Source organism: Pseudomonas sp. S9 (genome assembly GCF_000222125.1).
In the GTDB taxonomy this organism is placed as follows: Bacteria; Pseudomonadota; Gammaproteobacteria; order Pseudomonadales; family Pseudomonadaceae; genus Aquipseudomonas; species Aquipseudomonas segetis.
Genome location: NZ_AFFX01000004.1, coordinates 1 through 447950, shown reverse-complemented (window position 1 = coordinate 447950; position 447950 = coordinate 1). Strand labels below are relative to the sequence as shown.

The following is a 447950-nucleotide window of genomic DNA, read 5'->3' as shown; positions in this document are numbered from 1 at the left end:
TAGCCGAGATAATCCGAAGCAACGACCGGGGCACTGATCAGCTCACGGCGGCATGGGCAAAGAGCCTGGGCATACCCTGCACGGTTGTCGAGGCTCAGCGTTCTACACTGGGCGATAAAGCAGACGAAGCCCGGAACAGGTCCATGCTCGAGCTAAAGCCTGACGGCATGGTCGCCTTCCCGGGTGACTCCGACACCGGCAGCCTGAGAAAAGCAGCAGAAGCGGCCGGCGTGCCTGTCTATCGGGTTAAATGGTTTGGAACCGATAAGGCGAGCTATTGACCAGATCCAGCCATTGGAAAGCCTTCATCGTTAATTGGATTAGTGACCAATCACTGGCCTAGATATAGAATCTGGCGTCCGATAGCCAATCATAGATTTTTTTGAATGTTACCCATGAATATCGCAATTGTAGCTATAGCTACAGGCATAGCTTTGACTGCGGCGTTATGCGTGCAAAAAATTGTTCCTGTTCATGATTCAAGCCATCGCCACACAGCTATCGACGGCATGAGGGGTTATTTGGCTTTTTTCGTTTTCCTTCATCATTCTTCGATTTGGTACTTCTATCTACATGAAGGGCGCTGGGCGCTGCCGCCTTCCAATCTGTTTTCACACTTAGGTCAAAGCAGTGTTGCTTTATTTTTTATGATCACTGGTTTTTTGTTTTACTCAAAAATACTAAGCAGCAGAGACAAAAAAATAAGCTGGACTTACATATACACATCACGATTTATGCGCTTAGTCCCGCTATATCTTCTTGCAATCAGCATTCTACTCTTATTCGTTTTCATTAAAACTAACTGGAAGATTGAAACAGGCTTAAGCTCAATACTTATAGATGCAACAAAATGGGTTCTATTTACTATACCTGGAGCACCAGATATTAATAATGTAAAACACACATCATTAATAATGGCTGGTGTTACCTGGAGCCTACCCTACGAATGGCTTTTTTATTTTTCACTACCACTAATAGCCTTGACTACTGGGCTCTCAAGGAATCTTACGGCAGCCGCCGTTAGCTTGGCTGTTGTCTTGCTTATATATACTGTATTTGATCCCGCGACGATACACATAAAAACATTCATAGACGGTATGCTTTGCGCCGCGCTGCATCACATGAAAATCATGACCGGCCTATCTAGTTCAAGATTATATTCTGCATTTATAATCATACTATTATACGTTTTAGTAACCACATACCAGTCTTCTCATGGCAACATACAAATATTAATTCTTTCATTAGTATTTTTCGGAATTTCTGGGGGTAATAATCTGTTTGGAGTTCTCTCATGGAAAACATCAAGAGTTCTCGGGGAAATGGCTTACAGCATTTATCTGCTACATGGGTTAATACTATTCACAACATTCAACTTCATAATCAATAGCGAAACATCAATTGAACTTACACCCTACCAGTACTGGATTTTGATATTTGCTATAGCACCTGCAGTCGTAATAATCTCAGCCATAACATTTGTTATGATTGAAAAACCTTCAATGGATAAAACCCAAAAGATAGCAAACCAAATTTGCAATCTGTCATCTAAAAAATGAGTATCCATGCACGTCTACATATCCAGCGCCTGCTGTTGGGCCGCCAGCTGCAGAAAATGCATATGTGATTTGCCTGCTTTCGCAAGGCATGCTGTATATCACGTTTGATTTGGGGTCTACCTGAATCAGTCCTACCGGGGCGGCTGGGCTATCTTCTGGCACGCCAACATTAAATATACCTGCTGTAGACGTGCTTATAATTCTAAGTTTTGCAACTTTAGCGCTCACAGGCAAAACGGATGAAATTGATACTGAAGCTTCGGTGGTATTTACTGCGCCAGAAACAACTCGAAATGGCGAACTGTCCTGCCCGGCTCTATAAAAAACCTCATTATCTATATGTAAAAAATTCACAAACGCACCGCTTTTAACAAGGACAGACCCGATATATCGCCTGGAGTTATCGCCTGTTTTTTGCATTGCCGGCCCTGAGTATGAAGCAGGTGCCGTCGTAACACACTCTACGCTGGCTGTGCCAGAGTTGTCGTAGATGTAGAGGTGGTAAAATTGGTCGCCGGTTATGGTTGGGCTTATGGTCAGGTCACTTGCCAGCTCAATCTGCGCTGCAGTTGAAGCTAGATATGCAGCGCCCGGCTCTATTTTTATCGAAGAGCCAGAAACCCACACCATCCGCAGGCCCCACATCATCCTTTTGTCAATATAGCCACCGCCGCTTTCAGCCGCCCATGCCTGAGACCCGGAAACCATTTTTAAAACCTGGCCGTCAGTGCCCTTAGCGAGTCTTTCGGGCGTCCCACCTTTACCGCCAACAATAATGTCTCCGGCTGTTCTCATCGGGTTTGTCAGCGATGGGGCCGATGCCGCACCAAGCTCTTGAAGGGCCCCCTCAACGTCGCTGGAAGAAAAATAACCCCCAGCATCCGCGATGCTCACATCAGCAGCGTCTGTTGCGCCGCCACCGCCGCCTGAGAACACAGTCCACGCAGTACCGTTGTGATAAATGAATTCATCTTCATCCAGCACATAAACGAGCCCCATGCCTTCAGCTGGAGCTAAGAAAAACCACTGGTTCGCATCTGTAAGCCACCATGCAAGGTTGTTCTCTTTACCAGCCCATGCGCCCGTAGCGGTTGCGGCCGGGATATACATCGCCCCGTTAGCCGGGGAGCCTGGGGGCGCCGATAGATCACGATCAACTACTCGGGCGAATACCAGCTGGTCAAGGCGCGACAAGGCCGTATTCACGTTCAGGTAGTTGGCTTGGCCGTTAGCTGTCTCGGTAAGGCCCAATTTAGTCGTTGTCACAAAGTCACCTCACGCACGAACCCGCGCCCAACTGTATCGCTGAGCTGATAGATCCTGAAAGTTATGGAAGCCTGGACAGAGCCGAAGTCGGTAGTCTGGTTGGCGGCTGAGTAGCTGAATGCTGGTGTTGAAGCGGTTATCGTGCGCTTGACGGTCGAACCCCTCATTACGTCGATTTCATAGGCCTGAGTTGTTACACCTATTGGGGCGTCTACGCCATTGCCCCACCAGGTACTGCCAAGCCTTGAGCGGCGCACGAAGGTTACCGACAGGTTGCCGGAGCCGTCCCGGGTTGCCCTGGCGTCCACCGGAGATAGAGGTTCAAGGTTGACGCCGTTGTAAGTGAATGGGATATCGCTGGCACTGTCGATCGATGCGCCCTGGGTCACGCCACGATATAAGCGCTCAAGCCCGATTGTTTGAACGGCCGACCCTATGAAGGCGTTATCAGGATCATCAAGAAGCACGAAGGCATCACCGATCTGGTGTAGGCCTGTCGCCCACTCCGTTCCCTTGTCGCCGCGCACAAAGCCGCTTAGCGTATAGCTGCCGTCTGCGTTCTGCGTCGAGTTCTGGAACCTGACAATCTCCCAGCGACCATTAACGCCATAGGCGCAGTAGTTGTAACCAGTGAGCAGTTGATCGTATGTGATGCTTTCTAGGTCACCCGACAACAGGCTTACGTTCAGCGTTCGCTGGTCGACCAAATAGCCAGGACTTGCCGGTAACACGTTCAAGGCCAGCCCGAATGTGGCCTTGCCGGTGAACGCTTGGAGGCTATCCCACGTCTGACCATTGTCAGCAGAGCGGACAGCCAGGGCTCCCGGCCAACCATCGGTGTATCCGGAGGCAACACCCACAAAGCCAGGCGCGTTCTGGCTTATTTCGTCAACCAGGGGAATGTCCAGCAGCGCCAGCATCGTCGGTCCCGCCAGCGGGATAGTGCCAGGCGGGCTTACACCCTCTGCACCCTTGGCGGTGGTGGTGTAAATCGACGGCGCGTTCGGGACCAGCTTGCACTGGCCAATACCTGACGGCGTGTCGTTCTTCTCCTTGATTCGCAACTGATACGTTGCGTTTTTATAAAGAATCGTGATGACGTCAGCAGGCTCGAGCGCCAAATAGATCGGCGGCAAGGATGCCTCAAAGTCGATCCGCTCAAGCCATCGCAAGGCCTGCAGCACATCAACAGCCCGGGCGGCCTCCTGCGCATTCATCACAAGTGCAACTTCAAGGTCTACCCGGTTTACTGCAGAAGTGCCGGGGCGGTCTGCATACTGCTCGCCCTGGGCGTATTCGCGATTCACGTCCCAGTATTTAATGTGTGTCGACGCTGGAAGCTGGGTGTCCATTTCCCGCGACTGCTTCAGCAGGTCGCCTGGCTCGTCGCCATCATTGGCGCCAAGGTGTTCCCATGGAATCGTCGCTACACTGGCCTGGCCACGCGGAACGCATTTGAGCTTGTACCCGGACTGGATCACGTCAAACGGCCATACGCCTTGCAACGGCTCGAGCGCTGAGCGGATGGAGCCGCCCGATACCTGGTAGCCGCGCACATTGTCTGTGATGAGCGAGGTGTCGATATCTCCAGCAGTGATCAGGCTCGAATACTGCATTTCCGCTACGATCACATCAGCCAGCGGGGTGAGTTCACTTGTGAACGAATCAAGCTCAAGGCTAACCCGCTGAAAGTTGTAGAGCCCAGTAACCGAGCGTTGCGCCAGGTACAGCAGGCTCCCAAAGCGAGTTACTGCAAAGTATTCAGGCTTGGTGAGCCCTGAGAATGAAACCGGGATGGTGCCAACACGGGAGATAGATTTTGACTCAAGGTCAATTCGAAGTATCGGAACGCTCGAGCTTGATACGTCTTGGATTACCACCATTTCACCCTGCCGGATTGAAATGGCTGAGCCATTGGGTTGCAGTGAGAATATTGACCCGTGAAAAAGTGAGTAAGAGTCAACCAGGGTCAAGTCATCAGCATTGAACACGCTGATATCAATATCGCCGCCATCACCGCTTAAGGCATAAACAAGGCCATCAGCCTCGGCAATGCTGCTTAGGACGGAGGTCGTCACTTCATGGGTTTTGGTGTAGGTCAGACCGCCATCGTTAGTCTCGCAGCGAACAACCTTGTGAATCAGTCCTGAACCCGACTCGCTTACAAATATGCAGGACGCATCAGACGCATCGATCACCGACACAGGGAAGCGTGAAGCCCCAGTGTTGTAATAACCGCAAGCGGTAGTGCTGCCGATGCACAGGTACTGCTCTCGGTATCTGAACGCGTACTTGTTCGATGCCAGGTTGTTTGCCACCGGGTCGACTGTACCGAACTCCTGAAATATCGGGCATATCAGCTGCTGTGTTTCCAAGAAGCCACTGATAGTGCGAATCCAAGTAACACCGCCAGTCAGGTATTTTCCGGCCACATAGTTCGAGAACCCCTCAGAGTCGTACTGGTTACCGGCAGAGGCGAAGCTTGTGGAATAGCCAGCGCCGTACCAGTCCTGATTAACCGGAATGCCAAGGTAATCAACTTCGCGATCAAGATCGCCACGCGCGGTGAACAACTCAAACTTAAACTGCGCACCTTCCAGGGTGTTTCCGTAATCCTCAAGCTGGAAGTCATCGAAAACGATGTAGGGCGTGCCGGGGATTTCCGGGGGGGGGCCGGCGGCCTTCTCTGCCTCGATTCGCGGATCTGGCAACTGATCGTCTGAGCCAGGATAGAAACGCCATCCGCTCGCGCTCTGGTTGCTTGCGATGATGGTTTCGAGGTCATCACTTCCCGCGTAGTAAAGCAGCTTGTCGCGGCACCAGATTCGCGTTACTGCGGCAAGCTGGCCTTCACCCAAGGCAATAGCGAACGTTGCCGAGTAGGTGTAGGTCTTGGTCGTTGTACCGCCGCCACCGCCCTTGCCGCCCTGCTTCTTCTTTTTGACGGTCTCCTTGAGCTTGTTGCCTTCAAGCCAGATGATGTTTCCGGTGACTGCAAGCTTTCCGTAAAAGCGAGCCAGGAACCTGCCGAATGTGCTCGTCTGCAGGCTTAGGTCAGATAGGCGCGGACCTTCGACCGTTGGGCCTTTTGGCGGGTCGAGCAGGCCGCCGGCGGCAAACCCAATCGCAAACCCATATGCAGCACCTACCGGGTTAAAGCCGGAGGCAACAAACCCAACTGCCGCGCCTACTACGCCGCCAACAAGATTGCCTGAACTCATGCTGGTCGCTCCATGCGGTAGGCGCGGATAACCCGGGCACGCCAAAGCTCGTCAGCCCTGTGCATAACCACGACGCCGTACTGCTCACTGCTGTGAATGATGTACGCGGCGCCGTGGTGCATTCCCGCGTGGATGGCGATGTGTTGCGGCTCTTTTCTAATTCGCATAACCAGCACATCACCCTCGCGGGCCTCGCTGACCGGTATGCGCTTTAGGGATGGCTGCGCATCAAGGATCTTTTCGAGCGTTCCGTCATACGGGGTGCGCGGGTAACCCTGGGTATCGAAGTGCGGCAGGCCGAGCGCCTGGAAGCAGTGGACAAGCACGCCGGCACAATCAACACCCAGCTTGTTCCGGCCCTGATGACGAAACGGAACCTTGAGCAGGTCCATGGCCGCTGACACAACATCAGCGCCGGTCATGCGCCACGCCCTACTTGGGTGTATTCGGATGGTGCCGGAACGTGCGGAAAGGCGAAGAAGTTAATGCCGTTGCCGTACTTGTTGACGCAATCGCCATCATGGTTCTTGTCACAGCCTGGGATCATTTCGTACTCGTCGCCGGGCTGCGGCAGGTAGAACAAGGCGTCTTGCAACAAGATCACGCCACCAGCGGTGTAGGCCTTGACCCGGATCGGCGCCAGGCCGGCGTTCTCGCCAGAAATAAAGTGCAGCTCGCCATAGTCGAACCAGGCATTAACCTCGGAGCGCGACGAGTCAGTAAACATGTACTGGTCGGTAACCGAGGTAATGGTTCCGGATACGATGTAGTCGGCGATATTCGGGCCGTCAGGGGCCGAGCGAGGGCCAGTGCAGCGACTGGCGTTGGCGGGGATGATGTTGCCATTGATGTTCTGGTCAAACAGCGTAGCGCCGCACTGGGCGGTATATGTGCGGCCGACCGACTGACTCAAGACATCAATCAGCCCCATTATTTCGATTTTGTACTGGTTGTTTTTGGTGATATCGGCCTTGCCGAGGATGCAGCAGCAAAGCGGCTCTTCATCCTCGATCGGCAATGTCCAGCTGGTTGCAAAGGCGTAAACCCTGGCGTTATCCCAGACGCCCGAACTGACCTCTTGCAGCGATAGCAGGCCGACAGCGCCAGTCATGAACCCTTCAAGGTCGACTGAGCTGCTGGCAAACGTCGAAGATGCGGCGACACCGCTAAATTCATAGCCAGAGTCGGCCTTGTAAAACTGCGAGTTACTCATGGCCAGATCAGTCGGGTATGCCGTAAAGCGCACGGCACTGCCGTCAGTAGCCATTATTCGGACGCAGTAAACCCGCGTACGCCAGTCAGCGACGTGTGATTTCATAGGGCCTCAGAAACGAGAAAACCCGCACTAGGCGGGTTTGTTTGAATGGGGTTTGTTATTCGTCGGGATTGAGGATTTCGATGAGCCCAACGCTCGATACAGCCAGTACACCTGGGCCGGTAAAAACCCCGCCCAGGTCGGCGTCAAAGCGCATAGGGATATCAAAATAGAATCCAGCACTGACAACCTCGGAGTTGATCGGCTGCGTTTGAACCGTTCCCCCGCCGGTGTAAGTGCTGAATGCTGATGAGTTGATGGCTATGGTGATCGATGTTGAATTGGGCTTTGCGGTTACCAGGGCGCGCAGGTTGTTGATTTGCGTCATGCCGGAAACGGCAGACACCACAACCGAATCGCCAATAGCGAAGGTGTTGGTGCCGACTGTCAGTGTCGCGCTTGATGCCTGGGATATGGCTGTGATTGCTCGCGTCTTGTTGGCGGCCATGGTCACCAAGCCGTTGTTGTAGTTGACGCTGTACTGGGCAGTTGGATAGGTCGGGCCACCTACCGCAACGACTACCGAGCCTGAGACTGGTTTCTTTATCAGTCGGCGCGAGCACTCAGGGTCTGCCGATGATCCATACCAGCGCACCAACTGATAAACCCCTGCACCAACCGCCAGCATCGCCTGGTCAAGTGGTGTTGGCGCAACCCGGTAGGCATTGCTTGAGAAGTCGATGAAGTTTTTTACTCGAAAGCCCTTGTATGGGCCTCCCGCCCTCATGTTCAGGTCAATTATTTTGTTCAGTACTTCCTCGCGCTGCCGGAGGAAGTCCACATTCAAGGACGTCATCAGGAACGGGTGAAGGCGTGAAACGAACTCCCCAACGGCTACCGTGACAATGGTTGTGGCAAACTTGGTGGCAAAGCCACTGCCGTAATCTATATTCTCGGGGAATCGCTCGTTCAAGAACGGCATTAGCTGTATCTCCTTGTACCAGCGGCGACCCGGCTAAAGTCGCGGGCAGCCTGCGCTGTAGCCTTTTTGGCTTCGCGTGCATCAGTAATGCCTGGAAAGTTGAACGTGTTGTATTGGTTGGTTCCGCCCATATAGCTCGAATCATTGGCTGATCCGCTGGAGCGTGCGCTTGCAGTGGCAATATCACGACCTGCGCGCATGGATTCGAGCTTGTCGATACCGATCCGTGATGTTTCGGCTGCGTAAAACACAAACTCTTTGCGGTGGCCCCCCCCACCCACATCGTTGATGCCGCCATTACCGGTGTAACCACCAGTTTTAAAGCCGGCCCCGCTTGCAAATGTTGCAGCCAAGGCGTTGGTGCTTGCGATGCCAGCGGCTGCAGGGGCGGCGTTCGCGCCGAACGAGGCCAGGGATGTGGCTGCTGCGGCAGGCGCCCACGCGGCGGCGATTGCTGCTGCCTGGGCAATGGACGCAGCACTGGTTGCAGCAGCAACGCTTTCACCAAGCGTTGCGTTTAGGGCGTATTGAGTTCCCAGCTTAATAAGCGATGCCAAAAGCTGAGTTTCAACGGTCTGAGCCACGTTATACAGCGACTCCTGGAGATCGTCGCCCCTCACTATTGCGCTGGCCAAACTGTTGCTGACGCCGTCCGTAACACCATTCATCAAGTTGGTAACGATGTCGTAAGTCGTGGCCGCAATATTGCGCTGCTCGTCGAAGAAGTCGGCCATTGAAGAGCTATAGCCTGTCTGCCAGTCGGCCTGGGCCTCGTCCAGCTGAGAGTAATAGCCCTGCTGGAGGGTGAGCCGTTCACTCAGCGCCGCGCTAAGCGCCTGCGTTTCTTGGTCGTATAGGTTTTGGCTGATATCGCCGCTGTTGAACTGCTCTTGAATCTGGTTTTTCTGGCGTTCGAACTGTTGCTGAATGCGGATTTGATCCTGCAACCGCTGAGCATCTTTCTGGCCAAGGCCTGACGATGCTGCCTGCAACTGAAGGTTGTTACGCGCCTGGTTCAACTGATCGTTAATGCGCGCCTGGAAGCTTGCATACTTCCCTTGCTCAACAATCATTTCCTTATGGAGATTGACCGCGTCAGCCAGGGCAACGTTTTGGTCAAGCTGGGCCCGGATGGCATCCTGATTGGCCAGCAGAGACTGTTGATCTGCGGTCAGGGTGTCTTTTGTCTTGAGTTCGGCTATCTCGGCTTCCAACTCTGCCCGCCTTCTTTTCTCATTCGTCAGCTTGGTTTCGCTGCTCATCTGCTCTTGAAGCGAGGCTTCTTGCTTCCGCAGGGTAAGCGGCATTTGAGTGGCCGCATCATCACGGTAAGCAGGCGTAGCCTTGGCTGCCTTTGGCGCATTATCCTTGAATTGCTCTTGTGCGGCCGCGCGCAGTTGTGCGATCTGGCTGTCGGTGTAGGTCACCCCTCCGGCGGCGGCATCCTTCACCAACTTGTCGATCTTGGCGTATTCGGCTGTCAGCTTCTCGGCATTGGTGCGAGAGTTCAGCAGTGATTTGTTTAGCTGATCTTGAGCGCTTACCGCGGCGGCATTCACCTTGGCGCGCTCGCCCTGCCAGGCTGACTCTGTATCGCGCTGGAGTATCGACAGCTCAAGATTGATGCGTTTCAGGTCGTTCTGCTTGCGACCTTCTTCGGTTTGCGCCTGGAGTACTGGGGTTATCCGGTCATACAGCTCTTTAGCTGCGCCGATTGGCCCAAGCACCGCATAGTTGGCGGCCACGCTACCGACACCAGACGCGACACCATTGCCGCCGTTCAGGGCTGCAAGCTGATCCTCAAGTGTTTGGGGGCGGCCAACGCCGAGCATTTCATCCCATGCTTCGGCAGCAGCGCTTTTGATGTTCTCCCAGCCACCCTCAATCAGTCCAAGGTTGCCCTGGATCTCATTTGAGCGCTGATTCATTGCGTCTGCAAAGGAATCAATCGCCAGCTGAGCAGCGCCAGCAGCGTCACCTTGTTGCTCGAGCGCGGTAATCTGTTCGTAGATTGATGCGGTCAGGTAGTTGTATTGCTGGTTCAGCTTTGCAGACGCCGCGGCTGGCTCGTCCGCCAGGCGCGAAAACTCTTTGACCGTTTCAAATACAGCCTTCCCAGTCGCGTCATTCATTGCGACAGCGGCAGTGGCAACGCCTTGGATCTGATCGGCGGCAAACTTGCCAGATGCCGCAACCTCTGTCAGCGCCGCGGCGGCCTGGCGTTCCGTACCAACCGTGTCGTCAATGGCCTTGGCCATGCTGTCCAGCTTCTCAGCATTGGTGCCCGCTATGTTTCCAGTGAGGATCAGCGCCTTGTTATAGGCAGTCGACTCATCGCTTCCCTGCTTATAGGCAACGCCCAGGGCCACAGCAGCCGCTGCAGCTGCGGCCAGCCAGGCAACAGTTGCAAAGCCAATCGTGCTTGCCCCGGCAAACGCTGTTTGCGCATTGCCCACCGCCTCTGCCGATGCGTTGGCGCTATCCGCAATATCTGTCAGGCCTTGGCTTGCATCGCCGGCACCGGCAGCCATGGCCGCTTGCTGCTCAACCACACCAGACAGCGCAGAGCCTAGAGCCGTCGCATTGGCAACGCTTCCACTCAGGCCGGCGGTAGAGGACGCGGACGCACCAAAGAAGCCACGCACTTGCTCGCTCAGCGCCTGGAATGTATTACCAATCCCGCCGAACGAGTCTTTGATCTGCCCGCCCTGCTGGATCAGAACCAATAAAGGACTCTGCCCGCCGGCCAGGCTGGTGAAAATATCGGTGAACTGGGCCGGGAGCTGGCGTAACGCCTGAGCGGTCTGCGCAGAAGAAACACCAGTTTTGCGAATAGTCCCATCTACTGCTGTAAGGCTGGTGCGCGCCTGGTCAATCCTGACCTTGTATTCATTAAAGGTTTCAGAGTCGATCAACCCCTTGCCTTTGAACTTGCGCAGTTTCTCTTCTTGGTCGTCCAGACGCCCCAGGGCAGCAACCACCGGATTAATCTGCCCAAGCAGCTTACCAAGCTCTACTTGTTGCGCTTTAAGTGCGGCATTCCCTTGCTGCACTGCGGTTGAGGTTGACTTGATGGCGCTATTCGCGCCGCTGACCTTGCTCCCCACGCCAGACCAAGCATTACCGACACCTTTTGCTGCGGCTTCTGTCTTCGCACCGGTGGCGGCCAGGCGGTCAAGGTCTGACTCGGCCCCCTTAACATCGGTGGTGTCGATCCAGAAACCTAAGCTCGCGATATCAGTCATTGCTCAGTCCTTCTCATGGATAACTCGCAGCGCCGCGTCTTCCATCACGCGGATAGCTGCAAATGTGTCGGGCCTTTCGGCCTTGGGGATTTGGTTTAAGCGGAATACATCGTTAAGAACGGCGTAATCGATTCCAGTTGGCCCGGACATACCGATTCGCCATTGGGTCCCAAGCGTCATGAATACGCCGAACGCCTGCCAGTTCTCTGGCCAAACGCCAAACGCATCACTCTCGCCATAGTCTTCGCGGCTGAAGCCGAAGCGGGCCAGTTCGGAATCATCTGTGCCCTTCTCGTAGAGCTTTCGGGCAGCCGCCTTTAGTTTCCCAGGCGGGCCGGGCCGATTTCGGCAACGTACTTGTTGACGATGGCGTTAATGGAAGCCTGATAGTTCTGCTCGAGCTTGTTGATTGAGGCCTCGTTTAGCTCATCGTCCAGGTCCCAGCCAGCAACGATCTTCAGCACCGTTTCCGCGTTGCTCAGCTTGCTTTTCGGGCCAAACATCTCTGCCAGTTCATCTTTGGTGCGATGCTTGAACGTGAACTTGACTGGCGCTGACTTCCCACCTGGTACCGGGATATCTACAGTCGCTTCAAAGGTCGGGTCTGCATCGAGCTTAAACTTGGTCATGTTGTTTCCTTGGGCGTAAAAAAGCCCTCACAGGGAGGGCTGGTTTTGGCCACTTAAGCTGAGTAGCGCACCGGCTCAGACGTCAGCGATACCGTGGACTGCAAGCCCATGATTTCGTTTTTGGTCAGAGTTGGTGTCTTGTTCAGCGTTACGTAGCCGTTGTATGCGATCAGCGATCCGCTTGGCAGGGTCACCGTAACGGCGCGCGGTACGCGGTCATCGTTGGCAGCAGACAGCAATGCATACCAAGGCAGAGAGGCGTCATCACCGATGGTCATTGCAAAGCTGGATGCAGACTTGACGGTCGGGATCTGGTGCTCTACGTCTTCCTCAAGGAAGCTGTAGGTCACGAACTGCTGATCACCGCCCGAGGTGGTGAACTCCAGCACCTGGGTGATTTGCGTCATCGTCGCGATGCTTTTGACCGAGCCAATGCCACCGCCCGCCGGATACAGATTCGTATCGGAAGTATTGATGCCTTCCAGTTCGAATGTGTTTGTATCGGAGTTAGCGACACGAACCACTCGGCTGTTCAGGCGCGACCAGCCAGAAGTTACTTCGATCAGGTCGCCATCAGTTAGGCCGTGCGCAGTTGCAGTTGCAACCGCTGGATTGGCATTAGTGATGGCTGTTACGGATACAGGGGCGTCGTACGAAGCTGCGATAGCGACTACTGCGCCGTTTGGGAGCGATACGCTCATGGGTGTTACCTCCTCGGATTGAATTTCCGGGGAGGCGTGCGTTCTAGCGGGGCCCGAAGGCGTGACTAGATGGCGTGCCCGGTGAAGCGTGGGTTTTGTTACAGGGAAAGCTCTACATCGACAGACGAGATAACCATCACCTCGCAAGGGTCGGCAATGGTGCGAGCATCAACAAAATGGATATCAATCGCCCCGACACCGATGCCTGACCGGCTCTTGAAGAAATCCATCAGCGCCGTTAATGACTGTCTCATCTCGCTTTCAAGCTCAGCTCGTGCCGCTGGCAAATCTTTACTCTGCATGATCTTCTTCCTTCGCTTTCAGCCAGCGCTCCCAGGCAGCAATTGCAGCCTTCGCGGCGCGGATCAGGTTGCGGTGCAACTCTTTGGTGATTTCGTTCATGGCTAGATCGTGTCCGCTCGATAGGTCAGCGAAGTCGGGGTAATGGTGTTGAGTCCGTCAGGCAGGCCCTGGGCGATACTCAGTGGTGTGCGAACGCTTACAGTGAAAGATCCGCTGGTCAGCGGTAGATTGTTCGGGAATAGCGCCTGCAGTTCGGCGGCAAGGCTTTCTGCGGCCCCCATGCCGGAACCGGATGGCGTCACTATGTTGACCTGCCAAACACCTACGTAAATCTTGTGCACGCCTTCAAGGTCTTCGCTGCCAGTTGATGACGGCAGGACGAAACAGCGCAGATAGATTTCACCCGATGCGGGGGTGAACTCAACGTCTTGGTAAGCCACCCGTATGGATGGCACCCGTGCAGCCGCCCACGATGCCAGCCGCGACTCGAACAGCTGGCGAATTAAGCTCTGGCTCATTTGTTTAGGCTCGCTACGGCTTTATTAACGAATTGCTGGAATTCAGCGATAGTGATCCGGACCATCCCATTGGGGGCCTGGCTTGACCAAGAATCGAACTCAAGCCGAGGTCCATACGGAAGATTGTTTACCGCCCAAATCGTGCCTATGCCGGCGTTGAACTGAATTACCGTGCCGGCCATATCCGCCTTAGTGGCGGCGCCGTGCGGGTCGACCCGGTCTAGCTGGCCTGTAGCCTTGGTTTCAAAGGTGACCTGCCAGTTGCCGCGAAACCGTCCGCCGACATATCCATCCGGCTTGATAATGTCCATGCTGTCATTGACCTTGCGGCCCTTCTTCAGGCGGCCTTCCCTATTCAGGTTCGCAGGGTCTTGGCGAAGTGAATCGTTGAACCGGATCACCTCAAAGTTGTACTGCGCGGCTTCTTGGTTTACAGCCCAAAGCTCAGCGTTACCGACCGGTGAGCGGTCGATCACAGCGCCGATAACGTCAATCGATACCTTCTGCACAACCTGAATCATGTTGCCTTTGGCTTTTTCCTCAACCCATCGGCTTATGTCCAGGCTAAAGCTCACTTGCGGGCCTGGACTTCAAAGCCAACCGCAAGGCCTGCGTAGTTCCACGGTACGACCCCAACAACGGTATAGGTGTCACCGTCGAAAATTACCTTGTCTTGCGTTACCGGCTCAGGAGTATCTGTTTCGTCCAGCAAAACCGGCGATACCAGAAACTTAACGTCCCCTGCCTTGATCAAGCTGCCATCGATATCCTGCAGCTTGTAGGTGTCACGAAATGCCGAACCTTGGTAGTCAGTGACTGTGTCAGGGTTGGCTGTGCCGCCAGGTATATAGCTGCCCTTGACTGTATGTCGAAGGGTCATTTCCAGCCCTTTACCGCCACGGCTACGGGGCGCAAGCATGCGCGCAGCCTGGGCCTTGGCGCGGTCGTATTGGTCTGCCATTAGCCGCGCACCAGTTTGATTTGATTGGACGACTCAAGCAGGCCGGTGAACTGCGCATAACTCTGCCGCGTTGCAGCAGGCTTGCTGGCCGACTTGCTGATGGTGGCGTACTCAGTCTCAAGCGGACCGGTTTTTTCTCTGGTGATTGCGCCCTGCTTGGTATCGGGATCAACCAGGTCGTCACCATGAATCTCTGCTGCCAGTGCCATCTGGCCTTGCTTAACACTTGGCGGGATGGAATCGGACGGCAGGATAAACCTGCCCCGGCACACGTCATACCGAGGCCATGCGCCTGTTTGATCCATACTTACCGGCTCGCCCTTCCATGGCATGGCGTTCATTTCAAGGTAAGCACGACGAAGCACGGATTCCTTGGCGGCATCGTCATCCGGAATGGTCACGCCATAGTTGGTTGCATAGGCGTCCAGTTCGGCCACTGTCGAGTAACTGTCGGCGCCGGGGACGATAGAGCCGTCTTCGATTACCAGCGCCATGGATTAAGCCTCTTTCCAGCCGAGTCGCTTATGGTCAGCCAAGCAGGCCGGGTGCACTTCAAGCTCTTCGCCATCTTTGGCCACTTTGACCAGGTGGGAATTGTCGACCTGTGGCTCTTTGGCGGCATCGGCCTCGTCTTTGAGGCGCTTGGCTTCTGCCTCATCGGCGTCGATAGCCTCTTGAGCTTTAGCGATAAAACCCGCCTGCTCTTCCTCTTTCAGATCAGCAAATTCTTCGGCAGTTACGCCGCTCAGTTCGACGGCCTTGGCAAGCAATGCCTTTTCCGCCTTTTGTGCTTTAGTAAGTCCAGCCATTTTTCAATCTCCAGAAACAACGCAGGGGCCGAAGCCCCTGGTTGTCGTTGTGGTTGATTAACCGATCAGAACACCGGTGTGCTCTGGCTTGATGGCCTTAAAGCCCCAAGCCAAACGGACGTGGTAGACGGTCTGCAAGAACTGACGGTACACGGCTACTTCAAACGACAGGCCGGTACGCGGGTCGGTGTTCATCATCACGTCATCTGCCGAGTCACCACCTTCCCGCATGGCTGGGGCGCGAGTCGCGAGAACGATGGCCGAGCGCGCAAAGGCGACGTTCGGGGTGTAACTGTTGCCGACAGTCAGGGCGTTGGCGGTCGGAATGACCACGCGCGCACCAGGCTTGCCGAGGCTGATGGTGCCGGGAGCTGCAACTCCGGTATTGACGATGTACTTGTTGGCAGTGTCAGCAGCGAAGGTCGCTACGTCGCCAGCAAGCACAGTGCCGGTACCAGTTACCAGCGCAATGTCGCTCACGCCAACAGCGGTCGAGCCGCTGGTAACGTAGCTGGCACCGGTGCCTTTGGTGTGCACGCCAATCGCATGGGAGTGACGAATCGCCATACCCATCAGGCGGTCAGTCATACCGTTGCGAAGCATGTCGCTGGAACCGGCTTCGTTAACCTTGAACAGTCCGGACTGCTTGCCGCGCAGGTTGCCAATTGCTGCGTGACCAAGGGCCAGCTGCAGGTCGTTGGTTGGCGCGCCGTTCTCTTCCAGGATTCGCAGGACGCCGGCAAAGTCGGTCATGTCTGCGGCAGTGCCGAAGGGAGTAGTGCCGGCGGTGCCATAGCCACGGCTAGCGTGTTTGTAGGCTTCACCCCACAAATCGGCCTCAATCTCATTTACCAGCGTGCGCATCGCCTGGTAGAAGCGATCAGCCTGAATGGTGCTGAACGTTCCAGCATTGGTCAGGCCTTTGGTTTCCTCGCCATTCCAGCGAACCGGAACGTGCTTGGACTTGGTGATCGAGACAGCCACGTTATCCACGACTGTATCGCCGGTATCTGGCGCATTAACGCCAGGGGTGTTGTCGGCAGAAGATGCAGCAGTGGTGATCGGCACCATTACTTGCTGGTTGAGGGCGGCACGGGCAACTTCCGAGCTGCGGGAGACGCCCGGAATGAAGCCGGTCAGCTCACGCGACACTTGGTCGAGTGCTTCGTACATGTCAGGGATGAGGTTAGTCAGTGTATTAGCCATTGCGGGCTCCTTGAAATGAAAAAGCCCGCAAATGCGGGCCTGGGATCACTTGGATTGGGCGTTAATCCGTGATAGTTGCTTCCCGGGCCGCTGTTGCCTGTTCGGCAGGGCCAAGGGCGGAGAACTGAGCACGGGTCATAGTTGCTTTGCCGCCGTTACCGCCACCACCAGAAGGCGCGCCGCTGCCGTTGGCACCAGAACCCTTGAGGATGTTGTCGCGGTATGGGTCGTTTGAAATAAGAAGCTCGAGCGCTTCATCGAAATCAGCGAGTTCACCAGGGCGCGAGCGACTGAAGATCTTGGCGCCGTTGCCGTCATAAGCGACAACCTTGCCCTCTTCAATCTTGAAGCTATCCCCGTAGGTCTTTTGCAGCATATGGCGCGGCACTGCCACCTTCTCTTCCGCGAATTTCGAGCGAGAGAAATTCCCGCCGATCATCTCGTTATAGAGGTCGGTCTTGTACTTATCGCGCTCTGCAACCACAGGCTCGTATTCAGCCCGTACTGCTTTGATTGCTTCTGCTTTGACCTGCTCGACCTGACCGGCATCCACCAGTTTTTTCTGGTCAAGGTTCGCTACGATTTCCAAAGCCTTGCGAGCCGCTGCGCCGTCCTCGATACCTTCAAAGCCTTTCAGCTTTCCTTCTGCTGACTCAGCGCGTTCCCGGTGGGTCTTCGCTTCGCCATTCAGGCGGGTAATCGTGGCAACGGTTCCAGGTGCATCAAACGCCACCTCTTTGCCGTCATCATGGACATAGACGGGTTTGCCGTCTTGCAGTACCGCGTGGCCTTGCTCATCGAGTTTCAATTTCATGTGGATCTCCGGGCATCCGCCCAATTGACTGGCCATCCGGCCACTTGCGCCCCGCCTCATCCGAAACAAAGGCATAAAAAAGCCCCGGCGTTTGCCGAGGCTTGAATTTTGGGTAATAAAAAGGCCCGCCGAAGCGAGCCTTGTGGTGTCCTTATTCGACGATTTCTCGCCTGCGTCTTTCTTCGACCATTGCGTCGGCAAACGTTGCTGCCTGCTCAGCAGCAAGTTCAGGTCTAGTTACATATCGCTCAGTCGTATGCTTTAACGCGGCGGCGGCAAACATGTCCCAAGCTTTTAATTCGTCTGCATCCATCTGGCAAATTCCTGTTGTGTTATTGGCATCAGGAATACTGCCCGAACCGAAGTTACATCACCACCCTTTCGCCCTTCATCAGGCACAGCACGCATAACCTTTGCTTGGTCACCATCTTGCCCGCGCCGATCTTGGCTTCGATGTACTCACGCCCGCCACACCTGTTGCACTGAGGCATTTCAGGCGGCTTAGGCATTGCCTTAACACGCTTGCGCACAGTTTCAACCGGAGTTTCTGGCGCCGGGGTTCCGTGGATAACGTGCAGGTTTGGTCGTTCAGTCATGCGGCAATCTTACGCCGCAATACGCGCAAATGCAGCCTTGTCCCGCTCTTTAAGCTGGTCGATCGTCAACCATTCGCCAGACGGTGAATAGAAATCGCTCAACTTGGCACCGTCGCGCATCAGTTGCGCCCGGGTAACACCCAGCACCTGCTCTTGGCGGGCGTATGACTGGCGTTGTATCCACTCGGCATAGGTTGTATCAGCCGGTACAGCTCCATCCATGCTGGCCCGCTCTGTAGCGGTCCTTTCGTCCGAATCGATACCTAGTTCGCGGCAGCTTTTGGTTACCGGGGAGGATGTCGACGGGCAATTGAAGTGAATCCGGCCAGGGCCCTGCAGCCACTTGACCTTGTGGCCGATAGGCTTGTGGGTCAGTGCTTCGTACTTGAGGCTGTCACGTATCCGGCATGGGTCAGAGGTTTTTGTGTCCAGCGTTGAGCGCCAGACCTCTGCCTTCATGTTGTCGCTTTTGGCCGCGTAAAATTTCTCGCGGGCAACGGATGCTGTGTGGTTGATAGCAGTGCGAACAATGCTGGCCAGGTCGTGCCTTGCGAAGTTCAGTAGTGAGTCAGCGTATTGTTCAGCTCGAGAGCCGCGTATACCCCTGACAATCTGGTCAACCGTCTTGCCCTGCACGTAGCCTTCGCGGACTGCGTTGCGGATCTTGGCTAAACGTGACTCTTCAATACCTTGCGCCCACTCGCGCAGCAACTTGCCCTGGAATGGTCGCGCCATTGCAGCGGCGTACACCTGGCTAGCGGTTACCTGAGCAAGTGGATAATGGATCAGGACCGGCTGCGGTAACGTCGCCTTGAACAGCTCGAACTGAAAGCCCGTCTCATAGCCTGCCAGCTCTAGTAATTCCTCTTGCAGCTTATCCAGGGCTCCTGCGTAAGCAGAGGCATTAAGCGAGCGCACTGATCCAAGCAGTGATTCCAGGCGCTGGACAGAGAAGCTATCGGCCGGCAGCCGGTCAAGCGCCTCACTCAACTCCAGGGCAATACTCGCATCAACCCGGTTAAGCAGTGCAATGATGCGGTTTACCACGCCATTGCTGTATTTGATCATCGACTCAGAGTGAGCTATCTGCTCATCAAGCAGCGTCTCGTTAACGGTTGGCATTAGAGCGCGCCCAGGGCTGGACCTTGGGTGCTGATGCGGCCTTTCTCTTCTTCCCACACGATATCGCCGCTCACTACTCCACGACGCTTAACCTCGGCAAAGAATGACTCTTTACTCAGCAGCCCGGCATTGACCATGCTAATCAGGAATGGAAGCGTGGTTTCTGGTGCGTAATCGATCTCGAAGTTGCCATTGACCTTAACCTTGCCGCCGCTCGTCTGCTTGAGCCACATAGCGAAGAACTGGAGCACCTGGTCAATTGCGTCTTCAAGCTGGCCTGCCATGGTCTGCAGCGGGCTCATTTCCTGCGCTTCCTCATCCTCAGCCTGAGTCGCGGTCTTGGTGACCTTCTTCTCTTTGTGCAAGAGCTTGCCGCCAGCGATACGCATGTCATCAAGAATATCCAGCAGTGATTGGCGGCCAGCCTCAATAGCCTTGCCGTTGTGCTCAACCCACTTCATGTCACCGTCAACGGGTAGATTGGTTGCTGAGCCGGTCCCAACCTTGAGTTCGTAGCTGTCCTCAACGCCGATTACGGCAAGCATGGGCACGCGCGCGATGTGCAAGATGTTGTCTTGATCACTCTGGCTCTGCCAGTGCTTGATATTCAAATGCGCCAGCTCCAGTAATGGCGGGCTAGCGGTCATGAAGCCCGTGCGCTTGGTATAGAAAGTTGTGATCGGTATTTGGTTAAGCGTTGTTGTGCCGCTCTCGTACATTGCCCAGACTGAATTGCCCTTGCCGGCATCAACCTTGCGGTAAGTTGCCCACTTGCCAGGCTCCAATACGCGGATCTGATTAACAGACTTGGTGGAGAACTCGTTTTCGGGGTCGCTTTCCTCAACGGTCTCCTTGTAGCGGAACATGCTGAGCGCCTGCTCGCCATTAGCGCCAGATGTTCTCCAGCCAAGCACCTGGCTACCCTTTATGATTACCGCATACGGCCGTACTCCTGCAGCAATCTCATCTGCCTTTGTCTTGATCCCCTCGGCCTGAGGATAATCAACCAGCACATGGCACAAGCCGTCAGCTATGCCGGCGCGGAAAAGGTCTTGAGCCCAAACCTGAAGATTGTTGCCTTGGCGATCAATGTTGTCGCATAGCGTGACAATATCTCCCGGAACGTCATCGCCGAGCGTGATTTCGTCGGCAAATACTCGCCCGGTCATGTTCTGCACCGTCTCACTATAAGCAGGCAGCAGCGTGGACAGGTTCAACCGATCCTTGTAAGCGTCAGCCTCTTCCTTCGGCCACTTGGGCAAGAACAACTCACCCGCCTTACGCATAGCCTTGGTGCCACCCATAAGCGCATCGACAACGGTCCAGTCTTCCCGCATAGCCTGTACGGCTGGAATGACTGTGCTTTGGTCGTTTGCCATGCTTTTACATCCTGAGTTGTTGGCTTGAAGCGGTGCGCTTGCGGCGGCCTTTGGCTACTGCGAAATATCTGAAACCATCTGAACCGTGGGATGCCCAGTCATGCAGCGGCTTGTCTTTCCAGCAGCCGCGCTTGTCGTCCCACTCTTTCCGGTAGTTTTCTAAGCAGGCTATGCCCTCTTCGCATTTCTCATCATCGAATGCGCAGCGGGATAGCAGCTCCCGGACATGCTCAATGCCCTCATCAACGCCGAGCTTTGGCACAACCTGGAACTTGATGCTGTATTTGCTTCCGTCGATCTCATAGCCTTCTTTGGCTATCTCGCGGCGGGTCTTGCCATCGCTGCCAAACTCGCGGTTATCGATGTCATGCGGCCCCCAGTGCTCACCGTAGGTATAACCCCGGTCTTTCAGCACCTTCATGTAATGCCGTAGGCCTTCACCGCTGTTCTCGTAGTAGTCGATGATGTGGAACTCTTCGCCAATCTCGCGAACGAACCAGATCGCAGTCGAGTCACCAACGCCGATATCCCAAAAGGTGTGCACCGGCTGATGACTGTTATCTGGCAATTTGCCTATTCGATTCTTGGCGTATAGCCCTGCAAACTGTTTGGCGTAATAGGCGCCTTCGATTGACTGCTGGAACGCCTCGGACGGAAGTGAGGGATATTCCCGCTTCATGTCATCGCCGAGCGTTCTTTCCTTTGCCGCGTACCAGGTCATTTGCTGATTTGTTAGCGTGACCCCGTGCCGTGACGCAAGCTCTGCAAAGTAATCTCTCAACCTCTGCGGGATCGACCCGGCAGCCTCAAGGGCATACTCGGCCTTCTTCCACCAAGCGAAGAAAAAGAACTTCCAGTCCAGCAGACCGAGCGGCGAGCCGGATGCCTGTTGTTTTTCTGCTTCTTGCGAGTAGTCGAAGAAATATCCGGCCCTGCCCTCTGCCGTCGACTCAATCGTTACAAAGCAGTCAGTTGCCACAGCCTCAAAGGCTCCCGTAACAATCTCGCGGGCCTTGTGTGGAAACTTGGCGCAGATCTTCCCGAACTCCGATACATGCAAGTAACGAAGCGTGCCACCACGGAATGAGGTACTGACGTAAACCGATCCGCCTTTGCTGAATACCAGCTCCCCAGCAGCATCGTTGCGGGCCGGGTTGGCCGCACGTATCTCGGATGGCAGGTTGTCGTATGCGTATTTGACCTTCTCCCGGAACAAGCGCTTAGCGTCGTTCAAGGTGTGGGCAATCAATGCGCACTTGGCCGACTCAAACAGTGCAGCATCAAGCTGTATAATGCAGCACTCAGTCGTAAAGCCTAGCTGCCTGGCCTTCAGGATGATGTTGCGGGTGTGCATCCCTTCGAAGTATTCAATCTGTTCCGCCGTCATCCGGAAGCGGACTTTCTTGCCCTGTTTGTCGGTAATAAAATACAGATTGTTCAGGCGCCATTGCTTATCCCTGAGCAGCTTCAAGTGCTCGGGCTTCATTTAGGCTTCCTTCGATAATTCGTCCATCAGTTTGGAGAGTTCATCCGAATCACCTGGCGCATCCTTGTCATCAAGTCCAAATGCTTGACGCTCGAGCACCTGAAGGTTCTTCATGGCCGATGAAAGCTGGAACAAGGTCTTGGCGTTGCTGGGCAAGCTCACCGCCGCCATCATGCTTCCGCGCCGCAGACCTGACTTGTCGTCGCGGGTATCTTCATCAATCGCATCCTCAATGGCCTCTCGCTGCTGAATAGTCATCAGCAAGTCGTCCATCAGCAGATCAGCAAGGTTTGTCGCCTTGCGAATGTCACGGCGGTGCGACCGAACTACCCGGGCGCCTTCCTCTGCTGCTTCCTCGACAATCTCAGCGTCATACTCAGGGTTCGCACATTGTTCTTCGCGAACCTCGCCGCGAACCAACTTATTGCGAACCTCTTTCCTGACTTGTTCGGATAGATCCCGCTCCCATCCACCGGCTTTGGCCCGCTTACGGATTGCGGTATCGCTTACGCCGTTGCGATCAGCAATGGTTCGGATAGACAGAGCGCCAGCCCGGAAGGCTCGCTCAATCGCCTCCCAGTCAGTTTTCTTGTCTTTCATGAGTTCGCTCGAGTGCTTGAAATGGTGGTTTGTTGCCGGTAATAGTGAGGCTCAACTTAACCCGTAGAAGGAAGTGAACCATGGCGGCTGAATATGAAGTGCGCAGGGTGCCAAAGGTAGTTGTCCAGAGTATCAAGCCAGGAGAAATGGCGCCCCCGATGCGAGCCAACCAGTATTGTTTTGTCGTTGAACACACCAAGAGCGGCGAGCGCTATGCGGAGTTCGATGCTGAAGCTGACGCCATAGCTGAGTGCGAAAGGCGTAACGCGCAGTAGCGCTCTCTCAGGGTTAATGGCGCTGCTATCAAGTGAAGCGCCATTAACCTGTTACCGCGATCTTTTTAACTGTCAGGATTATGCCAAGGCAGTTATTGATCTACTTTCGCTTTGCAGTAGTTCCCCGAGTGACAATTCCAAACGTGTTCTCATCGATAAAATTCACGGCCCCGCCGTTAGCAAGCTGATACCTTGAGTACCCTTTTATTCGCTCCCCATCACTGACCAGATACTCCTGGATGTGCTGAATTGAATACTCAACCCCGCGGTCATCAATTGCTGTGATGGTTTCTAAAAGGATTTCTTCTTTCTTTGTCATGGCTGCCGCCCTAGCTGTGTGGTCGAACCATCAGCATGCCACAACTAAAAGGTCGCGGTGTTACGACTGACTGATGCCAAGAACCTGCGGCACACCTATTCTTCCATCGCATCCCGGATCTGCAGCATCCTGGCTGTTTCTTCGTGCTGGTAACCCGACAAAATCCCAACAATGAGCCCTTGCGGTACTCCATCCGCCTTGGCTTTGTTGATTGCCCCTGCCATCACTTCGCACATTGCGTTGAGTGAATCGTTGACCTGGGCTGATACCGGCTTCTCGGAATAAATGCGGCTTATGCCTGTCATCGCTTCTCACCGATCATTTCAACTGTGCATGCCCTGTCGTGCCACTTACCTATCTTGGACTTATCAACCTTAAGGCCAGTCAGGTGCATCATTGCGACAACGCCGAACAGGTAATAAGGCCACCACCAGGCATAGGTCAGCTTGGCTTCAATAGTTAGCTTGGCCATGACCTCAACCTCTCAATGCATTAAGGCGTGCAATCAGCTTCCTGATGTATGCCTGTAAGCCAAAAATCTGCTGTCTTTGCCGCTCTACTTCGTATTCGAGATCGGCGGGGGCCTGTTCAGCATCGGGCGTAAGTCTTGGGTTTCCTGCATCAGCGCTGCTGGTGGCTCCGGTATTGCCGGAATCACGCACACAGGTGGCGTTGATTCACACCCGCTTACGGCCAGCAACAATGTCAGCGCGAAGCTGATCGTTAGCAGTCTTGGCATCGGCAATAGCCTTTGTGTATTCCGTGTCGACTTGATCGCGGTCAGCAACCAGATCACGACTGAGGCGCAGAGTGTTATTCAGCGAATCAGCGCGGGCTGTTTGGGTGTTCAGTTGGTCTTGCAGTTCGGCCACATCATCTTGAGCGGCGTTTAGCCGGTATTGCTGGATGCCGAATTTTGCGACACCAGCCAATAGAAGCCAGACCCATACCGGGACCATTTTTAGGTTTGCGGTCACGACAGCCACGCACCCAGGCAGAACATCAAATCAATGATCAGCACGAATGAGCAGGCAGATAAGCTCAGCACCCAGGCAAGGAAGTCAATTTCCTGGTAACGCTTCTTCACTACATTAGCCAGCCAGATTGCTAGGCCGGTCAATACCGCGATGATGAAGTAGACAAGGATCATGCGATCACCGTTTGAAGCAACTGGACCGCGTATACCAGAACACCAGAGGCGCCAATCGCGAGAGCGGCAACAAACCGAACAACCGCAACCATCTTTTCGTCAGTCATATGGCTCATAACGTAGAACACGGCACCAATAACAATCAGTAAGAGCGCGGCCATATCGTTACCTATTGGGCTGCCATACATGCGTCATAGCGCCTGAGCTGGCGGGTCCACACTCCATGGCAACGCTTGTTGCCCGGTGTCGAGCAGTCATAGCCAGCTGCATACTTGTACTTGAGCAGGGACTTGCAGGCTTGAACGTAATTTCCAGCCAGCAGGCTTGGCCGCATCGACGATTTGCGCCATGTGCCAATGCCGTGCTGGCCGATGAAATCGATATAAACATCAAACTCTTCCTGATACAGCGTGACGCCCGGCAGTGACTTAGCCAGGTCTTGCTCATCTTTCGATATCAGGTTGCGGGCGAGAACCTCAGCCTGCTTGCGCGTGATGGTGTCACCCATCTTGACCCGCTCACCGTTTTCGTAACGGGTTGAGCCGTGGCCAATGGTTGGCACATCGCCTTCGGTTGGGATTACCGCTTGATCCGTGAAGCCTTCGTGAGCCTGCCAGGCAGAGAACCCCGCCACGCTTAACGTCAGCGCAATGACGGCGACTCGCTTGCGGATGCTCATTTTTCAGCAGCGCAGATATCGGGCTGAATCTTTTTGCTTCCATGACGAATCAGCATTTCGACTTCAAGGTCGTTCAAGCGCTTCTCACGCTTATCCTTACGGACTTGGTACACGATATTTGCAGCGAAGGTCAGCAGAGCAGTCAGGATACCGATAACGATGCCCCACTCTGTTAGCGTGAGGCCGGATATCACCGAAAGCCCCCCGCCTGCGTAACTCATAGTGCTCATTGATTTGTCGGCAACTGTGCTCATGGGCTGGTCCTTTGTCGGCCCGAGGCCAAATAGAAGCCCGCCAATTTGTGCGTGGCACACCTTCGGTCTAACGATGGCGGCAGAGGCCTGGCGAGCTAATTCAGGAATAAAAAGGCCCGTCAGTGGCGGGCAAGGGATTGCACAGCAAGTGCAAGCAAGGGTTTGGAGCGGATACTTAGTGCTTCACTTACCGGTTCTCAGATATTGCTCTCTTCTTTTGCTTGGGCTGTAAACCCTCGCAGCATCATGGTTTGCTTTTGACTTATGCCTGCCTGTTGATCGCTCATATTTACGTCTGGGCTTTCGCCCTGCCGCCATATTGCAAGACAAATGGCTAAATCCAATGTTTTCTTGGTCAAAGAAAAGCTCCTGCGGGTCCGGGCTGTCTATCCACGGGACAAGGTGCTCAATTGAAAAGGTATCCCTTGTCATAACCTCTCCACACCTAACGCATCGATCAAGGGAGAGAGAAGTCACGAGCCTCCAAAGAGTATCCTTAACGAGGCGATTGCTTGCCGTGCTTGGATTCATGCCAAGCTGCAGTTTTTTCTTATCGCTCACTCAGGAACCCTGCTAATACCTAGAACCTGAAAGAAAATCTTTAGAAGCTGAAATTCCAACAGCTCGGCTTGGAAGGCCGGCGGCTCACCTTGAGCTTACCCGCTAAATCGTAGGCATAAAAAAGCCCCGACCGGTTAGATCAGGGCTTTGGGGTGAGGCTTCTCACAATGGCTAAAAGATACCAATTAGCCCTTCATTTCGTCAAGCGGCTTCTTCGCGCTCCTTCATCCGGTCGACTACTGCGGCTACAGGGGCCAGGGTTTTTGCATCCAGTCGGTCAATATGCCGAGCCAGCTTCTCCCATGTCTCTGCCCAGTCGCGCTGCCAGTTATCAGGATGCATACGAACGCAAAGCCGATCCTCAACGAACATGCAGACTTCGGTAGGACTCATTGCTGCCCTGCCTGAAACCATGCGCTTATGAGATTGCATCGCAGCCAGGGCCATCCAGTAGGCACGCTCCCGGCGTTTCTCCGGCAGCGAATCCATGCCAGACCCTAACCATACAAGGCCATGGGCGACCGAAAGGTCCAGGCCAGTAGCTATTGGCGAATAGAGGAAGTTCCCGAAGTTCTGCAGCGTCTTTGGCAGGCTGTCGATCGCATGCATGACCAGGCCGGCGGCAAGCATGTGCGCGCAGCGTGAATCGCTCATGCGTCGGCCGCTTCGAGTTTCATGCGCCCCCGTTTTTCGCGACGGGTAGGATTTAGCTACCGGCACCCCATGCTCATTCTCGAGCATTACGATCACCTTGCCATCGCCGCCGCCAGTCTTCTTGCCGACCTTGGCCTGCTCAGCAGCAACGGCCATTACCGAGTCGCGGTTTTCGTGCATTGCGTCATGCCATGATTGACGTGCGTTTAGTAGTTTCATTATTTCTCTCCCCCTTTGAATGCCGCCTGCAATAGGGTCAATTCATCGCCATGTGGCTCGTTGTACATTTCAGGTACAACAGGGTCGCCTTCAAATCCGCAGTCCAAGCACACCAAACTTACCGAGTCCTGAAGAGTCCATCTGGTCTTATTTCCGAACCTGTCCACGTCCGTGCGTTTTCTTCCAAGTCTCCTAACACCAATGTATTGAGATTCGCATTTTGGGCATTTACCGTTTTCACCAACCAACCCATTAAGCTCTAGTCGCTTCTTTTTCTCGGCCCTCTCAAATCCCTCAGGATCTTTCTTGCGAGCCAGTTCGCTCTTGGCAAATTCGTATTTCTTTTTGCACCCGCTACAAAGCTCAGGGTGAAGTCTTGAACCTTCTTCGTGGTCACAACCTTTAAGCCATTCCGATTCGATTTCTTCTAGCTTCATCATTACCGATCTCCCCTGCCCGTCGCCGTAATCTTGCTTTCCAAATTCCGCAAACCCTTGAGGATTTTCATGAGCCTCACCCCTGACTGCTGTTTATCCGCTTGGTCGTGATGTTTTTATTCGTAATTAATGGTTACGCCGCCCCAGGCTTGCCCCCTAAGAAATGCCGTGCTTTTCTTCCAGCTCGTAAATGCTTCTGATGGACTTAGCCCATAACCTGACATATTCATGAATGGATAAGCCTCATCCATCTCACGGCTCACGCACTGATATATCGGGCTTCCCTTGCTCAGCTTCTTGATATGCGGCTTATTCATGCTGGTTCGTCCCCGCCTTCGATTACCGCCAGTGGATACGGCAGCACCTCTTGAATAATGAAAGTCATGCAGCCGACCATTTGAGCCTGCGTCATGCCGATTTCAACGCCTGCCTTGATTACCTCAACCAAAGCGTCCTCGAACTTTTCTTCGTTGCGCTCGTTGATTTCTTGAACTGATAGCGGCGCACGGATAGGGGTTACGTTGTCAGGCATGACTGGCACTCCTGCAGGTGGGTATCACAAGCCCTTTTGGCGTCATCGCAGCTTTGCCCGCCGTAGATCACGCCACCTTTGGGTGCCCGGGCCACGTACACGGTCGCGGTTTCGCTTACCTTGCTCTTGCTGATGATGTAGCCCTGGGGCGATTCGATGCGGTAGATGCTCATTTGAGTCCAGTTCATGCTGCAGCCCTCTTGAGTTCGCGCACCAGTGCCCGGTAATGGGCTGTTATCGCTTTCAGGTCGTCGATGGTGTATTTGCGCGGTGACTGGTCAGCCTCCAGCGCTTCAACTGCTTCCAGACCAATGCGAGCGATTAGGCCAATGCGGTAATCCACAGCGTTGCCTGATAAATAGCGGTTGTCCTGCTTGCTCTGTGCGTGGCAGTTGCGCTCATCAAAGCGAAGGTGAGGCGCTGAGCCGATGCTGCGATAGTGCCCTGCATCCACAGCGTTCCCTGCCCAGTCCAGAGCGCGCCCGCTTGATATGCAGTTATGACCTGCCGTCCGATCACGCCAGCGGATGAACTCATTGAAAGCCTGCTGAGCCTCTTTGACGTATTCGCCACGGCCTTTCAGCTTCTCCTTGCGAACCTTGATTTCAGCGCGCTCAACCTGAGCCAGTGCCTTGCGCTGCTTATCGCTTTTGGACTTGGCCAGCACCACCGCGCAAGCTATGCCGCATGCGACCTGCAGAGGTTTTGAAGGGGTAAAACGCTCCTTACAGCACCGGCATGTTTTTGGCTTTCGGTTGGAAATCATAAATTAGATCCCCGACCCCAGCGCTGTGATCTCCCAGACTTGCGCTGCCCCTTCCCTTTGCGCACGAATTCACCGGCAACTATTTCTTTGGCTGCTACCGCTGCAGGCAATTTGTTAAGCACGATAATGTCATCTGGATGCATGCCCAATTCGATACAGCGGTCAGCCACTGCACGAGACATGACAAAAGGTGCTGACATTAAATTAGGGGATATCTCTAAGCCGATAAGAAACGCTTGAGTTTCCGGGTGAGGGCAATACCTTTCGGACTCCCCATCTTTCAATTCATCAAGGATTGATCGTAAGTCATCAATAATTGTCATAACCTGCACTCCCGCACAACATCACGAATGCCCTGGGCGTACTGCTCTTGCTTGGCCTTTGCGGTCTGCTCAAGATTCTCCAGCACGGTATTTACTGAGCCGTTAGGGCCAAAGAAGGCTTGAGGCATACCGATTACCGAAAGAACTACACCGACTGCGAATTGACGGCCCTCTGTGCGATCAATGTTCATGCTGCCTCTCCCATGTTCACGCGCATCTTCATGTACTCACTATCTTCCGGGTGCGGCAGGTATATCCCGTGCTCAGAAGCCCAGGCATCAATGCAGGTCATGAATGAGTGCATTTCGCCTTTGTCGAGTTCGCTGGTGTGCTTCAGCTCATAGCGCTGGGTTACTTCGCCTGTTTTTAGGTTGATATCCTCGATCACCGTTTCACCCAAGAAGGTCTGCTTGAGGTTGCGCTTCATGTTCTCAGCGTTCATCGGTGCGCCAGTTGCAAAGGCCGTCTTGCCCATACTCACGAAGAACTGAGCAGCGCATTCGCACCACTTGTGAAACAGGGCGTTTTGCGGCAAAGATCGTGATGCTCCGGTGATAGCCACGTTGCACGGGAAGCCTTTTGCGCGGATAGCCGCATTGACGGCTGATAGCTCGGCAAGCGAGTTGATGCGGATTTTCTCAGCCATGAGCCACCCCGAATGCCCCGCAATCAGCAGGCAGCAACCCAGCGAACACCCTGCGCACGTCTTGCAGCTCAACCGCTGGCTCGTCCAAATGGATCAGGTGTGCAAGCTGATGAATCACGCCAACATCGCTCAAGCAGTCACTGGTCGGCGTGTCTAGCACATAGCAGATCATGCAGGCCAGATGCAGTGCCCTTGCCAGAACATGCTGCTGCTCGAACTCGCTGTCGGGCATCAGGCAAAGTTCTGCATGGGCCTCGATTAGCTCAGTAGGGCGATAAGTGAACCGCTTACCGTCGAGGATGTATTCCACGCTATCCACGGCGAGCCTCCTTGATTTCCGCGCAGTCAATGCAGAGCTGAACACCTGGCACAGCCTCTCGGCGCAGTAGCGGTATCTCGCAATCGCAGTCAATGCAGTGAGTGGCGCTATTGCCCTGAAAAACCACACGACCAGCCAGGGCGCGGCTTAGTTCTTCTGCGGCGTAGTCATTCGCCAGATCGATTACGTCAGCCATCAGGAAACCCTCGCATCTGGCCAGATAACCCGAGCGCAGCGCTGGGCTTCGGCCTTACCCATTGAAGTTGTGCCGACCATTGCGAATGAAGGCAGGTTAGGCAGGGTTATGAGCCAGCAGGTCTTATGCATTTTCGACCTCCAGCGGCATCAGCCACGCTCTGCTTGGGCTTGGGGCCTGGAATGTGCCGCCATCCTCAAGCGTGAAACGGCGCAGTTCTTTGCCGAATTTGACGAAGATCAGCTTGTCAGTGACTTTCGTGACCTTGGCCGTGACTATCCCGGCCTTGCCCTGGTCAACGTTGACGATTGAGCCTTTGGCAAGTGATCGCAAAAACTCTTGAGTTGGACGGTTCATTGCTTTGAGCCTCCAGCCAGGTGCGCAAGATGCGGCGGGAGCTCTACCCTTTTAGGGGAGACGATCGCCTTTTTCAGGGCAGCCAAGCCAGATTTGGCACCGGCCTCTGTCGCGCATCCGCCAGCCCGCTCTGGTAGTGCAAGCGGGATAGGTGAAAGCGGCTCGCCATCCATGACCATACGCACTGCAATCGCGTAATTGCGGTCAAACAGCTTTTTGCTGGCGTCTTCCGGAAGCTTGTTCAGGTTGTAAAACCCGCACTCTTTTGCCGCATGATGAACAGCTGCATGGGTCCACTTGGTAATCCCTGCCATGCAAGGGTGTGCATTGCGGATGGCTTCGCGGTAGGCCTTTTCAGCCGTGGGCAGGCCTAGCATTTCCGGGGTCGGCTGGCACCAGGCAATGAACTGGCCAATGCTCGGCGCGAACGGTGATCCACTGGTACGGCAGCGCTCGATACCAAAACGGACCTGTTCAAGCGTATTGATCCGCGCAGCCATTAATCCCTTGGTCCAGCTGCGACGGGCGGCGGTCAAAGCCTTGTCATCTGGCCAGGCCTGCCTCCAGGCCGGAAATATCGCTTGCAGCTGCCGGAATATCCTATCGACCACATCACCGGTTTGCGGGTCAACAGTGCCTAGTGGAGCCGTGGTAATGGTCTTGCTGGTGTTCGCCAGGCCTCGGCTTGCTGCTGGAGTGATTGAGCGTGCAGGCTTCATAGCTCACCCCCGTCATCTTCACGCCAGGCTTGGCTTTCGAAGTCAGGGCCATTGGCCTGTTTGGCGGGGAACTTATGAACATTGCCTGCGTTGAAGGCCTTTTCGCGAACGAACCACTTAACCAAAAGACTTACCCAGGCCTCTTGGGTTTCCAGGCGGTTTAATGGCTTGTAGTGACAGGCAAATGGGCCGATAGCTTCTTGGGTGAATAGGTCAGGGTTTAGCCCTGCTCTGAACGCATAAGCTTTGAGTAATTTAGGGCAAGGCACCCAGTCCAATGACATCTCAATCGGGTCGTTTGGGTTTATGTGGCCTTGCCCCTTAAGAGAGGCTTTTAAATCTAAATCTACATCTTCTTTAGGTAACGCAGATGTAACGGTGCTAGCGTTACTTTTGTTTGATGAAGCCCTATGGTTTGCAGCACGTTTCGCAGTCAGAAGCCTGTTTTTAGCGGTCTTGCCGTTATGCCGCTCAAAATGCGGAAGGCTTATCACCCCGTCCGCCTCAGACATCCACCCCACTGATTTCATGTACTCGCAGAAACCGGTAACGCCAACGGAACGGTCTAGTAACTTTTTAGTAACGCTCGGAGCGTTACTATTTTCCGTTTGTTGATCAAACCAGCTCCATACGCGCATAAGCTTGCCAACCACTGCATCTGGGTCGATATCTGCCAGTTCGGCAATTTGATAGACCTCAGGTTTATCCAGGGTGGTCAATTCGAACTTGATCCAGTCGCCGGCCATTACTGAGTGCTCCCTAAAGCGTACTCAGCAACACGAACCTGCTTGCCTTGTGCGTTGATGACGGCTACGGGCCGGGAACTGATCTGCATACCACTCATGCGCAGATCGTTGATACGTGCAGCCAGGCGAAAGCATGAGAACTGCTTTAAGGCCTCGCCTGCCGTAATAGACTTGCCTGCTTCAAGCCAGCTTCGAATAGCGGCGGCCTGGCTGACAGAGGTATTGATGTTTTGGTTTGTGCTGTCCATAATCACCTCACGAACTGCTGTAACGAATTAGCCACCCTGTCCGGTGGCTTTTTTGTGCCTGCGATTCAGTGAACCGCTTTCACTTGAGCGGCCTTATCGGCCATCGCCATGCAGTGAGCGGCAAGCGCCCTGCAGTGGACCTCCATCGCACCGGCATTCGATGCGTCCAAGTGATCGAACACACAATCTGCAAATACTTCACCGCCAACTCCTGCCAAGTGCCCAAGGTTGGTCGAAATACCTGCAAACACCTGCATGGCGTCGCCCGTGTCGGCAAAAACAGGGCGAACAGCCAGAAGGCCGTAACGTGCAGAGAGTTCGATCAGGCAACGTTCACGCCACTCAGGAAGCAGTGCCGTTACCCATGGCTCTTCCAGCCAAGAAGGAATTTCAACGCCGTCCTTTGCCAGCCAGCGCTCTACTCGCTTATTCCAGCGGCCGATTGCTTTGCCGTAGCCAACTTGATCGTTTGCACTGAACAGGCCGTCAAGATCAGGGACCTTTTTAAGCGCTAGTACGTCGCCACTGAAATCGGATACGCACGCCTTGTACAAAGACTCAGCGAAGTCCTCGACTGACAGGTTGGTGCGAGCCAGCATTTCAGATGCATGGGCGCGAAGTACGCAGTCGCGAGTTTGAGTGTGAGTTTCTTGTCGTAGATTCGACATTTTGTTATGGCCTCCGGCCCTCTAATCTGCGGTCATCTGATCAATTGAAAGGGGTTTCCCCATGCAACCGACCGTTGAAACACTGCAAGGCGAACTGCTCGCCCTTCGTTGCCACATCGCTGCCCTGGTTGAAGTTCTGCCGCTGTCGGCTCAGCTTCGTTTTGGCGGGCGACTTGATAAAAACTGCCTACTGCTCAGGCCTACACAGCCGAATGACGCACAGGCGGGGTTTGATCGCGCCGTTACGTCACTGGCAGCTAAGCGACCTGCTTCGTGCACAGGGACTTAGCGGTGACAAGTCCACCGGTAAGCTCTTCAGCTTTGAATGCACTCTCAGCACTCATGGAATGGATTCCAGCAAGCCAGTACGAAACCGCCGCCTGTGAAACACCGAGCGCTTTAGCTGTGTTGATTTGCCCGCCAAAGTGTTTAACGAGCGTTTCGATTGGGCTCATGACGAATCCTCAAAATAAGCACGCTTATATAGTAGAAGATAAGCAGGATTATTTGCAAGGGCATAAGCCGCCTTATAAATTTGATCGGATGAACGAACTCGGAAAACGCATCAAAGCCGCCCGTGCTCACGCCCGCCTTACTCAAAAAGAGTTAGCGGAGCGCGTAGGCATTTCGCAGCCTGTAATTTCTCAGCTTGAAAAGGGTGAGAACCTTCAGAGCGTGCACCTAATCAAGATTTCTTCTCAGTGCGGAGTAAGCCCTATTTGGCTAGAAACTGGCCGTGGAGAAATGCTTGCCCAGCAGATTGAGCCAAACGCCGAACTGATCGGTGTAATGTCAGGATGGGATAACGATACCCCGTTGCGAGATGACGAGGTCGCCATACCGCTATATAAGGAAGTCGAGATGGCAGCCGGATGTGGGGCGACACAGGTTATAGAAGCGCCCGGGCGATTGTTGCGTTTCGCTAAATCAACCCTGCGCGAAGCTGGAGTGCTTGAGCGAAACGCCGCTTGCGCTACTGTTCGCGGGCGCAGCATGGAGCGATTAATCATGGATGGCGCGACCATCGGTATTGATCGGGGCTCGGTTGATATCGAAGACGGTGAGATTTACGCCTTTGACCATGACGGCATGCTTCGGGTTAAGTATCTATATCGACTGCCAGGTGGTGGTCTGCGCATCCGTAGCGAGAATGACGAAGAGTACCCGGACGAAGTTATTTCCGCTCAGCAGGCGTCAGAGCTGCGCATTCTTGGCTGGGTCTTCTGGTGGTCAACCGTGCGCCGTCGACGTGGGCTAAGCATCGCCAAATAGAAAGGTATAAGGGATTGATATGCTCAAACTTTGGATAGGCTGCATCACCACAGCAGTAGCTATTTCTGGCTGTTCTGGCCCCGGAACTAAAACACCTGACTACCTTACAGTGACGCGGCCCAATGATTTAAAGCCGCTAACCTATAAGTACGAGAGCGGTAAGTCTGCCGCCTGGAATTTTCAAGCCCGACTAGGGACTCTAGCCTTCAGTTGTGGCCTTGAAGCTTCCTCTGGCTACCGCATTGCTCGTATGGGCATGAATGACCAGGCCGCTATCTATGCCAAATCTCTGCAGGATTGTTTCAAGCACGCCGCTGTCGACTCGGATCAGGCTGTAGAAGCTTTCAAGCAGAGTAACCCACCTAAAAATATTTTTGGCCTTGGAAAAGATCTTTACGCGAAGTGGTCGGCATACATGTCTACGCTTGGCGTTTACTCACCTCAGAACCTAGATGCAAAAAATAGCTATGAAGCGGCTCAGAGCGCCCTTCTTGCTGAAGAAAAATTCTAACCAATAAGAAGATGCCAATGCGCTCCATTAATTTTCTATCCATCGCCATAGCAGCAATGGTTATGCTTTCCGGCTGCTCGACCCGGGTTGCCGATCTAACGGTTGCCAGCACCAAGAACTTCAATACTCAATCAGGCGCCCTGACGAGCGGCAAGCGCGTAGAAGGTACCGACAGAATTGCTGTGGTATTGATTCCGCTTGGTACGCCAAGCATTGAGACTGCCATCGATAACGCTATTGAGAGCGACCGGTGTGCGGTCGGGTTGAGCGACGTAGTGCTCAGCAATAAATTCTTTGTCTTTCTGGTCGGGTACGTTGAGCTCAACGTAAAGGGAAATCTCATCCTTGATAGCTCGCAACCTGGTTGCGGCGGTACCGCTCCATCTGCGTATGCGCCACAGCGTCAGGCTCCGGCCGCGCAAAAGCCCGCAACTCCATATTCGACGCGCGAGCAACAGATTCAAAGGCTCCAGCAGCAAAACCTCCCTTACGAGGAATACCAGCGCCGGTATAAGGAGATTATGGGTGAGTAGCTTCGATGGTTGCTTCTAGAAGACTCGTAAGAGGCTCAACAAGCCTACCCAAGACCTTAAGCGCGAACTCAAGGTGCTACAGCGTAGCCTTGAGCGAACTAACATTACCATGGAGCGGAAATGCATAAAGACACTTGGCTAGACGAATGTCGCCAATGGTGCCGGCGGATCAAGTTTCTATCTGAAGATATGGAGTGGTCTGAAAAACCATCTCATAGCGGATGGCTTGAAGGCACCAGCGGGTTGCTTGATGATCGTCGCGTAACCATTCCTAACCTCTACTTCAAGGGCGAATTTCAACCCGGGAGAATGGGTGAGCGCGTCAGTTATGGGCTGATGTACCGAGAAGGTAAAGAAAAGCGCCGCGTCTTCATGCTTGAGATATGGCCGGAGCACGAGCGTTCCCATAGAGAAAAAGGAATGGACATGTTCGGGCCTCACCTCCATCTTGGTGATGAGCGTTTGGCTCAAATAACGAAAAAGGTTCGGTCATCAATCAGTGGGGCTACAGAGCGTAGATGGGTTGAGCGATTCGTACGACACGCTAGAATTATGGAAGTCAGCGGTCGTTCAATATCAACTCCTTTCGATGACGATCTATTTGGGTAAAGGTATGTGCAGTATTGGATGCGGAGATTTCTTCTCAAAATCGGGGTGGCATTGCCAAACCGTCAATGTAGGTAGTGGCCCAGCTACCTACATCAGCACGCCTATAACATTGCCGGGAGGCAAGCCCCTTGATTTCTACCTGATAAAGCGCGGAAGCCATATCGAGTTCACGGATGACGGTATAACAATCTTCGCGCTTCGCTCGCTGGGGTATGCTCTTGGCGACAAAAGGAATTGGAAAGGCCTTGAAAATCTAGGCATCCGCTACGGTTTTGAGCTAACCAGTGCAGGAGCCTTTGAAAGCGTTTTCCCTGAGAGTGATCTCGATATTTGGGGGGCGAAGATTCTTCGACTTATGGCGGCAATCGCTACCTGGGAGGAGGATAGATTCTCCGAGGGAGATACCGACTTCTCACTGACTTATGAGGTTGAGATGCTGCTCCGGGCTAAAGACCCGGAAAGGAAGCTTCTCAGGAATGCAGCTCTCCGTGTCGGCAAGATTGATGTCACCTTCGATTTCTTGTGGGGAGACACCTATGTTGATGCTGTAGCCCCGGTACAGCAATCAATAAACGCTCGACTTAGGAAGGCAGTCATCATCAATAAATCCGAAGAGCCAGTTGACGTACTGTTCATCGTTGATGATCGGGACAAGAAACAAAAAGCTGAGGATGAAATAAATGTTCTCGGCGGGCTCTCCCCGACAATATTGTTCAGTGATTTCCAAGCTCACTACAGCTCCGCTTTTCACTGATATCAACCCTTCCCCGCCTAGCACCCTAGCCCGCCACCCAGCGGGCTTTTTATTGCACGCGATTTGCCGGCCGGTAATCGCCCTGCCCTAGCCTGAAATTCCGAATCGCCGCGCCCGCATCTGAGCGGGCTTTTTTGTGCTTGTGATTTGCAGAGCCGTGCCTCGAATAAAAAATATAAGCATGCTTATTGACTCAATAAATAAGCTGGCTTATATTTGATCTCAAGCCAGCACAACGGCCCAGCCGAAAGGCGCCACTCTTTAAAAAATAGGCGCAACACAAACCGCATTGCCTCTATCGGCGACCGGCGAGCAGACAGGTGAACGAGGAAACCCTGCCAACGATGGGAACCCATACGGCTGCCGAGGGCGAAATGCCCTAACCGAGTGAATGACCTGGTACGCGAATGCGGCGTAACAAAGAATCAAATTAGCGCCCTCAGCTTCGGCTATGAGGGGCGCCGGACTTCATGCGGTGTGCCTACTTAACCAGGCGCAGGGGCTGTACGCCGCATGTCGTAATACCGATGACCGCGCAGCAACGCTGATCGAGCTGCGTGAACAGGAAGCCCCGATGCCAGCCAACTGACCACCTACGACCTGCAATCAGCAGCGGGTACGAGGCGTCTCCCCGGCGGAAGGGGATCACCGCTGACGCAATACCCCGGGCTGTCGCCAGTAGCGGGCCCGGGTTTTAGCTGCCTGATCACAAGGAGTTCCAGATGAGGCGCTAGGTTCATCACCACCACAAACCCCGCCGCGCACTACGTCGCATTTAGCGGTAGAGCATCGACCGGCAATCGCCGGGATCTCATTTGTACAGCCGGTCCCGTAACCAGCCGGGATTCACTGGTCATGAGTGCATAAAAAAAGCGCTGAGCATGAATCCGCATCCACGCCGAGTTCTTTAGGTTCCGGTCGCAACGGATACCCACTGCCGTCAGCGCTTCATTGTGTGCAAACAGAAATTTTACTTGAGCGCCTTCCATGAGGGCGCTCTGTTGATCAACGGGAGAAGCGAAATGTGCAACTGCATGACTGATACCGAGGCGCGCCTGGTTGAGCACTTCAAGGCTCAGCTTCCCGCTGACGCAACTGGAATAAAAGCCAGTCTTGGCGGGTACGGGTTGATTCTGGGAAAGAATTTTACCTCCAAGCACTATCTGGAGGCTGTTATTTAATATCAGGGCCCAAAGAAAGGTGGCGGCGAAAGAACCAAGAAAGCCAAGGCAAGCATGGTCGGGTCCTATTGCATGTTTTGTGGCGAGAAGTACGACACCTGATCAACACGCCGGGGCTTCGGCCTCGGCTGTTATTGGTGATTGATCTGAATGCAAAACCTAAACAGCTTGGGCAGGAGGTAAGGGGGAGAGCCTTGCCAGGCAAGCAAGCCGGAAATTGCAGCGCCGGCCAGATCAATCAACCAATACCAGCCAACAGAGGGCAGATAGATGGATAAGCAAGAGCTTGATCCGGAAGAGCCAGAGCTCAACGTAATGATAAAAATTGGCTCAAGCAATTTTCGCTGTAGTTGCACTTGTAATGTGTTCAGCAAAATGAAGCCGGTTGCTGAGCCAGATATCTACAAGTGCAATTCATGCGGCACGGAATATGAGTCTGCCTGAATCAGCCTAACCCCTTCATGGACCAAGGATGGCGCATAATGATGTATTGAGAATGGGTGTATCGCGCAGTGGTGATGCGCTAGTTGGGTCGCCGCGAGTGGGCGAGCGTAATCGACTAAGTCTATGTAAAGCCACACCGCGAAATCGGCAACGGTAGCGGACGGATTTTGCGAATTTGTACAAGGTCCACAAGCCGGATTCACTCCCGGCCACCCATTCTCAATACATCTTCCCTTCATGGGCCAAGGATGGCTCCCCTAATCAATTCCAGAGCGAGCGCCCGCCATTTCAACGGCGCGATACCAGAGGGCACGATCATGGACTAATTAATAGGCTCCCGAGAATGCCTTACTCGGCCACTTAAAAACCCCCGGCAATGTCGGGGGTTTCTATATCAATCAAGCGCATAAGCGAGCACTCACCATCTGAATCTTGCGGAAGGTCTGCAGGTGCCTGGGTGTTCGGCTTATGCGCTGGAGGTGAATCATGAGCCACGCAATCAGCAATGCAGGCACCTACGAAGCCAGCCTTTACTTTGCGATCGACAAAGACGAGTCACGGCGTCGGGCGCACGATCAGATGCAAGATCGGTTGCGCGATCAGCTTACCTGGTCTCAGCTCGACGAAATCATGGGCAATGCTCCAAAGGCTCAGCGCGAGGCATTCTGGTCGCACGTACTGAAAACCATGGTCGATACAGACGCCCGCCTGCTTCCCCTGCAAAACGTCAAGCCAATGGCTGAGGCGCTGCAAGATGCGGTTGCGCTGGCAATTGATGAAAAGGCCACACAGGCACTAAAGCCATGAGCGACGAGGTACTGCTGGCCAGGGCCAGGATGTCAGCTATTGAGTCGCACTACTTGAACCGAGTTTTCGACTACACGCTGCTTGCCGAGATTAACCGGCGCGGCCTGAAATTCAGCGTTAAGGGGTATGTATGACTCATCTAATCAAAAAATTATCCAGGCGTAGGACGCATGATACCAGGCCAGACATGTTCTCATGCATCGGCCTGACTACCACTGTATCGCCTGATATCTGCATGCGCCCAGAGCCATTTTCGATTACTAAAAGATTCATTCTTGAGGCAAAACTTAGTGTTTCTTTTTGGGCCAGGGAGAGGGAGGCAGATTTGTCTCAAGCCCACGAAAGTGCAATCAGCAACTTGGTAGATTTCATTTATCAAGAAGCGCGCTCAGGCATATACGAAATAAGGGACGCTATTAACTCTGGCGACCCTATAGAAGCCTTGAAAGCCTGTGCAAAACTTGAATCTATCATGTCTTATCGAGGTGATTGAATGACAGTTCCTACGATTACTGATGATCTGATCGCTGAGCTTGAGGCGGAAGCCGCTAAAGCAACGAATGGCCCATGGACAGCTGAATCCTCTCCAGTTGGCGAGCTTTACGTTTCTGGCCCATGTGACGAGTTTATTTGTGGCGCGGTCGATCATGTGCATGACGCGAACATGATCGCACTGCTTGATCCGCAAACGGTTCTCGCCCTACTCGCCGAACGCGCAGAGCTAAAGCGTAAATCGCGACGTTATGATTTTATCCGAGACCAGCATAACTATGAATTTAGCGATATCGGGGTTTCAAATGGGAATCTATTCCTAGCAAGGGAAGAAGATGGTGAGCTTGACCTTGATAGCTCGATAGATGAACTAATGGAAGCCATGCAGGAGCAACCCTCATGACCATCACAATCAATGTTCCCAAGGCCATTCAGATGACTCTGCTAATGGCCTTTTTCTTGGGCGCTATTTGGTGTTTCGCGGTTGCTGTGGTGGGTGGGTTATGAGCGGTGGAGGCGCAGAAAAGCGCAACCGTGCAATCTGCAAGCGCGCTGCAAAGTTGCGGCGCACAGGTCTTACGCTGAGCCAAGTCGCCGAGAGTACGGGCATACCAAGATCATTAATCGCTGACCGCATCAAGCTCGGTGAGCGACTGCTATCTGTTGAGGCCGACCAATGACCACTCACCAGCGCCACCGCCGCCTATCAATCTGGATCAACTCTTTACTTGGTCCTGCAATCTTCTTCGCGGCAATAGCTGTGCCGCAACTCATTAACAGTTATTTGGTTGGGAATTGACGCCATGACCGACAATTTAAAAATGTGGAAATCAGTTCAGAAGACTGACCCGGCATACACAAAAGAATATAGCGGCCCTGGTGGCTTCTCTGGCACCGCCGTTAACGCTTCCTACCTGGCAATGCGCGCCACTGACGTGTTCGGCCCCTGCGGTACTGGCTGGGGGTATGACGTGCTTGAAGACCGTTTTGATATCGGCGGACCGATTATCGATAAGACCACCAAGGAAGTGCTCTGCAACTCACAAGTGCACACCATAAAGCTGGCCTTCTGGTACTTGGGCCCCGATGGAGAGAAAAAAATCGTCATCCACTACGGGCACACGCCATTCATTACCCAAAACAAGTTCGGTGTTGCCACTGACTTTGAGGCCCCTAAAAAGTCTCTCACCGACGCCATAGGCAAGTGCCTGAGCCAGCTTGGCTTCTCTGCTGAAATCCGCCTGGGCCTCTACGACGACATTCATTATGTAAGCGAACTCAAAAATGAATCTGAAATTGAGCGCGCCGACGACAAGGTTGAAGCCAGGGAAAGACAGATTGAGGAATACCGCGAATGGCTTTCCACCAATAAGAACCTGATCGAGACAGCTCAGTCCTTGAACGAACTGAAAAAAGTTTATGCGTCGGCAATGCGGAAGCTGGAAAACCGCCGTGACGACAAAAACAAAATCGCTTTCACTCGCTCATTTGAAGCACGAAAAGCTGAGCTTGAGCCAAAAACGGAGAATGCAGCATGAGCGCTTTATACCAACTAACCGGCCAATTCAAAGAACTTTCAGCCTTGTACGAGGGCGCAGACGAAGACCTGGCCGTTGCGATACACGACACTATGGGCATGATTGAGGCTGAGTTTAATGACAAGGCTTTAGCTGTGAGCCATGTGATTCTGAACATGGACGCTGACCTGGCCGGGATAGATGCAGAGCTTGAGCGGCTAAAGGAGCGCAAGCGCCTGATGACTAACCGGCAAACAGGCATCAAGGACTATCTACGCACGAACATGGAGGCGGCAAATATCACAAAGATCACTTGCCCGCTATTCACTAACACCCTAGCCAAAGGCCGGGAATCGGTGGTGATGGACGACGAGTCTTCAATACCTGATGACTTCGTTACTATTTCCACGAACATCACTCCAGACAAGAAGGCCATCGCCGCCAAGATCAAAGATGGCGGCGAGGTGCCAGGCGCCCATGTTGAGCGCGGCCAGTCTTCAGTCAGAATCAAGTAGGAGATCACATGCCAGTTTCAGAGTTTGGCCGAATTGGCCGTGACGCAGAGCTTCGCTACACCAGCGGGCAAAACCCAACAGCCGTTTGCAGCATTCCGGTTGCCGTCGACTATGGCCGCAAAGGCGAGGATGGCAACAAGCCTACTCAGTGGTACGAGGTTACGCGATGGGAGAGCAAAGCCGAGGCGCTTGCTACTTATCTAACCAAAGGAAAGCAGGTTTTTTCTCTGGCACTGACCTGCATATCGAGCAGTTCAACAAGGCAGACGGAAGTCCCGGTGTGAAACTGGTTTGCCGCTGCAGTGAAATCAAGTTTGCCAGTGATGGCCAGAACCAGCAGCGCCAGGCTCAACCACAGGCCGGGCGAAATCAGGCTCAGCGCACTAGGCAGCGCACCCAGCAGCAAGAGCCTGAGCGCACCGTGAATACGGACTTCGACAGCTACGATGATGACATCCCCTTTGCCGACCCCTATCGCGGCACGCGCTGCCTTATCTGCTAACTGACCAGGCCTCACAAGAGGCCTTTTCTTTGCCCGAGGTAATCATGAATACCAACTTCCACGAGTGCGAGCATAGCCATGATGTGCTGACTCGCCATGAGCGTGACCTTAATTCAAGCATCAAGAACTTGCTCGACCCGAGAGTTCAAGAGCAATGGGATGCGGGCGACCATGAGCGCGCTTGCAAAACAATCGCCAACCTTCGAGCGCAGATCAAGTGGGTTGAGGGCCGGCGCAGTTCGTTGATTAACGGAATGCTTGCGGCGTGACCTGTTCAGTTCAGTGCCTGATCAACTCAGCAGGCACGCACACCACCCCAAAAGGTACGCGCCCAAGTAAGCCGGTCAGATGGGATGTATCTATCTGGCTGGTTAAGCCTGACGGCGTAAAGAACTGCCATTCAATGACTGTGCCTAGCGCGCTGATGTTCGACCTGGTGCCGCTGGTTAATGAGCGGGTCCAGGCGCTAATCACTGAGCATGGGAGCACGGTTATAAGCGCTGGATGGCTGGCACATGGGCGCGGCAGCAAGAGGAAGAAGTAATGGCAGTAACAGCATTGGAACGAAAGCGCCAACAGCGCGAGCGCGACAAGCTTACCGAAGAAGAACGCTTGTCACGCTGCAAGTCACGAACGTTAAAGCTAGATCTGTTCAAGGCGACCGACGCCAAGTTGATCGAGATCATGGCCCGCTTGGATATCGAAGAACCGCAAGACGTTCTCACTCGCCTGGTCCATGGCGCATCGCGTCTTGATGACGAATCGCTGCAAGAGCTGACCGCGCTTTAGTGTCACGGCGATAGGTCACGCATCGTTGAGGATTGATTATGGCCTCTGAGCTATCCCAAGCAGCAAAAGCGATCTGCGAAAAGCACTACAACTTCAAATCACGCTCAAGCTGCAATCCCTGCCCGCTTAGGGCTGAGTGCCACAAGCCTTGCCAGCATCTCAATCAAGCATCACTAGATGAATGGCGCGACCGAGTTAACCGTCTAGCTGAGCCACTGCCCCACGGCCAGGCAGAGTGCCTAAAGGGTCAAGCCGAAGTGTTTTAACCCTTCCCAATTCCCCGATCACGCCAATGGCGAGGCTATGCCATGCCTGTCCGAATATTCTTCCGAACTTCTCCCCACCTCCCTATCACTGAATGCCGGTGTTTGCGTTGTACGCCGGTTAAGGAGTAGCCCATGACTTCAATGAAGAAGCCCGCACCGTTCGACTTCAAAACCCAGTACAACCTTGGCTTTAACCCGCAAGACGAAGAGATTGTTGTCGACTTCTTCTGTGGCGGCGGCGGTGCCGGAACCGGCTTAGAGATGGGCCTGGGTCGCAAAGTGGACGTAGCCAAGAACCACAGTCCGGCCGCGATCAGCATGCACACGGTCAATCACCCTGGCACCAAGCACTTCACCACTGACGTGTTCGACGGTGATCCTGATACCGAGTGCGGCGGAAAGCCGGTCGGCTGGTTTCAAATGAGCCCTGTTTCCACCCATCACAGCCAGGCAGCAGGTGGCCAGCCACGCAAGCGTGAGATTCGCAACCTTTCATGGATCGGCATCAAGTGGGGAGGCAAGAAGCGCCCTCGGGTGATCAGCCTTGAGAACGTCAAGCAGATCCTGCAATGGGGGCCTTTGGTAGCTAAACGCTGCAAGGTAACTGGCCGCGTTGTGACCCTGGACCAGGTGCCGCACCCGACTAAGAAGGGAAAGACCACCAACCGCATAGCCGGGCCAGGCGAACAGGTACCTGTGTCCAATCAGTTCTTGGTGCCAGACCCAAAACGCCGTGGGCAAACATGGAGGCGCTTTGTTGCCCTGCTTGAAGGCATGGGCTACGCGGTTGAGTGGAATGTGATCAAGGCCTGTGACTTTGGGGCTCCAACCAGCCGTGAACGCCTGTTCATGATTGCCCGCTGTGATGGTCAGCCGATTGTGTGGCCAGAGCCTACACATGCCAAGAAGCCAACCAAGGGCCAGCAGAAGTGGCGCACAGCCGCTGAGTGCATCGACTTCAGCGATCTGGGCAAGAGCATTTTCGGCCGCAAAAAAGAATTGGCACCAGCAACCAAGAGCCGGATCGCCAAGGGCATGAAGAAGTTCGTGATCGACAGCCTTTCACCCTTCATTGTGCCAATCGCGAATTGGTCAAGCGAGTCAGTACAACCTGGTAGCGAGCCGCTTCGCACTATTACCTCATATCCGAAAGGCGGGGCGTTCAGCGTGGTCAGCCCGGTAATGGTCGGCGCTGGTGGCCCGGTATACGCCGGAGAGCCGGTAGCTGCGGATAAGCCTCTCGGCACATTGTTGGCGCGTGGTCACCGCGCTCTCGCCGCTGCACATCTGGTGAAGTTCCGGTTTGCGGAAGAAGGCAACTCTCTCGCCGAACCGCTGCCGACCATTACCAGCGGCGGTAACTACCAGCGCCCTGCCGGCGCTGCGCACGCCATGGGCATTTCAACCGTGTTCATGGCTCAAATGAATGGCGGTTTCAACACCACCCACGCCAAAGGCATGGATGAGCCAATGACTACGGTGACCAACACCGGCAGCCAGCAGCAACTTGCCGTGGCCAACCTGGTGCACCTGCGTGGCAACTGTGACGCGCGAGACGCCGACGAGCCACTGCACACCATCAGCGCCGGCGGGCAGCACCATGGAGTAGTAGGCGCATTCATGGAGCGTGCTTTCGGTGCAAGTGTTGGCCAGGGCCTGGATGAACCGGCGCCGACCATTACGGCAGGTGGTGGCGGCAAGAGTTCGATGGTGGCGCTCAAGCTTTCGCCCGAGCATGAAGAAGGCGCCCTTCGCGTTGCTGCATTCCTGATCAGCTACTACGGCACAGAGAACGTCAGCGCTTGCGATCAACCAGCACCGACCGTAACGACCAAGGACCGACTTGCCTTGGTCACCGTCATGATCCAGGGCACGCCCTACGTAATCGTTGATATCTGCCTGAGGATGTTGAAGCCCCAAGAACTGTACAAGGCCCAGGGCTTCCCAGCCGACTACCGCATAAGCCATGGGGCCGATGGCAAGCCTTTCACCATCACTCAACAGGTCCATATGTGCGGCAACAGCGTCAGCCCTCCCCCTATGGCTGCATTGGCTCGGGCAAATGATCCTTGGCAGTACCAGGAACGCAGTATCGAGGCCGCTTAACTTCGGAGTAACCCTATGCACCCTCTTATCCATGTGGCCGGTTCATACCGTGCAGCCACCCGCGAAGCTATTGCCGAAAACATTGAGGCAGCGCGCCAAGTTGGCATCAAGTGCGCTCGCCTCGGCTGGTATCCGGTTATCCCCCATACGAACACCGGCCACATGGAAACAGAGGCGCCGGGCTCTGACGATGACTTCTGGCTGTCTTGCACGCTTTAGCTGATGAAGCGCTGCGATGCTGTGGTGGTCGTTGCTGGTAGCGAGAAAAGCGAAGGCACCCAGGGCGAGATTGAGAAAGCACGCAGCATGAAGATACCGGTTTTTGAAAGCATCGATCTGGTGCCAGGCGCCAATGAGTACCTGGTGCTTATTTTCGGATCGGAGCATGTGGCATGAACGGCATGATCGAAAGCCCCAAGGTCCGCGAAATAAACGAACTCTGCGCAGGCCTTCCCCGGACTGCCCTGCAGGTCACAACCAATAAAGCGTATCAGGTGATCCGAATCGTTCCCGGTCAATTCGTAGACGTGCGCGACACAGAGCGCAGGCCTAAGCGTGTTGAGTGGGATGACTGGGTTAATGCTGATATTTGGAGGATGGTATGAGTGAAGTTAAGCGCTGCGCGGCATGCGGAAAAGAGAAGCCAGTAATAGAAATGAAAGTCTGCATGCACAACCAAATGCATCAGTACGTGTGCGACTCAAAGTGCATGAGCGATTTTTATAATCTACCAAAGAAGCAATCCGCTAAAGAAATAGAGGAAATGGTCGCAAAGCAGGCGCAGGAGATTGAGCGGCTTAATGCGCTGCTATCCCGCGACCCGAATGTGATTGTCAATGAGCTGCGCCAATCACGGCTCAGCATAGACACTCCAAACCAGTACAAGCAGGACTTAATAGACTGCATCATCGGCGCTATGGCGTTTGGATTTCAGAATACAAATCCACCGCCAGAAGGTCACTGGGGTAAACAGTTTTGGGGTATTGGCCGCGAAGAAGGCAAGCGGCAGGAAGAACTTACCACAGAGCTTGAGCAACTGAAGAAGGCGAGCGCTGGCGTGGATAAGCGCGAGGCATTTGAGGCTGCATATAGTGGCGAGTACGCCACGCCTATCTCGGTGCTCAAACTGTTGCGTGACGGGGACGCCTACCTTGAAAAGTCACATCACAGCGACCGACTTAACAGCTCTTGGTGGATGTGGAAGCAAGCCCGCGCCCAGTTATCCGCCCCGTCATCCATCCCCGCCACGCACGTAGCTGTAGAGCGGGAGTTGCCGCCGTTCGCGCAGAAGATAATCGCCAAGCTAAAGCGGTTTGAGGAATGTACGGACGATGGGCAGGACGCTGACATTGGCCGCCACTGGCTTTTTCTTCTTACCCAGCTTGGCCTGTTAAACCGCATACAGCGCAGTCCTGCCATGTGGGAGATTTCTCAGCAAGGTGAAGACGCCATCCTATCAAGCAAAGGCGGTGACCAGTCATGATCGAGACTCAACAGTACAAACTGAAAGCAATGGCAAAGAACTACGCTGGCGGTCATAACTGGGATCATTTGGACGGCGATACGTGCAGCAAAGCAGCCGAGGAAATCGGCACCCTCCGCCCCGCCAACCAGCGGCTAGAAGCTCAGCGGGACGCGATTCTGTTGCAGGCGCAATGCTGGGCTGGCGAGGCAAAAACACAGCAGTCCATCACGCGGGAGGTTGGCGATCTGCTGGGCGGCATTCCTAACTGGGGGCCGATTGCCGATAGAGTTGCCGCGATTGTTGCTGACAGGCAGCGGCTAGAGGGTGAGGTTAAGCGGTTGCGGGAGGCGCTAGAGCGGATAACGCGAGTTGCCGGGACGCCTGAATATGTCTGGAACATCGCTAAGGAAGCCCTATCAACTGCCAATGGCGAGGTGACGGGATGAGTGACTGGTATGTTGTTTGGCTCGCGGCGTGCGGTATCCCGGTTCAAGCATGGATTGGCTGGAAGATTGGTCAAGGGCTTGTTAAGGCTGGATGGTCCGCCTGCTGCGCCGTTAGCGTTTGTCGATGGGGTATGGCTGTTGGGGCTGTCCATGGTTACAAATATTCAAAGTGGCGATGGGTTCCAGTGCTTCTTGTTGCTGAGTGGTGGTCATTCTTCACTTCGACATATGGCAGCATAGAAATCCGTAGCCAGGGAGGCGCGTGGTACGGAGTCGGAAATTGGTCAGTGTTCCCAAAGAATGGGCCGCGCCATGACGCCATGCTCGCAGCAGCGCAGGAGGGTGAGTGATGAAATTAACCGCCAACCAAATAGTTGTTCTAGATGAACTGCGCCGGCGCTGCCGTGCAAATCCATTTAAGCACCAAAACCAATCTGAACATTTGTTCGAGCTGGCTGTGCAGTGCTTTAGGCTGGGCGACAAAGCGTGCGTGTATGGCATGGGCGCGCTTTCCTGGGGCATGGCCAATACGGTCGGAATGCCAGCAGGAAAAGTGCTGCGTATCCTCAAGTCATTGAAGGCTAAAGGCCTGGTTATTACCGAGGAAGACGACGGCTACCAGCGCCCGCGTTACTGGTGGGCAGTCGGTATTGCCGAAGAATTGAGCGCAAAGCTCGGCGCAGGAGTCTAAGCGATGAATAAGCAAAAAGGATTCATTCGAATAACGACCGGCGAAATGCTGTTTATCTGCTCGGTTATCGGCGCTATTGGTTGGGCTGTGATAAGCGGCCTTGGCTGGATACTGTCCCATCTAACTATCGGTTGGGCGTGGTGAATTTCAAGCAAAGCCAAGCGCAAAGCTCGGCGGATGAATAGGAGGCGGAAGTGATGAATCGCGCAAGCCCAATCGATCTACGCAAATCACTCGAGGCAGCTCATCAACTTGTTAAGGCCGGTATTGCCTTCGTGCCTATGCCAGCCAGCAGTCCAGAAGAACTCGCAGAGCTTCAGCAGCAAATGCTTGCTCGACTTGATGCGATGGAAGCCGAGTAACCACCCCACCCTCGCTGCATAGCTCAAACCCCTATCTATTAATCACTGCCTGATGGCGGTAAGGATTTTTCGTGCCACTTCCATACGAAAACTCAACAAGCGGTGACAAAGCCTTCGCCGAAATCCAGAAGATCCTCGGCCGCTTCGGCTGTGACAACTACGGGATTATGCAAAAAACCAGCGAACAGGTAACGCTTGTGCAGTTCGACTGGCGAGGGCGAACGGTACAGGTTCCCGGCCATTGGGGCGGATACGCAACTCAGTGGCTAAAGGAGCACCCTTAAACAAGCCGCATGCGATGCACTTCAGCTGAATACCAGGTTAAGGCAAAAGAGATTGCCCAGGTTGCCGTTTGCTCGATCCTGCGCGACTGGGTTAAGGCTCAAATCACAATGGTCGAGTGCCAAATGATGACGCTCGAAGAGGTGTTCATGCCTCACATGCTTCTGCCTGACGGGCGCCGCATGGTTGAAGCAGCTCAGAAACTTCTGCCGAAACTCGATTAACCCCCTTCCCTATCTACCTATCACTGCCCTATGGGCGGGAGGATTTACTGTGGCTGATTTTCAAGTTGAGTCATATCCAGTCGCCCGAAAGCATCACAAATGCGGCGAGTGCAACGGCCTGATTAATCCCGGGCAAAAGTACCAGCGAATCGCCGGTAGCTGGGAAGGCAGCATGGATTCGTTCACTACCTGTTCTGAATGTGTCGGCGCTCGGGATTGGGCAACATCGCAGCCTGAGTGGGCGGACGGTGATGAGTATCTGTTCTCGTTCGGTCGCCTTGAAGAAGACCTTGCTGACCTAGCGCCAGAAATACGCGTAGGCGACGGGCGACGATTCCATGCCTTGCGGCTGCAGGTGCAGATGCGTCGCCGAAATTACGCGACTTTAAATTCAAGAAAAGCCGCCTAGCCCACCAACTCCCCGCTAACGGGTAGAGAGGAATAACCATGAGTGAATTAATCGAAGCGCGGCGCAAGGCGTTTGAGGCCGAGTATCAAAATGATTTCGGTTACGAGTGGCGCGATGACGGCTACTACTTACCTGAGAAGGCCAAGTACAAGCGCTCAGAGCTTTTTCAGCATCAGATGTATTTGTACGCATTTCACTGGTTCTGCAAAGCCCTAGAAAGCGTTGTTGTTGAGTTGCCTGCGCATAGTGATCAAGACCTTAGAAGTCCAGTTCGTGGTTTCGCGAATGGGCGGAACTCCTGCATTGATGATTGCGCCGAAGCCATCCACGCAGCCGGTATCAAGACGAAGGTGATGGTGCCGGCTGAATTGACTGGAGGTGATCTATGATTTGTTTTTTGTCACCAGAAGAAATCGAAGCGCTGACCGGCTAAAAGAAGCCATCAGCTCAGCGCCGCTGGCTCGCCGGCCAAGAGATACCGTTTATCGAAGGTGGCGACGGTCAGATCAAAGTGCTTGAAGTGGTCGTGCTGCAGCGCCTGGGTGGCACACAACAGAATAAGAAGGGCCCGCAATTGCGGTTAACTGGATAGGAGGCGGACATGCGCCCACGTAAGAAAGACCGCCACTTACCGGCGCGTATGTACCAGCGAGGCCCGTCCTACTATTACGTGGAGGCGGGAAAGTGGGAAAACCTCGGGAAGGATTACGTCCAGGCTCTGATGCTGTACGCCAAGCGGAACAGCAGTTCATCCAAGAACGCAATGAGCGACCTGATTGACAGGGTTATGGATCACATCACCCCACGGCGCGCCAAGAACACCATCGACCAGTACAAGATTGTTGCCGAGCGCATGAAGGTGTATTTGGCTGAGTTTGAGCCAGGCCAGGTGTTACCGCGACATATTGCGCAAATCAAAATGCACCTGTCTGACACCCCTGCCATGGCCAATCGCACGCTGAGCTTCTTACGGGTAACGTTTGGCTATGCGCTGGAATGGGGGGAAATCGACAGCAACCCCTGTGTTGGGATCAAGCCACACGCCGAGAAGAAGCGCGACAGGTACATTACCGACCAAGAGTTTCACGCCATCTTGGCTCAGTGCAGCGAGTACATGAAGTGCGTCTTTGAGCTGACCTACCTCACTGGCCAGCGCATCAGCGATGTTCTAGCCATCCGCCTTTCCGATGTTTCGGAGGAAGGCATTCAGTTTCAGCAGAAGAAAACCGGGTCCAAGGTCTTGGTATCCATGTCGCCAGACCTTAAGGCGATCATCGCCAGGTGCAGGGCTCTACCTAGGCCAGTGCGCGGATTGAACCTGATCTGCAATAAGAAGGGCAGACAGGTCGATTATGCCTCTGTAAAGGTTGCCTGGAGCGTAGCCAGGAAGGCTGCCAATGTCATCGACGTGAAGATTCACGACCTGCGCGCCAAAGCATTGACAGATACCAAGAAGCAGGGAAACAACGCTCAAAAACTTGGCGGTCACTCAAGCGAGCGCATGACGGAACGCTACCTTCGCAACCGCGAGCATGACGTTGCACACCCGCCACAAATGCCAAAAGAAACCGGGTAGTATTGGATGTTTTCCAAAACTCTAATACTTCGTATTGGAATACTACCCCGCAAGGCCAGCAATGACGGACTTCTCGCAACACACCCCGATGATGCAACAATATTGGAAGTTGAAGAACCAGCACCCCGACCAGCTGATGTTCTATCGCATGGGCGACTTCTATGAAATTTTCTATGAAGACGCCAAAAAGGCCGCAAAACTGCTCGATATCACCTTGACTGCGCGTGGCCAATCCGCCGGTCAAGCCATTCCCATGTGCGGCATTCCCTACCATGCTGCTGAAGGCTATCTGGCCAAGCTGGTCAAGCTCGGCGAGTCGGTGGTGATCTGCGAACAGGTCGGTGACCCGGCAACCAGCAAAGGGCCGGTTGAGCGCCAGGTCGTTCGCATCATCACGCCTGGCACCGTCAGTGATGAAGCACTGCTTGATGAGCGGCGTGACAACCTGATTGCCGCGGTACTTGGCAATGAACGCCTGTTTGGCCTGGCAGTGCTCGACATCACCAGCGGGCGCTTCAGTGTGTTGGAGATCAAAGGCTGGGAAAATCTGCTGGCGGAGCTTGAACGACTCAACCCGGTTGAACTGCTGATCCCTGATGACTGGCCACAAGACCTGCCCGCCGAGAAACGCAAAGGTGCCCGCCGCCGTGCACCCTGGGACTTTGAACGTGACTCTGCGCACAAGAGTCTGTGCCAGCAATTTGGCACTCAGGATCTCAAGTGCTTTGGTTGCGAATCACTGACCCTGGCGATCGGTGCCGCCGGTTGCTTGCTGGCCTACGCCAAGGAAACCCAACGTACAGCACTGCCTCACCTGCGCAGCCTGCGTCATGAGCGACTGGATGACACGGTGATTCTCGACGGTGCCAGTCGGCGTAATCTTGAGCTTGATATCAACCTGGCAGGTGGCCGTGAAAATACCCTGCAATCAGTGGTTGATCGCTGCCAGACCGCAATGGGCAGCCGCCTGCTGAGCCGTTGGTTGAACCGACCACTGCGCGACCGCAATATTCTCCAGGCGCGCCAGGAGTCCATCACCTGCCTGCTTGAGCGCTACCGCTTTGAAACCTTGCAGCCACAGCTCAAGGAAATCGGCGACCTGGAACGTATTCTCGCGCGTATCGGCCTGCGCAACGCACGGCCACGCGACCTGGCACGACTTCGCGATGCACTGGCCGCGCTACCAGAACTGCAAAGCGCCATGGCCATGCTCGAATCGCCACATCTGGCGTCACTGGCCACGACCGTCAGCACCTATCCCGACCTGGCTGCATTGCTTGGCAAGGCGATTATCGACAACCCACCTGCAGTAATCCGCGATGGTGGCGTACTCAAGACCGGCTACGACGCTGAACTTGACGAACTGCAATCCCTGAGCGAAAACGCCGGCCAGTACCTGATGGACCTGGAAACCCGCGAAAAAGCCCGCACCGGCCTGGCCAACCTCAAGGTTGGTTACAACCGCGTACATGGCTATTTCATCGAGTTGCCTAGCAAGCAGGCGGAGTCGGCCCCCGCCGATTACATTCGCCGGCAGACCCTCAAAGGTGCAGAGCGCTTCATCACCCCGGAGCTCAAAGAGTTCGAAGACAAAGCGCTTTCGGCCAAGAGTCGTGCACTGGCGCGCGAGAAGGTGCTGTACGAAGAATTGCTCGAGCATCTGATTACACAGCTTTCGCCCCTGCAAGACAGCGCCTCGGCCCTCGCCGAACTGGATGTACTGAGCAACCTGGCCGAGCGTGCGCTTAACCTGAACCTGAACTGCCCGCGCTTTGTCGACGAGCCCTGCATGCGCATCAACCAGGGCCGTCACCCAGTGGTTGAACAGGTATTGACCAAACCCTTCGTGGCCAACGACCTGAACCTCGACGACGACACCCGCATGCTGGTCATTACCGGGCCGAATATGGGCGGTAAGTCGACCTATATGCGCCAGACTGCGTTGATTGTCCTGCTCGCCCATATCGGCAGCTTTGTGCCTGCTGCGAGCTGCGAGTTGTCATTGGTCGACCGTATATTCACCCGCATTGGCTCCAGCGACGATCTAGCCGGGGGCCGCTCGACCTTTATGGTTGAAATGAGCGAGACCGCCAATATCCTGCACAACGCCACAGAACAAAGCCTCGTGCTGATGGACGAGGTTGGCCGTGGCACCAGCACCTTCGACGGCCTTTCCCTGGCATGGGCCGCCGCCGAACAGCTGGCTAAACTTCGTGCATACACCCTGTTTGCCACACATTATTTCGAGCTGACCGTACTGCCCGAAAGTGAACCCCTGGTGGCCAACGTCCACCTCAACGCAACCGAGCATAACGAGCGCATCGTGTTTCTACACCATGTGCTGCCGGGCCCTGCAAGCCAGAGCTATGGTTTGGCGGTTGCCCAGCTTGCAGGTGTACCCGATGCAGTGATTCTGCGCGCACGCGAGCATCTGGCGCGGCTCGAAACCACTAGCTTGCCCCACGAACCGCCACGTACGGAGCCTGGAAAACCGGCTGCGCCACACCAAAGTGATATGTTTGCAAGCCTTGCACACCCGCTGCTTGAAGAATTGTCTAAGATCAATCCGGATGATTTGACCCCACGAAAAGCACTTGAACTGTTATATACATGGAAAACTCGAGTCTAACGCCCACGCCAACAAGCTGTTAGAATCCTGCGCGCTCGGAATAGCTATGTGCTAAAGCCTGGTACTGAAGTGAGCTTTTTCGAGCCGAGAGACTGTTTATGAGGGCAGTTTCGCGCCGTAGCCTGAGGAGAGAATTAGAATGACCTTCGTCGTCACCGACAATTGCATCAAGTGCAAGTACACCGACTGTGTGGAAGTCTGTCCGGTGGACTGCTTCTACGAAGGCCCGAACTTCCTGGTCATTCACCCTGACGAGTGCATTGACTGCGCTCTGTGTGAACCAGAGTGCCCAGCACAAGCCATCTTCTCTGAAGATGAGGTGCCTGAGGACATGCAGGAATATATCGAGCTGAATGCTGATCTGGCCGAGGTCTGGCCAAATATCACCGAGAAGAAAGAAGCGCTCGCTGATGCTGAAGAATGGGACGGTGTGAAAGACAAGCTTGAGCACCTAGAGCGCTAAGACTGTCTCTGCCGCCCGCAAAAGACCCGCTTCGGCGGGTTTTTTATTGGCTTGGGAACAGACAAGGTACAAATCGCAGGCAAAAAAAAGGGCGGTTTGACCCGCCCATTTTGTCCCTATTCCCTTTGTCTCCTACTCATCATCCTGATGAAATCGCATCCCGCGATTGTCCCTGGTCACAGTCCCTGGCGACCTGTGTTTATCCTTAAACACAGCTTGATAATAAGGGATTTTCAGCGTTTCAAAAGTGCCTAAAAATCATCCAAACAGCCTATGAGCGCTTTGTATAAAAAATAAAACCCTTACAATTCAACAGGTTATAAAAAACCCCACTCAATACCCCTACAAATCTCATGGCAAATGACTGCATTAACCTACACTGGCGTAAGCGATCTCCTACATAGCATTGATACAAAAAAACCGGCATGAGCCGGTTCTTTTGCATAGCCACTTAACTCACTGAAACAAGGCGTCACTCGACAAGCCATTTTTCTCAAGAATTTCACGCAGGCGTTTGAGCGCTTCAACCTGTATCTGCCTGACGCGTTCACGAGTAAGGCCGATCTCCTGACCGACCTCCTCCAGCGTGCAATTCTCATGGCCACGCAAACCAAACCGCCTGACCACAACCTCGCGCTGCTTATCGGTCAATTCGCACAGCCACTGATCAATGCTTTGCGACAGGTCGTCATCCTGCAACAGTTCGCATGGATCAGTCGGACGCTCATCGGTGAGGGTATCAAGCAGGGTTTTGTCAGAGTCAGAACCCAGTGAAACGTCTACCGAGGACACCCGTTCGTTGAGCCCAAGCATGCGCTTGACCTCACTGACGGGCTTGTCGAGCAAGTTGGCGATTTCTTCGGCGGAGGGTTCGTGATCGAGCTTTTGGGTCAGCTCGCGCGCGGCGCGCAGGTAGACGTTGAGTTCTTTGACCACATGGATTGGAAGACGAATCGTACGCGTCTGGTTCATGATTGCGCGTTCGATGGTCTGGCGAATCCACCAGGTCGCATAGGTTGAGAAGCGGAAACCACGCTCTGGGTCGAATTTCTCGACGGCGCGAATCAAACCGAGGTTGCCTTCTTCAATCAAGTCGAGCAATGAGAGGCCACGATTGACATAGCGCCTGGCGATTTTGACAACCAATCGCAAGTTGCTTTCAATCATGCGTTTGCGACCAGCTGGATCGCCTTTTTGCGCCAGGCGGGCAAAAAACACTTCCTCCTCAGGACTGAGGAGCGGAGAAAAGCCAATTTCATTCAGATACAGCTGCGTGGCATCTAGTGCACGCGTGTAATCAATGTACTTGTGTTGCTTGGGTGCCACTGTTTTCGCCTTGGCCTTGGAACGCTTTGGCGACGTCGTCTCAACACTTAAATCTGCCCCATCCCCCAAGACGACATCTGACTCCATTAGGAGTACATCGTCGTCTACGTCAAACTCGGGCACTAGTTTTTTTGTGAGAGCCATTTCTTAATATCCCTTGCTGAGTTCGACAGCAAGCCCCGGTGCGACCCTCTCCCTGGAGACACCCGGGCCCGTCCCTCCTACGACGGGGAAACAGGCCGACAATAAGCTACTGGCGTGGCAAAAATTGCAAAGGATCTACAGGCTTGCCCTGACGGCGAATTTCAAAATGTAGCTTCACGCGGTCAGTGCCCGTTGAACCCATTTCAGCAATTGCTTGCCCTGCCTTGACCTTTTGCCCCTCTTTCACCAAGAGCCTGCGGTTATGTCCGTAGGCGCTTACGTAGGTACTGCTATGCTTGATGATCACCAACTCGCCGTAGCCCCGCAAACCACTTCCGGCGTAAACCACTGAGCCATCAGACGCAGCTAAAACAGGCTGGCCCAAATCTCCGGCGATATCAATGCCTTTATTCAAACTACCGTTTGAGGAAAATCGACCGATAACCAAACCTTTGGTAGGCCACGTCCAGCCAGATGATGTGCCACTCACCGATTGCACGGGTTTGGCGGTAACAGGGGGCTTCTTGACCACTGGCTTGGCCGTACTGCTCGATGTTGTCGGACGAACGGTACGTGTAGAGGAGCTTGACTTGGCCACCACAGAAGAGGGTTTCTTGCCGTCAAAACGAATCGGCTGACCGACTCTCAGCAAATAAGGTGCAGGGATACCATTGCGAGCTGCCAGTTCTTTCCAGTCCCAGCCAAAACGAAAGGCAATGGAATACAGCGTATCGCCACGCCGGACCAGGTACTGGCCGCTAGTAACATGAGGTTGCTTTGAGGTGATGGGCACCGGCCTACCGTTGCGATCCAAGACCTGAACGCCGCCTGAAGGCGCACTCGAACAGCCAGACAGGATCAACGATAGAGCCAAACCACTCAACAGGCATCGAGTGTTGCTATTGCGAATGCACGCTTGAATGGCGTCGAAACTCACCGGTCTCTCCCTTACTGGCTATTAGCGCCTGACACTATTGTGCAGGATTTATTGATTTTGGTCAGAACTTAACGGCTGACGCCCTGCCAACCACTCCAGCCCCAGAACAAGCGCCACCCCAAGCACGGCCAAGACGATTGCCAGTAACAGTTGCGGATCCTGGCCGCTAATTTCAGCAAAGCGCGCAGGCAGGAGATTAGCTTGCAACAAGGGAACCTGTTGTCCATGACGGTCGGTAAACCAGGTCAATGTCTCCTTCCACGGCCATATCTTGTTCAATGAGCCAAGCATCAAGCCTGTCAGGAAAGCCAATGACAGGTCGCGGTAGCAGCGAAGCAGCCAGCGCAGGAAACCCGCAAAGCTCACCAGGCCAACAGCGCAGCCTGAGGCGAATAGCACCAGGACTGTGATGTCCAGGGCCTTTACCGAGCCCAATACAAAGCTGTACATCCCCAACAGGAGCAAGATGAAACTGCCCGAGATACCAGGAAGAATCATCGCGCAAATGGCGACAGCCCCCGCCAGGAATATGCTTAGCGGATCGGTATCAAGGTGCACCGGCGAAGCGACGGTAATCCAGTAGGCAAAACCTGCGCCGACGGCAAAACTGAGGATACGGGTCCAGTTCCAACGACTGATCTCTCGCGAAACCAAGTGCGCCGACACCAGCACCAAGCCAAAGAAGAATGACCACACCGGAATAGGATGCTGCTCCAGCAAATAGGTAATCAACCGGGCAAGGCTGACGACACTGGTAAGAATGCCAGCAAAGAGCACCAGCAAGAATGTTGCATTGGCGGTCACCCAGGCTTCGCCGAAGCGCCCACGAACTGCCAGCAGCCCGGCACGCGGCATACTGGAGATAGACTTTAATAGCTCGTCGTATATACCGCTGATAAAAGCAATGGTGCCGCCCGACACGCCCGGTACAACATCCGCAGCGCCCATGGCCACACCCTTGGCGTAGAGCAAAAAATATTTTTTCATAAACCCGTCAAAGCAAATGCTGTGATCCCTCTGAAAAAACAAGCAAGCAAAGATAAGACAAGGCGCAACGACCAACGGGAGTAACAGCCAGAGGCTGGCCCGAAGAGCAAGCGCCAGCGAGTCAAAAACTGTGAAAAGTGACCGGGGTCGCGCTCGACTTTACGAGCTGTAAATGAGCATCTTGAACAGTTTTTAACGCGGTAATATCGAGCGCAGTAATTTTTCAGAGGCTCCCTAAGCCAGTGGTCCGTTAAGCAAAGGTACAAAGCGTACCGCATCAAGAATGTGCCGCGAATAACCTTGTTCATCACGAATGATCAACATCAGTTGCTGCACATCGCCGGTGCCAACCGGGATAACCAGTCGCCCACCCAGCGCAAGCTGGTCCAGAAGAGCCTGCGGCACCTCTGAAGCTGCAGCTGTGACAATAATTCCGTTATAAGGTGCCAGTGCTGACCAACCTTCCCAACCGTCCCCCCAGCGAAAGACCACATTGCGCAAATTCAGTTCGACCAAGCGCTCCTTGGCGCGATCTTGCAGCCCCTGGATGCGCTCAACGCTAAATACACGCTCTACCAGCTGCGCCAGCACGGCAGTCTGGTAACCCGAGCCGGTGCCGATCTCCAGTACCTTATCCAACGGGCCGGCTTCAAGCAGCAACTCGCTCATGCGCGCAACCATATAGGGTTGCGAAATGGTCTGGTTGTGGCCGATGGGCAAAGAAGTGTCTTCGTAGGCGCGATGAGAAAATGCCTCATCGACAAACATGTGGCGCGGCGTACGGCGAATAACCTCCAACACCTGGGCGTTGGACAGGCCTTCTTCATAGAGACGCTGGATAAGTCGCTCACGGGTCCGTTGTGAGGTCATGCCAATACCACGGCGGTTCATTTCATCTTGTTCGCGATTCATTAAACTAAGCTCTCCAGCCATGGTTGCAAGCTGTTAAAGCCATCCTGAAAAGTACGATCGAATTGTAATGGGGTGATGGATACATAGCCTTGCATCACCGCATGGAAGTCCGTGCCCTGGCCACCGTCTTCGGCATCACCAGCCACTGCAATCCAGTAACCGACCTTGCCGCGTGGGTTAATCGCCTTGACGGGCGGCGCGGCACGACCGCGATGACCAAGGCGAGTCACTTGAATGCCACGAATATGCTCCAAAGGTAAATTGGGGATATTCACATTAAGCACAGTACGCGGTGGCAGATCGAGGTGTTCATGCGCTTCGACCAGCTTGCGGGCGAAGTAGGCAGCTGTCGGTAGATTATCAGCATTGCGTGACAGCAAGGAGAAGGCGAATGCCGGGCGCGAGAGGAAGCGCCCCTCAAGTGCGGCGGCGACTGTCCCCGAATAAAGCACATCGTCACCGAGATTGGCGCCCAGGTTAATCCCGGAAACGACCAGGTCAGGCACTTCGGGCAGCAGCCCATTGAGTCCCAGGTGCACGCAATCAGTCGGCGTGCCATTAATGCTGATATAGCCATTATCCAGCGTGCAAGGATGCAGCGGACGATCAAGGGTCAGCGAACTGCTGGCGCCGCTCTTGTCCTGATCCGGTGCTATCACCGTACAGTCGGCATAATCAGCTAACGCGGCATGTAGCGCGGCAACGCCCGGCGCCATGACCCCGTCATCGTTTGAAATTAGAATACGCATGGGTTGTCCGTATGCCCCGTCGGCAATAGATCGACAAGCTCGCGAACCACTACGGTAGCGAAGCATCCAGCCGGCAGGACGAATTCCAGTTGCAGAATGTCAGACTCGGGATAATGCCACGTAAGGCCTGCAATGGGGAGGCGCAGAATGCGACGTTCGTGCGCCATGTCCGCTTCTGCCAGCCACCAGGCCAAGTCTTTCTCGGTTTGGCCGATACCCTGTTCGAGTGCCTGGACCGCCCCAGATGTTGGCGGTTCGCCCTGGCCCCAAAGCGGGCCGGTGGGATGCACATCAAGCGCGGCCAGCCGCGGATCACTGCACTCGGCTTCACCCGCCGGGAAAAAACTGCGGCTGTCGGTAAATGCCAGCAAGTCACCGACCTGCGCCTTGTTCCAACTGCCCGCCTCCACTCGCGCGGCCAAAACCTGATTGAACAAGTAGCTGCGTGCCGCCGATAGCAACCGTGAGCGGAGGTTGCGTTGCACGGGACGATCTTTGCGCTCGGCATACTGGCGGGCATCAAACAGGTTGCCGCCATCGAAACCGAAACGCTGCAGGCCGAAATAATTCGGAACGCCCTGCTCGCGCACAGCCTGCAGACGCGCCTCGAGGGCTTTACGGTCAGCGCTCAACTGGGTCAGGCGCAAAATAAAGCCATTGGCAGCATGGGCACCACGCTGCAGTTTACGCTGGTGACGCACCTGCCTGAGGATGCTCAAGCTGGCATCTTCAGCTGCGTTCAGGTCCGGATTGGCCTTGCCCGGCAGATGCAGGCTGAACCATTGGCGGGTCAACGCCTGGCGATCCTTGAGCCCGGCATAGCTCACCAGCTTGAGCTGGACACCCGCGGCCTTGGCTAGACGCCGGGCCGCCTCCTCGGTGTTGAGGCCACGCTTTTCAACCCAAAGCCACAAGTGCTCGCCATCACCAGCCAAGGGAATATCGAGCACTTCCTCGACCTGGAAGTCTTCGGCGCTGGCCTTGAGCAGCGCAGTGCCGCATGCAGCGCCATGGGCCTTGGGGCCCAGTAGTTCGAATTCATTCATGGGCGAACCAGCAGGGCCACAGCATGCACTGCAATACCCTCTTCGCGACCGGTATAGCCGAGTTTTTCGGTGGTGGTGGCCTTGACGTTGACCTGATCAAGATCAACCTCAAGATCCGCAGCAATCAGGGTACGCATTGCTTCGATGTGCGGCGCCATCTTCGGTGCCTGGGCAACAATTGTGCAGTCGACATTGCCGACCTGCCAGCCTTTGGCGGCGATCAAGGCGTACACATGCCGTAACAACATTCGGCTGGCGGCCCCTTTGAAGGTTGGATCGGTATCAGGGAAATGCTTGCCAATATCACCCAGCGCCAGGGCGCCGAGCAAGGCATCCGCCAAGGCATGCAAAAGCACATCACCATCCGAATGGGCAACAAGGCCAAAACGATGAGGAATCTGGATACCGCCGAGCGTAATGAACTCGCCCTCGCCAAAACGGTGCACATCAAAGCCGTGGCCAATACGCATGCTGCTACTCATATGAAAATCAGGCCCAATAAATATCAGGCCATGATTCTACAACGCTATGCCCCCAAGCTGGACATCGTTATGCGCTGCATAGAGGCCAGATCCCATGCAAAGCGTCGTTCAAGATGCTGCAGAAAAAGCAGCCGCATGATGACGCAGGTGATCATCAATAAAGCTGGCAATGAAGTAGTAGCTGTGGTCGTAGCCCGGTTGCAAACGCAACTCCAACGGATGTCCGACCGCTTGCGCCGCGGCCTGCAGGGCTTCTGGCTTGAGCTGATCAAGCAGGAAGTCGTCGCGATCGCCCTGATCAACCAGGATAGGCAGACGCTCGCTGGCATCGGCCATCAAGGCGCAGGCGTCCCACTCACGCCAGCGTGAGCGCTCATCACCCAGATAGCGACTGAAGGCTTTTTCACCCCAGGGGCAATTCATTGGATTGGTGATGGGCGGGAATGCCGACATAGACTGATATCGCCCCGGATTACGCAGCGCGCAGACCAAAGCACCATGACCACCCATGGAATGCCCGCTTATGCCACGCCTGTCAGTGACCGGGAAGTTGGCCTCGATCAGGGCAGGCAGTTCATGCACCACGTAATCATGCATGCGGTAGTGACGCGCCCAGGGTTCCTGTGTTGCGTTGAGGTAGAAGCCGGCGCCCAGGCCGAAATCATATGCACCATCCGGATCATCCGCCACACCCTCGCCACGCGGACTGGTATCCGGCGCCACGATAATCAAGCCAAGCTCGGCCGCCACCTTGTGCGCACCGGCCTTCTGCATGAAGTTTTCATCCGTGCAGGTCAGCCCCGAAAGCCAGTACAGCACTGGCAACTTCGCACCCTGCTCGGCCTGGGGTGGCAGATAAACTGCGAAGGTCATGTCGCAGTTGAGCGTGCTCGACCTGTGGCGGTAACGTTTGTGCCAGCCACCACTGCTTTTCTGGCAGGAAATATTTTCCAGACTCATCAATCCACTCCTGAACAGAGGGCTAGCGGTCGCTTCAACAATATTGACCGGTAGCGATCTGCGTGTTTGCTTGGAAAACTGCTGGAAATACGCGCCAAGAGGGCGGCCTTGCAGCGCCGCCCCAGCTCGCGCACCCCGTCTTACAGCGTTTTAGAAGTTAATGACTGTGCGAATGCTTTTGCCTTCGTGCATCAGCTTGAAGGCTTCATTGATGTCTTCAAGCGGCATGTTGTGGGTGATAAAGGTATCCAGCGGGATCTCGCCCTTCTGTGCCTTTTCCACATAGCCTGGCAACTCGGTGCGACCTTTGACGCCACCGAATGCCGAGCCACGCCAGACGCGACCGGTGACCAACTGGAATGGGCGGGTCGAGATTTCCTGGCCAGCGCCGGCAACACCAATGATCACCGACTCACCCCAACCTTTGTGCGCACACTCAAGGGCTGCACGCATCAGTTGAACATTGCCGACGCATTCAAAGGAGTAATCCACACCGCCATCGGTCATTTCGACTATGACTTCCTGGATCGGCTTGGCGAAGTCTTTGGGGTTGATGAAATCGGTTGCCCCCAGTTCGCGGGCGATATCGAACTTGGCCGGATTGATGTCGATGGCAATGATGCGTGAAGCCTTGGCCATCTTCGCACCGATAATCGCCCCCAGGCCGATACCACCCAGACCGAAGATGGCAACAGTGGCGCCTTCCTCGACTTTGGCGGTGTTGAGCACCGCGCCAATGCCGGTCGTGACACCGCAACCCAGCAGGCAGACTTTTTCCAGCGGGGCTTCCTTGGGAATTTTGGCCAGCGAGACTTCAGGCAACACCGTGTATTCAGAGAAAGTCGAGCAGCCCATGTAGTGATACACAGGCTCGCCGTTGTAGGAGAAGCGCGAAGTGCCATCAGGCATCAGGCCCTTGCCCTGGGTAGCGCGTACCGAGCTGCACAGGTTGGTCTTGCCTGAAGTGCAGAACTTACATACACGGCACTCGGCGGTGTACAGCGGGATCACATGATCGCCGACTTCCAACGATGTCACGCCCTCGCCAACCGCTTCGACAATACCGCCGCCTTCATGCCCGAGAATGCACGGAAACACGCCTTCGGAGTCTTCGCCGGACAGGGTGTAGGCATCGGTATGGCAAACACCCGAGGCGACAATACGCACCAACACTTCACCAGCCTTGGGCGGCGCAACATCGACTTCGACGATTTGCAGCGGTTGGTTTGGCGCAAAGGCTACGGCAGCACGTGACTTGATCATGGAAGGCTCTCCTGCAGATAAATTCAGTGCAGCCAGTTTAGATCAGTGCTTATTTGGGAATAATCCATCAGATGGAAAAACATTATTGCCATACAGGGATAATCAGTGGATTTTCGGTAGAATTCGACCAGCAACCTGAATACTCACCCACCAACTGAGTGCGGCCATGAACAGCTGGGAAGGCATTGATGAATTTGTGGCAGTTGCCGAGTGCGGGCAATTTACCGCGGCGGCGGACCGACTCAGCCTCTCGTCCTCGCAGGTCAGCCGACAGGTCGCTCGGCTTGAGGAGCGCCTGCAGACACGGCTGTTCTACCGCAGCACGCGCAAAGTGACCCTGACCGAGGCTGGGCAAACATTCCTGCAACATTGCCAGCGTTTGCTCGATGCCCGCGAAGAGGCCTTGCGCGTGGTCGGCGATCTCAACAGCCAACCCAAAGGCTTGCTGCGCATGACCTGTGCAGTCGCCTATGGCGAACGCTTTATCGTCCCGCTGGTGACTGAATTCATGGTCCGTCACCCACAGCTGCGGGTTGATATCGAGCTCAGCAATCGTCAGCTTGACCTGGTCCATGAAAGCCTGGACATGGCTATTCGACTGGGCCGCCTACAGGACTCAAGCCTGGTGGCGGCCAAACTTGCTCCGCGCAAGATGTACCTGTGCGCCGCCCCCGATTACCTGATGCGCTACGGACGCCCCCACAGCCTGTCCGAACTCAGCCGACACAACTGCCTGATTGGCAGCTCCGACACCTGGAGTTTTAAAATCAACCAGCACGAGACCGCGCAAAGGGTCCAGGGTAACTGGCGCTGCAACAGTGGCCAGGCCGTGCTCGATGCAGCGCTACGCGGCCTGGGTCTTTGCCAGTTGCCGGACTACTACGTGCTGGAACATCTGCGCAGTGGTGCGTTGATCTCCTTGCTGGAAAACCATCAACCTCCAAACACCGCAGTCTGGGCGCTTTATCCACAGCAGCGCCACCTTTCCCCCAAGGTCCGCCAACTGGTTGATTTCCTCAAAGATGGGCTGGCCAAACGCCATGAATATGCTCAGTGACAGAATGTCACAGATTGCCCGGGAACCGCTTTAACCTCTGCATCGTCGTAGCTATAAGGCACTTATCCTGGCCTTGATCAATCAGAGGAAACGGTTATGCAAGTTCTGGTCAACAGTGACAAACATATTGAAGCCTCACTCGACTTAGTCACCAACGTACGCAGTCGTGTCGAACACAAGATCAAACGTTTCGAAGAGCACCTGACTCGAATAGAAGCGCATCTGAGCGATGAGAATGCCCACAAGAGCGGCACTCAGGATAAGCGCTGCCAGATAGAAGCCAGAATGAAAGGGCGCGACCCGATTTCGGTCACCCATAATGCCGAATCACTGCACCAGGCCATAGATGGCGCTATCGACAAGCTGAGCACGGTGCTGGACCGCAACGTGCGTAAAACCCGCGTCGCCTAGCCACTCATCCAGGTAACACTCATCCAGGTAACAAGGTGGACGCCAGTCCTGCGTCCGCCTTTCCAGCTCGCAACATAATCACAGTATTGGCCGACGAACTTCGCGTTGCCCGTCTTACTGACGATCACGCCAGATGCGCGCCAGGTTATTCAGGTCTTCCTGGCGGGTAACCTTGATATTGTCGGCGCGCCCCTCGATCAATCGCGGTGCCTGCCCTGCCCACTCGACCGCCGACGCCTCGTCGGTAATGGCCACATCCGAGACCAGCGCTTCAGCCATTGCCCGGTGCAAAAAACCCAGGCGAAACATCTGCGGCGTATAGGCCTGCCAGATTACCGAGCGATCAACCGTTTCCTTGACGCGCCCTTCGGCATTGGCACGCTTCAAGGTGTCGCGCGCGGGCACCGCCAGCAAGCCGCCCACGGGGTCATGAGCCAACTCGGCGAGCAGGAGATCAAGGTCTTCGCGAGCCAGGTTGGGTCTTGCGGCGTCATGCACCAGCACCCAGTCGTGTTCCTCTGCGCCCAACTCTGCCAGACGCAGCAAGGCATTGAGCACCGACTCGGCACGCTCATCACCGCCAACGGCCAATTCGATACGCGGGTCACTTGCACAAGGCAATTGCGCCCAGAACGGGTCATCCTCGGCCAGACTGATAACCAGGCCTTTAAGCCGTGGATGATCAACAAAGCACGCCAAGGTGTGTTCAAGGATGGTTTTACCGGCCAGCGGCAGGTATTGCTTGGGACGATCGGCACGCATACGGCTGCCAACACCAGCAGCCGGGATGATTGCCCAGAAGGCAGGGAGTTTTTGCAAGGTCATGACAAGGTCTTCGCGCAGTTATTCGGCCAGTTGATAGAGCGTCTCGCCATCTTTGACCATGCCCAGTTCGTGGCGTGCCCGCTCCTCGACAGTTTCCATGCCTTTTTTCAATTCGCGCACTTCCGCCTCGAGCACACGATTGCGCTCAAGCAGGCGCTCATTCTCGCCCTGCTGACTGGCAATCTGATGCTTCAAGTCCGTCACCTGCGCCAAGCTGCCGTCACCGACCCAAAGCCGATACTGCAGACCAGCCAGCATTAAAATCAGAACCGGGAACAACCAATAGGCTTTACGCATAACAACCAGAAAATCCGTCCGAAAAAAAGGGCGACTTTCGCCGCCCTCCTTTTAACATGCTTATGCTTAACCGCGGAACTCTGCGATACCAAGATAAGCTGCTTTCCCGCCCAACTGCTCTTCGATACGCAGCAATTGGTTGTACTTGGATACTCGGTCCGAACGGCACAGCGAGCCGGTCTTGATCTGGCCAGCCGAGGTACCCACCGCCAGATCGGCAATGGTTGAATCTTCGGTTTCGCCGCTACGGTGCGAGATCACCGCCGTGTAACCAGCCGCTTTGGCCATCTGGATGGCTTCTAGCGTCTCGGTCAGCGAGCCGATCTGGTTGAACTTGATCAGGATCGAGTTGCCGATGCCCTTGTCGATGCCTTCCTTGAGGATCTTGGTATTGGTTACGAACAGGTCGTCACCTACCAACTGGACCTTGCTGCCGATCTTGTCGGTCAGCACTTTCCAGCCAGCCCAGTCGGACTCGTCCATACCGTCTTCGATGGAGATGATCGGATAGCGCTCGGACAGGCCAGCCAGGTAATCTGCAAAACCTTCGGCGTCAAATCCCTTGCCTTCCCCAGCCAGGTCATATTTGCCGTCCTTGTAGAACTCGCTCGAAGCGCAGTCCAGGGCCAAGGTGACATCATCGCCCAGGGTGTAACCAGCATTGGCAACTGCCTCGGCGATCGCCGACAGCGCGTCTTCGTTGGAGGCCAGGTTAGGTGCAAAACCACCCTCGTCACCCACCGAAGTGCTCAGGCCGCGCGCCTTGAGAACCGCTTTGAGGTGATGGAAGATTTCAGCGCCCATGCGCAGTGCTTCGGCGAAGTTTTTCGCGCCCACTGGCTGGACCATGAACTCCTGGATATCAACGTTGTTGTCCGCGTGCTCGCCACCATTGATGATGTTCATCATCGGCACAGGCATCGAATAGACGCCCGGCGTGCCGTTGAGGTCGGCAATGTGCGCGTAGAGCGGAATACCTTTGGCCTGAGCAGCGGCTTTAGCAGCAGCCAGCGACACGGCCAGGACAGCATTGGCGCCCAGTGAAGCCTTGTTCTCAGTACCATCGAGCTCGATCATCGCGCGATCAAGGGCTTGCTGGTCAATCGCATCCTTACCCAACAGCAGGTCGCGGATTGGGCCGTTGATATTGGCAACAGCCTTCAATACGCCCTTGCCCAAGTAACGGCTTTTGTCGCCATCACGCAGTTCCAGCGCTTCGCGAGAACCAGTTGAGGCACCCGATGGCGCACATGCGCTACCAACGATACCGCCTTCAAGGATCACATCAGCTTCTACAGTTGGGTTGCCACGTGAATCCAGAACCTCACGGCCTTTGATGTCGACAATCTTTGCCATTGCGTTAAGCACTCCAAAAATTAACTAAAGTGAATCTCCAGCATTGTTGCGTAACCCTTGTTACCAGCAATGCGATTAGAAATTCCCTAGAAAGCAACGCGGGCCTGGTTTTGCCCAGCAAACCAACACGGAGTGAGCTGATGCAATTTAGCTGACCAACCGGTCAGCTTATGCCCGGATTGCACTCTACCGGATAAGCGCCTTGTTAGGCAGTCTCAATCGGCGGAAAACTCTTTACCAGATCATCAAGCTGCTTGAGCTGGGTCAGGAACGGCTCCAGCTTGTCCAGGCGCAAGGCACAAGGACCGTCGCACTTGGCGTTGTCTGGGTCGGGGTGTGCCTCAAGGAACAGCCCGGCCAGGCCCTGGCTCATGCCTGCCTTGGCCAAATCTGTCACCTGTGCACGGCGACCACCGGCAGAATCGGCACGGCCACCTGGCATCTGCAAGGCATGGGTCACGTCGAAGAATACCGGGTACTCGAACTGCTTCATGATGCCAAAGCCAAGCATGTCCACCACCAGGTTGTTGTAACCGAAGGAGGAGCCACGCTCGCACAGGATCAGTTGGTCATTACCGGCTTCAACACACTTGGCCAGGATATGCTGCATTTCTTGCGGAGCAAGAAACTGGGCCTTCTTGATGTTGATGATTGCGCCGGTCTTGGCCATAGCCACCACCAGATCAGTCTGGCGCGATAAAAATGCCGGCAACTGGATAATGTCGCATACATCCGCAACGGGCTGTGCCTGGTGCGGCTCGTGCACGTCGGTGATCACAGGTACGCCGAAGGTCTTTTTGATTTCTTCAAAGACCTTCATGCCTTCTTCCAGGCCCGGACCACGGAAGGAAGTCACCGAAGAACGGTTGGCCTTGTCGAAGCTTGCTTTGAACACGTAGGGAATACCGAGTTTCTCGGTAACTCGCACGTACTCTTCACAGGCCTTCATCGCCAGGTCGCGCGACTCGATGACATTGATGCCGCCAAAGAGCACAAATGGCTTGTCGTTAGCGATCTCGATATTGCCTACGCGCACTATTTTCTGCGTCATGCATTAAGCCTTTTTGCTTTTGTGAGCCAGCGCAGCCGTTACAAAGCCACTGAACAGCGGATGGCCATCACGCGGGGTCGAAGTGAATTCTGGGTGGAACTGGCAAGCGACAAACCATGGATGATCAGGTGCTTCTACCACTTCAACCAAGGCGCCATCACCCGAACGACCGGTGATCTTCAAGCCAGCTTCAGTCAGCTTCGGCAGCAGGTTGTTGTTGACCTCGTAACGGTGACGATGACGCTCGACAATTACATCCTTGCCGTAGCAGTCGTAGACGTTGGAACCGCTCAACAACTGGCATTCCTGGGCCCCGAGACGCATGGTACCGCCCAAATCAGAGGCTTCGGTACGCTGTTCGGTAACCCCGGTAGCGTCTTGCCATTCGGTGATCAAGCCAACCACTGGGTGGCCGCTGGTAGAGTCGAACTCGGTGGAGTTGGCGTCCTTCCAGCCAAGCACGTTACGAGCGAACTCGATAACCGCGACCTGCATGCCCAGGCAGATACCCAGGTACGGAATCTTATTCTCGCGGGCATAGCGCACCGCTTCGATCTTGCCTTCAACGCCGCGCAGACCAAAGCCGCCCGGCACCAGAATGGCGTCAACGCCCTCAAGCAGCGAAGTTCCCTGGTTCTCGATATCCTCGGAGTCGATATAGCGCAGGTTGACCTTGGTGCGATTCTGGATGCCGGCATGACTCATTGCTTCAATCAGCGACTTATAGGCATCCAGCAGTTCCATGTACTTACCGACCATGGCGATATTGACTTCTTTTTCCGGGTTCAGCTTGGCATCAACCACGCGGTCCCACTCGGAAAGATCAGCGCCGCCGCAATCCAGGCCAAAGCGCTCGACGACGAAATCGTCAAGGCCCTGGGCGTGCAGCACAGAAGGAATCTTGTAGATGGTGTCGACGTCTTCGAGCGAAATAACCGCGCGCTCCTCGACGTTGGTGAACAGGGCGATCTTGCGACGCGAAGACACATCAATCGGATGGTCAGAGCGACAAACCAGCACGTCGGGCTGCAAGCCGATCGAACGCAGTTCCTTGACCGAATGCTGGGTAGGCTTGGTCTTGGTTTCACCGGCGGTGGCGATGTACGGCACCAGCGTCAGGTGCATCAGCATGGCGCGCTTGGCGCCCACTTCGACGCGCAACTGGCGGATGGCCTCAAGGAAAGGTTGCGACTCGATATCACCAACAGTGCCACCGATTTCAACCATGGCCACGTCAGCGTCACCGGCGCCCTTGATGATACGGCGCTTGATTTCGTCAGTGATATGCGGGATCACCTGGATGGTGGCACCGAGGTAATCGCCACGACGCTCACGACGCAGCACGTCTTCGTAGACGCGGCCGGTGGTGAAGTTGTTGTTCTGGGTCATGGTGGTGCGGATAAACCGCTCGTAGTGCCCCAGATCCAGGTCGGTTTCAGCGCCGTCATGGGTGACAAACACTTCACCGTGCTGGAACGGGCTCATGGTGCCCGGGTCAACGTTGATGTAGGGATCCAGCTTGAGCATCGTGACCTTCAGGCCCCGCGCCTCCAGGATAGCCGCCAGTGAAGCCGAGGCGATGCCCTTCCCCAAAGAAGAAACAACACCACCCGTGACGAAAATGTAGCGCGTCATGAAAAATCCTAGAAATCAGCGTTTAAGCGGTCAGCGCCGCCGGGGAAAGCGAAGGAAATGTAAAGCAACCGGCTACCAAATCGCAGTAACCAGAACGCATTCACCGAGTCGTTTTGCCACTGGCAAACGGAATCAGCAAAAGCACTATTAAGACGGGAGCGTAGTCTACTCGAAAGCCCTTTTCAGCTCAAACCCAGATCGCTCGTCGGCAAATCCCATACAAAATGCCACTGCACGCCTTGAACGGCGCAGAGTTGCGGCATGTTGGCCACGGCCATCAGTTGTCCATCACAGATGAGCAACGGCAATCGATTGCGAATAAATGTCGCCACGGCATGCTCATTGAGCAAGCGCTTGAGGTCGCGGCGACCGCGTCCCGGCAGGTTCAAGACCTCGCCGCCCTGGCGATAGACAACAGCCCAATCGCCAGCAGGCAGTGGCCCCTCGATACGTACAGAGCCATTGCCGGGCAACCCAAACCACTGCCCCGCCACGACCGGCAGATTAACCGGTTCGGGCTGGCGCAACCATTGGCCACTAAGCCACCACAACCGTTCATCGGCTCCGCGAACTTCACCGCCTGCCAATCGCCAGACCGGCGTGGCATCCATTGCCGCGTCGCGCAGGTCGCACCACCCTTGCCAATGCTCGGTATCCGGCATCGGCGTCAGCTGGCGCAACCAGAAACGCAGGGCATTGCGCTGACGAGCCACAGTCAACTGACGCAAAGGGGCCAAGGCCAGGCTAGGCAAGTTCAGCCAGCCGTCAGTGACCGGTTCCTGGGCTGCGGCAAGGTCTTGAGCCGCCAACACATCGAGCAGCTCAGACGCTTCACGCATATGCTCGCTGGCCTGGTTAAGGCGAGCAACAACCTGCGGCCAACGCTGCGCCAGCAGTGGCAGCACCTGTCGGCGTAGATAATTACGCGATAACTGCTCATCGCTGTTCGAGGGATCTTCAACCCACTGCAAGCCATGTTGATTTGCGTAGTCGTGCACTTCGGCCCGGGAACAGTTGAGTAGCGGCCGTAACAGCTGGCCCTGCCCCAGCGGGCGACAGATCGGCATGGCGGCCAGACCACGCACCCCGGCACCACGGAGCAATCTGAACATCAGGGTTTCGGCTTGATCATCAGCATGCTGGGCAACCATCAGCAACTCGCCAGCACAGAGCTGCGCCGTGAATGCCTTGTAGCGCGCATCGCGGGCGGCACGTTCAAGACTGGCGCCAGGCTCCACCTTGACCCGCAGCACGCTCAGGGGGACGCCCAGCTGATCGCAAAATTGCTGGCAATGCTCAGGCCAGAGATCACCCGCAGGCTGTAGACCGTGATGAATATGCACCGCGAAAAGCGACGGTATAGCCTCGCGTTGCGCGAGAGTCGCCAGGATATGCAGCAGTACGCTGGAATCGAGACCGCCAGAAAACGCGACTCGCCAGGCTGTTGCCTGGAGACCGCCAGAAAACGCGACTCGCCAGGCTGGTGCCTTACGCCAAGGAGCGATGTTTTCCAGCACCTTGGCAATCAAGCTCATGAGGCTTACCTGTTACACATGCAGCGGTTTAAGCGATGCCGTAACTCATCAAGCGCTCATAACGACGCGCCAGCAGCTCTTCAGTGCTGTGCTTTTTCAGCTCCTTGAGCTGGGCGCCCAGCGCCTGGCGAACGGACTCAGCAGCAGCGGCCGGGTCACGGTGAGCGCCGCCCAGAGGCTCGGCAATAACCTGGTCAACAATCCCCAGGCCTTTGAGACGCTCGGCGGTGATGCCCATGGCTTCAGCCGCGTCCGGCGCTTTCTCGGCCGTTTTCCACAGAATCGAGGCACAACCTTCTGGCGAGATGACCGAGTAGGTCGAGTACTGCAGCATGTTCAACTGGTCGCACACTCCAATGGCCAAGGCACCGCCGGAACCACCTTCACCGATAACGGTGGCGATGATTGGGGTCTTCAGGCGCGCCATGACCCGCAGGTTCCAGGCGATGGCTTCACTCTGACCGCGCTCTTCAGCGTCAATCCCTGGATATGCACCCGGAGTGTCGATAAAGGTCACGATCGGCATCTTGAAGCGTTCGGCCATTTCCATCAGGCGGCAGGCTTTACGATAGCCTTCAGGACGCGGCATACCGAAGTTGCGACGCACCTTTTCACGGACTTCACGGCCTTTCTGATGACCGATAACCATGACGGGTTCACCGTCCAGGCGAGCTACACCGCCAACCAGCGCTGCGTCATCGGAGAAGTGACGATCGCCATGCAATTCCTCGAACTCGGTGAATATATGCCCGAGATAATCAAGGGTGTATGGACGGCGCGGGTGACGCGCCAGCTGCGCCACCTGCCAACTGCTCAGGTTACCGAAGATGGTTTCGGTAAGGGTGCTGCTTTTATCTTGCAGGCGAGCAATCTCGTCATTGATATTCAACGAGTTGTCGTTACCAACCAGGCGAAGCTCTTCGATCTTGGCTTGCAGGTCGGCGATCGGCTGTTCGAAATCGAGAAAGTTCGGGTTCATAGTCATCCGTCTTGCGTCGACGGCCAAGTGGCCGGGAGCTGTATCCGTTCGCGCCATACATTAATGGATCTGGCGCATCAAGGTCGACACCTGAGTGTGTGCACTGCATCGTCATTTTTAACAACACATGTACCCAGACCACTCAGGGCCATAATTTATCCGTCTAATTCGAAGGCTGAAATCCAGCGCTAAAAATCAGCGGTAGTGCAGGAAGACGTTGTCTTTCCCGAACTGGTCACGCAAAGCTTGAATCAAGCTATCTGCCGGGTTGATTCTCCAACCTTCGCCAAACTGCAAAAGCGCCTTGGCATCGGTGCTGGTGTAATCCATGGTGATAGGGCAAACACCTCGGTGGCGCGTGCACAAATCCGCCAGCCAACGCAGCTTGTCGCCTTTCAATGCATCACTGGCGATCCTGAGCCGCAGGCTATCGGCCAGGCCGGTGCGCGCCTCTTCCAGGCTCATCACCCGTTTGGCACGCAAGCGCAGCCCGCCGGAGAAGTCATCATTGCTGACCTCGCCTTCGACAACCACCAGTGCATCACTTTGCAGCAATGCCTGATTGCTGGCAAATGCATCGGCAAACAACGAGGCTTCGATTCGCCCGGAACGGTCATCCAGGGTGATAAAGCCCATCTTGTCGCCTTTCTTGTTCTTCATCACCCGCAGGTTGACGATCAGGCCAGCAACCGTTTGCGTATCACGCGCGGGCTTGAGGTCGATGATGCGCTGGCGGGCAAAGCGGCGCACCTCTCCTTCATACTCATCAATGGGGTGGCCGGTCAGATACAAGCCCAAGGTGTCTTTTTCACCCTTGAGGCGCTCCTTGAGCGACAACTCACGGGCCTTGAGGTGGTTGGCGTAGACATCCTGTTCCTCATCGGCAAACACGCCACCGAACAGGTCCATGTGCCCGCTGTCATGGCTGCGAGCCGTCTGCTCGGCCGCTTGCACGGCCTCTTCCATTGCCGCCAGCAACACCGCGCGGTTGCGGTCGATGTTGGCGTGGTAGGCCTTGATCTCCTCATGGAAATACGGCCCGAGGCGATCCAGTGCACCGCTGCGCACCAGGGCTTCCAGCGTCCGCTTGTTGATGCGCTTGAGATCGACGCGTGAACAGAAATCGAACAGGTCCTTGAATGGACCGTCACGCCGCGACTCGACAATGGCTTCAACCGGGCCTTCACCAACGCCCTTGATGGCACCAAGACCGTAGACGATCCAACCTTCGTCGTTGACCGTGAACTTGAACTCGGAGGTGTTGACGTCCGGCGCATCGATGCGCAGCTTCATGCTGCGACACTCTTCGATCAGGGTGACGACCTTGTCGGTGTTGTGCATATCCGCCGACAGTACGGCGGCCATGAAGGCGGCCGAATGGTGCGCCTTGAGCCAAGCGGTCTGGTAAGACAGCAGGCCGTAGGCCGCCGAGTGCGACTTGTTGAAACCGTAGCCGGCGAACTTTTCCACCAGGTCAAAGATGTTGCCTGCAAGGTCCGCATCAATACCGTTATTGGCGCAGCCTTCAATAAAGCCCCCGCGCTGCTTGGCCATTTCTTCAGGCTTTTTCTTACCCATGGCCCGGCGCAACATGTCCGCGCCACCCAGGGTGTAGCCCGCCATGACCTGCGCGATCTGCATAACCTGTTCCTGATACAGGATAATCCCGTAGGTCGGTGCCAGAACGGGTTGCAGGCCAGCGTACTGGTAATCCTGATGCGGGTAGGAAATCGGTTCGCGCCCGTGCTTGCGGTTGATGAAGTCATCCACCATGCCGGATTGCAGCGGACCCGGACGGAACAGCGCCACGAGTGCGATCATGTCTTCAAGGCAATCGGGCTTGAGCTTTTTGATCAGCTCCTTCATGCCGCGAGATTCAAGCTGGAACACCGCTGTGGTTTCAGCCTTTTGCAGCATCGCAAAGGTCGCTTTGTCGTCAAGCGGGATGAAATCGATATTCAACTCGGGCAAGCCTTTCTTGGCCTGCTCGCGATTGATGGTCTCCATCGCCCACTTGATGATGGTCAGCGTACGCAACCCCAGGAAGTCGAACTTGACCAGCCCCGCCGACTCGACATCATCCTTGTCGAACTGGGTCACCAGGCCATTGCCTTCCTCATCACAGGCAATGGGTGAAAAGTCAGTCAGCTTGGTTGGCGCAATAACCACACCACCGGCGTGCTTGCCGGTGCCCCGGCAAATGCCCTCGAGCTTGAGCGACATCTCCCAGATTTCGGCCGCTTCTTCGTCAGTCTTGAGGAAGTCGCGCAATGGCTCCTCCATCTCGAATGCCTTGGCCAGTGTCATGCCGACTTCAAACGGAATCATCTTCGACAGGCGATCCGCCAGGCCGTAGGACTTGCCCTGGGCACGGGCGACATCGCGCACCACCGCCTTGGCCGCCATGGTGCCGAAGGTGATGATCTGGCTAACCGCGTTTCGACCGTATTTTTGCGCTACATAATCAATGACCCGGTCGCGACCATCCATGCAGAAGTCAACGTCGAAGTCGGGCATCGAGACCCGCTCGGGATTGAGGAATCGCTCGAACAGCAAGTCATAGGCCAGGGGATCAAGGTCGGTAATCTTCTGCACATAGGCAACCAGCGAGCCTGCGCCCGACCCACGACCAGGACCAACCGGGACGCCATTGTTCTTGGCCCACTTGATGAAGTCCATAACGATCAGGAAGTAACCGGGAAACCCCATTTGAATAATAATATCCAATTCAAAATTGAGGCGATCGACGTAGACCTGCTTCTTGGCCTCGTAGTCCGGCGTGTCCTTGGGCAGCAGCACTTCCAGACGTTCATCAAGGCCATCAAACGAGACTTTACGGAAGTACTCGTCAATGGTCATGCCGTCAGGAATCGGGAAGTTCGGCAGGAAATAGGTGCCCAGTTGCACCTCGATATTACAACGCTTGGCGATCTCGATCGTATTGTGCAGCGCCTCGGGCAAATCGCTGAACAACTCCGCCATTTCTTCTGGCGACTTCAGGTACTGCTGATCGGAATACAAACGCAACCGGCGTGGATCATCCAGCGGACGGCCCTCGCCAATGCACACGCGCGTTTCGTGCGCTTCGTAATCATCCTGCTTGATGAAGCGTACGTCATTGGTTGCAACCAAGGGCGCAGCAAAACGTTCAGCCAGGGCCACGGCTGCATGCAGGTGTTCTTCGTCGTTGATCCGGTTGGTGCGCTGTACTTCCAGGTAAAAGCGCTCGGGAAAGACCTACATCCACTCCTTGAGCAGGGATTCAGCCAGTGGTTGGTCGCCGGCCAGCAATGCCAGGCCTACTTCCCCTTCCTTGGAGCCCGACAAGGCAATCAAGCCTTCGTTGGCAGCCTTGACCCAGTCGCGCTGGATAATTACCAGGTCGTTGCTTTGCCCCTCACTCCAACCGCGCGAAACCAGTTCGGTAAGGTTACGATAGCCCTTGGCATTCATTGCCAACAAGGTCATACGGGTCAGCGGGCCGTCTTCGCTGGCGCTGGCCATCCAGATATCAGCCCCGCAAATAGGCTTGATGCCGCCACCCATTGCCGCCTTGTAGAACTTGACCAACGAACACATGTTGCTCTGGTCGGTCACGGCGACTGCTGGCATGCCCGCCCCCGCAACCGACTTGATCAGGGGTTTGACCCGGACCAGACCGTCGACAAGCGAAAACTCGGTGTGCACACGTAAATGGACGAACGAAGCAGTCATGGCAGCCCTTACAAAACACAAAAACGACAAGACCCGGATTGTACCGGGCCTTGGATAAAACATCAGCCTGAGTTCGCAACCCCTGGCAGCTTAACCGGTTACGATGGCTAAACCCTTAATAACTAGGCGGGTTTTCGATCATCCCAAACGCCCGCTTCAAGCTTCTCTTGCACCTCTGGATACTGAGCCGCATCAAAGGTTGGCAATAGCCCGGCCTTACGCTGAGCGTTGTAGTCTTTGGCCAGCTTGAACGCCAGGTTGGACAACAGCAGGATCGCAACCAGGTTGGTAATCGCCATCAGGCCCATCGACACGTCCGCCAGATTCCAGACAAACGGCAACGATGCCAACGCACCGAACATCACCATGGCCAAGACCACCAGACGGAAAACCAACAGGCCCGCCTTATGGTTATGTTCAAGGAACACCAGGCAGTTCTCGGCATAAAAATAGTTGGCAACGATCGAGGTGAAGGCAAAGAACAGTATGACCACCGTCAGGAAATACTTGGCCCAGCCGCCCAGCTGACTGCTCAGGGCATCCTGCACCAGCGTAATGCCCGCAGCGCTATCGGTTGGCACCTGAGCCAACAGGATAATTGCCGCCGACGCGGTGCAAATCAACATGGTGTCGATAAAGACACCTGCCATCTGCACATACCCCTGCGACACCGGGTGCGGCGGGTAAGGCGTGGCAGAGGCAGCCGCATTGGGTGCAGAACCCATACCGGCTTCGTTGGAAAACAAACCGCGCTTGAAGCCATTCATGATTGCAGCGCCAATACCGCCGGCCGCAGCCTCATGCAGACCAAAGGCACTCTTGAAAATCAGTGCCAGCACAGCAGGAACCTGACCAATATTGAGGACAATGATCAACACGGCGATCAACAGATATGCAGCCGCCATCACCGGCACGGCAAGCTCGGAGAAACGGGCGATCGAGCGCAGGCCGCCGAAGATGATCAGCGATGTCAGCACCACTAGCCCTGCGCCTATGGCCGCCGATGCAACCGGAATCTGGCTTTGCCCGATGTTGAAAGTCCCCCACTCCAGTGCAAAGGCGCCAGTCAGTGCATTGCTGATGGTATTGGCCTGTACCGAGTTGAAAACGAAACCAAAGGCGATGATCAGGAAAATCGAAAACAGAATCCCCATCCAGCGCGCATTCAGGCCCCGCTCCATGTAATAGGCCGGGCCGCCGCGAAACTGGCCGGAATCGTCACGCACCTTGAACAACTGCGCCAGGGTTGCTTCGACGAAGCCGGTGGCCATACCAATTATGGCAATCAGCCACATCCAGAAAATTGCGCCAGGCCCACCCAGGGTAATCGCCACCGCGACCCCGGCAATATTCCCCGTACCCACGCGCGCAGCCAATGAGGTACATAGGGCCTGAAAAGAAGAAATACCTGAGTCATCACTCTGCCGACTGCCCTTGAGCACGCTGAAGATATGACCGAATTGACGCAGTTGGATTGCGCCCAACCTCACAGTGAAATACAAACCAGTCCCGACCAACAACCAGATAAGGATTTTGCCCCAGATTAGGCCATTAAGAATATCAACGACCTGTGTGGCGATATCTTGCATTGATCACTCCCAACCGCGCAGAGCGGCTATCCGTTGGACCCCGATAAGATCCGGGAAAATTAAACTCAGACGCCAAGGTGAACGACGAGCAAGGCAGCGCATGGCAAAACCACTGCGCACAAGGATTTTCAGCTGGCAATAGCAGCAAATGGCGCTATGACAGTGTAGACAGCGAAAGGGCAGGAACTTTCCAACATTGCAGCCAGTGACTGCATGTGAGTGAGCGACCAATCAGGTCAATGAGGCGACACTTGCGGGTAAAACGGACGTTATTGAGGCAACAGTGCGCGCACAGGCGCAAATGAACGCCGGTGCACCGGTGTCGGCCCCAGGCGACGCAGGGCTTCCAGATGAACCGCTGTCGGATAACCCTTGTGACCGGCAATTCCGTAACCCGGATACTGCAGATCCAGCGCTTGCATCTCGCGATCACGGCTGACTTTGGCCAGGATTGAAGCGGCGGCGATGGCCGGGACCTGGCTATCGCCCTTGACCACAGCGGCGCTTGGCACCTGCAGTTTCGGACAACGATTACCGTCGATAAGCGCCAGTTTTGGCGTGACGTGCAACCCCTCGACCGCACGCTGCATTGCCAGCATGGTTGCATGGAGGATGTTCAATTGGTCGATCTCCTCGACCTCTGCCCGTGCAATACACCAGGACAGCGCTTTCTCGCGGATCTCATCAAAGAGTTTTTCGCGGCGCGCGGCGGTGAGCTTTTTCGAGTCATTCAAGCCCAGAATCGGGCGCGCCGGATCGAGAATAACTGCTGCGGTGACCACTGCCCCGCACAACGGGCCGCGCCCGACTTCATCGACGCCGGCCACCAGTTCATCGACAGTGACAAAGTCCAGGCCAAGTTGCATCAGTTACGCCCAATCAATTCAAGTACGGCTTCAGCGGCCTGTGCAGAGGCATCACAGCGCAAGGTGCGATGAATCTGGTCGAATCCCAAAGTCTGTTCATCACCGCCCTCGACCAAGGGGGCCAATAGCTGGGCCAATGCCTCCGGGGTTGCAGCATCCTGAATCAACTCTGGCACCAACAAACGCTCCGCCAGCAAGTTTGGCAGCGAGATGTAGGGACTCTTGACCATGCGACTGAGGATTTTGAACGTCAGCGGCGCAACCCGGTAAGCCACAATCATCGGACGCTTGTACAGAAGCGCCTCGAGCGTGGCGGTGCCCGAGGCAATCAACACTGCATCGCAGGCGGCCAGCGCCAGATGCGACTTGCCGTCGAGCAGCTTCAACGGCAAGTCACGGCTGGCCAACATCTGCTCGATTTGTTCACGGCGCTGCGGGTTGGCGCAAGGCAAGACAAACTGGATACCGGGACGCAAATTACGCAATCGCTCTGCTGCATCAAAGAATACAGCGCCCAAGCGCGAAACCTCGCCTCCGCGACTACCCGGCATCAAGGCAACAACAGGGCCTTCAAGGGGCAAGTCCAGCGCCTCACGGGCAGCTCTGCGATCAGCCTGCAATGGAATCGCATCAGCCAATGGATGCCCGACAAAACGGACCGGCACCTGATATTCATCGTAGAACTTGGCTTCGAAGGGGAACAGCGTCAGCATCAAGTCGCAGGCTTCACGGATTTTCAACACGCGCTTCTGCCGCCATGCCCACACGGACGGGCTGACGTAATGCACGGTTTTGATTCCGGCACGGCGCAGCTTGAGTTCCAGGTCGAGATTGAAGTCAGGGGCATCAATACCGATAAAGACATCGGGCTTGGCTGCGATCAGGTCGCGCAACAGATGACGACGGCGCTTGAGCAACTCGGGCAAGCGCCCAAGCACCTCAACCAGCCCCATCACCGAAAGGCGCTCCATCGGGAAGATCGATTGCAGGCCTTCTGCTTCCATCAACGGGCCGCCGACACCTATAACCTCGACATCGCCGTGACGCTGTTTCAATGCCTGAATCAGACCGGCGCCGAGAATGTCACCGGAAGCCTCACCCGCTACCAGAGCTACACGTATAGGAGCCATGCTTAGCGAGTGATGCCGCGCTGGGATGCCTGAATGGAGTCACGGAACACCGCGACCTCAGGAAACTCGATGGAAGGCTCAGCCAATTCCTTCAAGGCTTCTTCAATCGTCAGCCCCTGGCGGTAAACCGTTTTATAGGCCCGGCGCAGCGCATGGATCGACTCTGCCGAAAAGCCACGACGACGCAAGCCCTCGAAGTTCATGCTACGGGCTTCGGCAGGGTTGCCGGATACCGTGACATAAGCCGGCACATCCTTACCAATCGCCGTGCCCATGCCAGCAAAGCTATGGGCGCCGATGTGGCAGAACTGATGCACCAGGGTGTAACCAGACAAGATTGCCCAGTCACCGATGTGCACATGTCCGGCCAGCGCCACATTGTTGACCAGGATGCAGTGATTGCCGACAACACTGTCATGACCGATATGCGCATAGGCCATGATCAGGTTGTGATCACCGACCGTTGTTTCATCGCGATCCTGAATCGTTCCGCGGTGCATGGTGACACCTTCGCGAATGATGTTGTGGTCGCCAATAACCAGACGGGTGGGTTCACCTTTGTACTTTCGGTCAGGGGTGTCTTCCCCCAGCGAAGCGAATTGGTAGACACGATTGTGCTTACCAATTCGCGTTGGCCCTTTGATGATCACATTAGGCCCAAGCACTGTACCCTCACCAATCTCTACATCGGGCCCGATAATCGCCCACGGGCCGACAGTGACGTCGTCAGCCAGCTTGGCAGCGGGATCGATAATGGCACGAGGGTCAATCAAACTCATAATTTGCGTTCCGCACAGATCACTTCAGCTGAACAGACTTCCTTGCCGTCGACACTGGCTTTACATTCAAACTTCCAAATACTGCGCTTGGTGCTGAGAAACTTGGCTTCCAGAATCAGCTTGTCGCCCGGTACAACAGGCTGACGAAAGCGTAGCTTATCCGAACCCACGAAGTAGTACAGCGTACCGTCGCTCGGTTTCAGATCCATCATCTTGAAGCCAAGAATGCCTGCTGCCTGAGCCATCGCCTCGATGATCAGAACGCCGGGCATAATAGGATGCTCAGGAAAATGGCCATTGAAGAAAGGCTCATTGATGCTGACATTTTTGTAGGCACGAATGGTCTTGCCTTCTACGTCCAGATTGTCGACGCGATCCACTAGCAGAAACGGGTAGCGATGCGGCAAGTATTCGCGAATTTCGTTGATGTCCATCATTTCCAGAGAAGCCTGTAGTAAAAAAAGAAGAGCCGGCTTTAGCCGGGCTCAAGCATCAGATGAGGCGTTCCCGCTAGAAGTCACCGCAGCCAGCTGTTTTTCCAGCTGTTGCAGGCGGCGCGCCATGTCGTCAAGCTGACGTATGCATGCGGCACTTTTGCGCCACTCGCCTGCGGGTTGCATCGCTGTACCAGACGAATAGGAGCCTGGTTCGGTTATCGAGCGAGTGACCATGGTCATCCCCGTCACGAACACCCCATCACACACTTCGATGTGGCCAACCATGCCCACACCGCCTGCAATCATGCAGTTCTTGCCAATTTTGGTGCTGCCAGAAATACCCACGCAACCGGCCATGGCGGTGTTATCACCAACCTGGACGTTGTGCGCGATCATGATCTGGTTATCCAGTTTGACGCCATTGCCAATCAGGGTGTCCGCCAGAGCGCCACGGTCGATAGTGGTATTGGCGCCAATCTCGACATTATCCCCAATGACCACACCGCCGATCTGGGCAATTTTCTGCCAGACACCCTTCTCGTTGGCAAAGCCAAAACCTTCGCCACCCAGAACCGCGCCTGACTGAATAACCACAGCCTTGCCGATACGCACGTCGTGGTAAATGGTCACGCGCGGCGCCAACCAGCCACCTTCGCCGATTACCGAGCGTGCACCGACCACGCAATGCGCGCCAACTGTAACACCAGCTGCGATGCTCGCCCCGCTCTCGATCACGGCAAATGCACCAATGCTGGCAGTTGCATCGACCCGGGCATCGGCCGCAACCACGGCACTCGGATGCACCCCGGCGGCAGCAACGGGCTTGCGATCAAAGGCATGCGACAGTTCGGCATAGGCCAAATACGGATTGGCCACGATCAGGGCATCGCCGCTGTAGCTCTGTGCATCAGCCACAGTCAACAAAACCGCAGCGGCTTGGCAACTTGCCAGGTGCTTGCGGTATTGAGGATTTGCCAGAAAGCTTAGCTGTTGCGAATTGGCGTCCTGCAATGTAGCCAAGCCAGTAATGACTTTATCGGCAGGACCACGCAACGTAGCGCCAAGACGCTGAGCCAGCTGGCCCAGCGTATATACAGGTGCATTCATAATTAACGCAGCTGATTCATGCGCTCGATAACCTGGCGAGTGATGTCGTACTGAGGCTTGACATCAATGACTGCGCCGCGTTCGAGAACCAGGTCGTAGCTGCCTTTCTTGATAACTTCCTCAACCGCTTTATCAAGGTTTGGCTTGAGCTTTTTCAGCATGTCGCGATCAGCAACGGCCTTTTGCTCGTTGAGTTCCTTGGACTGGAACTGGAAATCACGGGCCTTTTGCTTGAAATCAAGCTCAAGGCGCTCGCGCTCAGCGGTCTGCAACTTCTGACCACCTTTTACCAGGCGATCCTGAATGCTCTTGGCATCGCTTTCCAGCTTTTTCAACTTGCTCAACTGCGGACCGAACTTCTTCTCGGCATCCACGGCATAACGCTTGGCGGCATCGGATTCGAGCAAGGCCATTTGATAGTTCAATACGGCAATTTTCATTTCAGCCATGGCTGGGGTCGAAACCGACAGCATGGCAACGCTTAACAGAACAACTTGAGTAAATTTACGCACGGTACACTCCTGCAAAAATCCATTTTTGTTGATCGGTCATCAACCGATTAAAACGTCTGGCCAAGGGAGAACTGGAACACTTGAGTATCAGCATCATCCGGTTCCTTGACTGGCATTGCCAGGCTGAAGCTCAACGGACCCAGCGCGGTAATCCAGGTCAAACCCACACCGACAGAGCTGGCCATGTTGCCCAGTGATATTTCACAACTGTCACTCTCTGCCTTCTGCGAAGAGGAGCAGTTGGTGTCAAATACATTACCCACATCCCAGAATAGCGAAGTACGCAGCGAACGCTGATCCTTCACGAACGGCAGCGGGAACAATAGCTCGGCTCCGCCCTGGATCAACACGTTACCACCAAATGGTAGCGGGTCTTGGTCCGGGTCGGTGTAACGGCCGTTTGCATCCTGTACGCCATAAACGATTTCACCCTGGTCGTTGCGCACAACGCTCGGAGTACTGCGCGGGCCAAGGCTGCTGTCCTCGAAACCACGCACCGAGTTGAAGCCACCGGCGTAGTAGTGCTCGTAGAACGGCAGTTCTGAAGTCGAACCGTAGCTGTCGCCATAGCCCAACTGGGTGTGGAAGCGCATGGTGTAGTTATCGGTCAGCGGGGTGAAGATCTGGCCACGGTAATCCAGCTTGTAGAACGACAGGTCGCTGCCCGGAATGGTGGTTTCAAGCACCAGGCTCTGGGAGTGACCACGGTTGGCCAGTACACCACGGTTAAGCGTCGACTCGGACCAGCCGATCGAGGCCTTGAAGTTCAGGTAGCTATCACCTTCCTCTTCCAGGAAGTCATAGATCTCATCCACGGTATAGATACCGGTGTCGATATCGTCCTGCTGAACAGTCAAGCCATAGGTCAGGCGCGAGGTTTCACTGATCGGATAGCCGATGCTCATGCCTGCGCCGTAGCTGTCCACCGAATAGCTGGCTACGTCGGTGTCGAGTTCATCGTAGTCGGTTTCACGGAAGAACAGGTTGTAGCCCAGGCTGACACCATCTGGCGTCCAGTAGGGGTTAACAAAGCCGAAGTTGTAGCGGCTCTGGTATTCACTGCGGGTCAGGCCGAGGCTAACCTTGTTACCCGAACCGAGGAAGTTGTTCTGGGTGATCGAGCCACCAAGGATCAAACCGGCGTTCTGGGCAAAACCGACGCTGGCGGTAATAGAACCGGAAGCCTGCTCCTCGACACTGTAGTTAACGTCGATCTGGTCATCAGTGCCAGGCACTGCTGGCGTCTCTACGTTGACTTCCTTGAAGAAACCAAGACGCTCAAGCCGGGTTTTCGACTGATCGATCAGGTAGGTTGAGGCCCAACCACCTTCCATCTGGCGCATTTCACGGCGCAGCACTTCGTCTTCGGTCTTGGTGTTACCACGGAAGTTGATTCGGTTGACGTAGGCACGCTTGCCCGGATCGACCACGAACATTACCGAAACAGTGTGATCGTCATCATGGGGCGTAGGCACGCCGTTGACGTTGGCGAAGGTATAACCCTCGTTACCCAGGCGACGGGTGATCAGCTCGGAAGTAGTGGTCATCACCTTACGCGAGAACACCTGACCTTCCTTGACCAGCAACAACTTGCGCACTTCCTCTTCCGGGACCTTGAGGTCACCGCTCAGGCGCACGTCGCGAATCTTGTACTTCTCGCCTTCGTTGATGTTGACGGTGATATAGACATGTTTCTTGTCAGGCGTGATCGATACCTGGGTCGAGGCGATGTCCATGTTGATATAGCCACGGTCCAGGTAATAAGAACGCAAGCGCTCCAGGTCACCGGAGAGTTTTTCACGGGCGTACTTGTCGTCGTTCTTGAAAAACGACAACCAGTTGGTGGTCTTGAGTTCAAACAGGCTCATCAGGTCTTCGTCTGGGAAGACACTGTTACCCACGACGTTGATGTGCTGAATGGCAGCCACTTCGCCTTCGTTGATGTTGACCTTCAACGCAACGCGGTTACGCGGCTGCGGAATCACCTCGGTTTCGATCTCGGCCGAGTAACGACCCTGCGATACATATTGGCGTTGCAGTTCGTTACGCACACCCTCGAGGGTTGCACGCTGGAAGATCTCACCCTCTTCCAGGCCAGACTGATTGAGGCCCTTGAGCAGGTCCTCGGTTGTGATCGCCTTGTTACCTTCGATTTCGATACTGGAAATCGACGGACGTTCAACCACTGTAATCACCAGCACGTTGCCATCACGGCCGAGCTGGATATCCTGGAAGAAACCGGTTTTAAAGAGTTCACGCGTCGCTTCAACCAAGGAGCGATCATCGGCTTCACCACCGACATTCAACGGTAAGGCACCGAATACGCTGCCAGCGGACACCCGTTGGAGGCCGTTGACTCGAATATCGGAGATGGTGAAGGACTCGGCGTGAACTTCGGCGATCATCAATGCGGCGAGAACCACAGGTAGCAGCAGACGTTTCATGAAGTCCTTTCTTATTCCAACTGGCGATAAAAAATCTGTCGCTAAAGGCGACAGATTTGTAATTCAGAAGCGGTTACAGCCGACTCAGATCATTAAACAGGGCAAGTAACATCACCCCGACTACTAGACTAATGCCAATCTGCATCCCCCAACCTTGCACCCGTTCAGACAATGGGCGACCACGCACCCACTCGACCAGATAAAAAAGCAGATGCCCCCCATCCAGCACAGGGATAGGCAAAAGATTGAGAACCCCTAAGCTAATACTGAGATAGGCGAGAAAGTTTAAAAAATCCCCCACGCCGGACTCAGCTGAAGCGCCCGCCACTTTAGCAATGGTTATCGGCCCGCTCAAGTTTTTTACCGAGAGCTCGCCAAACAGCATTTTCTTTAGCGAGTCGAGCGTCAGTATACTCATGGTCCAGGTGCGCTTAACACTCTCGGCAACGGCCTCCAGAGGCCCGTAACTGACTTCGCGGAGCATTTCCGGCGGCCAGTCGACAGGTTTCACCCCAGCCCCCAGGTAACCGCTACGCGCGCCCTCCTCGCCACGAGCCGCAAGGGTCAGGTTCACATCCTGCAATTGTCCGGCGCGCATTATCTGCAACGTCACGGCCTTGCCGGGCAGTGCACGCACCTGATCGACCACTTGCTGCCAATCCTCGAGTGGCTGGCCATCAAGCGCAACCAGCTCATCGCCAACGGCCAGCCCAGCCGCAGCTGCCGGCCCACTTGGATCGATCTCAGCCAGGACAGGCTTGAGCTCGGGACGCCACGGACGTATGCCCAACGCGGCAATCGGGTCAGGTTCTTCGACACCTTTAAGCCAGTTGTCCAAATGGATTTGCTCGGCGCTCTCAGCCGTCGAACCAGGATTCTTGACCTTGAGATCAAGCACACCGCTCTCACCCAGGCGACGAACGAGCTGTAAATTGACCGCAGACCAACCGTTGGTCGGTTCACCGTTTATCGAAACAATTTCCTGGCCCGGTTGCAGGCCTGCTTCGGCCGCAAGGCTGGACTCGGCAACACTGCCAATTACCGGACGCACCTGCTGGCTACCCAACAGCGCAACGCACCAGAAAACCGCAATCGCCAGCAGGAAATTGGCTATTGGCCCGGCTGAAACGATAGCAATACGCTGGCCGACTGATTTGCGATTGAACGACAAATGGGCCTGCTCGACAGGCACTTCGGCTTCGCGCTCATCAAGCATTTTCACGTAGCCGCCCAGTGGAATCGCCGCCAGCACGAACTCCGTGCCCTGGCGGTCATGCCAACGCAGCAATGGCGTGCCAAACCCGACAGAGAAACGCAGGACCTTGACACCACAGCGTCGCGCCACCCAGAAATGTCCAAACTCATGAAAAGTCACCAGGACACCCAGGGCAATCAGAGTACCGGCAACCATGTACAACGCACTCATCACGCTTCCCCGCTTCGATTAACGCATTGTTCTGCCAATGCCCGCGCGCGGCTGTCCGCGGCAAGCACAGTTTCCAGGCATGTGACCGCAGTCGACGCCTCGCTGTTCAGCACATGGTCAATGATACTCGCGATTTGCGGAAAACTGATCTGGCGCTGTAAAAATGCCGCCACCGCCACTTCATTGGCGGCATTTAGCATCGCAGCCGCAGTGCCGCCCTGCTCTGCCGCTTCACGCGCCAGGCGCAGGCATGGAAAGCGCTGCTCGTCGGGCGCTTCAAAATCCAGTCGCCCCACGGCAAAGAGATCAAGCGCGGCAACCCCTGAATCAATGCGTTCAGGCCATGCCAGCGCATGACTGATAGGTGTGCGCATATCCGGATTGCCCAGCTGGGCAAGCACAGAGCCATCAACATAGTCGACCAAGGAGTGAATAACGCTTTGTGGATGAATCACCACTTCGACCTGGGCCGGCCGTGCATCAAACAACCAGCACGCCTCGATTAGCTCAAGACCTTTGTTCATCATGCTGGCGGAGTCGACGGAAATCTTGCGCCCCATCGACCAGTTTGGATGTGCACAGGCCTGCTCAGGCGTAACCTTGGCCAATTGCTCAAGCGGAGTTTGCCGGAATGGGCCACCCGATGCCGTGAGCAAAATACGCCGCACGCCGACCTGCGCCAGACCGCGCGAATAGTTGCCTGGCAGGCACTGGAAGATTGCGTTGTGCTCACTGTCGATCGGCAGCAATACGGCGCCGCTTTTTCCAACGGCCTGCATAAACAGGGCGCCAGACATCACCAGCGCCTCTTTATTGGCCAGCAACACTTTCTTGCCGGCTTCCACAGCTGCAAGCGTGGAGCGCAACCCCGCGGCACCCACAATCGCCGCGACAACGGTATCAACATCGGCATGGGCGGCCACTTCGCACAGGCCAGACTCACCAAACAGAACCTGGGTTTTCGAACCCTGCGCAGCCAATGATGCCTGCAAACGCTGGGCGCTTGCCGCATCAGCCGCCACAGCGAAGACCGGTTTATGCAGCAAGCACAGGGCCTCAAGCTCAGCCAGGCGACTGCGGCCGCTCAGGGCAAAAACCTGATAACGCTCAGGGTGACGGGCAATCACATCAAGCGTGCTCAGACCAATGGAGCCAGTGGCACCAAGTACACTGATTTTCTGGCAGCTCACAGACTACCCCAGCCCGAGAGCAACAGCAGCACCGCAAATACCGGGATGGCTGCCGTGAGGCTATCAATACGATCCAGCACGCCACCATGACCCGGCAGCAGGTTACTGCTGTCCTTGATCCCCGCCTGGCGCTTGAACATGCTCTCGGTAAGATCACCAACCACCGAAATCATAACCACTATGACAGCACCGAGCAGCGCCCAGACCATTTCACCTGCGCCCCAGCCACGTACCACGCCGACCACCAGGGTAATCAGCAGGCAGGTACAGAGGCCACCAATCGCACCTTCCCAGCTTTTGCCCGGGCTGACCTGCGGCGCAAGCTTGCGCTTGCCGAACGCCTTGCCGGAAAAGTAGGCGCCAATATCAGCAGCCCACACCAATACCATGACCGCGATGATCAGCCAGTTAGCCAGAGGCCACTGCTTGAACAGCACCAGGCCTTGCCAGGCCGGTAGCAGGATCAACAGGCCGATAACCAGCTTGCGTGGCGTACTGGCCCATGCCTGGCTGCTCTGCGGATAGCCCAAGACCAGCCTGGTCGCCACAGCCCACCAGATGATTGCCAGCACCAGCACCGGCGTCGCCAGAATGGGCAGGACATAAAGCAGCCAGCACAGAATCGCTACCAGCGCGGCATAGGCAACTCGCTGCGGCTGTGATTGAAAACCGGCGAGTCGCGCCCATTCCCAAGCCCCGAGGCTGACAACTGCACCAATAAAGAGTGCAAACGCGGCACCATCGAGCAGGAAAAAGCCACCCAGCGCGATGGGTAACAGCACCAGTGCAGTTATGACTCTTTGCTTAAGCATTACGCGCCTCGGATTCTACCTGCGCGCTAGTCTTGCCAAAGCGCCGCTGTCTGGTCGCGTAGTCAGCAAGCGCCTGACGCATTGCGTCATGCTTGAAGTCAGGCCAGAACAGGTCGGTGAAGTACAGTTCACTGTAGGCTAACTGCCACAGCAGGAAATTACTGATGCGATGCTCGCCACCCGTACGGATGCACAGGTCAGGCAACGGCAAGTCGCCAGTTGCGAGGCAGCTTTGCAGCAGTTGCGGAGTGATATCACCTGGCTGCAAATGCCCGCCCTGGACTTCACGCGCAAGACGCTGGGCAGCCTGGGCGATATCCCACTGGCCGCCATAGTTGGCGGCAATCTGCAGGATAAAGCGCTTTTCGCCGGCTGTTTGCGCTTCGGCCTCACGCATTGCATTTTGCAATTCGGGATGGAAACGCGAACGGTCTCCAATAATGCGCAGGCTGATGTCATTGTCATTGAGCTTGCGTGTTTCACGGCGCAAAGCGCTCATGAACAACTCCATCAATGCACCCACTTCATCGGCGGGGCGCTGCCAGTTCTCACTTGAGAAGGCGAACAGGGTCAGCACCTCGACCCCGGCCTCGGCACAGACCTCGATGACCGCACGCACCGCATCGACACCGGCTTTATGGCCAGCAACACCCGGCAGCAGACGTTTTTTCGCCCAGCGGTTGTTGCCATCCATAATCACGGCCACGTGGCGCGGCACTACTGTTGCCGGGCCACCGTCTTTGGCTTTTTCCATAACGATTCCTGACCGTCAGACGGCCATCAGATCCGCTTCCTTGTTCTCCAGCGCCTTATCGACTTCAGCAACATACTTGTCGGTCAGTTTCTGGATTTCATCAGCGGCGCGACGCTCTTCGTCCTCGCTGATTTCCTTTTCCTTTTCCAGGTCCTTGAGCTGCGCAAGGGCATCACGACGGATGTTGCGCACGGCAACACGGGCGTTCTCGGCCTCGGCACGCGCCTGCTTGGTATAGCCCTTGCGTGTTTCTTCGGTCAGCGCTGGCATAGGCACACGAATAGTGGTGCCAGCCGTTGCAGGATTGAGGCCCAGGTCGGATGTCATGATGGCTTTTTCAACGGCCTGGATCATGCCCTTGTCAAACACAGACAAAGCCAGGGTGCGCGAATCTTCAGTGACTACGTTGGCGACCTGACGCAAAGGGGTATCGGTGCCGTAGTAAGACACCATCACGCCATCGAGAATGCTCGGGTGCGCGCGGCCAGTGCGGATTTTGGCAAACGCGACATTGAGCGACTCAAGGCTCTTGGTCATGCGTGACTGGGTTTCTTTCTTGATCTCGTTAATCATTCTTCACCTTCCTCGATCAGGGTACCTTCAGCGCCACCAACAACTACATTCAACAAGGCGCCAGGTTTGTTCATATTGAAGACTCGCAGCGGCATATTATGGTCGCGGCACAGACAGATGGCAGTGAGGTCCATAACCCCAAGCTTGCGATCCAGTACTTCGTCATAAGTCAGGCGCTCGAACTTCTCTGCATGGGGATCTTTAAATGGATCCGCAGTGTATACGCCATCGACCTTGGTCGCCTTCAATACCACATCCGCATCGATCTCGATTGCGCGCAGGCACGCAGCAGAATCCGTGGTAAAGAACGGGTTACCGGTACCGGCGGCGAAAATCACCACTTCACCGGACTTCAGATGGCGCATGGCCTTACGACGGTCGTAGTGATCAGTCACTCCAACCATGGAAATCGCTGACATCACGATTGCCGGGATATTTGAACGCTCCAGCGCGTCGCGCATGGCCAAGGCGTTCATCACGGTGGCGAGCATGCCCATGTGGTCACCGGTTACCCGATCCATTCCGGCTGCGCTCAATGCCGCACCGCGAAACAGGTTACCGCCACCGATCACCAGACCGACTTGCAAACCGATGCCTACCAATTGCCCTACTTCCAGGGCCATGCGATCAAGCACCTTGGGATCGATACCAAACTCTTCCGACCCCATCAGGGCTTCGCCGCTTAGTTTGAGCAGAATGCGCTTATAACGCGGTTGACGACCACTCACCTGCTGAGCCATACAATTCTCTCCTGCGGCGTTAAATTTCTATGCGGATAATACAGCCCGCAATTATCGAGTACTTCGGCAACAGTCGGGGCTTTTAAATCACAAAAGCCGGAAAATATTTTTCGCAACCGGCCAAGGCAAACCTTTGAAAACGTCTTGAACACCGAATAGCCAGGTCGAAAGGCGCATCAGCCTTGCAGTTTACAAGAGCTGACCCGCAGCGTAAGCAGCTTTTAACCTGTACCGTTTGGGCCCTTGCTTTCAGGGGCATCCTAATTTGCCGCCCTAGTTTGACAAAAAGGCCGCACGCATAAGCGGGCAGCCTCTTTGGGATGACAGTTTTTAGACCGTCTTACTGCTTGCTGGAAGCCAGCTGAGCAGCTACTTCTGCAGCGAAGTCGGTTTCGCCCTTGTCGATACCTTCACCCACTTCGAAGCGAGTGAACGAAACGATTTCAGCGCCAGCTTTCTTCACCAGCTCGCCAACCTTGATGCTGTCGTCTTTGACGAAAGCTTGCTCGACCAGGCTTGCTTCAGCCAGGAACTTGCTGATGCGGCCGGCAACCATTTTCTCAACGATCTCAGCAGGCTTGCCTTTGATTTTCTCTTCGTTGAGCGCCAGGAAGATTTCTTTTTCCTTGGCAACTGCTTCTTCAGAGACTTCAGCAGCGCTGAGGAACTGTGGGTTGCTTGCCGCTACGTGCATGGCAACTTCCTTGGCCAGCTCAACGTCGCCACCTTTAAGGGCAACCAGAACACCGATGCGGTGGCCGTGCAGGTAAGAACCGACAACGTCAGCTTCAACGCTAGTCAGACGACGAATGTTCACGTTCTCGCCGACTTTGGCAACCAGGGCTTCACGATCGGATTCCATGGCCGCAACCAGTGGCGCCGCTTCAGTCATGTTCTCGGCGAAAGCCTTGTCGATGCTGCTGCTGACGAAGTTCTTGAAATCGTCTTGCAGAGCCAGGAAGTCAGTCTGGGAGTTGACTTCGATAATCAGGGCGCGCTTGTTATCGTCAGCCAATTTGATTGCGATAGCACCCTCAGCAGCGATGTTACCGGCTTTCTTGGCAGCCTTGATGGCACCAGCAGCACGCATATCGTCGATTGCTTTCTCGATGTCGCCACCAGCAGCAGTCAGGGCTTTTTTGCAGTCCATCATGCCTTGGCCAGTACGCTCACGCAGTTCTTTAACCAGGGCTGCAGTAATCTCTGCCATGTTCGAAATCCTCTTAGGTAGGTCTTCAACCATCTCACCCGCCAGGCGGGCGATGAATTCTATAAGTGACAAAAAGGGGGCCAAGCCCCCTTTTTGCGTAGCGAGTAACGCTTGCTACTTAGCCTTGAGCGGCTTCAGCAGCCGGGGCTTCAGCGACGAATTCGTCGGTGCCACCGTTAGCATTGCTACGACCACGAACAACTGCGTCAGCCATGGCACCCATGTACAGCTGGATTGCACGGATGGCGTCGTCGTTACCTGGAATGATGTAATCAACACCTTCCGGGCTGCTGTTGGTATCAACAACACCAATTACCGGGATACCCAGCTTGTTGGCTTCGGTGATAGCAATGCGCTCGTGGTCAACGTCGATAACAAACAGAGCGTCTGGCAGACCGCCCATATCCTTGATACCACCCAGGCTGCGATCCAGTTTTTCCAGATCACGGGTACGCATCAGGGCTTCTTTCTTGGTCAGCTTGGCGAAAGTACCGTCTTGTGCCTGAACTTCAAGATCACGCAGGCGCTTGATCGAAGCACGGATGGTCTTGTAGTTGGTCAGCATGCCGCCCAACCAGCGGTGATCGACGAACGGAGAGTTGCAGCGAGCTGCTTCTTCACGAACGATCTTGCCAGCGGAACGCTTGGTGCCAACGAACAGAATCTTGTTTTTGCCCGAAGCCAGCTTCTCAACGAACGACAGTGCGTCGTTGAACATTGGCAGGGTTTTTTCAAGGTTGATGATGTGAATCTTGTTACGCGAACCGAAGATGTACTTACCCATTTTCGGGTTCCAGTAACGGGTCTGGTGGCCGAAGTGCACACCGGCCTTCAGCATATCGCGCATATTGACTTGGGACATGGTCGTTCCTTAATAAGTCGGGTTAGGCCTCCACGCATCCCAATCTCCAACCCTTTGCATGACAAAAGGCACCCAGGAAATCGTGTCGATACGTGTGTGGGTTTATGCTTTTGGACAGGTTGCCCATCAAAGCGGCGCGTTTTATACCACAATAACCGGGCAGAAGCTACAAGCTCATTACAGCAAAACTTCGGGCCAGCGACCTTTGCCCTTATAGAATGCACCTCTAAGCTGTTACCATACTGCCACTTTTCTGTATGCCCGAGACCCCATATGACCGTCACCATCAAGTCGCCCGAGGAAATCGAAAAAATGCGCATCGCCGGCCGCCTGGCCGCTGACGTGCTGGAGATGATCGGCGAACACGTCAAACCCGGTGTGACCACCGAGGAACTCGACCGCATCTGCCACGACTATATAGTTAACGTGCAGCAGGCCATTCCTGCCCCGCTCAACTACAAGGGTTTTCCCAAGTCGATCTGCACCTCGATCAACCACGTTGTCTGCCACGGCATTCCCAACGAGAAGCCACTCAAGGAAGGCGACGTGCTGAACATAGACATCACTGTGATCAAGGACGGCTATCACGGCGACACCAGCAAGATGTTCATGGTTGGCAAAGTACCGGAGTGGGCCGAGCGCCTGGCCAAGGTCACCCAGGAATGCATGTATAAAGGTATCGAGCTGGTCAAGCCGGGAGCGCGCCTGGGCGATATTGGCGAAGTGATCCAGAAGCACGCCGAGAAGAACGGCTTTTCCGTGGTGCGCGAATACTGCGGTCACGGCATTGGCGCGGTGTTCCATGAAGAACCGCAGGTGCTGCACTACGGCCGCGCGGGCACAGGCATGGAACTCAAGGAAGGCATGACCTTCACCATTGAGCCGATGATCAACCAGGGCCGTGCCGAAACCCGTCTGCTGGGCGATGGCTGGACAGCGATCACCAAGGACCGCAAGCTCTCTGCACAATGGGAACACACGATTCTGGTAACCGCAGAAGGTTACGAGATCTTCACCCTGCGCAGCGACGATACCATCCCACGCGTATCCGCCTGATTACGCGCTCGGCAATCAATTCTGATTGAGTATTTTGTCGCGTTATATAAGGAAGGTCGTTGCATGCCGCAGGTAGACCCCCAGTTGTTCGACCGCGGCCAGTTCCAAGCAGAACTGGCCTTGAAGGCGAGCCCGATTGCAGCTTTCAAAAAAGCCATCAAGCGTGCCAACGACGTGCTCAATGCTCGCTTCCATGAAGGCCGTGAAGTACGTCGCCTGGTTGAAGACCGCGCCTGGTTTGTCGACCAGATCCTGCGTGAAGCCTGGCTGCGCCTGGACTGGTCGGAAGACGCCGACATTGCCCTGCTCGCCGTCGGCGGCTATGGCCGTGGCGAGCTGCACCCGTTTTCCGATATCGACCTGCTGATACTGCTCGACAATGCGGACCACGAAACCTTTCGCGAACCGATCGAGCAGTTTCTCCTGCTGCTTTGGGACATCGGCCTGGAAGTGGGCCAAAGCGTTCGCTCGGTCAATGAATGTGCCGAAGAAGCGCGGGCCGACCTGACCGTCATCACCAACCTGATGGAAAGCCGCACCATTGCTGGCCCCGAGCGCTTGCGCCAACGCATGCAGGCGGTCACCAGCACGGAACAGATGTGGCCAAGCCAAGAGTTCTTTCTGGCCAAACGCAAGGAGCAGCGTGCCCGCCACGCCAAATACAACGACACCGAATACAACCTTGAGCCCAATGTAAAAGGCTCACCGGGCGGCCTGCGCGATATCCAGACCATCCTCTGGGTGGCGCGCCGGCATTTCGGCACGCTCAACCTGCAATCGATGATCGAGCAGGACTTCCTGCTCAAAACCGAATACACCATGCTCGCTGCCAGCCAGGACTTCCTGTGGAAGGTCCGCTATGCCCTGCATATGCTCGCAGGCCGCGCCGAAGACCGCTTGCTGTTCGACCATCAGGCGCAGATCGCCGAGTTGCTGGGATTCGAAAGCACCGAAGGCAAGCGCGGTATCGAGCAGTTCATGCAAAAGTACTATCGCGTGGTCATGGGCGTTGCCGAACTCAGCGACCTGATCAAGCAACACTTCGAAGAGCAGATCCTGCGCGCTGGCGAACGCGGCACCGCTACCGGCCTGAACAGCCGCTTCCAACTGCGTGATGGCTATATCGAGGTGACCCATCCGAATGTCTTCAAGCGCACCCCCTTCGCGATCCTTGAGGTCTTCGTCCTCATGGCTCAACACCCGCATATAAAGGGTGTTTGCGCCGACAGCATCCGCTTGCTGCGCGACCATCGCCACTTGATCGACGACGAGTTTCGCCACGACATACGCAATACCAGCCTGTTCATCGAACTGTTCAAGAGCGCCTCGGGCATCCATCGCAACCTGCGCCGGATGAACCGCTACGGGATTCTTGGCCGCTACCTGCCCGAGTTCGGTCATATTGTCGGGCAAATGCAGCACGACCTGTTTCACATCTTCACGGTCGACGCCCACACCCTTAACCTGATCAAGCACTTGCGCAAGTTCAAATGGGTGGAAATGGCCGAGAAGTTTCCACTGGCCAGCAAGCTCATGGATAAGCTGCCCAAGCCGGAGCTGATTTACCTGGCCGGCCTGTATCACGATATAGGCAAGGGCCGTGGCGGTGACCATTCGGAACTGGGCGCGGTCGATGCCGAAGCCTTTTGCGTGCGCCACCAACTACCCGACTGGGATACCAAGCTGATTGTCTGGCTGGTCCAGCATCACCTGACCATGTCCACCACTGCGCAACGCAAGGATTTGTCTGACCCGCAAATCATCCATGATTTTGCCATGCTGGTCGGCGACCAGACGCACCTTGACTACCTCTACGTGCTCACCGTTGCCGATATCAATGCGACCAACCCGACACTCTGGAACTCCTGGCGCGCCAGCCTGCTGCGCCAGCTCTATACGGAAACCAAGCGCGCGCTCAACCGCGGCCTGGAAAACCGCCTGGAGCGTGAAGAACAGATACGCCTGACCCAAACCTCGGCCCTGGACACCCTGGTGCGCAGCGGCACCGACCCGGATGAAGCCGAGCAACTCTGGGCACAGCTCGGTGATGACTACTTCCTGCGCCACACGGCCAGCGATGTGGCCTGGCACACCGAGGCGATCATCCAGCACCCCAACGACGGCAATCCGCTGGTCCTGATCAAGGAAACCACCCAGCGCGAGTTCGAGGGCGGCACACAGCTGTTCATCTACGCCCAGGACCAGCACGACTTCTTCGCCGTGACCGTGGCCGCGATGGCCCAGCTGAACCTGAATATTCATGATGCGCGGATTCTCACCTCGACCAGCCAGTTCACCCTCGACACCTATATAGTGCTCGAAGGCGATGGCAGCTCGATTGGCGACAACCCGGCGCGTATCAAGCAAATCCGCCAAGGCCTGATTGATGCGCTAATCAACCCCGATGATTACCCAAGCATCATTCAGCGGCGCGTACCACGCCAGCTCAAGCACTTTGACTTTGCCCCACGCGTGACCATTCACAATGACGCCAAGCGCCCGCTCACGGTAATCGAACTGACCGCACCCGACCGCCCAGGGCTACTGGCCAGGGTCGGACGCATCTTTCTTGATTTCGACCTGTCTATCCAGAACGCTAAAATTGCCACCCTTGGCGAACGCGTGGAAGACGTATTCTTCGTGACCGACGCCAATAACCAGCAACTTTCCGACCCTGAGCTTTGCACGCGCCTCCAGGAAACCATCGTCTCGCAGCTAAGCGATGCGAGCACCCTGGGCGCTGAGCCGAGCAAAATTACAATTTGAACCCGACAGCTGCCGCAAAGCTTGCATGCCCAGCGGCCAAGACGTTGCCAGGAATGAACCATGAATGACGCGTTAAACCAGTTGCAGCCCTACCCGTTCGAGAAGTTGCGCGCCCTGCTTGGCAGCGTAACGCCGAACGCCGAGAAAAAAGCGATTGCCCTGTCGATCGGCGAACCCAAGCACCGCTCGCCGGACTTTGTCGCCAAGGCGCTCAGCGACAACCTCGAGCAACTGGCTGTTTACCCAACCACACTGGGCATACCCGCGCTGCGTGAAGCCATCGCCAACTGGGCGAGCAAGCGCTTCAACCTGCCAGCCGGAGCGCTCGATCCCGCACGCCATGTATTGCCCGTCAACGGCACGCGCGAGGCCTTGTTTGCCTTCACTCAAACCCTGGTCAAGCGCCCGCAAGCAGGCGAGCAGCCAGGTTATGTGGTCAGCCCCAATCCGTTTTACCAAATCTATGAAGGCGCAGCCTTGCTCGCCGGGGCAGAACCCTATTACCTGCCCTGCCTTGAGCAGCATGGTTTCAATCCGGACTTTGCCGCCGTCAGCGACGAGGTCTGGCAGCGCTGCCAGATTCTGTTCCTGTGCTCGCCCGGCAACCCAACCGGCGCGCTGATACCGCTGGATACCTTAAAACAGCTGATCGAACTGGCAGACCGTTTCAACTTCGTCATTGCCGCGGACGAGTGCTACAGCGAGCTGTATTTCGACGAAGCCAACCCGCCAGCCGGGCTGCTCACCGCCTGCGCCGAATTGGGCCGCAATGATTTCAAGCGCTGCGTGGTATTCCACAGCCTGTCGAAGCGCTCCAACCTGCCTGGGCTGCGTTCCGGCTTTGTCGCTGGCGATGCCGATATACTGAAATCTTTCCTGCTGTATCGTACCTACCACGGCTGCGCGATGCCGGTGCAAACCCAGTTGGCAAGCATTGCTGCATGGACCGATGAAGATCATGTACGCGCCAACCGCGACCTGTACCGTGAGAAGTTCGATGCAGTGCTGGCGATTCTTGATGGCGTGCTTGATGTACAGCGCCCGGACGGCGGCTTCTATTTGTGGGCAAAAACCCCGGTGGATGACCAACAGTTCAGTCGCGAGCTCTACGCCCAGGAACATGTGACAGTGGTGCCTGGCTCGTACCTGTCGCGCAGCGTTGACGGCCACAACCCAGGCGCCAATCGCGTGCGCATGGCACTGGTTGCCCCACTGGCGGAATGTGTTGAAGCGGCAGAGCGTATTCGCCACTTCGTAAAGAGTAACTAGGCAACACCGAGGCAAGCGCTGCCGAATGCAGCGCCCCTTGAGAGGTTTGATTGAATGAGCAACACACTTTTTGGCATAAAAGCCTGTGACACCATGAAAAAAGCGCGCACCTGGCTCGACGAGCACGCTGTAAGCTACCAGTTTCATGATTACAAAGCCGTGGGCATTGATCGCGGCAACCTGGAAAAGTGGTGCAACGAACATGGCTGGGAAACCATACTCAAACGTGCAGGCACCACCTTCCGCAAGCTCGACGAGGCGCAGAAAAGCGACCTTGACCAGAGCAAGGCCATCGAACTGATGCTGGCCCAACCGTCGATGATCAAACGCCCGGTTCTTGATCTGGGCGACAGAACCCTGGTGGGTTTCAAACCTGAGCGTTATGCAGCCGAGCTGGCCTAACACATCCTTTACTATTGAATTTGCTGCAAGGAACTCAAGATGAGCAACAACCTCTACAGCCTGGCCTTCGGCGTAGGTACACAGAACCGTCAAAGCAACTGGCTGGAAGTGTTCTACGCCCAACCATTGCTCAACCCGGCAGCCGAACTGGTTGCCAAGGCCGCAGAAAAACTCGGCTATGACGGCGGCAACCAAGCTATTCAGTTCAGCACCCAGCAAGCCAGCGACCTCGCCGAAATGCTCAAGGGCGTTGACGCTGCTCAAGCAGCCCTGCTGACTCGCCTGGCCGAAAGCCACAAGCCACTGGTTGCAACCTTCCTCGCTGAAGACGCTGCGCCAACCAGCACCCCGGAAGCCTATTTGAAGCTGCACCTGCTTTCACACAGACTGGTACAACCACACGGCCTGAACCTGAGCGGCATTTTCCCACTGCTGCCCAACGTGGCGTGGACCAGCCAGGGTGCGATTGACCTCAGTGAATTGGCCGAGCGTCAGCTCGAAGCCCGCCTGCGCGGCGAACTGCTCGAAGTGTTCTCGGTCGACAAGTTCCCGAAAATGACCGACTACGTGGTACCTGCGGGCGTGCGTATCGCTGACAGCTCGCGCATTCGTCTTGGCGCCTTCATTGGCGAAGGCACCACCGTCATGCACGAAGGTTTCGTCAACTTCAACGCCGGCACTGCGGGCCCAGGCATGATCGAAGGCCGCGTTTCGGCGGGCGTATTCGTCGGCAAAGGCTCTGACCTGGGCGGCGGCTGCTCGACCATGGGCACATTGTCCGGCGGCGGCAACATCGTTATTTCCGTGGGTGAAGGCTGCCTGATCGGCGCCAATGCCGGTATCGGTATTCCCCTGGGCGACCGCAACACCGTTGAATCGGGCCTGTACGTCACCGCTGGCACCAAGGTCAACCTGCTCGACGAGCAAGGCAATCAGGTCAAGGTGGTCAAGGCCCGTGAACTGGCTGGTCAACCCGACTTGCTGTTCCGCCGCAACTCGATCACTGGCGCAGTCGAGTGCAAGACGCACAAATCGGCCATCGAGCTGAACGAAGCACTGCACGCGCACAACTAAGCCCGTGTCTGCCTAATCGGGGCCTGCTCTTGGCAGGCTTCGATTAGTTTGTAGGATGTACAACGCGCAGCACAGCATTGGTGCTCGCCTCCCCTTTCAGAGATTCCCTATGTCACTGCTCTCGCCCTGGCGCGCAGACTTTCCCGGCATTCTGGCCCTAGAGGCCGAGGGTCAAACCTATCTGGACAGCGCTGCCACCGCGCAAAAGCCACAAGCGATGCTCGATGCCTTGCTCGCCTACTACAGCAGCGGCAGCGCTAACGTACACCGCGCCCAGCACCTACCCGGCGAGCGCGCCACCCGCGCCTTTGAAGCCTGTCGCGAACAACTGGGCAAATGGTTGAACGCGCAATCCAGCGCACACGTAATCTTCACCCAGGGCGCAACATCAGCTTTCAATCTGCTGGCCTACGGCTTGGAGCACCTGTTTCAACCCGGTGATGAACTGGTGATCAGCGCGCTTGAGCACCATGCCAACCTGCTCCCCTGGCAACAATTGGCCTTGCGCCAGAATCTGAAGCTGGTTGTGTTGCCCCTGGATACAGCCGGGCGCATCGACCTGGAAGCTGCAAGCAAGCTGGTTGGCCCGCGCACCCGCCTGCTGGCCGTCAGCCAACTGTCGAATGTGATTGGTTGCTGGCAACCCGTCGCACAACTGCTGGCTCTGGCCAGGGCCCATGACGCATTGACTGTGGTTGATGGTGCGCAAGGCGCGGTGCATGGCCGGCATGACATGCAGCAACTCGACTGCGACTTTTATGTGTTTTCCAGCCACAAGATCTACGGCCCGGATGGGGTTGGCGTGCTCTACGGCAAGCCCGAGGCATTGGCGCAACTGCGGCATTGGCAGTTTGGCGGCGAGATGGTCCGAGACGCCGACTATCTCGATGCCGCCTTCAACCCTGCCCCGCTGGGCTTCGAGGCCGGTACGCCACCAATCAGCAGCGTGATCGCCCTCGGCGCCACGCTTGACTACCTCAATCAGCTTGATCATCAAGCCGTGACAGCGTTCGAGCAGGCATTACACCAACAACTGATGGCCGGACTTGCGGCGCGTGACGGCATCACCCTGCTGGGTCAACCGGATATCGCCCTGGCCAGCTTTGTGGTCGATGGCGTGCATAATGCCGACCTTGCCCAGTTGCTGACCGAACAGGGAATTGCCGTACGCGCCGGGCAACACTGCGCGATGCCATTGATGAAACAACTCGGCCTTGGTGGCGCGATCCGTGTTTCCCTCGGTTTGTACAACAATGGCAGCGACCTTGAGCGCTTCTTCGGTGCGCTGGATAACGCCCTGGATATTCTCAGATGACCTCGCCCCACCCACTGTCACCAGGCGCCGCACAAGCACTCGATGCATTCCAGCAGGCGGGCAGTTGGGAGCAACGTGCCCGCCTGCTAATGCAGTGGGGCGAAAAACTGGAGCCGTTGAGCGACTCTCAGCGCGTGGAGGAAAACCGCGTCCATGGCTGCGAAAGCCAGGTGTGGCTGGTGGCCGAGCAGGTCGATAAGCAGTGGCAATTTCGCGCCGCTGGGGAGGCACGGTTGATTCGTGGCCTGCTCGCGTTGCTACTGGTTCGGGTCAACGGGCTCGACAGCCAAGCCTTGGCGCAGCTGGACTTGAACGACTGGTTCAATCAACTGGGCCTGGCGCGGCAACTGTCACCGTCTCGCAGCAATGGCCTGAATGCCGTGCTCAAGCGTATGCGTGAACTGGCTAGCGCAGCCTGACCCGCTCGGACGGACGACGAGCACCTTCGATCAACTTATCGACAATCTTGCTCACCGCAACCATGGCAAAGGTCGAGGTGACCATCATTGCCGAACCAAAACCACCGGCGCAATCCAAGGCCACGCCCTCGCCGACAAAACTCTTGCTCTGGCAGGTGGTGCCATCGGGCAGCGGATAGCGCAACTGCTCGGTCGAGAACACACAAGGCACGCTGTAGTTACGGCCCATGGTGCGTGAAAAGCCATAATCGCGGCGCAGGGTCGACCGCACCTTCGAGGCCAACGGATCGTTAAAGGTCTTGTTCAGGTCGCCCACGCGGATTTGCGTCGGATCGATCTGCCCGCCAGCGCCGCCCGTGGTAACAATCTGGATCTTGCGCCGCTTGCACCAGGAAATCAGCGCTGCCTTGGCGTTGACACTGTCGATACAGTCAATCACCGCATCCATTTCTTCGGTGATGTACTCGGCCATGGTGTCGCGGGTTACAAAGTCGGCAACAGCATGAACCGAACACGCAGGGTTGATCGCCCGCAGTCGCTCAGCCATGACCTCGACCTTGGGCTTGCCAACAGCCGTATTCAATGCATGAATCTGCCGGTTGGTGTTGGTGATGCATACATCATCCAGGTCAAACAGCGAGATTTCGCCGACCCCGGTTCGGACCAGCGCCTCGGCAGCCCATGAGCCAACACCGCCGATGCCGACCACTGCGACGTGCGCCGCACACAGGCGCTGCGCACCCTCATGTCCGTATAACCGGGCGATGCCTGAAAAGCGTTGTTCATCAATCTGCATGCCAAACCCCAACACCACAAAATCTGCAATCGCCCATTATAAGAAGCTGGCGGGCAACGCCCAAGCCTTTGCTGACCAAGCCCACAAACCAAGGTGCTCGGGCGCCAGCCTTGCGAGTCTTTTAAAACAGCCCGGTGGCCCCAAGCCTGACTGTAAATGCATTAAATGGCGAACTTCTATAACCATTGACTGCTCTAAGTCTAATGACTTTCCTGCGCCTGGCAAAAGGATGTATCAGGCGCTATACAGCTTATCGACGGCGGAGTAGCATGCGCGCCATCCGGTGCTCACCGGCTCCTCCTCGTTCCACGCAGCGGAACCCGAAACAGACATGTCATCAAGAATATTTGGAATCAACCTGGTCGTTGTGCTGGCGATAGCCGCCTTGTTCTCGGGTTTCTGGGCGCTCTATAACTTGCCGGTTGCCGCGCCTGACTGGCCAGATCAGGTTGCAGGCTATTCGTTTTCGCCGTTTCGCCAGGGGCAAACCCCGCAGAACAATATTTACCCAAGCGATGAAGAGATCACCAAGGATCTGGAATTGCTCTCCAAGCAAACCGACAACATCCGCACCTATTCGGTTGACGGGGCACTGTCGCATATTCCACGCCTGGCCGAAGAATTTGGCCTGCGCGTGACCCTCGGCGTCTGGATCAGCAATGATGAAGAACGCAATGAGCGTGAAATCGCCAAGGCCATCGAACTGGCCAATACCTCGCGCAGCGTAGTGCGAGTGCTGGTAGGTAACGAGGCTTTGTTCCGCCGCGAAACCACCACCAAGAAGCTGATCGAATACCTGGACAGGGTTCGCGCCGGTGTCAAGGTTCCGGTGTCGACATCCGAGCAATGGCACATCTGGGAAGACCACCCGGAACTGGCCGAGCACGTTGACCTTATCGCTGCGCACGTCCTGCCCTACTGGGAGTTCGTGCCGATGGAGGACTCGACCCAGTTCGTACTCGATCGCGCGCGCGACCTGAAAAAACTGTTTCCGAAAAAGCCGCTGCTGCTCTCCGAAGTTGGCTGGCCAAGTAATGGCCGCATGCGTGGCGGTGCCGATGCCTCCCAAGCGGACCAGGCGATCTACCTGCGTACCCTGGTCAACACGCTCAATGCCAAAGGCTACAACTACTTCGTGATTGAAGCCTTTGACCAGACCTGGAAAATCAGTGATGAAGGCTCGGTAGGTGCCTATTGGGGCGTTTACAACCTCGACCGCCAGCCGAAATTCAACTTCACAGGCCCGGTCGTGGCGATCCCGCAGTGGCGCCTGCTGGCTATCGGTTCGGTGGTCATGGCCCTGCTTTCACTTGCCTTGTTGTTGATCGACGGCAGGTCCCTTCGCCAACGCGGCCGCACCTTCCTGACATTCGTCGCCTTCGCTGGCGGCTCGGCGCTGGTGTGGATCGGCTACGACTACAGCCAGCAATACAGCACCTGGTTCAGCCTGACCGTTGGTATCTTGCTCGGCATTGGCGCCATCGGTGTGTTTATCGTATTGCTTACCGAGGCCCACGAACTGGCTGAAGCCGCCTGGGTTCGTGCCCGGCGCAGACCCTTCCAGCCGGTAATGGGCGATTCGGAGTACAGGCCCAAGGTGTCGATCCATGTGCCCTGCTACAACGAGCCACCAGAGATGGTGAAGCAGACCCTCGATGCCCTGGCCAATCTCGACTACCCGGATTACGAAGTCATCATCATCGACAACAACACCAAGGACCCGGCGGTGTGGGAACCGGTGCAGGCCTATTGCGAGCAGCTGGGGCCACGCTTCCGCTTCTTCCACAAGGCACCGATTGCCGGTTTCAAGGGTGGCGCGCTCAATTACATCCTGCCCTTCACCGCGCCGGATGTTGAAGTCATCGCGGTGATTGACTCCGACTACTGCGTCGACCCCAACTGGCTCAAGCACATGGTGCCGCATTTCGCCGACCCGCAAATCGCGGTGGTGCAATCGCCACAGGACTACCGCGACGGCAATACCAGCACCTTCAAGAAACTGTGCTATGCCGAGTACAAGGGCTTCTTCCACATTGGCATGGTGACCCGTAACGATCGCAATGCAATCATCCAGCACGGCACCATGACCATGATCCGCCGTACCGTGATGGATGAATTGAAGTGGGCCGACTGGACCATCTGCGAGGATGCCGAGCTGGGCCTGCGCGTTTTCAAGAAAGGCTACAGCGCGGCCTATGCCCATAACAGCTTCGGCAAAGGACTGATGCCCGACACCTTTATCGATTACAAGAAGCAACGCTTCCGCTGGGCGTATGGCGCCATCCAGATCATGAAGGGCCACGCGCGCAGCTTGTTCCTCGGCAAGGACTCAAGCCTCAAGCGCGGCCAGCGTTATCACTTTATCGCCGGGTGGTTGCCCTGGGTCGCAGACGGCTTGAACATCTTCTTCACCGTGGGCGCACTGTTGTGGTCGGCGGCGATGATTATCGTGCCCCAGCGGGTCGACCCGCCGCTGCTGATATTTGCGATCCCGCCCCTGGCTCTGTTTGTGTTCAAGCTGGGCAAGATCGTGTTCCTGTATCAGCGTGCAGTCGGGGTTAACCTCAAGGATGCATTCTGTGCCGCGGTTGCTGGCCTGGCCTTGTCGCACACCATCGCCAAGGCCGTGCTGTACGGCTTGTTTACCACCACGATCCCGTTCTTCCGCACCCCGAAGATGCGCAGCAGCCATGGTTTCCTGGTGGCGCTGGCCGAGGCACGCGAAGAGGTATTCATCATGCTGCTGTTGTGGGGCGCCGTGGTCGGTATATCCATCGCCCAGGGCTTGCCGAGCGCCGATGTGAAGTTCTGGATCGCAACGCTGCTGGTGCAATCGCTGCCCTATTTGGCTGCGGTGATCATGGCCATGCTGTCGTCGCTGCCAAAGCCGGCAGAACCCCAAGTCGAAATCGATGCTGAGACAGTGAGCTAGACTCACGGGGCTGTTTCAGCAAGATTTACAGCCTGACGGCGGCCAATGGCCGTCGTTTTGCTTTAAGATGGCGGCCTTTCCGCTTTATGCCGCTCAGGAGCCGCAATGACTGCCCTCTCCCCGACTCTCGCACTCGCCTGCGATCTGATTAGTCGCCCCTCCGTCACCCCTGCTGACGAAGGCTGCCAGGAATTAATGACTCGCCGGCTGAGCGATATTGGTTTCAAGGTAGAGTCTATGCGTATCGAGGAAGTCGATAACTTCTGGGCATTGCGCGGTCATAGCACAGGCCCCGTGCTGTGCTTCGCCGGACACACCGACGTGGTGCCAACCGGCCCGCTGCAAGCCTGGCAACACAAGCCATTCGATGCCTTGGTCGATGAACAGGGCATGCTCTGCGGTCGCGGTGCGGCGGATATGAAGGGCAGTCTGGCTTCAATGATTATTGCAGTCGAGCGCTTTGTCGCCGACCACCCACAGCATAAAGGCGCCATTGCGTTCCTGATCACCAGCGACGAAGAAGGCCCGGCCCACCATGGAACCAAGGCCGTGGTTGAACGACTGTCCAAACGCGGCGAACGCATGGACTGGTGCATAGTCGGCGAGCCATCAAGCACCAGCCTGGTCGGTGACGTAGTCAAGAATGGTCGTCGTGGCTCACTCGGCTGCACCCCGACCGTGCGCGGCGTACAAGGCCATTTCGCCTACCCGCACCTGGCCAAGAACCCGATCCACCTGGCCACTCCAGCCCTGGCCGAACTGGCCGACACCCACTGGGACGACGGCAACGATTTCTTTCCTCCGACCAGCTTTCAAATCTCCAACCTCAATTCCGGTACGGGCGCGACCAACGTGGTGCCGGGCGAGTTGACCAGCATTTTCAATTTCCGCTTCTCAACCGAATCCACGGTTGAACAGCTGCAACAGCGCGTTTGTGAAATTCTCGACAAGCACGGCCTCGACTATCATCTGGAGTGGGCATTGTCCGGCTTGCCGTTCCTCACCGAGCCAGGCGTGCTGCTCGATGCCATCTCCGACAGTATCCGCAGCGTTACCGGTCGCGAAACCAAGCCAAGCACCAGCGGCGGCACCTCCGATGGTCGCTTTATTGCAACCATGGGCGCCCAGGTCGTCGAACTCGGTCCGGTCAACGCGACCATTCACCAGGTTAACGAGCGCGTACTGGCCAGCGACCTTGATGTACTGACCGATATTTACTACCAGACCATGGTCAACCTGCTGACATGACCGAACGCGCCGCCCCCCAGCAAAGCTCCGCGGCCCAACAGCCGGGGCTTATCTGCCCGATTTGCCAGGGCCCGCTCAGCCTGGTCGATAAAGGCGTGGTTTGCCCTGCTGGCCACCGCTTCGACCGGGCTCGCCAGGGCTACCTGAATCTGCTGGCGGGGCAACACAAGAACAGCCGTGATCCGGGCGACAACCAGGCCATGGTCGAAGCTCGGCGCCGGTTTCTCGATGGCGGCCATTACGCACCACTGGCCCATCGCCTGGCACAGCTTGCAGCAGCTTATGCGCCTGCCCGCTGGCTGGACATCGGTTGTGGCGAAGGTTATTACACCGAGCAGATCGCCCAGATGCTACCCGATGCCCAGGGCTATGCATTGGACATCTCGCGCGAGGCCGTCAAACGCGCCTGCAAGCGTGCGCCACAAGTTGAGTGGCTTGTTGCAAGCATGGCCCGGCTACCGCTGGCCGACGTCAGTTGCCAACTCCTGGCCAGCGTTTTCAGCCCGCTGGACTGGCAAGAAGCCAAGCGCGTGCTTGCATCCAATGGTGGCTTGCTGCGAATGGGCCCGACCCGTGCCCACCTGATGGAACTGCGCCGCAAGCTTTATGATGAAGTCCGTGATTACGACGACCAAAAGCATCTGGAACTGATCCCCGACGGCATGCGATTGGACCACAGTGAAACCCTGAGCTTCAGCCTCAAGGTCGAAACCGAACAAGCCCGCGCTGACCTGCTGGCCATGACACCACACGGTTGGCGCGCCAGTGCCGAGCGACGGGCAGCAGTCATTGCACAACCATTAGAAGTGACGGTCGCCATTCGCTACGATTGGATAGTGCGAACCTAAGTGCCCCGGCGTTTCGCTGGCCCGTACATTAACCATGCTCGACAAGGATCAATTGCCATGCGCCAACCGGATATCGAGATTTACCTCAAAGATGTCGACCACAATGCGATCGCCGAGTGGTTGGGCGCAGCGCTCGGTCCTTGCACGCCCTGGCAGCAAAAAGGCCAGACCTACAAATGCCGCGCAGGCGATGTACCTGTTACCTGGCTGCCAAAGGCCGTCGGCAAGTGGAACAGTCTCTATCTCGAAAGCGACAGCACGCCCTGGCAGGACGACCTGAGTTGCGCGCAAGCTGCATTTGCCGCGCTTAATGTCGAGGTACGTTGTGCACCGGGCGGCTGGGAAGAGGAAGAAAGCGAAGAGCAGGCAGATCGCTGGATGCGAATCAGTGCCGACGGCGTCGAGGAAATAACCTGGCGCACCAACGGCTAGCTTTTGCACAAGTAGCCTGTGGCCGCGACTAACAGACAGCCCGCCGCTTTGGGCGGCGGGCTGGCAACAACTACAGGCCAGCTACATCCTCTGCCTGCAAGCCTTTCTGACCTTCAATTACCGCGTACTCGACCTTCTGGCCTTCTGCCAAAGAGCGGTGTCCCTCACCCCGAATAGCCCGGTAGTGAACAAACACATCGGCGCCGTCTTCGCGCTGAATAAAGCCATAACCCTTGGCGTCATTGAACCACTTAACGGTTCCTACTTCACGATCAGCCATTACCCACACTCTCCAACTACAGTTTTTTATTGTCCCGAAGGGAATTACGCGGCGCACTGATTAACATGCGGCTCTGGCCAACAGCACCTTGCAAAAGGGCAAGGTCGACCGCCAGCCAAGGGCTCGTTTGCTGCAAATCCCACCCTGCAACCGCTTCTCGAGTATAGAACAAGGTTTGTGACTGAAAAGCACTTTTTCCGATGAATTCAAGGCCATACCCGACAAGCTCTGCCGCGTTACCTCATGGGCCCTGGCGGCATATCAGGGGTTCATATCCACCCCGTTGCGCAGCGTGACAGACCGCACAAAAATACAACTTTCCGGGGAGAGCTCCACACGTTTTCCAATGGCGAGACGGGTGGAAAACAGGCTAAAAACGACGAACGGCGGCAAAACCGGGATTTTTGCAGCCTGTGCTGCGAAGAATTTTGCCCAGCGGCGGCCGATCCGGCACACTAGCGTCCCCGAGCAGATGCTCGTTTTTACAGCCCGCAGACTTCGTATGACCCGCTCCCCCTTTCGCCGCCTTGTATTCGGCACAGTACGCCGCCTGCTGTACCTCTGGGTACGCTCGGAAACCATCAACCAATCCGCCTTTACCCTGAAGCTCGATCGAAGCAAGCCAGTGTTGTTCGTCCTGCAAAAGCCGTCCATCAGCGACCTTGCCGTGCTGGACACCGAATGTCGCAAAGCCGGCCTGCCACGCCCGGTGCTGCCTGTTGCCGTTGGCGACCTGATGGAGCCCGCCGCCTATTTCTACCTGAACCCACCTGCAGGCTGGTTTGGACGCTCGGACAAACGCGGCATCTCGCCCACTCTTGACCGGGTTGTCAGTGCCCTCAGTGAAAACGCTGTTGATGATGCCCAGGTGATCCCGGTTAGCGTGTTCTGGGGCCAGTCGCCTGACCGCGAGACCAGCCCCTGGAAGCTGCTGTTCGCCGACAGCTGGGCTGTCACCGGACGCTTGCGTCGCCTGGTCAGTATTCTGATTCTGGGACGTAAAACCCGCGTGCAGTTTTCACCGCCAATCCACCTGCGCGAACTGGTCGAACAAAACAAAGGTCACGAGCGCACGCTGCGCATGGTGCACCGTATTTTGCGGGTGCATTTCCGCAACCAGAAAACCGCAGCCATTGGCCCCGATGTATCGCACCGGCGCAACCTGGTCAAAGGCCTGGTTCACGGCCCGCAAGTGCGCCAGGCAATCACCGAGGAAGCTCAGCGCGAAGGGATTTCAGTCGAAAAAGCCGAAGCCCAGGCATTGCGCTACGGCAATGAAATTGCCTCGGATTACACCTACACGGTGATCCGCTTTCTGGAGCTGGTACTGAGCTGGTTCTGGAACAAGATCTACGATGGCATCAAGGTCAATCACATCGAAGGCGTGCAGGATGTCGCCCAGGGCCACGAGGTAATCTATGTACCTTGCCACCGCAGCCATATTGACTACCTGCTGTTGTCTTATTTGTTGTTCCGCAACGGCTTGACCCCACCGCACATTGCAGCTGGCATCAACCTCAATATGCCGGTGATTGGCGGCCTGCTGCGCCGTGGCGGTGCGTTTTTCATGCGCCGTACCTTCAAGGGCAACCCGCTTTACACCGCCGTGTTCAATGAATACCTGCATACCTTGTTCAGCAAGGGATTTCCGGTCGAGTACTTCGTCGAAGGCGGTCGCTCACGTACTGGCCGCATGCTCCAGCCGAAGACCGGAATGCTGGCAATTACCCTGCGCAGCTTCTTGCGTGACAACCGCATGCCAGTGGTTTTCGTACCGGTTTACATAGGTTACGAACGGGTCCTGGAAGGCCGTACTTACCTGGGTGAGCTGCGCGGCGCCAGTAAGAAGAAAGAGTCGATCTTCGATATTTTCAAAGTCATTGGCGCACTCAGGCAACGCTTCGGGCAGGTCTGGGTCAACTTCGGTGAACCCATCAAGCTGGCCGAGTTTCTCGACAGCGAACAACCTGATTGGCGTGAACAAGTCCATGCGCCGCAGTTCCGCCCGGACTGGCTGAGCGCAACCACCAATCGCCTCGGCGATCGGGTCGCGCAGCACCTCAACGAAGCCGCCGCCATCAACCCGGTGAACCTGGTGGCTTTGGCCTTGCTGTCCACCAGCAAGCTGGCGCTGGATGATCGCGCCCTGACCCGGGTCCTGGATTTGTACCTGGAACTGCTGCGCAGCGTACCCTACTCGCCACACACAACCTTGCCCGAAGGTGATGGCCAGGCGCTGATTGAATATGTAAAAGGCATGGACCTGTTGGCCGAGCAGAAAGATGCGCTGGGCAAGATTCTCTACCTCAACGAGCACAATGCGGTGCTGATGACCTATTACCGCAATAATGTGCTGCATATCTTTGCCCTACCTGCACTGCTCGCCAGTTTTTTCCAGAGCAGCGCACGCATCAGCCGTGAACAGATTCTGCGTTTTACCCGCGCGCTGTATCCGTACCTGCAGTCCGAGCTGTTTATCCGCTGGAGCCTCGACGAACTCGACGAAGTCATTGACCAGTGGCTCAACGCCTTTGTTGAACAGGGCTTGCTCAGGGTCGAGAACGATGTCTACCTGCGCCCTGCCCCAAGCTCACGCCAATTTGTTCTGCTGACCTTGTTGTCGCGAGCAATCGCACAAACCCTGCAGCGCTTTTACATGGCCATTGCGCTACTGCTCAATGCCGGGCAAAACACCATCAGTGCCGAGCAGCTCGAGGACCTGTGCACCGTCATGGCCCAGCGCTTGTCGATTCTTCACGGGCTTAACGCACCGGAGTTTTTCGACAAGAGCCTGTTCCGTCACTTCATCCAGACCCTGCTCGACCAAGGCGTTCTGCGCCAGGATGAAGCCGGTAAGCTGAGCCACCATCCATTGCTCAGCGAGTTGGCGGAAGGTGCGGCAAAGCGCGTATTGCCTGCAGAGCTGCGCCTGTCGATTCGCCAGGTGACCATGGATCAGAGTGAAGAAACCAGCGACTTGACCTAGGGTTGATCCTGGCCACAACCAGGTCGGTAAAAGGTCGCATCACCGCGACCGTTTACCGGCGGCTCAGTTGATTCTCGCCGCTGAATCAACTGACATGACCGAAGCCTGATTGGTCGCCTTGCATGTGTGGAACATATCCAGCTCAGGGCGATACACCGAGGTTTGCACCGCCATCAAGTCAAGTACCGAGTGGAACAGGTTGTCCTGCGACCAGGGTTGGTTCTCCAGTGCAGTCATGCACTGGCCTTGAATACCATCATGATCCTTGATGCCTTCGGACAACCAGATCACCATTGGGATATGGGTCTGTTCCTTTGGTGCCATTGCATAAGGCAAACCATGCAGGTACACGCCACCCTCACCAAGCGACTCGCCATGATCCGACAGGTAAATCAGTGCGGTATCAAAGCTGGCTTGGTTGTGCTTGAGCAAGCGCAGGGTCTCAGCCACCACATGATCGGTATACAACAGCGAGTTGTCATAGGCATTGACGATGCTTTGGCGTGAACATTGATCCAGCTGGCTGCTGTCACAGACGGGAGTGAACTTGCCGTATGCCGCTGGATAACGCTTGGAGTAGAAAGGACCGTGGCTACCTTTCATGTGCAGCACTACAAGGGTGTCATCCTTGATGCTATTGATGTAATCCTGCAAGCCACTCAACAACGCATCGTCATGGCATTCACCGTTGGCACAGAAGTCTGCCAGGTTGAGGTGCGAAACATCATCTGTAGGCACACGATCACAGGCGCCCTTGCAGCCTGAATTGTTGTCACGCCACAACACACCGACACCGGCACGCTGCAGCACATCCAGCAATCCCTCGCGGTTTTTAGCATACTCAGGTTTGTACTCATCGCGCCCAACATCCTGGAACATGCACGGCACTGAAACCGCCGTGGCTGTACCACAGGAGCTTACCTCGGTGAAGTTGAGCACCCCTTCCCGGGCGAGTTCCGGGCTGGTGTTGCGCTTGTAGCCATCAAGGCCGAAGTTGGCTGCGCGCGCAGTCTCGCCGACCATCACCACGGTTAACCGCGGCTTGCGATTCACACCCACCTCGCGGATGCGATGGGCATCGGCCCCAACAACCTCAAGTTTGGCAGGCGTTTTAAATTCACTGCGCACATAACTGTGCACGGCTGACACCAGGTTTGACGGAGTCAGCATCAAGCGAATTTCCCGGTGGTTGCGAAACAATGAGGCATAGGACTGATATTCAGTCATGGCGATACCACCAATGCAGGCCACAGCGATTACAACACTGGCCAGCTTCATCGCAAGCTCCCGGCCCATACTGCGCCTTGTGATACGCACCCGGGTCAGCAACAAGGCTGGAAGTACGCCTACCACGAAGATCCAACCGAGCATCCGCGCTGTGATCAACTCGCGCACTTCTGCAGGGTCTGTCTGCAATACATTGGCCAGCATGTCGGAGTCGATGACGATGCCGAAGCTGCTCATGAAGTAGCTCACTGCCGCCGAAACCAGCAAAGCAATTGCCAGCACCAGCTTGGTCAATCGCCCCCACGCCAGAACACTGAGCAGAATAAAGGTCCACATCAGCGCGAATAGCGGCAGGCTGGCGATAAAGCCAGGATTGCCATTGCTCCAGCCATTAATACCGCTCCAGATGGTTCGCCAAAAAGGCAGGTTGGCGAACAATATCAACCAAACGGCAACCACCAGCGTCAACAGCGGACGGCTCATGCTGACGGTCCAAGTAGGGAAACGCGTGCTCCCGGGTGTTTTTCCAGCCGTGCTTTTCATTGCTGATCCTGCGTATGAACCTTGGTGGCTCGTACGTTAATCAGCAGACTGTCAGCGCGATGTCAGGCCGAGGTGAAAAAATCGTTGGCACCTGAGAACTTCGCGTTTAAAACCACATCATCTTTGGCCACCGATGCAATTAACGGTATAAGTCAATCAAATGCGCTATAAAGCGCACTTACGCATCCTGCCCCAGAGACGCACCCACATGCTCGGCATACAGAACCTAGAGCTGTTTATCATCACCGGCCTGCTGCTCAACATGACGCCAGGGCCGGACTCCTTATTGGTGATGTCGCGCAGTGCGGCCCAGGGCTTTAAAGCGGGTTCGGCCGCGGCGTTGGGCATTGGCAGCGGTACATTTATCCATGTATTCGCCGCTGCATTGGGTTTGTCGGCACTGCTCGCCGCTTCGGCCACCGCATTTATGCTGATCAAATACCTGGGCGCCGCCTACTTGTTGTATATCGGCATCAGCATGCTGCTGGGCAAAGGCCATGAAAGCGCAACCCACGCGACGCCTGTGTTGACGCCGCGCAGTTATGGCCGGCTGTATCTACAAGGTTTTTTGACCAACGTACTCAACCCCAAGGTTGCGCTATTTTTTCTGGCCTTTGTGCCGCAATTCATTGCGCCAGATGCTGAACACAAAGCCCTCGCCTTTGTGGTGCTAGGCTGTATTTTCAACTTCAACGGCATGCTCTGGTGTCACTTGCTGGCGGCCTCGACAGCATTTGCCAGTCGTCACATTCAAGCCAGCCAGCGTATTGCACGCCTGCTAAACCGTACGATTGGCGCGTTGTTTGTCGCCTTGGGCGTCAAGCTGGCACTGTCCAAATAAAGCCAGTCAAGCGGCTCTGTGGCACGTATCACTGACCGGCTCACAACATGAACATGGAGGTTTGAATGCCTGGCAACTACCCAGAGAAGATCAGGTCCCTGCCGCTGTTTGATGGCCGCTTTGATGCCTACAAGCTTGCCGCCACTGGAGCGGATGTCCTGTTTGCGTCCTACCCGGCCAATACTGCAATACCGGCCCATGTGCACGACACCGACAACTACGGAGTGATCATTCGCGGCGAATTGATTCTGCATATGAACGGCAAAACCCAGCGCTTTGGGATCGGTGACTGGTATCACGTACCAGCACAGACCGAGCATTCGGCAAGCTTTGAGGTTGAAACCGATGAGATCGAACTCTGGTTCAAGCCAGCTTCATAGCACGTTGCCATAGCAGACGGCTGAGCTGGGGTGCTCACGTCGATCCAGCTCCTGCTCCAGGAACTCAGCAAGCACCTGGGCATTGTTGTACCGGGTGTCTTTGGCGGCGTAAAGCAAGGTCAGGGTGCCACGCTCGGCAATGTCGAGCAGCGCCATCCAGTGCTCGGGATGATTATTGAGCTCTTGCCTATAGCCTTGTCGAAACGCGCTAAAACGCTCCGGGTCATGGGCAAAATCCCTGCGCAACCCGAGACTTGGTGCAAGCGCCTGCAACCACTGGTCAAGTGCCAGGGCATCCTTGCGCATGCCGCGCGGCCATATCCGATCAACCAGAACCCGCTGGCCATCGCTTACCTCTACCTCGTCGTACACCCGCTTACACTGAATCATCAAGCCACCCTTGTGGTCGACCGCTGGCATCGGTAACGTGTTGCGACTTGCCCGGAGACTACTGATGCGCTTACGCCGAACCCTATTGTTCACCCTGCTCCCTTTGTTCGCCAGTTGCCAGGTGTACACCGGAAAACCCGTCGATGAACAGGCCGCAATGACCCGCATGCAGGGCCAACTGAACTTCAACGGCGAGCAGTTGATTTTTACCCCATGTGGCGAGAAACGCCAGTTTGTCATCAGCAATGCTGGCGCCAGCACTCTACTGAGCGATGCCAAGAGACTGCGTGCCGATGGTGCATCGACGCTGCAGGTCGACATGCGCGGCTTGCTTGGTTCCGGCGACAGCAATGACGGCTCATTCAAGCTGGATACCCTGTATCGCCTGCAGTCGGAGGGCAAGCTGTGCGACGACCTGGCCTATCGCCTGACCAAGGTCCGCGCCAGCGGCCATGAGCCCGATTGGAACATAGGCGTCAGCCCAGAAGGTATGATCCTGGAGCGGATCGGTCAAAAAGCCTTGGTATTACCTTATCTCGAGGAGCAACTGCCAGAAGGACGCATGAGCATCTCCAGCGAAGCCAATGGTGATCGCGTCGAACTCTGGGTCACGCCACAGCACTGTGTAGACAGCATGAGCGGCGCGGTCAGCCACCTCAGTGCAGAACTACGGGTAAACGGCCAGGTCATGCGCGGCTGCGGTTACTTTGGCGGCGCCCAGCAATAACCACAGCCAAGACATCCGCGCCATTCGGACCGCGCCTAACGCGCAACCGGATTAGGCGCGTATAATTACCCGTTCAAACTAGCTGCCGGGTTACCTCCGGCCCTGATAACGGGTTGCCTGATGTTACGAATCACTGAACTTAAACTCGCGCTTGATCACCCTGATGAAGCGTTGCGTCCCGCCATTGTCGAGCGTCTGCAGATTGCTGATGACGAGCTGCTGGATTTCACCCTGTTCAAGCGCAGCTACGATGCGCGCAAGAAATCCAGCGAGATCCACTTCATCTACAGCATTGACTGCAGCCTGCGCGATGAAGCGGCTGTGCTGGCCAAGTTCAGTGATGACCGCCACATCGACGTCGCACCCGATACCCGATACAAGCCCGTTGGCCGCACTGAGCAACCGCTGGAGCAGCGCCCGATAGTCGTCGGTTTTGGCCCCTGCGGGATCTTTGCCGCGCTGATCCTGGCCCAGGCAGGCCTGCGCCCGATCGTGCTCGAACGTGGCAAGGAAGTACGCCCGCGCACCAAGGACCCCTGGGGACTATGCCCAAAAAATGTGCTCAATCCCGAGTCCAACGTACAGTTTGGCGAGGGCGGCGCCGGCACCTTTCCCGACGGAAAGCTCTACAGCCAGATCAAGGACCCAAAGTTTATCGGCCGCAAGGTACTTGAAGAGTTTGTCAAAGCCGGCGCACCCGAAGAGATCATGTATGTCAGCAAGCCGCATATCGGTACTTTCCGCCTGACTGGCGTAGTGGCCACCATGCGCGAGGAGATCAAGGCGCTGGGTGGCGAAGTACGCTTTGAACAACGCGTGAGCGATGTGCTGATTGAAGACGGCCAGATGCAAGGCGTTGTGCTCGAAAGCGGCGAACAGTTGCTCAGCCAGCATGTCATCCTGGCTCTTGGCCACAGCTCGCGCGATACCTTTCGCATGCTGCACAGCCGTGATGTATTCATGGAGGCCAAGCCATTCTCCATTGGTTTTCGCATCGAGCATCCGCAATCCTTGATTGACCGCTCGCGGCTAGGCAAATACGCCGGCCATGAAAAACTCGGCGCAGCCGACTACAAGCTGGTGCATCACGCCAGCAATGGTCGTTCGGTGTACAGCTTCTGCATGTGCCCCGGCGGCACCGTTGTCGCGGCCACATCCGAGCCAAATCGAGTCGTCACCAATGGCATGAGCCAATACTCGCGCAACGAGCGCAATGCCAACGCAGGCATTGTCGTGGGTATTACCCCCGAGCAAGATTATCCGGGCGGCCCGCTGGCGGGCATTGAGCTGCAGGAGCGCCTGGAGTCGCACGCCTATGTCCTCGGCGGCAGCACCTACGAAGCACCAGGCCAACTGGTTGGCGACTTCATTGCCGGTAAAGCCTCCACCGCCCTGGGCACCGTCGAGCCCTCGTACAAACCGGGCGTCAAGCTGGGTGACCTGGCGCCATCACTGCCTGACTTTGCGATTGAGGCGATTCGCGAGGCCTTGCCAGCATTCGAGAAGCAGATTCGCGGCTTCTCCATGCACGACGCCGTACTGACCGGAATTGAAACCCGCACCTCATCGCCACTGCGCATCACCCGTAACGCCCAGCTGCAGAGCCTTAATGTCAAAGGACTGTTTCCGGCGGGAGAAGGTGCAGGCTATGCGGGCGGGATTCTCTCGGCAGGTGTGGATGGCGTGCGTGTTGGCGAGGCCGTTGCCCGCGACCTGCTTGGCTTACCGGCCGAATAAAACCGCCACTTCACAAGCGCAGGCAGCAGACAGTGGTGCGCCCGGAACCCTCCGGGCGCCTGCTGTGATCGGCAAAACAATCGACCTCGACAAACCCGGCCTTGCGCATCATTCCCGCGCTGGCGGCATTCTCTTCGTGCCGCTCGATATAGATATCTTTGACTCCACGCTCTGCAAGCGCTTGGACTGCCGCCAACAATAACCGCGCCCCCAGGCCCTGCCCCGCAGCATGACGGGCCGTGACGGCCTCGCAGATATAGGCCTGCTGATTACTGCGCCGCCCGGATGGCTGGTAGCGGACAAAATCACTCGCCAGGCGATAGCTGACAAACCCCAGCAACTCGTTGTCAGCCTTGGCCAACACCGCATGCACCTCGCCACTGGCGATGGCTTGCAAGTGTGCTGTTACCTCATCGATCGGCAAGTGATTCCATGGGTTGGGCCCATGCTCGAAAATCAATGCGCAAAGGGCCTCGATATCAGTCGCGGTTGCCTGCCGCAGCCTGATTTGCGGGTTCATAAGCCGCTCACGGGCATAGCTGGCAGCGCCGCACCCTCCCCGGCGCAGGCGCGAATGATCTCTATCAAAGGCTCAAGCTCGTAACCTTGAGCCTTTAGCCAGACGTCGTCGTAATAAGTTGCGCTGTAGCGCTCACCACCATCACATAAAATGGCCACGATAGAACCGCGTTGCTGCTGGGCGAGCATGTCCTGCCCAACCAGCAAGGCGCCGACCAGATTGGTGCCACTGGAACCGCCCACGCGACGTCCGAGTTTAGCCGCCAGGTAATGCATGGCCGCAAGGGAGAGCGCATCCGGCACCTTGGCCATGGCATCAATCACCGAAGGCAAGAATGAAGGCTCGACCCGTGGCCTGCCAATCCCTTCGATGCGCGAGCCACAATGCCAGGTCTGGCTGGCGTCACCGTTGCAGTAGTAATCGTAGAATACCGAGCACTCGGTGTCGGCACAGAACACCTTGGTGCAATGCTGGCGATAACGTACATACCGCCCCAGCGTCGCCATAGTACCGCCGGTACCGGCACTGGAAACCAGCCAGCTCGGCTCCGGGTAATGCTCGAAACGCAGTTGCTGGAAAATCGACTCGGCAATATTGTTATTGGCACGCCAATCTGTTGCGCGCTCGGCATAGGTGAACTGATCCATAAAGTGCCCGCCCGTCTCGCGCGCCAGCCGTTCGGACTCCGCCGATATTTGCGCGGGATCATCCACCAAATGGCTCTGGCCACCGTAGAAGGCAATCTGTGCGATCTTCTCTTTCGAGGTGCTAGCTGGCATGACCGCTATAAACGGGATACCCAGCAATCGCGCAAAATAGGCCTCGGAAACCGCCGTGGAACCGCTCGACGCCTCGATGACCGGTGCTCCCGGCTTGAGCCAGCCATTACACAGTGCATACAGGAATAGCGAGCGCGCCAGGCGATGTTTCAGGCTGCCCGTTGGATGACTCGACTCATCCTTGAAATACAGGTCGATTCCCGGCAGACCAGGCAGATCGAGTGGAATCAAATGCGTATCGGCGCTGCGCTGGAAGTCAGCTTCGATAATACGGATCGCTTCCCGACTCCAGTCTCTGATGTCACTCACATTGGCCTCCCAGGTTGTTTTTATGTTGTGATCTTAGTCGAGCACTCCGGCCGGAAGTGCCGGGGTATTGCGGTACTGGCTCAAGCCCACGCCGACGAACACCAACCCGGCTGCGCAGGCTTGCATCAGGTTGAGGCTTTCACCCAAGACGATGATGGCCATGATGAGGGTAAATACCGGGATCAGGTTGATAAACCCGGAGGCCTGGCCAGCCGGCAACCGGCTCACACCGAAGTTGTACAGGCCGTAGCCGCCCACCGTCACCACGATGCCCAGATAACACAACACGGCAATGCCTTGCAGGCTGATCGCTTGCGGAAATGGCGCCTGCGATGCGGCAACTGGCAGGAAGAACAACGCGCCAATAAAGGCCTGCATGGCCGTGAGCATAAATGCCGAATAGCGTGAAGACAGGTGCTTGAGCAACAAGGTGTAACCTGTGGCGCAGATCATCGCCAGAAATTCGTAGAAGTTGCCCAGTAGTGGATTAATTGCATGCTCGTCGGCACTACCAGCCAGGCTCAACCAGACCGCACCAACCACCGCAAGGGCAAATCCGGCAAGGGTCGTGCCCGTGGTGCGCTCACGCAGAAATACGAATGCACCAACCGCAACCAACAAGGGCAACAGGGCCGTAATCATTCCGGCTTGCGAAGCACTGGTATTTTGTAGGGCCAATGCTTCGAAGATGAAGTACAGGCAAGGCTCGCACGCGGCCAGCCCGACCAGGTATTTCCAATCGCCGCGGCGATAGTCAAACCGACCACGCCAGCGCCAGGCCAATAGGAACACCAGGCTGCCCAGCAGCATGCGACCAAAGATCACCCACAAGGGTGGCAACTCGGCAAAAGCCATTTTCAGGGAAATAAATGAACTGCCCCGGATCGCCATTGCACTTATAAGGCAGACGACTGCCAATCCTCTGCCCTGCTTAGCACTCATAGATAACCTCATCCGAAGAGTGCCACAGTGTAGAGCCCCCGCGCCTGGGACGACAGGTACAGTCAGCGGCGGAAAGTGTGCAGGTAGCCTCGCCTAGCTGCTCGGCAAGGGTTTACTGATCCCAGGGCTTGCCGCTGGTGTTCTCGTTGATCCGCAGCTTTTGCTGCATGGCCGCCTTGGCCAGCATGTGCGGGCTGACAGGTGCGGTGATAAACAGGAACAAGGTGATCAACAGCTCGTGAAAGCTGATGCCCTCACCCCGCGCACCAAAGTAAATCAACGAGGCGATGACCATGCCACCAACACCCAGGGTGGTGGATTTGGTCGGGCCGTGCAGGCGCATAAAAAAGTCCGGCAAGCGGTATAGGCCCAGCGCCCCCACAAAGGCGAACAGGCTACCTGCCAGCAAAAAAAACGAAACCAGGCCTTCAATCCAGATGTTCATGGGCTTTCCTATTCAATGATATCGCCACGCAGCAGGTACTTGGTCACCGCCACAGTGCCAATAAAGCCCATTACAGCAATGAGCAGCGCCGCCTCGAAATACAGATCCGAACTCAGCCAGATACCGAAGAGCACCAGCAAGGCAATCGCATTGATATACAGGGTATCCAGGGCCAGAATCCGGTCGGGCATATCCGGGCCCTTGATCAGCCGGGCAACGGTGAGCGACAGCGCCATTCCCATAAAGACCAGGCACACCGGAATCACGTAGTCGAGCATGTGAATACCTCCAACAGAGGGGCTTCGTAACGGGTTTTGATCTCGGCGATCAAGTGCGCTTCATCCTTCACATCCAGGGTATGGACCAACAGCATCTTGCGGTCGTCACTGAGGTCGGCGGACACGGTGCCCGGCGTCAGCGAGATGATGCTGGCGAGCATGGTCAGCGCCAAGTCATCCTCCAGCAGCATCGGGATCTCGACGAATGCCGGGCGCAGCTTGCTTTGCGGCCCGAGAATCAACTTCGCCACCTCCAGGTTAGCCAGGATGATGTCGCCAATGATGCGCAGAAAAAACCAGCACAGCTTGAAGGGTTTGTAGATACGTGGCGGAGTGATCCAGAACACTTGCGTAAGCAGCGGGATCAGCCAGCCGAGTATGGCGCCCATGACCCAGTTACCCAGGCTCATGTCATTGGCCAGCAGTACCCAGACCACCATCAGACACAGGCTTAACAGTGGATGCGGTAAGAAATGACGGGGCTTCATGCACCACCTCCGGCCTGGATGATCTGGTAGTAAAGCGGCAGGTCATGCAACTGACTAACGGTGGCGTGGACGTAATCGAGCAAAGGCGCAGCCAAGCCAACCAATGCCGGACTCAAGACCAGCAAGCCAACGCAGGCCCATAGCCGCCCATAATCAAGCTCGGCACTGTCGAGCTGGCTTAGGCCTACGCGCCAAAACAGCGTGCTGCCTGCACGGCTGAATGCAATAACGGTAATCAAGCCACCAATCAATACCACCGGCCACATGAACGCCATCTGCAAGCCAGGCTCTACCGAACGCAGCAACAGCAACTTGCCAATAAAGCCTGACAGTGGCGGCAGGCCCGCAATAGAGATTGCGCCGATAAAGAATAATGAACCGAGTATGTAGGGATTTTGCAGCTCTGGCCCCTGCACCAGCTCGGTGGTCTTGACTCCTCGCTGGCGGGACACCAGGTCCGCCAGGAGAAACAGGCCTCCAGACACCCATGTACTGTGCAGCAGGTAGTAAAGCGCGGCCGACACCGACTCTGGCGTGCCGATCGCCAGGCCGGCGAGCAAGGTACCGACTGAAACCACGACCAAGTAGGCAATCAATCCGTGCAGGCTTTTTGCAGCCAGCGCGCCTATTGCTCCCAGGCCGATCGTCAGCAGTGCCAGAGGCCAGAGCCAATCATCGGCCATGTTGGCCAGCGTGCCCGCGTCATCACCGAAGATCAGGGTGTAGACCCGCAGAATCGAATACAGCCCCACCTTGGTCATGATCGCAAACAAGGCGGCAACTGGCGCAGTGGCCGAGGCATAGGCCCTTGGCAACCAGAAGTACAGCGGCAGGAATGCAGCCTTGAGGCCAAACACCACCAGCAACAGAAAGCCGGCAGCGCCAATCAGCGGCGCTTGGTCCGCCGAGGTAGCAGCGACCCTTTGCGCCATGTCGGCCATGTTCAAGGTACCGGTGATGCCATAAAGCACACCGACGGCTATCAGGAAAAATGCAGAACCCACCAGGTTCATCACCACATAGTGCAAGCCTGCGCGAACCCGGTCCGGGCCGCCACCGTGCAGCAACAGTGAATAGGATGCGATCAGCAAAATCTCGAAGAAGACAAAGAGGTTGAACAGGTCGGCGGTCAAGAATGCGCCGTAAATGCCCATCAACTGGAACTGGAACAGCGCGTGGAAGTTGCGCCCCCGCTCGTCGTCGCCCCGGGTTGCGTAGAGCAACGCGAAGAAACTCAAGACAGCGGTCGCAACCAGCATCAGCGCACTGAGACGATCAAGCATCAGGATAATGCCGAACGGTGGCTGCCAGTTGCCCAGGGCATAGACTTGCAGGTCGCCCTGGCTGGCTTTCGCCATCAACCAGAAGCTAAGGGGCAGCATGACCAGCACCACGGAAAACGACATGATGCGTTTGACTGGCATGCTCAAGCGCGCGCCAAACAGTAACAGGCTGCCGACAAACATGGGCAACACTATAGGCAGGATCAACGCGTGATTCATGGCTTGGTCTCCTGGCCATCAACGTGGTCAGTGTCCGTCTCGCCAACGCTGCGTAGAGCCAGTACCACAACGAAAGCAGTCATCGCGAAGCCAATCACAATGGCGGTCAGTACCAGGGCCTGTGGCAGTGGATCACCATACTTGCCGTTCTCGCTGATCACCGAAGCAACGCCGGTTTGCAAGCGCCCCATGGCAAACAGGAACAGGTTGACCGCATAGGAAATCAGGGTCAGCCCCATGACGACGGGAAAGGTACGGGCACGCAGCAGCAGGTAGACCCCGCTGGCGGTCAGGATGCCCAGTACCGCGGCGAATAAAGCTTCCATGTCAGAGAACCTCTTGTCCGGGCTTTTCCTGGGTCAATTTGCCCAGGTTAGCGAGGATCAGCAGCGTCGCACCCACTACGGTCAGGTACACGCCCAGATCAAATATCATTGCCGTTGCCAGTTCGATTTCGCCAATAAAGGGGATTTCAAAGTGGCCAAATGCCGATGTCAGGAAGGGTCGTTCAAACAACCAACTGCCAACCCCGGTGAGCCCCGCGATCAAGACGCCGGCACCCGCCATGCGATGGTAGTTGAGCGGCAAGCGCGATTGCGTCCACTGCACACCGCTGGCGACGTACTGCAGGATCAGCGCGACAGAAGTAACCAGGCCGGCGATAAAGCCGCCACCGGGCAAGTTGTGCCCGCGCAGGAAGATGAACACCGAGATCAACAGGGCCATGGGCAATAGCACACGCGACAGCGTTGCCAGGATCAGCGGATGGCGATCACGGGCCCAGCTACGCCCTTCGGCATCCGCGTGCGGTTGGATCAAACGCAGGCCATCAAGCATCGCGTAGATACCTACACCGGCAATTGCAAGCACGGTAATTTCGCCCATGGTGTCAAAGCCACGGAAGTCAACCAGAATCACATTGACCACGTTATGACCACCGCCACCACTGACGCTGTTGGCCAGGAAGAATCCGGAAATGGTTTCGTATGGGCGGGTCAACACGGCAAACGCCAGCATGGCGACCATCACCCCGCAACCAATGGCCAGGATAAAGTCGCGCAAGGTCCGCATGCTGCTCGACTCCATGCGCGTCTGCGCCGGCAAGAAGAACAGCGCCAGCATCAACAGCACGATGGTCACCACTTCAACCGAGAGTTGGGTCAGCGCAAGGTCGGGGGCAGAGTAACGGGCAAATGCCAGCGCGACCATCAACCCAACTACGCTGAGCATCAACAATGAAACCAGGCGCTGGCGGTGGAATATCACCGTGATCAGCCCTGCCAGCGCCATGATGCCAAGCCCCAGCGCAGTGATGCCATCAATCGGCGAGAGTGCCACCGAGCCGCGCATTTGCGGCAAGGGCCCAAGTGCCAGCGTGACCACCACCAGGGCCGATGCCAGCAACAGCGCCAGGTAGTGCTGCAAGGAGCCGGTTTCAAGACGACGGGTAATCAGTCGGCAAAAATCAACCAGGGTCACCATGCACTGGTCAAACGCCAGCTTGGCATCCATCGCCGGTAAACCTGCGTACCAGCGGAACAGGGGTTGGCGGAAGGCATAGACCAATACGCCGCCCGCTGTGGCGGCAAAGCTCATCAGCAAGGGCAGATTCAGGCCATGCCAGATGGCCAGGCTGTACTGTGGCAATTCGCCCCCCAGGCTTGCAGAGGCCGCGGCAGCCAATAAAGGCGCAACGGTATACGCAGGCACGATACCCACGAGCAGGCACAGGAACACCAGGATTTCCACCGGCACCTTCATGTAGCGCGGCGGCTCATGGGGCGGGTACTTCGGCAGGTTGATCGGCTCGCCGTTAAAGAACACATCGTGGATAAAGCGCAGCGAGTACGCGACCGAGAATCCACCCGCCAGGGTCGCGATGGCCGGAATCGCCCAGTCGAAACTGCCAAGCATGTGCTGGTTGAGGGTCTCGCTGAAGAACATCTCTTTACTGAGGAAGCCATTGAGCAGCGGTACACCAGCCATTGCCAGCGCGGCAACCATCGCCAGCATCGCGGTGTGCGGCATGTACTTCCACATACCGTTGATACGCCGCATATCGCGGCTACCGGTTTCGTGGTCGATAATCCCGGCGGCCATGAACAATGACGCCTTGAAGGTGGCGTGGTTAATGATATGGAAGATCGCGGCGACCGCGCCCAACTCGGTATTCAAGCCAAACAGCAGGGTGATCAAGCCCAGGTGGCTGATGGTCGAATACGCCAGCAATCCTTTGAGGTCATGCTGGAACAACGCCATGCACGCACCAATCAACATGGTCGCAAGGCCGGTCAGGCTAACGATGTAGAACCACAGGTCGGTACCGGCCAGCGCCGGATACAATCGCGCAAGCAGGAATACCCCTGCCTTGACCATGGTGGCCGAATGCAGATAGGCCGAAACAGGGGTTGGCGCCGCCATCGCGTGGGGCAACCAGAAATGAAAGGGAAACTGCGCCGACTTGGTAAAGACCCCCAGCAGGACCAGGATCAGGACCACCGGATACAACGCATGGGCACGTATGGCATAACCGGCAGCCAGTACCTGCGACAGTTCATAGCTGCCCGCGATATGTCCCAGTAACAGTACCCCAGCAAGCAACGACAGACCACCACCACCGGTAATCGCCAAGGCCATGCGCGAGCCTTTGCGCGCATCGGTACGCGAGCTCCAGAAACCGATCAACAAAAATGAAGACAGGCTGGTGAGCTCCCAGAAAATCACCATCAACAACAGGTTTTCAGACAACACCACACCGAGCATGGCGCCCATGAACAGCAAGAGGAAGGCAAAGAAACGCCCCATTGGCTCTTGTTTTGCGAGGTAGTAGCGGGCGTAGAGTATGACCAGCAGGCCGATGCCCAGGATCAGCAAGGCAAACAGAAAGCCCAGGCCATCGAGCCGCAGGCTCAGATTGAGGCCTATTTCAGGCAACCATTGCACACGCGCACGAATCATATCGCCGGCAAACACTGTGCCCTGCTGCGACAACAGCAAGACAAGCGCCGCAAGTGGCGCAAGGCCTGCCGCGACGGCACATGCCGAACGCCCAAGACGCTCAGCCATAAGCGGTAAGATCACCCCGAAAAAAGGCAAGGCGATAATTAACGCAAGCACCATATACAAACCCCTTCTGCAAGCACGCGATTGAAGTTACCGCGACTTGTTAGCATCCATTGAGTGATTCAATAGCCACGCCCATCGAATACACACTTGCAACTGCTGACAATCTGCCAAGCGCAAATCATAAGTCCCTGTAGAACCACGACTATTTAACGATTATCCATACCTATCGAGCCAGCGTCATGAATAGAATTATTACTAAAACTCTAGAGTATGGTTAATTGCCTGCCGCACATCTTTGTAGCCCAGCATTTTATACCCATGATTACAGCCGACCGGACAACACGACCTGCAGCGTTGACTACGCACGCAAGTCCCATCAGCAAAAGCTGCGCGCATTTGCTCTAGCAAGGCTGATTTGAGCTGGATCGAACGGTGCGATCCAACCGATAGCCAGACCAGTTTGGCTCTCGGTTGCCTGCAGTATCAGGTATGGGCGTTGACGAGCGAACGGGCCAATACAGGTTGAGCAGCGGTGCCAGCCAGGCTGTCACCGTCTGGGAATCTACGAAACCGGCAAAACCCCATGCTTGCTCGGATGCTTATGGTGAAACCCGGCTGGTGCCGTTGACTGTCATGATGCGAACGCGCTGGCCAACACGGAACACCTGGTTTTCTTCAACTTCCTGGACATAGGCACGCATGCTGCCGTCGTCTTCACGCACGGTGATTTCGACGCCTTGGGTGCGGGTCAGGCCTTCTTCGGTCGCGGCCCCCAACAAACCACCAGCGACTGCACCTATCACTGCCGCAACCGCGCTACCGCGACCGCCACCGATAGTGCTGCCCGCTACACCACCAACCACTGCGCCAGCGCCTGCGCCGACTGGGGTCTTGGTGCCTTCGATTTTCACGGGACGCAGCGACTCAATGGTGCCCAGGCGAACGGTTTGCACTTGCCGGGCTTCATCGCGGCTGTAGGTGTCACCGGTCAAGCTTGACTGGCAACCACCCAGCATCAGGGCCAAAGCAGCAAATGAAGCAACCAGCAGATTGGGTTTACGCATAAAAATTCCTCCAGTGAATATCACTGTATTAGACCGCGACTTGCCGGGCGCGGTCACGACCTTAATCAACAATAGCCTAGCTGGCCCGGTAAAAGGTAGTGCTCTTGAGCAATCTAATACATCAGGATACGTAAAACCCAAGCCACCCATGATCTACATGAGCGGCTATGCACCAAGGTCACGACGCTGGATCTGCCCGAGTTAGCGTGCAGCTTGGGCAACCTACCAGAGCCGGGCTATGTCGGTTGCCCTCGCCTGCAATTCAGCATCTGCACCTGCGCAGGCCTGCTCCAGGCTCATTGGACCGGAGGTCAGGCTGAAGGCGGCATCAATCCCCCCAGCGTAGGTGCGTTGGTAGCCTTCACCCAAGCTACCGGCCAGGACTACCACCGGCACCCCAGCCGCCTTGGCCAGGCGAGCGACACCTATTGGCGTCTTGCCGTGCAAGGTCTGGGCGTCCAGTCGCCCTTCGCCGGTGATCGCCAGGTCAGCGCCCTGCAACGCCGCCGCCAGGCCGGAAAGCTCTGCGACCAACTCCACCCCCGGACGAAAGCGAGCTTTCAGGAAAGCCTTGGCGGCAAACCCCAAGCCGCCTGCAGCACCCACGCCTGGAATCTCACTGAAATCCTCGCCCAGGGTTGAAGCCACTACACGCGACATGCGTTGCAGAGCTGCATCGAGCGATTGCACCTGCTCGGGACTGGCGCCCTTTTGCGGACCAAAGACAGCCGATGCCCCTCGCGGGCCCACCAAGGGGTTATCGACATCGGCAGCTATGTCGAACTGCACCTCAAGTACGCGAGGGTCAAGGTTGGACAAATCTATCTGCTTCAGATTGATCAAGGCTGCACCACCCGGCGCCAACTCGCGATCATCTTCATCGAGAAAACGTACACCCAGCGCCTGCATCAGGCCTGCACCGCAATCATTGGTGGCACTGCCGCCAAGGCCGAGAATAATGCGCTCGGCTCCGGCATCCAGAGCGGCTCGAATCAATTGGCCAGTACCGAAACTGCTGGTGATGGTGGCGTCACGCTCCTCGCGCGCCACCCAATGCAAGCCACTGGCCGCCGCCATTTCAATCACGGCCGTGTGGTCGTCCAGCATGCCCCAGTGGGCCTTTACCGGATGCCCCATAGGCCCCTGAACCTGCAATTCGTGACGGTTGCCGCCAGCAGCGGCAAGCACGGCATCGACCGTCCCTTCGCCGCCATCCGCCATGGGCTTGAGGGCTATTTCCGCCTGCGGGTACACAGCCAACCAGCCCCGCGAGATGGCTTGTGCAACCTCTGCCGCGGTAAGGCTTTCTTTAAAGGAGTCCGGCGCAATCACGACTTTCATAAACAGCTCGCTAAAAGAGAAATCTCGCATTACAGCGCAACAGCATTGCGCTTATAAACTGATGTTCCAGTGCCCGTACCAGTAAAGCCCAGGCACTGGATAGCGATTACAGCAGCACCAGGCTCAGCAGCCAGACGGTAAGCATGCCCACCACACCCTGCACCAGGGTTGCCATGGTCTGGGCGCGATAGGCCGTGGAAACTTTCATGCGGCTAAACTGGCTAACCACCCAGAAGAAGCTGTCATTGGCGTGGGAAACAGTCATAGCCCCTGCACCAATCGCCATTACGGTCAGCACTCGTCCCATTTCACTGTCCAGACCCAGGCTGCCCAACAAAGGCGCAACCATGGCTGAGGTCGTCACCAGGGCAACGGTCGAAGAGCCTTGCGCAGTCTTTAGCGCAGCCGCCACCAGAAACGGCATGAACAGGCCTACGCCCAGTGCCGAAAGGCTGGTACCCAGATAATTACCCAGCTCAGTAGCCTTGAGCATGGCACCAAATGCGCCGCCCGCACCGGTAATCAACAGGATAGGTGCAGCGGCGACCAGACCTTCGGCAACCTGGTCATGGAACTGCTGGCGTTTGTTCTCGCCCTTGAGCAGGGTACAGGCCAGCGCCAAGCCAACCAGCAATGCCGCCACCGGCTGACCGAGGAAACTGAGTACGCTGAACAGTGCGCCTTCGCCCAAAGGCTTGCTTGGAAAGGCTGCAACCGAACCCAGGCAGATCAACGCAATAGGTAAAAAGATCGGCGCGAATGCCTGCATGGCCGAAGGCAGTTTGCCGTAACGAGCCTTGAGCGCTTCAAAATCCACATCTTCGGCCAGTAGCTCGCTTGGCGCTTCTTCCAGCAACTCGGCATCATCTTGCTTGATGAAACGATTGGCCCAAAGCATGCCCGCCAGCGCAGTCACCATCGCCACGAACAGGCCCACGGCAATAACCAGCCCGAGCGACGACTCCAAGCCCAGGTTACCGGCAGCGGCAATCGGGCCTGGTGTTGGCGGCACAAAGGTATGGGTTGCGTACAGGCCGGTCGCCAGCGCGACGCTCATTGCCACGACCGAGATCTTCATGCGCGCAGCCAGGGCATTCTTCAACGAGTTGAGAATGACATAGCCTGAGTCGCAGAACACCGGGATCGAAACCAGATAACCAATAATTGACATGGTCAGGGTCGGAAAGCGTTCACCGAGCAGCTTGATAACGGATTCAGCCATGGTGATGGCCGCGCCGCTGCGCTCAAGAATCACACCGATGATGGTGCCGAGCACGATCACGATCCCGATATAGCCCAGGATTCCACCGAAACCTGTGGTGATGGTCTTGATGATCTCACCTGCAGGCACTTGATAGGCAAAGCCTGCAATCAAGGCGGCTGCGAGCAGTGACAGGAATGGATGAAGCTTCAGACGTGTAGTGGACAGAACGATAAATGCAATTAGTGCGATGAGTATCAGGACTAAAACCATGTCACTCTCCAGTTTTTTTTATAGGAATGCCCGGCAACCTGCCGATTGGCGGCGTATTGTCACCTAGCTGCAGGCTTCAATGCCCTGTGCCCGCGCACCACAAACCCACATCATAAACACAGCCTTACTGTGCACGCGCACAGCGCCGGAATGATGTTTGCCCGCCTTATTCCGGCCCCAGTAATTCAAGGCCCAGTGTCAACTGTAGACGCTGATCGAGCCGCGTCAGCTCAATACCGCTCAATTGTGCAATTCGCTCAAGCCGATAACGCAGGGTATTGCGGTGAATACCGAGCGCATCCGCGCAGACTTGGGCCTGCCCCTCGTGCTCGCACCATGCGTGCAACGTCTCCAGTAACGCCCCATTGGTATCTTGTTTGACCAGCTGTTTCAGCGGCGCCAGCCAGCCCTGCAGCAGCCAGCTGTGGCGCTGGGCATAAAGCAGCGTTGCCAGCCGGTATTGATCCAGGCGCAACAGCCGCTCCTGGGGATTTCGAGCCTGCGCGTACACCTGAAGATCCCGTAAAGCCAGGCTGGCCTGGCGCAACTCATCCAGGGAGCGGGCCGCATCGCTAACCAGCAAGCGACGCACGCCCCAATCACGCTCATCGGCAGCACCCAGCCAGGCACTGTCACCACGCCCGGCACTGGCTGGACGACAATAAAACAGCTCGCGCGCACTGGATAAGGTGCACAGATGCTCGCTCCTGCTATTTAGCGCATCCAGAACACGGGCTTGCCTCAGAGAAGACTCACTGCCCTCCTCCAACTCCAGCAAGCAGGCTTGCAGCGGCCAATGCAACTGCAAGTCCAGGCGCTGGGCTTCAGCTTCAAGACTGGCCAGCGATTGTTGAGGATCAAGCAGCAGGCGTAGCCAGGATTCCAGTTGATGACGCTGCCAATTGCGCTCAGCCTGCAACTGGCGCTGCTCGACCAGCATTTCAGCCGCCATCCGCACCAGTTCTGCGTAGGGCCTGACGATCTCAGGAGAACCGGTAATGCCCAGCACGCCAATCAATTGCTGGGCATACATCAGCGGCAGGTTGACCCCAGGCCTGACTCCGCGCAAGCAGGCAGCGGCCTGCTGATCGATTTCCACCACCCGTCGATTGGCAAGCACCAACTGCGCGCCTTCGTGACGGGTGTGCAGGCGCTCCGGGTCACCGCTGCCGATGATCATGCCTTGAGCGTCCATGACATTGATATTGTGCGGCAGGATCGCCATTGCGCGATCAACGATGTGCTGTGCCAGCGCGGTGTCGAGTATCACTGTATGGCCCTGTTCAAGCCGCCCCATAAGCCGGCAAAGACATTAAAATTCAAGGCATTTGCAACTGCGCGTCAGGGTGCCAGGCGTTCGCGTTGCCATTGCCCTTCAACCAGGCGGTAGTTCAGACGATCGTGCAGACGGCTGGCGCGGCCCTGCCAGAACTCGATGCGTTCGGGCAACAAGCGGTAGCCGCCCCAATGCGGCGGGCACTGGGGAGCCTGGTCGGAAAATCGCTGCTGAGCCTGTTCCAGTAAAGCTTCAAGCTCGGCGCGATCAGCAATAACCTGACTTTGCGGTGAGGCCCAAGCCCCCAAGCGACTACCCATTGGCCTTACTTGAAAGTAGGCGTCGGACTCCGCAGGCGTGACCCGCTCGACGCGCCCTTCGATGCGCACCTGGCGCTCAAGCGTCGGCCAAAAGAACGTCATGGCGGCAAAGGGTCGTGCAGCCAATTGCTCGCCTTTGGCACTGTCGTAATTACTGAAAAAGGTAAAACCGCTGGCATCCAGCCCCTTGAGCAGCAATACGCGACAGTGAGGACGACCTTCGGCATCCACCGTTGCCAGGGTCATGGCGTTGGGTTCCACCGGAAGCTGTTCGGTGTTCAGCGCTTGCGCGAACCATTGCTCGAACAGTGCAAACGGCTCTTGCGGCGCCTGCGCCTCGGTCAAGCCATCACGGATGTATTCACGGCGCATATCGGCCAGAGTCTGGGTCATTGGCTAAGCCCTCCTGAAGGATATTGCTTAGCTTACCCGAGCGCCGCGTTGCTGGCTTGATCTGCAACAACCGGCGATAAACCCGCCGCACTGCAGCGGGTTTAATGTGAGGCGCTTACTTGGATTCGGTCTTGGCGACAACCGGCAATGGTTTCTCGTACTGGGCAAGCAGCGCGTTGAGGGTTTTCTGCGAAGTGAGGATCATCTCAACGCGACGGTTGAGTTCACGTCCCGCGGCACTGTCATTAGCGGCGCGTGGAGCATCCGGCCCCATGCCCTTGACCAGCAGGCGGTCGCGCTTGAGACCACTGAGTTGGAAAATCGCGACAAATGCCCGTGCACGCTTCTGGCTCAGTTCACGATTCAGTTCCAGGGTACCGGAAGTGTCGGTGTGGCCCAGAATCAAAATACCCATGCTCTTGTCATTTTCCAGCAGCTTGGCGACCTTGGTGATAGGTGACAAGGTGATCGGCATCAGCATGCTCGGACGATCAGGGTTGAAGTTCGATTTGACTGGCGCGGTTACCACCAACACGTTTTCACGACGTTCAACCTCGAAATTGCTGCCCTTGACCGCTTCACGAACACGCGGCTCGTACTCATCCAGCCAGGCCTTGGTAACGGCTGGGCTAGGTAATTGCGGCGTAGCCTTGCTGGGGCCTGGGGACAGGAAACTGAGTTGTTCCGGGAGCTTGAAGCTTGAACAGCCTGAGATCAGTACTGCCAAGCCAATTACTAAGTACTTATGTGAGCGCATTTATTATCCACACCTGATAGAACAGTCAAAATAAGTCCCAGGAATACTCTGAAAAACTACTGAGCCAGACAATGCACCGGGGCAAAAGGCATGAAGGGCTGATTCACCCACACCCTTGATTTGTGCCTTGTCCTGTCTTCGCTCGTTTTTTTTCAGAGTCCCCCTAAAGCTTTGATTGCGACACAGTTTAGCTGAGCTTGCTACAAAGATTCAGCCAACTTCACTGCAAGTTTTTGCGCTCTGGGGTCCATTAAGACGAATGGCCCTAGATTATTGACCACAAAACCGAATGCAACATCATGTTCAGGGTCGGCAAAGCCAATGGAACCGCCAGCGCCCGGATGACCGAATGCCCCACGGCCCATGCCGTAGGTTGCATTGGCAACATCTGGCTGATCGAGCATGCAACCGAGTCCAAAGCGGGTTTGAGTCAGCAAGGTTTTATCCTCACCCTTGCTGTGCTCACGGGTTAACTCGCCAAGCAGCTCGCTTTCAAGCAAACGGCCGTCGAGCAAAGCATTGTAAAACCCGGCAAGGCTGCGGGCATTGCCGTGACCGTTTGCTGCAGGCTGCTGCATGCGCCGCCACTCGGGCTTGTTGGTACTGGTCATGATTGAAGGTGGATTGGTAAAGGAGCGCGTCGACATTGCGCTGGCATCGGTCATCATGACTTTTAGCAGGCGCTGCGCAGCAGCATCGCCCATATTGCCCTTGCCACGCGACACATGGGCGACGCGGTGGAACTCCGTATCTGCCAGGCCCACATGGAAATCCAGGCCCAGCGGCTCACAGATCCGTGCGGCGATGGACTCTCCAGGACCGCGCCCTTCGACTCGGCGAATAACCTCCCCCGCCAGCCAGCCATAGGTGATCGGGGCATAGCCATGCCCTTCGCCAAGCGACCACCAGGGCTGCTCGGCAGCCAGGGCGGTGGTCATTGCATCCCAATCATAGAGCGCTTCAGCCGGCAGCATCGCGTGCAGCGCAGGCAACCCCGCTTGATGGCACAGCAGGTGGCGAAGCGTGATATTGCTCTTCCCGGCTGCTGCAAACTCTGGCCAGTAGCGCGTCACTGGCGCATCCAGGTCCAGCTTGCCCTCACCGACGAGCTGCATGATCGTCACCGCGGCGAAGGGCTTGGTGCAGGAAAACAAATTAACAATCGTGTCGCTGTGCCAGGCCTGCTCGCCTTCCTTGTCTGCAACGCCGGCCCAGATATCGATAACGGTCTCGCCAGCGACTTGCACGCAAAGCGCAGCGCCACGCTCCTGGGGGTTATCAAACAGCTCGGCAAAGGCATCCTTGACGCCTTCAAACTTGAGGTCGAAATACCCCTGAATCTGCATGTGTTGTCCTTAATTGCCGGTCGGTATCTTTGGTTATGGCTGGCTTTGGGCCTGTGCTTGTGGCGCAGCTATCGGTGTTTGGGGAGCCGGTACATCTTTAAGCGTTTCGAGCAAACGGCTACCGACCTTGAGGTTGGTCTTGCGCACCGCCTCGACAAAACCTGCGAATGGCCGGTCGGTTATGCCCAAAAGCCCCAAGTGGCCATTTTCCCCATCGAGCAAGCGCCCTGTGACAGGCTGGGCAAGATACTGGAAACCCCATCGAGCAAGCGCCCTGTGACAGGCTGGTCAAGATACTGGAACCAGTGCGCCCCAACAATCGAAGGCTCAGCCAGGGCCTGCTCGATAAAATGGCTGTACGCCGGGCCACGGTCTTTCTCGGCATGGACCTCGGTCACGCCGCCCCAGAACGGCCCACGGTCACGCGAGCCAAAGTGAAACTCGGTGACCAGGATCGGCTTGTCGAGGGCGCGCAATGCAGCGAAGTCATAACCATGTTGCGGCTCAAGGGTGTAGAAGTTGAAGCTCAGGACATCGCAATACTGGGCGCACGAGGCAACCGCCTCCGGAGTGCTGATCGCAAAACGACCACCCAGCAACATCTGGTTCGGCGCATGCCATTGCAGCGCATCATCAATGGTCTTGAAGTAGGTATCGGCAAACAAACGCTGGAAGGCCCGGTAGTCCTGCTCGATCGCCGGGTACTTCTCGTTCGGCAGCGGCGCCTCGAAGCCCGGGTCTTCCAGTAGCTCCCAGGCAGGCAAGTCAATGCCCCAGGCTTTCGACAGTCCTTGCTGGTTGCGATATTTGTCGCGCAGCATTTTCAGGAATGCACGCTTGGCAGGTACATCGGTAGTCGAGCGCAGGGTGCCGAAACTCAGAGCATAACGCCCGCGTGGCCCCGGGTCGGGATGGGCCCAGGCCAGTTCTTTATCGGAATAATAGCCAATCAACCATGGATCATTGCGATGTTCGCGCGCAGCGATGGCTACAGCTCGCTCGGTGGCCATGGCAAAGCGCGGATCGAATGGATCGGGCATCCCACCCCACCAGTCCAGCCCGGTGCTGATGGTTTGGTAATCGCCACTGATAGAAAGCGGCAATGTATAGGGCATGCGCTGCGCCTTGCCCAGTGAATCCGCGCTCCAGTTGCCAATGGTATTGAAGCCCCAGGCCTGTAGACGGGTCAGTGCAAGCTCGGTCCAGCGCTTGGCATCGAACGAGCTAATGCTGCAATCCACAGCCGTTGCCGGCGCGGTGGCTGCGGGCTGGTCAGCGGGTTTTACGGGTACCGGCTCGGCGCCTGCCACAGGTTCAGACGCCGGAGCCTTCGGGGATTGGTCCGCCTGGAGGTCATGCCCAGGCTGCAAACAGGCATCATCGGCATAGGTGCGCTGCAGGTTGGCCTTGTAGAAGTCGAACCACTTGCCCTTGGCAAACCCCCGGCCCTTACCAGAGCCGTTATTGCTTTGGTTGTCACCCTGGCCGTAATGCACGGCCAAGGGGTCGGATGGAGCTGGCAAGCCCTTGAACATCGACTCCCGGCCTTCGATGTAGGTCTGGCTCTGGTCGGTATTGACCGCGTTCACCCCGAGGGAGAAAAACGGATTGCCATCCGGGGTGACCATGATCCAGCGCTCACCCAGTTTTTGCGTGCGGAAGAAGCCGGTTGCCTCAAGAGTTGGCCCACCCAGCAAACCGCCATACTGATCGAACTTCGGTCGTTCACTCAGCCATTTGGCCAACTGCTCTTGTTCCTTTTGCGCGGCATCTCTCAACTGTTCTGCGCTATTAACTTTTTCTGGCCACTGGCCGCGCGTGAACTGGCCGAACTGGTCGACAATCGAATCATAGGCAGCAGCTTCTATGGATGCGCCCTTGTAGACGCCAAAACGCCCGAGCAATACGCTTTGAGCGGAATCCGGGTTGTTCAACGACAGGGTCACGCGAGTGACCTTGCTCTGGTCCAGCTCCCCGCTGACATTCGTCGCCAGCAACACCCGCCGCCCCTCAAACTTCCACGGCATCGGCGGCCCCGCACGCATGCCATGTGCATTGGGCGAAGTCGCGTTGAGCGGCACGACCAGCGTTTGCCCAGGCCCGGCTGGCAGTGCAACGCTGGTGTGCAAGACCTTACCATCGGCACTTTCAACCTGCACATTCAGGGTCAGCGCCCAGTCCATGGCGTTTTGCAGGTAAAGGGTTATCTGCGAATCATCCGACCAATCCCAAACACCCTTGTTCGGAGTCAGTTCAAGGCGCGGTTGTTGTGCCTGATTGAACACGAAGCGCCGAAGAATCTCGCCAGTCGGCGTTTCTTCAGCGGTCACCTCTGGAAAATTCGAGTCTTTGGTTGCGACCTTGACGACATCGGTCGGGCTTACAAAGTTAAGCAATGTTTCTTGCCCTTCAAGCGCAGCAAAGGCTTTTGAGCAGGTGAATAAGGCAACCAGTAATAGCAATTGACAGTGCTTCATTTACAGCCTCTCTAGAACAACCCACCAATGGACAACCTGGCAGGCAAATATTCACCCTGTTTTTTTCAACTTAACTAATTTCGCGGCGAAACGGCGGCAGCGCATTGAGAATGGCTTTGCCGTAGCGCTGCGTGACTACCCGACGATCGAGCAAGGTGATAATGCCCCGATCCGCTTCAGTACGAAGCAAACGACCACAGGCCTGGACCAGCCTGAGCGAGGCATCGGGCACGGCAATTTCCATAAAGGGGTTGCCGCCTCGCGCCTCGATCCATTCGGCCAATGCAGCTTCCACAGGATCGTCCGGTACAGCAAAGGGTATTTTGGCGATCACCACATGCTCGCAATAGGCGCCGGGCAAATCGACACCCTCTGCGAAGCTGGCCAGGCCAAACAAGACACTTTCTTCCCCACTATCGACACGGGCCTTGTGCTTATTCAGGGTTTCCTGCTTGGACAGATTGCCCTGGATAAATACCCGTTTACGCCAGTCGCGTTCAAGCCCATCGAACACAGCCTGCATCTGCTTGCGCGATGAGAACAGTACCAGCGTTCCTTTTGAGCCTTCAACCAACCCCCGCAGTTCCCGGATTATGGCCGCCGTATGCACTGTTGCATCACGGGGATCGGCTTTTAGGTCCGGGACCTTGAGCACACCGGCGTCGGCATGATGGAACGGGCTGGGCACCACCGCAGTGACCGCAACCTTGGGCAGCCCGGCACGCATGCGATAACGATCGAAAGTACCCAGCGCGGTCAGGGTCGCAGATGTCACCAGCGCGCCATAGGCCACATTCCACAGGTTCCGTCGCAGCATCTCCGCCGCCAGGATTGGACTGGCGTTGACTTCAATGTCAAACATGGCGCCGCTTTCAGCCAGGGTCAGCCAGCGCGCCATTGGCGGATTGTCTTCCGGGTCCTCGGTGGTAAAGGCCAACCAGAGCTCCCAGTTACCTTGCGCACGGGCAAGCAGGCTGCCAAACAGTGGGTACCATTCCTCGGCCTGGTGGCTGGCGATACCAATGGTCGCTTCACCGTCCATGGCTTCTTTAAGGTGTTCGGTGACGCCGGTAAACAAATCGGTCAGTTTCGAAAACCCTTTTTTCAACTCAAGACCAAGCTCGGTCAGGTGCTCGGGCACCACTCCGCCGACAAAACGGTGCCGCGGACGCTCACGGCCTTCCATGTCTTCGCCTGGCTTGAAGTCAGCCACCTGCTCGCAGGCATTGAACATGAACTGCTGCTGGGTCTTGATCTCACGGGCAAGCTCGGGCACCTGTTCGATCAAACGTCCGAGATCACCTGGCAGAGGGTTCTGGGCGAGCAACTTGGTCAGGTTCTTGGCGACCTGTTCCAGCCAGTCAGCAGTTGAGCGCAAGCGGGTGAAGTGTGCGAAGTGGCCAATTGCTTTATCTGGCAAGTGGTGACCTTCATCGAACACATACAGGGTTTCACGCGGATCAGGCAGTACAGCGCCGCCGCCAAGGGCCAAATCGGCCAACACCATATCGTGGTTGGTGACAATGACATCGACCTTGCCCATGCCTTCACGTGCCTTGTAGAAGGCACACTGCTGGAAGTTGGGACAGTGACGGCTGGTGCACTGGCTGTGATCAGTCGTCAAGCGCGCCCAGTCAGCATCTTCGAGCTCTTGCGGCCAACTGTCACGGTCGCCGTCCCACTTGTTGCCGGCGAGCTTCTCGATCATCGAAGTAAAGAGTTTCTGGCTTTGCTCATCGACATCAATCTTGAAGCCCTCTTCCTCGAACAGCTGCGCGGTGGCGGTCTGCGCATGGCCCTCTTGCAGCAGCAGGTCGAGCTTGGACAGGCACAGGTAGCGGCCACGGCCCTTGGCCAGGGCAAAGCTGAAGTTCAAGCCACTGTTACGCATCAGGTCGGGCAGGTCCTTGTAGACAATCTGCTCCTGCAGGGCGACCGTCGCAGTGGCAATCACCAAGCGTTTACCTGCGGCCTTGGCAGTCGGGATCGCCGCCAGGCAATACGCCACGGTTTTACCGGTACCGGTGCCCGCTTCTACCGCGACCACCGCAGCATCGCTGCTACGTTTACCTTCGCCATCGGTTTGTATGACACCGAGGACTTTGGCGATCTCTGCGATCATCAAGCGCTGGCCATAACGTGGCTTGAGGCTTTTGGCTTCAAGGAAACGCGTGTAGGCGCCCTGGATTTGAGTCTTGAGTTCGTTACTGAGCATGAGAATAAGGGCGCAAAAGGCTGGATAAATTTTCAGTGTTTGCAAACGGCCGCTATCATAACGCGCTAATCAATCTTGCGCAGAAACCTCTGCATACCAATCAGCCGATTCTCGACCTACATCCTTGGGAGCCTCAGATGACACCTTACGTCCTGTCTTATGCCTTACACGTGCTGGCTGCCCTGATTTGGGTGGGAGGCATGTTCTTCGCATGGATGATCCTGCGCCCGGCCGCAGTCAAAACGCTTGAAGCCCCCACCCGCCTGCAACTCTGGGCCGAGGTCTTTCAGCGGTTCTTTCGCTGGGTGTGGCTGGCGGTGCTGATACTGCCGGTTAGCGGCATGGGCATGCTGCACATGCGCTTCTCGGGTTTTGAGACCGCCCCCAAGTATGTGCATGTGATGATGGGGCTCTATATCGTCATGCTCGCACTGTTCTTGCGCATACAGGCGCTGCAACTGCCAGAGCTACGCCGTGCGATTGAAGCGCAGCAATGGCCTGCAGGCGGCGCGGTTCTGGGCAAGATTCGCCGCCTGGTCGGTATCAACCTGATCATCGGCCTGGTCGTCGTGGCCCTGGCAGCGCTTCGCCCAACCTTTTGAGACGATAGGCATTGCCAATGCCGCTCGCAGACAAGCCCTGCAGGGCTCTCTTTGAGCGGCCATCATGGCCAAGCAAGGCCGGAGGGTTCAAAAAGTGATGATATCCGCCGAGCCTGGTGCGCCCATGGCGCCGGTCTGACCAGCCTGCCCCGGGCGTCCATTGCGCGCGCTGTTGGTGGCGTAGATCCAACAATCTTTACTCGCTCCACCGGTTCCACCGGCGCCAGCACTCCCGGCCTGGCCACCTTCGCCACCTTCAACGCGGATAGTCAGGCGCTCGGTGGGAAATGCTTGCGGCACCTCGACACGCAAGTGGCCGCCTGGCGCACCGGCTTGACCGTCGCCGCCATCGTAGCCATCAACCCCCTGGCTCGCCTGGCCCCAAGTGCAACCGCCGGCCTTGCCATTGGCACCCGCCAGGCCCGCATAACCTGGCGTACCCTTGCCGCCACGCACATCAATGATCAACGACTCGGTGGTTACATCTTCCAGGCGAATAGCCAATGTACGCCCGGCAACGGCGGGACGCTCGAAGGTCCCTGGAGCGCCCCGCGCGGTAATTTGCGCACCACTGGCAATATCCCCCGTGGCAGCTTCAAGACGGAATGAACCCTCGCTCGGCGCGATTGCAATTCGCGCGGCCGGACCAAGATTGATATGGGCCACGCGGATTTCACTCACCCCGGCTGGCACCAGCAGCGTGCCGTGATCCGCAACCTCCAGACGCTCAAGCATCAATACGCTGGTAACCGCGGGCAAGCGCATCATGCTGTTCGGCTCGACTTTGATCAGCGTTTGCGCCAACGCCAGGGGGCTGATCAAGGCAACGCCCATCGCTGCAGCCATAAGCACATTACGCATGTTCATGTTTGGTCTCCGCCATTGACTCAAATTGCATTTGTAGCTGTAGGTGGCTGTCGCCTTCTGGCTCAACCTTCGCCGCATCCTGGGTTTGCTCGGCGACTGCTGTTGCGTCCGGAGTAGTTTGCACGCAGGCCTGGCTGACGCTGTCGTCGCGCTTAAGAGCAAGGATGTGAAATATCCCAAGAACCAGCACCTTGGCCCGGCTCAACCAGGGACTTGATGACTGTTGCAACTGAGACCTGAAATGCCACAGCTCGACGATATGTGCCGCGGCGACCAGCGCGCCGGCGACATTCAGCAACAGCGAGAAAGGTTGCGCATAGGGTTCAAGCAAATTACCAACCACAGCAGCCCAAAACAGCAGCGTGAGCGCCGCCCCCACAGCCAAAATCACTTTCATCCCCGCCCCCAGCAGTTTTGTTTTGCCGCACATTAACGGCTTTCACCTTGCGATGAAATCGCTCGGCGCAAATAAATCCGGGCACGGCACAGCAATTGGCAAACCGCCAATGGCAAACAAACCAGCCTTGATCCGCAGAGGAACGCTTGGACGAATGTCCACAGCGGTGAAACTGTTAAAGCGCTTGTGTTACCGGAACGTACCGGTAACCCAAGGTAAACTCGTCAAGCCTGCCCCCGGCAAACCGCGAGGCCTGCCGGGGGAAACTTGAATATCGCGACAGCAGGTTAAGGCTGTGCTTCCACTGCAGCTTCTACGCGACGGTTGATCGCACGACCTTCTGCGGTGGCGTTGTCCGCAACTGGACGGCTTTCACCATAACCCACCGAGCTGACACGGCCACTTTCAACGCCGTATTGATCGACCAGAACGTTACGTACCGAATTGGCACGACGCTCAGACAGCGACTGGTTGTAGGCGTCTGTACCCACGGAGTCAGTGTGACCTTCAACCACTGTGGTGGTTTGCGGGAACTGCTTCATGAAGTCAGCCAGGTTTTGGATGTCGGCGTAGCTGTCTTGCTTGACGTTGTCCTTGTCGAAGTCAAACTTGACGTCCAGCTCGACACGAACAGCCTCGGCAACAGGTTCAGGCTCAACAACCACAACCTCTTCAACCACTGGCTCAGGCGATGCGCCGTGAACCCAGCAGTAAGCTGCTGCCAGACCAGCACCAATCGCTGCACCACCGCCAGCCCAGGCCGAGCTTTCGATTGCGCCCAAACCAGCACCGCCGATGCCGCCAACTACTGCACAAGTAGGCCAGTCACTTTTCTGAATGCCAGCACAGCCAGTCAGAAAGGTGGATGCCAAAACCAAGGGTACCGCTTTGCTAGTGATGCTCATATATACGTCTCCGGTTAATAATCGGCTCCAAACCGATACTTATGGATTAAAGACGGCACTTCTAAATTCCGCCAGAGTTGATTTACAACGATGTGAAGAACGAACAGTTATAGGCCATCTTAGTCATGCGGGTTAGTCTTTATCCACCTGCATGAGGAATATTGATGAGTGAATGCATTTCTTCGCGTACGCCACAGCAAGCTGTAGCTGCGCTTCTAGAGCGCTTTGCGCCTAAAAGACTACTGTTGGTTGGCGCCAGTGAATTGCCGGCTTTAGCCGCCTTCAAACTGGCCCATCCAGACTGCCAGATCGACCACGCCGACGCCGGATTACTGCCTAATACTTTAGCCGCACAGCGCTATGACCTGGCCTTGATTGCAGATTGCCTCGAGCATTTACCGAAAAATGCTGGCCTGCAACTACTCGGTGGCATTCGTAACCTCAATACCAATCGAATGGTTGTGTTGGTCGATCTGGCGGCCAGCCAATGGCAAGAAACCGACATGTTTTCACTGGCCTTGCAAACCAGCGAACGCTTTGCACGAGGTGAACAGACCCTCAGCCTGTTTACCTATGATTTACTTGACTACAAGCAAGTCCCCGACTGGCTCAACGCCAAGTTCTGGGCCAATCCGGAAAACTTCGGCAAATACTGGTGGTAACTGGCGCAATGAACACTGCATCAATTGACTCCAGCTGTCCGTGCGGCAGCGCTGACTTGCTGGCTGAATGCTGCGGTCGCTATCACACCGGCACTCCGGCCCCCAGCGCCGAGACGCTGATGCGTTCACGCTACAGCGCCTATGCCTTGGGTCTGGTTGACTATCTGGTGGAGACAACCCTGCCGGCCCAGCAAGCCTTGCTCGACCGCGAGGCGATCAGGGCATGGAGCCTGCAAAGCACCTGGCTCGGACTGGAAGTAGAAAGCGCCGAGGTGCTTGGCGGCAAGCCCGAGCATGCCTTTGTAACCTTCACTGCAAGCTGGCATGACGCAAGCGGTGAGCACAGCCACCGCGAGCGCTCGGCATTCGTGCAGAACAATGGCCGCTGGTACTTTATTGACCCGACGGTCCAGCTCAAGCTTGGACGCAATGACCCTTGCCCCTGCTCCAGCGGACAGAAATTCAAGAAATGTTGCGCAGTCTTCTTCTAGTCGGCTCAGCGGTACACTCATCGCCCAGGCTGCAGCACGCCACAGCCTGGGCGGTTCAATCTTGCAATTTGAGATGTGATACATCTGGTGCCGGCCCGGCCGGGGCATCCTTGGCCTGTCCCATATCACTGCCAACAGGCGCCAGGGAGAACTGCGACAGGTCAAGGTTCGGCGCTTGCGGCTCGGGTTTGCCGTCCTGCAAGTCGTCGCCTAGCGGAGCAATACCAAAGTCGGGCGCTTGAACCTCACTGAATGCAGCCATGTATTCATCGCGCGGCAAGAGTTTTTTAGATGACTGGGCACTCACGGTTGCTGGGGCTGCGGGAGCCGGTTCGGTTGCCGCCGGTGCAGGTGCCAACTCAATCTCCTCGATTTCGTCAGGCATGGCGACGATATCAACCACAGCGCCCGCGCGCTCAAGCGTGGTCCGATATTTCTCGGCATTGGCCTGGTCGAGATTATTCTTGATCACCAGGCGACGCCCTGAAAACATCATGGCAATACGTTGCGGATTCGCCTGAAACAAACGCCCCAGATTGGCCTGAACCAGCGCCAGGTCTGCCCCCGGAACCAATTGCCCTGAGAAAACAACTTCATAACGGCTCATGTCACGTTCCTAATCCGTGCTTGCTCGATTGGATGGCAAGCGACTTGCTATTGACTTGCTATTGTACGTCGCCTGCCTTGTGCGACTGCAAAAACCACTGCACTTGAGGCTGGCCAGGATACTCAAGCCATGGCTTAGACCTTTATACTTGGCCACGGCTCTTTGCTGGCCCATAGCTTTATCCTAGTTGCTTAAACTGCGGATAAGTAGCAATGGTGCCGCGACTGATTGCAAATTTGCCGACACGCGCTTGAAGCTGTGCGCTGGGTCGCGCAATTCGTCGGCGTCGCTGCATGCAGTGCCGAATATCTGCGGTCCTGCCATCTGCCGCGCGCCAGCTCGCCCCTGATTATTGCGGACGTTAATCTTAATTTATTCAAGGAATAGAAAATGCCTCATGAAGGCAGCGCATTGCAGGTCATCGTAGTCTTCCTGCTAGCAGCCGTGCTTGTGGTACCACTGGCTAAACGCTCGCAACTCGGGGCCGTTCTGGGTTACCTGGCAGCGGGGGTATTGATTGGCCCGCCCGTATTGGGACTGATCACCAACCCGGAACAGGTCAGCCATATTTCCGAACTTGGCGTCGTGCTGCTGTTGTTCATTATTGGTCTCGAACTCTCTCCGCGCCGGCTCTGGGTGATGCGCAAGGCCGTATTCGGCGCGGGCATGGCGCAGGTGCTGCTGACCGGCATGATCATCGGTCTGGTCGCCTGGCAGCTTTTCGCTCAACCCCTCAACACTTCAGTGGTACTTGGCCTGGGCCTGGCCCTGTCATCAACAGCATTTGGTCTGCAGATTCTGGCCGAACGCAAGGAGCTCACCAGCCCCCATGGGCGCCTGGCCTTTGCTATTTTGCTGTTCCAGGATATCGCGGCGATCCCCTTGATCGCCATGGTCCCGATACTCAGCGGAGCCGATGCTGCCAGCGGTATCGATCTGATGCAGTTGCTCAAGGTGGTCGCCAGCATTGGCCTGGTCGTTGTCGGAGGCCGCTACCTGCTACGGCCGGTTTTTCGCACAGTGGCCAAAACCGGCTTGCAGGAAGTATCGACTGCAACCGCGCTATTGGTTGTGTTCGGCACCGCCTGGCTGATGGAACTCGTCGGCATTTCGATGGCATTGGGTGCCTTTCTGGCGGGGCTGCTGCTTGCGGACTCCGAATACCGCCATGAACTCGAATCCCAGATCGAGCCATTCAAGGGCTTGTTGCTCGGTCTGTTCTTTATCAGCGTGGGCATGTCCGCGGACATCAGCCTGCTGCTCACCCAGCCCGTTACCGTTATTGGCCTGACCCTGCTGTTGATTGCGCTGAAAATGCCGGTCTTGCTGCTGGTCGGCAAGCTGATTGGCGGGCTCAACAAACAAAGCGCCGTGCGCCTGGCCATTGTTTTGGCAGCCGGCGGCGAATTCGCCTTTGTGGTATTCAGAATGGCCCGTCAACAAGGGCTATTTGAGCCGGAGCTGTACGACTTGCTGATTTTAACCATCACCTTGTCGATGGCCCTGACACCGCTGATGATCCTTCTGGTGGCGCGCCTGCTGAGGGAAAAACCAGCTGTAAAAGAAGTCCCTGAAGAATACAGCGACATGGACATCGGCATCGATCAGCCGCGCGTAGTGATCGCCGGTTGCGGCCGCATGGGCCAGATCGTTGCGCGAATCCTGCGAGCCCAGCACATTTCATTTATCGCCCTGGATACCTCGGTCGAAACCATCGAGCTGTCGCGCAGCCTGAGCGGGGACATGCCCATTTTCTACGGCGATCCATTGCGCCCCGAGATTTTGCGCGCAGCACAAACCGAGCATGCCGAATACTTCATCGCCGCGATGGATGACCCTGACACAAACTTCAAGGCAGTCGAACTGGTACACCGGCTTTACCCCAAGATAAAGGTAATTGCCAGGGCACGTAGCCGAAGCCATGTATACCGGCTGATCGACGCTGGGGCCACACCGGTTCGTGAAACCTTCTACTCCAGCCTTGAAATGAGCCGCCTGACGCTGCTTGGCCTGGGCATTGAGGACACACTGGCAGACAAGCTCATCACCCGCTTCCAGCACCACGACGAACAAGTACTTGAAGCCCAGTACCGAGTGCGCGGCAACAAGGAGGCCGTGATGCAGACAGCGCGTGAAGCCCGGGCAGAACTCGAAACATTGTTCAAAGCCGACAGCGCCGATGAAAAGCCAATAACGGAATAGGCCGTAGGGGCACAATACTAAAAACCTGTGGTGCACCAGTTAATGATGCCGGAAATTAAGCAGTAACATTTCTGACCCGATTTTGACTCACAATGGCGCAGGTTTTTAAGCTTAGGCAGCTTGCACCCAAGCGGTTGCTTGTTACACTGGGCGTCTTACGGAGTACAAAATGGCTTATCAGGCATCCATTATAAGAACGTTCAGCCTAGTTTTAATTTTTGGCCTCATCAGCAGTCTGAACGGTTGTTCGACATGGCTGACTGGCAACTTTAAAGACCCCGATGTTCGTCTGGTCAAGGTTGAAGTCATCAAGGCAAAATTGCTTGAGCAGCAATTCCGGCTGCGCTTCCATATCAAGAACCCGAATGACGTCAGCTTGCCCGTTCGCGGCATTGATTACGTAGTATTCCTCAATGACATGAAACTCGCTGAAGGCGAGTCTGATGTTTGGTTTCCCTTTCCAGCCAATGGCCAGCATTCTTTTGAAATTCCGGTGCGCACCAACCTGTGGCGACATGTCCGCCAGATCGTGAAAATGCTCGAACATCCCGACGAACCCATCCGCTATCGGCTCGAAGGTGAAGTTAAAACCGGAATGTTGTTCGGTCGCAGCGTGCACATGATGCGAAATGGCGAGATAATCCCCGGAGATTTCATCCCGGAGTAGTTTCGCATGACCCAACAACCTCACGTCCATGGCCCTGACTGCAATCACGACCACGATCACGACCATCACCATGGCCACGTGCACGGCCCTCATTGCAACCACCAGGAGCCGGTGCGTAACCAGCTCAAAGATATCGGGCGCAATGATCCTTGCCCGTGCGGCAGCCAGAAGAAATTCAAAAAATGCCACGGCGCCTGATCAGCCAATGAATATGCTTTCATTGGTTCTGATCTGCGTCGCAGCAGTTGTAGTCATGGCGCTTGGCTTCTATGCCCTGTCGCTATGGCGCAAGGTCTGGTCGATACAACGCCAGCAACGCAATGCAACCCGAGAGCAGCAGCAACGGCTTGGCGAAGATTTGAAGATCCTCGCCAGCAGCCTGCTTGAAGGACAGTTGCCACTTATCGAGGGCGCCATTCGGATCAAGGTGCTGCTCGATAACTTCGACATTGGTCTTAGTCAGGACTCCCACTGCCAGGTCTTTCATCAGTTGTATGAAGCCACCGCGCACGTACCGACCCATGCCGATTGGAAAGCGCTGGATAAAACCAGCCGTCGCCAGCATGAAAAAAACTTCAGTGAACTGGAGCTGCAACACAAGGCCCAGGCCCGCGAATCTGCGCGCTGGCTGCTGGACGCAATTGCGACCTGGCCCAGCCGCGCTTGACGCCCATGAAGGCTGCGACAATCAGTCCCATGAGGGTCGCCTGCAATGGCATGTGAACCCGTACTTGGAGCAGGCCAAACCCCGCACAAACCTAAGGTGCGCAAGGGGTTGGCATTTGTCATGTAGTTAGCGTAGAGTTATTTGACTGTGTTTGCATGGGTCGCAGTTAATCGTGGCCTGATGCAGTAGATCCTTTACGATCCGCTACATCCCTCCCGAAAGCTATTTCTCCTTGCAACCAGTCTCAGTCCTTCTATTATGAGGAGGCTGTCATCAACTTTAAGTTTCAAGGAATAAAAAATGTCGAATCGTCAGAACGGTACCGTCAAGTGGTTTAACGACGAGAAAGGTTTTGGTTTTATCACTCCAGAAAGCGGTCCGGATCTGTTCGTACATTTCCGCGCTATCGAAGGTAACGGCTTCAAGAGCCTGAAAGAAGGCCAGAAAGTCAGCTTCGTAGCTGTACAAGGTCAAAAAGGCATGCAAGCTGACCAGGTTCAAGTCCAGGAATAATCTTGCCGCTTTGAAGAACCCCTGATGGCAACATCAGGGGTTTTTTTATGGCAGGAACCTCTGAAAAGCTAGGCGCAACGGGAGTAGCAGCCAAAGGCTGGCCCGAAGGGCGAGTGCCAGCGAGTCAAAAAGTGCGAAAAAGCGACCAGGGTCGCGCTTCGCTTTAGTTGTTCTAAATGAGCACTTTGAGCGGTTTTTAACGCCGCAATACTTGCCGCAGTAGTTTTTCTGAGGCTTCCTAAGGTGCTACATACTTGCGGATTACCATGCGAAAACGTCAACTCAGCCCTCAGGGCGATTTTCCATCAGCAGGGCTGCCTCGCCGCTTTGCCGCAATGTTCTACGACTTTTTACTCTGTGTTGCGCTGCTTATCGTCGTGACATTCATCTACAAGCTGATCCTGATGGGCTTCTATGGAGCCGAACAACTCAAGCAGATGTCTGATTCGGGTGCATTGGACGGCGATCCAATACTCTCGACCCTGCTGTTTATCTGCCTGTTTGGCTTCTTCAGCAAGTTCTGGACCTACAATGGCCAGACCCTGGGCATGCAGGTTTGGGGCGTCCGTGCACAGAACGCCGACGGCACGGCCATTAGCCTATGGCAAGCCCTGCTGCGCTTTATGGTCTCGATCGCATCCTGGCTGTGGCTTGGCCTTGGCTTCTTCTGGGTACTGATCGATAAACAGCACCGGACCTGGCACGAGATCTACTCTGAAAGCCAAACCGTTCAGTTGCCGAAAAACATCCACAAGAAGTAACCACACAGAAAAAAGCCGGCGCCCAGTTCAACAAGCGCCGGCTTTTTTGCACCTGCTAACCGGCTCGGCGCAACAACCATACCCCAGCGATGGCGCAAATACCCGCTGGCACCAGTACCGCCAAAAGCGGCGAGAAGCCGAACACGAGGCTTGAAGGTCCGAGCAGGTCTTGTGCGATCTGGAACACAAAGCCGACCAGCACACCGGTAAACACCCGCTGCCCCAGGGTGACCGAGCGCAAAGGGCCGAAGATAAACGAAATCGCCATCAGAACCAGGGCCGCAGTAACTATAGGTTGTAAAACCTTGGTCCAGAACGCCAGCCAGTATTGGCTGTTGTTCAACCCCTGGTCAGCCAGGTATCCGGCATATTGCCAAAGTCCGGTGATCGACAGGGCGCCAGGCTCAAGCACGACAGTGCTGAGCAACTGCGGATTAAGCTCGACATCCCAGCGCTCGGTCGGTGCCTTGGTCACCTCGGTACTGCGCTCCTTGAAGTGGGTGGTAGTAACCCCTTCAAGCGACCAATGGTCGCCCTGGAACTGCGCCTTGCGGGAAAAGCTCGAAGACACCAGGTGACGCTCTTTATCAAACTGATAACGCGTGATGCCGTACAGCAGGCCATTGGGTTGCACGGCGTTGATATGCACATACTCTTCACCTTGACGGTGCCACAGGCCTCGCTTGGAGCTTTGCGCATCACCCGCCCCCTGCGCCATGGAGCGGTCGGCCTGGGCCATGTTCTCGCTCCAGGGCGCCAGATACTCACCGATCAGGATACCAGCGAACATCAGTACCAACATCGGCTTCATCACCGCCCAGACAATACGCCGGATAGAAACACCCGCCGCGCGCATGATGGTCAACTCACTGTTGCTGGCCAGGCTGCCAAGGCCAATCAGGCAGCCAATCAGGGCCGCCATCGGCAACATTTCGTAGGTGCGCCGTGGCGCCGTTAAAAACACATACCAGGCCGCATCGGCCAGGCCGTATTTTTCATCGACATCACCCAGTTCATCGATGAATGCGAACAGCAAGGCCAGCGCGACAATAATCCCCAACACACTGAGGATGGCGAGAAATACCTGCTTGCCGATGTAGCGATCCAACTTAACCACGGGCAATCTCCTGCGAACTACGACGAGAGGCCCACTTCAGGCGTATCGGTTCCCAATACAGCAACAACAGGCCGATCGCGATAAACACCCCGTGCACCCACCACAAACCAAGACCGTAAGGAATCCGGCCCTTGTCCATCGCGCCACGCGCGGCAATCAGGATCGACAGATACCCCATGTACAGCAAAATGGCCGGAAGCAACTTGAGAAACCGGCCCTGGCGTGGATTCACCCGCGACAGCGGCACTGCCATCAAGGTCACCACGAACACCAGAATAGGCAGCGAAATACGCCATTGCAGCTCTGACTTGTAGCGCTGGTCATCACTGCCGATCAACTCGCGGGTCGGCACTGCCTCACGCTCGCTCACATCAACACTGACCTCAGGCTTGGGCAACAGTACGCCGTACTCATCGTATTTGATCGCCCGATAATCGGCCTGCCCAGGGTTGCCATCGTAGCGGTAGCCATTTTCCAGAATCAGGTAGCGACTACCGTCTTCCTGGATTTCCTGGCGACCCGTTTCGGCGACCAGCACAGTAATGCCGCGGTCTTTCTGGCCATCGGAGGACAGGCGTTTTTCTGTAATAAAGATACCGCCCAGCTCACTGCGGTCATTCGACAAGGTCTCGGTGTAGGTGACCCGAGAGCCCTCCCCCATGGACTGGAAGCGCCCGGGCACCAGGGTATCGAACTCGGTCAAGGCATCCTGCTGGTTGAGGATGCGCGCCACCTGGGAAACGCCCTGTGGCGCCAAACCCAGGCTCAACCATGCAACCAGCAGCGCGACCAGCGTTGCCGGGGCCAAGGAATACATCATCAGCCGTTGCTGGCTCATGCCGGTCGCCGAGAGCACCGTCATTTCACTGTCGAGGTACAGGCGGCCATAAGCCAGCAGGAAACCCAAAAACAAACCCAGCGGAAGGATCAGCTGGAGAAATCCGGGCAAGCGAAAGCCCATGATTAAAAACAAAACACTTGGATCAAGCGCACCCTGGGCCGCTTGGGCCAGGTATTTGATGAAGCGACCGCTCATGATGATAACCAGGAGCACAGCACTTACAGCGCTCAATGTAGTCAACACTTCACGGGATAAATAACGGAAGACGATCAAACCAGACACTCCAGGGTTGTCAGGCTCAGGCAGCTACGCTCAAACTAGCCACACTGTTTGCCAATTCGCCCAACAGGCGAATCACTAAATTAATTGCCACCATTATCCAGTAATACCGACCCGTTGTCTTGAGGACACCATTCCATGGAATTTATTGTCAAAAGCGCTCGTGCGGAAACACTCAAAACTGCCACATTGGTTATCGCTGTCGGCGAAGGCCGCAAGCTCGGCGAAATAGCCAAGTCCATTGATACCGCTAGTTCTGGCGCGATCAGCGCGTTGCTCAAGAGCGGTGATATTACCGGTAAAGTCGGTCAGACGCTGCTGGCACGCAACCTTGCAAATATTAAAGCAGAACGTGTCTTGCTGGTCGGTTGCGGCAAAGAAGCCGAACTCTCAGACCGTCAATTGCGCAAATTGATCGGTTCTGCCCAGGCCGTTTTGAAAAATCTTGGTGGTAGCGATGCAGCCTTTGCCCTCGGCGAGCTCAACGTCAAGGGACGCAATACTTACGCCAAGGCACGCTTGGTAGCCGAAACCCTGGCTGATGGCGAGTACAGCTTCGACCAGTTCAAGAGCCAGAAAGCCCCGGCCAGCGCCCTGAAGAAAATCACCCTGATCACTGAAAAGGCTGACCAGGCCGACACCGAGCGCGCATGCCTGCATGCGAAAGCCATCACCACAGGCATGGCGTTCACCAAAGACCTTGGCAATATGCCGCCAAACATCTGCCACCCGACTTATCTGGCTGAGCAGGCCAAGGAGCTGGGCAAGGCCTATAAAGGCTTGAAGGTCGAAATCCTGGACGAGAAAAAGCTCAAGACCCTGGGTGCAGGTGCATTCCTGGCTGTGGGTCAAGGCAGCGACCAGCCGCCACGCATGATCGTAATGAACTACCAGGGCGGGAAAAAAACCGACAAGCCGTTCGTACTGGTCGGCAAAGGCATCACCTTCGACACCGGCGGTATCAGCATCAAGCCAGCAGCCGGCATGGATGAAATGAAATACGACATGGGCGGTGCCGCCAGCGTGTTCGGCACCCTCAAGGCAGTGCTTGAATTGCAACTGCCGATCAACCTGGTCTGCCTGCTCGCCTGCGCTGAGAACATGCCCAGCGGTGGCGCCGCGCGCCCAGGCGACATTGTCACCACCATGAGCGGGCAAACGGTCGAGATCCTCAATACCGACGCAGAAGGCCGCCTGGTCCTGTGCGACACCCTGACCTACGCGGAACGCTTAAAGCCGCAAGCGGTTATCGATATCGCCACCCTGACCGGTGCCTGCATTGTTGCCCTGGGCGCGCACACCTCGGGCCTGCTCGGCAACAACGACGAACTGGTCCAGCAGATTCTGAGCGCCGGCCAGCAAGCCGATGACCGCGCCTGGCAATTGCCGCTGTTTGATGAATATCAGGAACAACTGGATAGCCCATTTGCCGATATTGCCAACATTGGCGGCCCCAAGGCGGGCACCATCACTGCGGCATGCTTCCTGTCGCGCTTCACCAAGAAATACAACTGGGCTCACCTGGACGTGGCTGGCACTGCCTGGGTGAGTGGCGGTAAGGACAAAGGCGCCTCCGGCCGTCCTGTTCCCTTGCTGACCCAGTACCTCTTGGACCGCGCTAAGGCGTAGACTAGGCGCACAAGGCCTGGGTCGCGTCATGCGGCCCAGGCTTTAATCCACCGAACACTCTATTGATGCCCCCATGAGCCGAATCGAATTCTACGTACTCGCAACCGACCGCCCCGCAGACCGCTTGCGCGCTGCGTGCCAGTTGGCGATGAAGGCATGGCGTCATGGTTTGCCGGTATTTGTGCGCGCGGCAGATACTGACCAGTGCGCCGAACTGGATGAACAGATGTGGCTGTTCAAGAAAGACTGTTTCATCCCCCACAACCAACACAGTGACGATCCGCTTGCCCCCGTGGTAATCGGCGTCGATGAGGAACCAAGCGCCCAACAAGGCGTTCTGATCAACCTCAACACCACGATTTCCCCGCATGTTGAACGCTTCAGCCGGATCATCGAAATCGTCAACCAACAGCCTGACTTACTAACCGTTTGCCGGGAAAATTTCCGTAGCTACCGCCAGCGTGGCTATGATCCAAAACGAGTTGAACTGTAGCTAGATTAATGGACACGCCTAAACCGCCACACAAATCAGGACATCTGCTCGACGACCTGGAATCAATCCGCGAGCTGCTGGGCGATGAAAACAGCGAGGCATCGCCCCCCCTCGACCTGGACTCACTGGACCCGGACTCCATTCCACTGCTCTCGGATATCGTCGAACACGCACCGCAAGCCAATGCGGTGCGTGCCCAGCCGACAAACATGGCCGAGCAAGACCAAGCAGCCGAGCACGCATTGCGTGCGACCGTACGCCAGTCGATTGGCCGTGACAGCGAGATCAATCGCCTCGACACCGAACTACGCAATGCCGCACAGCTGATCCTGCAGGATGTGATCGACGACTTCGTGCCACAGATAGAAGCCGAGTTGAAATCGCGTCTTGAAGCGCGCTTGAGCCGTCTATTGCCGCCGCGCCGTCCTTGACCATCCACCGTTGATAAAGCCGCGTATCTGCAAGCCTCAGCTTGGACTTACGCCACAGGCCCCTTCCCCGCTATACTTGTCGGCTTTTCCGATCAGCCGTCAAAAGGGTCCCGCCGCGCATGGACAAGACCTACCAGCCGCACGCCATTGAAACCAGCCTGTACCAGAGCTGGGAAGCGAACAATTACTTCGCCCCACAAGGTTCCGGTCAGCCGTACACCATCATGATTCCGCCGCCAAATGTCACCGGCAGCCTGCACATGGGCCATGGTTTCAACAACTCGATCATGGATGCGCTGATTCGTTTCCGTCGCATGCAAGGCCGCAACACCCTGTGGCAGCCGGGCACCGACCACGCGGGCATCGCCACGCAGATGGTCGTCGAACGCCAACTGGCCGCCGACGGCGTGAGCCGTCACGACCTGGGGCGTGACAAGTTCCTGGATAAGGTCTGGGAATGGAAAGAACAATCCGGCGGTACCATCACCCGCCAAATCCGTCGCCTCGGCTCATCGGTCGACTGGTCGCGCGAGCGCTTCACCATGGACGACGGCCTGTCTGATGCGGTTAAAGAAGCCTTCGTACGGCTGCATGCCGATGGCTTGATCTATCGCGGCAAGCGCCTGGTCAACTGGGACACCAAGTTCCACACGGCAATTTCCGACCTCGAAGTGGAAAACCACGATGAGAAGGGCCACCTGTGGAACCTGCGCTACCCGCTGGCAGACGGCAAGACCACAGCTGAAGGCAATGCCTTCCTGATCGTCGCCACCACCCGCCCGGAAACCATGCTTGGCGACGCCGCCGTAGCGGTGCATCCAGAAGATGAGCGCTACAAATCGCTGATCGGCAGGTTTGTTGAGCTGCCGCTGGTTGGCCGACGCATCCCGATTATTGCCGACGATTACTGCGACCCAGAATTCGGCACCGGCTGCGTGAAAATCACCCCGGCACACGATTTCAACGACTATGAAGTCGGCAAGCGCCACAACCTGACCCTGCTCAACATCTTCGACAAGAACGCAGTGGTCCTGGCCAACGCCCAGGCATTCAATATCGATGGCAGCGTCAATGCTGATGTCGACACCAGCCTACCTGCCGAATACGCCGGCCTTGATCGTTTCGAGGCGCGTAAACAAATCGTTGCCGCCTTTGATGCCGCAGGCTTGCTGGTCAGCGTGGATGACCACGCCCTGAAGGTGCCAAAAGGCGATCGTTCCGGCACCATCATCGAGCCGTGGCTGACGGACCAGTGGTACGTATCGACCAAATCCCTGGCTGAACCTGCATTTGCCGCGGTTGAAGCCGGCCGCATCCAGTTCGTGCCCAAGCAATACGAGAACATGTATTTCAGCTGGATGCGCGATATCCAGGACTGGTGCATCAGCCGCCAGTTGTGGTGGGGCCACCGTATTCCGGCCTGGTATGACGACGCGGGCAATGTCTACGTTGGCCGTAACGAAGCCGAAGTGCGCAGCGAGAATAACCTGGGCACCGATGTAGCCCTGCGCCAGGACGAAGACGTACTCGATACCTGGTTCAGCTCCGGCCTGTGGACCTTCTCCACGCTTGGCTGGCCGCAGCAGACCGAGTTCCTCAAGACCTTCCACCCCACTGATGTGCTGGTCACTGGCTTCGACATCATTTTCTTCTGGGTTGCCCGGATGATCATGCTGACCATGCATTTGGTGAAGAACGAAGATGGCACCCCGCAAATCCCGTTCAAGACCGTTTACGTACATGGCCTGGTGCGCGACGGCCAGGGCCAGAAGATGTCCAAGTCCAAGGGCAACGTCCTTGACCCCCTGGATATCGTTGACGGCATCGACCTCGAAAGCCTGGTGGCCAAGCGCACCAGCGGCATGATGCAACCCAAGCTTGCCGAGAAAATCGCCAAGCAGACCCGTGCCGAATTCCCTGAAGGCATCGCCGCCTATGGCACCGACGCGCTGCGTTTCACCAACTTGTCACTGGCTTCTACTGGCCGCGATATCAAGTTCGACATGGGTCGGGTCGAGGGCTATCGCAACTTCTGCAACAAGATCTGGAACGCCGCCAACTTCGTAATAGAGAACACCGACGGCCATGACACCGGCATCAATGGTGAAGCCGTGGAGTTGTCCTCGGTTGACCGCTGGATCATCTCGCAGCTGCAACGCACAGAAGCCGATGTAACCCGTCACCTCGACGCCTTCCGCTTCGACCTCGCGGCATCGGCGCTTTACGAATTCATCTGGGACGAATACTGCGCCTGGTACCTGGAACTGGTTAAGCCGGTCCTGTGGGACGAGAACGCGCCAATCGAGCGTCAGCGCGGCACCCGGCGCACCCTGATTCGCGTGCTTGAAGTGGCGCTGCGCCTGGCCCATCCGTTCATGCCCTTTATCACCGAGGAAATCTGGCAGCGGATCAAGGCCCAAGCCGGGGCAACCGGCGACACCATCATGCTGCAAGCCTGGCCCGTGGCCAATGAAGCGCGTATCGATGCAGCCGCTGAAGGTGATATCGAATGGGTTAAGGCCCTGATGCTCGGGCTGCGCCAGATTCGTGGCGAGATGAACATCTCAATGGCCAAGCGCATCAACATCATCCTCAAGAACGCCAGCGGTGAGGATCAACGTCGCCTGAACGACAATGCGCCGCTGCTCAACAAGCTGGCCAAACTCGAGTCGGTAAGCATTCTCGCTGCTGGTGAAGAGCCGCCACTGTCCGCCACCGCACTGGTCGGCGACATGGAGGTGTTGGTGCCGATGGCGGGCCTGATCGACAAGGCCGCCGAGCTGGGTCGTTTGGACAAGGAAATCCAGCGCCTTGAAGGCGAGGTCAAGCGTGTCGGCGGCAAGCTAGGCAACGCAGGTTTCGTCGACAAGGCCCCGGCTGAAGTGATCGAAAAGGAACGCGCCAAACTGGCCGAAGCCGAACAGGCACTCGGCAAGCTGGCTGAGCAACGCGCGCGCATCGCCTCGCTATAACCCAACTGCAACAGCCAATGAGGCCCGCGACCCATAAGGCGCGGGCCTCATTGTTTTTAACCGGTACCCAAATGTCCAACACCCGCTCCCCTTCGCTGCTAGATGCGCTGCTCCCCATCACTGTACTGGTCATACTGCTTGGCCTGTCGGTCTACCTGTTCGGAGACAGTTCCTCCAGCGGCCCCAACCAGATCGCCCTGATGAGCGCGGCCTTTGTCGCAGGCCTGGTCGGCATGAAAAACGGATTCCGCTGGGCAGATATCGAAGAAGGCATACTCGCCGGCATCCATCTGGCCATGAAAGCCAACCTGATCCTGCTCGCCGTCGGCGCGCTGATTGGCACCTGGATTCTCGCAGGCACAGTGCCAACCATGATATGGCTGGGCCTGAAGCTGATCTCGGCTGAATACTTTTATCTGACCAGTTGCATCATATGCGCCCTCACCGCCCTGTCGATCGGCAGTTCATGGACGGTCGCCGGCACCCTCGGCATTGGCTTGATGGGCGTGGCCTCGGGTTTGGGACTCGACCCGGCCATAACCGCCGGGGCAATCATTTCCGGCGCCTACTTTGGCGACAAGCTCTCGCCGCTGTCTGACACTACCAACCTGGCGCCCGCTGCAGCTGGTTCCGACCTGTTCGCCCATATTCGCCTGATGCTGCGCACCACTGTGCCTGCACTGAGCATCGCCCTGGTGGTCTTTTGGGTGCTGGGCCAACAGGCCTCGGCCAGCCATGACACCGGGCGCATCGCCCAGGTGCTGGACGCACTTGAAAGCCAGTTCAGCCTCGGCTGGCATTTACTGTTACCGGTCGCCTTCCTGCTGTTTCTGGCCGTACGGCAATGGGCAGCCTTCCCGGCGATCTTTCTTGGTGCATTGCTTGGCGCAGTGTTTGCGCTGATCTTCCAGCCCGAGGTCATGAACCGCCTGGCAGACCCAGGCGCAGGCAACCTGGCCAGCCTGAAGACAGTTTGGACGGCACTGTTTGCCGGTTATGAATCACACAGCGGCAATGAGGCGCTCGACGGCCTGCTCTCCAAGGGTGGCATGGGCAGCATGTTGACCACGGTCTGGTTGATTATCTGCGCCATGTGCTTTGGTGGCGTGCTGGAAAAACTCGGCCTGTTGCAGCGCCTGCTGGAAAGCACTATCCATCTGGCCAAGAGCACCAGCAGCCTGATCGCCAGCACCGTTGTCACCACCATTGGCACCAATATCATTACTGCCGACCAATACATCGCGCTGGTCCTGCCCGGCCGCATGTATCGCGCCGAGTATGAAAAGCGCGGCATCAAGCCGGTGTATCTGTCCCGCGCGCTGGAAGATGGCGGGACGTTGACCTCGGTACTGGTGCCATGGAACACCTGCGGCGCCTACATGGCTGCAACGCTTGGTGTCTCGACACTGACCTATCTACCCTATTGTTTTTTCAACTTGTTGATGCCGCTGCTCGCCATCAGCCTGGCGTTTATCGCCCCTCCGCATGCAGATGCTTCGCCAGCGCAAGCTCAAGTCAACTGATAAACCGCTGCACTGCGCTGGTCACGCGCAATGCGGACCGGCGCCGTTCAGGGATCATCTGAAGGGCGAGCACCAGCGAGTAAAAAATGAGTAGACGCTGTGTTTACCTGCTGTAAATGAGCATTCTGAGCAGTTTTAAACCCAGCAATATTGAGCGCAGCAGTTTTTCAGGGATGCCTTAGCGCAAGCACAGGCAAATTTTTCATCAGCCGAGCGCACTTTTTACCAATAAAACCCTTCCCATACTGGTTGTAAATCAGGCATCTTCTCCCCCGCATCAAGAGCCCTTGGCGTTTTAACGCCAGTAAAAAGCCCAGGTCCAGTACGTGTTTGCCCCATGAAGCTCAAGTCGTGGTGCCCACCCAACATGCCACGCTGCTTGATGGGCCGTGACGCTGCAAGCCGCCTTGTGTATTCAACGCCAGCCACTTGCTTGTCAGCTGTCGAGGCCCGACCGTACCGGACCGAACTCTGGAATTCTGATCATGTATGTGTTGATGGCGTGTGTTTTTATATTTGGCTATCTGTGTATTGCTTTTGAGCATCCACTGAAAATCGATAAAGCTGCATCGGCGCTTTTGACCGCAGTGATCTGCTGGACAGTGCTGGTACTGGGCGCAGACAGCATTCTGCCTGCCATTACCAATATCAACGTGACGCACGGCGACAACTCGGGCTATGTCGTTCATCAACTGCGTGAGCATCTCGGCGAGATTTCCGAGATATTGTTCTTCCTGCTCGGCGCCATGGTCATAGTCGAACTTATCGACGCCCACGAAGGCTTTAAAGCCGTTACCGACCGGATCAAGACCAACAAGCGGGTCAACCTGCTGTGGCTGGTTGGCTTGCTGACCTTCTTCCTTTCGGCGGCACTGGATAACCTGACCACCACCATCGTCATGGTTTCACTGCTGCGCAAGTTGATCGATGACCAGAAAGATCGTTGGTTCTTCGCCGGGATAGTGGTCATTGCCGCAAACGCCGGTGGCGCCTGGTCGCCGATCGGCGACGTAACCACCACCATGCTCTGGATTGGCGGCCAGATCAGCGCCAGCAGCATCATCGTCAACCTGTTTATCCCAAGCCTGGTGTGCTTGATGGTGCCGCTGATCTATCTGAGCTTGCGCCTCAAAGGCGAAGTCGAGCGCCCGCCTGAATATGAATCGCTGGAAAGCCATCGCGACCCAACCACCCCTTTCGAACGTAACCTGGTACTGGGCATCGGCCTGGGCTCGCTGCTGTTCGTGCCGGTCTTCAAATCCGTGACCCACCTGCCACCCTACATGGGCATCATGTTCGGCCTGGGCGTCATGTGGGTGGTGACCGAAATCATTCACCGTGGCAAGAACTCGGAAGAAAAACACCCCTTGTCAGTGATTGGTGTACTGCGCCGCATCGACACCACCAGCGTATTGTTCTTCCTCGGGATCTTGCTGGCAGTCTCAAGCCTGGCCACTGCCGGTCACTTGGCCCAGGTCGCTGTTGCATTGAAAGAAAGCCTGGGCAACATCTACGCTATCAACATTGCCATCGGCCTGCTGTCATCCGTGGTCGACAACGTGCCACTGGTTGCCGGCGCGATGAAAATGTATCCGCTGGTGAGCCCTGTCGCGATTGCCAGTGCAGGCAGCGACATTAACTGGCTGCAGAGTTTTGTCATCAATGGCGATTTCTGGGAGTTACTGGCCTACTGCGCAGGCACCGGCGGCAGTTGCTTGATCATCGGCTCTGCCGCCGGCGTTGCGGCGATGGGCATGGAGCGCATCAATTTTATCTGGTACCTGAAAACCATCAGTCTGCTGGCATTTCTGGGCTACATTGCCGGTGCTGCGACCTATATCGCCATCGCCGCGCTAAGCTGACACCGACAAACTTGAAGGAGCCATGCATGCCCCCGGCGATCAGTAAAACCAAAAGCAGTTTTTACCGGCGCCTGTATGTCGCCTGGCTGATCGACAATGGCAGCGCGACGAGTATCCCGGCACTGATGGACGCCACAGGCATGCCCCGGCGCACGGCACAAGACACGGTTAATGCCCTGGCCGAGCTGGATATTCTCTGTGAGTTCGAGCAACAGCCAGGCACCCGCAACAATGCCGGGCATTATCTCATCCGCGACTGGGGCGCCATCGACAAACACTGGATTGGCGCTAACCTCAAGGCCATCAAGCAGGCCCTCGATTATCCCTAGTCACCGGAGCCTGAAAATGAGCGCACGCAAACGCATACTCCTGGTTGTACTGGTTCTGATTGCTCTGTTTGCCTTGTGCGAAGCCCTGGGCATTCGCCAGCAGTTCAGCCTTGAAGGGCTCAAGTCGGTCATTGTCATGCACCAGTTTGCCGGGCTGTTGCTCTTCTCCCTGCTGTTCGCCCTGGGTAACTTGATCCAGATTCCCGGCTGGATATTTCTAGCCGCTGCAGTCTTGACACTTGGCCGGCTGTGGGGCGGCGTGGCGACCTACGTAGCGGCCTGTTTCTCCTGCATGCTGACTTACCTGAGCGTTCGCTTTATTGGTGGCGATGCCCTGCGCGAAATCGACAACCGCCTGGCCAAGCGCCTGCTGGCTGGCCTGGATAAACACCCGCTCAGCAGCATTATCGGCTTGCGCATGTTGATGCAAACACTGCCAGCGCTAAACTACACATTGGCACTTTCCGGTGTACGTATGCGCCACTACGTACTCGGCACCCTTCTTGGCTTACCGTTGCCGATTGCGCTCTACTGCATTTTTTTCGACTACCTGGCCAAGGTGCTGCACATCAGTTGAATCACAAGACTGCTGGCCATTAGCGGCGCAGTGTGAATAATGCCCCGCTGACCACCTTGTTTACGGATTACCATGCCCCGCCCACCTGCACATTCCCCTGCGAAAAAACCGGTCACTAGAACACCGACGACCGCCAAAGCCGATCAAGCCAAGGGGCAACTGCATCCACGTAACCGTCATCAAGGCCGCTACGACTTCCCGGCACTGATCCAGGCCAGCCCGGAACTTGCCGCCTTCGTGATCATTAACCCGTACGGCAAGGAAAGTATCGACTTCGCCAATCCCGAGGCAGTGAAAGTGTTCAACCGTGCCCTGCTCAAGCAGTTCTACGGCATTGAGCACTGGGATATTCCAGCCGATTACCTGTGCCCGCCCATTCCCGGACGTGCCGATTACCTGCACTACCTCGCTGATTTGCTGGCAAAAAACAACGCCGGAGTGATTCCCCGGGGTCGCCACATCAAAGCGCTGGATGTCGGCGTAGGCGCCAACTGCATTTATCCGTTACTTGGCCACCATGAATACAACTGGCAGTTTGTTTGTTCGGATATCGCCAGCACTGCGATCGACTCTGCCCAGGCCATCATCAACGCCAACCCTGGCCTGGATGGAGCCATTGAGCTGCGCCTGCAAACAGACAGCGGCCATGTTCTGGACGGTTTGATCCGCGACGATGATCGTTTCGATATCACCCTGTGCAATCCACCCTTCCATGCCTCGGCCGATGAAGCAACACGCGGCAGCACCCGCAAATGGCGCAACCTGGGCAAACTCGATCCCAAGCGCAAATTACCGGTGCTGAATTTTGGCGGCCAGGCTGCAGAGTTGTGGTGCAAAGGGGGTGAAGCGGCCTTTGTCGCGCGCCTGATCAACGAAAGCGCCAACCATGGCCAGCAAGTGCTGTGGTTCAGCACCCTGATATCCAAGGCGGGCAATCTTGGCGGGGTCTATAGCGCACTCAACAAGGTTGGCGCGCAAGAGGTGCGCACCGTGGAAATGGCTCAGGGCCAGAAGCAAAGCCGGTTTGTCGCCTGGTCATTCCTGGACAAGCAGGCTCGAGCGCACTGGGTCAAAAGCCGCTGGCACTGAGGGGCCGAGGCGAGGCTTTAACAGTGGCTAAAGCTCTCGCGACATCAACCACTGTTCTTTGCCCCAGGCTTCGAAAGGCTCCAGCACACTCCAGCCGCGTTTGGCGTAGTAATCGCTTTTGTCGTGGGTATGCAGGTACAGGCTTGTGTTGCCCATGGCTCGTGCATGGTTGCAAATGCCTTCGATCAACCGCTCGGCCAAGCCTTGACCACGAGCCTCGGGCGCAACCAATACGCACGCAAGCCAGGGGCCAAGATCGGGACGGCTTGATAAGTCGTCCCGAGCAAGCGCTGCGCCACCGAGCAGTTGGTCGCCCTCGGTGACAATCAAGGACTTCCAACTGCCATCGGCCTGCCCCGCTGCAAATTCCTGCTGCCACTGGGCAAGACTTTGCCCGACGTACTCATAGCTGAACTGTCGATACAAACGCTCGGCCATGGTGTCACAGTGATGCATCTGATTTTCCAGCCAGTCCATTCGCAGCATAAAAAACCTGTTGTGTGTGCGGAGCATGTAGTCCCGGCTGACAACCAGCCAGGCTTGGCGCTGTAATGTTAAATGCGTGCTTTAGCGAAGTTGTATCAAACTACAGGTCACCGGTCATGGTGACCACCTCATAAATACCGGCAATCAGCAACTGGATGCCTATCACCGCCAGTATCAACCCCATGAGTTGAGTGATTATTTTTAGACCGTTGCCGCCGATGATCGCCACCACACGCGCACTAAAAATAAAGCAAAAAAACGTAATCAGCCCCAGCAGTGCATACATTGAGATAGTCATGATCGCCCCCATGGAACCTTCGGAAGCCGAATAATTCATCGCGGTTGCAATAGTGCCCGGCCCCACCAGAATAGGAACGGCAATAGGGCTGACTGCAATATCCGTATCTCCGTCATCTTCTGAGTGAGAGGTAGAGTTGTACCCCTGCAGCATTTGATAACCGATGATAAAAACCAAGATACCGCCAGTAATACGCAAGGCTGGCAACGTGATACCCAGCAGGTGAAACAGCGTTTTACCCAGCAATGAAAAAAACACCACGACACCAAAAGCAATCAGCGTTGACTTGACCGCAATCCGGTAACGCTCTGCTTTATCTACTTTACGGGTCAAGCCAGCAAAGACCGCCGTATTGGGAATCGGGTTAGTGATCGCAAAAAAACCGAGGAAAATAGTAATAAGCCGACCGTACATATCCATTTCCATGCCCATAGCATTGCTCCTTTAAAGGCGGTTGCGAAGTCGCCATGCCTCTTTGGCGGACTCCAGTCCCTGCTGATGTTGAAAGCGACAAATCGATCAAATCCCCCGCTTGCTTCCTTGTTTCTAGCCGCTGCGAGTACAGCTATCGCCCATATTACAGTCGCGCCTTTTATGCATTCCTCTGTAAGTACCAATACCCCATCCTAAAGTTAGGGCCAGCAAAGCATCCCAATTACCAGGCGAGCGTTTCGCCAGAGCCGACAGCCTGTCTTCACAGATCAGAACGAACACAGGAAAATCATCTCGACCAGAAGCCGCGCTTTGCCGGCCCAGGTGCTGCTGCCCGCCAAAACGGCATCAGCAAAGAGCGCCTGCTTGACTGCCAGACCTAGGGCTCAAAGCTATTAAATTGATCCGCCACTCGGCGAGTTGCTTGCCGGCCGGTAAACTGCCTTGGCAAGCCAATCTGCCAAACAAGACCCGACGCCAGGGCTAGCGTTAAGATACCCAGATGACAGAGTGCAATACTCAATGCACAACCCACCCGTCGCCAGTGGAGCCAGCATGATTGAAGTAACCGAAGCATCCATTGCCGAGTTGCGAGCCGCGCTCGAATCCGGCCAAACCACTGCTGTTGAGCTTGTTCAAGCCTACCTTGAGCGCATTGAAGCCTACGACGGCGCAAACACATCCACCGCGCTTAATGCGGTGGTGGTGCGCAACCCAGATGCACTGAAGGAAGCCCAGGCCTCGGATGAGCGCCGTGCCCATGGCGAAACCCTTGGCCCGCTCGACGGCATTCCTTACACAGCCAAGGACAGCTACCTGGTAAAGGGCCTGACCGCCGCCTCTGGCAGCCCGGCGTTCAAGGACCTGATTGCCTATCGCGACGCCTTCACCGTGGAGCGCCTGCGCGCCGCCGGGGCGATTTGCCTGGGCAAGACCAATATGCCGCCCATGGCCAACGGGGGTATGCAACGCGGTGTATATGGCCGCGCAGAAAGCCCCTATAACGGCGCCTACCTGACAGCACCCTTCGCCTCAGGCTCATCCAATGGCGCTGGCACGGCAACGGCAGCCAGCTTTGCAGCCTTCGGCCTTGCCGAGGAAACCTGGTCCAGTGGTCGTGGCCCTGCATCCAATAATGGCTTGTGCGCCTACACGCCTTCGCGCGGGGTCATTTCCGTACGCGGAAACTGGCCATTAACGCCAACCATGGATGTGGTCGTGCCCTACGCCCGAACCATGGCCGATTTGTTCGAAGTGCTGGATATCATCGTCGCCGATGATCCCGATACCCGTGGTGATCTATGGCGGATGCAGCCTTGGGTACCTATCCCCAGCGCCTCCTCGGTGCGTCCTGTCGCCTACCCAAGCCTCGCCTCCAAGCCCGATGCATTGGCGGGTAAGCGTTTCGGCGTACCACGCATGTATATCAACGCCGACCCCGACGCCGGCACCTCGGAAAAACCGGGAATCGGCGGGCCTACCGGCCAGAAAATCATCACCCGCGACTCGATGATCGCGCTCTGGCAACAGGCCCGTAAAACCCTCGAGGCCGCTGGTGCCGAAGTGATCGAGGTCGATTTCCCGATGATTTCCAACTGCGAAGGAGACCGCCCTGGCGCGCCAACGGTATTCACCCGCGACCTGATACCCAAGAACTACATGCATCATGAATTGTGGGAGCTCTCGGCCTGGGCTTTTGACGACTTCCTGCAGGCCAACGGCGATCCCAAGCTGAATCGCCTGGCCGATGTCGACGGGGCACAGATCTTTCCCCACGACCCCGGCACCTTGCCAAACCGGGAAGATGACTTGGCCGCCGGCATGGATGAATACGTGCGCATGGCCAAGAACGGCATCATCCCCTGGGACCAGATCACCACCCTGCCAGACGGCCTGCGTGCGCTTGAGCAGATTCGCAGCACCGACCTTGAACAATGGATGGATCGACTGGGCCTTGATGCAGTGATCTTCCCAACAGTGGCCGATATTGGCCCGGCGGATGCGGATGTGAATATCAAGTCCGCGGACATCGCCTGGAGCAACGGCGTCTGGGTTGCCAATGGCAACCTCGCCATCCGCCACCTGGGCGTGCCAACCGTCACGGTGCCAATGGGCGTGCTGGCCGACATCGGCATGCCTGCCGGACTGACCTTTGCCGGTCGCGCCTATGATGATTCTGCGCTGCTGAGCCTGGCCTCGGCCTATGAAGCCACCGGCTCGAAACGCTTGAACCCACCGCGCACGCCACCGCTGCAACAGCGCTGATACGCCACAGCCATCAAGGGCCAAGCCAGGCCCTTGATGTGCAATCGGCCCTCGCTTCCTTGTGCTAATGCAAAGATGCAGAACCCGCTAGAGCGAGCAGCAATACCCATATAAGATCAAGACAATAGGTATTAATGCGTCAAGGGTATTGCCATGCGGATTGATCTACGTCATCTACGCGCCTTCGAGGCAGTTGCCGAAGAGCTTCACTTCCGCCGGGCAGCCGAGCGCCTGAGCTTGGCGCAACCCGCACTGAGCAGGACTATCCAGCAACTGGAGGAAAGCGTAGGTGAAGAGCTGTTGTTACGGAGCAACCGACGGGTTGAGCTGACCGAAGCCGGACGGGTGTTTCTTGCGGGCAGTCGAACAATATTCGAACAACTGGACAACGCCGTACAACAGGCGCGCAAGGCCGGTGCAGGGCAAATTGGCCAACTGCGCATCGGCTATACCGACTTTGCAGTGTCAGGCCAATTGCCTTCCATACTCGAAGGTTTTCATCGCTGCTACCCCGAGATCAGGGCCGAACTGATATTTGGATCGACCCAGCAGCAACTGGAAATGCTTAACGAAGGTTCAATCGAATTTGCTTTTGTGACCGGCCCATTGCTGGAGCCGAACATGGACAGCATTGAGATCCAGCGTGACCGCTTTGTCGCGGCCCTGTCTCATCTTCACCCGCTTGCCAGTCGCTCGGAACTCACACTTGCCGAGTTGGCCAAAGAGCCATTTGTACTGGGCAGCATGAGCCATTGGGCCTACTTCCGCCGTCATCTCGATGCGCTGTGCCTGAGCGCTAACTTTTTGCCTGAAGTGGCTCAAGAAGCATTCAACAGCGAAGGCATCTTTGGCTTTGTCGCAGCCAATATCGGCGTAACCATTCACCTTGAGAGTTCAGCCAACTCCAGCCGCAAAGGCGTGGTGGTGGTGCCGCTCAAGGACGTTGATCCCCGCCTATGTACACTGGCAGCTTGGTTAAAGACCGGCATAACGCCGGTCCAACAGAAGTTTATCGAGTTTCTCAGGCAGTACCCTCGCCCCGGCAATTGAATCAAGCAGACGGACTAGATTGCACGCGCCACTGACGCATTGGCGGGCGACGCGGATTCAAGCTGAGCCAACTCGCTTGCCAGGGCATCAAAGCGCGCCCCCTTGATGCCAATGCACACCAACTGGTTGGCGACCGGTTGACGTCGTACAGGGAGCCAGCGAGAGACACCACCACTCAACTGGAATACCTGAGGTGCCTGATGGTCAGTCCGCGCCAATATACCCTTGGCGCGTAGCACGACATCGTCATAAGCGCGCAATAGCTGCTCCAAGCGCCCGGCATCTATTGCCGAGCCATAGCTCAGGCTGACGGCCCTCCAGGCCGCATCGGCATGGCGCGATACCGGCCTGAGTGCTGGTGCTTGCCGCGCACCGGCGTTGCCTGAAGTATTGAGCAATGCTTCAGGGTTGATCGACTCAAGTATCCCCAGCGCATGGGCGGGTGCTGCTGGCAGGCGATTGACTACCACCTGGCTGGCCCCGGCAATTTGCGAACGCCAGACCTCTGCGGTGTAGCGATCGGTCGCATGCTTGTCGATCTGGCTGCCATCAACCAGGCAAATCACCGAGGCCAGTTGCAACTGGCGCGAGGTGCGGGCGATATCAGCAATACGTGCCGGTTCGGCCACTCCGCTGGCCTCGATATAAATGGCTGCAGGCCGCGGCTCCATGCGCATCGCCTGGGCCAGTTGCTCAGCCAGGGTTCCGCCAAGCGTGCAGCAGATGCAGCCATTGCCCAGGCTCAGGATTTGCTCATCACGGTATTCAATAAGCTCGGCATCAATATTGATATCACCAAAGTCATTTACCACGATCAGGCTGTCGCGGGGCAGGCCCTGGCGGATCAGTTGATTCAGGTAACTGGTCTTGCCCGCCCCCAGGAAACCGGTGATCAGGGTAAAGGGGACAGGCTCAGGTGTCGGCATTGACCTTTCCTCCAAGTACGGTTGCCAATACTGCGATATGACGCAGCTGCGCAGGCTCGACTTCCAGCGGGTCCTGGTCCAGCACCACCATGTCGGCGAACTTGCCCACCTCAAGACTGCCGACCTGATGATCAAGCCGCAGGGTATAGGCCGCGCCAAGGGTGATCATTTCAAGCGCCTCGGCAACAGTGACGCGCTCGTGCTCACCGAGCACATCACCGGACGCGCTTTCACGCATCACCGCGCACCACGCGGTAAACAACGGCCCCAATGGCGTCACGGGCGCATCGCTGTGCACCGCTGTTGGAATCCCCAAGCGCCGCGCCGATGCCAGCGGCTCAAGCCGACGACTGCGTTCGAAGCCCAGAGTGCGGCGACGGTGTATGTCCCCCCAGTAATAAATGTGATTGGCAAACATGTTCAGGCACAGGCCAAGCTTGGCGGTGCGGCGCAAATGGGCGTGGTCGATGACCTGGCAGTGTTGCAATGTGTGCCGGGGATCCGAGCGGGGCCAGATATCCAGGGCCTCCTCGACCGCATCCAGCATCAGCTCAACCGCTTCATCGCCGTTGGTGTGAATGTGCAATTGCAAGCCCGCTTGATGGTATACCTGCACCATCTTGCGCAGTGCTTCGGGCGGCGCATTCCAAATGCCATTTGCATGACCATCATGGTAATAGGGCCACTTCATTCGCGCCGTATAGCCCTGGATCGAGCCGTCGGTCATCATCTTGACCAGGCCAAAATGCAACTTGTCGCTGTTCAACTCCATGCAGCGCTGTAATCGCTCAACGCCTTGCTCGGGCGTCCAGGCCAGTGCACTCATTGCCGGCACCAGGCGAACCGGAAAATCCTCTGCTGCCGTCACTTCCTGCAGGGCCGCTATGCCTTCATCGGTCAGTGGGTTGTAGAGATCGGTGATGGTGGTAACCCCGGCATTGCGCGCAACCTTGCCGTAGCGCTGCAAGGTGCTGGGTGCAGATACCGCCTCAAAGAGGTTGAGCCCGAGGGTTTCAAAAACCGCGTGCATGGCTGCCATTTCCTGCAACTCGCCGTTGGGCTGGCCGTCGGCGTCGAGCATGATGCCTTCAATGCCCGCGTGTTGATCAAGGTTGGACTGTTCAAGCATCTGGGTGTTGACCGTCATCACATGCAAGCTCGCATGCATGACGATTACCGGACGATCGCTCACCGCCGCATCCAGGGTCAGTCGATCAAGTCGCTCGCCCTCGAAATAAACCGGATCAAAGCCCCATGCAACCAGTGGCTCGCCAACAGGAAGCAGCGCGGCGCCCTCTCGCAAGCGCTGCTGCATGGCTGCAATGCTATTGGCACCGGGCCAGTTCACGGCATCCGGATCAACCCGGTCGAAGTAGCCCAGATACAGGTAACGCCACATCGCGCCTTCCAGGGCATGGCTGTGCCCCTCGACAAAGCCCGGCAAGATAATGTTCTCGGCAAAGCGCTGGTCAAGCCTGTACTCGCCCAGCTCAGCCATGATTGCCAATGGCCCGACACTCAATACGCGACCATCGCGCACCGCGATATGAGTGGCCTCGGGCTGCGATGGATTCATCGTCAGAATACGCTTGGCGGCATAGACGGTAATGCTCATGAGCAGGACTCCTTGGCCTGAAGATGGGGGATGGTTGAGGGGCGCATCATCAGCAAGGGAATGCCTGCGAGAAAGATGAGCGCAGTACCGCCAAAGACCAGAAAGTAGGTCCAGCCGCCCAGCGAGGGCACCAGCGGTGCAAAGAAGAACAGGATATGAAAGTTGGTGACGATAATGGCCAGGTTGAAGAAGGCCAGCTCCTTGGGCACGGAAGTGCTGAAATCAGCATCCATCATCCTCAGGAGCAACAGGCCGGTGCCGGTTGAACCACAACAGCAGCCAAACGCCGTGAGTGCCCGCTCCCTGCCCAGGGTTCCGCTCAACCGGCCGAGCAGCAGGCAACCTATCAAGGTGGCGATAGTCACCGCCAGGGTCACCAGCATGATGGGAGTCAATAGCTCATACAGCACAGTGAACTGGATGCTCATCAAGGTGCCGACCACCATGAAGTCTACCGAGGAACCGGTGATGCGCTTGAGGCTTTCATCATCCACCCGATGAGACAAGCCAAGGCGATCAATGCAAAAACGCATCAGCACGCAAACCGCCAGGCCATGGACGAAGAACATATTGAAGCTGAACAACACCGAAAGATTGATACCGCCCAGCGTCAGGCCTGCAACTTGCGCCTGGATAAAGTTCAACCACAGATAAGTGGCCAGGTAGGCAATGCCCAGCAAACCAAGGTGATAGCCCAATGAGTCGAGATTGGCCGGGTGCGAAACCATCTTGCCGCCACTGGGCGCCTGCTCAGGGCGATAGAACCCAGACTTGAACGCGCCATCGATATTCGAGGCTTTATTGGCATTGAGGCCACCGCGAATAAATTTTTTCGCAACCGGAACACCAATGACAAAGGCCACCAGAAAGCCCAGCGATGCGTAGATCATGCCGACTTGGGCAGCGTTCTCAACGCCATACTGGCTTTCCCAGATACCGCCATAAGTCAGAGCCTGGCCCGGGCCCTGGGTGAAACCGTGGGTCACAATCGCCCCAAGCCATGCACTGGTATCGGAACCGGTTACCGCGTCATAAGCGACTATCACCAAATAACCGATCACCCCTTGGAGCCCAAGGCTGATGGTCCAGATAAATGTCAGCCAAAGCCCGCCACGGACCACGCTGCCCCCGGAAAGCGAGGCATTCTTGCTCTTGCCGGTCAGGCACAGGGACATAAAGCTGAGGGTGAAAAAGTGAAAAGTAAGCGCCTGGAAATCACCTGCCTCAAATCCTGGAATCAATCCCAAAGACAGCAAGATGAAGCCGAGCATGCCACCAATGATGCTTGCTGGCGCCAATGAGTTGCGAAACAAGCCGATCCGATTACGCAAGACACTGCCCAGCAACAGCATGCTGGCGAGCAAGGCGAAAGCCATTACGCCGTGGAATGTACTTTCCATTATCAGTCCTCTACTACATATGCTTATTTTTGGAATGGCAGATAGACGTTATTGCGATGTTTTGTGAGGTTTGCCCCACTTGTTGTTCTGATGAAACCGCTGGCCAGGGTTTCTGATCCAGCTCTGCACGCGACGACAGCAACCCAAACTTAAAGCGCGGATGATGATTTGTATAATATCAATTAGGCATTCATTGATACTTCTAAAGCATCGCTAAGTAATCCGTCATACGCTGCAGAATCCGTATCCAAAGACTTATGCAGCCAGCAGTCGCTTACAACGAGCCATCTGCTTTACTTCACAGGTGAACGACTCGCCATTTGCCGTTGGCATGCCCTTGGTTCAATGCTTTACAGGAGAGAGACATGAAGTGGAGCAAGTACATCCTCACATTCAGCCTGGCATTGATTTGCAGCACAGGATTTGCTGAGCAAAAAGCGTCCGCCGTGGTCGTCACCGGTAATGACTGGCTAAGTTCTTCAAGCAGTGAACGCCACGCCTTTATGATCGGTGTAACCAACATGCTGATCGCTGAAGCGGCCTACGCCAAAAAGCATGGTCTTGAGGCGCCACCCATGGGTGCCCAGATCGCCAACGGTGTCACTGGCCTGAAGCTGCCAGACATCGAGGCGCGCATCACCAATTGGTACCAAGCCAATCCGACTCAGCAGAGCGTGCCGGTAATGGGCGTGCTTTGGCAGGCAGTGGTCAAGGCTAAACACTGAGCCAATCAAGGAGTGAAGCAGATGAAGCGAATTTACTCGGTAACCGCAGCGTTGATATGCGCGACCTTCATTCTATCGGCATGCGCCACCGTGGCTGGCGGCATGATAGGCGGCGGTGTCGGCCGCATGGCGGGCGATGAAGATGCTGGACGCATGATCGGCGCCGGGATCGGCATGATGATCGACATCTCTGACTAACAGGTCGAACCGCTGTAGCGCTTGGCGCTACAGCGGTGTTTATCTAGACAGCAAAGCACTTGTCCAAGGTGCTGTGTCCCATGCCGACCCCCTTGTGCACTTTCAACTGCACAGGAATGCGCTCCTTGAGCGCCTCGACATGGCTGATCACGCCAATCATCTTGCCGCTGGCATTGAGGTTGTCCAGCGCATCAAGCGCGACCTCCAGCGTTTCGCCGTCGAGTGTGCCAAAGCCCTCATCGAGAAACAGCGAGTCGATGCTGGTCTTGTGACTGACCAGGTCGGACAACGCCAGCGCCAGCGCCAGGCTGACCAGAAAGCTCTCGCCGCCGGATAAGGTCTTGGTATCGCGCGCGACATCGGCCTGCCAGGTATCAATGACCTCAAGCTCCAACTCGCCCTGAGTCTTACGCCCCAACTGATAACGCCCGTGCAGGCGATCAAGCTGTTGGTTGGCCAAATAGACCAGATGATCAAGCGTCAGGCCCTGGGCAAACTTGCGGAATTTGGCGCCGTCGGCCGAGCCAATCAGGCTGTTGAGTTGCTGCCATAAGTCGAAATCGGCCTGCTGCGCACTGATCTGTGCAAACAGCTCTTGCTGGCTTTCACGGCGAGCATCGTCGCCTTGGAGCTGGGCACGAATCTCGCCCCGACGCTCGGTCAGGGCCTTGAGCTCACCATTGACTCTTTGCAGATCGATCGACAACTGCTCATCAGCGATCTCACTGAACAGTGTTGCCTGTTCGGTGGCTTGCAGCCTGCTCAAACGCTGCTCACAATCCTGCTCCAGCGCCTGCGCAGCAGTAATGTCGTGGGTCAGGCGCTGTAATAACTCGCGTAATGCTTGGCGTTTTTCATCATCGAGCACAGCAGCCAAGAACTCAGCCTCGTCAGCAAAGGGGCTGGCCGTCAGCGCAGCTTGCCAGGCCTGATTGTGCTGCAGTTGCTCCTGCTGCTCATCCTCGATTCGCTTGAGCACGGTTTGTAGCTGACCCTGTAGCTGATCGCGCTGCTGCTGGGCGGGTTGCCAGGCATTGTGCAAGCTGCGCAGCTGCTCTTGCGGTTGGGCAACGGGAGAGACCTCTGCACGATCATCTTCGCCTTGCTCGGCCCAGCGTTGTTGCCAGGTCTGCGCTTGTTCGCGGGCCTGCTTGAGCTGATGATGCTGCTCGTTTATCTGGCTAATGAGTTGCTGGTTCAGCTCTTGATCACTACGCCAATCCAGCCAGGCCTGCTGCTGTTCTTGCAGCCAGAGTTGTGGGTCCTCGGGCAAGGTCAAGCCTAATACATGCAAGCTGCTGCGCAGCTCGGCCAGACGCTTTGTATGTTCGGACTCGAGCTTTTGCAGCGTGCTAACACTGTCTTGCTGACGTTGCTGTTGATGGTTTTGCTGGGCCAGCAGCGTCTGGACCTGTGCGACACATTGGTTGACCTCGCGCTCAGCCTGCATCAACTGCTGAGCGCTATGCTGCGCAGCTTGCTTGAGTTGGTCGAGCTGGGCCAAACGCTGCTGTTGCTGCATCACTTGCTGATTATTCAACTGCTGCGCGGCAAGCACTTCACCGGCGTCGCCAAGTGCCTGGCCAAGCAGTTCGCAGCCTTGTTGCCAACGCTGATCACACTCGGCGATGGCTTGTTCAGCCGTGCCAATTTGCCCCTGTATTTGTTCGATTCGAGCCTTGGTCACTTCGAGCTTGGCACTCAAGGCTTCCCCTTTGGTGCGCACCTCATCTTGCTCAAGTTGCTTGGCCTGCAGTGCCTGTTCGGTTTCTGACAGGTTCAGCGCCTGGTATTCAGCAATCGCCGGGTGGCTGAGCGAGCCGCATAACGGGCATGCTTCGCCGGGCTGCAAGGCCGCTCGATAGTGCTCCAGCTGTTGAATGCGCTGCTCCTGCTCAAGCAGCTTTTGCTTATCGCTGATCTGCTGTTTGAGATCGACAAACTGAGTGCGCAGCACATCACGCTGCCGGTTCTGCTCCACCAGCTCTTGTTGCTGGGCGACGAGCTGTTCCTGTGCCTGGCGACGTTGCTCGACATGCTTGTGGCGCAGGCTTGCCAATACTTCGAGCTGCTCAAGTTGTCTGGCTTGATCCGCCAGTTGTTGCGATTGCTCACGCAACGCACTATCTGTCTGCCCGGCCAAAAGCGTATCGAGCTGTTGTTGCGCCAGCCTGGCGACTTGCTCTGCCTCGGCCAGGGATGCCTGGGCTGAGCTGAGCGCTGTCTGTCGCTGCTCCAACTCGCTGCTTAGCTGGCTCAACTGCTGGCTAATCTGCAATTGCCTGGATTGCTCTGCGCCATGCTCTTGCTGGCCTTGTTGCAGCGCTGCAAACTGCTGTTGCCAGGCATTGAGGTGCTCGCCCAACTGCGCACGCTGTGGCTGCGTGGCCAAACGCTGGGTAACTCGATCGGCACGTTGCTGCAAGGTATTCAGGGCCTGCTGCTCAATGTCCAGCAGTTGTTGGCTCAACCCGTGACCCTGCCATGCCTGCTGGGAAATCGACTGCACCACGGCGGCGTGCTCTTGGCCTAGTTGCCGGGCCAGTTGCTGGCTGGCATGCAATCGCTGGCTGACCTGCTGTTGCGCCAGATAAAGCGGCTGCAATTGAGCAGCTGGCTCGCTTGCGGTGAGTCGCTGCAGCTGTGGCTGGGCATCGATCAGCGCTTGTTGGGCAGCACCCGCTTGCTGTTTGGCACGTTGTAATTGTCCCTGCGCATTGAGCCTGGCTTCGCGCCATTGCTGCTGCGCCTGCAACCTCTGTTGCTCAGTCGCCAGGCGCTGCTCATCAAGGGTCAAGCGTGCAACCTCTTCGGCTAACACTGCGCGTTGATCAGGGCTGAGCAGCTCAACTCCTTCAGCCCTGGCCCGCAACTGATCTAGCACCACTTTCACTTCACGGGTTTGCTCGAATACGCGCTGTGAAATCTGCCCGTAGATGTCGGTGCCCGTAAGTTCTTCAAGCAACTCCGCGCGCTGGTTGGCATTGGCCTCAAGAAAAGCTGCAAAACCACCTTGGGCCAGCAACATCGACTTGGTGAAGCGCTCAAAGTCGAGACCGGTCAGACGCTCGGTTTCGCGCAGCTTTTCGTTGATCTTGTCGGTAATGATCTGCCCGCTGGCCATCTGCGCCAGCTCGACCTTCGGCGCCTGCAAGGCTCCATCGGCTTTATCGCGAGCCCGGCGCTGGCTCCAGAACGCCCGGTAACCAACTCCTTTAACCTCAAACTCAACCTCAGCCAAGCACTCAGCGGCATGCCGGGTCATCAACTCATTACTGCTGGCAGATACCGTATTCATCCGCGGCGTGCGGTGATACAACGCCAAACAGATAGCATCGAGCAAGGTGGTTTTACCCGCGCCAGTCGGCCCGGTAATCGCAAAAAGACCATTGTCCTTGAAAGGCTCAGCAGTGAAATCAACCTTCCACTCGCCCTTGAGGGAGTTGAGATTCTTGAGGCGCAGGCTAAGGATTTTCATGCAAGGGTCGCAGTCTGTAATAAGCGGCTATTCTGGCATTTTCGCAGGGTGTTTGCAGGGACATGCCCCAGCTATTTGCCCATCGATAAGGCTGCGCCTTGGCAGGCGGTTGTGTAAGCCAGTGTGGCCAAGCTTGGTGTTGTCGCACCCTACTTACTCAGGCCTCCACACTCCGCGTCAGGGGGGTGGCATAAGGCTTTGTTTAAAACCGGCGTTCTTAACTTGCGCTTCCCCTCGAGCTAAACCTACCCCAACTGGTCTAGAAACAGGGCCAAGACCAAGCCAATGGTGGTGGCTATCCCAGCCCAGTAGGCATCTTCTTTAAATGCCTTGGGGAATACCTCGGTTGCCAACGAAGCGACAACTGCACCGCCGGCAAAACACTTGATGAGGGCCAGAATGCTTTCGGGTACGTCGGTCATCAGCAGATTGCCGGCCAGGGCCGCAATGGAAAGTATGACTGCGGTTGCGGCCCACAAACCAAAGACCTTGGCTTTCGAGTGTCCGGACTTGGCCATTTCCTTGGCGCCGCCTGCCGCTTCGGGCAGGTTGGAGAGGAATATGGAGCCGGCCAGCGCGGCGACCTGCATCGGGCCACTGCCGATCAAAGCTACGCCCAGGGCCAGGTTCTCGGGGATACCATCGAGGGTGATTGCAGCTAGAAGCCCACCGCCGCTGTCTGAACCCCACTTCTTTTTCACCAGATAGGCCAACCCGGTAAAGACCGCCGCGCCTAGAAGGACAAAGGCAAAAACCGCCCAAAGCGGAGCCTTTTCGGTGGCAGGCTGGATCAGTTCCAATACCGCCGAAATAATCAGCGCGCCGCCCGCAACCGCAACGATAAAGCCTTCGAGCGCTTTTGAAAGCCTTCCGTAGATTCCCCACGCAGCACCGAGCAGCAAGGCTCCGGAAACAGCAAGGATGACGATGATGGTTAGCATAGGCCGGGGGCTCACTCTGAGTAATAAAGGTCTGACAGCTTCTTACTGCTGACCTCTACAACAACCAGCCGTTCTATTTCCCCTGCAATTGCTCCAGGGTTTGACGATACAACTCGGTCAACCTGAGCTGCTCTGACTTGTCCAATGTCTCGCTGCCCAGGCGCTGGGCGAAGACCTGCTCCGGGCTGAGTTCATCGAGGGTCTCCTTGGACTCGCTGAATAAACTGGCAGTGGTAGCGCCGCGTTCACGGCGGATGCGCAGCACCTCAACCGGCAAGCCCTCACAAAGTGTAGCGATCCGCGTTTGCAGGTCGCTCAGGTAGTCATCGGTGCTGACCTGGATCTCCAGCCACACAGGGCGCTCGCTGGAGCCTTGCTTTGCCGCATCGATAATGGCTGCTTGCAGCTCCTTGAGCGATCCTCGCAGCGACAACAATGGCTGCACGCGAGGCACCGCCAGCGCCGTGACCTGCTGTAGGCCATTGCCATCAAGCTCGACCAGCAGAACCTCCTTTTGTTGCCGGGCTTCATCGAAGCTCAACGCAATTGGCGAGCCGCAATAGCGGATATGCTCAAGCCCGGCGACTTTCTGCGGTCGGTGGATGTGCCCAAGGGCGATGTAGTCTGCCGCTGGAAACGCATTGGTTGGAAATGCCTCAAGCGCACCTACGTATATCTCACGCACCGACTCGCTGGCGCTGGCGCCGACCGTGGTCAGGTGACCCGTGGCAATAATAGGCACCTTGGCGCCCAGTTCTGCCTGCCTGGCCTGAGCCAAATCAAACAGCGCCTGGTAATGAGCGGCAATAGCCTGTTGCAGCGACAACTGCTTTTCAGCGGCACTTTGCCCTGCCTGGCTTTGCTGCACATCTCGCGGACGGATAAACGGGATTCCACAAAGCAGCGCGCCTGGCGTGCCATCGCGCTGGTTCAGCACCAGCAGTTGATCGACGATGTTTGTGCACACACCGGGAATGACCCTTGTATCGAGCTGCTCGAGCAAGGTTTTGCTCTCACCCAGCATCGCCACTGAATCATGGTTACCGCCCAGCACCACCAACTGGCAGCGGGTGCTGCGCAACTCGACGATAAAGCGGTTGTATTGCTCGCGGGCGTAACTCGGCGGCGCCCCGGTATCGAAGATGTCACCGGCGATAATCAGCGCATCGACCTGATGCTCCTGCACTTGCTCTATCAACCAGGAGCAAAACTGCTGATGCTCAAACTGGCGGGTCTTGCCCATGAAGTGCTGGCCAAGGTGCCAGTCGGATGTGTGCAAAATACGCATGCTCAGCTCATCACCCAGTCTTTGACTATTACGTGGGTTTTAACTTTTTGCATGCCTGGGTAGTTTTCGATTTCACCGCGTATTTCGCTGAATCGCTCCATGCTCGGTGCTTCGATATACACCAGCATGTCGGTTTCCCCGCTGATACCACTGCATCGGCGCACTTCACTGAAGACGCGCATGCGCTCAGCGTAGTTCTCGCAACGCCCGCCGCTGTAGAACAGCTCGAGATAGGCCTTGACCGCCACGGCGCTCGGTTCGGCCAAGCGTGCGTGATAGCCGAGGATAGTGCCGTTGTTTTCGAGTTGGCGGATACGTTCACTCACCGCTGAGCGCGAAAGGTTTATCTCCCGCGCTATCTGGCTGACGGATAAACGCGCATCTGCGCGCAACAGCGAAATGATCTGTTGATCAAATTTGTCCACTTCAAACATCCCAGGCATACAGGTTGACGACTATTTCCGCCACTTTGACGGCAACTACCGCCATTTCGAGCGAAGCTTAACGCGGCCCGCCAATTTATTATTAAGGCGCCTCCAAGCGGCTCTAGACAGCACCTGTTAGCATGCCGCGCCAGCGCCCGATGATTCGCCACCAGAGCATAACGCATGAGCCGCCTAAACCAAGAACTAAGCCTGCTACAAGGTATCGGATTACTCAGTACGTCACTGCTGGGAACGGGAATATTCATTATCCCTGCGCTGGCCGCGACCAGTGCCGGGCAGGCATCGCTTTGGGCATGGTTGATACTGATTGTGCTGGTTTTACCGGTGGCCTTTACCTTCGCCCAGCTCGGGCGTCACTTCCCCCATGCAGGCGGTGCGCCGCACTTGATTGGCAGGGCATTTGGTGCGCGCATGGAGCGCGTCAGTGCCTTGCTGTTCCTGGCGGTTTTACCCGTGGGCTTGCCGGCCGCACTGAATATTGCCAGCGGCTTCTGGCAAGCATTGTTCGACCTTGATAGCAGCCAGTTGTTGATGGTCCAGCTCGGCACGCTAGGCCTGATCCTGCTGCTCGGCCAACGCCCGGCAAAAGCCTCGGGCATGATCCAAAGCCTGATCGCCATGGCCATTATCCTGACCATTGGCTATATCTGGTGGGCCGGCGACTTGCCGCGCAGCAGCCAGCCGCTGCTACCACAAAACAGCGACTGGAGCTTGATACCCGTCGCGCTTGGCGTGATGTTCTGGTGCTTTGTCGGCATCGAGGCCTTCACCCACATGGGGGAAGAATTCAAGAACCCGCAGCGCGACTTTCCAATCGCCCTGCTGCTTGGGGTCTTGCTGGCGGGCCTGGTCTATTGGGCCTGCTCGGTCGCGGTGCTGAGCTTCGAGGTGTATGGCAACGTCAATACCGATGCCAGCTCACTGCCTCGCATGCTTGATCTACTGGCAGGTGACAAGGCCCGCTGGATCAGCGCCATCATCGGTTACCTGGCCTGTTTCGCCTCGATGAATGTCTATATCCAGGGTTTTTCACGGCTGATCTGGAGCCTGGCTGACGAGCAAAAACTGCCGGCCGGTCTGGCCCAGCGCAATAGCCACGGCGTACCCAGTCGTGCCTTGCTCTTGGTGGTCCTGGTCTGCGCCATTTGCGCTACGTTGGCATGGAGCCTGTCAATTTCGATAGACCAGCTTATCCGCTACGCCAACGGTAACTTTATCCTTATCTACCTGTTGAGCATGGCGGCAGGCTGGCTGTTGCTCAAGGGCATCTGGCGTTGGCTCGCAGGCTTCAGCGCAGTACTTTGCACAATAGTGCTGGCGTTTCTCGGCATCGATGCCGGCTACGCGGTCGGCTTGCTGGCCATGCTGCTGGTGATAGACAAACTAAACAGCTGGCGGCTTGGACTGGCTGCAAAAAAAGCCATGATTCACCCATGACAGAGGCTGGCTGATCCACCAAGGTCGCCACCATGACGGCCTTGGCGTGAAGACTCAGACGGGCTTATTTATGAGCGATGGTCTTAGTGGTGAACAGGTAATCCTTGAGCTCATCATTGAGCACGGGGTCGCGGCGCCGGATCCATTCAAGCACCATGGCCGCATGCTCCTTTTCTTCGTCACGGTTATGAATCAGGATGGCCCTGAGTTCATCATCCTTGCAGGCATCGACCCGCTGGTTGTACCAGTCAACCGCTTCAAGCTCCTCCATCAGTGAAGTAATCGCACGGTGCATATCGCGGGTTTCATCGGACAGTTCGCCGATGGGCTCGTGATAACCTTCATTCGACATATTCATCTCCAGATCAGGCACCGAATCCACGGTGTTCATAGGGCACATTGTGGCTGTGCTTGCAATAAGCACAGCCACACGCGCTTTTACCTTATAGCAGTTTCCCGCCTTATGCTCGGCCTCAACCACCGCAACAGCCGTTATTCAGAACAGCGCATTTGCTAAATTCACCCACTCATATTTAGCCCTGAGCGCCGCTAGGCTCTATCCTGATAAAGGATCTTTTATAAGGACGCACCATGCCCCGCTTTTTGAATGACCTGAAAATAATGATTTTGGCCAATTTCTGGGTGGTGCCGGTATTAGGGCTATTGGTCGGGGCGGTGTTTTACTTCGTGTCCCCACCGCCGCCGCTAAGCGCGACCATGGCCACAGGCGCCGAAGGCGGGGCTTACCGGATATTTGCCGAGCGCCTCAAGGATGAGCTGGCAAAAGAAGGCTTTGAACTGAAGCTAATGCCCAGCAACGGCTCGCGGGATAATATCGAAAAGCTACTGGATGAAGACTCAGGCATACAGATCGCGCTGGTGCAAAGTGGTCTGGAACGACAACTTGCGCCTGAACAACGCGAGCAACTGCAAACGCTGGGCGCGGTTTATCACGAACCGCTTTGGTTGTTTTATCGCAGTGACATCAATCTTGATCGTATCGCAGACCTGCTGCCTCTGCGCCTGGCGCTTGGCAGCCAGGGCAGCGGTACGCAAGCGGCGACCGAGGCGATCCTTACAGCCAACGCCATCCGCCCTGAGCAGTATCCCCAGACCTGGCAAAACATCAGTGGCAGCAAAGCCGCAGAAGCGCTGCTTAATGATGATCTGGATGCCGTCTTCTTGGTTGGCCCGGCAGAAAACGATAACGTGCAAAAGCTGGCGGCGGCCCCAGATATTGCCCTGGCCAACTTTCGCCGGGCTGATGCCTATGAAGCGCGCCTGCCCTTCTTTAACCGCCTGACCGTGGGCGAAGGCCTGCTCAACCTGGCCAATAACGCGCCATCACGCGAAGTGGTAACCCTGTCGCCAGTTGCGACATTGGTGGTCAATGATGACTTCAACCCAGGCTTGGTTGCCTTGTTTCTCGAGGCCAGCCGCGAAGTGATGAAAAGCGGGACCTTGCTGGATAAGGCCGGCCAATTCCCGAGCGCTGAGCCACAGACCTTTAAACTTTCCAGCGATGCTGAACATTACTACAAAAACGGTTTGCCACTGCTGCAACGCTATTTACCCTTCCGCGTGGCCTCGCTGGCTGATCGCTATATTATCCTGCTGATTCCATTGCTGGTCGTGCTCTTTCCGTTGTTCAAGGCAGTGGGCCCGCTTTACCGCTGGCGAATCCGGGCACGGATCTACCGCTGGTACAAATACCTGCGTGAAATCGACCGGCAGTTGGATAAAGGCAGTTTGCCTGAGCATTTGGACGCCGAAATCGAGCGCCTTGATCAACTGCAGGACGAGCTGGCCAGCGTTGATGTACCGCTGTCTTACTCCAACGAACTCTATGACTTGCACGTACATCTGCGCTATGTAATCGAGCGCCTGCAAACCCTGCAAAAGCGTCGCCAGCAGAGCGAGGAGTCAGCCGGTTAATCAGGTAAACTACCGTTCATTCGCGAGGGCTGCTGGCCAGGTCACAGCCCCGCTACCCCGTATTTGATTTTCAAGAGAATACTCATGCCGATCCGCCATAGCATCGTCCACCTGATCGACAAAAAACCTGATGGCACGCCCGCCATTCTCCATGCCCGTGAAACCGAGCTGGGCGCCTCGCAAGCGATCGAGAATATGCTGGCCGATCTCAACGACAGCTATAACGCCAAGCAAGGCAAGGCCTGGGGCTTTTTCCACGAGGAGTCCGGAGCGTTTCCCTTCAGCGGTTGGCTCAAGGAATACCTGGACGACAGCCAGGACTTCACCGGCTTTACCCGCAAGGCGGTCGAGCACCTGCAAAAACTGATGGAAGAATCAAACCTGTCAGTCGGTGGCCACGTATTGTTCGCCCACTACCAGCAAGGCATGACCGACTACCTGGCCATTGCCCTGCTCCACCACAGTGAAGGCGTTGCGGTAAATGACGAGCTGGATGTCACGCCAGCCAAGCACCTTGACCTTGGGCAACTGCATCTGGCCGCACGGATCAACATCTCCGAATGGCGCAACAACGCCAACTCCAAGCAATACATCTCGTTTATCAAAGGCAAGAATGGCAAGAAGGTTTCGGAGTACTTCCGTGACTTTATTGGCTGCCAGGAAGGGGTCGATTCACCCAGCGAAACACGCACGCTGCTCAAGGCTTTCAGCGATTTCGTGGAAAGCGAGGATCTGCCAGAGGAGCAGGCGCGTTCAAAGACCGATACCCTGGTTGATTATGCTACCAGCCAGGCCAAGATCGGCGAACCCATGACCCTTGAAGCACTGTCCGGCCTGATCGATGAAGAGCGTCCCAAAGCCTTCTATGACCACATTCGCAATAAGGACTACGGCCTGTCACCTGAAATTCCGGCAGACAAACGCACCCTCAGCCAATTCCGGCGTTTTACCGGCCGCGCTGAAGGCTTGTCGATCAGCTTCGAGGCGCACCTGCTGGGCTCGAAGGTTGAATATAACGAGGAGCAGGACACGCTGATTATCCGCAACCTGCCGACCCAGCTGACCGATCAGCTCAAGCGCCGGTAGGGTGCGAAAATGGCGGACAGAAAAGCGTTGTCCGCCCTACCTCCAAGTACGCCAAGCTTGTCCTGGTTATGCAGCGTTGATCTTGAACCCCAGGCGCGGAAAGTGAACGTGAACAGTGCCCGCACGCGGGTCTTCGCGGCGCAGGATCAGTTCTTCACGGCCACAGAACAGCAGTTCACCTTCGACAGGATCAACCCCGTAGTCAACGGCGCTGATGCTAACCTGCTGGCCCGGCTTGAAGCCGTTTGGATCAACAAAGTCTTCATCCGGCAGCGCAGCTGGGGTCGCATCGCGAGCGACGCTAATCGCATCTTCGCTCTTCATTTCGCTCAACGAGCCATGGCCCATGCCAAGTACACGGCCCAGCCATGCGGCGACGTCCGGGTAATCATCCACCAGGGGCGAGGTCACGGGCGTGCCACGCAAGAACCACAGAGGATGCGCCATCGAGAAGTCTGCGATACAGGCTTCGCCGAACAGGAAATCCCCCTCGCTACTCGCCAACTGCTGCTGCAAACGCTGCATCAGTGCAGGCCACTGGTGAGCGGCCTGCTGGGCTGGCAAGCGCGTAGCCAGGCCACCATCAAACAGGGTCGAGCGGTCGGCCACAAATGCCTTGAGAAATTCGGGTGGCAGCTTGCCGAAACGCGCGGCAATCGACTCGGGCTGGAACACCAGGCTCACGGCATGCAGGAACACCACGGAGTCAGCCCACTGGGCAAAACTGCTGGCAGTGAATTCTGCCCCTTGCGGGAATAACGCAGGCGTGGCCTTTTCAGCCTCGAGACGACGCGCGATAAGCGCCGTGTCGCAATAAATATCAGCACCAACCTGTAGCACCGGCGTCTTGCGATAACCGCCAGTCAGCGCGGTCAAATCAGGTTTCGGCATAATCGGAGGTATCATCACCGAACGCCAGGAGAGCTGCTTGAAGCCCAGCATCAAGCGCGCTTTTTCGGCGAATGGCGATGTAGGGTAGTGGTGCAGGATCAACTCGTGCATGGTGGTCTCCGCTGAGGAATTTCTGAAAAACGACTGCGTTCGATACTACTGGGACAGCCCATGCCGCGTTAAAAAATGGCTCACAGCCTTTAGGCTGAACGCATTTTAGTGGAAGTCCTTGCTGCGACTCCAAATGGGCGAGCAAGGCGAAACAAATGCTCATTTAGACCACTAGAGCCGAGCGCGAACTCGGTCGCTTTTTCGCATTTTTTACTCGCTGGCGCTCGCCCATCGGGCCGCCTTAGGCTGCTACTCCCGTTGGCCGTTGCGCATGCCCCGATCATCGCTCGCGATCTTTTCAGAAGATTCCTGATTATTGGTAGACCACTAGCTTACGCGCCGAACGCCCAGGCGCCTAATACCCAGGCCACAACTCGCTTAAGTTGATAGCACAGCATCAGCCAAGGCGATAACGGCCTGATGGCCTTTGACCAGGCTTTCCTTGGCCGCCTTGTTGAGTTTTTTTATCGCCCGTTCGCGGCGCAAAGCCTCGCCCTTGTCGGCGCAAGCCTCGGTATAGACCAATGCTTGAGCCGGGCTGGAAAAGAAAAAGCGCGCGCCTTTGCCACTTTGGTGTTTGGCAAAACGTCGCTGGGGATCATCACTGATACCACAATACAAGGCGCCGTTCTGCGCCCTGACCAGATACACCGACCAGGTTTTATCAGGCACTGCGGTCATCTGTCAGCGCAACCACTCACGTAAGGTGCGCCAAACGCAAACCGCCACGAAATACACCGAAGACACTGCCCATAACGCCATCAACCAGGCCGGTGCCTGTGGATACTGCAGTATCAGCAGCAAGCAACAGAGCATCCAGATCAGGGTCATGGTGATATTGACTGGCATGAACTCCTTGACCCGGAACGGGTGCAGGAACTTCATGGTGCTCAGGGTCAGTGCCGAAAGCACAAGGATGCAGGCTACGCTCATCCAAGGCGTGACATCGAGTAGATACAAATACACGATGACCACGTTCCACGCCGCCGGAAAGCCAACAAAGTAATTGTCCTGGCTCTTCATGTTGACGTTGCAGAAACAGAATAATGACGACAGCAGGATCAAGCCGACAGCCAGCAGCGGGGTGTACTCAGGCAAGGGGACGAAGCGATAGATGAAAATCGCCGGGATAAACACATAGGTCAGGTAATCGACGACCAGGTCGAGGGTCGTGCCATCAAACTGCGGCAGCACGGTTTTAACGTCGTACTTGCGCGCCAAAGTGCCGTCGAGGCCATCAACCAGCAGCGCCAGCCCAAGCCAGAGCAACGAGGCCCGGGGATTACCATCAAGCACAGCGAGCAGGGCTAACAGTGCCAGGATCACACCGCTGGCGGTCATTGCATGAACACCCCAAGCCTTGGCCTGAGCCAGTCGCAACAGCAATCCTTGCATGGTCGGTTCTCTCAGTGGCGCGGTTTTATTCATGGCAGTAAGTTTCTCACAGCGTGGTGGCCTGTCAGTTCAGGCCAATGCATATCAGACCGAAAACCTGTCCATTATGTTCCACTTTATCCCCTGGCCGCATAAAACTTCAGGTTGCGCCGTTATGTCCGCGCGGCCTGAAACTGCGCCAGCCCCTTGGCTGCCTGGCCGCGAATAGCCTTGTGCACCAGGGGTGTCCAGCCCAGTAGTCGCCCCTTGAGACCCAAGGCCTGGGCAGCCCAGCGCCAAAGGTCAAACTGGTCACGATGTTCGACTATCTTGCCATCGGCGAACTTGAAATGGGCGTTGATACGATTGACCACGGTGTTACCCGTCGGGCTGAACACATAGGTTGCCACCCACTGCGCACTACCCCGCTGTTCGTCGGCCTGGATATTATCGAAGCTCAAGCTGAAGTCCGTGGCGCGCTGAGTCAGCATGCGCCACATATCAACGGCATCTTCGCCGCGCAAATCGGGAAATACCGGGTCGCTAAAGCGCACATCACTTGCGTAGCAGTTCGCCATGGCTTCGGCATCGAGTTGCTGGAAAGCAGTATAAAAATCTTGAATGAGTCGGCCGTTGGCAGGATTCATTGGGTAATTGTCTCCATGATTCTTATTAGACTAGCCCGAAGTCCGTATTAATGCCCATGGTCAGATTGACCAGTAGCGATGTATAAATCCTTGCCTCGACTGGCCGCGCGACTCACAAAAAAGGGAGCCATAAGGCTCCCTTGTCAAGGCACTGACGATCAGTGCAGGATCTGGCTGAGGAACAACTGGGTCCGCTCGTTCTCCGGGTTGGTGAAGAACTTGTCGGGTTCAGCCTGTTCGACGATCTCACCCTTGTCCATAAAGATCACACGGTTGGCCACCGTACGCGCGAAACCCATTTCGTGGGTCACGCAGAGCATGGTCATGCCGTCTTCGGCGAGGCCGATCATGGTGTCCAATACTTCCTTGACCATTTCCGGATCAAGGGCCGAGGTAGGCTCGTCGAACAGCATGATTTTTGGCTTCATGCACAAGGCACGGGCAATGGCCACACGCTGCTGCTGGCCGCCCGACAACTGTCCGGGAAACTTATTTGCCTGCTCCGGAATGCGTACACGCTCCAGATAGTGCATGGCGATTTCCTCTGCCTGACGCTTGGGCATCTTGCGAACCCACATCGGCGCCAGGGTGCAGTTCTGCAGCACGGTCAGGTGCGGAAACAGGTTGAAGTGCTGGAACACCATTCCCACTTCGCGGCGGACCGCTTCAATCTGCTTGAGATCATGGGTCAACTCGGTGCCATCAACGACGATACGCCCTTGCTGGTGTTCTTCCAGGCGGTTCAGGCAACGAATGGTCGTCGACTTGCCCGAGCCAGAAGGCCCGCACAGGACGATACGCTCACCCGACTTGACATCGAGGTTGATGTCTTTGAGCACATGGAATTGGCCATACCATTTATGTACGCCCTGCATCTGGATCATGCTTTCCACAGCTTCAGGCTTTTTAATTGCTTCACTCATCTGACTCGCTCCTAACGCTTGTGGCCAGTGTCCAACTTGCGCTCCAGATGCATGGAGTAGCGGGACATACCAAAACAGAAAATCCAGTAAACCAAGGCTGCAAACACGTAGCCCTCTGTCGACATACCAAGCCATGCCGGGTCTGTGGTCGCTTGCTTAATGCTGTTGAGCAGGTCAAACAGGCCAATGATGATGACCAGGCTGGTGTCCTTGAACAGGGCGATAAAGGTGTTGACGATACCGGGAATGACCATCTTCAGCGCTTGCGGCAGAATCACCAGGCCCATCATGCGCCAATCCCCCAGCCCCATCGCCGCAGCCGCTTCGTATTGCCCCTTAGGAATGGCCTGCAGGCCGCCCCGCACCACTTCCGCGATGTAGGCCGACTGGAACAGGATCACCCCGATCAAGGCACGCATCAGCTTGTCGAAGCTCATGCCTTCGGGCAGGAACAACGGCAACATGACCGAGGACATAAACAGCACGGTGATCAAGGGCACGCCGCGCCAGAACTCGATGAAGGTCACGCAGATAACCCGGATGGCCGGCATTTCCGAACGACGTCCAAGCGCCAGCAGGATCCCCAGCGGCAAAGCGCCAGCAATCCCCACGGATGCAATCACCAAGGTCAGCATCGAACCGCCCCAGCGGCTGGTGGGCACGGTTTCCAAACCGAAGTGACCGCCATGCAACAGCACGTAGGCCAGGATTGGATAGACCACCAGGAAGCCCAGGCCATACATGGCCTTGCGCGGCATTTGCGGTACGAACAAGGGGGCTGCGCCGATAATCGCCGCCCACAGCGTCAAGTCAACGCGCCAACGCAGTTCGGTTGGGTAGAAGCCATACATGAATTGGCCAAAACGCTGCTGGATAAACACCCAACAAGCGCCATCGCTGGTGCAGTCGGCGCGGGTTGTACCGACCCAGTCAGCACTGAAGAACGCCCAATCTAGCAATGGCGGGATCATCAGCCAGATCAAGTACACCGCAACAATGGTCAACAGGGTATTGGGTACGCTGGAGAACAGGTTGCTGCGCAGCCAGCCAAGCGCGCCGACGCTCAGGCGTGGAGGCGGTAAATCAGGTTTGAAGGTATGAGTTTGCATGGCTGCTCCTTACCGCTCGATCAGCGCAATGCGCTTGTTGTACCAGTTCATGAACAGCGAAATGCTGATGCTGATCGCCAAGTACACGCTCATGGTGATGGCGATGACCTCAATAGCCTGCCCTGTCTGATTCAGGACCGTACCGGCAAACAGCGAGACCATGTCCGGATAGCCGATACCGGCTGCCAGGGACGAGTTCTTCGCAAGGTTGAGGTACTGACTGGTCAGCGGCGGAATGATCACCCGCAGCGACTGAGGAATAACCACCAGGCGCAGGATCTTCCCGGCTGGCAATCCCAGCGAGCGAGCCGCTTCGGTCTGCCCATGGTTTACCGCCTGGATGCCCGAACGGACGATTTCAGCAATAAAGGCCGCGGTGTAGATCGTCAGTGCCAGGGTCGAGGCAATCAGCTCGGGAATCATTACCCAGCCGCCACGGAAGTTGAAACCCTTGAGTTCCGGGATCTGCCACGACAATGGGTTACCCCACAACACGATGGTCAAGCCCGGGATCACCAGCAGCATTGCCAGCGAGGTCAACAGCAGTGGAAACGGCTGACCGGTTTTCTCAAACCGTGCACGCCCCCAGCGAACCATGAAGACGATCGCCACAATGGTCAGGACCAAGGCAATCAGGAAGGGGGTAAATGCATCCGTTGCCGAAGGCGAAGGCAGGTACAGGCCCCGGTTGTTGATAAAGAACATGCTGCCAAATTCAAGGCTCTGCTTCGGGCTCGGCATGGCCAGCATGACCGCGAAGTACCAGAAGAAAATCTGCAGCAGTGGTGGGATATTACGGAAAGTCTCGATATAGATGGTCGCCAGCTTGTTGACCAGCCAGTTGGGCGACAGCCGGGCGATACCCAGGATAAAGCCAAGCAAGGTTGCACCGACGATACCAATGCCCGATACCAGCAGGGTATTGAGCAAGCCGATGACAAAGACCCGGCCGTACGAATCGCTTTCCGTATATTCGATCAGGTGTTGGGCGATACCAAAGCCGGCGCTGTTGTTGAGGAACGAAAAGCCGGAGGTAATACCGCGTTTATCCAGATTGGTCTGGGTGTTGTCAAACAAGAACCAGCCGAGCGCCACGACAGCGATAACGGCAAGAATTTGGAATATCCACGCACGCACCTTAGGGTCAGTCCAGACGGAGCCCTTGGGGTGAGAGGCATTTGCACTAGTTTGCATATAAGCCCTCTTGGAACACCCACACCCGCATCAGCGGGCATGGGGTTCACATCATCAGAACCATGCCCACATCCAGAACAGATGTGGGCACTGACGGTCAGCGCACTGGTGGTGCGTACTGGAGACCACCTTTGTTCCACAGGGCGTTGAGGCCGCGCTCGATCTTCAGATCGCTACCGGCACCGACGTTACGGTCAAAGCTTTCACCGTAGTTACCCACTTGCTTGACGATCTGCACTGCCCAGTCTTTCGGCAGTTTCAGGTCTTTACCAAACTCACCCTCGGCACCCAGCAGACGAGCGATGTCCGGGTTCTTGGTGGATTTAGCCATTTCTTCTACGTTTTTCGAAGTGATGCCCAGCTCTTCGGCGTTAACCATGGCGAACAGCGACCAACGCACGATGTCGAACCACTCTTCGTCACCCTGGCGAACCACAGGACCCAAAGGCTCTTTGGAGATGACTTCCGGAAGCACTACATACTCATCCGGAGCGGCCAGCTTGATACGCTGTGCGTACAGCTGCGACTGGTCAGAGGTCAGCACGTCGCAACGGCCAGCTTCAACCGACTTGGCGCTTTCGTCAGAAGTATCGTAAGTGATTGGGGTGTACTTCATGCCGTTGGCACGGAAGTAGTCGGACAGGTTCAGCTCAGTGGTGGTACCGGCCTGGATACAAACGGTTGCACCATCGAGTTCCTTGGCGCTGGAAACGCCCAGTTTCTTGTTAACCAGGAAACCCTGGCCGTCATAGTAGTTGACGCCAGCGAAGTTCAGGCCCAGGCCTGCATCACGAGAGCTGGTCCAGGTGGTGTTACGCGAAAGCACATCAACCTCACCGGATTGCAGCGCAGTGAAGCGCTCTTTAGCAGTCAGTGGGCTGTATTTGACTTTGGTTGCGTCACCGAAAACAGCTGCAGCAACTGCACGGCAGACGTCAACGTCGAGGCCCAGGTAGTTACCCTTGGCATCTGCGTACGAGAAGCCAGGCAACCCGTCACTGATACCGCACTGTACAAACCCCTTTTTTTGTACAGCATCCAGCGTTGCGCCCGCTTGAGCAAAGCCACTGACACCGAGAACAGTCGCGGTAGTCAGAATAGCCAGAGTGGATTTCACCATCTTCATTAAAAACCTCCAGTTGCTTTTGTTGTGTTGGAGTCTCAGCCCTACCACCGTACCCTTGTGGGGTGAGTCAATTACGTTGGCAGCGACGCAATTAACCACGGATTGAGCATTAGCGCGAGTTATGTTGCCGTTTTTTCAATCGGCTTTGAACTTGCGCACGTTGATCGATAGATCGAACGTGAGACGGATAGCAATTTGCTCATCACCAAAAAAACTGCTTCTGGCGAACCTTTTGGAAACCCGGATCAAATTGGCTTCCCGTCTGTTCTGCATCCGGCAACAATACCTAAAAGTGTTACTGCCACCGGACAACATCCCCAGTCCGGTTGGATGTAGCAAACCTCGTACCAGCACCGTGCCACTAGCACGATAAAGGCAGGTCAATAGCAAAACTTGCAACCTTGCGACATCTAATTCAGAGAATAGCCACTATCTAAAGTTTAGCTCGCACCAATTTAGAGCCTAAGCACCACCATGGAGCCAAACATGAGCGAACCCTTGATTCTTCAGCCCACACACGCACCGGATTCGTGCGTAATCTGGTTGCACGGTTTGGGCGCAGATCGCTACGACTTCCTGCCTGTCGCCGAAGCATTGCAACAGGTTCTACCCACGACTCGCTTCGTGCTTCCCCAGGCACCAACGCGAGCCGTGACTATCAACGGCGGCTTCGAAATGCCCAGTTGGTATGACATTTTGGCAATGAGCCCGGCCCGAGCGATCAACCGCGAGCAACTGGAAGCCTCGGCACAACAGGTCATAACCTTGATAGAAGCGGCCCGCGACAGTGGAATTGACCCCAAGCGGATATTCCTGGCCGGTTTTTCACAGGGTGGCGCAGTGGTTTACCACGCCGCCTTTATGCGTTGGGCCGGGCCACTCGGCGGGGTGCTGGCGCTCTCGACCTATGCTCCCGGCTTTGCCGAAGACCTCGACCTTGAGCAAGATAAACAGCAATTGCCGGTTTATTGCCAACACGGCAGCCACGATGATGTGGTGCTGCCAAGCATGGGGCGCGCAGCCTATGACTGGCTGAAAAGCAGAGGATGCGACCCAAAATGGCAGGAATACCCAATGGCACACGAAGTGCTGCCTCAGCAAATCCATGACATAGCTAGCTGGCTGAGCGCGCAATTGGGTAACCGGGCGCCCTAGAGCGCGGCCCCGTCAATATTCCGCTTAGCCTGAGTTCGGCAATCGCCAGCCGGCCCGTATAGCCATTCAGTAAGTGCGCGCCCAGCCCTTTGCTGGCGCAGCATGCCGCTGGTCGGCTGGCAAAGTACATCAGGCGTTCTTGGCTAATCTGTCCATAGGAATGACAAGATCGACTCATCACGCGGGGAGCGCTAGGGATGTGTTGGGTTATATGGGCCTGCGCCTACAGGTGGCCCCAGTGAAACCAGCTCACTGGCAAGCCGAAACGCAGCATCTGGATAAGCTGCGCCTGTTCGACAAGGTGGCGCTAAGCAATATCGAGCAATTGCTTAAAGAGTTCCTGGCCTACGACATCGATGCCGGAGAAATCCTGCTGTCGCCGACAACCCGCAACCAATATCTATATGTGCTCGTCAGTGGCCAGCTCGAAGTCTACCTGGGCTCACTCGAAAACCAGCCAGTGAGCACTTTATATGTCGGCGACTGTGCTGGCGAAATCAGCTTCATTGACAACGACCACCCCTGTGCATTCGTAATGGCCAGCCAACCCAGCCGGGTGCTACGACTGCATCGCGCTTCACTGGTCAACTTATTCCAGCACTCCCCCCAACTCATGCAGAACCTGCTTGAACTACTGTGCCAGCGGGTTCGCCAGGGCAACCGCACCATCCTCAGCAGTGAACAACACGCCAATATCGACACCCTTACCGGCACCTTCAACCGCCGCTGGCTGGAGCATGTGTTTGAACGAGAAGCCACGCGCTGTGCCTTCAATGAGCAACCTTTCAGCTTGCTGATGCTCGATGTTGATCACTTCAAGGACTACAACGACCAACATGGTCACCTGGCGGGGGACTATGCACTACGCATGGTCGCGCAGACACTGACCGACCAACTGCGAAAAAAGGACAGCCTGGTTCCCTACGGCCGCCCCCAGCCCCCCCCCCCACCCCCCCCCCCCCCGATCCTCGCCCCCCATCCCTCCAACCCCTACAACGACCAACATGGTCACCTGGCGGGGCACTATGCACTACGCATGGTAGCGCAGACACTGACCGACCAACTGAGAAAAAAGGACAGCCTGGTTCGCTATGGCGGCGAAGAGTTCGTCATTTTATTGCCTGAGATGGGTATCGACGAAGCACTGCGCATCGCTGAACGCCTGCGTTTGAGCTTGCAGGCTGTCTCGATCTTTTATTCCCCCATGGGCCCGCTGCCCGGCGTTACCGTATCCATAGGCTTGTCATCAAATTGCAGCCAGGACACCTTGCAAAGCATGCTCACCCGGGCTGACAGCGCGCTCTATAAGGCCAAGCAGCAAGGACGCAACTGCCTGCGCCACTAAGGCATGGCTTAAAAACGACTGCGCTCGATATTGCTGGGGCAGCCCTCGCTGGGGCAGCCCTTGCTGCGACCCCAAAGGGATGAGCAAAGCAAATCAAATGCTCATTGAGACCAACTAAGTCGAGCGCGACCCCGGTCGCTTTTTCGCATTTATTGCCCTGCCCTATCTTCGCTCGCTCCCCTTATCAGGAGTATCCCTAAAGCCAATCCGCCCATGAATAGGCGGCTTGCCAACAGCAAACGGCTGTGGCACTTCGCCGCGCCGTGTTCTTGCTTTACACTGGCGCAGTTCACTCCTTAACCAATTGACGAGATGACCGTGCTCAAAGCACTAAAGAAAATGTTCGGCAAAGCCGACGGCGAGCAGCCAAGCCCAGTAAGTCAGCCAGCTGCGCCACTTGATACTGCACCAGTCAACACCGGCCGCAACAGCAAAGCACGCGATAAAAACCGTGACTCAAGCAAAGCAAAGGCTGACGCAACTGGTGCGAAGCCAGCCCGCAATGACGCCTCTAAAGCGACAAGGCCACGCCGCGAGCGAGCCGCCAAACCGGTTGATAACTGGAAACTCAGCGATTTCGTGGTTGAGCCCGCTGAAGGCAAAACACGCTTTCACGATTTCAACCTCACCCCAGGCCTGATGCATGCCATTCACGACCTTGGGTTTCCGTACTGCACGCCAATCCAGGCTGGGGTTCTGGGTTATACCCTGAGCGGCCAGGATGCTATCGGTCGCGCCCAGACCGGTACAGGTAAAACCGCAGCATTCCTGATCTCGATCATCACCCAGTTGCAGCAGACCCCTCCGCCGAAAGAGCGCTACATGGGCGAGCCACGCGCGCTGATCATCGCCCCAACCCGCGAGCTGGTCGTGCAGATCGCCAAGGATGCCCAGGACCTGACTAAATACTGTGACCTCAATGTCATGAGTTTTGTCGGCGGCATGGATTTCGATAAACAACTGAAGCTGCTGGAGTCGCGCTACTGCGACATCCTCGTGGCAACGCCTGGGCGCCTGCTTGATTTCAATCAGCGCGGCGAGGTTCACCTCGACATGGTTGAAGTGATGGTGCTCGATGAAGCCGACCGCATGCTCGACATGGGCTTTATCCCACAGGTTCGGCAAATCATTCGCCAGACCCCGATGAAAGGCGAGCGGCAAACCCTGCTGTTCTCGGCAACCTTCACTGAAGATGTCATGAACCTGGCCAAGCAATGGACCACCAATCCGGCGATTGTCGAGATCGAACCGGAAAGCGTGGCCAGTGATACGGTCGAGCAACACGTTTATGCCGTTGCCGGCAGCGATAAATACAAGTTGCTGTACAACCTGATCGCGCAGAACGACTGGATTCGGGTGATGGTCTTCGCTAACCGCAAGGACGAGGTACGGCGAATTGAAGAGCGCCTGACGCGCGACGGCATCAGTGCCGCGCAAATGTCGGGAGATGTCCCGCAGCACAAGCGGATCAAGGTGCTTGAAGGCTTTCGTGAAGGCAAAATCCGCGTTCTGGTGGCAACCGATGTGGCTGGCCGCGGTATTCACGTTGACGCCATCAGCCACGTGATCAACTTCACCCTGCCCGAAGACCCGGACGATTATGTTCACCGCATCGGCCGAACAGGCCGTGCTGGCACCAATGGCACTTCGATCAGCTTTGCCGGCGAAGATGACGCCTACGCGCTGCCGCCAATCGAGCAACTACTGGGTCGCAAGATTTCTTGTGAAATGCCACCCCATGAACTGCTAAAGCCGGTGCCCCGCAAAGGTTAGGCCGCACAGTTGAAACAGGCGAAGCCCAACAGCTTCGCCTTTTTTGTGCCTGCAACAAACCCAGCGTTGTCATACAAACTGTAGGGCGGGTGACGCTTTTACCGCCCACCATTAAACGACCATCAAAATCGCAGGCAGATGCCGGTCATTGCACCTATGGTCGCTTGAGTCATGGTGTACAAGCTGCGCGTTGACCATCCTGCGCGCTAGTCTTGAAGCAATTAAATTGCGGAAATGGAGTCCCAAATGCGCCTGACACTAGAGCCCGCCGATCTGCGCAACGCCGTCGCTGCTGGAGTGCTTGCCCCCGGCCAAGACGCGGCATTGCTGAATTTTTTACAGCAGCAACATCCTGAACGGGCCAGTTTTCAACTGGCACACGTCGCCTACTACCTTGGCGCCATGTTGATCATCGGGGCCATGGGCTGGCTGCTGACCGAAGCCTGGATGAACATTGGCGAAGGCGCGCTGCTGCTATTCAGTGCGGCCTACATGCTGTTCTTTACCCTGTGTGGCCGCAGCATGTGGCAACGCGGCCAGCAAATTCCCGGTGGTTTGCTCGGGGCCGTGGCCGTCAGCATGACACCGCTGTTGATATTTGCACTGCAACACCTGATGGGCTGGTGGCCGCAGGATGACGGCCTGGGCAACTACGACGCCTATTACCGATATGTACAAGGCAGTTGGCTGGTGATGGAAGCCGGCACCCTGGTTGTTGGCCTGTTGATGCTACGCCTGCTGCCCTTCCCCTTTATTGTCATGCCGATTGCGCTGGCGCTGTGGTTTATGTCGATGGACCTGACCGAACTGCTGTTCAGCGATAGCTTCAACTGGGAGCAACGTCGCTGGACCTCGCTATGGTTTGGCCTGCTGGTGTTGCTGGGCAGTCTTTGGGTTGATGGTCGCACCCAGCGTGACTATGCATTCTGGGGATATCTGGCAGGCTTGTTGGCGTTCTGGGGCGGCCTGAGCCTGATGGACAGCAACAGCGAGCTGGGCAAAGCCTTGTATTGCCTGATCAACCTCGGTTTGATGGCCGTTGCCGTGCTACTGCGGCGTAGCCTGTTCATGATCTTTGGCGGGCTTGGAGTCGCCGCCTATCTCGGCCATTTATCCTATGAAGTCTTTGCGGACTCGCTGCTGTTCCCGATCATCCTTAGCCTGATTGGCCTTGCGGTCATTGGTTTGGGCCTGATGTACCAAAAGCGTCGGGATGCATTTAGCGCCCAACTTCGCAGCAAGATACCCACAAGTTGGCAGAACTTCCTCCCCGCTTTACGCCGCTAGGGCGCAGTGCAAAACGCCCGGCTAAAAGCCCCTGGCCAGATGAACTGCGTCGCCATGGCTTATCCATGCAGGCCGGCTTGCAAAGCAAGCGGCCAAATTGTGCAAAAAGTGAGCTAAATACTTGAGCCAGCGGATATTTTTCATTCAAGGGGTTTCGCTTAGCCCTGCGTCGTTGTAGAAAAGACTATGCCTTGCACATTCTTACCCGCCTGTTCTGCCTTGAGCGCTGTGCAAGCGCTCAAGGCAGAACAGGCGCGGGCATCAAATTTTCAGACGCCTGTGGCAGTTGTGAGTCCACGGGGTCGCACTAAAGGAGCCAAGAATGGCCCAACGAAACGTAATAAATGCCTCCGTAAGCCCGAAGGGCAGCCTCGAAACCCTCTCTCAGCGGGAAGTCCAGCAACTCAGTGAAGCCGGCTCAGCCAGCATCTACAAACTGTTTCGCCAGTGTGCACTGGCTATCCTCAACACCGGTGCCCATATCGACAATGCCAAGACCATTCTCGATGCCTACCAAGACTTTGAAGTCCGCATCCACCAACAGGATCGCGGTGTCCGCCTGGAACTGCTCAACGCCCCGGCCGATGCATTCGTTGATGGCGAGATGATCGCCAGCACCCGGGAAATGTTATTCAGCGCCCTGCGCGACATCGTCTATACCGAGAATGAACTCGACAGCCAGCGCATCGACCTGAGCAGCTCGGAAGGCATCACCGACTATGTGTTTCACCTGCTACGCAACGCCCGCACCCTGCGTCCGGGGCTGGAACCGAAAATGGTCGTGTGCTGGGGCGGTCACTCGATCAATACGGACGAATACAAGTACACCAAGAAAGTCGGCCACGAACTGGGCCTGCGCAGCCTGGATATCTGCACCGGCTGTGGCCCCGGCGTGATGAAGGGCCCGATGAAGGGCGCGACTATCGCCCATGCCAAGCAGCGTATCAATAACAGCCGTTACCTGGGTTTGACCGAGCCAGGCATCATCGCCGCCGAAGCCCCGAACCCGATCGTAAACGAGCTGGTGATCATGCCGGACATCGAAAAGCGCCTGGAGGCCTTCGTTCGCGTGGGTCACGGCATCATCGTCTTCCCGGGCGGCGCTGGCACGGCGGAAGAGTTTCTGTATTTGCTGGGTATCCTGATGCACCCGGACAACAGCGAACTGCCCTTCCCGGTCATTCTCACCGGCCCCAAGAGCGCCGCAGCCTTTATCCAGCAACTGCATAGCTTTGTTGGCGCGACCCTGGGCGAGCAGGCGCAGAGCCACTACAAGATCATCATCGACAACCCGGCGGAGGTCGCCCGTGAAATGACCGCGGGCCTCAAAGCGGTAAAACAGTTCCGCCGCGAACGCAATGATGCATTCCACTTCAACTGGCTGCTGAAAATCGACGAAAGCCTGCAACGTCCGTTCGATCCGACACACGAGAACATGGCCAGCCTGCAATTGAAACGAGATCTGCCCGCCCACGAGCTGGCCGCCAACCTGCGCCGGGCGTTCTCCGGGGTAGTTGCCGGCAACGTTAAGGACAAGGGCATTCGCTTGATAGAAGAGAAAGGCCCATACCAGATTCATGGTGACAAGGCCGTTATGCAACCGCTGGACGAGTTACTACAGGCATTTGTCGATCAGCACCGCATGAAACTGCCAGGTGGCGCCGACTACGTGCCCTGCTACCGCGTCGTCAAGTAAGCCGGCACGCAGGCTGTCGGGCACTAAACGCTCGACAGCCTGTTAAACACTCCAGGCAATGCGCAGGGCGCTCAACGCTGCCTCGATATCGGCTTCGGACACCGCAGCAAAACCGAGTACCAAGCCAGCCCTCTGGTCTGGCGTCTGCTCGCTATCGGGCAACCAATAGCTGCTCAACGCATTGATTTCAACACCGACCGCCGCCGCCGCTGCGATCAATTCCTGCTCGCGCGCAACGGTCACGACCCTGACACACAGGTGAAGCCCGGCGTCCACCGCAGGCATGGCTGCGCAACCGTCAATGGTGCTGGGCCAACCCGCCAAGAGCGCATCGCGGCGACTACGGGCGGCACTGCGCATGCGACGGATATGCCGTTGAAAATGCCCGGCGGCGATAAACTCGGCCATCACGGCCTGGGTACCGATCTCTGAATGGCGCATATCCAGGGCGCGGCGCCTCGAGAAGGATTCTGCCAGGCTCGCCGGTAAAATCAGATAACCCAGGCGCAAGGCCGGAAAGGTAATCTTGCAGAACGTGCCGACATACAGCACCCGCCCCCGCCGGTCGAGTGCAGCCAAGGGCGCCAGAGGTGTTCCACGATAACGGTACTCGCCATCGTAATCGTCCTCGACAATCCAACTGTCGTGCCGCTCAGCCCACTCAAGCAATTCCAGCCTACGCTGCAACGACAAGGTCACCCCCGTTGGGTATTGATGTGAAGGCGTCACATAAGCCAAGCGGCAATGCCCCAACCGCTCAAGCGCCGCCGTATCAATACCCTCGTCGTCGACCGCCACGCCCTGCAACCGGCCGCCAGCAACGGCAAATGCATGGCCAGCCGCGCGGTACCCCGGGTTCTCAACCGCCACCCGGTCGCCCGGCTGCAACATCAACTGCGCACACAGGCTGATGGCTTGTTGCGCTCCGCTGGTGATCACCACCTGCGCCGGATCACACTGCAAGCCACGACTGTTGCGCAGGTACGCCACTATCAGCTCGCGCAGCTGACGGTCCCCGGCGGGATCTCCGTAACCCAGCCGGACTGGCGATGGCTTGCGCCAGAAGCGTGCCGACAATCTTGCCCAGGTTTCAAAGGGAAACAGGTCGAATGCCGGAACGCCCACTCGAAATGCCCGTGGCGCGCCCTCTGGTGGCCTGGGCAGATGATGATCATCTAGCAGGCGCAGAGCATCGCTCGGCGCGGGACTGGCAACTTGCACCGCCGCAACAGCGGTAACGCTCGCAAGCTCGGCAACATAGGTGCCATCGCCAACCCGGCCCTCAATGTAGCCCTCGGCATATAGCTGGTCGAACGCCCGTGTCACCGTATTGCGCGACACACTCAACAAGTCGGCAAGATCACGACTGGCTGGCAAGCGCGCCCCACCCGGCAAGCGCCCGTCGAGGATGCGCTCGCGCAGGCGCTGATACAGCTGGCGTGCCAAGCCAGGTCCGGGCCCAAGCCGCACACCGGACAGATCAACCGGCAAGGGTGCATTCACCACCATAATTGGCACCTTCAAGTTGAGAAAAAATGGATCTTACAACAGGCCAATATTCTGCCTAGCATGCAGCCATCAATCCACAACCCTGCATCAGAAGAGCCAGCATGTATTTACCCACAGCGTTTCGTCAGGATGATCTTGGTGTGCTGCATGAGGAGATCGATAAAGCTCGCTTGGCGACAGTAGTTAGCCACGGTGCAAGCGGTTTTCAAGCCACTCATTTGCCCGTGTTGCTGATTCGCGAGGAAGGCCAGTACGGCACCCTTTATGGTCATCTGGCGCGGGCCAATCCCCATTGGCGCGACTGGCAAGCGGGCAGCGATGCCCTGGTGATGTTCAACACCACGGATGGCTATATCAGCCCTGCCTGGTACCCGGCCAAGGCAGAGCACGGCAAAGTGGTGCCGACCTGGAACTACATCAGTGTCCACGCACGCGGCCCGATCGAGCTGTTCGATGACCCGCAGCGCCTGCTGCAACTGGTCAGCCGCCTGAGCGACAAACATGAAGCCCCTCGCCAGAAGCCATGGTCTGTGGATGACGCGCCCGCTGACTACATCGACAAGATGCTGCGTGCCATCGTCGGCTTTGCCCTGCCCATTGCGCACCTTGAAGGCAAATACAAACTCAGCCAGAACCGCGACCCGGCCGATCGACAGGGTGTTCGCGCTGGATTGCAAAGCAGCACCGACCCACGCGACCAGTTACTTGCCGGGCGTATGCCCTGCGCCGATTAAAACGGAGGATCAAGCCATGTCTCTTGAAATTCGCCCTGTAACCGCTGCCGATCAAAGCGCCTGGCTGCCACTTTGGCAGGGTTACCAGCAGTTCTATAAAACCGAAATCAGTGCTGCGACCAGCGCCGTCACCTGGCAACGCTTTCTCGACCCCGCCGAGCCAATGCATGCGGCTATCGCCTGGCAGGACGGCGAACCGGTTGGTGTTGTGCATTGGATATTTCATCGCTCGTGCTGGACTGTTGGCGACTACTGCTACCTGCAGGATCTATTCGTTGCCCAACAGCTGCGCGGCTCAGGTGTTGGCCGCAAGTTGATTGAGCATGTCTACGCCCAGGCGGCAGCTGCGGGCGCTTCAAGGGTGCATTGGTTGACCCATGAAACCAATACCGACGCGATGCAGCTCTACGACCGTATTGCCGACCGCTCAGGCTTTGTCCAGTACCGCAAACTATTTTGACCGAGGCATCCGGATGACTTACCAACTCAACGATCACCCACTCGGTTGGCAGGCGGCTGCGATGCCGCAACGCAGCGTCTTGAGCGGAAGGTTTGTACACCTGGAGCCGCTGCAGGCAAGTCGGCACGGTGACGACCTGTGGCATGCACTGCAAGGCCCGGAATCGGACCCCAAGCTATGGGATTATCTGGCGGTTGGCCCCTTTCCTGAGCGTGCGGCTTTCGATGCCTGGCTCCACGCCAATCAGGCCAGCAGTGACCCGCTGTTTTATAGCGTGATCGATAACGCCAGCCAGCGTGCAGTCGGGCTGCTCAGCTATCTGCGGATCAACCCTGGAGACGGCACCATTGAAATTGGTCATATCTCCTTTGGCAAAGTCATGCAGCGTTCCCCGGGCTCAACCGAAACCCTTTGGCTACTGGCCAATCAGGCAATGACAGACCTGGGCTACCGGCGGCTGGAGTGGAAATGCAACGCGCAAAATGCCCGTTCAATGCGCGCGGCCGAACGCCTCGGGTTTGTCCATGAAGGCATATTCCGCCAGCACATGGTGGTCAAAGGCCGCAACCGGGACACCGCCTGGTTTTCGATAGTCGACAGTGAATGGCCGCGCTGCCGCGATGCGTTCAGGCGCTGGCTGGACGTTGCCAACTTCGACAGCCAAGGCCAGCAGATCAACAGCCTTGAGGCGCTCCGCAGGCAATAATCCGTAGATAAACATCGCTGCGTAGGGTGTGACAACGCGAAGCCTGTCCACCAGAAATCGCCAAGCATCCAAACTCCGCGCCGTAAATGGCGGACAGAAAAGCGCTGTCCGCCCTACAGAATAAATATCACCCAGTAGGGTGCGACAACGCGAAGCTTGTCCACCAGAAATGGTCATATCACCAAGCTCCGCGCCGCAAATGGCGGACAGAAAAGCGCTATCCGCCCTACAGGATAAATATCACCGCGTAGGGTGCGACAACGCGAAGCTTGTCCACCAGAAATGACGGATGTCCGTCGTGAGCTTAATCCTGCTTCCAGCGTTGCGCTGCTTGTTGGTCGCTGCAGCGCCCCTCGACCCAGCGAGGGCCGTCTGCGGTGTCTTCTTTTTTCCAGAATGGCGCACGGGTTTTCAGGTAATCCATGATGAACGCGCAGGCCTCAAATGCAGCTTCACGGTGGGCACTGCTGGTGCCGACAAACACAATCGGCTCACCGGGTTCAAGGCGGCCAATACGGTGGATCAACTCGACCTTGAGCAATGGCCAGCGTTGCGTGGCTTCATCAACAATCTTGCCCAACGCCTTCTCGGTCATGCCGGGAAAGTGCTCAAGAAACATGCCGCCGACATCACGCCCTTCGTTGAAATCACGCACATAGCCGACGAAGGTCACCACAGCGCCCACACCGAGATTTTGCGCATGCAGCCTGCTGAGCTCGTCGCCAGGGTCGAATGCATCAGGCTGAACCCGAATGCTCATCACTAGCCTCCGGTTACGGTTGGAAAAAACGCCACTTCATCACCTTCGGCCACGGCCTCATCAAGGCTGCACAACTCCTGATTGCGTGCGCACATCAGGTTCTGCTCGGCCAGGACCTGCCAGGCACCGCCACGCGCCAGCAAAAACTCACGCACATCGTTCAAGGTGGAAAAATCTTCACTGTTGCTCAACTGCTCGCCATCGAGGCCCAAGGCTTCACGGTAGCGGGCGAAATACTGCACACGAATCATTGCTCACCTTCCACTTGAGCGGCCGAATGCTTGAAGTGGCCGCTCTTGCCGCCGAGTTTTTCCAGCAGGCGCACGCTCTCGATCGTCATGCCGCGGTCAACCGCCTTGCACATGTCATAAATAGTCAGGGCGGCAACGCTGGCGGCGGTCAGTGCTTCCATCTCGACCCCTGTCTGCCCGCTCAGCTTGCAGCGTGCCTGAATGCGCACCGCATCAGAGCCCTCGGCGCTCAGCTCGACCTTGACACTGGTCAGCATCAGGGGATGACACAACGGGATCAGGTCAGAGGTTTTCTTCGCGGCCTGAATCCCGGCAATACGTGCCACAGCAAAGACATCACCCTTTGGGTGATCACCCTCGACGATCATCTGCAATGTTTGCGGGCGCATACGCACCAGGGCTTCGGCCACGGCCTCGCGCACGGTCGATGACTTGTCGCTGACATCGACCATGTTGGCACGGCCTTGTGAATCAAGATGAGTGAGCACAGCGTTACTCCAAGCTAGGATGGCCCGATTGTAAACCCCAGAGTCAGCTTTCGGCACCTGCGAATATCAATAAGTACTCATCTGTGGCCCATAAAAAAGCCCTGCAAGCTGACGCCGGCAGGGCTTTGATCCAGGTTCTGCTACATGTGGGTTTCAGCGTACTCGGCCAGAATCGAGCGCGGCACGCCTTGCAAGGTGATATGCACGCCGTGGGAGAAATCCTTGAATCGCTCCGTCAGGTAGGTCAGGCCAGAACTGGGTGCTGACAAATATGGCGTATCGATTTGCGCCAGGTTGCCCAGGCAAATCACCTTGGACCCTGTACCCGCACGGGTGATGATGGTTTTCATCTGGTGCGGTGTCAGGTTCTGGCACTCATCGATCAGGATCAGGCTCTGCTGGAAGCTGCGCCCGCGAATATAGTTAAGGGATTTGAACTGCAGCGGTACCTTCTGCAGGATGTAGTCGACGCTGCCATGGGTGTTTTCATCATCCATGTGCAAGGCTTCGAGGTTGTCGGTAATAGCGCCCAGCCAGGGCTCCATTTTCTCGGCCTCGGTGCCGGGCAAGAAACCGATTTCCTGGTCGAGCCCCTGCACGCTGCGCGTGGCGATGATGCGCCGATAGCGCTTGCTGACCATGGTTTGCTCGATCGCGGCAGCCAGGGCCAGGATGGTTTTGCCCGAGCCTGCCGCGCCCGACAGGTTGACCAGGTGAATATCCGGGTCCAGCAAGGCGTAGAGCGCCAACGCCTGATAGATATCGCGCGGCTTGAGCCCCCAGGCTTCCTGGTGCATCAGCGGCTCCTGATGCAAATCAAGTATCAGGATCTCGCCCTCATCGATCTCCTTGATCCAGCCGACAAAGCCTTGCTCATCAATGATGAACTCGTTGACATGGACCGAAGGCAGGTTGTCGGTAAGCTGGACACGGTGCCAGGTTCGGCCGTGGTCCTGGCGCGTCTCGACCTTGCTCACACGGTCCCAGAAACCGCCAGACATGTTGTGATAACCCTGCGACAACAGCGAGACATCATCGACCAGTTGGTCGGTGTGATAATCCTCGGAGTCGATGCCACAGGCACGCGCCTTCAAGCGCATATTGATGTCCTTGGTGACCAGCACCACGGACAAACCAGGACGGCGCGACTTCAGCTCGACCAACTGGTTAATGATTTTATTGTCGTTGAGGTCTTCCGGCAGCCAGGTGATGGGGGCTGCGCTTTTGCTCATCAGGATCGATAAAAAGCCGCATGCGCCGCTCTTCTCTCGTTGAATCGGTACGCCGTGCTCCACTTCCTCAGGTAATGCGCTCCCCAGAATTTTGTCGATCAATCGAATCGCCTGACGGCATTCAGCAGCTACCCCTTGCTTACCCGTTTTGAGCTTGTCCAACTCCTCCAACACCGTCATCGGGATGGCGACGTGATGTTCCTCAAAATTGAGCAACGCGTTGGGATCGTGGATCAGCACATTGGTGTCGAGGGCGTAGAGGGTTGGAGCGGTGGGCTTACAGCGTCCGTGGTCATCCATACTCGTTCACCTTCTAGTAGAAGCCAAGCAACGGAATGCCAGATCAGCGCTCCGCTGCACAGGACCGCCGACTTCTCAGGGGCGACTGAGAAGCTGCAAGCAAGGTGAAGAGCAATATCGCCACCTGACTGCAGGGTTCGGCGTCTGCTTCTTTGATACTCCAAAAAACATGACAGTTAAACGAAGATTTCAGTTTTTTTATGTTTATTTGTCGGACAGACGAATAGCGCTTGGCGAGCTGGCCATGTGCCGTTAAAGTCGTAAGTCCCATCGATGCTTTTGCCAGTAAAAATTTCGCTTTCCAGGCATTTCCCTGCAATGCGTCACAACCTTCAACATCAGCACGAAAGATGCTCAGTCTCGTCTGGGGCCTCGCACCGATTGACCTCCACGGTCACATGCACCAACTCCCTTATCTGCCCCAACTGCAGCTTGTAATAATCTGCGGTGACCTGCTGGTGCGTCACCAGGCTGACAATGCAAGCAAACTGGCTGCGCCCCACCCGCCAGGCATGCAAGTCGGTGACATGGGTATCGGCATGCTGCTCCAGGGTGGAGCGAATGCGCGCGACAACCGGATGATCCATTTCCCGATCAAGCAGCGCCTTGCCGGTCTCAACCAAAAGGCCCTTGGCCCAGACCGCGATGATCACCGAGCCGATTACCCCCATCAAGGGGTCCAGCCAATCCCAGCCTAGCAACATCCCGCCGAGCAATGCCGCAATCGCCGCTACCGAAGTCAGGGCATCGGCCAGGACATGGATAAAGGCAGCATGACGATTGAGATCCCGCCCTGCATGTGACTCGACATGTTCGTGACCATGCCCATGAGCATGGCCGTGCTCATGCTGATCGCGTAACAGCCATGCCGACAGCAGGTTAACCAGCAAGCCAATGACCGCGACAACCAGGGCCATATCAAAGGCAATCACCTGTGGGTTGAATAACCGCAACAATGATTCAAACGCCAGCATGACCACGACTACAACCAGCATCAACGCGCTGGCAAACCCTGCCAGGACTTCAACCTTCCAGGTACCAAAGGCAAAGCGCTGGTCATTGGCGTAGCGCCGCGCCATGAAGTAGGCCAAGGCGCTAAGGCCCAGGGCAACCATATGCGAGGCCATGTGCCAGCCATCAGCGAGCAGTGCCATCGAGTTGAACAAATAGCCGGCAATGATCTCGACCAGCATGGTTGCACCGGTCAACGCAGTAACCCGCCAGGCCTGGCGCTCTGCGTGGGTTTCAAGTGGGCGGTAGTTGTGAGATTGCTGCCACCGCGAATGATCACAGTCGTTCATGCTGACATCCTTGCTGGTAATGGGCCGAAAGAGGCGCTTCGAAGCTTGCCGGGCATCGGAAAAGGTTCATTAGCTTAGCCCATTGGCTTAATAGCTAGAGTCCACAGGCCAGCTAGGCATAAAATCGCTCCAGACTTTAAGGAGCAGACTTTATGCTGATGGTGATTTCTCCGGCGAAAACCCTCGATTACGAGACGCCGCCTGTGACCGAACGTTTTACCTTGCCACAACACCTTGATCATGCCGGCGCATTGATCAGTCAATTGCGTGACTACTCGCCGCAGCAAATTGCCGAATTGATGCACCTGTCAGACAAGCTCGCTGGCCTTAATGCCGCGCGCTTTGGCAGTTGGTCGACGAGTTTCACCCCAGAAAACTCGAAACAGGCTCTGCTGGCATTCAAAGGTGACGTCTACACCGGCCTGGCGGCAGAAGACTTCAACGATGCCGACTTTGAATTTGCCCAGCGGCACTTGCGCATGCTCTCGGGGCTCTATGGCCTGCTGCGCCCGCTGGACCTGATGCAGCCATACCGCCTGGAAATGGGCACCAAGCTGCAAAACCCAAGGGGCAAGGATCTCTATGCCTTCTGGGGAGAGCGCATCAGTGGCTGGCTTAATGACGCATTGGCCGAGCAAGGTGACGACATTCTGCTCAACCTGGCATCCAATGAGTACTTTGGCGCAGTCAAACGGAATGCCCTGAATGCCCGCATCATCAACACCGAGTTCCGCGATGAAAAAAATGGCGAGTATAAAATCATCAGCTTCTATGCCAAAAAAGCACGAGGGCTGATGGCGAGATACGTCATCAAGGAAAAAATTTCCGACGTACGCGACCTGATGAACTTTAACGACCAAGGGTATCGCTACGCACCCGAGCGCTCGAAACCCGACAATCTGGTATTCCTGCGCGAGCAACAAAATAGCTGACACTCCCTCCTCTTCCAACGGGTTGAATATCCAGCCCGTTGAGCCGCTTCGCCCAGCAATACTTGATATATCACTTAACTAACGAATAGTTCAGTGGAAATCCAAATAGATTCAACACCACACTTAATCGACCCGGCTTCGCGGGCGTGACAATTACAAAGTGCCACCATTAGTTGCCATCAAAGTGCAATTACTTAATAGTTGCACCACTGACTTATCTTGAAAAAAAGTTGACGAACGGTCTGAACTTACAGAATTTTCCTACACTCATATTCCGCGTAACACACTTCTTCGCGCAACTTTTGGCGCGAACCAAACTGCCCTAACTCTCGATAAGACAGTCGAGGTAACTGTTCACCTGGATAATTTGACAGACAAGATAAAAGACTAGGTAGCTGATGGCAGTTTGCACCTAAACCAATCATTTCAAAGAGGTTTTTGAGCAGAACGCTCACGCCCGTGAAATGAGTAAAAACAGTATTTGCCTGATCACGCCCCTAACTAAGCGGGCGGGAATTAATGCGACTGTAATAAGTAAGCGAGATAACAATACAGGTAGGAAACAGCACATCGAAACCCGCGAAACATAATTAATTCTGTAATAACTGAATGAGGTTAAGACCATGCGCATTAGTATTTTTGGTTTAGGTTATGTCGGCGCCGTATGTGCCGGTTGCTTGTCTGCTCGGGGCCACGAAGTTATCGGCGTGGATATCTCCGCCACTAAAATCGACCTGATCAACAATGGTAAATCGCCTATCGTCGAGCCCGGCCTGGAGGCACTACTGCAAAAAGGCCTGGCCGCCGGAAAACTGCGCGGAACTACTGATGTAGCCAGCGCAGTTGCGGACAGCGAAGTGTCATTTATCTGCGTCGGAACTCCGAGCAAAAAGAACGGTGACCTTGAACTCAACTACATCGAAGGCGTGTGCCGTGAAATCGGCATGGCCATGCGCGACAAGAGCGCTCGACACACCGTAGTTGTACGCAGCACCGTCTTGCCTGGCACCGTTCGTAATGTCGTGATTCCGATCCTTGAAGAGTGCTCTGGCAAGAAAGCCGGTGTCGATTTCGGTGTTGCAGTGAACCCTGAGTTCCTGCGTGAAAGCACGGCCATCAAGGATTACGACTTCCCGCCAATGACAGTGATTGGCGAGTCGGACACCACCTCCGGCGACCTGCTTGAAAGCATCTACAGCGAGCTGGATGCACCGATCATTCGCAAGACCATCGATACCGCTGAAATGATCAAGTACACCTGCAATGTCTGGCACGCCACCAAAGTGACCTTCGCCAACGAGATCGGCAACATTGCCAAGGCGGTTGGCGTCGACGGCCGCGAAGTCATGGACGTGATATGCCAGGACAACAAGCTCAACCTGTCCAAATACTACATGCGCCCAGGTTTTGCATTCGGCGGTTCCTGCCTGCCGAAGGACGTTCGCGCCCTGTCCTACCGCGCCACATCCCTGGACGTCGAAGCCCCGCTGATCAGCTCGTTGATGCGCAGCAACCTGGTCCAGGTGCAAAAGGCATTCGACATCATCTCGCGCTGCAACAAGCGCAAGGTTGCCTTGCTCGGCCTGAGTTTCAAGGCTGGGACCGATGACCTGCGCGAAAGCCCTCTGGTTGAGCTGGCTGAAATGCTCATCGGCAAGGGCTACGACCTCAGCATCTTCGACCGCAACGTCGAGTACGCCCGTGTCTACGGTGCCAACAAAGACTACATCGAGTCGAAAATCCCTCACGTGTCCTCGCTGCTCAACAGCGATTTCGAAAGAGTGGTCGCCGATGCCGACGTGATAGTGCTGGGCAATGGCGACAAGGACTTTGCGCCATTGGCTGACGAGAAGTTCGAAGGCAAGCACGTCATCGACCTGGTTGGTTTCATGACCACGGCAACTCGCAGCGGTGCCGAAGGCATCTGCTGGTAAATGAACCCGCCCCGGGTCCAGGCCGCAAGGCGTATGCCCGGGGCGAGTCCAGTGAATTCGATGGAAACGCATATGGATAAGCTCAAGACAGGCCTCCTGGAGGCTGCTGGCTGGCTGTTTTACCTGTCATTACTGATGTTGCTCGCCTTGGCCTTGCCGACCAGTACCTTCGACCCTGAATCGAAGCACTATCTGCTGCTGATTGGCGCCGTCGGTATCTGGCGTTATTCCATGGGTGCCATACATTTCGTGCGTGGCTGCCTGTTCCTTTACCTGGTCTACCCCTATTACAAGCGCAAGGTCCGCAAGCTCGGGACTGCTGCCGACCCATCCCATGTATTCCTGATGGTCACCAGCTTTCGTATCGATGCGCTTACCACTGCAATGGTCTATCGCTCGGTCATACGCGAGGCCATTGAGTGCGGTTACCCAACAACCATGGTGTGCTCGATCGTCGAGCTTTCCGATGAGCTGTTGGTGAAAAGCATGTGGGAGAAAATGAATCCTCCGGCCCACGTCAAACTCGACTTCGTGCGCATTCCCGGCACGGGTAAGCGTGATGGCCTGGCCTATGGTTTTCGCGCCATTTCGCGGCAAATGCCGGACAACAACGCAGTGGTTGCAGTCATCGATGGTGACACCGTGCTGGATGTCGGCGTGGTGCGTAAAACCGTGCCCTGGTTTCAGCTGTTCCCCAATTTTGGCGGCCTGACCACCAATGAGTTTTGCGAGGTTCGCGGCAGCTACATCATGAGTGAATGGCACAAGCTGCGCTTCGCTCAGCGCCACCTCAACATGTGTTCCATGGCCTTGTCCAAGCGGGTACTGACCATGACCGGGCGCATGTCTGTATTTCGCGCCCAGGTGGTAACCAACCCGGAATTTATTGCCGATGTTGAAAGTGATCACCTTGAGCATTGGCGCCTGGGTCGCTTCCAGTTCTTGACCGGCGACGACAAATCCAGCTGGTTCAGCCTGATGCGCCTCGGCTATGACACCTTCTACGTGCCAGACGCGGCAATCAATACCGTCGAACATCCGCCAGAAAAGAGCTTTATCAAAGCCAGCCGCAAGCTGATGTTCCGCTGGTACGGCAACAACCTGCGGCAGAACTCACGGGCCTTGCGCCTGGGAATAAATCGCCTGGGCGCCTTCACCAGCCTGGTCTTGTTCGACCAGCGCGTGTCGATGTGGACAAGCTTGCTGGGCTTGGCCGTAGCCGTGATCGCCAGCATCAAGTACAGCCCGGCATTTATCATCATCTACCTGTTGTGGATCGGCATTACACGCTTGGTATTGACGCTTTTGCTCAGTCTCAGCGGCCACCGCATCGGCCCAGCCTACCCCGCGATTCTTTATTACAACCAGATTGTCGGCGCCATGGTGAAGATCTATGTGTTCTTCCGCCTTGACCAGCAATCCTGGACCCGTCAGCCCACCAAACTCAACCGAGACCTGGCCAGCTTTTCACGACTGTTCAACAGCTGGTCTTCGCGAGCCATGACTTTTACTGCCACCAGCGTATTCATCGCCGCGCTTCTCGCGTTGGTGTGACCAGAACTGAATAGGAAATAAACCCAATGAACACAGCCGTCAATGTCAACGTGGTCCATGAATCGGAAGCTCAGCGCCAGCACGCCCGGGTCAGAATCCCAGCAACTTTGCGCTACATCGCCAAAAACCGCGAACAGGTTGAAGTCCGTGTGCTCGACCTGTCGGCGGGAGGATTCAGCTTCAACAACGAAAAAGCCCCGGCCAATGTCGGCGACTATCACAAGGCGCGCATGCAATTCCAGCTCGACAGCCTCAACCTGAGCCTGGATATCGAGTTTCAGGTGTGCTCGACCGACCCGGTCAACAAGCGTGTGGGCTGCCAGTTTCACAACCTCAAGCCCCGCGAGATAGCGACCTTGCGCTACCTGATCAGCGCGCACCTGAGCGGTGAGATTGTCTCCACCGGCGACCTGCTCAACACCTTGCAACGGGAAAATTTCACCAAGCCACGCAAGCAGGGCAACAGCGGCGGCATGAGTGCTTTCGGCCGGATCAAGGCAGTGACCTTCAGCATTGCCATCTTTGCAGTCGGCGTCGCCGCCTTTGGCTACATTTTCAAATCCATCTACGGCTTGTATTTCGTCACCCACGCCTCATCCGGCATGGTCGACGTTCCCAGCCTGAACATCACCATGCCACGTGAAGGCACAGTGCAAAGCCTGGTTGGCGCCGACGGCATCATCAACAAGGGCGCACCGGTTGCGACGTTCTCCGCCAGCATGCTGGAAATGCTCAAAGGCCAGCTCAGCGATGAACAGCTGACCCCAGCCAACATCGAGCAGCTGTTCAGCAAACAGATGAAAGGCACCTTGACCAGCCCGTGCAATTGCAAAATCGCCCGGCAACTGGTGGCCGACGGCCAGTTCGCCAGCAAAGGCGACGTGATCTTTGAAATGGTCCCGCAAGACACCAAGGCCAGGGTCCTGGCGAGCTTCCCCTATCGCAAGTTTGCCGAAGCACGTCCTGGTACGCGAATCAAGTTCTGGGTCGCGGGCGATGACCAGCCACGCAGCGGCAAGATCATCAGCACCAATCTGCACAACGGCGGCTTGTCGTCTGATATCCGCGCCACTATCGAACCGGACCAGACCCTGCCAAGCACCCTGGCTGGCCAGCCTGTCGAAGTCGAAATTGATCGCGGCCCCTCCCTCGACTGGGTGATCGATAAAGCGACTGCAGCTGGCTACTAAGGAGGACCGACACGTGGCTACTGCTCATCCTCAACTCATCATGCTCGCAGCCGCCGTCACCCTGGCTGGCTGCGCAGGCTTGCCGGACCAGCGTCTGGCAAGCGAAGCGCTCAAGCGGGGCGATACCGTCACCGCAGAACGCAACTTCCAACAGCTGGCTGAGCTGGGTTATGTCAAGGCACAAGTGGGCCTGGCCGACATGAAAGTCGCCAGCGGCACTGAAGAAGACCTCAAGGAAGCAGAGCGGACCTACCGCCAGGCAATGGATCAGTCACCTCGCGCCAAGGGACGCCTGGGTCGCCTGCTGGCGCGCAAGCCAGACAGCACCCATGCCGAACGTACCGAAGCGGCGACATTGCTCAAGGAAGCATTCAGTGCCGGCGAACCCAATAGCTTGCTGCCCCTGACCATGCTCTACCTGCAATACCCACAGGACTTTCCCGCTATGAACGTGCAAGAGCAAATTTCTAGCTGGCGCCAACAAGGTTTTGCCCAGGCAGAGCTGGCGCAGATCCTCCTTTATCGCACTCAAGGCACCTACGACCAGCACCTGACAGAGATCGAAGACATCTGCCAGAAACTGATCAGCGAATCCGACGCCTGCTATGTCGAACTGGCGACCGTGTATCAGATGCAAGGCAACAGCGAGCAACAGGAAGCGCTGATCGCCGACATGATGAACCAATACCACAGCCGTGCCCTGCCACCGCGCCGGGTTGAAGCCGTCGCCCAGGTATTGGCCGACGCGGAACTGGGCAAGCCTGACGAAAGCCAGGCAAAAGAGTTGCTTGAAGCCATCGCCCCGACTTACCCGGCGGCCTGGGTCAGCCTGGCTCGACTGCTGTACGACTACCCGGCGCTGGGCGACAGCGAAACCATGATGACCTACCTCGACAAGGGCCGGGAAGCTTCTCTGCCGCGCGCCGAGTTGCTGCTGGGTCGCCTGTACTACGAAGGCAAGATGGTCCCGCAAGACCCGAAGAAAGCTGAAGAGCACCTGCGCAAGGCAGCTCCCAGCGAGCCGACGGGCAATTACCTGCTGGGGCAAATCTACCTGCGCGGCTACTTGGGCGATATCTACCCGCAGCAGGCACTCGACCACCTGTTGAGCGCTGCACGGAGCGGCCAGATCAATGCCGACTACGCCCTGGCGCAAATGTACTCGCAAGGCAAAGGCATAGTGCCAAACCTGAGCAACGCCTATGTCTTCAGCCAGCTGGCACTCCCCAAAAACACGCAGGCAAGCACCGACCTGGCCAACGAGGTTGCGCAAAAGCTAACGCCAGCCCAACGCAGTGAAGCCGAGCAAAAGCTCCGTGAGGAACGCGAACTGCGTGGCACCGCCTTGCAAAACCAAACTCAGCTACAGGCACAGCTTCAATGAATAAGAACCCGACGACAAAACTCAACAGCATCGCAGCGAGCCTCGGCCTGGGCCTGACCCTTTTATCCAGCGCCAGCGCATTTGCGGCGAACAGCCCGGACCAGAACTTCGGCCTCACCGCCAAGATTACCGCGCAATCGGAAGACGACCGCGACCTGGGCACCCGCAGTGGCGGCGACGTCAACGGTATCGGTCTGGACCTGCGCCCCTGGTTATACGGCGAGCACGGCAACTGGAGTGCGTTTGCCATGGGCCAGGCGGTGACCGCCACGGACATCATTGAAACCGACACCCTGCAAAACAATGCAGACGACAGCGACAGCAGCAGCGCCAACAGCAATGACGGACGCGAACCAGACAAGAGCTACCTGGCCATGCGCGAGTTCTGGGTCGACTACGCCGGCTTGACCGCTTATCCCGGCGAGCACCTGCGCCTCGGTCGTCAGCGCGTTCGCAGCGACGAAGGCACCTGGTGGGACACCAATATCGAAGCGCTGAACTGGGAATTCGATACCACCCTGCTGCGCGCCAACCTGGGCGTGGCCGAGCGTTTCTCCGACTACCGGACCGACCTGGATGACCTGGCCCCGGAAGATGAAGATCGCCAGCATTACTTTGGCGGCATCTCCACTCAGTGGAAACCCGGGCACTGGGTTGGCCTCAAGGCGCACCACAGTCGCGACAACGGCAGCCTGCCCAATACCGGTGAAGAAGTGGATGAATTGAGCAAACGCTACACCGGTGACCTGACGTGGCTGGGCATCAGCGCCGACGGTGATTTCTACAACCGTCGCTCGACCCAACCGCTCAACTACTGGGCACAGGCCACCTGGCTGACCGGTGACATCAACGAACTGGAACTCGCCAATGTCGGCGACCAAAAACTCGCGAACGGCTCGCGCAATGTGGATGTCGATGCCTGGGCCATGGACCTTGGCCTGCGCTGGAACATCGACCAGAACTGGAAAGTCGGTGGTGCTTACGCCCGAGGCAGCGGCGGCGGCGATGACGACAGCTCGGAACAGTTCCGCCAGACCGGCATGGAAAGCAATCGCTCCAACTTCACCGGGACCAATGCTCGCCTGCACCGCTTTGGCGAGGCCTTCCGCGGTGAGCTGAGCAACCTGCAAGCGGCGACCCTGTTTGGCTCCTGGCAGTTGCAAGACGAGTACGACGCCAGCCTGGTTTATCACAAGTTCTGGCGGGTCGATGACAAGCAGGACATTGGTGACAGCGGGATTATCGCCAACCTTGAAAACGGTGAAAAAGACGTAGGCCAGGAGGTTGACCTGGTTGTCACGCGCTATTTCAAGCAGGGCTTGTTGCCCGCTGCATTGGCTGAACAGGTCGATGAAGGCGCCGCCCTGGTGCGCTTGCGCGGTGGCGTCTTCCTACCGGGCGATGCCTACGCCAAAGGCACTGACTCTGTCATGCACCGTGCATTTGTCGACGTCATCTGGCGCTTCTGAGGACTGCTCATGTATCCACAACCTGACAAACTCAGGATCACTGCGGGGATCAACCTGCTGCTCCTGGGCACCTTGTTGCTCAGCGCGCCGCTGGCGTTGGCGCTGGACAGCCAAGGCACTCCGAACAGCGCCGTGAGGCATGCGCCTGACTCGACAAAAGTGCTGAACGAGACCAACAACTACACCGTCAGCAGCGCGCCAATCGAACCCTTGCTGATGGACAAGCCCAAGCTGCCCGATCTCTCCGGCTATACCGCTGAGGCGGTCGCCGCCAAGATCGAGCACAAACCCGGCGGCAAGGTTGTGGTGCGGCGCATGCTTCAACAGGTCGAGTTGCAAGACTTCATCGGCGGTAACGAGCGGTTGCGCGAATGGGTTAAACGCCAGAAAGGCATGCCCCACGCCATCTTTATCGAAGGTGGCTACGTAACCCCGGCGGATATCGCCAAGGCCCTGCCCGATAGCCAGTTTGCCGAAACATCTCCCGGCGTCTATTTGGCGCGCTTGCCCATCGTGGTGTCACAGGGTGCAACCCTGCAGGTTGGCAAGGACACCAAGGACCTGCGCCTGTCGCAAGAGCGCGGCGCCTTCATGGTCAATGACGGCATGCTGTTTATCACCGATTCCAGGCTCACCGCCTGGCGTGAGGCTGATAACGGGCCGGCGACCTTCCGCACGCCGAATGAGTTCCGCCCGTTCCTGGTGTCCTGGGGCGGCAGTGAGCTGTACATCTCCAACAGCGAGATAACCAGCCTGGGCTACAACCAGAGTAAGTCTTACGGCATCAGTGTTACCCAGTACTCACCCGGCATGGATAAGCGCCTCAAGCGCCCTCGCCCAACCGGTTGGCTGATTAACTCGACCTTTGTCGATCACTGGTATGGCTTTTATTGCTACGAGGCTGACGATGTGGTGCTCAAGGGCAACACCTACCGCGACAACATCGTCTACGGGATTGACCCGCACGACCGCTCACGCCGCTTGATCATTGCCGAGAATACCGTTCATGGCACCAAGAAAAAGCACGGCATCATCATCTCCCGTGAGGTTGATGACAGCTGGATCATCAACAACAAGAGCTATGACAACAAGCTCTCCGGCATCGTAATCGACCGTAACAGCATCAATAACCTGATTGCCTACAACGAGGTTTACCAGAACCACTCGGACGGCATCACCCTGTATGAAAGCAGCCACAACCTGCTGTGGGGCAACAAGGTGCTGAACAACTCCCGCCACGGTATCCGGGTGCGTAACAGCGTCAACATTCGCATCTACGAAAACCTTTCGGCCGGCAACAAGTTGACCGGTCTGTACGGCCACATCAAGGACCTGTCGGACACCGATCGCGACATTGACCTCGACCCCTTCGACACCAAGGTGTCGATGATTCTGGTCGGCGGCACGCTGGCAGCGAACGGCTCCGGCCCCCTGTCCATCGACTCACCGCTAAGCCTTGAGCTGTACCGCGTGAACATGATTGCCCCCACCAAAAGCACCGGCATCAGTTTCTCGGGTGTGCTCGGCAAGCGCCAGGAAGAGATTCTCGACCTCTTGGTACGGCGCAAGTTGGCGGTGCTGATCGACCCCGTCGAAAGCCAGGCAGAACTGCAGAATTGAGGGCAAATAACGTGAGTAAGAAGATTTTTAAACTGCGCCAACTTGCTGTAGCCGGTGTCTTGCTCGGCACCGCCAGCGCAGCCATGGCTGAACCCAACTATAGCGTGCAGCGGGTTGGTCCATTGTGCCCGGCCGCGCAAAACCCGGCGAACTACAACACCAAGTACCTGAGCTTTTTTACCGCGCTGGTACAGGGCAAAGGCGACTGGCTGTTTCGTAGCCGCAATGACCTGCGTACCGACTTTGGCACCACGGCGCACGGCTACCAACAGTTCAAGCGCCTGCGTGATGCACTCAAGCGCAAGGGCATCGAACTGATGATCGTCTATCAACCCACCCGGGGCCTGGTCAATCGCGAGCAACTGACGGACGCCGAAAAGTCACGTTTCAACTACGCACTGGCAAAAAAGAACTACCTGCAAGCCGTCGCGGATTTACGCAAGACCGGTATCTGGGTGACCGACCTTTCGCCCTTGTTCGATGAGAAGGACGTCAAGACGCCTTATTACTTCGAAGCCGACCATCACTGGACGCCAGCAGGTGCCTCACGCACAGCCAAACTGGTCGCCCAGACGCTAAAGCAAATCCCCGGCTTCGATGACATTCCTAAGAAGGAATTTGAAAGCAACGTTGTCGGCCTGCTGCCCAAGGCGGGCACCTTGCACAAAACCGCAGCCGAATTCTGCGGCGTCAGCTACGCCACTCAATATGTGCCTCGCTATGAAACCGAGCCAGTTGGTGCTGCGGACGCCGACAGCTTGTTTGGTGATGAGTCGGTTCCGCAAATCGCCATTGTCGGCACCAGTAACAGCGGCCCGGCGTACAACTTCCCCGGGTTCCTGCAGCAGTACAGCGGTGCCGAAGTGCTGAACATGGCGGTCAGTGGCGGTGGTTTCGACAGCGCGCTGCTGCAATACATGGCCAGCGAGGAGTTTCGCACCAATCCGCCAAAGATCCTGATCTGGGAGTTCGCCACCCACTACGACCTGGCGCAAGACAGTTTCTACCGTCAGGCCCTGCCCATGGTCGACAACGGCTGCGAAGGCCGCCCGGCGGTGATGCATAACAAAATCAAGATGAAACCCGGTAACAACCAGATCCTGGTCAACGGTGAAGACACCGCGTTGCGCGATATACGCGGGGGCGACTACCAGGTTGACCTGACCTTCAGCGACCCCAGCGTGCATGAGTCCAAAGCCACCCTGTGGTACCTCAATGGCCGCCGGGAAAAATTCAAAATTGAGCAAAGCGATCGCGTCGATACCGGCGGCCGCTATGTCTTTGAACTTAGGAACGACCCTGACTGGCGTGATCTCAACCTGCTCGCCCTTGAAATCCAAAGCCCGGAACAAATGCCCGCTGGCCTGAGCGTTGAAGCAACGCTGTGCAAGCGACCATCGACTTCCGGCAAAAACCTCACGGCGAAAGCCAACTGAGGATGGAGTCAACCATGCAAGCGAAGAAATGGCTACTTACCCCCTGTTTACTGGCCAGTGCGATATTTGCCCAGGCCAGCTTTGCCAGTGACTTGGTGCCGCCGACTGGCTACTACGCACCGGTAATCAGCACCGAGAAGAAGCCGCAGTCCTGTGACCCAGCGCCAAAGCCCTACACCGGCAGCCTGGTGTTTCGCAGTAAATATGAGGGTTCGGACAAGGCCCGCTCGACACTCAATAAGGTCGCCGAGAAAGCCTTTCGCGACAGCACCGCCGACATCACCACCATGGAGCGTGGCAGCAACCGCTACATCATGCGCTACATGCAAAACGGTGATCCCAAGCAACTTGAATGCGCGCTGCAGTGGATGGACAGCTGGGCGCAAGCGGGCGCCCTGCTCAGCACGGATTACAACCACACCGGCAAATCAATGCGCAAATGGGCCTTGGGCAGCATGTCTTCAGCCTACTTGCGCTTGAAGTTCTCCGAGAGCCAACCGCTCAAGGCTTACCCCCAGCAGGCGCAGGAAATCGAGCAGTGGTTCGTCAAGCTGGCCGAGTTGACCGTCCACGACTGGAGCGACCTGCCGCAACGCAAGATCAACAACCACAGCTACTGGGCGGCCTGGTCAGTGATGGCCACGGCAGTCGCAACCAACAGGCGCGACTTGTTCGACTGGTCGATCAAGCAGTTTCAGGTAGCCGCCAACCAGGTCGACGACGAGGGTTATCTGCCTAACGAGCTAAGGCGCAAGCAGCGCGCGCTGGCGTACCACAACTACAGCCTGCCGCCTTTGACCATGATTGCTGCATTTGCCCAGGCCAATGGCGTTGATGTCCGCCCGGAAAACCAGCAAGCGCTCAAGCGCCTTGCCGAGCGGGTCATGGAGGGGGTGTCCGAGCCCGATGAGTTCAAGGACAAGACCGGAGACAAGCAGGACATGACCGATCTCAGGAAACGCGCCAAGTTTTCCTGGCTCGCGCCCTATTGCACGCTTTACAGCTGCTCGGCGGACTTCGAGAAAGGCATTGAGAAGTTTGGCCCGTTCAAGACATTCCGCCTCGGCGGTGATGTCAGCAGCGTATTCAACCCTAGGCATCAGGGCGGCTAAACCACGTTCTACCCCATCCCCGCCAAGTGGTTTGGCGGGGCGACGAGCTCAAGAGCTCTGTTATTGACCTGTTAATGGAGAAGCACGGATGGTCTTTTCATCCAACGTGTTCCTGTTTTTGTTCTTGCCGATCTTCCTCGGCTTGTACTACCTCAGTGGCGCACGCTACCGCAACTTGTTGATCCTGATTGGCAGCTACAGCTTCTATGCCTGGTGGCGCGTCGATTTCCTGCTGTTATTCGTGGCTGTCACATTGTGGAACTACGGTTTTGGCCTGCGCATTTACCGCGCGGGAGTCCGTACCAAGGCCGCACAACGCTGGGTGCTCTGGGGCGTGGCCGGTAACCTGGCGACCCTGGGTTACTTCAAGTACGCCAACTTCGGTGTGGCCAATATCAACAAGGTGATGGAGGCAGCAGGCTTCGAGCCCTTTGTACTGACCCATGTAATCTTGCCGATTGGGATTTCCTTCTACATTTTCCAGTCGCTGAGCTACCTGATTGACGTTTACCGTGGCGATACCGAACCCACGGAAAACCTGATCAACTTCGCAGCCTTTATCGCCCTGTTCCCGCAACTGATTGCAGGCCCGGTGCTGCGCTACAAAGACCTGGCCGAACAGTTCACTGATCGCACCCATAGCATCGACAAGTTCTCCGAAGGCGCCACGCGCTTTATGCAGGGTTTCGTCAAGAAGGTGTTTATCGCCGACACCCTGGCACCGCTGGTCGATCACTGTTTTGCCCTGAGCAACCCAAGTACCGGTGATGCCTGGCTGGGCATGCTGGCCTATACCGCGCAGCTGTATTTCGACTTCTCCGGCTACAGCGACATGGCCATCGGCCTTGGCTTGATTAATGGTTTCCGCTTTATGGAAAACTTCAATCAACCCTATACCAGCCAGTCGATCACCGAGTTCTGGCGCCGTTGGCACATCAGCCTGTCGACCTGGCTGCGCGACTACCTCTATGTACCCCTGGGCGGCAACCGCCATGGCACATTCAACACCTATCGCAACCTGTTCCTGACCATGCTGCTCGGTGGTTTCTGGCATGGTGCCAACTGGACGTTCCTGATCTGGGGCGCGTGGCACGGCACCTGGCTTGCCATTGAACGCGCCTTGGGTGTCAAGGCTGCGCCCAGGGTACTCAACCCCTTCAAATGGGCCTTTACCTTCTTGCTGGTCATGCTTGGCTGGGTGATTTTTCGCGCGGAAAACCTCGACGTCGCCTGGCGCATGTACAGCGCGATGTTCAGCTTCAACGGCTGGCAGCTCAGCGAATTGAACAGCGCCAATATCAATGATCTGCAAATCGCAACGCTGGTCATCGCCTACCTGGTGCTGGCGGTCTGTGGCGTGCGCGAGTTCAACCGTCACCGCTCCAGCAAGCGTCCCGAGAAAGACGCCACGCTGGGTAGCGACCCGGTCACCAACTCCACTACCGCGACAGCAAGCGTAATGGCACAGCAAAACCCGGCCATGGCGCAAACCCTGGTGCGTACGGCGCTGTTCCTGCTGTTTTGCGCCTCGCTGTTGAAGCTCTCGGCGCAGAGCTACTCGCCCTTCCTTTACTTCCAGTTCTGAGTGAGGCCGACCATGAAAAGAACCGCAGAAAAAATCTATATCGCCTCGTTTATTACTGTGTTGTCGCTGGGCTTCATTTCTTCGATGAGCGGCGTACTCGACTACAAGCAACCCAAGACCTACAGCGTGCTTGATGGCAACCTGGCGCAAAGCTTCGAACATCATTACGACAAGGAATTGCCGCTCAAGGACATTGGCACCAATGTCTGGGCAGCCCTTGATTACCTACTGTTCAACGAAGGCCGCCAGGGCGTGAAGATTGGTGTCGAAGGCTGGCTCTACTCGGATGAAGAGTTCAAGCCCGACGCCAAGGGCCCGCAAAACCTGCGTGACAACCTCAATACAGTTGAAGGCGTACGCAATCTGCTGGCCGAGCATGACGTCAAGCTGGTGATGGCAGTTGTGCCCGCCAAAGCCCGCCTTTATCCCGAATACACGGGGAACAACCACGCCAGCGCGATCCATGCAGAACTGTACCAACGCTTTCGCACCGCGTTGCAGCGTGCCGGAATCACTGCGCCAGACCTGCTGGCCGTGCTTAAACCGGCCAAAGCGCAAGGCCAGGTATTCCTGCGTACCGATACCCACTGGACGCCACTGGGCGCCGACATTGCCGCCAAGCGCTTGAGCGAGACAGTGCACAACAACTTCAAGTTACCGGGCGAGCCACAGGAGTACGTCACTTCGGCGCGTAAAACCGAGCCATACCACGGCGACCTGACCCGGTTTATCCCGCTCGACCCGCTGTTCAAAAGCCTTATGCCACGTCCTGATCAACTGCAGAAACGCAGCACCGAAGCTGTCTCGCAAACCGAAGGCGCTGATGCCCTGTTTGCTGACCACGAAATACCGGTGGCATTGGTGGGCACCAGCTATAGCGCCAACCCCAACTGGAATTTCGAGGGTGCGCTACGCGAGCACTTGCAACATGACTTGAGCAACTACGCCGAAGACGGTCGTGGCCCGATTCTGCCGATGCTCAAGTACCTACAGAGTGATGACTTCAAGAACTCACCGCCCGAGGTGGTGATCTGGGAGTTCCCCGAGCGTTACCTGCCCATGCCCAACGACCTTAGTGAATTCGACCCGCAATGGATCGCAAAGCTTAAAGCACTTGGCAATGAGCAAAACCTGGCGCTTACCGGCAGCCGCTGATGCGCCAACCCGCGCGCCGGCATCGCTTGCCAGCGCGTAACAGTAATAGAGAGGCATGACACCTCGCTTAATTAACGGCTGCAATGCCGTTGTGTGAAACGAAGATGGAGAAATACCGATGGCCTTACTGACAAATCGCAACTTGACCACTTTCGCTTGCGCAGTAGCGCTGAGCCTTGGCAGCTTCCATGCGAGTGCCGGAGAAGGTGGTTTGTATGCACCTATCGCTCCCAAGGGATCGACCTTCGTTCGCGCCTACAACGCTGGCAATACGGAACTGAGTGTCAGTGTGGGCAACACCTCGCTCAATGAAGTTTCGCCGCTTGGTTCAAGTGATTTCAGCTTTATGCCTGCGGGCAGCTACAGCGCACAGGTAGGTGACAAGACCATCCCGGTGAAACTCGATGCCGACCATTACTACACCTTGGTCAGCCAGCCGGGCGTTGAGCCAAAGCTGGTTGAGGACCCAGCGTTCAAGAACAAGCAAAAGGCCTTGCTACGGGTCCAGAACCTTTCTGACAGCAACGTCACCCTGAAGACGGCCGACGGCAAGACCAAGGTAGTCGACAGCGTTGCCCCTGCAAGCCACGGCGAGCGCGAAGTCAACCCGGTCAAGATCAAGCTGGCACTGTTCAAGGGTGACAACAAGATCAGCGACCTCAAGCCAGTTGCCCTGGCCCGCGGCGAAGTGGTCAGCCTGTACGTTACGGGCAGCGGTTCAAAGATCTCGCCGAACTGGGTCAAGCGCCCCGCCAAAACCGATTGATAGAACCCACAATACAAAGACCGCAAATCAGGTCGCTAAAAGATAGCGCCGCCAAGGCAGGCGCTACGGAGAAGTCCTCTACGGCTCATATGAGCTTGCTAACGGGTGTTCTCGCAATAACGCGTGATACCAGCCAAATCTATGAACGTTTCAGGAGTTGAACACATGATCCCAGTAATTCTTTCCGGTGGCAGCGGTTCGCGACTCTGGCCTCTTTCGCGTAAACAGTATCCCAAACAGTTCCTGGCGCTGACAGGCAGCGATAGCATGTTTCAACAGACCCTCAAGCGTCTGTCATTTGCAGGTATGGAAGCCCCCGTATTGGGGGGCAACAAAGAGCATCGCTTTATCATCCAGGAACAACTGAGCACACAGAACCTCAGTGCGCAGTCGATCCTGCTCGAGCCATTTGGCCGTAACACCGCGCCAGCGGTTGCAATTGCAGCGATGAAACTGGTTGCCGAAGGGCGCGATGAACTGTTGCTGGTCCTACCGGCCGATCACGTACTGGACGACCGGGCATCATTCGAGGCGGCACTGACCATTGCAAGGTCGGCCGCCGAAAAAGGTGAAATGGTGCTCTTCGGCGTACCGCCCAACAGCCCTGAAACCCGTTCCGGCTACATTCGCTCGACAGCTGATCAGAGCTTGCCGCAAGGCGTGGTGCGGGTCGAGAGCTTCGTCGAAAAACCGGATGCCGCACGCGCCGTTGAGTTTGTGGCTTCCGGCGATTACTTCTGGAACAGCGGCATGTTTATGTTCCGTGCCAGCCGCTACCTCGAAGAGCTCAAGCGTCACGATGCCGACATTTATGACACCTGCCTGCTGGCCCTGGAGCGCAGCAACGAGACCGACCATGTGGTCAATATCGACGAAGCGACCTTCGCCTGCTGCCCGGACAACTCGATCGACTACACCGTCATGGAAAAAACCGATCGCGCCTGCGTAGTGCCACTCGATGCGGGCTGGAATGACGTCGGCAGCTGGTCGTCGATCTGGGATGTGCACGACAAGGATGTACACGGCAATGTCGTCAAGGGCGATGTCATGGTTCACGACAGCCGCAACTGCCTGGTACAGGGCAACGGCAAGCTGGTATCGATCATTGGCCTGGACGACATCGTTGTGGTCGAGACCAAGGATGCGACCATGATCTCCCACCGCAACAGCGTGCAAGACGTCAAGCACGTGGTCAACGAACTCAACGCCAAGAACCGCTGCGAAGCGCAAAACCACTGCGAGGTATACCGTCCGTGGGGGTCGTACGACTCGGTCGACATGGGTGGCCGTTTCCAGGTCAAGCACATCACGGTCAAGCCGGGCGCGCAGTTATCGCTGCAGATGCATCACCACCGTGCCGAGCACTGGATTGTGGTGGCCGGTACCGCTGAGGTGACCTGTGATGACCGCACCTTCTTGCTGACGGAAAACCAGTCGACCTACATCCCGATGACCGCCGTTCACCGCCTGAGCAATCCAGGCAAAATCCCCCTTGAGCTGATTGAAGTGCAATCGGGAACCTACCTGGGCGAGGACGACATCGAACGCTTTGAAGATGTCTACGGCCGCAGCCACGATGAGGCTGCACGCATAGAAGTACGCTAAAGCCAATGCGGGCTCTGCAACGGAGCCCGCGTTTCTGCCTGGTTTTTTTGCTGTTTAGAGGCGTTCGCCAGAGGCGTTCGCTAGCACAGCCTCGAACCGGGGGTGAAAAGTTCAATATGGATTGTCGCGCTCTGTGCTTCTGGATGCCGGGGGTTGAACAGGTAGTTGACTGTGCTCGGTATGATCGCGCTCGGCACTGCTAGCAGTGCGCTGCACTCGTCAAGGAACTGGTTGCCTATTCCTCGGGTGAGCTCGGGGTCTGCCGACCAACCAACAGGTAGAGTGGGCATCTGGGCTTGAGATGCAGACTCAGGCATCTCGATATGCAGTAGCAGCATGGTCGCTGGACATTCCTCAGGATCAATTCCCAGATGAGCAAGTACCTCGAGCCTTGCTCCCGACGGGCTGGCCGCGCTCAATCGTGCACGGTAAGCCCAATACCCGTGATCGCGTAGGACTTCGGCAAGCATTACGGCTTGAGGTACGCCTTTGTTGCGCTGGTCTACTGGCCGGACTGGCATGCTTATGTGACAAATAGCTGGAGCTTCATCCATGCGGACCTATTGCTGGTCAGCTGCGATTCGTCGCGAGATGCGGGCCCACAGCCGGTACCGCTGCCGTTCGCTGCACTACAGCAAAGCAGAAGACGGCTCGAGGGTGACTCAAGCGACTTCAGCACTTTGCCGGTTACATTTTTTAACCCCTCCTCCTTTCCCACCGCGCCAGCTTGTGTAGGATGAACAGATGTTCGCCGCCCAAGGTCATCACCATGTTATTCGGTGCAATCCTGATTCTCAGCTGGTTTATCCTGCTGATTCGCTACCCGAGCAAAGCCCTGCCCGTGACGCTGGTTGCCGTTGTCGGCTTGTTTATTGTCGCCTCGATCGTGATCTGGCAGGAAAACCGTGAGAAAAGTCACCTGGCAGAACTGGAAATGCGCTTTACCTACGACCCGCAGAATTGCCCGGCAGACCAGCCGCTGGCATTGAGCCTGAAAAACGCCAGCCCCAAGCCCTTGCTCGACCTGCAATGGCAAATGGCAGCCTTCCGTCCTGGAGACAGTGTCAACCTGGTGGAAAACAATTATGACTCGCCCCGCTACACCGGCCCCGGCGATTTGCTGCCTGGTTCGACCTGGGAAAGCTGCCTGCCTTTACCTCCGCTGCGCAGCGGATATCGGGCCAGCAGCCTTGAGTTTCGGGCGCAGCGCATACAAGGCAGCTTTGCCGACTGACTGGACGGGCATGACAGGATATTCACGCTAGGTTTGCGAACCGCCATTGGCTTATTCTGAACCCATTCCAATTCAGCTCAGGATAACGCTATGACGACCCAGTTCACTGCATTGATCACTGGATGCTCCAGCGGTATTGGCCGCGCCCTGGCCGAGGTGTTCCAGGCCGCCGGATATAAGGTCTGGGCCACGGCCCGGAAGGAGTCTGACCTGGCGGCCCTCAGTGCTGCCGGGTTCAATGCGGTACAGCTCGACGTCAACGATGCAGCCGCCGTTGAGCAGCTGGGCGCCCGTCTTGCCGAAGAGATTGGCGGCCTTGATGTACTGATCAATAATGCCGGCTATGGCGCCATGGGCCCGCTATTGGACGGCGGGGCTGAAGGCATGCGCAAGCAATTCGAGACCAACGTCTTTGCCCTCGTCGGCATTACCCGCGCCCTGTTCCCCTTGCTGCGCCGCAATAAAGGCCTGGTGGTCAATATCGGCAGTGTTTCAGGGGTGCTTGTCACGCCCTTTGCCGGCGCCTATTGCGCCTCAAAAGCCGCGGTGCATGCGCTGACCGATGCGCTGCGCCTGGAGCTTGCGCCCTTCTCAATTGATGTGATGGAGGTTCAGCCGGGCGCGATTGCATCAAGTTTCGGCAGCAATGCCAGCCAGCAGGCAGAGCAGTTAATCGACGAAAAATCACCTTGGTGGCCCCTGCGCGAGGGTATTCGCGCCCGAGCCAATGCATCGCAAGACAACCCGACCCCCGCCCTGCACTTTGCGCGCAACCTGCTGGCAGCCGTGCAACGCGACAAACGTCCTCGGCTTATCCGCCTGGGCAACGGCAGCCATATGCTGCCGCTGCTGGCCAACCTACTGCCCAAGGCACTGCTCGAAAAAGGGCTGATGAAACGCTTTGGCCTCAACCGGACCCTCTGATGAAGCAACCCAGATTGCATTACTACGCATTCGCCGCGGTTGTGGCTGTGGCTGTACTCAACCTGATGGTGCGCGCCTGGGTAAAACTCGGTGGCTTGCCCGCCACCTTGCTGGTCGCCGTGGCTGTCGGCCTTGCCGTGCGCGGAGTATTTCAGTGGCGCAACCAACGGCTTCCCGAACGCCGGGAACGCTGGGTGATGGTCGCTATCTATGCGGCGGTGCTTGGAGTCTTGTACCTGGGTCTGCTCGGCATGATGTACCTCAAGGATGAGCCCGGCAGGGCTGGCCACATCCTGTTCTGGCTGCATTACCTGTGCTACCCGGTACTGCTCGCGGTGTGCCTGATTCCCCGCCAAAGCGCTCACCCGCAGTAGCCTGCAGCATTCACCCAAGCACCTGCATTGCAGGCGCTTGGCAACACGCAGAGCTAGCGCGCAACGACCACTGCTGCTGCGGACACCTTGGGCTTGCGAAACACCAGGATATTGCCCAGCATCACCAACACCAGGCCCAATAGCGCAGGTGCGGTCCATTGGTAGCCCTCGGCAAATACCGAGATATTCAATGCAACCACCGGGAACAACACAGTGCAATAAGCTGCCCGCTCCGGGCCCATGCGTCCAACCAGGGTCAGGTAAGCGGTAAAGCCGATAACCGAGCCCGGGATCGCCAGATACAACAAGGTGCCGATATAGCGGCTATTGACCTCAAAGGTAAATGGCGTGCCTGTAACCAGGCAGATCACCAGCAACATCAAGGCGCCATAAAGCATGCCCCAGGCATTGGTCGTAAGCGGTTTGAGGCCCGCTTTTTGTTGCAAGCTCGAGAGCATGTTGCCTGCGGAGAAGCACAGCGTACCGATAACTGCCAGGCCAATACCCAGCAACGTCTCGGGGCTCGCCTCATGCCCTGCCAGCTCGGGCCAGAACAACAAGCCCAGGCCGCACAACCCCAGCGCACCGCCGGCCAATACGTTGGCTGCAATTCGCTGCTTGAAGAACAGCCGGGCATTAAGCGCATTCCACAGCGTGGCGGTTGAAAATATAACCGCGACCAGGCCACTGGGAATCCACTGGCTGGCCGTGTAGAAACACATGAAGTTGATACAGAACAGACAGAGCCCCTGTACCAGGCATATCATTTGTCCGCGCCGATCCATTTTCTGCAAGCGCCCGCTGAGCAGCAGGATCGCAAACAGCACCGCAGCCGCCAGGCCAAATCGATAGGCAATAGAGAGGGGAATAGCCACCACGCCCAATTGCAATTTCAAGGCGATCCAGGTGGTGCCCCAGATCAGTACGGTCATCAAATACAACGACAGGTTCATCGCACAACTCCCAGTAGATAAAGCGAGTCTGCGCCTGCCGCTACCGGCGTGCTTGCACAAAATTGCGCTTTTCACTATGGCGCCCACGACCGGCCCCGCGCGACTTACACAATCTTGCGCTTTTTTCACGCCGGGGGCTGGCAGCAGCCCCACGGCGGAGTAGCATGTTCGGGCTAGAGGACAGGTATGTATGGCGCAACTCGAAGAAAGCCAGGTATTCCAAGCAATGGGCCAATCGCCCAACGCACGCTTGCACCACAGTGCCGAGCTAGGCGACGGCCTGGCCGCTGCATTGTGGAGCAACAGCCATGATGTACGCGACTACGAAGCGCCGACCCATCACACCTTGTCGTGCTATCTGGCGGGCGGCACCGGCACATTTCGCCGCGAGCGACCCGACAACAAGGGCGCGCCCGGCAAACTCTGCGTAATGCCAGCCGGGCATCACTCAAAGTGGATCATCAACGGTGAAATCAACCTGGCCCACCTGTATATCAGCGAGGAACACTTTGCCTTGGCGGCTGTGCGCTTGCTCGACCGCGAGCCGCGCGAGTTGCAATTGCGCGAAGGCACCTTTCTTGATGACGCCGAGCAAGCCCAGCGCTTTCGCCAGCTCAGCCTGATGAACTGGCATGAACCCGGCGAGCGCCTGCTGATCAACAGCATCGCTCACCAACTGCTCGACCACGCCCTGCTCTCTCAGGTGGGCAAGCGTGATGGCCTGAAAGTCAGTGGCGGTCTGGCACCAGCCCAGCGTAGGCGATTGCGTGAGTTTATCGACAGTCACCTCGACCAACCGCTGAGCCTTGGCCAGTTGGCGGGTATGTGCGCACTGTCGGAGTACCACTTCGCTCGCATGTTTACCCAGAGTTTTGGTTTGCCGCCGCACCGTTATGTGCTCAAGCAGCGCCTGCACCTGGCCTCGCAGCTACTGCGCAACGGCCAAGGCTCACTGGTTGAGATCGCCCTGGCCTGTGGCTTTGCCAGCGCCAGTCACTTCAGCAACCGTTTCCGCCAGGCGTATCACGCAACGCCCAGCCAGTACCGCGCCGTGTTTGCAAGCTAATCGGCCAGTGCATCACCCTGGCCGGTGACGACGCAGGCAATCAAAATATTTGCCCCAACGGTCTGCATCAGGCCGCTTAACTGTGCAAGAATCATCGGCTTTGCTTAATTTCACGGCGCAGCGATGACCCACCCAGCAGACCTCCAACGATGCCCCTGAATATCCTGCAGTTGAGTCAGGATAACTGGCGCTCTACATTCGATGCCGGGCATTTTCGCCGGGGGCTTGGCTACGCCGAAGAAACACGCAGCACCCTCCTTAACCTGACGGACAACAATCTGCTTGCCAGTTGCAAAGGCTCGTCGGGGCAAATCTATCAGCAGCGCATCAAGCTGTTCCCAACCGCGCACGGCTGGAGCATTAATGGTCACTGCAGTTGCCCGGTGGGCTATAACTGCAAGCATGTAGCCGCAGCCCTGCTAACCCTTGAGCGCCAACAAAAGTCTGCCGTGGATCACAGCGCCCTGATAACACCCAGCCAGAAAGTCGCCGAACAGCGCCTGGAAGGCATCATGCCGAAACCCATATTGAGCCTGGGCAGTCACGCGCGGGTGCATTTTGACGCTCGCAAAGGTCGCATGCATGAGCAAACGCAACACCGTGCCGCACTCGCATTCGACTACCAAGGGCACCTGGCCTACGGTCGCCAGGGCAAGGATTTGTTGATCCGCCAACAACCCGACCTGAACCTGCGCGTCGTCCGTGACGCCAGTGCGGAAAGCCTGCTGCGCAAGCGCTTGACCGACATGGGCCTGAGTATTGCCCTGCGCCAGAGCGAAGCCTTGGGCGAACACCCGGGTGAGCACTTTGAATTGCCCAATGAAGCCACCTGGCTGCGCTTTGTCGATAACCACCTGCCCACGCTACGCGCCGAAGGCTGGAAAATCGAGATGCAACCCAGTTTTCACTACAATCTGGCGCAGATTGACCACTGGTACGCCGACATTGAAGAGTCGGCCGAACATGACTGGTTCGACCTTGAGTTGGGCATCACCATCGAGGGTCAACGCGTCAGCCTGTTACCTGTGTTGCTCCAGGCCATCCGCCGCACGCCCTGGTTGCTCAATGGCGAAGCCGTAGCCCAGCGCCAGGACGAAGAGATGCTGCTGGTCAGCCTGACGCAAACCGATCAGCGCGTGGCCTTGCCCTTTGCCCGCCTCAAGCCAATGCTTGCCACGCTTGGCGAGCTGTTCTTCCGCGAACCTGGCGAGGTCAACAGCAAGATTCGCCTGCCACGGGCTGATGCACCGCGCCTGAACCGCCTAGGCGACGGCCCACCGCTTGAATGGAACGGCGGCGAGCCCATACGCAGCTTCGCCCATCGCCTGCAGGCCTTGCCGGAGTTCAAGGCCAAGGTCCCCCGGGACCTCAACGCAAAGTTGCGCCCCTATCAAGTTCAGGGGCTGGCGTGGATGCAAGCCTTGAGCGAGCTGGAAATGGGCGGGCTGCTGGCAGACGACATGGGCTTGGGAAAAACCCTGCAAACCCTTGCTCACGTTCTCGGCGAAAAACAAGCAGGTCGCTTGCAACAGCCAGCCTTGATCGTGATGCCAACCAGCCTGATACCCAATTGGCAGGATGAAGCCGCACGCTTTGCCCCGAGCTTGCGAGTGCTTGCACTGCATGGCAGCAAACGCCGCAGCCTGTTCAAGCTGATTGATCAGCACGACGTGGTGTTGACCACCTATGCGCTCTTGCCTAGGGACTTGAAAGCCTTGAGCGCGCACAACTATCGCCTGATGATTCTTGATGAGGCACAGAACATCAAGAACCCTCGCAGCAAGACCGCCATCGCCGCCGGACAGATTCGTGCACGCCAACGTCTGTGCCTGACCGGAACGCCGCTTGAGAATCACTTGGGCGAGTTATGGTCGCTGTTTAACTTCCTGATGCCCGACTGGCTCGGTGACGCCAAAAGCTTCAGCCGCGACTACCGCACGCCAATCGAAAAACAAGGCAACGAGCAACGCCTGGCGCACCTACACGGCCGGATCAAACCCTTTGTCCTGCGCCGTAAAAAACAGGATGTGACCCGTGAGTTACCACCCAAGACCGAAATGACCTACTGGGTCGACCTGAGCGCGGCGCAACGTGATCGTTATGAAGCCTTGCGCCTGGCCATGGATAAAAAGGTGCGTGCCGAAATCAGCCGCCAGGGCTTGGCCCGCAGCCAGATCGTCATCCTTGAGGCCCTGCTGCGCTTGCGCCAGGCCTGCTGCGACCTGCGTTTGCTCGACGAGAGCGACCCATCATTGAAAAGCGGTGATTCAGGCAAACTCAGTGCGCTGCTCAGCATGCTCGAGCAATTGTTCGCCGAGGGTCGCAAGGTGCTGCTGTTTTCGCAGTTCACCTCGATGCTGGCCTTGATCGAAACCGAGCTGATCGCACGCAATATCAGCTACGTAAAACTTACTGGCAGCACCCAGGACCGGCGCACCCCGGTCGAGCAGTTCCAGGCTGGCGATCACTCGATCTTCCTGATCAGCCTCAAGGCCGGAGGCGCAGGCTTGAACCTGACGGCCGCCGACACTGTGATTCACTTCGACCCATGGTGGAATCCGGCAAGCGAAGCGCAAGCCAGTGATCGCGCCTATCGCATTGGCCAGGACAAACCCGTGTTTGTCTACAAGATGATCACACGTGGCAGCGTCGAGGAAAAAATCCAGCACCTGCAGCAGGCCAAGGCCAACCTCGCCCGTGGTGTTCTCGACGGTGGCAGCCAGGCCAAGTGGCAACTCACTGAAGAAGACCTGCAGGCATTGCTTGAGCCGTTGGCGCCCTGAGCCGAGTAGCCCTTATTGACCGGTGTTTTTGCCAATGACCTCGCCGGTTGAGTCAATTGGCTTGCTCGAGGGAAACCTGTACGAGGCAAACCTGACCGCGACAACCGACAGGGCCAACAGGAAAATACCGGCACAGGAATATACCAGCCCAACATCCGGTGGCCGGTGGTGCGAAACATCACCAATGAGGTAACGCGTCAGTGCAGTGATAGCCACATACAACAGAAAACGTATCGGCAAATGATTGGTCTTGAAGTAGATGCCGACCATCGCCCCCAATTCCAGGTAGATGAACAGCAGCAGGATATCGTCAATACTGGCCTGGCCTTTCTCGAGCATGGCCATGAACGCCATGACTGACGCCCATGCAGTGACTGCACAAATGGCGAACAGCCCCAGGTAATGGAAGCCTTCTACCAGCAGGTTTCCCACCGAATTGGCACTTTTGTGCATTTGCTCGCGGCTGCGATCGACCCACTTCATCACGAATTCCCCTAAAAATGCTTAGCCACAGCGCCAGCAACGACAAAAGTATGCTGGATCGGTTTCTGATCGCAAGCAAAGCACAATCTGCCAGCCTGTAACACAACAAGATGCAATTGCACTGGACAAACCTTGGCAAGGGGGTCTAACACTTGATGCACGGATTAAACCTTTACCAGACCAGGATTTAGCATGACCACTATTCAATCCTTTACTCGCCGTGCGCTGCTAACACTGACTGTTGCGACCAGCACACTGTTGGCGGCCAGCGCCAGTGCCGCGCCAGTTGCCAAGCAAAACAACCAGGTTCCCGGTTACTACCGCATGATGGTGGGTGACTTTGAAGTCACCGCACTCTATGACGGCTATGTCGATATCGGTACGCAACTGCTCAAGGGCGCCAGCGCCGACGATATTCAAAGCTTGCTGGCCAAGATGTTCCTGGACTCAAGTAAAGGCGTGCAAACAGCGGTAAACGCCTTTCTGATCAACACCGGAAACAACCTGGTGCTGGTCGATACCGGGGCCGCCAAGTGCTTTGGCCCTGCACTGGGCAACATCCAGGACAATCTCAAGGCAGCAGGCTACACACCAGAACAGGTCGATACCGTATTGCTGACCCACCTGCATCCTGACCATGCATGCGGCTTGCTGAGCGCCGATGGCAAAAGCGCTTATCCGAATGCGACCATATACATCCCCAAGGGCGATGCCGACTATTGGCTGAGCAGCGCCGAACAAGCCAAGGCGCCAGAAGCCACTCGTGGCCGGTTCGCCATGAGCCAGAAGGCTGTTGCACCCTATGCAGCGGCCGACAAGATGCAAACCTTCAACCCCGATAGCAAGCTACCCGAAGGCGTCGCTGTGGTACCTAGCAACGGCCATACGCCAGGCCACACATCCTATATGTTCAGCTCAAAAGGCCAGGACCTGCTGGTGTGGGGCGATATAGTGCACAGCCATTCGGTGCAATTCAGCCATCCGGAAGTGACAATCGAGTTCGATAGCGACAGCGCCAAGGCCGTGCAAGCGCGCAAAAAGCTGTTTGCCGAAGCAGCCGAGGATAAACTCTGGATCGCGGGCGCACACTTGCCTTTCCCGGGTATCGGACATGTACGCAAGGAAGGTGACGCCTATGCATGGGTGCCAACCGAGTTTGGCCCGATTCGCAGTGATCGCTAGCCAGGGCAAGCAATTCGCGGCGCTCTGATGATTGGCGCACGGATTGCTGCTGTTCAAATGCCTGCAAGTTCTTTATCCTTGCAGGTACTGTATGAATAACCAGCTATATTAATCAGCGTGAAGGCGTAGAGGTGATGAATGGCCGTCGAAGTGGTGTACCGCAGCAGTCGAGATCTGGAGCGTTTGTTCATGGATAAAGCCGAAGCTGATCGTCATGACAAAATGCTTGAGCTGGCTGAATTGCTCACCGATGTATTGCAAAAGGCAGTGCCCAGCCTGAACGAGACCCAAGGTGAAGAACTGGGTATTTATATGGCCAAGAACCGCGATATTTTTGCCAAGGCCTTTAAAAACCAGCCCGACGCATTGCAGGACCTGAACCAGGAGCCTGCCGAGTAGAGGCTGATACAAGCGCCAAACCGGCCCAAGGCGCACTCGCTCGCCTTGGGTCAAGCTGAAGCCATCAGAACGCCCGGCAAGGCATCCCGGATCAAGCCTCCCCCTGCCAATAGCAAGAGGCAAAAGACCAGCCAACGCACGGCACGCAGCGAAAGCCTGGGCGGGTAGCGTCGCATCAGGACAGTCACAACAAGCACCAACGGAAAGGCTTCCAGGCTCAACCAGATCACGTGCCAGGTCATCTGACCTTGAGCGATGACCAGGCCCAGGCGAGTGACTGAGTTTGCCGCGAACACGGTAATCAAGGTGTTGCGGATCACCTCGTAACCCAGTGGCTGACGATAGAGGTGGTACACCAGGGGTGGCCCGCCGCTGGAGAACAAGCCATTGAGTAGCCCACACAAGCCGCCCGACAACCAGAAGGCTGGTTGCCGCGAAAGGCGCTCCCGTGGCTTGCTCTGCACGACCAGCAGCAGGCTGCCGATCACAATCACGCAACCAAGCAGGAGCCGCAGCCAGGTCATCTGCGACTCATTCAGTGCACCCAGGCCCCACATCCCGATGCTCACGCCGATCAGGCTGCTGAGCAACACCGGCATCAAGACGCTACGGTCCAGTTCAGGCTTGGGCCCGCCCAGGTTCACCAGCGCATTACCCACGGTCAGCAGGCTGATGATAATTGCCACCTCGGCCAGTGGAATCAGGTTCATGGAGGCAACCATGCCCAGCAGGATCAGGCCGAAGGCGAAGCCTGTGAGATTCTGGGCCAGGGTGGCAAGTAGCACGCAGCCCAGGAACATCAGGTGCAGTTGCAGGGTCATGAAGCCATAGACCTTATCCCATCCAGTGAACGCAGATCAGAATCAGGGTCGCGAGAAACAGCGTCTCACTGACCAACAGGGTCGCTGGCCGCCAACCCACTTCGAGCAGGGATTTGAGCGAAGTCTTCATCCCCAGTGCGGCAATCGCAGTGACCAGGCACCAACTCGATACGCTCACGGCGAAATCACGAATGACCGGCGTGGCAATACCGCTGCTGTTAATGGCAACAAAGACCACAAAGAAGATGATAAACAAGGGCAGCGGCAACGCGGCGCGAGGTCCGTCACTGCGCTTGCGCAGCAGCAGCGACAGGCTAAACACGATAGGCACCAGCATGGCTACACGCAGCAGCTTGACCACTGTGGCGGTATCGCCGGTTTCATCGGACATGCTGTAGCCCGCACCCACCACTTGCGCCACATCGTGGATTGTCGCGCCGAGGAAAACTCCGGCCTGGCGGGCATCAAGCCCGAGCCACTGGGCAATGGGCGGATAAATGATCATGGCGATGGTGCTCAGCGCGGTGACGCTGATCACGGTGAAGATGATATTGCGCTCGCTGTTTTTGTCCTGGGGCAACACGGCGGAGATTGCCAGTGCCGCAGAAGCACCGCATATGCCGACGCTGCCACCGCTCAAGATACCGAAATCCCGCGACTGGCCAAGTATCCGCGCCAGCACCACGCCAAAGGTCATGGTCAGCAATACCCCGCCAATCACCACTGCCAGCAAGGTGCCACCCAACGACATGATTTGCTCAAGGGTGATGCGCATGCCCAGCAGCGCGACGCCAATACGCAAAATGGTGCTGGAGGTGAAACGAATCCCGGCAACCGCCCGGCCTTCCTCCGAAAGAAAACCCAAGGCCATGCCCAATAGCAACGCCATCAGCATCACAGGCGCACCGTAGTGCTCGGAAAGAAATGAAGCACTGACCCCAACCACTGCTGAGGTGACCAGGCCGGGCAATATGAGTTTGCATTTCTGAGTACGACGGCTTAACCATGACTCAGAGGCGCCATCCTGGGCACCGACCTGCATCGCTACCGGAGGAATCGTGTGGTGTTGTTTTGTTGCCATTATTTTCACCTACACCTTTGGTTCATAACTGACCACCGATGCTAGTGAAAGCTGGCCCCACTCATTAGGGCCACTGCGGAGCCTTGTTAGGGGCCAGCCCAACTGGCCCAATACAAGCCCACAGCTGGTGCTAGCCGGGTAGCTTACAGCGCGCTAGTTTGCAGCTTGCCATGTATCTATCTGACAGGATTGAGCGTGTTTAAAAGTGACGAGACCACAGCGGCAACAGCGTTGATGGACAATCCTGGACTGATCCATACAAGTGAGCGTCTATGCGTAGGCTGGCAACAGCCAAACCCTCTGTTCGCAGGCGGTAACGATCAACGCTCCAGCGAAAACGGCTTGCTGTTGCTGTTCTATGGCAACCTGCAAAAGGCTGCCGGTTATGAGTGGCAAAACGCCGGGCGCGCGCTGATCGACAAGACCTATTTGCGCATTGTCGGGCAGTGCACCGGGTTGGACATGCAGGGCTTGAGTGCCGATGAGCTGGCTGCGCGGCTGGACGGATTCATACGCCGCGAGCTGGCGCCGCGCTGGGACCTGATCCGTCGAAGTCATGGCAACGCTGGCATAGAGCTGACGCGGGAGCTGCTCGACAAGGCCAGTCAGGTGCTGTTCGAAGCGCCGGTCATGCATGCTCAAACCGGCCCGATATTATTTTATCTTTGCCCGCACTTGCCCCTGTTGATCGGCGAACACCCCTTGGCCGATCAGGAACAGCTCAACAGCTTGCCAGTTCTACCGCGCCCCCAAGTATTTACAGGAGGCGCGCAGCAGCAGGCATTGATTCGCCAGTTGATCGAAGGCAGTGACTGGTGGCGTCGGCGCGTTTTCAGCGCCTGGCAATCCCAAGCAACAAACAAAGCTGCCGGGGAGTAAATATTCAGGATGCTACCGACTGCAAGCGCTGACGATCTTCGGCGCTGTACTGGACAGCACCCAGCGGGATCTTGTCGCCGAGCGCCAGCCGGATCTGCGCTACTTCATCTGCGCTAAATGCACCGCACAACTCGATCAATTCCACATGCCGTGTCAGCAACTCAAGCGCCACCATCACCGCCTGTTCGACATCGGCGACGCCACACAGGGTTGCCGCAAAGCGGTCTGACTCGAGCTGGCCGTTATGGGTCATAAAATCCATACCCGGTGCCTTGAAGATAAAGCCGTAGCGTTGCACAGCCATCAGTAATGCCCCTTGCTCAATGATTAAACCGCGACGGCCCGTTCAGGACCTTGCGCACAGTACTCGACAAAAATGGAAGACAGGGCACATGAGGCCAGACGGGCTTCCAGTGGGTCTGCGCGTGAGGTGAGAATGATAGGTACAGCTGCGCCCAGGACCAGGCCGGCCGCAGTTGCACTCATAAAATAAACCATCTGCTTGAACAGGAAGTTACCCGACTCAAGATTCGGCACCAGCAAGATGTCCGCATTGCCGCTGACCTGGCCACTGATGCCCTTGATACGTGCTGCCTCTGAGGAAATGGCGTTATCGAACCCCAACGGGCCTTCGACGCGCGCGCCGCTGATTGCGCCGATTGCCGCCAGTTTGGTCAACTCGGCGGCATCCTGGCTCGACGGCATGCTGCTGCTCACTTCCTCGGTACCGGAGAGTATGGCCATGCGCGGCGAGTCATAACCCAGTGCATGCATCAGTTGAATGGCGTTACGTGCAATATGCACCTTGTCGATGATCGACGGCTGGACATTGATCACCGCGTCGGTAATGCACAGGGCTTTATCACTGCCCGGCAGCGTCATATGAAATACATGGCTGAGCCGACTTGCAGTGCGTAATCCGGCATCGCGCTTAAGCACAGCACGCAGCAAGGTGTCGGTATGCAGATGCCCCTTCATCAGGGCGCCCGCCTCACCCTTGCCCGCCAAGGCACAACTGAGCGCGGCGCTGTGCGCCTCATCAGCGGCCGGGACGATTCGCAGTCCGTGCAGGTCCCAATCCAGCTGTTCTGCCAGTTGTTGAATCTGACCGACATCGCCAACCAGGATTGGCTCGATCAAGCCTTCATCGCAGGCCTGCCTGGCGCTGCTCAAACTCAAGGTATTGACCGGATTGACCACCGCAGTGACAACTCGCGGCAGGGTCTTGGCCCGGTTGAGCAGAAACGCTGGGCACTCATGCGCAATGGTGCTCAACATAATTTATCTCCGTTACAGGTGACGGGCAGCGACGCCCAAAGGCGCCGCTACGGGGGTTACCGCAGGTTGCAGTCGCGACTTACACGTAGTCCTTGTACTTCTCGAGGAAACGCACAGGCTTGGACAAGGCATCGCGACGGAACGGATCACCCAACTCACGGGTACACATGATTTCAATCACCGTGGTCTTGCCGGCTTTTTGCGCGTCACAGGCCGCCTTCAACGCCGGGCCCACATCTTCCAACCGATCCACAGTCACACCTTCAGCCCCCATGGATCGCGCAATCCCGGCAAAGCTCTGATTCTCGAGATCGCCCGCCACGAAACGACGGTTGTAAAAGTCGACCTGGTTTTTCTTTTCGGCGCCCCACTGGCGATTGTGGAAGACAATCGAGGTCACCGGGATGTTCTCGCGAACACAGGTCATGATCTCCATCATCGACATGCCCCAGGCGCCATCACCGGCATAGGAAATCGCCGTGCGGTGCGGCGCAGCCACCTTGGCACCGATGATGGTTGGCAAGGCATAGCCACAGTTGCCAAAGCTCATGGCGGCAAAGAAGGAACGCGGTTGTTCAAAACGCAGGTAGCTATTGGAGACCGAGTTGATGTTGCCAATATCGGTCGAAACCATGGCGTCGGCCGGCATGGCTTTTTCCAACTCACGCAATACCTGACGCGGGTGCAGGTAGTTGCCATCCTCGCCTTTTTGCTCGTTGATCATATCCAGCGAGTATTCATCCTTCTCGTGAATCCAGGCGCTCAGCTCAGCTTCCCAATTGGCTTTCTCCATGGCAATTTCTTCAGCGCGGGCGCCCTTGTTTTCAAGGCACAGCACATCCAGGTTTTGCAAGCGAGCGAGCAGGTTTTGCGCTGCGGCCTTGGCATCGCCACAGATGCCCACCGAGATTTTTTTAACCAGGCCTAGCATCTTCGGATCGCAATCAATCTGGATCACCTTGGCCTGCTTTGGCCAGTAATCCATGCCGTGCTGCGGCAGCGTACCGAATGGGCCGAGACGCGTGCCCAGGGCCAAGACCACATCAGCGCGCGACAGCAGCTTCATACCGGCTTTCGAACCCTGGTAGCCCAGCGGACCGCACCACAGTTGGTGGCTCGCCGGGAAGGAGTCGTTGTGCAGGTAGCTGTTCACCACCGGCGCGCCAAGGTATTCAGCCAGCGCCTTACAGGCATCAACGGCATCGCCCATCACCACGCCGCCACCGGAAATGATCACCGGGTTCTTGGCAGAAGCCAGCAACTGCGCGGCCTCGTTGAGGCTGTTCTCACCACCCGCGCTACGTTCGATCCGTATGGGGGTTGGAATATCAACATTGATATCGCCATAGAAGAAGTCGCGCGGAATATTCAGCTGGGTCGGGCCATTTTCCTGCATGGCACGGTCAAAGCAACGCGCGGTCAATTCAGCCATCCGCGCAGGGTTGGCCACGTGCCCCTGGTATTTGGTGATGGTTTCAAAGAACGGCAGTTGCTGAGCTTCCTGGAAACCGCCCAGGCCCTGGCTCATGGAGCCGGTTTCCGGGGTGATCACCACCACCGGGCTGTGCGCCCAATAAGCTGCGGCGATAGCCGTTACAAAATTGGTGATGCCGGGGCCGTTCTGCGCGATACATACGCCATGGCGGCCACTCACTCGCGAGTAACCGTCAGCCATGTGACCGGCGCCTTGCTCGTGCACCACCGGGATAAAACGAATGCCAGCCGGGGCAAAAATATCCATCGCATCCATAAAGGCCGAGCCCATGATCCCGAAAATATCGGTTACGCCATTGGCGACCATGGTTTCAACAAGCGCTTCGCTGGGTGTCATGCGTGCCATATCGACTTTCCTCTCAGTACTTAGGGTACGACGGCCAAGCCGCCGGTTAATCGGGGCTTAGCCGCAGAGCGGCATCGGCGCACAGGGATAGCCGAGAAACTCGGCAACTTCAGAACAGCTCTGCTGCCCTGCTTGAGTATTCAGCTGCTGCGTCACAAGGGCTGTAACTGGCCCCATATCAAGCCAGTTGGTCATGTTCGAGATGCCATTAGGCATGTAGCGCTCTCCTCTTATTCTTGTGACGAAGCCTTGTCAGCCCAGTCAAACCCGGCACTCACCAGCGAATGCCAGTTCGTCTGGACTGGACCTAGAGTAGGAGCGTCAGAGAGCAGCCCGATAGAACCAGTTGCGGGCCAGTTGTTGCGCCAGTGCATATCCAGTGTTTATTGGCGCGCACGACAACTCATCACAGGCAAGGGCTGCGGTGAGTTGTGTATTGATGCTGTTGTTCAGATGATGCCGCGATCACCGCCAGCGCAAGGCACTAGCAGAAAACCAAAGAACCAGCAGCGCCCCGCCGGTTAGTGGAGTCGCGGTTCAGTTGCCCCTCCACTGAGCTGCTCGATCAGCCCGGCCAATAGCTTGATACCGGGACGGATATGCTCTGCGGCAATTGAGGAATAGCCCAGGCGAAAATAGTTCAAGGGCGGCTGCTCAGCGTAGAAGTGAATATCGCCCGGCTCAATCAGGATGCCGTGCTTGGCAGCCTGTTTTTGCAGTTCGCGTGCATCCAGCCCTTCAGGGCCCTTGACCCAGTAACAGGACCCACCAAAGCTCGGTTCGCGCGATGAGTCCGGCAGGTACTCGCGCAAGGCATCGCCCATTTGCTGGTGCCGGTCCTGGTAGGCTCGCATCAGGCTCATGATCAATGCATCGTGATATCCGCGCTCGAGAAACAGGGCAACCGAGCGCTGATTGTTCGCGGCTGGATGGCGCACCATCAACCGGCGCAAGGCGCGTGCCTCGCGAATCAGGGGTTCGGGGCCGACCAGATAACCCACGCGCAGGCCTGGCGCCAAGGTCTTGGAAAGACTGCCGACATAAAGCACCCGGTCGTTTTTATCCAGGCTCTTGAGCGCCGGGATCGGATTGGCCTTGAAGTTGGTTTCGCTTTCGTAGTCGTCTTCAATAATCAGGAAGTTGTGCTCATTGGCACGGCGCAGCAATTCATAGCGTCTTTCCAGCGGCATGGTCACTGTTGTCGGGCACTGATGGCTCGGTGTGGTGTAGACCAGGTCGCAGGCATTGAGCTGATCACTGAGCACCAGCCCTTGTGCATCGACCGCCAGCGGTTGCACCCGCGACGGATTTAGCATGGCAATGTTGCGGATATCCATATAGCCAGGGTCTTCGATACCCATCAGGCTGTCGGGGCGCAATAATAGGCGGGCCAACATATAGAGCGCATGCTGGGCGCCGACCGTGACCAGGATCTGCTCGGGCGATGCCCACACGCCCCGGCGCGGCAGCAAGCGCGTGCGAATCTGCTCCATCAACAAGGGATCGTCATTATCGAAACGATCGGACGCCCAATCACGAATGGCCGGAATACTCACTGCGTCGCGACAACATTCACGCCAGTTGGCAGTGGGAAACAATACGGGATCGAACTGGCCATAAATAAAGGGGTACTGGTATTTCTGCCAGTCTCGCGGCTTGCTCATATTGCGTTGTTCGCTGGGCTTTACCACCAGCCGGCTGGACCAGTCGGGCGTGCCATCGAATGAGGATTCGTCAGGCGCCTTAACTGGCTCGACCTTGCGCGCAAGAATGTCGGGATTAACGTAGTAGCCACTGCGTTCACGGGCGACCAGATAGCCGTCATCGAGCAAATGTTCGTACGCCAGCACCACAGTATTACGTGCGATATTCAGTTGCTTGGCGAGTTTGCGACTGGAGGGCAATGGGCTGTCGAGGGGGATATTGCCATTGAGGATGACCTGGGCAATCTGTTCACGTAACTGCTGTTGCAAGCCAGTTGGCTTATCAGTCGACAAATGAAATAGATGAAACATATCGCGGCCTCAGTTGTAGTAACTGCACATGCTGGAATCCCTATGGTTCAACCCAGCAACTCCACTTTGCAATGCGCCAAAAGTGCGGTGGCTGCGGGGCAGACTAGCACCAAGAGTCAGACAAGACTATCCAACCAAAAACCCCATCAAAACCCAGGCCCCAGGCAGGATTTAAAACAATTTTTTGGGAGAACGCCAAAGCCGGGCTGATCACCAGCCCGGCTTGGTAGGCGCCTGCCCGCTACTTAGGCAACCCGCCCAAGGGCGTTATCCAGGGCATCGATAATCTGATCCAGGTCGGCCTGGGTCGCAATCAATGCCGGGCTGAAACACAGGGTATTGTTGAACTGCTCGAAGCTGCGGTTGGTGCGGCCAATGATTACGCCTTGACGCATGCAGTCAGCGGCGATAGCGATGGCAACACTCTCGGCAACCGGCTCCTTGCTCTGGCGGGCCTTGACCAACTCAATACCGCAAAACAGGCCTTTGCCCCGCACATCGCCAATCAGTGGATACTTTTCTTGCAATTCACGCGGGGGAGCCATGAAGTACTCCCCCATTTGCGTGACGTTTTCGAGCAGGCCTTCCTCCTCGATTATCTGCATATTGGCCAGGGCTGCAGCCGGTCCTGCAGTGCAACCGCCAAAGGTGCTGATATCCCGGAAGTACCCCATGCGATCATCCGCATCATCCTTGAATGCCTCGAACACGGCTTCGGTGGTTACCGTGCAGGAGATCGCGGCGTAACCGCTGGCAACGCCCTTGGCCATGGTCACGATATCCGGCTGGATACCATAGTGCTGGTAACCAAACCATTTGCCGGTGCGGCCCAGCCCGCAAACAACCTCGTCAATATGCAAAAGGATGTCGTATTTTTTGCAAATCGCCTGGATGGTTTCCCAATAGCCAACTGGCGGTGTGATCACCCCACCACCCGCCGTGATCGGCTCAAGCACAACGGCGCCAACAGTGTCCGGACCTTCGGCAAGTATGACTTTCTCCATCTCCAGCGCTGCGCGCACACCGTAGTCGGCCACATCACCAAATTGTGAGCGGTATTCGCAGCAGTGGGCAAACTCCACAAAGCCGGGCGTAAAAGGGCCGTATTGATTTTTACGTTCAAACTGGCCGGTAGAACTCAGCGCCGTGATGGTGGTGCCGTGGTAGTCACGCTCGCGAAACAGAATCTTGTGCTTCTTGCCGCCGTATTTCTTGTGGGCAATCTGGCGAACGATTTTATAGGCCTTTTCGTTGGCCTCCGAACCCGAGTTGGAGTAATACACCCGGCTCAGGCCAGGCATTTTCTCGATCAGTTTCTTGGCAAACAACGCCCCGGGAATGTTGCCGGCAGAACCGGCAAAGTAGTTGAGTTTGACCAACTGATCGCGCACCGCGTCGGCAATGCGCTCACGGCCATATCCCACGTTCACTGTCCACACACCACCAGAAACCGCATCCAGGTATTCGTTGCCCTTGATGTCCCGGACGCGCATGCCCTTGCCTTCGACAATCACCATGGGGTCATTGTGCTCCAGCGGCTTGTGCTGGGTCAGGTGGTGCCAAACGTGGCTACGATCACTGGCAAGCACTTCAGCTGCATCAAATTCATTCGTCATGTTGTTCATGCCAACCTCCTGCGTGGAACCTTGTTATTGTCAGCGGCCAGCCTGCTCATGCAGGCGGCGCGGTCATCCAGCAATAGGCTGTGCTGGGCAAAAACCTGGGCCAGCCTCTGATGACGAAACTAAGAGCATGGCGCCAACGCAGATAGAACCAGTTGTTACCCAACTGAGGTGCCAGGGCCGCAACCCGGTACTTGCGCCGCCCCGGGCTGGACCAATAAGGCTGGCACCATTGGCTCTTCAGGCACGTCGGGATCAGGACAAACATGACGCAGGCAAACCACGCTATTCGTTATGGACCCGCAATGATTGAAGTCACGATTAACGGCGAGTTTCAGCAACTGCCTGCCAACCTGAGCCTTGGCCAGTGGCTTGCGGACCAGGGCCTTGGAAATCGACGCCTGGCCGTTGAGCTCAACCGGCAGGTGATTCCACGTAGCCAGTTCCCGGCCTTGTACCTGCAAAGCGGCGATAACCTTGAAATCGTGCATGCCATCGGCGGCGGCTGATCAGGCGCCATCCATTACTTTATCTGGGAGTCGATATGACGCTTGCGACGCCATTGGATGATCCACTGATCATCGCCGGACAACCCTTCAAATCACGTTTACTGGTCGGTACTGGGCACTATGCCGATCTCGCAGAAACCCAGGCTGCGGTCACTGCCAGCGCTGCGCAAATCGTCACCTTTGCCGTGCGTCGCAGCAACATCGGCCAGGATGCCCAGGCGCCTAACTTGCTCGACGCAATTGCACCGCAGCACTTCACACTGCTGCCCAACACCGCCGGCTGCTACACCGCCAGGGATGCGGTGCGGACCTGCCTTTTGGCACGCGAGCTGTTGGATGGTCATGACCTGGTCAAACTTGAAGTACTGGGCGACAGCCAGACACTCTATCCCGACATTACCGAAACGCTGGCAGCAGCACGGCAACTGGTTGAGCTGGGCTTCAAAGTGATGGTTTACACCAGTGATGACCCGATTATTGCACGGCGCCTGGAGGAACTGGGCTGCGTGGCAATCATGCCCCTTGGGGCGCCTATTGGCTCGGGCCTGGGCATTCGCAACCCGTATAACATCCGGCTGATCGTTGAAAACGCTAAGGTTCCAGTGATTGTCGACGCAGGTGTCGGCACCGCCTCGGACGCAGCAATTGCCATGGAACTGGGCTGCGATGGGGTATTGATGAACACCGCCATTGCCCGCGCCCGGGAGCCGATCCGCATGGCCTCGGCCATGCGCCAAGCCGTTTGCGCCGGTCGCGAGGCCTACCTGGCCGGACGTATGCCGCGCCGCTTGGAGGGGGACGCCTCTTCCCCCCTGGGCGGGTTGTTTCTCTAGCCCGCCTGCCCGCTAACACCCATGTCTAGAGGTTGGGGTTGAACATGGCTGCCAACTGCGCAGCCGCATCCCGCATCGACTCAATCCCATCGATCAGGTCATTCAGGCTTTTACGAGCCGTAGGCGCATGACAGGCCAGGGCCGCCACGCAATGACCATGCACATCTCGAATAGGCACCGCCACCGCCACCATTCCAGCGACAAACTCCTCGCTGTCGATACCCACGCCACGACTGCCAATGCGTTCAAGCTCAGCCTGCAACAGCCCCATGTCGGTGATGGTGCGCGGGGTTTGCGCAGTCAACTGCAGGCATTGCAATAACTGCTGACGCGCATCGGCAGGCATCTCGGCCAGGAATAACTTGCCACTGGCCGTGCAATGCAAGGGCACATGCGTGCCGGGCTCCACATGCAGCCGCAAAGGCTCGGAGGTTTCTACCCGGTCGATATAGATCACCCGGTTTCCATCCAGCGCAGTCAGGTTGCAGGTCTCGCCCAGCGTACGCACCAAGGACTCGAGGATCAGCCGATGACGCTGCATGACCACATCGTTGCGCAATAAGCGCAAGCCCAGTTGAGTGGCGCGAGGGCCAAGCAAATAGGTCTTTTCATCCACTTCGCGCAACAGAAAACCCAAGCGTTCCAGCGCCTGGACCATACGCAGCAGCGTGGCCTTGGGCGTGGCCAGGCGGTGGCTCAGCTGGGCCAATGACATGGGGGCATCAGCCAGGGCAATGGCTTCGAGCACTAACAACGCCCGCAGGCTCCGGTCAGGATTTGTAAACAAATCCAGACCAGCCGACAAAATCTCTAATTTCGATACGTTTTGTTCCACTTTATTAATCACTTGAAAACTTCATCCCTAAATTAACTGCATGATTATAAAACAAATATCGCCACAGACCAGTTATAGCAAGCCCTTGGACTCAAGCGAAACACATTTCTGGCCCAACATTAATGAACCATTTTGTTCTAATTTGATTTCGAACTTCGGTTTCACACTAATAAAAACAAAGAGGATTTCGAATGTCGCTCACCTATGACTTCGTCGTAGTGGGTGCTGGTTCAGCAGGCTGCGTGCTAGCAAACCGGCTCAGCGAGAACGGGCGCTACAGCGTCTGCTTGCTGGAAGCGGGCCCACCCGATCGCTATCCGTGGATCCACATCCCCATTGGCTACGCCAAGACCATGTTCCACCCGGTCTATAACTGGGGCTTCTACACTGACCCTGACCCCGGCATGAACAACCGCCGCATCTACTGGCCCCGCGGGAGAGTCTGGGGCGGTTGCAGCTCAATCAACGGACTTATCTACATTCGCGGCCAGCAAGCCGATTACGATGCCTGGGCCGAGTCAGGCAACCAGGGCTGGGGCTGGAAGGATGTTCTGCCTTACTTCCGCCGTGCTGAAAACAACGATCTTGGATCCGGTCCGACCCATGGCACCGAAGGCCCGCTATGCGCCTCCAGCATCAAGGCACGCCACCCGCTCACCGAGGGCTTTATCGACGCCGCCAAGGCACTGGGTGTACCGCGCACCAATGACTTTAATACAGGTAACCAGGAAGGGGTCGGTTATTACCAGCTGACCACTCGCAAGGGCCTGCGTTGCAGCACGGCAGTGGCTTATCTGCACCCGGCGCGCAAGCGCAGCAACCTGAGCATCATTTCCCTGGCCAAGGTGCAAAAGATACTGTTCGAAGCCAAGCGCGCAACAGCCGTGGTGTTCGAAAAAGACGGTCACCTGCAGACCATCCATGCCAGACGCGAAGTGATACTCAGCGCCGGTGCCTTGCAGTCACCACAGGTGTTGCAGCTTTCAGGCGTTGGCCCAGCCGAGTTGCTCAAGCAATTCTCGATACCAGTGGTTCACGAGCTGCCTGGGGTCGGTGAAAACCTGCAGGATCATTTGCAGATCCGCATGATCTACGAGTGCACCCGGCCCATTACCACCAACGATGAGCTGCGTTCGCCCTGGCGCAAACTGCGCATGGGTTTGCAATGGCTCTTCACCCGCAGTGGGCCGCTGGCCATTGGTATCAATCAGGGCGGCTTGTTTACCCGGGTCATGGCGCAAAGCAAAACGCCCGACATCCAGTATCACTTCGGCACGCTCAGCGCTGATTCCGCGGGCGGCAAGGTGCATCCGTTTTCCGGGTTCACCATGTCGGTCTGTCAGTTACGGCCAGAGAGCCGTGGCTATGTGCGAATCGTCTCGAGTGACCCAAACCAGCCACCTTCGATGCAGCCCAACTACCTGTCCACCGAGTTGGACCGGCAAACCGTGATTGCCGGAGTGCGTTACACGCGCAAGCTGGCCGAAACAGGGCCGCTCAAGGAGCTGATCAAGCGTGAGCACCTGCCGGGAATCGAGCAACAGAGTGACGAGCAGATTCTTGAATTCTGTCGCCAGTACGGCGCGACCATTTTCCACCCCTCGGGCACTTGCAAAATGGGGCACGACCCCATGGCAGTGGTTGATTCACGTTTGCGTGTCCATGGCATCCAGGGCTTGCGGGTGGTTGATTGCTCGATCATGCCGACCCTGGTTTCCGGTAACACCAATGTGCCGGTGGTCATGATCGCCGAGAAAGCTGCAACCATGATTCTCGAAGACGCCGTCAAACCCAGGCCTGTTGTACCCAATGCTATTGCAGCACAGTCCTCGGAAGCGCTTTCCCACGCGCTCTGAGCAACCGACAGCAGTGAAGCCAGCGCTGCGCGTCGGCTAGCTGCAAGCAGGCTTTATTGCCCAGCCAAACACATAGGAATACTGACATGTCCACGTCCAACCCCGTGCGCAAAGTCGTAGTCGCAAGTGTCATAGGCGCCACCATTGAGTGGTACGACTTCTTTCTCTACGGTGTCGTTGCCGGCATCGTGTTCAACCACCTGTATTTCCCAAGCGACGACCCGCTTATTTCAACCATGCTGGCCTACGGTACCTTTGCCGTTGGCTTTCTGAGCAGGCCAATCGGCGGCGTGATTTTCGGCCATTTCGGCGACAAGATCGGCCGCAAGAGCATGCTGGTCATGACCATGATGATCATGGGCGTTGCCACCTTCCTGATTGGCCTGGTGCCCACCTATGACAGCATTGGCATCTGGGCGCCGCTTATCTTGCTGCTGTTACGCATCTTCCAGGGCATCGGCCTGGGCGGCGAATGGGGCGGCGCAGTGCTGATGGCCTTTGAATATGCGCCAAAACACAAACGCGGTTTCTACGCCAGCCTGCCACAAATCGGCCTGGCCATCGGCTTGTGCCTGGCCTCAGGTGTTGTCGGGCTGTTGTCATATTTCCTCACGGATACGCAATTCCTTGAGTGGGGCTGGAGAATTGCCTTCCTGCTCAGCGCGGGACTGGTATTTGTCGGTACCTGGATTCGTCTCAATGTCATGGAGAGCCCGGAGTTTGCCAAGGTCAAGGCTGCAAACGCCGAAGCGGCCATCCCCTTTGTCGACATGATGAAACGCTACCCGAAAAATGTCCTGGCCGGCATGGGTGCACGCTATATCGACGGAGTGTTCTTCAATGTTTTCGGGGTGTTCTCGCTCAGCTACCTGACGCAAACACTCAACCTGCCACGCTCGGAGGCTCTGATTGGCGTCATGGTTGCCGCTGTTGTCATGTGTTTTAGCATTCCCATGTTTGGCGCGTTGTCCGACCGCATTGGCCGTACCCGGGTCTATTTCTGGGGATCACTGATTACCGCCATTTCAGCCTTCCCGGCGTTCTGGCTGATGATGACCAGCGGCGGCAATATGTTCATCATTTGGCTGGCCATTGTGGTACCGCTCGGTATTTTCTATGCAGCGGTTTATGGGCCTGAGGCAGCGCTGTTCTGCGAGCTGTTTGACGCCAAGGTGCGCTACACGGGGATCTCGTTTGTCTATCAATTCTCCGGAATCTTCGCCAGCGGCCTGACCCCGATGATTGCCACCGCGCTGATGCGCAGCAACGACGGTCAGCCCTGGACGACCTGCCTGTATGTGTTGTTCGCCGGTGCGGTGAGCGCTTACTCCGCCTGGTGGATTGGCAACCGCAACAAGCGCTCAGCCAGTGAGTCACTGCTGAATACGGCCCCCGCCGCCAGTCGCTAGGCAATTGGAAAACAGCCGCCCCGCTTAGACGTTGATCCAAGCGGGGCTGCTGGTCATAACTGGCCCCATAAGGCTGCCAGTCCTGGCTCTTGGCCAAAGTCAGTAACGCACTAGACTTTAGCCACCTCTCCAAAGGAGAGTCGCCTCCCTTCCCGCTTGTAACATCGCGCCTTGCACCCAGGCTGCAGATCGGGAAACACCAAAACAATAACAATGCGCCAAGCTTGCGACTGCTGAATAAGCCAGTTGGATTCTTTGCTGTGCGTATGAAATGGAGCCGAATATTACTGACACTTGAGAACCACTGCCATGAACGACTATCCGACCCTGAAAGAGCTGGGCATCCACGCTACCGCAACCATCAAGCGCTTCAGCCTGCGCCGCGAGAGTGACCGCGATGTGTTGAAGATTCACTTTTATCGCCCGGCCAAGGCACTGCGCTCGCCCAGCCAGAAGTTCACCTTTGCCCATCCGCGCAAGGCCATTCCCGGGCAAAGTCGGCTTAGCCAGGCCTTCGCTGAGTTAGCTCCAAGCAGCCCGGTATTGCGCAGCGCGCTGGTCGAGCTCAAGCAGCTCACAGCGCAACAACGGCCGGCACCACAGGCAGAGCCGCTTGCCATTGTGAACCCGGCCGCACCAAACCGGCTAGCTGAAGCTCGTCCAGCAGCCGAGTGCCTCGGCTGAAGCGGTTTTAGCTCTGAACTGGCTCAGCAGCAGTGCTCATCTGCGCCATCTTGCTGGCAAAAAGCTGAGCCAGTGCATTCGCGTCGCCTCCCGACTCATCCAGGGCATCGACCACCGCCTGCAACGTTGGCTGGGTTTTCTCCAGAAGCGCCTCTATATATTGCTCGGGCGTCACCTGGGTATGCGCCTCATAGCGCTTGAACAGGTCGAGCAACTGCTTGTTGACCGGGAGTATCAGGGTATCTGTGGACATGGGTAAACCTCTCGCTAGCCTGGCCCCATCCTTAGTGGGTTCAGCTCCAGACAATAGAGCCAGTTCGCTACCAGGGGTGGCGCCAGCAATACCGATCAGCTGTTTACCACTCACCGTTGGCCGTATAAGCCACAGCCAACTGGCCCCTTCGCCACGGTATGGGCGTCTTTAGAATCAGGTCATTGTCCTGTTATCGAGGCACCATCCATGACCGACCTGAAGCTTGAACCTGCCAGCCGCCTGGTGCCTGCTCGCGAACTCTTTGGCATAGACAGCAAGATGCGCGTGCCAGTTTTGCTCAAGCAGGATGATCAAGTACCCGAGATCGACAGCGCCTACCGCTTTAACCCGGAGGTCACCCAGGCGGTGCTCGCCGGCTTCACCCGCAACCGCCGCGTCATGCTGCAAGGTTTGCACGGCACGGGTAAATCCACCCATATCGAACAGATCGCCGCACGGCTCAACTGGCCCTGTGTGCGGGTCAACCTGGACGGTCATATCAGCCGCCTGGACCTGATCGGCAAGGACGCAATAGTGTTGCGCGAAGGCAAGCAGGTCACCGAGTTTCAGGAAGGCATCCTACCCTGGGCGCTGCGCCGTCCGGTGGCGCTGATCTTCGACGAGTACGATGCCGGGCGCCCAGATGTGATGTTCGTTATCCAGCGTATTCTCGAACGCGACGGCAAGCTTAACCTGCTCGATCAGAACCAGCTCATTACCCCCCATCCACTGTTTCGCCTGTTCGCCACCTCCAATACCGTGGGCCTGGGCAACCTCAACGGCTTGTACAACGGCACGCAAGTGCTCAACCAGGCGCAGCTTGATCGCTGGAATATCGTCGCCACCCTCAATTACTTGCCACCCGAGGAGGAGCAAGCCATTGTCGCCGCCCGCGTGCCACAGTTGCTTGGGCTTTATGACTCAAGCCTGCTGGCCGCGATGGTTGCCGTTGCCGGGCTGACCCGCGAAGGCTTTGCCTGCGGCGACCTTTCGACCCTGATGTCGCCACGCTGCGTTATTTCATGGGCGGAAAACACGGAGATCTTCGCGGACCCCGCGCTGGCGTTTCGCTTGTCCTTCCTCAACAAGTGCGACGAGGCAGAACGCAGCATAGTTGCCGAGTATTACCAGCGCTGCTTCGATCATGAACTTGAAGAATCCGCCCTGCCCAAGCTGGCACTGGCTTGAGCATTCAAATGCAGCCGCCTCGGCGTGAAAAGCACCAGCAACAACTCGAGGAACTATGCGCGGCGACCTTGCGCGCACTCTCGGGAGAACGCCGCCTGCGTTATCGTGGCGCCCGCCTGGAGGTCAATGGGCAACGAATAGCAGTACGCGCCCCCCATCTGCACCCCAACCCGGAACATGATGATTTTTCGGCCTATCGTGGCGTTGCCGACAGCCTGGCACTGCGCCTCAAGCACAGCGACAGAGCATTGCTGCAAACGCAATTGCCAGACCAGCCGATCGCCCGCCTGGTCTTCGAGCTGCTCGAACAGCTGCGGGTTGAGTCGCTGGTCAGCGACAGTCATCCGGGCGTACGCCGTAACCTGATGCAGCGCTTTGCGCAGTGGAGCCAGCAGTTTCTCGATTCAGGTCAAGCCGAGGGCCATGTAGGGCTGATGCTCTACACCCTGGCGCAAATGAGTTGGTTCTTGCTGTGCGGCGGGCGGGCCAGCGAGCAGACTGAGATGTTGATCGAGGCCCCCAGGCTGAGCCTGCTTGGACATTTCGGCCCACACTTTGGTCTGTTGCGCCGTTGCCGCCATCAACAATCGATGTACGGCCTGCATGCGCGGTTTATCGCCGAAAAAATCGTCGAACTGCTGGATCAACTTGATGTACAAAAGGATGAGCGCAAAGCATCCCAAGCCACCGAAAAGGTACAGCTCACCTTTGCCCTGCTGCTTGACGACGCTGAAGGCGACGGCGAAGGGCAAGACAGCAGTCATGCCAACACCCAGAGCAACTCACGCAATAGCCAGCAGGCGTTCAGCTATCAGGTGTTTAGCCGCGACTATGACCGCGAAGTACTGGCTCACAACCTGGTTCGCGCAGACCTGCTTAGACAACTACGCCAGCGCCTGGACCAACGCATGGCGGCTCAGGGCCTCAACCTGCCACGCCTGGCCAAACGCCTGAGCGCATTGCTTGCCCGCCCCCAACGCGATGGCTGGGCCTTTGCCCAACAGGACGGCCAGATCGATGCTAGCAGGCTCAGTCGCCTGATCATCAGCCCGCAACAGCAGGAAATATTCCGTCAAGAACGCCTGCGCCCGAAATGCGATTGCGCAGTCAGCCTGCTGATTGATAACTCTGGCTCCATGCGTAACCACATCGACGCCATCGCCCTGCTGGTCGACAGCCTGGCCCGCGCCTTGGAGCTGGCGGGAGCCCAGACAGAAATACTCGGTTTCACAACCGGACAGTGGAATGGTGGGCGCCCGTTAAAGCACTGGCGTGCCAGCGGCCAGCCCGCCGAACCTGGCCGTTTGAATGAACTGGAGCATCGCATCTACAAAGACGCCAGCACCTCTTGGCGTAAGGCCCGACCTAGCATCGCCGCACTACTCAAATCCGATCTTTTCCGCGAAAGCATTGATGGCGAAGCCCTGCTTTGGGCCCAGCGCAGGCTGCTGAAGCTGCAGGCCACACGGCGCATATTGATCATCATCAGCGATGGTTGCCCAATGGACGGCGCGACGCACCAGGCCAACACCAGCGATATCCTCGATCTGCACCTGAAACAAGTCGCCCGGCAGATCGAGCAGCAATCTGCAGTACAACTCTATGCACTTGGGGTTGGCCTGGACCTAAGCAACTACTACCGCAACAGCCTTGAGCTAGACCTTGCAAGCAGCTTCGACAACCGCGTATTCGATGAAATTCTGCAGCTACTGCAACGGCGTCTCTGAGCATGCAGATCCGCTATTATCTGGCACCTTCCAGCACAGCCAAACACCCCTGAAACCTGCGCTGTCTTTTGGTGCAAGCACCTGATTTATCGCGTTTTTCCGCCCCTCATTCGAGCATGGAAAACTGGCCCTAGACAGGCCATAAATGTGGCCCTAAACAGCCCGGCAACACAGGCGGATTATTGATCAGGTCAAATGTAATTGACGGGTTATAACCGGCTGCACTTGCAGCAATACTGCACCTGGAGCGCCCGTTAAGCCTTACTCGAGCCTTGCTTACACAGCAGTCGCTCGATCTGCACTTTCGTAATCCAAAACAACTAGAACGGAGTACGCAGTTATGACAACCAGCAAAGGATTCACCCGACCGATTGTCCTCGCCCTATGCTTACTGGCGGCAGCCATGGGCAGCAGCATTACCCAAGCGAAAACCTTCCGCGTTGCCGTAGGCGATGGTGCCGGTGGCACCCAACATGAGCTGGGCCTAAAGTTTGCTGAAGAACTGAAAGCCCGGACCGGTGGCAAGGATGACGCCAAGCTCTTCTTAAATGGCCAACTCGGCAGCGAAGAAGACACCGTCAGCAACGCGGCCATGGGTACGCTGGACTTCTCGATCCTGGCCATCAACAACGTCACGCCATTCTCGCCCTCGGTTGGCATCCTGACGATGCCCTACATGATCCAAAGCCTCGATGACGCCGTAACCCTGACCCAGAGCGATATCGGCAAGACCCTGATCGACAACACTGTGCGCGATGCCGGTGTGCGCATTATCGGCTGGGCCTACTCAGGCTTCAGGGTCCTGACCAACTCAAAGAAGCCGGTCAAGACAGTGGAAGACCTGGCAGGCCTGCAGATTCGCGTACCCAAGAACGAAATCATGATCGACACCTACCGCGCCTGGGGCATCAACCCAACGCCAATGGCCTGGTCCGAAACCTTTACCGGCTTGCAGCTGAAGGTGGTTGACGGTCAGGACAACCCTTACCTGACAGTCAATGCCATGAAGTTTGACGAGGTGCAAAAATATGTCACCAACCTGCGCTACCTGTTCTCTATCGAACCACTGATTGTCAGTGAATCGATGTTCCAGGAACAAAGCCCGCAAATGCAGCAAATCATCCTCGATGCGGGCAAGGCGGCAACGCTGCACAGCGCCAAGTGGCTGGTTGAGCAGGAAGACAGAATCAAGCAAGAGCTGGTCACAAAGGGCATGGAAATCAGCGATCCGGCCAACGGTGAGAAAGAATGGATTGATCTGGCCGTGTCGAAAGTCTGGCCCAAGTACTACGAGCAGCTCGGCGGCAAGGAGCAAGTCAATGTGGTGCTCAAGGCCTTGGGTCGCGAGACCATCTAAGCCAGCACCTGAACGTTGAAACCGCCATCGGTGCAACCCCCGCCGATGGCTGACCGCTCACGCTGTAGAGCGCAAAGCCCGATTGCCGGGTACGCGTTCGGGAAAGCGCTATGAAATCTTCCAGCCGTTTATTCAACATTATCGACAACCTTGAAAATTACATTTGCCGGGTACTCCTGGCGCTGTTTGTAATTATCCTGTTTGCCCAGATTCTCAGCCGCAACCTGTTCAATCACTCGCTCTCCTGGACAGAAGAGCTGGTGACCTACATGTTTGTCTGGTTCGCCTTCTTTGGTGCCAGCTACGCCGCCAAACTGGCCGCCCATAACCGCGTGACGTTCCAGTTCAAGCTGATGCCGCGCAAGGTTGCAGTTGCACTTGAAGCACTCTCGGACCTGATCTGGATCTGCTTCAACTGCTACTTCGTCTACCTCAGCGTGATGTTCTTCATGAAGGCCAATGTCTTCTGGAAATCACAAACTCTGGGCGTACCCATGAAATACCTCTACCTGATCTTGCCTATCGCCTTCAGCTTGATGACCCTGCGCGTGCTCCAGGTCAACTACTACAAACTGGTCAAGGGCATCGATATCCGTGATCCGGAAGCTCAGGAACTGGACAAGATCATCCACGACGCTCAAGCCCAGACAGCCGGGCAACCCCCAAGTACGCGCCAGGTAACTCATCTACAGGAGCGGGTTCATGGTTGATACCACTGTTGTTTATATCCTGTTTGGCTCCTTTATCCTGTTGTTGCTGATTGGCACGCCGATCAGTATTTCATTGGCGGTTTCGGCCCTGGCCTCTTTTCTCTACCTTGGCGAAAACCCGATCAAGTTCGTTCAGATCGCCTTTACCTCGGTGGGATCGTTTCCCTTGATGGCGCTGCCGGCATTTATTCTGGCAGGCGCATTAATGGAGGCAGCAGGTATTTCCAGGCGCCTGGTAGCCTTGGCCGAAAGTTTTGCAGGCCCCATAACCGGTGGCATCTCGGCCGCTGCGGTACTGGCCTGCCTGTTCTTCGGCGCCATCTCAGGGTCGGGCCCCGCGACCACGGCTGCCGTGGGCATGCTGATGATCCCGGCGATGGTCAAGCGCGGTTACGCCAAGGGCTATGCCTCGGCGGTTACGGCGTCTTCTGGCGGCTTGGGGATCATCATTCCGCCGTCGATTCCGATGGTCATCTTCGGTATTTCAGCCATGGGCATGCTGCCGCCGCCTGCCGCTATCGAGAAATACGGTGCATTCGATACGGTGTCGATTCCGAAACTCTTCATCGCGGGCGTGGTGCCTGGCCTGATGCTGGCCGGAGGCCTGTTGGCCATGAACTACATTCGCTGCAAAAAGCTGGGCTACACCGGCAGTAGCGAAGGTTGGTCATCCAGCAGGATACGCAAGGCCATGCGTGAAGGATTCTGGTCGATGCTCGCCCCATTCGTGATTCTCGGCGGCATCTATACCGGCCTGTTCACTCCGACCGAATCGGCCATAGTCGCGATCTTCTATACCTTGTTTGTCGGCTTGTTTATCCACAGGGAACTGAGTTTCAAGGAGATCTTCAAGTCACTTGAGACAACCACATGGATCACTGGCCGGGTGCTGGTCATCCTGTTCACCGCCACGGTATTTGGCCGGTTGCTGGTAGAAAATCAGATTCCTGCGGTAGTGGCCGACTCGATGCTCAGCCTGACCGACAACATCTACCTGATCTGGATACTGATTATCGGTTTCCTGCTGTTTGTCGGCATGTTCATGGAAACCCTGGCCGCGATCATGATCCTGACCCCGGTGATTCTGCCGATCACCTACACCCTGGGAATTGATCCCGTGCATTTCGGGATAGTACTGATCTGCTGCCTGAGCATTGGTTTCATGACACCGCCCATGGGCGAAAACCTGTTTGTTGCCTCGGGCATATCCGGCACCGCTATCGAAGATATATCCAAGCGTGCCCTGCCATTCGTGGCGATACTGACCATTGCGACCTTTATCATTGCCTGCGTGCCGGCAATCAGCCTGACGCTCCCCAGGTTGCTCGGTTACTGACCGGGCCCGGCGGACACCATAATGGCCCGGTACAGCGGGCCATTTATATTTGACTTGGCATCTGGCTGGCCGATCCCAGGCCTTTCAGGGGTATAGCAAGCGCTCTGCCAGCGCATCGGCCACTCGCGCCGGAGGTCGCTTGTCCGCCTGGGCATGGGCAAATATCTCGGTCAGCCGAGAAGATATCCTGGCCAAATGCGCAGTGATCGACGGCAGGCTTTCGCCACGGTGATTGAGGGCGACGTAAATCAACCCGCCAGCGTTGATCACATAATCCGGGGCGTAGAGAATCCCCCGGGCTTGCAGCGCATCAGAGATATCAGGACTGGCCAATTGATTATTGGCAGCGCCAGCAACCGCTGAGCACCGCAGGCGAGACACCGCCAACTCATCAAACACGCTGCCCACCCCACAAGGCGCCAGGATGTCACAGGGAACGCTGAGAATCTCGTGATTGGGCACCGGATGCGCGCCAAACTGCTCGATCGCCAATTCCACCTTGCCCAGATCCAGATCGCTGACCAACAGTTCCGCGCCCGCTGCGTGCAACTGTTCCGCCAGCGCGTAACCAACGTTACCCAAGCCCTGGATCGCCACCCGCAAGTCTTCCAGGTCATCGGAGCCCAAGCGCGCGTAGGCCGTGGCCCTGATACCGGCAAACACGCCCATGGCGGTATGGGGTGATGGATCACCTGCCTGGGTGGTGCTGGTGACATGCTGGGTGGCCTGGGCGATGCAGTCCATATCAATGCTGGAAGTCCCGCTGTCCATCGCAGTGATATAGCGGCCATCGAGGCTCTCGATAAACCGGCCAAATGCTTCAAACAACGCGGCGCGGTCATTGATATGTGGAGGACGCATGATCACCGCCTTGCCACCGCCCTGGTCCAAACCGGCCAGCGCCGCTTTATAGCTCATGCCCTGGGCAAGACGAATCGCATCCTGCACCGCAACCTGTGTATTGGCGTAGGGTAAAAATCGGCAGCCACCCAACGCAGGCCCCAGTTGGGTGTTGTGTATTGCAATGATTGCCTTGAGACCTGTCTGCGGATCCTGCGCGAGATGGAGCGTCTCAAACCGGGCGGCGTCCATGATGTCGAACATGATAAAGCTCCCTAGGGTCTGCCGCCCTTTCATCACCAGCCGCGCTGCGGTGAAACGGTGGCAGCCCCCAATGCGGATTGATGCAATTATAGCTTGCCCCTTAAAAAGCAACTGACTGGCTCAGCATAAGCCAGTACAGCGGCCTACGCTGTGTGCATAAGCAGACGCCTGCAAGCCGCTGGATAAACCGACAAATTGCCATATTGGATTTAACTTTCGGCTATGGACGCCAGGTCGCAAGAGGGTTACAAATGGCAGACCAGAGGTATCGCCATGAGCCCACGCCAACGCTGCTTTGCCTGTCTAGACCAGAACCCACCCGCCTTGCTTGAAGCGGCGCTGTGGCTTGCGGCTGAACATGATCCGACCCTGCAGCCGACCGAAACGCTTGCGGCGTTTGATGAATTGCTGCATCAGGTACGGACGCGACTGCCGGTGCTGCCAGCCGCTCAACTGGCAATGCCACTGCTACGCTGCTTGGGCGACCTGGATTTTCACGAGGATGACAGCGCTCCCCTGCGCCCTCAGGCAAGCTTGCTGCACCTGGTAATGCGACGCCGTCGCGGGCAACCCCTGGCGCTGGCGATAATTGCCCTGGAACTGGCGCAACGCCTGGACATACCGCTGCAGGGGGTGAATTTTCCCGGTCACTTTCTAGTCCGGGTGCCTGGCGCCGACCATATGCTTGACCCTTGCAGTGGCCGTCGCCTGTACACCCAGGATTGCCGTGCCTTTTTGATCCGCCACTTTGGCAGCAACAGGGAGTTGCATGCAGACAACTTAACAGCCTGCGATCCTCCGAGCATGCTCCAGCGCATGTCGCGCAACCTGCGACACCTGCATGTGCAGGATGATGATTACCTTGCAGCCCTCAAGGATGCCGAACGCGTGCTCCTGCTTGGCCCTCCCAGCGCAGCGGACCACCTGGCGCGTGCCGATATCTATCAACAATTGGCCTGCCCGCAAGCCGAGCGTTTCGATGTTGAGCGGGCCTTGATGCTCAGCGAAGACGGCGTGACCCAGTTAGCCCTTGGCGAACGCCTGCGTAGACTGGGTCACGCCCACCCCTTGCACTGACAACCCCGGCGACTACAGCAAACCCTGTGCCTTGGCACGGGCAACGGCTTGAGTACGGCGCGCCACCCCAAGCTTGCCATTAATGCGCCGCGCGTGGGTCTTGACCGTATGCAGCGAGATAAACAGCTGGTCGGCGACTTCCTGGTTGGAGCAACCCTGGGCAATCAACCTCAACACTGCAAGTTCGCGGCAACTGAGCAGGGTATCGACGTTATCCGCGGCAACAGGTGCCTCCATGCCGCGCTGGGCCCACAAACGCTTATAGTTCAAGCGCGCAGCCAGCTCATGCAACTGGCTACGGGCATTGGCCTCACCCGCCCTGTCGCCCATCGTCTCGCACGCGCGGGCCAACAATGCCCAAAGCTCGCAAGCCACCACCAGCCGCCCCTGCTCGATGACCTCTTCAAGCATCTGTAACACGGGCCCACGCACATCCTTGCCCTGGTCAAGATCAATACTCAAGAGTGAATAGCGCAGGCGTACGATGAGCTCGGGATAATATTGTGGCGGCAACATGGCATGCTCGCGCCGGTGATAGGCAAGCACTTGAGTCAGCGCCTCGCGCGCGCGCTCATGGTGACCCTGGCCGATCCACAACTGGCTGCTGGCCAACAGCAACACGCCGCGATACAAGGTATCGGCCACGCGGTGACGCTGCATAAGGCGCTCGGCCTCCGCAAGCAAGGCAAAGGCACCAGCGATATCACCCTCATAAGCGGCCAACTCGGCCATGGCCAGATAACTGTAGAAAGCGCCCGGATCACCATAATCGAGCGCGTCGCTCAAGGCCGTGCGCAGTAAACAGCGGGCATCCTCGAACTGGCCCTGACGAATTGCCAGGCGCCCCAGACGCAGATAAATACGCCCCAGAATTGGCGTTTTGCGCAATGCCTGATGCTGATATTGGTCGCGTACCCGTTCCAGCAACGCCTGCGCACGAATAAACTCGCCCCGCACTTCAAGCAATAGCGCGTGGTCAAGTTCCAATAGCGCCTCGAACACCGCACTGCCATGACTTCGCGCGACCCTGAGCGCTTCGTGGGCCAGGCGCTGGGCCTCATCCAGACGGCCCTCACCAATCGCCATCTGGGTCAGCACGGAGCGGCAGATCAGCGCCTGTGCCCAGGCACTTTCAGGCAGGTATTGAAGCGCCTGCTGCAGATGCTCAATGGCCTCATCGCTGCGCACTCGCGAACAGGCCTCGACGCCTTTCAAAGCCTGCCACTGGGCGAACATTTCACGGGTACGGGCCGGATCAGGCCGAGGCTGAAATCGCCCCAGCGCCGCCGCGCAATGGCTTGCCTCGTCCAGGCGCCCGGCCAACAGCATGATCCAGCCATTCAAGGCCACCAGCCGCGGCGTGCTCATCAACAGGTCTTCAGGCAAATCCGCGCGCCAGCGTAATATCAGGCCTATGTCTTTGCCCTGCAACAAGTTCTCTTCGGTAAAGCGCTCGAGAAAACTTGCCGCCACCTCTGGCTGGCCAGCCTTGAGCGCATGCTCGACCGCTGCGGGAATATCGCCATTGCTGGCAAACCACTGGCTGGCATGCAAATGGATAGCGGTTACGGACGTATTGGGCGCGCAATGCCGAAGCTGTGTCGCCAGGGGCTCAAACAGCTGGAACCAATCACTCTGGTCATCGATCGGCTGGATAAAAAGACCGCGTGCACGTAGCGCCTGCAACCAATTGGCGCCCTCACCCACACCCAGAACATGCTCACAAAGCTCGGCGTTGAAGCGCGGCAACTGTGCCAATTGCAAAAGGGCCTGGCGCAATTCCGGCGCCAGCCCGCAGAACACTTCATGCTCAATGTAATCGAGCAACACACTGCTGCTGCCACTGAGCTCATGATGGCTTTCATAGCGCGAATGGCTGGCAGCCAGGTGCAGCAGGCGCATGGCTGCCGGCCAGCCAGCGCAGTAATCGAATAACTGTTGCGCATGCGGCAAGTGGGCGACATCTGTATTACCCAACCACTGGCAGAGCTCGTCGTAGCTGAAAGCCAGTTCGTTGCTGCCCAGTTCGAACAACTCGCCCTCAAGCAACAACCGTGGGAAATTACACTGTGGACGTCGGCGACTGCCCAGCCACCAATTGATACTGTCGGCCGCGCTACTGATCAGGCGATCAAGGCAACTGTCGAGCTGCTCATTGGGCTCACGCGAATAATCGTTAAGCACGATCCACAGCTTGCGCGTCTCGGCGCCAATTGCCAGTAACAACCGGTTCTCTGAAAGCGCCTGCGAATAACCCAAGGCGCTGGACAGTTGCTGGCACAGCTCGGCACTGCTCCAGTTCGCCCCGGCACAATTGAGCCAGACCACTGTGCGGTCGGCTGGACACTGGCGCATGCAATCAGCCAGCAACACCGATTTGCCGAAGCCGGCCGGTGCAACCAAAAGGCGCAGGCGACAGTTTTCAGCCAGCAAACGTTGTTGTAGCTGTGAACGGACAACGTGCCCAGGCGGCACTCTGGGCAATGTGGTTTTGGCGCAGACGGGAAGTGCCACGCCAGCGGAAAGTGCGTAAGCGCTCATAGCCACTCATAATTATTGTTGTGGAGCAGATAGCATAGGACGCTAACCCCTATCCCGCCCAGGATGAAGCTCCATAAGCCCGACTGATGCCGACCAATAAAAAAAGCGGCCCGAAGGCCGCTCTAAACATGGAGTGTCAGTCTGCCCTAGGCTCGAATCAACGCACCCCGGATGCGCGCAGAGCCGCTGGCGTGTAGTCGGCAACACTGGCCTTGAAACCGAACTCATAGGCAGTGCTTTCTTCGTTTTTCAGGCCCAGCGCAATGTAGCGACCCGCGATTATGTCGTAGAGGGTTTCCACGGTATAACCGGTCATCTGCCGCGGGTAGTAGTACTGGGCATGGCCTTCGGCAACGCGCCAGAGCTGGCCACGACCGTCGTAGTGATCAGCCAGAACGATCTCCCAGCTGTCTTCATCCACGAAGTAGTGACGCTTGGCGTAGATGTGACGCTCGCCCGGCTTCAGCGTTGCCTCGACCTCCCACACCCGGTGCAGCTCATAGCGAGCAAGATCCTGATTGATATGACCGGCCTTGATGATCTCGTCGTACTTGAGCTTCGGCGAATCCAGCTTGTAGGCGTTGTAGGGAATATACATTTCCTTCTTGCCGATCAGCTTCCAGTCATAACGGTCTGGAGCACCCGAGAACACATCAAAGTTATCGGCGGTACGCATGCCGTCAGACGCGGTACCTGGACCGTCATAGGCCACTTGCGGTGCGCGACGAACACGACGCTGGCCGGCGTTGTAGATCCACGCCAGGCGTGGTTCCTTGACCTGGTCAATGGTCTCGTGCACCAGCAACACGTTACCGGCCAAACGCGACGGCGCCGTTACCCGCTGCTTGAAGTACAGCAGGATATTGCTGGTCTTGGCTGGATCAGCACCTTCAAGCTCGGTCGGGAATGCCACTTCGTCGTCAAACTTGACCAGGCTGTATGAGCCATTTACCTGCGGCGTGGCCTGGACGATATGCCGGCGCACGTTGCCACCGCGATACCGGGTGATATGGTTCCAGATCACCTCGACCCCGGTCTTGGGGATCGGGAAGGCATAGTAACGACTGTCGCTGAAGTTCTGCAGGCCGTTACCACCATCGACACCTACGGTATTGAGCGCACTTCTCTTCGCGGCCTCATAGATTTCAGGCGGAGCTCCGGCTGTACGGTGAGTCGGGTAAACCGGCATCTTGTAGGTCTGTGGATAACGCTTGAACATCGCCAACTGGCCAGCGGAAAGCTTGTCCTTGTACTGGTCGGCATTGCTCGCGGTAATCACGAACAGGGGTTTCTCGTCGGCAAAGGGGTCGGTGACAAAACCGGCCGCGTCGACCGCCCCGGCCGTTTTCGGCAGGCCGCCATCCCACGCGGGAATAGTGCCATCGGCGTTTCCGGCTTTTTCAGCGCCAAGCGGCGTCAAGCTTGTTCCTAACTTGGCAGCTTCCTGCTCAGACACGGCAGCCATCACACTGCTTGCCAGCAATGTCAGGAGCAACGCGCCTGCCGATAGGATTCTGTTGTTTTTCATCGATTACGGATCCTTTGGTTATCGTTGATCAGAAGTTGACGCCGAGGCTCAGTGCAACGAAATCACGGTCTGTAATCACGTTGTAGTCACCACCAAAGAAATCGGTGTAGCTGAGGCTGGCGTTGTAGGTGTTCTGGTATTCGGCACTCAAGCCAATGCTGATAGCCTTGCTGCCTTCGGTGAAGTTAGGCCCATAACCGCTGACGTCATGCGACCACGCCAGGCTTGGAGTCAGGTTCACACCGGCAAAAACGTTGTTGTAGTCGGCGCTGGCACGCAACCTGTAGCCCCAGGAGCTTGAAGTGTAGAAACCATCGTCATTACATTCGTCAGGATTAGCGGCGTTGAACGCCTCGCAAACACCGGGAGCGGTAAACTCACCAGCACCAAAGATTGGATCGCGGCCAAAGCGCACCTCTCCAACGTCATCGCTGATTCCACTGATGTAGTTATAGCCCACCTCGCCGAGTAAGGTCAGGCGACTGGCCCCCAATACCCGATCGATGAATTGCACAGCTGTGATCTGCGCCTGGGTCACTTCACGGCGCTCGTAGCCATGCAGGTCAGCCGCTGACGTGTTTTGCGAGTCACCGGAAACAAAGATCGGTGAGAACGGCAGGCCCAACGCGGCAAATGACATGTCGGTCGAGTTGATCTGCAGCGGCATATTCGGCCGGTAGCTCAATTCACCGGAAAGCGCGGTGCCATTGACGTTGGTGGCGAAGCTCAAACCGTACAGACGGATGTCTTCGGGGTACTCGATAAAGTAGCGTGCATCTGGCGCACCCGGAATGAACGCAGCGCTTGGCGAGGTGGTGCGGATGGTACTGAACACCGGCCCACGGCTGTGGTAGTTCATGGTGTACAGGCCAAACTCGGTGTCGTTGAGCGACTCTGCATACCAGCGCAGGGCCAGGCCATACTGGCCGCTGTCCCGTGCATCTCGGTCACCGGCACGCGGAATGTAGGCGTTATCGACAAAGGAGTTGGTCGACTCGCCAGGCGGCAGGTCCGGGCCAGCCACCACCAGGCGGTCTTCGCAGCCATCGGCGACCACGTCCGAGGTGGAGAAAAAGGTGCCGCAGTTATCCGCGACAGTCTGGTCCCACTCCAATTGGTAGAAGGCCTCCATGCTCACACTGTCGGTGAGGCTTTGCGAGACATAGAGCATGTTGACCGGGATCAGGCCTTCCTTGATTTCCGCACCTGGGCGACGGAAAGCAGCGGCGTCGATCGGGTTGATCGAGTTGATCGAGTTCTGGATGAAAGTACTTTCCCCCCAACTGACGACCTGCTTACCAACCCGCACACTGCCGGGCAGATCGCCAATGGCGTAGTTGTGGTAGATGAAGGCATCGAGAATCTCGCCGCCGGATGATTGCGCCGCTTCTTTGCGGTTGTGGTCGTCGATGTCGTAGAACAGGCGGCTTTCATCCTTGGTTTCGAAGTCGTACCAATACTTGCCGCGGACAAACACGCCAGTATCCCCATACTTCAACTCAAGGTCGTGGATACCCTTGAAGATCTTCGAGAAGGTTTCCCCCTTCTTGAAGTTGAGCCGGCCGTCGTCCGAGGTGCGCGACGAGGCAGTCCCGCCACTGGCAGTCGAGATAAAGTCCTTGTCGCCGTCACGGGTAGCCCAACTCGCCCCCACGGAAAGCGAGGAGTCGAACTGAGCCTCGATTGGGCCAATGTTGAAGTTCACAGCCTGGGCTTGTGTTGTACAGCCGAGCGCGACTGCAGCAGCCAGCGCACAAGGCTGAAAGAATGCATGTCTTGTTTTTGTTGTCATGCGACGCTCCTGAAAGCGATGTGTTGAGTGTTGCCGCCAACCTACCCAGAGCGACCTCGGGCGATAAGCGCCCGAAAGAGGTATTTTGGATGTCAGCCGAAAGAGTGAATCCCCCCGCCAACACGGGGTTTCAGGACGTCAATCGGCATGCACAATGGTGCATTATTGAGTGACTGAATAATGAGCCAACAGCCTGCCAACCCGCGCCCAGCCTGGCTATGACAGCCACTTGCCCCTTGAGCTAGACTGCTTGCGCGATAAAAGCCCGGGCCTGCACAGGCTCTCGCCCCACCATGTATTCAAATCAATACACCGTATATAAATCAATACAATCTCGATAACTTGCGGTTCCAGTGGCTTCGCTCTGGTTACGCGAAGATGGCTGCCTAAAGCCGTATTGATTTCGATACACAGCAGAACAAATCCACACCCCAAAATCGCCTCAATCCTTTGATTTTTATAGATATTTTAACGATGGCACCCAGTTTGCAGACAAACTGGGCAAGACGCCCGTCCATGGCGGGCACCTGAATCATCGTCTGCAACAGAAACAGGCGAGACTGTCACTTGAGGAGTTCACATGAGCGAATTGCGTTTTACCGTCGAGCACGAATGGCTGCGCCTGGAAGAAGATGGCCTGGTAACCGTTGGCATCACTGCCTTTGCCCAAGAAGCACTGGGTGACGTGGTATTCGTGCAATTGCCGGAAGCGCAAAGCTACAGCGCTGAAGCCGAAGTCGCCGTGCTGGAATCGGTCAAGGCCGCCAGCAACATCACCATGCCGCTCGATGGCGAAGTGGTTGAAATCAACACCGACCTCGAAGCCAGCCCTGAACTGGTCAATGAAGATCCGCTGGGCCAGGGTTGGTTCTTCCGCTTCCGCCCTGCCAATCCAAGTGCCATCAATGATCTGCTCGACCAGGCTGCTTACGATCGCCTGCTAAACGCTAACGCTGACGCCTGAGGCTAGCTGATGACTGACCTGACGACCGAAAACGAATTTATTGCGCGCCACATCGGCCCGCGTGACGCTGACATCAACGCCATGCTCCAGCAGCTGGGCTTTGACTCGCTCGACGCACTCAGCGCCAGCGTTATCCCCGAGAGCATCAAGGGCACCAGCGTACTGGGCCAGACTCCGGGCCTGAGCGAAGCCGCTGCATTGGCCAAGATCAAGGCGATCGCCGCCAAGAACCAGGAGTTCAAGACCTTTATTGGCCAGGGCTATTACGGCACCCACACGCCGTCGCCGATTCTGCGCAACCTGCTGGAAAATCCAGCCTGGTACACCGCCTACACCCCGTATCAGCCTGAAATTTCCCAGGGTCGCCTGGAAGCGCTGCTCAACTTCCAGACCCTGGTCAGCGATCTTTCTGGCCTGCCTATCGCCAACGCGTCCTTGCTCGACGAGGCCACCGCTGCCGCCGAAGCAATGACCTTCTGCAAGCGTTTGTCGAAGAACAAGGCCAGCAACAGCTTCTTTGCCTCCAAGCATTGCCACCCGCAAACCCTCGACGTGCTGCGCACCCGTGCCGAGCCACTGGGCATTGACGTTGTAATCGGCGATGAAGCCGAAATCACTGACGCCAGTGCCTACTTTGGCGCCCTGCTGCAATACCCGACCAGCAACGGTGACATCTTCGACTACCGCGCACTGGTCGAGCAGTTCCACGCGGCCAATGCGCTGGTTGCGGTTGCAGCCGACTTGCTGGCCCTGACCTTGCTGACGCCTCCGGGTGAGTTCGGTGCCGACGTGGCTCTGGGCAGTGCCCAACGCTTCGGTGTGCCGCTGGGTTTTGGTGGCCCGCACGCCGCCTACTTCGCCACTCGTGATGCTTTCAAGCGCGACATGCCTGGCCGACTGGTCGGTGTCTCGGTTGACCGTTTCGGCAAGCCTGCCCTGCGCCTGGCCATGCAAACCCGCGAGCAGCATATCCGCCGCGAAAAGGCCACCAGCAACATCTGTACCGCACAGGTCTTGCTGGCCAATATCGCCAGCATGTATGCGGTCTACCACGGCCCACAAGGCCTGACCCGCATTGCCAAGCGCGTACATCAGATGACCGCAATCTTTGCCCAAGGCCTGGCCAAGCTGGGCTTTGCGGTTGAGCAGGACAACTTCTTCGACACCCTGACCATTGCCACCGGTGAGCGCACCGCGACCTTGCACAAGCAGGCCCGTGAACTGTCGATCAACCTGCGCGTGGTGGACGCACAGCGGGTTGGTGTCTCGTTCGACGAAACCACCGATCAGGCTGCAATCGAAAGCCTGTGGGAAGTCTTTGCCGAGCCAGGCAACAGCCTGCCAAGCTTCACTGAACTGGCCAAGGCCGTTGCCACTCGGCTGCCGCAGGCATTGCTGCGTCAATCAGCCATTCTCAGCCACCCGGTATTCAACCGCTATCACTCCGAAACCGAGTTGATGCGCTACCTGCGCAAGCTGGCTGACAAGGACCTGGCGCTGGATCGCAGCATGATCCCGCTGGGTTCTTGCACCATGAAGCTCAATGCCGCCAGTGAAATGATCCCGGTGACCTGGGCTGAGTTCGGCAACCTGCATCCATTTGCCCCAGCCGAACAAAGCCAGGGTTACCAGCAACTCACCGACGAACTGGAAGCGATGCTCTGCGCCGCGACGGGTTATGACGGTGTATCGCTGCAGCCTAATGCCGGTTCGCAGGGCGAGTACGCAGGCCTGCTGGCCATTCGTGCCTACCACATCAGCCGTGGCGACGATCAGCGCGACATCTGCCTGATCCCGCAGTCGGCCCATGGCACCAACCCGGCGACAGCCAGCATGGTTGGCATGCGCGTGGTGGTTACCGCCTGCGATGCCCGTGGCAACGTGGATATCGAAGATCTGCGCGCCAAGGCTGTGGAGCACAAGGATCGTCTCGCCGCACTGATGATCACCTATCCCTCGACCCATGGTGTGTTTGAGGAGGGCATCCGCGAGATCGCCCAGATCATTCACGACAACGGCGGCCAGGTGTACATCGACGGCGCCAACATGAACGCCATGGTCGGGCTCTGCGCCCCAGGCCAGTTCGGTGGCGACGTTTCGCACCTCAACCTGCACAAGACCTTCTGCATCCCGCACGGCGGTGGCGGCCCGGGCGTTGGCCCAATCGGCGTCAAGGAACACCTGATCCCGTTCCTGCCGGGCCACGCCAATATGACGCGCAAGGAAGGTGCTGTCAGCGCAGCGCCATTTGGTAGCGCGAGCATTCTGCCGATCACCTGGATGTACATCACCATGATGGGTGGCGAAGGCCTCAAGCGTGCCTCGCAGCTGGCTATTCTCAACGCCAACTACATTGCCCGCCGCCTTGAGGAACACTACCCGGTGCTCTACAGCGGCACCAATGGCCTGGTTGCCCACGAGTGCATTCTCGATATTCGCCCGATCAAAGACGCCAGCGGCATCAGCGTTGATGACGTGGCCAAGCGCCTGATCGACTTCGGCTTCCACGCGCCGACCATGTCGTTCCCGGTTGCCGGCACCCTGATGATCGAGCCGACCGAAAGTGAGTCCAAAGAAGAACTGGATCGCTTCTGCGACGCGATGATTGCCATCCGTGACGAAATTCGCGCGGTTGAACGCGGTGATCTCGACAAAGAGAACAACCCACTGAAAAACGCACCGCACACTGCCCTTGAGCTGGTTGGTGAGTGGACGCACAGCTACAGCCGTGAGCAGGCGGTCTATCCGGTCGCCTCGCTGATCGACGGCAAGTACTGGCCACCAGTGGGTCGTGTCGACAACGTGTTTGGCGATCGCAACCTGATCTGCGCCTGCCCGTCTATCGAAGCGTACCAAGACGCCTGATGCAACACCCGACAAACGCCCGTACTGGTTGCGGGCGTTTGTCGCGGGCCTAGGTGGCCCGATTATTCAACAACTGGCTGCATGACTGCAGTCAGCCACTGCGCAAAACCAGCAAGCTACAGTAAGACCACTGCTAACAGCCCCTATCGAGCGCAGGCTCCTCCTGACGCTAACAACAACAAAAAGGTGCGTTCCATGGAATTTATCAACACTTTGGTTAACTCAATAAACGGACTTGTCTGGGGCCCACCGATGCTGGTGGCGATTCTCGGTACAGGCCTGTTCCTGATGCTGCGCCTGAAGTTCATGCCGCTGAGCAAGATTGGCGCAGGCTTCAGCCTGATGTGGAAAGGTCGCAAGAAAGACGATGATGCCAGCGGCGAAATCAGCCCATTCCAGGCGTTGATGACCTGCCTGGCGGCAACCGTGGGCACCGGCAACATTGCCGGTGTGGCGACCGCTATCTTCCTTGGCGGGCCTGGCGCGCTATTCTGGATGTGGTGTACCGCGCTGGTCGGGATGGCGACCAAGTACTGCGAAGTGGTTCTGGCAGTTCATTACCGTGAGAAAGATGACCGCGGCGAGCATGTCGGCGGGCCCATGTATGCAATCAAGAATGGCCTGGGCCAGAAGTGGCTCTGGCTTGGCACTGCCTTCGCCATCTTCGGCGGCCTAGCTGGCTTTGGCATCGGCAACATGGTCCAGGTCAACAGCATGGCCCATGCCCTTGAAAGCACCTTCAATGTTCCGCTGTGGGTAACTGGCGTTGTCAGCATGGTTGCCGTTGGCCTGGTTATCCTTGGTGGCATCAAGCGTATTGGCGTGGTCGCCGCAGCCTTGGTGCCCTTCATGTGCGTTGCCTACATCGTCGCCTCTATCGTGGTGCTGGTGGTGTTTGCCGACCAGATCCCCAATGCGTTCGGCATGATCTTCACCTATGCCTTCAGCCCTGCAGCCGCCACCGGTGGTTTTGCTGGCGCAGCAGTCATGGCAGCGATCCGCTTTGGTGTGGCGCGCGGTATTTTCTCCAACGAAGCAGGTCTCGGTACGGCCGGTATCGCCCAGGCGGCCGGCACCACCAATAGTCCGGTACGCTCGGGCATGATCGGCATGCTCGGAACCTTTATCGACACCCTGGTGATCTGCACCATGACCGGCCTGGCCATCATCTGCTCAGGCGTCTGGACCAGCGGCGTCAGTGGCGCAGCCCTTTCAGCCTCGGCCTTCGAGTCGGCAATGCCCGGTTTCGGCGGCGCATTCCTGAGTATTGCCCTGGTGATATTTGCCTTCACCACTATTCTTGGCTGGAGCTATTTTGGCGAAAAATGCTGGGAGTTCATGGTCGGCACCAAGGCGATCCTGCCGTTTCGCATTATCTGGGTACTGGCCGTGCCGTTTGGCGCTATTGCCCAGCTCGACTTTGCCTGGCTGCTGGCCGACACCCTCAACGGCTTGATGGCCCTGCCCAACCTGCTCTCGCTGCTGCTGTTGAGCCCGGTCGTGGTCAAGCTGACCCGCGATCATTTCAACCCTGACATCGTCAAGCGCAGTGTTGAATCACTGCAACGCTAACTCAACATGGCGCGAGCGATAACCGCTCGCGCCCGACTTTAAGGACAGCCGCAATGTTCTACAAAAGCCTGACTTTGAACGAATACGATCCAGCCCTGGCCCGCGCCCTGCAAGCAGAAGACCGCCGCCAGGAAGACCACATCGAGCTGATCGCCTCGGAAAACTACACCAGCCCAGCGGTGATGGAAGCCCAGGGCAGCGGCTTGACCAACAAGTACGCCGAAGGCTATCCGGGCAAGCGCTATTACGGCGGCTGCGAGCACGTTGATGTGGTCGAAAGCCTGGCCATCGAGCGCGCCAAGCAGCTGTTCGGTGCCGACTACGCCAACGTCCAGCCACACTCGGGTTCGTCCGCCAACTCCGCGGTCTACCTGGCGCTGCTGCAGGCCGGCGACACCATCCTGGGCATGAGCCTGGCCCATGGCGGCCACCTGACCCACGGCGCCCACGTCAGCTCATCCGGCAAGCTCTACAACGCTATCCAGTACGGCATCGACGAGCAAGGCCTGATTGACTACGCCGAAGTCGAGCGCCTGGCCCTTGAGCACAAGCCCAAGATGATAGTGGCGGGCTTCTCTGCCTATTCGCGTACCCTGGACTTCGCCCGTTTCCGCGAAATCGCCGACAAAGTTGGCGCTTACCTGTTCGTCGACATGGCCCACGTTGCCGGTCTGGTCGCCGCAGGCCTGTACCCCAACCCACTGCCCTATGCTGACGTGGTCACCACCACCACGCACAAGACCCTGCGCGGCCCACGCGGCGGCCTGATTCTGGCCAAGGCCAACGAAGCGATCGAGAAGAAACTCAACTCGGCGGTTTTCCCCGGCAGCCAGGGCGGCCCGCTGATGCACGTTATTGCCGGTAAAGCGGTGTGCTTCAAGGAAGCCATGGAGCCAAGCTTCAAGGCCTATCAACTGCAGGTCATCAACAACGCCCAGGCCATGGCCGAGGTCTTTGTCGGACGCGGCTATGAAGTGGTTTCCGGCGGCACTGATAACCATCTGTTCCTGCTGAGCCTGATCAAGCAAGGCCTGACCGGAAAGGCTGCCGATGCAGCGTTGGGCGCGGCGCATATCACCGTGAACAAAAACGCAGTGCCAAACGACCCGCAGTCACCTTTCGTCACCTCGGGCATCCGCATTGGCACCCCGGCCGTGACCACCCGTGGCTTCAAGGAAGGTGAATGCCGTGGGCTGGCGGGCTGGATCTGCGACATTCTCGATGAACTGGACAATCCTGCAGTTATCGAACGTGTACGTGGTCAGGTCAGCGAGTTCTGCAAGACCTTCCCGGTCTACGCTGAATAAGTAAGGCTCGCCAGCCGCTCACAAGGCGACTGGCGCACCTGGCCTCACAAGCAATTATTGATGCGGCTCGCGCTACAGGCGCAGCCCCACGAGGTTATATGTCACTCAGTGTTTTTGACTTGTTCAAAATTGGTATCGGCCCCTCCAGCTCGCACACGGTCGGGCCGATGCGAGCGGCTGCACGTTTTGTCGAAGGTTTGCGCCGCGATGACCTGCTGGCAGCTACCGAGCAGGTCAAGGTCGAGCTCTATGGCTCGCTGGGCGCCACCGGCAAGGGCCACTGCAGCGACAAAGCGGTCTTGCTCGGTTTGCTCGGCGAACAACCCGACAGCGTCGACACCAGCACCATTGATGAGCGCCTCAAGGCGATTCGAGCCGCTGGCGAACTGGATCTACTCGGCGAAAAAACCATTCGTTTTGTCGAAAAAGAACACCTGGCGATGATCCGCAAACCCTTGGCGTTCCATCCCAATGGCATGATCTTCCGCGCCTTTGATCAAGCCGGCCTGCAAGTGCGCAGCCGCGAGTACTACTCGGTTGGCGGTGGTTTTGTGGTGGACGATGAAGCCGCAGGCGCCGACCGCATCGTGGAGGATCAAACCCAGCTGGCCTACCCCTTCACCACCGGCAAACAGCTGCTGGCCCATTGTGCCGAGCATAATCTGTCGATCAGCCAGGTGATGCTGGCCAATGAAGCGGCCTGGCGTCCCGAAGCGGAAACCCGTGAACGTCTGCTGAATATCTGGCAGGTGATGCAAGATTGCGTCACGGCGGGCTGCAACAACGAAGGCATCATGCCCGGCGGCCTGAAAGTGAAACGGCGCGCAGCGGCGTTGTATCGCCAACTGTGCAAGAACCCCGAAGCCAATATGCGCGATGCATTGAGCGTGCTCGACTGGGTCAACCTCTATGCCCTGGCGGTCAATGAAGAAAATGCCAGCGGCGGCCGCGTCGTGACTGCACCAACCAATGGCGCAGCCGGGATCATTCCGGCGGTCTTGCATTACTACACACGCTTTATCAGCGGTGCCAACGACGATGGCGTGGTGCGCTTTTTGTTGACGGGGGCGGCCATCGGCATCCTCTACAAGGAGAATGCCTCGATCTCCGGTGCCGAAGTCGGCTGCCAGGGCGAAGTGGGCGTTGCTTGTTCAATGGCGGCGGGCGCCTTGTGCGAAGTGCTTGGCGGCAGCGTGCAACAGGTCGAAAACGCGGCGGAAATCGGCATGGAGCACAACCTTGGCCTGACTTGCGACCCCGTTGGAGGCCTGGTCCAGGTGCCCTGCATCGAACGCAATGCAATGGGTTCGGTCAAGGCCATCAATGCAGTGCGCATGGCACTGCGCGGCGACGGCCAGCACTTTATCTCGCTGGACAAGGTGATTCGCACCATGCGCCAGACCGGCGCCGACATGAAAAGCAAGTACAAGGAAACCGCTCGCGGCGGCCTGGCTGTCAATATTATCGAATGCTGATTGAGCGCTGCGTTCCGCACAGGAGCGCAGCGAACAGAATACCAAGGAGACCTGCATGACTACCGAAACACTCGCAAAAACCCCACTGCACGCACTGCACCTTGAACTGGGCGCACGCATGGTGCCATTCGCAGGCTATGACATGCCGGTGCAGTATCCGCTCGGCGTCATGAAGGAACACTTGCAGACTCGCGACCAAGCTGGCTTGTTCGATGTCTCGCACATGGGCCAGTTGGTGCTGCGCGGCGCCAATGCAGCCAAGGCGCTGGAAACCCTGGTACCGGTCGACATCATCGACCTGCCAGTTGGCATGCAGCGCTATGCAATGTTCACCGATGAAAACGGCGGCATTCTCGACGACCTGATGGTCGCCAACCTCGGCGACGACACCCTGTTCCTGGTGGTCAACGCGGCCTGCAAGGACCAGGACCTGGCGCACCTGCGCAAGCACATTGGCGAGCAATGCGAGATCGAGAGCCTGTTTGAAACGCGGGCCCTGCTGGCCCTGCAAGGCCCTAAAGCCGTTGACGTGCTCAGCCGCCTCGCACCAGAAGTGGCGAAGATGACCTTTATGCAATTCGCCCAGGTTCGCCTGCTCGGTGTTGATTGCTACGTGAGCCGTTCGGGCTATACCGGCGAAGACGGCTACGAAATTTCAGTGTCTAACGAAAGCGCTGAAACCCTGGCCCGCAGCCTGCTGGCCGAGCCAGAAGTCGAAGCCATTGGCCTTGGTGCCCGTGACTCACTTCGCCTGGAAGCTGGCCTATGCCTGTATGGCCATGACATGAGCACCAGCACCACGCCAATCGAGGCCAGCCTGCTCTGGGCCATGTCCAAGCCACGTCGCGCCGATGGTGCCCGTGCTGGCGGCTTCCCCGGCGCAGAGCAGATCTTCGCCCAACAACAAGCCGGCGTTGCCAGCAAGCGCGTGGGCCTGTTGCCGCAAGAGCGCGTACCAGTACGCGAGGGGGCTGAAATCGTCGATGCCGATGGCAACATCATAGGCGCAGTCACCAGCGGCGGTTTCGGCCCTACCCTGGGCGCGCCGGTTGCCATGGGCTACGTTCAGGCCAGTCATGTGCCGGTTGGCAGTGATGTCTGGGCAATAGTACGGGGCAAGCGTGTGCCGATGAAAGTGGCCAAGACACCTTTCGTTGAGCAACGCTACTACCGCGGCTGATCAGCTGGCAGCAATGGCGGACAAACAAGCCTTGTCTGCCATTGTGTGTTTCCTAGGATGCGGCAACGCGAAGCTTGCCCACCAGAGTCCAGTTATTTGCGATAGACCTTAACTTGCGATAAATGGCGGACAGAAAAGCGCTGTCCGCCCTACATCCCTACTCGCCCATGATCGCTTTCAAGGCATCTGGACGCGGCGCACCTTGTTGCTGCTGCAGGCGCCCGTCTTTATCCAGATAGAAAATCGCCGGGGTCGCCTGGCCACCCAGCTCGTTCATCAGCTCAAGATTGCTATCAAGCTGCTTCTGGATGTGTGGCGGAATGGTTTTTAGCGGCGCCAGCGTACTGGATTGCCCAGCAGACTCATGCTCGTTAAGCGCTTGCTCTGGCGATTTGGCCGCAAGAATGGTGGCCGCCTTGGCCTCGCTGTCCTCGCGAATGATACCCACCATGATATGGCGCAACTGCACCTTGCCTGCCTCGACCCAGGGCCGCGACTGCTTCCAGAACAGGGTGCAGTACGGGCAGTTGGGGTCGCTGAATACGTACACGACACGCGGTGCATCGTCCTTACCATCGCCAACCCAGTGGCTTTTCTCCATTCGCGCCCACATTTGCTTGGCCATCGGCTGGTAGACCAGTTGCTCCAGCGGCGCTTCGCTGAGATCGGCACCCTGCTCGTCGAGCAATGTACCGAGCAGCACGTGCTTGCCGTCCGGCATCAGGTACAGCGCCATGCCTTGGCCATTGTATTTGGCGGCAAACCCCTGCATGCCACCCGGGGCATCGAAACGGCCGACAATTTCAGCGCCGCGCGCCTCGACGGCCTTGATTGGCGCAGGCCATTGCTCGGCATGCAGGCTCGTCGCAGCAGCGCTCAACAGCGCCAGCGTCAACCAGCGAGAAGGCTCAAGTATCAACTTGGTCATTGTTTATCATCCTTTTTAAACAGGTCTAATACCTGCAGCAGACTGGCTTCAGACAACTCACCCAAGTGGCTGCCAAGCTGTCGCCCCTGGGCGTCGTAGAACACGGTGGTGGGTAATGCACGCGAGCCAAGCATTGGCCCCAGGCGCGCATGGCTATCAAGCAGTACATTATCCATATTGAGTTGGCCGGCATTGAGAAACCGCTTGATTTCATCCTCGGTCTCGCCCTGGTTGACGAACAGGAAAGTTACCTCGGCATGACGTTCCTGCGCTGCGGCCAATACGGGCATCTCACGTCGGCACGGCGGACACCAGGTTGCCCAGAGATTGACCACCAACGGCTTGCCAACATAGTCGCTCAGCTCAACCGCCTTGCCATCCTGCGTGGTCAATGCAACATCCGGCAAACGGGTGCCCTGCTCCAGCGCGCGCATAACTGCCGAGCCCGATCCCCAGGCCAATAACCCGGCCACCAATGCCATCGCCAACGGACGGCGCATCGGCGGTTGCCTGACCAACCAGTACAGCCCCAGTAACAGCGCCAGCAGGATGCCAGGCCAGGCAATAAAGCCACCATCGCGCAGATCGATCACTTGCCACGGGTCACTCTTGAACTGTTCGAAGTAACGCACGACGAATGCGCAACGGGCACCGAGCACCCCAACCAAGAACATCAGGAACAGGCGGTTTTCGGGATTGCTCCCGGCATTGCGCCCAACCCACCAGCCAACCAGCGTGGCCACCAACAAACTGCCTAATAACAACAAATGAGCGACCGACATGGTCAAGGGGCCAAGGTTAACGCTGAGCATTCACTGTCCTTGAGAACGGTTACACCTGAACATCATTATCCAGGCAGACAACTGCGACCTATAGATTCAATCAAGGGTTCAGTAAAACCAACGCCTCAAGCGTTACAAACCATGTTCAGAGCCCTGCCCCCGCCTGGCCGACTGCTCAGCGCAATTGCTCGACCATATCGGCGATGACGCCAAGTACATCCTTGCCCAATTGCGCCGAGCGCTGCCCGTTCCAGCCCGTGCGTGGGCACGGCGTGTCATTGTGATCCTTGAATGGCATCTCGATGGTGAACGCCAGGCAGTCGAACTCCATACCAACCGAGTTGCACGCCAAGGTGGTATTGGCTTTGCCAGGCGCACTGCGCGGATAACCAAAGCGTGTCTGGAACTCAGCACCACTGGCAACCAGTCGGCTGCGGAACTCGTTGTCGAGCGCCTCCAGGCGCGCGTCAAAACCCGGGTTGCCCTCGCAACCGGCCGCAAACACATGGGGAATTTCTTCATCGCCATGAATGTCCAGAAACATGTCGACGCCGACCTTGCGCATCTGCTGCTGGACGAAGTACACCTCGGGACTCTGTTCCGGACTTGCCGATTGCCAAGCCCGGTTAAGGTCCTGACCGGCGGCGTTGGTGCGCAGGTGCCCACGAAAGGCGCCGTCTGGGTTCATGTTCGGCACCAGGTACAGATCAGCTTGCTCAAGCAAGTGGTTGAGCTGTGCGTCATCACGATTTTTAAGTCGCTCGATCACACCTTCCATGTACCACTCGGCCATGTGTTCGCCTGGATGCTGCTGGGCGATGATCCAGACCTTGCGTTGCGCCTTGGGGTTGCGGCTGACTTTCAGCAACTGGATATCACGCCCTTCAATACTCTTGCCGGTGGCGAAAAGCTGCGCGCCGGCATCGGCAATCGCGCTGGCAATCAACTGGTCATGACGAGCGCGACTATAGGGTTCGAAATAGGCAAACCAGATCTGCGTCTGGTGCGGTGCCAACTCAAAATCCAGCGCCCCATCCTGAAAGCGACTTGGCACCCTGAACCACTTTTTCTGGTCATATGAGGCAGCGGTGTCGTACCCGCTCCAGGCGTGACTGTACGCAGAATTGTGGGCATTGGTCAGGCTGAAGCCAATCGGGCGACCCGGCGTCAGGCCATCCACCTTGAAGTGAAACCACTGGAAATGATGGCTGCGCAGATCAGGTCGTATCGCCAGCAGGACCCGTTGAGGATTACTGTCATCAATGACCTCAATATTGCCACTGTCGAAATCACAACTGATCTGCATACCCACCTCGAAAACATTGAATTCAGAAAACCATCTAAAGCATCGCAGCTCCAGCCCCAGTTGCAAACGCCAAACACGACAAAATAATTGCGATTAATGGGGCCGCGCAGGCCAGCCTACCTGAAGACCCAAAGCACGCGCGTCATCTGCTGGCTGAGGTTCGCATAGCGAAACTGGCTGTGTGGCGGCAACTGAAAACCATCGTTGGCGCGCAAGGTCACCGGGCTGGCCTGCTCATCGCCAGCATCCCCAATCCAGATGGTCAGTTCGCCCTCAAGCACAAACCCGCCTTGCTCGGAGCTGTCATCCAAATGCCCTTCACCACTGGTGGCGCCAGGCGCCAGATGACTTTCCAGCATAGAGAAACCGGCCGACATGCTTGGTGAAACCAGAACGTCAGTAATCCCGCCAGCGTAATACAGGGTCCGGCGTTCATCGGGACGGGTCACCCAAGCCACCTCACGGGGTTTGCTGAGGTTATAGAAATAACTGGTAGAGACGCCCAACGCCTCCGAGATAGCGGTCAGGTCAGCTACCGTAGGCTTTGAAATCGCCCGTTCAACCTGCGACAGAAAGCCCACTGAACGCCCCACCTGTCCAGCCAAGGCCTCGAGGCTGACCTTTTTGTGCTTGCGCAGGTCACGAATCAGTATCGCCAGTCCTTCGACTTCGTCTTGCATATCCATATCGAATCCTCAAACAAGCATGGACTAAAGCGCATCGCGCAGGCGGTACCAGGCCTTGCCCAGGGCCTCGATGGGCGCTGCAAGACGGGAACCACCGGGAAAGGCCGGGTTGTGCATCCCTTGGTAGAGAGCCAGCAACTCGCTATCGCCAAGAATCGCATCGCTCACCGCCCGAGCTCCGGCCAGGGTGGGTAAAACGCCATGGCCGGAAAACCCTTGCAACCAGTAACGCTGGCCTTCGCAACCAATATCCGGAGTGCGCTTCATGGTGCAGTCGATATGACCGCCCCACCCATAGTCCAGCGCAACTCCGCGCAGTTGAGGAAATACCCGTTCGAGATAAGGCCGGGTTGCAGCCGCAACGTCCTTAGGAATTCCACCTAGGTATGTGCAGCCACCGCCGAACAACAGGCGGTTATCGGGGGTCAAGCGGAAGTAGTCCGGGACGAACTGGTTATCGATGACACAACTGTTTTTCGGCAGCAACGATTGGGCCAGTTCCGCCTCCAACGGCTCGGTTGCAACTTGATAGGAGCCCACGGGCAATATGCGCCGGCTCAATGTCGGTTCCAGACGATCAATATAGGCATTGCAGGCCAGGACCAGCACATCAGCATGCACCTCACCGTTGGCTGTTCGTGCGCGGTAACCTTCAGCCGTCTGCCGGTAATCCAATACCTGACTCTGTTCGAAAATCTGCCCGCCCAGTTGCTCAATTGCAGTAGCCAGGCCCTGGGCGAGTTTCAGCGGATTGATGTGCGCTCCCTGCGGGTCATAGAGCGCCGCCTGATAACGATCACTGCCTATCCAGTCGCGCAATTCATCCCCGGCAATAAAGCGCACGCCCGGGCTGTTCCATTTTTCATGCGCTTCGCGTTCGGCGTCCTGCAACTGGGTCACTCGCCGCGCCAATACCGCAGTGTAGAGGCTGCCCGGACGGTAATCGATATCAAAACCATAACGCCTGGGCAACTCACGTATTTCATCTGCGGCCCATTGCATGCTGCGCCACAATTGTTGCGCACCACTCAAACCCAGCGCCGCTTCGAACGGCGGCATATCGCATGACCAACCGAGCAGCGCCTGGCCGCCATTACGCCCCGATGCCGCCCATGCCAACCGACTGGCTTCGAGAACCACCACGCGCTTGCCTGCCTGTAACAATCGCAACGCACAATGCAGCCCGCTAAAGCCACCACCAATGATCAGCACCTCGGTACTCAGCGACGCCTCAAGGGTATCGCGCAAACGCAAAGGTTCTGGATAGGTTGCGGCATAATAACTCTGAACGTGCTGGGCGGACTGTTTGAACATGGCTGCCTCATGAAATATTCAACTCATAATCTCATGAAAATTTACTATATAAATTTCAATCCACCAAGAAATCCATGGCTTTGCCAACTTATTCCCGTCACTGTTGTCTTTGTTGAGGCTTCTTTAGTCATGCCGCCTTATGCACCATGCTCTCGTCAAATCAGGAATCAACCATGATCAAAACCAATCTACTGGCGCGCCCAACCCTACCAGCCGTGCTGTTTACCCTGCTTGTCCTCGGCGGTTGCGCCAGCAAAGATGCGGGCACTGATACAAGCGCTCCTGCCACCTCACCCGAAACCACCCAGGAACAAACTGCCAACCCCGAGTTTGATCAATTGCGAAAAGCGGCCGAAAGCGGCGACGTGGAAAGTCAATTCAAGCTTGGCAGCGCCTACTTCGTCGGCCGTCCGGTCAAGGATCTCAAGCAAGCCGAATTCTGGTGGAAAAAAGCCGCTGACAAGGGCCACTCCATGGCAGCCGTTAGCCTGGCCTACCTCTACACTGGCCGTGATGACGCATCCTTTGCCAATCGCGATGCCATGCTCAAGTATTTGAACCAGTCAGCAGCTGGGGGCAACCCAATGGCCCAGCATATTCTCGGCAACCTCTATTTCACCGGCGAACACGGCGTAACCCGCGACCCCAATCAGGCCAAAGCGCTCTACAGCGCAGCCTGCAAAGCAAACTATGCGGTTAGCTGCGAAGCATTGAAGAAACTGCAAACGCCTTAGTCAGCGGTTTACCAAGCGTAACTATAGGCCTCGTCGTCCAAGAGGCCTTTAGTGATACAAACAATGGATGCCGTTATTAAATTAAGTTAAATATCCAACTCCCTGACCGGGCGAACTTCCACACACCCCACTCGTGCGGCTGGAATATCACCGGCCAATTGAATTGCTTCATTCAAGTCACGTGCATCAATCAAATAGAACCCAGCCAGCTGTTCCTTGGTTTCGGCAAAAGGGCCGTCGGTGATTGAGAGCTGGCCACCACGCTTACGCACGGTCGTTGCACTGTGCACCGGCTGCAACGCTTCGGCGGCAATCATTCGGCCACTTCGTTGCACCGCTTCTGCATAGGCCCAGCACTCCTCGTCTTTCGGGCTGTCCGGTGAGGTGTGTAATTGTTGTTCATTGCTGTAAACCAGGCATAAATACTTCATCACGGCCTCCTTCGCGGCGCTGTGTAGGTGATGCTTATGATCTAGTCGTTTGAGCATATTAGCATTCGACACAGCCCGTTCCATTTAGCTCAAGCCAAAGTTCCCTGACAGCTGGAAACCCTCGTCCTAGAGGGCAAAAACCGGTAATTAAAAAATTCAAAAAAAATACACAGCGCTTAATTTTTCTTAAAGCCAGGCTGCCAATCTGTAATCTTTTAACCCTGGGCAAGTCATACACAACGCATGACGGCCTCCCGCCTGTAGCCAACAGTCAGGGCCATGCTCCCATTACCAACTAAAGAGGCAACAAATGACGATCTGAATACTGAACCAAGTGGTGCAAGGGCTGGACATTTTTCAACTGATCGCGATAATTGCTTCAGATCGACAGTGAAAGTCGGCGTCTATACCCAGCAAGCGTTATTTTCATTGACTGTATTTAAAGCCGCCCAGTCGGCGTGTTTTATTGCCAATTGAAAACTGACAGTACGCTTCCACATTAATAGTGACCGTAACAACGAGCCCAACCCGCTCGCGTTGTCACTTCAATAGATAACTCAGACCTTGGGATTTAACGTGACCAAAGACGAACTGCGCGCCGAACTTGAGCGCCAGGCGCAGCGTTACAAGGATGTCTACGGCGGGGAAGTACTGACCTACGCCGCCCAGCCGGAACCGGAACGCAAGCCTTGGCGTAAAAGAGCCTCTCTTCTCGATCAAGCCTTTGATAAAGAGATACAGAAAATCGAAAAAGAGCTGGAAGAAAAAACCGGACCTTGAGCCATCGACTGCCAGACAGAGCTATTGAACCTCCATCTGGCTGACTCGACCTGATGTTTTCAGCGTTTTTTACTGCCTAGCAAAGACCCCAGCAAACCACGCACCAACTGTCGACCAAACTGGTTAGCGGCTTGGCGTACGGCGGTTTTCATGGCCTGGCTGGCAAAGCCTCCCAGCATATCAGTGGCCATATCCGCCAAGCTTTCGTCTTGCTTGACGGCTTTGTTCTTGCCTGTGGTCTTAGCGGGTGCCTGGGCCTCTTGCTCAACCTCGGCGGCGGCCGCTCGCGCAGTCAGTAACTCATAGGCGGATTCACGGTCGATTGGCTTGTCATAGCGTCCAGCCAGCGGCGACTGCTTGATCAAGGTGCTGCGCTCGGCCTCGGTCAATGGCCCGACACGCGACTGCGGCGGGGCGATTGACACACGCCGGACCATGCCTGGAGTGCCCTTCTCTTCCATGGTACTGACCAGCGCCTCGCCAATACCAAGCTCGGTGAGCACGCTGAGCGTGTCGAACGCGGGATTGGGACGAAAACCCTCGGCGACCGCGCGTAGGGACTTCTGTTCTTTCGCGGTAAATGCGCGCAAGCCATGTTGAATGCGCAAGCCCAGCTGCGCCAGCACATCGTCGGGCAAGTCGCTTGGCGACTGTGTGACGAAATACACCCCGACGCCTTTGGAGCGAATCAAGCGCACCACCTGTTCCAGGCGCTCCTGCAAAGCCCTGGGCGTATCGGCAAATAACAGATGCGCTTCATCGAAAAACAACGCCAGCACTGGCTTATCTGCATCGCCGCGCTCCGGCAGTTGCTCGAAAAGTTCGGCCAGCAACCACAACAGGAAGGTGGCGTAGACTTTCGGTGCCTCATGCACCAGGCGACTGGCGTCTAGCAAATGCACGCGACCCTGGCCGTTTGGATCGGGCTGAAGAATATCTTCGAGCTGCAAGGCCGGCTCACCAAACAAGGCCTCGGCACCTTGCTGCTCAAGACTGGAAAGCCGGCGCAGCAAGGCCTGGCCTGATGTTTTGGTAAATAGGGCGCCGTCCTCACCGAGCACTTCGGGATGATCTTTCAGATGCCCGAGCAAGGCTTTCAGATCTTTGAGGTCGAGCAACAACAAGCCTTCCCGATCCGCCACTTTAAATGCGGCATAGAGTGCAGCTTGCTGGCTGTCGCTTAGCTCCAGCAGTGAACCGAGGAGCAAAGGCCCCATTTCACTCAAGGTGGTGCGCAGCGGATGGCCACTTTCGCCGTTGATGTCCCAGAGTGAAACCGGGTAGGCCCTGGGCACATGGTTAAGCCAGGGCATGCTGGTAATACGCTCGGCAATCTTGCCTTGAGGATTGCCCTGGGCGCCGACACCGCATAGATCGCCTTTCACATCCGCAGCGAACACCGCGACTCCGGCATCGCTAAAGCTTTCAATCAAACGCTGCAGCGTCACTGTTTTCCCGGTGCCGGTTGCGCCTGCAATCAAGCCGTGGCGATTGGCCAGACGCAAGGATTGACCGACCGGCTGTCCTTCAAGATCAGCCCCTAGGATTATTTGCTTTGCTACAGCCATATTTACCGTCCTCTGGATTAAAGCTTCTGGGCCCGACTGCCGACATATCCGACTGTGGAGCCACTGAAAAATGTGATGCAGGCGTTTTTTTGCAGGCTCCTTAAGGCCGCTAGTTTGCGTTGCCGCGTATATATCCTTCTCAAAGACTGGCTTCAGTACCCTAGGGGCGCAAGCGTGTATGAACACAAATTTGAAATTCAGTCACAAGATACTGCTGGCTGCTGCCTTGGTGGTAGTTGCAGCATTCTCGATTTTCACACTCTATAACGATTATCTGCAACGCAATGCCATTGCCGAGGACCTCGAAAGTTACCTGCATGAAATGGGCGACATAACCGCCAGTAACATCCAAAACTGGCTATCCGGCCGAATCCTGCTGGTTGAGAGCGCTGCCCAGTCAATATCGAAGAACCCCGATAACGCAGCGGTTGTCGGCCTGCTTGAACAGAAAGCCCTGACTTCAACCTTCGACTTTACTTACCTGGGCGGCACCGACGGCAGCTTTGCCATGCGCCCGGACGACAAGATGCCAGATGGCTACGACCCACGCACCCGGCCCTGGTACAAAGAAGCGCTGGCCACAGCAGGCACCACGCTGACCGAACCCTATGTTGACGCGGCAACAGGCGGTTTGATTATCACTATCGCCACACCCGCTCCGAATGCGGGCGTGGTTGGCGGCGACTTGAGCATGAAAACCCTGGTCGAGACCATCAACTCCCTGGACTTTGGTGGCATCGGCTTTGCCTTCCTGGTCAATTCGTCCGGTCAAATATTGGTTCATCCGGACAAGTCGCTGGTCATGAAATCACTCAAGGATGTCTACGCTGCCAATGCGCCAACCATCAGCGACACTATCAGTGAGGTTGAGATCAACGGCAGCAAGCGCATCATAAGTTTCACCCCGGTAAAGGGCTTGCCGTCGGTTAACTGGTACCTGGGCCTTTCAATCGACAAGGACAAAGCCTATGCGATGCTCAGTGAATTCCGTACATCAGCCATTGTTGCGACCATCATTGCCGTGGTCCTGATCATGCTGTTGCTAAGTGCCCTGATGCGTGTACTTATGCAGCCGCTGCATACGATGGGCCAGGCCATGCGGGATATCGCCATGGGTGAAGGCGACCTGACACAACGCCTGGCCACGACCAGCAACGATGAATTCGGAGAAATGGCCAAGTCGTTCAATCAGTTCGTTGAACGGATTCACAGCTCGATTCGAGAAGTGTCCTCGGCCACCATCCAGGTGAATGAAGTTGCCAAACTGGTGGTAAACGCCTCGAACTCCTCGATGCTCAACTCTGATGAGCAAGCCAGCCGGACCAACAGTGTCGCCGCCGCAATCAATGAACTTGGCGCCGCAGCCCAGGAAATCGCGCGCAATGCTGCAGACGCATCAACCCAGGCCTCGGATGCGCGTGAGCAAGCAGAGGACGGCCGATCGGTGGTTTAGCGCACAATCGCGGCGATGAATGACCTGTCCGGAAAAATCAGCACCTCTTGCAGCAACATCGAAGCGCTGAACAGCAAGACCGTAAACATCGGCCAGATCCTTGAAGTGATCAAAAGCATCTCGCAACAGACCAACCTGCTGGCACTCAACGCAGCGATTGAAGCCGCACGGGCCGGCGAAGCAGGACGCGGCTTTGCCGTCGTCGCCGATGAAGTGCGCAACCTTGCACACCGCACACAAGAGTCGGCGCAGGAAATCGAAAGCATGATCGAAGAGTTGCAGGTTGGCTCACGCGAATCGGTGACGACCATGACCGAAAGTCAACGTTACAGCGAGGAAAGCGTCGCCATTGCCAACCAGGCCGGCGAACGCCTTGGCAGTGTCACCCAACGTATTGGCGAGATCGACGGCATGAACCAGTCGGTGGCCACTGCAACCGAGGAGCAAACTTCGGTAATCGAATCGCTGAACATGGACATCATCGAGATCAACACCCTGAACCAGGAAGGGGTCGAAAACCTGCAGGCCACACTTCGCGCCTGTAGCGATCTGGAGCGCCAGGCAACCCGTCTCAATCAATTGGTGGGCAGCTTCCGTATCTAGCGCGACAAGGGCTTCAAACAGGGCGCCATCATGGCGCCCTGTCTAATTGTGGGATTGGTCATGCGGCTCCTGGCGAGGATCGTCCCGCTCATCCTCTTGATCAATATTCTGCGTTTGCTTGAGCAGCGCCTGCGCAGCAGAGAAGTCTGCACCGTCCTCGGGGCTTAATTGATCAATGTCGTAACGACTCAGGCAACCCTCTCCAACCGTCTCCGGCGCCTTGGACACCGCACGATCAAATGGGTCAGACATGGGTTATCTCCTTGTGCGAAATGAGCAGTGGCTTGGCAAAAAGCTTAATCAATCCGCCTGCGACCTGCCCTGTTCATGCTGGGCAAACTCCTTGGCGGCACGCAGCACATCACTGCGGCTTATCTGCCCGACCAGGCGACCATCGGCAATCACCGGCATACGTCCCAGCTTGCCTTGCAAAAAGCGCTCGGAGACTTCGATTACGCTGGTTTCCGGGGTAATGGTTTCGATATTGCGACTCATGTAGTCACCAACCGTACCGCCAATCGACTCGTAATAGGCTCCAGACAGGGTTGCCCGCAAACAATCCCCCTCCGATATCAGGCCCACCAGACGCCCCTGTGAATCAACCACCGGAGCCCCGGCAATCCGATGCTCAAGCAATCGATTGATTGCTGTGAATAAATCGGTCTCGGCGCGAAATGTCACCAAGTGGGTGGTCATGTAGTCACGAACCTTGATTGACTTGAGCATAATCGAATTCCTCTAAGCGTCGCCCGGCTGGCGTCTACAAGGCGGTCAATCGAATACAACCGTCTTGTTGTCGTGCACTAGAACACGATCTCCTAAGTGATAGCGTAGCCCACGTGAGAGCACCATTTTTTCAACGTCCTTACCAAGACGCACCATCTCCTCGATGCTTTCACGGTGGCTCACACGTACCACGTCTTGCTCGATGATCGGACCTGCATCCAGTTCCTCGGTGACATAGTGCGAGGTCGCGCCGATCAGCTTGACGCCTCGTAACGACGCCTGGTGATAGGGCTTGGCACCGACGAAGGATGGCAAGAAGCTGTGATGGATATTGATCACGCGTTGCGCGTAATCACGACACAACTGCGGCGGTAATATCTGCATGTAGCGTGCAAGTACAATCACGTCCGCCTGATGCATCTCGATCAAACGTGCCACTTCATCGAAGGCCGGCTGCTTGTCTTGTGGATCAACAGGAACATGGAAGAAAGCAATGCCATGCCACTCCACCATGCTGCGCAAGTCATCGTGGTTGGATATCACGCAAGGTATTTCGCAATCCAGTTCGCCACTGTGCCAGCGATGCAGCAAGTCAGCCAGGCAATGGGACTCACGACTCGCCATCAGCACGACACGCTTCTTGTGATCCGAATCGGTAACTCGCCACTCCATCGAAAACTCACGGGCAATCGGACCGAAGGCCTGCTTGAAGCCGTCTATATCAAAGGGTAGCGAGTCAGCACGAATTTCATGACGCATAAAAAACCAGCCAGTCTGATTATCCGAGTGATGGCTGGCCTCGGTAATCCAACCGTTATAAGTAGCCAGAAAATTACTGACCTTGGCCACAATACCAACACGGTCTGGACAGGCAATTACCAGCCGAAAAGTGCGCATGAAAAGCTCCTGCTGAATTCACAAAGGCGCCATTCTAGACAGTGCGAGAAAAAACCGCATTAATCCTGACAGTATGGGGCATACAAAAATGCTTAACCCCCACCCAATCAGCAGCCCCAGACAATAGACACAGCAAATAAGGGGCATTGTTTTTTCACACACTCCGTTGTTAGCCCAGGGTAAAACAACCTATTACTTGCAAGAGTGTGACTTTTCTTTATAAACCTGTTTACTTGTGAAAAGTGCATGTCTATTATTTGTTATACGTAGACACCTCAGAATGAATCAAGGTACACAATATGTCGCTGATCAACGAATACCGCGCTACAGAAGAAGCCATCAAAGAACTGCAAGAACGCCTGAAGAATATGTCACAAGATGACAAGCTGCAGAAAGAACTGGAGTTTGAAGGCAAACTGCGCAAACTGATGGGCGAATACCAAAAATCCCTGCGCGACATTATCGCGCTGCTCGATCCAGATGCAAAAGTCAGCAAGAACGCCCGCGCCGGCAAGGCCACCGGCACCAAACGTGCTCGCAAGGTCAAGCAGTACAAGAACCCGCACAATGGTGAAGTCATCGAAACCAAAGGTGGCAACCACAAGACGCTGAAAGAGTGGAAAGCCAAGTGGGGTGGTGACGTGGTTGAAAGCTGGGCTACTTTGCTGGGCTAATCGTCCGCAAGTTGTTCACTGTTTCAACAAAACGCCGGTTAAACCGGCGTTTTTTATGCCAAAAAATCATTGCCAACTATAGTTTGGCCCCTGCCGCCCCAGAAAAATATTAACCCTGTTATTAATGCCTACCGAGCACGGCCCGCAGTCCTACACTAACAGGCGAAAATAATCGACTAAGAAAGCCCGTAGCGCACAGCCAACTGCTCAACATAGGCTTGCCATTCACGCAAAATTAGTTGTTGAGAAGCTGTTGCAGTTAAAAGCGCCTGGTTCATGGCCTCGGCAAACTGGCTTATTGTATTGGGCGCACCATATTCGGGCAGCGTTAAGCGGTGCTGGCAAAAAACTTGCCAACGCACTTGCTCTTCTGCACTCAAACTTGATGGCAGGTTGCGGGCCCGATAACGAAACAGCAGCTCGGGTAGCCGCCCATCATCGAACGGCCAACTTTCTGTGGCCAGCTGTTCAGGTTCACAGCTGCGCACTCGCTCGCACAAGTTACGGTCGCGATTACCAATAAAGCCGTCGTAGAGTTGTTGTTCCGGATCATCGCTACCGGCAAATGCTTCATCGCGGTAGATCTCGGGCATTTTCGCCTGCCACTGGGACTGGGCAGCGATTAGCTGATCGGCGCGCCCCTGGAGTTTTGACAAATCGAGCTGCAAACGCTGGATATCAGCGTCTCGCAGCACACTCAATGGCGCGACCACCGGACAACGGTTGATATGCAGCAACTTCAAGGGCACCGGCAACTGGCCTTCGCCCAGTGCATCATGGCGGGTGTATAAACGCTCGCGCAGTGAATCGGCGGTTTCGTCGAGAAGCACGCTTGGGTCACGTTGCAAGTCACACACAATCAGCGCATTGCGGTTACGCGGATGCCAGGCCAGTGGCAGCACTACCGAAAGATAGTGGTTGTCCCCGGCAAAGCGGCCGGAAACATGCACCATCGGCTGCAGTAACTTGACCTGATCCAATACCCGTGACTTGCTACGCAGCTCATACAAATAAGAATAAAGTTTGGGTTGCTTGTCGCGCAGCAGCCGTGCCAGGGCGATAGTTGCGCGCACATCGGACAAGGCATCATGCGCCTGACCATGCTCAATACCGTTGGCCGCGGTCAGCAACTCCAGCTTGAGACTGACCCGCCCCTCCAGCTCGGGCCAGACAATACCTTCGGGGCGCAACGCATAAGCCGTGCGCACCAGATCAATCAAGTCCCAACGGCTATTGCCGCCTTGCCATTCACGCGCATAGGGGTCAAAGAAGTTGCGATACAAGCTGTAGCGCGTGACCTCATCATCAAACCGGATACTGTTGTAGCCCGCACCGCAAGTACCAGGCTGCGATAGCTGCGCATGGACCTGAGCCATGAACTGGGCTTCATCGAGCCCCCGCTCCGCCAATACCTGGGGCGTTATGCCGGTAATCATGCAAGCAGCGGGATGCGGCAGAATATCGTCGCTGGGTTTGCAGTAGATATTGAGCGGCTCGCCAATCTCGTTCAGTTGTTCATCGGTACGAATACCGGCCACCTGCAAAGGGCGATCGCGGCGCGGGTCGATACCGGTCGTCTCGTAGTCGTACCAGAAGATACTTGAAGTCACTGTCATGTCCTGAGCAAATGGCTTTTTCAGTCTAACATCGCTTATGGGTCCAATCTTTTTACCAATCAAAAGATTGAGTTGCGGCTTTTATCCACAGATTGTGCCGAGACAGGTTGCCTCGGCGCCTCGCGCTGGCTAGCATCGGGCTTTATTCATCGCAGTCAGCCGATGCCGCATATCGAAAACAGCCTAGAACACGCCACCAGCCAGACCTCGGCCCAGCCCAGTGCCGGGCTGCTGGATACGCGCTACCAAGTCGAAACACCAGAAGGTATCGATCTCACCCTGCGTCCAGCGGGACTTGTCCCTCGCGCGCTGGCGTATAGCATCGACTTGATTATTCGTGGCGTCGTCATGGGCCTGATGTACCTGTTGCTGGGCATGCTCGGCAAACTGGGCATGGGCCTGGGCACTATTTTGCTGTTCCTGGTGACCTGGTGGTACATGGTTCTGTTTGAGGTGCTCAACCAGGGCCGCTCACCTGGCAAGCAATGGATGGGGCTGCGCGTTGTACACGACGACGGCACGCCGGTTGGCTGGCCGGCCTCGCTGACCCGCAACCTGTTGCGCTTTGTCGATATCCTGCCGATGGGCTACACCTTTGGCATTCTCAGTTGCCTCAACAGCCCGACATTCAAGCGTTTGGGCGATATCGCCGCCGGTACCCTGGTCGTTTACCGCGAGGAAAAGCCGCAGCCCCCGATCCTGCCTGAAGCAGAGGCCATACGCGCTCCCTTCGCGCTCAGCCTGAAAGAACAACGCGCAATTCTTGGCTTCGCTGAACGCGCCAATGGCCTGTCGAAAGAACGCCGTATCGAACTGGCAGGCATCATCGCGCAACAGCTGCAGGTACCTGCCGAACAAGCCGAGCACAGGCTCAATGGGATTGCCCATAGCCTGGTGGGGCCAAGATGAAGCAGAGCCAATTCGAAAGCCATTACCAAGCCAGCTGGAAAGACTTTGCCAGCAAGCTGGATGGCCTGGAAAAAACCGGCAAGACCGATGCAGCTCACAGCAAAGGCTTCGCAGCCGATTACCGGCGCATTTGCCAGCACCTCTCGCTGGCCCAGGCCCGCGGCTACAGCAACTACTTGATTGAGCATCTGCAACAACTGGCTTTGCGTGGCCATCAGCAGCTCTACCGGCATCGCAGCACCATTGGCGCGCAACTTGTGGGGTTCTTGCTCAGTGGATTCCCCCGTCTGGTTCGAGCCCAGTGGCGCTTTGTAGCCGCTGCCAGCCTGCTGTTCTTTGGCAGCCTGATCACCATGGGCTTGCTGGTCTATTTGTTCCCTCACCTGGTCTACAGCGTGGTCGACCCGCAACAGGTGGCCAGCATGGAAAGCATGTACGACCCGGAAGCAAGCCGCCTCGGCCGCTTCAGTGAGCGTGGCGCCGGCGACGACTGGATGATGTTCGGCTTCTACATCATGAACAACATCGGCATTGCCTTCCAGACATTCGCCAGCGGCTTGCTACTGGGCCTGGGCAGCTTGTTCTTCCTTCTGTTCAACGGCGTGATGATAGGTGCGGTGGCCGGCCACCTGACACAAATAGGCTACAGCGAAACATTCTGGTCGTTCGTCATCGGTCATGGTGCTTTCGAGCTAACCGCCATCGCCCTTGCTGGCGCTGCGGGTTTGAAACTTGGCTGGGCATTACTCGCTCCCGGCCGCTTGCCGCGCATGGAGGCCTTGCGCCTGGCCGCGGCGGTCAGCATTCGCCTGGTTGCCGGGGCTGCAGTATTTCTGTTGCTTGCCGCGTTTATCGAGGCCTATTGGTCATCCATGACCTTTGCCACACCGCATGTTAAATACGCGGTAGGCGCCGCGCTCTGGGCATTGGTCTTGAGTTACCTGACCCTTGCAGGCCGAGGTGTACATGCGCCTGACTGAAGCCAGCGTAGCAATTCGGCCACGCAGCAACTGGGAAGCAATGGACCTGGGAGTGCTGCTTGCGCGGCGACATGCCGGGTTACTGATGGCCAGCTGGGCACTGGTCACCCTGCCGATATTCGCCCTGCTTTGCCTGGTATTCTGGGATTCGCCGGGCATTGCCATGTTCGTATTCTGGTGGCTCAAGCCAGCCTATGAACGATTACCGCTATACATTTTATCCAACTGCTTGTTTGGCAATACGCCGACACTAAAACAAGCCCTCAAAGCCTATCCCCGCCTGCTCAAGCCGCAACTACTGGCCAGCTTGACCTGGCGCCGTCTGAGCACAACGCGCAGCTTTGACATGCCGGTCATGCAGCTCGAAGGCCTATCCGGAACAGCCCGCAGCCAGCGCCTGGCAGTGCTCGGCCACAAGAATACCGGGACCGCAACCTGGCTGACAGTCGTCGGCGTCCACCTTGAAATGGCCCTGAGCCTTGGCCTGGCCACCCTGTTCTACCTGATGCTGCCCCAGCAACTCGAGCTGGACTGGAGCTGGCAAAGCCTGATTGCCCCTGGCCAGAACGACTGGATGTGGCTCGAACACCTGTCCAACGGACTCTATGCCTTGCTCCTGATTGTCTGGGAGCCGGTCTATGTAGCCTGCGGCTTTTGCCTGTACCTGAATCGCCGCACCGCGCTGGAAGCCTGGGATATCGAACTGGTATTTCGCCAACTGCAGCAACGCCTCAAAGGCATAGCCTATGCCCTGCTACTGGGCGCTGGCCTGCTCTTCAGCCAGTTACCCGGCACCGCCATGGCCAACCCGGAACTAAAGGCCTCCAGTACCAGCGCTGAATTGACAAGCGGGCCACATGTCACCCCCGACCCTCTTGGGCCGCACGCCGAGCGTTTGCAGAAGCAGGCCCTTAGCAGCCAGGCGGCGCAGCAGAGCATTACCCAGCTTCTCGATAAACCACCGTTTAAAAACCCGGAAACAGTCACGCGCTGGCGCTTGCGGGACGAGGCCGACGCCAACAAGGAAGAGTTCACGCCGGACCCAGATTTTCTAGAGTCACTGTTTTCAGGTTTGAAGACCTTGGGCAAACTGTGGGAGTCAATGGAAACCCTGGCCAGAGTATTCTCAGTTCTGCTCTGGGCTGGGCTGCTAGCCCTTATCGCATGGGTACTGTGGCGTTATCGAGACTGGTTAAGCACTTTCACCGGCCGTTTTGGCTTGCCCCAGCGCCCCCACGAACTACCGCCGAGCCAGATGTTTGGCCTGGAAGTCACGCCTGAAAGCCTGCCCGATGATATTTGCCGTGAAGTCAGCCAACTCTGGGAGCATGAGCCACGCGCAGCGTTGAGCCTGCTCTACCGCGCCTTGCTCAGCCGTTTGCTGCATGACTATAAACTCGCCCTGAAAAGCGCCCACACCGAGTCAGAAGTGCTGCAACTGGTTGCAAGCCTGCAACAGCCTTCGCTTGAGCAATTCAGCTCAAGCCTGACCCTGCATTGGCAAAACCTGGCCTACGGACACCGCCTGCCGCCAGCCACGGCCAAGCAATCACTGTGCAACAGTTGGCGCCAACTGTTTGAGCCTGGAGTCGAGGCATGAACCGTCGTACCGGTTTTTTCCTCGGCGCCCTGCTGATTCTTGCCCTTGGCTGGCTTGCCAGCTATTTGCTGGGTCGGGCTGAATCCTATGAAACGGTAATCGACCATGGCGCGGCGCCTGAAGTTAAAGCCAACCCCTACTTTGCCGCACAGTCCTTTTTACGCGCCCAAGGTGTCAAGGTTGAGACCGCCGACAGCCTGGCCAAGCTGAGCCAACTGCCCAGTGCCGGACACAGCCTGTTACTGCTGGGGGATCGCGAGAAAGTCACGCCACAGCAAACCCAGCGGTTGCTCGACTGGGCAGCCAAAGGCGGACATCTGATATTTGTCGCGGAACGCTTGTGGGATGACAAGAAAGGCAAGAGTGGTGATTTACTTCTCGACAGCCTGGGCATCCAGCAACTTGAAAGCGATAACCTCGACAGGCCCGAAGACGCCAAGGGCGCAGCCGAGCAGCCTGCCGCTGCAACCCAGGGCGAAGCTGATGAGGCAGAGCAACATGGCCTTTCACAATTGGAGCAGTTGTCGCAAAGCGATCCCGATGAAGCGCAGGCCGCAGCCCCGGCACCTGACAAAGAGCAAGATGCCTATCCCAAGCTGACCAAGCTCTATCTTGAAAACGAGCAAGCGCCGGCCTACATCAGCTTCGACACCGACTTTCATCTTTATGACGCCAAGAACCTTGCCACAGCCTGGGCCAATAGCGCGCAATCAACCCACATGCTCCAGCTCTATCATGGCGACGGCTTGATCACGGTATTAACCGATAGCTGGATCTGGCAAAACAATAAAATCGCCAAGTACGACAATGCCTGGCTACTCTGGTACCTGACCCAGGAAAGCGACGTCACCCTGCTCTTTCGCGCCGACCATGATGGCCTGCTGAGCTTGCTCTGGGAGTACTTCCCACAAGCGCTATTGGCCCTTGGCTTGCTCCTGGCACTTACGCTTTGGAGCGTCGGCATGCGCCAGGGCCCGCTGCAACTACCGGCAAGCTTCAGCCGCAGACAGCTGCAAGAACATATCCGCGCCAGCGCCGACTTCAGCCTCAGGCGCAGCGGCCAACAGACTCTGCTCCAAGGCTTGCAACTGGATATCCAACGTCGCGCACGCAAACGCCACCCTGGGTTTGAACGTTTGCCAGTGGCAGACCAATGGTTGGTTCTCAGCCGGCTGACACGCCTTTCCACCAGCACAATTGGTAAAGCCATGCGGCCACTGCCTCAGCAACGGCTAACCGCCACCGACTTCACCCGCCAGGTTGCCAACCTGCAAACCCTCAGGAATGCCCTATGAGCGAACATACTCCGGACCAGCCCAGCGCCAGCCCTGCAACCAGCCCAGCACCGGCCAGTTCGGCTGCCAATACGGCACAACAGCGCCAGCGCGCCAGCCAACTCGCCCAAGCGCTGCGCCTGGAACTGCAAAAGGCCCTGATCGGCCAGGCCCAGGTCATTGACGATGTACTGACCGCATTGATTGCTGGCGGCCATGTATTGATTGAAGGCGTCCCCGGCCTGGGCAAGACCTTGCTGGTACGCGCCCTGGCCAAATGCTTTGGCGGTGAGTTCTCGCGAATCCAGTTCACCCCGGACCTGATGCCCAGCGATGTCACAGGGCATGCGGTCTACGACCTGCAAAGCGAGCAATTCAAACTGCGTAAAGGCCCGGTATTCACCAACCTGCTGCTGGCGGATGAAATCAACCGCGCCCCAGCCAAGACCCAGGCGGCACTGCTTGAGGTGATGCAGGAGCGCCAAGTCACCCTTGAAGGCCGAGCGCTGGTCGTGCCGCTGCCCTTTATGGTTTTGGCCACGCAAAACCCCATCGAACAGGAAGGCACCTACCCGTTGCCAGAAGCCGAGCTCGACCGTTTCATGCTCAAGCTGCGCATGGATTACCCGCAGCAAGACGAAGAAATGCTCATGGTTCGCCAGGTGACCCGCTCCAGCAAGGCCGACATGCTTGAAGTCGCCCCGCTACGGACTCTGCTGCAAGGCAAAGACGTGCAAGCCTTGCAGAAGATCGCCAGCGACTTGCCAGTTGACGAGCAGGTTCTTGACTATGCCGTACGCCTGGCCCGCGCCACACGCAGCTGGCCTGGATTTGCAATCGGCGCCGGTCCCCGCGCCTCGATTGCACTGGTACGCGGCAGCCGGGCCCGTGCGCTATTACGCGGCGGGGATTTCGTTATCCCGGACGACATCAAAGGCTGTGCATTGGCGATTCTGCGCCATCGCGTAAGGCTGTCACCCGAGCTGGATATTGAAGGCTTGTCGGTTGACCAGGTCCTGCAACAGCTACTCGACCAGGTACCGGCGCCACGTCTATGACAACTGTCATCACTTGCTATTGGCTGGCTGCGCGATGAAACCGGCACCTCGCCTGCTTATCGCCATGGCGATCCTGCTGCTCTGCGCCTTGCTGCTCGGGGCCTTGGATGCATTGGCAATAGAGCTGCCCGCGATCATCAACTCGCTCTGGTGGGCACTGCTGCTTTTACTCGGCGTGGCAGCACTGATTGATGCCTGGCTATTGCACAAAGCGCCCTCGCCGAGCCTCGAACGTAACTTGCCCGGGCAACTGCCGCTGGGAGGCTGGAGCGATGTGCAACTGACCCTGCACCATGGCTACAACCAACAGACGCAAGTGCAGTTATTCGACCACTCGCCCCAGGACATGGCCACCGAGCATCTACCCCAAGACGTGGTGTTGAGACCCGGTGAACAAACCCGCACCAGCTACCGGGTGCGACCATTGGTACGTGGCCACTTCCGCTTCCCACGGGCTGAGATCAGCTTGCCTAGCCGCCTGGGCTTGTGGAACGGCCGGCGACGGCTTGAACTGGCTGGGGAAACCCGGGTTTACCCTGACTTTGCGCGCCTGCACGGCGCACAGCTGCTGGCGGTCGACGACTGGTTGAGCCAGATCGGTGTCCGCCAGCATCAACGGCGTGGCTTGGGCATGGAGTTCCACCAACTACGTGAATTTCGCGATGGCGACTCCCTACGCCAGATCGACTGGAAAGCCACTGCTCGCAAGCGCACGCCAATCGCCCGCGAATATCAGGACGAACGCGACCAGCAGCTTGTGTTTATGCTCGACTGCGGCCGACGCATGCGCAGCCAGGACGGCGAGCTTTCACATTTCGACCATGCCCTCAACGCCAGCCTGCTCTTGAGCTACATAGCGCTGCGCCAGGGAGACGCAGTGGGCCTGAGCACCTTTGCCAGCGACCAGCACCGCTACCTCGCACCTGTCAAAGGCGTTGCCCAGCTCAATGTATTGCTCAACGCAGTCTATGACCTCAAGAGCACTCAACTGCCGGCCGACTATAGCGCGGCGACTGATGCGCTACTGAGCCGCCAGCGTCGCCGGGCACTGGTGGTGATAGTCACCAACCTGCGCGATGAGGAGGACCAGGAGCTCCTTAATGCGGTTAAACGCCTGGGCCGCCAGCATCGCGTATTGGTCGCCAGCTTGCGCGAAGAGGTGCTGGATGCGTTGCGTCAGACACCCGTGCAGAACCTCGATTCAGCACTGGCTTACTGCGGCACGGTCGACTATCTCAACGCCCGCGACAAACTGCACGAGCGGCTACTGGCCAACAATGTCCCGGTGCTTTATGCCCGTCCAAGCGAGTTGGGGCCGGCATTGGTCAGCCGTTATCTAGCCTGGAAGAAAGCAGGCGTTATCTAGCCACAAACAAAAAAACCGCTGTTATAAGCTGCTGCCAAAGTCAGAGCAGCTTATAAAGCGGTTTCGGCCTGCGCGATGATGATCAGGCGATGGACTTGATCAACTCGATGTAAGGCTGGGCATTGCGTTGATCTTCAATCAAGGCAACAAAGTCCTTGCCGTCGGCATCCTTGGCATTGACGTCATAGCCGGCTGCCACGAAAAAGCCGAGGAAACGCTCGAAATCATCGATGCGCAGCCCGCGATAGGCTTTTACCAGCTTGTGCAGCGAGGGTGGCGTGTCATCAGCGGGTTCGACATCGAGGAACAACTTGATCGGCTCGTCACCAATCTCTTCACCAATCACTTGTTTCTTGTCTTTACGCATTACAGACTCCAGCTAAACCGGGCTTCACGGGGCGGCAAGTGTACCCCGCAGACCCATTGCGCTCAACGCTCAGTCGAGCGACTCGAATTGGGCGCGCATCCAACCCAGGTACTGCGCCACCTCTGGGCTGCCTTCGCGCGGCGCCCAACTGGCATGCTCGCCCTCACCTATCGGCAGGTAGGGACCGGCCTTGCATTCAAACAGAATGCTGTCGGCCTCAAGCACGACCAAGGCATGGAAGATCCCCGGTGGCAGATCAACCCCCACGCAATCAGAACCCGCTGCCAGAATTCGCTTATCCTGCACGGCCCCGTCCTGGTCGAATATCAACAGGCCCAGGCGTCCCTTTACCACCAGCAGCGCTTCAGCCTTGTCCGCACGAAGGTGGCGGTGAGGCGGGATGTAGGTGTCTGGCTGCAAACCAATAGCCATGCGATGACAGGGTTCCTGCATTTCATGGAAATTGTGATGCTGGCGCTGGCGCGGATTCTGCTCAGCCTTGCGCGCCAAGTCGGCGAACAAGGCCTGGTCGAGAAATGCAGGGCTGCGCACGGGCTTACATGCCTTTGACGGCAAAGATACCCGCGGCGTTGCGCCAGTAACCCTTGTAGTCCATGCCATAGCCAAAGATGTAGCGATAAATGCAGGGCAAGCCAACGTAGTCGGCTTTCAGGTCCGGACGCGCCTTGCGGTCATGATCTTTATCAACCAGCACCGCAGTATGCACAGCGCGAGCGCCTGCATGGTGGCAAAAGTCGATAATAGCGCCGAGGGTGTGGCCTTCATCGAGGATGTCATCAATGATCAGGACATCGCGATCAATAAACGAGACCTCGGGCTTGGCCTTCCAGAACAGGTCGCCGCCGCTGGTCTCGTTGCGATAACGGGTCGCGTGCAGGTAGGACAGCTCCAGCGGGAAGTTGAGCTTGGGCAGCAACTTGCCGGAGAAGATCAGCCCACCGTTCATGACACAGAAAACCACTGGATTGGTCTCAGCCATCTCGGCATTGATAACTTCAGCCATTTTTGCGATGGCCGCTTCGACCTGATCGTCGGTATACAGACAATCAGCCTCAGCCATTACCTGGCGGATGTGCGCGAGATCAGCAGACATGGTCGTTCCTCTTGGGGTTAGCGCAACACGAAAACCTGATCGGTGCGTCAAAATAAAAGTCGGCAAAGGTACGCATCTGTCTGCCTTCGAGCAAGCCTTCGCAGACAAACGTAGCGTTATTTGTGCAAGGTATTCTGGCTTTTTTGAGGATAATTGCCACAAATCAATCAAACCCACCTTAATTCAGATGACATCGAAGTAGAACAGTGCCGCCCTTTATTGCACTTAATGCTTTAATCTAAGCCAGTTTTTTTGCCAGCCCAGTCGGAGAGCCCCAACACATGCCAATCCAAGAGATTCGTCACCCGCTGATTCGCCACAAAATCGGCCTGATGCGTCGCGCTGATATCAGCACCAAGAACTTCCGTGAACTGGCCCAGGAAGTCGGCGCCCTGCTGACCTATGAAGCAACCAAGGACCTGCCGCTGGAAACCTACGAGATTGCCGGGTGGTGCGGTCCGGTTCAAGTGGAAAAGATCTCTGGCAAGAAAATCACGGTCGTACCTATTTTGCGCGCCGGGATTGGCATGCTCGAAGGCGTACTGAGCTTGATCCCGGGCGCCAAGGTCAGTGCCGTTGGTGTCGCGCGCAATGAGGAAACCCTGCAAGCACACACTTACCTGGAAAAACTGGTCCCGGAAATCGATGAGCGCCTGGCAATGATTATCGACCCGATGCTGGCGACCGGCGGCTCGATGGTTGCAACTATCGACCTGCTGAAGAAAGCTGGCTGCAAGGAAATCCGCGCCATGGTGCTGGTTGCGGCGCCTGAAGGGATCAAGGCAGTCATGGACGCTCACCCGGACGTTTCGATCTACACCGCGTCTATCGACGAACGCCTCAACGAAAACGGCTACATCATTCCTGGGCTGGGTGATGCGGGCGATAAAATTTTCGGCACCAAGCAAAAGGACGCCTAAGCATGCAAGACCAGATGCAAGACGCCACGTGGCGTCAGGCGTTGGCCGGTTCACAAATGCTATTCGTGGCATTCGGCGCGCTGGTGCTGATGCCACTGATCACCGGCATGGACCCCAATGTCGCGCTGTTTACAGCAGGTCTTGGCACACTGATTTTCCAGCTGGTCACCAAGAACCAGGTCCCGGTATTTCTCGCCTCGTCTTTCGCCTTCATTGCCCCCATCCTGGCGGCTAAAGCTGACTTTGGCCTACCCGCCACGCTCGGCGGCCTGGTTGCTGCGGGCCTGGTCTACATGCTTCTGGCCGGGGCGGTCAGAATCAAGGGCACCGGTTTTATCGACCGTTTACTGCCACCGGTGGTCATTGGCCCGGTCATCATGTCCATTGGCCTGGGCCTGGCGCCCGTCGCCGCCAATATGGCCATGGGTAAAGCCGGTGATGGCAGTGCCCAATTGGTGCCTTATGACACGGCCCTGATGATCTCGCTTCCGGCGCTGATTACGACCCTGATAGTCGCGGTGGTCGGCAAGGGCATCTTCAAGCTTATTCCCATCCTGCTTGGCGTGGCGGTCGGTTATAGCCTGGCCTGGGTGCTTGGCGTAATCGAGTTCGCCCCGATTGCCGCAGCGCCCTGGCTGGCAGTGCCCAACTTTGTGGCCCCCGAGCTGAACTGGAGCGCAATACTCTTCATGCTACCGGTGGCCATAGCCCCAGCCATCGAGCACATAGGCGATGTGCTGGCAATTGGCACTGTCACGGGCAAGAACTACCTGAAGAAGCCAGGCCTGCATCGCACCTTGCTCGGTGATGGCCTGGCAACATCGGCCGCCGGCCTGCTCGGCGGCCCGCCTAATACAACCTATTCGGAAGTCACTGGCGCGGTAATGCTGACCAAGAACTTCAACCCCAAGGTAATGGTCTGGGCAGCACTCATTGCCATGATCCTGGCATTCATTGGTAAGTTCGGTGCCGTCCTGCAAAGCATCCCTGTGCCCGTGATGGGCGGGATTCTATGCCTGCTGTTCGGCTCCATCGCGGTGGTCGGGCTAAATACCCTGATCCGCCATCAGGTGGATCTCTCCGAGGCGCGTAACCTGGTTGTGGTTGCTGTCACCCTGGTGTTCGGTATTGGCGGCATGGTCATTGGTGCTGGCGATGTCAGCCTCAAGGGCATCTCGCTCTGCGGTATAGTCGCGATCTTGCTTAACCTGGTGCTGCCGGGTGGCGATGGCTGGCACAACAAGCGCCTCAGCGACGATCGCTGATAGCTCGCGACTCAAGGCCCGAGTCACCGGCTAAAAAGCGCGCCCAACAGACAGTTCATTGATCTGTTGGGCGCGCGGCCGCAGCGGTTTTTGATGTCTAGCGCTGGCTGTTCAAGCGGCGCACTTCACGCTGGACCATGCTCGCGTATTCAGGCGGCGTGAGTTGCGCAACCTGCTCACGCACCCACTCGTCCCACTTGCCCTTGCGCTTGCTCTTCTCACCAAACAGGCGCGCGGCATCGACCTTCGAGCGCTGCAGGTTTTGTTGCCACAACTCGAACAAACGCGCTTTCTCAGCCTCTCCAGCATTACGCTCTTCAGCGGATTTGTTCGCCAGATTAAAACTCATTGAGCACTCCTGTCGCAGAAAAAGGGGCGGATTCTACGCACTTTTCGCTTCACATTCAGGTTTATTCAGCCAACAAAACCCAGGATCAATTCCGGGCTGGCTTAGTCTTGCAACTCACTTAGGCGTCGCTCGATCATCAGGCGATCGGGGCTTGAACCAGCCATCTCCAGGGCGTTGCGATAGGCGTTTCGTGCTGCCGCTCGATCGCCCAGACGCCTTAAGCAATCGGCCCTGGCCATCTGCGCCAGGTGATAGCGTCCAAGCTCACCACGTACAAGCAACGCCTCGATCAGGGCAAGCCCTGCGCCTGGCCCGTCACACATGGATACCGCCACCGCCCGGTTAAGCTCAACCACCGGCGAGGGCTGCACGCGCAACAACACATCATAAAGGCCCACAATCTGCTGCCAGTCGGTATCTGCCGCCGTCGCAGCCTCTGCATGCACCGCAGCAATCGCAGCTTGCAGGTTGTAGCCGTCGTACCCGCCTTGTTGCAGCGCTTGCAGGACCAGCGCCTGGCCTTCGGCAATAAAGGCTGGCGACCATAGACTGCGGTCCTGTTCTTCGAGCAACACCGCCTGCCCGTCCAGTGAAACCCGTGCCGGGCGGCGCGACTCGTGCAATAACATCAATGCCAGCAAGCCTTTTACTGGAGGCTCTGGCAAAAGCTCGTGCAGTAATCGCCCCAGCCGAATGGCTTCTGTCGACAGCTGGCTACGGATGACCGACTCGCCCGAGCTGGCAAAATAGCCTTCGTTGAATACCAGATAGATCACCCGCAATACCGCAGCCAGGCGCTGCGGCAATTCACTGTGCCCAGGGACTTCGTAGGGAATACGGGCATCACGGATTTTCGCTTTGGCACGCACGATTCGCTGGGCGATATTACTGGCGGTGGTGAGATAGGCCCTGGCGATATCCTCGGTTGTCAGGTCGCAGACTTCACGCAAGGTCAGGGCAACCTGGGCGTCATCTGCCAGCGCCGGGTGGCAGCAGGTAAAGATCAGGCGCAGGCGATCGTCTTCAACACTGTCAAAATCCTGCACGACTGGCCCATCACCAGCCACTTGATCATGGCTAACCAACCACTCAAAACGGGCATTGCGGCGCAAACCGTCAATGGCCTTGAAGCGCCCGGCAGACACCAGCCAGGCACGAGGGTTGGCTGGCACGCCCTGGCTTTGCCATTGTTCCAGCGCCGCACGGAACGCCTCGTGCAAGGCTTCCTCGGCAAGGTCGAAGTCACCCAGCAAGCGAATCAGGGTCGCCAGGACGCGCCGCGACTCGGTGCGATAAAGCGCTTCCAGTTGCTGGTTCAACGCCTGAGGCGTACTCAACTGCACCTCCCTTGAGCAGCGCTCTAATTTTTCAGCCGATATCCACTCTTGAATATCCAGGCCACAGCACCAATGCACAGCGCCAGAAAGCCCAGGATCATGGCCAGGCTAATGCCGACGCTGACATCGGAAACGCCGTAAAAACTCCAACGAAATGCACTGATCAAGTAAACCACCGGGTTAAACAGAGTGACCGTCTGCCAGACCGGCGGCAGCATGCTGATCGAGTAAAAGCTGCCACCAAGGAAGGTCAGGGGCGTAACGATCAGCGCGGGGACGATTTGCAGCTTTTCCCAGCCATCGGCCCAGACCCCGATAATGAAGCCGAACAGGCTGAAGGTCACGGCGGTAAGAATCAGAAATGCCACCATCCAGAACGGGTGAAGAATCTCGAAATCCACGAACAGGCGCGCAGTCAACAGGATAATCAAACCCAGGATAATGGATTTGGTCGCCGCGGCGCCCACATAGCCAATAAGGATCTCAAGGTAGGAAACCGGTGCGGAAAGTATCTCGTAGATGGTGCCTGAATACTTAGGCATATAGATGCCGAACGAGGCGTTGGAGATGCTTTCGGTCAACAGCGCCAGCATGATCAGGCCTGGAATGATAAAAGCCCCGTAACTGACGCCATGCACCTGGGTCATGCTCGAGCCAATCGCCGACCCAAACACCACGAAATATAGGGAAGTGGTGATTACCGGCGTGGCGATACTTTGCAACAAGGTGCGCCAGGTGCGCGCAAGCTCAAACAGGTAAATGGCGCGAATCGCGTAGAAATTCATGCGCGGCTCCTCACCAGGTTCACGAAAATATCCTCCAGCGAGCTCTGGCTCGATTGCAGGTCCTTGAAGTCGATCCCCTGCTGCGCCAGGTCCTTGAGCAGTTCGGCGATGCCGGTGTGCTCACGCTGCACATCAAAGGTAAATACCAACGCGTGGCCGGAGTCGGCCAACTCCAGTGGATAGTTATTGGCCAGCGCCTCTGGAATATGGGTCAAGGGCTGTTGCAGGTGCAGGGTCAGCTGTTTCTTGCCAAGCTTGTGCATCAGCGCAGCCTTGTCCTCGACCAGAATGATTTCGCCCTTGCTGATCACGCCAATGCGATCGGCCATTTCCTCGGCTTCTTCAATGTAGTGAGTGGTCAGGATGATAGTTACGCCGCGCTCGCGCAGGCCCCGCACCATATTCCACATGTCACGGCGCAGTTCGACGTCGACACCCGCAGTTGGTTCGTCGAGAAACAGGATCTGCGGTTCGTGGGACAAGGCTTTGGCGATCATCACGCGGCGCTTCATGCCGCCGGACAACTCAAAGATGCGCGCGTCTTTTTTGTCCCAGAGCGATAAATCGCGAAGCAGTTGCTCGATATAAGCCGGGTTGGCCGGCTTACCAAACAAGCCGCGGGTGAACTTGACGGTGGCCAGCACGCTTTCAAAGCCTTCGTTGAACAACTCCTGGGGCACCAGGCCAATCCTGGCTCGCGCCGCGCGGTAGTCCGAAATAATGTCGTGACCGTCAACCAGGACCTTGCCGGTGCCCGGATTGACAATGCCGCAGATGATGCTGATCAGGGTTGTCTTGCCGGCACCATTAGGTCCGAGCAGCGCAAAAATCTCGCCTTTATGAATGTCCAGATTGATGGTTTGCAGCGCCGTATGGCCCGAGGCATAAACCTTGCTCAACTGCTGTATCGAGATAACCGGTTGCACACAACCACCTTGTCTGAGGGGCAATTAGGGAACCTCTGAAAAACGGCTGCGCTCGATATCAGGCTGTTAAACGTTGCTCAGCCTTCAGGTTGAACGAACTTTAGTTGGGCAGCCCTTGGCTGTTACTCCCGTGAGTCGTTGCGCCCTGTACTATCGTCGCCCACTACCTTTTTCAGCGTTTTCTAGCCGCATGTTAGATTGCCACAGTCTACCTAACTGGATGTTCGACCTCAAAACAGCCAGCGGGTTTATTGTAGGCCGTCGATATGGGCGAAGAGCTGCAACATCAGGCACGACACACAACTTGCTGGCCGGCCCTTCGGACTTTGCAAGCGACTGCCGGCACATACCGGTCTATCCCGGGCTTGGTCGTAATCACCGAGATGGTTATGCTGGGCGACGACCGACAGCCTTGGATCGTCGCTTTGCGCTTGCCAAGCACGTCAATTTTGCACAGGCTGTGCCGCTACCACACGATCAGAGGATATCTTCATGCAACTTAAACATCTCGCTGGCCTGGCCCTAATCGTATCGCTGAGCGCCTGCAGCTCGGTGGATAACAGCAGCTCCAGCGCCGAGACGGCGACCACTGATCGTTTCAAGGACAAGTGCAATGCCGATGTCGTTCAGGACATGCTCGGTAAACGTGTCACCCCGGAACTGCGCAAGCAGATCAAAGAAAAATCCGGCGCCAAAAGCGTTCGTGTACTTGGCCCAGCCGACCCAATGACCATGGATTACAAGTCATCTCGCCTGAACATCGACACCGATGAAGCAGATGTGATTGACCGCATCACCTGCGGCTGATATTGCAGGCCATCGACCCCTCCAGGCACTGACGCATGCAGATTGACGACGAGTTCACACTGAAGAAACTTGAGACATTTCTGGCATTCATGCGCAGTGGCAACCTCAGTCGTGCAGCTGCCGAGCTTGAGACCAGCAACGTAAGCGTACATCGCGCGATTCATTCACTTGAGAGTGCGCTGCGTTGCCCGCTGTTCAAGCACGAAGGACGCAACCTCATCCCGCTGGAGAGCGCCTACCTGCTCGAGGATCGCGCCCAGAAGCTGATCCAGGATGTGCTCGATACCATACGGCTGACCCGGGAAGCGGCAGGCTTCTCGGCTGAACGCTTCAAGCTCGGCTCGCTGTATTCGCTGACGGTGAAGACGGTTCCGCAATTGATCATGGGCCTGAAGCTGCGGCGCAGCGAGCTGAATATCGACCTGATTCTAGGTTCCAATGTCGACTTGATGTTCAAGCTCAAGAACCTCGAAGTCGATGCAATCCTGGTGGCGCTGAACGAACATATTAATGATCAGGACTGCGAGCAATTACCGTTGTTCTCTGATGATATTTTTCTTGCGGTGCCAACGGACTCGCCCTTCGCCGAGCAAACCGAAGTGGATCTGGCAGCGCTCAGGGAATCCACCTTTATTACCCTGACCCATGGCTTTGCCACCCACCAGGACGGTGCGCAGGTGTTTCGTCATGCGGGGTTTGAACCTAAGGTCGCGATGCAGGTGAACGATATATTCACCCTGCTGAGCATGGTCAGCTCAGGCGTTGGCTATGCCCTGCTTCCGGGCCGGATTGCTACTGTGTATGAAAACCGCGTCAAGCTGATTTCCCTGCAGGCCAAATACCGCATGCAACAACACATTGGCGTGGTGTTCCTCAAGGCCAAGGAGCGCGATCCCAATCTGTTGGCGCTGCTGGCAGAGTGCCGGATGTACAGCATCAACAATCCAGCCTGAGTATACTAATGCCCAGGCTGGATAAGACGCACTTCAAGGTTCGATCAGTTTCAGCCCATCAGGCCACGCATGATCAGGAACAGCAGTGACGGGCCAAGCAGGCAGCCCAGGGCCGTGTAGAACGCCGCCGCCAGACAACCGTATGGCACCAGCTTCGGATAAGTCGCCGCCAAGCCTCCAGCCACGCCGCTCGAAGTCCCGATCAAACCACCAAAGATCACGGCACTGCGTGGATTGTTCAGGCCGATGTAGGGCGCCACAAACGGGGTTGCGATCATGACCAGGATCGCCTTGACCAGACCGGCGCCAATGGACAACGCCATGACCTCGGAGCTTGCCCCAATTGCCGCGCCGGTTACTGGTCCGACGATATAGGTCACGGCGCCTGTACCAATGGTGGTCAGACTCACCGAATCGGTATAGCCAAACGCCATGGCCACACCGACACCGGCGACAAATGAAGAGGCAATGCCGACGAACAGCGCCAATACGCCCACCATTCCGGCACGTTTCAATTCATCAACATTGACCCCGTAGCCAGTCGCGACAATGGCAAAGTCCCGCAGCATCGCGCCGCCCAAAATACCGATCCCGGATAACAGCGGTATATCGACCAGGCCTTTGCTGCCTCCCGTGTAGGCACCGCCGATATAAGCAAAGAGCAACCCAAAGAGAATGGCAATGGCCGAGCCATGCAAGCGCCCATGGGTCAGTTTGTCGGAGAGCCAGTAAGACAGCCACATGGTGATGCCGATAATGGCGAAGCCTGCGACCAGGCTGTAGGCGCTGAATACTTTTAGAATACTGTCGTACATGGCTATCACCGTGGCAGTTTAGGCAAGGGGGATACTTCTGAATCATCCTGTTGTTCTGGTTTTTTTTGACCCATCCGATCCAGAACCGGAACAAGGACAAACGCCAGAACCACAGCCGCCACACCCGCAAGAATCGCCATTGGCCCGCCACTAAGCGCACCATAAACGTTTTGCTGGGCAGCCATTGCCACCACGATAGGAATATAGACGGCGCTCCAGAACTCGATGCCCTGCTCTGACTTGAGGTTCAGGTAACCGCGCTTTTGTAGATAGCCGCCAAGAAAAATCAACATCATCATGGCGATACCGACACCGCCGACGTTGGCCGGAACACCAATCAACTTCCCCAGCAGCTCACCGACGGTGATGCCGACCAGGGTGCAGAACGCAAGAAACGCGACACCATAAATAATCATTATTTTTATCCTCATGAACCCGTGCGAAGTTGTTGTTTTTGTCTTCGTAACGATCAAGCGGTACAGCTCAGTTCAAAAGTCGCGGCTCGCCTCCTGACGCAACATGGCGTCCAATGTATCCAGACGAGCCCCTTCGAACGCGATGGCCTGACCCGGTTCGAATAGCCGCCGGGCCAAGCCTGTAAGTACGTTTCCCGGAGGCAATTCGAGGTGCAACCTGACACCACGCTCATAAGCCGTGCGCAGCGTGCTATGCCAGTCGACAACGCGGCACATGTTGTTTGCCAGGTCATCACGTAGTTGGTCGGGTTTGCTCAGCAGGCGCGCATTACTACTGCTCAGGTAGCGAGTCGTAGGCGGCTCGACCTTAACCCCGGCAAATGCATTGCCCAGCTCTGTTGCTGGCGCCTCAAGCAATGGGCAGTGCGAAGGTACACTGACTGCCAGTTGTTTTGCACACCCGGCGCCGGCCTTTCTCGCCAGCGCGGCGACTTGTTGCATGGCGCTGTGACTGCCCGCGATGACCTGCTGCGCCTGGGCGTTGATATTGGCCAGGTACACCGGCTGCTCAGGGCTGTTTACCTGCGCCAGTAACTCTTCAACAGTGCCAAGTTCCAGGCCCAGGATTGCGGTCATGCCAAAGCCTTGCGGATAAGCCTGCTGCATCAGCTCGCCGCGCAAGCTGACCAAGCGCAGGGCATCGGCGAAACTGACGGAGCCTGCGATCACCGCAGCAGCGTAGGCGCCAATCGACAAGCCCGAGACAAAATCAGGACGATGGCCCCGGCGCATCAAGATACGAGCGCCTGCAACCCCGCTAATCAGCAAGCACAGCTGCACCGCACGGGTACTGGCGAGCGCAGCGGCGCTGTCCAGTGCCAAGGCATCCTGCCCCAGGACCGCACTGGCTTGCTCCAGGCACTCGCGCCCCTCAGACGAGTCCACCAGCGCATGCAACATCCCCGGCTGCTGCGCGCCTTGACCGGGGAAAGCCCACAGGCTGCTCATGGGGCTACATGCTCCACAGCCCAGGGATCATCCACCAGTAGCGGCTCCACCTGGGTTTTAAGCAACACCTGGGATCTACTCGTTGCCCACTCAGCTAGCGCAACGGCACCCGCCGGACACTGCAACTGCACATCGACCCTTGCCGGCGCTTGGGCAATCAACTTCAGCCAGGCCTTTGCTTGTTCGCGGGATATCGGCTGGGGGGTTCGCAGCAGTAAATCAAGATCGCTGGCAGGATGAATCACCTCGATACCGCTGGCCAGCTGGAATCCAAGACTGCCGGTCACACCCCAGCGCAAGCCGCTCTGGTCAAGTGGTTCCGCCAACAGTGCGAGTGCCTTGAACAAAGGCCAATCGCGATGCGCTTGAGCAAGCCCAGGTTCAATCAACTGTTCCGGCTGCACACTGTGGCTGACCGCCGAGCGCGGCATCCAGCAGGCAAACCTTTGATCACGGGCTTTGCCGCGCACGCCCACGGCGATAGGGCCAGCGGTGCCTTGTGCCCGCCTGACAACAACCGGCGGCTCGACCTGCAATGCCTCAACCACCCAGGCAGGTGCATTCAGCGGCAGATGCTCAGGGGCGAACCCCCAGAGCAGATCATGCGCCTGATAGTGCTGTTGCCTGGTTTGATCGAGGCGATCGTTCACCGGTTAGACTCCTGTTGCCCTAGGGAAAACTCACCACTGCGCCCGGAGCAGTTCACGCACCCGGGACGATGCCTCGCGATTACTGGCACCGAGTCGGCTGCTCAGGTCGAGGGGGCCATTGGCGATATCCTTTAACGCATTACCCAGGCAGCCCTGCACCTTGGCCACGTCATCGGCCTGCGGCTGAGCGGCATTACTCACACTCAGGGTTTCCCAAAGCAGGCCAAGGCTGGCGTAGTTTTCGATGTCATAAGCCATTGGCGCAACGGTCGCAGCCAATGCCTCCAACTCATCAACACTGCGCAAGGTCACTCGTGCGGCAGATTCCTTGCCCATGGCATGCACCATCACATTGGGGTCGCGCAGGGCAATCAACCGATTGGCTTGATAACCGTGGGCCAGAAACGCCCCGGACATGGCCTTGCCAACCAGCAAGGCAACCACCGCATGACCTGCCAGCCGCGCACGGGCATAACTGTCGACCGCACCGGCCAACGCCTGGTGAATACCCAGCGCCTCTTCACGGCGGCCGTATGCCTGGCTCGGCACATCGACGATGGCAATCAGCGCGCGTTTATCTTTACGCTCGCGATCCAGCTCTATTACCTGGTCAATCGCCTGGGCCAGCCCCCAGCCCTCAAGCAACCCGACCTCGCCATTGCGCGCACGCACAAATGGGTTGTGGCTGTCGGCAACCACGGCCAGATAGCGCACGGGCTGGCCATCGAGACTGCCGTCAGCAACCAGCAGGGAGTCCGGCAAGCCTGCAACGGCAACTGCGTCGCCAGCCAACAGCTGGAACCAATGACGGCCGCGCTGTTCGGTAGCTGTATTCATGGCTGCTCTCCTTGATAAAGACTGCGGACCTGGGCTGCATCGAGTTGCGACGTGGCATCAAGCGCTGTCAGGCGCTCGAGAAACCAGGCATGTCGGCGGCTGCGCTCAAGTACCGGCACGCCCTGCTTGAACAAGGCTCTGACCTGCTCGCGGATAACCTCGAGATCATCGACCACATAGGCATCGACCAAGCCGCTGGCATTGCGCTGCTCACCGCCGGTCAGGCTCCAGATAAAAGGTCGATCCCTTGAATCGTATTCATCAATACCGGCTTCCTGCTCAATGACCTGTGGCCCGTTGAGACCGAGTCGGGCTTCCTGTGTCACCAGCAGATAACTGCAAAGACCCGCTGCGATAGACATGCCACCGAAGCAGCCAACCGGGCCGGCAATCAGGCCAATGACCGGTTGATATTGGCGCAGGTCGACAATCGCCGACTGGATTTCCGCGATGGCCGCCAGCCCAAGATTGGCCTCTTGCAAGCGAACCCCACCGGTCTCCAGCAACAGTAAGGCGCGAGTAGGAATACCCTTGCGGTTATCTTCAGCGGCAAGTTCCAGCGCACCGGCAATTTTGGCCCCGCCCACTTCGCCCAGGCTGCCGCCCTGAAAAGCGCCCTCGATTGCCGCAACCACTGCAGGCTCACCATCGATGGTGCCTTTGGCGACAATCACACCATCATCAGCCTGCACCACGATGCCTTGCCTGGGCAGCCAGGGCGAGGTCACCCTGGCGAATGGATCTATCAGTTCGCGAAAGCTGCCGGCGTCGAGCAATGCGCGTGCACGCTGGCGTGCGCCGAGCTCGATAAAACTGCGCTGCTGCAGCAAGCGCGCAATGTTGTCTGTATTTGCATCAGTCATCAGCCAGGGCCTCCATTGCTTGTTCCAAACGCAAACGCACCACACCCGGCGTCGCGCCAAAGTCATGGATCGAAATGTTCAGCGCAGGCATCTGCTGCTCACTGAACATGCGCTGAAACAGCTGCTGCCAACGGGCATCGCTGCCATTGACCGAAGTCACGACCTCAATCGCCAAGGTGCCGCTGGTACCGGGTTCAAGCATCACCTCAAGATCACCCGAGCCGACGCATCCGACCAGCGCGCGGCCTTGGGCGGGCTGCCCGGCACTGAATTGAAAAGACAGGGTTTGCATAATCAGACGCTCCCTATTGGCGCGTGCAAGGCAGGCGCAAGGCGGTCGAGGAATAAAGTCGCGGCGAGTAAATCAGCTGCCCCGCCGGGTGAGGCACGCAGCCTCAACATGTCGTTATCGAGATCGCGCAGCAATCGGCGCCCTTCGAGGCTGGCACAACCACCCGCCTCGATAACCGCTCGTGCCCCGCCCTGCATGCAATCGAGCCCGCTCAGGCCAGCGCGATACAGCACACAGGTATCAGTCAGTTGGCTCATGATCGCCAGCAGCGCATCGAGCCTTGCATTCTGCTCACCCGCCCGCTCCGAACGGCTGCGCAGCAGTTGCGGCAACCCATGCTGGATGATTGCCGGGAAACCCAGCTGGGCCTGCTCGCGCGCGCCGGGCAAGCCAAAGGTCCGGCAAACTTGCTGGCCATGGCTTTCAGTCGTGACGGGTATGGCCCGGTCGTCAAGAATGGCAATTCGCGCGGCGCGCAAGGTGACTTGGCCGGCATCCAGCGCTTGATCATCCAGCGCTGCGGCTGCACACAGCAAACCCAGCGCCCAGATGGCGCCCCGGTGCGTGTTGACGCCGCCAGTAACGCGCAGCATTTCAACCTCGCCTTCACGACCGATGCGTCCCAGCGTCTCTCGCAATGCCTGATTGACTTCGCCGTGCTCGCACGCCGCCTCGGCCATTTCCTTGAAGGCCGACCACAGCGACAACGCCGAAGAATGCATCAGGCCCAGGTGCAGGTCGTCGTGGGCGCCATTGCCCCGGCGATCAACCAGTCCTGGCTTGGGCGACAGATCGGCTTCATCAATCAGCACTTCAACCGCCAGGTCGGCCAGGCACTCCGCCAGGCTCAGTTGCGTATGTTTAACCTGTAAGGCTGTCATCACCAGCTCCTGAACTTGGCGGGCGGGTTGTACAGGCCGCCCGACCACTCAACCAGCTCGGCGATGCTCTTGGCCGCGAGCAACTCACGGCTGGCGTCCGCGCGACGAATGCCCAGGTCTTCGGGCAAGGCAATCAAGCCTTCCTTGCGCATGCGCAGGGTATCTTTGGGGTCGTGGCGCAACCCGATACTGGTCACGCCGGCCACTGCGGCGATCATTGCCTGGCGCTCCTCAAGCGAGCGCGCCTTGTACAGGTAGGCAATGCCTTCCTCGGTCAGCAGGTGGGTCACGTCGTCGCCATAGATCATGATCGGCGCCAGCGGCATGCCACTTTTACGCGCCACCTCAACTGCATCGAGGGTGTCGACAAAGGTGGGCTTACCGCCTTCCTGGAAGGTTTCGACCATCTGCACTACCAGCTTTTTACCGCGCTCAAGCAGGGTCACCGGAGCGCCGGTATCGGAACACATATCCAGCCATGCAGGTGTCGCGTGGCGGCGTCCACGCGGGTCGTGCCCCATATTTGGCGCGCCGCCAAAACCTGCCAGGCGCCCACGCGTTACAGTGGATGAGTGGCCATCGCCATCGACTTGCAAGGTGGCGCCAATAAACAGATCGACTGCGTATTGGCCGGCCAACTGGCACATCATCCGATTTGAACGCATCGAACCGTCACTGCCGGTGAAGAACACATCGGGCCGCATGGCGATGTAGTTTTCCATGCCCAACTCGGTGCCGAAGCAGTGCACGCTTTCAACCCAACCCGTCTCAATCGCCGGGATCAGGGTCGGGTGGGGGTTAAGTGTCCAGTTGCGGCAGGTCTTGCCCTTGAGCCCAAGCTTTTCCCCGTAGGTTGGCAAGATAAGTTCGATGGCTGCAGTGTTGAAGCCAATGCCATGGTTAAGCGACTGCACATTGTGTTTTTCATAGATGCCGCGAATGGCCATCATCGCCATCAACACATGCACCGGCTTGATGTGGCGTGGGTCACGGGGAAACAACGGCTCGATTTAGAAGGGTTTGTCAGCCACCACGACAAAGTCGACCCATGAGCCCGGGATATCAACACGCGGCAACTCGCTCGCATCATCGACCAGCTCATTGACCTGAACGATAACAATGCCATCGCTGAATGCGGTCGGCTCAACCAGTGCGGGGGTGTCTTCGGTACTTGGCCCGGTGTAGATATTACCTTCCCGATCCGCCTTGAATCCGGCCACCAGGGCAACGTTGGGGATCAGGTCAACCAACAATCGCGAGTAGAGTTCGATGTAGGTGTGAATCGCCCCTACTTCGAGCAGACCGTCCTCGAGCAACTGGCTGATGCGCAGGCTTTGTGGCCCTGCAAAGGAGAAATCCAGCTTGCGCGCAATACCGCGCTCGAACAGGTCAAGGTGCTCAGCGCGGCTCACACTCGGCATGATCATATGCAAGTCATGCAGGCGCTCAGGGCTTGCTTTTGCCAGTGAACGGGAAAGGAAATCGGCCTGTTTCTGGTTATTGCCTTCAAGCACCACGCGATCACCCGGGGCAATCAATGCTTCAAGCGCCGCTACGATTTTATCGCTGGGCAAAACCACACCGTCGGCAAGGGCGCGGACTGTCTCGAGGCGCCGTTGTTTCTCGGCTCGACGACGTGACCACTGCGGCGGTGGGGATATTATTGTTGTCATGCTAACTCCAGGTGTGCGCTGTCGTGATGCCACATTAGGAGCCAGTGCCAATGGCCATCAATCAACCACTGGATGCAAACGTTACGATAATCGTAACGTTTGTTTTGTCGTCACACAGTCAGCAGCAACAGTTAACCTCTGCGCGCAGACCGGGCATACTTGGCCATTCACCCTTGGCCAGTAGACAGCATGCGTATCCACGTCACCTTCATCGACCGTGTAGGCATCACCCAGGAAGTGCTTGCGCTGCTGGGCGGGCGCAACCTGAACCTGGATGCGGTCGAGATGGTGCCGCCAAACGTCTATATCGACGCGCCCACGCTCAGCTCCGAAGTGCTGGATGAATTGCGCGAGGCCTTGTTCAAGGTTCAGGGGGTGCAGGCCGTTACCATCGTCGATATTCTCCCTGGCCAACGCCGACGCCTGCAGCTCGATGCCTTGCTCGCGGCAATGACAGACCCGGTGCTTGCCGTTGATGCTCAAGGCCGGGTACTGCTGGCCAATCCCGCCTTGATTGCCCTGTGCGAACAGGAGCCGGAAGGCTTGGCCCTGGGCGATTTATTCGCCAACCCATCCTTGCAGCATGAACTGCTGGAACAGCATTTCCGCCTGCCACTTCGCGAAGTAACCCTTCACGGTCAGGCCTTGCTGCTTGATGCCATGCCGATTAGCGAAACCGCGGACGCGGGCCAGCTACAACTCGCGGGCGCCCTGCTGACCCTGTATGAACCCAGCCGAATTGGCGCTCGCCTTTCGGCGTTGCACCATGATCACGCTGAAGGCTTTGACTCACTGCTCGGCGATTCAGTACCGATTCGCACGCTCAAGGCGCGAGCGCAGCGGGTTGCGACCCTGGATGCCCCGCTGTTGATCCAGGGGGAAACAGGAACCGGCAAGGAGCTGGTGGCACGGGCCTGCCATACCAGCAGCACGCGTTGCGACGCTCCTTTCCTGGCACTTAATTGCGCGGCATTACCAGAGAACCTCGCCGAAAGTGAGCTATTTGGCTACGCCCCCGGCGCCTTTACCGGTGCCCAGCGCGGCGGCAAGCCCGGCTTGTTGGAGCTGGCCAACCATGGCACGGTATTTCTCGATGAAATCGCTGAAATGTCGCCCTACCTGCAAGCCAAGCTTTTGCGATTCCTCAATGACGGGACATTTCGCCGGGTAGGCGGTGAACGCGAGGTGAAGGTGGATGTTCGCATCCTGAGCGCCACCCACCGTGACCTGGAAAAAATGGTCAGCGAAGGCAGCTTCCGAGAAGACCTGTACTACCGCCTCAACGTACTCAATCTTGAGGTCCCGCCATTGCGCGCCCGTGGCCAGGATATCCTGCTACTGGCTCGCCATTTTATGCGCCAGGCTTGCGCACAGATCCAACGACCGCCCTGCCGCCTTGCGCCGGATACCTATCCGGCCCTGCTGAGCAATCGCTGGCCGGGCAACGTACGCCAATTGCAAAACGTCATTTTCCGGGCAGCAGCCATCAGTGAAAGCAACCTGGTACAGATCGACGACCTGGATATTGCAAGTACCGCGATCGCAGCCCACTCATCGAGTGATGAGGTCGAAAGCCTGGAGTCGGCGGTTGCTGGCTTTGAAAAAGCACTGCTCGAAAAGCTTTACGCCAGCCACCCCTCCAGCCGTCAGTTGGCAAGCAGGTTGCGCACCTCGCACAGCGCTATTGCAGTGCGGCTGCGCAAATATGGCATCCCCGGCAAGAACTAGGTCTTGCTGCCATGACGCCCAAGACCGCTTTTGAAGCGCTTGGCTCCAGCCTGGGTTTCACCGCTGTTAATCACAGCCATGCCGCGTTCAAACTCGTTAGCAAGGGCCTGAGTGAAACCCAGGTCCCATTGTTCATAGCTGCTTGCCCTATCACTGAGCATACAGCCTTGCGGTAAACCGGCGATTTCAAGCGCCAAGGCCTGCGCCGCCGCCAAAGCAGTGCCTGTTGGCACAACCCGATTGACCAAGCCCATTTGCAAGGCTTCGTCGGCCAGTACCGGACGACCAGTGAGAATTAAGTCCAGCGCTCGTCCCTGACCAATAATCCGTGGCAAACGCACAGTCCCGCCATCAATCAAAGGCACGCCAAAGCGTCGACAAAACACTCCAAGCACGGCACTTTGGGCGGCCACGCGCAAATCGGCCAGGAGCGCCAACTCCAGGCCGCCTGCAACCGCATGACCTTCAATGGCTGCAATCAAGGGTTTACTTAGCTGCATGCGGCTCGGCCCCATTGGCCCATCCCCGTCCCGCTCAAGTCGGTTGGCGCGCAATGCATCATCGGCAACGGCTGACAGGTCTGCGCCAGCACAAAAGCCATCACCGGCCCCGGTGAGTATCGCAACCCTGGCATTCTCATCGGCTTCAAATGCACGTAAGGCGTCCGCCAGCGCCTGTGCGGTAGGCCGATCAACAGCATTGCGTTCCTGCGCCCGATTGATGGTAAAGGTGGTAACAGGTCCGGCCTTGTCGATAAGGATGTTCATGGCTGCCTCGTTTCCAGCAATATGTCCGTTAGCATGCCGCACAATAAAGGCCAGCACATGGCTGGCCCCTACTTTAAATGGTCACAGGCAACAACTTGAATCAGATGGCAAATTTTTGCAGGTTGGCCATCATCTCTTTCAATGCCTCGACGTTATCGGCTGGGTGCGCTGCGTTTTCAAAGTCGCAGATCTGGGCCCAGTGCGCGGCAACATCTTCAGGGCTGAAACCGGCACGCGGATCAAAGCCCGCACCGAGGCTTCGCTCCCAGCGCACTTTGCCCATCCAGCCGCCACCCACTTCGAACAGGCCGGACGTTTCTTCGCAGCTGTTGCTGGCCAGGTAAACCACCAGCGGGCTGACCAGCTCTGGCTTGAGCTGCTCGAATACCTGCGGCGGTATCAGGCCTTCGGTCATACGTGTGCCGCCAGTCGGCGCAATCGCGTTAACCAGGATATTGTGCTTGCGCCCCTCGATCGCCAGGGTACGCGTCAGCCCGTACAAGCCCAGCTTGGCCATGCCGTAGTTTGACTGCCCAAAGTTGCCGTAGATGCCGGAAGTCGACGAAGTAAAGATCACCCGGCCATAGCCTTGCTCACGCATGTGCGGCCAGGCTGCGCGTGTGATTTTAAACGCACCTTCAACGTGTACTTGATAGACTTGGTCCCAGTCGACCTGCTCCATCTTGTGGAAGGTTTTATCACGCAGGATGCCAGCATTGTTGACCACTACATCAATACGTCCGAAGGCATCCAAGGCATGCTCGACGATTTTATCGCCATCGGTTACCGAGTCGTGGTTGGCCACAGCAGTGCCACCCGCAGCGCGGATTTCCTCGACAACCCTGTCGGCTGCCGAAGCATTGGCGCCTTCGCCGTGGGTGCTACCACCCAAATCGTTGACTACCACTTTGGCGCCATGCTTGGCGAACAGCAACGCATGGGCACGACCGAGGCCGCCACCGGCGCCGGTAACAATTACAACTTGGTCCTGGAAACGAATGGCTTCACTCATCGAAAGGCTCCTGGCAGTGTTAATGATTGGGCTGAGTGTCGACCAGGGCCACAATAGTCACAACTATGACGGGTGGCCCTGAATGGTGCCCGATAAGACAAGGAGATAAGCCATGGCGACCTTGATCAGGCTGATCAATCGGCCGCCACCCAAGCAAGGCTAATCCGCTGCTTGTGCCACTGCCTGGCGAAATTCCAGGTAATGTGCCAGCACTGCTTCGGGCGCTTCAGTTTGCGGGTAATGGCCAATGCCCTCGAGCACCACTGTGTCGGCCTGGGGAATCAGCACCCTGTAACGCTCAACCATGTGCAACCCGGAAATAGGATCAACAGCACCATCAATAAGTCGCATAGGCACCTGGGTTGCCTGCATCGCCGCCACCCAGCGGTCGCGTTGCTGGCGCCGCTCGGGCATGTAGCGAATCAATCGGTGCATGATTGCCGGGCCATTGTCATGACTGATCAATGTCCAGAAATCATCAAGCTCAGCGCTGCCGGGCAAGGTATCGGGCCCGAACACCTTGGCGAAACTTGCCTCGAGTTTTTTCCGATTGAACAGGCGGCCGATCAAGGGCCCAACAGGACTCAGCAACAGTTTTTGCACTAACACCGGGTGATGGGTTTCAGGAAACAGCCCGCCATTGAGAAACACACAACTCGCCAGCTTGATACGTCCTTCCTGATGGCGCGCCAGCAATTCCTGGGCAACGCTGTCACCATAGTCATGCGCCAGCAGATGCACGCCATCGGTAATCCTAAGCTGTGCCAATAACGCCTGATGCAAATCCGCCTGTTCAAGCAGGCTGTAGGCGTGACCGGCAGGCTTGGCCGAATAGCCAAAGCCGAGCATGTCACAGGCGATCAACCGATAATGCTCGGCCAGCGGCCGCCAGAGATAATGCCAATCCCAACTGGCGGTGGGAAAGCCGTGGATCAACAACAATGGCGGCGCATCCTCAGGCCCGGCGGTCCAGTAGCAAAGCTGATGTCCCTTGAACTCGAAGTGCTGGCATTGGGCGCGCCACTGATCCAGTGCGATGCCTGGCAGCGCCATCAGTTGGCGTAGCCTGGCATTTGCTGATCGAGTTTGCGCAACAGGGCTGGCCATGCCAGGGAGCCACCCATGCCTTGCGGACTCTTCATTACACCAGCGACCATGGCCTTGGCGCCATCGAGAATCTGCTGGGGAATATGTATCAACTCTGCGCCGCCGCTCTGGGCCATGACCTGGGCTTCGCATGCGCGCTGCAAGGTGAACATCATCAAAAAGGTGTCGGCAATGCTTGAGGAGGCGGTCAACAAGCCGTGGTTGGGCAGAATCATAAAGTTCTTGTCGCCCAGGTCAGCCTGCAAACGCGCCTTCTCGTCGTGGTTCAGTGCAACACCTTCATAACCGTGGTAAGCCAAGCTCGAAAGCACAAACAAGGACTGCTGCGACAAGGGCAGCAAGCCCTGTTTCTGTGCTGAAACGGCAATACCCGCCGGTGTGTGGATATGGACGACACAGGCGACGTCGTGACGAACCTCATGCACCGCGCTATGGATGGTGTAGCCCGCCGGATTGATCTCATACGGGCTGTCCATCAGCTTATTGCCGGCAAGGTCGATCTTGACCAGGCTGGAGGCCGTGATTTCGTGGAACATCAACCCGAATGGATTGATCAGGAACTCATCAACACCGGGGATCTTGGCCGAGATATGAGTAAAAATCAGGTCATCCCATCCGTGCAGCGCGATCAGCCGATAGCAAGCGGCCAGATCGACACGGGTTTGCCATTCAGCAGCAGACACCTGGTCTTTGAGACTTACAGGGGGCAGTTCTTGGGCAGCACTCATCCTCGACACCTCTACAGTTATTGTTATGACCTGTATTGAGTCTAGCGAGTGCCTGGCCCTTGCCTAGTTGCCCTGGCAGCCAGCTTAGTGGCCCAGCGAGTCAGGACGGTGGGTTAACAGCTGATATTCAGCCACTGAATAAGAGCGGTCAGGCCTTGAGCGCCGCAATAGAGCGGGCCACCCAGGGCTCGGCATCGGTTTCTGGGGTCACGCTTTCGCTGGAGTCAAGCCGCAGCATGTCCTGGACTTCACGAATACCCAGTTCGGCATATAACTCACGCACCAGTTCGCCCCCACCACAAAAGGTATCGCCATAACTGGAATCACCCAGCGCAATAACGCCACCCGGCAGCCCGCTCCAGGCAGGCAGATGATCTCGAATGGCGTAATACAGCGGCTGCAGGTTATCCGGCAGTTCGCCCATCCCGGTGGTTGAAGTCACCGCAAGAAAAGCCTCGGGGGCAAAAGCCTGGACATCGGACAAGCTAGCTCGCGGATCATAGAAGGTTTCGAACCCCGCAGCCTTCAATAGCCCCTGCACATGACGAGCGACTTCTTCAGCGGTGCCATAAACCGAGCCAGAAAAGATCGCGACTTTCATAAAACTGCTCCAAAAACTATCGAATTTGGGCGCTATTATAAAACTGCTCCAAAAACTATCGAATTTGGGCGTTATTATGCCGTAACTGGCCAGCCTCAACGGATGTTTTAGAATGCCTTAACCTAGACTTGGAATTCTTTGCATGATCAGCGCCAAACTGCTACAGCTGGTAATAGACGCCTCCCATGATGGCATTGTGGTTGCCGAGCAGGAAGGTGATGACAATATCCTGATCTACGCCAACGCGGCTTTTGAGAGGTTAACCGGCTACGCCAGGGAAGACATCCTGTATCAGGACTGTCGATTCCTCCAGGGCGGAGACCGCGACCAAGAGGGACTGCAGCTCATTCGCGACGCCCTCAAACAGGGTAAACCCTGCCGACAAGTCCTAAGAAATTTCCGAAAAGACGGCTCACCTTTCTGGAACGAGCTATCAATTACGCCGATTTATAACGAAAGTGATAACCTCGTCTACTTTATAGGCATCCAGAAAAATGTTACGGAGCAGGTTCAAGCACAGGAGCGTATCAAACAGTTGGAGGATGAAGTTGCACGACTCAAAGCCCAACTCGCAGCTACACCCCTGCCGCCTGAATGCTAGGTTGTTTTTCTCTGGTGATTAAATATCTGACGTAAGAGTTGCTCATGGACGAACCGGCACTACTCACGGATGAAGAAGTAGCATTTATTCAGCAGCTTTATAACCAGCCTGAGAGTGAGCAGCCCGAAACGTTGCCCGACCAAGTTGATCTCGTAGAATCAATAAACGACCTGATCAGTGGCTATAGCAACCTTGAAAACATCACCGTTGACGTACGAGTTGTTAACCAACAAGGCCATGTGCAATCAATTATTCCTGTCTACACTGAATTCGGGCAACTTGGCTGCGAACTTGGTACCCAGCCAAGCACAGCGCTGCACTCAAAAGCTCAGGAACGCGTCAAACAACTGGAAGCTGAAGTTGCACAGCTGAAAATCCGACTAACGGACGCTGTTACCTAATCCAGGCGTAAAACTAAACCTATTCTGAACTGTCATATCACAATAACGCTTGGCGTAGAGTTCGATATGCAAGACCCAGTGCTCCTGACAGACGATGAGCTGGAGTTTATCCAGCACCTATACAACAGACCTGCTGCCAAGCAGCCTGGGGCTTTGTCTGTTCAAATTGACCTAGAAGAATCGCTGAAAGACCTGCTAAGCAATTATGCAAACGTCGAAAAGCTGACGATTGACGCTCGTTTTGCCAACCAACGGATGATCTTTACCCCGTTCGTCTCCGAAGATGCCCAGCACAATCAGCATCTTGAGCTAGGCACCCCGCAGATATTCGACGAGTCCGGCACTGACAGGCGCGCGTGGCGGCTGCCTTTTGCCCCGCCAATCGAACTGCGCAACCTCAACGGCAGTGCAACGGGTTTGCTGGGACATTAACTGTCGCTCAACGGCCTGCTGATTGAGCAACCCGCCAACCGCAAGGCCCCGACCCAGTTCAGCTTGTTATTGCCGCTTGGCGAGCAAAAGCCCATTTCGGTCAAGGGCCAGTTCGTGCGCAGAGCGACCAAAAGGCATCTTGCCTATCAACTGGAGGCAATGGACAGCCTCAGTAGCGAACGCTTGCAGCAGTTTCTCTATCTGCAGCACCGCGCCCTGTATCCACAGGCGCATCCGGAATAGATCGCCAGGCTGCTTTGGCTAAGTATCCAAATGCCCGGCCAGAAACTGCCGCAGGCGACGGGACATCAAGCGCCCTTCATTGCCCAGGCACGCGATAGCTGAATCACTCAGCGCATCCTCGATCAAATCGGCACAGGCACCCGTCAGGCTGACCGGACAATTGACCGACAAGGCCAGGCGCTTGAGCGTCTGCGCCAACTGCTCGCTGGGCGGTTGGTTGGAAAACAGCCCCATCCCCGAGGGTTTGATGCGCTCGCACAGATACGCCAATTCATCCAGTGGCTGGCCAACACCCAGAACCCTCACCGACACACTGGAGTCGCTGAGCAACAAACCTGCCACCAATAGTTCAAGCTCACGACAATGGCCTGGCGGCGCTGCCAATAGCACACGCGACTCAGCTTGGCTGCGGGCCAGATGCAGGCGCTGCATGACCCGACCACGCAGGAAACTATCGTAGAACAGCCACTCACTGGCTTGGCTCACATCATCATGGCGGACAAGCAAGTCCTGCCAGAGCGGCATCAGGATTTCCTGGAAGACAACTGGCAACGGGTAACTGGAAAAAACCTGGCCGTACAGGCGATCAAGCTGGATGTCATCAAAGCCGCTTATGGCATTGCGTACCTGGTCTTGCCACTGCTGCCACTCTGATGAAGTAACCACCTCATAGACAGGTGCTTTAGCCGCCCTGACCGCGTCGCGCTTGGCGAGAATCTTGCCAACCTTGCTAACCGAAACGCCCCGTTCGATCCAGGCCAGGATGCTGCGTACCGACTCGACATCCTCCTGCGAATACAAGCGATGGCCACTCTCAGTGCGCGTCGGCTGTACAAGCCCGTAGCGCCGCTCCCACGCACGCAAGGTAATGGGGTTGACGCCCGTCAAACGTGAAACCTCACGAATTGGGATTAGCTCGTCCTGCTTAGGAGCATCGGAACCAGGGGGCATTGCAGCAACGGGATCTGGCATAGCAGGTGATTTCTGCAAGATGAAGTCACGGCATTGTAACCCAGCTGGCTGAATCGCATATTGGTTGAAAACCGCACAAACAGACGCATGCGACTTTAGTTCCGCTTGTGCTCGCCCCTCCCGCCCGCGACCTGAACATTCAGGCGAATACTGCACTGGAGCGGTGCATGTCCGCCACTTTCCAGCTTGCCGCAACAGCAACCAAGTCTGGACTGGCTTATTTGTGAAAAACCGGAATAATCCTTGCTTGTATTTAGCGCGGCTCAACACCCCGAGCCACCTACTGCCTGCATTCATACCCTGGATACAGGCCTGGTTTAATGGAGATACACAATGTCTGCACATCCCGTCACCCTGATGGTGGCGCGCCGCGTTGCCAGCGGACGCTATCACGACCTCATCGCCTGGCTGCATGAAGGAGAACACCTGGCCACCGACTTTCCAGGCTACCTGGGTTCGGGCGTGCTTGCTCCGCCCCCTGGCGACGATGAGTTCCAGATTATTTTCCGCTTCGCCGACGAGCAAACCCTGGCCTCATGGGAACATTCGGCTTCCCGCACCGCCTGGCTTGCACGCGGCACCGGCTTGTTTGCCCAGCCACAGGAGCAACGGGCAGTCGGTATTGACAGCTGGTTTGGTGCCACCAACCGTCAACCACCACGCTGGAAACAAAGCGTGGCGATCTGGTTGGCGTTCTTCCCGGTGTCCCTGTGTTTCAACCTTATATTCGGCCACTGGCTGAGCGACTTCTCACTGGTCAGCCGCGTGCTGCTCTCGACCTTGGCGCTCACACCACTGATGACCTATTTGTTTATCCCACTGTCTACTCGCCTGCTGGCGCCCTGGCTGCATGGCCGCAGACGCTCCACACTGCGCCCCCTTGAAGCCGCAAGCCCTCGATAAGCACACCGGAGGCCGTTTAGCTCAATACTTTGCGCGTTGAGCTAAACCTCGGCAGCCCTGACCTGCCTTGGTAGTTTTGGGTTACAAAATCCAGGAAAGCACGCCAAAAAGCTCCTATAGACTGTTCACAAGCCGCTGACTTTTAGCCTACGAACTTGTAGACAAGTGGCACTGCCAGCAACGCACAACCTTCTTCGTAGCTCTGCTTTACAGCCTGAGCTGAACCTTGCGCGCAAATGGACTGTTTCTATATGACCCGCTATTTTTCGAGCAATTTAATTGCCACGGCTGCTGCCTTTATCAGCCTGAGCCTGGCCTCTCTCCCCGCCAATGCTGCAACCACCAGCGAACCAGCCAAAACGAGCGCCTCGACAACGTCGCGACCGGCTTACGACATCGACCTGAGCAATTACCAATATCCGTATCCCGTCAGCTTCTTCGAGCTGAACAGCCAACAACACGCGGGAACAACCGAACCGCTGAAAATGGCTTATATGGACGTTGCGCCCACCTCAGGCAAAAGTAACGGCAAGACCGTCGTGCTCATGCACGGCAAAAACTTCAACAGTGCCTATTGGCGCGACACCATCAAGGCACTGACAAGCGCTGGATATCGCGTGATCGCCCCGGACCAGATCAGCTTTGGTAAATCGACCAAACCCATCGCCTACCAATACAGCTTCCAGCAACTGGCCAATAACACCAAGCAGTTGCTCGACTCCCTTGGAATCGAAAAAGCCAGCATTCTGGGGCATTCCATGGGCGGGATGCTCGCCACTCGCTTCAGCCTGATGTTCAGTGACTTCACGCAACAGCTGATCCTGGTCAACCCGATCGGCCTTGAAGACTGGAAAACCAAGGTTCCTTACGCCTCAATCGATGCTATCTACAAATCCACACTTGCCACCAACTATGAGCAGGTCAAGCAGTACCAGCTCACAAGCTACTACGATAACAAGTGGCAACCTGGCTATGACGAATGGGTCAACCTCCTGGCTGGAATCACCAAGGATAAAGACTACCCGCGCTTCGCCTGGAATGCGGCGTTGACCGCAGACATGATCTTCACCCAGCCGGTGGTCTACGAGTTCGGACAAGTGAGCATGCCGACCTTGCTGATCATTGGCACTCGTGATCGCTCAGCACTGGGCAAGGACCGTGTCAGCGGTGAAGTAAAAGCCTCACTGGGTCGCTACGACCTACTGGGCAAGCAAACAGCTGAAGCGATTCCCAACGCCAAGTTGGTTGAACTCGACAACGTCGGTCATATGCCGCATATCGAGACCTTCGATCGATTTATCGAGCCACTTGTAAGCTTTTTGGACGAATCAAAGTAAGTGACCACATGTTGGCCTGCCGCCCGGCAGGCCAACCACCTTTTGTCCCCGGCAAGGCGCCACCTCCATGCGGGCCAGGGGGCATATGCCCGCATGGTTGTACAACACCCACTGCTGGTATAGCTTTAGGCAGGGTTCGGCACACGCTCGCACCTGACTGAACAGCCTCCACCTTCAACCCGAGTAAAGCATGAGCCCCAACCCAGCCCCGATCCTGATCACCGGAGCCAGTCAACGCATTGGCCTGTACTGCGCCGAGCGCCTGCTGGAAGAGGGCCATGCGGTTATCGTCACCTATCGCACCGAACGCGAAAGCATTCAGCATCTACGTGAACGTGGAGCAAGAGCGATACAGGCCGAATTCAATTCAGAGGCCAGTATTCTCGAGTTTATCGAGACACTGAAAAAGCAAACCCAAAGCCTGCGGGCCATTATTCACAATGCCTCCAGCTGGCGGGCCGAACAACCGGGCCACGAAGCCGAAACCTTCCAGCAAATGAGCAACGTGCACATGTTGGCGCCCTACCTGATCAACCTGCACTGTGCCTCGTTGCTGGAGCTGTCGTCCTGCGCCGATATCATCCACATTACCGATGATGTGGCGCGCAAGGGCAGCGCCAAACATATAGCCTATTGCGCGAGCAAGGCAGGCTTGGAAAGCCTGAGCCTGTCCTTTGCCGCCAAATATGCACCGCGCATCAAGGTCAACAGCATTGCCCCCGCTCTGATCATGTTCAACCCGGATGACGACCAAGACTACCGCAACAAAGCCTTGAACAAATCAGCATTGGGCATTGAGCCCGGTCCAGCTGTGATCTACCAGTCCGTACGCTATCTGCTCGACTCGCCATACACCACGGGCACCACGCTTACCGTAAATGGCGGCCGCCACCTCAAGTGAGGCGGACCCCGAGGGTTTCAAAATGAACGACAAACTGTCCGAGCACTACCGTGAAATATTGATCGCAGTGGGCGAAAACCCCGAGCGAGAAGGTTTGCTGGACACGCCAAAGCGTGCGGCCAAAGCCATGCAATACCTGTGTCATGGTTACGATAAAAGCCTTGAGGAAGTGGTAAACGGTGCTCTTTTTGCCAGCGATAACGATGAAATGGTCATCGTCAAGGATATCGAGCTCTACTCCTTGTGCGAGCATCACTTGCTGCCCTTTATTGGCAAGGCGCATGTTGCCTATATCCCGACCGGCAAAGTGTTGGGCCTGTCGAAAATAGCCCGAATAGTCGATATGTACGCCCGCCGCCTGCAAATTCAGGAAAACCTGACGCGGCAAATTGCCGACTCGATCCAGGCAGTGACCCAGGCAGCGGGGGTTGCAGTGGTTATTGAGGCCCAGCACATGTGCATGATGATGCGCGGTGTCGAAAAGCAGAACTCGATCATGAATACATCGGTGATGCTGGGTGCTTTTCGTGAGTCGTACAACACCCGCCACGAATTTTTGCAACTGATCGGACGGAGTAAATAACCATGCCGCGACTGGAACCGGGAATGGCGCGCATCCGCGTCAAGGATCTACGCCTGCGCACCTTTATCGGGATCAAGGAGGAAGAGATTAACAACAAGCAGGATGTGTTGATCAACCTGACTATTCTGTACCCGGCAGTAGAAGCTGTGCGCGACAACGATATCGACCACGCATTGAACTACCGCACCATCACCAAGGCGATCATCCAGCACGTTGAAGACAACCGCTTCGCCCTGCTCGAGCGCCTGACCCAGGAAATTCTCGATTTGGTCATGCGCAACGAGGCCGTACGCTACGCTGAAGTAGAGGTCGACAAGCCACATGCCCTGCGCTTTGCCGAATCGGTATCCATCACCCTGGCCGGACATCGCTAGGCAGGATTGCCGCCCGCCTGCTGGCCTTTTATTATCGGCGCATTATTGCCCTGCCCACCCGGAGCATTGCCATGACTGACCAAGAACGTCTCGAACTCGAAGCTGCGGCTTTCCGTAGCCTGGTGCAACATCTGCGCAGCCGGCCTGATGTGCAGAACATCGACATGATGAACCTGGCCGGTTTCTGCCGGAACTGTTTGTCAAAATGGTTCAAGGCAGCCGCTGATGACAGTGGTGTAGCCATTACGCCAGACCAGGCACGCGAAGAAATCTACGGCATGCCGTACGCCGACTGGAAAGCCAAATACCAGAAAGAAGCCACAGCCGAACAATTGGCTGCGATGAACAATAAAACCAGCAAAGGATAAGTTGCATGAGTGCCCTGCACGCGTTTCGTACACGTCTCAATAGCGACACATTCACCTTTGCCGAAACCCTGGATTTTATTGCCAAGCATTATGTCTACCAGCCCAGCGCCTTTACCAATGGCGGCGTTGAAAACCCAGCCGGGCAAAATGAAGGCTCGTGCAAGACCCTGGGCCTTGCGTTACTCGAACAACTGAGCGACGAAGAAGCCTTGCGCTGCTTCGGCGAACACTATCGCAGCGTGTTGGCGACCCCTGCTGGGTCGGATCACGCCAATATCCGTGCGCTGATGGTGCATGGCTTGGGTGCAGTCAAATTTGCCCAGCAGCCGCTTTCCCGCGCTGCATAAGCACGCTACAGCCCAAACCAGAAGCCCCGCATGATGCGGGGCTTTTGTTAACTGACCTGATCCTTACTGGCCATCAAGGTAGCGCTCGGCATCCAGCGCGGCCATGCAGCCTGCACCCGCCGAGGTGATCGCCTGGCGGTAGACATGATCGGCCACATCACCTGCTGCAAACACACCCGGCACACTGGTCGCAGTGGCATTGCCATCACGACCGCCATTCACCACAAGATAGCCATCCTTTAGCGCAAGCTGGCCCTCGAACAATGTGGTATTCGGGGTATGGCCGATGGCGACGAACAGCCCGTCGACCTTCAACTCCGCGTGGCTGCCGTCATTATTGAGCAGGCGCACACCGGTAACCCCCATGTTATCGCCCAGCACCTGGTCAACCTGGGCGTTGAGCTTGAGCTCGATCTTGCCCTCGGCAACCCGCGCCTGCAGCTTGTCTTGCAGGATCTTCTCGGCACGGAAGGTTTCACGACGGTGGATCAAGGTCACCTTGCTGGCGATATTGGCCAGGTACAAGGCTTCCTCAACAGCGGTATTACCCCCACCAACCACCGCGACCTCGCGATTGCGGTAGAAAAAACCGTCACAAGTGGCGCAGGCTGAAACGCCTTTGCCCATAAAGGCTTCCTCACTCGGCAACCCCAAATAGCGCGCACTGGCGCCGGTCGCGATGATCAGCGCGTCGCAGCTATAGGTGGCGTTGTCGCCCACCAAGGTAAACAGCTTACCGGCCAGATCGACGGCATTGATGTGGTCGAAAACGATCTCGGTTTCAAAGCGCTCGGCATGTTCCTGCATACGCTGCATCAAGGCCGGGCCGGTCAAACCGTGCACATCACCTGGCCAGTTATCGACTTCAGTGGTGATTGTGAGCTGGCCGCCCGCCTGCATGCCGGTAATCAGCAGCGGCTTGAGGTTGGCGCGTGCGGCATAGACCGCAGCACTGTAACCGGCAGGCCCGGAACCGAGAATAATGACGCGTGCATGGCGTGTAGCCGACATAGTTGACTCCTACAGGCGCTGAGCCTGACAAATAAAGCGGGACTACCCGGACACCTAGGGGAAGGTCATGGTCAAAGCAGTAGCCCCAAAATTTAACTGGGGCCAAGAGTATCGGGGCACTTTGAGTGTTGGAAATTTGCTTTAACAATTCAACGCATAGAGCGCGACTATAAGCCTCTAAAGTCGGCCTACCAGCGTTAGCGCAGACTTTCCCCAGGGCGCCAAAGCCGGTAAGGTCGGCACAACTTGTTATTCACGGAAATCTCCATGCCTGCTCCCGTACTGTCTGGACCGCAATACCTCAGCGAAGGCCTGAAACTGGTGCTTAGCCCTGGATTGCGCCTGTTCGTACTCTTGCCTCTGCTGATCAACCTGTTGTTGTTTGGCGCCCTGGTAGGCGTTGCCACCCAGCAATTCAGTAGTTGGGTCGACACTTTCATGCCCAACCTGCCCAGTTGGCTGAGCTTTCTGGAGTACATCATCTGGCCGCTGTTTGTGGTCCTGGTGTTGCTGATGATCTTCTTCACATTCACCATGCTCGCCAATATTGTCGCAGCGCCTTTCAACGGCTTTCTTGCCGAGAAAGTCGAAGTAGTCGTACGCGGGGAAGACAACTTCCCACCCTTCAGCTGGGGCGAACTGGTGGCCATGATCCCGCGCACGCTGAGTCGCGAGATGCGCAAGCTGGGTTACTTTTTGCCGCGGGCCATTGGCTTGTTCATCCTGTCGTTTATCCCGGTGGTCAACATTATTGCTGCGCCTTTGTGGCTGTTGTTCGGCGTCTGGATGATGGCGATCCAGTACATCGACTACCCCGCCGACAACAACAAGATGAGCTGGCAGGACATGCTCGCCTGGCTACGCGAAAAGCGCTGGCAGAGCCTTGGTTTCGGCGGCATTACCTACGCCGCGCTGCTGATACCCTTCGTCAACATCCTGATGATGCCCGCAGCCGTGGCGGGTGCAACCCTGTTCTGGGTGCGTGAGCGCGGGGACACTCGCGTCACCAAGGCGCCCGGCCAAGCAGCGTCATAATTTCACAATAAAAGCGTCACACTCGCTACATGACGGCAGTCGAGACTGCTGTCATGAGCACATCATCCTTGTATATCGCGCTAGTCACCGAAACCTTCACGCCTGAAATCAACGGTGTGGCCAATACTCTTGAGCGACTGGTTAACGGGCTACGCGCGCGCGGCCATCAGTTGCAATTGGTCAGGCCTCGGCAAAGCAGCGACCAAACGCGCAAAAGCGACGAGCACCTGCTACTCACACGCGGTTGGCCACTGCCCGGTTATCCGGGGCTACAGTGGGGACAGTCGGCGCGGCACAAGCTGCTCAGCCGCTGGCGCAAGGAGCGGCCCGATGTTGTATATATCGCCACCGAAGGGCCGCTTGGCTGGTCGGCATTGAGTGCCGCCAGGCGTTTGAATATCCCGGTTGTAAGCGGCTTTCATACCAATTTCCAGCAATATAGCGGGCACTATGGTGCGGCCATACTGACGCGCTTGATCACCAATTACCTGCGCTGGTTCCACAATGCTTCACGCATGACCCTCGCGCCCAGTGTCAGCCAGCAAATTGAACTGGAGCGTCGCGGCTTCGAGCGCGTGGAACTGCTTGCCCGCGGCGTGGACAGCCAACTGTTTAATCCGGCCAAGCGCTCCAGCGAGCTGCGTAAACAGTGGGGGCTAGAAGAATCCGACACGGCGGTCATTCACGTTGGCAGATTAGCTGCCGAGAAAAACCTGAAGCTGTTGGCCGATACCTTCAGGACGCTGCAACAACGCTACCCGCAACACAACCTGAAGCTGATTCTGGTTGGCGATGGGCCGCAACGCGCGCAACTGCAGGCACAACTACCCGAGGCAGTATTTTGTGGCGTGCAGCGCGGTGAGCAATTGGCCGCACACTATGCCTCAGGCGACCTGTTCGTCTTTCCCAGCCTGTCCGAGACCTTCGGCAATGTGTTACTTGAAGCATTGGCCTCTGGCCTTGGCGTGGTCGCTTACGATCAAGCTGCCGCCAGCCAGCATATTCGCCATGGGCACAATGGCGCCTTGGCAATGCCCCAGGATCACCAGGCTTTTATCGAGGCGGCGTGCTGGCTGCTCGAAACACCGGAAAGCCTGCGCAGGGTGCGTCTCAATGGCCGCCAGCACGCTGCTCGCCAAGGCTGGTCGACTATCATTGACCTGTTTGAGCAACATCTGCGCAACGCACTTATCCCCATCGCCGACCTGCCAACAGCCCGTACTCAACCCTGAGGCCCAAACTAGACAACGGCCTAAAATCCCAGGCCTAAAAAAGCCCCGATGTGCCGGGGCCAAGGAGTGTGCCTAACCAGTATGCGGTCAAGCAAACCTAACGCTTAAACCAGGCTCATCAGGGCTTCGCGACTAAATGGCAAGATCTGTTCCTCGCGGCCCTCACGGACTTTCAATGCCCAGTCCGGGTCGACCAGCAGGGCACGGCCAACTGCAACCAAATCAAACTCCTGGTTATTCAAACGCTCAAGCAGACCTTCAAGCTTGGCCGGCTGCGCAACCTTGTCTGTGTTGACCATGAACTGCAGGAACTCACCATCAAGCCCCACACTGCCGACAGTGATGGTTGGCTTGCCAGTCAGCTTGCGGGTCCAACCAGCCAGGTTCAGTTCCGAGCCTTCAAACTCCGGTTCCCAGAAGCGCCGGGTCGAGCAGTGGAAGATATCCACGCCGGCCTCAGATAACGGCCTGAGGAAGGCTTCAAGCGCTTGTGGGGTTTGCACCAGGCGAGCGCTGTAGTCTTGCTGCTTCCACTGTGAGAAACGCAGGATAATTGGAAAGTCCGGCCCGACAGCGGCGCGTACGGCCTTGATCAATTCAATCGCGAAGCGTGAGCGCTGGGCCAGGTCACCACCATACTCATCGCTTCGTTGGTTGCTGCCTTCCCAGAAAAACTGGTCGATCAGGTAACCGTGCGCACCGTGCAACTCAACCCCATCCATTCCGATGCGCTTGGCATCAGCCGCGGCCTGGGCAAATGCTGCGATCACTTCGCGGATATCTTCATGGCTCATGCCGTGGACAACCACTTCACCGTTCTTCTGTTTCTCGCTCGGGCCATAGCCGGGCACAGTCGCGTCAGGTTCGGTTCCGAGCTTGCGCACATTTCCGACGTGCCAGAGCTGGGGCACGATCTTGCCGCCTTCGGCATGCACCGCATCAACCACTTTTTTCCAGCCGGCCAATGCATCCTCGCCATAGAAGCGCGGCACATTCGGATACCCGTTGGCAGCCTTGTGGCCAACGGTCGTGCCCTCGGTAATGATCAAGCCAACCCCGGCCGCAGACCGGCGCCGGTAATACTCGACTACCTTGCTGTTAGGCACCCCGCCTGGCGAGAACGACCGCGTCATGGGCGCCATCACCACGCGACTCGAAAGGCTCAACTGGCCCAGGTTAAATGGCTGAAACAGGGCTTGTGCGGTCATGTGTTCTCCAACAGCGTAGGCACGATCAAACTCGACGGAGTGATGCGCGCACAGACAAAACAGATTCAATGATGATCAATGCAAGTCCGACGATAGAGCAGTACCGCGCTATCGAGGTGCAACTCGCCACAGGGGCAGCATTAATGTGTTGAGCGCGACAATAGAACCGGGCAAGCACCAAGCCCAGCACTATTGATGTCAGTGATTATGCCTACAACAGCGCTGAAGGGTCATATGCCTTGTGGGCAGCACAACCTCGGCGAGGAGATCGTACTGCCTGCGGGAGACATGAATGGGTCCATTACTTGGCAGAGAGGGCTGGCTCGGAAATACCCAGACTACTTTCAATGGCCTGAATCAATGCAGGATCTTCCGGCGTCATGCGAGGCGAAAAGCGCGCCAGTACGCGCCCATCGGGGCCGACCAGAAACTTCTCGAAATTCCAGGTGATATCGCCGGGAAACTCAGCCCCCTCACCCGCCAGCAAGCGATACAGGGGATGGCGCTCGGCACCATTGACCTCGATCTTGCTGGCCAATGGGAAGCTCACCCCATAGTTGCGAGTACAGAATGCTCCAATAGCCTCTTCGCTGTCCGGTTCCTGTCCGGCGAATTGGTTGCAAGGCAAGCCGAGCACGCTGAATCCGTGGTCGCGATATTCCTGGTAGAGCTTTTCCAAACCGGCGTATTGCGGGGTCAGACCACATTTGGAAGCCACGTTCACCACCAGAACGACCCTGCCCTTAAGTGGCGCCAGCGGTAGCTCCTGGCCATCAAGAGCCCGCAAAGTTATATCGTGAAAGGCACTCATGGCTTGCTCCTTGAGCTTGCAGCACATTCCCCATGGGACAAAAAAGGCGCCCTTGAGGCGCCCCTTTCTGACTCACTTGTAGCTTAGCAGTCAGCCACACTTATAACAGGACCATAAGTCGTATTGTGTGACCAAAGGGCACGCAGCAATCAGTGCTGGTGACCGCCTTCGCCATGGATGTGGCCGTGAGCAACTTCTTCTTCGCTGGCGTCACGAATATCAACGACCTTCACTTTGAAGTTCAGGCGCTGACCCGCCAGAGGATGGTTGCCATCGACTATCACATCGTCACCGTCCAGCTCGCGAATGGTCACGATCTGCATGCTGCCGTCTGGACCGGAAGCGTGGAACTGCATGCCCACTTCCAGCTCATCAACACCTTCAAACATCGAACGATTCAGGGTTGCCAGCAGTTCAGCGCTGTATTCGCCGTAGGCGTCTTCAGGCTCAACGGAAACTTCCAGCTCATCGCCAACTTTCTTGTCCAGCAGTGCTTTTTCAAGGCCGGCAATGATGTTGCCAGCGCCGTGCAGGTAAACCAGCGGGGCGCCGCCAGCGGAACTATCTATCACCTCACCAGCGTCGTTGGTCAGGGTATAGTCGATGGATACGGCCTTATTGGCAGCGATCAGCATGGGGCGGAACCTTTTGCTTATGAATGAAGAACGGACAAGTTTAACCAAGCCATCGCCCGAAAGCGAACCCGCCCCGGACGGACGGACTGGCAGTATGCCCGTACGCTTGCTTGACTTGCGTCAGGACGAAGACGGTCATTGGGTGGCAGTATTGTCATGCGGCCATACCCAACACTTGCGCCATGAGCCTCCGTGGAAAAACCGCCCATGGGTGCAAAGCCCGGAACTGCGCCGTGCGCAGCTGGGTAAGCCCTTTGACTGCGGATGGTGCGCAGCCGCCCCCAAGCAAGCTACAAACACAGCTCCAGAGTGCTAAGGAACGCTATATGCAGCCAAGCAATATATTGGTGATTAATTGCGGCAGTTCATCGATCAAATTTGCCTTGGTCAACCCATCAGAGTCCGACTTCACCCTCAGTGGACTGGCCGAACGCCTGGGTAGTGCCGATGCTGTATTGCATTGGCAGCATCGTGGCAGCAAAGACTCAAAACCCATCGCCAATGCCGACCACCGCCTGGCGCTTGCCGAGCTCCTACCGCTGGTCGAGCATGCCACCCAAGGCAAGTTGCTGGGCATTGGCCATCGCGTTGTGCATGGCGGGTAACACTTCACCGCTGCCAGCCGCATCGACAGCAAAGCCTTGCAACAAATCAAATCCCTTGAGCCGCTCGCACCGCTGCACATCCCGGTAAACCTGCAAGGAATCGAGGCGGCTATAAAGCTGTTTCCCGAACTGCCCCAGGTTGCAGTATTCGATACCGCCTTCCATCAAAGCCTGCCGGAACATGCATTTCGCTACGCACTGCCTGAGGCGCTCTACCGTCAGCACGGCGTGCGCCGCTATGGTTTCCACGGCACCAGTCATCGCTATGTAAGCGCGCAGGCAGCCTCATTCAGTGGCCTTGCCTATGGCGACAGCAGTTGGCTGATCGCTCACCTGGGCAACGGTTGCTCAACCTGCGCCGTGGTCAATGGTCAAAGCCGCGACACCAGCATGGGCCTGACCCCTCTGGAAGGATTGGTAATGGGTACGCGCAGTGGTGATGTCGACCCTAACCTGCATAGTCATCTCGCCAAAACACTGGGTTGGAGCCTCGATGAAATCGACCGTGTCCTCAACCAGGAAAGCGGTGTGCTCGGTCTATCCGGACTGTCCAATGATATGCGCACCCTCGAACAGGCGCGTGAGCAGGGACATGTCGGCGCCACACTGGCCATCGAAGTATTTTGCTATCGCCTGGCCAAATCACTGGCGTCGATGAGCTGCGCACTGACGCGCCTCGACGGCCTGGTCTTTACCGGCGGTATTGGCGAGAACTCACCGCTGATCCGCAATAAAACCGTGGAGCACCTCAAACTGCTCAATATACAACTCGACCGCGAGGCCAACGCCCTGTGTGTTCGTGGCGTGGCCGGCCCGATTCACACCCAGGGCCACCCTCGCGTACTGGTCATCCCCACCAACGAGGAGCGGCAAATTGCGCTCGATACACTAGGGTTGTTGAAACAACACACCTCATGATCACGCCAGCCCGCTGCGCCATACTTGCACACCTGCCCCATGGGTTTAACGACAGGACCTAGCATGCATACCTTCTTCATCTCTCCCACCGGTTTCGGCGTTGGCCTGACATCCATCAGCCTCGGCATGGTCGGCGCCCTGGAGCGTGCGGGGCTCAAGGTCGGCTTCTTCAAACCCATAGCACAGCCGCATCAGGGTGACTTGGGACCCGAACGTTCCAGCGAGCTGATTGCCCGCACCCACGGCCTGATCTCCCCCAAGCCGCTTGACCTTGCCCATGTTGAACGCATGCTCGGCGATGGTCAGCTCGATGAGTTGCTCGAAGAAATCATCAGCTACTACCAAATCGCTGCCGCTGATAAAGATGTGGTCATAGTCGAAGGCATGGTGCCAACCCGCCAGGCCAGCTATGCCGCGCGGGTCAACTTCCACCTTGCCAAAAGCCTCGACGCCGATGTGATCCTGGTTTCGGCACCGGAGGAGGAAAGCCTGAGCGAACTATGTGATCGGGTTGAAATCCAGGCACAGATGTTCGGCGGCCCCAAAGACCCCAAGGTACTGGGAGCCATCCTCAATAAGGTACGCAGCGACGAGGGCATGGAGGCATTTGCCGCGCGTCTTGCAGAGCAGTCACCACTGTTCAGGCGCGATGATTTCCTGCTCCTCGGCTGTATTCCATGGGAAGAGGAACTCAATGCCCCGCGCACCCGCGACATTGCCGATCTACTCGGCGCCCGGGTGCTTAACGCAGGTGATTACGAACAGCGGCGCATGCTCAAGATCGTGCTTTGTGCTCGTGCCGTGGCCAACACAGTGCAACTACTCAAGCCCGGCACCCTGGTGGTGACGCCAGGTGACCGGGACGACATTATTCTCGCCGCCAGCCTGGCCGCCATGAACGGCATGCCGCTGGCCGGTTTGCTCCTGTGCAGCGACTTCGCGCCGGACCCACGTATTGTCGAACTCTGTCGTGGTGCCCTGCAAAGCGGCTTGCCCGTCATGGCGGTGAGCACCGGCTCATATGACACCGCCACTAACCTCAATCGTCTCAACCGCGAGATTCCGGTGGACGATAAGGAGCGCGCGGAAAAGGTCGCCGACTTTATCGCCAACCACATCAACCATGAATGGCTGGGCAAGCGCTGTGGCACCCTGCGTGAGTTGCGCATGTCGCCGCCGGCCTTCCGCTACCAGTTGGTGCAACGTGCCAAGGCGGCAAACAAGCGTATCGTGCTACCAGAAGGTAACGAGCCCAGAACCATCCAGGCTGCTGCGATCTGCCATGAGCGCGGCATTGCTCGCTGCGTGTTGCTGGCCAAGCCAGAAGAGGTCATGAGCGTGGCGAAAGCCCAAGGCATCGAGCTGCCGCAAGGGCTCGAGATCCTGGACCCTGACTTGATCCGTGAGCGCTACGTCGACCCCATGGTCGAGCTGCGTAAAGGCAAAGGCCTGAATGCTCCCATGGCCAGCGCCCAACTCGAAGACAGTGTGGTTCTCGGGACCATGATGCTGGCCCTTGATGAAGTCGATGGCCTGGTTTCCGGCGCCGTTCACACCACCGCCAACACCATCCGCCCCGCGCTGCAGCTGATCAAAACCGCACCCGGCTACAAGCTGGTGTCCTCGGTATTCTTCATGCTCTTGCCGGACCAGGTCGTGGTGTATGGCGACTGTGCGGTGAACCCTGACCCGAGTGCGTCAGAGCTTGCCGAAATAGCCCTGCAAAGCGCAGCCTCGGCAACCGCATTCGGTATTCCACCGCGCGTGGCCATGCTCAGCTACTCCACTGGCGACTCAGGAACCGGCGAGGAGGTCGAGAAGGTGCGCGAAGCAACCCGCCTGGCCAAGTTGAGTGAGCCCGGCTTGCTCGTCGACGGCCCCTTGCAATACGACGCCGCGGCAATCGAGTCCGTTGGCCGCCAAAAAGCGCCCAACAGCCCTGTAGCCGGGCGTGCAACTGTCTTCGTATTCCCCGACCTGAACACTGGCAACACCACCTACAAAGCAGTCCAGCGCAGCGCCGACTGCATCAGCGTCGGCCCCATGCTGCAGGGCCTGCGCAAACCGGTAAACGACCTCTCTCGCGGGGCGCTGGTGGACGACATCGTCTACACAATTGCCCTCCCCGCGATCCAGGCCGCCAACCTGCCAAGCTAGGCAATGGGGTCAATCATATCGCCGGGCGGCTTGGCATGCCTGGCCCGGCGATATGAATCGACAACCTTGCAATTCCGTTTTTTTTGCAGCTACCCGCCCCGGCAGTAGTTGAACTTCATACAGTTCAAGTTAACCTGTGCGCCAAACCGATCTGCGGTAAAAAACTGCAGACTTTGACTGAATCGGCGCGCGCGCCCACTTGTTGGAGGCATTTGCCCCCATGTTGAGTTTCCTTCCTGCTTTTTTGCGCGGCATCATTGGTGTGTGCTGCCTGGCGCTAAACACACTGTTTTGCTGCATACCGCTGTTTGCCGTCACGCTCCTGAAAATATGCTTGCCGTTTGCTGCGGCACAGCGGGTGTGTAATTGGCTGATGAACTTCATCCATGAGTTCTGGATAAGCTGCAACAAACTATGGATGGACTTGGTCTGCAGCACTCGCTGGCAGGTCGAGGGCCTCAAGGATCTGGATTACCAGCACTCTTACCTGGTCACCAGCAATCACCAGAGCTGGGTCGATATTCTGGTACTGCAATACCTGCTCAACCGGCGCATTCGCCCGCTGAAATTCTTCCTGAAACAAGAATTGATCTGGGTGCCGGTGATTGGCCTCTGTTGGTGGGCGCTGGGTTTTCCATTTATGAAGCGCTACTCCAAGGCCTATCTGGAAAAGCACCCGGAGAAGAAAGGCAAGGACCTCGAGACAACACGGCGCACCTGCGACAAATTCCGCGCAAACCCGGTAGGCATTTTCAACTTTCTCGAAGGCACGCGTTACACCCCGAGCAAGCATGCGGCGCAGCAATCCCCTTACAAATACCTGCTCAAGCCCAAGGCAGGCGGTATTGCTTTTGTGCTCGATGCAATGGGTGAGCAACTGCATAGCATCGTCAATGTGACCATCTACTACCCGCAAGGCATCCCGGGTTTCTGGAACCTGCTAAGTGGCGAAGTCAAGGAGGTGGTGGTCAATTTCAGGGAGCTGAAAATCCCACGTGAGTTTATTGGCAAGAACTATGACCAGGATGCCGAATACCGCCAGGCGTTCCAGCAGTGGGTCAATGTGCTGTGGCAAGAAAAAGACGACGAACTCGCTCGCCTGCATCACTAGCCATGCACACAATGCAGTCGGCTAGCCTGCCGGCTGCAACTCAATCGAACGATTGGCCCAACTCAGCCTGATTTCCTCGGGTCTGAGTTCGGCCGCAATCAAGTAGCCTTGCAGCGCATCGCATTGGTGGAGCACCAGCCAGTCGCGCTGTGCCTTGCTCTCGACACCAGTGGCAATCACCTCAAGCCCGAGATTGTGCCCCAGTTCGATGATCGACTTGACCATTGCCGCATCAGCCTGCGACTCGAGCATTGCACTGATGAACTGGCGATCGATCTTCAGGCAGTCCAACTCCAGATAACGCAAATCCGCGAGCGAAAACTGCCCGCGGCCAAAGCCATCAAACGCGGTTTTAACCCCCAAGGCACGCAAGCGCTTGAGTTGCTCACGGCTGTGGGTAAGGTTTTGCATCAGAGCAGCTTCCGAGACTTCCAATTCGATCTGGCCGGGCTTGAGCCCAAACTCGCGCAGTGCAAGGTTCAGCTCATCGACCAATCCCTTTAAACCAAACTGCAGTGCGCTGATATTGATGCTCACCCGCACCTGATCCGCCACCTTGCCGACCAGTGACCGGCGCAGCTCAGCCGCCTGGCGGAAAATCCACAAGCTCAACTCATTGATCAGGCGCGTATCTTCCAGCACCTGGATGAACTCGGCGGCAGGTCTGCTGCTGTTGTCAGCTTGCCCCAGGCGCAACAAGGCCTCAAAGCCGCGAACCTCCCCTGCTGCCAGGTCAACCTGTGGCTGATAGCAGAGCGTGAATTGCTGCCGACTCACGGCGCTGCGCAACTGATCCTCGAATGCACGCTTCGAGTTCTCGCGACCACGCATTTCCTCGGTATAGATACGGTACTGACGACGTCCGCCACGCTTGGCCTCGTACATCGCCATATCTGCCGCACCCAGCAATGCCTCGATGCTCATGCCCTCTTCAGGCAAATAGGCAATGCCGATACTGACGCCCAGATTAAAATCAAATCCATTGAGATTGCGTCGCCCGGATACAACACCAATCAACTTGGTGGCGACACTCTCTGCATCCTCTGGCCGGCTCAAGCTGTCCAGCAGCAAGGTAAACTCATCGCCCCCCATTCGCCCAAGTGTGTCGTACGAGCGAATACATTCGCGCAACTGTTGGGCGACCTGACACAAAAGTGCGTCGCCCGCATCGTGACCAAGCAAGTCATTGACCCGCTTGAACCCATCCAGGTCCATGTACAACACCGCCAGATCCTTGCCACTGCGATCACGGCGTGACAAGGCGCCCGCCATGGCCTGAAGAAAGCCACGACGATTCAATAATCCCGTCAAGGCATCTGACAGGGCCAGCGATTCAAGTTGCTCATGCAAGCTATTGGTGACGGACATATCCAGCGCCATGAAAACCATCGCCCGCTGCGCGGGGATCGGCGAACACGACAATGCCACGGGCAGGGTCTGAGCATTGGCAGCAAACAGCATTGCATCATGCACGCAGTATGTTTCCCCGCTCATCCAGCGCTGGTAATAGTCTGATGCTTGCCATGTTCCGGCAACAGGCTCGGCCTGCAGAAAATCCAGGACCTGGCTGCCCATAACCTCATCAATCGAGCGCTGCAACATATTTGCAATTGCCGGGTTGGCGTAGCGCACCTCGCCCTGCTCTGACACCACCATAATGCCTTCGGCAGCATTCTCCAGGATGGAGGCATTGAATGCGCGGGCACTTTCGAGTTGCATGGTCAAGGCACTCAGCTCCCGGCGTTGCCGCTCGAGTGCAAGCAACACCCTGACCTTGTGGTTGAGCACGGCCGGATCAAATGGCTTCTTGATAAAATCAATCGCCCCGGAGGCATAGCCACGAGCCAATACGGCATCAGTCTGATCCAGCCCGGAGAGAAAGATGATCGGGGTCAAAAGCGTTTTGGGTTGCTCGCGCAAACGCCTGGCGAACTCAAAGCCGTCCATGTCAGGCATCTGCACATCAAGCAAGATAAGATCGACGTCATGGCACTGCAGGAAAGCCAAGGCGGCGATGGCATTATCAACGCAATGTATCGCTCGACTCGGTTCCTCGAGTAGCTCCTGCATGGCATCCAGGTTGTCTTGCAGGTCATCGACCACCAATACCACCGATACAGCCGGGGCCTGATCCAATTGCGGCTCTAACATGCATCCCCCAAACCCTGCGCCCGTGTTTTTCAGCCTTGGCCTATAACACTGCTGTCGACTCTGGCACGGATTTCTTGAATCTCAGTTCTACCCAAGTCTAGCTAGCCGTCGAAAAATAGCACTATGCCAGCACCGCTAAATTACAGGCACAAAAAAGCCCTCGATTCGAGGGCTTAGTGTTTCGCCTGAATTATAACTGGCGAAGGGTGATCTCTACGCGACGGTTCTGCGCACGACCTGCTTCGGTTGCGTTGCTGGCAATCGGCTGGTTCGGGCCGGCACCAAAGGCTGATATGCGATTGCTCGCCACGCCGTTTGCAGCCAGGTATGAGGCGACGCTTTGTGCACGCGCATTGGACAGGTTCTGGTTCAGCGCCAGCGAACCGGTGCTGTCGGTATGGCCGGTGATATCGATGCCGTTCTTGTCGAATTCCTTGAATACGGTTACCAGTGAGTTCAGCGTTGGGTAAAAGCTGCTGGAAATATCGGAAGAGTTGCTGGCAAAGGTGATATTGCCCGGCATGATCAAGGTCAACTGGTCGCCATTACGCTGGACTTGAACCCCGGTTCCCACCAGCTTCTGGCGCAGTTGAGCTTCTTGCTTGTCAACGTAGTAGCCATAGCCACCACCGGCAGCACCGCCAACGGCAGCACCGATCAATGCACCCTTGCCGCGGTCCTTCTTGCTTGAGGTCGCGGCACCAATGACAGCACCTGTAACGGCGCCAATACCACCATAAATACCAGCCTTGCCCGCCTCGCTTTCCCCGGTGTACGGGTTGTTCGTACATGCTGCAAGAAAAGTGGAAGCTGCCACTATCAGTGCAAAATTACGCACATTACTCATAAAGATTCCTTTGTTTCATAGGTTAAACAGGCATGTACCTGTGCCCTCAGGCTGACGACAATACCAACTCTTACTCGCCCGCTGCTAGTCGTTCGATGCTCAGGCTTTGATAAATGGGTTCTCGCGCATCTCATCACCCAGCAAGGTGTCGGGACCGTGTCCAGTCACCACTGTCGCGTCTTCATCAAGGCGATACAGGCGCTGCTTGATCGAGCGCTCGATGGTTGCATAATCCCCACCCCACAAGTCCGTACGACCAATACCACGTCGAAATAAGGTGTCGCCGGCGATCAACAGCTTCGCCTGCGGAAACCAGAAGCTCATCGACCCTGGTGTATGCCCGGGCGTATGCAATGCAACCCCGCAACCGCAATCCAGGGCCTGGTCATCGGCCAGCCACTGATCGGGGGATGGCACTGGAACATAGGGAACACCAAACATCTTGCATTGCATTTCAAGGTTATCCCACAGGAATTGGTCTTCCTTGTGCAGATGCAGCGTCGCGCCGGTCTTCTCCTTCATCTGCCCAGAGGCCAGAAAGTGATCAAGATGCGCGTGGGTGTGAATGATGCTGACGACTTTCAATCCATGTCTATCAAGCCGAGCCATGATCTCATCGGGATTGCCACCCGGATCAACCACAATTGCCTTCTTGCTGATGGGATCACCAATGATGGTGCAGTTGCATTGCAAAGGCCCGACAGGGAATGTTTCGCGGATTAATGCTGAGTTGATGGAGTCCATGAGAGTTCCTGCTTGGTAGACCCTGCGATTCTGGCACAGAAGTTTATTTCGCCGCGAACAGAACACAGCCGGTACTTAATCGCAACAAAGTGCTTTAACGAACGAAAATCAATCAACCATAACCAACAGTGACCCAGACATAACCTTTAGTCATGGTTTGCCCCGCAAGTACTGGCACTTAAGAATCAATCACCCTCTCGGTAGGAAAAACCTTACATAAAACCCATAGTATTTTATCCACCATAGCAATAGCCCCGGTGCGAGCTGGTGGTCATCCGCTTGAGTTGAATTACATAGAATCAAAGTATGCAGACCCAAGGCTTTTTTAATAAGCGTTCAGCGTGCACCACACGAAGGTTAAATCGACGGTTTGGACTATGAAACAAGTCCAATGAGCACTGAAGTTTGCTTTCCAGTTCACGGAACAAATACAGCAATGAGAAGCCTTGGAGTAAGCAGAACGCTAATAATTGTTTTTGACTCACGCCCATTGCGTTGTCAGTCAACCCAATGGAGAAGCTAAAACTTACGAGCCTGTAAAGACTGCTGCTTAAGCTAGACTCTTGACTGTGCCTGGCCAAAAGTCACCGAGAAGTGCAACTACATGTATAGGTGCGCAATCTATCTCCATGGCGATCGGAAACAGAAACCGGATTCGCCCAAAGATACGATGTGTTGATTCAGCTGACTTCGATGTACGTGCCAACTCCAAGGATGAGGACTGTGGCTGATGACCAGCAGTGGAGACTCCGATCCCATCTCAATGGAAGATCAACTTGAAGGTCCCCACAGCCGTGCAACGCTGTTACTGGAAAAGATCCTGAACATGAAGTCTTAATAGTTATTAAAGTATTTAGGAACCTTATGCGCAAAATCCTGATTGTTGATGATCATCCAGTAATACGTCTAGCCGTGCGGGTACTGCTCGAACAGGAAGGCTATGAAATCGTAGGTGAAGCTGACAACGGTGTCGATGCCCTGCAATTGACCAAGGACAAGAATCCCGATGTTGTAATCCTCGACATCGGCATTCCCAGGCTGGACGGGCTACAGGTCATTTCCCGACTGAAGGCGACAGGCGGCTCAACTCGTGTCCTGGTGCTAACCTCTCAACCCGCCAGCACCCTGGCGAACAGATGCATGCAGGTTGGCGCCGCAGGCTTTGTCAGTAAAGACCAGGATCTGGCCGGGCTCTGTAGCGCAGTCAATGCGATTTTGTCCGGCTATACCTATTTCCCCTATGGGATCTTTGGCTCGATACATGACAGCGAGCAACCCGAAAGCCAGTTGTTGGAAAGCCTGTCCGACAGGGAGCTGATGGTGCTGCAATACTTAGCCAAGGGCATGACCAATAAACAGATTGCCGACATCATGTTGCTGAGTAACAAAACGGTGAGCACCTACAAGACACGCTTGCTGCAAAAGCTCGGAGCAACGTCTTTGGTTGAGTTGCTCGAATTTGCCAAGCGCAATAACGTTGCCTGAATCCGATGGCTAATTTCCTGCGCATTACCTGTGTGTTCTTGTTAAGCCTGTGCGCCCTCTCAGATGCGCATGCAGCTGAAACGACTGGAGAGTTTACGCGCCTGGAACTACTGGGCCTCTCGCAGCCAGTCTTGCATCGCACACAATTAAGCGAGGACGACTGGAACTGGCTAAGCAAGAAAGAAAAATTGGTACTCGGCACCTATGGCACAGACTACCCGCCTTTCAGGCTCGGCGCCGACAGTAACGAGTTTTCAGGTGTAACAGCCGATATTCTCGCGCTTATCAGCCGGGAGCTTGGAATAAAGGTCGAGGCCCATCTCTACAAAAGTCGCCAAGCTGCAGTGGAGGCACTCCAAAACGGCGAGCTGGACATGCTCAGCTCATTGGGCCCGATAGAAAGTGCGCCCGACCTCCTTAAAACCAAGCGCTACGTTAATTTAACTCCCGCGTTGGTCCAGGGTGCCGAAAAAGGCTGGCAGGCAACGGAGAAGAACTTATCAGGCAGCAAGATTGCCTACAACTACCTGGACATAAGTCGCTCGCAAGCTCTGGCCTTGGCACCTGGAGCAATACTCACCCCTTTTTCAAGCGACCTGGAATCCTTCTCCTCGGTTGCATTCGGCTCACAGGACGCCGTGCTCAGTAATGTTGTGTCCGCCAATTACCTGGTCAATACCTTCTACGCAAACGAGTTGAAAGTTATCCATGCCTTCTGGGGAGAGCCCCCGGATGGCGCCCGGTTTGTATTACGCAGTGATAATCAACGCCTTCTGAATATTCTCAATAATGTTATCCGCAACGGTATTTCACCCGAGCAGCGCAAGCTGATCATAAAACGCTGGAACGGTGGCGGCCTCTCGAATATCAAGATGCCAGAATTAACCCGGCTACAGAAACGCTGGGTTGCGACGCACCCGACCTTGCGCGTTGGTGTAGCTGAGAATTTTCCACCCTACTCGTATATCGGCAATGACGACCACTACTACGGGATCACGTCCGATCTACTCACACTGATCCAGACACAAACCGACCTGGAAATAGAGATCATTCGCTTTGCCAAGCTCGATGACATGATCGAAGCATTGATCAATGGCAAAGTCGACATGCTTGCCGATATCTCTCCATCGGATCAAAGGCGCGACTGGATGACATTCAGCCGATCCTACCTACCGACGCCCTACGCGCTTGTCAGCCCGGTAAGCCAACAAAGGATTCTGTCCCTCGATAAAACAAGCAATAAACGTATCGCAATCGCCGATGAGCATGCATTGATACCCTTCTTGCGCGAGCAGTACCCAAATCTGAAGCTGGTCGAAGCCACCGACACACCAGATGCCTTTGCAATGGTGGCTGCCGGCGAAGCGGATTTCACCATCCAGCCCTTGTTTGTTGCCCGCTACTACCCCGCGCGGTTCTATCAAAAACAGCTGCACATCCGCTTGACGTTAACCAAGCCATTATCGGCTGCATCCTTTGCCTTGCGCCGCGGAGACCGACAGCTCCAAGAGATCATCAACAGTGCGCTGGTCGAAATCTCGCCAGATGAATATGGCGCCCTGATCAATCGCTGGCGCAGTCGAGTCGTGTTGTCCCCTCCTTCTTGGCGCAACTACAAACCCCTGATCTATCAAGCAATAACCGCTGCGGTTATCGTGCTGATGATTTTTCTCGTCTGGAATTTCTATCTACGTAATCAGATACGCAAGCGCAAGGCGGCTGAACGCGAGCTCAGTGAACAGATACAGTTCATGGAGCTGCTTATCAACGGTACGCCTCACCCGATCTATGTCCGGGACCTGGACATGAGCGTTCGCATCTGTAACGACAGCTATCTGCAAGCATTGGGCGCCTCCAGAGAAGACGTTATCGGCCATGCAGACCTCAGGCACTTTTCCCCCGAAGATGCCCAGGCCATTATGCGCGACCATCACCAGGTCATCACTGAGCGTGAACCGGTAATTGTTGACCGAAAGATCACACTCAATGGCGAGCCCAGGGTTATTTATCACTGGAAACTCCCCTACGTTGACCGCAAGGGAGTCGTGCGGGGAATCATCGGTGGTTGGGTCGATATCAGTGACCGACGCGCCTTGATCGAGCAGCTACGTGCGGCCAAGGACCAGGCAGATAAAGCGAATCGAACCAAAACCACCTTCCTGGCCACCATGAGCCACGAGATTCGCACCCCGCTCAATGCTGTGATCGGCATGCTCGAACTGGCCTTGAAACGTGAAACCAATGCACCAGCAGATCATGCATCATTGGAGGTGGCCTATAACTCAGCCCGAGGCTTGCTGGAGCTGATTGGAGACATCCTGGATGTGGCCCACATTGAGTCCGGACACCTGAGTATTCACCCGGAACGCGCCGACCTCAGGCAAATAGCCGAAGGTGTGGTCAGGGTCTTCGAAGGGCTGGCAAGACAAAAATCGCTTGAGCTGCGCCTCGAACTAGAGGGAGCCCTCGATGAACAAGTACTGCTTGACCCGCTGCGCTTCAGGCAGGTGTTGTCAAACCTTGTCAGCAACGCAATCAAGTTCACTGCGCGAGGCCATGTCTTACTCAAGCTGGTCGGTACCGCACTGGATGACGACTACTTGCAATTGCGGGTCGAAGTATCAGATACAGGGATAGGTATCTCCCCCAAAAATCAGAAAACCCTGTTCCAACCCTTCGTTCAGGTACATGAAACCTCAGGCGGTAGCGGCTTGGGATTGATGATTTGTCGAAATCTTGTCGAGATGATGGGAGGCAGCCTTGAGTTGGAAAGCCAGGAAGGCATGGGAACCTGCGTCAGCGTGTCACTAAAGCTCTTGTGCTTGGAGCCGGTGCAATCCAGCGTTACTTTATCCCCACCCGAGCATGCCCCCAGACAAGCGCTGCCCAAGCTCAAGATATTGGTAGTCGATGACCACCCGGCCAACCGCATGCTCCTGGCCCAGCAAATGGAGTTTCTCGGGCAGCAGGTAGAGTGCGCCGTGGATGGTGAAAACGCCTTTGCGCTTTGGCAGTCGCAACACTTCGACCTTGTTATCACCGACTGCAACATGCCTGTCATGAACGGCTATACCCTGAGCCGGACCATTCGCAGCAAGGAGCAGATGCAAGGTGCAACCCCCTGCACGATCCTGGGCTTCACGGCCAATGCACAACCTGAAATGCTTCAGCGTTGCATCGACGCCGGCATGAACGGCTGCCTGTTCAAACCGGTCGAACTTGATGACCTGGTCAATGCGCTGACTGAAGTAACACCTACCGAGCCTGTGGCCCGGGAAGTGCCATTTGACCAGGAGGCTCTCAAGCGCATATCCGGAGGCAACAAGGCCGTCAGCATCCGACTGCTTGATCAGATAAAGATCACTGTCGCAGAGGATCTTTCCAAGCTCGAGCATCTGTTAGAAAGCGCTGATCTGAATGCACTTTCGGAACTCGCGCATCGCATCAAGGGTGCGGCGGCAATCATCCGGGCAAATTAGCTAATCAACAGCTGTGTGGCCGGGGAAAAGGCATGCAATGATGGCGATACACTCCAGGCCCAGGAACAGGCGCAACGAATGGCCAGCGCCTTGCGAGCGCTGGAACAAGCCATTGAACAAACGAACCTTGGGCATGAAGCCACTTAGATAAACAGCACAGAGGTCACGCCATGCCGGCGCAACCTCTGTGTCGGGTTAGTGATCGGACTCAATAACAGGCAGGGCATAAAGCTTGAGCAGAGACTCATCGGCAGCACTTGGGGCACCAAGGTACTTGCGATAGGTCTTGAGCAAGTCACCTGACTCACTCATCTCGCTGATCACCGTATCAACCAGCAACCGGAAGTCCTCATCACCGCGTTCAAGCACCATGCTCACCGGCGCTCGCTCGTAGATATTGCCCAGCACCCGGATACTGTTGCTGTACGCAGATTTATGAGCGTAGCTGGTGAGCAGGATCCGGTCGGAGATGAACGCTGAAGCTTCGCCATCAGCCACGGCCTGGACGCCCTGCTCATGATTGTCGACGGTAACCAATTTGGCGACCAATCCCAATTTGTTCATTTGCTGGCGAATCCAATCGAGGGTGACCCCGCCTTTGATCACCGCGAAGGTATGGGTTGCAATACCGCGATTTATGGTCGCCCGCCAGGTAGGTCCGGTGTGTCCTTCCTTGCCTTGGAGAATTCTCACCAAGCGTTCTGGTGTATCATCACGGACCAGCGCAGCAAGGCCAGCGGTGTAGATCGGCAACGAATAACTGATCTGTTTACGCCGGGCAAGTGTTTGCGGCAGCGGCGTGCATAGAATATCGACATCACCTGTGCTGACTGCCTTGACGGCATGATCATCGCCAACAGCCTGGAAGTTTAATCGCAGTTCGGGAAGCTCAAGTTGTTGCTTGACCCGCGCTGCAATATTGCGACAAATATCTATGGCGTAGCCGTCCACCTTGTCGCCTTGCTTGCTGCTAAAGGGCTCGACATCCGGCAAATAGCCCATCGTTATCTCACCACTACTGCGCACCCGATCGAGCGTTGCAGCAGTTGCCGACACGGGCAAGCTGATAGCCAGAGCAAACGCACAACCGAGTAGTCTTTTGGTATGTTTCATATTCATTTCCTAACCCCTTGATTCCTGATGTCCGAAGCGTTGCAGGCAGCACGACTATGGGCTGGTGGGCTGGCTTGCAGGTTCATCGACAAACCGCTTGGCAATAAAGCCGTACATCAGGTAACCAATCGCCATGACAATCATGGCACCAAATACCGCGTCTTTACCGGAGGCGTAGAGGGCGTAGAAGGAATAAAGCATTGCAACCAGCAAGATCACCACATTGCGCCTAAATACCCCGACACTCACCTTGGCCTTGTACATGATGACCAATAAGGCAGAAAGCGAGGTGACGTAGGGAATCAGGTTGGTGACGGCCGCCAGATTAACCAGTTTGCTGAACTGCTCGCTGGCATTTGGCGAAATGGTTGATACCGCCATCAGGGTTTGCAGGATGCCGCACACGACCATGCCGATCACCGGCGCATTGTGCTTGGTCACGCGGGAAAACAGCTTGGGAAACATACGTTGGTCTGCCGTAACCTTTGCCGTCTGGGCCAAAGTAAACTGCCAACCCAAGAGCGAACCCACGCAGGCCATCACAGCGAGCCCCATGATGACCTGCCCTACCAGAGGGTTGAACATCTGGGCATAAACGGCGGCGAATGGCGCACTGGAGTTTGCCAACTCAGCATTGGGCACAATGCCCTGAATCACCGTGGTCGACAGGATATACACCACGGCCGCGCCCAAGGTACCAAACAGGCACGCCAAGGGTACGTTGCGCTTGGGATCTTCAACTGCGTCGGAGTTCTGGGCCGCGGACTCCATCCCCAGGAACGCCCACAGGGTCAGGGGAATGCTCTGGCCAATCGCATCACTCAAGGCCAGGTTGTGCGGATTCCATGCAGCCACCAGTACATCTGGCTTGAACCAGAACCAACCAATGACACTGAGTCCTGCTACGGGAATGATCACACCCCACACGGTGATGGCGCCAATTTTCCCAGTGATCTGCGGCCCACCGAAGTTTGCCGCAGTGGTCAACCAGATCAAACCCACGGTACCGATGAACAGCGGGATCGCACCGCTACCCAGCCATGGGAAAAACGGTGTCAGGTAACCCACAGCCGAGATGCCAATGGCCACGTTACCAATTGCCAACGAGAGGAAGTATAAAAACGAGCAAAGGAAAAATGCCGACTTGCCATGGGCCTCCTCACTGTAGGCAGACATCCCCCCGGAACGGTGACAAAAGATGCCACACTGGGCAAAGCAGTAAGCAATGGCCATCGACCCGACAGCGGTAATAATCCATGACAACAATGACACTGCACCCAACTGGGCCATACTCGAAGGCAGCATGATGATGCCCGAGCCCATCATATTGACCGAGACCAGGGTGGTAAGCCCCATCAGGCCCATTTTCTTTGTTTGCGCCATAAAAGGCTCCTTGTACTAGACGGCAATATATTTCACGAACCCCGTGCAGAATTAGGTCTTGACCACGTACACCATGTAGGTGAGATCACCGTCAGCGCTTCGCTCTATCTCAACCCCGTGGTTATCATGCTCGAACCCCGGGAAATGGCCGTCGAAAAGCTCCATCGCCAGCAGATAATCGATGATTGCGCGCTTATCCACGTCTGCTTTTTCTCCCGGCATCATCAGCGGAATACCTGGCGGATAAGGCACGATCTGCACTGCCACGGTACGCCCAAGCAAATCGCGTACAGGAATCTGCTCGATTTGCCCTTTTACCAACTGGCTGTAGGTCGCCCGCGGAGAACTGACCTGATCCGGTAGCAGGGTGAACGCAGCATCCATGTTGTGCAGCAGCTTCGAAGCGAGCATCTCGGCATGCATTTGATCGGCCAGGTCTTTAAGGCCCATGCCGCTGTAACGCTCGGGATAGCTATCGAGCAAGTCAGGCATGACCTGCTCCAACGTCGTGTTGCGGTCATAATGCTTTTTAAATTCCATGAGGCCTGCGACCAACGAGCCCCACTTGCCCTTGGTGATGCCAATGCTGAACAGCAAGAGAATTGAATAAGGTTCTGTTTTCTCGACCACGATGCCGCGACTGGAGAGAAAGGACGAAACCAGCGGTGCCGGAATACCGGCCTCTTGCATCTCCCCCTCAAGGCTTTGCCCAGGCGTAAGGATGGTGACCTTGATTGGATCAAGCATGCAGTAATCGGCACCCAAATCACCAAAGCCATGCCAGCTATCCTCCGGTTTGAGCACCCAGGATTGGCCTTTGCGCAACTGCTCGACGGGCACATCGACAAAGGGCACGCCGCCAATCTGGTCAGGCTGCCAGACACCGAACCACCAGTCGCCTGAATCGCGCTGGTTGATTTCATTGCCAAGCCTGACCATCGCCTGGCGAAAGGCAATTGCCTCGCCAATCGACTCATCGGTCAGGTACTCGCCGGAATCATCCATCATTTTCGCAGACACATCGGTCGAGGCGATGATGCTGTATTGCGGCGAGGTGGAGGTATGCATCATGAAAGCTTCGTTGAACAGTTCAGGCCTGACTGGCACCTTGCCGGAACGAATATGAATCATGGATGCCTGGGACAATGCCGCCAGCAACTTGTGCGTCGAATGGGTGACAGTCACAGTGGCGTCATCGGCGTGGCGCTGCCCCCGATGCATGCCGTAGCGGCCTTCGTACAAGGGGTTGAAACGCGCGTAAGCGTACCAGGCCTCGTCATAATGGATGCGGTCAACGCTCTTGCTCAACTCGCGCGTGGTGGTTTGCACGTTGTAACAAAGGCCGTCATAGGTCGAGTTAGTGAGTACCGCCAATACCGGCTTGAGTTTCTTGTCGGCGAGCAAAGGGCTGTCTGCAATTTTTGTTGCGATGACTTGCGGGCTCATTTCCGACTGCGGAACAGGTCCGATCAGACCTCGTGCATTACGCCGTGGGCGCAAGTACAAGGGCACCGCACCAGTCATGTTCAACGCATAGTTGAGAGACTTGTGACAGTTGCGGTCGACCAGCACCGGATCTGAATCAGTCACAGCAGAATGCAGCACAATCTCGTTACTGGCCGAACTCCCGCCGACCGAAAAGAAACTGTAGTCCGAACCGAAAATTCGCGCGGCATTGCGCTCGGCCTCAAGCACAGGGCCAGAATGATCATTCAATGACCCCAGCTCGCCCACCGACACACTGAGGTCTGAACGGAGCATTTCCTCACCATAAAAGTCGAGAAAGCTACGCCCTACCGCAGTTTTCATAAAAGCAGTTCCCCCTGTGTGACCAGGGGTATGCCAGGAGTATTCATGGGTGCCGGAGAAGTTGACCAAGGCCCCGAAAAACGGCGGCAATATGCTGTCGAGATACCGCTTGGAAGCGGCAGCAATACGCCCGGCAATAAATGCGGGGCTGTCTTCCGGATGCCAGATGAAGCCGTCGATCTGCTCAAAAAACTCTAGCGGCGCCTGCTTATGCTTGGACTTGCTCATGGCAACAATAATCGGCAACTGCGCAGTGCGTTTGCGGATTAACTCAATGATGTCCATGGCCTTGGCCATGTCTTGCTCGCACAACCCCCAACCGAGAATGACGCAGCTGTAGGCCGGGCTTGCAAGCAAGGCAACTTCACCATCCTCAAGGCTGGTTGCGGTCTCAAAACCCAGGTCATAGGCACCTAATGCCTCGCCGATTTCCAAAGCGCTGCGCAGCATTGCACTGCCCGCTTGCTCCTGTATCTGAGAAATAATCAACACGGGATACTGCTCTGCAAGTTGTCCTGGCAGAGGCTGTTTACGATTGGCCATTTACGCTCACTCCATTAGGCGTGTTAAAGACAGCTAGAGGCTTACTTGAGGCACCAGAAGTGGTAGTCACCGTCCTTGTGCACTGCGCCCTCGACTTCTTTCTCAAAGCCGGGAAAATGATTTCCCCAGTCTTGCAGTGCCTGGATATAACGAATCCAAGGACCATCGAGCGGGCCCAGGTTTTCCCCCGGCATCACAATTGGAATACCCGGTGGATAAGGCATGATGCCAACACCAGTCACCCGATTGGCAGCCTGGGCCAGAGGCAACAATTCCGCCTCACCGGCCTGCAGCGCCTGAAACGCAGCACGCGGCGTGGTTTCAATCTTGGGCAAGGAACCAAATGCTGAGGCCTGCAGGTCGTCCATGCGGCTGTTGCGCATAAACTCAAACATCTCTTGACTCAGGTCGCGCAGCCCCATGCCGCTATAGCGCTCAGGTGCCTGAGCAACCAGCTCTGGCAACACTTGCGCCAAGGGAAGGTTGTTATCGTAATCACGCTTGAATGCCAGTAATACGCTGATCAAGGTGCCCCACTTTCCCTTGGTCACACCAATGCTGAACAGGCACAGCACCATAAAGTCGGTAATGCGCGAAGGCACGATATTCTTACGATAGAAATAGGCCCCTAGAACGGGAGCCGGAATCCCTTCGGCCAATAACCTACCATCGGTGCCCATACCCGGAACCATGATTCCGACCTTTATCGGATCGAGCATGCACCAGCTATCTTCAAGCCCTTCAAAACCGTGCCACTGCGCACCAGGCTCCAGGGTCCAGCAACTCGGATCCGTGGCCAATTGCTCGGCGTCGGCATCGGCAAAGTCAACCAGTTCACCGGTCTTGGCATCTTTGACCTGTGGGGCATTCCAGGGCTCGAAAAACCAATCGCCACGCTCGGCAAATTCACGGTGGGTGCGGGCAAGCGCCTGCCGGAAATCAACCGCTTCGCGAATGGTGTCCTGGGTCAGTGAATAACCGCCATTGCCGTCCATCATCGCCGCCCCGACTTCATTAGAAGCGAACAATGCGTACATCGGCGAAGTAGTGGCCTGGATTACGAAGGACTCATTGAACCGGCTGTGCTCAATCGGGTTGCGGCCATTGCGAACATGGATGAAAGACGACTGAGATAATGCTGCAAGCAGCTTGTGGGTTGAATGGGTTGCGAATACTGTCGGCTGATCTGGCTGATGGTCTTTGGCCTCGCCCCGCATGGCAAAGCGACCTTCGTACATGGGGTTAAAGCGTGCGTACCCGTACCAGGCTTCGTCAAAGTGAATACGATCCACATTCTGCGCCAACATGTCTTCGGCCTTTTCGACGCTCAGGCACATGCCGTCGTAAGTACAGTTAGTGACCACCGCATACACCGCCTTACTACCTTTGGCCTGCGCTGCCAGAGGATGGCTGGCAATCGCAGCATTGATTCGCTCGGGCTCAAATTGCGCAGGCAATAGCGGACCTATGATGCCGTAGCGGTTACGTGTAGGCGTCATGTAAATCGGCAAGCCACCGGTCAGAACCAGGCCCTGTTCAATTGATTTATGGCAGTTGCGATCACACAACGCATATTGGTTCTCACCTACGCACGCCATGAAGATGGTGCGGTTTGAACCTGATGTACCGTTAAGCACAGCGTAGCTGGCATGGGCCCCAAACACCCGCGCGCAATAGGCTTCAGACTCCCCCGACCGGACCGCTGTGATCCAGCACTGAACCCAGGTTGCCGCGCTCGATACCACTGTCGGCACGAAACAGGTTTTCACCAAAGAAGTCGAAAAACACCCGGCCAATTGGTGACTTGGTAAAAGCAATGCCGCCCTGATGACCGGGCGCCGCCCAGGAATGCTCGTCCTTGACCGTGTAGCGCAGCAATGCATCAGTGAACGGCGGCAGCAGATGTTCAAGATAACGATTGATCGCGGCTACCACTCGGCCGGCGATAAAGGGTGCGGTGTCTTCAAGCATCCAGACAAACTCATCGGCCAACTCCATCGCCTCGACGGTAATACTTTTCTTGGCATCGCGATCAGCCATCAAGAAAACCGGGGCACGCTCGTGACGCTGGCGAACAGCGCGCAGTAATTCCAAAGCTTGGATGTGGCTGGCGGTATCGTTTTGTCCCAGGGTCCAGTCGACACAAAAGCAGTGCAAGGCAGCATCAGATGTAACGCAGGCCAAGCCGTCCTCATAAGACGTTGCCAATACCAGTTCGGCATTACGACCACTGAGTTCTTCTTCAAGCTCGGTCAATACCCGACCGCGGGCGCTGTTTGGATTGCCCAAATCATCATCGACGACCAAGACACGCATCATCAATTTTTTATTGGTTCTTCCAATCATTCTGGCCATCCTTGTCTGTATCTGTTCAGTTTGAAAGCAACGATTCAATCATCAAAACGCCCAGTCTCGACTGATAAAAATCAAAACTTTCGACTAGTTGAAAAAAACAGCGTAGGACAAGTTTCTAATACTTGCTGAATAACTCTTATTCGTTATTGACCGACTAAATATGCACCAGCAAAAGCCACTGCCACAGATGCCAGCAATTGCGCCGTACAGGCCGATATCGCCAAGTGACACTGCTTTTAGATGAAAGAACAAACGCGCTAGAAAACCGACAAACGGTATAGATGGTTATCCATCCCAGCATTGGATATTGAGCATAAAATGTACGCACAACACGTCAAGAACAGTGTTTTCAGCGATAGGCACTGGGCAGTTTTCCGGTCCATTTCTTGAAGGCCCGGCGAAAATTTGAAGGATCATTGAAACCCAATAAATATGCGATTTCGTATAACGGCAGGTGCGTAGATGTCAGGTACTGAAGCGCCAAGCCACGGCGCACATCATCAAGTACTTGTTGGTAGCTGGTGCCCATATTGGAGAGGTGCCGACGCAAGGTTCGAGTGCTGGTGTTCAAGGCTTTGGCAGCGCTTGCCAGATCCGGAAAATCACCAGGACGGGCGAGCAATAAACGCCGCACCCGAGTCAGCAAACGATCTTCAACAGCCAGGGTAGAAAGCAATACTTCACATTGCTGCTCGCACATCTGAACCGTGGCAGGATTAGCCAAGGCCATCGGTTTATCCAGGTAGGCCCTAGGCATGCTCAGGGAGTGGTAGGGTTGCTCGAATTTTGCGCCCACACCAAACACCTGCTCATAGCGATCCGCATAATCCGGCGCGCCATAACTGAAGCCCACTTCAATATGCTTTAGCGGCTCACCGACTAGAAAAGCTGCAATGGTGAACAAGCTGGCGAGCAGGCCTTCTGCCGCAAAACGATTGAGATTACCCAGCGGCATGCTTTCTCTGGCTCGCAGCTCAACCCGGTCAGCCGACTCGATAAGCTCAAGTTCGAAACTGATGCCGAGCACCCGGTAATACTTCAACGCAAATTGAATCGCCTTATCGAGATTGGCACTGGCCAGCACGGCGTAGCCCAGGATTCCATGTGTCGAGACATTCAAGCGCTGACCAAGCAATAACCCCAATGCAGGCTCATTGCAGAGCTCTAATGCACTGATTGCAAGCAGGTTGAAATCAACAAGGGACAAGCGCCCGTTAGGGTTATCAAGAACCTGCGGGCGAACATTGGCATGGGCATAAACCTGCTCCCGGTTGACGCCTAGCTCGTTCAATAACTCAAGCAGCGCCTCTGCATAGGCGACAGGCACCAGTTCTGCATTGAAGTTCAAGGTTGGCCCTTCCCTTTCTTTTTGTGTTTGGCCAGATATGACCACAGACCAAATCAGCTTTTCAATGCATTGTTGACCAGGGCACAGCAAGTCCGCAATGGCCATATATGACCTGAATATTGGCAGTTGATAACGCAATGGCCATATATGACCTGAATATTGGCAGGTGATAAACTTTTCTAATAGTCATCGGCCACTCATAGTGATGCTCTAGAAGAATTAAAAAGAAGGAGACAGCATGGTTAGCACAACGCCTGCAGGATTGAAGATTCAGCCCAGACATATGGACTTTGACTTCCCCAATCCCCTGCCTCGCCACTGGCATAGCGGTGATGCGTTCAAGAGCCATCTGTTTGACGCCATGTCGGTGTTGTTTCCCGACGGCGAACGCTTTTTTATCGATTCGGTTCGCAACTTTCGCGAACAAATAACAGACCCGGAACTGCTGGCACAGATTCGCGGCTTCATTGGCCAGGAAGGCCACCATAGCCGCGAGCACCTGGTGTACAGCGACCGGTTGAGAGACCTGGGCTATGACGTTACGCGCATGGAAAATCGCGCCAAAAAACGTATTCATTACACGCAAAAAAAATTCTCGGCAAAACGTCAGCTAGCCGCAACCGCAGCCATGGAACACATTACTGCGATCATGGCAGACGAACTGTTGCGTAACGACAAACAAATGAAGGGCGCCCACCCGATGATGCGCCAGTTGTGGCGCTGGCATGCACTGGAAGAGACCGAGCATAAGGCGGTAGCTTTCGACGTTTACAATCAGGTTGGCGGCAATAGAAAAATCCTTCACCGGGCGATGCGCATAGGCACGTTTTTTTTCATCAAGGACACATTTCTTGGCCTGGCCCACATGCTCAAAGAAGACGGCTTGCTGTGGAATTGGCGGGTCTGGCGTGACGGGTTGCGCTGGATGTGGGGCAAGGAAGGTGCGTTCCGGCCGATGATCAAAACCTATAAAGACTTCTTCAAAGAAGACTTTCATCCATGGCAGCACAACAACATTGAACTGCTGTATGCCACTCGCCTTGAGTTTGATAAGGCACAGGAGCCAGCCGCTGCCTAGCTAACCAACAATGCTCTCGGGCCAGAGCAGCGAGCAGCCAGGCCTTGCACTGTTCGCGCACTGCCCTGACAAGAGGCTTCGCTCACAATCTATAGCCAACTCATGGCTTAGGCAGTGCAATCGTCGGCCTGTAAGAACTGCAGGGCATCGGCTGCACTTTGCCAAGGAATTTCCTCCATGGGCAAGTGCCCCACGCCCGGATAAGTCTTGACTTGGATGCTTGGTAAATCACGCTGCCATAACTGCACCTGCGCTGGCGGAATCCAACGATCAACCTCGCCCCATAACAGCAAGGTAGGCACTTCAAGCCTGGCAACTGCAGCAGGTGTTTGCAGCAGCTGGGTACGATTGGTCAACACCAGTTGCCTGAATATCTGCATCATGGCCCTACGATTTCCAGGGCGACGGCTCAGTCGATAGTAGCGTTCAACAACACTCGCCTTGATTCTTTTCCTGTCGCCATAGACTTCTTTGACCCCCTGGGCGATTAATGCCCTGGGCATCCAGATTGGCATCAATATGGTTGAGCCGGGCAATCGAGAGGCGGCGATCATCCATGGAAGTTTATCCATGGCATAGCCGGCCGGATCGATCAACACCAGTTTTTCAACACGGTTTGGTTGGCTCAGAGCAAAGTTCCAGGCCAGGTAACCTCCAAGAGAACTACCCGCGAAACTGGCCCTCTCAACATGCAGATGGTCCATCAACAAACCTAGTATCCTGAGCATGCGCTCAACCGTATAGACATCGTCCTTGCTAGGTCCCGTCAAGCCGAAACCCGGAAGATCGAAACGAATGACTCGGTAATGCGGATTGAATTCGAAAAACCAGTCATCCCATGTGTGCAGTGATGAGACCACACCGTGAATCATGATGATTACAGGCAGCTCACGGTCACCTTGATCACGATAGTGCACATTGCAACCATCGAGTTCGACAAAGGCTGAGCCACTGCCGGCCGGGGCATAGATGGATGTGAGGTCATTCAAGGTCAGGGAGCCAATCCCCATAGAGGTGAACAACCTAGTCACAGGCGAGAACAACGCGGTACCGGGCAGCGACATTGAAAGCCCCTCTATTGTTTTAGCTAGGATATGGATGCAGCCGCCGGTTGGCACTGACGCATGCCAATGAACCAGCACATACAAAGTCTTTTGGGATAACAGCACATGGAAATCTGGCGCGGAACCTTACCTAGGTACAGCCGAAGCGCTTGGCCACCCCAAGTGCTACTGCCTGACTCGGTGGCGGTAACACCCTCGTCTTGTCGACACCTAGATCACTCCATACTTTCCTTCGGCTGACGTAAGCAACTCCGGCACGCTAGCCTCACTTGATGAGCGCCAAAACAGAACCCGGGGTAAAGCTGAAGCCCCCATGCCGATCAATCAGGTTTCTACTGGTCGTATTGCTATTGCTATGGCTAAACATCGCCGAGGCCAGGCAACTGTTTTATCTGGGACAAGCAATCCCGGACATACAGCGTCCCTGGAGCAGCGGGGATTACCAGCACTTGATAGAAGCGCTGCAACAGGTAAATAAAACCCAGGCCAATGCACTGCCCAAACGCAGCGGTGAATTTACCGGCCCCATTTATCGACGCATGGTGAGCACTGAGAATCTGCAAGCGCAATTGAATATCTACCGGCCACTAGAGTCACGCCAGCACGAGGCTCGGGAGGCATTGTTCCAACTCAAAGAATTGATGCGCCTGTACTTTGACTTCACAGCAACCAAACAGCCCTATGCGGCTGAGGCACTGGGGTTGATGAGCTACTCACTCAATCAACAAGCGGTGCTGTTTACCTTGACGACAGAGTTTTGGATGAGCCTTTCGCCTAGCGAACAGCGTAATCCCGTGCGCCTGAACGGCTTGACCGAAACCAAGGCTGGCGCTGCGTTACTGACTAAAAGCGCACTGGATTACCTCGGGCTCACCCAGCAATTCGCCCGTGCTGACCTGGTTCTGTATAGCGCAGAACTCAGCAAGCAACTGCCGAGCCTGTTTGTGCACCTTTCCAACGATACCCGCCAGCAACTGCTGCAAAGAATCAACCTTATTGCCAAGTCTCACACCTACCCGGCAGTACGCTCCAACTTTACCTCACTACAGCCGGTGCTGGTGGCGCTTCAAGATGATATGCAAAAGCAGATCAGCGCCAGTAATCGCAGACCCGATGGACACAAGCCCAAGCAACAGCTGAGTCTGGATTTATCCACCTCCGACCTGCCTTTCTAGGTGCGCCTCGGGCAGTTCGCATTTCAGAGCAAGCCCAGGCTATTGGCTCGCGCGACCGCCTGGGTTCGCCGCTCAACACCCAACTTGCTGTTGATATGCCGGGCGTGGGTTTTAACGGTATGCAGCGAGATAAATAATCGTTCGCTGATTTCCTGGTTAGAGCAGCCCTTGGCAATCAACTCCAGTACCGCCTGCTCCCGGCCGCTCAATGGCTCCGTGAGGCTGGCATGGTCGCTTGAAACTTCCGGCAGAGGCTCCAGGACAGGCAACAATGCCAATAAGGCCGTGGTAACAGGGGTTGTAGTTCGCGCCACAAGTTGTTCGCGTAGCCACTTGGGCTTATGCACCAAGAGCTCGTCGAACTGTAGCAAGCCCCCGCCAACGGCCATGTCCAGTGCACTGTTAAGATGTTGCTGTGCCTCGCTCTCACGCCCACTGTGGAGTACCAGCATAGCCAGTTGCACTTGCGCAAACGAGCCAATAAATTGCCCACCGGTTGTTTGCGCCCGCTGGACCAAAGCCTTCAAGCGGCGCTCAGCTTCACTGGTACGGCCTTTGATCCGCTCAAGAACGGCCAGGTGAAAGTCAATGTGCAGTGCCAATTGCGGGTGATACTCAGGCGCTGTCGCAGCCTGAGCAGTCCCGTAGGTTTCATCCAGACGCTCAAGCCATGCCTCGGCAAGGTCAACCTGACCTTGCCGCAACCACAACTCACATTTGATCAGGGTGATCATGGCCAGATAATAAACAGCTGGCACGTCCCAGATATGCATGAGTCGCTCGGCATCACTGAGCAATGCGAAAGCCTCAGGCAAGCGCCCTTCACGCCCTTCCTGACTGGCTAGAACGCAGTAGCCTATCAACACGCTGATATCGCGACAGGCGCGGGCTTCTTTAATCCCTGCGCGTAGATGCGAGGCGGCCTTGTGGGGCTGCATACGGAATGAAAGCAGGGTCCCTTCATACAGCGTAAGCCTGGCCCTGGCAGCATAAAAACGGTGCGTTGGGAAATCACGCAACAGCTCCAGGCCTTGACGCGTCTCAACCAAGGCCCGGCAGATTTCACCCCGCGCCTGTAGCACGCGGGCGCGATCATAGTATGCAAGCGCCTCAAAAAGCGGATTGCCAATGCGCTGGGCAAGCTCTAGTGCGTCGCGGTTGAGGCCGCGCGCACGCCATAAATCGCCCTGCACTATTGCCAGGTTCGCCAATACAGACAGACAGGTAAGCCTTGGCCCATAACGCTCATGGGATAACCCGGCCAGTGCTGCCGTGCAGAATTCGATTGCTCGCGGACTATCGCCACGCCCCCGGGCAATCACCCCACTGATCGCCAGCCACTGCGCCACCAACTCCTGCTGGTCCTGGGCAGAAGGTGCAGGCAGGAAACGGCTTAGCTGCGCGGCCAGCTCCTCAGCAGCATCGAGTTGGCAGGCCAGGGCCAAAGCCCAGCTGTAAAGCAGAATCAGCCTGGAAGTACTGCTGAGCAGGTAATCGGGCAGATCCATCTTCCAGCGCAGTAAGGCCGATACATTTTGCTCCGCCAATAATTGCTCTTCTGAAAGGCTTTGCACCAGGTTTGCCGCGACATCGGGTTGGCCAGCCTGCAGGGCCTGTTCAATGGCCTCATCCAGAAGACCATGAGAGGTAAACCAACGACATGCCCGTAAATGCATATGGGCAACCTTTGTTTCCGAATCCTGCACAGGTCTTGCGCGTAACAAATCGGAAAACAGGTGATGGTAACGAAACCACTTGCCCTGCTCATCGAGTGGAACCAGGAACACCTGATGTGTCTGCAAGTAATCGAGAATACTGGCACTGTCACGGCTATCACGAATCACATCGCATAGCTCTGCGCAGAAACGATCCATGCTTGCGGTGTCATACAGGAACGCCTGAACGTCTGTGGGCTGACGCTCAATGACCTCCTCCAGCAAGTACTCGCGTATCAGCCCTTGCGCACCATGGGGTACCGCCATGACATGCTGCAAGTCAGCTAACTGCCCTGCATCGGCCGCCGCCAGCAACCATAGGCGCAGACCCGCAATCCACCCCTCGCTGCGAACACATAGTTCGGCCAGAGCTTCAGCCGGCAAGCTTGCGCCTTGGCGGCCCAACAGCTGGCTTATTTCATCCTGCGTAAGGCGCAAGTCCTGTTCGTTGAGCTCAAGTAACTGCTGGGATAAGCGCAGCCGGGCAAGGTGCCAGTCAGGACGCTGGCGACTCGTTACCAAGAGCAACATCCCACTCGGCAGATGATTCAGCAGAAATTGCAGGCAGCGATCAAGAACTGCTCCCTGGGCCAGATGATAATCATCCAGCACCAGCAATAAAGGCTGCCGTGGGTCCAGTGCTTGGCTCAAGTCATCAAGAAAGGCATCGAGCCACTCTTCGAATGCAAAGGGCTGATGACGCTGGCGCATCTTCAACAAACCGAGCGCCTCATCTCCAACACTGGGGTAATGTTGCTGTAGCCCCAGTAGCAGGCGCTCAAGAAACTTGCCTGGGTCACTGTCCCGCTCACTCAGGCCCAGCCACAGGTTTTGCCAATTACTCGGCAGCTGTTCGCAAAACTCGATGGCCAGGGAGCTTTTCCCAAAACCGGCAGGTGCCGACACAAGCAATAGACGACCTTGCAATCCATGCTGCAATCGCTGGCAAAGGCGGGACCGGGGAATATGCCCCTCAGGCAGCGGAGGCCTGTAGAAACGTAATTCCCCCTGGGCGGTGATCCGCGAGGTGCCGGGCAGGTTGGATAAATCGGTCATTTGCCAGTTCTTGGATTAGTTGGAAGAGCAATCTACATGACTTAATCCCAGACTAACGTTTAGATCAAGCCATTTGAAGCCCTCAGGTGTTACCACACATATAAGCCCGCCTTGCAACCGCAAAATCCTACGCAGTCCAAGACCCAGGCAATTTATAGCGCCAGATGGTATTCCAATGCGCCGTTATAACTCTTGCAGTATGTAAGACGGCAATAAAAAAACCGGCACTAGGCCGGTTTTTCTAACAGCAACTGAATACGCTTAGCGTACGCCAGCCTGACGCAGTGCAGCTGGAGTGAAATCACTCTCAGTGGCCTTGAAGTTGAAGTCGTAAGCTTGTTTCTCTTCGTTCTTCATGCCCAGAGCCAAATAACGGCCCGACAACAGGTCATACAGGGTTTCCACGGTGTACCACGGCACCTGATAGTTGTAGTAGTACTGCGAATGCGCTTCCGCTACACGCCACAGGGTGCCACGGCCATCGTAATGGTCGATTTCAGCCGCTTGCCAGGTATCTTCATCAATGAAGAAGTCACGCTTGGCGTAGATATGGCGCTCGCCTTTTTTCAGGGTTGCAGTCACATGCCATACGCGGTGTAGCTCGTAGCGGGTCAAGTCCTGATTGATGTGGCCTGGCTTGAGGATTTCCGAATACTTCAGCTTTGGAGAGTCCAGGTCATAGCTGTTGTAAGGGATGTACTTCTCTTCCTTGCCCACCAACTTCCAGTCATAACGATCTGGAGCACCGTTATACAGGTCGTAGTTGTCCGAGGTACGCAGGCCGTCTGATGCGGTACCTGGACCGTCATAGGATACCTGTGGCGCACGACGCACACGACGCTGACCGGCGTTGTAGAGCCAGGCCAAACGAGGCTCCTTCACCTGGTTAAGCGTTTCGTGTACCAGCAATACGTTACCTGCCAGACGCGATGGTGCTGTTACCCGTTGCTTGAAGTAGAACAGTACGTTGCTTTCTTTGCTCGGGTCGAAGTCAGTCAAGGAGTTACGGAAGGTAAACTCATCCTGGAAATACACCAGTGAGTAGGAACCATTTGGCTGCGGCGTGGCTTTTGCCACCACTCGCTTGATGCTGCCACCACGGTAGCGGGTGATGTGGTTCCAGATAACTTCCAGGCCATCCTTGGGGATTGGGAAAGGGTTGGCGGTGTCGAAGTTTTCCATGCCGTTACCACCCTCGATCAACTTGGTGTTGAGGGCATTTTTCTTGGTCGCCTCGATAATCTTGGCGGGCACGGTTGCCGAACGATGCGTGGTGTAGACCGGCATCTTGTAGGTGGTTGGATAACGCTTGAACATCGCAATCTGACCTGGGGTCAGATTAGCTTTGTACTGCTCCATGTTTTCCGCAGTGATGGTGAACAATGGCTTTTCGTTGGCGTACGGATTGGACAGGAACCCGCCTGAGTCAACCGTACCGGCGTTGGTTGGCAAGCCTCCAGTCCAGGCAGGAATGGTGCCAGCGGCGTTACCCGCCATTTCAGCACCAATTGGAGTCAAGCTAGTTCCCAGCTTGGCGGCTTCTTCAGCAGAAACAGCAGCCAGTACGCTGGTGGAAAGTAAACTCAAGGCAAAAATCATTGCACTCGATTTGAGCAGACTTCTTGTTGTTTTCATAAATACAGTCTCTTCCTTTAAATCTGGATGCCTTAGAAGTTCATACCGAAACTAAGCGCAGCAAAGTCGCGATCCGACTGAGTGCTGTAGTCGCCGCCGAAGAAGTTGGTATACGACAGGCTTGCGGTGTAGGTGTTCTGGTACTCGGCATCAAGTCCCAGGCTTATACCTTTGCGGCCCTCTTCGAAGTTGGCGCCAGGGCCCGGGGAATAACCATCAACGTCATGCGACCAGGAAACGCTTGGCTTGAGGTTGACCCCTGCCATGGCGTCCGGGTATTCCCAGATTGCCCGAGCACGATAACCCCAGGAATCAGCAGTGGTGAAACCATCGTTGTTGCAATAACGGCTGACGTTCTTGGCAGTCGGGCTGCCCAAAGTACCAGCGTTCAGTGCCTCACAAGACGGAGCGCCACCAATCTGGCCTGGCAAAGCACCTGGACCGAAGACAGGGTCACGGCCATAGCGGACGTCACTAGTGCTTTCAAGACCGCCTACATGGGTCCAGCCAATTTCACCCACCAAGGTGAGTCGGCTAGCGCCCATCACCTGATCGATAAAGTGAGTGAAGGTGGTTTGCAGTTGGGTGATTTCTTTACGGCGATAACCTGACAAGTCCTGGCCTGCCTGACCGTCCAGCAACGAAGCGTTGTCGTATACCGCGTTGCCACCAATGCTGATCGGGTTCAAGCCGGCATACAGGATATCGGTGGTATTAAGCTGAACGGGCGCATTCGGCCGGTAGCTCACTTCACCACTCCAGGCGGTACCGGTAGGCAAGGTGGTCGAGAAGCTCAAGCCATACAGGCGAATATCTTCAGGGTATTCGATGTAGTAGCTACCGTTGCCCGCAGTGGCGGCTGCCGCCAGGCGTGCAGCAGTTGAAGCCCCGACCAAGCCAGCAGCGCCGGTTGCTACCGAGTTGATGGTATTGGTTGCGTCTACCGAAGCCCCCTTGCCACTGAAAATCGGCAGACGGCTGTGGTAGTTCATGAAATAAGCGCCGAACTCGGTGTCGAGCTGGTCGGCGAAGTAACGGAACGCCACACCGAACTGGCCACTGTCCCTGGCGTCACGGTCGCCATCACGCTTCACAACGAGGCCTTCATCCCAAGGCGATGGAGTGACGCCCAAGCCAGCACCACCGAGGATGCTGTTGATCAGATTGACCGCAGCCGGGTCATTGGAGAGCACGGCCAGGTTTTGATCACAACCATCGGCGACTACGTCAGGCTGGGAGAAGAAGGTGCCGCAGTTATCGACAACAGTCTGGTCCCACTCCAGCTGATAGAACGCCTCCATCGAGAGGTTGTCGGTCAGACTCTGGGAAACGTAGAACATATTGACGGGGATCAGGCCTTCCTTGATCTCCGCACCTGGGCGTCGGAAAGCGGAAACGTCAACCGGGTTGATCGAGTTGATCGAGTTCTGGATGAAGGTACTTTCACCCCAGCTGACCACCTGCTTACCCAAACGCACGGTGCCCGGCTGATTGCCGATGGCATAGTTGTGATAAACGAAGGCGTCGAGGATTTCAGCACCCGATGCCTGCGCTGCGGTTTTACGGTTGTGATCGTCGATGTCTTTGAATAGACGGTCTTCATCCTTCAGTTCGAAGTCATACCAATACTTGCCACGCACGAATACGCCGGTATCGCCATACTTCAATTCAAGGTCGTGAATACCCTTGAATATCTTCGAGAATGTCTCGCCGCTCTTGAAGTTAAGACGCGAATCGTCAGAGGTTTGCGAGAGGCCCCGACCGCCGTTATTGACGCCGATCAGGTCTTTGTCAGGACTTTCGGTAGACCAACTGGCACCCACGGAAAGTGATGAGTCGAATTGACCCTCAATTTCACCGATGTTGAAGGTCACACCAAATGCAGGTGTTGCAAGAGTAGAGGCGAGGCCGACTGCCAAAGGCAATTTCGCCAAACGCCACTGTGGACTTATTTTTATTGTCATCGACACAACTCCATGGTGTTTTATTTTTATTTATGGCTCGACTATATCCAGCAGGTAGTACGGATAGATCCCTCGAAAGTGTGATTTGTAGATCAGCAACCACTCTGGCTCAACGGTTTCAATGTCCATGACAATGTGCCGTCAGAGCAAGAATGGCTGTAAAACAGCAATTAGCAAGCCAAACGCTTGTTTGACTGATCAGTCACATTCAATCCTTCGACTGACACTGGCTAAAGCGTCGACAAAAACTCACTTCCAGCCTCCTGCCATTGAGCGATATCCACGCGAATTCGTTTCTTATCCAGCTTGCCGACACTGGTCTTGGGAATTTCAGTAACAAGCGCAATTTGCGTTGGGATTGCCCACTTATTTATGTGGCCTTGCTCAACATAGGGTTTGAGATGTTCCTTGAGCCCCTTGGCATCCAACTGCTGGCCTTCATGCAACACCAACAATGCAAAGGGCCGCTCTCCCCACTGCGGGTCAGCCACGCCCACCACGGCCACTTCACGCACTGCGCTACAGCGGCTGATGAGGTCTTCAAGCGCCAGTGAAGACAACCACTCGCCGCCGGTTTTAATCACATCCTTGATGCGGTCGCGGATATCAATAACCCCCATGCCATCGATAGTGGCAACGTCCCCGGTGTGCATCCAGCCGTGCTCCCACAACTCCTCCCCCTTCTCCGGCTCACGGAAATAACCTTGGGTCAGCCAGGGTGAGCGCAACACCAGCTCGCCCTGGGTTTCGCCATCAGATGGGAGAATCTTGCCTGCGCCATCCATGATGACCGCTTCCACCATGGGCACTGGAACGCCGGCCTTGATACGGTAGGTGATGCGCTCGTCTTCGCTGCCCGCTTGTAATTCGGCATTGAGATAGCCACAGGAAATCAGCGGGCAGGTCTCCGACATACCGTATGCAGCAGTCAACTGGATACCCGTCGCTTTGGCAGCATCATAGACCGCACGATTAAGCGAACTGCCGCCGATGATCATCTTCATACCGCCAAAATCATGGCCCTTGGCGCCAGGACTGTTGAGCAGCATTTGCAAAATGGTCGGAACACAGTGGGAGAAGGTGACCTTTTCCTCACGAATCAACTTGCACAACAACTCAGGTTCGTAACGACCTGGGTAAACCTGCTTGATCCCGAGCATGGTCGCCACATAGGGAATACCCCATGCGTGTACGTGAAACATCGGGGTGATGGGCATGTACACATCACTGTTACCGAGCAGGCGGATACTGTCGAGGGAGCCAACCGTGGTGCCCAATGCCAGGGTGTGCAGCACCAGTTGGCGGTGGGTGAAGTACACCCCTTTTGGATTCCCCGTGGTGCCCGTCGTATAGAAGGTGGTCGCCACCGAGTTTTCATCAAAGTCGGCAAAATCGTAATGCGCGCTGGCGTTGGCGAGCAATTGCTCGTATTCACCGACACAACCAGGAAGATTGGAGGTTTTAGTCTCGGTATCCGTCAGCAACAGCGTCTTTTCAACCGTAGTGAGCTGACTTGCCAGGCCGTTATAAAGCTCGACGAACTCGGTATTGACCAGAACAAACTTATCCTCGGCGTGGTTCATGGTGTAGAGGATTTGCTCGGCGGACAGACGGATATTAATGGTATGCAGTACAGCCCCGATCATCGGCACCGCAAACATGCATTCCAGATAACGATGGCTGTCCCAATCCATCACCGCGACCGTATCACCGGCCTTGACCCCGGCCTCGCTCAGCACATTGGCAAGGCGTGCGATACGTTCGTTGAGTGTCTTGTAGTCGTAGCGAACCTTGTCGCGATAAACGATTTCTCGGGTCTTCTCATAGCGACCGCCTGAAAGCAACAAGCGCTTGATCAATAACGGCGATTGATGAGCGTTAGCCGCGGGGGGAATTATCCGGGTTTGCAACATTTGGCACCTGTCTACAGTCGGTCGTTAAAGTTGATACGACTCTAGATACCTGCTGCTGGCAGCAAATCAGCCAAAAGAATGATTTGCGACGTGACTCTTTGGTCGATATTGGTCACCGGATACAATCCTTCCACAAACCGGTCACTATTAGTCACCGAAACAGCTTGCAGTTCTTACATTAGAGGTAACCACCATGCCTGACATCGTTATCGTGAGCGGCGCTCGCACCCCAATGGGCGGCTTTCAGGGCAGCCTGGCGAGTATTAGTGCGGTCGAACTTGGCGCAACCGCTATTCGTGAAGCGGTCAACCGTGCGGGCATTGCCCCGGCCGATGTGGAAGAAGTGATCATGGGTTGCGTGCTCCCTGCCGGTCTCAAGCAAGGCCCTGCCCGCCAAGCATCGTTGAATGCCGGACTGCCGAGTGCAACCGGCTGCACCACTATCAACAAGCTCTGTGGCTCGGGCATGAAGGCAGTGATGCTCGCCCATGACTTGCTCAAAGCGGGTACGAATAAAGTCATGGTCGCTGGCGGAATGGAGAGCATGTCCAACGCACCCTATGTCCTTGAAAAAGCCCGCAACGGCTTGCGCATGGGCCACGGGGAGATCAAGGACCATATGTTCCTCGATGGACTGGAAGATGCAACCACGGGCCGGCTGATGGGTTCTTTTGCCCAGGAAACCGCAGATACCCACGCCATTACCCGTGAAGAAATGGATGCCTACGCCATTGAGTCGCTCAAACGTGCCCAGGCGGCCATCAATAATGGCTCGCTCGATGCAGAAATAGTCCCGGTGACCGTCAGCAGCCGCAAAGGCGATATCGTGGTAAAAGATGATGAGCAGCCGCATAACGCCAACCTGGATAAGATCCCTGGCCTGCGTCCTGCATTCAGAAAAGACGGCACCATCACCGCCGCCAATGCCAGTTCCATCTCCGACGGAGCCTCTGCACTGGTCATGATGACGGCGGAAGAAGCAGCCGGGCGTGGCCTCAAGCCGCTGGCTAAAATCGTCGGCCATGCCACGCAAAGCCAAGCGCCAAGCGAGTTCACCCTGGCGCCGGTTGGTGCAATGACCAACCTGTTCAATAAAACCGGCTGGACCAAGGATCAGGTTGACCTGTTTGAGATCAACGAAGCCTTTGCCATGGTCACCATGCTGGCAATGCGTGAACACAATCTCGATCACGCCAAGGTCAATATCTATGGCGGTGCTTGCGCCCAGGGCCATCCCGTGGGTTCTACCGGTTCGCGGATTATCCTGACACTGATCAATGCACTGAAGAACACAGGCGGCAAGCGTGGCGTTGCGGCACTCTGTATTGGTGGTGGCGAGGCCACGGCTGTTGCGGTTGAACTGCTGTAACCTCAATCGCAGCCAGGTGGACAGTGCTGTGCTGTCTACCTGGCAATAAACGCGATCCAACTGTCCGCAACAGGCCAATACGCCTGTGCAACCCGCCTCTCAAGTGGGCTGGCTAGCGCCTAGCGCAGCGAAGTAAACGCCAGCTTGATTCCCAGGCCCACCAGAACCACGCCCATCAGGCGGTCAAACCAGTGCCCCAATCGGGCGAAGCCAGCCCGCACACGCTGCTGGCTGAAAAGCATGGCCACCAAACAGAACCATAATGCAGTTGCAGCCGCCAGGTACACGCCGTAGCCAGCCTGCACCAGCAGCGGTGTATGCGGGTTGATCACGACGGTAAACAGCGACAGGAAGAACAAGGTGGCTTTCGGGTTGAGTCCGTTGGTCACAAACCCTGTTACGAAGGCGCCGCGCGCGCTGCGCTCACCAGCCGGTTTATCCAGATCGAGGCTCGCCGGATCTGCCGGTTTAGCACGCAGTGCCTTGATGCCGATATACAGCAGATAAGCTGCCGCCAGCCACTTCAAGGCGTTAAAGAGTACGATCGATTGCGATACGATCAGGCCAATGCCGAGCAACGAATAAGCTACGTGGACAAAAATACCAACGCCCACACCCAAGGCAGTGTAAATCCCTGCTCGCCGCCCAAAGCCAACGCTCTCGCGCACGACAATTGCAAAATCCGGCCCCGGGCTGGCAACGGCCAGTAGATGAATCAGTGCTACGGTAAAAAACTCGGCCCAATACATGGCAGTCTTAGTTCCCATGAGTCTGTTAATCTCGCAAGACTACGCCCTTTCTACCCGCCAGATAAAGGTACAGCTGATGAGCAACAGTCACCTCGCAGTATTTCTCGACCACAGTTCTCTTGACCTCGGCGACCTCGATATGGCGCCTTTGCAACAGGCCTTTGGCGAGATCCGCGTGCATGATCGCACTACGCCGCAACAGATCATTGAACGCTTGCAGGGTGCCCAGGTCGCCATCATCAACAAGACCGTCATCAACGCTGAAACATTGGCTGCCTGCCCTGACCTCAAGTTAATTCTGATCTCTGCCACCGGTACCAATAACGTCGACCTGAAGGCCGCGCGCGAGCACGGAGTCACCGTGTGCAACTGCCAAGGCTACGGCACGCCTTCAGTCGCGCAACACGCCCTGATGCTCTTACTGGCCATGGCGACTCGACTTCCCGACTATCAACGCGATGTTGCGGCAGGCCTGTGGCAGAAATCTTCACAGTTCTGCCTGCTGGACTATCCGATCGTCGAACTCGAAGGCAAGACCCTTGGCGTACTCGGCCACGGCGAACTGGGCGGTGCCGTGGCCAAACTGGCAGAGGCCTTTGGCATGCGTATTCTGATTGGGCAGATTCCTGGTCGCCCGGCCCGCCCTGATCGCCTGCCACTGGCCGAACTGCTGCCCCAGGTTGATGCGCTGACCCTGCACTGCCCGCTCAATGCCGATACTGAAAACATGCTCGGCGCCGAACAACTCAAATTGATGAAGCCAACCGCTTATATCATCAACACCGCACGTGGCGGCCTGATCAATGAACAAGCCCTGGCTGACACCTTGCGCAGCGGTCACCTGGGTGGCGCGGCCACCGATGTCCTGACCCAGGAGCCGCCCAGCGGCGATAACCCATTACTGGCAGGAGACATTCCACGCCTGATTATCACCCCGCACAGCGCCTGGGGTAGCAAAGAGGCACGCCAGCGTATCGTGGTACAGATGGCAGAAAATGCTCAGGCATTTTTCAGCGGTGCAGCGCGCCGCGTAGTCAGCTAAGCTGCGCGCCTTTTACACCGAGGAGCGACCATGGACCCGCGAAGTGAAGTATTGCTGCGACAGGCACAGTTGTTTGCTGGCCCACTGCTCTTGGCGGGACTGCCCAGCGATGACCTGCTCGGGCATTTACCCAATGCCCGGAGTTGGAGTTGGCACGCAGGTGACCATGGTTTGCTTGAATCACGTTTTGCCGGGCGCAATCACTTTGGTGTCACCCCTGCGCCAGTAGCAGCACCAGCAGCGGTGCTGTTCCTGCCCAAGTCCCGTGACCTGACCGAATACCTGCTCAGTGCCCTGGCGGCTCAACTGGCTGGCGGCGATTTATTTCTGGTCGGCGAAAAGCGTGCCGGCATTGAACGCGCAGCCAAGCAAATGGCGGCGTTCGGCAAACCACGAAAACTCGACAGCGCGCGTCATTGCCAGCTCTGGCAAGTCCGAGTCGATAACGTGCCACCCGCCCCCGACCTGGAGGCACTGGCGCAGTACTACAGCCTGCAACTGGCAGATGGCCCATTAACAGTCGCCAGCTTGCCCGGCGTGTTCAGCCACGGCCGCCTGGATGTGGGCAGCCAGTTGCTACTCCAACACCTGGATGGCCTGCAACCGGGGCATATGCTCGATTTTGGCTGTGGCGCCGGGGTACTCGGCTCAGCCCTGAAACGCCGTTATCCAGACAGCCGGATCAGCATGCTGGATGTCGATGCCTTTGCCGTTGCCAGTAGCCGCCTGACCCTGGCGCACAACAACCTGGAGGCCGAGGTTATTTGCGGCGACGGAATCGATGCCGCCCCCTTTGGGTTGAGCACCATCCTCAGTAATCCGCCGTTTCACCAAGGTGTGCACACCCATTACCAGGCCAGTGAAAACCTGCTGCGCCAGGCTGCCAGACACCTTGACGCCAATGGTCAGCTACGCCTGGTCGCGAACAGTTTCCTGAAGTACCCACCCCTGATCGAACAACACCTGGGCGCTTGCACAATCCTGGATGAAGCCAAGGGGTTTCGTATCTACGACGCACGAAAAAAATGACGCGCGGCCTCCCCGAGGCCCATCCATTGCCAGTTGTGAATCGGCTTTACGAGCGACAGAAACAGCTCCGCTAAAGTCGGGCACGCCAAACCGATAGGTCCCATAAGCGTCTTTAGCAGTGCTTCGGCAGGCGCCGTTGTTTTTCACATCCTTCTCTGGCAGAATCCCCGCCGTCCTAGGGGAGTAGTCTCCCGCAAGCCCTGCCCAGCAGCGCGTTTGCCCGGCGCTCGTCAACATACTTGGCCAACAGGCCATGGCGAGTGCGACCCAGGCCCAAGCGGCCAGCGGTTTGACAAGACCTATGACACGCACACCTTACCCGGGGCGGGGAGGTCGTACGTGTCATAGCCGTTTTGACCCGCCCCTTAGGAAGCTTGATGCTTGAATCCCTAACCGTCCCTACCCTGATCGTCGCCCTGGCTGAAATCGGCGATAAGACACAACTGCTCGCGCTATTGCTGGCGGCACGTTTTCGTAAACCCTGGCCAATTATCGCAGGCATCATAGTCGCCACCCTGGCCAATCACTTTGTCGCCGGAGCCGTAGGCAACTGGGTAGCCGGGCTTTTCTCCCCCGCGACGCTCAGTTGGGTGCTTGCCGTCTCGTTTATCGCCGTACCCTTGTGGACCCTGGTGCCGGACAAGGTCGATGACGACGAAGCCTCTAGCCTCAAGCGCTATGGTCCTTTCCTGACGACTCTGATCGCTTTTTTCCTGGCCGAAATGGGTGACAAGACCCAAGTCGCGACCGTGATGCTGGCAGCGCAGTACCCTCATTTGACCCTGGTGGTGATCGGCACCACATTGGGCATGTTGGTAGCTAACGTACCCGTGGTATTGGTGGGTAACTTTGCTGCTGAACGCCTGCCTCTGACTTTGATTCGTCGCCTGGCGGCAAGCGCCTTTGCGGTTCTGGCGCTGTACGCGGCCTACCAGGCACTGAAACTCAGCGGCTATCTATAATCGCACCTTGGGCAATAGATCCGGGTGGTGCTGCTACCGAAGACAGCCAGCCGCACCACCTGAACCAGCGCAGTTATTTATCGATATAGCCATTGTCTCGAAACCACTGGATAGCGCGCAGCAACGTCTTATCCAGTGACTGCTCGGCGACAAAACCCAGCTCTTCACGGGCCTTGGTGCCATCGAGAAACTGTCCCCCAGCCATCACCGCGATTGTGGTGTCATTGAGTAACGGCAGCCTACCCGTCAGCCGATATCCAACACGCCCCAAGGCAGCAATAACCCGCACAACTCTCAACGACACAGGCTTGGGTTCCGGTACGCCCAATTGCCGGGCAATTTTCGCGCTAAGCTCGGACAGCATGATGTTTTCGCCGGTCAACAGATAACGCTCGCCAAAGCGCCCCTTCTCCAGCGCCAGCAAAAGCCCGCGCCCAGCCTCGGCCGCATCGATCACATTGCGCGCACCTTGCACATAGCGCGTCATTTGCCCCTTGGCGATGGCGGTGATCATGCGGCCCGTGCTTGGACCATAATCGTATTCGCCCAAGGTCATGGCCGGAATCGCCGTTATCACCGGCAGTCCGCTGCGAGCCTGCTCACGGGCTTGTTCATCAAGCGCCCATTTACTCAGTAGATAGCCGTTGCGCCAGCTCGGCATGGATGAGTAGAACAAGCCCTCATGTCCAGGCTCACCCTGAGGATGACGCGGCAAGGCGATTGCCGCGCCCGTGTAGACAATACGTGGCACCTCGGCAGCCAGGCACGCCGCATAGAAGTGACTGTTGAGGTCGAGTGCGCTCGATACGTCGTCCTGCCAGCGCCTGGGCCGAGTCGGATAATAGCCCGCACTAAAGATGACGCCGTCAATGCCCCTTAACGCCTGAGCCAGTGCCTCATGATCAAACAGATCGGCAACTCGATATTCGGGGTTCAGATAGGCAAGTCGCTCGATACGTGATGACGGCCGATGAATCAGCACCAACTCATGCCCAGCCGCACGAATGGCTCGTGCGGCGTGGTGGCCCAGTAAACCGGTAGAGCCAATGACTGCGTACTTCACAACATCACCTTCGCCGATAGAAAGCCCTGAGAAGCTAAGCGCTCGCAGGGCAATTTACCTCACAGGGTTAGTGCTTGGTCTGCTGATACAGCGGCATAACCTTCGGAATAGCTGCCTTCAGCGAGGCAATACGGCTATCTGATGAAGGGTGAGTACTCATGAACTCCGGTGGCGCGCCCTCACTGGCCTTGGCCATCTTGTTCCACAGGCTGACGGCTGCGTTCGGGTCGTAACCGGCCCGCGCGGCCAGTTCCAGACCAATCAAGTCCGCTTCGTTTTCATTTGAACGGCTATTGGGCAGCGTCATGCCATATTGCACGGCGTAGTCGGTAAGCCCCATGACATCCTGGCTCAGCCCCAGTAATGCACCTGCCCCCTGCTTGGCGATCTCTATGCCGTAGGCCTTGGACATGGCTTCACGCCCGTGCTCACGCAGGGCATGGGCAATTTCATGGCCCATGACAGCAGCAATTTCGTCGTCGCTCAGTTTTAATGTTTCGATCAGGCCACTGTAGAAAATAATCTTGCCGCCTGGGCCGCAATTCGCGTTCAGTTCTGGGCTATCGATCAAGTTGACTTCCCATTGCCACTGCGCAGAGTCAGGGCGAAAGTTCGGCGCTTGCTTGATCAAACGATTGGCGATGGCTTGCAAGCGCTTGGCATCGGCAGTGTTCTTTTCCAGCTTGCCCTTGCTTGAAGCTGCAGTCACTGTCTCTTTATAGGTCTGTGCGTAAGACTGATTGACTTCCTCGCTCGAGAGCATGCTGAACATGTACTGCTTGCGATCGACGCCCACGGCACCACCGCTGGTGGTGTTCACAGCTTGGCATCCTGCCAGCAGCAGGGCCGCAGCGAGCGCCGTTACGGACAACGACTTCTTCATCCTGAATCTCCTTTGAGTAGGGCCGATATGCTAGGCCGCACCGCGCCGCCGAGCAACTGTAAAAACATCAGGCAGGCAGCGGTTGCAGCGCAATTACGCCGGGGTCAGGCATTCGGGGGCATCGAGCTTTGGATCATTGACCAGATTCGCCAGGACCCGCTCACGCAATTGCGGTTGCGGGCTGTTGAGTATGTCCAACAGCACATCCAGGGGCGTCTGTTCATCAAGCCAGAGTTGCTGCTGGGCCTCATTCAAAATCAGTGGTCGACGCTGGTTGGCCGCAGCCTGGGTAATCACAGCAGCGCTTAGATAAACTGCCCCATCAACTGGATACGCCTCCCAAAGTGCAGCGAAATACAAGGTCGGCGCATCACCCGCCAGCCAGTATGGACGCTTGCGAGTGTTACCACGCCATTCGTAAAACCCATTGGCGGGCAGCAATCCTCGACGTTGACGAAATGCATCACGAAACATTGGCTGGTCGGCGACGGTTTCGGCACGCGCCTGGGCAGGCGTTTTACTGAGATCGGTCAACCAGGCTGGGGTCAGGCCCCAACGCACGCGACTAAGCCTTGACTCGCCGGCTTCACGGTGCAGCAAAAGCACTTGGGAGTTGGGCGAAATACTCCAATGTGGTTGTTGGTCCGATGGAAAACCGGGCAACCCGGAAAACGCCGGCGACCAACGGAAAAAGGCATAACGTCCACACATGGTTTGACTCAATTGAACAGCAGGGCATGCAATGCTGCGCATGGCATGCCGGGTTTGACGAGCTTCTCTAACAGACCAGTTCGCCCAGATAACTCTCGGGCTCATCACCCGGTAGCGGTTGTGCGCCATTGTACGCAGTGATCAGCTCGCGTGCCTTCCCGGCTTGCCGGTCATTGACCATCAGCCCGAGCAAACCGCTGGCTGGCAACTCGCCAACAGCCCCGGCCAGGTGTTGCCCTGAAATAAAGGCTTCGATCCCTTCGCTGGCGAGCATGCCGAGCAACAGCTCAGCCTCGATCAGGTCCTGCGGTTCATAGATCCGTTGCATCAGTCATTCTCCCCTCTGACATCCAATGTCCAGTCCTCGCCATTAGTCGAGAGGTCAAAGACAATCGGCCGACAACACACTTCGCAGTCTTCAATATACTGTTGATCCCCCGCGGACAGGTCGAGCAAGGCCTCAACGGTCTCACCGCAATACGGGCATTGATACATCTGACTTTCGAGCATCTAAGCCTCCTTGTGACTTGAGCGTATAATGGCGGGTCTATTGCAAGCCCATGCACTTACTGTTGATATGCGCCTCGATGCAGATTCGCAGTACTTGCAGGACCTTTACTTCAAAGCCTGGCAGCAGGTTGCCAGCTAATCACATGAGATCATGATGGGCGAATTCGATTCCATACGGCCCTACGCCGACGCAGAAGTTCCCGCCGTTCTGGCGCGCTTGCTTGCGGACGACGTATTTCTCGGCATCCTCACCCAGTTCCGTTTCCCGCGCTTGGCCAAGTCATTCGGTTGGTTGCTTAAACCACTTATAGCCTATCGGCTGCGCAAAGAGTTTATTGGCGTCAATTCTGTCTCTGCGCTGCAGGACAAAGTTGAGCCCTATGTCGACCGCTCGATTGAAGATGCCACCGACGGCGTCACCTATTCAGGTGTTGAAGGGCTCAAGCGCGGCAGTGCCTATTTACTGCTTGCCAACCACCGCGACATCGTCATGGACCCGGCGTTCGTCAACTACGCCGTATACCACGCAGGCCTACCGACACCACGAATCGCGATTGGCGACAACCTGCTGCAAAAGCCTTTCGTCAGCGACCTGATGCGCCTTAATAAGAGTTTTATCGTGCACCGCACGATCAGTGGCCGCCGCGAGAAAATGGCAGCCTACCAATTGCTCTCGGCCTATATCAGCCACTCGATTGTCAATGACTGCGAATCGATCTGGATCGCCCAGGCCGAAGGCCGTGCCAAGGACGGTGACGACAGAACTGACTCGGCAATCCTCAAGATGTTTCATATGAGTCGCAAAACCGAGCCGTTCGGTGACGTGATCCGCTCACTGAAGCTGACCCCGGTGTCGATCAGCTATGAATACGATCCCTGCGATCTGGCGAAAGCACGCGAGCTGTATATCCGCGCAACCACCGGCAGCTATGAAAAGGCCGCGGGCGAAGATGACCTGAGCATCGCACTGGGCATCACAGGCTACAAAGGTCGCGTGCATATCCACTTTGGCAAGCCGATAGAAGACGAGTGCGAAGACAGCAAGCAACTGGCGCTAAAAATGGATCAATGCATCCTCGGCGACTACCGCTTGTTCCCGGTCCACTACCTGGCTTACGAAATGTGGGCCCAACGTGACCCACAACTAGAGGTGCCGACAGCTGCTGAACTGTTCGGCAAGGACGAGCTTGATACTGCCAAAGAGCAGTGGCAAAAGCGCTTGGCCGCTTGCCCGGCTGAACAGCAGCCGTACCTGATCCTGCAATACGCCAACCCGGTACGCAACCAATACCGGGTCAAGGCGGGGCTGGCCTTATAAGCCAGTGCGCTTAATCAAAAAAGGCAGCCTGATGGCTGCCTTTTTTGACTCTGGAAACACCAAAGGAGCCCCTTGAATAGCGAGCTCGCGAAAACCGGACAAGGCACGACAAGCAACGGGATGGATCAACATTGGCCCGCGCGGTTGTTTTCAGAGATGTCCTAAAATCGTGTGCTCAACTCGGACAAAAGCAAGCCGAGCACCAGCGCCGCACTGGCGAAGCTGTAAAAAAACGGATTCAAACGCTGGGTCGGCAGCTCAATCATTGCCGCACCATCAGCTTGCTCCTCTGCATCGCAGCCGGCCATACGCGCCAACGCACGCTGCTCACGGAAACGGGTCATCAGTAGCAACGCAGCGCCAGCCAGGGCAAAGAACAACGCCAAGCTATTAAGCGTTCGCCCTGGATATGCCAAAAACAACGACCATAACGCCTGCAAGAACATCCACATCTCCACATCTAAGTTGGTGCAACTTGCAATCGCCTGCACCAGCAAGGGGACAAATCACCCCGAAACTGCCGAAAAAGCCTGGACCAGGTCACGCCATTTACGCTTGAGACCATTGGATCGAACTGCCTGCAGCCCTGTTTCAGCGGGGCTTGAACATCGGCATCAAAGCCCTCGACGCCCTGAAAGGCCCGCAATAAAGCGCTGCAGTTTACGCGAACCCGTCGCTTAGATGATTCACTTCCGACGAATGAAAATTTCAGATCAAAGCTGTCTGAAAATCGTCATATAACTGGCCTAATGTTTGAATCCTCCATGCTACGCACTCACGCAATACTGCGCGGCGCGCCTCCTAGGTTAGAGAAGAGGAAACTGTCATGCTCAACCCACAACCTGTTGACCACGATTACATGATCGAATCGCTGGACGAAGTGGACGATGTGATCGACGAGCTTTCTTTCAACGTCCAGGACAATCACTGGCTGGTGTACTGCTCAATGGGCGGTCATGAACATTACGACCTGCCCGATATCGACATGCACACAGGCTTCAGCCTGCCCGAACTCTATGACGACGCCGCATGAAAACGGTTAAACACCCAGCAAAAAGCCCGCGAATGCGGGCTTTTTGCTGTTACTCGACCAAGAACCTCTAGCACAACGATTTGCAGAGGTTTCCATGCTTACTGAGCCAGGATCTGGCCAATAGTCGGATCTTTGAAACTGCGCGTCAGCGCATCGCTCAGTACATCGCTGACCAACTTGGTGTTGGTTTCCTGATTCGGCGCAGTTCCGGAACGCTGGTTCAGCGAAGCGCCGTAACGCCCGGTGTAGCGACGGGTGCTGTTCTGCACTTCAGCACGAATGGTTGCGCTGATGTCAGACTCATTGACGAACATGTTGTCCTTGGGCGACTGGAACTTCAGATCAGCCAAGGTCAGGGTCAGGGTCGGTGCATTGACGGCATTGGCCGTCGGTGTGAAGCCAAGCAGGCGCACGGCGGCCTCAGCCTGGGCTTGGAGCTTGGGAACTATGCTGTTGGACGAAACGGAAATCGAACTGGTTTCCGGGTACAAGCCACCACGCGTACCCAGCACCGGGGACGGCCGACCATCAACCACACGGACCACAACCGGCTGGCCGCGACCAACGGCTGTCAGCGGGCCGGTCAGCTTAGGATCGGGATTAAGTTGTTGAGGGCTGAGTGCGCAGCCAGCCAATGTCAGGCTCGCTACAGCTAACAGACCAATAAACAGGCGGTGCAGCATGCTCGTTTCTCCCTAATTTGAGACGCAAAAAGTTGCCGGCAGTATACCCAGCCAGCGGGTGGGCTAACAGCGTCAAGCACTAAGACTGCAAAAGGCCACCACCGGTTCCTGTAATCGCCTTGTAATGCGCTTGTGGGATAAAACCTTCAAGGTCTTCAGAAGGCGCAACAAGCGCCACTGGTACAAGCCTCTACGACCACCATCCACGGTCGCCTGGCATGAACTGTCCCAGTGATAGCCACAACAGCAGTTTTCCGAGGAACCTTAGTCTTTGTGAAAGCGAGGTATTAGCCATGTCATTATTGCGTTCGCTGTTCGCACCACACCGCCCAGTCCGTACCTTTGCGCTGCTCGATAGCTATGGCCTGTGCCGAGCCTTCAGGCAGTCAACCCAGGCCCCGTCTGGCGTTGGCTGGGTTGAGATTGCCGAGCTACACCTCAACTGGCTCAATCAACCATTGCCGCCATACGCCAGAATCGCACCGGTCGTCACATACTCAAATCGCAAAAAACCGTTGGCTGCCTGACCGGCGGAAGAATAAAAGTCACACGAGACGATCAATTTTTCCGCTTTCGCCTTATAATCGCGCCCCGATTATAAGGACGCCTCCTGATCGGCCTCGCCGTCCCGCTGATGCACAAGCCATCGGCAATGCCCCAGAGAGTCGCCCACTTCGCACCCTGCTTTGGCTGCAATCAATTGCTTGGTCGTGCAACAATGCTGGCATCTTGTGCCGCATCGGTTGAGCCAACGGCTGACATATGCCGAACAGCGGCGCGAACTTTTGAGGTTCACGACTCCAAAAGAGCGTGAAAAAAACGGTTTTAACAACTTCACAAGAGTGTGGCGAGAATATGAACAGCATTGCGTATGGTAAACGCTCTGTTATCACTCAACCCCAAGCCAGCGGAGACCTCGGCTACAGCTGACCTGCGAAGTTTCACGCGAAGGCTATAAGCCGAGATTTGGGTGCTGATTTTGGAGAAGTGGTAATGGCGCAAAACGATTACGAAGCAGTAGATATGGTGCTTGTCGGTGCCGGTATCATGAGTGCGACCTTGGCCGTGCTTTTGAAAGAACTCGACCCGAGCATCAAGCTTGAAATTGTTGAACTGATGGACTCCGGAGCCGTTGAAAGCTCCAATCCCTGGAACAACGCAGGCACCGGCCACGCTGGGCTGTGTGAACTGAACTACACGCCTGAGGCGGCGGATGGTTCGATCGACATCAAAAAATCGGTCACCATCAATACTCAATTCGAGGAATCCAAGCAATTCTGGGCCTACCTGCTTGAGCAAGGCAGCCTTGGCTCTCCGAAAAGCTTTATCAATCCGGTGCCGCACTTGAGTTTCGTGCGCGGCGAGAAGGGTATTGCATTTCTCAAGACCCGCTTCGAAGCGTTGAGCAAGCATCACGCCTTCGAGCAGATGGAATACACCGAAGATCGCGAAACCATGGCACAGTGGATGCCGCTGATGATGCCTGGCCGCGACCCGAACGAGCGCAATGCAGCCACCCGTGTGATGGCCGGTACCGACGTCAACTTCGGGGCTTTGACCAAGCATCTGCTCGACCACCTGAGCAAGCAGCCTGATGCGCTGATCAAGTGCAACCAGAAAGTCACCGGGCTTGAGCGTAGCGGTGATGGCTGGCGCGTAACCATCAAGCACACCAAAGATGGCAGCACCCGCCAGCTACAGAGCAAGTTCGTCTTCCTGGGCGCAGGCGGCGCGGCTCTGCCATTGCTGCAGAAATCAGGCATTCCTGAAGGTGAAGGCTTTGGCGGTTTCCCGGTCAGCGGCCAATGGCTGCGCTGCGACAACCCTGAAGTGGTCAAGCACCATCAAGCCAAGGTCTACAGCCAGGCAGCGGTTGGCTCCCCGCCAATGTCAGTGCCTCACCTGGACACCCGCGTTGTCGATGGCAAGAAATCCCTGCTGTTCGGACCCTACGCAGGTTTCTCGACCAAATTCCTGCGTCATGGCTCGTTGATGGACCTGCCGCTGTCGGTACGGCCAAACAACATCGGTCCGATGCTCGCCGTTGCCCGCGATAACTTCGACCTGACCCGCTACCTGATCAAGGAAGTGCTGCAGTCGGAAGAGAAACGCATTGAAACCCTGCGCGGCTTCTACCCTGAACTGAACCCGGCTGACTGGCGCCTCGAAGTTGCCGGCCAGCGTGTGCAGATCATCAAGAAAGACCCCAAGCGTGGCGGTATCCTGCAATTTGGTACTGAACTCGTGGCTGCGGCTGATGGCTCTCTGGCGGCCCTTCTGGGTGCCTCTCCAGGCGCATCGGTGACGGTTTCGATCATGCTTGATCTCATCCGTCGCTGTTTCCCTGAGCAGGCCAAGTCCGAGCAGTGGAGCAACAAGCTCAACACCATCTTCCCGGCAATGAGTGATGTGCTGGCGACAGATGCCGAGCGCTACCGCGAGGTCCAGGCGCGCTGCGACCGACTTCTGCAACTCACCGAGCCAGAAATGGCCCAGGCCGAGTTAAGCTAACTGCATCAAGGCCGCCGGCAACGGCGGTACGCGTCATCCTGACACCCTGCAGGCTATGCTTGCAGGGTGTTTTCAGTTTGGCGAACTGCGAGCCACCCTTAGCTGTGTGCAAGGCTCAACGCAGTTGTGTGGCTTGTGTGATAGTGATTCAGGCAGACGCCGAAAGCGGGTGAAAGCTGAAGTAGACGCGAAGTGCTTCAACCATCTCGATGTACTCGGTGGGTGGTGCAACCAGGGAAAACCCCGAGTCATAGCAACCTGGCGTCACATCCTCGCGGGACCATTGGCAGGTCGCAGTAAAGTCGATAAAGCATTGTGCCGACTGGCCCGGAATCTTGATCCGCATGTCAAAGCGACCACCCACCAGCATCGGTAGTTGACTGACCAGTAACATGCCGTCAACTGATACGTTGCCTATATACCCCATAGGTTTATCAGTGACGCGATTGTATACCTTCAAGTAGTAAGGTAGTTGGTGGCGCTCAATGTGTCGCTGCATTGGCATGATGGCATATCGCTATTTTTGTCAGTTAGTATGGCTGCACTTGGGTATTTAGACCAGCTCATTGACAATCACTGGCTATCTGTTTGCGCAATTTTGCGCGCGCCTTATCCAGTTGCTCATCACTGTATTACTTTCGCTCGCCATTAGCCTCAACCCGGTAATAACGACGACCTTCCGGCATTTGCGCCAGGTTATTGCGTAACGCCTGGCATTTCGCAGCCCGCTCATTGCGCCGTTGGGCAGAAGCCGCGTTTGCCTCGGCCTGTTCCTGGCGGCGCGCATCATAAAATCGCTCAGAGCGCTGCTCACTGTTGCGGGTGGCCTGGTCACGCTCGATGACCTGCGGCTTTACCTCGACAACCTCGGCGCCCTGCCCGACTGGCCTCTGGTCAAAATGCACCTGGCCATTAGCGTCGGTCCATCGATAAATCTCTGCAGTTGCCAATCCCGGCAACAGCAACAGCCATACAAACAACCGCATACATTCCTCACCGCAGCAAATTGAGAACCTTGCCAACCGAGCGCATGCGGCTCCCTTCACTAGAGCGAAGTACCAGTTGTTTTCAGCCTGGCCGGCGTGACTTTATGCCCCAGCTCACTCAGCGTTTGCAACCGGGCTTGCGCACGATATGCATACTCGCTAGCCGGATAGCGACTGATTATGAATTGATAGGTCTGCGCGGCATCGACAAACAGGTTCTGACGCTCGAGACACTGCCCTCGCAGCAATGAGATCTCCGGCTGTATATAGCGCCTGGAACGGCTATACCGCTCCGCCTGGGACAATTCCAGCATCACCGCCTCACAATTGCCTTTGTCATAGGCCTGATAGGCACTGTTCAGATGGCGATCAAGCGCCCAGCGCGTACAGCCCGACACGGCGATCAGCAGTGCGATCAACAATAGGGTTCGCATATATTCTCTCCTTCAATGAAGAGGCTATCGGCACGCTCGCAAAAAGCTTCAGCACAAAGCGCTGACGAACATTAGCTGCAACCTAAAAGGCCTAAACTCTTACCGCGAGAACCCTTGCCTTGGCTGGAAATAGGCAAGGTAGCACTGGCGGTATTGGGTGCTACCAAGCTTTACCCCGTCATGGCGGGCAATAACATGCCCGGTTTGCATTCGTGTAACCAAGGCAATCTGTAAAAAGGCTAGCGCAGTAGTTCTTCCGTGGTTTCCAGGCCGCGACGGATTAAATAAGCCGGTAGTGCAGATGAACAATGACTACAGCCTTACAGCGTAGTAGCCTCCCAGCCAGCTTCAACTAAGGAGTCTGTGCATGACCTTTCGTCGTACCAAAATCGTTGCCACACTTGGCCCGTCCAGCAACTCGCCCGAGGTGCTTGAACAACTGATTCTCGCTGGCCTTGATGTCGCTCGCCTGAACTTCTCCCACGGAACACCCGACGAGCATAAAGCACGGGCCAAACTGGTTCGTGACCTGGCAGCCAAGCATGGCCGCCACGTAGCACTGCTCGGAGACTTGCAAGGCCCTAAGATTCGTATCGCTAAATTTACCAACAAGCGTATCGAGCTTGCGGTTGGCGACACCTTCACCTTCTCAACCAGCCACCCGCTGACAGAAGGTACGCAACAAATCGTGGGAATCGACTACCCGGACCTGGTGAAAGACTGCGGCGTGGGTGACGAGTTGCTGCTCGACGACGGCCGCGTGGTCATGCGCGTTGAGTCCGCCACGGGTGATGCCCTGCATTGCTCGGTACTGATTGGCGGCCCGCTCTCGGACCACAAGGGTATCAACCGTCGCGGTGGCGGCCTGACCGCACCAGCGCTGACCGAAAAAGACAAGGCAGACATCAAGCTCGCCGCAGAAATGGACCTGGACTACCTTGCAGTCTCGTTCCCGCGCGATGCCTCTGATATGGAATACGCACGCCAACTGCGCGATGAGTCGGGCGGTACTGCCTGGCTGGTCGCCAAGATTGAACGTGCCGAAGCGGTTGCCGACGACGAAACCCTCGATGGCCTGATCCGCGCCAGCGATGCCGTGATGGTTGCCCGTGGCGACCTGGGCGTTGAAATTGGTGACGCTGAGCTGGTCGGCATTCAAAAGAAAATCATCCAGCATGCGCGAACGCACAACAAGGCTGTAATCACTGCCACGCAGATGATGGAGTCGATGATTCAAAACCCGATGCCAACTCGCGCCGAGGTTTCCGACGTTGCCAACGCCGTGCTCGACTACACCGACGCCGTCATGCTTTCGGCAGAAAGCGCCGCTGGCGCCTACCCGCTCGAAGCGGTACAGGCGATGGCCCGTATTTGTGCCGGTGCCGAGAAACACCCAACCAGCAAGACCTCAAAACACCGCATGGGCGAGCGTTTCCAGCGCTGTGACGAGAGCATTGCACTGGCGGCGATGTACACCGCCAACCACTTCCCGGGCGTTAAAGCGATTATTGCCCTGACCGAAAGCGGCTACACGCCACTGATCATGTCGCGGATTCGCTCCTCGGTGCCTATCTATGCATTCTCACCGCACCGTGGCACACAGGCACGCGCAGCCATGTTCCGCGGCGTTTACCCAGTGCCCTTCGACCCAGCTGAACTGCCCCCCGAGCAAGTCAGCCAGGCCGCGGTGGACGAACTGCTCAAGCGCGGCGTTGTTGAGCCAGGCGGCTGGTTCATCCTGACCAAGGGCGACAGCTACCACACCATCGGTGGCACCAACGGCATGAAGATCCTGCATGTCGGCGAGGCATTGATCTAAGCCTCGCAAAGCTCGCCCGGTGCATGCATCGGGCGAGCTTTGCATTCTGGGCGTGATCCTGTGTTGCCGCGCCTGGTCACTCAAAGGTGCAACAGGTGCGCCTACAAATTAGAAAAGTCAGGCTTACGCCGCTGCATAAAGGCGGTCATGGCTTCGCGTGCTTCCGGCGAGTGCAGGCGCTGGCTGAACAACTCACCTTCCTCGACAATCACCTTGCGCAATTGCTCGCGATTGGGCGCTCGCATCAATCGTTTACTGTCCGCCAGTGCCGTAGGCGGTAGCGAGCTAAAACGCTGGGCCATATCAAAGGCCTTGGCGGTTGTCGCCGCGCCATCATGTAGCGCTTGATTGGCAATGCCCCAGGCAGCCGCCTGCTCGCCGCTGAACGCGCTGCCCAACAGCAATAGCTCGGTAGCTTTTGCCTGACCGACCAACTGCGGCAGAATCATGCTGGAACCGTACTCAGGACAAAGCCCCAGGCTCACGAATGGCATCTTCAGGGTCGCATCGCGGCTGGCATAAACCAAGTCACAATGCAGGAGCAGGGTCGTCCCGATACCCACGGCTGGGCCACAAACAGCCGCGACTACAGGTTTGGTGAAGTCAAACAGGGCTTGCATAAACATGAACACTTCACTGTTCAGTCCATTCGGCGGAGCCTGTAGAAAGTCGGCAACGTCATTGCCGCTGGTGAAGCAGTCATGCCCGCCAGTGATCAATACACTGCGAACGCTGGCATCCTGATCGGCCCGGGTCAGCACCTCGGCCATGGTTTTGTACATCGCCCGGGTCAGCGCATTCTTTTTCTCCGGGCGATTCATACGCACAATCATCACCGCGCCTTCACGCTCAGTCAGTATGTGCTCACTCATGCGAACTCCTGGTAACAGCCCGCAAGCGCATGAAAGGACTAAGCGTGCGGCAAGAAAATATCTGAAAAGGTCTGGTTACGCGGCACGCCTGCCATATACAGGCTGCGCGCAAACAACTCGACGTTGTCGGGTTGACCGCAGATTAAGGCCAGTGTTTGCGGGAAAACAAGCCGCAGTTGCGCCAAAGCCGCGGGCAACTCAGCCGTGCTGACTTGCTGGATCTCCAGCTGAGAAGCCTTTGCCAGCAAAGCGTTCAAAGGCTCGCGCAGATACAACCCCTGCGTATCATGGGCACTGTGAATAAGCCGAATCCTGCCTTGATGATTATGCGCCAGGGCATCGCGCAGCACGCCATAAAGAGGGGCCAGTCCAGTACCTGCGGCCAGTAGAAGCAAGGGTCGTTCCTGCCAATCCTGCTCGTAGCGCAAGGCGCCACCACTCACCACGCCGACATGCAAGTCTTCACCGACCTTGAACATGCGCGCCGCATTGGAAAACGCCCCGCTACGCCGACAATCGATATGAAACTCCAGAAAAGGATCGACCTCGGGCAAGCTGGCAAAAGAATATGGCCGCGCAATGCCATCGGCCGTCCACAGCAAGACATGCTGGCCGGCACGGTAAGCCACGGGCTGCTCGGGGATCAGGCGCAGCCGCAATACATCAGTGCTGAGCCAATCGCATGCTGAAATGGTTGCACGCCTTGCCTGCTTATTCGGGTCATAAAGCTCGATGCTCAGGTCAGTGACAATCTGGCATTGGCAAGCCAGCCGCCAACCTTGGGCCCGACTTTGGGCATCCAGCGCCTGCGGTTGGTTGTCATGCAGTTCGCCAGCCACACAACGCACGATGCAGGCATGGCAACTGCCTGCCCGACAGCTGTAGGGCACCTTCAAGCCGTTCTTGAGCAAGGTATCGAGCAGGTTTGCAGCCGGTGCAACGTCGAATACCTGCCCTGCCGCACGCAGCTCAGGCATCCGCGCTGGCCCAGGCTGCCGCGCAGCGGTTGCGGCCAGTACGTTTGGCCTGGTACAGCGCTTGATCGGCTCGGTGCAGCGCTTCGTCGAGGTCGTCGCCCATTTCCAACAAGGTCATTCCAATCGATAGACTGAGGTTGTCCACCTTTATACCTAAAGGCTCCGCCCGACTAAAGGCCTCGCGCAAGCGCTCGCAACAGGCGACGAAGTGGTCAGGCTCGGTGTCGGGCAAAAGCAGCACAAATTCTTCGCCGCCATAACGCGCAACTACATCGCCATCACGCAGGCAGGTTTGTGCCACGCTGGCGAATGTCTGCAGCACCCTATCGCCAGACGCGTGGCCATGGATATCGTTGATCCGCTTGAAATGATCCAGGTCAATCAGCGCCAGGCCATGCTTGTGCCCACGGCGCAGGCTGGATAATTCACGCGAGGCAATATTGAGGAAATGCCGACGATTGAACAGACCTGTGAGTTCATCGGTTGAGGCCAGGTCTTCAAGCTGGCGCATCATCCCGCGCAAGGTGTCTTGGTGAGCCTGCAGCGCGAAGCGGCGTTGACGCATGCGCTGGCGCATACTGTGCACATAACTGGCGAACAGACTCAGCCAGGCCAGTGCCACGCTGAGCACACAAACCTCCAGTACCGCCAGTTCCGGCCGTGATAGCTTGAGATTGTAGGCCTCAACAATATTCAAACCGGCAAAGCCGATAAACGCCACTATGGCACAGCGCACGAACACCTTTGGCCTTAGTTGGAAAACCCCGAACATCAGGATCAGTACATACATGATCAGCATCGGGCCCCGGGCGTCATCGAGCATTGACAGGCTCAGGGTCTGCAGGACCAAGCCAACGAGCACCTGCGGCTCGGTCAGGCTGGGGTCCTGGAACAGCAGGTTCCTACCCGAAAGAAACAGGCCCAGAAACACCAGTTGGCTGATTACAACACCAGCGTTGAGCAATAGAAAATTGCTCAACGGTATCTCCAGGTGATTGTAGATAAAGGCGACAGTGCCCAGAGCCATCGCTAGAAAATAGGTAAAGACTGCCATACCAAAGCGCTTCAGCATGAGGCTTTGCAGGGTGCGGCTAGCAAGGGCTTGAGCACTTTTACTCATGGACTCCATCCCATAAAGGCATCTTGCCACTACTGTACCTTTAACTCTGTCAACTAACTAGCCGCGGATGTACAGAATCTAAACCGCATCAGGCGGGTGCCCGCCAGCCTGGCTGCGCGCTATACTACGCGCCCTTTTTTACCGTACGCACACCGGATAGCCCTATCGGTGCACCCATCAAGTTCCTGCCCAAATAAAGGAGCGCCAAGCATGACCGTGATCAAGCAAGACGATCTGATCCAGAGCGTTGCAGACGCCCTGCAGTTCATCTCCTACTACCATCCCGTTGACTTCATTCAGGCGATGCACGAAGCCTACCTGCGTGAAGAGTCGCCGGCTGCACGCGACTCCATGGCCCAGATCCTGATCAACTCGCGCATGTGCGCGACGGGGCATCGCCCGATCTGCCAGGACACCGGCATCGTCACTGTCTTTATCCGCGTGGGTATGGATGGTTGCTGGGATGGTGCGACCATGGGCGTTGACGACATGATCAACGAAGGTGTGCGCCGCGCCTATAACTTGCCTGAAAACGTGTTGCGCGCCTCAATCCTGGCGGACCCGGCAGGCGCTCGCAAGAACACCAAGGACAACACGCCAGCGGTTATCCACTTCTCCATCGTGCCTGGCGACAAGGTAGAAGTTGACGTCGCAGCCAAAGGCGGCGGCTCCGAGAACAAGTCGAAGATGGCCATGCTCAACCCGTCCGACTCAATCGTCGACTGGGTTCTCAAGACCGTGCCGACCATGGGTGCGGGCTGGTGCCCACCAGGTATGCTTGGCATTGGCATTGGCGGCACGGCTGAAAAAGCGGCAGTGATGGCCAAGGAAGTGTTGATGGAGTCGATCGACATTCACGAGTTGAAGGCCCGCGGCCCGCAGAACCGCCTTGAAGAATTGCGCCTTGAGCTGTTTGAAAAGGTCAATCAGCTGGGTATCGGTGCCCAGGGCCTTGGTGGTCTGACCACCGTGCTCGACGTCAAGATCATGGACTACCCGACCCATGCCGCCTCGCTGCCGGTGTGCATGATTCCCAACTGCGCGGCCACGCGTCACGCTCACTTCGTACTCGACGGTTCCGGCCCTGCTGAGCTTGAAGCTCCATCGCTGGACGCCTACCCGGAAATCGTCTGGGAAGCCGGTCCATCGGCGCGCCGGGTCAATCTCGACACCCTGACCCCGGAAGACGTACAAAGCTGGAAGCCAGGCGAAACAGTCTTGCTCAACGGCAAGATGCTGACCGGTCGCGATGCCGCGCACAAGCGCATGGTTGAAATGCTTAACCGTGGTGAAGAACTGCCCGTCGACCTCAAAGGTCGCTTCATCTACTACGTGGGCCCGGTTGATCCCGTGGGTGACGAAGTCGTAGGTCCGGCAGGCCCGACCACTGCGACGCGGATGGACAAGTTCACCCGCCAGATCCTCGAAAGCACAGGCTTGCTGGGCATGATCGGTAAATCCGAACGCGGCCCAATCGCCATCGAAGCGATCAAGGACAACAAAGCGGTGTACCTCATGGCTGTCGGCGGCGCAGCCTACCTGGTGTCGCAGGCGATCAAAAAGTCCAAAGTGCTGGCATTCGCCGAACTGGGCATGGAGGCGATCTACGAGTTCGAGGTCAAGGACATGCCGGTTACTGTTGCAGTCGACACCCAGGGCGAGTCCGTGCACATCACAGGCCCGGCGATCTGGAACAAGAAGATTACCGAAAGCCTGGCGGTAGAAGTCAAGTAAAGGCAGGTTCCGCGAGCTGAATGCGCGCGGCTTGCAAAACACAAAACGCCCCGACTGGTTCGGGGCGTTTTGCATTGTGCTGCCTGGATCCAAAGCGGCAAAGGATTAAGCCAGTAATACATTGATACATACCAGGCAAGCCAAGTGAATAGGCCGTTTAACTTGGTTCCATGCCCTCGTCGGCGATTGATCCAGCCCGGCGTGTAACTTAATAATCCGTTAAGACTCTTTAAGCACGATGCACATCAAGCCCCCCGCTTTGAGAGTACTACCATGGATTTACCCTGGACCGACCAAGATCAGGTAATCGCCAAGATCGGCCGTGATAAGCCACTCAACTTGATTATCGCCCACCCAGGCAGTGCTCATCGCCTGCAGGTCGAGGCGTTTATCCGGCACCGGTTTGCTCAACAATACGCAGCCAATGTGCATCACTTCATGCCCTGTCTATTCGGACTCGAAAGTGAAAACGGGGAGCTTCTGGGTGCTGTCGGACTGCGCAGCGCCGCGCAGGGCCCTTTATTCCTTGAGCGCTACCTGGGGCAACAAACCGAGATCGTCATTGCACAATCCATTGGCACACTTGCGCCAACCCGCGAGCAACTGGTCGAAGTCGGTAATCTAGCCGCGAATAGCGCCGGTGCAGCGCGCCTGCTGATTGTTGCCATTACCGACTTGTTGGTAGCCATGGGGTTTCGCTGGGTAACATTTACCAGCACGCCTGCCCTGCTCAACAGCTTCCAACGCCTGGGGCTGACCCCGCTGGCATTAGGCCCTGCTGACCCCAAATGCATGGGCGATGAGTTAGTCGACTGGGGCAGCTACTACGAAAGTAATCCGCAGGTGATGGCTGGCGATATCTTCAATGGCCACCAGCGCTTGATGCAACTCGGTGCCTATCCACGCCTTGGTCACAAAGCACTCTACGCACTTGAGGAAATGCCTAATGTGGCCTGTAGCTGAGCGCTTTTTCCAGCAACTGCGCAGCCGCAATGACTCAGTCGCGTTGCGCCAAGGCACTGACACCCTGAGCTACTGCCAACTGGTCGACGAAGTCAGTGCACGCAGCGAAAGACTCCTCGCCCAGGACGTAACCCGCGTCGCGCTGGCACTGGACAATGGCATCGAATGGGTGCTGTGGGACTTGGCCATTTTGCACGCGGGGCTGGTATGCATCCCCTTGCCTGGATTTTTTTCGGCAGCCCAGCAAAAGCATGTCATGGACAGCGCTGGCGTCGATTGCCTGATCGGCCTCCCAAATGAAACAAGCCAATCACTGGGGTTCAGTGAAAATGCTGAAGGCTGGTTACAGCGCAAGCTAGGGCACTACCCTGAACTGCCTGCCGGGACCTGCAAAATCACCTACACCTCAGGAACCACTGGCAACCCTAAAGGCGTGTGCCTGGACATTGCCACGCAGCTTGAGGTAGCCAACAGTCTTTACCTCGCCAGCTTGTCGTGCTCGGTTGAGCGGCACCTGTGCATTCTTCCCCTGGCGACGCTGCTGGAAAACCTGGCAGGTGTTTACGCACCGCTGATAGCGGGCGCACAGGTTGAACTGATTCCGATGGCTAAATCCGGCTTGCAAGGTGCCAGTCAGTTCAACCTCATGCAATTTCTAACCAGTTTGAATGAACTGCAACCCCATAGCCTGATTCTGCTGCCACAACTGCTGCTGGCACTTGTTACATCAGCTGAGCGTGGCCTACCGCTGCCTTCATCCCTGCGCTTTATCGCCGTCGGCGGTGGTCGAGTCGCGCCCCAGCTACTGGATCGGTGCGGTGAACTCGGCTTGCCTGTTTTTGAAGGCTACGGCTTATCGGAATGTGCCTCGGTCGTGTGCTTGAACACTCCTGAAGCCCGCAAGGTTGGCACTGTTGGCAAACCACTTGGGCATTTACAGATCCGCCTGGCCAGTGACGGCGAGGTAATGATCAAAGGGCCGCACATGCTCGGCTATGTCGGCGAGGCTGAAGCGCAGGACGAATGGCTTGCCAGCGGCGATCTTGGCCACTTTGACGGCGATTACCTGGTACTGCATGGCCGCAAGAAGCACCAATTCATTACCGCATACGGGCGCAACGTAAACCCTGAATGGGTGGAAGCCGAACTCACCCAGCGACTTCCCATCGCCCAGGCATGGGTTCAGGGCGAAGCCATGGCGCAGAACGTAGCGGTACTGGTCCCACGATTTCCCGACACCACAGATGAAGACCTGGCGGCTGCGGTGCAGGAAGTTAATCAGCAACTGCCGGACTACGCCCAAGTCCATCACTGGTTACGCGCCGAACACCCCTTCAGCGTTACCAATGACATGACCACAGCCAATGGCCGGCTACGCCGCAATGCGGTGCAGCAGCATTATCAAGAGGCGATTACCCATTTAATCGCCGATGTACCGATGACCGGAGCCCTCCCATGAACTTTTATGACTCGCTACTCGAGCAAACCACTGAGGAACGTAACTACCTACTCAGTGCACCTATCATCCAGCAGGCCATGTCAGGCATCGTCAGTCTGAACAGCTACATTGGCTTTCTCACCGAGGCATACCACCACGTCAAGCACACGGTTCCATTACTGATGGCATGCGGCTCACGCTTGCCTGAGCGGTTGGAATGGCTACGCGCTGCGGTGGCTGAATACGTTGAAGAGGAATACGGCCACCAGGAGTGGGTACTCAATGATATCGCGGCCTGCGGCGGCGACCCTGAAGCCGTACGCAACGGGACACCCAAGCTGCCGACAGAGTTGATGGTCAGCTATGTCTACGACCGTATCGCTCGCAGCAACCCGGTGAGTTTCTTTGGCATGGTCAACGTGCTCGAAGGCACCAGCATCACCCTGGCCACACAAGCAGCCGGGGTGATCCAAGACAAGCTGCAACTGCCCGACAACGCCTTTAGCTATCTGAGCTCGCACGGCAGTTTGGACATCGAACATATCGAGTTCTACAAAAAGCTGATGAACCGTCTCGATAACACAGATGACCAAGCGGCCGTGGTCCATACCGCCAAAGTGGTTTATCGCCTGTACGGCGACATGTTTCGCAGCCTGCCGCTCTCAGCCTAGGAAATCATGATGAATCTCTCGCAATGCCGTGCCCTGTTAACCGGCGCAAGTGGTGGGATTGGCCAAGCCATTGTTGAACAACTCGCCACCCGAGGCGCCCGACTGCTGCTGGTCGGTCGACAAACGGATGCGCTGCAGGCATTGGCCCGGCGCTATCCGAATAACCTGGAGATCGTGCAGGCCGATATCAGCCAGCGTAATGGCCGTGAAGCGGTGGTTGCTGCGGCCCAGCGCTTCGGCGGTATAAATACATTGATCAACGGCGCTGGCCTCAACCACTTCAGCCTGCTTGAGCAGCATGATGAAGACCAGTTAGCCCAGATGATCGAGCTGAATGTCACCTCGACCCTGCAACTGACTCATCGTCTGCTGCCTATTCTGCGCCAGCAAGGCCGCTCTCTGATCATTAACCTGGGCTCAACATTTGGCTCTATAGGCTATCCAGGCTTCACCGCCTATTGCGCCAGTAAATTCGCCTTGCGCGGCTTCTCTGAAGCACTGCGCCGCGAGCTCGCCGATACTCAAATCAAGGTGCTGTACTTTGCCCCACGAGCCACCCAAACCCGCATGAACTCCGATACTGTCGTTGCGATGAACAACGAGCTCAAGGTCGCCATGGATGCTCCTGAAACAGTCGCCGCACAATTGGCTAACGCCATAGACAAGGAAACCGAAGAGTCTTACCTCGGTTGGCCCGAGAAACTGTTTGTTCGTCTCAACAGCTTGCTGCCGCGTGTCGTTGACCAGGCTCTACGCAAGCAACTACCCACAATCCAACGCTTTGTACGTCACAACGCCTAGGGGGCTCCAGCCATGCCCACATTTATTCGCAACGCTGCCTGTATCCTGCTCTGCCTGGCGAGCCTGCCTGCATTGGCACTCAGTAGCGAAGGACAAGACAACCTCAAGCAACTGCAACAACGCTGGGCTGAAATCAATTACAGCCTGCCAGCTGACCAGCGTGAAGCAGCCTTTGAAAAGCTCAGTGTCAGCGCCGAACAAGCTGTGAAGTCCGAACCGGACTCAGCAGAACTGTTGATCTGGAATGGCATTATCCTAAGCACCTATGCGGGTGCTAAAGGTGGGCTCGGAGCACTGGGCTTGGTCAAAGACGCTAAAGCCAAGCTCGAACAAGCGCTGCAAATAGACCCGCGCGCGCTAAGCGGATCGGCCTACACCAGCCTGGGCAGCTTGTACTACCAGGTACCCGGTTGGCCCATTGGCTTTGGTGACGACAGCAAAGCAGAGACTATGCTCAAACAAGCGCTGGCAATTAACCCGAGTGGCATCGATCCAAACTACTTCTACGCCGACTTTCTGTTTCGCCAGAAACACTACCAAGACGCGAGAAAATTTGCGCTTAAAGCTCAGCAGGCAGCGCCACGCCCAGGCCGGGAAACAGCCGACAAAGGTCGTATGCAAGACATTAGTTTACTACTAAAAAAGATCGACGCAGAGCTTGAGTAATAGACTTGGGACAGGCTTGAATAGCAAGAAAGGAGTTACAAATGCGTATTCTGCTTGTCGAAGACGATCCAGCATTGGGCGAAGGTATCCGTACGGCACTCAAGCCAGAGGGGTATACCGTTGATTGGCTGCAAGATGGTAAAAGCGCCCTGCATGCCCTGAGCGAGGAAGCCTTCGACCTGGCAGTGCTCGACCTGGGTTTGCCGCGCATGGATGGCCTGCAAGTGCTCAAGCATCTGCGGGCGGCGGCCAATCCGGTGCCTGTTTTAGTGCTGACGGCTCGCGACTCCACGGCTGATCGCATCAAGGGCCTGGACGCAGGTGCAGATGACTACCTTATCAAGCCCTTTGATGTGGCCGAACTAAAAGCCCGGTTACGCGCGCTGTTGCGCCGCAGTTTCAACCGCCCGCAACCGGCACTGGAGTATCGCGGAATCAGCCTCGACCCGGTCAGCCATGAGGTCAACTACCAAGGCCAGACGATCACCCTGCAACGCAAAGAGTATTTGTTGCTGCATGAATTACTGGCTCAACCTGGCCGCGTCATGAGCCGCGACAAATTGCAGCAAGCGCTCTATGGCTGGGGTGAAGAAATTGAAAGCAATGCACTTGAAGTCCATGTGCACCATTTGCGTAAAAAGTTTTTCCCTGAGTTAATTCGCACTATCCGTGGCGTAGGTTATTTGGTCGATAAAGCATGATGCGTTCGATTCGTTCACGGACCCTGGCGCTGGTTCTCGGCTTTTTAAGCGTGACCATGACGGTTATTTCCTTCAAGAGCTACCATGACGCCAGGCATGAAACCGAAGAACTGTTTGACGCGCAACTTGCACAAACCGCCCGCTTGCTGGCGGGCTTCGTCGGCGCCGATATGCCCGACGGCTCGCGAGCCCTGCTCCAGAATGCACTCAATCAAGCGCTGGCCGACAGCCGTAGCGACGAGAAAATGCTCGGTGGCCATCCTTACGAAGGCAAGTTGGCCTTCCAGGTGATTGATGACCAGGGCAAAGTATTACTGCATTCGGCCAGTGCCCCCGAACCTGCGCTGCAACGTATTCTCGCGAAACTGCATATGCAGAACCTTCCCGCGCACAATCACACAGAAGGCGAACCTCTTTCGGCGCTCGAACGCAGCCTGATTGGCTATCACGACATCAAAATGGACCAGAACCAATGGCGGCTATTCATGCTCAGGGACCTCCAGGATGACCACTGGATCATGGTCGGTGAGCGAGGAGATGTACGAGGAGAACTGGTCAGTAAAATTGCCAAGCGCAGCCTGATACCCGATCTATTCGGCCTGCCCTTGCTCGCACTGCTGGTGTGGGGCGCTGTAGGTTGGGGTCTACGTCCGTTACAAACCATGGCAAACAACATCAAGCGGCGGGCCCCGGACAATCTCTCCCCCATGATCGTGGGTCCGTTACCCTCGGAACTGGAACCAATGAATGCGGCGCTCAACCGATTGCTGATGCAGGTCAACCAATTGCTCAATCAGGAAAAGCGCTTTTTCGCCGATGCCGCGCATGAGTTGCGTACTCCGCTTGCGGTGCTACGCATCCATGCGCAAAACGCGCTGCAAACCACCGACCCGAGCGACCGCGATGAAGCCCTGAGGCAGCTTGGCGTTGGCGTCGAGCGGGCAACCCGGGTGGTGGCTCAGTTGTTGACGCTCGCCCGGCTTGATCCCCACGTTGTGCAACTGGCGATGGTTGACTTCGACCTGCTGGCCTACAGCCGGAATGAGCTGGCGGAGCTGACTCCCCTTGCCCTCGAAAAAAATCAGGAATTGACCCTCGATGCGGATGAGAATGCCGACTTCAACCTGCATGGCGATAGCCCGAGCATCGGTACATTACTGCAAAACCTGATCAGTAATGCGGTGCAATACACACCGGCAGGTGGCCATGTACAGGTTTGCATGGAGTCAAGTGCCGATAGCTTGCGGATTCGAATTCAAGACAGTGGCCCAGGCATCGATAAGAACCAGCGCCCAAAGGTTTTTGAACGCTTTTACCGTCAAGGTGACGGCCAAGGTGCCGGGCTTGGCCTTTCAATTGTAATGAGGGTAATAGAGTTGCATGGCGGTACCATTGCATTGACTGACTCCCCCTTGGGGGGCCTTGAAGTCAGCGTTGAGTTACCCAGGGCATGCGTTCCTGGCAGGCGCTCAACCAGCACGCCCAACCAGGCTTAACTCGGCCACGGCACCACGCCGCTGAGCCAGGTAACGACTGCAACTCACCCGCAAAAAGGAAGCGAAGTTGACCACCTCGCCGCGATAGTCCATGACCTCGTCGTAGAGCTTGCTGATCAACTGGTTGGTGGTCATGCCATCTGTCTCGGCAATCTCGCGGAGGATGTCCCAGAACTGATTCTCCAGGCGCAAGGTCGTGACCACGCCGCGAATTCGCAGAGAGCGCGAACGCGACTCGTACAGAATCGGGTCGGCTTTTATATAAAGCTCACACACGGGCTCATCCTCCTTCAAATGCCAGGAAAAGCCATAAAGACATGGCTTCGATGGCTTTAGCCTACAGGGAAATCTTGGCTCCCAGCAGCATCAGAAAACCTGCCAACCAGGTCGGATGCGCCGGCCATGCAGGGGCGGTCACCAGGTTACCCTCAACGTGGGCATGGTCAACGGCGATCTCAACAAAAGTACCTCCAGCCAGGGTCACTTCCGGCGCACAAGCGGGATAAGCACTGCATTCACGCCCCTTGAGCACGCCTGCTGCAGCAAGCAATTGCGCGCCGTGGCAAACAGCCGCAATCGGTTTATCGGCCTTGGCGAAGGCTTGTACCAGCTTGAGCACATCGGCATTGAGGCGCAAGTACTCGGGCGAACGTCCGCCAGGTACGACCAGGCCCTGATAATCCTTGGCTTTGACATCGGCAAAACTGAAGTTCAGAGCAAAATTGTGCCCAGGCTTCTCGCTGTAGGTCTGATCACCTTCAAAGTCGTGAATGGCCGTGCGCACAGACTGCCCGGCGGTTTTATCCGGGCAGACCGCGTGAACGGTATAGCCAACCATCTGCAACGCTTGAAACGGCACCATTACTTCGTAATCTTCGACGTAGTCACCAACCAACATCAGAATTTTCTTCGCAGCCATGTTTGCATTCCTCGCTCGGTGGTTAATCTCGGCAGGCAGTATCTGCCCATTGCAGGATAGACAGGTAATAGCCGGTAACTACTTCAAGCAGATGTGCAAATTGACTGAATCAGAGCCCGAGAGAGCGTGCAGGCTCGCTCCAGAAATCAGGTTCATGAGCAGTTGGCGTGACAGCGCGCAAGGGTTGGAGCTGGCGCGTATGAATGATCTCGGTCTCGGCCACGGCAGCTGGGACTTGTTGCACCGGCCCATCACCAACGGCGGGGACAGGGCTCTTCCCCGGCGGCGGATTAAGCTCGTCATAGCGAAAGAAGTAGCGACTCCCCGCCTCACTGACCAGAGTCAATTTGGCGATGCTGACAAAGTCGAACGAGCTATCAGCGAGCCAGGTCCAGTAACTGCCCAGCAATGGGCGGCGCAGCTCGATCTGGTAGTGCGCAGGATCGATCTCGAATGCCAGGTAGCCATTACTTGGCAAGCTGCCTTGAAGCTGGTTATTCACAAACAGCCCAGGAGCCTCAAGCTCCTGATCAGCCCAAGTGCTCCTGGGCCGGTATAGATAGACAATTGCCCGCTGAGAGGCCGTAGGCTGCTGCGCAGTATATGCCGCGCCTTGTGTATCGCCAAAAAATCCACCTAGGGTTGAACAGGCGCCAAGCCCGAAACACATCGGCATGAGCAGTATGAGCAAGGGATGAAGGCAGCGCATAACCATTCCTTTTGTTGTTATGGGCCGAGCATAGCCCTGGGCTGCAGCAACGACGCCCCGACAAAAGTGCAGCGCTTGAGTTCGAGCCTGGGAACCTTCGCAATAGGTAGCAAACGACGGAAGAACAAGGCGCAACGCAACAGCCAAAGACTGGTCCGAAGCCTGAGCACCAAGAGCGGCCCCAGCAATACCTGGCGCATTAGTTTTTCAGGAGCTGCCTAGCGGCGCCGGTCCAGCAGATTGACCGCAATGCGATCAATGCAGCCCCAAAGCCGCTGTTGCAGACGCTTCCACAGTGGCGGGGGGAGCCATAGATCCAGGTCAACCTGACGACTGTCAGCAAAGTCAGCCGTAAGACGATCGACTATGGCTTGGGTGAAGGGTTTATCCAGCGCCTCAAGGTTGGCATCAAGGTTAAACCGCAGATTCCAGTGGTCAAAATTGCATGAACCGATGCTCACCCACTGATCGACCAGCACTATTTTTTGATGCGAAAAACGTGGCTGGTACTCGAAGATCTGCACGCCAGCACGCAGCAGGCGCGGGTAGTAACGGTGACCGGCCAGGCGCACGGGTTGGTGATCCGTGCGTCGCCCACTGAGCAACAGACGCACATCGACACCCCGGGCCGCCGCCTTGCGCAAGGCCCGACGCACCTTCCATGTCGGCAAGAAATAAGGCGTTGCAAACCAGATGCGGCCCTCGGCAGACTGCAGTGCGCGCACCATCGATTGCAATATGTCGCGGTGCTGCTTGGCGTCCGCATAGGCAACACGACCAAGGCCGACACCTACTGGCGGCGATACCGGCAGACGATTAAGCCCGGCAGTTGCCGAGGGCCGCCATGAAAGGCGCGTATTGCACGCCTGCCACTGGCGCTCGAAGAGTTGCTGCCAATCCTCGACCAGCGGACCATCGATCTCGACCATGGTCTCGTGCCAGGCGCTTTCTGGGTTGTCCGTGCACCAGAAGTCGTCTGTTACCCCGGCGCCACCGACAAACGCCAGCCGCCCATCGGTCAATAGCAGCTTGCGGTGATCACGATAGAAATTGCGTATACCCCGGCGCCAGCGTATCGGGTTGTACCAGCGCATCTCAACACCGGCATTGCTTAGCAGTGCACGATCAGCCTTGGTCAACGCCTGAGCGCCATAGGCGTCAAACAGACAGCGCACGGCAACGCCGCGCTGGGCCGCATCACACAGGGCGCGCAATACCTGGTCGGCGCAGGTACCGCTTTCAATCAGGTAAAGCTCGAACTCGACTTGCTGCCGCGCGCTATCGATGGCATCAATCATCCGCGGGAAGAATTCAGGCCCGTCGCTGAGCAAGGTAAAACGATTACCCTGGCGCCAGTTGAAAATCAGGCCGGCCATCAGCGGCGTGTAAAGATCAGGACAGCACCAACCGGCACTGAGCGACTAATTGCCGATAACCCAGCCACTTTGCGCAAGGCATCAAGCCCCTTGAGCAGGTCGAAGTCGGCGGCGTTGAGCACCAATGGCGCAAGCGTGACAACCTGGAAGCGGTGGTCGTCAAGGCGCGTGGCCAATAGCTCCACCCTATAACTGTGGCTTTGACCGTGCAGCGTCAGGGTCAAGGGCAGGCTCAACTCAAGTTGCGCGCCCGCCGCAAGCGTACTGATTGGCCGGATATCCAACTGCGCGGACACCCTGGCCTGGGGAAACTTGGCGATATCGAATAAAAGCGAACGCATTCGCTCATCACGCAAGGATATCCCGGTGCTGACTGATTCCAACTCGACCCGCAAACTGGCTTCGCCACTGTCGCTCACAGTGCCGTGCAAGGTCAGGAAGCGATGGACTTCGGAGGTATCGAGATTCTTGGTCGAGATAAATGACAGGCGTGAAGACTCGTTGTCTAGATACCATTTGGCCTGAGCCGGCAGCACAATGCCCAGGCTCAGCAGTATGGCGAACAACAGGCGCATAAATCTCCGAAATCAGCAGGTTGCTTGGCAATTGAGCGCAGCGGCTCATGCGCAACGATAGCTGCATGAGCACGCCTTGCAAACCCCTGCTGAAATCGACCTCGGTCTAGCCCGCCTTACTCAGGCAAGTCCGCAGCCTGTGGCAACAACTGGCAACCTTGACGCGGCCCGAGCCATTGCGCCGACTGGCTACTGCCCAGGGCGCGCGCCGTCACGCGCTTGTTGACCACGTCATCGAAGAATCCGCTAAGCGGCAGATACTGCTTGGCGTAGCCCACACAATACTGCTCCGGGTTATCCATTACATAGCGGCAAGAGCAATACTCCTTGGCAGTGTAGGCGCCAAGGATGCCGGGGAATGCCTGCAAGTGCTCGCGATTCAACCATGTCCAGACTGCCAGCAGCGCCAGCAATATGATTAACAACCGGATAAGCAAGCGACGGATCATGGTTGCACCTTGGCAAAGGCTGCCTGCGCAAGTTTCAGCAGCTGGTTGTGGTTATAACTGCCGTCGCGGTCGTCGGCATAGCGCACGATGATCAGGTTTTTGCTGGGGATCACATACAGGCTCTGCCCCCAGTGGCCGAGTGCGGCAAAGCTGTCCTGCGGAGCATCCGGCCAGGGTTTGGCAGAGCCATTCACGCCCTGGTTCAACCACCACTGGCCACCCGGAACCGCAGCATTGGGTTGTTGCGGATCGGGCTGATAGTTGGCAAAGGCTGTAAGGTTGAAATCCACCCAGGCCTTGGGCAGTAACTGCTGCTCGCCCCAACGGCCGTCACGCTGCATCAGCAAGCCAACCCTGGCCAGGTCGCGGGCGCTCATATACGCATAGGATGAACCGACAAAGGTACCGGTCGGGTCGGTTTCCCAGGCCGCGGACTTGATACCCAGCGGTTCGAACAAGGCTGTCCACGGATAGTTCTTGTACTGCTCGGCATCAAGCATGCCCTTGAGCGCTGCGGCGAGCATGGTGCTGTCACCGCTGGAGTAACGGAAGCGCTGGCCCGGTTCGGCATCGCTTGGATGATTGGCAACAAAGGCGGCCATGTCATCTCGGCCACGGGTGTAAAGCATGGCCACCACCGATGATTTCAGCGGTGCATACTCGTAATCTTCTTCCCAATCGAGCCCCGACGCCCAGTTGAGCAAGTGGCCCATCTTGATGTCGGGATGCGCCGCCATTGGCGGGTAATAAACAGCCACCGGCGCATCCAGTTTGAAACGTCCCTGGCCGTAGGCGACACCCAACACCGCGGCAAAGATGCTCTTGCTCACGGACCAGGTCAGGTGCGGCGTGTCGACCTTGGTTGGTCCGGCATAGCGTTCATAAACAATCTGGCCATCACGCACCACAAGCAATGCATCGGTACGCACGCCCTTGCGGCTCTGGTCATCACGCGCAGCAAAGGCGTAATCCTCCAGTGCGGCCAGCGCCGATTGTTGCGCGGCGTCATGGCTGCTGGTTTGCGTCGACCAATCAGGTATCGGCCAGTGCTCGGCGTGGGCCGTGATGCTGGCAAAGCAGAGCAACAGCGCAAAGCTCAGCCTGGATAAAATTGGAGCGGGCATTGATACGCCTCTTGTCAGTTTCGAGGCAGCACCCTAGCACGGCCAATATGACCGAAATAGTACCGAACGCGCCGGATTACATGGCAATTAGGCACATCTTTTAATCACGCGGCTCGCGAAAGTCATCCTGGCTGAGCAGATCCAAGCCGCACTCGAGGTTTTCAACCCACATTAAAAATGTATTGATCATCTCTTTGCCCACAAAGGGACGCCCGTGCTGGGGCACGATCATCTCGATATCCATTTGCCGAACCATTGCCGCCCACAGACGACAGACTTTGTTGCTTGCCATGTAGCGCCGGTGGAAACCGAGCATGTTTGGCACATGGTTCATAAAGTCGTTTACCGGGTTGGCATCATCAACCAGCGATGCGCCCATATCGCCACTAAACAGGATCTTGCTCAGTGGGTCATAGAGCTGGAAGTTACCGACCGAGTGCAGGAAATGCGCGGGAATGGCTTTCAGTTTGCTGCGCCCCAGGGCAAATGTCTCACCGCGATCAGGCAAGGCAATAATCCGGTCATAGGTCGATATGCCGTGGTTTATGGCCAGGTAATTGGCCGTCAAGTGCGGCAGGAATCGCGCCCACAGTTTTGAGCAGATCACTTTGGCGCGGGTGTGCAACAACCACTTGTCCAGCGAAGCGATAATGTCCGGGTCTTGGTGGGAGGCAAAAATATAGGTAAGGTCCTGGACCTCTATGTACCTCGATAACCCCAGCGAAAGCGGTGTGTAGGTCAGGTCACCGCCCGGATCGAGAAGCAGGTACTGATCATCATTGATAATCAGGAATTGGTTGGACTGTACGCCTTCGCCGCTGACCAGGTCATCAAACATCAGGCATTGATGGCCATCTTTCTCAAACAACACAATTGGCTCGCGGCGCATGGATTTGTTCTCTCCCCAAACCAAGCGACGTTAGCCAGCTTGCACCGACTTGTTACTGACCTGGGTCAACTCAACTCGCGAAAACCTGGCCGGCCAATTGCGCCAGGGCTTTTTGCAAACGCGCCTGGCGCGCACTCCTGGCAATGGACATCAATGCCTTATCACGCTGCCAAAGTGCCGCCCAGTGCTCATCACCGGCCGCCAGCGCATGATCCAGTTCAGGGCCCAATGCCGCGAACTGGGCGAACAGGCCGCCAAGCAACACATGGGTGGTGGGCGCCTTGGCGCTCGCCCTGCTGACCTCGGCACAGCCACTGAGCAGGCCCAGCAAACGCAACTGCAGATCCACGGGCCAGGCAGACTCGTGCCCGATGCCGTATAACCAGGCGCATATCGCAGCCAGCACATGCAGGTCTTCGATACTGCGGAAGGGCTTTACATAATCATCCCAACCATCGCCAGGCAGGCGTTCACAAGCGGCCTGGTCGAGCTGCAACCGGGCGTGGCTGACATCCGGCATAAAGCCCAGCGCAGGCAATTGCTCAACTTGCACGCCTGCAGCGCCGTTGGCCACCACAGTAATCGCGACCTGCGGCGCGAGCCCATCGCCCTCCTCCCGCGCCGCCACCAGCAGCCACTGCGCGGCATCACCAGCGGTGACAAAATCCTTGCGGCCGCTGAGCTGTAACTGACTCAAGCGAGTCTGCATGTCAGCAGGCCGAACGCTTCTGTTCTCGGTGACGCAGAGTGCCCCCAGCGTCCAGGGCGCCGATGGCCAGAGCGCGCGCAAGGCGCCCTGGTATCCAGCCAGGAACGCCAGCCCGGGAGTTGGTGCCAAACGCCCACCCAGCACGGCCAGCTCGAAAGCGGATGGCTCTGCCAGGCGCTCAAGCAAAGCGGTGTACCAATCGTCGAGCGCCTGTCCATCCGCCATCCGCTGGCAGGGTTGCAACAACTTGTCCCAAGGCATGGGCCTGTCCTCTGCAGTATTGCGTTGAGCGGGCGCTGTCACACAAGCATCACCAAAGCTTCACAGTGATGACACCCGCCCTACTTAGCCTGAGCTTGCCTAACAAGACTGATCGACTGCAAGGCATTGAGCCGGTTTTCGAACAACAAGGTTCGACAACAGCACAGGACAGTCGGCTAACGGAGAGAACGTTATGACTCAGGTAGCGCACGACAAAAGCACTGCAACTCGCCGCTTGCAAGCTGAACGACTGATTGGCAGTTCCGCGCTTAAAGAAGCCCAGGCACTGCGCTTTCGCGTATTCAGCAGTGAGTTTGATGCAAAGCTCAAGGGTGCCGAATTCGGCCTGGACATGGATGACTACGACGTTCACTGCAGCCACATCGGCGTGCGCGACCTCAGCACGGGCGAGCTTGTGGCGACCACGCGTCTGCTCGATCATCAAGCGGCTGCCAGCCTGGGGCATTTTTACAGCGAGCAAGAGTTCAGCCTGCACGGCCTGGCGCATTTGCAGGGACCAGTGCTTGAAATCGGTCGCACCTGCGTCGCCCCGGCCTACCGCAATGGGGGCACTATCGCCGTGCTCTGGAGCGAACTGGCGGAAGTCCTCAACCAGGGCAGCTACAGCTACCTGATGGGCTGCGCGAGCATACCCATGCAAGATGGTGGCATTCAGGCCCAGGCCATCATGCAACGCCTGCGCGAGCGTTACCTGTGCACCGAACACCTCCGCGCCGACCCCAAGACGCCACTGCCAAACCTGGATATCCCCGGCAACATCATTGCCGAGATGCCACCATTGCTCAAAGCCTACATGCGCCTGGGCGCGAAGATCTGCGGTGAGCCCTGCTGGGACCCGGACTTCCATGTGGCCGACGTGTTCATTCTGTTAAAACGCGATGAACTGTGCCCGCGTTATGCCCGTCACTTCAAAGCGGTGGGCTGATGCGCACAGGCGCTTGCAGCCTGTACACTTGGTCGTTTCGCCAGCCATGGGGGCCCAATGATTAAACTGCGCCTGTATTTCCGCCTGTTGCGCCTGCTTGCAGTCATCGGCCTTGGAGCCTTGCTGGCTGGCGTTATCAGCGTTGCCGAACGTATCGTCAAGCATGACCTGATGAGCACCCGCCAACGCCTGACCCGCTGGTTCATGGCACGCCTCAGCGCGGCCTTGCCGTTTCACGTCAGGGTCAGCGGAAGGCTGCCGGAAACGCCAATGATGTGGGTCAGCAACCACATTTCCTGGACCGATATTCCACTGCTGGGCATGCTTGCTCCGCTTTCGTTCCTGTCCAAAGCCGAAGTGCGCAGTTGGCCAGTAGCCGGCTGGCTGGCGCAAAAAGCCGGCACCTTGTTCATTCGCCGGGGCGCGGGCGATAGCACGGTGCTCAACCAGCAACTGAGTCGCCACTTGCAGCAATCGCGCAACCTGTTGATGTTCCCGGAAGGCACAACAACCGACGGACAGGCAGTACGCACCTTTCATGGCCGCTTGTTGAGCAGTGCAATTGATAGCTCGGTGGCACTGCAACCGGTGGCAATTCGTTACCTACGCAATGGCAAGCGCGATGAAATTGCCCCCTTTATTGGCGATGACGACATGCTCTCGCATCTGTTGCGCCTGTTTCGCAGCGACCGCGCCGAAGTCGAGATCCAGTTGCTGACGCCCATTGCAAGCCACGACCTCAACCGCAACGCCCTGGCACGCCAGGCCCAGACGGCAATCACAGCGGCATTGTTTGGCAGCAACTTAGCGCCGGCTACCAGCGACAGTGAGCTCGAAGCGGCCTAGCCCGGGGCCAACTGCTCGGCGACATAGGCTTGCAACTGCGGATAGAACAGCTGGAAGTCATCCATCAGCGGCTGATACAGCTGTTCCAGTTCAGCCATTGAACCGGCCAGCCCTTCGGGGCGCGACAAGCGCCGCTGCATGCCGTAAATCACTTGCTCCAACACGGCAAAGTCGGTGTAGCTACCGAGCCAGTCTTGCGCGGCCATGCGTGGCGCAATATATGCCAGCCGTTCAGGCAGTTCAGGCTCATCGTTCAAGACCTGGTAAACCCGGGTCGTGAACCGCTCAAGCGGCTCATCGCTGAACTGCCTCCAGTTCAAGGCCAGGCAATGGTCAAAGAACAGATCCAGCAAAATGCCTGAGTAACGCCTGCGCGCCGCAGGGAACCGAGCCCTAGCTTGCAATTGCAGCGGGTGGTTGTCGGTGAATACATCAATCCGCCGATGCAGGCGAATTGCCGCCTCGATATCGGACGGCCACTGACCTGCTAGCGGACCCTTGACGAAGTCACCGTAGAGACTGCCGAGCAACTGGGCCGGCGCATTGCCGCCTAGATGAAGGTGTGCAAGATAGTTCATGGCGACAGCTTACCTGTTCTTGCGCCTGCGCAATATTGGCGAGCCAGCAAAACACGCCCTGAATGGCTGCGACAGCTTTATCAATGATGTCGATAAAGGCTATCGGCACAAACGATCTGTATATCGTGCAAACCCGATATAAAGTTCGTCCCCGATCTGTATATCGTGCAAACCCGATATAAAGTTCGCCCAAAGCCGATATAAACCTACCGGCCACAAACAGATCGCGGAGGTAATCCCATGAGCCAGCAACAACTCGACCTTGATGAAATAGTCAAAGCCCTGGCTCATCCGGTTCGCCGTGACATTCTGGCGTGGTTGAAAACCCCTGAGGCGTATTTTGCCGATCAGGATCATCCACTGGAGATCGGTGTTTGTGCCGGCAAGATTGATCAACGCACCGGGCTTTCCCAATCAAGCGTCTCCGCCCACCTGCGCACGTTGCAGAAAGCGGGCCTGATCACCAGCAAGAAAGTTGGCCAGTGGCACTTCTTCAAACGTAACGAACCAACCATTCAAGCCTTTCTGAGCCTGCTCAGCCAACAGCTTTGAGTCTGATTATTCAATCCACATTCTTGATAGCGGAGCCGCGGGTATGCCCATTGCGCTAATAGTTCTTGCTTTATCTGCGTTTGCCATCGGCACCACAGAATTCGTGATCATGGGCCTGTTGCCTGAAGTCGCAACGGACCTGTCCGTTTCAATTCCTGGCGCCGGTTGGCTGGTGACAGGTTATGCCCTGGGCGTCGCGATTGGCGCCCCGATCATGGCCCTGGCGACCTCCAGCTGGCCGCGCAAAGCCGCGCTGATGACCCTGATGAGCATTTTTATCGCCGGCAACCTGTTCTGCGCGCTGGCACCCGATTATCAAATGCTTATGGCCGCTCGCATCGTCACCGCACTCTGTCATGGCGCCTTCTTTGGCATCGGCTCGGTTGTCGCTGCCAGCCTGGTGCCAGCCAACCGCCGCGCCTCTGCAGTTGCCCTGATGTTTACCGGTTTGACCCTGGCCAACGTACTTGGCGTACCGCTGGGAACCGCCCTTGGCCAGGCAGCGGGCTGGCGCTCGACGTTCTGGGCCGTCACCCTGATTGGTGTACTCGCCCTGATTGGTTTGTGGCGTTACCTGCCAAACCGGCATGACGCTGAAAAAGCCGATCTGCGCAGCGAAATTCGTGCACTCAACAACGCAGGCTTATGGTTGGCGCTGAGCACCACCGTGCTGTTCTCTGCCTCGATGTTTGCCTTGTTCACCTACATTGCCCCGCTGCTCGGCGAAGTCACCGGCGTATCGCCCCATGGCATCACCCTGACGCTGCTGCTGATTGGCCTCGGCCTGACCCTGGGCAATGTGCTCGGCGGGCGTTTTGCTGATCGCCAGTTGAAACTCACCCTGATCACAGTATTCGCCTCCATGGCGACTATCTCAACGCTCTTTAGCTGGACCAGCCAGGCACTGATTCCTGCTGAGATCACCTTGTTCCTGTGGGCCGTGGCAGCCTTTGCCGCCGTGCCTGCATTGCAAGTCAACGTCGTGACCTTCGGTAGCGGTGCTCCCAACCTGGTCTCAACCCTGAATATCGGCGCATTTAACGTCGGGAACGCCCTTGGCGCCTGGCTCGGTGGCGTGGTTATCGGCCAGGGCTTCGGCCTCTCAAGTGTGCCTTTTGCCGCCGCTGCCCTGGCTGTTCTGGCGCTGTTTGCCCTTTTACTGACCTACAACACGCGTCGACCTGACGCAGTAACTGCCACTGAACCGACTGCAACTTTTGCACTCAACGAATAATCCTGATGGAGAACCAAGCAATGACGACTCTGTTTGATCCAATCAAAATCGGCGACCTTGAACTCAACAACCGCATCATCATGGCTCCACTCACCCGCGCCCGTGCGGATGAGCGTCGCGTACCTAACGCCCTGATGGCCGAGTATTACGTGCAGCGCGCCAGCGCGGGCCTGATCATCTCGGAAGCCACCGCCGTCACGCCAATGGGCGTCGGTTATGCCAATACACCCGGCATCTGGTCCGATGAGCAGATCCGCGGCTGGAGCAACATTACCCAGGCGGTACACGCCAATGGCGGCAAGATTGTTCTGCAACTGTGGCATGTTGGCCGCATCTCGGATCCAAGCTTCCTTAACGGCGAAGCGCCTGTTGCGCCCAGTGCAATCGCGGCCAAAGGCCATGTAAGCCTGCTGCGACCACTGCGCGATTATCCGGTGCCACGCGCGCTGGAAACCGAAGAGCTCGATGACATTGTCGAAGCCTATCGCCAGGGTGCGGAAAACGCCAAGGCTGCGGGTTTTGACGGGGTGGAAATCCACGGCGCCAACGGCTATCTGCTCGATCAGTTCCTGCAAGACAGCACCAACAAGCGTACCGACCGTTACGGCGGCTCGATTGAAAACCGTGCACGCCTGCTGCTCGAAGTGACTGACGCGGTCATCTCGGTCTGGGGTGCTGGCCGTGTTGGGGTTCACCTGGCTCCTCGCGCCGACTCCCATGACATGGGCGACTCGCAACGCAGCGAAACCTTTACCTACGTAGCCTCCGAGCTTGGCAAGCGCGGCATTGCCTTTATCTGTGCCCGTGAAAAAGCAGCAGACGACAGCCTGGCGCCAAGTCTCAAGCAAGCTTTTGGCGGCGTATTCATCGCCAACGAGCGCTTCACCAAAGAACAGTCCAACGAGTGGCTGGCAACAGGTAAGGCCGATGCCATTGCCTTCGGCGTGCCCTTTATTGCCAACCCGGACTTGCCTGCTCGCCTGCAAGCCGATGCGCCGCTCAATGAACCACAACCAGAGACGTTCTACGGTTCTGGCCCCGTAGGCTACATCGACTACCCTCGCCTGTAATTTGCACAATCAGGAACTAAAAAACCCGCATCAGCGGGTTTTTTAGTTCTACAGCCTGCAGTTATTTGGCGTCGATCTGATCCTGTAGATTACGGATCTGCGCCTGCAAAGTGCTGGTTGTACGGGTTACCTGGGCACGGAAGGCATCAAACTCGGCGGTGTTGTTCTTCGGCGCCGGGCGATTATCCAAAGTGCTCTTGAGCACCAGCAGCTCATCTTGCAGATCATTAATGGCCTGGGTTGGGTTGCCCACCTTCTTCAGCGCCTGCACATCCGTATTGAGATCCTTGAGCTGGCCCGACAGTTTGGCTTGCTCGGCCACTGTGCTTTTCAGCTCCGTCTGGGCCCCGGCCAAGGTCGTTTGTTCAGCAGCCAGCGCCTTCAAGGTCTTGCTCAGCTCAGCGTTAGCCTCCTGCTGCGCCTTCAGCTCGCCGCTGACTTGCTCCAGGCGCTTGTTCAAATCACCTTGCTGCCCGCTGCTGCCTTGCTGTTGCTTGCTCAGTTCGGCTAGCTTGGCTTCCAGTTGCTTGACTTGCAGCTTGAGCGCTTCGCTGCCGGAGGTAACGGATGACTCGGTGGCGACCACCTTGCCGGAAATATCCTTGATTCGCCCGGCGGCTTCCTCGCTGATGCGCGCGAAGCTTTCCTGGGTGGCAACAAGTTGCTGCTCCATGAGGTTGATCTGCTGGAAACTCCACCAGCCAAGACCGGCGAAAGCAATCATCAGGGCGCCCACCAGCGCCTGCTCCATGAGGTTGATCTGCTGGAAACTCCCCCAGCCAAGACCGGCGAAAGCAATCATCAGGGCGCCCACCAGCGCCCAGAGTGGCCCGGTACTGGCCGTTTTTACCGGTGCGGCGACACGATGTGGCGTCACTTCGGGCGCGGCGGCGCGGCGCGGCGCAACATATTCTTCTTCCTCACGCGTACCGACAGACAAGCTGGGCACATCATCAATTTCATCATTAGCATCGTTACGCATGGTTAAACCTTCAAACAAAAAACACAGAAAGAGCTGCAAAGCCCCTGGAGCAAAGCACCAGCCCTATGCTTTGCATGGCAGGGCAGGCAATCAACTGCCTGGCACTGGCTCGAGTGCCATGGGCAAACGACGGTTAGTATAACGACTCGCAGGGTTGTAGGCAGTTTTGCGCCAAGCCAGTGCATGCTGCACTGAAGCCGGTCAAATCCTCAGCAGATCGACCCGCCAGAACCCGCACAGTTCCTCATTATGTGAACTGGTATGCACCTTGCAAAGATTCAAGCACAGCCAAACCGCCATGAATGCGGTGTCTGCCCGTACCAAGTTTCTAATCTAAAAGAATCTGACCGTTACGAGGGTGACCCTATGGAGTTGAATAAAGCTGTGCTCGATTGCATGCAAAGCTTGCGTCGACGTCTGCGCGAGGAAATGTCGATTGATATTCGCCTTAGCCAACCAGACGCCATTACGGCAATGCTCAGTGCCTGCCTCGACTCCAATAACGAAGAAACCCGCCTGCTGGGTCAAAAACTGGCAGGTTTCAGTGACACATCGCTTCCAGCCCCAGGCAAGGCGTTGCAGTCCGGCATAGTACCGATCCAGCCGAAAGTGCCCACCGGGTCATTGCGCATGTACCGTGGCCAGCGCGTTTACACCTGAGTAATTGGCGGCTCAGCCCTGCTGATGCTTCCACCACTGGCAAAACTCATCGAGCGCTGTCCACAGGCTAACTTGCGGATCGTAATCCAGTAATTCCCGTGCCCGGCTGATATCCAGTGAGAAATCCTTGGCCATCACCGCAACCCCCAGGCGGAACAACCCCGGTTCTGGCTGGCCAGGAATCAGCTTGCAAATGCCTTCGTTCAAAGTCGCTGCGCTGTAGGCAAGGCCATAGGGTATATGGCGCGTCACCTGGGCCAAGCCCATCTGGCGCAGCACATAGTTGACCACATCCCACAACGGTACCGGCGCGCCGTTACTGATGTTGTAGACCTTGCCCAGCGCAGGCCCAGCGGCCAGCAGGCAACTGAACAAGGCATCATTGAGATTGTGCACGCTGGTAAAATCGACCTTGTTCAAGCCGTTGCCGATAATCGACAGGCGACCTTTGCCGTGCATCCTGATCAAACGCGGGAAAATACTGGTGTCACCAGCACCCGTAACGAAGCGTGGCCGCACGGCCAATACTTCAAGACCAAATTCCTGCGCACCAAACACTTGCTGCTCTGCCAGGTATTTGGTCTTGCCGTAATGATCAGAAAAGCGCTTGGGCACTTGCTCTTCGCTGATATTGACATGGGACTGGCCGTCGAAGTAAATCGAGGGAGAGGATAAATGCACCAGGCGCCGCACATGCTTTTTCAAACAGGCTTCAATGATGTTTTCAGTGACCACCACATTGGCCTGGTGGACGTGCTCGTACTTACCCCAGACGCCCACCGCGCCTGCGCAATGCACCACGGCCTCAACATCATCACAGAGCGCCAGGGCTAATTGAGGATCGCTCAAGTCACCCTGGATAAACTCGGCACCACGCTTGACCAAATGCGCAACGCTCTCGGGCCGGCGTCCATTGACTCTCACCTGCAAACCCTGCTCCAAGGCAAAGCGAGCAAAGCGTCCGCCAATAAAACCGCTTGCGCCGGTCACGAGAATTTTCATTGAGCACCCCGGATTATTATTATCGACAGATGCTGCACTTTAGCAGCATGGCGTGCCTGATGGCCTGTCGGAACATGCCAGAATCACGTCTTTATAAGCCGTTCAGGTGCAGCAGGAAACCAAGCGCTGGCAAAGGCCAGTAGACGGCACCGGCAAACCTGGGGATAGAACCTGCACCGCTGTGCTGAGCAGGGCATGGCGTGAGCGGTTTATGCACGCTTGTGAATGCGCGGACGGCTTATTTGCCGGAGGAAGGATATTGCATGAGTCTGCCGCACAGGCATCAGGACGCTGCATGAACAGCGCCCTGACAGGATCGATCTAGGCCAATTTGGCAATCAGATCCTTGCGAGAAGGCGTCCAGACGCTAAGGACGACGCCGGTCGTGTTTGAACTATTGGTAATGTTGTGCAGCTGGTTTGGGTCGATGGTGATCGACTGCCCGGCATGCAGAGTGACAGTTTCACCTTCCGACATAAAATCCAAAGAGCCGCTGACCACATAATTCACCTCTTCGTGGGGGTGCTGATGTGGCGTTGCGATAGCGCCGGCCGGAATTTCAATCTCGGAAACAGTCAGGTCATCACTGTTGCTCAATATTTTGATGGTTACATCGCCAAATTTGATTTCATTGCCTAGATTGGCCATAGATCCCTCTACTCTCGTCAGGTATTAATCGCTGCCTGAGTGTTTCCCCCAGGCAACCTCAAGCACGGTTCAATTGCCGCTCGCGTTGCGACTTGCGGCGAATACTTATTCAGGTGCCGCTGTATTCGACGCGCGAAACACTAAACCATTACAAATCCCTCACCCGTAGGAAACGCCCTAAAAACCATCACGCAAGGGCTTATTACAATCATGAAGCGGCTCTTTTGACGCTCGCGCCCACACACAGCGGCGTGACCTTATGCCCCCAACCCCCTAGTATCCTTTGTATGAAAGTGCGTGTTTCGGCAAGCCAGCCAAGGCGCCCCACTCAATAATCGACAGAAAGGATGCTCGAATGTCAGATAAATTTGACGTCATTATCATTGGTGGAGGAAACGCAGGGTTTGGCGTTTCCTCGATCCTGGCCAAGGCCAACAAGACCATTGCCTTCATTGAACAGGCCGAGTTTGGAGGCACCTGTCCGAATCGCGGCTGCACGCCGAAAAAGGTACTGGTCGCAGCGGCCAAGTCACTTGATGAAATTGGTAAAGCGGCTGGGCATGGCATCAGCGTTGGAGAACCAAGTATTGATTGGGCTGCACTGATCGCCCGTAAAGACCGGATGATCGACTTTATTCCGGGGGCCATGAAAAGCCTGGCCGAAAAGCGTGGGCAGGTCTTCACCGGCCAGGGCAAGTTCGTTGGCAAAAACCGGGTTGAAGTGAACGGGCAGGTCCTTGAAGCCGAGCACATCATCATCGCCACCGGTTCGAAAACCCGCCCACTGCCCATCCCAGGCGCCGAGTTGATGATCACCTCTGACGAGGTGCTTTCCAACAGCCAACCGCCCAAGGACGTGGTGTTTATCGGTGGAGGCGTGATCGCGCTGGAGTTCAGCCATGTGTATGCCCGCGCAGGCATTAACGTGACCATTGTTGAAGCTATGCCGCAGCTATTGCCGCGTCTTGATGCCGACGCCGTGGCCGCCCTGCAAGTCGCGACCGAGGCGCTTGGCATTGAGGTCAAAACCAGCGTCACTGTTGAAAAAATCAGCAAGGATGCAACAGGTCTGAACGTGCATATTCGACACCAGGGCAAAGCCTTGGTGCTCAAGGCGGACACAGTAGTCAACGGCGCCGGACGCGTCGCCAATATCGACGGCCTCGACCTCGAAGCGGCCGGGATTCTCCATGACGGCGCGCGTATCGAGGTCAATCCGAACTTCCAGTCGAGCTCCAACCCACATGTCTGGGTGGCTGGCGATGCCCTCGCTACTACGCCGCAGTTGTCGCCAGTGGCCACCTACGAGGGTCAGATTGTCGGCAACAACATTCTCAGCAACGGCTCGACCAGCGACTACCGGGTACTGCCGACAGCCGTGTATACCATTCCGGCACTGAGCAGCGTTGGCCTGACTGAAAAGGAAGCTCGTGACTCGAAGGCCGCGATCGAAGTTGTCAGTAATGACATGGCGAACTGGTTTTCCAGCCAGAACGTGCTGGCCAAGCATGCCTGGGCAAAGATAATCGTCGATAAAGATACCGACCTGATTCTTGGCGCGCACATGCTCGGCCATCAAGGCGAAGAGTTGATCAACCTGATTGCACTGGCGATGCGCTTCAACATCACCCGCACCCAACTAAAAGAACAGATTTATGCCTACCCGACCTTCAGCTCAGACTTGAAAAACTTGCTATAGCAGGCGCCTATCAACCGCAAAAGCCAGGCCAGGGCCTGGTTTTTTGTGCAATCTGCTAACCTCAACTAACTGACACCGGCTGTAAGGAGGCTGCTGCGTGACCAAGAACAAATGGATGATCTACGGTGCCAACGGCTATACCGGCCACCTGATTGCGGCGCAAGCTGTGGCCCAGGGAATGACACCAATACTGGCGGGGCGAGACCCGGCGGCCATTCATGCGCTCGGCACCCTGCACGGTCTCGAATGCAGGGTTTTCGACCCTCAGCAACATGCGCAAGCGGCTCACGCCTTGCTTGATGTGGCGGTAGTCGCCAATTGTGCCGGCCCTTTCTCCGCCACCAGCGCAGCCATGATATCGGCGTGCCTGAGCAGCAAAAGCCATTACCTGGATATCACCGGCGAAATCAGCGTGTTCGAGGCGGCGTATGCCCGCGACCAACAAGCACGGGAAGCCGGCGTGGTACTTTGCCCCGGCGTTGGTTTTGATGTAATACCGACTGACTGCATTGCCGCTTGCCTGCATCAAGCCATGCCTGACGCAACGCAACTGGCACTAGGCTTTGAAACCTCAAGCGGGCTATCACCCGGCACCGCCAAAACCACAATCGAAGGCTTGAGCCTGGGCGGAAAAATCCGCCGTGCCGGGGTTATTACCGATGTCCCCCTGGGCTATAAGCGCCGCCAGATCGACTTTGGTCGTGGCACTAAAGCGGCAGTAACCATTCCTTGGGGCGATGTTGCAACCGCCTATTACTCAACGGCAATCAATAATATCGAGGTCTACCTGCCCGCGCCCTCGGCCGTGGCGATTGCCATGTCATTACTCAACCCAGTGCGTAGGCTTTTTGGCCTGAGCGCGGTCCAAAATGGCTTGAAGGGGTTGGTCGAAAAATTCATCAAGGGCCCCAGCGAAGAGCAGCGCATGCGCCAGCGCACCTGGCTTTGGGGCGAAGTGCGCAACGACGCTGGCGAGATCAAGAGCGCCTCTTTGCAAACCGCCAACGGTTATGATGTGACAGTTCATGGCGTGCTTCATTCGGTGCGACACCTGCTTGACTACCAAGGTGATGGAGGCTATTTCACTCCAACAAAATTGCTTGGTGCTCGCGTAATCGAACAATTGCCAGGCTCAGGCAAGATCACGATCAACTAGCCATACAGGGACTCAAGGCGCAATCAAGCAAGCAGGGGCCGTGCCGAGCAAATGATCTGTAAGTTGGTTGAGCAACTCGCCACCATTGCGCCAATGATGCCAATACAGCGGCACATCAATTGGCTGCTGTGGCCTTAGCTCCACCAGCTCACCACTGGCCAACTCATTGATCACTTGCTGCTCGGGCACCAAGCCCCAACCCAAACCCGCCTGGGCCATGCGCAGAAAACCTTCGGACGATGGACACAGGTGGTGCAAGAAGCCGCCCTCGGCACCTTGTGCTGCCAGATACCGATGCTGCAGAAAATCATCTGGCCCAAACACTATCGCCGGCGCTTTGATCAATCCCTCGGCGCTCACCCCGCGGCTGAAATGTCGACGAATAAACGCAGGACTGGCCAAGGCCCGGTAACGCATCGCCCCCAGTGCGACACTGCGCGCTCCAGCCCCCGGACGATCGGTGGCGCAAACACAGCCAGCTACATCACCAGCACGCATGCGCTTGAGTCCAACATCCTGATCCTCCACGACCAACTCCAGCAGCAAATGCTTGTCCGCACAGAACTGCCCAACCGCCCCCGCCCACCAGGTCGCCAAGCTGTCGGCATTCAAGGCAACCCGCAAACGCTCCGGCGTGCTGTTGTCATTCAGACCTGGCACCTGCCCCTGCAAGTCACGCTCAAGCAGGCGCACTTGCTGAACATGATTGAGCAGGCGTCGGCCAACCTCCGTGGGTGTTGGCGGGGTTGCGCGCACCAATACCGGCTGACCGACACGAGCCTCCAGCAACTTGACCCGCTGCGACACCGCAGACTGCGACAAGCCCAGCACTTGAGCGGCGCGCTCAAAGCCTGCCTGTTCAACCACCGCCGCCAAGGCCGCGAGTAATTTGTAATCGAACAAATCAGTTTTCCTAATGACGCATGAGCAAGATTGCTTTTCCTTATACAGCCAAAGCTATCAAACTGGCTATCCCAATCAAGAGTTAGCCGCTCATGTCCGGCGAAACATCCTTGCCAACCTTGCTACGCAGCATGACACCCCGGTTAAACCCAGGCGCCTATGTGTTTTGCAGTATCGAGTCGCTGAAGCAGTTGGGTGACATCGAACCGCTAGGCAGCTTTCGTGAACGCGAAGGCCTCACGGTGATTATTTCCCAGGCCCAGGCGCAACAGCTCTCGCTCAAGACCGACTACATAGCAGCATGGCTGACCCTCGAGGTTCATTCCGCCTTGAGGGCGGTGGGCCTCACTGCCGCATTTGCCAATGCACTGGGTGAACAAGGCATCAGTTGCAATGTGATTGCCGGTTATTACCACGACCACATTTTTGTCGATGCCAGCCAAGGTCAACAGGCCTTGGCGGTCTTGCAGCAACTGAGTCGACAAGCCGCTACACAGGAGTAATCGCATGTGGCAAAGCTATTCCAACGGACTGCTGGTGGCGATCGGCCTGATCATGGCCATTGGCGCGCAGAACGCCTTTATCCTCGCTCAAAGCCTGCGCCGTGAGCATCACCTGCCTGCCGCACTGTTATGCATTGCCTGTGATGCCGTTCTGGTTGCAGCCGGGGTATTTGGCCTGGCTGCAATTCTCAGCCAGAGCCCAACCTTGATGGGGATTGCCCGCTGGGGCGGCGCAGCCTTTCTACTTTGGTATGGCAGCCAGGCATTGCGTCGCGCCTGGCGACCACAGGCGCTGGACCAACAGGGATCGCCCTTGCCGCGCTCGCTCAAGGCGGTGATTCTGGCAACACTCGCAGTCACCCTCCTCAACCCCCATGTGTACCTCGATACAGTGCTGCTGATTGGCTCACTCGGTGCGCAACAAAGCATGCCCGGTGCCTATGTGATGGGGGCGGCAAGCGCTTCACTGCTGTGGTTCCTGAGCCTTGCACTTGGTGCCGCCTGGTTGGCGCCCTGGTTGGCCCGTCCCATTACCTGGCGCCTGATTGACCTGGGTGTTGCCCTGATGATGTTCAGTATTGCCTGGCAGCTGTTAAGCGAAGTGGTCTGAAGCCTGATCCAGCCGAAAGCTCCGGTGCAGATGCTTTCCCACACAGTTGTTGCGTGGTTATGGCGCAGCGCCGGTGCTATCATCATGGGCCTGCGTCGTTGTGAGCCTGCCCATACGGTGAACAGGTTCTAAAAACAGTTATCATCGACGCGAGCAGCCTTAATGTGAAAATGTAGAGAGCGCAGCGAACACTGGCAGGCTGGGCTGACAGCACGTCACCCTGTAGTTTCTGTCGGGTTATATCGACCTTGCGCCGAACGCAGTCTTTTTCACACAGTCTGTATTGTATGGCCGCCCGTGATCGGCCTTGCGCTCACCGCACATGACCTGAGTAGGAGATTAACCATGGCTTTTGAATTGCCACCGCTGCCGTACGAGAAAAACGCCCTCGAGCCGCACATTTCCGCCGAGACTCTGGATTACCACTACGGTAAGCATCACAACACCTACGTTGTGAACCTGAACAACATGGTGCCTGGCACCGAGTTTGAAGGCAAAACCCTGGAAGAAATCATCAAGACTTCTTCGGGTGGTGTTTTCAACAACGCTGCTCAAATCTGGAACCACACCTTTTACTGGAACTGCCTGAGCCCTAACGGCGGCGGCGAACCAACTGGCGCACTGGCCGACGCGATCAACTCCGCATTCGGTTCGTTCGACAAGTTCAAGGAAGAGTTCAGCAAGACTTCGATCGGTACCTTCGGTTCTGGTTGGGGCTGGCTGGTCAAGAAAGCTGACGGTTCCCTTGCCCTGGCAAGCACCATTGGCGCTGGCTGCCCGCTGACCAGCGGCGACACTCCACTGCTGACCTGCGACGTCTGGGAGCACGCTTACTACATCGACTACCGCAATGCGCGTCCGAAGTACGTAGAAGCTTTCTGGAACCTGGTGAACTGGGATTTCGTTGCGAAAAACTTCGCGGCCTGATCCAGCGTCACAACAAGCCTCGTGCTTGTTTGAAAAACCCGGCAAACGCCGGGTTTTTTTTGCACTATTTTGTAGATATCGGTAGCGTACTAAAAATAATATGGCCCAACGCCATCCTGGTCAGAAGTACTACACTAGAAAGTCTGCTTGATGGATTAAAGCCAGAGCCATTATCACCGATATACCAGTATCGCCCCAACAAGCCTAGCAAGCGTGACATCGATTTCAGTAGCCGTGAAGCACTCAACCAGCAATGGCTTTTTGACTGCAACCCTGAGTTTGCCAATACTCTTAGCGCCTTACGGCAACCGGCATCACAAGGATCTATCTTTTGAAGTTGGAACTGAAAAACAGACTGTCACTGAGATTACTCCGGGTCGTACTGCTGTCGGCATTGATAGTCGGCGTTGTCCTGAGTTGTGCGCAGATTGTCTTTGATGCGTATAAGACCAAACAGTCTGTTGCAAACGATGCCCACCGAATCCTGGGAATGTTTCGCGACCCCTCGACCCAGGCGGTGTATAGCCTCGACCGAGAAATGGGCATGCAGGTTATCGAAGGCCTGTTCCAGCACGAGTCGGTACAAATGGCTTCGATCGGCCACCCGAATGAGCCGATGCTCGCCGAGCGTGAGCGGCCACCGGCAGAAATTGCAACACGCTGGCTGACCGACCCTATCCTTGGCAAAGCACAGAAATACTCGACCCAATTGGTGGGTAAGGGCCCTTACAGCGAGTATTACGGCGACCTCAACATCACCCTCGACACTGCGGCCTATGGTGAAAACTTCATCACCAACTCGGTGATTATCTTTATCTCCGGGGTACTGCGCGCGCTGGCAATGGGCTTGGTGCTGTATCTGGTTTACCACTGGCTGCTGACCAAGCCGCTGGCAAAAATCATTGAACACCTGAGTGACATCAACCCGGATCGCCCCAGCGCACACAAGCTGCCGATGATAAAAGGCAACGAGCACAATGAGCTGGGCGTGTGGGTCAATACCGCCAATCAACTGCTCGAATCCATAGAGCGCAATACCAGCCTTCGCCACGAAGCAGAGAACAGCCTGCAACGCATGGCCCAGTATGATTTCCTTACCGGCCTGCCCAACCGCCAGCAACTGCAGCATCAACTTGATCAGATCCTGAATGACGCAGGCCGCCTGCAACGCCGTGTCGCAGTGCTTTGCGTGGGCCTGGATGACTTCAAGGGCGTCAATGAACAGTACAGCTACCAGGCGGGCGACCAGTTACTGCTGGCCTTGTCTGACCGCCTGCGTGGCCATGGCGGACGGCTCGGCGTCCTGGCGCGGCTGGGTGGTGATCAGTTCGCCCTGGTGCAAGCCGACATAGAACAGCCCTACGAAGCTGCCGAGCTGGCGCAGAGCGTTCTCGATGACATAAGCAACCCCTTCACCCTCGATGACCATCTGGTACACCTGCGCGCAACCATCGGCATCACATTGTTCCCGGAAGACGGGGACAGCACGGAAAAACTCCTGCAAAAAGCAGAGCAAACCATGACGCTGGCGAAAAGTCGCTCGCGTAACCGTTATCAGTTCTATATCGCCAGCGTAGACAGTGAAATGCGTCGCCTACGGGAGCTGGAAAAAGACCTGCGCATCGCCCTCGAGGGCAACCAGCTGCACCTGGTCTATCAGCCGCAAATCAGTTACCAGGCCAAGCATGTGGTCGGGGTCGAAGCCCTGCTGCGCTGGGAACATCCACAACTTGGCTGGATTCCACCCGACCAGTTCATCCCGCTGGCGGAACAGAACGGCAGCATCATTGCAATTGGCGAGTGGGTGCTCGATCAAGCCTGCCGGCAACTGCGTGACTGGCATGATCAAGGCTTCAACCATTTGCGCATGGCAATCAACCTTTCAACCGTGCAACTGCATCACGCGGAACTGCCGAGAATGGTTAACAACCTGCTGCAAATGTATCGCTTACCTGCGCGCAGCCTTGAGCTGGAAGTCACCGAGACCGGCCTGATGGAAGATATCAGCACCGCAGCCCAGCACTTGCTCAGCCTGCGCCGCGCCGGAGCACTGATCGCGATTGACGACTTCGGTACGGGTTATTCCTCATTGAGCTACCTCAAGAGCCTGCCGCTGGACAAGATCAAGATCGATAAGAGCTTCGTTCAGGACCTGCTCGAAGATGAAGACGACGCAACCATCGTCCGCGCCATCATCCAACTGGGCAAGAGCCTGGGCATGCAGGTTATCGCCGAGGGCGTCGAAACGGCTGCCCAGGAAGCCTACATCATCAGCGAAGGCTGCCACGAAGGTCAGGGCTACTTTTACAGCAAGCCATTGCCGGCCCGTGAACTGACTCTCTACCTCAAGCAAGCGCGGCGCATACATGCAGCCTCAGACTCGGCCGCCTTGTAACCGCCTGCGAATCTACAGCTGGGCTCAGTGCTGAAGCCCAAGCTGCCATGCAAGGCTCAGCGCCCCCACCAGGCACAGGGCCGCGCCGCCCGCAGCCTGCCAGTAGTACCCTCGCGCCAGCTCATCCTCACCCGTGGTTGAAAGCACAAAGGGTTGCGCCTCCCGCGGTTTGGCCATGTGATGCTGAACCGGCCTGAGGCTCTCAAGCCTATGACGATCCTCGGCCTCCAACTGCGCAGCCAAGCGCACACGACTCCACTCCTGCTCATCAAGCTGGCCATTGTTATCGCTGTCGAAACGCTGTAACAGGCCAGAAAAGTCGGACTTCCATTCACGAATCACGGCACCTTGCTGCGCGGCCAAATCCAAGCCCTGACGGCCGCCGCCGGAACTGCGAAAATCACCAATCGCATACAGCGGCTGGCCGACCTGCAAGCGTTCTTCGGTGTAGCGATAGTGTTTACCAATACTGAGAAAACCAAGCATGCCGTTCTTTCTCGGCAGTCGGGGATGGCGCTGATTGCCGCTCCAAAACTCCCGAGTGGTGGGACGCACCCGTGCGCCCTTGGGATTAATCAAGCATTCCCCAGTACCATCGCTCAGCGCCAGCAAAGCATCACTGACGCCTGACTCCAGCGAACGCCAGCTGCGTTTGTTGTCTTCTTGCACATGCTCTTCGATCCGAAAGCGCCACCACACACATGGCTTGCCGGTTAGCGGCCCGACCATGGCACTGTCGGGCCGGGCCGTGATAACGCCATAGAACTCAACATAACCTTGCGCGGCAGAGCGGATCTTGGAGGTTGGCGTATCCAGTAAATGCCGGGCTTGTGAAATGCAGCGCAGGCACCACCACATCCCTACCACTGCCGCACCGGCACTCAGCAGCAAACTCAGCCAATACGCTTGCATGACCAGAACTCAGTTGAACAACAACTTGATATCCACATCGGCTTTTTCAGCCTCACTGAACTGCAACAGCTCACCGGACTTGAAGCCCATTGCCCGGGCCACCAGCACATCCGGAAATTGCTCGATGCGCACATTGTTCAGGTTGACCGCCTCGTTATACAGCTCACGGCGATCCGCAATACCGCTCTCCAGACCACTAATGCGTTGCTGCAGGTGCTGGAAGCTCTCATTGGCTTTGAGTTCGGGGTAGTTCTCGGCCAAGGCAAACAACTGCCCCAGGCCTGAACGCAAACCGGTTTCGGCCTTGCCCAAGGCACTGACATCGCCCCGCTCGCGCGCGCTGGAGACTGCCTGGCGGGCAGCGACGACTCGCTCGAGCGTGGTGCGCTCGTGCTGCATGTATTGCTTGCAGGTATCGACCAGCTTGGGCAGTTCCTCATGACGCTGCTTGAGCATCACGTCGATATTGGCCCAGGCTTTACTGATGCTGTGTTTCAGGCGCACCAAGGCGTTGTACAAGATCACTGCGTAACCCGCGAGCAGCACTAGGATAACAATCAACACAACACTGGTGATGCTCATAAAGGATTCTCCGGAACACCGCAAAGGCGCGAGTAATGGCATTCTAGCGGCATCGAGTTACCAACACAGTGACTCAGTGCATGGGTTTTTTATAAGAATTAATCGCAACGCTCTTTACACGGAATGCAAATCTTTCGCATTATGTTATGAATTTAGAAGTGCCAACACTCATTATTCCTAACCAACTGCAAAGGATTTTGTCATGATTCGTATGCCCCTGGCCTCCGCCAGCCTACTGGCCATCGCTATCTCTCTCGCTGGCTGTGGCGAAGAAAAGGCGCCTACCCCCCAGGCAGCCGCCCCTGCTGCTGAATCTAAACAAGCCACTCCAACGGCTGCTGCAGAGAAAGCCGACAACACCAATGCCTATGATGAAGCGGCTGCCAAAGCCGTTGTATCTCACTATGCAGACATCGCCTTTGCAGTGTTCAGCGACGCTGCCAGCACCGGCAAGGCACTGCACCAGGCAATCGACACCTTTCTCGCCACGCCAAACGACGCCAACCTGAAGGCTGCTCGCGAAGCCTGGGTCGCCGCACGCGTTCCTTACATGCAAAGCGAAGTCTTCCGCTTTGGTAACGCTGTGGTCGACGACTGGGAAGGCCAGCTCAATGCCTGGCCCCTGGACGAGGGCCTGATCGACTACGTTGCCAAGGACTACCAGCATGCGCTGGGCAACCCAGGTGCAACGGCCAATATCGTGGCCAACACTGAAATCCAGGTTGGTGAAGATAAAGTCGACGTCAGCAAAATCACCCCGGAAGTACTGGCCAGCCTGAATGAGCTTGGCGGCTCCGAAGCCAACGTTGCCACCGGCTAACACGCCATCGAGTTCCTGCTTTGGGGCCAAGACCTCAACGGCACCAACCCTGGCGCGGGTGATCGCCCGGCCACTGATTTCGTTGTGGGCGAAGGTGCAACGGGCGGCCATAACGAGCGTCGCCGTGAATACCTCAAAGCCGCTGCCGACCTGCTGGTCAGCGATCTCGATGAAATGGTTGGCCAATGGCAAGCCGGTGTTGCCGATAACTATCGCGCCAGCCTTGAAAAAGACAACGCCAAGAACGGCATGCGTAAAATGCTGTTCGGCATGGGCAGCTTGTCGCTGGGCGAGCTGGCTGGCGAGCGCATGAAGGTTTCCCTGGAAGCCAACTCGACTGAAGACGAGCAGGATTGCTTCAGCGACAACACCCACAATGCACACTTCTACGATGCCAAAGGTGTTCGCAACATCTACCTGGGCGAGTACAAGAAAGTTGATGGCACCATGCTGACCGGCCCAAGCCTGTCTTCGCTGGTTGCCAAGGCCGACGCAAAAACCGACGAGACTCTCAAGGCCGACCTGGCTGACACCGAAGCCAAATTGCAGGTCATGGTCGACAGCGCCAACAATGGCGAGCACTACGACCAATTGATCGCTGCTGACAACGCCAAAGGCAACCAGATCGTTCGCGATGCGATCGCGGCACTGGTCAAGCAAACTGGCGCTATCGAGCAAGCTGCTGGCAAGCTCGGCATCAGCGACCTCAACCCAGACAACGCCGATCACGAGTTCTAAGCGAAAGGCTTGTCGACAAAACCGGTGCGTTAACAGCGCACCGGTTTTTTTATGCCTGTACAGCAGCGCTTGTAACCGAATGGCCACCTTCCACCCTGCGACCGAGTGGCGCAGGCGCGGCTAAATCTTGCTGATAACGCAAATCGCTCTTATTTAAACCTCGTTGTACTGGTACTATTGCGCGCAGTTTTTCTTGGATTGATGCTGATGCCCGCGCTGCTACAACGCCCTCTCCTGCTGGCCGGCCTGGTTTTAGCCTTGGCCTTGAGCGGCTGTGAAAAGCCTGTGCAGTTCACCCAGGCCGAGCCTGGTGAAGCGCTCTCCGGTGGCAGCACCAGCGTGTCCAAGGCAGATCACAATGCCTTTTCCCAACCCTCGGCAAACCTGTCGCCGCTGCGGCGTCTGGATTTCAGTGTTGGCAACAGCTTCTTCCGAAATCCATGGGTCATTGCACCGGCCACCACAATTGCTCGTGACGGACTTGGCCCGCTGTTCAATACCAACGCCTGCCAAAACTGTCACATCAAGGACGGTCGCGGACATCCGCCCGAGCCGAATGCCGTTACCGCCACTTCAATGCTGGTACGGTTGTCGATCCCGGCAACCACGGCTGAACAAGCGAAAATCATTGAAAAACTCGGCGTAGTTCCCGAACCGACCTACGGTGGCCAGCTGCAGGATATGGCCAACCCCGGCGTCGCTCCCGAAGGCAAGGTACGCATGAGCTATACCTTGAGCAGTGTCGAGCTAGCAGATGGCAGCAAGATTGAGCTGCGCAAACCGACATTGGCAATCACCCAGCTCGGCTACGGCCCGATGCATCCAGACACCATGTTCTCGGCACGCATCGCACCGCCGATGATTGGCCTGGGGTTGCTCGAGGCCATTGCCGAGAAGGACATACTTGCCAACGCCGACCCGGACGACAGCAATGGTGACGGTATATCAGGCAGGCCCAATCAGGTTTGGGACGATGTGCGCGGCAAGACCGTACTCGGGCGTTTTGGCTGGAAAGCGGGACAACCCAACCTCAATCAACAAAACGCCCATGCCTTTGCCGGCGACATGGGCCTCACCACCAGCCTGTTGCAACACGACGATTGCACGGCGGCACAGGTCGATTGCCTGGCCGCACCCAATGGCGGCGAACCCGAAGTCAGCGACAAGTTGCTTGGCAGCATCCTGTTCTACAGCCGTAACCTGGCAGTGCCGGTTCGCCGTGACGTCGACAGCCCGCAAGTGCTCAAGGGCAAGAACCTGTTTTACCAGGCGCAGTGCAATGCCTGTCATGTGGAGAAGTTCACCACCGCTGCCGATGCAGCCGAACCTGAGCTGGCGAACCAGGCGATCCGCCCTTTCACCGACCTGCTGCTACATGACATGGGCCCAGGTTTGTCTGACAATCGACCTGAGTTTGCCGCCACGGCACAAGAATGGCGTACTCCGCCGCTGTGGGGCATCGGCCTGACCCAAGCGGTCAATGGCCACACCCAGTTTTTGCACGACGGTCGCGCACGCAACCTGCTTGAAGCTATTGCCTGGCACGGAGGCGAGGCCGAAGCGGCCAAACAACGCGTTTTTGCCTTTAACGCCGAGGAGCGCAAGGCGCTGCTGGCCTTTCTGAATTCGCTATAGGAGCTGCACATGAATCGCTCACCTTTAACCCTCGCACTGTTGAGCGTTTTACTCGGCGCTTGCACGCCTGCTGATCCACAACAGAAAGTCACCTCTGCCCTAGCCGATGGCGTGATCCTGCCCGCCTACAGCTCCTGGGCGGAAGCCGACCAAAAGCTGGCTGCAAGTGGCCAGGCGTTTTGTGCAGGCCAGCAAGACCTGCCGCAAGCTCGAGAAGCGTTTCGGGCCGCGCAAAGCGCCTGGGCGGGCCTGCAAACCGTTCTGGTCGGACCGATCACTGAAGGCAACCGAGCCTGGCAGGTACAGTTCTGGCCAGAAAAAAAGAACCTTGTCGCCCGCCAAGTACAAGGTCTGCTGAAGAAATATCCACAACTCAGCGCTGCCGACCTGGAGAAATCCAGCGTTGTCGTTCAGGGCCTGACCGCCTATGAGTACATCCTCTACGACGAATCAATCGACCTGACCGATGCGCAACAGAAAAACAGCTATTGCCCCTTGATTACGGCAATCGGCAAGCACCAGCAAAAACTCTCGGCCGAGATACTGGCTGACTGGCAGGCTAAAGATGGCGTTGCCAGCCAGTTCAAGGAGTTCCCTAACCCACGCTACGCTGAAGCACCTGAGGCCTTGGCCGACGTGCTGCGCAGCCAGGTGACAGCCATTGATGTACTGAAGAAGAAACTCGGTACACCACTGGGTCGCCAAAGCAAAGGCCAGCCGCAACCCTACCAGGCAGAAGCCTGGCGCAGTAACGCAAGCCTGGCCAACATCGCCGCGACCCTGGCCAGCGCCGAACGCCTGTGGCACGGCGCCAATCAGGATGGCATGCAAAGCTTACTCGGCAGCGATCAAGACGCACTGAAAAAACGCATCGACGCCGCTTATCTCGACACTCGTCAACGTCTGGCAGCACTGCAACGCCCACTGTCCGAATTACTCAAGGAAGAAGACGGCCGCGCCGTTCTCAATGAATTCTACGACAGTCTCAATGTGCTGCACCGTTTGCACGAAGGTGAGCTGGCAAGAACCCTGGGCATCCAACTCGGTTTTAATGCCAATGACGGAGACTGAATGAAACGCAGAGCATTCCTCGGCCTAGCCGGCACCGCACTTGCAGCTAGCGCCTTCGGCGGTTGGACACTGGTCAACAACCATTCGCAACCCTTGCTGGTCTCGGCCCGTGACGGCAGCGATGGCCAGCACTACGCAGTCGGTTACCATCTCGATGGCAGCCAGGCATTCGCGACCCAGGTCAAAGAGCGCTGCCACGACGTCGTGCCGCACCCGAGCTTGCCAATGGCCCTGTTCGTTGGCCGTCGCCCAAGCACCGAGAGCTACCTGATCGACACCCGCGACGGCAAGCTGCTGCAAACCCTGACTTCGCCTGCCGACCGTCACTTCTATGGTCATGGCGCATTCCACAAGGATGGCGACTGGCTTTATGCGACGGAAAACGACACATCCGAACCCGGTCGTGGCGTCATCAGCGTGTATCGTGTGCAAGGCTCAAGGCTTGAGCGCGACCACGAACTGTCGACCCATGGTGTAGGGCCACACCAATTACTGTGGCTGCCTGACGGAGAGACACTGGTTGTCGCCAACGGTGGTATTCGGACCGAGGCCGAAAGCCGTGTCGACATGAACCTCGACGCCATGGAACCGAGCCTGGTCCTGCTCAGGCGCGACGGCAGTCTGATCAGTAAGGAACAGCTCCCCGAACGCATGAACAGCGTTCGCCACCTGGCAATTGCCAGCGACGGCACCATTGTCAGCGGCCAGCAGTACATGGGCGATATGGCGGATAAAGTACCCTTGCTGGCGATCAAGCGCCCAGGGCAGCCATTCGAACATTTTCCCCTGGCCGAAGAACAACGCCAGGCCATGCGCCAGTACACCGCAAGCGTTGCAATCAACAGCGAGCTACGCCTGCTGGCCATGACCGCGCCACGCGGCAACCGGGTATTTATCTGGGACCTTGATAGCGGCGCGGTAAGACTCGACGCCCCGCTACCCGATTGCGCAGGCGTTGGTGCTGTCGAGCAGGGCTTTGTGGTCAGCTCCGGTCAGGGCCGCTGCCGACTGTACGATTGCCGGGAAGAAAAAATAGCCATGCAGCCCCTGCAATTGCCCGCCGGCTTATGGGACAACCACCTGCGTATCGCCTGAATAGCACCGCCTGCCGAATAGGTGGGCGGTCGCCTCTTTAAGACGGAAACACTCAAGAATTGACTGCTGCAGCCGAAAGAGCCCACAGCAGGCTTTTTATGTGCTGACTGCAGAACAAGGATGTTACACCACCTCATAAAATGGAGCGCACAAAGCTGCTGCAAACTCCCTGAATTGAGGTGACCCCAATGTTGTTAAAACACTCTCTGCGCGCCCAGATCCTTGCGTTGTTAAGTGGCAGCCTAGTATTGATCGTGCTTATTGCCCTGCTGTGCTTTGCATTCATGTCCAGCGGCATGCAGTCCTACCGCAATCTGATTGATGGCCCAATCCTTTCATCTCGACTGGTGAATGAGGCCAATGTTGAGTTCAAGATCCAGGTGCAGGAATGGAAAAACGTATTGCTGCGAGGCAAGAACCCAGCTGACCGAGACAAATACTGGCAGCAATTTCAACAGCAGGAAGCTCGCGTCCAGCAAATACTGAAAAGCCTGGCGCAAAACGCAGCGCAAACCGATAACCAGGCACTGCAAAACAAAACGGACGCATTGATTAGCGAACACCTGGCAATGGGCAATGCTTACCGCAAAGGCTTCCAGGCGTTTGTTGACGCCAATGCCGATGCCGCAGCAGGTGATGCGGCGGTCAAAGGTATCGATCGTGGCGCCAGCCAAAAGATGGAAGAATTGGTCAGCCAACTGGCCAAGCAAAGCCAAGAGCAATCGTTAATTATTAGCGAACAAGCCAGCCAGACCTTGAGCTTGGGCATTGGATTTATGCTGGTTTCCAGCGCCCTTGTTGGGCTTGTAAGCTTGTGGTTGATCAATCGCAACCTTATTACGCCAATCCAGCAACTGATTGAGTACATTGCTCAACTGAGTCATGGCAACTTTGCCAAACACACTCAAATCAATCGCCAGGACGAACTGGGTCGCTTGGCAACAGCGGCCAATACCTTGCGTGACTTCCTCGCCGAAACCTTCAGCCAACTGCAACGCAGCACAATCGAGCTAGACAGCGCCAGCAGCGAACTGAGTGTCATTGCCAAGGTTATGGCGCAAGGCAGTCGTGATCAGTTCTCCCGCACAGACCAGGTCGCCACCGCCATGCATGAAATGTCAGCTACCGCGCAAGAGGTGGCCAATCACGCAGGCGAGGCAGCCAATGCAGCCGATGATGCTGATCAATCAGCACAGCAAGGTGAAGAGGTGATGCAGGCGACCATCGAAACCATCACCCATATGAGCCAGGAAATAATCACCACCGCTGAGGTCATCCGCCAGCTCGAAGACGACAGCGGCCGCATCAGCAAAGTGCTTGAAGTGATTCGAGGAATTGCCGAACAGACCAACCTGCTCGCACTCAACGCAGCGATTGAAGCGGCCCGTGCAGGTGAGGCTGGCCGTGGTTTTGCTGTAGTGGCCGATGAGCTACGCACCCTGGCCCAGCGTACAGCTGAATCCACTGCTGAAATCAACCAGATCATCAGCACTGTCCAAACGGGTGCCAGTAATGCCGTGCGTGCTATCGACAGCGGTCAAAACCTGAGTAACAAAGGCCTAGAGCAAGTCACTAAAGCCGGTGTTACCTTGCAGCAAATTACAGCTGCGGTTGAGGCAATTCGCGACATGAATCGGCAGATAGCAACGGCGGCTGAAGAGCAAACCGCAGTTGCCGAGGATATTTCACGCAATCTGACCGAAATCACAACCATTGCCAGCGAAAATGAAAAGAACGTACAGCGCACCGAAAGCGCCAGTAAAAACCTGCGTAGCCTGTCAACAGGCCTCAGTGATGTGACCCAGCGTTTGAGCGCCTAAACTGACTGCGCAGCAAGCATGTATTGGCGGCATGCCTGCTGCGCCTTTCAGCTCCGAAGATGCTGGTAACACCGTCAAAACAGGTGAAATTGCCAGCTTGAGCACACACCGAAATCATTTGTTAATTGCAGTCTTTGACTTGCCCACGCAAGGGCACTAATGTTCGTCTTTGGCCAAAATTTAGGCCTTCCTTTATCTGCCAAGGATATGCAACATGTTGCTTCGCCGGATGCTAATAATGATAGGCGTGGTTGTGCTTGTGGTGCTCGCGCTGGGCGGCTACAAGGGCTACACCATCTACCAGCAAATACAAATGTTCTCAGCACCCAAGCCGGCGATCAGTGTCAGCGCCAGCCCTGTGGAAGAACTCCCCTGGCAGCAGCGGATTCCCGCGATTGGCACGCTCAAGGCAATTCAAGGCGTCGACCTGACCGTCGAAGTCAGCGGCATTGTCCAGGACCTGCTGTTCAATTCAGGCGAGCAGGTCAAGCAGGGCCAGGCACTGGTACAAATGAATAGCGATGTCGAGACTGCAAATCTGGCGACCGCCAAAGCAGACCTTGATCTTGCGCGCGTGGAATTTGCCCGCGGTAAGAAACTGGTCGCGCAACAGAACCTGTCGAAAAGTGAATACGACCGACTCGCGGCAGAGAACGCCAAGGCCAATGCCAGCGTTGCCCAGCTCGAGGCCTTGTTGGCGAAAAAACGCATCCTTGCCCCCTTTAGTGGAACCATAGGTATCCGCCAGGTGGATGTGGGCGACTTCCTCTCATCAGGTACTTATATCGCCACCTTGCAGAACACCTCGCAACTGTATCTGGACTTCTTCCTGCCTGAGCAGGACGTACCCGAGATTGCGCTTGGGCAGGCTATCGACTTCAAGGTCGCGGCATATCCAGAGCAGGATTTCAGTGCAACCATTTCCGCCATCAACCCTAAAGTAGAGGACAGCACACGCAACGTTCAGGTCCGGGCGACCCTGAACAATCCGGACAACAAACTGTTGCCGGGCATGTTCGCCAACCTGCAGCTGCTGCTGGCTGACAACAGCGCGCAAAAAATCGTGCCTGAAACAGCGGTGACCTACACCCTCTACGGCAATTCGGTATACGTGGTCGCCGAAAAGAAAGACGAACAGGGCAATTTGGTCAAGGAAGAGGATGGCAAGCCTCAACTGGTTGCCCAGCGCCGCGTGGTTGAAACCGGCGAGCGACGCGATGGCAAGGTCATCATTCTCAAAGGCCTGCAGGCCGGCGAGCAAGTGGTGACCTCAGGCCAGCTCAAGCTCGATAACGATGCGCACATAAAAATCGTCGACCCATCTCCAGCTGCGGCCAGCACGCCTGGCGCCGAACAATAAGCGGCGCCTAGCCCAAGGAATAGACATGGCTTTTACTGACCCCTTTATCCGGCGCCCGGTGTTGGCGACCGTGGTCAGTTTGTTGATCATCCTGCTTGGTTTGCAGGCGTTCAATAAACTGACTATCCGTGAATACCCGCAACTAGAAAACGCGCTGATCACAGTCACCACCTCCTACCCCGGGGCGAATGCCGAGACGATCCAGGGCTACATTACCCAGCCCTTGCAGCAGAGCCTGGCCAGCGCCGAGGGTATTGACTACATGACTTCGGTGAGTCGCCAGAACTTCTCGGTAATTTCGATTTACGCGCGTATTGGGTCTGACAGCGACCGCCTGTTTACCGAACTGCTGGCCAAGGCCAACGAGGTCAAGAACCAGTTGCCACAAGAAGCCGAGGACCCGGTGCTGTCGAAGGAGGCGGCTGACGCCTCGGCGCTGATGTACGTGAGTTTCTACAGTGATGAGCTGACCAACCCGCAAATCACCGATTACCTGTCACGCGTCATCCAGCCGAAACTGGCGACGCTGCCGGGCATGGCCGAAGCCGAAATCCTTGGCAACCAGGTGTTTGCCATGCGCTTGTGGCTCGACCCGGTAAAAATGGCGGCTTATGGCATCACCGCCGGTGATGTGAACAGCGCAGTGCGCAAGTACAACTTCCTGTCCGCCGCTGGCGAGGTCAAAGGCGAGTACGTGGTCACCAGCATTAATGCCGAGACCGACCTGAAAACGGTTGAAGGCTTTTCTAAAATCCCCCTGAAAACCGTTGGCGATAGCCGGGTCCTGATCGGTGATGTTGCACGTGTCGAGATGGGCGCTGAAAACTACGACTCAATCAGCTCATTCGATGGCATTCCCTCGGTCTACATCGGCATCAAAGGCACGCCAAGCGCCAACCCGCTGGACGTGATCAAGGAAGTGCGCAAGATAATGCCGTCGCTTGAGGCGCAGTTGCCCCCCAACCTCAAGGTCTCGATCGCCTACGACGCCACGCTGTTTATCCAGGCGTCGATTGACGAAGTGGTAAAGACCCTTGGCGAAGCCATCCTGATCGTCATCATCGTGGTATTCCTGTTCCTCGGCGCGCTGCGTTCGGTGTTGATTCCGGTGATCACCATCCCGCTGTCGATGATTGGCGTGTTGTTTTTCATGCAGATCATGGGCTACTCGATCAACCTGCTGACGCTACTGGCGATGGTGCTCGCGATTGGCCTGGTGGTCGACGATGCGATTGTCGTGGTGGAAAACATCCACAGGCATATCGAGGAAGGTAAAACCCCGTTTGATGCAGCGATTGAAGGCGCGCGCGAAATTGCCGTGCCAGTGGTCTCAATGACCATCACCCTGGCTGCGGTCTATGCCCCTATCGGCTTCCTCACAGGCCTCACGGGAGCGCTATTTAAAGAGTTTGCCCTGACCCTGGCAGGCGCGGTGATCATCTCCGGCATCGTCGCCCTGACGCTGTCGCCGATGATGTGCTCTAAACTGCTGCGTCACGAAGAAAAGCCCAGCGGCCTGACCCACAAGCTGGACAGGATCTTCGATGCCCTGAAGAACCGTTACCAGCGCAGCTTGCACAGCACCCTCGAGACCCGCGCAGTAGTGCTGGTCTTTGCGATCATCGTCATGTGCCTGATTCCGGTGCTGCTCAAGTTCACCAAAAACGAACTGGCGCCCGAAGAGGATCAAAGCATCATCTTCATGTTTTCCAATGCTCCACAACCGACCAACCTTGATTACCTGAACAAATACACCGATCAGTTCCTGCCGATCTTCAAGGACATTCCGGAGTACAACTCCTGGTTCCAGATCAACGGTTTCAATGGTGTGCAGTCGGGTATTGGCGGCTTCCAGTTGACGCCCTGGGACCAACGCTCACGCACTCAAATGGAGTTGCTGCCCGAAGTACAGGCCAAGCTCGACCAGATCCCGGGCTTGCAGGTATTCGCCTTCAACCTGCCTTCCTTGCCAGGCACAGGCGAGGGCTTGCCCTTCCAGTTCGTAGTCAACACGCCAAATGATTATGAGTCGCTGCTGGCGGTGACCGACAAGATCAAAAAGCGTGCAGAGGAATCCGGCAAATTTGCCTTTCTCGATGTTGACCTGGCCTTCGACAAGCCAGAAGTTGTGGTCGATATCGACCGCGAAAAAGCCGCGCAGATGGGCGTATCGATGGAGGACATCGGCACTGCCCTTTCCAGCCTGCTCGGCGAAGGCGAGATCAACCGCTTTACCATCGAGGGTCGCAGCTACAAGGTTATTGCACAAGTCGAGCGAGCTTACCGCGATAACGCCAACTGGCTGAGCAGTTACTACGTCAAAAGTGAAAGTGGCGAGCTGTTACCCTTGTCGACGCTGATCAAAGTCAGTGATCGCGCACGACCAACCCAGCTCAACCAGTTCCAGCAGCTCAACTCGGCCATCATCCAGGGCTTTCCGATTGTCAGCATGGGCGAGGCCATCGACACGGTGCGCCAGATCGCCGAGGAAGAAGCCCCGGCAGGCTACTCATTCGACTATGCCGGCTCTGCACGACAGTACATTCAGGAAGGTACTGCGCTCTATGCAACCTTCGGCATCGCCCTGGCGCTGATCTTCCTGGTACTGGCGGCACAATTCGAGAGTTTCCGCGACCCGCTGGTGATCATGGTCACGGTTCCGCTGTCGATCTGTGGCGCATTAGTACCGTTGTTTCTCGGGCTATCGAGTATGAACATCTACACCCAGGTGGGTTTGGTGACCTTGATCGGATTGATCACCAAGCACGGCATCTTGATCGTAGAGTTTGCCAACCAGTTGCGCCGCGAAAAAGGCATGTCGCGCCGCCAGGCCATTGAAGAGGCGGCCTCGATTCGCCTACGGCCAGTGTTGATGACCACCGCTGCCATGGTCTTCGGCATGGTGCCACTGATTCTGGCAACAGGTGCAGGCGCCGTGAGCCGGTTTGATATCGGCCTGGTGATTGCCACGGGCATGACCGTAGGCACCCTGTTCACCCTGTTCGTGCTGCCTTGCGTATATACGCTCATTGCTCACCCTGACACGAAAACTGATACCGCTGGTGAGCAAGCGCCAGTCACAACCTGAGCCAAACCTTAGGCCCAAGCCCGCAAAAGCCCTGCATTCGCAGGGCTTTGTGTTTGCCACGGACCTGGTATCAAGCCGGTCTAGCGCATGCCTTGTGACATGCCAAACATAAACAGCAGCAAGTCGCCGTCAGGCTTTTCCGGCGTGTCCGCCCGCTGGCTGGCCGGCAATGGGCAATAGCCCTGGCTGAAGCCGGTAATGACTTGCGGGCTGCTTTCATTCCAGGCGGCAAATGCCACGGACGTGACCCCCAAGGCACCGGCCAGGAACAAACCTCGAGCAAATTCTAACTTCATTACTGCAACCTCTTGATAGCGCTGCCAAACGCTGTTTTCTTACCCTAGAACAGCTAGCGAAATCTTGTCAGTTTATGCGACAAGCGGTCGACGCAAGATTGCAGCAGCCAGATGCTGACTCAAGCCAGGGTTCGAACCTTGTCGCCCGTGATTGGTTCCATCACCTGGTTGATATTCACCTTTGGCTTGTGAAAAACCTGTCAATTTCAAATCCAAGGAAAGCATTTCCTCAGTTTATCGATCAATGGTTAAGGAATTTCAGGCAAAAAAAACCCCGCGACAAGCGCGGGGTTTTCGGTAGGGAGCTGGATTACATCATGCCGCCCATGCCACCCATACCACCCATGCCGCCCATATCAGGCATTGCAGGGGCTTTGTCGTCAGCTACTTCAGCGATCATCGCTTCGGTAGTGATCATCAGGCTGCCGATAGAGGAAGCCGCTTGCAGCGCCGAGCGAGTCACCTTGGCTGGATCGAGGATACCCATTTCGATCATGTCGCCGTACACGCCAGTCGCAGCGTTGTAACCGTAGTTACCTTCGCCTTGCTTGACCTTGTCGACTACAACGCTTGGCTCGTCACCGGCGTTGGCAACGATCTGACGCAGTGGCGCTTCAACCGCGCGACGCAGCAGAGCGATACCAACGTTCTGGTCATCGTTGTCGCCTTTGAGGTCAACGATAGCCTGCAGAGCGCGAACCAGTGCCACGCCACCGCCAGGAACCACGCCTTCTTCAACCGCAGCACGGGTAGCGTGCAGGGCGTCTTCAACGCGGGCCTTCTTCTCTTTCATTTCAACTTCGGTACCAGCGCCGACCTTGATTACCGCAACACCGCCAGCCAGTTTGGCCAGACGCTCTTGCAGCTTCTCTTTGTCGTAGTCCGAAGAAGTGTCTTCAACCTGCTTGCGGATCTGAGCAACGCGGGCTTCGATATCAACCTGCTGGCCAGCACCGTCGATGATGGTGGTGTTTTCTTTGCTCAGGATTACGCGCTTGGCGTTACCCAGGTGCTCAAGGGTAGTGCCTTCAAGGCTCAGACCCACTTCTTCGGAGATCACAGTACCGCCAGTCAGGATCGCGATGTCCTGCAGCATGGCTTTACGACGGTCACCGAAGCCTGGTGCCTTGACAGCTGCAACCTTCACGATACCGCGCATGTTGTTCACAACCAGAGTCGCCAGGGCTTCGCCTTCAACGTCTTCGGCAACGATCAGCAGCGGACGACCGGCCTTGGCAACAGCTTCCAGCACCGGCAGCATTTCGCGGATGTTGGAGATCTTCTTGTCGACCAGCAGGATCAGTGGGGTTTCAAGCTCAGCTACCATGGTGTCTGGCTTGTTGATGAAGTATGGCGACAGGTAGCCACGGTCGAAATGCATGCCTTCTACAACAGACAGTTCGTTTTCCAGGCCCGAGCCTTCTTCAACGGTGATCACGCCTTCTTTACCGACTTTTTCCATGGCTTCGGCAATGATGTCGCCGATGGAGTTGTCGGAGTTGGCCGAAATAGTACCAACCTGGGCAATGGCTTTGGTGTCAGCGCAAGGCTTGGACAGGCTCTTCAGCTCTTTGACAATGGCGATGGTCGCCTTGTCGATGCCGCGCTTGAGGTCCATTGGGTTCATGCCAGCAGCGACAGCCTTGAGGCCTTCGTTGACGATGGCTTGAGCCAGTACAGTTGCAGTGGTTGTACCGTCGCCTGCAGCGTCGTTCGCTTTGGAGGCTACGTCTTTAACCAGCTGAGCGCCCATGTTTTCGAAGCGATCTTTAAGCTCGATTTCTTTGGCAACGGACACACCGTCCTTGGTGATGGTTGGAGCGCCAAAGCTCTTTTCCAGAACCACGTTACGGCCTTTAGGGCCCAGTGTTGCTTTAACAGCGTCAGCCAGGACGTTTACACCGGCGAGCATTTTTTTACGAGCGGAGTCGCCGAACTTAACTTCTTTAGCAGCCATGGAAATGCTTCCTCAATTCTTGACGGTTAAACGGAGATTCGTGGAAATCAGGCTTCAACAACAGCCAGGATTTCGCTTTCACCCATTACCAACAGGTCTTCGCCATCAACTTTGACGGTGTTGCTACCGGAGTAAGGGCCGAACACAACCTTGTCACCAACCTTGACGGCCAGTGCACGAACTTCGCCGTTGTCCAGTACGCGACCAGTGCCTACGGCAACGATCTCGCCTTGATTAGGCTTTTCTGCAGCGGAACCTGGCAGCACGATACCGCCAGCGGTTTTGGTTTCTTCTTCGCTGCGGCGAATCACTACGCGGTCATGCAGAGGACGAAGCTTCATTGTCGATCTCTCCCAATAGATTGTTTTATCAGCCGGTGTCGTCACCGACGGTTAGCAAAGTCCGGCGTTGCCGGTAGCGCTGCGCGATGCGCAACGCTGAAGTCTGTTCTGTCTGTAATGACAGAAAACCTTGCGGTGTCTGGTACATGTGGGCGTAAAAGAGGATTTCAAGGGCGCCAAGTAATTTTTTTTACAATAAACCCGGCACTTACAGGCCTCGGCGGGCGCCTGCTGTTGCCTTGAATAGCCTGGATCGACAACTGATTCCAGCAAGTAAAAGCCCGCGCTGAGCGCGGGCCGGTTTTCATACAGACGACGCTGGCACTGGATTAGTCGCGACGCTCATATTCGCCTTCAAGCACGTTGGGACGCGAGCCACCTGGACGTTGTGCCGCAGCCAGGTCATCAGCAAATGCACGCTGGCGCGCGGCTTGTTCAGCTGCCCGAGCGCGGATTTTTCCAACGAAGATACGGCGCGTGAACGGAACCAAGCAAAGCAGGCCAAAAATATCGCTGATAAAACCTGGCAGCAGCAGCAAGCCACCACCGACGGCAATCATCAAGCCTTCAAGGACTTCCTGCTCCGGCAGCTCACCACGGGCCAGTCGTTCGCGGGCGCGAAATGCCGTGGCAATCCCGGCTACACGAAGAAGAATGCTACCCAGCACGGCAGAGCCGACTACCAGCAAAATGGTCGGTATCGCACCAATGGCGCCACCCACCTTGATCAATACGGCCAGCTCTATGAGCGGGAATAAAAGAAATAGAAACAAAAAAGCACGCATCGGAGTTTCCTTAACGGAAGAACAGCTTCCTGTAGGGATGAAGTATGGGTTGGCGCACTTAATTCAAGCTTAAGCAGGATTATTTCCCGGCCATTCATCGGCATGAGCCAGTGCCACCAAGGCCTGGCGCACCGCTCCAGCAGTGTTACAAATTGTTGGAAAGGCCAACCAATAGATACTTTTGCCGATACGCAGGTGAAAACCCTCGCTATCAATCCCCACCAACTGGGCCGGGGTGCTGGTCGGCAAACCCGCGAGTTCGACATAGTGCGCAATGGCTTTGCTGTGATCGGCATTCATATGCTCGAGCATGCCCTGCTCTGCTTCCCCGGCAAAGGCGTTGTCTAGGGTCACTTGGTCAATCCAGTGGATCGCACCAAAACCGCCAATGTGGCGGCTCCTCACCGGCTCAAGGCGCCAAAAGTCAAAGTCATGGGCACGATGGTAATCCGCAGAATCGGGGAAATAGCGATAATAGCGCGCAGCAGCGACCTCAATTGACCGTGGATCTTCCAACTTGCAGGCCTCGGCCAAGAGCGTCAGTCGTCCGGCGGCCTGAACATCGTCAGCCTCGCGCTCGCCAACCAGTAGCGAACATTTTGGGTCACGCTGCAGATTGTGGGTGTGCTGGGCAATCCGGCTGATCAGGATCAGGGGATAACCCTGCGCATCCAGGCAATAAGGCACCACGGAGCCGAAAGGAAAACCAGGCATGCTCTTGGAATGCGTCGAGATTACGCCCCGGTATTCCTTGAGCAGCAATTCTCGGGCATGCTTAGCCGCGCTCACGCTCATTAAATGACTCCCTGCTGATAATTCGTCAAAAACAGCACTGACCAAGCAGCCACTCGCCCTTAGGCGCGAGCCAGCCCGTTTCAACCAGTGCTAGAGATCCGCTGAATCGGACAGTTTACGCGCTGCCGCCCAGGTTATTCAGTAGATTTCATAGGTCGAGCACTCCAGTCGCCTGTGCCTAAAGTTAACAAGCGACGCCAGCAGGGGTCTACAGAACACTTTTCAAGAGGGTAATCCATGCAACTGCAAGACAAAGTCATCATCATCACCGGCGGCTGCCAGGGCCTGGGACGCGCCATGGGTGAATACCTGGCAAGCAAGGGCGCCAAACTGGCATTGGTCGACCTCAACCAAGAACGCCTCGATGAGGCCGTCGCGGCATGCAAGGCACTAGGCGCAGAGGCTCGCTCGTACCTGTGCAACGTCGCCAATGAAGAACAGGTCACGCACATGGTCAGCCAGGTGGCTGAAGACTTTGGCGCCATCAATGGTTTGGTTAACAACGCCGGAATCCTGCGCGACGGCCTGACCGTCAAAGTCAAAGACGGCGAGATGAGAAAAATGAGCCTGGCGCAGTGGCAAGCCGTTATCGACGTCAACCTCACGGGCGTGTTCCTCTGCACCCGTGAAGTTGCAGCCAAGATGATCGAGCTCAAGAATCAAGGCGCGATCATCAACATCTCGTCAATTTCACGCGCAGGCAACATGGGCCAGGCCAACTACTCGGCCGCCAAGGCTGGTGTGGCTGCTGACACCGTGGTCTGGGCCAAAGAACTGGCGCGCTACGGCATTCGTGTGGCGGGCGTTGCGCCTGGCTTTATTGAAACCGAGATGGTTGCCAGCATGAAGCCTGAAGCACTGGAGAAGATGACCTCGGGCATTCCGCTACGCCGCCTGGGCAAGCCGGATGAAATCGCCCACTCAGTGGCCTACATTCTCGAAAACGATTACTACACAGGTCGAATTCTCGAGCTTGATGGCGGCCTGCGCCTCTGATCGCAAGCAAGCCCACTTGCGTTATGGAAAAGCCCCGCATGCGGGGCTTTTTACTTGCATCGAGGATAATTACCAGCCGACGCCAAACCCCAGGCTGTAACGGGTTTCATCCAGTTCGCTCTCGGAGTCGCCACCACTGACCAGGTCCTTCTCGGCCTTCATATTGAGCGAGGCCCAGTCAGTCACCTTGTAGCGCAGCCCCACTTCGGCATCGAAGGTGTATTCCGCTACGTTATCAAGCGGTTTGCCGACCTCGCCCGTAGTAAAGAACTCGACCGCTTTACCCAGTAAGTAACGGTTGTAGTCCCACTTGCCGCTGATGGCGTAGAAATTAGACTCGTCGCCGTTGGCATACTCGTAATCGGTACGGTTGACCAAGCCGGCAACCGAGAACGCGCCCAACTCGTCATCCCAGAACTGGTAACCGGGACCGGTACCGACGGTGCGCTGACGCTCCAGGTCTTCGACCTTGTCACGCTTGTACTCAAGTCGCCCCTGCCAGAACCAGTGCTCATCAAGGAAGCGGTCGAGTGCATACTCGGCATCCCAGTTGTCGGTTGTCACTACATGATCCGACAGTTCCCGGTTATAGCCGGCAGTCGCATTGTGGCGCCAGCGACCGTGGCGGGCCTGGGTTTTCAGGTCCAGGTCGTAATCGTCGGGGTCGCTCTCTGAGCGCTTGAAATCGAAGGCTGCATCGATATTGCCCCGCCACGTCAAGTCTTCGACAACCGGCTTGGGTTTCATTATCTGGCTGATGCTCGCCAACTCAACGGTGCGAGGTGCCTCACCATTGACCAGCACTACTTGCCCCTCCTCGCCAGCACGCAATGACTTTGCGCGTTCGCCAGTGGTGTCGTCTTCCTTGACCAGCAGCTCACGATCGCTTTCCAGCGTCTTGACCTTGCTCCAGGCCAACGGAATAGCTCCGCCATAATCGGTTTGCAGGAGTAGTTTGTTGCCGTCGAAGAATTTGATTTTCCCGGTTAGGCGATCGCCGTTTTTTAGCCAGACGGTATCGGCCAAAAGTGGGGATGCGACCAACGACAAGCTGAGGCTCAATAAGGTACGAAAAACGCTTTGTGAAAACATAGTTGGACTATGACTGCTCGGATTTTAGAAAAGTCGCGCATTATCTACATCCACGACACCTGAACAAGCACTGACCGGGCTTTTACAGCCAAGTTCAGGATTTTCCGATCAAATGACTCGGGTATTGCCTACCAACCCACGCCCACGCCTATGAGAAAACTCTCGTCACTGTTATCACCCGCCTGCGCTTCAATTCGGTCAAGCTCATACAAAATCGACAACCGTGCCCAGTCATTGAGGCGATAGCGCAGACCCACCTCGCCTTCCGATACATAGTCAATTTCACTGATTTCAGGAAAATGGATTTCTGCGTTGGTGTAGAACTCCAGCCGGGTCCCCCACAACAGGCGTTTGTAATCCCAAACCACTGAGTAGGTGCGAAAGCTCAAGTCGCCACCCGGATAATCGAACTTGATGCGATTGACCTGCCCAATCAAATCAAAGCGCCCCAGGGAATCATCCCAGAACCGGTAGCCTGGACCGGTGCCAATGATTTGCTGCTTTTCGACAAACTCAATGTGGTCGACCTGCTGTTCACCGCCAATACGCCAAAACCAATGCTCGGTCAGAAAACGGTCGATGTCGTATTCAAGGTCCCAGTTGTCATCGGTTACCCGGCCATTTTTCGTCTCGCGCTGAAACTCGCCATTCATGACCTGCCGCCAGCGACCTTGCTCGATCCGGGTATCGCCCTTGAGTTTGAACTCATCGGAATTATCGTCCTTGCGCTGCAGGTCGAGCTTGGCGTCCAGATTACCTTCCCAGGTAAAGTCTTCGAGGAACTCACGGGGCGGAACCAAGCGCGTGACACTGGCCAGCGGCACGGTTTCAGTGGTGCCATCAGTGATGCGCACCATCCCCTTGCCAGCTGCGGCAAGGCGTTCGCTGTGCTTGCTGTCCAGGCCATGGCGTCGGATTAACAGTGGCTGCTCGGCGCTTAGTGTTTCGATATCAGACCAGTTGATCAATACTTGGCCTGCATACTTGGTCTTCAACGACAATTTCCCGCCCTCGAGCAGAATAATTTTGCCGCTGATGCGGTCACCATTATTCAGCCAGACCGTATCGGCCATAAGCGGCGTAGCAACCCCCAATGAGATTAAGAGCAAACAGGTACGCAGCCACATGATTGATCACCCAGACATTGGACAGGTTAAATCAGCCAAGGATGCCGCCTTGCCATCATCCAAGGCAAGCCAACAAGAGCGGCGAACGGCGCTGTATACCGTCTTGGCGCAAATTCCCGAGGGCTGCGTGGTCAGCTATGGCCAGTTGGCCGAGCTCGCCGGCCTGGGTCGAGCCGCGCGTTGGGTTGGCAGCACCCTGAGCAAACTGCCCGACGGCAGCACCTTGCCCTGGCATCGCGTGGTGGCAGCCGGGGGCAGACTGAGCTTGAGTGCAGGCAGCCATAGTGGAGCGGAGCAACGTGCCAGATTGCGTGCAGAAGGCATAACAATTCGAGGAGAAAAGGTGGATATCCGACGGCACGGCTGGCGTCCAATGGAGCACAGCGGTTAGAGTGCGCCCTTTGTTATGTATTTCTCTAGGCTGAAACCTGCCCAATGCCTCAAAAAAGCTGGCGCGAAGCACTCGCCGCCTACTCTAGCCCCTCGACCCTGGTACTGCTGCTGCTTGGCTTCGCTGCCGGCATGCCCTATATGCTGGTATTTTCCACGCTCTCGGTATGGCTGCGTGAAGCGGGTGTCGCTCGTGAAACCATCGGTTTTGCCAGCCTGATAGGCTTGGCGTACGCCTTCAAATGGGTCTGGTCCCCTTTGCTCGACCAGTGGAGCCTTCCGCTGCTTGGAAGACTTGGGCGTCGCCGCTCGTGGCTGGTGCTCTCACAGTTGTTGATCGTGGTCGGCATGGCCGGCATGGCCATGTGCGACCCGCAAACCCGCCTGACCTGGTTGATTGCGCTGGCGGTACTGGTCGCGTTCGCCTCAGCCACCCAGGATATTGCAGTCGACGCCTACCGCCTGGAGATCGTCGACGACAGCCGCCAGGCTGCCCTGGCCGCCAGTTACATGGCTGGCTACCGCGTGGCATCACTGCTGGCAACTGCTGGCGCCCTGTATTTTGCAGAAGGCTTCGGCTCAACCACACAGCTTTACCAGTTCAGCGCCTGGTCGAGCACTTACCTCGTGTTTGCCCTGCTGATGGTGCCTGCGCTTATTACCAGCCTGTGGATGCGCGAACCTGATGTGCCGATCCGCACACAGATGGCTGCCGCACGTTATGGTTTTAGCCATCAGATTGCCTCGGTACTGGTGCTGATTGTGCTGCTGGTTTCAGTACCGGCAATGTTCACCCAACTCTATAACACCGACTTCGCCAGCGTTATATCGGGCCAGATGAGCATGCTTGACTTGCTGCTCACCGACCGGGCATTTCTACGGGCCCTGCTCTACACCATCCTCACCACCCTGTGCCTGTCGACCATGGGCCGTCGCAGCCTGGCGCCGGTACTGACCCCAATCAACGACTTTGCCATGCGCTACCGCTGGCAGGCCTTTGTCTTGCTTGGCCTGATTGCCACCTATCGCATGTCCGATACCGTGATGGGCGTGATGGCTAACGTGTTCTATATCGACCAGGGCTTCACCAAGGACCAGATCGCCGGTGTCAGCAAATTGTTCGGCTTGGTCATGACCCTGCTGGGCGCCGGCTTTGGCGGGTTGCTGATCGTACGCTTCGGGATTCTACCTATCCTGTTTATCGGCGGAGCCGCCTCGGCAGCCACCAACCTGCTGTTTCTCATGCTTGCAGGCATGGGCGCGAACCTTAACATGCTGATCATTACCATATCAGCCGATAACTTCAGTGCCGGGCTCGCCACGGCGGCATTCGTTGCCTATTTATCCAGCCTGACCAACCTCAAGTTCTCGGCGACCCAATATGCCTTGCTCAGCTCCATCATGCTGCTCTTGCCGCGACTGATCGGTGGCTACTCCGGGGTTATGGTCGAAAAATTTGGCTACCCGCACTTCTTCCTGATTACCTCGTTAATGGGTGTGCCAACGCTATTTCTGATCCTCATCCAATGGCGCCGTGATGGCTCACAACCCCATGGCGACTCGCACGCACCTGCCCAAACGCCCCAGGCGCCTGGTTCGACCAAGCAAGCCTGACGCCCACCCCAAAGCCGCGGCTGCCGACAACAGCAAACGCACTTTAGTAACAAATTAAGGGTTAACTACGGCGATATCACCTAAAAGTGGTGGTATCGTTGGGGGCTTGCTTGAAATTTTTACCAGGGCTACCAAGCCCTAATAATAATGAAACCAGCACCTTACTTGACGAAGCCGCAGCAATGCTGATTTTGCTGCATGGCAAAAGTGACTGGTTTTCGCTACGGAGCACATATGCATTCAGTGCAACATTCAGCCTCCAGCGCCGAAGACAATATGTTTGAAGCCTGGTGGGCAAAACAAGGTGAATGGGTTGAAGAACCCAATGTCAGGCGCGGCGGCGAAAGCGGTGTCCAGCGTATTCATGACGACAATGGCAACCTGCTCTATGCCAAGCGCCAGACCGGGCATATACACCGCAGTTGGCTGCACCCATTTGGCCGGCTGACGGTTCTGCGCGAACGTGACGCGCTTACTGGCGCAAGCCAGGCTGGGGTCAATGTACCAAAGATAGTCTACTGCGCCACCAGCGGTGAGCGCGGCCTGTTGGTTACGGCTGCACTGGAAGGCTATCAGACCATTGAAGACTGGTACGCTGGCGGCGGACGCGAGAAATATGGCGAAGAACTGCATAGCCAGTTGCTGCAGACCGTAGGCGTAAACATCGCCCGTCTGAACCGCGCGCGCTGGCAGCATGGCTGCATCTACGCCAAGCACGTGTTTGTTTATGTCGAAGGAGAAGGCGCTTCGGCCAAGGCCCATGCAGCGCTATTGGATCTGGAAAAATGCCGCCAACGCCTGACCAGAAAAAAAGCCGCATTGCACGACATGAAACAGTTGCGCCGCCACTCCAACTGGAGTGCAGCCGACTGGAAAATCCTTAAAGACGCTTACGAACAGGAATTTGGTCGCACGTTGAGCGAGCTGCCCGACTGATCAAAGCTTAACGACCCCGCCAGGCGGCCTGGCGGGGGCTGTATCCGTAACACTTGCAGCCTTAGGCTGTGGGCGCCTGGACCATATGCATGACACGCTGTGGGAACGGAATGCCAATCCCGGCTTCAGTCAACTCCACCTTGGTTCTTTCAGTGAAATCGAACGTCACTGGCCAGTAATCTCCCGTCGCAACCCAAACGCGCAGCACCACGTTAACCGAGCTTTCACCCAACCCCGTCACATACACCACAGGCTCTGGCGAAGTATGTACCCGAGGGTCCTGGGCGATTTTGAGCAGCACTTCACGGGCTTTCTTGATATCGCTGGAATAATCGATACCCACTGCGATATCTGCACGCCGCTTGGGCTCACGCGAGTAATTGGTGATATTGCCGTTCGACAGGCTGCCGTTCGGTACGATGATGACCTTGTTGTCGGCCGTTTTCAGTGTGGTGTGGAAGATCTGAATGGTATCAACCGTACCGCCTACGCCCTGACCTTCGATCCAGTCACCGACGCGAAACGGGCGGAACATCATGATGAGAACACCACCGGCAAAGTTGGCCAGGCTACCTTGCAGGGCCAGGCCAATCGCCAGGCCAGCGGCACCAATCACAGCGATGAATGAAGTGGTTTCAACACCAATCATTGACGCAACGCTGATGACCAGCAGTATTTTCAGGATGATATTGGCCAGGCTGCCAATAAAGCCATTGAGCGCAGGGTCAAACTTGCGCGCGCTGAGCATGTTCGAAACGCGGCGAGTCAATGAATTGATCAACCACCAGCCGATGCACAGGGTCAATAAAGCCAAACCGAACTTCAAGCTGTAACTCACGATAATCGGCAACCATGCCTCGGACATCGTGAGAATTTGATCGACAGTTATATCCATGGAGCACTCCCTTTTAAACGACTACGCACCCAACCAGATACGCAAAACGAAATCGCCACGGCATGCCATGGCGATTGAATTACAACTACACCTTTTTGCGACGGCAAAGCGCCAGCAAGGTTCAATCCTCTTGGACTTAATCGCGAAAATTGTTGAATTGCAACGGCATGCCAAACTCCTTGGCACGCAGCACGGCGATTGCTTCCTGCAAGTCATCACGTTTCTTGCCGGTTACGCGCACTTGTTCGCCTTGAATGGCAGCCTGCACCTTAAGCTTGGCATCCTTGATGTGAGCGACAATTTTTTTCGCCAACTCCTTATCAATACCTTCACGCAGGATGACTTCCTGCTTCATGGACTTGCCGGACGCGTAGGCATCCTTGAACTCAAGGCATTGCACGTCAATCTTGCGCTTGACCAGGCTGAGCTTGAGAATCTCAGCCATTTGCTCAAGCTGGAAGTCTGCATCAGCAGTCATGGTCACCGTTAAATCCTTGGCCTCGAAGCTGCCTTTACCACGAAGGTCATAACGACGCTCAAGCTCTTTCATGGCATTGTCGATGGCATTGGTCACTTCGTGTTTATCCAGCTCGGACACCACGTCGAACGAAGGCATGGGTTTCCTCCTGTATTTGGCGCGACCCACATCACGAATGGGCCGCAGATTGCTTGACGATTAAAAAACTTAGCCATTATATATCGCCAGCGGCATCGAGTGCCCAGCGGTGTCCCCGTTCACGCCACCTTTTGTGAGTTTCAAATGCCCAACCCACACCTCAGTATCATGGTGGTGGACGATGCCAAGTTCTCCAGTGCAATCATCGGTCGCACGTTGAGCCAGGCCGGATACATCGATATCCGCTACGCCAACAGCGCCAGCGAGGCGCTCAGACAGCTCGAGGCACGCCCCGCGAGTGTGGTCCTGGCCGACTGGCTGATGCCTGAAACAGATGGCCTGATGCTCACCTCCCAGATTCGCCAACTGGATGAAACCTCGGACCACTACACCTATGTGATCTTGCTCACGGGCAAGGAAGGCGACAACATCCTGAGCGAAGCCTTTGACAGCGGCGTGGACGACTTCATCAACAAATCAGCCATGAATGAGCAACTGGTGCCGCGTGTGTTCGCCGCCGACCGACTCTGCAACACGCTGCAGCGTCTGCTGATCGAGAATCGCCTGCTGACCGACAATATCGCCAGCCTTGAGCAGCGCAACCTGGTCGACTCCCTTACCGGGCTAGGCAACTCGCGCTACCTGGAGCGCAAGCTTGAAACAGGCCTGCGCAACGTTGAATCACGCGGTGGAGCCTTGGGTTACCTGCTCATTGGCCTGCAAGAAGCCAACGAGCTGCGCAGCCAGCACGGGGAAACTCTCTATAACGAGCTGTTGCACAGTGTAGGCAGGCGCCTGCAACAACTGGTGCGCCCACTGGATGTGCTGACCCGCCTGGATGACAATCACTTTGGCCTGATTACCCTGCTGTCCAACCTGCAAGAGTGCTCGCCGAGTAGCTTCAAGCGCCTGCATGAGGGTCTCAACCTCAAGGCCTTCAAAACCAGCGAAGGCTTTATCAGCCTCAAGGCTGGGGTTTGCCTGATCGGCCTGGATAATCGCAATTTGCCGGTCAGCCCTGCAGACCTGATCAACAGCGCCAAGCGTCTTCTGCCCGAAGCCTATGCCAGTGGCCGCGTTGCAGCGATGCGCTTGCCCGAGGCAGTGTGAACAGGCGCTGGCATGTGCTCGGCGCCGGCTCGCTGGGCAGCCTGTGGGCCGCGCGGCTGTATCGCAGCGGTTGCGATGTAGAGTTGATTCTGCGCAGCCCACAACGCCTTGCGCAATACCAGCAAGCCGGTGGGTTGACCCTGACCGAAAACGGACAGGTTCATTGCTACCCGGTACCCGCAACCAGCATCGACAACTGTGGCCCGGTGTCATTATTGCTGCTGGCCTGCAAGGCCTACGATGCATCAGCGGCCATCAGCCAGCTAGCACCCCTGCTCACCGCCGATGCCGAGGTTATCCTGCTGCAAAACGGCCTGGGCAGCCAGGACCAAGTAGCAAGGCTCATCCCAAAGGCTCGCTGCATCTTGGCTTCGAGCACTGAAGGCGCATTTCGTCAGGCAGATTTTTCCACGGTGTTTGCCGGTCAGGGCCATACCTGGCTTGGCGATCCGCAGCAATCCAGCAGCCCAAGCTGGCTTGAAGATCTACAGCGCGCCCAGATCAATCATGACTGGACAGAGGATATCGCCAGTCGCCTGTGGCGCAAACTGGCACTCAACTGCGCAATTAACCCGCTCACGGTGTTGTATGACTGCCGTAACGGCGGGCTGCTGGAGCATCAGGCTGAAGTGGCCAGCCTGTGCAACGAACTCAGCCTGTTACTCCAGGCCTACACGACTCCATCGACAGCAGCCGGATTGCATGAAGAGGTGCTGCGCGTTATCACCGCTACGGCGGCAAACTATTCGTCGATGCACCAGGACGTTGCGCAGAAGCGCCGCACCGAGGTCGCCTACCTGATTGGCTACGCTTGTGCGGGTGCCGAGCGCAAGCAACTACAGTTGCCGAAGTTAAGTGCCCTGAACAGCAGGCTTGGCAACTACCTTGCTGCACACGGATTGCCCCGCCACTAGCACCACGCTACCCTCATAGCACTTTAGCCATTGCGATCTGTGCCGCCATGTCCCTGCGCCAACATCTAGAAGACCTGCCAGTTGGCCGGAAAATGCTCGCAGCGCTGTTGGTGCTCGTCATCGCCGTGTTGCTGGTTGCCAACCTGGCCTTTATCAGCGCCGCTTACTGGATTTCCCAGCAAAGCATGGCGCCACAGGCCATGCACACCCTTGGCCGGATTATCGCCAGCCCGGCGCTGAGTCAGCAGGCCCTGAGTTCCGCCGATCAAGCGCAAGCCTTGCTCAAGCGACTGGATGACTACCCTCCGCTACGCGGCGCGGTGATCTACGGCAGTGACGGGCGCAGCCTCGCGCAGTTACAGCGCGGAGAAAAACTCGATATGCCCGAGCGCCTGGACGAGCTTGATTCCTGGCGCGTGACCGAATTTCGCAGCAACCAGCTGATTGAACTGCCCCAGCCCAACGGCCAGCCAGGGCACCTGCTGCTGGTGGCGTCCAGCGAGCTTCCGGGAGCCTTCTATACCGGCACCTGGACCGCCAGCCTGGTCATCCTGATCATCAGCGCCATGCTCTGGTTCCTGGTCGCACGCCAGATCCGGCGCCTGGTCACCAAGCCGATTCGCAAGCTTGAGGAACTGTCCCGCCAGGTAACCCGCGAAGAAAACTACTCACTGCGCGCCAAACGTGGCAATAAAGACGAAATTGGCAGCCTGGCGGATGCGTTCAACACCATGCTGATGCGCATCGAGGCCCGTGAACAACAGCTAAAACGCGCCCGCGACGAATCACAAACAGCGTTTGGCCAGGCCCAGCAGCTGGCTGAAGAAACCCGCCACTCGAACCGCAAGCTTGAGCTGGAAGTCCAGTTTCGCAGCAAGATAGAAAAGAAGCTTACCGGCTTCCAGAACTACCTCAACAGCATCATCGACTCGATGCCCTCCGCGCTCATTGCCCTGGATGACGAGCTCTACGTCACCCAATGGAACCAGGAAGCGAGCGCACTATCGGGCACCACCCTTGATGAGGCGCTGAATCAGCCCGTATTTCTGGCCTTCCCGCACCTGAAGCTCTATCTCAACCAACTCAAGCGCACGATCGACAGGCATCAGGTAGAAAAGATCGAGCGCATTACCTGGAGTCGGGATGGCCAGCCGCACCACTTTGCCCTCACCTTCTATCCTCTGACCGGCGTTAGCGGACGCGGCGTGGTAATCCGAATTGACGACATCACCCAGCGCCTCAATCTTGAGGAAGTCATGGTGCAATCCGAAAAAATGCTTTCCGTCGGCGGTTTGGCGGCAGGCATGGCCCATGAAATCAACAACCCGCTCGGTGCCATCTTGCATAACGTACAAAACATTCGTCGGCGCTTGTCTCCCGAGCTTGAGCGAAACCGCGAGATAGCCACTCAAGAAGATATTTCACTGGAAGCCATCGACCGCTACTTGCAAGCCAGGGATATTCCCCAACTGCTCGGAGGAATCCAGCAAGCAGGCACCCGGGCCGCCAAGATCGTCAGCCACATGCTCAACTTCAGCCGCCTGAGCAACCGCCAGTTGATCCCGTGCAACCTGCCCGGGCTCATCGACCAGGCGCTGGAAATCGCCAGCAATGACTTCGACCTGACCGAGCGTTTCGACTTCAAGAGCCTGATTATCGAGCGCGAGTTCGACCCAATGCTCGGCCCGGTTCCGGCAACCGCGAATGAGCTGGAGCAGGTTCTGCTCAATCTGCTGAAGAATGCAGCGCAAGCCATCCACCAGCGCGATGATCAACGTACGCCTGGACAGATCAGCTTACGTACCCGACTGAGCCCGCCATGGGCAATCATCGAGGTTGAAGACAATGGCGTTGGCATGCCTGAATCCGTGCGCAAACGCATATTCGAACCCTTCTTCACCACCAAGGAAGTCGGCCAGGGCACCGGCCTTGGTCTATCGGTGTCCTACTTCATTATCACCAACAACCACAAAGGCCAGATGGAGGTGCAAGCCAACAAGCATAAAGGCACCTGCTTTATCCTGCGCCTGCCCCTGATAGCGCCAGCTCAGACTACAGGTTTATAGATATGGGATTTCGACTCTCGAAAATTTACACACGCACTGGCGACACTGGCGAAACCGGCCTGGCCGATGGGCGCCGAGTGGCTAAAGACCACCCCCGTGTTGAAGCCATGGGCGAAGTAGACACGCTAAATAGCCACATCGGCCTGTTGATTGCAGAGTTACAGGCGCTGGCAGACCGGCATCCTGGGTTCGGCGATGTGATTGCGGTTCTCGAACCCTGCCAGCATCGCTTGTTTGACCTGGGTGGTGAGTTGGCAATGCCCGACTACCAAGCCCTTCAGGTCGCCGAGATCGAGCGCTTGGAGCAGGCAATTGATCGTTGGAATGAGGTGCTGGGACCGCTGGAGAACTTTATCCTTCCCGGCGGCTCGAAACTCGTCGCCCAAGCCCATATCTGTCGGAGCCTGGCCCGCAGTGCCGAACGGCGTTGCCAGCAGTTGAACGCTGAGGAGCCCGTGCGCAAGGTCGGCCTGGCTTATATCAACCGCATGTCCGACCTGCTGTTTGTCGCGGCAAGACTCATCGCACGGCATCAAAATGTCAGCGAAGTGCTCTGGCAGGCCGCGCCCAAACAGGCTGAGTAAGTAGCAGGCCTGGCGCTGCCGCGCCTATTACCTAGAGCAAGCTCAGCTGACTTTGAAAACAGCGCTCCTCGCCACTCACTGGGTCAGTGAAGCCCAGGCCTTGCGCCAATAGTTTCAGCGGCTTGCTGTAGTCATCAGGTACATCTGGGGTATCAATCACATCGGGATAGAAAGGGTCATTGCAGATTGGCGCACCCAAGGAAGCGAGGTGCACCCGCAACTGATGCTTTTTACCGGTCAGGGGATACAAGGCATACAGCCAATGCTCTCCCAGCTTCTGGGCAACTTCGATACGCGTCTCGGTGTTGGGCACGCCCTCGATTTCCTGCATGCGAAAGAACGGCTCGCCAGGAGCAAAGCGAGTTCTGCGCAGCAAGGGGAAAGTCAAATCAGGCAATGCCTTGGCGAGCGCTTCATAGCGCTTGAACATTTTTCGCTCACGAAACAGGGCTTGATACAAACCACGGGTTTGCACGTTGGTCGAAAACAGCACCAGCCCTGCCGTATGCCGGTCGATACGGTGCAGCGGCACGATATCGGGGTTGGCAAAAGCCTTGGTCAACCGTGCCTGCAGGGTCTGTTCGACATAACCACCAGAAGGCATGACCGGCAGGAAATGCGGTTTATCGACCACCATCAAATGCTCATCAATGTGCAGCACGACTTCTTCGAAGGGAATCGGCAGCTCAACCGGTACTTCTCGAAAGTAATGCACTCGCAAGCCGGCCTTGTAGGGATGCTGCAAACCCAGCGCCGCACCGTCGGCGCCCAATACGCGTCCACGCTGAAAACGATCGATCCAGACATCCCGGGCGATGCCCGAAAAATGCGCGCACAAGCAATCCAGCACCGTTGACCACTGGCCTTGCGGCAAGTGGACGGTGCTCGGACGCATATTTGACGGGGAGCGGGCTTGAACAGGCATTCAGACTCTCGGTGACGAACTACAGAAGAAATAGCCTATTAGGCCGCAGTCGCGCCAAGCCCCGCAACTGCTAGAGCAAAATCACCGCCCAGACGATAGTAATCATGCTCAACACCACAAACTGCGCGGCACTGCCCATATCCTTGGCCTGCTTGGAAAGCGGGTGCAGTGACAAGGAAATACGGTCGACAGTGGCTTCGATTGCCGAGTTAAGCAACTCGACGATTAGCGCCAGCAGACATACGGCGATCATCAGCGCACGCTCGACCTTGCTCACATCAAGCATCAATGCAATCGGGATCAACAGCAGGTTAAGCAAGACCAATTGGCGAAATGCAGCTTCGCCCTTGAATGCTGCAAGCAGGCCAGCCTGGGAGTACCCGGCTGCCTGAAGAATACGACGTATCCCGGTGCGTCCCTTCAAACCGCTCGCATCAGGGGTGTCAGCTGTCGCTGATTCAACCTTCATAAACCAAACCTATAAAACTGAGCCGCGTGAACCAGGCAAGCCGGCCAAATCAATGACGGCCCTCACCCGCGTTGATATTCAGAGCTTGCGCAGGACGTATATGCGCCACAGGGCATAGCCTGGAATGAAATCCTTGTGGCCAACGATTTTAAAACCGGCCTGCTTGAATTCTGACTCAATTGTCTCGCATGGAATCACAAAGCGGTTTTGCAACAAGGGGTCGCGTTGCGCGGCTGGGCGGCGAGCTTCGCTGCGCTTGCGTTTCCAGGCCTTGTAATTACCGTCCACCCACAAAGAAATCACCAGGGTATCGCGGGTTACGCGCCTGAATTCCTTGAGCATGGCCTGGCGATGATCAGCCTTGCCGATGTGGTGCATCAGCCGCATCGAGAAGATGCAGTCCACAGCATTTTCACCCAGGTCGATAGCAAAAGCCGAGGTTTGAAACGGCTTTACCCGCGCGGTAACCTCAGGTGCCTGCCCGCTCATACCAGCATCGAGCATGTCTTGCGAATTATCGGCAGCCAGGATCATGCGGTTGGGTTGCTCACAAAGCATCGGCCAAAAGCGCCCTGCACCCGATGGCAAATCAAGCACCAGATTCGGGTCACCCGCCATTTTCAATGCGGCCCGGGCAATTTGTACTTCACGCCAATGAGACAGGCGCCGAGACAAACCTGTCTTGTGCTTGTTCAGGTACATGTTGGCGTGCTCGCGATCGTACTTGCCGGAGAACTCGAGCTCAATTGGAGGGTTTTTAGACATTGCCTGATCTCAGTAGATAACCTGAACTCAAGCTAACCAGCCAGTCATCAGCGTGGCGTCAAGACAATGTGAAAAAACCGTGAAACCGGCTCAAGCCCCGTTATACGGGGCCTTTAAGTGATGCAGGATATTACCTGAGCGATTTTAAACCGCTTTTAAAATGACCCGGAACTCACTGCCACCAGTCGCCAGGCTTTTTACGTTCACAGTCCAACCTTCATGGGCGCAAATACGCTTGACCAAGGACAAACCGAGCCCCAAACCTTCGCCACGGGCCTGCTGGCCCCGTACAAAAGGCTGGAACATTTTCTCATGTTGCTCGGGCGGAATACCCACGCCACTGTCCTCGACACAAAAGCCATCAGCCGTTAACACCAAGCGCACAGCTCCCTCTTCCGTGTAGTGCAAGGCATTGCGCAACAAGTTGGACATGACGGTACGCAGCAATGTCAGGTTGTAGCTCGTATCGTCGGCACCTTGATCAACCACCTCAAACTGCAAGCCCTTTGCCTTGATCATCTCCCCCCAACGCGCGCCCTGCTCCTGCGCCAAGGCCCCCAATGTGGAAGTTCCGCCTTCAATGGACCAATTGTTGGTAGAACGTGCCAAGAGCAAAAATGTTTGTACCAGCTCGCCCATTTCATCAGTTGCGCGCTTGATCCGCTGGAGCGTTACCCGTTGTCTTGGCTCAAGATTAGGTGCCACCTCAAGCAACTCGCACGATGAGTTGATCACCATCAACGGGGTGCGCAATTCATGGCTTACGTCACTGGTAAAAAGCTGCTCACGCTCCAGCGACTTACGCAACTGCCCAAGCGTGCTGTCAAAAGCCTGGGCCAGATGCCCCACCTCATCATCGGCGTAATCAGGCGCGATATTCGGTGCAAGGTGATGCAGCTGGTCGCGGTGGCGTACCTGGCCCGCCAAACGCACAACCGGCGCAACTATCCTGCGAGCCAGCCATAAGCCCAATACCCAGGCCAGGATCACACTGAAGAAAAAACCTGCCAGTACAGCACGATAAAGCGCCACTTCACGCTCTTCAAACTCATGCTGCTCCTGCACCAGAAGGTAGCTCTGGCCATTAATGTTTCGCTTGAATATATATACGGCATTTGTGTCGTCTACCGACTCGGAGTAGCCTTCGGGGGCTTTTGCATACTGCTCAGGCACTGCATAGCGCGGTATGTCCGAAGCAAAAAAGCGCGTTCGCGAATCAAGCCTTGGCGGCAGGCCATTGGCAAGATCATGCTGTAAAACCCCCAGCAGCTCCTCATCCAGCTCTTGTGAAACCAGGTTCGCCTCGATGAAGTGAACAACCGCCACGATGCTTAACGAAAAGAGCCCACTGACACAAAACGTCATCAGCACAAAAGCAATGACAATGCGCCGCAGCAGCGGCTGCTTAGACACCATCGGCAGAATCCGCCAGGCGGCATCCAACACCGTGAATGGTGTGTACCAAGGGCCTGTCGAATGGCTTGTCCAGCACTTGGCGCAACTGATGGATATGACTACGCAAGCTGTCGCTGTCCGGGCAGTTGTCCCCCCACAGGGTTTCTTCCAAGACTTCTCGACGAACCACGGCCGGGCTTTTTTGCATCAACACAGCAAGCAGCTTCAGCCCCAGCGGATTGAGCTTCAATGGCTGGCCGGCACGCGTGATAAACAGCGTATCGAGATCATAAACCAGGTCGCCAACCTGCATCTTGCGTTGACGGCTACCCTGGCTGCGACGCAATACAGCCTCAATCCGCGCGACCAGTTCAGAAAGTGCAAATGGTTTTAGCAGGTAATCATCAGCCCCTACACCCAAGCCCTGCAGACGATCATCCAGGGCATCGCGGGCCGTGAGCATGATGACCGGCGTTTCACTGCGGGCATCCTCGCGCAGGCGCTTGCATAACTGGTAGCCATCCATGCCTGGCAGCATGATATCCAGCACGATCAGGTCGTAATGCTCGGTGACGGCCAGGTGCAAACCACTGACCCCGTCCTGTGCACAGTCAACCGTGTAGCCTTTCAGTGCCAGGTAATCCATGACATTGGCCAGGATATCCCGATTGTCTTCAACCACCAGAATACGCATCTTGATCATGCCCCCGGACAATGCTGTGGTAATACGATGTCCTGGTATTAAACACCAATCCCCTTGCAGCGGTCGATGTATCGGCTCGACTGCTGCCCCGAGCCCCAATCACCTTAACGTTTCTTTCACAGACTTATGACACCGGGCTCACAACAGGTCGGTAAGACTGCGCACCTTATTGATACAGGATCAACTCCATGAGCGCTGCTAGCCTGCCCGTTTCAAGGCCATTCAATCTTTATCTAGGCTTTGGTGTGCCCTTGTTGATCATGGCCACGTTGCTGATTGCAGACCCAACACAACTCGATTTTGCACTCGAGAGACTCGCTTACGTGCCCGGCCAGGGATTTATTGGCAAACACAGCTTTTTTCTCGAGGATATCCTGCATGACCGGGCCAAGCAGGCAGTTATCCTGGCTGGCCTGCTTACCGTAATTGGATTTATCACCAGCCTGGCACTCAAGCCATTTCACCACTTGCGCAAACCGCTGGGCTACATGGTGCTGGCACTGGGGCTGTCCACCAGCTTTGTGACGCCGCTAAAGGCCCTTACGGGAGTGCATTGCCCATGGAGCCTGACTGAGTTCGGCGGCAATGAAATTTACACCCCGCTACTCAGCGAACGCGCACCAACCGAGAAACCTGGCCGCTGCTGGCCGGGTGGTCATGCCACTGCCGGCTTCGCCTGGTTTGCATTGTTTTTCGTGCTGCGCGACCGTCGGCCCAAGCTGGCGAAAGCCGCATTGCTTTTCACTCTCGCCCTCGGCACGGTATTTTCTGTCGGGCGGATGTTGCAGGGGGCGCACTTCTTTTCGCACAACCTGTGGACGGCATTGTTTTGCTGGCTGATCAGCCTGGGCAGCTATTGCCTGGTGCTTTACAGGCCTTCGGCAGCTACATCCCAGACGCCTGGCGTATCGTTTCAATCCAGTACAAGCACAGCGACAGAGTGATCAGCGAGCCTATCGTCGACAACAGGATACTGCTTGAGACCACAGCGGCGTCACGTCGATAGAACTCCGCAAGCATAAAGGGCCCGGTCCCGGTCGGCAGTGCAGCCAACAACACCGCCGACATTGCCCATAAGGGTGGAAGCTGAAATACCCAGAATGCCAGGACCCAGACCAGCAGCGGGTGCAAAAACAGTTTCAACAAGACCAATGCAACACTGCCCTGACTTTGCCCGGACTGCTTGTGCGCCAGGAACAAGCCAAGGGATATCAGCGCACAGGGCGCAGTGGCATTGCTCAACAAGGTCAAAAAAGAATGCACGGATTCGGGCAGCGGCGCCCCTGAAACGGCCCAGAAACCACCCAGGACCGGGGATATCACCAGAGGATTCTTAGCCAGTGCCAGGGCCACCTTGCGCACTGCCCGCAACATGTTCTTTTCACCCTGCAGCGCCACCTCGATGCACACCACTGACAGTGCGAACAGCACGCAAATAACGATCAAGCTGGCGATAAGCGCGGGCTCCAAGCCATCATCCCCAAAGACCAGCAGGCACAGGGGAATCCCCATATACCCGGTGTTGGCGTATGAAGCGCTCAGCCCCTGAATGCTGGCATCCGCCAAATCCCCGGACTTGCGCAAGCGCCAAATCAAGGTGCCAATGAACACCAGCAGGGTGCCGAGGATATAGACCCAAATGAATCCAGGCTGCCAGATATGCGACCACACAGCAGTAGCCGTGGCCTCAAACAACATGGCTGGCAGGCACAGCCAGACGACCATCCGGTTGATTTCAGAGGCTGCCTCGGGCCCTAACAGCTTTAACTTCCGGCATGCGAAGCCCGCCAGGATGAGTGCAAAAATCGGCAGGATGATACTCAGCACTGACGCCATAAAAAAACAGATCCCTTACAAAAATAAACTGCCGGATACAGAGCCCAAGGCTGCCAACCGGCGCTACAGCCTGCCAGACAAAACCTTAGCCACGGGTCTCAAGTGCGGTTCGATACAACGCCGCGACAAGGTCGGTCTGGGTGACGATACCCAGCAAGACTTTATCCTCTCCCAAAACCGGCATCCGATGCTCAGGCGAAGACCCAAGGCTTTCGAGCAAATAGGACACCGGCCATTCGCCTTTGCAGGTCAGTACATTGCGCTGCATGATGTGCTCACACTCGCCATGGGCATCGGCTGTAGCCAAGAGATCATGCAAGTTCAACATCCCTTGCAATTGTCGGTTTTGATTGACCACCGGCAGCGCATTCAGGCGGTGCTCAAGCAAAAGCGTCCAGGCCTCGCTGATAGGCGTTTGCGGACTCACACTGAGAACATCCGTCGACATGATATCGCCGCAGCGTATCTCGCCAAACCGGCGGCGGTAGGCGCGCTCCTCGGTTTGTCGAAGGATCTCTTCAAGGTCATCGCGGGCAATGTCCAACAACTCACCGCGAGCATTGAGCACCGCATCAAGATCATCGGGCGTGAACCCCACTCGGTCACGTGGCACCGCATCAGCGGTTTTATGCGGGTTGTGATGGTCAGCCGGACGGTGTGGATAACGCCGCTTCAGCAGGTTGTTGAACAATAGCGCGATCAACAACATCATCGCGGCATTTATCGCCACCGGGAAAACCACAAAGTGATAACCCAGCCGAGCGACTGGCTCACCCGCCAAGACGGCCGACAAGGCCACGGCACCACCAGGCGGATGCAGGCAACGCAGGGCGAACATCATGCCTATTGCCAGGCCTCCCGCCAAACCTGCAACCCAGCCGGCATGCCCCAGCCAGCGCGCACAACTGACACCGACCAGGGCCGAGACAATACAGCCTCCGAGAATCGACCAAGGCTGCGCCAGAGGACTTGAAGGCACGGCAAACAACAAGACTGCTGAGGCCCCCATGGGAGCGATCAGCCATAAACTGGCCTGACCGAGGACTGAATGGCAAAACCAGGCGGTGAAG

General features: G+C 56.6%; 443 protein-coding genes, 11 pseudogenes and 1 riboswitch. Of the genes and pseudogenes, 203 read left to right on the top strand and 251 right to left on the bottom strand.

Annotated elements, in window-relative coordinates:
• Both PSES9_RS25305 and PSES9_RS24555 read left to right on the top strand, forming a co-directional pair.
• On the top strand, window positions 1-281 hold a 281-nt coding region (locus tag PSES9_RS25305), incomplete at its 5' end, for a hypothetical protein (RefSeq protein WP_010486953.1).
• 114 nt (window positions 282-395) lie between these two features.
• Window positions 396-1559, top strand: coding sequence for an acyltransferase family protein (locus PSES9_RS24555; RefSeq protein WP_010486952.1), 1164 nt, complete (start codon window positions 396-398; stop codon window positions 1557-1559).
• On the opposite strand, the gene PSES9_RS24305 is transcribed toward PSES9_RS24555, so the two are convergent.
• From PSES9_RS24305 to PSES9_RS0111140, 23 genes are all read right to left on the bottom strand, one after another.
• The gene (locus PSES9_RS24305; protein ID WP_010486951.1) at window positions 1545-2825 is read right to left on the bottom strand and encodes a DUF2793 domain-containing protein; all 1281 of its coding nucleotides are present in this window, start codon (window positions 2823-2825) and stop codon (window positions 1545-1547) included. The genes PSES9_RS24555 and PSES9_RS24305 overlap by 15 nt on opposite strands.
• The gene (locus PSES9_RS0111250; RefSeq protein WP_010486950.1) at window positions 2822-6046 is read right to left on the bottom strand and encodes a phage tail protein; all 3225 of its coding nucleotides are present in this window, start codon (window positions 6044-6046) and stop codon (window positions 2822-2824) included. The genes PSES9_RS24305 and PSES9_RS0111250 overlap by 4 nt, the downstream gene beginning before the upstream one ends.
• Window positions 6043-6468, bottom strand: a complete 426-nt coding sequence (locus PSES9_RS24300) for a C40 family peptidase (RefSeq protein WP_010486948.1) — start codon at window positions 6466-6468, stop codon at window positions 6043-6045. The genes PSES9_RS0111250 and PSES9_RS24300 overlap by 4 nt, the downstream gene beginning before the upstream one ends.
• Window positions 6465-7364 (bottom strand): DUF2163 domain-containing protein, encoded by a 900-nt coding sequence (locus tag PSES9_RS0111240; protein ID WP_083840261.1) that lies wholly within the window; start codon window positions 7362-7364, stop codon window positions 6465-6467. Before PSES9_RS0111240 ends, PSES9_RS24300 begins: the two co-directional genes overlap by 4 nt.
• Window positions 7365-7419: 55 nt before the next feature.
• Window positions 7420-8283, bottom strand: a complete 864-nt coding sequence (locus tag PSES9_RS24295) for a DUF2460 domain-containing protein (RefSeq protein WP_010486945.1) — start codon at window positions 8281-8283, stop codon at window positions 7420-7422.
• Window positions 8283-11528 (bottom strand): phage tail length tape measure family protein, encoded by a 3246-nt coding sequence (locus tag PSES9_RS0111230; RefSeq protein ID WP_010486942.1) that lies wholly within the window; start codon window positions 11526-11528, stop codon window positions 8283-8285. Before PSES9_RS0111230 ends, PSES9_RS24295 begins: the two co-directional genes overlap by 1 nt.
• Window positions 11529-11531: 3 nt before the next feature.
• The gene (locus tag PSES9_RS24550; RefSeq protein ID WP_029529505.1) at window positions 11532-11798 is read right to left on the bottom strand and encodes a DUF1799 domain-containing protein; all 267 of its coding nucleotides are present in this window, start codon (window positions 11796-11798) and stop codon (window positions 11532-11534) included.
• A 47-nt stretch (window positions 11799-11845) separates the two neighbouring features.
• Window positions 11846-12157: a phage tail assembly chaperone gene (locus PSES9_RS23400; RefSeq protein ID WP_010486938.1), complete on the bottom strand. Its 312-nt coding sequence runs from the start codon at window positions 12155-12157 to the stop codon at window positions 11846-11848.
• Between the two features lie 53 nt (window positions 12158-12210).
• A complete protein-coding gene (locus PSES9_RS0111215) occupies window positions 12211-12858 on the bottom strand; it encodes a phage tail protein (RefSeq protein ID WP_010486937.1) in 648 nt (215 codons plus the stop codon).
• A 98-nt stretch (window positions 12859-12956) separates the two neighbouring features.
• The gene (locus PSES9_RS0111210) at window positions 12957-13160 is read right to left on the bottom strand and encodes a hypothetical protein (RefSeq protein ID WP_010486935.1); all 204 of its coding nucleotides are present in this window, start codon (window positions 13158-13160) and stop codon (window positions 12957-12959) included.
• A 102-nt stretch (window positions 13161-13262) separates the two neighbouring features.
• Entirely contained in the window at window positions 13263-13679 is a 417-nt protein-coding gene (locus tag PSES9_RS0111200) for a phage tail terminator-like protein (RefSeq protein ID WP_010486933.1), read from the bottom strand.
• Entirely contained in the window at window positions 13676-14254 is a 579-nt protein-coding gene (locus tag PSES9_RS0111195; protein ID WP_010486931.1) for a hypothetical protein, read from the bottom strand. The genes PSES9_RS0111200 and PSES9_RS0111195 overlap by 4 nt, the downstream gene beginning before the upstream one ends.
• Window positions 14251-14640, bottom strand: a complete 390-nt coding sequence (locus tag PSES9_RS0111190; protein WP_010486929.1) for a hypothetical protein — start codon at window positions 14638-14640, stop codon at window positions 14251-14253. Before PSES9_RS0111190 ends, PSES9_RS0111195 begins: the two co-directional genes overlap by 4 nt.
• The gene (locus PSES9_RS0111185; protein ID WP_010486927.1) at window positions 14640-15134 is read right to left on the bottom strand and encodes a DnaT-like ssDNA-binding protein; all 495 of its coding nucleotides are present in this window, start codon (window positions 15132-15134) and stop codon (window positions 14640-14642) included. Before PSES9_RS0111185 ends, PSES9_RS0111190 begins: the two co-directional genes overlap by 1 nt.
• A 3-nt stretch (window positions 15135-15137) precedes the next feature.
• Window positions 15138-15449, bottom strand: a complete 312-nt coding sequence (locus PSES9_RS0111180; protein ID WP_010486926.1) for a hypothetical protein — start codon at window positions 15447-15449, stop codon at window positions 15138-15140.
• A gap of 57 nt (window positions 15450-15506) precedes the next feature.
• The gene (locus tag PSES9_RS0111175; RefSeq protein WP_010486924.1) at window positions 15507-16655 is read right to left on the bottom strand and encodes a P22 phage major capsid protein family protein; all 1149 of its coding nucleotides are present in this window, start codon (window positions 16653-16655) and stop codon (window positions 15507-15509) included.
• Window positions 16656-16716: 61 nt separating this feature from the next.
• Window positions 16717-17469 (bottom strand): DUF6651 domain-containing protein, encoded by a 753-nt coding sequence (locus PSES9_RS0111170; RefSeq protein WP_010486921.1) that lies wholly within the window; start codon window positions 17467-17469, stop codon window positions 16717-16719.
• A 151-nt stretch (window positions 17470-17620) separates the two neighbouring features.
• Window positions 17621-17782, bottom strand: a complete 162-nt coding sequence (locus PSES9_RS25060) for a hypothetical protein (RefSeq protein WP_157998243.1) — start codon at window positions 17780-17782, stop codon at window positions 17621-17623.
• Window positions 17783-17834: 52 nt separating this feature from the next.
• A complete protein-coding gene (locus tag PSES9_RS0111160; RefSeq protein WP_010486920.1) occupies window positions 17835-18065 on the bottom strand; it encodes a hypothetical protein in 231 nt (76 codons plus the stop codon).
• A 9-nt stretch (window positions 18066-18074) separates the two neighbouring features.
• Entirely contained in the window at window positions 18075-19187 is a 1113-nt protein-coding gene (locus PSES9_RS0111155; protein ID WP_010486918.1) for a hypothetical protein, read from the bottom strand.
• A complete protein-coding gene (locus tag PSES9_RS0111150; RefSeq protein ID WP_010486916.1) occupies window positions 19187-20566 on the bottom strand; it encodes a DUF4055 domain-containing protein in 1380 nt (459 codons plus the stop codon). Before PSES9_RS0111150 ends, PSES9_RS0111155 begins: the two co-directional genes overlap by 1 nt.
• A 4-nt stretch (window positions 20567-20570) precedes the next feature.
• Window positions 20571-22052 carry a hypothetical protein gene (locus PSES9_RS0111145; protein WP_010486914.1) on the bottom strand — a complete coding sequence of 494 codons (1482 nt, stop codon included), beginning with the start codon at window positions 22050-22052 and terminating at the stop codon, window positions 20571-20573.
• Window positions 22053-22652 carry a hypothetical protein gene (locus PSES9_RS0111140; RefSeq protein ID WP_010486913.1) on the bottom strand — a complete coding sequence of 200 codons (600 nt, stop codon included), beginning with the start codon at window positions 22650-22652 and terminating at the stop codon, window positions 22053-22055.
• Between the two features lie 80 nt (window positions 22653-22732).
• Here PSES9_RS0111140 and PSES9_RS0111135 point away from each other — a divergent pair, with 80 nt between their 5' ends.
• A complete protein-coding gene (locus PSES9_RS0111135) occupies window positions 22733-22927 on the top strand; it encodes a hypothetical protein (protein ID WP_010486911.1) in 195 nt (64 codons plus the stop codon).
• Between the two features lie 100 nt (window positions 22928-23027).
• Here the strand turns inward: PSES9_RS0111135 and PSES9_RS0111130 are convergent, their stop codons facing one another.
• From PSES9_RS0111130 to PSES9_RS0111005, 26 genes and pseudogenes are all read right to left on the bottom strand, one after another.
• Window positions 23028-23246 carry a hypothetical protein gene (locus tag PSES9_RS0111130; RefSeq protein WP_010486909.1) on the bottom strand — a complete coding sequence of 73 codons (219 nt, stop codon included), beginning with the start codon at window positions 23244-23246 and terminating at the stop codon, window positions 23028-23030.
• Window positions 23247-23341: 95 nt separating this feature from the next.
• Window positions 23342-23551, bottom strand: coding sequence for a hypothetical protein (locus tag PSES9_RS0111125; RefSeq protein ID WP_010486907.1), 210 nt, complete (start codon window positions 23549-23551; stop codon window positions 23342-23344).
• Window positions 23548-23718 (bottom strand): hypothetical protein, encoded by a 171-nt coding sequence (locus PSES9_RS25055; RefSeq protein WP_157998242.1) that lies wholly within the window; start codon window positions 23716-23718, stop codon window positions 23548-23550. Before PSES9_RS25055 ends, PSES9_RS0111125 begins: the two co-directional genes overlap by 4 nt.
• Window positions 23719-23722: 4 nt before the next feature.
• Window positions 23723-24205: pseudogene (locus PSES9_RS25705) on the bottom strand (lysis system i-spanin subunit Rz).
• A gap of 14 nt (window positions 24206-24219) precedes the next feature.
• Window positions 24220-24396: a hypothetical protein gene (locus tag PSES9_RS25050; RefSeq protein ID WP_157998241.1), complete on the bottom strand. Its 177-nt coding sequence runs from the start codon at window positions 24394-24396 to the stop codon at window positions 24220-24222.
• On the bottom strand, window positions 24393-24557 hold the full coding sequence (locus PSES9_RS25045) for a hypothetical protein (protein WP_157998240.1): 165 nt from the start codon (window positions 24555-24557) through the stop codon (window positions 24393-24395). Before PSES9_RS25045 ends, PSES9_RS25050 begins: the two co-directional genes overlap by 4 nt.
• An 8-nt stretch (window positions 24558-24565) precedes the next feature.
• On the bottom strand, window positions 24566-25075 hold the full coding sequence (locus PSES9_RS0111100; RefSeq protein ID WP_010486902.1) for a glycoside hydrolase family protein: 510 nt from the start codon (window positions 25073-25075) through the stop codon (window positions 24566-24568).
• Complete coding sequence (locus PSES9_RS23395) at window positions 25072-25329, bottom strand: HP1 family phage holin (protein WP_010486899.1); 258 nt, start codon at window positions 25327-25329, stop codon at window positions 25072-25074. The genes PSES9_RS0111100 and PSES9_RS23395 overlap by 4 nt, the downstream gene beginning before the upstream one ends.
• A 197-nt stretch (window positions 25330-25526) precedes the next feature.
• A complete protein-coding gene (locus PSES9_RS25040; RefSeq protein ID WP_157998239.1) occupies window positions 25527-25688 on the bottom strand; it encodes a hypothetical protein in 162 nt (53 codons plus the stop codon).
• Between the two features lie 403 nt (window positions 25689-26091).
• Window positions 26092-26763 (bottom strand): hypothetical protein, encoded by a 672-nt coding sequence (locus PSES9_RS0111085; protein WP_010486896.1) that lies wholly within the window; start codon window positions 26761-26763, stop codon window positions 26092-26094.
• Complete coding sequence (locus tag PSES9_RS0111080) at window positions 26763-27203, bottom strand: hypothetical protein (protein ID WP_010486894.1); 441 nt, start codon at window positions 27201-27203, stop codon at window positions 26763-26765. The genes PSES9_RS0111085 and PSES9_RS0111080 overlap by 1 nt, the downstream gene beginning before the upstream one ends.
• A 113-nt stretch (window positions 27204-27316) precedes the next feature.
• On the bottom strand, window positions 27317-27517 hold the full coding sequence (locus PSES9_RS0111075) for a hypothetical protein (RefSeq protein WP_010486893.1): 201 nt from the start codon (window positions 27515-27517) through the stop codon (window positions 27317-27319).
• Window positions 27514-27732, bottom strand: a complete 219-nt coding sequence (locus PSES9_RS0111070) for a hypothetical protein (protein WP_010486891.1) — start codon at window positions 27730-27732, stop codon at window positions 27514-27516. The genes PSES9_RS0111075 and PSES9_RS0111070 overlap by 4 nt, the downstream gene beginning before the upstream one ends.
• Entirely contained in the window at window positions 27717-27920 is a 204-nt protein-coding gene (locus tag PSES9_RS0111065) for a hypothetical protein (RefSeq protein ID WP_029529503.1), read from the bottom strand. The genes PSES9_RS0111070 and PSES9_RS0111065 overlap by 16 nt, the downstream gene beginning before the upstream one ends.
• Complete coding sequence (locus PSES9_RS0111060) at window positions 27917-28498, bottom strand: recombination protein NinG (protein WP_029529502.1); 582 nt, start codon at window positions 28496-28498, stop codon at window positions 27917-27919. Before PSES9_RS0111060 ends, PSES9_RS0111065 begins: the two co-directional genes overlap by 4 nt.
• A complete protein-coding gene (locus PSES9_RS0111055; RefSeq protein WP_010486886.1) occupies window positions 28495-28821 on the bottom strand; it encodes a hypothetical protein in 327 nt (108 codons plus the stop codon). The genes PSES9_RS0111060 and PSES9_RS0111055 overlap by 4 nt, the downstream gene beginning before the upstream one ends.
• Window positions 28818-29012, bottom strand: coding sequence for a hypothetical protein (locus tag PSES9_RS0111050; protein WP_010486884.1), 195 nt, complete (start codon window positions 29010-29012; stop codon window positions 28818-28820). Before PSES9_RS0111050 ends, PSES9_RS0111055 begins: the two co-directional genes overlap by 4 nt.
• Entirely contained in the window at window positions 29009-29467 is a 459-nt protein-coding gene (locus PSES9_RS0111045; RefSeq protein ID WP_010486882.1) for a recombination protein NinB, read from the bottom strand. Before PSES9_RS0111045 ends, PSES9_RS0111050 begins: the two co-directional genes overlap by 4 nt.
• Entirely contained in the window at window positions 29460-29786 is a 327-nt protein-coding gene (locus PSES9_RS23390) for a hypothetical protein (RefSeq protein WP_010486880.1), read from the bottom strand. The genes PSES9_RS0111045 and PSES9_RS23390 overlap by 8 nt, the downstream gene beginning before the upstream one ends.
• Entirely contained in the window at window positions 29779-29982 is a 204-nt protein-coding gene (locus PSES9_RS0111035) for a TraR/DksA family transcriptional regulator (protein WP_010486879.1), read from the bottom strand. The genes PSES9_RS23390 and PSES9_RS0111035 overlap by 8 nt, the downstream gene beginning before the upstream one ends.
• Before the next feature lie 123 nt (window positions 29983-30105).
• On the bottom strand, window positions 30106-30339 hold the full coding sequence (locus tag PSES9_RS0111030; protein ID WP_010486877.1) for a hypothetical protein: 234 nt from the start codon (window positions 30337-30339) through the stop codon (window positions 30106-30108).
• Window positions 30336-31058, bottom strand: coding sequence for a replication protein P (locus tag PSES9_RS23385; protein WP_010486875.1), 723 nt, complete (start codon window positions 31056-31058; stop codon window positions 30336-30338). The genes PSES9_RS0111030 and PSES9_RS23385 overlap by 4 nt, the downstream gene beginning before the upstream one ends.
• Window positions 31055-31804, bottom strand: coding sequence for a DnaT-like ssDNA-binding domain-containing protein (locus PSES9_RS24290; RefSeq protein ID WP_010486874.1), 750 nt, complete (start codon window positions 31802-31804; stop codon window positions 31055-31057). The genes PSES9_RS23385 and PSES9_RS24290 overlap by 4 nt, the downstream gene beginning before the upstream one ends.
• On the bottom strand, window positions 31804-32052 hold the full coding sequence (locus PSES9_RS23375) for a helix-turn-helix domain-containing protein (RefSeq protein ID WP_010486873.1): 249 nt from the start codon (window positions 32050-32052) through the stop codon (window positions 31804-31806). The genes PSES9_RS24290 and PSES9_RS23375 overlap by 1 nt, the downstream gene beginning before the upstream one ends.
• 65 nt (window positions 32053-32117) lie before the next feature.
• Complete coding sequence (locus PSES9_RS23370; protein WP_138943081.1) at window positions 32118-32720, bottom strand: hypothetical protein; 603 nt, start codon at window positions 32718-32720, stop codon at window positions 32118-32120.
• A 257-nt stretch (window positions 32721-32977) separates the two neighbouring features.
• Window positions 32978-33175, bottom strand: coding sequence for a transcriptional regulator (locus tag PSES9_RS0111005; protein ID WP_010486870.1), 198 nt, complete (start codon window positions 33173-33175; stop codon window positions 32978-32980).
• Between PSES9_RS0111005 and PSES9_RS0111000 the strand changes: the two genes are divergently transcribed.
• The 24 genes from PSES9_RS0111000 to PSES9_RS24825 all read left to right on the top strand — a co-directional run bounded on the left by PSES9_RS0111000 (window position 33174) and on the right by PSES9_RS24825 (window position 47982).
• Window positions 33174-33992 carry a S24 family peptidase gene (locus tag PSES9_RS0111000; protein WP_010486869.1) on the top strand — a complete coding sequence of 273 codons (819 nt, stop codon included), beginning with the start codon at window positions 33174-33176 and terminating at the stop codon, window positions 33990-33992. The two genes, PSES9_RS0111005 and PSES9_RS0111000, sit on opposite strands and share 2 nt — an antisense overlap.
• A gap of 19 nt (window positions 33993-34011) precedes the next feature.
• On the top strand, window positions 34012-34503 hold the full coding sequence (locus PSES9_RS24905; RefSeq protein ID WP_010486867.1) for a hypothetical protein: 492 nt from the start codon (window positions 34012-34014) through the stop codon (window positions 34501-34503).
• A gap of 17 nt (window positions 34504-34520) precedes the next feature.
• On the top strand, window positions 34521-35036 hold the full coding sequence (locus PSES9_RS0110990; RefSeq protein WP_010486865.1) for a hypothetical protein: 516 nt from the start codon (window positions 34521-34523) through the stop codon (window positions 35034-35036).
• Between the two features lie 120 nt (window positions 35037-35156).
• On the top strand, window positions 35157-35645 hold the full coding sequence (locus PSES9_RS24900) for a hypothetical protein (RefSeq protein WP_138943079.1): 489 nt from the start codon (window positions 35157-35159) through the stop codon (window positions 35643-35645).
• A gap of 4 nt (window positions 35646-35649) precedes the next feature.
• Window positions 35650-36399 (top strand): DUF1828 domain-containing protein, encoded by a 750-nt coding sequence (locus PSES9_RS0110980; protein ID WP_138943077.1) that lies wholly within the window; start codon window positions 35650-35652, stop codon window positions 36397-36399.
• Window positions 36400-37433: 1034 nt separating this feature from the next.
• Entirely contained in the window at window positions 37434-37580 is a 147-nt protein-coding gene (locus PSES9_RS25035) for a hypothetical protein (protein ID WP_157998238.1), read from the top strand.
• A 930-nt stretch (window positions 37581-38510) separates the two neighbouring features.
• Window positions 38511-38831, top strand: a complete 321-nt coding sequence (locus PSES9_RS0110965; RefSeq protein WP_010486861.1) for a hypothetical protein — start codon at window positions 38511-38513, stop codon at window positions 38829-38831.
• Window positions 38828-38965, top strand: a complete 138-nt coding sequence (locus PSES9_RS25030; RefSeq protein WP_010486860.1) for a hypothetical protein — start codon at window positions 38828-38830, stop codon at window positions 38963-38965. The genes PSES9_RS0110965 and PSES9_RS25030 overlap by 4 nt, the downstream gene beginning before the upstream one ends.
• A complete protein-coding gene (locus tag PSES9_RS0110955) occupies window positions 38962-39324 on the top strand; it encodes a hypothetical protein (RefSeq protein WP_010486859.1) in 363 nt (120 codons plus the stop codon). The genes PSES9_RS25030 and PSES9_RS0110955 overlap by 4 nt, the downstream gene beginning before the upstream one ends.
• Window positions 39325-39726 (top strand): hypothetical protein, encoded by a 402-nt coding sequence (locus tag PSES9_RS0110950; protein ID WP_010486858.1) that lies wholly within the window; start codon window positions 39325-39327, stop codon window positions 39724-39726. It abuts the gene before it with no gap.
• A gap of 400 nt (window positions 39727-40126) precedes the next feature.
• Window positions 40127-40861, top strand: a complete 735-nt coding sequence (locus tag PSES9_RS0110940) for a hypothetical protein (RefSeq protein WP_010486856.1) — start codon at window positions 40127-40129, stop codon at window positions 40859-40861.
• Window positions 40858-41355, top strand: coding sequence for a siphovirus Gp157 family protein (locus PSES9_RS0110935; RefSeq protein ID WP_010486855.1), 498 nt, complete (start codon window positions 40858-40860; stop codon window positions 41353-41355). The genes PSES9_RS0110940 and PSES9_RS0110935 overlap by 4 nt, the downstream gene beginning before the upstream one ends.
• An 8-nt stretch (window positions 41356-41363) precedes the next feature.
• Window positions 41364-41639 carry a single-stranded DNA-binding protein gene (locus PSES9_RS25295; protein WP_010486854.1) on the top strand — a complete coding sequence of 92 codons (276 nt, stop codon included), beginning with the start codon at window positions 41364-41366 and terminating at the stop codon, window positions 41637-41639.
• The gene (locus PSES9_RS25290) at window positions 41636-41857 is read left to right on the top strand and encodes a hypothetical protein (protein ID WP_010486853.1); all 222 of its coding nucleotides are present in this window, start codon (window positions 41636-41638) and stop codon (window positions 41855-41857) included. The genes PSES9_RS25295 and PSES9_RS25290 overlap by 4 nt, the downstream gene beginning before the upstream one ends.
• Window positions 41858-41901: 44 nt before the next feature.
• A complete protein-coding gene (locus tag PSES9_RS0110920; RefSeq protein ID WP_029529496.1) occupies window positions 41902-42126 on the top strand; it encodes a hypothetical protein in 225 nt (74 codons plus the stop codon).
• Window positions 42127-42400: 274 nt separating this feature from the next.
• A complete protein-coding gene (locus PSES9_RS0110910) occupies window positions 42401-42646 on the top strand; it encodes a hypothetical protein (RefSeq protein ID WP_010486850.1) in 246 nt (81 codons plus the stop codon).
• A 398-nt stretch (window positions 42647-43044) separates the two neighbouring features.
• Entirely contained in the window at window positions 43045-45018 is a 1974-nt protein-coding gene (locus tag PSES9_RS0110905; RefSeq protein WP_010486849.1) for a DNA cytosine methyltransferase, read from the top strand.
• A gap of 15 nt (window positions 45019-45033) precedes the next feature.
• Window positions 45034-45237, top strand: coding sequence for a hypothetical protein (locus PSES9_RS0110900; RefSeq protein ID WP_010486848.1), 204 nt, complete (start codon window positions 45034-45036; stop codon window positions 45235-45237).
• A gap of 3 nt (window positions 45238-45240) precedes the next feature.
• Window positions 45241-45414: a hypothetical protein gene (locus PSES9_RS25025; protein WP_010486847.1), complete on the top strand. Its 174-nt coding sequence runs from the start codon at window positions 45241-45243 to the stop codon at window positions 45412-45414.
• 205 nt (window positions 45415-45619) lie between these two features.
• Window positions 45620-46501, top strand: a complete 882-nt coding sequence (locus PSES9_RS24285) for a hypothetical protein (protein ID WP_010486843.1) — start codon at window positions 45620-45622, stop codon at window positions 46499-46501.
• On the top strand, window positions 46498-46929 hold the full coding sequence (locus tag PSES9_RS0110880; protein WP_010486841.1) for a hypothetical protein: 432 nt from the start codon (window positions 46498-46500) through the stop codon (window positions 46927-46929). Before PSES9_RS24285 ends, PSES9_RS0110880 begins: the two co-directional genes overlap by 4 nt.
• A gap of 349 nt (window positions 46930-47278) precedes the next feature.
• Window positions 47279-47620, top strand: coding sequence for a hypothetical protein (locus PSES9_RS0110870; protein ID WP_010486838.1), 342 nt, complete (start codon window positions 47279-47281; stop codon window positions 47618-47620).
• Window positions 47621-47623: 3 nt separating this feature from the next.
• Entirely contained in the window at window positions 47624-47764 is a 141-nt protein-coding gene (locus tag PSES9_RS25020) for a hypothetical protein (protein ID WP_157998237.1), read from the top strand.
• A 53-nt stretch (window positions 47765-47817) separates the two neighbouring features.
• A complete protein-coding gene (locus PSES9_RS24825) occupies window positions 47818-47982 on the top strand; it encodes a DUF1382 family protein (protein ID WP_010486835.1) in 165 nt (54 codons plus the stop codon).
• A 92-nt stretch (window positions 47983-48074) separates the two neighbouring features.
• On the opposite strand, the gene PSES9_RS25015 is transcribed toward PSES9_RS24825, so the two are convergent.
• Window positions 48075-48224, bottom strand: coding sequence for a hypothetical protein (locus PSES9_RS25015; RefSeq protein ID WP_157998236.1), 150 nt, complete (start codon window positions 48222-48224; stop codon window positions 48075-48077).
• A 313-nt stretch (window positions 48225-48537) separates the two neighbouring features.
• On the opposite strand from PSES9_RS25015, the gene PSES9_RS24535 reads away from it, so the two are divergent.
• The 5 genes from PSES9_RS24535 to fdxA all read left to right on the top strand — a co-directional run bounded on the left by PSES9_RS24535 (window position 48538) and on the right by fdxA (window position 53565).
• Entirely contained in the window at window positions 48538-48897 is a 360-nt protein-coding gene (locus PSES9_RS24535; RefSeq protein WP_010486831.1) for a hypothetical protein, read from the top strand.
• A 38-nt stretch (window positions 48898-48935) separates the two neighbouring features.
• Window positions 48936-49286, top strand: a complete 351-nt coding sequence (locus PSES9_RS0110850; RefSeq protein WP_010486829.1) for a hypothetical protein — start codon at window positions 48936-48938, stop codon at window positions 49284-49286.
• 212 nt (window positions 49287-49498) lie between these two features.
• Entirely contained in the window at window positions 49499-50473 is a 975-nt protein-coding gene (locus PSES9_RS0110840) for a tyrosine-type recombinase/integrase (protein WP_010486828.1), read from the top strand.
• A gap of 61 nt (window positions 50474-50534) precedes the next feature.
• On the top strand, window positions 50535-53102 hold the full coding sequence (gene mutS / locus PSES9_RS0110835; protein ID WP_010486826.1) for a DNA mismatch repair protein MutS: 2568 nt from the start codon (window positions 50535-50537) through the stop codon (window positions 53100-53102).
• A 139-nt stretch (window positions 53103-53241) separates the two neighbouring features.
• Complete coding sequence (fdxA, locus tag PSES9_RS0110830; RefSeq protein WP_010486824.1) at window positions 53242-53565, top strand: ferredoxin FdxA; 324 nt, start codon at window positions 53242-53244, stop codon at window positions 53563-53565.
• A 456-nt stretch (window positions 53566-54021) separates the two neighbouring features.
• Here fdxA and rpoS read toward each other — a convergent pair whose 3' ends face one another.
• The 9 genes from rpoS to PSES9_RS0110785 form a co-directional block, all read right to left on the bottom strand.
• On the bottom strand, window positions 54022-55035 hold the full coding sequence (rpoS, locus tag PSES9_RS0110825) for an RNA polymerase sigma factor RpoS (protein WP_029529495.1): 1014 nt from the start codon (window positions 55033-55035) through the stop codon (window positions 54022-54024).
• Between the two features lie 106 nt (window positions 55036-55141).
• Window positions 55142-55972 (bottom strand): peptidoglycan DD-metalloendopeptidase family protein, encoded by an 831-nt coding sequence (locus tag PSES9_RS0110820; RefSeq protein ID WP_010486820.1) that lies wholly within the window; start codon window positions 55970-55972, stop codon window positions 55142-55144.
• Window positions 55973-56020: 48 nt separating this feature from the next.
• Entirely contained in the window at window positions 56021-56959 is a 939-nt protein-coding gene (locus tag PSES9_RS0110815) for a DUF368 domain-containing protein (RefSeq protein ID WP_010486818.1), read from the bottom strand.
• A gap of 234 nt (window positions 56960-57193) precedes the next feature.
• Complete coding sequence (locus tag PSES9_RS0110810) at window positions 57194-57829, bottom strand: protein-L-isoaspartate(D-aspartate) O-methyltransferase (RefSeq protein WP_176443170.1); 636 nt, start codon at window positions 57827-57829, stop codon at window positions 57194-57196.
• Window positions 57830-57870: 41 nt separating this feature from the next.
• Complete coding sequence (gene surE, locus PSES9_RS0110805) at window positions 57871-58620, bottom strand: 5'/3'-nucleotidase SurE (protein WP_029529493.1); 750 nt, start codon at window positions 58618-58620, stop codon at window positions 57871-57873.
• Window positions 58608-59666 (bottom strand): tRNA pseudouridine(13) synthase TruD, encoded by a 1059-nt coding sequence (truD, locus tag PSES9_RS0110800; protein ID WP_010486813.1) that lies wholly within the window; start codon window positions 59664-59666, stop codon window positions 58608-58610. The genes surE and truD overlap by 13 nt, the downstream gene beginning before the upstream one ends.
• The gene (gene ispF / locus PSES9_RS0110795) at window positions 59663-60136 is read right to left on the bottom strand and encodes a 2-C-methyl-D-erythritol 2,4-cyclodiphosphate synthase (RefSeq protein ID WP_010486811.1); all 474 of its coding nucleotides are present in this window, start codon (window positions 60134-60136) and stop codon (window positions 59663-59665) included. Before ispF ends, truD begins: the two co-directional genes overlap by 4 nt.
• A gap of 120 nt (window positions 60137-60256) precedes the next feature.
• Window positions 60257-61108: an S-formylglutathione hydrolase gene (fghA, locus tag PSES9_RS0110790; RefSeq protein WP_010486809.1), complete on the bottom strand. Its 852-nt coding sequence runs from the start codon at window positions 61106-61108 to the stop codon at window positions 60257-60259.
• A 150-nt stretch (window positions 61109-61258) separates the two neighbouring features.
• Window positions 61259-62371, bottom strand: coding sequence for an S-(hydroxymethyl)glutathione dehydrogenase/class III alcohol dehydrogenase (locus PSES9_RS0110785; protein ID WP_010486807.1), 1113 nt, complete (start codon window positions 62369-62371; stop codon window positions 61259-61261).
• 166 nt (window positions 62372-62537) lie between these two features.
• Between PSES9_RS0110785 and PSES9_RS0110780 the strand changes: the two genes are divergently transcribed.
• Entirely contained in the window at window positions 62538-63428 is an 891-nt protein-coding gene (locus PSES9_RS0110780) for a LysR substrate-binding domain-containing protein (protein ID WP_010486805.1), read from the top strand.
• A 96-nt stretch (window positions 63429-63524) separates the two neighbouring features.
• On the top strand, window positions 63525-63839 hold the full coding sequence (locus tag PSES9_RS0110775; RefSeq protein WP_010486803.1) for an HPF/RaiA family ribosome-associated protein: 315 nt from the start codon (window positions 63525-63527) through the stop codon (window positions 63837-63839).
• 114 nt (window positions 63840-63953) lie between these two features.
• On the opposite strand, the gene ispD is transcribed toward PSES9_RS0110775, so the two are convergent.
• The 24 genes and pseudogenes from ispD to rpsB all read right to left on the bottom strand — a co-directional run bounded on the left by ispD (window position 63954) and on the right by rpsB (window position 91662).
• Window positions 63954-64664, bottom strand: a complete 711-nt coding sequence (ispD, locus tag PSES9_RS0110770) for a 2-C-methyl-D-erythritol 4-phosphate cytidylyltransferase (RefSeq protein ID WP_010486800.1) — start codon at window positions 64662-64664, stop codon at window positions 63954-63956.
• Between the two features lie 18 nt (window positions 64665-64682).
• Entirely contained in the window at window positions 64683-64961 is a 279-nt protein-coding gene (gene ftsB, locus PSES9_RS0110765) for a cell division protein FtsB (protein WP_010486799.1), read from the bottom strand.
• Between the two features lie 66 nt (window positions 64962-65027).
• Window positions 65028-66317: a phosphopyruvate hydratase gene (gene eno / locus PSES9_RS0110760; protein WP_010486797.1), complete on the bottom strand. Its 1290-nt coding sequence runs from the start codon at window positions 66315-66317 to the stop codon at window positions 65028-65030.
• A gap of 205 nt (window positions 66318-66522) precedes the next feature.
• Entirely contained in the window at window positions 66523-67368 is an 846-nt protein-coding gene (gene kdsA, locus PSES9_RS0110755) for a 3-deoxy-8-phosphooctulonate synthase (protein ID WP_010486794.1), read from the bottom strand.
• Between the two features lie 3 nt (window positions 67369-67371).
• Window positions 67372-69003 (bottom strand): CTP synthase, encoded by a 1632-nt coding sequence (locus PSES9_RS0110750; RefSeq protein ID WP_010486793.1) that lies wholly within the window; start codon window positions 69001-69003, stop codon window positions 67372-67374.
• A gap of 182 nt (window positions 69004-69185) precedes the next feature.
• On the bottom strand, window positions 69186-70538 hold the full coding sequence (gene tilS / locus PSES9_RS0110745; protein ID WP_010486791.1) for a tRNA lysidine(34) synthetase TilS: 1353 nt from the start codon (window positions 70536-70538) through the stop codon (window positions 69186-69188).
• Window positions 70539-70566: 28 nt separating this feature from the next.
• Window positions 70567-71517 (bottom strand): acetyl-CoA carboxylase carboxyl transferase subunit alpha, encoded by a 951-nt coding sequence (accA, locus tag PSES9_RS0110740; RefSeq protein ID WP_010486789.1) that lies wholly within the window; start codon window positions 71515-71517, stop codon window positions 70567-70569.
• 195 nt (window positions 71518-71712) lie between these two features.
• Window positions 71713-75231, bottom strand: a pseudogene (gene dnaE, locus PSES9_RS23350) (DNA polymerase III subunit alpha).
• 122 nt (window positions 75232-75353) lie between these two features.
• Window positions 75354-76820, bottom strand: coding sequence for an alanine/glycine:cation symporter family protein (locus PSES9_RS0110730; RefSeq protein ID WP_010486787.1), 1467 nt, complete (start codon window positions 76818-76820; stop codon window positions 75354-75356).
• Between the two features lie 269 nt (window positions 76821-77089).
• Complete coding sequence (gene rnhB, locus PSES9_RS0110725; RefSeq protein ID WP_010486786.1) at window positions 77090-77686, bottom strand: ribonuclease HII; 597 nt, start codon at window positions 77684-77686, stop codon at window positions 77090-77092.
• The gene (lpxB, locus tag PSES9_RS0110720) at window positions 77686-78816 is read right to left on the bottom strand and encodes a lipid-A-disaccharide synthase (protein WP_010486784.1); all 1131 of its coding nucleotides are present in this window, start codon (window positions 78814-78816) and stop codon (window positions 77686-77688) included. Before lpxB ends, rnhB begins: the two co-directional genes overlap by 1 nt.
• 2 nt (window positions 78817-78818) lie before the next feature.
• Window positions 78819-79595, bottom strand: coding sequence for an acyl-ACP--UDP-N-acetylglucosamine O-acyltransferase (lpxA, locus tag PSES9_RS0110715; RefSeq protein WP_010486782.1), 777 nt, complete (start codon window positions 79593-79595; stop codon window positions 78819-78821).
• Entirely contained in the window at window positions 79592-80032 is a 441-nt protein-coding gene (gene fabZ, locus PSES9_RS0110710) for a 3-hydroxyacyl-ACP dehydratase FabZ (protein WP_010486781.1), read from the bottom strand. The genes lpxA and fabZ overlap by 4 nt, the downstream gene beginning before the upstream one ends.
• 48 nt (window positions 80033-80080) lie before the next feature.
• A complete protein-coding gene (lpxD, locus tag PSES9_RS0110705; protein WP_010486779.1) occupies window positions 80081-81139 on the bottom strand; it encodes a UDP-3-O-(3-hydroxymyristoyl)glucosamine N-acyltransferase in 1059 nt (352 codons plus the stop codon).
• A gap of 2 nt (window positions 81140-81141) precedes the next feature.
• Window positions 81142-81651 carry an OmpH family outer membrane protein gene (locus tag PSES9_RS0110700; RefSeq protein ID WP_010486778.1) on the bottom strand — a complete coding sequence of 170 codons (510 nt, stop codon included), beginning with the start codon at window positions 81649-81651 and terminating at the stop codon, window positions 81142-81144.
• 47 nt (window positions 81652-81698) lie between these two features.
• Window positions 81699-84095 (bottom strand): outer membrane protein assembly factor BamA, encoded by a 2397-nt coding sequence (bamA, locus tag PSES9_RS0110695; RefSeq protein ID WP_010486776.1) that lies wholly within the window; start codon window positions 84093-84095, stop codon window positions 81699-81701.
• A 73-nt stretch (window positions 84096-84168) separates the two neighbouring features.
• Window positions 84169-85521, bottom strand: coding sequence for a sigma E protease regulator RseP (gene rseP / locus PSES9_RS0110690; protein ID WP_010486774.1), 1353 nt, complete (start codon window positions 85519-85521; stop codon window positions 84169-84171).
• Window positions 85521-86711: a 1-deoxy-D-xylulose-5-phosphate reductoisomerase gene (ispC, locus tag PSES9_RS0110685; protein ID WP_010486772.1), complete on the bottom strand. Its 1191-nt coding sequence runs from the start codon at window positions 86709-86711 to the stop codon at window positions 85521-85523. The genes rseP and ispC overlap by 1 nt, the downstream gene beginning before the upstream one ends.
• A complete protein-coding gene (locus PSES9_RS0110680; RefSeq protein WP_010486770.1) occupies window positions 86708-87523 on the bottom strand; it encodes a phosphatidate cytidylyltransferase in 816 nt (271 codons plus the stop codon). Before PSES9_RS0110680 ends, ispC begins: the two co-directional genes overlap by 4 nt.
• Window positions 87516-88277: a polyprenyl diphosphate synthase gene (gene uppS / locus PSES9_RS0110675; protein ID WP_010486768.1), complete on the bottom strand. Its 762-nt coding sequence runs from the start codon at window positions 88275-88277 to the stop codon at window positions 87516-87518. Before uppS ends, PSES9_RS0110680 begins: the two co-directional genes overlap by 8 nt.
• 15 nt (window positions 88278-88292) lie before the next feature.
• The gene (gene frr / locus PSES9_RS0110670) at window positions 88293-88850 is read right to left on the bottom strand and encodes a ribosome recycling factor (RefSeq protein WP_010486766.1); all 558 of its coding nucleotides are present in this window, start codon (window positions 88848-88850) and stop codon (window positions 88293-88295) included.
• Window positions 88847-89590, bottom strand: a complete 744-nt coding sequence (gene pyrH / locus PSES9_RS0110665; protein WP_010486765.1) for a UMP kinase — start codon at window positions 89588-89590, stop codon at window positions 88847-88849. Before pyrH ends, frr begins: the two co-directional genes overlap by 4 nt.
• A gap of 340 nt (window positions 89591-89930) precedes the next feature.
• On the bottom strand, window positions 89931-90800 hold the full coding sequence (tsf, locus tag PSES9_RS0110660; protein ID WP_010486764.1) for a translation elongation factor Ts: 870 nt from the start codon (window positions 90798-90800) through the stop codon (window positions 89931-89933).
• A 118-nt stretch (window positions 90801-90918) separates the two neighbouring features.
• Window positions 90919-91662 (bottom strand): 30S ribosomal protein S2, encoded by a 744-nt coding sequence (gene rpsB, locus PSES9_RS0110655; RefSeq protein WP_010486763.1) that lies wholly within the window; start codon window positions 91660-91662, stop codon window positions 90919-90921.
• 273 nt (window positions 91663-91935) lie between these two features.
• Here rpsB and map point away from each other — a divergent pair, with 273 nt between their 5' ends.
• From map to PSES9_RS0110620, 7 genes are all read left to right on the top strand, one after another.
• Window positions 91936-92718, top strand: a complete 783-nt coding sequence (gene map / locus PSES9_RS0110650) for a type I methionyl aminopeptidase (protein WP_010486761.1) — start codon at window positions 91936-91938, stop codon at window positions 92716-92718.
• Between the two features lie 63 nt (window positions 92719-92781).
• On the top strand, window positions 92782-95484 hold the full coding sequence (locus PSES9_RS0110645; protein WP_010486759.1) for a [protein-PII] uridylyltransferase: 2703 nt from the start codon (window positions 92782-92784) through the stop codon (window positions 95482-95484).
• Between the two features lie 60 nt (window positions 95485-95544).
• A complete protein-coding gene (gene dapC / locus PSES9_RS0110640; RefSeq protein WP_010486758.1) occupies window positions 95545-96753 on the top strand; it encodes a succinyldiaminopimelate transaminase in 1209 nt (402 codons plus the stop codon).
• Between the two features lie 54 nt (window positions 96754-96807).
• Window positions 96808-97155, top strand: coding sequence for an ArsC family reductase (locus PSES9_RS0110635; RefSeq protein WP_010486756.1), 348 nt, complete (start codon window positions 96808-96810; stop codon window positions 97153-97155).
• 39 nt (window positions 97156-97194) lie between these two features.
• Complete coding sequence (gene dapD / locus PSES9_RS0110630) at window positions 97195-98229, top strand: 2,3,4,5-tetrahydropyridine-2,6-dicarboxylate N-succinyltransferase (protein ID WP_010486754.1); 1035 nt, start codon at window positions 97195-97197, stop codon at window positions 98227-98229.
• A 109-nt stretch (window positions 98230-98338) separates the two neighbouring features.
• On the top strand, window positions 98339-99544 hold the full coding sequence (locus tag PSES9_RS0110625; RefSeq protein ID WP_010486752.1) for an aminotransferase class V-fold PLP-dependent enzyme: 1206 nt from the start codon (window positions 98339-98341) through the stop codon (window positions 99542-99544).
• Entirely contained in the window at window positions 99541-99963 is a 423-nt protein-coding gene (locus PSES9_RS0110620) for a SufE family protein (RefSeq protein WP_010486751.1), read from the top strand. Before PSES9_RS0110625 ends, PSES9_RS0110620 begins: the two co-directional genes overlap by 4 nt.
• Here PSES9_RS0110620 and tcdA read toward each other — a convergent pair.
• Complete coding sequence (gene tcdA, locus PSES9_RS0110615; protein WP_010486749.1) at window positions 99950-100759, bottom strand: tRNA cyclic N6-threonylcarbamoyladenosine(37) synthase TcdA; 810 nt, start codon at window positions 100757-100759, stop codon at window positions 99950-99952. The two genes, PSES9_RS0110620 and tcdA, sit on opposite strands and share 14 nt — an antisense overlap.
• Before the next feature lie 331 nt (window positions 100760-101090).
• On the opposite strand from tcdA, the gene PSES9_RS0110610 reads away from it, so the two are divergent.
• The 4 genes from PSES9_RS0110610 to PSES9_RS0110595 all read left to right on the top strand — a co-directional run bounded on the left by PSES9_RS0110610 (window position 101091) and on the right by PSES9_RS0110595 (window position 106219).
• On the top strand, window positions 101091-103691 hold the full coding sequence (locus PSES9_RS0110610; protein WP_010486747.1) for a glycosyltransferase: 2601 nt from the start codon (window positions 101091-101093) through the stop codon (window positions 103689-103691).
• A 105-nt stretch (window positions 103692-103796) separates the two neighbouring features.
• Window positions 103797-104939 carry a succinyl-diaminopimelate desuccinylase gene (gene dapE, locus PSES9_RS0110605; RefSeq protein ID WP_029529490.1) on the top strand — a complete coding sequence of 381 codons (1143 nt, stop codon included), beginning with the start codon at window positions 103797-103799 and terminating at the stop codon, window positions 104937-104939.
• Window positions 104936-105787, top strand: a complete 852-nt coding sequence (locus tag PSES9_RS0110600) for a putative RNA methyltransferase (RefSeq protein WP_010486744.1) — start codon at window positions 104936-104938, stop codon at window positions 105785-105787. The genes dapE and PSES9_RS0110600 overlap by 4 nt, the downstream gene beginning before the upstream one ends.
• Window positions 105788-105844: 57 nt before the next feature.
• Window positions 105845-106219: a hypothetical protein gene (locus PSES9_RS0110595; protein ID WP_010486742.1), complete on the top strand. Its 375-nt coding sequence runs from the start codon at window positions 105845-105847 to the stop codon at window positions 106217-106219.
• A gap of 70 nt (window positions 106220-106289) precedes the next feature.
• Here the strand turns inward: PSES9_RS0110595 and PSES9_RS0110590 are convergent, their stop codons facing one another.
• Window positions 106290-106499 carry a cold-shock protein gene (locus PSES9_RS0110590; protein ID WP_010486741.1) on the bottom strand — a complete coding sequence of 70 codons (210 nt, stop codon included), beginning with the start codon at window positions 106497-106499 and terminating at the stop codon, window positions 106290-106292.
• A gap of 502 nt (window positions 106500-107001) precedes the next feature.
• On the opposite strand from PSES9_RS0110590, the gene plsB reads away from it, so the two are divergent.
• Window positions 107002-109485, top strand: a complete 2484-nt coding sequence (gene plsB, locus PSES9_RS0110585; RefSeq protein WP_010486739.1) for a glycerol-3-phosphate 1-O-acyltransferase PlsB — start codon at window positions 107002-107004, stop codon at window positions 109483-109485.
• Between the two features lie 63 nt (window positions 109486-109548).
• Here plsB and PSES9_RS23345 read toward each other — a convergent pair whose 3' ends face one another.
• Window positions 109549-111195: a phosphoethanolamine transferase gene (locus PSES9_RS23345; protein ID WP_010486738.1), complete on the bottom strand. Its 1647-nt coding sequence runs from the start codon at window positions 111193-111195 to the stop codon at window positions 109549-109551.
• Between the two features lie 220 nt (window positions 111196-111415).
• Between PSES9_RS23345 and PSES9_RS0110575 the strand changes: the two genes are divergently transcribed.
• Together PSES9_RS0110575 and PSES9_RS0110570 are read left to right on the top strand one after the other, a co-directional pair.
• Window positions 111416-112096 carry a LysE family translocator gene (locus tag PSES9_RS0110575; RefSeq protein WP_238530382.1) on the top strand — a complete coding sequence of 227 codons (681 nt, stop codon included), beginning with the start codon at window positions 111416-111418 and terminating at the stop codon, window positions 112094-112096.
• 65 nt (window positions 112097-112161) lie between these two features.
• Window positions 112162-112476, top strand: coding sequence for a cupin domain-containing protein (locus tag PSES9_RS0110570; RefSeq protein WP_010486733.1), 315 nt, complete (start codon window positions 112162-112164; stop codon window positions 112474-112476).
• Here the strand turns inward: PSES9_RS0110570 and PSES9_RS0110565 are convergent.
• Entirely contained in the window at window positions 112471-112866 is a 396-nt protein-coding gene (locus tag PSES9_RS0110565; protein ID WP_029529488.1) for a DUF488 domain-containing protein, read from the bottom strand. The two genes, PSES9_RS0110570 and PSES9_RS0110565, sit on opposite strands and share 6 nt — an antisense overlap.
• Before the next feature lie 64 nt (window positions 112867-112930).
• On the opposite strand from PSES9_RS0110565, the gene PSES9_RS0110560 reads away from it, so the two are divergent.
• Window positions 112931-113593, top strand: coding sequence for a COG3650 family protein (locus PSES9_RS0110560; protein ID WP_010486730.1), 663 nt, complete (start codon window positions 112931-112933; stop codon window positions 113591-113593).
• A gap of 120 nt (window positions 113594-113713) precedes the next feature.
• On the top strand, window positions 113714-115330 hold the full coding sequence (locus PSES9_RS0110555) for an NAD(P)/FAD-dependent oxidoreductase (protein ID WP_010486729.1): 1617 nt from the start codon (window positions 113714-113716) through the stop codon (window positions 115328-115330).
• 10 nt (window positions 115331-115340) lie between these two features.
• Here PSES9_RS0110555 and PSES9_RS0110550 read toward each other — a convergent pair whose 3' ends face one another.
• The 18 genes and pseudogenes from PSES9_RS0110550 to dinG all read right to left on the bottom strand — a co-directional run bounded on the left by PSES9_RS0110550 (window position 115341) and on the right by dinG (window position 136322).
• A complete protein-coding gene (locus PSES9_RS0110550; protein ID WP_010486728.1) occupies window positions 115341-115850 on the bottom strand; it encodes a GNAT family N-acetyltransferase in 510 nt (169 codons plus the stop codon).
• Window positions 115847-116938 (bottom strand): PLP-dependent cysteine synthase family protein, encoded by a 1092-nt coding sequence (locus tag PSES9_RS0110545; protein ID WP_010486727.1) that lies wholly within the window; start codon window positions 116936-116938, stop codon window positions 115847-115849. The genes PSES9_RS0110550 and PSES9_RS0110545 overlap by 4 nt, the downstream gene beginning before the upstream one ends.
• A 33-nt stretch (window positions 116939-116971) precedes the next feature.
• Window positions 116972-117880: a DMT family transporter gene (locus tag PSES9_RS0110540; protein WP_029529487.1), complete on the bottom strand. Its 909-nt coding sequence runs from the start codon at window positions 117878-117880 to the stop codon at window positions 116972-116974.
• 112 nt (window positions 117881-117992) lie between these two features.
• Window positions 117993-118325 carry a Na+/H+ antiporter subunit G gene (locus tag PSES9_RS0110535; RefSeq protein WP_010486723.1) on the bottom strand — a complete coding sequence of 111 codons (333 nt, stop codon included), beginning with the start codon at window positions 118323-118325 and terminating at the stop codon, window positions 117993-117995.
• Between the two features lie 8 nt (window positions 118326-118333).
• The gene (locus tag PSES9_RS0110530; RefSeq protein ID WP_010486721.1) at window positions 118334-118603 is read right to left on the bottom strand and encodes a K+/H+ antiporter subunit F; all 270 of its coding nucleotides are present in this window, start codon (window positions 118601-118603) and stop codon (window positions 118334-118336) included.
• Complete coding sequence (locus tag PSES9_RS0110525; protein ID WP_010486720.1) at window positions 118588-119091, bottom strand: Na+/H+ antiporter subunit E; 504 nt, start codon at window positions 119089-119091, stop codon at window positions 118588-118590. Before PSES9_RS0110525 ends, PSES9_RS0110530 begins: the two co-directional genes overlap by 16 nt.
• On the bottom strand, window positions 119088-120593 hold the full coding sequence (locus tag PSES9_RS0110520; RefSeq protein WP_010486718.1) for a monovalent cation/H+ antiporter subunit D: 1506 nt from the start codon (window positions 120591-120593) through the stop codon (window positions 119088-119090). The genes PSES9_RS0110525 and PSES9_RS0110520 overlap by 4 nt, the downstream gene beginning before the upstream one ends.
• Window positions 120590-120919, bottom strand: a complete 330-nt coding sequence (locus tag PSES9_RS0110515) for a Na+/H+ antiporter subunit C (RefSeq protein WP_010486716.1) — start codon at window positions 120917-120919, stop codon at window positions 120590-120592. Before PSES9_RS0110515 ends, PSES9_RS0110520 begins: the two co-directional genes overlap by 4 nt.
• 1 nt (window position 120920) lies before the next feature.
• Window positions 120921-123713 carry a monovalent cation/H+ antiporter subunit A gene (locus PSES9_RS0110510; RefSeq protein WP_010486713.1) on the bottom strand — a complete coding sequence of 931 codons (2793 nt, stop codon included), beginning with the start codon at window positions 123711-123713 and terminating at the stop codon, window positions 120921-120923.
• A 545-nt stretch (window positions 123714-124258) separates the two neighbouring features.
• Entirely contained in the window at window positions 124259-124723 is a 465-nt protein-coding gene (locus tag PSES9_RS0110505) for a glycine zipper 2TM domain-containing protein (RefSeq protein WP_010486712.1), read from the bottom strand.
• 222 nt (window positions 124724-124945) lie between these two features.
• Window positions 124946-126064, bottom strand: a complete 1119-nt coding sequence (locus PSES9_RS0110500; RefSeq protein ID WP_010486710.1) for a glycerate kinase — start codon at window positions 126062-126064, stop codon at window positions 124946-124948.
• Window positions 126065-126170: 106 nt separating this feature from the next.
• Window positions 126171-127538, bottom strand: coding sequence for a GntP family permease (locus PSES9_RS0110495; RefSeq protein ID WP_010486708.1), 1368 nt, complete (start codon window positions 127536-127538; stop codon window positions 126171-126173).
• Between the two features lie 166 nt (window positions 127539-127704).
• Window positions 127705-128835 (bottom strand): sugar diacid recognition domain-containing protein, encoded by a 1131-nt coding sequence (locus PSES9_RS0110490; RefSeq protein WP_010486706.1) that lies wholly within the window; start codon window positions 128833-128835, stop codon window positions 127705-127707.
• 44 nt (window positions 128836-128879) lie between these two features.
• Window positions 128880-129527, bottom strand: coding sequence for a pyridoxamine 5'-phosphate oxidase (gene pdxH, locus PSES9_RS0110485; protein ID WP_010486705.1), 648 nt, complete (start codon window positions 129525-129527; stop codon window positions 128880-128882).
• 115 nt (window positions 129528-129642) lie between these two features.
• A complete protein-coding gene (locus PSES9_RS23340; protein WP_010486703.1) occupies window positions 129643-130284 on the bottom strand; it encodes an OmpA family protein in 642 nt (213 codons plus the stop codon).
• Between the two features lie 200 nt (window positions 130285-130484).
• Window positions 130485-131630, bottom strand: coding sequence for an EstA family serine hydrolase (locus tag PSES9_RS0110475; protein WP_010486701.1), 1146 nt, complete (start codon window positions 131628-131630; stop codon window positions 130485-130487).
• Between the two features lie 33 nt (window positions 131631-131663).
• A pseudogene (locus tag PSES9_RS24895) lies at window positions 131664-134107 on the bottom strand (beta-agarase).
• Between the two features lie 70 nt (window positions 134108-134177).
• Window positions 134178-136322, bottom strand: coding sequence for an ATP-dependent DNA helicase DinG (dinG, locus tag PSES9_RS0110465; protein WP_010486697.1), 2145 nt, complete (start codon window positions 136320-136322; stop codon window positions 134178-134180).
• A gap of 137 nt (window positions 136323-136459) precedes the next feature.
• Here dinG and PSES9_RS0110460 point away from each other — a divergent pair, with 137 nt between their 5' ends.
• Complete coding sequence (locus PSES9_RS0110460; RefSeq protein WP_010486695.1) at window positions 136460-136924, top strand: CopD family protein; 465 nt, start codon at window positions 136460-136462, stop codon at window positions 136922-136924.
• Window positions 136925-137011: 87 nt separating this feature from the next.
• Here the strand turns inward: PSES9_RS0110460 and PSES9_RS0110455 are convergent, their stop codons facing one another.
• The 3 genes and pseudogenes from PSES9_RS0110455 to PSES9_RS25285 form a co-directional block, all read right to left on the bottom strand.
• Window positions 137012-137785: a hypothetical protein gene (locus tag PSES9_RS0110455; protein WP_029529486.1), complete on the bottom strand. Its 774-nt coding sequence runs from the start codon at window positions 137783-137785 to the stop codon at window positions 137012-137014.
• Complete coding sequence (locus tag PSES9_RS24520; protein ID WP_010486691.1) at window positions 137778-138221, bottom strand: DUF1145 domain-containing protein; 444 nt, start codon at window positions 138219-138221, stop codon at window positions 137778-137780. The genes PSES9_RS0110455 and PSES9_RS24520 overlap by 8 nt, the downstream gene beginning before the upstream one ends.
• A gap of 254 nt (window positions 138222-138475) precedes the next feature.
• Window positions 138476-138832, bottom strand: a pseudogene (locus tag PSES9_RS25285) (OmpA family protein); the annotation flags it as partial.
• A gap of 425 nt (window positions 138833-139257) precedes the next feature.
• On the opposite strand from PSES9_RS25285, the gene PSES9_RS0110440 reads away from it, so the two are divergent.
• Window positions 139258-139755 (top strand): DUF6231 family protein, encoded by a 498-nt coding sequence (locus PSES9_RS0110440; RefSeq protein ID WP_010486689.1) that lies wholly within the window; start codon window positions 139258-139260, stop codon window positions 139753-139755.
• 8 nt (window positions 139756-139763) lie between these two features.
• Window positions 139764-140246, top strand: coding sequence for a YchJ family protein (locus tag PSES9_RS0110435; protein ID WP_010486687.1), 483 nt, complete (start codon window positions 139764-139766; stop codon window positions 140244-140246).
• A gap of 55 nt (window positions 140247-140301) precedes the next feature.
• Here PSES9_RS0110435 and PSES9_RS0110430 read toward each other — a convergent pair whose 3' ends face one another.
• A complete protein-coding gene (locus PSES9_RS0110430) occupies window positions 140302-140853 on the bottom strand; it encodes a hypothetical protein (RefSeq protein WP_010486685.1) in 552 nt (183 codons plus the stop codon).
• A 390-nt stretch (window positions 140854-141243) separates the two neighbouring features.
• On the opposite strand from PSES9_RS0110430, the gene PSES9_RS0110420 reads away from it, so the two are divergent.
• From PSES9_RS0110420 to PSES9_RS0110400, 6 genes are all read left to right on the top strand, one after another.
• A complete protein-coding gene (locus PSES9_RS0110420; RefSeq protein ID WP_010486683.1) occupies window positions 141244-143055 on the top strand; it encodes a monovalent cation:proton antiporter-2 (CPA2) family protein in 1812 nt (603 codons plus the stop codon).
• Window positions 143056-143224: 169 nt separating this feature from the next.
• The gene (locus tag PSES9_RS24515) at window positions 143225-143722 is read left to right on the top strand and encodes an LEA type 2 family protein (protein WP_036988166.1); all 498 of its coding nucleotides are present in this window, start codon (window positions 143225-143227) and stop codon (window positions 143720-143722) included.
• A gap of 6 nt (window positions 143723-143728) precedes the next feature.
• Entirely contained in the window at window positions 143729-143920 is a 192-nt protein-coding gene (locus PSES9_RS24510) for an SEC-C metal-binding domain-containing protein (protein WP_010486680.1), read from the top strand.
• A 7-nt stretch (window positions 143921-143927) separates the two neighbouring features.
• A complete protein-coding gene (locus PSES9_RS0110410) occupies window positions 143928-144389 on the top strand; it encodes a DUF2489 domain-containing protein (protein ID WP_029529485.1) in 462 nt (153 codons plus the stop codon).
• 300 nt (window positions 144390-144689) lie between these two features.
• Complete coding sequence (locus tag PSES9_RS0110405; RefSeq protein ID WP_010486675.1) at window positions 144690-144902, top strand: cold-shock protein; 213 nt, start codon at window positions 144690-144692, stop codon at window positions 144900-144902.
• 266 nt (window positions 144903-145168) lie between these two features.
• Window positions 145169-145663 carry an RDD family protein gene (locus tag PSES9_RS0110400; RefSeq protein WP_010486673.1) on the top strand — a complete coding sequence of 165 codons (495 nt, stop codon included), beginning with the start codon at window positions 145169-145171 and terminating at the stop codon, window positions 145661-145663.
• Between the two features lie 55 nt (window positions 145664-145718).
• On the opposite strand, the gene lptG is transcribed toward PSES9_RS0110400, so the two are convergent.
• Both lptG and lptF read right to left on the bottom strand, forming a co-directional pair.
• Complete coding sequence (gene lptG, locus PSES9_RS0110395) at window positions 145719-146780, bottom strand: LPS export ABC transporter permease LptG (protein ID WP_010486670.1); 1062 nt, start codon at window positions 146778-146780, stop codon at window positions 145719-145721.
• A complete protein-coding gene (lptF, locus tag PSES9_RS0110390) occupies window positions 146773-147894 on the bottom strand; it encodes an LPS export ABC transporter permease LptF (protein WP_010486669.1) in 1122 nt (373 codons plus the stop codon). Before lptF ends, lptG begins: the two co-directional genes overlap by 8 nt.
• A 144-nt stretch (window positions 147895-148038) precedes the next feature.
• Here lptF and PSES9_RS0110385 point away from each other — a divergent pair, with 144 nt between their 5' ends.
• The 9 genes from PSES9_RS0110385 to rlmF all read left to right on the top strand — a co-directional run bounded on the left by PSES9_RS0110385 (window position 148039) and on the right by rlmF (window position 158805).
• On the top strand, window positions 148039-149529 hold the full coding sequence (locus PSES9_RS0110385; RefSeq protein WP_010486667.1) for a leucyl aminopeptidase: 1491 nt from the start codon (window positions 148039-148041) through the stop codon (window positions 149527-149529).
• A gap of 73 nt (window positions 149530-149602) precedes the next feature.
• Window positions 149603-150022 carry a DNA polymerase III subunit chi gene (locus tag PSES9_RS0110380; RefSeq protein WP_010486666.1) on the top strand — a complete coding sequence of 140 codons (420 nt, stop codon included), beginning with the start codon at window positions 149603-149605 and terminating at the stop codon, window positions 150020-150022.
• Window positions 150023-150030: 8 nt separating this feature from the next.
• The gene (locus PSES9_RS0110375) at window positions 150031-150453 is read left to right on the top strand and encodes a hypothetical protein (protein WP_010486664.1); all 423 of its coding nucleotides are present in this window, start codon (window positions 150031-150033) and stop codon (window positions 150451-150453) included.
• A 119-nt stretch (window positions 150454-150572) separates the two neighbouring features.
• Complete coding sequence (locus tag PSES9_RS0110370) at window positions 150573-153425, top strand: valine--tRNA ligase (RefSeq protein WP_010486662.1); 2853 nt, start codon at window positions 150573-150575, stop codon at window positions 153423-153425.
• A gap of 71 nt (window positions 153426-153496) precedes the next feature.
• Entirely contained in the window at window positions 153497-154948 is a 1452-nt protein-coding gene (nhaC, locus tag PSES9_RS0110365; RefSeq protein WP_036988165.1) for a Na+/H+ antiporter NhaC, read from the top strand.
• A gap of 485 nt (window positions 154949-155433) precedes the next feature.
• Window positions 155434-156810, top strand: a complete 1377-nt coding sequence (nhaD, locus tag PSES9_RS0110360) for a sodium:proton antiporter NhaD (RefSeq protein ID WP_010486658.1) — start codon at window positions 155434-155436, stop codon at window positions 156808-156810.
• Between the two features lie 26 nt (window positions 156811-156836).
• Entirely contained in the window at window positions 156837-157139 is a 303-nt protein-coding gene (locus PSES9_RS0110355) for a winged helix-turn-helix domain-containing protein (protein ID WP_010486656.1), read from the top strand.
• 16 nt (window positions 157140-157155) lie between these two features.
• The gene (locus tag PSES9_RS0110350; protein WP_010486654.1) at window positions 157156-157716 is read left to right on the top strand and encodes a VTT domain-containing protein; all 561 of its coding nucleotides are present in this window, start codon (window positions 157156-157158) and stop codon (window positions 157714-157716) included.
• Window positions 157717-157788: 72 nt separating this feature from the next.
• The gene (gene rlmF, locus PSES9_RS0110345; protein WP_010486651.1) at window positions 157789-158805 is read left to right on the top strand and encodes a 23S rRNA (adenine(1618)-N(6))-methyltransferase RlmF; all 1017 of its coding nucleotides are present in this window, start codon (window positions 157789-157791) and stop codon (window positions 158803-158805) included.
• Between the two features lie 27 nt (window positions 158806-158832).
• On the opposite strand, the gene PSES9_RS0110340 is transcribed toward rlmF, so the two are convergent.
• Both PSES9_RS0110340 and PSES9_RS0110335 read right to left on the bottom strand, forming a co-directional pair.
• Entirely contained in the window at window positions 158833-159291 is a 459-nt protein-coding gene (locus PSES9_RS0110340; protein WP_010486649.1) for a GNAT family N-acetyltransferase, read from the bottom strand.
• 100 nt (window positions 159292-159391) lie between these two features.
• Window positions 159392-160021, bottom strand: a complete 630-nt coding sequence (locus PSES9_RS0110335; protein ID WP_010486647.1) for a MarC family protein — start codon at window positions 160019-160021, stop codon at window positions 159392-159394.
• A gap of 555 nt (window positions 160022-160576) precedes the next feature.
• Here PSES9_RS0110335 and PSES9_RS0110330 point away from each other — a divergent pair.
• Together PSES9_RS0110330 and PSES9_RS0110325 are read left to right on the top strand one after the other, a co-directional pair.
• Window positions 160577-162286, top strand: coding sequence for an amidase (locus PSES9_RS0110330; protein ID WP_010486645.1), 1710 nt, complete (start codon window positions 160577-160579; stop codon window positions 162284-162286).
• Between the two features lie 153 nt (window positions 162287-162439).
• Window positions 162440-163336: a LysR family transcriptional regulator gene (locus PSES9_RS0110325; RefSeq protein WP_010486644.1), complete on the top strand. Its 897-nt coding sequence runs from the start codon at window positions 162440-162442 to the stop codon at window positions 163334-163336.
• 14 nt (window positions 163337-163350) lie between these two features.
• On the opposite strand, the gene PSES9_RS0110320 is transcribed toward PSES9_RS0110325, so the two are convergent.
• Genes PSES9_RS0110320 through PSES9_RS23315 form a run of 3 tightly spaced genes read right to left on the bottom strand, consistent with a single transcriptional unit; the run spans window position 163351 to window position 167277 of the window.
• Window positions 163351-164262 (bottom strand): CobW family GTP-binding protein, encoded by a 912-nt coding sequence (locus PSES9_RS0110320; protein WP_010486642.1) that lies wholly within the window; start codon window positions 164260-164262, stop codon window positions 163351-163353.
• The gene (locus PSES9_RS0110315) at window positions 164249-165877 is read right to left on the bottom strand and encodes an amidohydrolase (protein ID WP_010486640.1); all 1629 of its coding nucleotides are present in this window, start codon (window positions 165875-165877) and stop codon (window positions 164249-164251) included. Before PSES9_RS0110315 ends, PSES9_RS0110320 begins: the two co-directional genes overlap by 14 nt.
• Window positions 165874-167277, bottom strand: a complete 1404-nt coding sequence (locus tag PSES9_RS23315; RefSeq protein WP_138943074.1) for a sodium/glutamate symporter — start codon at window positions 167275-167277, stop codon at window positions 165874-165876. Before PSES9_RS23315 ends, PSES9_RS0110315 begins: the two co-directional genes overlap by 4 nt.
• A gap of 365 nt (window positions 167278-167642) precedes the next feature.
• Here PSES9_RS23315 and PSES9_RS23310 point away from each other — a divergent pair, with 365 nt between their 5' ends.
• Both PSES9_RS23310 and PSES9_RS25010 read left to right on the top strand, forming a co-directional pair.
• A complete protein-coding gene (locus tag PSES9_RS23310) occupies window positions 167643-168002 on the top strand; it encodes a hypothetical protein (RefSeq protein WP_010486636.1) in 360 nt (119 codons plus the stop codon).
• Window positions 168003-168023: 21 nt separating this feature from the next.
• Complete coding sequence (locus PSES9_RS25010; protein ID WP_157998235.1) at window positions 168024-168200, top strand: hypothetical protein; 177 nt, start codon at window positions 168024-168026, stop codon at window positions 168198-168200.
• Between the two features lie 43 nt (window positions 168201-168243).
• On the opposite strand, the gene PSES9_RS0110295 is transcribed toward PSES9_RS25010, so the two are convergent.
• The 4 genes from PSES9_RS0110295 to PSES9_RS0110280 all read right to left on the bottom strand — a co-directional run bounded on the left by PSES9_RS0110295 (window position 168244) and on the right by PSES9_RS0110280 (window position 174332).
• Entirely contained in the window at window positions 168244-171678 is a 3435-nt protein-coding gene (locus PSES9_RS0110295) for an SbcC/MukB-like Walker B domain-containing protein (protein WP_010486634.1), read from the bottom strand.
• Window positions 171679-171923: 245 nt separating this feature from the next.
• On the bottom strand, window positions 171924-172619 hold the full coding sequence (locus PSES9_RS0110290; protein WP_010486632.1) for a ZIP family metal transporter: 696 nt from the start codon (window positions 172617-172619) through the stop codon (window positions 171924-171926).
• 73 nt (window positions 172620-172692) lie between these two features.
• Window positions 172693-173907: an exonuclease subunit SbcD gene (sbcD, locus tag PSES9_RS0110285; protein ID WP_010486630.1), complete on the bottom strand. Its 1215-nt coding sequence runs from the start codon at window positions 173905-173907 to the stop codon at window positions 172693-172695.
• Window positions 173908-173909: 2 nt separating this feature from the next.
• Window positions 173910-174332: an Lrp/AsnC family transcriptional regulator gene (locus PSES9_RS0110280; protein ID WP_029529483.1), complete on the bottom strand. Its 423-nt coding sequence runs from the start codon at window positions 174330-174332 to the stop codon at window positions 173910-173912.
• Between the two features lie 183 nt (window positions 174333-174515).
• Here PSES9_RS0110280 and yjeH point away from each other — a divergent pair, with 183 nt between their 5' ends.
• Window positions 174516-175790, top strand: a complete 1275-nt coding sequence (gene yjeH / locus PSES9_RS0110275) for an L-methionine/branched-chain amino acid transporter (RefSeq protein WP_010486625.1) — start codon at window positions 174516-174518, stop codon at window positions 175788-175790.
• 64 nt (window positions 175791-175854) lie between these two features.
• Here yjeH and PSES9_RS0110270 read toward each other — a convergent pair whose 3' ends face one another.
• Entirely contained in the window at window positions 175855-176142 is a 288-nt protein-coding gene (locus tag PSES9_RS0110270) for an encapsulin-associated ferritin-like protein (protein ID WP_010486623.1), read from the bottom strand.
• A 239-nt stretch (window positions 176143-176381) separates the two neighbouring features.
• Here PSES9_RS0110270 and PSES9_RS0110265 point away from each other — a divergent pair, with 239 nt between their 5' ends.
• On the top strand, window positions 176382-177725 hold the full coding sequence (locus tag PSES9_RS0110265; RefSeq protein ID WP_010486621.1) for a TAXI family TRAP transporter solute-binding subunit: 1344 nt from the start codon (window positions 176382-176384) through the stop codon (window positions 177723-177725).
• An 84-nt stretch (window positions 177726-177809) separates the two neighbouring features.
• The gene (gene yejK, locus PSES9_RS0110260; RefSeq protein ID WP_010486620.1) at window positions 177810-178811 is read left to right on the top strand and encodes a nucleoid-associated protein YejK; all 1002 of its coding nucleotides are present in this window, start codon (window positions 177810-177812) and stop codon (window positions 178809-178811) included.
• A gap of 66 nt (window positions 178812-178877) precedes the next feature.
• On the opposite strand, the gene PSES9_RS0110255 is transcribed toward yejK, so the two are convergent.
• From PSES9_RS0110255 to PSES9_RS0110220, 8 genes are all read right to left on the bottom strand, one after another.
• Window positions 178878-179813, bottom strand: a complete 936-nt coding sequence (locus tag PSES9_RS0110255) for a glutathione S-transferase family protein (RefSeq protein WP_010486617.1) — start codon at window positions 179811-179813, stop codon at window positions 178878-178880.
• Window positions 179814-180191: 378 nt separating this feature from the next.
• Window positions 180192-180494, bottom strand: coding sequence for a GIY-YIG nuclease family protein (locus PSES9_RS0110250; protein ID WP_010486616.1), 303 nt, complete (start codon window positions 180492-180494; stop codon window positions 180192-180194).
• 3 nt (window positions 180495-180497) lie between these two features.
• On the bottom strand, window positions 180498-181208 hold the full coding sequence (gene pcsA / locus PSES9_RS0110245) for a phosphatidylcholine synthase (RefSeq protein ID WP_029529482.1): 711 nt from the start codon (window positions 181206-181208) through the stop codon (window positions 180498-180500).
• A 152-nt stretch (window positions 181209-181360) separates the two neighbouring features.
• Window positions 181361-181834: a nuclear transport factor 2 family protein gene (locus PSES9_RS0110240; protein WP_010486612.1), complete on the bottom strand. Its 474-nt coding sequence runs from the start codon at window positions 181832-181834 to the stop codon at window positions 181361-181363.
• Between the two features lie 158 nt (window positions 181835-181992).
• Window positions 181993-182757 carry an amino acid ABC transporter ATP-binding protein gene (locus PSES9_RS0110235; RefSeq protein WP_010486610.1) on the bottom strand — a complete coding sequence of 255 codons (765 nt, stop codon included), beginning with the start codon at window positions 182755-182757 and terminating at the stop codon, window positions 181993-181995.
• An 11-nt stretch (window positions 182758-182768) separates the two neighbouring features.
• Window positions 182769-183866 (bottom strand): amino acid ABC transporter permease, encoded by a 1098-nt coding sequence (locus PSES9_RS0110230; protein ID WP_010486609.1) that lies wholly within the window; start codon window positions 183864-183866, stop codon window positions 182769-182771.
• 9 nt (window positions 183867-183875) lie between these two features.
• Entirely contained in the window at window positions 183876-185060 is a 1185-nt protein-coding gene (locus PSES9_RS0110225; RefSeq protein WP_010486607.1) for an amino acid ABC transporter permease, read from the bottom strand.
• A gap of 97 nt (window positions 185061-185157) precedes the next feature.
• The gene (locus PSES9_RS0110220; protein ID WP_010486606.1) at window positions 185158-186186 is read right to left on the bottom strand and encodes an amino acid ABC transporter substrate-binding protein; all 1029 of its coding nucleotides are present in this window, start codon (window positions 186184-186186) and stop codon (window positions 185158-185160) included.
• Window positions 186187-186672: 486 nt separating this feature from the next.
• Here PSES9_RS0110220 and PSES9_RS0110215 point away from each other — a divergent pair, with 486 nt between their 5' ends.
• The 5 genes from PSES9_RS0110215 (at window position 186673) to ppnN (ending at window position 193442) form a co-directional block, all read left to right on the top strand.
• Window positions 186673-187341: an alpha/beta hydrolase gene (locus PSES9_RS0110215; RefSeq protein WP_010486604.1), complete on the top strand. Its 669-nt coding sequence runs from the start codon at window positions 186673-186675 to the stop codon at window positions 187339-187341.
• A gap of 238 nt (window positions 187342-187579) precedes the next feature.
• Window positions 187580-188686 (top strand): GGDEF domain-containing protein, encoded by a 1107-nt coding sequence (locus PSES9_RS25280; RefSeq protein ID WP_029529481.1) that lies wholly within the window; start codon window positions 187580-187582, stop codon window positions 188684-188686.
• A 318-nt stretch (window positions 188687-189004) separates the two neighbouring features.
• Complete coding sequence (rhlB, locus tag PSES9_RS0110205) at window positions 189005-190459, top strand: ATP-dependent RNA helicase RhlB (protein WP_010486601.1); 1455 nt, start codon at window positions 189005-189007, stop codon at window positions 190457-190459.
• A 246-nt stretch (window positions 190460-190705) separates the two neighbouring features.
• On the top strand, window positions 190706-191746 hold the full coding sequence (locus PSES9_RS0110200) for a hypothetical protein (protein WP_010486599.1): 1041 nt from the start codon (window positions 190706-190708) through the stop codon (window positions 191744-191746).
• 322 nt (window positions 191747-192068) lie between these two features.
• Window positions 192069-193442 (top strand): nucleotide 5'-monophosphate nucleosidase PpnN, encoded by a 1374-nt coding sequence (gene ppnN, locus PSES9_RS0110195; protein ID WP_010486597.1) that lies wholly within the window; start codon window positions 192069-192071, stop codon window positions 193440-193442.
• Window positions 193443-193484: 42 nt separating this feature from the next.
• Here the strand turns inward: ppnN and pdxR (PSES9_RS0110190) are convergent, their stop codons facing one another.
• On the bottom strand, window positions 193485-194951 hold the full coding sequence (gene pdxR, locus PSES9_RS0110190) for a MocR-like pyridoxine biosynthesis transcription factor PdxR (RefSeq protein ID WP_010486595.1): 1467 nt from the start codon (window positions 194949-194951) through the stop codon (window positions 193485-193487).
• A gap of 101 nt (window positions 194952-195052) precedes the next feature.
• Here pdxR (PSES9_RS0110190) and PSES9_RS0110185 point away from each other — a divergent pair, with 101 nt between their 5' ends.
• The 3 genes from PSES9_RS0110185 to PSES9_RS0110175 are packed head-to-tail and all read left to right on the top strand — an operon-like array spanning window position 195053 to window position 196851.
• Window positions 195053-195685, top strand: coding sequence for an FMN-binding negative transcriptional regulator (locus PSES9_RS0110185; protein WP_010486593.1), 633 nt, complete (start codon window positions 195053-195055; stop codon window positions 195683-195685).
• Window positions 195686-195701: 16 nt separating this feature from the next.
• Window positions 195702-196145, top strand: a complete 444-nt coding sequence (locus PSES9_RS0110180; RefSeq protein ID WP_010486590.1) for a GNAT family N-acetyltransferase — start codon at window positions 195702-195704, stop codon at window positions 196143-196145.
• A 13-nt stretch (window positions 196146-196158) separates the two neighbouring features.
• Complete coding sequence (locus PSES9_RS0110175; protein WP_010486588.1) at window positions 196159-196851, top strand: GNAT family N-acetyltransferase; 693 nt, start codon at window positions 196159-196161, stop codon at window positions 196849-196851.
• A 304-nt stretch (window positions 196852-197155) separates the two neighbouring features.
• Here PSES9_RS0110175 and moaE read toward each other — a convergent pair whose 3' ends face one another.
• From moaE to dmeF, 5 genes are all read right to left on the bottom strand, one after another.
• Window positions 197156-197611, bottom strand: a complete 456-nt coding sequence (gene moaE / locus PSES9_RS0110170; RefSeq protein WP_010486586.1) for a molybdopterin synthase catalytic subunit MoaE — start codon at window positions 197609-197611, stop codon at window positions 197156-197158.
• 2 nt (window positions 197612-197613) lie between these two features.
• Complete coding sequence (locus PSES9_RS0110165; protein WP_010486584.1) at window positions 197614-197862, bottom strand: MoaD/ThiS family protein; 249 nt, start codon at window positions 197860-197862, stop codon at window positions 197614-197616.
• Entirely contained in the window at window positions 197859-198350 is a 492-nt protein-coding gene (moaC, locus tag PSES9_RS0110160) for a cyclic pyranopterin monophosphate synthase MoaC (RefSeq protein WP_010486582.1), read from the bottom strand. Before moaC ends, PSES9_RS0110165 begins: the two co-directional genes overlap by 4 nt.
• A 140-nt stretch (window positions 198351-198490) precedes the next feature.
• Window positions 198491-199882 (bottom strand): PhoH family protein, encoded by a 1392-nt coding sequence (locus tag PSES9_RS0110155; protein ID WP_010486581.1) that lies wholly within the window; start codon window positions 199880-199882, stop codon window positions 198491-198493.
• Between the two features lie 338 nt (window positions 199883-200220).
• Complete coding sequence (dmeF, locus tag PSES9_RS0110150) at window positions 200221-201183, bottom strand: CDF family Co(II)/Ni(II) efflux transporter DmeF (protein WP_010486579.1); 963 nt, start codon at window positions 201181-201183, stop codon at window positions 200221-200223.
• A 152-nt stretch (window positions 201184-201335) separates the two neighbouring features.
• Between dmeF and yaaA the strand changes: the two genes are divergently transcribed.
• The 13 genes from yaaA (at window position 201336) to PSES9_RS0110085 (ending at window position 218925) form a co-directional block, all read left to right on the top strand.
• Entirely contained in the window at window positions 201336-202115 is a 780-nt protein-coding gene (gene yaaA, locus PSES9_RS0110145) for a peroxide stress protein YaaA (protein WP_010486577.1), read from the top strand.
• Window positions 202116-202738: 623 nt separating this feature from the next.
• Window positions 202739-204049 carry a GDP-mannose 6-dehydrogenase gene (algD, locus tag PSES9_RS0110140; protein ID WP_010486575.1) on the top strand — a complete coding sequence of 437 codons (1311 nt, stop codon included), beginning with the start codon at window positions 202739-202741 and terminating at the stop codon, window positions 204047-204049.
• A gap of 72 nt (window positions 204050-204121) precedes the next feature.
• On the top strand, window positions 204122-205603 hold the full coding sequence (gene alg8, locus PSES9_RS0110135) for a mannuronan synthase (protein ID WP_010486573.1): 1482 nt from the start codon (window positions 204122-204124) through the stop codon (window positions 205601-205603).
• A gap of 26 nt (window positions 205604-205629) precedes the next feature.
• On the top strand, window positions 205630-206793 hold the full coding sequence (locus PSES9_RS0110130; RefSeq protein WP_010486570.1) for a PilZ domain-containing protein: 1164 nt from the start codon (window positions 205630-205632) through the stop codon (window positions 206791-206793).
• 40 nt (window positions 206794-206833) lie between these two features.
• On the top strand, window positions 206834-208177 hold the full coding sequence (gene algK / locus PSES9_RS0110125) for an alginate biosynthesis TPR repeat lipoprotein AlgK (protein ID WP_036988177.1): 1344 nt from the start codon (window positions 206834-206836) through the stop codon (window positions 208175-208177).
• Window positions 208174-209646 carry an alginate export family protein gene (locus PSES9_RS0110120; RefSeq protein WP_010486566.1) on the top strand — a complete coding sequence of 491 codons (1473 nt, stop codon included), beginning with the start codon at window positions 208174-208176 and terminating at the stop codon, window positions 209644-209646. Before algK ends, PSES9_RS0110120 begins: the two co-directional genes overlap by 4 nt.
• Window positions 209647-209655: 9 nt before the next feature.
• Window positions 209656-211266, top strand: a complete 1611-nt coding sequence (gene algG / locus PSES9_RS0110115) for a mannuronan 5-epimerase AlgG (RefSeq protein WP_010486564.1) — start codon at window positions 209656-209658, stop codon at window positions 211264-211266.
• An 11-nt stretch (window positions 211267-211277) separates the two neighbouring features.
• A complete protein-coding gene (locus tag PSES9_RS0110110; RefSeq protein WP_010486562.1) occupies window positions 211278-212702 on the top strand; it encodes an alginate O-acetyltransferase in 1425 nt (474 codons plus the stop codon).
• A 14-nt stretch (window positions 212703-212716) separates the two neighbouring features.
• Window positions 212717-213814, top strand: a complete 1098-nt coding sequence (locus tag PSES9_RS0110105; protein WP_010486560.1) for a mannuronate-specific alginate lyase — start codon at window positions 212717-212719, stop codon at window positions 213812-213814.
• An 88-nt stretch (window positions 213815-213902) separates the two neighbouring features.
• Window positions 213903-215399 carry an MBOAT family O-acyltransferase gene (locus PSES9_RS0110100; protein ID WP_010486558.1) on the top strand — a complete coding sequence of 499 codons (1497 nt, stop codon included), beginning with the start codon at window positions 213903-213905 and terminating at the stop codon, window positions 215397-215399.
• A gap of 12 nt (window positions 215400-215411) precedes the next feature.
• Window positions 215412-216554 (top strand): alginate O-acetyltransferase, encoded by a 1143-nt coding sequence (locus tag PSES9_RS0110095; protein WP_010486555.1) that lies wholly within the window; start codon window positions 215412-215414, stop codon window positions 216552-216554.
• A gap of 118 nt (window positions 216555-216672) precedes the next feature.
• Window positions 216673-217320, top strand: a complete 648-nt coding sequence (locus PSES9_RS0110090; RefSeq protein ID WP_010486553.1) for an alginate O-acetyltransferase AlgF — start codon at window positions 216673-216675, stop codon at window positions 217318-217320.
• A 165-nt stretch (window positions 217321-217485) separates the two neighbouring features.
• Window positions 217486-218925 carry a mannose-1-phosphate guanylyltransferase/mannose-6-phosphate isomerase gene (locus PSES9_RS0110085; RefSeq protein WP_010486551.1) on the top strand — a complete coding sequence of 480 codons (1440 nt, stop codon included), beginning with the start codon at window positions 217486-217488 and terminating at the stop codon, window positions 218923-218925.
• A gap of 80 nt (window positions 218926-219005) precedes the next feature.
• Here the strand turns inward: PSES9_RS0110085 and PSES9_RS0110080 are convergent, their stop codons facing one another.
• Entirely contained in the window at window positions 219006-219395 is a 390-nt protein-coding gene (locus PSES9_RS0110080; RefSeq protein WP_051120962.1) for an RES family NAD+ phosphorylase, read from the bottom strand.
• A gap of 299 nt (window positions 219396-219694) precedes the next feature.
• Between PSES9_RS0110080 and PSES9_RS0110075 the strand changes: the two genes are divergently transcribed.
• The 3 genes from PSES9_RS0110075 to PSES9_RS0110065 all read left to right on the top strand — a co-directional run bounded on the left by PSES9_RS0110075 (window position 219695) and on the right by PSES9_RS0110065 (window position 221457).
• Window positions 219695-220159: a hypothetical protein gene (locus PSES9_RS0110075; RefSeq protein ID WP_010486546.1), complete on the top strand. Its 465-nt coding sequence runs from the start codon at window positions 219695-219697 to the stop codon at window positions 220157-220159.
• Window positions 220160-220249: 90 nt separating this feature from the next.
• The gene (locus tag PSES9_RS0110070) at window positions 220250-221083 is read left to right on the top strand and encodes an SDR family oxidoreductase (RefSeq protein ID WP_010486544.1); all 834 of its coding nucleotides are present in this window, start codon (window positions 220250-220252) and stop codon (window positions 221081-221083) included.
• Window positions 221083-221457, top strand: coding sequence for a hypothetical protein (locus PSES9_RS0110065; RefSeq protein ID WP_010486542.1), 375 nt, complete (start codon window positions 221083-221085; stop codon window positions 221455-221457). The genes PSES9_RS0110070 and PSES9_RS0110065 overlap by 1 nt, the downstream gene beginning before the upstream one ends.
• Window positions 221458-221510: 53 nt before the next feature.
• Here the strand turns inward: PSES9_RS0110065 and PSES9_RS0110060 are convergent, their stop codons facing one another.
• Window positions 221511-222410, bottom strand: a complete 900-nt coding sequence (locus PSES9_RS0110060) for a DMT family transporter (protein ID WP_010486540.1) — start codon at window positions 222408-222410, stop codon at window positions 221511-221513.
• 190 nt (window positions 222411-222600) lie between these two features.
• Here PSES9_RS0110060 and PSES9_RS0110055 point away from each other — a divergent pair, with 190 nt between their 5' ends.
• A complete protein-coding gene (locus tag PSES9_RS0110055) occupies window positions 222601-223476 on the top strand; it encodes an AraC family transcriptional regulator (protein ID WP_010486538.1) in 876 nt (291 codons plus the stop codon).
• 149 nt (window positions 223477-223625) lie between these two features.
• On the top strand, window positions 223626-226259 hold the full coding sequence (locus PSES9_RS0110045) for a DEAD/DEAH box helicase (RefSeq protein ID WP_010486537.1): 2634 nt from the start codon (window positions 223626-223628) through the stop codon (window positions 226257-226259).
• Window positions 226260-226271: 12 nt separating this feature from the next.
• On the opposite strand, the gene PSES9_RS0110040 is transcribed toward PSES9_RS0110045, so the two are convergent.
• Complete coding sequence (locus tag PSES9_RS0110040; protein ID WP_010486535.1) at window positions 226272-226742, bottom strand: phosphate-starvation-inducible protein PsiE; 471 nt, start codon at window positions 226740-226742, stop codon at window positions 226272-226274.
• A gap of 192 nt (window positions 226743-226934) precedes the next feature.
• Here PSES9_RS0110040 and PSES9_RS0110035 point away from each other — a divergent pair, with 192 nt between their 5' ends.
• Window positions 226935-227924 (top strand): MBL fold metallo-hydrolase, encoded by a 990-nt coding sequence (locus tag PSES9_RS0110035; RefSeq protein WP_010486533.1) that lies wholly within the window; start codon window positions 226935-226937, stop codon window positions 227922-227924.
• 138 nt (window positions 227925-228062) lie between these two features.
• A complete protein-coding gene (locus PSES9_RS0110030) occupies window positions 228063-228323 on the top strand; it encodes a YebG family protein (protein ID WP_010486531.1) in 261 nt (86 codons plus the stop codon).
• A gap of 50 nt (window positions 228324-228373) precedes the next feature.
• On the opposite strand, the gene PSES9_RS0110025 is transcribed toward PSES9_RS0110030, so the two are convergent.
• Both PSES9_RS0110025 and PSES9_RS0110020 read right to left on the bottom strand, forming a co-directional pair.
• On the bottom strand, window positions 228374-229144 hold the full coding sequence (locus tag PSES9_RS0110025) for a TSUP family transporter (protein ID WP_010486529.1): 771 nt from the start codon (window positions 229142-229144) through the stop codon (window positions 228374-228376).
• A gap of 13 nt (window positions 229145-229157) precedes the next feature.
• A complete protein-coding gene (locus tag PSES9_RS0110020; protein ID WP_010486527.1) occupies window positions 229158-230186 on the bottom strand; it encodes a YeiH family protein in 1029 nt (342 codons plus the stop codon).
• A 234-nt stretch (window positions 230187-230420) separates the two neighbouring features.
• On the opposite strand from PSES9_RS0110020, the gene PSES9_RS0110015 reads away from it, so the two are divergent.
• Window positions 230421-231104, top strand: a complete 684-nt coding sequence (locus PSES9_RS0110015; protein WP_010486525.1) for a hypothetical protein — start codon at window positions 230421-230423, stop codon at window positions 231102-231104.
• A gap of 4 nt (window positions 231105-231108) precedes the next feature.
• Here the strand turns inward: PSES9_RS0110015 and PSES9_RS0110010 are convergent, their stop codons facing one another.
• The 6 genes from PSES9_RS0110010 to PSES9_RS0109985 all read right to left on the bottom strand — a co-directional run bounded on the left by PSES9_RS0110010 (window position 231109) and on the right by PSES9_RS0109985 (window position 237862).
• Window positions 231109-231408: a DUF6506 family protein gene (locus PSES9_RS0110010; RefSeq protein ID WP_010486524.1), complete on the bottom strand. Its 300-nt coding sequence runs from the start codon at window positions 231406-231408 to the stop codon at window positions 231109-231111.
• A gap of 23 nt (window positions 231409-231431) precedes the next feature.
• Entirely contained in the window at window positions 231432-232382 is a 951-nt protein-coding gene (locus PSES9_RS0110005) for a bifunctional enoyl-CoA hydratase/phosphate acetyltransferase (RefSeq protein ID WP_010486521.1), read from the bottom strand.
• 79 nt (window positions 232383-232461) lie between these two features.
• Window positions 232462-234222, bottom strand: a complete 1761-nt coding sequence (gene xsc, locus PSES9_RS0110000; RefSeq protein WP_010486519.1) for a sulfoacetaldehyde acetyltransferase — start codon at window positions 234220-234222, stop codon at window positions 232462-232464.
• A 57-nt stretch (window positions 234223-234279) separates the two neighbouring features.
• Window positions 234280-234438, bottom strand: coding sequence for a hypothetical protein (locus PSES9_RS25005; protein ID WP_157998234.1), 159 nt, complete (start codon window positions 234436-234438; stop codon window positions 234280-234282).
• A 305-nt stretch (window positions 234439-234743) separates the two neighbouring features.
• The gene (pdxR, locus tag PSES9_RS0109990; RefSeq protein WP_010486518.1) at window positions 234744-236237 is read right to left on the bottom strand and encodes a MocR-like pyridoxine biosynthesis transcription factor PdxR; all 1494 of its coding nucleotides are present in this window, start codon (window positions 236235-236237) and stop codon (window positions 234744-234746) included.
• A gap of 245 nt (window positions 236238-236482) precedes the next feature.
• Window positions 236483-237862, bottom strand: coding sequence for an aminotransferase family protein (locus PSES9_RS0109985; RefSeq protein ID WP_010486515.1), 1380 nt, complete (start codon window positions 237860-237862; stop codon window positions 236483-236485).
• Window positions 237863-238167: 305 nt separating this feature from the next.
• On the opposite strand from PSES9_RS0109985, the gene thiS reads away from it, so the two are divergent.
• Window positions 238168-238368 carry a sulfur carrier protein ThiS gene (thiS, locus tag PSES9_RS0109980; RefSeq protein ID WP_083840263.1) on the top strand — a complete coding sequence of 67 codons (201 nt, stop codon included), beginning with the start codon at window positions 238168-238170 and terminating at the stop codon, window positions 238366-238368.
• A 35-nt stretch (window positions 238369-238403) separates the two neighbouring features.
• Window positions 238404-239201 carry a thiazole synthase gene (locus PSES9_RS0109975; RefSeq protein ID WP_010486512.1) on the top strand — a complete coding sequence of 266 codons (798 nt, stop codon included), beginning with the start codon at window positions 238404-238406 and terminating at the stop codon, window positions 239199-239201.
• Between the two features lie 25 nt (window positions 239202-239226).
• Here PSES9_RS0109975 and PSES9_RS0109970 read toward each other — a convergent pair whose 3' ends face one another.
• On the bottom strand, window positions 239227-239949 hold the full coding sequence (locus PSES9_RS0109970) for an IclR family transcriptional regulator (RefSeq protein ID WP_202946248.1): 723 nt from the start codon (window positions 239947-239949) through the stop codon (window positions 239227-239229).
• 278 nt (window positions 239950-240227) lie between these two features.
• Here PSES9_RS0109970 and PSES9_RS0109965 point away from each other — a divergent pair, with 278 nt between their 5' ends.
• The 3 genes from PSES9_RS0109965 to PSES9_RS23305 all read left to right on the top strand — a co-directional run bounded on the left by PSES9_RS0109965 (window position 240228) and on the right by PSES9_RS23305 (window position 243985).
• Window positions 240228-241892, top strand: a complete 1665-nt coding sequence (locus PSES9_RS0109965) for a GMC family oxidoreductase (protein WP_010486508.1) — start codon at window positions 240228-240230, stop codon at window positions 241890-241892.
• An 86-nt stretch (window positions 241893-241978) separates the two neighbouring features.
• Complete coding sequence (locus PSES9_RS0109960; protein WP_010486506.1) at window positions 241979-243301, top strand: MFS transporter; 1323 nt, start codon at window positions 241979-241981, stop codon at window positions 243299-243301.
• 309 nt (window positions 243302-243610) lie between these two features.
• Window positions 243611-243985, top strand: a complete 375-nt coding sequence (locus PSES9_RS23305) for a DUF3461 family protein (protein ID WP_010486504.1) — start codon at window positions 243611-243613, stop codon at window positions 243983-243985.
• 7 nt (window positions 243986-243992) lie between these two features.
• Here PSES9_RS23305 and PSES9_RS0109950 read toward each other — a convergent pair whose 3' ends face one another.
• The gene (locus PSES9_RS0109950; protein ID WP_010486503.1) at window positions 243993-244238 is read right to left on the bottom strand and encodes a hypothetical protein; all 246 of its coding nucleotides are present in this window, start codon (window positions 244236-244238) and stop codon (window positions 243993-243995) included.
• Window positions 244239-244445: 207 nt separating this feature from the next.
• Here PSES9_RS0109950 and PSES9_RS0109945 point away from each other — a divergent pair, with 207 nt between their 5' ends.
• The 5 genes from PSES9_RS0109945 (at window position 244446) to PSES9_RS0109925 (ending at window position 250556) form a co-directional block, all read left to right on the top strand.
• Entirely contained in the window at window positions 244446-245426 is a 981-nt protein-coding gene (locus PSES9_RS0109945; protein ID WP_010486500.1) for an AAA family ATPase, read from the top strand.
• An 8-nt stretch (window positions 245427-245434) separates the two neighbouring features.
• Window positions 245435-247153, top strand: a complete 1719-nt coding sequence (locus tag PSES9_RS0109940) for a cobaltochelatase CobT-related protein (RefSeq protein ID WP_010486499.1) — start codon at window positions 245435-245437, stop codon at window positions 247151-247153.
• A gap of 340 nt (window positions 247154-247493) precedes the next feature.
• A complete protein-coding gene (locus tag PSES9_RS0109935; protein WP_010486497.1) occupies window positions 247494-248510 on the top strand; it encodes a TRAP transporter substrate-binding protein in 1017 nt (338 codons plus the stop codon).
• 110 nt (window positions 248511-248620) lie between these two features.
• Window positions 248621-249220, top strand: a complete 600-nt coding sequence (locus PSES9_RS0109930) for a TRAP transporter small permease (RefSeq protein WP_010486496.1) — start codon at window positions 248621-248623, stop codon at window positions 249218-249220.
• Complete coding sequence (locus PSES9_RS0109925) at window positions 249213-250556, top strand: TRAP transporter large permease (protein ID WP_010486495.1); 1344 nt, start codon at window positions 249213-249215, stop codon at window positions 250554-250556. Before PSES9_RS0109930 ends, PSES9_RS0109925 begins: the two co-directional genes overlap by 8 nt.
• Before the next feature lie 84 nt (window positions 250557-250640).
• Here the strand turns inward: PSES9_RS0109925 and PSES9_RS0109920 are convergent, their stop codons facing one another.
• The gene (locus tag PSES9_RS0109920) at window positions 250641-251660 is read right to left on the bottom strand and encodes a Leu/Phe/Val dehydrogenase (RefSeq protein ID WP_010486494.1); all 1020 of its coding nucleotides are present in this window, start codon (window positions 251658-251660) and stop codon (window positions 250641-250643) included.
• A 273-nt stretch (window positions 251661-251933) separates the two neighbouring features.
• On the opposite strand from PSES9_RS0109920, the gene PSES9_RS0109915 reads away from it, so the two are divergent.
• Window positions 251934-252737: a SirB1 family protein gene (locus tag PSES9_RS0109915; protein ID WP_029529475.1), complete on the top strand. Its 804-nt coding sequence runs from the start codon at window positions 251934-251936 to the stop codon at window positions 252735-252737.
• 12 nt (window positions 252738-252749) lie between these two features.
• On the opposite strand, the pseudogene PSES9_RS25700 reads toward PSES9_RS0109915, so the two are convergent.
• From PSES9_RS25700 to PSES9_RS0109900, 4 genes and pseudogenes are all read right to left on the bottom strand, one after another.
• Window positions 252750-252935, bottom strand: a pseudogene (locus tag PSES9_RS25700) (response regulator transcription factor); the annotation flags it as partial.
• Window positions 252936-252986: 51 nt separating this feature from the next.
• Window positions 252987-253973: pseudogene (locus PSES9_RS25695) on the bottom strand (helix-turn-helix transcriptional regulator); the annotation flags it as partial.
• 1462 nt (window positions 253974-255435) lie between these two features.
• Complete coding sequence (locus tag PSES9_RS0109905) at window positions 255436-256806, bottom strand: DUF1329 domain-containing protein (protein WP_010486490.1); 1371 nt, start codon at window positions 256804-256806, stop codon at window positions 255436-255438.
• A gap of 28 nt (window positions 256807-256834) precedes the next feature.
• Entirely contained in the window at window positions 256835-258598 is a 1764-nt protein-coding gene (locus PSES9_RS0109900) for a DUF1302 domain-containing protein (RefSeq protein ID WP_010486488.1), read from the bottom strand.
• 580 nt (window positions 258599-259178) lie between these two features.
• Here PSES9_RS0109900 and gcvH point away from each other — a divergent pair.
• The 6 genes from gcvH (at window position 259179) to gcvT (ending at window position 267961) form a co-directional block, all read left to right on the top strand.
• Entirely contained in the window at window positions 259179-259562 is a 384-nt protein-coding gene (gcvH, locus tag PSES9_RS0109895; RefSeq protein WP_010486486.1) for a glycine cleavage system protein GcvH, read from the top strand.
• A 9-nt stretch (window positions 259563-259571) separates the two neighbouring features.
• Window positions 259572-262427 (top strand): aminomethyl-transferring glycine dehydrogenase, encoded by a 2856-nt coding sequence (gene gcvP / locus PSES9_RS0109890; protein ID WP_010486484.1) that lies wholly within the window; start codon window positions 259572-259574, stop codon window positions 262425-262427.
• 195 nt (window positions 262428-262622) lie between these two features.
• On the top strand, window positions 262623-263999 hold the full coding sequence (locus tag PSES9_RS0109885) for an alanine/glycine:cation symporter family protein (protein ID WP_010486482.1): 1377 nt from the start codon (window positions 262623-262625) through the stop codon (window positions 263997-263999).
• Window positions 264000-264052: 53 nt separating this feature from the next.
• On the top strand, window positions 264053-265306 hold the full coding sequence (gene glyA / locus PSES9_RS0109880; RefSeq protein ID WP_010486480.1) for a serine hydroxymethyltransferase: 1254 nt from the start codon (window positions 264053-264055) through the stop codon (window positions 265304-265306).
• A gap of 98 nt (window positions 265307-265404) precedes the next feature.
• Window positions 265405-266781, top strand: a complete 1377-nt coding sequence (locus PSES9_RS0109875) for an L-serine ammonia-lyase (RefSeq protein WP_010486478.1) — start codon at window positions 265405-265407, stop codon at window positions 266779-266781.
• A gap of 55 nt (window positions 266782-266836) precedes the next feature.
• Entirely contained in the window at window positions 266837-267961 is a 1125-nt protein-coding gene (gene gcvT, locus PSES9_RS0109870; RefSeq protein WP_010486476.1) for a glycine cleavage system aminomethyltransferase GcvT, read from the top strand.
• A 157-nt stretch (window positions 267962-268118) separates the two neighbouring features.
• Here gcvT and dsbG read toward each other — a convergent pair whose 3' ends face one another.
• The 5 genes from dsbG to PSES9_RS0109845 form a co-directional block, all read right to left on the bottom strand.
• On the bottom strand, window positions 268119-268889 hold the full coding sequence (dsbG, locus tag PSES9_RS0109865; RefSeq protein ID WP_010486474.1) for a thiol:disulfide interchange protein DsbG: 771 nt from the start codon (window positions 268887-268889) through the stop codon (window positions 268119-268121).
• Window positions 268886-269701, bottom strand: coding sequence for a TlpA disulfide reductase family protein (locus PSES9_RS0109860; protein WP_010486473.1), 816 nt, complete (start codon window positions 269699-269701; stop codon window positions 268886-268888). Before PSES9_RS0109860 ends, dsbG begins: the two co-directional genes overlap by 4 nt.
• Window positions 269702-269846: 145 nt before the next feature.
• Window positions 269847-270977: a M14 family metallopeptidase gene (locus tag PSES9_RS0109855; RefSeq protein ID WP_010486472.1), complete on the bottom strand. Its 1131-nt coding sequence runs from the start codon at window positions 270975-270977 to the stop codon at window positions 269847-269849.
• A 116-nt stretch (window positions 270978-271093) separates the two neighbouring features.
• Window positions 271094-271663 (bottom strand): helix-turn-helix domain-containing protein, encoded by a 570-nt coding sequence (locus tag PSES9_RS0109850; RefSeq protein ID WP_010486470.1) that lies wholly within the window; start codon window positions 271661-271663, stop codon window positions 271094-271096.
• A 24-nt stretch (window positions 271664-271687) separates the two neighbouring features.
• Window positions 271688-272977 carry an NAD(P)/FAD-dependent oxidoreductase gene (locus PSES9_RS0109845; RefSeq protein ID WP_010486469.1) on the bottom strand — a complete coding sequence of 430 codons (1290 nt, stop codon included), beginning with the start codon at window positions 272975-272977 and terminating at the stop codon, window positions 271688-271690.
• A 173-nt stretch (window positions 272978-273150) separates the two neighbouring features.
• On the opposite strand from PSES9_RS0109845, the gene PSES9_RS0109840 reads away from it, so the two are divergent.
• Window positions 273151-273711, top strand: a complete 561-nt coding sequence (locus PSES9_RS0109840; protein WP_010486467.1) for a tetratricopeptide repeat protein — start codon at window positions 273151-273153, stop codon at window positions 273709-273711.
• Between the two features lie 86 nt (window positions 273712-273797).
• Here the strand turns inward: PSES9_RS0109840 and PSES9_RS0109835 are convergent, their stop codons facing one another.
• Window positions 273798-274142 (bottom strand): YciI family protein, encoded by a 345-nt coding sequence (locus tag PSES9_RS0109835; protein ID WP_010486465.1) that lies wholly within the window; start codon window positions 274140-274142, stop codon window positions 273798-273800.
• Between the two features lie 576 nt (window positions 274143-274718).
• On the opposite strand from PSES9_RS0109835, the gene PSES9_RS0109830 reads away from it, so the two are divergent.
• The gene (locus PSES9_RS0109830; RefSeq protein WP_010486464.1) at window positions 274719-274922 is read left to right on the top strand and encodes a hypothetical protein; all 204 of its coding nucleotides are present in this window, start codon (window positions 274719-274721) and stop codon (window positions 274920-274922) included.
• A 59-nt stretch (window positions 274923-274981) separates the two neighbouring features.
• On the opposite strand, the gene PSES9_RS0109825 is transcribed toward PSES9_RS0109830, so the two are convergent.
• Complete coding sequence (locus PSES9_RS0109825) at window positions 274982-276490, bottom strand: helicase HerA-like domain-containing protein (protein ID WP_010486462.1); 1509 nt, start codon at window positions 276488-276490, stop codon at window positions 274982-274984.
• A 178-nt stretch (window positions 276491-276668) separates the two neighbouring features.
• Here PSES9_RS0109825 and PSES9_RS23300 point away from each other — a divergent pair, with 178 nt between their 5' ends.
• Together PSES9_RS23300 and PSES9_RS25690 are read left to right on the top strand one after the other, a co-directional pair.
• Window positions 276669-277943, top strand: a complete 1275-nt coding sequence (locus PSES9_RS23300) for a methyl-accepting chemotaxis protein (RefSeq protein WP_443216056.1) — start codon at window positions 276669-276671, stop codon at window positions 277941-277943.
• A gap of 96 nt (window positions 277944-278039) precedes the next feature.
• Window positions 278040-278546 (top strand): annotated as a pseudogene (locus PSES9_RS25690) (methyl-accepting chemotaxis protein); the annotation flags it as partial.
• 42 nt (window positions 278547-278588) lie between these two features.
• Here PSES9_RS25690 and PSES9_RS0109815 read toward each other — a convergent pair.
• From PSES9_RS0109815 to purU, 3 genes are read right to left on the bottom strand one after another with little or no spacing between them, the layout of a single operon-like run.
• Window positions 278589-278798 (bottom strand): hypothetical protein, encoded by a 210-nt coding sequence (locus PSES9_RS0109815; protein WP_010486460.1) that lies wholly within the window; start codon window positions 278796-278798, stop codon window positions 278589-278591.
• 48 nt (window positions 278799-278846) lie between these two features.
• On the bottom strand, window positions 278847-279272 hold the full coding sequence (locus PSES9_RS0109810) for a CBS domain-containing protein (protein WP_010486458.1): 426 nt from the start codon (window positions 279270-279272) through the stop codon (window positions 278847-278849).
• Between the two features lie 45 nt (window positions 279273-279317).
• The gene (gene purU, locus PSES9_RS0109805) at window positions 279318-280169 is read right to left on the bottom strand and encodes a formyltetrahydrofolate deformylase (RefSeq protein ID WP_010486456.1); all 852 of its coding nucleotides are present in this window, start codon (window positions 280167-280169) and stop codon (window positions 279318-279320) included.
• 299 nt (window positions 280170-280468) lie between these two features.
• On the opposite strand from purU, the gene mvaT reads away from it, so the two are divergent.
• Entirely contained in the window at window positions 280469-280843 is a 375-nt protein-coding gene (gene mvaT / locus PSES9_RS0109800; RefSeq protein WP_010486454.1) for a histone-like nucleoid-structuring protein MvaT, read from the top strand.
• Between the two features lie 176 nt (window positions 280844-281019).
• Here mvaT and sbcB read toward each other — a convergent pair whose 3' ends face one another.
• Entirely contained in the window at window positions 281020-282459 is a 1440-nt protein-coding gene (gene sbcB / locus PSES9_RS0109795) for an exodeoxyribonuclease I (protein WP_443216055.1), read from the bottom strand.
• A gap of 162 nt (window positions 282460-282621) precedes the next feature.
• Between sbcB and PSES9_RS0109790 the strand changes: the two genes are divergently transcribed.
• The 6 genes from PSES9_RS0109790 to PSES9_RS0109765 are packed head-to-tail and all read left to right on the top strand — an operon-like array spanning window position 282622 to window position 289646.
• The gene (locus PSES9_RS0109790) at window positions 282622-283368 is read left to right on the top strand and encodes an RDD family protein (protein WP_010486451.1); all 747 of its coding nucleotides are present in this window, start codon (window positions 282622-282624) and stop codon (window positions 283366-283368) included.
• The gene (locus tag PSES9_RS0109785) at window positions 283365-284348 is read left to right on the top strand and encodes a stage II sporulation protein M (RefSeq protein ID WP_010486449.1); all 984 of its coding nucleotides are present in this window, start codon (window positions 283365-283367) and stop codon (window positions 284346-284348) included. The genes PSES9_RS0109790 and PSES9_RS0109785 overlap by 4 nt, the downstream gene beginning before the upstream one ends.
• A complete protein-coding gene (locus PSES9_RS0109780) occupies window positions 284335-285948 on the top strand; it encodes a DUF4129 domain-containing protein (protein WP_010486448.1) in 1614 nt (537 codons plus the stop codon). Before PSES9_RS0109785 ends, PSES9_RS0109780 begins: the two co-directional genes overlap by 14 nt.
• Window positions 285945-287243, top strand: a complete 1299-nt coding sequence (locus tag PSES9_RS0109775) for a DUF4350 domain-containing protein (protein ID WP_010486447.1) — start codon at window positions 285945-285947, stop codon at window positions 287241-287243. The genes PSES9_RS0109780 and PSES9_RS0109775 overlap by 4 nt, the downstream gene beginning before the upstream one ends.
• Window positions 287240-288280 carry an AAA family ATPase gene (locus tag PSES9_RS0109770; RefSeq protein WP_010486446.1) on the top strand — a complete coding sequence of 347 codons (1041 nt, stop codon included), beginning with the start codon at window positions 287240-287242 and terminating at the stop codon, window positions 288278-288280. The genes PSES9_RS0109775 and PSES9_RS0109770 overlap by 4 nt, the downstream gene beginning before the upstream one ends.
• Before the next feature lie 34 nt (window positions 288281-288314).
• A complete protein-coding gene (locus PSES9_RS0109765; RefSeq protein ID WP_010486444.1) occupies window positions 288315-289646 on the top strand; it encodes a DUF58 domain-containing protein in 1332 nt (443 codons plus the stop codon).
• Between the two features lie 82 nt (window positions 289647-289728).
• Here the strand turns inward: PSES9_RS0109765 and PSES9_RS0109760 are convergent, their stop codons facing one another.
• From PSES9_RS0109760 to PSES9_RS0109750, 3 genes are all read right to left on the bottom strand, one after another.
• Complete coding sequence (locus PSES9_RS0109760; RefSeq protein WP_010486442.1) at window positions 289729-290013, bottom strand: PA4642 family protein; 285 nt, start codon at window positions 290011-290013, stop codon at window positions 289729-289731.
• Between the two features lie 69 nt (window positions 290014-290082).
• Entirely contained in the window at window positions 290083-290565 is a 483-nt protein-coding gene (locus PSES9_RS0109755; protein ID WP_010486440.1) for a WbuC family cupin fold metalloprotein, read from the bottom strand.
• A 4-nt stretch (window positions 290566-290569) separates the two neighbouring features.
• Entirely contained in the window at window positions 290570-291127 is a 558-nt protein-coding gene (locus tag PSES9_RS0109750; protein ID WP_010486439.1) for a hypoxanthine-guanine phosphoribosyltransferase, read from the bottom strand.
• 281 nt (window positions 291128-291408) lie between these two features.
• Between PSES9_RS0109750 and upp the strand changes: the two genes are divergently transcribed.
• A complete protein-coding gene (gene upp / locus PSES9_RS0109745) occupies window positions 291409-292047 on the top strand; it encodes a uracil phosphoribosyltransferase (protein WP_010486437.1) in 639 nt (212 codons plus the stop codon).
• A gap of 2 nt (window positions 292048-292049) precedes the next feature.
• A complete protein-coding gene (locus PSES9_RS0109740) occupies window positions 292050-293312 on the top strand; it encodes a uracil-xanthine permease family protein (protein ID WP_010486435.1) in 1263 nt (420 codons plus the stop codon).
• A gap of 97 nt (window positions 293313-293409) precedes the next feature.
• On the opposite strand, the gene PSES9_RS0109735 is transcribed toward PSES9_RS0109740, so the two are convergent.
• From PSES9_RS0109735 to PSES9_RS0109720, 4 genes are all read right to left on the bottom strand, one after another.
• A complete protein-coding gene (locus PSES9_RS0109735; RefSeq protein ID WP_010486434.1) occupies window positions 293410-293661 on the bottom strand; it encodes a hypothetical protein in 252 nt (83 codons plus the stop codon).
• A 101-nt stretch (window positions 293662-293762) separates the two neighbouring features.
• Window positions 293763-294980: an RNA polymerase sigma factor gene (locus PSES9_RS0109730; RefSeq protein ID WP_010486433.1), complete on the bottom strand. Its 1218-nt coding sequence runs from the start codon at window positions 294978-294980 to the stop codon at window positions 293763-293765.
• A gap of 41 nt (window positions 294981-295021) precedes the next feature.
• Window positions 295022-295783, bottom strand: coding sequence for an ABC transporter permease (locus tag PSES9_RS0109725; RefSeq protein WP_010486432.1), 762 nt, complete (start codon window positions 295781-295783; stop codon window positions 295022-295024).
• Window positions 295780-296709 carry an ABC transporter ATP-binding protein gene (locus PSES9_RS0109720; RefSeq protein WP_010486431.1) on the bottom strand — a complete coding sequence of 310 codons (930 nt, stop codon included), beginning with the start codon at window positions 296707-296709 and terminating at the stop codon, window positions 295780-295782. Before PSES9_RS0109720 ends, PSES9_RS0109725 begins: the two co-directional genes overlap by 4 nt.
• Before the next feature lie 492 nt (window positions 296710-297201).
• Between PSES9_RS0109720 and PSES9_RS0109715 the strand changes: the two genes are divergently transcribed.
• Together PSES9_RS0109715 and PSES9_RS0109710 are read left to right on the top strand one after the other, a co-directional pair.
• On the top strand, window positions 297202-297516 hold the full coding sequence (locus PSES9_RS0109715; protein WP_010486429.1) for an I78 family peptidase inhibitor: 315 nt from the start codon (window positions 297202-297204) through the stop codon (window positions 297514-297516).
• Window positions 297517-297551: 35 nt separating this feature from the next.
• Complete coding sequence (locus PSES9_RS0109710; RefSeq protein ID WP_010486427.1) at window positions 297552-298469, top strand: LysR family transcriptional regulator; 918 nt, start codon at window positions 297552-297554, stop codon at window positions 298467-298469.
• 50 nt (window positions 298470-298519) lie between these two features.
• Here PSES9_RS0109710 and madM read toward each other — a convergent pair whose 3' ends face one another.
• The 9 genes and pseudogenes from madM to mdcA all read right to left on the bottom strand — a co-directional run bounded on the left by madM (window position 298520) and on the right by mdcA (window position 305904).
• A complete protein-coding gene (gene madM / locus PSES9_RS0109705; protein WP_010486425.1) occupies window positions 298520-299284 on the bottom strand; it encodes a malonate transporter subunit MadM in 765 nt (254 codons plus the stop codon).
• Between the two features lie 5 nt (window positions 299285-299289).
• On the bottom strand, window positions 299290-299700 hold the full coding sequence (madL, locus tag PSES9_RS0109700; protein WP_010486423.1) for a malonate transporter subunit MadL: 411 nt from the start codon (window positions 299698-299700) through the stop codon (window positions 299290-299292).
• 72 nt (window positions 299701-299772) lie between these two features.
• Window positions 299773-300708, bottom strand: a complete 936-nt coding sequence (mdcH, locus tag PSES9_RS0109695; protein WP_010486421.1) for a malonate decarboxylase subunit epsilon — start codon at window positions 300706-300708, stop codon at window positions 299773-299775.
• Window positions 300705-301358, bottom strand: a complete 654-nt coding sequence (locus tag PSES9_RS0109690; RefSeq protein WP_010486420.1) for a malonate decarboxylase holo-ACP synthase — start codon at window positions 301356-301358, stop codon at window positions 300705-300707. The genes mdcH and PSES9_RS0109690 overlap by 4 nt, the downstream gene beginning before the upstream one ends.
• Window positions 301359-301388: 30 nt before the next feature.
• Window positions 301389-302195: a biotin-independent malonate decarboxylase subunit gamma gene (mdcE, locus tag PSES9_RS0109685; protein ID WP_010486419.1), complete on the bottom strand. Its 807-nt coding sequence runs from the start codon at window positions 302193-302195 to the stop codon at window positions 301389-301391.
• A complete protein-coding gene (locus PSES9_RS0109680; protein ID WP_010486418.1) occupies window positions 302192-303058 on the bottom strand; it encodes a biotin-independent malonate decarboxylase subunit beta in 867 nt (288 codons plus the stop codon). The genes mdcE and PSES9_RS0109680 overlap by 4 nt, the downstream gene beginning before the upstream one ends.
• Entirely contained in the window at window positions 303051-303350 is a 300-nt protein-coding gene (locus PSES9_RS0109675; protein WP_010486417.1) for a malonate decarboxylase subunit delta, read from the bottom strand. The genes PSES9_RS0109680 and PSES9_RS0109675 overlap by 8 nt, the downstream gene beginning before the upstream one ends.
• Window positions 303351-303352: 2 nt before the next feature.
• Window positions 303353-304231: a triphosphoribosyl-dephospho-CoA synthase gene (locus PSES9_RS0109670; protein WP_010486416.1), complete on the bottom strand. Its 879-nt coding sequence runs from the start codon at window positions 304229-304231 to the stop codon at window positions 303353-303355.
• Window positions 304231-305904, bottom strand: a pseudogene (mdcA, locus tag PSES9_RS23295) (malonate decarboxylase subunit alpha). The gene PSES9_RS0109670 and the pseudogene mdcA overlap by 1 nt, the downstream one beginning before the upstream one ends.
• A gap of 189 nt (window positions 305905-306093) precedes the next feature.
• Between mdcA and PSES9_RS0109660 the strand changes: the two are divergent.
• Window positions 306094-307632, top strand: a complete 1539-nt coding sequence (locus tag PSES9_RS0109660) for a sigma-54-dependent transcriptional regulator (protein WP_010486415.1) — start codon at window positions 306094-306096, stop codon at window positions 307630-307632.
• On the opposite strand, the gene PSES9_RS0109655 is transcribed toward PSES9_RS0109660, so the two are convergent.
• The 5 genes from PSES9_RS0109655 to PSES9_RS0109635 form a co-directional block, all read right to left on the bottom strand.
• Window positions 307629-308399, bottom strand: coding sequence for a crotonase/enoyl-CoA hydratase family protein (locus PSES9_RS0109655; protein ID WP_010486414.1), 771 nt, complete (start codon window positions 308397-308399; stop codon window positions 307629-307631). The two genes, PSES9_RS0109660 and PSES9_RS0109655, sit on opposite strands and share 4 nt — an antisense overlap.
• Before the next feature lie 100 nt (window positions 308400-308499).
• Window positions 308500-309411: an SDR family oxidoreductase gene (locus PSES9_RS0109650; RefSeq protein ID WP_010486413.1), complete on the bottom strand. Its 912-nt coding sequence runs from the start codon at window positions 309409-309411 to the stop codon at window positions 308500-308502.
• Between the two features lie 159 nt (window positions 309412-309570).
• Window positions 309571-310464: an alpha/beta fold hydrolase gene (locus PSES9_RS0109645; protein ID WP_010486412.1), complete on the bottom strand. Its 894-nt coding sequence runs from the start codon at window positions 310462-310464 to the stop codon at window positions 309571-309573.
• Window positions 310464-311246 (bottom strand): class II aldolase/adducin family protein, encoded by a 783-nt coding sequence (locus tag PSES9_RS0109640; RefSeq protein WP_010486411.1) that lies wholly within the window; start codon window positions 311244-311246, stop codon window positions 310464-310466. The genes PSES9_RS0109645 and PSES9_RS0109640 overlap by 1 nt, the downstream gene beginning before the upstream one ends.
• Window positions 311247-311394: 148 nt before the next feature.
• Window positions 311395-311847: a flavodoxin gene (locus PSES9_RS0109635; protein WP_010486410.1), complete on the bottom strand. Its 453-nt coding sequence runs from the start codon at window positions 311845-311847 to the stop codon at window positions 311395-311397.
• Window positions 311848-311989: 142 nt separating this feature from the next.
• Here PSES9_RS0109635 and PSES9_RS0109630 point away from each other — a divergent pair, with 142 nt between their 5' ends.
• The 4 genes from PSES9_RS0109630 to PSES9_RS24885 all read left to right on the top strand — a co-directional run bounded on the left by PSES9_RS0109630 (window position 311990) and on the right by PSES9_RS24885 (window position 313524).
• Window positions 311990-312448, top strand: coding sequence for a PAS domain-containing protein (locus PSES9_RS0109630; RefSeq protein WP_010486409.1), 459 nt, complete (start codon window positions 311990-311992; stop codon window positions 312446-312448).
• A 44-nt stretch (window positions 312449-312492) separates the two neighbouring features.
• Window positions 312493-312849 carry a hypothetical protein gene (locus tag PSES9_RS0109625; RefSeq protein ID WP_010486408.1) on the top strand — a complete coding sequence of 119 codons (357 nt, stop codon included), beginning with the start codon at window positions 312493-312495 and terminating at the stop codon, window positions 312847-312849.
• Between the two features lie 66 nt (window positions 312850-312915).
• Window positions 312916-313281, top strand: coding sequence for a hypothetical protein (locus PSES9_RS0109620; RefSeq protein ID WP_010486406.1), 366 nt, complete (start codon window positions 312916-312918; stop codon window positions 313279-313281).
• A 63-nt stretch (window positions 313282-313344) separates the two neighbouring features.
• Window positions 313345-313524, top strand: coding sequence for a hypothetical protein (locus tag PSES9_RS24885; protein ID WP_138943072.1), 180 nt, complete (start codon window positions 313345-313347; stop codon window positions 313522-313524).
• 18 nt (window positions 313525-313542) lie between these two features.
• On the opposite strand, the gene PSES9_RS0109610 is transcribed toward PSES9_RS24885, so the two are convergent.
• Window positions 313543-314496 carry a MerR family transcriptional regulator gene (locus tag PSES9_RS0109610; RefSeq protein ID WP_010486404.1) on the bottom strand — a complete coding sequence of 318 codons (954 nt, stop codon included), beginning with the start codon at window positions 314494-314496 and terminating at the stop codon, window positions 313543-313545.
• A gap of 333 nt (window positions 314497-314829) precedes the next feature.
• On the opposite strand from PSES9_RS0109610, the gene PSES9_RS0109605 reads away from it, so the two are divergent.
• From PSES9_RS0109605 to PSES9_RS0109575, 7 genes are all read left to right on the top strand, one after another.
• On the top strand, window positions 314830-315399 hold the full coding sequence (locus PSES9_RS0109605; RefSeq protein ID WP_010486402.1) for an antibiotic biosynthesis monooxygenase: 570 nt from the start codon (window positions 314830-314832) through the stop codon (window positions 315397-315399).
• Between the two features lie 251 nt (window positions 315400-315650).
• Window positions 315651-316736 carry an alpha/beta fold hydrolase gene (locus PSES9_RS0109600; protein ID WP_010486400.1) on the top strand — a complete coding sequence of 362 codons (1086 nt, stop codon included), beginning with the start codon at window positions 315651-315653 and terminating at the stop codon, window positions 316734-316736.
• A gap of 190 nt (window positions 316737-316926) precedes the next feature.
• Window positions 316927-317637 carry a dihydromonapterin reductase gene (gene folM / locus PSES9_RS0109595; protein ID WP_010486398.1) on the top strand — a complete coding sequence of 237 codons (711 nt, stop codon included), beginning with the start codon at window positions 316927-316929 and terminating at the stop codon, window positions 317635-317637.
• Window positions 317638-317659: 22 nt separating this feature from the next.
• On the top strand, window positions 317660-318220 hold the full coding sequence (gene folE, locus PSES9_RS0109590) for a GTP cyclohydrolase I FolE (protein ID WP_010486397.1): 561 nt from the start codon (window positions 317660-317662) through the stop codon (window positions 318218-318220).
• 2 nt (window positions 318221-318222) lie between these two features.
• On the top strand, window positions 318223-318594 hold the full coding sequence (gene folX, locus PSES9_RS0109585; RefSeq protein ID WP_010486395.1) for a dihydroneopterin triphosphate 2'-epimerase: 372 nt from the start codon (window positions 318223-318225) through the stop codon (window positions 318592-318594).
• A 71-nt stretch (window positions 318595-318665) separates the two neighbouring features.
• Window positions 318666-318962 carry a DUF1244 domain-containing protein gene (locus PSES9_RS0109580; protein ID WP_010486394.1) on the top strand — a complete coding sequence of 99 codons (297 nt, stop codon included), beginning with the start codon at window positions 318666-318668 and terminating at the stop codon, window positions 318960-318962.
• 5 nt (window positions 318963-318967) lie between these two features.
• A complete protein-coding gene (locus PSES9_RS0109575) occupies window positions 318968-319309 on the top strand; it encodes a HopJ type III effector protein (RefSeq protein WP_010486391.1) in 342 nt (113 codons plus the stop codon).
• A 63-nt stretch (window positions 319310-319372) separates the two neighbouring features.
• On the opposite strand, the gene trxB is transcribed toward PSES9_RS0109575, so the two are convergent.
• A complete protein-coding gene (gene trxB, locus PSES9_RS0109570; protein ID WP_010486390.1) occupies window positions 319373-320320 on the bottom strand; it encodes a thioredoxin-disulfide reductase in 948 nt (315 codons plus the stop codon).
• 267 nt (window positions 320321-320587) lie between these two features.
• Here trxB and cysZ point away from each other — a divergent pair, with 267 nt between their 5' ends.
• The gene (cysZ, locus tag PSES9_RS0109565) at window positions 320588-321355 is read left to right on the top strand and encodes a sulfate transporter CysZ (RefSeq protein WP_010486388.1); all 768 of its coding nucleotides are present in this window, start codon (window positions 320588-320590) and stop codon (window positions 321353-321355) included.
• 29 nt (window positions 321356-321384) lie between these two features.
• On the top strand, window positions 321385-322587 hold the full coding sequence (locus tag PSES9_RS0109560; RefSeq protein WP_029529469.1) for a glycosyltransferase family 4 protein: 1203 nt from the start codon (window positions 321385-321387) through the stop codon (window positions 322585-322587).
• Window positions 322588-322691: 104 nt separating this feature from the next.
• Here the strand turns inward: PSES9_RS0109560 and PSES9_RS0109555 are convergent, their stop codons facing one another.
• From PSES9_RS0109555 to PSES9_RS0109545, 3 genes are all read right to left on the bottom strand, one after another.
• Complete coding sequence (locus PSES9_RS0109555; RefSeq protein ID WP_010486382.1) at window positions 322692-323795, bottom strand: NADH:flavin oxidoreductase; 1104 nt, start codon at window positions 323793-323795, stop codon at window positions 322692-322694.
• Window positions 323796-324096: 301 nt separating this feature from the next.
• Window positions 324097-324606 carry a glutathione peroxidase gene (locus tag PSES9_RS0109550; RefSeq protein ID WP_010486380.1) on the bottom strand — a complete coding sequence of 170 codons (510 nt, stop codon included), beginning with the start codon at window positions 324604-324606 and terminating at the stop codon, window positions 324097-324099.
• Between the two features lie 149 nt (window positions 324607-324755).
• Entirely contained in the window at window positions 324756-325241 is a 486-nt protein-coding gene (locus PSES9_RS0109545; protein ID WP_010486378.1) for an FKBP-type peptidyl-prolyl cis-trans isomerase, read from the bottom strand.
• Here PSES9_RS0109545 and PSES9_RS24500 point away from each other — a divergent pair.
• The 4 genes and pseudogenes from PSES9_RS24500 to PSES9_RS0109530 all read left to right on the top strand — a co-directional run bounded on the left by PSES9_RS24500 (window position 325210) and on the right by PSES9_RS0109530 (window position 330032).
• On the top strand, window positions 325210-325557 hold the full coding sequence (locus tag PSES9_RS24500; RefSeq protein ID WP_083840258.1) for a DUF3565 domain-containing protein: 348 nt from the start codon (window positions 325210-325212) through the stop codon (window positions 325555-325557). The two genes, PSES9_RS0109545 and PSES9_RS24500, sit on opposite strands and share 32 nt — an antisense overlap.
• Window positions 325558-325567: 10 nt before the next feature.
• Window positions 325568-326764, top strand: a pseudogene (locus tag PSES9_RS23290) (acetate kinase).
• 63 nt (window positions 326765-326827) lie between these two features.
• Window positions 326828-328921, top strand: coding sequence for a phosphate acetyltransferase (gene pta / locus PSES9_RS0109535; protein WP_010486372.1), 2094 nt, complete (start codon window positions 326828-326830; stop codon window positions 328919-328921).
• A gap of 223 nt (window positions 328922-329144) precedes the next feature.
• Window positions 329145-330032 (top strand): acyltransferase, encoded by an 888-nt coding sequence (locus PSES9_RS0109530; protein WP_029529468.1) that lies wholly within the window; start codon window positions 329145-329147, stop codon window positions 330030-330032.
• A gap of 21 nt (window positions 330033-330053) precedes the next feature.
• Here PSES9_RS0109530 and PSES9_RS0109525 read toward each other — a convergent pair whose 3' ends face one another.
• The 3 genes from PSES9_RS0109525 to PSES9_RS0109515 form a co-directional block, all read right to left on the bottom strand.
• A complete protein-coding gene (locus PSES9_RS0109525) occupies window positions 330054-332183 on the bottom strand; it encodes a putative bifunctional diguanylate cyclase/phosphodiesterase (RefSeq protein ID WP_010486368.1) in 2130 nt (709 codons plus the stop codon).
• 190 nt (window positions 332184-332373) lie between these two features.
• A complete protein-coding gene (locus PSES9_RS0109520; protein ID WP_010486367.1) occupies window positions 332374-333030 on the bottom strand; it encodes an OmpA family protein in 657 nt (218 codons plus the stop codon).
• A 99-nt stretch (window positions 333031-333129) separates the two neighbouring features.
• A complete protein-coding gene (locus PSES9_RS0109515) occupies window positions 333130-333774 on the bottom strand; it encodes an MBL fold metallo-hydrolase (protein ID WP_010486366.1) in 645 nt (214 codons plus the stop codon).
• 864 nt (window positions 333775-334638) lie between these two features.
• Here PSES9_RS0109515 and PSES9_RS0109510 point away from each other — a divergent pair.
• A complete protein-coding gene (locus tag PSES9_RS0109510) occupies window positions 334639-335259 on the top strand; it encodes a response regulator transcription factor (protein ID WP_010486364.1) in 621 nt (206 codons plus the stop codon).
• 5 nt (window positions 335260-335264) lie between these two features.
• On the top strand, window positions 335265-338738 hold the full coding sequence (locus tag PSES9_RS23285; protein ID WP_010486361.1) for a transporter substrate-binding domain-containing protein: 3474 nt from the start codon (window positions 335265-335267) through the stop codon (window positions 338736-338738).
• Here the strand turns inward: PSES9_RS23285 and PSES9_RS25525 are convergent, their stop codons facing one another.
• The 7 genes from PSES9_RS25525 to PSES9_RS0109480 form a co-directional block, all read right to left on the bottom strand.
• A complete protein-coding gene (locus PSES9_RS25525) occupies window positions 338739-338873 on the bottom strand; it encodes a hypothetical protein (protein ID WP_274377985.1) in 135 nt (44 codons plus the stop codon). It abuts the gene before it with no gap.
• 60 nt (window positions 338874-338933) lie between these two features.
• Entirely contained in the window at window positions 338934-339851 is a 918-nt protein-coding gene (locus PSES9_RS0109500; RefSeq protein ID WP_010486358.1) for a transporter substrate-binding domain-containing protein, read from the bottom strand.
• A gap of 54 nt (window positions 339852-339905) precedes the next feature.
• Complete coding sequence (potE, locus tag PSES9_RS0109495) at window positions 339906-341234, bottom strand: putrescine-ornithine antiporter (protein ID WP_010486356.1); 1329 nt, start codon at window positions 341232-341234, stop codon at window positions 339906-339908.
• A 51-nt stretch (window positions 341235-341285) separates the two neighbouring features.
• Window positions 341286-343586 (bottom strand): Orn/Lys/Arg decarboxylase N-terminal domain-containing protein, encoded by a 2301-nt coding sequence (locus tag PSES9_RS0109490; RefSeq protein ID WP_010486353.1) that lies wholly within the window; start codon window positions 343584-343586, stop codon window positions 341286-341288.
• 41 nt (window positions 343587-343627) lie between these two features.
• Entirely contained in the window at window positions 343628-345250 is a 1623-nt protein-coding gene (locus PSES9_RS25520; protein ID WP_202946247.1) for an arginine decarboxylase, read from the bottom strand.
• 16 nt (window positions 345251-345266) lie between these two features.
• Window positions 345267-345932: an Orn/Lys/Arg decarboxylase N-terminal domain-containing protein gene (locus PSES9_RS25515; RefSeq protein WP_202946246.1), complete on the bottom strand. Its 666-nt coding sequence runs from the start codon at window positions 345930-345932 to the stop codon at window positions 345267-345269.
• Between the two features lie 358 nt (window positions 345933-346290).
• On the bottom strand, window positions 346291-347394 hold the full coding sequence (locus tag PSES9_RS0109480) for an AraC family transcriptional regulator ligand-binding domain-containing protein (protein ID WP_010486351.1): 1104 nt from the start codon (window positions 347392-347394) through the stop codon (window positions 346291-346293).
• A 133-nt stretch (window positions 347395-347527) separates the two neighbouring features.
• On the opposite strand from PSES9_RS0109480, the gene PSES9_RS0109475 reads away from it, so the two are divergent.
• Window positions 347528-348367 carry a metal-dependent hydrolase gene (locus PSES9_RS0109475; RefSeq protein WP_010486349.1) on the top strand — a complete coding sequence of 280 codons (840 nt, stop codon included), beginning with the start codon at window positions 347528-347530 and terminating at the stop codon, window positions 348365-348367.
• Between the two features lie 107 nt (window positions 348368-348474).
• On the opposite strand, the gene PSES9_RS0109470 is transcribed toward PSES9_RS0109475, so the two are convergent.
• Window positions 348475-349431: an alpha/beta fold hydrolase gene (locus tag PSES9_RS0109470; protein WP_010486347.1), complete on the bottom strand. Its 957-nt coding sequence runs from the start codon at window positions 349429-349431 to the stop codon at window positions 348475-348477.
• 272 nt (window positions 349432-349703) lie between these two features.
• Here PSES9_RS0109470 and PSES9_RS0109465 point away from each other — a divergent pair, with 272 nt between their 5' ends.
• A complete protein-coding gene (locus tag PSES9_RS0109465; protein WP_051120961.1) occupies window positions 349704-350606 on the top strand; it encodes a hypothetical protein in 903 nt (300 codons plus the stop codon).
• Between the two features lie 23 nt (window positions 350607-350629).
• On the opposite strand, the gene PSES9_RS0109460 is transcribed toward PSES9_RS0109465, so the two are convergent.
• The 4 genes from PSES9_RS0109460 to PSES9_RS0109440 form a co-directional block, all read right to left on the bottom strand.
• The gene (locus PSES9_RS0109460; RefSeq protein ID WP_010486344.1) at window positions 350630-353377 is read right to left on the bottom strand and encodes a LuxR C-terminal-related transcriptional regulator; all 2748 of its coding nucleotides are present in this window, start codon (window positions 353375-353377) and stop codon (window positions 350630-350632) included.
• 261 nt (window positions 353378-353638) lie between these two features.
• On the bottom strand, window positions 353639-355012 hold the full coding sequence (locus tag PSES9_RS0109455) for a DUF1329 domain-containing protein (RefSeq protein WP_029529463.1): 1374 nt from the start codon (window positions 355010-355012) through the stop codon (window positions 353639-353641).
• A 32-nt stretch (window positions 355013-355044) separates the two neighbouring features.
• Entirely contained in the window at window positions 355045-356976 is a 1932-nt protein-coding gene (locus PSES9_RS0109450) for a DUF1302 domain-containing protein (protein ID WP_010486340.1), read from the bottom strand.
• Window positions 356977-357206: 230 nt separating this feature from the next.
• Window positions 357207-358889, bottom strand: a complete 1683-nt coding sequence (locus tag PSES9_RS0109440; protein WP_010486338.1) for a fatty acid--CoA ligase — start codon at window positions 358887-358889, stop codon at window positions 357207-357209.
• Window positions 358890-359082: 193 nt separating this feature from the next.
• Here PSES9_RS0109440 and PSES9_RS0109435 point away from each other — a divergent pair, with 193 nt between their 5' ends.
• A complete protein-coding gene (locus tag PSES9_RS0109435; protein WP_010486336.1) occupies window positions 359083-360258 on the top strand; it encodes an acetyl-CoA C-acyltransferase in 1176 nt (391 codons plus the stop codon).
• A 119-nt stretch (window positions 360259-360377) separates the two neighbouring features.
• On the opposite strand, the gene PSES9_RS0109430 is transcribed toward PSES9_RS0109435, so the two are convergent.
• Window positions 360378-361007 carry a LysE family translocator gene (locus tag PSES9_RS0109430; protein ID WP_010486335.1) on the bottom strand — a complete coding sequence of 210 codons (630 nt, stop codon included), beginning with the start codon at window positions 361005-361007 and terminating at the stop codon, window positions 360378-360380.
• A gap of 76 nt (window positions 361008-361083) precedes the next feature.
• Here PSES9_RS0109430 and PSES9_RS0109425 point away from each other — a divergent pair, with 76 nt between their 5' ends.
• The 3 genes from PSES9_RS0109425 to PSES9_RS0109415 all read left to right on the top strand — a co-directional run bounded on the left by PSES9_RS0109425 (window position 361084) and on the right by PSES9_RS0109415 (window position 364040).
• On the top strand, window positions 361084-362049 hold the full coding sequence (locus tag PSES9_RS0109425; protein WP_010486333.1) for a 2-hydroxyacid dehydrogenase: 966 nt from the start codon (window positions 361084-361086) through the stop codon (window positions 362047-362049).
• 30 nt (window positions 362050-362079) lie between these two features.
• A complete protein-coding gene (locus PSES9_RS0109420) occupies window positions 362080-363078 on the top strand; it encodes a class I SAM-dependent methyltransferase (protein WP_010486330.1) in 999 nt (332 codons plus the stop codon).
• Window positions 363079-363244: 166 nt separating this feature from the next.
• A riboswitch (yybP-ykoY riboswitch) is annotated at window positions 363245-363441 on the top strand.
• A gap of 14 nt (window positions 363442-363455) precedes the next feature.
• A complete protein-coding gene (locus tag PSES9_RS0109415; protein WP_010486328.1) occupies window positions 363456-364040 on the top strand; it encodes a TMEM165/GDT1 family protein in 585 nt (194 codons plus the stop codon).
• Window positions 364041-364113: 73 nt separating this feature from the next.
• On the opposite strand, the gene PSES9_RS0109410 is transcribed toward PSES9_RS0109415, so the two are convergent.
• The 5 genes from PSES9_RS0109410 to PSES9_RS0109390 form a co-directional block, all read right to left on the bottom strand.
• Window positions 364114-365103 (bottom strand): NAD-dependent epimerase/dehydratase family protein, encoded by a 990-nt coding sequence (locus PSES9_RS0109410; protein WP_010486326.1) that lies wholly within the window; start codon window positions 365101-365103, stop codon window positions 364114-364116.
• 67 nt (window positions 365104-365170) lie between these two features.
• Window positions 365171-365986: a M48 family metallopeptidase gene (locus PSES9_RS0109405; RefSeq protein WP_010486324.1), complete on the bottom strand. Its 816-nt coding sequence runs from the start codon at window positions 365984-365986 to the stop codon at window positions 365171-365173.
• Between the two features lie 93 nt (window positions 365987-366079).
• The gene (locus PSES9_RS0109400) at window positions 366080-366697 is read right to left on the bottom strand and encodes an SOS response-associated peptidase (RefSeq protein WP_010486322.1); all 618 of its coding nucleotides are present in this window, start codon (window positions 366695-366697) and stop codon (window positions 366080-366082) included.
• A gap of 67 nt (window positions 366698-366764) precedes the next feature.
• A complete protein-coding gene (locus tag PSES9_RS0109395) occupies window positions 366765-367025 on the bottom strand; it encodes a putative signal transducing protein (RefSeq protein ID WP_010486321.1) in 261 nt (86 codons plus the stop codon).
• Window positions 367025-367207: a CPXCG motif-containing cysteine-rich protein gene (locus tag PSES9_RS0109390; RefSeq protein WP_010486319.1), complete on the bottom strand. Its 183-nt coding sequence runs from the start codon at window positions 367205-367207 to the stop codon at window positions 367025-367027. The genes PSES9_RS0109395 and PSES9_RS0109390 overlap by 1 nt, the downstream gene beginning before the upstream one ends.
• Before the next feature lie 154 nt (window positions 367208-367361).
• On the opposite strand from PSES9_RS0109390, the gene PSES9_RS0109380 reads away from it, so the two are divergent.
• Window positions 367362-368525, top strand: coding sequence for a 1-acyl-sn-glycerol-3-phosphate acyltransferase (locus PSES9_RS0109380; RefSeq protein WP_029529462.1), 1164 nt, complete (start codon window positions 367362-367364; stop codon window positions 368523-368525).
• 161 nt (window positions 368526-368686) lie between these two features.
• Here the strand turns inward: PSES9_RS0109380 and PSES9_RS0109375 are convergent, their stop codons facing one another.
• Window positions 368687-368971 carry a hypothetical protein gene (locus PSES9_RS0109375; RefSeq protein WP_010486316.1) on the bottom strand — a complete coding sequence of 95 codons (285 nt, stop codon included), beginning with the start codon at window positions 368969-368971 and terminating at the stop codon, window positions 368687-368689.
• Between the two features lie 380 nt (window positions 368972-369351).
• Here PSES9_RS0109375 and PSES9_RS0109370 point away from each other — a divergent pair, with 380 nt between their 5' ends.
• Window positions 369352-369558 (top strand): hypothetical protein, encoded by a 207-nt coding sequence (locus PSES9_RS0109370; protein WP_010486314.1) that lies wholly within the window; start codon window positions 369352-369354, stop codon window positions 369556-369558.
• A gap of 98 nt (window positions 369559-369656) precedes the next feature.
• Here PSES9_RS0109370 and PSES9_RS0109365 read toward each other — a convergent pair whose 3' ends face one another.
• Entirely contained in the window at window positions 369657-370241 is a 585-nt protein-coding gene (locus PSES9_RS0109365; RefSeq protein ID WP_010486310.1) for a YajG family lipoprotein, read from the bottom strand.
• A 293-nt stretch (window positions 370242-370534) separates the two neighbouring features.
• On the opposite strand from PSES9_RS0109365, the gene PSES9_RS0109360 reads away from it, so the two are divergent.
• Together PSES9_RS0109360 and mqo are read left to right on the top strand one after the other, a co-directional pair.
• Window positions 370535-370768 (top strand): hypothetical protein, encoded by a 234-nt coding sequence (locus PSES9_RS0109360; protein ID WP_010486308.1) that lies wholly within the window; start codon window positions 370535-370537, stop codon window positions 370766-370768.
• Window positions 370769-371234: 466 nt separating this feature from the next.
• Window positions 371235-372752: a malate dehydrogenase (quinone) gene (mqo, locus tag PSES9_RS0109355; RefSeq protein WP_010486306.1), complete on the top strand. Its 1518-nt coding sequence runs from the start codon at window positions 371235-371237 to the stop codon at window positions 372750-372752.
• Between the two features lie 148 nt (window positions 372753-372900).
• Here the strand turns inward: mqo and PSES9_RS0109350 are convergent, their stop codons facing one another.
• The 3 genes from PSES9_RS0109350 to PSES9_RS0109340 form a co-directional block, all read right to left on the bottom strand.
• Entirely contained in the window at window positions 372901-373257 is a 357-nt protein-coding gene (locus PSES9_RS0109350; RefSeq protein ID WP_010486305.1) for a PilZ domain-containing protein, read from the bottom strand.
• 127 nt (window positions 373258-373384) lie between these two features.
• Window positions 373385-373738 carry a DUF4124 domain-containing protein gene (locus PSES9_RS23275; RefSeq protein ID WP_010486303.1) on the bottom strand — a complete coding sequence of 118 codons (354 nt, stop codon included), beginning with the start codon at window positions 373736-373738 and terminating at the stop codon, window positions 373385-373387.
• A 59-nt stretch (window positions 373739-373797) separates the two neighbouring features.
• Window positions 373798-374172, bottom strand: coding sequence for a tetratricopeptide repeat protein (locus PSES9_RS0109340; protein ID WP_010486301.1), 375 nt, complete (start codon window positions 374170-374172; stop codon window positions 373798-373800).
• A gap of 367 nt (window positions 374173-374539) precedes the next feature.
• Here PSES9_RS0109340 and pyk point away from each other — a divergent pair, with 367 nt between their 5' ends.
• Entirely contained in the window at window positions 374540-375991 is a 1452-nt protein-coding gene (gene pyk, locus PSES9_RS0109335) for a pyruvate kinase (RefSeq protein ID WP_010486300.1), read from the top strand.
• 101 nt (window positions 375992-376092) lie between these two features.
• Here the strand turns inward: pyk and PSES9_RS0109330 are convergent, their stop codons facing one another.
• From PSES9_RS0109330 to PSES9_RS0109320, 3 genes are read right to left on the bottom strand one after another with little or no spacing between them, the layout of a single operon-like run.
• Window positions 376093-376863: an enoyl-CoA hydratase gene (locus PSES9_RS0109330; RefSeq protein ID WP_010486298.1), complete on the bottom strand. Its 771-nt coding sequence runs from the start codon at window positions 376861-376863 to the stop codon at window positions 376093-376095.
• 38 nt (window positions 376864-376901) lie between these two features.
• The gene (locus PSES9_RS0109325) at window positions 376902-377840 is read right to left on the bottom strand and encodes an iron-sulfur-binding ferredoxin reductase (protein WP_010486296.1); all 939 of its coding nucleotides are present in this window, start codon (window positions 377838-377840) and stop codon (window positions 376902-376904) included.
• Complete coding sequence (locus tag PSES9_RS0109320) at window positions 377833-378960, bottom strand: GGDEF domain-containing protein (protein ID WP_010486294.1); 1128 nt, start codon at window positions 378958-378960, stop codon at window positions 377833-377835. The genes PSES9_RS0109325 and PSES9_RS0109320 overlap by 8 nt, the downstream gene beginning before the upstream one ends.
• 210 nt (window positions 378961-379170) lie before the next feature.
• On the opposite strand from PSES9_RS0109320, the gene PSES9_RS0109315 reads away from it, so the two are divergent.
• From PSES9_RS0109315 to PSES9_RS0109280, 8 genes are all read left to right on the top strand, one after another.
• On the top strand, window positions 379171-380694 hold the full coding sequence (locus tag PSES9_RS0109315; protein ID WP_010486293.1) for a fumarate hydratase: 1524 nt from the start codon (window positions 379171-379173) through the stop codon (window positions 380692-380694).
• A gap of 273 nt (window positions 380695-380967) precedes the next feature.
• Window positions 380968-381657: a thermostable hemolysin gene (locus tag PSES9_RS0109310; protein WP_010486292.1), complete on the top strand. Its 690-nt coding sequence runs from the start codon at window positions 380968-380970 to the stop codon at window positions 381655-381657.
• Window positions 381641-383116 carry an AMP-binding protein gene (locus PSES9_RS0109305; protein ID WP_010486291.1) on the top strand — a complete coding sequence of 492 codons (1476 nt, stop codon included), beginning with the start codon at window positions 381641-381643 and terminating at the stop codon, window positions 383114-383116. Before PSES9_RS0109310 ends, PSES9_RS0109305 begins: the two co-directional genes overlap by 17 nt.
• Window positions 383113-383766 carry a TenA family transcriptional regulator gene (locus PSES9_RS0109300; protein WP_010486290.1) on the top strand — a complete coding sequence of 218 codons (654 nt, stop codon included), beginning with the start codon at window positions 383113-383115 and terminating at the stop codon, window positions 383764-383766. The genes PSES9_RS0109305 and PSES9_RS0109300 overlap by 4 nt, the downstream gene beginning before the upstream one ends.
• Window positions 383767-383775: 9 nt before the next feature.
• Window positions 383776-384567 carry an SDR family oxidoreductase gene (locus tag PSES9_RS0109295; protein ID WP_010486289.1) on the top strand — a complete coding sequence of 264 codons (792 nt, stop codon included), beginning with the start codon at window positions 383776-383778 and terminating at the stop codon, window positions 384565-384567.
• 12 nt (window positions 384568-384579) lie between these two features.
• The gene (locus PSES9_RS0109290) at window positions 384580-385233 is read left to right on the top strand and encodes a tetratricopeptide repeat protein (protein ID WP_010486288.1); all 654 of its coding nucleotides are present in this window, start codon (window positions 384580-384582) and stop codon (window positions 385231-385233) included.
• Between the two features lie 41 nt (window positions 385234-385274).
• Window positions 385275-385934, top strand: a complete 660-nt coding sequence (locus tag PSES9_RS0109285; protein WP_010486287.1) for a response regulator transcription factor — start codon at window positions 385275-385277, stop codon at window positions 385932-385934.
• The gene (locus PSES9_RS0109280; protein ID WP_010486285.1) at window positions 385934-387430 is read left to right on the top strand and encodes an ATP-binding protein; all 1497 of its coding nucleotides are present in this window, start codon (window positions 385934-385936) and stop codon (window positions 387428-387430) included. The genes PSES9_RS0109285 and PSES9_RS0109280 overlap by 1 nt, the downstream gene beginning before the upstream one ends.
• On the opposite strand, the gene PSES9_RS0109275 is transcribed toward PSES9_RS0109280, so the two are convergent.
• From PSES9_RS0109275 to PSES9_RS0109230, 9 genes are all read right to left on the bottom strand, one after another.
• Window positions 387404-387706 (bottom strand): ribbon-helix-helix domain-containing protein, encoded by a 303-nt coding sequence (locus PSES9_RS0109275; RefSeq protein ID WP_010486282.1) that lies wholly within the window; start codon window positions 387704-387706, stop codon window positions 387404-387406. The genes PSES9_RS0109280 and PSES9_RS0109275 overlap by 27 nt on opposite strands.
• A gap of 61 nt (window positions 387707-387767) precedes the next feature.
• On the bottom strand, window positions 387768-388349 hold the full coding sequence (locus PSES9_RS0109270) for a DJ-1/PfpI family protein (protein WP_010486280.1): 582 nt from the start codon (window positions 388347-388349) through the stop codon (window positions 387768-387770).
• Between the two features lie 109 nt (window positions 388350-388458).
• Window positions 388459-389019 carry a DUF2846 domain-containing protein gene (locus PSES9_RS23270; protein WP_238530383.1) on the bottom strand — a complete coding sequence of 187 codons (561 nt, stop codon included), beginning with the start codon at window positions 389017-389019 and terminating at the stop codon, window positions 388459-388461.
• A 257-nt stretch (window positions 389020-389276) separates the two neighbouring features.
• The gene (locus tag PSES9_RS0109255; RefSeq protein WP_010486275.1) at window positions 389277-390434 is read right to left on the bottom strand and encodes a phospholipase D-like domain-containing protein; all 1158 of its coding nucleotides are present in this window, start codon (window positions 390432-390434) and stop codon (window positions 389277-389279) included.
• Window positions 390434-391009, bottom strand: coding sequence for a YceI family protein (locus PSES9_RS0109250; protein ID WP_010486272.1), 576 nt, complete (start codon window positions 391007-391009; stop codon window positions 390434-390436). Before PSES9_RS0109250 ends, PSES9_RS0109255 begins: the two co-directional genes overlap by 1 nt.
• Before the next feature lie 116 nt (window positions 391010-391125).
• Window positions 391126-391458 carry a hypothetical protein gene (locus PSES9_RS0109245; protein WP_010486270.1) on the bottom strand — a complete coding sequence of 111 codons (333 nt, stop codon included), beginning with the start codon at window positions 391456-391458 and terminating at the stop codon, window positions 391126-391128.
• On the bottom strand, window positions 391455-392582 hold the full coding sequence (locus tag PSES9_RS0109240; protein ID WP_010486269.1) for a serine hydrolase domain-containing protein: 1128 nt from the start codon (window positions 392580-392582) through the stop codon (window positions 391455-391457). The genes PSES9_RS0109245 and PSES9_RS0109240 overlap by 4 nt, the downstream gene beginning before the upstream one ends.
• A gap of 100 nt (window positions 392583-392682) precedes the next feature.
• Window positions 392683-393471, bottom strand: a complete 789-nt coding sequence (locus PSES9_RS0109235; RefSeq protein ID WP_010486268.1) for an MBL fold metallo-hydrolase — start codon at window positions 393469-393471, stop codon at window positions 392683-392685.
• 70 nt (window positions 393472-393541) lie between these two features.
• A complete protein-coding gene (locus tag PSES9_RS0109230; protein WP_010486267.1) occupies window positions 393542-394441 on the bottom strand; it encodes an acyl-CoA dehydrogenase family protein in 900 nt (299 codons plus the stop codon).
• A gap of 193 nt (window positions 394442-394634) precedes the next feature.
• Here PSES9_RS0109230 and olsB point away from each other — a divergent pair, with 193 nt between their 5' ends.
• The gene (olsB, locus tag PSES9_RS0109225) at window positions 394635-395387 is read left to right on the top strand and encodes an L-ornithine N(alpha)-acyltransferase (protein WP_010486266.1); all 753 of its coding nucleotides are present in this window, start codon (window positions 394635-394637) and stop codon (window positions 395385-395387) included.
• 57 nt (window positions 395388-395444) lie between these two features.
• A complete protein-coding gene (locus PSES9_RS0109220) occupies window positions 395445-396233 on the top strand; it encodes a lysophospholipid acyltransferase family protein (RefSeq protein WP_010486265.1) in 789 nt (262 codons plus the stop codon).
• On the opposite strand, the gene PSES9_RS0109215 is transcribed toward PSES9_RS0109220, so the two are convergent.
• On the bottom strand, window positions 396230-396811 hold the full coding sequence (locus PSES9_RS0109215; protein WP_010486264.1) for an acyl carrier protein phosphodiesterase: 582 nt from the start codon (window positions 396809-396811) through the stop codon (window positions 396230-396232). The genes PSES9_RS0109220 and PSES9_RS0109215 overlap by 4 nt on opposite strands.
• Window positions 396812-397051: 240 nt before the next feature.
• Between PSES9_RS0109215 and PSES9_RS0109205 the strand changes: the two genes are divergently transcribed.
• From PSES9_RS0109205 to PSES9_RS0109195, 3 genes are read left to right on the top strand one after another with little or no spacing between them, the layout of a single operon-like run.
• Window positions 397052-397363 (top strand): ArsR/SmtB family transcription factor, encoded by a 312-nt coding sequence (locus tag PSES9_RS0109205; RefSeq protein ID WP_010486263.1) that lies wholly within the window; start codon window positions 397052-397054, stop codon window positions 397361-397363.
• A 43-nt stretch (window positions 397364-397406) separates the two neighbouring features.
• Entirely contained in the window at window positions 397407-398597 is a 1191-nt protein-coding gene (locus PSES9_RS0109200) for an MFS transporter (RefSeq protein WP_010486262.1), read from the top strand.
• 20 nt (window positions 398598-398617) lie between these two features.
• Window positions 398618-399667 (top strand): alkene reductase, encoded by a 1050-nt coding sequence (locus PSES9_RS0109195; protein WP_010486260.1) that lies wholly within the window; start codon window positions 398618-398620, stop codon window positions 399665-399667.
• A gap of 61 nt (window positions 399668-399728) precedes the next feature.
• Here PSES9_RS0109195 and PSES9_RS0109190 read toward each other — a convergent pair whose 3' ends face one another.
• Complete coding sequence (locus PSES9_RS0109190) at window positions 399729-400649, bottom strand: hypothetical protein (RefSeq protein ID WP_010486259.1); 921 nt, start codon at window positions 400647-400649, stop codon at window positions 399729-399731.
• A gap of 366 nt (window positions 400650-401015) precedes the next feature.
• On the opposite strand from PSES9_RS0109190, the gene PSES9_RS0109185 reads away from it, so the two are divergent.
• A complete protein-coding gene (locus PSES9_RS0109185; protein WP_010486258.1) occupies window positions 401016-401309 on the top strand; it encodes a hypothetical protein in 294 nt (97 codons plus the stop codon).
• Window positions 401310-401321: 12 nt separating this feature from the next.
• Here PSES9_RS0109185 and PSES9_RS0109180 read toward each other — a convergent pair whose 3' ends face one another.
• Window positions 401322-402311 carry an NAD-dependent epimerase/dehydratase family protein gene (locus PSES9_RS0109180; protein ID WP_010486257.1) on the bottom strand — a complete coding sequence of 330 codons (990 nt, stop codon included), beginning with the start codon at window positions 402309-402311 and terminating at the stop codon, window positions 401322-401324.
• Window positions 402312-402632: 321 nt separating this feature from the next.
• Entirely contained in the window at window positions 402633-402959 is a 327-nt protein-coding gene (locus PSES9_RS0109175) for a cupin domain-containing protein (protein ID WP_010486256.1), read from the bottom strand.
• A gap of 355 nt (window positions 402960-403314) precedes the next feature.
• Between PSES9_RS0109175 and PSES9_RS0109170 the strand changes: the two genes are divergently transcribed.
• Both PSES9_RS0109170 and PSES9_RS0109165 read left to right on the top strand, forming a co-directional pair.
• Window positions 403315-404658: a dihydrolipoyl dehydrogenase family protein gene (locus tag PSES9_RS0109170; RefSeq protein WP_010486255.1), complete on the top strand. Its 1344-nt coding sequence runs from the start codon at window positions 403315-403317 to the stop codon at window positions 404656-404658.
• A 115-nt stretch (window positions 404659-404773) separates the two neighbouring features.
• Complete coding sequence (locus PSES9_RS0109165) at window positions 404774-405814, top strand: saccharopine dehydrogenase family protein (RefSeq protein WP_036988168.1); 1041 nt, start codon at window positions 404774-404776, stop codon at window positions 405812-405814.
• Window positions 405815-405826: 12 nt separating this feature from the next.
• Here PSES9_RS0109165 and PSES9_RS0109160 read toward each other — a convergent pair whose 3' ends face one another.
• Window positions 405827-406717: a LysR family transcriptional regulator ArgP gene (locus tag PSES9_RS0109160; protein ID WP_010486251.1), complete on the bottom strand. Its 891-nt coding sequence runs from the start codon at window positions 406715-406717 to the stop codon at window positions 405827-405829.
• A gap of 92 nt (window positions 406718-406809) precedes the next feature.
• Between PSES9_RS0109160 and PSES9_RS0109155 the strand changes: the two genes are divergently transcribed.
• From PSES9_RS0109155 to PSES9_RS0109140, 4 genes are all read left to right on the top strand, one after another.
• Window positions 406810-407220 (top strand): ACT domain-containing protein, encoded by a 411-nt coding sequence (locus PSES9_RS0109155; protein ID WP_010486250.1) that lies wholly within the window; start codon window positions 406810-406812, stop codon window positions 407218-407220.
• A gap of 4 nt (window positions 407221-407224) precedes the next feature.
• Complete coding sequence (locus PSES9_RS0109150) at window positions 407225-407830, top strand: LysE/ArgO family amino acid transporter (protein WP_010486249.1); 606 nt, start codon at window positions 407225-407227, stop codon at window positions 407828-407830.
• A gap of 345 nt (window positions 407831-408175) precedes the next feature.
• A complete protein-coding gene (gene sodB / locus PSES9_RS0109145; RefSeq protein ID WP_010486246.1) occupies window positions 408176-408757 on the top strand; it encodes a superoxide dismutase [Fe] in 582 nt (193 codons plus the stop codon).
• 331 nt (window positions 408758-409088) lie between these two features.
• Complete coding sequence (locus PSES9_RS0109140) at window positions 409089-411152, top strand: putative bifunctional diguanylate cyclase/phosphodiesterase (RefSeq protein ID WP_010486244.1); 2064 nt, start codon at window positions 409089-409091, stop codon at window positions 411150-411152.
• 24 nt (window positions 411153-411176) lie between these two features.
• Here PSES9_RS0109140 and PSES9_RS0109135 read toward each other — a convergent pair whose 3' ends face one another.
• Both PSES9_RS0109135 and PSES9_RS0109130 read right to left on the bottom strand, forming a co-directional pair.
• On the bottom strand, window positions 411177-412064 hold the full coding sequence (locus PSES9_RS0109135) for a GIDE domain-containing protein (protein WP_010486242.1): 888 nt from the start codon (window positions 412062-412064) through the stop codon (window positions 411177-411179).
• A gap of 9 nt (window positions 412065-412073) precedes the next feature.
• Window positions 412074-412646, bottom strand: coding sequence for a LemA family protein (locus PSES9_RS0109130; protein WP_010486239.1), 573 nt, complete (start codon window positions 412644-412646; stop codon window positions 412074-412076).
• Window positions 412647-412848: 202 nt separating this feature from the next.
• Here PSES9_RS0109130 and PSES9_RS23265 point away from each other — a divergent pair.
• From PSES9_RS23265 to PSES9_RS0109090, 7 genes and pseudogenes are all read left to right on the top strand, one after another.
• Window positions 412849-414204: pseudogene (locus PSES9_RS23265) on the top strand (imelysin family protein).
• Window positions 414205-414411: 207 nt separating this feature from the next.
• Window positions 414412-415839 (top strand): di-heme oxidoreductase family protein, encoded by a 1428-nt coding sequence (locus tag PSES9_RS0109120; protein WP_010486238.1) that lies wholly within the window; start codon window positions 414412-414414, stop codon window positions 415837-415839.
• A 9-nt stretch (window positions 415840-415848) separates the two neighbouring features.
• Window positions 415849-416910: an imelysin family protein gene (locus PSES9_RS0109115; protein WP_010486237.1), complete on the top strand. Its 1062-nt coding sequence runs from the start codon at window positions 415849-415851 to the stop codon at window positions 416908-416910.
• Window positions 416911-418005, top strand: a complete 1095-nt coding sequence (locus tag PSES9_RS0109110; protein WP_010486236.1) for a DUF1513 domain-containing protein — start codon at window positions 416911-416913, stop codon at window positions 418003-418005.
• Between the two features lie 569 nt (window positions 418006-418574).
• Window positions 418575-419825, top strand: a pseudogene (locus PSES9_RS0109105) (methyl-accepting chemotaxis protein); the annotation flags it as partial.
• 214 nt (window positions 419826-420039) lie between these two features.
• A complete protein-coding gene (locus PSES9_RS0109095) occupies window positions 420040-421185 on the top strand; it encodes an efflux RND transporter periplasmic adaptor subunit (RefSeq protein ID WP_010486234.1) in 1146 nt (381 codons plus the stop codon).
• 25 nt (window positions 421186-421210) lie between these two features.
• The gene (locus PSES9_RS0109090; RefSeq protein ID WP_010486232.1) at window positions 421211-424273 is read left to right on the top strand and encodes a multidrug efflux RND transporter permease subunit; all 3063 of its coding nucleotides are present in this window, start codon (window positions 421211-421213) and stop codon (window positions 424271-424273) included.
• A gap of 80 nt (window positions 424274-424353) precedes the next feature.
• On the opposite strand, the gene PSES9_RS0109085 is transcribed toward PSES9_RS0109090, so the two are convergent.
• The 5 genes from PSES9_RS0109085 to PSES9_RS0109060 all read right to left on the bottom strand — a co-directional run bounded on the left by PSES9_RS0109085 (window position 424354) and on the right by PSES9_RS0109060 (window position 428447).
• Window positions 424354-424569, bottom strand: a complete 216-nt coding sequence (locus PSES9_RS0109085) for a hypothetical protein (protein ID WP_010486231.1) — start codon at window positions 424567-424569, stop codon at window positions 424354-424356.
• Between the two features lie 310 nt (window positions 424570-424879).
• Complete coding sequence (gene groL / locus PSES9_RS0109075; protein WP_010486229.1) at window positions 424880-426526, bottom strand: chaperonin GroEL; 1647 nt, start codon at window positions 426524-426526, stop codon at window positions 424880-424882.
• Between the two features lie 47 nt (window positions 426527-426573).
• Window positions 426574-426867, bottom strand: coding sequence for a co-chaperone GroES (locus PSES9_RS0109070; protein WP_010486228.1), 294 nt, complete (start codon window positions 426865-426867; stop codon window positions 426574-426576).
• Window positions 426868-427196: 329 nt separating this feature from the next.
• Entirely contained in the window at window positions 427197-427652 is a 456-nt protein-coding gene (locus PSES9_RS0109065) for an FxsA family protein (protein WP_010486226.1), read from the bottom strand.
• A gap of 69 nt (window positions 427653-427721) precedes the next feature.
• Complete coding sequence (locus PSES9_RS0109060) at window positions 427722-428447, bottom strand: HugZ family pyridoxamine 5'-phosphate oxidase (protein ID WP_010486225.1); 726 nt, start codon at window positions 428445-428447, stop codon at window positions 427722-427724.
• Window positions 428448-428684: 237 nt separating this feature from the next.
• On the opposite strand from PSES9_RS0109060, the gene PSES9_RS0109055 reads away from it, so the two are divergent.
• A complete protein-coding gene (locus PSES9_RS0109055) occupies window positions 428685-429443 on the top strand; it encodes an SDR family oxidoreductase (RefSeq protein ID WP_010486222.1) in 759 nt (252 codons plus the stop codon).
• 69 nt (window positions 429444-429512) lie between these two features.
• Here PSES9_RS0109055 and PSES9_RS0109050 read toward each other — a convergent pair whose 3' ends face one another.
• Both PSES9_RS0109050 and PSES9_RS0109045 read right to left on the bottom strand, forming a co-directional pair.
• The gene (locus PSES9_RS0109050) at window positions 429513-430535 is read right to left on the bottom strand and encodes a DUF481 domain-containing protein (RefSeq protein ID WP_010486220.1); all 1023 of its coding nucleotides are present in this window, start codon (window positions 430533-430535) and stop codon (window positions 429513-429515) included.
• A 128-nt stretch (window positions 430536-430663) separates the two neighbouring features.
• Window positions 430664-431662, bottom strand: coding sequence for a DUF481 domain-containing protein (locus PSES9_RS0109045; RefSeq protein ID WP_010486219.1), 999 nt, complete (start codon window positions 431660-431662; stop codon window positions 430664-430666).
• On the opposite strand from PSES9_RS0109045, the gene PSES9_RS0109040 reads away from it, so the two are divergent.
• The 3 genes from PSES9_RS0109040 (at window position 431661) to PSES9_RS0109030 (ending at window position 434602) form a co-directional block, all read left to right on the top strand.
• Window positions 431661-432053 (top strand): MGMT family protein, encoded by a 393-nt coding sequence (locus PSES9_RS0109040; protein ID WP_010486217.1) that lies wholly within the window; start codon window positions 431661-431663, stop codon window positions 432051-432053. The genes PSES9_RS0109045 and PSES9_RS0109040 overlap by 2 nt on opposite strands.
• 44 nt (window positions 432054-432097) lie before the next feature.
• On the top strand, window positions 432098-433666 hold the full coding sequence (locus PSES9_RS0109035; RefSeq protein ID WP_010486216.1) for an AmpG family muropeptide MFS transporter: 1569 nt from the start codon (window positions 432098-432100) through the stop codon (window positions 433664-433666).
• 234 nt (window positions 433667-433900) lie between these two features.
• Window positions 433901-434602, top strand: coding sequence for a lipopolysaccharide kinase InaA family protein (locus PSES9_RS0109030; RefSeq protein WP_010486214.1), 702 nt, complete (start codon window positions 433901-433903; stop codon window positions 434600-434602).
• 61 nt (window positions 434603-434663) lie between these two features.
• Here the strand turns inward: PSES9_RS0109030 and PSES9_RS0109025 are convergent, their stop codons facing one another.
• A complete protein-coding gene (locus PSES9_RS0109025; RefSeq protein WP_010486213.1) occupies window positions 434664-435497 on the bottom strand; it encodes a mechanosensitive ion channel family protein in 834 nt (277 codons plus the stop codon).
• 136 nt (window positions 435498-435633) lie between these two features.
• Window positions 435634-436113, bottom strand: coding sequence for a YajQ family cyclic di-GMP-binding protein (locus PSES9_RS0109020; protein WP_010486212.1), 480 nt, complete (start codon window positions 436111-436113; stop codon window positions 435634-435636).
• Window positions 436114-436257: 144 nt separating this feature from the next.
• On the opposite strand from PSES9_RS0109020, the gene PSES9_RS0109015 reads away from it, so the two are divergent.
• From PSES9_RS0109015 to PSES9_RS0109000, 4 genes are read left to right on the top strand one after another with little or no spacing between them, the layout of a single operon-like run.
• Window positions 436258-437223: a response regulator gene (locus PSES9_RS0109015; RefSeq protein ID WP_010486210.1), complete on the top strand. Its 966-nt coding sequence runs from the start codon at window positions 436258-436260 to the stop codon at window positions 437221-437223.
• Window positions 437220-438137 (top strand): putative 2-dehydropantoate 2-reductase, encoded by a 918-nt coding sequence (locus tag PSES9_RS0109010; protein WP_029529456.1) that lies wholly within the window; start codon window positions 437220-437222, stop codon window positions 438135-438137. The genes PSES9_RS0109015 and PSES9_RS0109010 overlap by 4 nt, the downstream gene beginning before the upstream one ends.
• 47 nt (window positions 438138-438184) lie before the next feature.
• On the top strand, window positions 438185-440203 hold the full coding sequence (locus PSES9_RS0109005) for a sensor histidine kinase (RefSeq protein ID WP_029529455.1): 2019 nt from the start codon (window positions 438185-438187) through the stop codon (window positions 440201-440203).
• Between the two features lie 2 nt (window positions 440204-440205).
• Entirely contained in the window at window positions 440206-440787 is a 582-nt protein-coding gene (locus PSES9_RS0109000) for a cob(I)yrinic acid a,c-diamide adenosyltransferase (protein WP_010486205.1), read from the top strand.
• A 31-nt stretch (window positions 440788-440818) separates the two neighbouring features.
• Here the strand turns inward: PSES9_RS0109000 and PSES9_RS0108995 are convergent, their stop codons facing one another.
• From PSES9_RS0108995 to PSES9_RS0108975, 5 genes are all read right to left on the bottom strand, one after another.
• On the bottom strand, window positions 440819-441712 hold the full coding sequence (locus PSES9_RS0108995) for a pseudouridine synthase (protein ID WP_010486203.1): 894 nt from the start codon (window positions 441710-441712) through the stop codon (window positions 440819-440821).
• Window positions 441713-441782: 70 nt separating this feature from the next.
• Window positions 441783-442181: a diacylglycerol kinase gene (locus PSES9_RS0108990; RefSeq protein WP_010486202.1), complete on the bottom strand. Its 399-nt coding sequence runs from the start codon at window positions 442179-442181 to the stop codon at window positions 441783-441785.
• Window positions 442182-442259: 78 nt separating this feature from the next.
• A complete protein-coding gene (locus tag PSES9_RS0108985; RefSeq protein ID WP_010486200.1) occupies window positions 442260-442946 on the bottom strand; it encodes a class I SAM-dependent methyltransferase in 687 nt (228 codons plus the stop codon).
• A gap of 144 nt (window positions 442947-443090) precedes the next feature.
• Window positions 443091-444362: a sensor histidine kinase gene (locus PSES9_RS0108980; protein WP_010486199.1), complete on the bottom strand. Its 1272-nt coding sequence runs from the start codon at window positions 444360-444362 to the stop codon at window positions 443091-443093.
• Window positions 444352-445035: a response regulator transcription factor gene (locus PSES9_RS0108975; RefSeq protein ID WP_010486196.1), complete on the bottom strand. Its 684-nt coding sequence runs from the start codon at window positions 445033-445035 to the stop codon at window positions 444352-444354. Before PSES9_RS0108975 ends, PSES9_RS0108980 begins: the two co-directional genes overlap by 11 nt.
• A 197-nt stretch (window positions 445036-445232) precedes the next feature.
• Here PSES9_RS0108975 and PSES9_RS0108970 point away from each other — a divergent pair, with 197 nt between their 5' ends.
• Entirely contained in the window at window positions 445233-445988 is a 756-nt protein-coding gene (locus tag PSES9_RS0108970; RefSeq protein ID WP_010486195.1) for a phosphatase PAP2 family protein, read from the top strand.
• Here PSES9_RS0108970 and PSES9_RS0108965 read toward each other — a convergent pair.
• Both PSES9_RS0108965 and PSES9_RS0108960 read right to left on the bottom strand, forming a co-directional pair.
• The gene (locus tag PSES9_RS0108965) at window positions 445930-446880 is read right to left on the bottom strand and encodes an AEC family transporter (RefSeq protein WP_010486192.1); all 951 of its coding nucleotides are present in this window, start codon (window positions 446878-446880) and stop codon (window positions 445930-445932) included. The genes PSES9_RS0108970 and PSES9_RS0108965 overlap by 59 nt on opposite strands.
• 85 nt (window positions 446881-446965) lie before the next feature.
• The coding region (locus PSES9_RS0108960; RefSeq protein ID WP_010486190.1) for an HPP family protein at window positions 446966-447950 on the bottom strand (985 nt) is incomplete at its 5' end.

Coding starts and splice junctions, on each gene's coding strand:
- PSES9_RS25015 (WP_157998236.1), bottom strand. CDS start 48,224: ATGGCCGGGAACCTGTACCGTTCGCCCTCGCCAGTCGAACTGCACAAG.
- nhaD (WP_010486658.1), top strand. CDS start 155,434: ATGTATGTGTTGATGGCGTGTGTTTTTATATTTGGCTATCTGTGTATT.
- PSES9_RS0109365 (WP_010486310.1), bottom strand. CDS start 370,241: ATGCTGCACCGCCTGTTTATTGGTCTGTTAGCTGTAGCGAGCCTGACA.
- PSES9_RS0109660 (WP_010486415.1), top strand. CDS start 306,094: ATGCGTATCCACGTCACCTTCATCGACCGTGTAGGCATCACCCAGGAA.
- PSES9_RS0109400 (WP_010486322.1), bottom strand. CDS start 366,697: ATGTGTGGACGTTATGCCTTTTTCCGTTGGTCGCCGGCGTTTTCCGGG.
- PSES9_RS0109465 (WP_051120961.1), top strand. CDS start 349,704: ATGAGCGCCAAAACAGAACCCGGGGTAAAGCTGAAGCCCCCATGCCGA.
- nhaC (WP_036988165.1), top strand. CDS start 153,497: ATGTCCAACACCCGCTCCCCTTCGCTGCTAGATGCGCTGCTCCCCATC.
- algG (WP_010486564.1), top strand. CDS start 209,656: ATGTATCCACAACCTGACAAACTCAGGATCACTGCGGGGATCAACCTG.
- PSES9_RS0109925 (WP_010486495.1), top strand. CDS start 249,213: ATGGTTGATACCACTGTTGTTTATATCCTGTTTGGCTCCTTTATCCTG.
- PSES9_RS0109875 (WP_010486478.1), top strand. CDS start 265,405: ATGTCACTCAGTGTTTTTGACTTGTTCAAAATTGGTATCGGCCCCTCC.
- PSES9_RS0110535 (WP_010486723.1), bottom strand. CDS start 118,325: ATGAACATCTGGATTGAAGGCCTGGTTTCGTTTTTTTTGCTGGCAGGT.
- PSES9_RS0109920 (WP_010486494.1), bottom strand. CDS start 251,660: ATGTTCGACATCATGGACGCCGCCCGGTTTGAGACGCTCCATCTCGCG.
- PSES9_RS25050 (WP_157998241.1), bottom strand. CDS start 24,396: ATGATCCTTGTCTACTTCATCATCGCGGTATTGACCGGCCTAGCAATC.
- PSES9_RS0109775 (WP_010486447.1), top strand. CDS start 285,945: ATGAACCGTCGTACCGGTTTTTTCCTCGGCGCCCTGCTGATTCTTGCC.
- PSES9_RS0109480 (WP_010486351.1), bottom strand. CDS start 347,394: ATGGCCATTGCGGACTTGCTGTGCCCTGGTCAACAATGCATTGAAAAG.
- PSES9_RS25515 (WP_202946246.1), bottom strand. CDS start 345,932: ATGATTGGAAGAACCAATAAAAAATTGATGATGCGTGTCTTGGTCGTC.
- PSES9_RS0109670 (WP_010486416.1), bottom strand. CDS start 304,231: ATGACAGCCTTACAGGTTAAACATACGCAACTGAGCCTGGCGGAGTGC.
- PSES9_RS0109350 (WP_010486305.1), bottom strand. CDS start 373,257: ATGCCAATGCAGCGACACATTGAGCGCCACCAACTACCTTACTACTTG.
- PSES9_RS23305 (WP_010486504.1), top strand. CDS start 243,611: ATGAACGACTATCCGACCCTGAAAGAGCTGGGCATCCACGCTACCGCA.
- PSES9_RS0111085 (WP_010486896.1), bottom strand. CDS start 26,763: ATGAAACTACTAAACGCACGTCAATCATGGCATGACGCAATGCACGAA.
- pcsA (WP_029529482.1), bottom strand. CDS start 181,208: ATGCAAGGATTGCTGTTGCGACTGGCTCAGGCCAAGGCTTGGGGTGTT.
- PSES9_RS0109295 (WP_010486289.1), top strand. CDS start 383,776: ATGAATCTCTCGCAATGCCGTGCCCTGTTAACCGGCGCAAGTGGTGGG.
- PSES9_RS0110680 (WP_010486770.1), bottom strand. CDS start 87,523: ATGCTTAAGCAAAGAGTCATAACTGCACTGGTGCTGTTACCCATCGCG.
- pyrH (WP_010486765.1), bottom strand. CDS start 89,590: ATGGCTCAGCAGGTGAGTGGTCGTCAACCGCGTTATAAGCGCATTCTG.
- PSES9_RS0109620 (WP_010486406.1), top strand. CDS start 312,916: ATGCAAGACCCAGTGCTCCTGACAGACGATGAGCTGGAGTTTATCCAG.
- PSES9_RS0109460 (WP_010486344.1), bottom strand. CDS start 353,377: ATGACCGATTTATCCAACCTGCCCGGCACCTCGCGGATCACCGCCCAG.
- PSES9_RS0110935 (WP_010486855.1), top strand. CDS start 40,858: ATGAGCGCTTTATACCAACTAACCGGCCAATTCAAAGAACTTTCAGCC.
- PSES9_RS0109450 (WP_010486340.1), bottom strand. CDS start 356,976: ATGACAATAAAAATAAGTCCACAGTGGCGTTTGGCGAAATTGCCTTTG.
- PSES9_RS0109270 (WP_010486280.1), bottom strand. CDS start 388,349: ATGGCTGCGAAGAAAATTCTGATGTTGGTTGGTGACTACGTCGAAGAT.
- gcvP (WP_010486484.1), top strand. CDS start 259,572: ATGACTGACCTGACGACCGAAAACGAATTTATTGCGCGCCACATCGGC.
- PSES9_RS0110940 (WP_010486856.1), top strand. CDS start 40,127: ATGACCGACAATTTAAAAATGTGGAAATCAGTTCAGAAGACTGACCCG.
- PSES9_RS0110235 (WP_010486610.1), bottom strand. CDS start 182,757: ATGAGTGAAGCAATTAAAAAGCCTGAAGCTGTGGAAAGCATGATCCAG.
- PSES9_RS0109040 (WP_010486217.1), top strand. CDS start 431,661: ATGATTGATCACCCAGACATTGGACAGGTTAAATCAGCCAAGGATGCC.
- PSES9_RS0110920 (WP_029529496.1), top strand. CDS start 41,902: ATGAATACCAACTTCCACGAGTGCGAGCATAGCCATGATGTGCTGACT.
- PSES9_RS0109855 (WP_010486472.1), bottom strand. CDS start 270,977: ATGCAGATCAGTTGTGATTTCGACAGTGGCAATATTGAGGTCATTGAT.
- PSES9_RS0108970 (WP_010486195.1), top strand. CDS start 445,233: ATGAGCGCTGCTAGCCTGCCCGTTTCAAGGCCATTCAATCTTTATCTA.
- algD (WP_010486575.1), top strand. CDS start 202,739: ATGCGCATTAGTATTTTTGGTTTAGGTTATGTCGGCGCCGTATGTGCC.
- PSES9_RS0109900 (WP_010486488.1), bottom strand. CDS start 258,598: ATGACAACAAAAACAAGACATGCATTCTTTCAGCCTTGTGCGCTGGCT.
- PSES9_RS25295 (WP_010486854.1), top strand. CDS start 41,364: ATGCCAGTTTCAGAGTTTGGCCGAATTGGCCGTGACGCAGAGCTTCGC.
- PSES9_RS23285 (WP_010486361.1), top strand. CDS start 335,265: ATGGCTAATTTCCTGCGCATTACCTGTGTGTTCTTGTTAAGCCTGTGC.
- PSES9_RS0111125 (WP_010486907.1), bottom strand. CDS start 23,551: ATGACAGGCATAAGCCGCATTTATTCCGAGAAGCCGGTATCAGCCCAG.
- pdxR (WP_010486518.1), bottom strand. CDS start 236,237: ATGTTTCATCTATTTCATTTGTCGACTGATAAGCCAACTGGCTTGCAA.
- PSES9_RS0109095 (WP_010486234.1), top strand. CDS start 420,040: ATGTTGCTTCGCCGGATGCTAATAATGATAGGCGTGGTTGTGCTTGTG.
- PSES9_RS0110575 (WP_238530382.1), top strand. CDS start 111,416: ATGCGCTATAAAGCGCACTTACGCATCCTGCCCCAGAGACGCACCCAC.
- PSES9_RS0109550 (WP_010486380.1), bottom strand. CDS start 324,606: ATGAGTGCCTTTCACGATATAACTTTGCGGGCTCTTGATGGCCAGGAG.
- PSES9_RS0109735 (WP_010486434.1), bottom strand. CDS start 293,661: ATGAGTTTTAATCTGGCGAACAAATCCGCTGAAGAGCGTAATGCTGGA.
- PSES9_RS0110255 (WP_010486617.1), bottom strand. CDS start 179,813: ATGCACGAGTTGATCCTGCACCACTACCCTACATCGCCATTCGCCGAA.
- PSES9_RS0111000 (WP_010486869.1), top strand. CDS start 33,174: ATGACGAATCCTCAAAATAAGCACGCTTATATAGTAGAAGATAAGCAG.
- PSES9_RS24900 (WP_138943079.1), top strand. CDS start 35,157: ATGCATAAAGACACTTGGCTAGACGAATGTCGCCAATGGTGCCGGCGG.
- PSES9_RS24300 (WP_010486948.1), bottom strand. CDS start 6,468: ATGACCGGCGCTGATGTTGTGTCAGCGGCCATGGACCTGCTCAAGGTT.
- PSES9_RS0109135 (WP_010486242.1), bottom strand. CDS start 412,064: ATGCAAGCGTATTGGCTGAGTTTGCTGCTGAGTGCCGGTGCGGCAGTG.
- PSES9_RS0111100 (WP_010486902.1), bottom strand. CDS start 25,075: ATGAGCATCCGCAAGCGAGTCGCCGTCATTGCGCTGACGTTAAGCGTG.
- PSES9_RS0110350 (WP_010486654.1), top strand. CDS start 157,156: ATGAGCGCACGCAAACGCATACTCCTGGTTGTACTGGTTCTGATTGCT.
- PSES9_RS0110620 (WP_010486751.1), top strand. CDS start 99,541: ATGACCTCGCCCCACCCACTGTCACCAGGCGCCGCACAAGCACTCGAT.
- PSES9_RS23395 (WP_010486899.1), bottom strand. CDS start 25,329: ATGAGCACAGTTGCCGACAAATCAATGAGCACTATGAGTTACGCAGGC.
- PSES9_RS0110045 (WP_010486537.1), top strand. CDS start 223,626: ATGCCCCTGAATATCCTGCAGTTGAGTCAGGATAACTGGCGCTCTACA.
- folM (WP_010486398.1), top strand. CDS start 316,927: ATGAGCCCCAACCCAGCCCCGATCCTGATCACCGGAGCCAGTCAACGC.
- PSES9_RS0111200 (WP_010486933.1), bottom strand. CDS start 13,679: ATGAGCCAGAGCTTAATTCGCCAGCTGTTCGAGTCGCGGCTGGCATCG.
- PSES9_RS0110065 (WP_010486542.1), top strand. CDS start 221,083: ATGAAGCAACCCAGATTGCATTACTACGCATTCGCCGCGGTTGTGGCT.
- PSES9_RS24515 (WP_036988166.1), top strand. CDS start 143,225: ATGGCTTATCAGGCATCCATTATAAGAACGTTCAGCCTAGTTTTAATT.
- PSES9_RS0109750 (WP_010486439.1), bottom strand. CDS start 291,127: ATGTCTGCTGATCTCGCGCACATCCGCCAGGTAATGGCTGAGGCTGAT.
- PSES9_RS0109155 (WP_010486250.1), top strand. CDS start 406,810: ATGTCCGGCGAAACATCCTTGCCAACCTTGCTACGCAGCATGACACCC.
- PSES9_RS0109180 (WP_010486257.1), bottom strand. CDS start 402,311: ATGAAAATTCTCGTGACCGGCGCAAGCGGTTTTATTGGCGGACGCTTT.
- PSES9_RS0111145 (WP_010486914.1), bottom strand. CDS start 22,052: ATGAAGCCCGAGCACTTGAAGCTGCTCAGGGATAAGCAATGGCGCCTG.
- bamA (WP_010486776.1), bottom strand. CDS start 84,095: ATGAAACGTCTGCTGCTACCTGTGGTTCTCGCCGCATTGATGATCGCC.
- PSES9_RS0109610 (WP_010486404.1), bottom strand. CDS start 314,496: ATGCCAGATCCCGTTGCTGCAATGCCCCCTGGTTCCGATGCTCCTAAG.
- PSES9_RS0109765 (WP_010486444.1), top strand. CDS start 288,315: ATGAAACCGGCACCTCGCCTGCTTATCGCCATGGCGATCCTGCTGCTC.
- rnhB (WP_010486786.1), bottom strand. CDS start 77,686: ATGCAACTTGGCCTGGACTTTGTCACTGTCGATGAACTGGTGGCCGGC.
- PSES9_RS0109635 (WP_010486410.1), bottom strand. CDS start 311,847: ATGAAAGTCGCGATCTTTTCTGGCTCGGTTTATGGCACCGCTGAAGAA.
- PSES9_RS25045 (WP_157998240.1), bottom strand. CDS start 24,557: ATGGCCGCGCTCTTACTGATTGTTATTGGTGCCGTGTTCTACGTTATG.
- PSES9_RS0110355 (WP_010486656.1), top strand. CDS start 156,837: ATGCCCCCGGCGATCAGTAAAACCAAAAGCAGTTTTTACCGGCGCCTG.
- PSES9_RS0109150 (WP_010486249.1), top strand. CDS start 407,225: ATGTGGCAAAGCTATTCCAACGGACTGCTGGTGGCGATCGGCCTGATC.
- PSES9_RS0108995 (WP_010486203.1), bottom strand. CDS start 441,712: ATGCCTGTTCAAGCCCGCTCCCCGTCAAATATGCGTCCGAGCACCGTC.
- PSES9_RS0109045 (WP_010486219.1), bottom strand. CDS start 431,662: ATGTGGCTGCGTACCTGTTTGCTCTTAATCTCATTGGGGGTTGCTACG.
- PSES9_RS0110625 (WP_010486752.1), top strand. CDS start 98,339: ATGTCACTGCTCTCGCCCTGGCGCGCAGACTTTCCCGGCATTCTGGCC.
- PSES9_RS0109065 (WP_010486226.1), bottom strand. CDS start 427,652: ATGCGTGCTTTTTTGTTTCTATTTCTTTTATTCCCGCTCATAGAGCTG.
- PSES9_RS0109245 (WP_010486270.1), bottom strand. CDS start 391,458: ATGATCCGTCGCTTGCTTATCCGGTTGTTAATCATATTGCTGGCGCTG.
- yejK (WP_010486620.1), top strand. CDS start 177,810: ATGCCGATCCGCCATAGCATCGTCCACCTGATCGACAAAAAACCTGAT.
- PSES9_RS0109085 (WP_010486231.1), bottom strand. CDS start 424,569: ATGAAGTTAGAATTTGCTCGAGGTTTGTTCCTGGCCGGTGCCTTGGGG.
- PSES9_RS0110600 (WP_010486744.1), top strand. CDS start 104,936: ATGACCGAACGCGCCGCCCCCCAGCAAAGCTCCGCGGCCCAACAGCCG.
- PSES9_RS0110590 (WP_010486741.1), bottom strand. CDS start 106,499: ATGGCTGATCGTGAAGTAGGAACCGTTAAGTGGTTCAATGACGCCAAG.
- upp (WP_010486437.1), top strand. CDS start 291,409: ATGCCAATCCAAGAGATTCGTCACCCGCTGATTCGCCACAAAATCGGC.
- PSES9_RS0110370 (WP_010486662.1), top strand. CDS start 150,573: ATGGACAAGACCTACCAGCCGCACGCCATTGAAACCAGCCTGTACCAG.
- PSES9_RS0110405 (WP_010486675.1), top strand. CDS start 144,690: ATGTCGAATCGTCAGAACGGTACCGTCAAGTGGTTTAACGACGAGAAA.
- PSES9_RS0109425 (WP_010486333.1), top strand. CDS start 361,084: ATGAGCAACAGTCACCTCGCAGTATTTCTCGACCACAGTTCTCTTGAC.
- PSES9_RS24555 (WP_010486952.1), top strand. CDS start 396: ATGAATATCGCAATTGTAGCTATAGCTACAGGCATAGCTTTGACTGCG.
- uppS (WP_010486768.1), bottom strand. CDS start 88,277: ATGGAAAAAGCCAAAGACGGTGGCCCGGCAACAGTAGTGCCGCGCCAC.
- lpxB (WP_010486784.1), bottom strand. CDS start 78,816: ATGGCTCCTATACGTGTAGCTCTGGTAGCGGGTGAGGCTTCCGGTGAC.
- madM (WP_010486425.1), bottom strand. CDS start 299,284: ATGTACGACAGTATTCTAAAAGTATTCAGCGCCTACAGCCTGGTCGCA.
- PSES9_RS0110750 (WP_010486793.1), bottom strand. CDS start 69,003: ATGACGCGCTACATTTTCGTCACGGGTGGTGTTGTTTCTTCTTTGGGG.
- PSES9_RS0110595 (WP_010486742.1), top strand. CDS start 105,845: ATGCGCCAACCGGATATCGAGATTTACCTCAAAGATGTCGACCACAAT.
- madL (WP_010486423.1), bottom strand. CDS start 299,700: ATGATTATTTATGGTGTCGCGTTTCTTGCGTTCTGCACCCTGGTCGGC.
- PSES9_RS0110440 (WP_010486689.1), top strand. CDS start 139,258: ATGAGTGAATGCATTTCTTCGCGTACGCCACAGCAAGCTGTAGCTGCG.
- PSES9_RS0110375 (WP_010486664.1), top strand. CDS start 150,031: ATGGACACGCCTAAACCGCCACACAAATCAGGACATCTGCTCGACGAC.
- PSES9_RS0109525 (WP_010486368.1), bottom strand. CDS start 332,183: ATGTTAGAGCCGCAATTGGATCAGGCCCCGGCTGTATCGGTGGTATTG.
- PSES9_RS0110180 (WP_010486590.1), top strand. CDS start 195,702: ATGTCTCTTGAAATTCGCCCTGTAACCGCTGCCGATCAAAGCGCCTGG.
- PSES9_RS0109240 (WP_010486269.1), bottom strand. CDS start 392,582: ATGCCCGCTCCAATTTTATCCAGGCTGAGCTTTGCGCTGTTGCTCTGC.
- PSES9_RS0109650 (WP_010486413.1), bottom strand. CDS start 309,411: ATGAGTGAAGCCATTCGTTTCCAGGACCAAGTTGTAATTGTTACCGGC.
- PSES9_RS0108985 (WP_010486200.1), bottom strand. CDS start 442,946: ATGTCTAAAAACCCTCCAATTGAGCTCGAGTTCTCCGGCAAGTACGAT.
- fghA (WP_010486809.1), bottom strand. CDS start 61,108: ATGAGTCTGGAAAATATTTCCTGCCAGAAAAGCAGTGGTGGCTGGCAC.
- truD (WP_010486813.1), bottom strand. CDS start 59,666: ATGAATGAATTCGAACTACTGGGCCCCAAGGCCCATGGCGCTGCATGC.
- PSES9_RS0110330 (WP_010486645.1), top strand. CDS start 160,577: ATGATTGAAGTAACCGAAGCATCCATTGCCGAGTTGCGAGCCGCGCTC.
- rpoS (WP_029529495.1), bottom strand. CDS start 55,035: ATGGCTCTCACAAAAAAACTAGTGCCCGAGTTTGACGTAGACGACGAT.
- PSES9_RS0109055 (WP_010486222.1), top strand. CDS start 428,685: ATGCAACTGCAAGACAAAGTCATCATCATCACCGGCGGCTGCCAGGGC.
- pta (WP_010486372.1), top strand. CDS start 326,828: ATGCATACCTTCTTCATCTCTCCCACCGGTTTCGGCGTTGGCCTGACA.
- PSES9_RS0110955 (WP_010486859.1), top strand. CDS start 38,962: ATGACTCATCTAATCAAAAAATTATCCAGGCGTAGGACGCATGATACC.
- frr (WP_010486766.1), bottom strand. CDS start 88,850: ATGATTAACGAGATCAAGAAAGAAACCCAGTCACGCATGACCAAGAGC.
- folX (WP_010486395.1), top strand. CDS start 318,223: ATGCCGCGACTGGAACCGGGAATGGCGCGCATCCGCGTCAAGGATCTA.
- PSES9_RS0109715 (WP_010486429.1), top strand. CDS start 297,202: ATGCAACTTAAACATCTCGCTGGCCTGGCCCTAATCGTATCGCTGAGC.
- PSES9_RS0110495 (WP_010486708.1), bottom strand. CDS start 127,538: ATGGTTTTAGTCCTGATACTCATCGCACTAATTGCATTTATCGTTCTG.
- ppnN (WP_010486597.1), top strand. CDS start 192,069: ATGGCCCAACGAAACGTAATAAATGCCTCCGTAAGCCCGAAGGGCAGC.
- PSES9_RS0109790 (WP_010486451.1), top strand. CDS start 282,622: ATGCCGCATATCGAAAACAGCCTAGAACACGCCACCAGCCAGACCTCG.
- purU (WP_010486456.1), bottom strand. CDS start 280,169: ATGCGCACTTTTCGGCTGGTAATTGCCTGTCCAGACCGTGTTGGTATT.
- PSES9_RS0109545 (WP_010486378.1), bottom strand. CDS start 325,241: ATGCTGATCGCTGCCAATAAGGCCGTATCCATCGACTATACCCTGACC.
- PSES9_RS0109130 (WP_010486239.1), bottom strand. CDS start 412,646: ATGAGCATCACCAGTGTTGTGTTGATTGTTATCCTAGTGCTGCTCGCG.
- PSES9_RS24905 (WP_010486867.1), top strand. CDS start 34,012: ATGCTCAAACTTTGGATAGGCTGCATCACCACAGCAGTAGCTATTTCT.
- PSES9_RS0109835 (WP_010486465.1), bottom strand. CDS start 274,142: ATGAAGTATTTATGCCTGGTTTACAGCAATGAACAACAATTACACACC.
- pdxH (WP_010486705.1), bottom strand. CDS start 129,527: ATGACCCAGACTCTGGCCGATATGCGCCGTGAATACATCCGTGATGGC.
- PSES9_RS0110870 (WP_010486838.1), top strand. CDS start 47,279: ATGAAATTAACCGCCAACCAAATAGTTGTTCTAGATGAACTGCGCCGG.
- PSES9_RS0111055 (WP_010486886.1), bottom strand. CDS start 28,821: ATGACAATTATTGATGACTTACGATCAATCCTTGATGAATTGAAAGAT.
- PSES9_RS0110980 (WP_138943077.1), top strand. CDS start 35,650: ATGTGCAGTATTGGATGCGGAGATTTCTTCTCAAAATCGGGGTGGCAT.
- PSES9_RS0110645 (WP_010486759.1), top strand. CDS start 92,782: ATGCCGCAGGTAGACCCCCAGTTGTTCGACCGCGGCCAGTTCCAAGCA.
- eno (WP_010486797.1), bottom strand. CDS start 66,317: ATGGCAAAGATTGTCGACATCAAAGGCCGTGAGGTTCTGGATTCACGT.
- PSES9_RS0110560 (WP_010486730.1), top strand. CDS start 112,931: ATGCGCTTACGCCGAACCCTATTGTTCACCCTGCTCCCTTTGTTCGCC.
- PSES9_RS0109440 (WP_010486338.1), bottom strand. CDS start 358,889: ATGTTGCAAACCCGGATAATTCCCCCCGCGGCTAACGCTCATCAATCG.
- PSES9_RS0109300 (WP_010486290.1), top strand. CDS start 383,113: ATGAACTTTTATGACTCGCTACTCGAGCAAACCACTGAGGAACGTAAC.
- PSES9_RS24290 (WP_010486874.1), bottom strand. CDS start 31,804: ATGGCCGGCGACTGGATCAAGTTCGAATTGACCACCCTGGATAAACCT.
- PSES9_RS0110325 (WP_010486644.1), top strand. CDS start 162,440: ATGCGGATTGATCTACGTCATCTACGCGCCTTCGAGGCAGTTGCCGAA.
- PSES9_RS0109380 (WP_029529462.1), top strand. CDS start 367,362: ATGGGCGAATTCGATTCCATACGGCCCTACGCCGACGCAGAAGTTCCC.
- PSES9_RS0110315 (WP_010486640.1), bottom strand. CDS start 165,877: ATGAGCATTACCGTCTATGCCGCCAAGCGTATTCTGACGATGAATCCA.
- PSES9_RS0109430 (WP_010486335.1), bottom strand. CDS start 361,007: ATGTATTGGGCCGAGTTTTTTACCGTAGCACTGATTCATCTACTGGCC.
- PSES9_RS0109520 (WP_010486367.1), bottom strand. CDS start 333,030: ATGAGTAATGTGCGTAATTTTGCACTGATAGTGGCAGCTTCCACTTTT.
- PSES9_RS0109050 (WP_010486220.1), bottom strand. CDS start 430,535: ATGTTTTCACAAAGCGTTTTTCGTACCTTATTGAGCCTCAGCTTGTCG.
- PSES9_RS0109280 (WP_010486285.1), top strand. CDS start 385,934: ATGCGTTCGATTCGTTCACGGACCCTGGCGCTGGTTCTCGGCTTTTTA.
- PSES9_RS0109340 (WP_010486301.1), bottom strand. CDS start 374,172: ATGCGAACCCTATTGTTGATCGCACTGCTGATCGCCGTGTCGGGCTGT.
- PSES9_RS0109405 (WP_010486324.1), bottom strand. CDS start 365,986: ATGAAGAAGTCGTTGTCCGTAACGGCGCTCGCTGCGGCCCTGCTGCTG.
- PSES9_RS0110910 (WP_010486850.1), top strand. CDS start 42,401: ATGGCAGTAACAGCATTGGAACGAAAGCGCCAACAGCGCGAGCGCGAC.
- PSES9_RS0109215 (WP_010486264.1), bottom strand. CDS start 396,811: ATGAACTATCTTGCACACCTTCATCTAGGCGGCAATGCGCCGGCCCAG.
- PSES9_RS0109455 (WP_029529463.1), bottom strand. CDS start 355,012: ATGAAAACAACAAGAAGTCTGCTCAAATCGAGTGCAATGATTTTTGCC.
- PSES9_RS0108980 (WP_010486199.1), bottom strand. CDS start 444,362: ATGGTGTCTAAGCAGCCGCTGCTGCGGCGCATTGTCATTGCTTTTGTG.
- PSES9_RS0109070 (WP_010486228.1), bottom strand. CDS start 426,867: ATGAAGCTTCGTCCTCTGCATGACCGCGTAGTGATTCGCCGCAGCGAA.
- PSES9_RS0109935 (WP_010486497.1), top strand. CDS start 247,494: ATGACAACCAGCAAAGGATTCACCCGACCGATTGTCCTCGCCCTATGC.
- PSES9_RS0109850 (WP_010486470.1), bottom strand. CDS start 271,663: ATGGATATGCAAGACGAAGTCGAAGGACTGGCGATACTGATTCGTGAC.
- PSES9_RS0110950 (WP_010486858.1), top strand. CDS start 39,325: ATGACAGTTCCTACGATTACTGATGATCTGATCGCTGAGCTTGAGGCG.
- mdcE (WP_010486419.1), bottom strand. CDS start 302,195: ATGAATACAGCTACCGAACAGCGCGGCCGTCATTGGTTCCAGCTGTTG.
- PSES9_RS0111135 (WP_010486911.1), top strand. CDS start 22,733: ATGGCGGCTGAATATGAAGTGCGCAGGGTGCCAAAGGTAGTTGTCCAG.
- PSES9_RS0111070 (WP_010486891.1), bottom strand. CDS start 27,732: ATGCCTGACAACGTAACCCCTATCCGTGCGCCGCTATCAGTTCAAGAA.
- cysZ (WP_010486388.1), top strand. CDS start 320,588: ATGCCTGCTCCCGTACTGTCTGGACCGCAATACCTCAGCGAAGGCCTG.
- PSES9_RS0110460 (WP_010486695.1), top strand. CDS start 136,460: ATGACACCTTACGTCCTGTCTTATGCCTTACACGTGCTGGCTGCCCTG.
- PSES9_RS0110295 (WP_010486634.1), bottom strand. CDS start 171,678: ATGAAAATCCTTAGCCTGCGCCTCAAGAATCTCAACTCCCTCAAGGGC.
- PSES9_RS0110905 (WP_010486849.1), top strand. CDS start 43,045: ATGACTTCAATGAAGAAGCCCGCACCGTTCGACTTCAAAACCCAGTAC.
- PSES9_RS0111140 (WP_010486913.1), bottom strand. CDS start 22,652: ATGAAAGACAAGAAAACTGACTGGGAGGCGATTGAGCGAGCCTTCCGG.
- PSES9_RS0109255 (WP_010486275.1), bottom strand. CDS start 390,434: ATGGCCGGCCTGATTTTCAACTGGCGCCAGGGTAATCGTTTTACCTTG.
- PSES9_RS0109975 (WP_010486512.1), top strand. CDS start 238,404: ATGACGCTTGCGACGCCATTGGATGATCCACTGATCATCGCCGGACAA.
- PSES9_RS25030 (WP_010486860.1), top strand. CDS start 38,828: ATGAGCGACGAGGTACTGCTGGCCAGGGCCAGGATGTCAGCTATTGAG.
- PSES9_RS0109000 (WP_010486205.1), top strand. CDS start 440,206: ATGGGATTTCGACTCTCGAAAATTTACACACGCACTGGCGACACTGGC.
- PSES9_RS24510 (WP_010486680.1), top strand. CDS start 143,729: ATGACCCAACAACCTCACGTCCATGGCCCTGACTGCAATCACGACCAC.
- lpxD (WP_010486779.1), bottom strand. CDS start 81,139: ATGAATGCACCTGTATATACGCTGGGCCAGCTGGCTCAGCGTCTTGGC.
- PSES9_RS0109185 (WP_010486258.1), top strand. CDS start 401,016: ATGGAGTTGAATAAAGCTGTGCTCGATTGCATGCAAAGCTTGCGTCGA.
- glyA (WP_010486480.1), top strand. CDS start 264,053: ATGTTCTACAAAAGCCTGACTTTGAACGAATACGATCCAGCCCTGGCC.
- PSES9_RS0110080 (WP_051120962.1), bottom strand. CDS start 219,395: ATGCTTGCCGAAGTCCTACGCGATCACGGGTATTGGGCTTACCGTGCA.
- PSES9_RS23370 (WP_138943081.1), bottom strand. CDS start 32,720: ATGTCGAATCTACGACAAGAAACTCACACTCAAACTCGCGACTGCGTA.
- sbcB (WP_443216055.1), bottom strand. CDS start 282,459: ATGACAGTGACTTCAAGTATCTTCTGGTACGACTACGAGACGACCGGT.
- PSES9_RS0109860 (WP_010486473.1), bottom strand. CDS start 269,701: ATGCTCAGCGTTAACCTTGGCCCCTTGACCATGTCGGTCGCTCATTTG.
- PSES9_RS0109840 (WP_010486467.1), top strand. CDS start 273,151: ATGATCAAAACCAATCTACTGGCGCGCCCAACCCTACCAGCCGTGCTG.
- PSES9_RS0109930 (WP_010486496.1), top strand. CDS start 248,621: ATGAAATCTTCCAGCCGTTTATTCAACATTATCGACAACCTTGAAAAT.
- PSES9_RS0109555 (WP_010486382.1), bottom strand. CDS start 323,795: ATGACCGCACAAGCCCTGTTTCAGCCATTTAACCTGGGCCAGTTGAGC.
- PSES9_RS0109515 (WP_010486366.1), bottom strand. CDS start 333,774: ATGGACTCCATCAACTCAGCATTAATCCGCGAAACATTCCCTGTCGGG.
- PSES9_RS23385 (WP_010486875.1), bottom strand. CDS start 31,058: ATGAAGCCTGCACGCTCAATCACTCCAGCAGCAAGCCGAGGCCTGGCG.
- PSES9_RS0109740 (WP_010486435.1), top strand. CDS start 292,050: ATGCAAGACCAGATGCAAGACGCCACGTGGCGTCAGGCGTTGGCCGGT.
- PSES9_RS0109770 (WP_010486446.1), top strand. CDS start 287,240: ATGAGCGAACATACTCCGGACCAGCCCAGCGCCAGCCCTGCAACCAGC.
- PSES9_RS0110565 (WP_029529488.1), bottom strand. CDS start 112,866: ATGATTCAGTGTAAGCGGGTGTACGACGAGGTAGAGGTAAGCGATGGC.
- PSES9_RS0110520 (WP_010486718.1), bottom strand. CDS start 120,593: ATGAATCACGCGTTGATCCTGCCTATAGTGTTGCCCATGTTTGTCGGC.
- PSES9_RS0109845 (WP_010486469.1), bottom strand. CDS start 272,977: ATGTTCAAACAGTCCGCCCAGCACGTTCAGAGTTATTATGCCGCAACC.
- xsc (WP_010486519.1), bottom strand. CDS start 234,222: ATGGCACGCATGACACCCAGCGAAGCGCTTGTTGAAACCATGGTCGCC.
- PSES9_RS0110225 (WP_010486607.1), bottom strand. CDS start 185,060: ATGCAAACTAGTGCAAATGCCTCTCACCCCAAGGGCTCCGTCTGGACT.
- PSES9_RS24520 (WP_010486691.1), bottom strand. CDS start 138,221: ATGTGCGGCAAAACAAAACTGCTGGGGGCGGGGATGAAAGTGATTTTG.
- PSES9_RS0110500 (WP_010486710.1), bottom strand. CDS start 126,064: ATGAAAGTCGTGATTGCGCCGGACTCCTTTAAAGAAAGCCTTACCGCG.
- PSES9_RS0109230 (WP_010486267.1), bottom strand. CDS start 394,441: ATGCCTTGGGACAAGTTGTTGCAACCCTGCCAGCGGATGGCGGATGGA.
- PSES9_RS0110290 (WP_010486632.1), bottom strand. CDS start 172,619: ATGCTAACCATCATCGTCATCCTTGCTGTTTCCGGAGCCTTGCTGCTC.
- PSES9_RS25025 (WP_010486847.1), top strand. CDS start 45,241: ATGAAGCGCTGCGATGCTGTGGTGGTCGTTGCTGGTAGCGAGAAAAGC.
- PSES9_RS0111155 (WP_010486918.1), bottom strand. CDS start 19,187: ATGCCAACCGTTAACGAGACGCTGCTTGATGAGCAGATAGCTCACTCT.
- PSES9_RS0110130 (WP_010486570.1), top strand. CDS start 205,630: ATGAACACAGCCGTCAATGTCAACGTGGTCCATGAATCGGAAGCTCAG.
- trxB (WP_010486390.1), bottom strand. CDS start 320,320: ATGTCGGCTACACGCCATGCACGCGTCATTATTCTCGGTTCCGGGCCT.
- rpsB (WP_010486763.1), bottom strand. CDS start 91,662: ATGTCCCAAGTCAATATGCGCGATATGCTGAAGGCCGGTGTGCACTTC.
- PSES9_RS0109490 (WP_010486353.1), bottom strand. CDS start 343,586: ATGGCCAATCGTAAACAGCCTCTGCCAGGACAACTTGCAGAGCAGTAT.
- PSES9_RS0111130 (WP_010486909.1), bottom strand. CDS start 23,246: ATGACAAAGAAAGAAGAAATCCTTTTAGAAACCATCACAGCAATTGAT.
- PSES9_RS0110025 (WP_010486529.1), bottom strand. CDS start 229,144: ATGACCCTGCAACTGCACCTGATGTTCCTGGGCTGCGTGCTACTTGCC.
- PSES9_RS0111005 (WP_010486870.1), bottom strand. CDS start 33,175: ATGAGCCCAATCGAAACGCTCGTTAAACACTTTGGCGGGCAAATCAAC.
- tsf (WP_010486764.1), bottom strand. CDS start 90,800: ATGGCAGAGATTACTGCAGCCCTGGTTAAAGAACTGCGTGAGCGTACT.
- PSES9_RS0110020 (WP_010486527.1), bottom strand. CDS start 230,186: ATGCAGGTCGGTGCCCAGGATGGCGCCTCTGAGTCATGGTTAAGCCGT.
- PSES9_RS0109640 (WP_010486411.1), bottom strand. CDS start 311,246: ATGAGTGCTGCCCAAGAACTGCCCCCTGTAAGTCTCAAAGACCAGGTG.
- PSES9_RS0109580 (WP_010486394.1), top strand. CDS start 318,666: ATGACTGACCAAGAACGTCTCGAACTCGAAGCTGCGGCTTTCCGTAGC.
- PSES9_RS0109115 (WP_010486237.1), top strand. CDS start 415,849: ATGAATCGCTCACCTTTAACCCTCGCACTGTTGAGCGTTTTACTCGGC.
- PSES9_RS0109725 (WP_010486432.1), bottom strand. CDS start 295,783: ATGAATTTCTACGCGATTCGCGCCATTTACCTGTTTGAGCTTGCGCGC.
- PSES9_RS0109605 (WP_010486402.1), top strand. CDS start 314,830: ATGTCTGCACATCCCGTCACCCTGATGGTGGCGCGCCGCGTTGCCAGC.
- PSES9_RS0109675 (WP_010486417.1), bottom strand. CDS start 303,350: ATGCAAACCCTGTCTTTTCAATTCAGTGCCGGGCAGCCCGCCCAAGGC.
- PSES9_RS0110335 (WP_010486647.1), bottom strand. CDS start 160,021: ATGGGCATGGAAATGGATATGTACGGTCGGCTTATTACTATTTTCCTC.
- PSES9_RS0110780 (WP_010486805.1), top strand. CDS start 62,538: ATGAACAGCTGGGAAGGCATTGATGAATTTGTGGCAGTTGCCGAGTGC.
- surE (WP_029529493.1), bottom strand. CDS start 58,620: ATGCGTATTCTAATTTCAAACGATGACGGGGTCATGGCGCCGGGCGTT.
- dapE (WP_029529490.1), top strand. CDS start 103,797: ATGACTGCCCTCTCCCCGACTCTCGCACTCGCCTGCGATCTGATTAGT.
- PSES9_RS0111060 (WP_029529502.1), bottom strand. CDS start 28,498: ATGATTTCCAACCGAAAGCCAAAAACATGCCGGTGCTGTAAGGAGCGT.
- PSES9_RS0110240 (WP_010486612.1), bottom strand. CDS start 181,834: ATGAATCCTGCCAACGGCCGACTCATTCAAGATTTTTATACTGCTTTC.
- PSES9_RS0110610 (WP_010486747.1), top strand. CDS start 101,091: ATGTCATCAAGAATATTTGGAATCAACCTGGTCGTTGTGCTGGCGATA.
- PSES9_RS0109815 (WP_010486460.1), bottom strand. CDS start 278,798: ATGTCTGACCCATTTGATCGTGCGGTGTCCAAGGCGCCGGAGACGGTT.
- PSES9_RS0111230 (WP_010486942.1), bottom strand. CDS start 11,528: ATGACTGATATCGCGAGCTTAGGTTTCTGGATCGACACCACCGATGTT.
- PSES9_RS0110840 (WP_010486828.1), top strand. CDS start 49,499: ATGCGCCCACGTAAGAAAGACCGCCACTTACCGGCGCGTATGTACCAG.
- PSES9_RS0109420 (WP_010486330.1), top strand. CDS start 362,080: ATGGACCCGCGAAGTGAAGTATTGCTGCGACAGGCACAGTTGTTTGCT.
- PSES9_RS0110185 (WP_010486593.1), top strand. CDS start 195,053: ATGTATTTACCCACAGCGTTTCGTCAGGATGATCTTGGTGTGCTGCAT.
- groL (WP_010486229.1), bottom strand. CDS start 426,526: ATGGCTGCTAAAGAAGTTAAGTTCGGCGACTCCGCTCGTAAAAAAATG.
- PSES9_RS0110410 (WP_029529485.1), top strand. CDS start 143,928: ATGAATATGCTTTCATTGGTTCTGATCTGCGTCGCAGCAGTTGTAGTC.
- map (WP_010486761.1), top strand. CDS start 91,936: ATGACCGTCACCATCAAGTCGCCCGAGGAAATCGAAAAAATGCGCATC.
- PSES9_RS0110075 (WP_010486546.1), top strand. CDS start 219,695: ATGTTATTCGGTGCAATCCTGATTCTCAGCTGGTTTATCCTGCTGATT.
- PSES9_RS0110510 (WP_010486713.1), bottom strand. CDS start 123,713: ATGGTGCTTGCGTTAATTATCGCCTTGCCTTTTTTCGGGGTGATCTTA.
- yjeH (WP_010486625.1), top strand. CDS start 174,516: ATGAGCCGCCTAAACCAAGAACTAAGCCTGCTACAAGGTATCGGATTA.
- PSES9_RS25020 (WP_157998237.1), top strand. CDS start 47,624: ATGAATAAGCAAAAAGGATTCATTCGAATAACGACCGGCGAAATGCTG.
- mdcH (WP_010486421.1), bottom strand. CDS start 300,708: ATGAGCAGCCTGTGGGCTTTCCCCGGTCAAGGCGCGCAGCAGCCGGGG.
- PSES9_RS0109195 (WP_010486260.1), top strand. CDS start 398,618: ATGACGACTCTGTTTGATCCAATCAAAATCGGCGACCTTGAACTCAAC.
- PSES9_RS0109360 (WP_010486308.1), top strand. CDS start 370,535: ATGTCATTATTGCGTTCGCTGTTCGCACCACACCGCCCAGTCCGTACC.
- PSES9_RS0110965 (WP_010486861.1), top strand. CDS start 38,511: ATGAGCCACGCAATCAGCAATGCAGGCACCTACGAAGCCAGCCTTTAC.
- PSES9_RS0111250 (WP_010486950.1), bottom strand. CDS start 6,046: ATGAGTTCAGGCAATCTTGTTGGCGGCGTAGTAGGCGCGGCAGTTGGG.
- PSES9_RS0109315 (WP_010486293.1), top strand. CDS start 379,171: ATGACCGTGATCAAGCAAGACGATCTGATCCAGAGCGTTGCAGACGCC.
- PSES9_RS0109510 (WP_010486364.1), top strand. CDS start 334,639: ATGCGCAAAATCCTGATTGTTGATGATCATCCAGTAATACGTCTAGCC.
- PSES9_RS0110540 (WP_029529487.1), bottom strand. CDS start 117,880: ATGAGTGCTAAGCAGGGCAGAGGATTGGCAGTCGTCTGCCTTATAAGT.
- PSES9_RS0110505 (WP_010486712.1), bottom strand. CDS start 124,723: ATGCGTAAACCCAATCTGCTGGTTGCTTCATTTGCTGCTTTGGCCCTG.
- PSES9_RS25010 (WP_157998235.1), top strand. CDS start 168,024: ATGAAGCGAATTTACTCGGTAACCGCAGCGTTGATATGCGCGACCTTC.
- PSES9_RS0110005 (WP_010486521.1), bottom strand. CDS start 232,382: ATGTTGAGCACCATTGCGCATGAGTGCCCAGCGTTTCTGCTCAACCGG.
- dmeF (WP_010486579.1), bottom strand. CDS start 201,183: ATGAACGACTGTGATCATTCGCGGTGGCAGCAATCTCACAACTACCGC.
- lpxA (WP_010486782.1), bottom strand. CDS start 79,595: ATGAGTTTGATTGACCCTCGTGCCATTATCGATCCCGCTGCCAAGCTG.
- mutS (WP_010486826.1), top strand. CDS start 50,535: ATGACGGACTTCTCGCAACACACCCCGATGATGCAACAATATTGGAAG.
- PSES9_RS0109025 (WP_010486213.1), bottom strand. CDS start 435,497: ATGGATATAACTGTCGATCAAATTCTCACGATGTCCGAGGCATGGTTG.
- PSES9_RS25035 (WP_157998238.1), top strand. CDS start 37,434: ATGACTGATACCGAGGCGCGCCTGGTTGAGCACTTCAAGGCTCAGCTT.
- PSES9_RS0110420 (WP_010486683.1), top strand. CDS start 141,244: ATGCCTCATGAAGGCAGCGCATTGCAGGTCATCGTAGTCTTCCTGCTA.
- PSES9_RS0108965 (WP_010486192.1), bottom strand. CDS start 446,880: ATGGCGTCAGTGCTGAGTATCATCCTGCCGATTTTTGCACTCATCCTG.
- PSES9_RS0109905 (WP_010486490.1), bottom strand. CDS start 256,806: ATGAAAAACAACAGAATCCTATCGGCAGGCGCGTTGCTCCTGACATTG.
- PSES9_RS0109560 (WP_029529469.1), top strand. CDS start 321,385: ATGACGGCAGTCGAGACTGCTGTCATGAGCACATCATCCTTGTATATC.
- PSES9_RS0109630 (WP_010486409.1), top strand. CDS start 311,990: ATGATCAGCGCCAAACTGCTACAGCTGGTAATAGACGCCTCCCATGAT.
- PSES9_RS0111080 (WP_010486894.1), bottom strand. CDS start 27,203: ATGATGAAGCTAGAAGAAATCGAATCGGAATGGCTTAAAGGTTGTGAC.
- PSES9_RS0109985 (WP_010486515.1), bottom strand. CDS start 237,862: ATGAACAACATGACGAATGAATTTGATGCAGCTGAAGTGCTTGCCAGT.
- PSES9_RS0109175 (WP_010486256.1), bottom strand. CDS start 402,959: ATGGCCAATCTAGGCAATGAAATCAAATTTGGCGATGTAACCATCAAA.
- PSES9_RS0109370 (WP_010486314.1), top strand. CDS start 369,352: ATGCTCAACCCACAACCTGTTGACCACGATTACATGATCGAATCGCTG.
- PSES9_RS0109310 (WP_010486292.1), top strand. CDS start 380,968: ATGGATTTACCCTGGACCGACCAAGATCAGGTAATCGCCAAGATCGGC.
- PSES9_RS0110095 (WP_010486555.1), top strand. CDS start 215,412: ATGAAAAGAACCGCAGAAAAAATCTATATCGCCTCGTTTATTACTGTG.
- PSES9_RS0111030 (WP_010486877.1), bottom strand. CDS start 30,339: ATGAACCGTCCAACTCAAGAGTTTTTGCGATCACTTGCCAAAGGCTCA.
- ispF (WP_010486811.1), bottom strand. CDS start 60,136: ATGCGTATTGGCCACGGCTTTGATGTGCACCGTTTTGGCGAGGGCGAG.
- moaE (WP_010486586.1), bottom strand. CDS start 197,611: ATGAGCATTCGGGTTCAGCCTGATGCATTCGACCCTGGCGACGAGCTC.
- PSES9_RS25525 (WP_274377985.1), bottom strand. CDS start 338,873: ATGCCCAAGGTTCGTTTGTTCAATGGCTTGTTCCAGCGCTCGCAAGGC.
- PSES9_RS0109320 (WP_010486294.1), bottom strand. CDS start 378,960: ATGAGTAAAAGTGCTCAAGCCCTTGCTAGCCGCACCCTGCAAAGCCTC.
- PSES9_RS0110850 (WP_010486829.1), top strand. CDS start 48,936: ATGAGTGAATTAATCGAAGCGCGGCGCAAGGCGTTTGAGGCCGAGTAT.
- dinG (WP_010486697.1), bottom strand. CDS start 136,322: ATGCTCAGTAACGAACTCAAGACTCAAATCCAGGGCGCCTACACGCGT.
- PSES9_RS0109435 (WP_010486336.1), top strand. CDS start 359,083: ATGCCTGACATCGTTATCGTGAGCGGCGCTCGCACCCCAATGGGCGGC.
- PSES9_RS0110085 (WP_010486551.1), top strand. CDS start 217,486: ATGATCCCAGTAATTCTTTCCGGTGGCAGCGGTTCGCGACTCTGGCCT.
- PSES9_RS0109060 (WP_010486225.1), bottom strand. CDS start 428,447: ATGAGCGTGAGCGCGGCTAAGCATGCCCGAGAATTGCTGCTCAAGGAA.
- pyk (WP_010486300.1), top strand. CDS start 374,540: ATGACCTTTCGTCGTACCAAAATCGTTGCCACACTTGGCCCGTCCAGC.
- PSES9_RS0111215 (WP_010486937.1), bottom strand. CDS start 12,858: ATGAGCGTATCGCTCCCAAACGGCGCAGTAGTCGCTATCGCAGCTTCG.
- PSES9_RS0109235 (WP_010486268.1), bottom strand. CDS start 393,471: ATGCGCCGCGAGCCAATTGTGTTGTTTGAGAAAGATGGCCATCAATGC.
- fdxA (WP_010486824.1), top strand. CDS start 53,242: ATGACCTTCGTCGTCACCGACAATTGCATCAAGTGCAAGTACACCGAC.
- algK (WP_036988177.1), top strand. CDS start 206,834: ATGCTCGCAGCCGCCGTCACCCTGGCTGGCTGCGCAGGCTTGCCGGAC.
- fabZ (WP_010486781.1), bottom strand. CDS start 80,032: ATGATGGACATCAACGAAATTCGCGAATACTTGCCGCATCGCTACCCG.
- PSES9_RS0109035 (WP_010486216.1), top strand. CDS start 432,098: ATGCCTCAAAAAAGCTGGCGCGAAGCACTCGCCGCCTACTCTAGCCCC.
- PSES9_RS23345 (WP_010486738.1), bottom strand. CDS start 111,195: ATGAGCCGTCCGCTGTTGACGCTGGTGGTTGCCGTTTGGTTGATATTG.
- PSES9_RS0109375 (WP_010486316.1), bottom strand. CDS start 368,971: ATGTTCTTGCAGGCGTTATGGTCGTTGTTTTTGGCATATCCAGGGCGA.
- PSES9_RS0110815 (WP_010486818.1), bottom strand. CDS start 56,959: ATGAAAAAATATTTTTTGCTCTACGCCAAGGGTGTGGCCATGGGCGCT.
- PSES9_RS0110455 (WP_029529486.1), bottom strand. CDS start 137,785: ATGCGTAATGTGCTTATGGCTGCAGCGATGGGCGTTGCCTTGATCAGC.
- PSES9_RS23375 (WP_010486873.1), bottom strand. CDS start 32,052: ATGGACAGCACAAACCAAAACATCAATACCTCTGTCAGCCAGGCCGCC.
- PSES9_RS0109960 (WP_010486506.1), top strand. CDS start 241,979: ATGTCCACGTCCAACCCCGTGCGCAAAGTCGTAGTCGCAAGTGTCATA.
- PSES9_RS0110220 (WP_010486606.1), bottom strand. CDS start 186,186: ATGAAGATGGTGAAATCCACTCTGGCTATTCTGACTACCGCGACTGTT.
- rseP (WP_010486774.1), bottom strand. CDS start 85,521: ATGAGTGCGTTGTACATGGTTGCCGGTACTCTGATTGCCCTGGGTGTC.
- PSES9_RS0110030 (WP_010486531.1), top strand. CDS start 228,063: ATGGCCGTCGAAGTGGTGTACCGCAGCAGTCGAGATCTGGAGCGTTTG.
- PSES9_RS23315 (WP_138943074.1), bottom strand. CDS start 167,277: ATGGAAAGTACATTCCACGGCGTAATGGCTTTCGCCTTGCTCGCCAGC.
- PSES9_RS0109020 (WP_010486212.1), bottom strand. CDS start 436,113: ATGCCTTCGTTCGACGTGGTGTCCGAGCTGGATAAACACGAAGTGACC.
- PSES9_RS0110090 (WP_010486553.1), top strand. CDS start 216,673: ATGGCCTTACTGACAAATCGCAACTTGACCACTTTCGCTTGCGCAGTA.
- PSES9_RS0110215 (WP_010486604.1), top strand. CDS start 186,673: ATGAGCGAACCCTTGATTCTTCAGCCCACACACGCACCGGATTCGTGC.
- PSES9_RS0109575 (WP_010486391.1), top strand. CDS start 318,968: ATGAGTGCCCTGCACGCGTTTCGTACACGTCTCAATAGCGACACATTC.
- PSES9_RS0109825 (WP_010486462.1), bottom strand. CDS start 276,490: ATGGCTGTAGCAAAGCAAATAATCCTAGGGGCTGATCTTGAAGGACAG.
- PSES9_RS0110775 (WP_010486803.1), top strand. CDS start 63,525: ATGCAAGTTCTGGTCAACAGTGACAAACATATTGAAGCCTCACTCGAC.
- PSES9_RS0109785 (WP_010486449.1), top strand. CDS start 283,365: ATGAAGCAGAGCCAATTCGAAAGCCATTACCAAGCCAGCTGGAAAGAC.
- PSES9_RS0110555 (WP_010486729.1), top strand. CDS start 113,714: ATGTTACGAATCACTGAACTTAAACTCGCGCTTGATCACCCTGATGAA.
- PSES9_RS0109500 (WP_010486358.1), bottom strand. CDS start 339,851: ATGAAACATACCAAAAGACTACTCGGTTGTGCGTTTGCTCTGGCTATC.
- alg8 (WP_010486573.1), top strand. CDS start 204,122: ATGGATAAGCTCAAGACAGGCCTCCTGGAGGCTGCTGGCTGGCTGTTT.
- PSES9_RS0110900 (WP_010486848.1), top strand. CDS start 45,034: ATGCACCCTCTTATCCATGTGGCCGGTTCATACCGTGCAGCCACCCGC.
- PSES9_RS0110475 (WP_010486701.1), bottom strand. CDS start 131,630: ATGCAGATTCAGGGGTATTTCGACCTCAAGTTTGAAGGCGTCAAGGAT.
- PSES9_RS0110550 (WP_010486728.1), bottom strand. CDS start 115,850: ATGAACCCGCAAATCAGGCTGCGGCAGGCAACCGCGACTGATATCGAG.
- PSES9_RS0109680 (WP_010486418.1), bottom strand. CDS start 303,058: ATGACTGATGCAAATACAGACAACATTGCGCGCTTGCTGCAGCAGCGC.
- PSES9_RS0110385 (WP_010486667.1), top strand. CDS start 148,039: ATGGAATTTATTGTCAAAAGCGCTCGTGCGGAAACACTCAAAACTGCC.
- PSES9_RS0109915 (WP_029529475.1), top strand. CDS start 251,934: ATGAGCCCACGCCAACGCTGCTTTGCCTGTCTAGACCAGAACCCACCC.
- PSES9_RS0110570 (WP_010486733.1), top strand. CDS start 112,162: ATGCCTGGCAACTACCCAGAGAAGATCAGGTCCCTGCCGCTGTTTGAT.
- PSES9_RS0110530 (WP_010486721.1), bottom strand. CDS start 118,603: ATGCTCGACTACGTGATTCCGGTGTGCCTGGTCTTTATGGGAATGGCG.
- PSES9_RS0110435 (WP_010486687.1), top strand. CDS start 139,764: ATGAACACTGCATCAATTGACTCCAGCTGTCCGTGCGGCAGCGCTGAC.
- folE (WP_010486397.1), top strand. CDS start 317,660: ATGAACGACAAACTGTCCGAGCACTACCGTGAAATATTGATCGCAGTG.
- PSES9_RS25055 (WP_157998242.1), bottom strand. CDS start 23,718: ATGGCCAAGCTAACTATTGAAGCCAAGCTGACCTATGCCTGGTGGTGG.
- PSES9_RS0109165 (WP_036988168.1), top strand. CDS start 404,774: ATGATCTACGGTGCCAACGGCTATACCGGCCACCTGATTGCGGCGCAA.
- PSES9_RS0110785 (WP_010486807.1), bottom strand. CDS start 62,371: ATGATCAAGTCACGTGCTGCCGTAGCCTTTGCGCCAAACCAACCGCTG.
- sodB (WP_010486246.1), top strand. CDS start 408,176: ATGGCTTTTGAATTGCCACCGCTGCCGTACGAGAAAAACGCCCTCGAG.
- PSES9_RS23400 (WP_010486938.1), bottom strand. CDS start 12,157: ATGACCAAGTTTAAGCTCGATGCAGACCCGACCTTTGAAGCGACTGTA.
- dapC (WP_010486758.1), top strand. CDS start 95,545: ATGAATGACGCGTTAAACCAGTTGCAGCCCTACCCGTTCGAGAAGTTG.
- PSES9_RS0110380 (WP_010486666.1), top strand. CDS start 149,603: ATGAGCCGAATCGAATTCTACGTACTCGCAACCGACCGCCCCGCAGAC.
- PSES9_RS0109250 (WP_010486272.1), bottom strand. CDS start 391,009: ATGCGCCTGTTGTTCGCCATACTGCTGAGCCTGGGCATTGTGCTGCCG.
- PSES9_RS0110430 (WP_010486685.1), bottom strand. CDS start 140,853: ATGAGCCGTTATGAAGTTGTTTTCTCAGGGCAATTGGTTCCGGGGGCA.
- PSES9_RS0109965 (WP_010486508.1), top strand. CDS start 240,228: ATGTCGCTCACCTATGACTTCGTCGTAGTGGGTGCTGGTTCAGCAGGC.
- PSES9_RS0110155 (WP_010486581.1), bottom strand. CDS start 199,882: ATGGATGACCACGGACGCTGTAAGCCCACCGCTCCAACCCTCTACGCC.
- PSES9_RS0110060 (WP_010486540.1), bottom strand. CDS start 222,410: ATGAACCTGTCGTTGTATTTGATGACCGTACTGATCTGGGGCACCACC.
- ftsB (WP_010486799.1), bottom strand. CDS start 64,961: ATGCGTAAAGCCTATTGGTTGTTCCCGGTTCTGATTTTAATGCTGGCT.
- PSES9_RS0109625 (WP_010486408.1), top strand. CDS start 312,493: ATGGACGAACCGGCACTACTCACGGATGAAGAAGTAGCATTTATTCAG.
- PSES9_RS0110525 (WP_010486720.1), bottom strand. CDS start 119,091: ATGAAGCCCCGTCATTTCTTACCGCATCCACTGTTAAGCCTGTGTCTG.
- PSES9_RS0109170 (WP_010486255.1), top strand. CDS start 403,315: ATGTCAGATAAATTTGACGTCATTATCATTGGTGGAGGAAACGCAGGG.
- rlmF (WP_010486651.1), top strand. CDS start 157,789: ATGCCCCGCCCACCTGCACATTCCCCTGCGAAAAAACCGGTCACTAGA.
- dsbG (WP_010486474.1), bottom strand. CDS start 268,889: ATGACCAAGTTGATACTTGAGCCTTCTCGCTGGTTGACGCTGGCGCTG.
- PSES9_RS25060 (WP_157998243.1), bottom strand. CDS start 17,782: ATGGATGCAGACGAATTAAAAGCTTGGGACATGTTTGCCGCCGCCGCG.
- pdxR (WP_010486595.1), bottom strand. CDS start 194,951: ATGGTGGTGAATGCACCCTTGCCGGTTGATCTGTCCGGTGTGCGGCTT.
- PSES9_RS25005 (WP_157998234.1), bottom strand. CDS start 234,438: ATGCCTAATGGCATCTCGAACATGACCAACTGGCTTGATATGGGGCCA.
- accA (WP_010486789.1), bottom strand. CDS start 71,517: ATGAACCCGAACTTTCTCGATTTCGAACAGCCGATCGCCGACCTGCAA.
- PSES9_RS0108975 (WP_010486196.1), bottom strand. CDS start 445,035: ATGCGTATTCTGGTGGTTGAAGACAATCGGGATATCCTGGCCAATGTC.
- kdsA (WP_010486794.1), bottom strand. CDS start 67,368: ATGACGCAGAAAATAGTGCGCGTAGGCAATATCGAGATCGCTAACGAC.
- PSES9_RS0109950 (WP_010486503.1), bottom strand. CDS start 244,238: ATGTCCACAGATACCCTGATACTCCCGGTCAACAAGCAGTTGCTCGAC.
- tilS (WP_010486791.1), bottom strand. CDS start 70,538: ATGAGCTTGATTGCCAAGGTGCTGGAAAACATCGCTCCTTGGCGTAAG.
- PSES9_RS0110100 (WP_010486558.1), top strand. CDS start 213,903: ATGGTCTTTTCATCCAACGTGTTCCTGTTTTTGTTCTTGCCGATCTTC.
- PSES9_RS0110270 (WP_010486623.1), bottom strand. CDS start 176,142: ATGTCGAATGAAGGTTATCACGAGCCCATCGGCGAACTGTCCGATGAA.
- PSES9_RS0109285 (WP_010486287.1), top strand. CDS start 385,275: ATGCGTATTCTGCTTGTCGAAGACGATCCAGCATTGGGCGAAGGTATC.
- PSES9_RS0109645 (WP_010486412.1), bottom strand. CDS start 310,464: ATGGCGCTGCCAGGCATCGCACTGGATCAGTGGCGCGCCCAATGCCAG.
- PSES9_RS0110250 (WP_010486616.1), bottom strand. CDS start 180,494: ATGACCGCAGTGCCTGATAAAACCTGGTCGGTGTATCTGGTCAGGGCG.
- PSES9_RS0110230 (WP_010486609.1), bottom strand. CDS start 183,866: ATGCAAACTCATACCTTCAAACCTGATTTACCGCCTCCACGCCTGAGC.
- PSES9_RS23310 (WP_010486636.1), top strand. CDS start 167,643: ATGAAGTGGAGCAAGTACATCCTCACATTCAGCCTGGCATTGATTTGC.
- PSES9_RS24825 (WP_010486835.1), top strand. CDS start 47,818: ATGAATCGCGCAAGCCCAATCGATCTACGCAAATCACTCGAGGCAGCT.
- PSES9_RS0111175 (WP_010486924.1), bottom strand. CDS start 16,655: ATGGCTAATACACTGACTAACCTCATCCCTGACATGTACGAAGCACTC.
- PSES9_RS0110320 (WP_010486642.1), bottom strand. CDS start 164,262: ATGCCGACACCTGAGCCTGTCCCCTTTACCCTGATCACCGGTTTCCTG.
- PSES9_RS0109015 (WP_010486210.1), top strand. CDS start 436,258: ATGCCCAACCCACACCTCAGTATCATGGTGGTGGACGATGCCAAGTTC.
- mqo (WP_010486306.1), top strand. CDS start 371,235: ATGGCGCAAAACGATTACGAAGCAGTAGATATGGTGCTTGTCGGTGCC.
- PSES9_RS0110635 (WP_010486756.1), top strand. CDS start 96,808: ATGAGCAACACACTTTTTGGCATAAAAGCCTGTGACACCATGAAAAAA.
- PSES9_RS0110880 (WP_010486841.1), top strand. CDS start 46,498: ATGATCGAGACTCAACAGTACAAACTGAAAGCAATGGCAAAGAACTAC.
- PSES9_RS0108990 (WP_010486202.1), bottom strand. CDS start 442,181: ATGAAGGTTGAATCAGCGACAGCTGACACCCCTGATGCGAGCGGTTTG.
- PSES9_RS0110340 (WP_010486649.1), bottom strand. CDS start 159,291: ATGCTGCGAATGGACTGGCTGGAAAATCAGATGCATCACTGTGACACC.
- PSES9_RS0111150 (WP_010486916.1), bottom strand. CDS start 20,566: ATGGCAAACGACCAAAGCACAGTCATTCCAGCCGTACAGGCTATGCGG.
- PSES9_RS0111065 (WP_029529503.1), bottom strand. CDS start 27,920: ATGAACTGGACTCAAATGAGCATCTACCGCATCGAATCGCCCCAGGGC.
- olsB (WP_010486266.1), top strand. CDS start 394,635: ATGACTCAGGTAGCGCACGACAAAAGCACTGCAACTCGCCGCTTGCAA.
- PSES9_RS0110165 (WP_010486584.1), bottom strand. CDS start 197,862: ATGATTCGTGTGCAGTATTTCGCCCGCTACCGTGAAGCCTTGGGCCTC.
- PSES9_RS0109475 (WP_010486349.1), top strand. CDS start 347,528: ATGGTTAGCACAACGCCTGCAGGATTGAAGATTCAGCCCAGACATATG.
- PSES9_RS0109090 (WP_010486232.1), top strand. CDS start 421,211: ATGGCTTTTACTGACCCCTTTATCCGGCGCCCGGTGTTGGCGACCGTG.
- PSES9_RS0109190 (WP_010486259.1), bottom strand. CDS start 400,649: ATGCGTAACGATGCTAATGATGAAATTGATGATGTGCCCAGCTTGTCT.
- PSES9_RS0110040 (WP_010486535.1), bottom strand. CDS start 226,742: ATGAAGTGGGTCGATCGCAGCCGCGAGCAAATGCACAAAAGTGCCAAT.
- PSES9_RS0110265 (WP_010486621.1), top strand. CDS start 176,382: ATGCCCCGCTTTTTGAATGACCTGAAAATAATGATTTTGGCCAATTTC.
- sbcD (WP_010486630.1), bottom strand. CDS start 173,907: ATGCGTATTTTGCACACATCCGACTGGCACCTTGGCCAGCACTTCATG.
- tcdA (WP_010486749.1), bottom strand. CDS start 100,759: ATGCAGATTGATGAACAACGCTTTTCAGGCATCGCCCGGTTATACGGA.
- potE (WP_010486356.1), bottom strand. CDS start 341,234: ATGGCGCAAACAAAGAAAATGGGCCTGATGGGGCTTACCACCCTGGTC.
- PSES9_RS0110730 (WP_010486787.1), bottom strand. CDS start 76,820: ATGCAAGATATCGCCACACAGGTCGTTGATATTCTTAATGGCCTAATC.
- gcvH (WP_010486486.1), top strand. CDS start 259,179: ATGAGCGAATTGCGTTTTACCGTCGAGCACGAATGGCTGCGCCTGGAA.
- yaaA (WP_010486577.1), top strand. CDS start 201,336: ATGCTGATGGTGATTTCTCCGGCGAAAACCCTCGATTACGAGACGCCG.
- dapD (WP_010486754.1), top strand. CDS start 97,195: ATGAGCAACAACCTCTACAGCCTGGCCTTCGGCGTAGGTACACAGAAC.
- PSES9_RS0110200 (WP_010486599.1), top strand. CDS start 190,706: ATGCGCCTGACACTAGAGCCCGCCGATCTGCGCAACGCCGTCGCTGCT.
- PSES9_RS0109005 (WP_029529455.1), top strand. CDS start 438,185: ATGTCCCTGCGCCAACATCTAGAAGACCTGCCAGTTGGCCGGAAAATG.
- PSES9_RS0111180 (WP_010486926.1), bottom strand. CDS start 15,449: ATGGCTGGACTTACTAAAGCACAAAAGGCGGAAAAGGCATTGCTTGCC.
- PSES9_RS0111190 (WP_010486929.1), bottom strand. CDS start 14,640: ATGGCAGACCAATACGACCGCGCCAAGGCCCAGGCTGCGCGCATGCTT.
- PSES9_RS24285 (WP_010486843.1), top strand. CDS start 45,620: ATGAGTGAAGTTAAGCGCTGCGCGGCATGCGGAAAAGAGAAGCCAGTA.
- PSES9_RS23270 (WP_238530383.1), bottom strand. CDS start 389,019: ATGTGTTTCGGGCTTGGCGCCTGTTCAACCCTAGGTGGATTTTTTGGC.
- PSES9_RS0110055 (WP_010486538.1), top strand. CDS start 222,601: ATGGCGCAACTCGAAGAAAGCCAGGTATTCCAAGCAATGGGCCAATCG.
- PSES9_RS24295 (WP_010486945.1), bottom strand. CDS start 8,283: ATGCCGTTCTTGAACGAGCGATTCCCCGAGAATATAGATTACGGCAGT.
- PSES9_RS0109205 (WP_010486263.1), top strand. CDS start 397,052: ATGAGCCAGCAACAACTCGACCTTGATGAAATAGTCAAAGCCCTGGCT.
- PSES9_RS0110010 (WP_010486524.1), bottom strand. CDS start 231,408: ATGGCTGTGCAACGCTACGGCTTTATCTTCAAGGCACCGGGTATGGAT.
- PSES9_RS0109290 (WP_010486288.1), top strand. CDS start 384,580: ATGCCCACATTTATTCGCAACGCTGCCTGTATCCTGCTCTGCCTGGCG.
- mvaT (WP_010486454.1), top strand. CDS start 280,469: ATGTCGCTGATCAACGAATACCGCGCTACAGAAGAAGCCATCAAAGAA.
- PSES9_RS0109220 (WP_010486265.1), top strand. CDS start 395,445: ATGATTAAACTGCGCCTGTATTTCCGCCTGTTGCGCCTGCTTGCAGTC.
- PSES9_RS0109945 (WP_010486500.1), top strand. CDS start 244,446: ATGACCGACCTGAAGCTTGAACCTGCCAGCCGCCTGGTGCCTGCTCGC.
- PSES9_RS0110810 (WP_176443170.1), bottom strand. CDS start 57,829: ATGACCTCACAACGGACCCGTGAGCGACTTATCCAGCGTCTCTATGAA.
- PSES9_RS23340 (WP_010486703.1), bottom strand. CDS start 130,284: ATGCGCTCACATAAGTACTTAGTAATTGGCTTGGCAGTACTGATCTCA.
- PSES9_RS0109110 (WP_010486236.1), top strand. CDS start 416,911: ATGAAACGCAGAGCATTCCTCGGCCTAGCCGGCACCGCACTTGCAGCT.
- PSES9_RS0109030 (WP_010486214.1), top strand. CDS start 433,901: ATGCATTCAGTGCAACATTCAGCCTCCAGCGCCGAAGACAATATGTTT.
- PSES9_RS0109810 (WP_010486458.1), bottom strand. CDS start 279,272: ATGCTCAAGTCAATCAAGGTTCGTGACTACATGACCACCCACTTGGTG.
- PSES9_RS23275 (WP_010486303.1), bottom strand. CDS start 373,738: ATGCGGTTGTTTGTATGGCTGTTGCTGTTGCCGGGATTGGCAACTGCA.
- PSES9_RS0109395 (WP_010486321.1), bottom strand. CDS start 367,025: ATGCAACGGATCTATGAACCGCAGGACCTGATCGAGGCTGAGCTGTTG.
- PSES9_RS0109885 (WP_010486482.1), top strand. CDS start 262,623: ATGGAATTTATCAACACTTTGGTTAACTCAATAAACGGACTTGTCTGG.
- PSES9_RS0110035 (WP_010486533.1), top strand. CDS start 226,935: ATGACCACTATTCAATCCTTTACTCGCCGTGCGCTGCTAACACTGACT.
- PSES9_RS0111210 (WP_010486935.1), bottom strand. CDS start 13,160: ATGCAGAGTAAAGATTTGCCAGCGGCACGAGCTGAGCTTGAAAGCGAG.
- PSES9_RS0109120 (WP_010486238.1), top strand. CDS start 414,412: ATGCCCGCGCTGCTACAACGCCCTCTCCTGCTGGCCGGCCTGGTTTTA.
- PSES9_RS0110105 (WP_010486560.1), top strand. CDS start 212,717: ATGCAAGCGAAGAAATGGCTACTTACCCCCTGTTTACTGGCCAGTGCG.
- PSES9_RS0110990 (WP_010486865.1), top strand. CDS start 34,521: ATGCGCTCCATTAATTTTCTATCCATCGCCATAGCAGCAATGGTTATG.
- PSES9_RS0109415 (WP_010486328.1), top strand. CDS start 363,456: ATGCTTGAATCCCTAACCGTCCCTACCCTGATCGTCGCCCTGGCTGAA.
- PSES9_RS0109780 (WP_010486448.1), top strand. CDS start 284,335: ATGCGCCTGACTGAAGCCAGCGTAGCAATTCGGCCACGCAGCAACTGG.
- PSES9_RS0109325 (WP_010486296.1), bottom strand. CDS start 377,840: ATGCCTGAGCTGCGTGCGGCAGGGCAGGTATTCGACGTTGCACCGGCT.
- PSES9_RS0111185 (WP_010486927.1), bottom strand. CDS start 15,134: ATGGCGCTGGTAATCGAAGACGGCTCTATCGTCCCCGGCGCCGACAGT.
- PSES9_RS0110490 (WP_010486706.1), bottom strand. CDS start 128,835: ATGGGGCGGCTTGAACAGGGCCATACAGTGATACTCGACACCGCGCTG.
- PSES9_RS23300 (WP_443216056.1), top strand. CDS start 276,669: ATGAACACAAATTTGAAATTCAGTCACAAGATACTGCTGGCTGCTGCC.
- PSES9_RS0111050 (WP_010486884.1), bottom strand. CDS start 29,012: ATGAACATTGATCGCACAGAGGGCCGTCAATTCGCAGTCGGTGTAGTT.
- gcvT (WP_010486476.1), top strand. CDS start 266,837: ATGACTACCGAAACACTCGCAAAAACCCCACTGCACGCACTGCACCTT.
- PSES9_RS0110400 (WP_010486673.1), top strand. CDS start 145,169: ATGCGAAAACGTCAACTCAGCCCTCAGGGCGATTTTCCATCAGCAGGG.
- PSES9_RS0110120 (WP_010486566.1), top strand. CDS start 208,174: ATGAATAAGAACCCGACGACAAAACTCAACAGCATCGCAGCGAGCCTC.
- PSES9_RS0111160 (WP_010486920.1), bottom strand. CDS start 18,065: ATGACTGAACGACCAAACCTGCACGTTATCCACGGAACCCCGGCGCCA.
- PSES9_RS0109600 (WP_010486400.1), top strand. CDS start 315,651: ATGACCCGCTATTTTTCGAGCAATTTAATTGCCACGGCTGCTGCCTTT.
- PSES9_RS24500 (WP_083840258.1), top strand. CDS start 325,210: ATGGATACGGCCTTATTGGCAGCGATCAGCATGGGGCGGAACCTTTTG.
- PSES9_RS0110175 (WP_010486588.1), top strand. CDS start 196,159: ATGACTTACCAACTCAACGATCACCCACTCGGTTGGCAGGCGGCTGCG.
- PSES9_RS0109655 (WP_010486414.1), bottom strand. CDS start 308,399: ATGAACATCCTTATCGACAAGGCCGGACCTGTTACCACCTTTACCATC.
- PSES9_RS0110515 (WP_010486716.1), bottom strand. CDS start 120,919: ATGGAAGCTTTATTCGCCGCGGTACTGGGCATCCTGACCGCCAGCGGG.
- PSES9_RS0109200 (WP_010486262.1), top strand. CDS start 397,407: ATGCCCATTGCGCTAATAGTTCTTGCTTTATCTGCGTTTGCCATCGGC.
- PSES9_RS0109330 (WP_010486298.1), bottom strand. CDS start 376,863: ATGAGTGAGCACATACTGACTGAGCGTGAAGGCGCGGTGATGATTGTG.
- plsB (WP_010486739.1), top strand. CDS start 107,002: ATGACCCGCTCCCCCTTTCGCCGCCTTGTATTCGGCACAGTACGCCGC.
- PSES9_RS0109470 (WP_010486347.1), bottom strand. CDS start 349,431: ATGTCGCTGCCCGGTACCGCGTTGTTCTCGCCTGTGACTAGGTTGTTC.
- PSES9_RS0109710 (WP_010486427.1), top strand. CDS start 297,552: ATGCAGATTGACGACGAGTTCACACTGAAGAAACTTGAGACATTTCTG.
- PSES9_RS0111045 (WP_010486882.1), bottom strand. CDS start 29,467: ATGGCTGAGAAAATCCGCATCAACTCGCTTGCCGAGCTATCAGCCGTC.
- PSES9_RS0109390 (WP_010486319.1), bottom strand. CDS start 367,207: ATGCTCGAAAGTCAGATGTATCAATGCCCGTATTGCGGTGAGACCGTT.
- PSES9_RS0109760 (WP_010486442.1), bottom strand. CDS start 290,013: ATGCGTAAAGACAAGAAACAAGTGATTGGTGAAGAGATTGGTGACGAG.
- PSES9_RS0109940 (WP_010486499.1), top strand. CDS start 245,435: ATGCAGCCGCCTCGGCGTGAAAAGCACCAGCAACAACTCGAGGAACTA.
- PSES9_RS0110070 (WP_010486544.1), top strand. CDS start 220,250: ATGACGACCCAGTTCACTGCATTGATCACTGGATGCTCCAGCGGTATT.
- PSES9_RS0109305 (WP_010486291.1), top strand. CDS start 381,641: ATGTGGCCTGTAGCTGAGCGCTTTTTCCAGCAACTGCGCAGCCGCAAT.
- PSES9_RS0111035 (WP_010486879.1), bottom strand. CDS start 29,982: ATGGCTGACGTAATCGATCTGGCGAATGACTACGCCGCAGAAGAACTA.
- ispD (WP_010486800.1), bottom strand. CDS start 64,664: ATGACCTTGCAAAAACTCCCTGCCTTCTGGGCAATCATCCCGGCTGCT.
- PSES9_RS0111075 (WP_010486893.1), bottom strand. CDS start 27,517: ATGAATAAGCCGCATATCAAGAAGCTGAGCAAGGGAAGCCCGATATAT.
- PSES9_RS0111170 (WP_010486921.1), bottom strand. CDS start 17,469: ATGAAATTGAAACTCGATGAGCAAGGCCACGCGGTACTGCAAGACGGC.
- PSES9_RS0111240 (WP_083840261.1), bottom strand. CDS start 7,364: ATGAAATCACACGTCGCTGACTGGCGTACGCGGGTTTACTGCGTCCGA.